At 33.9% G+C, this 461,373-nt stretch carries 409 protein-coding genes, 14 tRNA genes, 3 rRNA genes, 1 other RNA gene, 1 pseudogene and 2 riboswitches (2 of these 430 only partly in view); of the genes and pseudogenes, 237 read left to right on the forward strand and 191 right to left on the reverse strand.

Annotation, left to right across the window (positions count from 1 at the left end):
* Positions 1-64, forward strand: the end of a protein-coding gene (locus tag MYRA21_RS08730; RefSeq protein ID WP_052237534.1) for a DUF3408 domain-containing protein. It extends 371 nt beyond the left edge of the window; only the last 64 of its 435 coding nucleotides appear in the window; the start codon falls outside the window, past its left edge; the stop codon is at positions 62-64.
* Positions 64-363 carry a DUF3408 domain-containing protein gene (locus tag MYRA21_RS08735; protein WP_039328853.1) on the forward strand — a complete coding sequence of 100 codons (300 nt, stop codon included), beginning with the start codon at positions 64-66 and terminating at the stop codon, positions 361-363. Before MYRA21_RS08730 ends, MYRA21_RS08735 begins: the two co-directional genes overlap by 1 nt.
* A gap of 67 nt (positions 364-430) precedes the next feature.
* On the opposite strand, the gene MYRA21_RS08740 is transcribed toward MYRA21_RS08735, so the two are convergent.
* From MYRA21_RS08740 to MYRA21_RS08750, 3 genes are all read right to left on the reverse strand, one after another.
* A complete protein-coding gene (locus tag MYRA21_RS08740; RefSeq protein WP_039328855.1) occupies positions 431-901 on the reverse strand; it encodes a RadC family protein in 471 nt (156 codons plus the stop codon).
* 180 nt (positions 902-1,081) lie between these two features.
* Complete coding sequence (locus MYRA21_RS08745; RefSeq protein WP_039328857.1) at positions 1,082-2,614, reverse strand: hypothetical protein; 1,533 nt, start codon at positions 2,612-2,614, stop codon at positions 1,082-1,084.
* A 22-nt stretch (positions 2,615-2,636) separates the two neighbouring features.
* Positions 2,637-4,271: a hypothetical protein gene (locus MYRA21_RS08750; protein WP_039328859.1), complete on the reverse strand. Its 1,635-nt coding sequence runs from the start codon at positions 4,269-4,271 to the stop codon at positions 2,637-2,639.
* A gap of 226 nt (positions 4,272-4,497) precedes the next feature.
* On the opposite strand from MYRA21_RS08750, the gene MYRA21_RS08755 reads away from it, so the two are divergent.
* Entirely contained in the window at positions 4,498-5,040 is a 543-nt protein-coding gene (locus MYRA21_RS08755; RefSeq protein WP_039328861.1) for a hypothetical protein, read from the forward strand.
* Positions 5,041-5,104: 64 nt separating this feature from the next.
* On the opposite strand, the gene MYRA21_RS08760 is transcribed toward MYRA21_RS08755, so the two are convergent.
* Positions 5,105-5,422 carry a hypothetical protein gene (locus tag MYRA21_RS08760; protein ID WP_039328863.1) on the reverse strand — a complete coding sequence of 106 codons (318 nt, stop codon included), beginning with the start codon at positions 5,420-5,422 and terminating at the stop codon, positions 5,105-5,107.
* Between the two features lie 84 nt (positions 5,423-5,506).
* The gene (locus MYRA21_RS08765) at positions 5,507-5,911 is read right to left on the reverse strand and encodes a helix-turn-helix domain-containing protein (protein WP_039328864.1); all 405 of its coding nucleotides are present in this window, start codon (positions 5,909-5,911) and stop codon (positions 5,507-5,509) included.
* Between the two features lie 206 nt (positions 5,912-6,117).
* On the opposite strand from MYRA21_RS08765, the gene MYRA21_RS19150 reads away from it, so the two are divergent.
* The gene (locus MYRA21_RS19150; protein ID WP_200888302.1) at positions 6,118-6,279 is read left to right on the forward strand and encodes a hypothetical protein; all 162 of its coding nucleotides are present in this window, start codon (positions 6,118-6,120) and stop codon (positions 6,277-6,279) included.
* A gap of 61 nt (positions 6,280-6,340) precedes the next feature.
* Positions 6,341-7,123 (forward strand): annotated as a pseudogene (locus tag MYRA21_RS19310) (recombinase family protein); the annotation flags it as partial.
* A 742-nt stretch (positions 7,124-7,865) separates the two neighbouring features.
* On the opposite strand, the gene MYRA21_RS08770 reads toward MYRA21_RS19310, so the two are convergent.
* Positions 7,866-7,951, reverse strand: a tRNA-Leu gene (locus MYRA21_RS08770).
* A gap of 341 nt (positions 7,952-8,292) precedes the next feature.
* A tRNA-Leu gene (locus tag MYRA21_RS08775) sits at positions 8,293-8,378 on the reverse strand.
* A 381-nt stretch (positions 8,379-8,759) separates the two neighbouring features.
* On the opposite strand from MYRA21_RS08775, the gene MYRA21_RS08780 reads away from it, so the two are divergent.
* The 4 genes from MYRA21_RS08780 to MYRA21_RS08795 are packed head-to-tail and all read left to right on the forward strand — an operon-like array spanning position 8,760 to position 11,459.
* Positions 8,760-9,113 carry a hypothetical protein gene (locus MYRA21_RS08780; protein ID WP_039328386.1) on the forward strand — a complete coding sequence of 118 codons (354 nt, stop codon included), beginning with the start codon at positions 8,760-8,762 and terminating at the stop codon, positions 9,111-9,113.
* A complete protein-coding gene (locus MYRA21_RS08785; protein WP_233446023.1) occupies positions 9,100-10,143 on the forward strand; it encodes a transposase in 1,044 nt (347 codons plus the stop codon). The genes MYRA21_RS08780 and MYRA21_RS08785 overlap by 14 nt, the downstream gene beginning before the upstream one ends.
* The gene (locus tag MYRA21_RS08790; protein WP_006258407.1) at positions 10,133-10,486 is read left to right on the forward strand and encodes a hypothetical protein; all 354 of its coding nucleotides are present in this window, start codon (positions 10,133-10,135) and stop codon (positions 10,484-10,486) included. The genes MYRA21_RS08785 and MYRA21_RS08790 overlap by 11 nt, the downstream gene beginning before the upstream one ends.
* Positions 10,473-11,459, forward strand: coding sequence for a transposase (locus tag MYRA21_RS08795; protein ID WP_039328390.1), 987 nt, complete (start codon positions 10,473-10,475; stop codon positions 11,457-11,459). Before MYRA21_RS08790 ends, MYRA21_RS08795 begins: the two co-directional genes overlap by 14 nt.
* A 125-nt stretch (positions 11,460-11,584) precedes the next feature.
* On the opposite strand, the gene MYRA21_RS08800 is transcribed toward MYRA21_RS08795, so the two are convergent.
* The 6 genes from MYRA21_RS08800 to MYRA21_RS08825 form a co-directional block, all read right to left on the reverse strand.
* Positions 11,585-11,670: transfer RNA gene (locus MYRA21_RS08800), tRNA-Leu, on the reverse strand.
* 147 nt (positions 11,671-11,817) lie between these two features.
* Positions 11,818-12,189 carry a hypothetical protein gene (locus MYRA21_RS08805; protein WP_006257300.1) on the reverse strand — a complete coding sequence of 124 codons (372 nt, stop codon included), beginning with the start codon at positions 12,187-12,189 and terminating at the stop codon, positions 11,818-11,820.
* A gap of 108 nt (positions 12,190-12,297) precedes the next feature.
* Positions 12,298-12,383: transfer RNA gene (locus MYRA21_RS08810), tRNA-Leu, on the reverse strand.
* Positions 12,384-12,392: 9 nt separating this feature from the next.
* Positions 12,393-12,465 (reverse strand) — tRNA-Gly (locus MYRA21_RS08815).
* 201 nt (positions 12,466-12,666) lie between these two features.
* Positions 12,667-15,264 carry a DNA mismatch repair protein MutS gene (mutS, locus tag MYRA21_RS08820; protein WP_006257298.1) on the reverse strand — a complete coding sequence of 866 codons (2,598 nt, stop codon included), beginning with the start codon at positions 15,262-15,264 and terminating at the stop codon, positions 12,667-12,669.
* Positions 15,265-15,335: 71 nt separating this feature from the next.
* On the reverse strand, positions 15,336-15,854 hold the full coding sequence (locus MYRA21_RS08825; RefSeq protein ID WP_006257297.1) for an FUSC family protein: 519 nt from the start codon (positions 15,852-15,854) through the stop codon (positions 15,336-15,338).
* Positions 15,855-16,537: 683 nt separating this feature from the next.
* Here MYRA21_RS08825 and MYRA21_RS08835 point away from each other — a divergent pair.
* The 6 genes from MYRA21_RS08835 (at position 16,538) to MYRA21_RS08860 (ending at position 22,055) form a co-directional block, all read left to right on the forward strand.
* Positions 16,538-17,062: an RNA methyltransferase gene (locus tag MYRA21_RS08835; protein WP_006257295.1), complete on the forward strand. Its 525-nt coding sequence runs from the start codon at positions 16,538-16,540 to the stop codon at positions 17,060-17,062.
* A 459-nt stretch (positions 17,063-17,521) separates the two neighbouring features.
* Positions 17,522-18,400, forward strand: a complete 879-nt coding sequence (locus MYRA21_RS08840; RefSeq protein WP_225582007.1) for a DUF3806 domain-containing protein — start codon at positions 17,522-17,524, stop codon at positions 18,398-18,400.
* 104 nt (positions 18,401-18,504) lie between these two features.
* Complete coding sequence (locus tag MYRA21_RS08845; RefSeq protein ID WP_006257293.1) at positions 18,505-19,557, forward strand: serine hydrolase; 1,053 nt, start codon at positions 18,505-18,507, stop codon at positions 19,555-19,557.
* Between the two features lie 106 nt (positions 19,558-19,663).
* Positions 19,664-20,500, forward strand: a complete 837-nt coding sequence (locus MYRA21_RS08850) for a DUF3806 domain-containing protein (RefSeq protein ID WP_006257292.1) — start codon at positions 19,664-19,666, stop codon at positions 20,498-20,500.
* Positions 20,501-20,630: 130 nt separating this feature from the next.
* Positions 20,631-21,161, forward strand: a complete 531-nt coding sequence (locus tag MYRA21_RS08855) for a YceI family protein (protein ID WP_006257291.1) — start codon at positions 20,631-20,633, stop codon at positions 21,159-21,161.
* 171 nt (positions 21,162-21,332) lie between these two features.
* Complete coding sequence (locus MYRA21_RS08860) at positions 21,333-22,055, forward strand: DUF3667 domain-containing protein (protein ID WP_006257290.1); 723 nt, start codon at positions 21,333-21,335, stop codon at positions 22,053-22,055.
* 45 nt (positions 22,056-22,100) lie between these two features.
* On the opposite strand, the gene MYRA21_RS08865 is transcribed toward MYRA21_RS08860, so the two are convergent.
* On the reverse strand, positions 22,101-22,661 hold the full coding sequence (locus MYRA21_RS08865) for a DUF1543 domain-containing protein (RefSeq protein ID WP_006257289.1): 561 nt from the start codon (positions 22,659-22,661) through the stop codon (positions 22,101-22,103).
* Positions 22,651-23,799: a 2-amino-4-hydroxy-6-hydroxymethyldihydropteridine diphosphokinase gene (folK, locus tag MYRA21_RS08870; RefSeq protein ID WP_006257288.1), complete on the reverse strand. Its 1,149-nt coding sequence runs from the start codon at positions 23,797-23,799 to the stop codon at positions 22,651-22,653. The genes MYRA21_RS08865 and folK overlap by 11 nt, the downstream gene beginning before the upstream one ends.
* Before the next feature lie 126 nt (positions 23,800-23,925).
* Between folK and sppA the strand changes: the two genes are divergently transcribed.
* Complete coding sequence (gene sppA, locus MYRA21_RS08875) at positions 23,926-25,692, forward strand: signal peptide peptidase SppA (RefSeq protein WP_006257287.1); 1,767 nt, start codon at positions 23,926-23,928, stop codon at positions 25,690-25,692.
* Between the two features lie 135 nt (positions 25,693-25,827).
* The gene (locus tag MYRA21_RS08880; RefSeq protein ID WP_006257286.1) at positions 25,828-28,458 is read left to right on the forward strand and encodes an AsmA-like C-terminal region-containing protein; all 2,631 of its coding nucleotides are present in this window, start codon (positions 25,828-25,830) and stop codon (positions 28,456-28,458) included.
* A 52-nt stretch (positions 28,459-28,510) separates the two neighbouring features.
* On the opposite strand, the gene MYRA21_RS08885 is transcribed toward MYRA21_RS08880, so the two are convergent.
* Positions 28,511-29,308, reverse strand: a complete 798-nt coding sequence (locus tag MYRA21_RS08885; RefSeq protein ID WP_006257285.1) for a DUF2797 domain-containing protein — start codon at positions 29,306-29,308, stop codon at positions 28,511-28,513.
* Between the two features lie 111 nt (positions 29,309-29,419).
* On the opposite strand from MYRA21_RS08885, the gene MYRA21_RS08890 reads away from it, so the two are divergent.
* Positions 29,420-30,943 (forward strand): GH3 auxin-responsive promoter family protein, encoded by a 1,524-nt coding sequence (locus tag MYRA21_RS08890; RefSeq protein ID WP_006257284.1) that lies wholly within the window; start codon positions 29,420-29,422, stop codon positions 30,941-30,943.
* A gap of 207 nt (positions 30,944-31,150) precedes the next feature.
* Here MYRA21_RS08890 and MYRA21_RS08895 read toward each other — a convergent pair whose 3' ends face one another.
* The 3 genes from MYRA21_RS08895 to MYRA21_RS08905 all read right to left on the reverse strand — a co-directional run bounded on the left by MYRA21_RS08895 (position 31,151) and on the right by MYRA21_RS08905 (position 35,599).
* A complete protein-coding gene (locus MYRA21_RS08895; RefSeq protein ID WP_006257283.1) occupies positions 31,151-31,381 on the reverse strand; it encodes a hypothetical protein in 231 nt (76 codons plus the stop codon).
* Positions 31,382-31,500: 119 nt separating this feature from the next.
* On the reverse strand, positions 31,501-33,654 hold the full coding sequence (locus MYRA21_RS08900; RefSeq protein WP_039328869.1) for a S46 family peptidase: 2,154 nt from the start codon (positions 33,652-33,654) through the stop codon (positions 31,501-31,503).
* 709 nt (positions 33,655-34,363) lie between these two features.
* Positions 34,364-35,599 carry a 3-deoxy-D-manno-octulosonic acid transferase gene (locus MYRA21_RS08905; RefSeq protein ID WP_006257281.1) on the reverse strand — a complete coding sequence of 412 codons (1,236 nt, stop codon included), beginning with the start codon at positions 35,597-35,599 and terminating at the stop codon, positions 34,364-34,366.
* 170 nt (positions 35,600-35,769) lie between these two features.
* On the opposite strand from MYRA21_RS08905, the gene MYRA21_RS08910 reads away from it, so the two are divergent.
* A complete protein-coding gene (locus tag MYRA21_RS08910; RefSeq protein ID WP_006257280.1) occupies positions 35,770-36,900 on the forward strand; it encodes a DegT/DnrJ/EryC1/StrS aminotransferase family protein in 1,131 nt (376 codons plus the stop codon).
* Between the two features lie 61 nt (positions 36,901-36,961).
* On the opposite strand, the gene MYRA21_RS08915 is transcribed toward MYRA21_RS08910, so the two are convergent.
* The 7 genes from MYRA21_RS08915 to MYRA21_RS08945 all read right to left on the reverse strand — a co-directional run bounded on the left by MYRA21_RS08915 (position 36,962) and on the right by MYRA21_RS08945 (position 44,316).
* On the reverse strand, positions 36,962-38,140 hold the full coding sequence (locus MYRA21_RS08915; protein WP_036471117.1) for a multidrug effflux MFS transporter: 1,179 nt from the start codon (positions 38,138-38,140) through the stop codon (positions 36,962-36,964).
* Between the two features lie 85 nt (positions 38,141-38,225).
* A complete protein-coding gene (fabD, locus tag MYRA21_RS08920) occupies positions 38,226-39,098 on the reverse strand; it encodes an ACP S-malonyltransferase (RefSeq protein ID WP_006257278.1) in 873 nt (290 codons plus the stop codon).
* 114 nt (positions 39,099-39,212) lie between these two features.
* Entirely contained in the window at positions 39,213-41,318 is a 2,106-nt protein-coding gene (locus tag MYRA21_RS08925; RefSeq protein WP_006257277.1) for a peptidylprolyl isomerase, read from the reverse strand.
* Positions 41,319-41,554: 236 nt separating this feature from the next.
* Positions 41,555-41,746, reverse strand: a complete 192-nt coding sequence (locus tag MYRA21_RS08930; protein ID WP_006257276.1) for a hypothetical protein — start codon at positions 41,744-41,746, stop codon at positions 41,555-41,557.
* Position 41,747: 1 nt separating this feature from the next.
* The gene (gene lptC, locus MYRA21_RS08935) at positions 41,748-42,305 is read right to left on the reverse strand and encodes an LPS export ABC transporter periplasmic protein LptC (RefSeq protein ID WP_006257275.1); all 558 of its coding nucleotides are present in this window, start codon (positions 42,303-42,305) and stop codon (positions 41,748-41,750) included.
* Between the two features lie 18 nt (positions 42,306-42,323).
* A complete protein-coding gene (locus MYRA21_RS08940) occupies positions 42,324-43,589 on the reverse strand; it encodes a hypothetical protein (RefSeq protein ID WP_006257274.1) in 1,266 nt (421 codons plus the stop codon).
* On the reverse strand, positions 43,567-44,316 hold the full coding sequence (locus MYRA21_RS08945) for a type III pantothenate kinase (protein WP_006257273.1): 750 nt from the start codon (positions 44,314-44,316) through the stop codon (positions 43,567-43,569). The genes MYRA21_RS08940 and MYRA21_RS08945 overlap by 23 nt, the downstream gene beginning before the upstream one ends.
* Before the next feature lie 128 nt (positions 44,317-44,444).
* Between MYRA21_RS08945 and MYRA21_RS08950 the strand changes: the two genes are divergently transcribed.
* The 3 genes from MYRA21_RS08950 (at position 44,445) to MYRA21_RS08960 (ending at position 44,724) form a co-directional block, all read left to right on the forward strand.
* Positions 44,445-44,517, forward strand: a tRNA-Phe gene (locus MYRA21_RS08950).
* 35 nt (positions 44,518-44,552) lie between these two features.
* Positions 44,553-44,625 (forward strand) — tRNA-Phe (locus MYRA21_RS08955).
* Positions 44,626-44,651: 26 nt separating this feature from the next.
* Positions 44,652-44,724 (forward strand) — tRNA-Phe (locus tag MYRA21_RS08960).
* Positions 44,725-44,824: 100 nt separating this feature from the next.
* Here MYRA21_RS08960 and MYRA21_RS08965 read toward each other — a convergent pair.
* The 9 genes from MYRA21_RS08965 to purH form a co-directional block, all read right to left on the reverse strand.
* Positions 44,825-45,811 (reverse strand): transposase, encoded by a 987-nt coding sequence (locus tag MYRA21_RS08965; RefSeq protein ID WP_039328873.1) that lies wholly within the window; start codon positions 45,809-45,811, stop codon positions 44,825-44,827.
* Positions 45,798-46,151, reverse strand: a complete 354-nt coding sequence (locus MYRA21_RS08970; protein WP_006260368.1) for a hypothetical protein — start codon at positions 46,149-46,151, stop codon at positions 45,798-45,800. The genes MYRA21_RS08965 and MYRA21_RS08970 overlap by 14 nt, the downstream gene beginning before the upstream one ends.
* 304 nt (positions 46,152-46,455) lie before the next feature.
* Complete coding sequence (locus MYRA21_RS08975) at positions 46,456-46,998, reverse strand: hypothetical protein (protein ID WP_230456708.1); 543 nt, start codon at positions 46,996-46,998, stop codon at positions 46,456-46,458.
* Positions 46,999-47,047: 49 nt separating this feature from the next.
* Complete coding sequence (gene rodA, locus MYRA21_RS08980) at positions 47,048-48,301, reverse strand: rod shape-determining protein RodA (RefSeq protein ID WP_006257271.1); 1,254 nt, start codon at positions 48,299-48,301, stop codon at positions 47,048-47,050.
* An 18-nt stretch (positions 48,302-48,319) separates the two neighbouring features.
* Positions 48,320-50,200 carry a penicillin-binding protein 2 gene (gene mrdA / locus MYRA21_RS08985; protein ID WP_006257270.1) on the reverse strand — a complete coding sequence of 627 codons (1,881 nt, stop codon included), beginning with the start codon at positions 50,198-50,200 and terminating at the stop codon, positions 48,320-48,322.
* Positions 50,197-50,721, reverse strand: a complete 525-nt coding sequence (locus MYRA21_RS08990) for a hypothetical protein (RefSeq protein WP_006257269.1) — start codon at positions 50,719-50,721, stop codon at positions 50,197-50,199. The genes mrdA and MYRA21_RS08990 overlap by 4 nt, the downstream gene beginning before the upstream one ends.
* A complete protein-coding gene (gene mreC, locus MYRA21_RS08995; protein ID WP_006257268.1) occupies positions 50,714-51,544 on the reverse strand; it encodes a rod shape-determining protein MreC in 831 nt (276 codons plus the stop codon). The genes MYRA21_RS08990 and mreC overlap by 8 nt, the downstream gene beginning before the upstream one ends.
* Before the next feature lie 9 nt (positions 51,545-51,553).
* A complete protein-coding gene (locus MYRA21_RS09000; RefSeq protein ID WP_006257267.1) occupies positions 51,554-52,582 on the reverse strand; it encodes a rod shape-determining protein in 1,029 nt (342 codons plus the stop codon).
* Between the two features lie 53 nt (positions 52,583-52,635).
* Positions 52,636-54,162, reverse strand: a complete 1,527-nt coding sequence (gene purH, locus MYRA21_RS09005) for a bifunctional phosphoribosylaminoimidazolecarboxamide formyltransferase/IMP cyclohydrolase (RefSeq protein ID WP_006257266.1) — start codon at positions 54,160-54,162, stop codon at positions 52,636-52,638.
* Between the two features lie 192 nt (positions 54,163-54,354).
* On the opposite strand from purH, the gene MYRA21_RS09010 reads away from it, so the two are divergent.
* Entirely contained in the window at positions 54,355-55,602 is a 1,248-nt protein-coding gene (locus MYRA21_RS09010) for an ABC transporter permease (protein ID WP_006257265.1), read from the forward strand.
* 73 nt (positions 55,603-55,675) lie between these two features.
* Here MYRA21_RS09010 and accD read toward each other — a convergent pair whose 3' ends face one another.
* The 3 genes from accD to MYRA21_RS09025 are packed head-to-tail and all read right to left on the reverse strand — an operon-like array spanning position 55,676 to position 60,217.
* Entirely contained in the window at positions 55,676-56,530 is an 855-nt protein-coding gene (gene accD, locus MYRA21_RS09015) for an acetyl-CoA carboxylase, carboxyltransferase subunit beta (protein ID WP_006257264.1), read from the reverse strand.
* A gap of 44 nt (positions 56,531-56,574) precedes the next feature.
* Positions 56,575-57,642 carry a class II fructose-bisphosphate aldolase gene (gene fbaA / locus MYRA21_RS09020; protein ID WP_006257263.1) on the reverse strand — a complete coding sequence of 356 codons (1,068 nt, stop codon included), beginning with the start codon at positions 57,640-57,642 and terminating at the stop codon, positions 56,575-56,577.
* Positions 57,643-57,688: 46 nt separating this feature from the next.
* Positions 57,689-60,217: a BamA/TamA family outer membrane protein gene (locus MYRA21_RS09025; RefSeq protein WP_006257262.1), complete on the reverse strand. Its 2,529-nt coding sequence runs from the start codon at positions 60,215-60,217 to the stop codon at positions 57,689-57,691.
* A gap of 78 nt (positions 60,218-60,295) precedes the next feature.
* On the opposite strand from MYRA21_RS09025, the gene MYRA21_RS09030 reads away from it, so the two are divergent.
* Positions 60,296-61,030 (forward strand): RNA methyltransferase, encoded by a 735-nt coding sequence (locus tag MYRA21_RS09030; protein WP_006257260.1) that lies wholly within the window; start codon positions 60,296-60,298, stop codon positions 61,028-61,030.
* A 50-nt stretch (positions 61,031-61,080) separates the two neighbouring features.
* On the opposite strand, the gene MYRA21_RS09035 is transcribed toward MYRA21_RS09030, so the two are convergent.
* The 4 genes from MYRA21_RS09035 to MYRA21_RS09050 all read right to left on the reverse strand — a co-directional run bounded on the left by MYRA21_RS09035 (position 61,081) and on the right by MYRA21_RS09050 (position 64,862).
* Positions 61,081-61,878, reverse strand: a complete 798-nt coding sequence (locus MYRA21_RS09035; protein ID WP_006257259.1) for a porin family protein — start codon at positions 61,876-61,878, stop codon at positions 61,081-61,083.
* A gap of 1 nt (position 61,879) precedes the next feature.
* On the reverse strand, positions 61,880-62,608 hold the full coding sequence (ubiE, locus tag MYRA21_RS09040) for a bifunctional demethylmenaquinone methyltransferase/2-methoxy-6-polyprenyl-1,4-benzoquinol methylase UbiE (protein ID WP_006257258.1): 729 nt from the start codon (positions 62,606-62,608) through the stop codon (positions 61,880-61,882).
* 189 nt (positions 62,609-62,797) lie between these two features.
* Complete coding sequence (locus tag MYRA21_RS09045) at positions 62,798-63,358, reverse strand: GNAT family N-acetyltransferase (protein WP_006257257.1); 561 nt, start codon at positions 63,356-63,358, stop codon at positions 62,798-62,800.
* Between the two features lie 55 nt (positions 63,359-63,413).
* Positions 63,414-64,862, reverse strand: coding sequence for a sodium:alanine symporter family protein (locus MYRA21_RS09050; RefSeq protein WP_006257256.1), 1,449 nt, complete (start codon positions 64,860-64,862; stop codon positions 63,414-63,416).
* A 288-nt stretch (positions 64,863-65,150) separates the two neighbouring features.
* Here MYRA21_RS09050 and MYRA21_RS09055 point away from each other — a divergent pair, with 288 nt between their 5' ends.
* Entirely contained in the window at positions 65,151-65,642 is a 492-nt protein-coding gene (locus MYRA21_RS09055) for a DinB family protein (protein WP_006257255.1), read from the forward strand.
* Positions 65,643-65,703: 61 nt separating this feature from the next.
* On the opposite strand, the gene MYRA21_RS09060 is transcribed toward MYRA21_RS09055, so the two are convergent.
* The 4 genes from MYRA21_RS09060 to MYRA21_RS09075 form a co-directional block, all read right to left on the reverse strand.
* Entirely contained in the window at positions 65,704-66,231 is a 528-nt protein-coding gene (locus tag MYRA21_RS09060; RefSeq protein WP_006257253.1) for an inorganic diphosphatase, read from the reverse strand.
* An 83-nt stretch (positions 66,232-66,314) separates the two neighbouring features.
* Complete coding sequence (locus MYRA21_RS09065) at positions 66,315-68,804, reverse strand: DUF5686 and carboxypeptidase-like regulatory domain-containing protein (protein ID WP_006257251.1); 2,490 nt, start codon at positions 68,802-68,804, stop codon at positions 66,315-66,317.
* 73 nt (positions 68,805-68,877) lie between these two features.
* A complete protein-coding gene (locus MYRA21_RS09070) occupies positions 68,878-69,855 on the reverse strand; it encodes a pyruvate dehydrogenase complex E1 component subunit beta (RefSeq protein WP_006257250.1) in 978 nt (325 codons plus the stop codon).
* Between the two features lie 306 nt (positions 69,856-70,161).
* Positions 70,162-70,707, reverse strand: a complete 546-nt coding sequence (locus tag MYRA21_RS09075; protein ID WP_006257249.1) for a GNAT family N-acetyltransferase — start codon at positions 70,705-70,707, stop codon at positions 70,162-70,164.
* Between the two features lie 162 nt (positions 70,708-70,869).
* Here MYRA21_RS09075 and MYRA21_RS09080 point away from each other — a divergent pair, with 162 nt between their 5' ends.
* The 9 genes from MYRA21_RS09080 (at position 70,870) to MYRA21_RS09120 (ending at position 78,357) form a co-directional block, all read left to right on the forward strand.
* Positions 70,870-71,706: a helix-turn-helix domain-containing protein gene (locus tag MYRA21_RS09080; RefSeq protein WP_039328879.1), complete on the forward strand. Its 837-nt coding sequence runs from the start codon at positions 70,870-70,872 to the stop codon at positions 71,704-71,706.
* 909 nt (positions 71,707-72,615) lie between these two features.
* Complete coding sequence (locus MYRA21_RS09085; RefSeq protein WP_006257247.1) at positions 72,616-73,362, forward strand: electron transfer flavoprotein subunit beta/FixA family protein; 747 nt, start codon at positions 72,616-72,618, stop codon at positions 73,360-73,362.
* Positions 73,363-73,398: 36 nt separating this feature from the next.
* Positions 73,399-74,367, forward strand: a complete 969-nt coding sequence (locus MYRA21_RS09090; RefSeq protein WP_006257246.1) for an electron transfer flavoprotein subunit alpha/FixB family protein — start codon at positions 73,399-73,401, stop codon at positions 74,365-74,367.
* A gap of 91 nt (positions 74,368-74,458) precedes the next feature.
* Complete coding sequence (locus MYRA21_RS09095; protein WP_006257245.1) at positions 74,459-75,091, forward strand: bifunctional nuclease family protein; 633 nt, start codon at positions 74,459-74,461, stop codon at positions 75,089-75,091.
* A 24-nt stretch (positions 75,092-75,115) separates the two neighbouring features.
* Positions 75,116-75,940: a thymidylate synthase gene (locus MYRA21_RS09100; RefSeq protein ID WP_006257244.1), complete on the forward strand. Its 825-nt coding sequence runs from the start codon at positions 75,116-75,118 to the stop codon at positions 75,938-75,940.
* Between the two features lie 23 nt (positions 75,941-75,963).
* Positions 75,964-76,374 carry a 2TM domain-containing protein gene (locus MYRA21_RS09105; protein ID WP_006257243.1) on the forward strand — a complete coding sequence of 137 codons (411 nt, stop codon included), beginning with the start codon at positions 75,964-75,966 and terminating at the stop codon, positions 76,372-76,374.
* A 4-nt stretch (positions 76,375-76,378) separates the two neighbouring features.
* A complete protein-coding gene (locus tag MYRA21_RS09110; protein WP_006257242.1) occupies positions 76,379-76,864 on the forward strand; it encodes a dihydrofolate reductase in 486 nt (161 codons plus the stop codon).
* 12 nt (positions 76,865-76,876) lie between these two features.
* Positions 76,877-77,743, forward strand: coding sequence for a hypothetical protein (locus MYRA21_RS09115; protein ID WP_006257241.1), 867 nt, complete (start codon positions 76,877-76,879; stop codon positions 77,741-77,743).
* Complete coding sequence (locus tag MYRA21_RS09120) at positions 77,743-78,357, forward strand: deoxynucleoside kinase (RefSeq protein WP_006257240.1); 615 nt, start codon at positions 77,743-77,745, stop codon at positions 78,355-78,357. Before MYRA21_RS09115 ends, MYRA21_RS09120 begins: the two co-directional genes overlap by 1 nt.
* 53 nt (positions 78,358-78,410) lie before the next feature.
* On the opposite strand, the gene MYRA21_RS09125 is transcribed toward MYRA21_RS09120, so the two are convergent.
* Complete coding sequence (locus MYRA21_RS09125) at positions 78,411-78,872, reverse strand: Lrp/AsnC family transcriptional regulator (RefSeq protein WP_006260563.1); 462 nt, start codon at positions 78,870-78,872, stop codon at positions 78,411-78,413.
* A 414-nt stretch (positions 78,873-79,286) separates the two neighbouring features.
* On the opposite strand from MYRA21_RS09125, the gene MYRA21_RS09130 reads away from it, so the two are divergent.
* Positions 79,287-82,403, forward strand: a complete 3,117-nt coding sequence (locus tag MYRA21_RS09130) for a TonB-dependent receptor (protein ID WP_006260564.1) — start codon at positions 79,287-79,289, stop codon at positions 82,401-82,403.
* Positions 82,404-82,415: 12 nt separating this feature from the next.
* Positions 82,416-83,807: a RagB/SusD family nutrient uptake outer membrane protein gene (locus MYRA21_RS09135; RefSeq protein ID WP_006257237.1), complete on the forward strand. Its 1,392-nt coding sequence runs from the start codon at positions 82,416-82,418 to the stop codon at positions 83,805-83,807.
* Between the two features lie 150 nt (positions 83,808-83,957).
* Here MYRA21_RS09135 and gldA read toward each other — a convergent pair whose 3' ends face one another.
* Genes gldA through MYRA21_RS09150 form a run of 3 tightly spaced genes read right to left on the reverse strand, consistent with a single transcriptional unit; the run spans position 83,958 to position 86,127 of the window.
* A complete protein-coding gene (gene gldA, locus MYRA21_RS09140; protein ID WP_006257236.1) occupies positions 83,958-84,854 on the reverse strand; it encodes a gliding motility-associated ABC transporter ATP-binding subunit GldA in 897 nt (298 codons plus the stop codon).
* Between the two features lie 36 nt (positions 84,855-84,890).
* Positions 84,891-85,280: a DUF1634 domain-containing protein gene (locus tag MYRA21_RS09145; protein WP_006257235.1), complete on the reverse strand. Its 390-nt coding sequence runs from the start codon at positions 85,278-85,280 to the stop codon at positions 84,891-84,893.
* 4 nt (positions 85,281-85,284) lie between these two features.
* Positions 85,285-86,127 carry a sulfite exporter TauE/SafE family protein gene (locus MYRA21_RS09150; RefSeq protein WP_006257234.1) on the reverse strand — a complete coding sequence of 281 codons (843 nt, stop codon included), beginning with the start codon at positions 86,125-86,127 and terminating at the stop codon, positions 85,285-85,287.
* Positions 86,128-86,308: 181 nt separating this feature from the next.
* Between MYRA21_RS09150 and MYRA21_RS09155 the strand changes: the two genes are divergently transcribed.
* The 5 genes from MYRA21_RS09155 to MYRA21_RS09175 all read left to right on the forward strand — a co-directional run bounded on the left by MYRA21_RS09155 (position 86,309) and on the right by MYRA21_RS09175 (position 94,586).
* Positions 86,309-87,388 (forward strand): chorismate mutase, encoded by a 1,080-nt coding sequence (locus MYRA21_RS09155; RefSeq protein WP_006257233.1) that lies wholly within the window; start codon positions 86,309-86,311, stop codon positions 87,386-87,388.
* 146 nt (positions 87,389-87,534) lie between these two features.
* Positions 87,535-88,500, forward strand: a complete 966-nt coding sequence (gene rsgA / locus MYRA21_RS09160; protein ID WP_006257232.1) for a ribosome small subunit-dependent GTPase A — start codon at positions 87,535-87,537, stop codon at positions 88,498-88,500.
* Positions 88,501-88,583: 83 nt separating this feature from the next.
* Complete coding sequence (locus MYRA21_RS09165; protein ID WP_006257231.1) at positions 88,584-90,482, forward strand: DUF3857 domain-containing protein; 1,899 nt, start codon at positions 88,584-88,586, stop codon at positions 90,480-90,482.
* Positions 90,483-90,487: 5 nt separating this feature from the next.
* A complete protein-coding gene (locus tag MYRA21_RS09170; protein ID WP_006257230.1) occupies positions 90,488-92,467 on the forward strand; it encodes a DUF3857 domain-containing protein in 1,980 nt (659 codons plus the stop codon).
* Positions 92,468-92,618: 151 nt separating this feature from the next.
* Complete coding sequence (locus MYRA21_RS09175) at positions 92,619-94,586, forward strand: hypothetical protein (RefSeq protein ID WP_006257229.1); 1,968 nt, start codon at positions 92,619-92,621, stop codon at positions 94,584-94,586.
* An 84-nt stretch (positions 94,587-94,670) separates the two neighbouring features.
* Here MYRA21_RS09175 and MYRA21_RS09180 read toward each other — a convergent pair whose 3' ends face one another.
* From MYRA21_RS09180 to MYRA21_RS09195, 4 genes are read right to left on the reverse strand one after another with little or no spacing between them, the layout of a single operon-like run.
* On the reverse strand, positions 94,671-97,481 hold the full coding sequence (locus tag MYRA21_RS09180) for a pitrilysin family protein (RefSeq protein ID WP_006257228.1): 2,811 nt from the start codon (positions 97,479-97,481) through the stop codon (positions 94,671-94,673).
* On the reverse strand, positions 97,481-98,686 hold the full coding sequence (locus tag MYRA21_RS09185) for a DUF4929 family protein (RefSeq protein ID WP_006257227.1): 1,206 nt from the start codon (positions 98,684-98,686) through the stop codon (positions 97,481-97,483). Before MYRA21_RS09185 ends, MYRA21_RS09180 begins: the two co-directional genes overlap by 1 nt.
* Positions 98,687-98,696: 10 nt before the next feature.
* Complete coding sequence (locus MYRA21_RS09190; protein WP_006257226.1) at positions 98,697-100,064, reverse strand: RagB/SusD family nutrient uptake outer membrane protein; 1,368 nt, start codon at positions 100,062-100,064, stop codon at positions 98,697-98,699.
* Positions 100,064-103,084: a SusC/RagA family TonB-linked outer membrane protein gene (locus MYRA21_RS09195; RefSeq protein ID WP_039328884.1), complete on the reverse strand. Its 3,021-nt coding sequence runs from the start codon at positions 103,082-103,084 to the stop codon at positions 100,064-100,066. The genes MYRA21_RS09190 and MYRA21_RS09195 overlap by 1 nt, the downstream gene beginning before the upstream one ends.
* Positions 103,085-103,724: 640 nt before the next feature.
* Between MYRA21_RS09195 and MYRA21_RS09200 the strand changes: the two genes are divergently transcribed.
* A complete protein-coding gene (locus MYRA21_RS09200) occupies positions 103,725-104,078 on the forward strand; it encodes a hypothetical protein (RefSeq protein ID WP_039328886.1) in 354 nt (117 codons plus the stop codon).
* Positions 104,079-104,815: 737 nt separating this feature from the next.
* On the opposite strand, the gene MYRA21_RS09205 is transcribed toward MYRA21_RS09200, so the two are convergent.
* Both MYRA21_RS09205 and MYRA21_RS09210 read right to left on the reverse strand, forming a co-directional pair.
* Complete coding sequence (locus MYRA21_RS09205) at positions 104,816-105,316, reverse strand: hypothetical protein (protein WP_006257223.1); 501 nt, start codon at positions 105,314-105,316, stop codon at positions 104,816-104,818.
* Positions 105,317-105,544: 228 nt separating this feature from the next.
* Positions 105,545-106,876, reverse strand: coding sequence for an amidohydrolase family protein (locus MYRA21_RS09210; protein WP_006266380.1), 1,332 nt, complete (start codon positions 106,874-106,876; stop codon positions 105,545-105,547).
* 198 nt (positions 106,877-107,074) lie between these two features.
* Between MYRA21_RS09210 and dtd the strand changes: the two genes are divergently transcribed.
* The 8 genes from dtd to MYRA21_RS09250 all read left to right on the forward strand — a co-directional run bounded on the left by dtd (position 107,075) and on the right by MYRA21_RS09250 (position 114,767).
* Complete coding sequence (dtd, locus tag MYRA21_RS09215) at positions 107,075-107,527, forward strand: D-aminoacyl-tRNA deacylase (RefSeq protein WP_006257221.1); 453 nt, start codon at positions 107,075-107,077, stop codon at positions 107,525-107,527.
* Positions 107,527-107,730, forward strand: a complete 204-nt coding sequence (locus tag MYRA21_RS09220; RefSeq protein WP_006257220.1) for a hypothetical protein — start codon at positions 107,527-107,529, stop codon at positions 107,728-107,730. Before dtd ends, MYRA21_RS09220 begins: the two co-directional genes overlap by 1 nt.
* 2 nt (positions 107,731-107,732) lie before the next feature.
* Positions 107,733-108,059: a nucleotide pyrophosphohydrolase gene (locus MYRA21_RS09225; protein WP_006257219.1), complete on the forward strand. Its 327-nt coding sequence runs from the start codon at positions 107,733-107,735 to the stop codon at positions 108,057-108,059.
* A 7-nt stretch (positions 108,060-108,066) separates the two neighbouring features.
* Positions 108,067-109,293 (forward strand): 3-phosphoshikimate 1-carboxyvinyltransferase, encoded by a 1,227-nt coding sequence (locus MYRA21_RS09230; RefSeq protein ID WP_006257218.1) that lies wholly within the window; start codon positions 108,067-108,069, stop codon positions 109,291-109,293.
* Between the two features lie 135 nt (positions 109,294-109,428).
* Positions 109,429-110,478 (forward strand): tRNA preQ1(34) S-adenosylmethionine ribosyltransferase-isomerase QueA, encoded by a 1,050-nt coding sequence (gene queA, locus MYRA21_RS09235; RefSeq protein WP_006257217.1) that lies wholly within the window; start codon positions 109,429-109,431, stop codon positions 110,476-110,478.
* Between the two features lie 153 nt (positions 110,479-110,631).
* Positions 110,632-111,909: a kynureninase gene (gene kynU, locus MYRA21_RS09240; RefSeq protein ID WP_006260566.1), complete on the forward strand. Its 1,278-nt coding sequence runs from the start codon at positions 110,632-110,634 to the stop codon at positions 111,907-111,909.
* Between the two features lie 132 nt (positions 111,910-112,041).
* Positions 112,042-113,127: an agmatinase family protein gene (locus tag MYRA21_RS09245; protein ID WP_006257215.1), complete on the forward strand. Its 1,086-nt coding sequence runs from the start codon at positions 112,042-112,044 to the stop codon at positions 113,125-113,127.
* Between the two features lie 305 nt (positions 113,128-113,432).
* Positions 113,433-114,767, forward strand: a complete 1,335-nt coding sequence (locus MYRA21_RS09250; RefSeq protein ID WP_006260568.1) for an NAD(P)/FAD-dependent oxidoreductase — start codon at positions 113,433-113,435, stop codon at positions 114,765-114,767.
* A gap of 44 nt (positions 114,768-114,811) precedes the next feature.
* Here the strand turns inward: MYRA21_RS09250 and MYRA21_RS09255 are convergent, their stop codons facing one another.
* Positions 114,812-116,344: a helicase HerA-like domain-containing protein gene (locus MYRA21_RS09255; RefSeq protein ID WP_006260569.1), complete on the reverse strand. Its 1,533-nt coding sequence runs from the start codon at positions 116,342-116,344 to the stop codon at positions 114,812-114,814.
* A 339-nt stretch (positions 116,345-116,683) separates the two neighbouring features.
* Here MYRA21_RS09255 and MYRA21_RS09260 point away from each other — a divergent pair, with 339 nt between their 5' ends.
* From MYRA21_RS09260 to MYRA21_RS09300, 8 genes are all read left to right on the forward strand, one after another.
* A complete protein-coding gene (locus MYRA21_RS09260) occupies positions 116,684-117,523 on the forward strand; it encodes a MotA/TolQ/ExbB proton channel family protein (RefSeq protein ID WP_006257212.1) in 840 nt (279 codons plus the stop codon).
* Positions 117,524-117,604: 81 nt separating this feature from the next.
* On the forward strand, positions 117,605-118,234 hold the full coding sequence (locus tag MYRA21_RS09265) for a biopolymer transporter ExbD (RefSeq protein WP_006257211.1): 630 nt from the start codon (positions 117,605-117,607) through the stop codon (positions 118,232-118,234).
* A gap of 18 nt (positions 118,235-118,252) precedes the next feature.
* Complete coding sequence (locus MYRA21_RS09270) at positions 118,253-118,792, forward strand: biopolymer transporter ExbD (protein WP_006257210.1); 540 nt, start codon at positions 118,253-118,255, stop codon at positions 118,790-118,792.
* Between the two features lie 23 nt (positions 118,793-118,815).
* Positions 118,816-119,670, forward strand: a complete 855-nt coding sequence (locus tag MYRA21_RS09275) for an energy transducer TonB (protein WP_039328889.1) — start codon at positions 118,816-118,818, stop codon at positions 119,668-119,670.
* A gap of 334 nt (positions 119,671-120,004) precedes the next feature.
* A complete protein-coding gene (locus tag MYRA21_RS09285) occupies positions 120,005-120,961 on the forward strand; it encodes a PstS family phosphate ABC transporter substrate-binding protein (RefSeq protein WP_006260571.1) in 957 nt (318 codons plus the stop codon).
* A 34-nt stretch (positions 120,962-120,995) separates the two neighbouring features.
* The gene (locus MYRA21_RS09290) at positions 120,996-122,651 is read left to right on the forward strand and encodes a tetratricopeptide repeat protein (protein ID WP_006257207.1); all 1,656 of its coding nucleotides are present in this window, start codon (positions 120,996-120,998) and stop codon (positions 122,649-122,651) included.
* 116 nt (positions 122,652-122,767) lie between these two features.
* Complete coding sequence (locus MYRA21_RS09295; RefSeq protein ID WP_006257206.1) at positions 122,768-123,400, forward strand: 7-carboxy-7-deazaguanine synthase QueE; 633 nt, start codon at positions 122,768-122,770, stop codon at positions 123,398-123,400.
* Positions 123,401-123,439: 39 nt separating this feature from the next.
* Positions 123,440-123,844 carry a DUF2059 domain-containing protein gene (locus MYRA21_RS09300; RefSeq protein WP_006257205.1) on the forward strand — a complete coding sequence of 135 codons (405 nt, stop codon included), beginning with the start codon at positions 123,440-123,442 and terminating at the stop codon, positions 123,842-123,844.
* Positions 123,845-123,891: 47 nt separating this feature from the next.
* Here the strand turns inward: MYRA21_RS09300 and MYRA21_RS09305 are convergent, their stop codons facing one another.
* Positions 123,892-124,602, reverse strand: a complete 711-nt coding sequence (locus tag MYRA21_RS09305) for a bifunctional 2-polyprenyl-6-hydroxyphenol methylase/3-demethylubiquinol 3-O-methyltransferase UbiG (RefSeq protein WP_006257204.1) — start codon at positions 124,600-124,602, stop codon at positions 123,892-123,894.
* Between the two features lie 63 nt (positions 124,603-124,665).
* On the opposite strand from MYRA21_RS09305, the gene MYRA21_RS09310 reads away from it, so the two are divergent.
* Entirely contained in the window at positions 124,666-125,163 is a 498-nt protein-coding gene (locus MYRA21_RS09310; protein ID WP_006257203.1) for a YkgJ family cysteine cluster protein, read from the forward strand.
* 3 nt (positions 125,164-125,166) lie between these two features.
* Here MYRA21_RS09310 and MYRA21_RS09315 read toward each other — a convergent pair whose 3' ends face one another.
* The 7 genes from MYRA21_RS09315 to MYRA21_RS09345 form a co-directional block, all read right to left on the reverse strand.
* Positions 125,167-125,373: a hypothetical protein gene (locus MYRA21_RS09315; protein WP_006257202.1), complete on the reverse strand. Its 207-nt coding sequence runs from the start codon at positions 125,371-125,373 to the stop codon at positions 125,167-125,169.
* A gap of 110 nt (positions 125,374-125,483) precedes the next feature.
* Positions 125,484-126,245: a LytTR family DNA-binding domain-containing protein gene (locus MYRA21_RS09320; protein WP_006260572.1), complete on the reverse strand. Its 762-nt coding sequence runs from the start codon at positions 126,243-126,245 to the stop codon at positions 125,484-125,486.
* A gap of 137 nt (positions 126,246-126,382) precedes the next feature.
* Positions 126,383-127,711: a RagB/SusD family nutrient uptake outer membrane protein gene (locus MYRA21_RS09325; RefSeq protein WP_006260573.1), complete on the reverse strand. Its 1,329-nt coding sequence runs from the start codon at positions 127,709-127,711 to the stop codon at positions 126,383-126,385.
* A gap of 13 nt (positions 127,712-127,724) precedes the next feature.
* Entirely contained in the window at positions 127,725-131,084 is a 3,360-nt protein-coding gene (locus tag MYRA21_RS09330) for a SusC/RagA family TonB-linked outer membrane protein (RefSeq protein WP_006260574.1), read from the reverse strand.
* A 33-nt stretch (positions 131,085-131,117) separates the two neighbouring features.
* The gene (locus MYRA21_RS09335; RefSeq protein WP_039328893.1) at positions 131,118-133,709 is read right to left on the reverse strand and encodes a zinc-dependent metalloprotease; all 2,592 of its coding nucleotides are present in this window, start codon (positions 133,707-133,709) and stop codon (positions 131,118-131,120) included.
* Between the two features lie 105 nt (positions 133,710-133,814).
* Positions 133,815-135,326: a histidine kinase gene (locus MYRA21_RS09340; RefSeq protein WP_006260576.1), complete on the reverse strand. Its 1,512-nt coding sequence runs from the start codon at positions 135,324-135,326 to the stop codon at positions 133,815-133,817.
* Between the two features lie 58 nt (positions 135,327-135,384).
* Positions 135,385-136,602 (reverse strand): exo-beta-N-acetylmuramidase NamZ domain-containing protein, encoded by a 1,218-nt coding sequence (locus MYRA21_RS09345; protein WP_006260577.1) that lies wholly within the window; start codon positions 136,600-136,602, stop codon positions 135,385-135,387.
* 7 nt (positions 136,603-136,609) lie between these two features.
* Here MYRA21_RS09345 and MYRA21_RS09350 point away from each other — a divergent pair, with 7 nt between their 5' ends.
* Together MYRA21_RS09350 and MYRA21_RS09355 are read left to right on the forward strand one after the other, a co-directional pair.
* On the forward strand, positions 136,610-137,845 hold the full coding sequence (locus tag MYRA21_RS09350; RefSeq protein ID WP_016650225.1) for an ABC transporter permease: 1,236 nt from the start codon (positions 136,610-136,612) through the stop codon (positions 137,843-137,845).
* A 450-nt stretch (positions 137,846-138,295) separates the two neighbouring features.
* Positions 138,296-138,787, forward strand: a complete 492-nt coding sequence (locus MYRA21_RS09355; protein WP_006260579.1) for a hypothetical protein — start codon at positions 138,296-138,298, stop codon at positions 138,785-138,787.
* Between the two features lie 233 nt (positions 138,788-139,020).
* Here the strand turns inward: MYRA21_RS09355 and MYRA21_RS09360 are convergent, their stop codons facing one another.
* The gene (locus MYRA21_RS09360) at positions 139,021-139,632 is read right to left on the reverse strand and encodes a DJ-1/PfpI family protein (protein WP_039328896.1); all 612 of its coding nucleotides are present in this window, start codon (positions 139,630-139,632) and stop codon (positions 139,021-139,023) included.
* A 102-nt stretch (positions 139,633-139,734) separates the two neighbouring features.
* Positions 139,735-140,739, reverse strand: coding sequence for a GlxA family transcriptional regulator (locus tag MYRA21_RS09365; RefSeq protein WP_036496596.1), 1,005 nt, complete (start codon positions 140,737-140,739; stop codon positions 139,735-139,737).
* A 270-nt stretch (positions 140,740-141,009) separates the two neighbouring features.
* Here MYRA21_RS09365 and MYRA21_RS09370 point away from each other — a divergent pair, with 270 nt between their 5' ends.
* From MYRA21_RS09370 to MYRA21_RS09415, 10 genes are all read left to right on the forward strand, one after another.
* Positions 141,010-143,838 carry a TonB-dependent receptor plug domain-containing protein gene (locus MYRA21_RS09370; RefSeq protein WP_006260582.1) on the forward strand — a complete coding sequence of 943 codons (2,829 nt, stop codon included), beginning with the start codon at positions 141,010-141,012 and terminating at the stop codon, positions 143,836-143,838.
* Positions 143,839-143,850: 12 nt separating this feature from the next.
* Positions 143,851-145,074: a DUF4876 domain-containing protein gene (locus MYRA21_RS09375; RefSeq protein ID WP_006260583.1), complete on the forward strand. Its 1,224-nt coding sequence runs from the start codon at positions 143,851-143,853 to the stop codon at positions 145,072-145,074.
* A 10-nt stretch (positions 145,075-145,084) separates the two neighbouring features.
* Positions 145,085-146,602 carry a DUF6850 family outer membrane beta-barrel protein gene (locus tag MYRA21_RS09380; protein WP_006260584.1) on the forward strand — a complete coding sequence of 506 codons (1,518 nt, stop codon included), beginning with the start codon at positions 145,085-145,087 and terminating at the stop codon, positions 146,600-146,602.
* A gap of 16 nt (positions 146,603-146,618) precedes the next feature.
* The gene (locus MYRA21_RS09385) at positions 146,619-147,749 is read left to right on the forward strand and encodes a cytochrome-c peroxidase (protein WP_006260585.1); all 1,131 of its coding nucleotides are present in this window, start codon (positions 146,619-146,621) and stop codon (positions 147,747-147,749) included.
* Positions 147,750-148,054: 305 nt separating this feature from the next.
* On the forward strand, positions 148,055-150,796 hold the full coding sequence (locus MYRA21_RS09390; RefSeq protein ID WP_006260586.1) for a TonB-dependent receptor plug domain-containing protein: 2,742 nt from the start codon (positions 148,055-148,057) through the stop codon (positions 150,794-150,796).
* A gap of 4 nt (positions 150,797-150,800) precedes the next feature.
* A complete protein-coding gene (locus MYRA21_RS09395) occupies positions 150,801-152,033 on the forward strand; it encodes a DUF4876 domain-containing protein (protein ID WP_006260587.1) in 1,233 nt (410 codons plus the stop codon).
* Between the two features lie 12 nt (positions 152,034-152,045).
* Positions 152,046-153,575, forward strand: coding sequence for a DUF6850 family outer membrane beta-barrel protein (locus tag MYRA21_RS09400; RefSeq protein ID WP_006260588.1), 1,530 nt, complete (start codon positions 152,046-152,048; stop codon positions 153,573-153,575).
* 28 nt (positions 153,576-153,603) lie between these two features.
* Positions 153,604-154,749, forward strand: a complete 1,146-nt coding sequence (locus MYRA21_RS09405) for a cytochrome-c peroxidase (RefSeq protein ID WP_006257183.1) — start codon at positions 153,604-153,606, stop codon at positions 154,747-154,749.
* Positions 154,750-154,992: 243 nt separating this feature from the next.
* Entirely contained in the window at positions 154,993-156,738 is a 1,746-nt protein-coding gene (locus MYRA21_RS09410) for a nuclease-related domain-containing DEAD/DEAH box helicase (protein ID WP_006257182.1), read from the forward strand.
* Between the two features lie 47 nt (positions 156,739-156,785).
* Positions 156,786-157,220, forward strand: a complete 435-nt coding sequence (locus tag MYRA21_RS09415; RefSeq protein ID WP_006262895.1) for an FKBP-type peptidyl-prolyl cis-trans isomerase — start codon at positions 156,786-156,788, stop codon at positions 157,218-157,220.
* Between the two features lie 224 nt (positions 157,221-157,444).
* Here MYRA21_RS09415 and MYRA21_RS09420 read toward each other — a convergent pair whose 3' ends face one another.
* Positions 157,445-158,320 carry an AraC family transcriptional regulator gene (locus MYRA21_RS09420; protein WP_006257180.1) on the reverse strand — a complete coding sequence of 292 codons (876 nt, stop codon included), beginning with the start codon at positions 158,318-158,320 and terminating at the stop codon, positions 157,445-157,447.
* 525 nt (positions 158,321-158,845) lie between these two features.
* On the opposite strand from MYRA21_RS09420, the gene MYRA21_RS09425 reads away from it, so the two are divergent.
* Positions 158,846-159,160: a helix-turn-helix domain-containing protein gene (locus MYRA21_RS09425; RefSeq protein WP_006260590.1), complete on the forward strand. Its 315-nt coding sequence runs from the start codon at positions 158,846-158,848 to the stop codon at positions 159,158-159,160.
* Here MYRA21_RS09425 and MYRA21_RS09430 read toward each other — a convergent pair.
* Entirely contained in the window at positions 159,146-159,673 is a 528-nt protein-coding gene (locus tag MYRA21_RS09430) for a GNAT family N-acetyltransferase (RefSeq protein ID WP_039328900.1), read from the reverse strand. The genes MYRA21_RS09425 and MYRA21_RS09430 overlap by 15 nt on opposite strands.
* Before the next feature lie 264 nt (positions 159,674-159,937).
* Between MYRA21_RS09430 and brnQ the strand changes: the two genes are divergently transcribed.
* The gene (gene brnQ, locus MYRA21_RS09435) at positions 159,938-161,263 is read left to right on the forward strand and encodes a branched-chain amino acid transport system II carrier protein (protein WP_039328902.1); all 1,326 of its coding nucleotides are present in this window, start codon (positions 159,938-159,940) and stop codon (positions 161,261-161,263) included.
* Positions 161,264-161,318: 55 nt separating this feature from the next.
* Here the strand turns inward: brnQ and MYRA21_RS09440 are convergent, their stop codons facing one another.
* Both MYRA21_RS09440 and MYRA21_RS09445 read right to left on the reverse strand, forming a co-directional pair.
* The gene (locus MYRA21_RS09440) at positions 161,319-162,260 is read right to left on the reverse strand and encodes an MBL fold metallo-hydrolase (protein ID WP_039328904.1); all 942 of its coding nucleotides are present in this window, start codon (positions 162,258-162,260) and stop codon (positions 161,319-161,321) included.
* Positions 162,261-162,371: 111 nt separating this feature from the next.
* Positions 162,372-162,713 carry a cupin domain-containing protein gene (locus MYRA21_RS09445; protein WP_006257175.1) on the reverse strand — a complete coding sequence of 114 codons (342 nt, stop codon included), beginning with the start codon at positions 162,711-162,713 and terminating at the stop codon, positions 162,372-162,374.
* A gap of 177 nt (positions 162,714-162,890) precedes the next feature.
* Between MYRA21_RS09445 and MYRA21_RS09450 the strand changes: the two genes are divergently transcribed.
* The 10 genes from MYRA21_RS09450 to MYRA21_RS09495 all read left to right on the forward strand — a co-directional run bounded on the left by MYRA21_RS09450 (position 162,891) and on the right by MYRA21_RS09495 (position 172,801).
* Positions 162,891-163,886, forward strand: coding sequence for an LLM class flavin-dependent oxidoreductase (locus MYRA21_RS09450; RefSeq protein WP_039328906.1), 996 nt, complete (start codon positions 162,891-162,893; stop codon positions 163,884-163,886).
* 49 nt (positions 163,887-163,935) lie between these two features.
* Entirely contained in the window at positions 163,936-164,478 is a 543-nt protein-coding gene (locus MYRA21_RS09455; RefSeq protein ID WP_039328908.1) for a hypothetical protein, read from the forward strand.
* 1,104 nt (positions 164,479-165,582) lie between these two features.
* Positions 165,583-167,100: ribosomal RNA gene (locus MYRA21_RS09460) — 16S ribosomal RNA — on the forward strand.
* Positions 167,101-167,182: 82 nt separating this feature from the next.
* Positions 167,183-167,256: transfer RNA gene (locus MYRA21_RS09465), tRNA-Ile, on the forward strand.
* Positions 167,257-167,347: 91 nt separating this feature from the next.
* Positions 167,348-167,421, forward strand: a tRNA-Ala gene (locus MYRA21_RS09470).
* 151 nt (positions 167,422-167,572) lie between these two features.
* Positions 167,573-170,456, forward strand: a 23S ribosomal RNA gene (locus tag MYRA21_RS09475).
* Between the two features lie 108 nt (positions 170,457-170,564).
* Positions 170,565-170,674 (forward strand): 5S ribosomal RNA (gene rrf, locus MYRA21_RS09480).
* Together the 16S, 23S and 5S rRNA genes with 2 tRNA genes alongside form the textbook arrangement of a ribosomal RNA operon.
* A gap of 156 nt (positions 170,675-170,830) precedes the next feature.
* Positions 170,831-171,688, forward strand: coding sequence for a TraB/GumN family protein (locus MYRA21_RS09485; protein WP_006260597.1), 858 nt, complete (start codon positions 170,831-170,833; stop codon positions 171,686-171,688).
* Positions 171,689-171,768: 80 nt separating this feature from the next.
* Positions 171,769-172,209 (forward strand): RNA polymerase sigma factor, encoded by a 441-nt coding sequence (locus tag MYRA21_RS09490; protein WP_006257170.1) that lies wholly within the window; start codon positions 171,769-171,771, stop codon positions 172,207-172,209.
* The gene (locus MYRA21_RS09495) at positions 172,196-172,801 is read left to right on the forward strand and encodes a hypothetical protein (RefSeq protein WP_006257169.1); all 606 of its coding nucleotides are present in this window, start codon (positions 172,196-172,198) and stop codon (positions 172,799-172,801) included. The genes MYRA21_RS09490 and MYRA21_RS09495 overlap by 14 nt, the downstream gene beginning before the upstream one ends.
* Positions 172,802-172,841: 40 nt before the next feature.
* Here the strand turns inward: MYRA21_RS09495 and MYRA21_RS09500 are convergent, their stop codons facing one another.
* From MYRA21_RS09500 to MYRA21_RS09510, 3 genes are all read right to left on the reverse strand, one after another.
* Complete coding sequence (locus tag MYRA21_RS09500) at positions 172,842-174,794, reverse strand: heavy metal translocating P-type ATPase (protein WP_006260599.1); 1,953 nt, start codon at positions 174,792-174,794, stop codon at positions 172,842-172,844.
* A 95-nt stretch (positions 174,795-174,889) separates the two neighbouring features.
* Positions 174,890-176,212, reverse strand: a complete 1,323-nt coding sequence (locus MYRA21_RS09505; protein WP_006257167.1) for an MATE family efflux transporter — start codon at positions 176,210-176,212, stop codon at positions 174,890-174,892.
* Between the two features lie 112 nt (positions 176,213-176,324).
* A complete protein-coding gene (locus MYRA21_RS09510) occupies positions 176,325-177,035 on the reverse strand; it encodes an OmpW family protein (protein WP_006257166.1) in 711 nt (236 codons plus the stop codon).
* 228 nt (positions 177,036-177,263) lie between these two features.
* On the opposite strand from MYRA21_RS09510, the gene MYRA21_RS09515 reads away from it, so the two are divergent.
* Positions 177,264-177,620, forward strand: coding sequence for a CoA-binding protein (locus MYRA21_RS09515; RefSeq protein WP_006260600.1), 357 nt, complete (start codon positions 177,264-177,266; stop codon positions 177,618-177,620).
* 46 nt (positions 177,621-177,666) lie between these two features.
* Here MYRA21_RS09515 and MYRA21_RS09520 read toward each other — a convergent pair whose 3' ends face one another.
* Positions 177,667-179,169 carry a sodium:solute symporter gene (locus MYRA21_RS09520; RefSeq protein ID WP_006260601.1) on the reverse strand — a complete coding sequence of 501 codons (1,503 nt, stop codon included), beginning with the start codon at positions 179,167-179,169 and terminating at the stop codon, positions 177,667-177,669.
* A 166-nt stretch (positions 179,170-179,335) separates the two neighbouring features.
* On the opposite strand from MYRA21_RS09520, the gene recR reads away from it, so the two are divergent.
* The 9 genes from recR to MYRA21_RS09565 all read left to right on the forward strand — a co-directional run bounded on the left by recR (position 179,336) and on the right by MYRA21_RS09565 (position 188,563).
* Positions 179,336-179,956, forward strand: a complete 621-nt coding sequence (gene recR, locus MYRA21_RS09525; RefSeq protein ID WP_006257163.1) for a recombination mediator RecR — start codon at positions 179,336-179,338, stop codon at positions 179,954-179,956.
* Between the two features lie 601 nt (positions 179,957-180,557).
* On the forward strand, positions 180,558-180,791 hold the full coding sequence (locus MYRA21_RS09530) for a FeoA family protein (RefSeq protein ID WP_006257162.1): 234 nt from the start codon (positions 180,558-180,560) through the stop codon (positions 180,789-180,791).
* Between the two features lie 24 nt (positions 180,792-180,815).
* A complete protein-coding gene (gene feoB, locus MYRA21_RS09535) occupies positions 180,816-182,993 on the forward strand; it encodes a ferrous iron transport protein B (protein WP_006260602.1) in 2,178 nt (725 codons plus the stop codon).
* A gap of 266 nt (positions 182,994-183,259) precedes the next feature.
* Complete coding sequence (locus tag MYRA21_RS09540; protein ID WP_006257160.1) at positions 183,260-183,790, forward strand: hypothetical protein; 531 nt, start codon at positions 183,260-183,262, stop codon at positions 183,788-183,790.
* Positions 183,791-184,217: 427 nt separating this feature from the next.
* Positions 184,218-184,718: a hypothetical protein gene (locus tag MYRA21_RS09545; protein WP_006257159.1), complete on the forward strand. Its 501-nt coding sequence runs from the start codon at positions 184,218-184,220 to the stop codon at positions 184,716-184,718.
* Between the two features lie 45 nt (positions 184,719-184,763).
* A complete protein-coding gene (locus MYRA21_RS09550) occupies positions 184,764-185,270 on the forward strand; it encodes a hypothetical protein (protein WP_006260603.1) in 507 nt (168 codons plus the stop codon).
* Positions 185,260-186,207 carry a DUF6175 family protein gene (locus MYRA21_RS09555; protein WP_006257157.1) on the forward strand — a complete coding sequence of 316 codons (948 nt, stop codon included), beginning with the start codon at positions 185,260-185,262 and terminating at the stop codon, positions 186,205-186,207. Before MYRA21_RS09550 ends, MYRA21_RS09555 begins: the two co-directional genes overlap by 11 nt.
* A 7-nt stretch (positions 186,208-186,214) precedes the next feature.
* On the forward strand, positions 186,215-187,150 hold the full coding sequence (locus tag MYRA21_RS09560; RefSeq protein WP_006257156.1) for a hypothetical protein: 936 nt from the start codon (positions 186,215-186,217) through the stop codon (positions 187,148-187,150).
* A gap of 21 nt (positions 187,151-187,171) precedes the next feature.
* Positions 187,172-188,563 (forward strand): hypothetical protein, encoded by a 1,392-nt coding sequence (locus tag MYRA21_RS09565; protein WP_006257155.1) that lies wholly within the window; start codon positions 187,172-187,174, stop codon positions 188,561-188,563.
* 82 nt (positions 188,564-188,645) lie between these two features.
* Here the strand turns inward: MYRA21_RS09565 and MYRA21_RS09570 are convergent, their stop codons facing one another.
* On the reverse strand, positions 188,646-189,311 hold the full coding sequence (locus MYRA21_RS09570; protein WP_006260604.1) for a vancomycin high temperature exclusion protein: 666 nt from the start codon (positions 189,309-189,311) through the stop codon (positions 188,646-188,648).
* A gap of 52 nt (positions 189,312-189,363) precedes the next feature.
* Positions 189,364-190,611 (reverse strand): DEAD/DEAH box helicase, encoded by a 1,248-nt coding sequence (locus tag MYRA21_RS09575; RefSeq protein WP_006257153.1) that lies wholly within the window; start codon positions 190,609-190,611, stop codon positions 189,364-189,366.
* Positions 190,612-190,813: 202 nt separating this feature from the next.
* Here MYRA21_RS09575 and MYRA21_RS09580 point away from each other — a divergent pair, with 202 nt between their 5' ends.
* On the forward strand, positions 190,814-191,413 hold the full coding sequence (locus tag MYRA21_RS09580) for a hypothetical protein (RefSeq protein ID WP_006260605.1): 600 nt from the start codon (positions 190,814-190,816) through the stop codon (positions 191,411-191,413).
* A gap of 482 nt (positions 191,414-191,895) precedes the next feature.
* Here the strand turns inward: MYRA21_RS09580 and scpA are convergent, their stop codons facing one another.
* From scpA to udk, 4 genes are read right to left on the reverse strand one after another with little or no spacing between them, the layout of a single operon-like run.
* Positions 191,896-194,025 carry a methylmalonyl-CoA mutase gene (scpA, locus tag MYRA21_RS09590; RefSeq protein WP_039328915.1) on the reverse strand — a complete coding sequence of 710 codons (2,130 nt, stop codon included), beginning with the start codon at positions 194,023-194,025 and terminating at the stop codon, positions 191,896-191,898.
* A gap of 3 nt (positions 194,026-194,028) precedes the next feature.
* Positions 194,029-195,399, reverse strand: coding sequence for a methylmalonyl-CoA mutase subunit beta (locus tag MYRA21_RS09595; protein ID WP_006260607.1), 1,371 nt, complete (start codon positions 195,397-195,399; stop codon positions 194,029-194,031).
* A 22-nt stretch (positions 195,400-195,421) separates the two neighbouring features.
* Complete coding sequence (locus MYRA21_RS09600; protein WP_006257148.1) at positions 195,422-195,745, reverse strand: septum formation initiator family protein; 324 nt, start codon at positions 195,743-195,745, stop codon at positions 195,422-195,424.
* 17 nt (positions 195,746-195,762) lie between these two features.
* Positions 195,763-196,371, reverse strand: a complete 609-nt coding sequence (udk, locus tag MYRA21_RS09605; RefSeq protein WP_006257147.1) for a uridine kinase — start codon at positions 196,369-196,371, stop codon at positions 195,763-195,765.
* A gap of 800 nt (positions 196,372-197,171) precedes the next feature.
* On the opposite strand from udk, the gene MYRA21_RS09610 reads away from it, so the two are divergent.
* The 5 genes from MYRA21_RS09610 (at position 197,172) to MYRA21_RS09630 (ending at position 201,805) form a co-directional block, all read left to right on the forward strand.
* The gene (locus MYRA21_RS09610) at positions 197,172-197,999 is read left to right on the forward strand and encodes a siderophore-interacting protein (RefSeq protein ID WP_006260609.1); all 828 of its coding nucleotides are present in this window, start codon (positions 197,172-197,174) and stop codon (positions 197,997-197,999) included.
* Positions 198,000-198,049: 50 nt separating this feature from the next.
* Entirely contained in the window at positions 198,050-198,511 is a 462-nt protein-coding gene (locus MYRA21_RS09615) for a hypothetical protein (protein WP_006260610.1), read from the forward strand.
* Positions 198,512-198,986: 475 nt separating this feature from the next.
* Positions 198,987-200,306, forward strand: a complete 1,320-nt coding sequence (locus MYRA21_RS09620) for an aspartate kinase (RefSeq protein ID WP_039328918.1) — start codon at positions 198,987-198,989, stop codon at positions 200,304-200,306.
* Between the two features lie 12 nt (positions 200,307-200,318).
* Positions 200,319-201,485 (forward strand): diaminopimelate decarboxylase, encoded by a 1,167-nt coding sequence (gene lysA / locus MYRA21_RS09625; RefSeq protein ID WP_006260612.1) that lies wholly within the window; start codon positions 200,319-200,321, stop codon positions 201,483-201,485.
* An 83-nt stretch (positions 201,486-201,568) separates the two neighbouring features.
* Complete coding sequence (locus MYRA21_RS09630; protein ID WP_006257142.1) at positions 201,569-201,805, forward strand: hypothetical protein; 237 nt, start codon at positions 201,569-201,571, stop codon at positions 201,803-201,805.
* A gap of 78 nt (positions 201,806-201,883) precedes the next feature.
* On the opposite strand, the gene MYRA21_RS09635 is transcribed toward MYRA21_RS09630, so the two are convergent.
* Together MYRA21_RS09635 and MYRA21_RS09640 are read right to left on the reverse strand one after the other, a co-directional pair.
* Positions 201,884-202,363: a hypothetical protein gene (locus tag MYRA21_RS09635; RefSeq protein ID WP_006257141.1), complete on the reverse strand. Its 480-nt coding sequence runs from the start codon at positions 202,361-202,363 to the stop codon at positions 201,884-201,886.
* Positions 202,364-202,513: 150 nt separating this feature from the next.
* The gene (locus MYRA21_RS09640; RefSeq protein WP_006260613.1) at positions 202,514-203,749 is read right to left on the reverse strand and encodes a porin; all 1,236 of its coding nucleotides are present in this window, start codon (positions 203,747-203,749) and stop codon (positions 202,514-202,516) included.
* A gap of 121 nt (positions 203,750-203,870) precedes the next feature.
* Between MYRA21_RS09640 and prmA the strand changes: the two genes are divergently transcribed.
* Entirely contained in the window at positions 203,871-204,704 is an 834-nt protein-coding gene (prmA, locus tag MYRA21_RS09645) for a 50S ribosomal protein L11 methyltransferase (RefSeq protein ID WP_006260614.1), read from the forward strand.
* Positions 204,705-204,728: 24 nt separating this feature from the next.
* Positions 204,729-205,004 (forward strand): ATP-dependent Clp protease adaptor ClpS, encoded by a 276-nt coding sequence (locus MYRA21_RS09650; RefSeq protein ID WP_006257138.1) that lies wholly within the window; start codon positions 204,729-204,731, stop codon positions 205,002-205,004.
* Between the two features lie 90 nt (positions 205,005-205,094).
* On the opposite strand, the gene prfH is transcribed toward MYRA21_RS09650, so the two are convergent.
* Positions 205,095-205,715 carry a peptide chain release factor H gene (prfH, locus tag MYRA21_RS09655; RefSeq protein ID WP_006260615.1) on the reverse strand — a complete coding sequence of 207 codons (621 nt, stop codon included), beginning with the start codon at positions 205,713-205,715 and terminating at the stop codon, positions 205,095-205,097.
* A gap of 2 nt (positions 205,716-205,717) precedes the next feature.
* Positions 205,718-207,109, reverse strand: a complete 1,392-nt coding sequence (locus tag MYRA21_RS09660; RefSeq protein ID WP_006260616.1) for an RtcB family protein — start codon at positions 207,107-207,109, stop codon at positions 205,718-205,720.
* Positions 207,110-207,873: 764 nt separating this feature from the next.
* On the opposite strand from MYRA21_RS09660, the gene MYRA21_RS09665 reads away from it, so the two are divergent.
* The gene (locus MYRA21_RS09665) at positions 207,874-208,626 is read left to right on the forward strand and encodes a hypothetical protein (RefSeq protein ID WP_006260617.1); all 753 of its coding nucleotides are present in this window, start codon (positions 207,874-207,876) and stop codon (positions 208,624-208,626) included.
* Positions 208,627-208,702: 76 nt separating this feature from the next.
* On the opposite strand, the gene MYRA21_RS09670 is transcribed toward MYRA21_RS09665, so the two are convergent.
* Together MYRA21_RS09670 and pyrE are read right to left on the reverse strand one after the other, a co-directional pair.
* Positions 208,703-209,095, reverse strand: coding sequence for a hypothetical protein (locus tag MYRA21_RS09670; protein ID WP_006257134.1), 393 nt, complete (start codon positions 209,093-209,095; stop codon positions 208,703-208,705).
* A gap of 23 nt (positions 209,096-209,118) precedes the next feature.
* The gene (pyrE, locus tag MYRA21_RS09675) at positions 209,119-209,760 is read right to left on the reverse strand and encodes an orotate phosphoribosyltransferase (protein WP_006257133.1); all 642 of its coding nucleotides are present in this window, start codon (positions 209,758-209,760) and stop codon (positions 209,119-209,121) included.
* A 7-nt stretch (positions 209,761-209,767) separates the two neighbouring features.
* Here pyrE and MYRA21_RS09680 point away from each other — a divergent pair, with 7 nt between their 5' ends.
* On the forward strand, positions 209,768-210,376 hold the full coding sequence (locus MYRA21_RS09680) for an NUDIX hydrolase (protein WP_006257132.1): 609 nt from the start codon (positions 209,768-209,770) through the stop codon (positions 210,374-210,376).
* 55 nt (positions 210,377-210,431) lie between these two features.
* Here the strand turns inward: MYRA21_RS09680 and coaD are convergent, their stop codons facing one another.
* Positions 210,432-210,884, reverse strand: a complete 453-nt coding sequence (gene coaD / locus MYRA21_RS09685) for a pantetheine-phosphate adenylyltransferase (RefSeq protein WP_006260618.1) — start codon at positions 210,882-210,884, stop codon at positions 210,432-210,434.
* 11 nt (positions 210,885-210,895) lie between these two features.
* A complete protein-coding gene (locus MYRA21_RS09690) occupies positions 210,896-211,876 on the reverse strand; it encodes a D-alanine--D-alanine ligase (protein WP_006260619.1) in 981 nt (326 codons plus the stop codon).
* A 124-nt stretch (positions 211,877-212,000) separates the two neighbouring features.
* On the opposite strand from MYRA21_RS09690, the gene MYRA21_RS09695 reads away from it, so the two are divergent.
* The 6 genes from MYRA21_RS09695 to purB all read left to right on the forward strand — a co-directional run bounded on the left by MYRA21_RS09695 (position 212,001) and on the right by purB (position 220,093).
* Positions 212,001-212,636 (forward strand): PASTA domain-containing protein, encoded by a 636-nt coding sequence (locus MYRA21_RS09695; protein WP_006260620.1) that lies wholly within the window; start codon positions 212,001-212,003, stop codon positions 212,634-212,636.
* Positions 212,637-212,654: 18 nt separating this feature from the next.
* On the forward strand, positions 212,655-213,710 hold the full coding sequence (locus MYRA21_RS09700; RefSeq protein ID WP_006257128.1) for an RluA family pseudouridine synthase: 1,056 nt from the start codon (positions 212,655-212,657) through the stop codon (positions 213,708-213,710).
* 176 nt (positions 213,711-213,886) lie between these two features.
* Positions 213,887-215,206 (forward strand): tRNA lysidine(34) synthetase TilS, encoded by a 1,320-nt coding sequence (gene tilS / locus MYRA21_RS09705; protein WP_006260621.1) that lies wholly within the window; start codon positions 213,887-213,889, stop codon positions 215,204-215,206.
* Positions 215,203-217,188, forward strand: coding sequence for a protein-disulfide reductase DsbD (locus MYRA21_RS09710; RefSeq protein ID WP_006260622.1), 1,986 nt, complete (start codon positions 215,203-215,205; stop codon positions 217,186-217,188). The genes tilS and MYRA21_RS09710 overlap by 4 nt, the downstream gene beginning before the upstream one ends.
* Positions 217,189-217,432: 244 nt before the next feature.
* Positions 217,433-218,278, forward strand: a complete 846-nt coding sequence (locus MYRA21_RS09715) for a DUF2911 domain-containing protein (protein WP_006260623.1) — start codon at positions 217,433-217,435, stop codon at positions 218,276-218,278.
* A 465-nt stretch (positions 218,279-218,743) separates the two neighbouring features.
* Entirely contained in the window at positions 218,744-220,093 is a 1,350-nt protein-coding gene (purB, locus tag MYRA21_RS09720; protein WP_006260624.1) for an adenylosuccinate lyase, read from the forward strand.
* 149 nt (positions 220,094-220,242) lie between these two features.
* Here the strand turns inward: purB and lpdA are convergent, their stop codons facing one another.
* The 3 genes from lpdA to truA form a co-directional block, all read right to left on the reverse strand.
* Positions 220,243-221,634: a dihydrolipoyl dehydrogenase gene (gene lpdA, locus MYRA21_RS09725; RefSeq protein WP_006257123.1), complete on the reverse strand. Its 1,392-nt coding sequence runs from the start codon at positions 221,632-221,634 to the stop codon at positions 220,243-220,245.
* Between the two features lie 341 nt (positions 221,635-221,975).
* On the reverse strand, positions 221,976-223,724 hold the full coding sequence (locus tag MYRA21_RS09730) for an ABC transporter ATP-binding protein (RefSeq protein ID WP_006260627.1): 1,749 nt from the start codon (positions 223,722-223,724) through the stop codon (positions 221,976-221,978).
* The gene (gene truA / locus MYRA21_RS09735; protein WP_006260628.1) at positions 223,721-224,458 is read right to left on the reverse strand and encodes a tRNA pseudouridine(38-40) synthase TruA; all 738 of its coding nucleotides are present in this window, start codon (positions 224,456-224,458) and stop codon (positions 223,721-223,723) included. The genes MYRA21_RS09730 and truA overlap by 4 nt, the downstream gene beginning before the upstream one ends.
* 545 nt (positions 224,459-225,003) lie before the next feature.
* Between truA and MYRA21_RS09740 the strand changes: the two genes are divergently transcribed.
* Together MYRA21_RS09740 and MYRA21_RS09745 are read left to right on the forward strand one after the other, a co-directional pair.
* Positions 225,004-226,272: a M64 family metallopeptidase gene (locus MYRA21_RS09740; protein WP_039328926.1), complete on the forward strand. Its 1,269-nt coding sequence runs from the start codon at positions 225,004-225,006 to the stop codon at positions 226,270-226,272.
* A gap of 52 nt (positions 226,273-226,324) precedes the next feature.
* Positions 226,325-226,837, forward strand: a complete 513-nt coding sequence (locus tag MYRA21_RS09745; protein WP_006260631.1) for a metallophosphoesterase — start codon at positions 226,325-226,327, stop codon at positions 226,835-226,837.
* A gap of 41 nt (positions 226,838-226,878) precedes the next feature.
* On the opposite strand, the gene MYRA21_RS09750 is transcribed toward MYRA21_RS09745, so the two are convergent.
* The gene (locus tag MYRA21_RS09750; RefSeq protein ID WP_006257117.1) at positions 226,879-227,295 is read right to left on the reverse strand and encodes a DUF4293 domain-containing protein; all 417 of its coding nucleotides are present in this window, start codon (positions 227,293-227,295) and stop codon (positions 226,879-226,881) included.
* A gap of 189 nt (positions 227,296-227,484) precedes the next feature.
* Between MYRA21_RS09750 and rho the strand changes: the two genes are divergently transcribed.
* The 9 genes from rho (at position 227,485) to secA (ending at position 236,124) form a co-directional block, all read left to right on the forward strand.
* Positions 227,485-229,395, forward strand: coding sequence for a transcription termination factor Rho (gene rho / locus MYRA21_RS09755; protein WP_006260632.1), 1,911 nt, complete (start codon positions 227,485-227,487; stop codon positions 229,393-229,395).
* Positions 229,396-229,656: 261 nt separating this feature from the next.
* Positions 229,657-229,986, forward strand: coding sequence for a hypothetical protein (locus MYRA21_RS09760; RefSeq protein ID WP_006257115.1), 330 nt, complete (start codon positions 229,657-229,659; stop codon positions 229,984-229,986).
* 286 nt (positions 229,987-230,272) lie between these two features.
* Positions 230,273-230,346, forward strand: a tRNA-Arg gene (locus MYRA21_RS09765).
* Positions 230,347-230,398: 52 nt separating this feature from the next.
* A tRNA-Arg gene (locus tag MYRA21_RS09770) sits at positions 230,399-230,472 on the forward strand.
* Between the two features lie 72 nt (positions 230,473-230,544).
* Entirely contained in the window at positions 230,545-231,033 is a 489-nt protein-coding gene (locus tag MYRA21_RS09775; RefSeq protein WP_006260634.1) for a hypothetical protein, read from the forward strand.
* Between the two features lie 120 nt (positions 231,034-231,153).
* Positions 231,154-231,843 carry an ABC transporter ATP-binding protein gene (locus MYRA21_RS09780; RefSeq protein ID WP_006260635.1) on the forward strand — a complete coding sequence of 230 codons (690 nt, stop codon included), beginning with the start codon at positions 231,154-231,156 and terminating at the stop codon, positions 231,841-231,843.
* 157 nt (positions 231,844-232,000) lie between these two features.
* Positions 232,001-232,576 (forward strand): cob(I)yrinic acid a,c-diamide adenosyltransferase, encoded by a 576-nt coding sequence (locus MYRA21_RS09785; protein WP_006260637.1) that lies wholly within the window; start codon positions 232,001-232,003, stop codon positions 232,574-232,576.
* Positions 232,577-232,710: 134 nt separating this feature from the next.
* Positions 232,711-232,932 (forward strand): DUF2795 domain-containing protein, encoded by a 222-nt coding sequence (locus MYRA21_RS09790; RefSeq protein WP_002986941.1) that lies wholly within the window; start codon positions 232,711-232,713, stop codon positions 232,930-232,932.
* Between the two features lie 90 nt (positions 232,933-233,022).
* Complete coding sequence (gene secA, locus MYRA21_RS09795; protein WP_006260638.1) at positions 233,023-236,124, forward strand: preprotein translocase subunit SecA; 3,102 nt, start codon at positions 233,023-233,025, stop codon at positions 236,122-236,124.
* A 208-nt stretch (positions 236,125-236,332) separates the two neighbouring features.
* Here the strand turns inward: secA and MYRA21_RS09800 are convergent, their stop codons facing one another.
* The 4 genes from MYRA21_RS09800 to MYRA21_RS09815 form a co-directional block, all read right to left on the reverse strand.
* Complete coding sequence (locus MYRA21_RS09800) at positions 236,333-237,412, reverse strand: peptidylprolyl isomerase (protein ID WP_082013831.1); 1,080 nt, start codon at positions 237,410-237,412, stop codon at positions 236,333-236,335.
* A 6-nt stretch (positions 237,413-237,418) separates the two neighbouring features.
* Positions 237,419-237,970, reverse strand: a complete 552-nt coding sequence (gene gldI / locus MYRA21_RS09805) for a gliding motility-associated peptidyl-prolyl isomerase GldI (protein ID WP_006257109.1) — start codon at positions 237,968-237,970, stop codon at positions 237,419-237,421.
* Positions 237,963-238,985 carry a bifunctional oligoribonuclease/PAP phosphatase NrnA gene (locus MYRA21_RS09810; protein ID WP_006260639.1) on the reverse strand — a complete coding sequence of 341 codons (1,023 nt, stop codon included), beginning with the start codon at positions 238,983-238,985 and terminating at the stop codon, positions 237,963-237,965. The genes gldI and MYRA21_RS09810 overlap by 8 nt, the downstream gene beginning before the upstream one ends.
* An 85-nt stretch (positions 238,986-239,070) precedes the next feature.
* Positions 239,071-239,754, reverse strand: coding sequence for a Crp/Fnr family transcriptional regulator (locus MYRA21_RS09815; protein WP_006257106.1), 684 nt, complete (start codon positions 239,752-239,754; stop codon positions 239,071-239,073).
* A 117-nt stretch (positions 239,755-239,871) separates the two neighbouring features.
* Here MYRA21_RS09815 and MYRA21_RS09820 point away from each other — a divergent pair, with 117 nt between their 5' ends.
* The 8 genes from MYRA21_RS09820 to MYRA21_RS09855 all read left to right on the forward strand — a co-directional run bounded on the left by MYRA21_RS09820 (position 239,872) and on the right by MYRA21_RS09855 (position 249,153).
* Complete coding sequence (locus MYRA21_RS09820; protein WP_006260640.1) at positions 239,872-242,262, forward strand: heavy metal translocating P-type ATPase metal-binding domain-containing protein; 2,391 nt, start codon at positions 239,872-239,874, stop codon at positions 242,260-242,262.
* Between the two features lie 76 nt (positions 242,263-242,338).
* Positions 242,339-242,545, forward strand: coding sequence for a cbb3-type cytochrome oxidase assembly protein CcoS (gene ccoS / locus MYRA21_RS09825; protein WP_006257104.1), 207 nt, complete (start codon positions 242,339-242,341; stop codon positions 242,543-242,545).
* A gap of 6 nt (positions 242,546-242,551) precedes the next feature.
* Positions 242,552-244,732 carry a cytochrome-c oxidase, cbb3-type subunit I gene (gene ccoN / locus MYRA21_RS09830; protein WP_006260641.1) on the forward strand — a complete coding sequence of 727 codons (2,181 nt, stop codon included), beginning with the start codon at positions 242,552-242,554 and terminating at the stop codon, positions 244,730-244,732.
* Positions 244,733-244,752: 20 nt separating this feature from the next.
* Complete coding sequence (locus MYRA21_RS09835; RefSeq protein WP_006257102.1) at positions 244,753-244,959, forward strand: CcoQ/FixQ family Cbb3-type cytochrome c oxidase assembly chaperone; 207 nt, start codon at positions 244,753-244,755, stop codon at positions 244,957-244,959.
* Entirely contained in the window at positions 244,956-245,933 is a 978-nt protein-coding gene (locus tag MYRA21_RS09840) for a cbb3-type cytochrome c oxidase N-terminal domain-containing protein (protein ID WP_006260642.1), read from the forward strand. The genes MYRA21_RS09835 and MYRA21_RS09840 overlap by 4 nt, the downstream gene beginning before the upstream one ends.
* 610 nt (positions 245,934-246,543) lie before the next feature.
* Positions 246,544-247,977, forward strand: coding sequence for a cytochrome c oxidase accessory protein CcoG (gene ccoG, locus MYRA21_RS09845; protein ID WP_006260643.1), 1,434 nt, complete (start codon positions 246,544-246,546; stop codon positions 247,975-247,977).
* Positions 247,978-247,995: 18 nt separating this feature from the next.
* On the forward strand, positions 247,996-248,454 hold the full coding sequence (locus MYRA21_RS09850) for a FixH family protein (protein ID WP_006257099.1): 459 nt from the start codon (positions 247,996-247,998) through the stop codon (positions 248,452-248,454).
* Between the two features lie 3 nt (positions 248,455-248,457).
* On the forward strand, positions 248,458-249,153 hold the full coding sequence (locus MYRA21_RS09855; protein ID WP_006260644.1) for a sulfite exporter TauE/SafE family protein: 696 nt from the start codon (positions 248,458-248,460) through the stop codon (positions 249,151-249,153).
* Between the two features lie 224 nt (positions 249,154-249,377).
* Here the strand turns inward: MYRA21_RS09855 and MYRA21_RS09860 are convergent, their stop codons facing one another.
* The 9 genes from MYRA21_RS09860 to MYRA21_RS09900 all read right to left on the reverse strand — a co-directional run bounded on the left by MYRA21_RS09860 (position 249,378) and on the right by MYRA21_RS09900 (position 257,198).
* Positions 249,378-250,001: a WbqC family protein gene (locus tag MYRA21_RS09860; protein ID WP_006257097.1), complete on the reverse strand. Its 624-nt coding sequence runs from the start codon at positions 249,999-250,001 to the stop codon at positions 249,378-249,380.
* Between the two features lie 8 nt (positions 250,002-250,009).
* Positions 250,010-251,602: a signal peptidase I gene (lepB, locus tag MYRA21_RS09865; protein WP_006260645.1), complete on the reverse strand. Its 1,593-nt coding sequence runs from the start codon at positions 251,600-251,602 to the stop codon at positions 250,010-250,012.
* Positions 251,603-251,638: 36 nt separating this feature from the next.
* Complete coding sequence (dapB, locus tag MYRA21_RS09870; RefSeq protein ID WP_006260646.1) at positions 251,639-252,343, reverse strand: 4-hydroxy-tetrahydrodipicolinate reductase; 705 nt, start codon at positions 252,341-252,343, stop codon at positions 251,639-251,641.
* Between the two features lie 12 nt (positions 252,344-252,355).
* The gene (locus MYRA21_RS09875; protein ID WP_006257093.1) at positions 252,356-252,943 is read right to left on the reverse strand and encodes a DUF5683 domain-containing protein; all 588 of its coding nucleotides are present in this window, start codon (positions 252,941-252,943) and stop codon (positions 252,356-252,358) included.
* Positions 252,943-253,848 carry a ParB/RepB/Spo0J family partition protein gene (locus MYRA21_RS09880; protein ID WP_006260647.1) on the reverse strand — a complete coding sequence of 302 codons (906 nt, stop codon included), beginning with the start codon at positions 253,846-253,848 and terminating at the stop codon, positions 252,943-252,945. Before MYRA21_RS09880 ends, MYRA21_RS09875 begins: the two co-directional genes overlap by 1 nt.
* 29 nt (positions 253,849-253,877) lie before the next feature.
* The gene (locus MYRA21_RS09885) at positions 253,878-254,642 is read right to left on the reverse strand and encodes a ParA family protein (RefSeq protein ID WP_006257090.1); all 765 of its coding nucleotides are present in this window, start codon (positions 254,640-254,642) and stop codon (positions 253,878-253,880) included.
* Positions 254,643-254,854: 212 nt separating this feature from the next.
* Positions 254,855-256,444: a bacillithiol biosynthesis cysteine-adding enzyme BshC gene (gene bshC, locus MYRA21_RS09890; protein ID WP_006260648.1), complete on the reverse strand. Its 1,590-nt coding sequence runs from the start codon at positions 256,442-256,444 to the stop codon at positions 254,855-254,857.
* A gap of 154 nt (positions 256,445-256,598) precedes the next feature.
* On the reverse strand, positions 256,599-256,886 hold the full coding sequence (locus tag MYRA21_RS09895; RefSeq protein WP_006257088.1) for a hypothetical protein: 288 nt from the start codon (positions 256,884-256,886) through the stop codon (positions 256,599-256,601).
* 9 nt (positions 256,887-256,895) lie between these two features.
* The gene (locus tag MYRA21_RS09900; protein ID WP_006257087.1) at positions 256,896-257,198 is read right to left on the reverse strand and encodes a hypothetical protein; all 303 of its coding nucleotides are present in this window, start codon (positions 257,196-257,198) and stop codon (positions 256,896-256,898) included.
* Between the two features lie 622 nt (positions 257,199-257,820).
* On the opposite strand from MYRA21_RS09900, the gene MYRA21_RS09905 reads away from it, so the two are divergent.
* Positions 257,821-258,258, forward strand: a complete 438-nt coding sequence (locus tag MYRA21_RS09905; protein WP_006260649.1) for a hypothetical protein — start codon at positions 257,821-257,823, stop codon at positions 258,256-258,258.
* A 210-nt stretch (positions 258,259-258,468) separates the two neighbouring features.
* Here the strand turns inward: MYRA21_RS09905 and MYRA21_RS19155 are convergent, their stop codons facing one another.
* The 4 genes from MYRA21_RS19155 to MYRA21_RS09920 form a co-directional block, all read right to left on the reverse strand.
* Entirely contained in the window at positions 258,469-258,636 is a 168-nt protein-coding gene (locus MYRA21_RS19155; RefSeq protein WP_006257085.1) for a hypothetical protein, read from the reverse strand.
* A 7-nt stretch (positions 258,637-258,643) separates the two neighbouring features.
* A complete protein-coding gene (locus MYRA21_RS09910) occupies positions 258,644-259,981 on the reverse strand; it encodes a c-type cytochrome (protein ID WP_006260650.1) in 1,338 nt (445 codons plus the stop codon).
* On the reverse strand, positions 259,974-261,434 hold the full coding sequence (locus tag MYRA21_RS09915) for a cytochrome c (protein WP_006257083.1): 1,461 nt from the start codon (positions 261,432-261,434) through the stop codon (positions 259,974-259,976). The genes MYRA21_RS09910 and MYRA21_RS09915 overlap by 8 nt, the downstream gene beginning before the upstream one ends.
* A 127-nt stretch (positions 261,435-261,561) precedes the next feature.
* Positions 261,562-262,449 carry a helix-turn-helix domain-containing protein gene (locus tag MYRA21_RS09920; RefSeq protein WP_006257082.1) on the reverse strand — a complete coding sequence of 296 codons (888 nt, stop codon included), beginning with the start codon at positions 262,447-262,449 and terminating at the stop codon, positions 261,562-261,564.
* A gap of 126 nt (positions 262,450-262,575) precedes the next feature.
* Between MYRA21_RS09920 and MYRA21_RS09925 the strand changes: the two genes are divergently transcribed.
* Positions 262,576-262,995: a GNAT family N-acetyltransferase gene (locus tag MYRA21_RS09925; RefSeq protein ID WP_006260651.1), complete on the forward strand. Its 420-nt coding sequence runs from the start codon at positions 262,576-262,578 to the stop codon at positions 262,993-262,995.
* Positions 262,996-262,999: 4 nt separating this feature from the next.
* Here the strand turns inward: MYRA21_RS09925 and MYRA21_RS09930 are convergent, their stop codons facing one another.
* Together MYRA21_RS09930 and MYRA21_RS19160 are read right to left on the reverse strand one after the other, a co-directional pair.
* Positions 263,000-263,551 (reverse strand): GNAT family N-acetyltransferase, encoded by a 552-nt coding sequence (locus MYRA21_RS09930; RefSeq protein ID WP_006260652.1) that lies wholly within the window; start codon positions 263,549-263,551, stop codon positions 263,000-263,002.
* A gap of 3 nt (positions 263,552-263,554) precedes the next feature.
* On the reverse strand, positions 263,555-263,716 hold the full coding sequence (locus tag MYRA21_RS19160; RefSeq protein ID WP_006260653.1) for a hypothetical protein: 162 nt from the start codon (positions 263,714-263,716) through the stop codon (positions 263,555-263,557).
* 164 nt (positions 263,717-263,880) lie between these two features.
* On the opposite strand from MYRA21_RS19160, the gene MYRA21_RS09935 reads away from it, so the two are divergent.
* Positions 263,881-266,079 carry a radical SAM protein gene (locus MYRA21_RS09935; RefSeq protein ID WP_006260654.1) on the forward strand — a complete coding sequence of 733 codons (2,199 nt, stop codon included), beginning with the start codon at positions 263,881-263,883 and terminating at the stop codon, positions 266,077-266,079.
* Positions 266,080-266,115: 36 nt separating this feature from the next.
* Here MYRA21_RS09935 and MYRA21_RS09940 read toward each other — a convergent pair whose 3' ends face one another.
* The 10 genes from MYRA21_RS09940 to MYRA21_RS09985 form a co-directional block, all read right to left on the reverse strand.
* Positions 266,116-266,559, reverse strand: coding sequence for a PEGA domain-containing protein (locus MYRA21_RS09940; RefSeq protein ID WP_006257078.1), 444 nt, complete (start codon positions 266,557-266,559; stop codon positions 266,116-266,118).
* Positions 266,559-266,918 carry a hypothetical protein gene (locus tag MYRA21_RS09945; RefSeq protein ID WP_006260655.1) on the reverse strand — a complete coding sequence of 120 codons (360 nt, stop codon included), beginning with the start codon at positions 266,916-266,918 and terminating at the stop codon, positions 266,559-266,561. Before MYRA21_RS09945 ends, MYRA21_RS09940 begins: the two co-directional genes overlap by 1 nt.
* Positions 266,919-267,093: 175 nt before the next feature.
* Positions 267,094-267,513: a hypothetical protein gene (locus MYRA21_RS09950; RefSeq protein ID WP_006260656.1), complete on the reverse strand. Its 420-nt coding sequence runs from the start codon at positions 267,511-267,513 to the stop codon at positions 267,094-267,096.
* Between the two features lie 39 nt (positions 267,514-267,552).
* Complete coding sequence (locus MYRA21_RS09955) at positions 267,553-268,089, reverse strand: DUF1697 domain-containing protein (RefSeq protein ID WP_006260657.1); 537 nt, start codon at positions 268,087-268,089, stop codon at positions 267,553-267,555.
* A 2-nt stretch (positions 268,090-268,091) separates the two neighbouring features.
* Complete coding sequence (locus MYRA21_RS09960) at positions 268,092-268,415, reverse strand: SdpI family protein (protein ID WP_006260658.1); 324 nt, start codon at positions 268,413-268,415, stop codon at positions 268,092-268,094.
* Positions 268,416-268,422: 7 nt separating this feature from the next.
* Positions 268,423-268,815 (reverse strand): DUF3784 domain-containing protein, encoded by a 393-nt coding sequence (locus tag MYRA21_RS09965; RefSeq protein ID WP_006260659.1) that lies wholly within the window; start codon positions 268,813-268,815, stop codon positions 268,423-268,425.
* A gap of 1 nt (position 268,816) precedes the next feature.
* Positions 268,817-269,728, reverse strand: coding sequence for a carboxylesterase (locus MYRA21_RS09970; protein ID WP_006260660.1), 912 nt, complete (start codon positions 269,726-269,728; stop codon positions 268,817-268,819).
* Between the two features lie 16 nt (positions 269,729-269,744).
* Positions 269,745-270,332, reverse strand: coding sequence for a hypothetical protein (locus MYRA21_RS09975; RefSeq protein WP_006260662.1), 588 nt, complete (start codon positions 270,330-270,332; stop codon positions 269,745-269,747).
* Between the two features lie 22 nt (positions 270,333-270,354).
* A complete protein-coding gene (locus MYRA21_RS09980; protein ID WP_006263001.1) occupies positions 270,355-270,639 on the reverse strand; it encodes a DUF2089 family protein in 285 nt (94 codons plus the stop codon).
* A gap of 159 nt (positions 270,640-270,798) precedes the next feature.
* Positions 270,799-273,546, reverse strand: coding sequence for a toxin-antitoxin system YwqK family antitoxin (locus MYRA21_RS09985; protein ID WP_006260664.1), 2,748 nt, complete (start codon positions 273,544-273,546; stop codon positions 270,799-270,801).
* A 308-nt stretch (positions 273,547-273,854) separates the two neighbouring features.
* Here MYRA21_RS09985 and MYRA21_RS09990 point away from each other — a divergent pair, with 308 nt between their 5' ends.
* Positions 273,855-274,595, forward strand: coding sequence for a YggS family pyridoxal phosphate-dependent enzyme (locus MYRA21_RS09990; RefSeq protein WP_006260665.1), 741 nt, complete (start codon positions 273,855-273,857; stop codon positions 274,593-274,595).
* An 80-nt stretch (positions 274,596-274,675) separates the two neighbouring features.
* Here the strand turns inward: MYRA21_RS09990 and MYRA21_RS09995 are convergent, their stop codons facing one another.
* Together MYRA21_RS09995 and htpG are read right to left on the reverse strand one after the other, a co-directional pair.
* Entirely contained in the window at positions 274,676-275,653 is a 978-nt protein-coding gene (locus tag MYRA21_RS09995) for a DMT family transporter (RefSeq protein WP_006260666.1), read from the reverse strand.
* Between the two features lie 489 nt (positions 275,654-276,142).
* Positions 276,143-277,999 carry a molecular chaperone HtpG gene (gene htpG / locus MYRA21_RS10000; protein ID WP_006257065.1) on the reverse strand — a complete coding sequence of 619 codons (1,857 nt, stop codon included), beginning with the start codon at positions 277,997-277,999 and terminating at the stop codon, positions 276,143-276,145.
* A gap of 87 nt (positions 278,000-278,086) precedes the next feature.
* On the opposite strand from htpG, the gene MYRA21_RS10005 reads away from it, so the two are divergent.
* Both MYRA21_RS10005 and MYRA21_RS10010 read left to right on the forward strand, forming a co-directional pair.
* The gene (locus tag MYRA21_RS10005) at positions 278,087-278,632 is read left to right on the forward strand and encodes a lipocalin family protein (RefSeq protein WP_006257064.1); all 546 of its coding nucleotides are present in this window, start codon (positions 278,087-278,089) and stop codon (positions 278,630-278,632) included.
* Positions 278,633-278,663: 31 nt separating this feature from the next.
* Complete coding sequence (locus tag MYRA21_RS10010) at positions 278,664-279,371, forward strand: OmpA family protein (protein WP_006257063.1); 708 nt, start codon at positions 278,664-278,666, stop codon at positions 279,369-279,371.
* An 80-nt stretch (positions 279,372-279,451) separates the two neighbouring features.
* Here the strand turns inward: MYRA21_RS10010 and MYRA21_RS10015 are convergent, their stop codons facing one another.
* Complete coding sequence (locus MYRA21_RS10015; RefSeq protein WP_006260668.1) at positions 279,452-280,972, reverse strand: PspC domain-containing protein; 1,521 nt, start codon at positions 280,970-280,972, stop codon at positions 279,452-279,454.
* Entirely contained in the window at positions 280,965-281,306 is a 342-nt protein-coding gene (locus MYRA21_RS10020; protein ID WP_006257061.1) for a PadR family transcriptional regulator, read from the reverse strand. The genes MYRA21_RS10015 and MYRA21_RS10020 overlap by 8 nt, the downstream gene beginning before the upstream one ends.
* A 152-nt stretch (positions 281,307-281,458) precedes the next feature.
* On the opposite strand from MYRA21_RS10020, the gene MYRA21_RS10025 reads away from it, so the two are divergent.
* The 8 genes from MYRA21_RS10025 to MYRA21_RS10060 all read left to right on the forward strand — a co-directional run bounded on the left by MYRA21_RS10025 (position 281,459) and on the right by MYRA21_RS10060 (position 289,025).
* The gene (locus MYRA21_RS10025; RefSeq protein ID WP_006260669.1) at positions 281,459-281,920 is read left to right on the forward strand and encodes a DUF4442 domain-containing protein; all 462 of its coding nucleotides are present in this window, start codon (positions 281,459-281,461) and stop codon (positions 281,918-281,920) included.
* Positions 281,920-282,822, forward strand: a complete 903-nt coding sequence (locus tag MYRA21_RS10030) for a TIGR01777 family oxidoreductase (RefSeq protein ID WP_006260670.1) — start codon at positions 281,920-281,922, stop codon at positions 282,820-282,822. Before MYRA21_RS10025 ends, MYRA21_RS10030 begins: the two co-directional genes overlap by 1 nt.
* 177 nt (positions 282,823-282,999) lie before the next feature.
* Complete coding sequence (locus tag MYRA21_RS10035; protein ID WP_036496601.1) at positions 283,000-283,590, forward strand: nucleotide exchange factor GrpE; 591 nt, start codon at positions 283,000-283,002, stop codon at positions 283,588-283,590.
* Between the two features lie 33 nt (positions 283,591-283,623).
* Positions 283,624-284,748 carry a molecular chaperone DnaJ gene (dnaJ, locus tag MYRA21_RS10040; protein WP_006257057.1) on the forward strand — a complete coding sequence of 375 codons (1,125 nt, stop codon included), beginning with the start codon at positions 283,624-283,626 and terminating at the stop codon, positions 284,746-284,748.
* 186 nt (positions 284,749-284,934) lie between these two features.
* A complete protein-coding gene (locus MYRA21_RS10045) occupies positions 284,935-285,855 on the forward strand; it encodes an ABC transporter ATP-binding protein (RefSeq protein ID WP_006257056.1) in 921 nt (306 codons plus the stop codon).
* A 1-nt stretch (position 285,856) separates the two neighbouring features.
* Positions 285,857-287,170, forward strand: coding sequence for an ABC transporter permease (locus MYRA21_RS10050; RefSeq protein WP_006260672.1), 1,314 nt, complete (start codon positions 285,857-285,859; stop codon positions 287,168-287,170).
* A gap of 28 nt (positions 287,171-287,198) precedes the next feature.
* A complete protein-coding gene (locus MYRA21_RS10055; protein ID WP_006260673.1) occupies positions 287,199-288,371 on the forward strand; it encodes a sigma-54 dependent transcriptional regulator in 1,173 nt (390 codons plus the stop codon).
* A gap of 3 nt (positions 288,372-288,374) precedes the next feature.
* Positions 288,375-289,025, forward strand: a complete 651-nt coding sequence (locus tag MYRA21_RS10060; RefSeq protein ID WP_006260674.1) for a DEAD/DEAH box helicase — start codon at positions 288,375-288,377, stop codon at positions 289,023-289,025.
* A 34-nt stretch (positions 289,026-289,059) separates the two neighbouring features.
* Here MYRA21_RS10060 and MYRA21_RS10065 read toward each other — a convergent pair whose 3' ends face one another.
* From MYRA21_RS10065 to MYRA21_RS10085, 5 genes are all read right to left on the reverse strand, one after another.
* Positions 289,060-289,692 carry a hypothetical protein gene (locus MYRA21_RS10065; RefSeq protein ID WP_006260675.1) on the reverse strand — a complete coding sequence of 211 codons (633 nt, stop codon included), beginning with the start codon at positions 289,690-289,692 and terminating at the stop codon, positions 289,060-289,062.
* A gap of 42 nt (positions 289,693-289,734) precedes the next feature.
* Positions 289,735-290,430: a hypothetical protein gene (locus tag MYRA21_RS10070; RefSeq protein WP_006260676.1), complete on the reverse strand. Its 696-nt coding sequence runs from the start codon at positions 290,428-290,430 to the stop codon at positions 289,735-289,737.
* Between the two features lie 114 nt (positions 290,431-290,544).
* A tRNA-Met gene (locus tag MYRA21_RS10075) sits at positions 290,545-290,617 on the reverse strand.
* A 106-nt stretch (positions 290,618-290,723) separates the two neighbouring features.
* Positions 290,724-291,350, reverse strand: a complete 627-nt coding sequence (locus MYRA21_RS10080; protein ID WP_039328943.1) for an NAD(P)H-dependent oxidoreductase — start codon at positions 291,348-291,350, stop codon at positions 290,724-290,726.
* A 150-nt stretch (positions 291,351-291,500) separates the two neighbouring features.
* Positions 291,501-291,574 (reverse strand) — tRNA-Met (locus MYRA21_RS10085).
* A gap of 145 nt (positions 291,575-291,719) precedes the next feature.
* On the opposite strand from MYRA21_RS10085, the gene MYRA21_RS10090 reads away from it, so the two are divergent.
* The gene (locus MYRA21_RS10090) at positions 291,720-292,106 is read left to right on the forward strand and encodes an START-like domain-containing protein (protein WP_006257049.1); all 387 of its coding nucleotides are present in this window, start codon (positions 291,720-291,722) and stop codon (positions 292,104-292,106) included.
* Positions 292,107-292,162: 56 nt separating this feature from the next.
* The gene (locus MYRA21_RS10095) at positions 292,163-293,005 is read left to right on the forward strand and encodes an aminotransferase class IV (protein ID WP_006260702.1); all 843 of its coding nucleotides are present in this window, start codon (positions 292,163-292,165) and stop codon (positions 293,003-293,005) included.
* 22 nt (positions 293,006-293,027) lie between these two features.
* On the opposite strand, the gene MYRA21_RS10100 is transcribed toward MYRA21_RS10095, so the two are convergent.
* The 5 genes from MYRA21_RS10100 to MYRA21_RS10120 all read right to left on the reverse strand — a co-directional run bounded on the left by MYRA21_RS10100 (position 293,028) and on the right by MYRA21_RS10120 (position 297,629).
* The gene (locus MYRA21_RS10100) at positions 293,028-293,594 is read right to left on the reverse strand and encodes a YqgE/AlgH family protein (RefSeq protein WP_006260703.1); all 567 of its coding nucleotides are present in this window, start codon (positions 293,592-293,594) and stop codon (positions 293,028-293,030) included.
* Between the two features lie 106 nt (positions 293,595-293,700).
* Positions 293,701-293,985, reverse strand: coding sequence for an HU family DNA-binding protein (locus MYRA21_RS10105; protein WP_006257046.1), 285 nt, complete (start codon positions 293,983-293,985; stop codon positions 293,701-293,703).
* A 166-nt stretch (positions 293,986-294,151) separates the two neighbouring features.
* Positions 294,152-295,096 carry a methionyl-tRNA formyltransferase gene (gene fmt / locus MYRA21_RS10110; protein WP_006260704.1) on the reverse strand — a complete coding sequence of 315 codons (945 nt, stop codon included), beginning with the start codon at positions 295,094-295,096 and terminating at the stop codon, positions 294,152-294,154.
* A complete protein-coding gene (locus tag MYRA21_RS10115; protein WP_006257044.1) occupies positions 295,093-296,985 on the reverse strand; it encodes an ATP-dependent DNA helicase RecQ in 1,893 nt (630 codons plus the stop codon). The genes fmt and MYRA21_RS10115 overlap by 4 nt, the downstream gene beginning before the upstream one ends.
* 110 nt (positions 296,986-297,095) lie before the next feature.
* Positions 297,096-297,629 carry an AAA family ATPase gene (locus MYRA21_RS10120; RefSeq protein WP_006257043.1) on the reverse strand — a complete coding sequence of 178 codons (534 nt, stop codon included), beginning with the start codon at positions 297,627-297,629 and terminating at the stop codon, positions 297,096-297,098.
* Positions 297,630-297,748: 119 nt separating this feature from the next.
* Here MYRA21_RS10120 and MYRA21_RS10125 point away from each other — a divergent pair, with 119 nt between their 5' ends.
* The 3 genes from MYRA21_RS10125 (at position 297,749) to murA (ending at position 300,149) form a co-directional block, all read left to right on the forward strand.
* Complete coding sequence (locus MYRA21_RS10125; protein ID WP_006260705.1) at positions 297,749-298,033, forward strand: DUF493 family protein; 285 nt, start codon at positions 297,749-297,751, stop codon at positions 298,031-298,033.
* A gap of 95 nt (positions 298,034-298,128) precedes the next feature.
* Positions 298,129-298,836 carry a DUF4290 domain-containing protein gene (locus MYRA21_RS10130; protein ID WP_006257041.1) on the forward strand — a complete coding sequence of 236 codons (708 nt, stop codon included), beginning with the start codon at positions 298,129-298,131 and terminating at the stop codon, positions 298,834-298,836.
* Positions 298,836-300,149 carry a UDP-N-acetylglucosamine 1-carboxyvinyltransferase gene (gene murA, locus MYRA21_RS10135; RefSeq protein WP_006257040.1) on the forward strand — a complete coding sequence of 438 codons (1,314 nt, stop codon included), beginning with the start codon at positions 298,836-298,838 and terminating at the stop codon, positions 300,147-300,149. Before MYRA21_RS10130 ends, murA begins: the two co-directional genes overlap by 1 nt.
* Positions 300,150-300,724: 575 nt before the next feature.
* Here the strand turns inward: murA and MYRA21_RS10140 are convergent.
* Both MYRA21_RS10140 and aroQ read right to left on the reverse strand, forming a co-directional pair.
* A complete protein-coding gene (locus MYRA21_RS10140; RefSeq protein ID WP_006257038.1) occupies positions 300,725-303,217 on the reverse strand; it encodes a DUF5686 family protein in 2,493 nt (830 codons plus the stop codon).
* A complete protein-coding gene (gene aroQ / locus MYRA21_RS10145) occupies positions 303,217-303,633 on the reverse strand; it encodes a type II 3-dehydroquinate dehydratase (protein WP_006257037.1) in 417 nt (138 codons plus the stop codon). Before aroQ ends, MYRA21_RS10140 begins: the two co-directional genes overlap by 1 nt.
* Positions 303,634-304,050: 417 nt before the next feature.
* Between aroQ and MYRA21_RS10150 the strand changes: the two genes are divergently transcribed.
* Both MYRA21_RS10150 and xerD read left to right on the forward strand, forming a co-directional pair.
* Positions 304,051-304,716: an outer membrane beta-barrel protein gene (locus tag MYRA21_RS10150; RefSeq protein WP_006257036.1), complete on the forward strand. Its 666-nt coding sequence runs from the start codon at positions 304,051-304,053 to the stop codon at positions 304,714-304,716.
* 88 nt (positions 304,717-304,804) lie between these two features.
* On the forward strand, positions 304,805-305,719 hold the full coding sequence (gene xerD, locus MYRA21_RS10155; protein ID WP_006260706.1) for a site-specific tyrosine recombinase XerD: 915 nt from the start codon (positions 304,805-304,807) through the stop codon (positions 305,717-305,719).
* Between the two features lie 50 nt (positions 305,720-305,769).
* Here xerD and rny read toward each other — a convergent pair whose 3' ends face one another.
* The 4 genes from rny to MYRA21_RS10170 all read right to left on the reverse strand — a co-directional run bounded on the left by rny (position 305,770) and on the right by MYRA21_RS10170 (position 308,161).
* Positions 305,770-307,335, reverse strand: a complete 1,566-nt coding sequence (rny, locus tag MYRA21_RS10160) for a ribonuclease Y (RefSeq protein WP_006263016.1) — start codon at positions 307,333-307,335, stop codon at positions 305,770-305,772.
* 53 nt (positions 307,336-307,388) lie between these two features.
* Positions 307,389-307,496, reverse strand: a non-coding RNA gene (gene ssrS, locus MYRA21_RS18760) — 6S RNA.
* 58 nt (positions 307,497-307,554) lie between these two features.
* On the reverse strand, positions 307,555-307,863 hold the full coding sequence (locus MYRA21_RS10165; RefSeq protein ID WP_006257033.1) for a cell division protein ZapA: 309 nt from the start codon (positions 307,861-307,863) through the stop codon (positions 307,555-307,557).
* Between the two features lie 7 nt (positions 307,864-307,870).
* Positions 307,871-308,161 carry a hypothetical protein gene (locus tag MYRA21_RS10170; protein WP_006257032.1) on the reverse strand — a complete coding sequence of 97 codons (291 nt, stop codon included), beginning with the start codon at positions 308,159-308,161 and terminating at the stop codon, positions 307,871-307,873.
* 112 nt (positions 308,162-308,273) lie between these two features.
* Here MYRA21_RS10170 and MYRA21_RS10175 point away from each other — a divergent pair, with 112 nt between their 5' ends.
* Both MYRA21_RS10175 and MYRA21_RS10180 read left to right on the forward strand, forming a co-directional pair.
* Positions 308,274-310,040, forward strand: coding sequence for a M23 family metallopeptidase (locus MYRA21_RS10175; protein ID WP_006263017.1), 1,767 nt, complete (start codon positions 308,274-308,276; stop codon positions 310,038-310,040).
* Between the two features lie 104 nt (positions 310,041-310,144).
* Complete coding sequence (locus MYRA21_RS10180; RefSeq protein ID WP_006260710.1) at positions 310,145-310,903, forward strand: hypothetical protein; 759 nt, start codon at positions 310,145-310,147, stop codon at positions 310,901-310,903.
* 33 nt (positions 310,904-310,936) lie between these two features.
* On the opposite strand, the gene MYRA21_RS10185 is transcribed toward MYRA21_RS10180, so the two are convergent.
* The 7 genes from MYRA21_RS10185 to MYRA21_RS10215 form a co-directional block, all read right to left on the reverse strand.
* Positions 310,937-311,353, reverse strand: coding sequence for an SRPBCC domain-containing protein (locus tag MYRA21_RS10185; protein ID WP_006260711.1), 417 nt, complete (start codon positions 311,351-311,353; stop codon positions 310,937-310,939).
* 86 nt (positions 311,354-311,439) lie between these two features.
* Positions 311,440-312,000, reverse strand: coding sequence for a histidine phosphatase family protein (locus MYRA21_RS10190; protein ID WP_006260712.1), 561 nt, complete (start codon positions 311,998-312,000; stop codon positions 311,440-311,442).
* Complete coding sequence (locus tag MYRA21_RS10195) at positions 311,985-312,761, reverse strand: adenosylcobinamide-GDP ribazoletransferase (RefSeq protein ID WP_006260713.1); 777 nt, start codon at positions 312,759-312,761, stop codon at positions 311,985-311,987. Before MYRA21_RS10195 ends, MYRA21_RS10190 begins: the two co-directional genes overlap by 16 nt.
* A complete protein-coding gene (gene cobT / locus MYRA21_RS10200; RefSeq protein WP_006260714.1) occupies positions 312,758-313,762 on the reverse strand; it encodes a nicotinate-nucleotide--dimethylbenzimidazole phosphoribosyltransferase in 1,005 nt (334 codons plus the stop codon). Before cobT ends, MYRA21_RS10195 begins: the two co-directional genes overlap by 4 nt.
* Before the next feature lie 84 nt (positions 313,763-313,846).
* On the reverse strand, positions 313,847-314,419 hold the full coding sequence (locus MYRA21_RS10205) for a Crp/Fnr family transcriptional regulator (protein ID WP_006260715.1): 573 nt from the start codon (positions 314,417-314,419) through the stop codon (positions 313,847-313,849).
* A 44-nt stretch (positions 314,420-314,463) separates the two neighbouring features.
* Positions 314,464-315,225, reverse strand: a complete 762-nt coding sequence (locus MYRA21_RS10210; RefSeq protein ID WP_006260716.1) for a DUF4369 domain-containing protein — start codon at positions 315,223-315,225, stop codon at positions 314,464-314,466.
* Between the two features lie 4 nt (positions 315,226-315,229).
* Complete coding sequence (locus tag MYRA21_RS10215) at positions 315,230-315,553, reverse strand: YbaB/EbfC family nucleoid-associated protein (protein ID WP_006257023.1); 324 nt, start codon at positions 315,551-315,553, stop codon at positions 315,230-315,232.
* Positions 315,554-316,056: 503 nt separating this feature from the next.
* On the opposite strand from MYRA21_RS10215, the gene MYRA21_RS10220 reads away from it, so the two are divergent.
* From MYRA21_RS10220 to MYRA21_RS10260, 9 genes are all read left to right on the forward strand, one after another.
* Positions 316,057-316,374 carry a GNAT family N-acetyltransferase gene (locus tag MYRA21_RS10220; protein WP_006260717.1) on the forward strand — a complete coding sequence of 106 codons (318 nt, stop codon included), beginning with the start codon at positions 316,057-316,059 and terminating at the stop codon, positions 316,372-316,374.
* 13 nt (positions 316,375-316,387) lie between these two features.
* The gene (locus MYRA21_RS10225; protein ID WP_006260718.1) at positions 316,388-316,930 is read left to right on the forward strand and encodes an NADPH-dependent FMN reductase; all 543 of its coding nucleotides are present in this window, start codon (positions 316,388-316,390) and stop codon (positions 316,928-316,930) included.
* A gap of 855 nt (positions 316,931-317,785) precedes the next feature.
* Positions 317,786-318,361, forward strand: coding sequence for a hydrolase (locus tag MYRA21_RS10230; protein ID WP_369813272.1), 576 nt, complete (start codon positions 317,786-317,788; stop codon positions 318,359-318,361).
* Between the two features lie 302 nt (positions 318,362-318,663).
* Positions 318,664-320,364 carry a S41 family peptidase gene (locus tag MYRA21_RS10235; RefSeq protein WP_006257019.1) on the forward strand — a complete coding sequence of 567 codons (1,701 nt, stop codon included), beginning with the start codon at positions 318,664-318,666 and terminating at the stop codon, positions 320,362-320,364.
* 176 nt (positions 320,365-320,540) lie between these two features.
* Positions 320,541-321,932, forward strand: a complete 1,392-nt coding sequence (locus tag MYRA21_RS10240; protein WP_006257018.1) for a S41 family peptidase — start codon at positions 320,541-320,543, stop codon at positions 321,930-321,932.
* A gap of 165 nt (positions 321,933-322,097) precedes the next feature.
* Entirely contained in the window at positions 322,098-324,158 is a 2,061-nt protein-coding gene (locus MYRA21_RS10245) for a S9 family peptidase (protein WP_006257017.1), read from the forward strand.
* An 81-nt stretch (positions 324,159-324,239) separates the two neighbouring features.
* Positions 324,240-325,271 (forward strand): PLP-dependent cysteine synthase family protein, encoded by a 1,032-nt coding sequence (locus MYRA21_RS10250; RefSeq protein WP_006257016.1) that lies wholly within the window; start codon positions 324,240-324,242, stop codon positions 325,269-325,271.
* 146 nt (positions 325,272-325,417) lie between these two features.
* Positions 325,418-325,825 carry a hypothetical protein gene (locus MYRA21_RS10255; protein WP_006257015.1) on the forward strand — a complete coding sequence of 136 codons (408 nt, stop codon included), beginning with the start codon at positions 325,418-325,420 and terminating at the stop codon, positions 325,823-325,825.
* Between the two features lie 65 nt (positions 325,826-325,890).
* Positions 325,891-326,070, forward strand: coding sequence for a type II toxin-antitoxin system Phd/YefM family antitoxin (locus MYRA21_RS10260; protein ID WP_006257014.1), 180 nt, complete (start codon positions 325,891-325,893; stop codon positions 326,068-326,070).
* A gap of 146 nt (positions 326,071-326,216) precedes the next feature.
* Here MYRA21_RS10260 and MYRA21_RS19165 read toward each other — a convergent pair whose 3' ends face one another.
* Both MYRA21_RS19165 and MYRA21_RS10265 read right to left on the reverse strand, forming a co-directional pair.
* Positions 326,217-326,369 (reverse strand): hypothetical protein, encoded by a 153-nt coding sequence (locus MYRA21_RS19165; protein WP_006257013.1) that lies wholly within the window; start codon positions 326,367-326,369, stop codon positions 326,217-326,219.
* Positions 326,370-326,454: 85 nt separating this feature from the next.
* The gene (locus MYRA21_RS10265; protein WP_006257012.1) at positions 326,455-327,960 is read right to left on the reverse strand and encodes a SulP family inorganic anion transporter; all 1,506 of its coding nucleotides are present in this window, start codon (positions 327,958-327,960) and stop codon (positions 326,455-326,457) included.
* Between the two features lie 222 nt (positions 327,961-328,182).
* On the opposite strand from MYRA21_RS10265, the gene MYRA21_RS10270 reads away from it, so the two are divergent.
* Complete coding sequence (locus tag MYRA21_RS10270) at positions 328,183-329,058, forward strand: ABC transporter ATP-binding protein (RefSeq protein ID WP_006257011.1); 876 nt, start codon at positions 328,183-328,185, stop codon at positions 329,056-329,058.
* A 3-nt stretch (positions 329,059-329,061) separates the two neighbouring features.
* Entirely contained in the window at positions 329,062-332,745 is a 3,684-nt protein-coding gene (locus MYRA21_RS10275; protein ID WP_006257010.1) for a M1 family aminopeptidase, read from the forward strand.
* 103 nt (positions 332,746-332,848) lie between these two features.
* Here the strand turns inward: MYRA21_RS10275 and rplS are convergent, their stop codons facing one another.
* Positions 332,849-333,199 carry a 50S ribosomal protein L19 gene (rplS, locus tag MYRA21_RS10280; RefSeq protein ID WP_006257009.1) on the reverse strand — a complete coding sequence of 117 codons (351 nt, stop codon included), beginning with the start codon at positions 333,197-333,199 and terminating at the stop codon, positions 332,849-332,851.
* 154 nt (positions 333,200-333,353) lie between these two features.
* The gene (locus tag MYRA21_RS10285; protein WP_006257008.1) at positions 333,354-334,379 is read right to left on the reverse strand and encodes an AraC family transcriptional regulator; all 1,026 of its coding nucleotides are present in this window, start codon (positions 334,377-334,379) and stop codon (positions 333,354-333,356) included.
* Between the two features lie 192 nt (positions 334,380-334,571).
* Here MYRA21_RS10285 and MYRA21_RS10290 point away from each other — a divergent pair, with 192 nt between their 5' ends.
* Complete coding sequence (locus tag MYRA21_RS10290) at positions 334,572-337,073, forward strand: TonB-dependent receptor plug domain-containing protein (protein WP_006263035.1); 2,502 nt, start codon at positions 334,572-334,574, stop codon at positions 337,071-337,073.
* 31 nt (positions 337,074-337,104) lie between these two features.
* On the opposite strand, the gene MYRA21_RS10295 is transcribed toward MYRA21_RS10290, so the two are convergent.
* Complete coding sequence (locus tag MYRA21_RS10295; protein WP_039328952.1) at positions 337,105-338,538, reverse strand: transposase; 1,434 nt, start codon at positions 338,536-338,538, stop codon at positions 337,105-337,107.
* A gap of 129 nt (positions 338,539-338,667) precedes the next feature.
* Here MYRA21_RS10295 and MYRA21_RS10300 point away from each other — a divergent pair, with 129 nt between their 5' ends.
* Positions 338,668-339,981 carry a DUF4374 domain-containing protein gene (locus MYRA21_RS10300; protein ID WP_006257006.1) on the forward strand — a complete coding sequence of 438 codons (1,314 nt, stop codon included), beginning with the start codon at positions 338,668-338,670 and terminating at the stop codon, positions 339,979-339,981.
* Positions 339,982-340,087: 106 nt separating this feature from the next.
* Here the strand turns inward: MYRA21_RS10300 and trmD are convergent, their stop codons facing one another.
* Positions 340,088-340,771 (reverse strand): tRNA (guanosine(37)-N1)-methyltransferase TrmD, encoded by a 684-nt coding sequence (gene trmD / locus MYRA21_RS10305; protein WP_006257005.1) that lies wholly within the window; start codon positions 340,769-340,771, stop codon positions 340,088-340,090.
* Between the two features lie 58 nt (positions 340,772-340,829).
* Positions 340,830-341,162 carry a multidrug efflux SMR transporter gene (locus tag MYRA21_RS10310; protein ID WP_006260721.1) on the reverse strand — a complete coding sequence of 111 codons (333 nt, stop codon included), beginning with the start codon at positions 341,160-341,162 and terminating at the stop codon, positions 340,830-340,832.
* A gap of 270 nt (positions 341,163-341,432) precedes the next feature.
* Between MYRA21_RS10310 and MYRA21_RS10315 the strand changes: the two genes are divergently transcribed.
* The 3 genes from MYRA21_RS10315 (at position 341,433) to MYRA21_RS10325 (ending at position 344,582) form a co-directional block, all read left to right on the forward strand.
* Positions 341,433-342,590 (forward strand): MFS transporter, encoded by a 1,158-nt coding sequence (locus tag MYRA21_RS10315; RefSeq protein ID WP_006260722.1) that lies wholly within the window; start codon positions 341,433-341,435, stop codon positions 342,588-342,590.
* A 59-nt stretch (positions 342,591-342,649) separates the two neighbouring features.
* Complete coding sequence (locus MYRA21_RS10320; protein WP_006257002.1) at positions 342,650-343,582, forward strand: peptidylprolyl isomerase; 933 nt, start codon at positions 342,650-342,652, stop codon at positions 343,580-343,582.
* A 61-nt stretch (positions 343,583-343,643) separates the two neighbouring features.
* Entirely contained in the window at positions 343,644-344,582 is a 939-nt protein-coding gene (locus MYRA21_RS10325) for a pyridoxal-phosphate dependent enzyme (RefSeq protein ID WP_006257001.1), read from the forward strand.
* Between the two features lie 38 nt (positions 344,583-344,620).
* Here MYRA21_RS10325 and MYRA21_RS10330 read toward each other — a convergent pair whose 3' ends face one another.
* The 5 genes from MYRA21_RS10330 to MYRA21_RS10350 form a co-directional block, all read right to left on the reverse strand.
* Positions 344,621-345,526: a DMT family transporter gene (locus MYRA21_RS10330; protein WP_006257000.1), complete on the reverse strand. Its 906-nt coding sequence runs from the start codon at positions 345,524-345,526 to the stop codon at positions 344,621-344,623.
* A 94-nt stretch (positions 345,527-345,620) separates the two neighbouring features.
* Positions 345,621-347,174, reverse strand: a complete 1,554-nt coding sequence (locus MYRA21_RS10335) for an FMN-binding glutamate synthase family protein (RefSeq protein ID WP_006256999.1) — start codon at positions 347,172-347,174, stop codon at positions 345,621-345,623.
* Positions 347,175-347,467: 293 nt separating this feature from the next.
* Positions 347,468-348,727, reverse strand: coding sequence for a chloride channel protein (locus tag MYRA21_RS10340; RefSeq protein WP_006256998.1), 1,260 nt, complete (start codon positions 348,725-348,727; stop codon positions 347,468-347,470).
* A gap of 31 nt (positions 348,728-348,758) precedes the next feature.
* Positions 348,759-348,826, reverse strand: a riboswitch (Fluoride riboswitch).
* 66 nt (positions 348,827-348,892) lie between these two features.
* Positions 348,893-349,252: a PUR family DNA/RNA-binding protein gene (locus MYRA21_RS10345; RefSeq protein ID WP_006256997.1), complete on the reverse strand. Its 360-nt coding sequence runs from the start codon at positions 349,250-349,252 to the stop codon at positions 348,893-348,895.
* A 76-nt stretch (positions 349,253-349,328) separates the two neighbouring features.
* Entirely contained in the window at positions 349,329-351,080 is a 1,752-nt protein-coding gene (locus tag MYRA21_RS10350) for an ABC transporter ATP-binding protein (RefSeq protein ID WP_006256996.1), read from the reverse strand.
* Between the two features lie 251 nt (positions 351,081-351,331).
* On the opposite strand from MYRA21_RS10350, the gene nusB reads away from it, so the two are divergent.
* From nusB to yajC, 3 genes are read left to right on the forward strand one after another with little or no spacing between them, the layout of a single operon-like run.
* Positions 351,332-352,273, forward strand: coding sequence for a transcription antitermination factor NusB (gene nusB, locus MYRA21_RS10355; RefSeq protein WP_006260725.1), 942 nt, complete (start codon positions 351,332-351,334; stop codon positions 352,271-352,273).
* Between the two features lie 24 nt (positions 352,274-352,297).
* The gene (locus MYRA21_RS10360; RefSeq protein ID WP_006256994.1) at positions 352,298-352,747 is read left to right on the forward strand and encodes a DUF1573 domain-containing protein; all 450 of its coding nucleotides are present in this window, start codon (positions 352,298-352,300) and stop codon (positions 352,745-352,747) included.
* Positions 352,748-352,767: 20 nt separating this feature from the next.
* Positions 352,768-353,043: a preprotein translocase subunit YajC gene (gene yajC / locus MYRA21_RS10365; protein WP_006256993.1), complete on the forward strand. Its 276-nt coding sequence runs from the start codon at positions 352,768-352,770 to the stop codon at positions 353,041-353,043.
* A 74-nt stretch (positions 353,044-353,117) separates the two neighbouring features.
* Here yajC and gap read toward each other — a convergent pair whose 3' ends face one another.
* Positions 353,118-354,125, reverse strand: coding sequence for a type I glyceraldehyde-3-phosphate dehydrogenase (gap, locus tag MYRA21_RS10370; protein WP_006266485.1), 1,008 nt, complete (start codon positions 354,123-354,125; stop codon positions 353,118-353,120).
* A gap of 45 nt (positions 354,126-354,170) precedes the next feature.
* Positions 354,171-355,043 carry a lipoyl synthase gene (gene lipA, locus MYRA21_RS10375; RefSeq protein ID WP_006256991.1) on the reverse strand — a complete coding sequence of 291 codons (873 nt, stop codon included), beginning with the start codon at positions 355,041-355,043 and terminating at the stop codon, positions 354,171-354,173.
* Between the two features lie 821 nt (positions 355,044-355,864).
* On the opposite strand from lipA, the gene nhaA reads away from it, so the two are divergent.
* From nhaA to MYRA21_RS10405, 6 genes are all read left to right on the forward strand, one after another.
* Positions 355,865-357,220: a Na+/H+ antiporter NhaA gene (gene nhaA, locus MYRA21_RS10380; RefSeq protein WP_039328956.1), complete on the forward strand. Its 1,356-nt coding sequence runs from the start codon at positions 355,865-355,867 to the stop codon at positions 357,218-357,220.
* A gap of 133 nt (positions 357,221-357,353) precedes the next feature.
* Entirely contained in the window at positions 357,354-358,985 is a 1,632-nt protein-coding gene (locus MYRA21_RS10385; RefSeq protein WP_006256989.1) for an ABC-F family ATP-binding cassette domain-containing protein, read from the forward strand.
* 380 nt (positions 358,986-359,365) lie between these two features.
* Positions 359,366-360,754: a TolC family protein gene (locus tag MYRA21_RS10390; protein WP_235279891.1), complete on the forward strand. Its 1,389-nt coding sequence runs from the start codon at positions 359,366-359,368 to the stop codon at positions 360,752-360,754.
* Positions 360,755-360,769: 15 nt separating this feature from the next.
* Positions 360,770-361,756, forward strand: coding sequence for an HlyD family secretion protein (locus MYRA21_RS10395; protein WP_006266487.1), 987 nt, complete (start codon positions 360,770-360,772; stop codon positions 361,754-361,756).
* 56 nt (positions 361,757-361,812) lie between these two features.
* Entirely contained in the window at positions 361,813-362,934 is a 1,122-nt protein-coding gene (locus tag MYRA21_RS10400; RefSeq protein WP_232297427.1) for an ABC transporter permease, read from the forward strand.
* Positions 362,927-364,126 carry an ABC transporter permease gene (locus MYRA21_RS10405; protein ID WP_006256985.1) on the forward strand — a complete coding sequence of 400 codons (1,200 nt, stop codon included), beginning with the start codon at positions 362,927-362,929 and terminating at the stop codon, positions 364,124-364,126. The genes MYRA21_RS10400 and MYRA21_RS10405 overlap by 8 nt, the downstream gene beginning before the upstream one ends.
* 73 nt (positions 364,127-364,199) lie before the next feature.
* Here the strand turns inward: MYRA21_RS10405 and MYRA21_RS10410 are convergent, their stop codons facing one another.
* The gene (locus MYRA21_RS10410; RefSeq protein ID WP_006256984.1) at positions 364,200-365,039 is read right to left on the reverse strand and encodes a hypothetical protein; all 840 of its coding nucleotides are present in this window, start codon (positions 365,037-365,039) and stop codon (positions 364,200-364,202) included.
* A gap of 70 nt (positions 365,040-365,109) precedes the next feature.
* Here MYRA21_RS10410 and MYRA21_RS10415 point away from each other — a divergent pair, with 70 nt between their 5' ends.
* Positions 365,110-365,985: a phosphate--nucleotide phosphotransferase gene (locus tag MYRA21_RS10415; RefSeq protein WP_039328961.1), complete on the forward strand. Its 876-nt coding sequence runs from the start codon at positions 365,110-365,112 to the stop codon at positions 365,983-365,985.
* Positions 365,986-366,046: 61 nt separating this feature from the next.
* On the opposite strand, the gene MYRA21_RS10420 is transcribed toward MYRA21_RS10415, so the two are convergent.
* The gene (locus MYRA21_RS10420; protein ID WP_006256982.1) at positions 366,047-366,574 is read right to left on the reverse strand and encodes a hypothetical protein; all 528 of its coding nucleotides are present in this window, start codon (positions 366,572-366,574) and stop codon (positions 366,047-366,049) included.
* Between the two features lie 141 nt (positions 366,575-366,715).
* Here MYRA21_RS10420 and MYRA21_RS10425 point away from each other — a divergent pair, with 141 nt between their 5' ends.
* On the forward strand, positions 366,716-368,089 hold the full coding sequence (locus MYRA21_RS10425) for an MATE family efflux transporter (RefSeq protein ID WP_006266491.1): 1,374 nt from the start codon (positions 366,716-366,718) through the stop codon (positions 368,087-368,089).
* Between the two features lie 7 nt (positions 368,090-368,096).
* A complete protein-coding gene (locus MYRA21_RS10430) occupies positions 368,097-368,348 on the forward strand; it encodes a hypothetical protein (RefSeq protein ID WP_006256980.1) in 252 nt (83 codons plus the stop codon).
* A gap of 26 nt (positions 368,349-368,374) precedes the next feature.
* On the opposite strand, the gene meaB is transcribed toward MYRA21_RS10430, so the two are convergent.
* Complete coding sequence (gene meaB, locus MYRA21_RS10435; RefSeq protein WP_006256979.1) at positions 368,375-369,472, reverse strand: methylmalonyl Co-A mutase-associated GTPase MeaB; 1,098 nt, start codon at positions 369,470-369,472, stop codon at positions 368,375-368,377.
* A 135-nt stretch (positions 369,473-369,607) separates the two neighbouring features.
* Between meaB and MYRA21_RS10440 the strand changes: the two genes are divergently transcribed.
* Positions 369,608-370,852 (forward strand): MFS transporter, encoded by a 1,245-nt coding sequence (locus tag MYRA21_RS10440; RefSeq protein ID WP_006260731.1) that lies wholly within the window; start codon positions 369,608-369,610, stop codon positions 370,850-370,852.
* Between the two features lie 54 nt (positions 370,853-370,906).
* Entirely contained in the window at positions 370,907-371,110 is a 204-nt protein-coding gene (locus MYRA21_RS10445; RefSeq protein ID WP_006256977.1) for a hypothetical protein, read from the forward strand.
* 64 nt (positions 371,111-371,174) lie between these two features.
* Here MYRA21_RS10445 and mgtE read toward each other — a convergent pair whose 3' ends face one another.
* Together mgtE and MYRA21_RS10455 are read right to left on the reverse strand one after the other, a co-directional pair.
* Positions 371,175-372,488, reverse strand: a complete 1,314-nt coding sequence (gene mgtE / locus MYRA21_RS10450) for a magnesium transporter (RefSeq protein WP_006256976.1) — start codon at positions 372,486-372,488, stop codon at positions 371,175-371,177.
* Between the two features lie 135 nt (positions 372,489-372,623).
* Positions 372,624-373,946: a DNA recombination protein RmuC gene (locus MYRA21_RS10455; RefSeq protein WP_006256975.1), complete on the reverse strand. Its 1,323-nt coding sequence runs from the start codon at positions 373,944-373,946 to the stop codon at positions 372,624-372,626.
* Between the two features lie 179 nt (positions 373,947-374,125).
* Between MYRA21_RS10455 and MYRA21_RS10460 the strand changes: the two genes are divergently transcribed.
* The gene (locus MYRA21_RS10460) at positions 374,126-374,551 is read left to right on the forward strand and encodes a hypothetical protein (RefSeq protein ID WP_006256974.1); all 426 of its coding nucleotides are present in this window, start codon (positions 374,126-374,128) and stop codon (positions 374,549-374,551) included.
* A gap of 36 nt (positions 374,552-374,587) precedes the next feature.
* Here MYRA21_RS10460 and carB read toward each other — a convergent pair whose 3' ends face one another.
* The 3 genes from carB to MYRA21_RS10475 all read right to left on the reverse strand — a co-directional run bounded on the left by carB (position 374,588) and on the right by MYRA21_RS10475 (position 378,838).
* The gene (gene carB, locus MYRA21_RS10465) at positions 374,588-377,440 is read right to left on the reverse strand and encodes a carbamoyl-phosphate synthase large subunit (RefSeq protein ID WP_006256973.1); all 2,853 of its coding nucleotides are present in this window, start codon (positions 377,438-377,440) and stop codon (positions 374,588-374,590) included.
* A gap of 147 nt (positions 377,441-377,587) precedes the next feature.
* Positions 377,588-377,749 carry a 50S ribosomal protein L34 gene (gene rpmH / locus MYRA21_RS10470; protein WP_006256972.1) on the reverse strand — a complete coding sequence of 54 codons (162 nt, stop codon included), beginning with the start codon at positions 377,747-377,749 and terminating at the stop codon, positions 377,588-377,590.
* 165 nt (positions 377,750-377,914) lie between these two features.
* Complete coding sequence (locus tag MYRA21_RS10475; RefSeq protein WP_006256971.1) at positions 377,915-378,838, reverse strand: beta-1,6-N-acetylglucosaminyltransferase; 924 nt, start codon at positions 378,836-378,838, stop codon at positions 377,915-377,917.
* 281 nt (positions 378,839-379,119) lie between these two features.
* Here MYRA21_RS10475 and MYRA21_RS10480 point away from each other — a divergent pair, with 281 nt between their 5' ends.
* Positions 379,120-379,344, forward strand: a complete 225-nt coding sequence (locus MYRA21_RS10480) for a hypothetical protein (RefSeq protein ID WP_006256970.1) — start codon at positions 379,120-379,122, stop codon at positions 379,342-379,344.
* 31 nt (positions 379,345-379,375) lie between these two features.
* Here the strand turns inward: MYRA21_RS10480 and leuB are convergent, their stop codons facing one another.
* From leuB to MYRA21_RS10500, 4 genes are read right to left on the reverse strand one after another with little or no spacing between them, the layout of a single operon-like run.
* Positions 379,376-380,494, reverse strand: coding sequence for a 3-isopropylmalate dehydrogenase (gene leuB / locus MYRA21_RS10485; protein WP_006256969.1), 1,119 nt, complete (start codon positions 380,492-380,494; stop codon positions 379,376-379,378).
* Positions 380,495-380,496: 2 nt separating this feature from the next.
* Entirely contained in the window at positions 380,497-381,081 is a 585-nt protein-coding gene (leuD, locus tag MYRA21_RS10490) for a 3-isopropylmalate dehydratase small subunit (RefSeq protein WP_006256968.1), read from the reverse strand.
* Positions 381,065-382,468, reverse strand: coding sequence for a 3-isopropylmalate dehydratase large subunit (gene leuC / locus MYRA21_RS10495; protein ID WP_006256967.1), 1,404 nt, complete (start codon positions 382,466-382,468; stop codon positions 381,065-381,067). Before leuC ends, leuD begins: the two co-directional genes overlap by 17 nt.
* A gap of 13 nt (positions 382,469-382,481) precedes the next feature.
* Positions 382,482-383,657 (reverse strand): 2-isopropylmalate synthase, encoded by a 1,176-nt coding sequence (locus MYRA21_RS10500; protein ID WP_006256966.1) that lies wholly within the window; start codon positions 383,655-383,657, stop codon positions 382,482-382,484.
* A gap of 146 nt (positions 383,658-383,803) precedes the next feature.
* On the opposite strand from MYRA21_RS10500, the gene MYRA21_RS10505 reads away from it, so the two are divergent.
* The 5 genes from MYRA21_RS10505 to MYRA21_RS10525 all read left to right on the forward strand — a co-directional run bounded on the left by MYRA21_RS10505 (position 383,804) and on the right by MYRA21_RS10525 (position 389,887).
* Positions 383,804-385,297 carry a hypothetical protein gene (locus MYRA21_RS10505; protein ID WP_006256965.1) on the forward strand — a complete coding sequence of 498 codons (1,494 nt, stop codon included), beginning with the start codon at positions 383,804-383,806 and terminating at the stop codon, positions 385,295-385,297.
* 133 nt (positions 385,298-385,430) lie between these two features.
* Positions 385,431-385,624, forward strand: a riboswitch (cobalamin riboswitch).
* A gap of 199 nt (positions 385,625-385,823) precedes the next feature.
* Entirely contained in the window at positions 385,824-386,222 is a 399-nt protein-coding gene (locus MYRA21_RS10510; protein WP_006256964.1) for an acyl-CoA thioesterase, read from the forward strand.
* An 812-nt stretch (positions 386,223-387,034) separates the two neighbouring features.
* Positions 387,035-387,853 (forward strand): hypothetical protein, encoded by an 819-nt coding sequence (locus tag MYRA21_RS10515; protein ID WP_006256963.1) that lies wholly within the window; start codon positions 387,035-387,037, stop codon positions 387,851-387,853.
* A 378-nt stretch (positions 387,854-388,231) separates the two neighbouring features.
* Complete coding sequence (locus MYRA21_RS10520; RefSeq protein WP_006256961.1) at positions 388,232-388,486, forward strand: hypothetical protein; 255 nt, start codon at positions 388,232-388,234, stop codon at positions 388,484-388,486.
* A gap of 564 nt (positions 388,487-389,050) precedes the next feature.
* Positions 389,051-389,887 (forward strand): hypothetical protein, encoded by an 837-nt coding sequence (locus MYRA21_RS10525; RefSeq protein ID WP_006256960.1) that lies wholly within the window; start codon positions 389,051-389,053, stop codon positions 389,885-389,887.
* Between the two features lie 554 nt (positions 389,888-390,441).
* Here MYRA21_RS10525 and MYRA21_RS10535 read toward each other — a convergent pair.
* Positions 390,442-390,792: a 4Fe-4S dicluster domain-containing protein gene (locus tag MYRA21_RS10535; protein WP_006256958.1), complete on the reverse strand. Its 351-nt coding sequence runs from the start codon at positions 390,790-390,792 to the stop codon at positions 390,442-390,444.
* A gap of 74 nt (positions 390,793-390,866) precedes the next feature.
* On the opposite strand from MYRA21_RS10535, the gene MYRA21_RS10540 reads away from it, so the two are divergent.
* The 8 genes from MYRA21_RS10540 (at position 390,867) to MYRA21_RS10575 (ending at position 400,259) form a co-directional block, all read left to right on the forward strand.
* Positions 390,867-391,925: an acyl-CoA reductase gene (locus MYRA21_RS10540; RefSeq protein WP_006256957.1), complete on the forward strand. Its 1,059-nt coding sequence runs from the start codon at positions 390,867-390,869 to the stop codon at positions 391,923-391,925.
* Positions 391,926-392,402: 477 nt separating this feature from the next.
* Entirely contained in the window at positions 392,403-393,470 is a 1,068-nt protein-coding gene (gene serC / locus MYRA21_RS10545; RefSeq protein ID WP_006256956.1) for a 3-phosphoserine/phosphohydroxythreonine transaminase, read from the forward strand.
* A gap of 20 nt (positions 393,471-393,490) precedes the next feature.
* The gene (locus MYRA21_RS10550; RefSeq protein WP_006256955.1) at positions 393,491-394,441 is read left to right on the forward strand and encodes an NAD(P)-dependent oxidoreductase; all 951 of its coding nucleotides are present in this window, start codon (positions 393,491-393,493) and stop codon (positions 394,439-394,441) included.
* A gap of 32 nt (positions 394,442-394,473) precedes the next feature.
* Positions 394,474-394,950, forward strand: a complete 477-nt coding sequence (locus MYRA21_RS10555; RefSeq protein WP_006256954.1) for a hypothetical protein — start codon at positions 394,474-394,476, stop codon at positions 394,948-394,950.
* Positions 394,951-395,113: 163 nt separating this feature from the next.
* Positions 395,114-396,361: a DUF4374 domain-containing protein gene (locus MYRA21_RS10560; RefSeq protein ID WP_006256953.1), complete on the forward strand. Its 1,248-nt coding sequence runs from the start codon at positions 395,114-395,116 to the stop codon at positions 396,359-396,361.
* Positions 396,362-396,442: 81 nt separating this feature from the next.
* On the forward strand, positions 396,443-398,821 hold the full coding sequence (locus tag MYRA21_RS10565) for a TonB-dependent receptor (RefSeq protein WP_006256952.1): 2,379 nt from the start codon (positions 396,443-396,445) through the stop codon (positions 398,819-398,821).
* 127 nt (positions 398,822-398,948) lie between these two features.
* On the forward strand, positions 398,949-399,659 hold the full coding sequence (locus MYRA21_RS10570; protein WP_006256951.1) for a CPBP family glutamic-type intramembrane protease: 711 nt from the start codon (positions 398,949-398,951) through the stop codon (positions 399,657-399,659).
* Between the two features lie 132 nt (positions 399,660-399,791).
* Positions 399,792-400,259 carry a GNAT family N-acetyltransferase gene (locus MYRA21_RS10575; protein WP_006256950.1) on the forward strand — a complete coding sequence of 156 codons (468 nt, stop codon included), beginning with the start codon at positions 399,792-399,794 and terminating at the stop codon, positions 400,257-400,259.
* 37 nt (positions 400,260-400,296) lie between these two features.
* On the opposite strand, the gene MYRA21_RS10580 is transcribed toward MYRA21_RS10575, so the two are convergent.
* On the reverse strand, positions 400,297-401,715 hold the full coding sequence (locus tag MYRA21_RS10580; protein WP_006256949.1) for an MATE family efflux transporter: 1,419 nt from the start codon (positions 401,713-401,715) through the stop codon (positions 400,297-400,299).
* A gap of 393 nt (positions 401,716-402,108) precedes the next feature.
* Between MYRA21_RS10580 and MYRA21_RS10585 the strand changes: the two genes are divergently transcribed.
* The 5 genes from MYRA21_RS10585 to MYRA21_RS10605 are packed head-to-tail and all read left to right on the forward strand — an operon-like array spanning position 402,109 to position 408,141.
* A complete protein-coding gene (locus MYRA21_RS10585; RefSeq protein ID WP_006256948.1) occupies positions 402,109-402,957 on the forward strand; it encodes a GLPGLI family protein in 849 nt (282 codons plus the stop codon).
* Between the two features lie 37 nt (positions 402,958-402,994).
* The gene (locus MYRA21_RS10590) at positions 402,995-403,843 is read left to right on the forward strand and encodes a GLPGLI family protein (RefSeq protein ID WP_006260734.1); all 849 of its coding nucleotides are present in this window, start codon (positions 402,995-402,997) and stop codon (positions 403,841-403,843) included.
* Positions 403,844-403,860: 17 nt separating this feature from the next.
* Positions 403,861-404,667 (forward strand): GLPGLI family protein, encoded by an 807-nt coding sequence (locus tag MYRA21_RS10595; RefSeq protein ID WP_006256946.1) that lies wholly within the window; start codon positions 403,861-403,863, stop codon positions 404,665-404,667.
* Positions 404,668-404,671: 4 nt separating this feature from the next.
* Entirely contained in the window at positions 404,672-405,457 is a 786-nt protein-coding gene (locus MYRA21_RS10600; RefSeq protein WP_006256945.1) for a GLPGLI family protein, read from the forward strand.
* Positions 405,458-405,483: 26 nt separating this feature from the next.
* Positions 405,484-408,141, forward strand: a complete 2,658-nt coding sequence (locus MYRA21_RS10605; protein ID WP_006256944.1) for a hypothetical protein — start codon at positions 405,484-405,486, stop codon at positions 408,139-408,141.
* A gap of 77 nt (positions 408,142-408,218) precedes the next feature.
* Here MYRA21_RS10605 and yiaA read toward each other — a convergent pair whose 3' ends face one another.
* Positions 408,219-408,701, reverse strand: coding sequence for an inner membrane protein YiaA (gene yiaA / locus MYRA21_RS10610; RefSeq protein WP_006256943.1), 483 nt, complete (start codon positions 408,699-408,701; stop codon positions 408,219-408,221).
* A 177-nt stretch (positions 408,702-408,878) separates the two neighbouring features.
* Between yiaA and MYRA21_RS10615 the strand changes: the two genes are divergently transcribed.
* The gene (locus tag MYRA21_RS10615) at positions 408,879-409,574 is read left to right on the forward strand and encodes a pseudouridine synthase (RefSeq protein ID WP_006256942.1); all 696 of its coding nucleotides are present in this window, start codon (positions 408,879-408,881) and stop codon (positions 409,572-409,574) included.
* A 514-nt stretch (positions 409,575-410,088) separates the two neighbouring features.
* Here MYRA21_RS10615 and MYRA21_RS10620 read toward each other — a convergent pair.
* Positions 410,089-411,330, reverse strand: coding sequence for an ABC transporter permease (locus MYRA21_RS10620; RefSeq protein WP_006260735.1), 1,242 nt, complete (start codon positions 411,328-411,330; stop codon positions 410,089-410,091).
* 185 nt (positions 411,331-411,515) lie between these two features.
* Here MYRA21_RS10620 and hisS point away from each other — a divergent pair, with 185 nt between their 5' ends.
* The 7 genes from hisS (at position 411,516) to MYRA21_RS10655 (ending at position 418,167) form a co-directional block, all read left to right on the forward strand.
* Entirely contained in the window at positions 411,516-412,886 is a 1,371-nt protein-coding gene (gene hisS, locus MYRA21_RS10625) for a histidine--tRNA ligase (RefSeq protein WP_006256940.1), read from the forward strand.
* A gap of 63 nt (positions 412,887-412,949) precedes the next feature.
* A complete protein-coding gene (locus tag MYRA21_RS10630) occupies positions 412,950-413,345 on the forward strand; it encodes a hypothetical protein (protein WP_230456710.1) in 396 nt (131 codons plus the stop codon).
* A 78-nt stretch (positions 413,346-413,423) separates the two neighbouring features.
* A complete protein-coding gene (locus MYRA21_RS10635) occupies positions 413,424-414,230 on the forward strand; it encodes a DUF4261 domain-containing protein (protein ID WP_006256938.1) in 807 nt (268 codons plus the stop codon).
* Between the two features lie 323 nt (positions 414,231-414,553).
* Positions 414,554-416,077 carry a catalase gene (locus MYRA21_RS10640; RefSeq protein ID WP_006256937.1) on the forward strand — a complete coding sequence of 508 codons (1,524 nt, stop codon included), beginning with the start codon at positions 414,554-414,556 and terminating at the stop codon, positions 416,075-416,077.
* 200 nt (positions 416,078-416,277) lie between these two features.
* Positions 416,278-416,790 (forward strand): ankyrin repeat domain-containing protein, encoded by a 513-nt coding sequence (locus MYRA21_RS10645; protein WP_230456711.1) that lies wholly within the window; start codon positions 416,278-416,280, stop codon positions 416,788-416,790.
* Between the two features lie 121 nt (positions 416,791-416,911).
* Entirely contained in the window at positions 416,912-417,412 is a 501-nt protein-coding gene (locus MYRA21_RS10650) for a hypothetical protein (protein ID WP_006256935.1), read from the forward strand.
* Positions 417,409-418,167, forward strand: coding sequence for a hypothetical protein (locus MYRA21_RS10655; protein WP_006256934.1), 759 nt, complete (start codon positions 417,409-417,411; stop codon positions 418,165-418,167). Before MYRA21_RS10650 ends, MYRA21_RS10655 begins: the two co-directional genes overlap by 4 nt.
* A gap of 301 nt (positions 418,168-418,468) precedes the next feature.
* Here MYRA21_RS10655 and MYRA21_RS10660 read toward each other — a convergent pair whose 3' ends face one another.
* The 3 genes from MYRA21_RS10660 to MYRA21_RS10670 all read right to left on the reverse strand — a co-directional run bounded on the left by MYRA21_RS10660 (position 418,469) and on the right by MYRA21_RS10670 (position 422,615).
* A complete protein-coding gene (locus tag MYRA21_RS10660) occupies positions 418,469-419,701 on the reverse strand; it encodes a DUF445 domain-containing protein (protein ID WP_006256933.1) in 1,233 nt (410 codons plus the stop codon).
* 39 nt (positions 419,702-419,740) lie between these two features.
* Complete coding sequence (locus MYRA21_RS10665; protein ID WP_006256932.1) at positions 419,741-421,432, reverse strand: RluA family pseudouridine synthase; 1,692 nt, start codon at positions 421,430-421,432, stop codon at positions 419,741-419,743.
* A 91-nt stretch (positions 421,433-421,523) separates the two neighbouring features.
* Positions 421,524-422,615 carry a serine hydrolase gene (locus tag MYRA21_RS10670; RefSeq protein WP_006256931.1) on the reverse strand — a complete coding sequence of 364 codons (1,092 nt, stop codon included), beginning with the start codon at positions 422,613-422,615 and terminating at the stop codon, positions 421,524-421,526.
* 214 nt (positions 422,616-422,829) lie between these two features.
* Between MYRA21_RS10670 and ffh the strand changes: the two genes are divergently transcribed.
* The 10 genes from ffh (at position 422,830) to MYRA21_RS10720 (ending at position 431,858) form a co-directional block, all read left to right on the forward strand.
* Positions 422,830-424,170: a signal recognition particle protein gene (gene ffh, locus MYRA21_RS10675; RefSeq protein ID WP_006256930.1), complete on the forward strand. Its 1,341-nt coding sequence runs from the start codon at positions 422,830-422,832 to the stop codon at positions 424,168-424,170.
* A 78-nt stretch (positions 424,171-424,248) separates the two neighbouring features.
* Complete coding sequence (locus MYRA21_RS10680) at positions 424,249-425,136, forward strand: bifunctional 5,10-methylenetetrahydrofolate dehydrogenase/5,10-methenyltetrahydrofolate cyclohydrolase (RefSeq protein WP_006256929.1); 888 nt, start codon at positions 424,249-424,251, stop codon at positions 425,134-425,136.
* A 658-nt stretch (positions 425,137-425,794) separates the two neighbouring features.
* Positions 425,795-427,051 carry an FAD/NAD(P)-binding oxidoreductase gene (locus MYRA21_RS10685; protein ID WP_006256927.1) on the forward strand — a complete coding sequence of 419 codons (1,257 nt, stop codon included), beginning with the start codon at positions 425,795-425,797 and terminating at the stop codon, positions 427,049-427,051.
* Positions 427,052-427,085: 34 nt separating this feature from the next.
* Entirely contained in the window at positions 427,086-427,553 is a 468-nt protein-coding gene (locus MYRA21_RS10690; RefSeq protein WP_006260739.1) for a hypothetical protein, read from the forward strand.
* Between the two features lie 173 nt (positions 427,554-427,726).
* Complete coding sequence (locus tag MYRA21_RS10695) at positions 427,727-428,074, forward strand: type II toxin-antitoxin system RelE/ParE family toxin (protein ID WP_006260740.1); 348 nt, start codon at positions 427,727-427,729, stop codon at positions 428,072-428,074.
* Between the two features lies 1 nt (position 428,075).
* Positions 428,076-428,381 (forward strand): helix-turn-helix domain-containing protein, encoded by a 306-nt coding sequence (locus MYRA21_RS10700; protein WP_006260741.1) that lies wholly within the window; start codon positions 428,076-428,078, stop codon positions 428,379-428,381.
* 84 nt (positions 428,382-428,465) lie between these two features.
* Positions 428,466-428,906, forward strand: a complete 441-nt coding sequence (locus MYRA21_RS10705; protein ID WP_006260742.1) for a VOC family protein — start codon at positions 428,466-428,468, stop codon at positions 428,904-428,906.
* A gap of 59 nt (positions 428,907-428,965) precedes the next feature.
* Complete coding sequence (locus MYRA21_RS10710) at positions 428,966-430,207, forward strand: hypothetical protein (protein WP_006260743.1); 1,242 nt, start codon at positions 428,966-428,968, stop codon at positions 430,205-430,207.
* A gap of 116 nt (positions 430,208-430,323) precedes the next feature.
* Positions 430,324-431,355 carry an alpha/beta fold hydrolase gene (locus MYRA21_RS10715; protein ID WP_006260744.1) on the forward strand — a complete coding sequence of 344 codons (1,032 nt, stop codon included), beginning with the start codon at positions 430,324-430,326 and terminating at the stop codon, positions 431,353-431,355.
* Positions 431,356-431,447: 92 nt separating this feature from the next.
* Positions 431,448-431,858 carry a hypothetical protein gene (locus tag MYRA21_RS10720; protein ID WP_006256919.1) on the forward strand — a complete coding sequence of 137 codons (411 nt, stop codon included), beginning with the start codon at positions 431,448-431,450 and terminating at the stop codon, positions 431,856-431,858.
* A gap of 50 nt (positions 431,859-431,908) precedes the next feature.
* On the opposite strand, the gene MYRA21_RS10725 is transcribed toward MYRA21_RS10720, so the two are convergent.
* Positions 431,909-434,281 carry an erythromycin esterase family protein gene (locus MYRA21_RS10725; protein ID WP_006260745.1) on the reverse strand — a complete coding sequence of 791 codons (2,373 nt, stop codon included), beginning with the start codon at positions 434,279-434,281 and terminating at the stop codon, positions 431,909-431,911.
* Positions 434,282-434,541: 260 nt separating this feature from the next.
* Between MYRA21_RS10725 and MYRA21_RS10730 the strand changes: the two genes are divergently transcribed.
* Positions 434,542-434,850 carry a DUF805 domain-containing protein gene (locus MYRA21_RS10730; protein ID WP_006260746.1) on the forward strand — a complete coding sequence of 103 codons (309 nt, stop codon included), beginning with the start codon at positions 434,542-434,544 and terminating at the stop codon, positions 434,848-434,850.
* Positions 434,851-434,914: 64 nt separating this feature from the next.
* Here MYRA21_RS10730 and MYRA21_RS10735 read toward each other — a convergent pair whose 3' ends face one another.
* Positions 434,915-435,646: a phytanoyl-CoA dioxygenase family protein gene (locus tag MYRA21_RS10735; protein ID WP_039328972.1), complete on the reverse strand. Its 732-nt coding sequence runs from the start codon at positions 435,644-435,646 to the stop codon at positions 434,915-434,917.
* A 205-nt stretch (positions 435,647-435,851) separates the two neighbouring features.
* On the opposite strand from MYRA21_RS10735, the gene MYRA21_RS10740 reads away from it, so the two are divergent.
* Complete coding sequence (locus MYRA21_RS10740; RefSeq protein ID WP_006260748.1) at positions 435,852-437,627, forward strand: DNA mismatch repair protein MutS; 1,776 nt, start codon at positions 435,852-435,854, stop codon at positions 437,625-437,627.
* A gap of 312 nt (positions 437,628-437,939) precedes the next feature.
* On the opposite strand, the gene MYRA21_RS10745 is transcribed toward MYRA21_RS10740, so the two are convergent.
* The gene (locus MYRA21_RS10745; RefSeq protein ID WP_006260749.1) at positions 437,940-438,752 is read right to left on the reverse strand and encodes a purine-nucleoside phosphorylase; all 813 of its coding nucleotides are present in this window, start codon (positions 438,750-438,752) and stop codon (positions 437,940-437,942) included.
* Complete coding sequence (lpxK, locus tag MYRA21_RS10750) at positions 438,724-439,749, reverse strand: tetraacyldisaccharide 4'-kinase (RefSeq protein ID WP_006260750.1); 1,026 nt, start codon at positions 439,747-439,749, stop codon at positions 438,724-438,726. Before lpxK ends, MYRA21_RS10745 begins: the two co-directional genes overlap by 29 nt.
* Before the next feature lie 68 nt (positions 439,750-439,817).
* On the opposite strand from lpxK, the gene MYRA21_RS10755 reads away from it, so the two are divergent.
* The 8 genes from MYRA21_RS10755 to MYRA21_RS10785 all read left to right on the forward strand — a co-directional run bounded on the left by MYRA21_RS10755 (position 439,818) and on the right by MYRA21_RS10785 (position 448,623).
* Positions 439,818-440,912, forward strand: coding sequence for a Nif3-like dinuclear metal center hexameric protein (locus MYRA21_RS10755; RefSeq protein ID WP_006260751.1), 1,095 nt, complete (start codon positions 439,818-439,820; stop codon positions 440,910-440,912).
* Positions 440,913-440,914: 2 nt separating this feature from the next.
* Complete coding sequence (locus tag MYRA21_RS10760; protein WP_006256911.1) at positions 440,915-441,694, forward strand: zinc ribbon domain-containing protein; 780 nt, start codon at positions 440,915-440,917, stop codon at positions 441,692-441,694.
* Between the two features lie 51 nt (positions 441,695-441,745).
* Positions 441,746-442,162 (forward strand): acetylxylan esterase, encoded by a 417-nt coding sequence (locus MYRA21_RS19320; protein ID WP_235279893.1) that lies wholly within the window; start codon positions 441,746-441,748, stop codon positions 442,160-442,162.
* Positions 442,163-442,197: 35 nt separating this feature from the next.
* Positions 442,198-442,575, forward strand: coding sequence for a hypothetical protein (locus tag MYRA21_RS19325; RefSeq protein WP_235279895.1), 378 nt, complete (start codon positions 442,198-442,200; stop codon positions 442,573-442,575).
* A gap of 49 nt (positions 442,576-442,624) precedes the next feature.
* On the forward strand, positions 442,625-443,557 hold the full coding sequence (gene rluF, locus MYRA21_RS10770) for a 23S rRNA pseudouridine(2604) synthase RluF (protein WP_039328975.1): 933 nt from the start codon (positions 442,625-442,627) through the stop codon (positions 443,555-443,557).
* 344 nt (positions 443,558-443,901) lie between these two features.
* Positions 443,902-446,244, forward strand: coding sequence for a TonB-dependent receptor (locus MYRA21_RS10775; RefSeq protein WP_006256908.1), 2,343 nt, complete (start codon positions 443,902-443,904; stop codon positions 446,242-446,244).
* 30 nt (positions 446,245-446,274) lie between these two features.
* Positions 446,275-447,582: a DUF4374 domain-containing protein gene (locus tag MYRA21_RS10780; RefSeq protein WP_006256907.1), complete on the forward strand. Its 1,308-nt coding sequence runs from the start codon at positions 446,275-446,277 to the stop codon at positions 447,580-447,582.
* Between the two features lie 450 nt (positions 447,583-448,032).
* Positions 448,033-448,623, forward strand: a complete 591-nt coding sequence (locus MYRA21_RS10785; protein ID WP_006260753.1) for an AraC family transcriptional regulator — start codon at positions 448,033-448,035, stop codon at positions 448,621-448,623.
* An 8-nt stretch (positions 448,624-448,631) separates the two neighbouring features.
* Here the strand turns inward: MYRA21_RS10785 and MYRA21_RS10790 are convergent, their stop codons facing one another.
* Complete coding sequence (locus tag MYRA21_RS10790; protein WP_006260754.1) at positions 448,632-449,096, reverse strand: SgcJ/EcaC family oxidoreductase; 465 nt, start codon at positions 449,094-449,096, stop codon at positions 448,632-448,634.
* Between the two features lie 735 nt (positions 449,097-449,831).
* On the opposite strand from MYRA21_RS10790, the gene MYRA21_RS10795 reads away from it, so the two are divergent.
* From MYRA21_RS10795 to MYRA21_RS10830, 8 genes are all read left to right on the forward strand, one after another.
* Entirely contained in the window at positions 449,832-450,143 is a 312-nt protein-coding gene (locus tag MYRA21_RS10795) for a hypothetical protein (RefSeq protein ID WP_039328977.1), read from the forward strand.
* A 242-nt stretch (positions 450,144-450,385) separates the two neighbouring features.
* On the forward strand, positions 450,386-451,204 hold the full coding sequence (locus tag MYRA21_RS10800; RefSeq protein ID WP_006266560.1) for an alpha/beta hydrolase: 819 nt from the start codon (positions 450,386-450,388) through the stop codon (positions 451,202-451,204).
* A 32-nt stretch (positions 451,205-451,236) separates the two neighbouring features.
* Positions 451,237-452,043 (forward strand): twin-arginine translocase subunit TatC, encoded by an 807-nt coding sequence (gene tatC, locus MYRA21_RS10805; RefSeq protein ID WP_039328980.1) that lies wholly within the window; start codon positions 451,237-451,239, stop codon positions 452,041-452,043.
* Between the two features lie 90 nt (positions 452,044-452,133).
* The gene (locus tag MYRA21_RS10810; RefSeq protein WP_039328982.1) at positions 452,134-452,463 is read left to right on the forward strand and encodes a helix-turn-helix transcriptional regulator; all 330 of its coding nucleotides are present in this window, start codon (positions 452,134-452,136) and stop codon (positions 452,461-452,463) included.
* 62 nt (positions 452,464-452,525) lie between these two features.
* A complete protein-coding gene (locus MYRA21_RS10815; RefSeq protein ID WP_039328984.1) occupies positions 452,526-452,978 on the forward strand; it encodes a DUF6428 family protein in 453 nt (150 codons plus the stop codon).
* A 17-nt stretch (positions 452,979-452,995) separates the two neighbouring features.
* Positions 452,996-453,610, forward strand: a complete 615-nt coding sequence (locus MYRA21_RS10820) for a low molecular weight phosphatase family protein (RefSeq protein WP_039328986.1) — start codon at positions 452,996-452,998, stop codon at positions 453,608-453,610.
* Positions 453,611-453,613: 3 nt separating this feature from the next.
* Positions 453,614-454,648, forward strand: a complete 1,035-nt coding sequence (arsB, locus tag MYRA21_RS10825) for an ACR3 family arsenite efflux transporter (RefSeq protein ID WP_039328988.1) — start codon at positions 453,614-453,616, stop codon at positions 454,646-454,648.
* 108 nt (positions 454,649-454,756) lie between these two features.
* Positions 454,757-455,323 (forward strand): lipocalin family protein, encoded by a 567-nt coding sequence (locus tag MYRA21_RS10830; protein WP_039328990.1) that lies wholly within the window; start codon positions 454,757-454,759, stop codon positions 455,321-455,323.
* A gap of 19 nt (positions 455,324-455,342) precedes the next feature.
* Here the strand turns inward: MYRA21_RS10830 and chrA are convergent, their stop codons facing one another.
* From chrA to MYRA21_RS10850, 4 genes are all read right to left on the reverse strand, one after another.
* A complete protein-coding gene (gene chrA / locus MYRA21_RS10835) occupies positions 455,343-456,476 on the reverse strand; it encodes a chromate efflux transporter (RefSeq protein ID WP_039328993.1) in 1,134 nt (377 codons plus the stop codon).
* Between the two features lie 78 nt (positions 456,477-456,554).
* Positions 456,555-457,352 carry an AraC family transcriptional regulator gene (locus tag MYRA21_RS10840; RefSeq protein WP_039330418.1) on the reverse strand — a complete coding sequence of 266 codons (798 nt, stop codon included), beginning with the start codon at positions 457,350-457,352 and terminating at the stop codon, positions 456,555-456,557.
* A 740-nt stretch (positions 457,353-458,092) separates the two neighbouring features.
* On the reverse strand, positions 458,093-459,586 hold the full coding sequence (locus MYRA21_RS10845) for an LA2681 family HEPN domain-containing protein (RefSeq protein WP_039328995.1): 1,494 nt from the start codon (positions 459,584-459,586) through the stop codon (positions 458,093-458,095).
* Between the two features lie 222 nt (positions 459,587-459,808).
* On the reverse strand, positions 459,809-461,373 hold the 3' portion of the coding sequence (locus MYRA21_RS10850) for a UvrD-helicase domain-containing protein (RefSeq protein WP_039328997.1). 238 nt of this gene lie beyond the right edge of the window; 1,565 of the gene's 1,803 nt are visible here — the last part of the coding sequence; the start codon falls outside the window, past its right edge; it ends in the stop codon at positions 459,809-459,811.

The following is a 461,373-nucleotide window of genomic DNA, read 5'->3' on the forward strand; positions in this document are numbered from 1 at the left end:
TCTACAGCAGTATAACTCTGAAATTACCCAATATTTTAATGACAAATTCAAACCTATTTTATAATGGAAAAACTTAATCAATTAAGAGAATTAGCTCAAGTACAAACGACTAAGAGTATAGAGAATTATGTAGATACTTTTTTAAAAGAAATATCTACTAAGGCAAAAGATGGTAAAACGGTTTATAGGCAACCAGAGTTCCATAAGAAGTTAACCCGTATAGTTCAAGTAATAGGCGAAAATAAGGTATCTGTCTATACTTATCTAAATAATCTATTAAAGCATCACTTTAACGAATTCGAACAAGAGATAACTACAAGCTTTAATGAAAAGAATAAACCTATTTTTTATGTATTTCAATAAAACAATAAAGAAGTAAAACTGTAAAAGCACCTTTACAGTTTTACTTCTTTAAAAAAACAAAGGCATCTTATAAGATGCCTTCATCTGCAAAAGAGTAGTAACTCTCTGCTGTTATAATTAAATGATCTAAAAGCGTAATATCAAGTATCTTACTTACTTCTTTAATCTTTCTTGTAATTTGTCTATCAGCATCACTTGGAGCTAATTTTCCTGATGGATGATTATGTACAATCAAAAATGCCGTAGCATTCGCTTTTAAAAGAGCGGAGAAGATAATTCTTAAATCTACTATTGTACCTGTTATCCCTCCTGAGGAAACTTCTAATACTCCAAGTACTTTATTGTTGTTTGAAAGCATAAGTACTTTAAACTGTTCTAATAATTCAATCTTATTACTATCCCAAGCTTTTAATGCTATTTGATAGGCACTATAAGAAGATGTAATCTGAGGTCTTTGTGAAGCCTTTACTTTTGATTTGTAAATCAATTCTACTTCTGATGCGATAAGCCATTCTGTGTTTAAAACTGTACTTTCCATAATATTAAATTTTTTAAATTAATTATGCAGCCACAATTGGTAATGGCTTAGCGAGCGCAAGAAGCAACGCAATAAAGCGAAGACTTTAGTCAAGCATTTATGGGGGAATTTCTTGTAAGCGAACCGCAAGGCATTGCCTAACTTTGTGCAGTTATTAATAAAAAATATCCCCCATTTACTTTATGCATCTATAAAATCAAAGAACTGCTTTAATGAATCAATAGTAGAATTATCTAAAATTAAATTATTGTCTTTCTGCTGGATATTCTTCTGCGTATAGGTAAGCAAAAAGGAATTTAGTTGATTAATTAACATATTTAATTTAGGTGCATTATCATTCTCTGCATACAAAGCTAAACTGAGTAAAGTATTTAGATTTGAAGTATGAGGTAAATAAGTTGTATGCACAAGTATATACATCTGTAGTTTTATATATAGACACCTATGTAGCTTATTGGTTGAGATAAAACTTTGCTTTTTAGTGTGAGCAATCTTTTTCTTAATAAATTTATTAATCTTTGAAAGTGGATATTTGAGTCTAAAGATACTCTCTCCATAATCACAATCATAGTTGTCCATCCAATGAATAGAAGGATAATACCCGTTGGAGTAGATTATGTTTTCCTCTTTGACTACATCTTCAAAAAAATGTATGTTTTCAAAACTGTACTCTTGGATAAAGAGTCTTGTGTGTGCAATAATTGTAAATCTAAGATCATCATCTTTACAACTAAAACGATCAATTACCTTCTGTACTTCATTAGCTTCTTCTTTGGTAGTAAGAACTAAAAGGTAGAAATGTTTAATCGTCCTTTCATTTTCAAAGGTTACAGTTTCATGAAATTTATAGATTTCCTCTACTCCATTAGTGTTAGTTAGAGGTAATAACTGGTCTATATATTTAAATCTCTTTTCCTTTTTTCCTTTTATCTTAGGCTTTATTTTATAAGGTCTTGAGTCAAACTCAAACTTATCAAGTAGTTGTATAACCATTATGTGTAACTTCGCTTGAACTTTCTCGAGTGCCAATGCCCAATCATCAAATCGCGCAGATTCGGAATCTCTATCGATTGCTTCTATTATATAGAATAAGTTCTCTTCGTCTTTCACAAATAGCGTCTTTATCTGAGGAAATACTCGTTCGAGTAGTAACAATCTTTCTGTAAGAGTACTCTGTGAATTAATAGTTCCAAAGAGCATTGTTTCAATAACACCTAAATCATGTTCAAAGAATTTTAAATAGAAATAAGTAACACCGAATTCTTCATCTTTATTAAGACCATTACTGTAAGATGATAAAAGATTATAGGTCTCTATGTATTTTTGCTTGAAACTTTCTACATCAGAGGAATAACAATAACTACTTGGCAATTCTGTATTATCATCTTTGTAAAGTAAAAGCGTATCACCTAAACATAATTTGATAAATGCTCTTCCAGCTTTATCTTGTAACTTAAAATCGTTATCGTCTAATAATACAATATGATAATTACTATCTTCTAAGAGTGCTTTAGTATATTCCTTACTAAATACCTTTGTAGCTTCTTCTTTGTTTTTTACGTGAAGCCAGAATACTTCAAGGTCATAGGATGAACTATAGACACCACCATACCAAATAGTAGTAACTTGCTTATCTGTTATACTACTTATTAGCTTTTTCTCAAGGTTCTCAGGGAACTTCTGCTCTTTTAGTAATTGAAATTTAGTTTCCATAATTTTTAATATTTAAGGGTTATTAATTGGTATATATTTCTTTAAGGTGATTGTAGAAGTGATTACAAATGTGTAGTGTGTTTAAATACTGCTCTTGGGAAGGAGTACTAACGGGGGTTGATTGTCTTGGGAAGTAAGGCAGTTTTGTATTTAGAAAATAGAAAAGAGCATCTGACTGTTCTACACTCATTAACTGATTACTATAATCTCTATCAGCCCATTGTACGAGTTTCCATAAGTAACGAGGACTAGCAAAATGAGGGACATAGTTTAGCTTCTTATATAAGAATGAAAGACACAATTGCTTGAAAATACTTCCTAACTGTACAACATGTCCAATTTGATAAGTAGAACAACCAGACAAATCCATCTGTAACCATTGACTTTCTAAGTTATCTTGACATAGTTTCCAAAAGTCCTTTTGCCAATTAGAACTATCAGTATCTTCGGGTAGTTCAAAAACAGGAAGAATAAATTTAGTATGCTTCTTTTTGGTTCTACTGTATACTATATTATCATCTGTAATGTGCTTGTAGATAAAAGGTAAGAACTTTGTGCCATGACGTTCTGTCCAAGTAGTTTTATGTAATAGGCAAGTGATTTCAACTCGTTGATTAAAGTGATTTCTGATTAAGGTTGACATATGCTGTTCCATTTGAATCTTAATATCAGCACCGACTATAAACAAGAGGAATTCTATTGAGTCATTAGAAACTTTACTTTCTATTAAATAGATTAAGTCAATACGATAGCTTTGAAGAAGTCTTTTAATCACGGCATTCAGCATGAACTGTTCATATTCTACTTTAGAGAAAATTTGCTTTCCCTTTAAATCACTAAGTAGATACTCAATTCTTGGTGTAAAAAAGTTATTGACTCCTTTTTCAAATTGTTCGCTTATAACAGTACATATACTCTCAAGCTTAACAAGATCATTATTTTCAATTGTCATCATGCTATTGCAATCAACATTCAATAGATTACACAGATACGCTTTATCAACCTCACTATTGATAAAGATTTGACTTAGTTCTGGGTAATTATTTTCTATTGATTCTAAAAGCTCTACATCTGAATTATAAATGAAGGTATTTTTAGGAAACAGCATGCTTTGAACGCTGTGAAGATAAAGGCGTATGATATGCACATACATAATCAATACAGCTTGAAATTGCTTCTGTTTAACAAGTGAATCAATAAAACGAGTTTTATAATCCTCGTGTTTTTGTTTTATCTCCAATACCCAATTATCAAGTTGTAGGAGTTGTTTTCTAATAGAGAAAGTATAAAAGTTCTGCAATAAGCTTCCCCAACTACTTTCTTTACGAGAATAGATTATAAACTGTGGGTTTAGATAGAGAGATAAATAAGTAAAGTGAAAATCACTTTCAAAAGGGAATACAATGTGTTTACAAAACGTTACAACTACACCGAACTGTTCAAATACTTCTTTAGCCCACGAAGATTCTTGTAGCTCTTGTTTTTTAGCATCTGGTATATCCTTATTTAGAACAACCGTTATTTGCTTGATTGGTGAGAAATGCGGACTTGTTGCAAAGATTAATTCAACATTTCCATTATTGATCTCATAGAGTAGTTTCTCTTGAACAACAAGAGGAATACCTTGTAATTCGTTGATTTCTAATTTAGTTTTCATAAGCTTACAGTGTTTAAGGTTAACAACTGCAAGTTCTTACCTTGATTTACTGTAATCTATTCGTTTATAAGGTATTATATCCGATTGTGTTTTTATTAGGAATCTCAGGATTTATCATTATTCAATTACATTACCTATTTTTTTAAACGGATAATTTACCGATGAATACGAATAGTTTACTGATTTACAGTAAGGTAGTTTTAGGAGAACTTAAAAATCATGAATTATGAAAACGTACGATTTTACTTTAGAATCTCATTTATGGACAAAAGAAGATATAGAGTGTCCTTATGAACTATTAGACTGGTTAAGCGATCTTGCTCATATAGATTATTTTCAAGAGCAGATACGCAATTACTGTTGGTATCTACTTAGTGATAAAATGTATGATAAGGCAAAGGTGTCGGAAGTTATTTTTGATTTAACCGTTTTACAATCCTTGTTTAAAGCAAGCTACCGAATCTTTTTGAACCCTAATGTGTTTATAGAGAAAGAACTTACTGTTTCTACAATAACTGAAGAAGATTTACAAGAAATGAAATATGTAAGTGAACAAGAGTTTAAGGATCCTTACTTAGTCTTTAAAAGTGTTTTTGAGCAGTTCACATTAGATAGCATAACGAACTCTTTTTTCAATTTAGTTTTAGCAACAATGGCTAATAATGCATCTAACAAAGAATATGATAGTGATGTATCAATGCTCGTTTTTCACAGATTATTAGAAGCTTGCTTGTTAATACAAGTACGCGACACTGCCAATTATAGATAAATATCTATCTATAAAAGGAAAAAGGTAGAATACCGTCCATAGTAATTCTACCTTTTTTTATTGTTTATATCCAATGATAAGATTTGTCTTTTCTGTTTTGATAACAAAGTATATCTTCTTTTCGAAGCTCTGGAAAAAATCTAATAGCTCTTTCAATAGCGTAATTAGGTAAGAACTTAATCTCCTTACATATTGTAAGAAGTACCTTATCTCTGCCATACAACCGAACGATTTCATCTATTTCACTTTGATCTCCACGTTCAATTACTCGTGCTATAATTGGAATATATGCTTTCTGATAATCAAGCTTATTAATATCAGTATCCCAAAATAATTGAGTTTTTAAAGATGAAATATCAGTTAGTTTTTGTTCTTTTTTCATACTTTAAATATACTGATTTTAAAGGTAATAAAAGACAAAAAACTAACCATAAGGTTAAACTTTTATAGTGTAATTAAGTTTTATCTACTTACTTTGAATCAACTTTTCTAAACGATTCATCATTTCATCTTTCTCTTTAAGCATACGCTCATACAAGGCAATCTTTTCTTCGTGAAGTTGAACTAACTTATCTATGGGATTGATGTTATTATTAACCACTACACCAACGCAGGCATTATCATTAAATGTACTTGAAATAATATTAATCGCTTGCTGTTCATCAAAATTCTCAATCGCTTCAACAGGTATTTTAAGCACCTTAGAAATCTGCTGTAACAGTGAGTTATCAATTACCTCTTTCTGTTCTAAAACAGATATCTTTTTTTGATTCCAATCTTCTCCTAAGTCAAAAGCAAGAACTTCTTGTTTGATTCCAAGCATTTCTCTAAAACGCTTTACATTTCTTCCTTGATGTATTTTATGTTCCATAATTAATTAGCAGAATTAGGCAGGCTAAAAAGAAAGCCAAAGATTAAAAAAGATTGAAAGGTAAAGTTATAAAATATCCTGTAAGAATAGAAATTTAATTCGCCTTCGTGAAACAAGGGTACATTATAGTACCAAGTACGACCAATGATTGCCAAAAAATCATACTGAGATAATCCACTGGCTATTTTTCAGTAAAAGGCTACATTATGAGAACAAAACTTGAAATTCCAAAAATCCCAATAGAAGAGGGAAGGACTTACTTTAAGAAAGAGGGAATAGATTTAACAGAAGAAGAAACCGCTATTGTATTGGAGTTTATGTACACATTAACACGCTTTGTGTTTAAGGAATACTTTGATATAGAGTAAGTTATTTGTATATTTATACACTTCCAACCAAAACAATTGTGTCAAATTAAATAATTAACCTATGAAAATAGCAGATTTGTATATCCGTGTTTCAACGGATGAGCAAGCTGATAAAGGTTATTCTCAAAGAGATCAAGAAGAGCGACTGCGACGCTTTTGCCAATCAAACGATATTCAAGTAGGCAAGGTTATCTTAGAGGATCATTCAGCTAAAAGTTTTAATCGTCCCTCTTGGATTGCATTAATGAAAGACTTGCGTAAGCGAAGCAATAAAACCAACTTGTTGTTATTTACCAAGTGGGATCGGTTTAGTCGTAACGCTGGTGATGCGTATCAAATGCTTAGTGAACTAACCAAATTAGGCATCGAATTACAAGCTATTGAACAACCCTTAGATTTATCTATTCCCGAAAATAAAATAATGCTCGCGATTTACTTAGCGGCTCCAGAGGTAGAGAATGACCGTAGAGCACTTAATGTCTATCACGGTATGAGAAGAGCTAAGAGGGAAGGAAGATTAATGGGTAAAGCTCCCTTTGGATATATAAACAGGAGTAAAGAAGATGGAACAAAGTATATCGCTGTAAAGGAATTAGAAGCTAAAGCATTAGTTTGGGCTTTTGAAGAAATTGCCAAGGGATTATTAGCAGCTAATCAGATACGTTTAGAGATGAATAAGTTTAGTCCTCGTAGCTTTAGTAAGAGTGCTTTTCACGTAGCGATTCGCAATCCTTTATATTGTGGCAAGATATTTATACCTAAGCACAAAGACGAAGAAGCTCACTTTGTCGATGGACTACATGAAGCATTAATCACAACAGAATTGTTTGATAAAGTTCAAGAGGTGTTAGATGGGAAAGTAAGAAAGGAACTACCAAATACAAAAGTACTATCAGATGAGAATTTACCACTAAGAGGATTTTTAGTTTGTCCTAAGTGTAGTAGAAACTTAACAGGTAGTTTATCAAAGGGTAGAAACAACAGTTATTATTACTATCACTGTATAGGTTCTTGTGGGTTTAGACATAGTGCAAGTAAAGCAAACTTATTATTTGAAGAGGGATTACATCAATTACAATTAAACGAGGCATTTTTAACCCGTTTAAAGAAACATTTGTTAGATACCTATAACAAGATATTAAAGAATCCAATTGATCAAAAGAAAACACTGCTAAATGAGATAGAAAGACTAAACGCTCAACTTAGTATGGCGAGGACAAAATTATTAAGTGGAACACTTGACGATGAGGATTACCTTGAAATCAAAAAATCGAATAAAGCAGAACTTGAAGTGTTAGAAACACAATTAATGAAGGAAAATAGCAAGGTAAAGATTGACATTAATAAAATATTGAACAAAGCAATAGAAGTAATTGCAAACATAGGTACACTCTACGCTCAGGCAGATATATCAATGAAAAGAAGAATAATAGGTTCAATCTTTCCAGAGAAAGTAGTTTTTGATGGGGAAATTTATCGAACCGATAGAATTAATGTTTTAGTAAGGTCTATCCTGTTGATAAATAATGAAATAGCTGAAAATGAAAACGGGAGAAATGAACAAAAAATTCAATTCTCCCGTTTAGTACTCGAGGCGGGACTTGAACCCGCACGGGCATTACTACCCACTGGATTTTAAGTCCAGCGTGTCTACCACTTCCACCACTCGAGCGTCTTCTGTAGACTGCAATACTACTTCTGTATTGCGAGTGCAAATGTAGAATATTATTTTTTACTATACAACTAATAAAAGATGTTTTTATAAATAAAAAAGATTAAAATATTCTTATTTGTTGATTAATAGATGGTTATTAAGTGTTCTTTTTGAAAATAATTTAATAAACAGAAATTGAATTCTAATCATGATTACTGATGTATTGGAATTAGTAAGGCGAAAGAGTGTTCGCTCTATGAAATCAATACTATTGTAGTATTGCGTTTTCTATCGGATGTCGATATTGAGATCAGGGTATATAAAATAAAAAATCCCAAGCGTTAGCTTGGGATTCTCTGTACTCGAGGCGGGACTTGAACCCGCACGGGCATTACTACCCACTGGATTTTAAGTCCAGCGTGTCTACCACTTCCACCACTCGAGCGTCTTCTGTAGACTGCGATACTATTTCTGTATTGCGAGTGCAAAAATAGAGTATTGTTTTTTAGTGTGCAAGAAAAATAGAGTGTTTTTTACTGAAAATTATTCTACTTTGTTTTTCCATTCTTCTAACTCATTTACTGTAAGTTTAATGAGTTTTTAATATATGTATTTTGCTAATGCCTTTTCGCAACTTGAATGACTAGTTTGATTTGAAATGATGTCTACAATTTTTTCTTTTTCATTAAAAATATTACTTGGGCTATATTTCACATAAGCAGAGTAACAACTTTTAGATTGATGCTAGTAGAAGGGAGGTTATAAGATGATCTAGGGATCAACGTTAAAAGTTGGGGAGGAAAGTGTAAAATAATATCTTTGTGCTATGATGGATAGCCAAGAAATACTAAAACTAATCTTACCTACTTACTTAGTAGAACACTTCAATATTACCAAAATAGAAGAATTAGAGACCAAACTACATATCTACTTTGAAGAGAAGAATGATTACGGAAATCAATGTGCTGAAAGACAGCTTATTTCTAAAGGTTTCCATAGTATGATTACTATTGAAGACTTCCCGTTACGAGGTAAATCAGTTAAACTACACGTACAACGTCGTCGTTGGACAGATAAACAAACAGGAGAAATTATATCACGTGATTGGAATATCATCGCAGAAGGAACACGAATGACTACAGAGTTCTCGGAGTTCTTAAAAAAAATTGGCCGATACTAAAGTACTTAGCTGTAAGGCTATTGGTGAATTATTTGGAGTTAAAGGTGAAAAGTTTCAACGCCAATACAAACATAAAACTAGTGGTTTCAAACAATGGGATCAACAAGAACATGCACAAGACTGGCTACTCTACCCAGAAAATATAACTGAACAACTCTCCATAGATGAAGTATGTTTATCTATGGGAGAATTGTACACTATACTGACTTCTAAAGCAGGTAAAGGTCAGAAAAAGACCATTGTAGCGATAGTTAAAGGAACAAAATCAGATACTGTAATAAAGCATCTATCTAAACTACCTAAAAAACTTAGAGATAAAGTTACCGAGATTACTTTAGATATGGCAGGGGCTATGAAACAGATAGCTAAGAAGTGCTTCCCTAAAGCTGTGCAAGTAATTGATCGTTTTCATGTACAAAAGCTTGTAAGTGAAGCTGTACAAGATATTAGAATAAAATATAGATGGGCTGAGCTTGACGCTGAGAACACTGCTGTTTTAAAGGCTAAGGAAGAAGGCATTATATATAATCCTGAAATACTTAGTAATGGAGATACTAAGAAGCAACTTTTAGTTCGCTCACGTTCTCTACTTTATAAAAACCAAATTAATTGGACATCTGACCAACAAGAAAGAGCTAAGATACTATTTGAATTATACCCAGAGATTAAACAAGCCTATCTACTTGCTAATAACCTTAGACAGATATATAATCTACAAATAGATAAAGAAATAGCTATGACTAAGCTAGCTCATTGGTTTAATGATATTGAAAAAGCTTCACTCAAACACTTTAGTACTGTTTTAAAGACGTTTAATGTACACTATAACGAAATCATCAATTACTTTATTAATAGAAGTACAAATGCTTCTGCGGAATCATTTAATGCCAAAATTAAATACTTCCGTATGATGTATAGAGGTGTTAGAGATAAGAAGTTTTTCCTTTTTAGATTAACTAGACTTTTTGGAATCAACGTTAAAAGTTGGGGAGGAAAGTGTAAAATAATATCTTTGTGCTATGATGGATAGCCAAGAAATACTAAAACTAATCTTACCTACTTACTTAGTAGAACACTTCAATATTACCAAAATAGAAGAATTAGAAACGAAACTACATATCTACTTTGAAGAGAAGAATGATTACGCAAATCAATGTACTGAAAGACAGCTTATTTCTAAAGGTTTCCATAGTATGATTACTATTGAAGACTTCCCATTACGAGGTAAATCAGTTAAACTACACGTACAACGTCGTCGTTGGACAGATAAACAAACAGGAGAAATTATATCACGTGATTGGAATATCATCGCAGAAGGAACACGAATGACTACAGAGTTTTCGGAGTTCTTAAAAAAAATTGGCCGATACTAAAGTACTTAGCTGTAAGGCTATTGGTGAATTATTTGGGGTTAAAGGAGAGAAGTTTCAACGCCAATACAAACATAAAACTAGTGGTTTCAAACAATGGGATCAACAAGAACATGCACAAGACTGGCTACTCTACCCAGAAAATATAACTGAACAACTGTCCATAGATGAAGTATGTTTATCTATGGGAGAATTGTACACTATACTGACTTCTAAAGCAGGTAAAGGTCAGAAAAAGACCATTGTAGCGATAGTTAAAGGAACAAAATCAGATACTGTAATAAAGCATCTATCTAAACTACCTAAAAAACTTAGAGATAAAGTTACCGAGATTACTTTAGATATGGCAGGGGCTATGAAACAGATAGCTAAGAAGTGCTTCCCTAAAGCTGTGCAAGTAATTGATCGTTTTCATGTACAAAAGCTTGTAAGTGAAGCTGTACAAGATATTAGAATAAAATATAGATGGGCTGAGCTTGACGCTGAGAACACTGCTGTTTTAAAGGCTAAGGAACAAGGCACTATATATAATCCTGAAATACTTAGTAATGGAGATACTAAGAAGCAACTTTTAGTTCGCTCACGTTCTCTACTTTATAAAAACCAAATTAATTGGACATCTGACCAACAAGAAAGAGCTAAGATACTATTTGAATTATACCCAGAGATTAAACAAGCCTATCTACTTGCTAATAACCTTAGACAGATATATAATCTACAAATAGATAAAGAAATAGCTATGACTAAGCTTGCTCATTGGTTTAATGATATTGAAAAAGCTTCACTCAAACACTTTAGTATTGTTTTAAAGACTTTTAATGTACACTATAACGAAATCATCAATTACTTTATTAATAGAAGTACAAATGCTTCTGCGGAATCATTTAATGCCAAAATTAAATACTTCCGTATGATGTATAGAGGTGTTAGGGATAAGAAGTTTTTTCTTTTTAGATTAACTAGACTTTTTGCCTAGTCCCCAACTTTTGTCACTGATCCACTTTTTGCCTAGTCCCCAACTTTTGTCACTGATCCTGATCTAGTTGATAAATATAACTTTAATAACAAAAAAAATCCCAAGCGTTAACTTGGGATTCTCTGTACTCGAGGCGGGACTTGAACCCGCACGGGCATTACTACCCACTGGATTTTAAGTCCAGCGTGTCTACCACTTCCACCACTCGAGCTCAATTGGCATTGACTGCACACGTTTTTTCGTGATTGCGATGGCAAATATAGAATGTTTTTCCATTAAATAAAAAGACTTTTTTAGTTTTTTTAAAACTATTCTATGGAGTCTTGTAAATCAGTTTTTTATAATAACTAGATTATACTTACTCTGCGTCAAATATATCTTCTGAAGGAAAATTTCCAAAGATATCTAGAGATAAATCTAGTATTTCAGCGTTAGCAAAGTTTGACTTAATCTCCTCCATTGCCTTTTCGAATCTTAGTTCGGTATTAAATCTTCTACTGTTGGCATAGATCTTTTTGTCTATTGCGAGTCTGAAGTAAGACTTACCTGATGGGGTTTTAAACTTAATGAAGTTTAGAGAATCATAGTTGGTTCTAAGGAACGATATAGTAGAATGAATAGCTTCTACACTAGGATACTCTACACTTGTCATTAATGTTTTACCTCTTCTGTGTTCAAAAGTGTACTTATACTTTCCGTTATCTTTTAAACTAATTACGAATGCACTCATATCAATTAAGAAACAAAATTAAAGAAATTTACTTTTTGTAGAAATATCTAAGGGGATGACATTTCTAAAGGGGCAAAAAAAAATCCCAAGCGTTAACTTGGGATTATGTACTCGAGGCGGGACTTGAACCCGCACGGGCATTACTACCCACTGGATTTTAAGTCCAGCGTGTCTACCACTTCCACCACTCGAGCGTGATATAGAGCGAAAAACGGGGTTCGAACCCGCGACCTCAACCTTGGCAAGGTTGCGCTCTACCAACTGAGCTATTTTCGCATAATGTTTTTTAAGAACTTCGCTTTACTTCTGTATTGCGAGTGCAAATATAGAACGTTTTTTTGTTTATCCAAATAAAAAGTAGCTAAAAAACAAAGATATTTTTTAACTCCTTGATTTACAAAGTCTGTGTTCATGCCTTTTTACAAAGGTTTTTACCAAAAAAGAGAAAGGAAGCTCATTCGAGCTTCCTTCTTTATATTATTTTAGTTTTTTCTTTAATTCATTTATCTTCATAATCGCTTCTATTGGCGTGATATTATTGACATCTATAGCAAGGATATCTTCTTTTAATTCTTCTAATAGAGGATCATCTAGATTAAAGAAACTTAGCTGTAGATCATTTTCTACTGCTTTCAGTGGTTGTTGATCTTTAGCATGTCCTTTTTCTAGTTGTTTTAGCATCTTTTCAGCGCGTTTTAGAACTGTAGTAGGCATACCTGCCATCTTCGCCACATGAATACCGAAACTGTGTGCACTACCACCAGGAACTAGTTTTCTCAAAAATAGCACATTGTCTTTAAGTTCTTTGACAGAGACGTTATAGTTCTTTATTCCGTCGAAGTTCTGAGACATATCATTGAGCTCGTGATAGTGAGTAGCGAATAATGTCTTAGGCTTACCTGGATGCTGATGTAGGTACTCTGCGATAGCCCAGGCTATAGAGATACCATCGTAGGTACTCGTACCTCGTCCGATCTCGTCTAATAGGACTAAGCTTCTATCAGAGATATTATTTAAGATAGAGGCTGTCTCGTTCATCTCCACCATGAAAGTTGATTCTCCCATAGAGATGTTATCTGATGCTCCCACACGTGTGAATATCTTATCTACTGGCCCCATACGTACTTCTCTAGCTGGAACGAAACTTCCCATCTGAGCTAACAATACAATAAGTGCTGTCTGTCTAAGAATAGCAGACTTACCAGACATATTAGGTCCAGTGATCATGATGATTTGTTGTTCCTTATTGTTTAGATAGACATCATTCGTGATATAAGGTGTGTCATACGCTAGTTGTTTCTCGATTACAGGGTGACGACCATCTTTTATATCTAGTTCATAAGAGTCATCTATCAGTGGTCTTACATAGTTATTCTCAAGAGCCTGTTGAGCGAAAGAGCTCAGACAGTCTAGCTGTGCGATAAGATTAGCATTTAGCTGTACAGGTTTGATATATTGAGCACACCAAGCTACGAACTGTTCAAACAATTCGTTCTCTAGCTTATAGATTTTCTCTTCTGCACCTAGTATCTTGGTTTCGTATTCTTTTAACTCCTCCGTGATATAACGTTCTGCATTCACTAGCGTCTGCTTTCTAATCCACTCTGCAGGCACTTTGTTTTTATGCGTATTACGAACCTCTATATAGTACCCGAATACGTTGTTAAACGATATTTTAAGCGATGGAATACCTGTCTTCTCACTCTCTCTGATCTCCATAGCCTCTAGCAGTTCTTTACCAGAAGTAGAGATCTTGCGCAGTTCGTCTAACTCTGGGTGTACACCCTCTGCTATTGCATTTCCTTTTGCTATCGCTACAGGAGCATCCTCACTGATGGTACCTCTGATCTTTTCTCTAAGTAGCTCGCATCCATGTAGCTTATTTCCCATTTGTTTTAGAGAATCATTACTACTTTTTTGGGCAGTCTCCTTGATCGGAATAATAGCATCTAGAGAATCGTTCAGATAGATTAGCTCTCTAGGAGATACCTTACCAGTAGCGATCTTAGAGATTAATCGTTCTAAGTCAGATATCTTCTTTATTTGGGTTTGGAAGAGTGTTAGGAGTTCACTGTTCTCTTTTAGTATCTCTACGATATTATGTCTATCCGTAATCTTCTTGGTATCCTTAAGTGGTAACGCTAGCCAACGCTTCAGTAGACGACCTCCCATAGGAGATAAGGTCTTATCTATCACGTCTAATAGCGTTATCGCATTCAGGTTAGCACTGTTGTATAGCTCTAAGTTTCTGATCGTAAAACGATCCATCCACACATACGCATCTTCAGCGATACGCTGTATATTAGAGATATGCTCTAGTCTAGTGTGCTGTGTCTCTGATAGGTAATATAGTATCGCTCCACAGGCTATCGTCCCTTCTACTAAATCTTCTACCCCAAAACCTTTTAGGGAATTAGTTTTAAAATGAGTAGTCAAAGACTCAAATGCAAAGTCAGTCTTGAATACCCAGTCATCTAGTAAGAATAGATTATAAGTAGTCCCGTAGTTCTGTAAGAAGTGTGTCTTATTACTCTTCTGTACTAGAATCTCACTAGGGGCAAAGTTCTGTAGTAGTTTATCTATATAATCTTGATCTCCTTCAGTGGTCAAAAACTCTCCTGTAGAAACATCTAAGAATGATATACCGATTGTCTTTTTAGCAAAGTGTATTGCACATAAGAAGTTGTTAGATTTAGAATGTAACACTTCATCGTTTAAGGCAACACCAGGTGTTACTAACTCAGTAACGCCTCTTTTGACAATAGTTTTAGTTGTTTTAGGGTCTTCTAGCTGGTCACAGATAGCTACTCTTAGTCCAGCTTTGACTAACTTAGGTAGGTAAACATTAATCGAGTGATGAGGAAAACCTGCTAATTCTGTTTCACTAGCTGTACCTGCACTTCGTTTGGTTAATGTAATGCCCAATATTTTAGATGCTCTGACAGCGTCTTCACCGAATGTCTCGTAAAAATCTCCTACGCGAAATAATAGACAAGCATCAGGATACTTGGCTTTTATATCGTTGTATTGTTTCATTAATGGAGTTTCCTTAGGTGCTTTCGCTTTAGCAGTCATAATGTAGTTTTGTGTTTCAAATTACAAATATAACAGATACATTTTACAAACGCTATTTGCTTAATGAACTTCTAAGAGAGTGGTATTCCATAATACCTTTTTAGTCTGCGTATGATCATAGAGGTAAGTACTGTTATCGTCAGACCTATCACACACCCTAAGGTCACTGCTAAGCATCTAAACAGCGGAGTAGCCTCTACTGAGCTAGCAGTATGCGGCTGTACAAGGATAATGATAAGAGCTACTAAGGCTACGCGAGCCATATTTAATATCTTGAATAGATAACAGGTCATGATCGTTAGAAATACACCTAATAAACTAATGTAGAAATCAGGGCTAGGATGAATCTCTAAACAAACTAAACCAACAGCAGACCCCACTAGATTTGACTTAAATCGTTCTACAGATAGCTTTTTAGAATTCTGACCTTCTGGTGAGATAACTAGCATAATCGAGATTAAAGTCCACAGGATTTCATAGTTCGGATATTTTAAGAATAGTAGGTATCCGATGTAAAACCCGATAAAGCATCTGGTTGTATAGATAATGACTGGGGATGTTATAATTCTAGTTATGAGAGTTCTTACCATAGATTTTTTTTGAGTATGCAAAGGTAGGAACTCTCATTTGATATTGCAATAATATCTTATTTCTGTTTTTTATATAGCTAAAAAGAATGAAATAGTGTTAAAAAATAGTAAAAAAACAGGTAAAGAAGACGTATGTCGTTTTAGGTCTATATCAAGCTGAAAATTATGGAATACTAGCAAATGCAAAAAATATAACAGAGATAAAGGATAGAGCAATAGCTAATATTGGGAATTTTTGAACACTGATTTGTTTAGATTCTAATAACGTACAGATAATCGTAGGGAAGATAATGAGTCCTGTTAGACATAGTATCCATGCCAATTCGACCAAATGTATGTATTGAGGGCTCTGAGCAAAGTCAGCAATAAGGGACCCTTGATATATCACCACAAAGACAATATTGTTTAGTATGGTGAGCAGAGCCAGCTGATTGAGTAGTTTTTTAGTCATGGTGGTGTGGCTTTGTTGGTTTATAACAAAGTTAGCTATTGTATAGGAAGAAAGGGAGCACTACTTGGTGCAATCTTTGTTTTAAAAGTGTAATATCGAGTGTGTTATATTTGAATACTATTGCTTTTTTATTGTGTGTAATAATATTGATTAAGGTATAATTAGTTAAAAATAAAACCTAGATGAGAGTAATCCATTTGATAAATAGTATTTTTGCTAAAATTTTTAAGTCATGCGTAAATTAGCCAATAGCGAATTGGATCGTAAAAATGTAGAAGAGTTTAAAGCTTCTGAGAAAACACCTATTATTGTAGTTTTAGATGATGTAAGAAGTTTACATAATATTGGGTCTGTATTCAGAACGTGCGATGCTTTTTTAGTTGAGAAAGTATATCTATGTGGTATCACCGCTACCCCTCCAAATAAAGAAATACACAAAACAGCTCTAGGGGCTACCGAAACTGTAGAGTGGGAATATGCTAAGGATGTAGTAGAAGTAGTGAAGTCATTAAAAGAGAGTGGTGTATCTGTACAGTCTGTAGAGCAAGTAGAGAATAGCGTGATGCTAAATGACTTTAAGGTGACAGAAGGAGCGAAATACGCATTAGTATTCGGTAATGAGGTAAAAGGAGTTAATCAAGAGGTGGTAAACTTAAGTGATGGAGTGATCGAGATTCCACAGCTAGGTACGAAGCATTCTTTAAATATCTCTGTAAGTGCAGGAATCGTAATCTGGGACTTGTTCCAACAGATGTAATATCTTATCAATATTTATATATCAAGGAGCTACTTCTATACGAAGTAGCTTTTTTTATGTCTATGCAATAGAAATTATTGACCTATAATGCCCTCTAGTGGAGATAATGAATGATCATGGAGTTATTGCCCTTGTATGGAGAATATGATTTGTGTTAATTGGTTGATATATAGTTGTTTGTTTTGGTTTTTACTAGAATCGTTCGGGTAGTATTTGGGTAAAGCATTGGTTTTGCTCGGAAAAACACCTTTTTACCGAAGGATAGCAAAACTGTATCCGAATAACATTTGTATAAATATTGAATTTCATTGACTTAAGAATGGTAATAAGCTAGATAAAGCATGGTCATAAGTAACCAAAATAACCAAATGAGGGCAAGGTAATATGTATAATTTAATGATATTATCACGTTATAGTAATGGACTAAATAATATCTTTGAGATAAATAAAAGAGAAATAATGAAGGTATTCGAAATAGGAAGTGGACAGACCATTATAAAAGGGCCGAGTCATTATTATAGTTGTAATGATGGGGATAGTACTGTGATACTATACAGAGGCGAGCATGATGACGAGCCTCTGATTAGATTTAGTGTTATCTCTTTTACGAGAGCTGAGGGAGTGACACAGAAAGCCCTATTACAAGATTTTAAGGATAAAGCTCATCAGAGGAATACAGAGGCAGTGACGTATAAAGGAAAAAGTTATTTCTCTTATGATAATGAAGATCAGGAGGAGCTGTATATGCACATATTCGAGGTGATGTATGGTGATGATATTGTCATAGCATCATTGATTATAAATAAGGAGGATAGAGGGAGTGATGAGGTAGCTGTCTATCTAGAAGAGATAGAGGAGATGATCAGAAGTATAGATAGTCTATCTTCTCTACAGTTTCCATTACTAGAACCTAAGTATGATGACCTAGTACATCTAGAGACAGCGTCGGCTAAAGTATTAGGGATAGCGTCAGAAGACCTTCAGGCTTATCACGAGAGTGGTGACGCTATAACGAAGTTACAGGAGATACTGAATCTAAGAGAGTATGCCGTGAATGATTATGAATATCATCAGGCACTAGGTATCTTGTTCGGAGCTTGTTTTCAGTATCAGTACAGTGATTTTCATTGGATAGTAGTACATGATCAGTATGGTAGAGAGTTGGCGTTACAGTATCAAGACTACGCCTTGCAATGTTTTCCGATTTCGATGATTACTAAGCGAATTGAAGATGAGGTAGAGATCAATGTTATAGCCTTAATGGAGGAAGTGGTACAGCATATAGAGATTGGTATAGAGCGTGATAAAGGGTACACCCGACTAGAGTATAATTATTAATAAGAATAGTCATCAAGAGATTGACTTTCTTTTGACTTATATATAACTGTAACAGTCGTAGTGTGATAGCTACTAATTAATGATAATACATTAAAACGATTAGGATGAACACCAAGATACTATTATTTGTGATGATGTTATCTTCTGTTGTATTTGGACAAGAAATACAAGGATATAAGTTAGATCATTATTTAAACGAATTGTCTAAGAATAATACAGAAGCAGGCAGTCTCTCTATTTTTAAAAAGGGAGTAGAAGTCTATCATAAAAACTTTGGACAAGAGAATTTACCCGATACCTCGTCTGATGAGAATAAGATGTATCAGATAGGATCGGTGACTAAGCTTTATACTGCTGTGATTATATTTAAGTTAATCGAAGAGGGCAAATTAGAGTTGACCACTAAGTTATCTGACTTCTATCCAGATATGCCCAATGCTGATCGTATCACGATTAAGAATCTGCTAGATCACAGTAGTGGACTAGGGAGCTATGTAGTCAAAAAAGGAGAAGTGTGGGTGACAGAGAAAGTGACAGAGCAGGAGATATTAAACTTGATTAAAGAACAAGGAGTGAAGTTTGCTCCTGATACAGATCGAGCATATTCTAATTCGGCTTATTATCTATTGACTAAAATAATAGAAGAGGTGACTGATAAACCTTATCATTTATTAGTCAATCAGTATATCGTGAATCCATTGAGGTTAGAAAGTACATATTCTGCTAAATCGATGCCTATCTATGTACATAAACCATATCAATTCAAACACGGACAATGGGCAGAAATGATAGACATCAACCCGATGAATATTATAGGGGTGGGAGATTTGACCACGACGACTAAAGAGTTGAATATCTTTATTTATAATTTATTTCATGGTAAAGTAATTACATCAGCCTCGTTAGAATCAATGTTGCCCCAAAAGATAGAAGGTAAATTTGGTAGAGGTATAATGCATTTAGTTTATGATAATGTAAGTTTTTACGGGCATGGTGGAGACACACTAGGGACGCATACGATGCTAGTATATAATCCCGATGATGAAGTATCTATCGCTTATAGCAGTAATGCTCAGCAGGTACCTGATCAGGTGTTTAAGGGGATAGTGAATATGCTGTACCCTAACGGCTATAAAATACTGAAAGAAGAAGACTAAAATAGACAAGCTAACGTAATGGTTAGCTTTTTTTATAAGATGATAATATAACTTTTGTGACTACAATAAAAAAGGTATATTTATCTAAGGATAATAAGTAAAGCGTATGCAATATATAGATTTAGGAGTAGAGAAGTTAGTATTGGTAATACCTGATGAGTATGATGTAGAGTTAGCAGATTATGGAGGGTTTATCTTGACTAAAGACGGAGTGAGTTATCTACCTTATATCTCTGTGTATGATATAAGGACAGTAGGAGGAGAGGACTTTGACTTCGAGCAGGTGTTAGAAGACTTTACTACTGAAGCGAGTCATATAGAAGAGGAGGTAAAGGAAGTAGGAGATAAGTTCTATTATATGACAGAGCTAGAGATAGAAGATCTATATATCTATGAGTATTCTGTATTGTATAACAATGTACGCTTTGAGCTACAGTTATTCATCAGTCAGTCAGATGTAAATTCTGAGTTAGCAAGTGGCTATTTAGAAGAGGCTGTACAGATGATAGAATATGTAGGAATAGTCCTCAATGAAGACCATAGTAGTCAAGCCTTGACTCCTGAAGAGCTCGAGTTTATAGAGTCTAGTGTAAGTACGCTCTTAGGAGCCAATCAATATGAGTTAAAATCCGTATTTGATTCTGGTAAGGCGTTGGACATACTTCAGTGGTTATTCGATGAGCAGTGTTTTGATCTAAAGGATAAAGAATATCTTGGTAAGTTAGGATTGTTATTCGGGGCATTACTTCGTTATTATTATATCGATTTTGAATGGGTAGGTGTAGAAGGTGACCTAGGCTATGAGTATGCCTTACAGTATAAGGATACAGAGGTCGTTATTTTTCCGATTAGCTTAGTAGTCTCTCGTCTAGAAGCAGGAGAACATATCCAAATCCCTCGATTATTAGATAAAATATTTCAATCTGTAGAAGATCAGTTCTAGGAAGAATAAATGTAGTTAGATACGTTCTTAATTTAGGTTAAGTGTATGAGGGTGTTAGAGGTTATACATTTGTCTCATACAAAACGCTACTGATAAGACAGTGGTTATAACCTTAAAAAATAGAATTATTATGACAAATACAGTTTGGAATATCGACCCTACACATTCAGAAATAGGATTTAAAGTAAAACACATGATGTTTACGAATGTATCAGGTAAGTTTAATGACTTCACATCGACAATTAAGAATGTAGATGCAGCATTCGAAACTTCAGAAATATCATTTACAGCAAAGGTAGCTTCTATAGATACAAATAATGCGGATAGAGATACTCACCTAAAAAGTGCAGATTTCTTCGAAACAGAGCTTTATCAAGATATCGTGTTTACTTCTACTTCTATTCAGAAGAAAACAGATAACTACTATGTAGTAACTGGTATGCTAACGATAAAAGGAGAGACGAAAGAGGTAGCATTTAATGCAGAATATAGTGGAGTACTAGTAGACCCATGGGGGAATACTAAGATAGGACTGTCTCTAGAGTCTAAGATTAACCGTAAAGAGTTTGGATTGACTTGGAATGCTGGTTTAGAAACTGGTGGAGTGTTAGTAGGTGAGGATATTAAGTTATTCGCTGAAGTACAGTTTGCTAAGGCTTAATGATGTCTTCATAGATGTAAATTTTTTATATACAATTGCGAAAGCCTTCAAAGAGATCTCTTTGAAGGCTTTCGCAATTGTATTTGAGAATTAAGTGATTTTATTATATTTGTTTCCTTAGTCACTATGTAGTGACTATATAAGATAACTGAACTTAATATACAGAAAATCATGAGTTGTAAAACGTCTCATACAGATTTATCAACAGGATATTGTCCTGATTGTGGAGAATCAATTAAGCTAAAGAGAATAGATAGTCACTATGTTTTGCATGAGATAAGCCACGTTTTACACGTTGAGAAGGGTATATTCTATACTATAAAAGAACTATTGCTAAAACCAGGTATTACAGTTCAGATGTATATTACTGAGGATAGAAGTAAATTAGTAAAGCCTATTATATTCATTATTATAGCTTCTCTTATTTATTCCCTTATTGCTCATTATTTTCACATAGAGAGTTTTGTTTCTTACCATCATTCAGGAGGTGGAAGAGTGGCAGATAGTATATTTCTATGGGGAGACACTCATTCAGGGTATATGAATATAATTATAGGAGTGTTTATAGCGGTATGGGCTAAGGTGTTATTTAAAAAACACTCTTTTAATTTATTTGAGATATTAATTTTATTGTGCTTTGTGACAGGAATGTCTATGTTGATATTTTCTGTATTTGCTATAATACAAGGGATAGTAAAGGTTAATTTAATGGCTATTGCAGGAGTGGTAGGAGTGCTCTATTGTACTTGGGGAATAGGTCAGTTCTTTGAAGTGAAACGTATAAAGAGTTATTTGAAAGCTTTCTTTGCTTATGTTCTAGGGATGCTCACATTCTCAGTATTAGTGATTATAATAGGAGAGCTACTTGATTATGTCATACTCCAAAGTAAGTAAATAAAGAACGTCCCATGATATACTATCATGGGACGTTCTTTATAGTTAGAAACTGCTTAGCTTCATATACCCTAGTTCTATGTGATCATCTGTTAGAGGTTCTATAGAAGGAGTTATTTTGATAGCGTATTGCTGTTTTAAATTTTCATTTAAGATTTCGTCCATCTCATAGATATCATCTACATCTAGACCATACTTATTATCTACGTGACTATATCCTCTCGGAGGCAGGTTATACTCTTCATAGAAGGCTGTACTCTTTACATACTGGATAGCTTCTTTCTGACTATTAGCGACTACTAGACACGTCTGGTGAAACTCGTCAAAAATACCTGGTTTATAACCGCCTAGATTGATAAAGAATAACTTTAGATCATTAGGTAGGTATGCTTCTCTAGAGACTACTTCTATGTGATGACCTTGTACAGACGTTACTTCTCTCCATGCATCTACGTGTAGTTTAGGTCCTGCTTCTGGCCAAAAGTCAACTATCTGTGGGATGAGGTCTTTCATCTGTGTGCCTATACCGAAGTAGATATCATGCTGTTCTATATGACGTCCTGGAGGAGTGACTCCTAGCATGGTCATAAATAGTTTATTCGTCATGCTTCACTAGTTTATGTTGAATCTTATCTAAGATGTAGATATAATCTTCTTGATTAGCTACGAAGTCTAAGTCTGATATATCGATGATCAACACTTTGTCTGCAGGCATTGTCTTGATATAGTTAAAATAACCTTGGTTCACTTGATCTAAGTAAGTACCTGGGATTTCACTTTCGTAAGAACGACCACGTTTCTGTATATTCTCTAATAAGCGATCTGTGTTCTGATATAGGTAGACATATAGATCAGGCTTAGGAGTTTCTTTATACATAATCTCAAATATCTGCTGATACAGCTTGAACTCGTCTTCTTCTAAAGTGATTTGAGCAAAGATGATAGACTTGTAGATATAATAATCAGCAATGATAAACTCTTTAAAAAGGTCAAACTGTGCTAAATCATCAGATAACTGTGAGTATCTGTCTGCTAAGAATGACATCTCTAATGGAAATGCGTATCTCGTAGCATCTTTGTAAAACTTAGGCAAGAAAGGGTTGTCCGCAAAACCTTCTAGGATATTCTTTGCATTAAAGTCCTCTGATATACGATTAGTTAAAGTCGTCTTACCAGCACCTATATTACCTTCTATGGCGATAAAGTTTACATGAGTAAAGCCATATTGAAGAATTGGACTTTTTATCTCTCCTACTATCTTAAAAGATGTTTTATCTTTACAGCTATTCAGTAATTCTTTGAAACTTTGCTTTAGTATAGGGTGTGCCCATTCTAAGTTTAGATCTGCGCATGGCTGTAGTACGAACTGTCTGTCTTGCATCAAGGGATGAGGTACAGATAGGTTATCAGTATTATACACTTCTTGGTTAAAAGAGATAATATCGATATCTATCAGTCTAGCACTATACCCCACTGTATGCTGTGGACGTATTCTACCTAGTACTTGTTCTATTTCGAGTACCTTTAGAATAACCGTTTCAGCTTTTAGCGTACTGTGTAATAATACAGCACAATTAAAGAAAGGATCGCTCTCAAAACCCCAAGCAGGAAATTCGTAAATAGGTGATATTTTTATGACTGTACCAATATGCTTGTTAATCAGTTCGATAGATTTCTCTATGTTCGATAATTTATCTCCTTGATTAGAACCTATTGATAATACTATTTGATTTTGCGTAAACATGGGGCAAAGTAAATAAAAGAAAATTGAATAATCGTTACTTTTGTATCAGTTAATAATGCAAATTTACGGGTATAATCTGTAACTTTTTTTATAATTTGAATACTAATAAGATAAATTGTTTTTAATATGAGGTTTTTAAGAAATGTTTTAGCTACGATAGTAGGTCTGTTTATATTCTTCGGAATATTATTTTTTGGACTGATGATCATCGGTGTAGCTATGGGAAGTAGTTCTGATACTGTTACAGTAAAAGATAGTTCAGTTATTAATTTAGATTTATCTAGTGTGAAATATGATTATGCAGGTAAATATAATATGAAGGAATTCGGCTTTAGAGAAGCTGGAAAAGATGGTGTGTCTGACGTACTAGCAGCTATAGAGTATGCGAAGACAGATGATCGTATTAAAGGGATCTCTATTCTGAATAATAACTCTATGCTAGGAGTAGTACAGAAACGCGAGATTAGAAATAAACTAGAAGAGTTTAAAGCAACAGGTAAGTTCGTATTGGCGTATGCTAATGTGTATTCACAAGGAGAATATTATTTAAACTCTATTGCAGATACTATTTATATTAATCCAGTAGGTGGGTTAGACTTTAAGGGATTGTCTACAGAGATTCTTTACTTAAAAGGATTACAAGATAAAACGGGAGTACAAATGGAAGTAATGAGACACGGTAAATATAAAAGTGCTGTAGAACCATTCTTACAAGAAAACATGAGCGAGGCGAATAGAGAGCAGACAACAGTATTCTTAAAGTCTATTTGGGAAACATTAGTTAACGATATCTCTAAGAGTAGAAAGATATCTGTAGATAGCTTAAATGGTATAGCGAATAATCTAGGAGCTAGAACACCTAAATTAGCTTTAAAAACAGGATTAGTGGATAAAGTAGCTTATGAGGATGAGTATCATGCAGCTATCAAACATGAATTAGGAGTAGAAGGAGATAAAGATTATAATAGCGTAGATATCTTAGATTACGTTAAAGATGTGATTGTGAAAAATAGTGCAAAAACAGCTAAAGATCGTATTGCGGTAATCTATGCACAAGGAGAGATAAGAGATGGTGAAGGTAGCGTAAGCTATATTGGTGAAGGATCTATCAATCGTGCTCTAAAAGCAGCAAGAAAAGATGATAAGATAAAAGCTATCGTGCTAAGAGTAAATAGCCCTGGAGGTAGTGCTCTGACTTCTGAGTTAATCTGGAGAGAGATAGAGTTGACTAAAAAAGTGAAACCAATGATTGTTTCTATGGGAGATGTAGCTGCATCTGGGGGGTATTATATCTCTAGTAATGCAGATAGAATCTTTGCAGATCCAGGTACGATTACAGGTTCTATAGGGGTATTCGGTATGGTTCCGAACTTTAAAGCATTAGCGACAAAGTATGGAGTAAATGCTGAGCAAGTGAAGACACATGATAATGCGGCTAATTATAGTCCGTTTAGAGATGTTGATCCAGGCTTTAGAATGATGGTGACAGAAGGCATAGAGGATGTATATACGACATTCGTTCAGAGAGTAGCTGATGGAAGAAAGATGACAGTAGAACAAGTAAACGAATTAGCGCAAGGTAGAGTGTGGACTGGAAAAGATGCACTAGAAAATAAATTAGTAGATGAACTAGGAGGATTAGATACAGCCATCGCTTATGCTGCTAAAAAGGTAGAGATAGACGACTATAAAGTAGTGAACTACCCAGAGTATAAAATGAAGTTCGAAGATATGCTTAGAGGGTATCTAGGTGCTTCTGTATTTAAATCAGAAGAAGAGCTAATCAAAGAAAAGATAGGTGAAGCTAACTATGAAATGATAGAGAGACTTAACTATTTCAACAATATGAGAGGTGTACAAGCAATATTGCCTTTTGAAGTAAAAATAGAGTAGTAATAAGACAATGTTTTAGTCAAATTTATGCTTTCGTTAAAGAAGACATAAATTGATTAATATCGAATAAAGAGTTATCCTTTTAAACTAGGGATAACTCTTTTTTTTTGTTATTTTGTAATAAAATGAAAAGTTATGAATAAAAAGGTTTTAAAATGGACAGGAGGTATAGTGTTGGGATTGTTTATCTTACTAATGCTAACACCTATTTTGTTTAAGGGAAAGATACAGGATTTAGTGCTAAAGACTATCAATGACAACTTAAATGCAAAGGTGACATTTGAAAAAGTAGACTTGAGTTTTATACGTAACTTTCCTAAAGCAACAGTAGTGATTAAGGACTTAGCTGTTGTGAATAAAGAACCATTTGCAGGAGACACCTTAGTCTCTGCAAAAATGATAGGGCTAAAGATGTCTATTATGGAGTTATTCAATGGGGCGGATAAGCCTATGAGTATAGAAGATATCTTAGTAGAAAATGCTAAGGTTAACGTGATAGTGAATGAACAAGGGGTAGCTAACTATGATATAGCATTAAAAAAAGAGGATGAAGAGGAAGAGGACTCTTCGGATAAAGATCCGTTTTCTTTAGCTTTAAATCATTATAAGATAGACAATCTAAACTTGACATATAAAGATTTAGGTAGTAAAATGATGTTTACTATTAACGAGTTTTATCACCAAGGGACAGGTAATCTATCAGATGATATACTGGATTTAGATACAGAATCTAAAGCAAAAGTTTCGTTTGTAATGGAGGATACTAAGTTTCTGAATGAGGTTAACTTATCACTGAAAGCTTTAATTGGAATGGATATGACGAATCAATTGTATTCATTTAAAGAGAATAAAGCATTGATTAATCAGTTGCCTTTAGCATTTGATGGTTCAGTGCAGTTATTAGAAGACGGACAGCAGTTTGATTTGAGTTTTGCTACTCCTGACTCAGACTTTAAAAACTTCTTAGGATTAATACCAGAAGCTTATGCGGGTAATCTAAAAGGGGTGACTACATCAGGTGATTTTAAAGTAGAAGGAAAGGTAAAAGGTAAAATGACAGAAACGACTATTCCTACACTAGCTATTCATATGAATGCAAAGAATGCTTCCTTTAAGTATCCAGATCTTCCTAAAGCAGTTCAGAATATTCTATTAGATATTAATGTGATGAATGAGACGGGGATAATGAAAGATCTATATGTAGATATTAACCAATTGTCATTTAAGATAGATCAAGATATATTCAATGCGAAAGCAAAGATTAAGAACATTAGCGAGAATGCATTAGTAGATGCGAATTTTGATGGAGTTATTAATTTGGCAAATGTATCTAAAGCATATCCTGTGAAACTAGATACACCACTGACAGGGATATTAAAAGCGAAAGTAGCTACTAATTTTGATATGAACTCTGTAGAGAAAGAACAATATCAAAATATAAAAAACAGTGGTAGTGTATCTTTGACAGGCTTTAATTTTAGTACAGATGCGATGGCTAAGCCAATGCAGATACAAGAGGCAGCTCTTACTTTTAATACAAGTAATGTTACGCTAAATAAGCTTGCTATAAAAACGGGTACTTCAGATCTAAATGCAGACGGGAGATTAGATAATCTATATGGGTTCTTATTTAAGAAGCAGACCTTAAAAGGAAACTTTAATTTAAACTCTAATAATTTTGTATTAGCTGATTTATTAAAAGAAGATACTGCGAAAGTAGAAGAGAAGAAAGAGAAATCAACTACAACAAAAGCATCCGATCCATTAAAGATTCCAGGGTTCTTAGATTGTACAATTAATGCAAATGCAAAGACAGTAGTATACGACGACCTAACACTTAAGAATGTAAAAGGTACATTAGTGATTAAAGATGAAGCAGCACGTCTTCAAAATATGTCAACAGATCTTTTTGGTGGGAAAATAGCTTTCGGAGGAAATGTGTCAACAAAAGAAGCTATACCTACATTTGATATGAACTTAGGACTACAAAGTTTAGATATCAAACAGACTTTTACTGATTTAGGGTTTTTAAAAGCTGTAGCACCTATTGCTAATGTGATGTCAGGGAAAGTAAATGCAGCTGTAGTGATGAAAGGAAAGTTAAATGCAGCAGATTTATCACCAGACTTAAATACAATGTCAGGTGATATAAAAGGTGATTTAGCGAATGCTAGTATTACTGCTCAGAATTCTAAACTACTATCTTCATTAGATGGAGCGTTGAACTTCATTGATTTGAAGAATCTAGATTTGAGTAATAAAAAGATGCACATTGTTTTTAATAATGGACGTGTACAGTTCAAGCCTTTTGATATAAAAACAAAAGACTTAGCGGTGACTGTATCAGGTGAGCATGGCTTTGATCAAAGCCTTAATTATGCTTTGGACTTTAAAGTACCAGCTAAATTATTAGGTAATGATGTCGCTAATGCATTGACTGCTTTAGGACCTAAATCTAGTAATAAGTTTGATGCAATACCTGTGAAAGTAGGAGTGACTGGTGACTTTACCAACCCAAAGGTGTCTGCTAATATGGCTGATGTAGTAAAGAATATTACAAATGAAATTTTAGAAGAACAGAAGAATCAATTAGTAGGAAAAGGTAAAGATGCATTGTTAGATATCTTAGGAGGTAAAAAGGAAAACAATACTCCAAATGAGGAGGATGTGACAAAGAAAAATGAAACTGAAGAAACAGTCAACAAAATTAGCGAAGGCTTAAAAGGGCTTTTCGGTAAAAAGAAAAAGACAGAAGAAACAGAATAGTATAAAAAAAACGAGCTCCAATTAAGGGAGCTCGTTTTTTTTATATATGTTATTAGATCACTTCGATATTAACCATATATCCTTCATAAGTACGGATATTAAATACAGTACCATCTTCGAATAGTAGATATTGTCCTTTGACACCTTTTAACTTACCTTCATAAGAAGGAGTCTTATCAAGGTTAAGACTTTTTATCTTTGTTGGGAATTGTATGACAGGGTAATTTAGATTAAAGATAGAAGAGTCAGTTTGGTCAAAGTAAGGTCTTACTTCTTCTGGTAGTTTCTCTTTTAGAGAATTTCTTATTTCTTCTAAGTTTGTTTCTAGTACTTCATTCTGTAGCATCTTTCTCCAATTCGTTTTGTCTGTAAACATATCTTTTAGAGCTACCTCAGTGATTCCTGCTAAGTATCTATTAGGTACTTCTACTATCTCTATTGCTTTAGAAGCCCCCTGATCTATCCATCTGGTAGGTACTTGTGTTTTTCTAGTTACCCCTACTTTTACATCACTAGCTACAGCTAGATATACGATATGAGGCTGTATCTGTACCTTTGTTTCATACTCTAAGTCTCTATCTTCTATCCCTAGGTGCGCTGTACTTAACTCAGGTCTCATGATCCAATCACCTACTTGTGCACTAGAGTAAAAACACTCATAACAAAAGCCTTGTCTAAATATTTTTTTGTGCTGTCCACAGTTTAAACATTCATATCCTGTAAACTCAATCTTTATGTTTCTGTCAAGAATCTGATTTATATTGATGAAGTTGCTTTTAAATACTAAATAGTATTCAATAGGGGTGTTAAATTCCGTCTGCATTTTGTTTAAAACTCCTTCGTATTGCATAGATAAAATTGTTATTTTTGGGTAAGTCGTAAAAGTACGAAAAAACATTTACCACTGTAATTACTAACTTTTCATAATGAAAAGATTAGATACTTGACTAATTAATAAGATATGGCATTCACAATTATTAATTCTATCGCTTCTTGGATATTGAAGAAGAGAATTCACCAGATAGATCTATTTAGAAAATATCCAAATGAAGTACAAAATGACTTGTTTTTGAATTTAATGAAGACAAATGAGAAGACAATCTTAGGAAAGCAGTTTGGCTACGATAGTATAAAGAGCTATGGAGACTTCGCAGAGAGAGTGCCTTTATTTAAATACGAAGAGTTTGAGCCTTATATAGAACGCGCTCGTCAAGGAGAGAATAATATCTTTTGGCCAGAGCCTATTCGTTGGTTTGCTAAGTCAAGTGGAACTACTAATGCAAAAAGTAAGTTTATACCTGTGAGTAATGAAGCATTAGAGAACTGTCATTATAAAGCAGCAAAAGACTTATTGTGTTTATACTTAAATAATAATGAAGATTCCCAGTTATTTACTGGGAAGAGCTTAAGGTTAGGAGGAAGTAAACAACTTTATGAAGACAAGAATACTTTCTTTGGAGATTTATCGGCTATCTTAATTGATAATATGCCTTTTTGGGCAGAGTTAAGCAGTACTCCTAGTAACAAGACATCGCTAATGTCTGAATGGGAAAGCAAGATGAATGCAATTATTAAGGAAGTAAGGAATGAGAATGTAACTAGTTTTGCAGGAGTACCTTCGTGGATGTTGGTGTTATTAAACCGCATTATACAAGAGACAGGTAGAGGAGATTTATTAGAACTATGGCCTAATGCTGAGGTTTATTTCCATGGAGGAGTTAGTTTTGAGCCTTATAAGGATCAGTATAAAAAGCTACTACCTAGTGATCGATTTAGATATTATGAGATCTATAATGCTTCTGAAGGTTTCTTTGCTATCCAAGATCAGAATGACTGTAATGAACTGTTGTTAATGTTAGATTACGGAATATTCTATGAGTTTATTCCTATGGATACTTTCGGAACTTCTAATCAAAAGATAATTCCATTATCAGAAGTAGAGATAGGTAAGAATTATGCACTAGTGATCACTACTAATGCAGGATTAGTAAGATACTTAATCGGAGATACAGTGCGCTTTACTAGTCTATTACCTTATCGTATTAAAATAACAGGACGTACTAAACATTTTATCAATGTATTCGGTGAAGAGTTGATGATAGAGAATACAGACAGAGCATTGGCAAAGACCTGTATTGAATTGAATGCTGAGGTAGCTGAGTACACGGTAGCACCTATATTTATGGAAGGAAAAGAGAAAGGTGCTCACGAATGGGTAGTAGAGTTCAGTAAAGCTCCAGACAATCTACAATTGTTCAGTGAAGTACTAGACAAGAATCTACAAGCTCTCAACTCTGATTATGAGGCGAAGCGTACGAATAATATGACTTTAAATCCATTAGTATTACATAGCGCTCGTAAGAATCTATTCTATGATTGGCTAAAGAATAACAATAAACTTGGAGGACAGCATAAGGTACCACGCTTATCTAATGAGCGTACACTACTAGAAGAACTATTATCAATGCAACGTATATTAGTATAATATTGTGTAGTTATTATAATTCATCAAAGCATTCATTTTAATGGATGCTTTTTTTATATCTAATAGCTAAACTAATGAAGTAAGAAGGATAGTAATTGTAGGTGATACAGTGATGTATGATATATGGGATAGATGGTAACTTAGAAAAGTATAGATATAAAAAAACCCTGCCTAGCAGGGTCTTTTTTATGAACAGTTTTGCTAAAATTATTTAGCAGCTTCTTCTGTAGCTGGAGCTTCCTCAGTAGCTGGAGCTTCTTCAGTAGTAGCCTCTTCTGTAGCTTCTGGAGCAACTTCTTCAGTAGCTGGAGCTTCCTCAGTTACTACTTCTTCAGTTGTTGTTTCTTCTACAGCTGGTTCTTTTGCAGTTTCTTTACAAGAAACGAAAGATACTCCCATCATTGCTACTAAAGCGATGCTTAATGCGATTTTTTTCATCTTACTAAATTATAAAAGTTAATTATTAATTCGTGACAAATATATGAATTTTTTGGTTCGCAAAACTTTTTTTGAATATTTTTTTTTAATCAATAAGTTTCTGTAAACCAATGTCTTAATTACTTTTTTTTCTTAGGTTCTACTAATTTCATCTCCTCAATTAGATGTTTTGCATCTGCAAACTTATCTATAATGAATAAAATGTATCTAGCATCTACCATAATGTTACGACAAATAGATGGATCATAGTATATATCACTCATCGTTCCTTCCCAAACACGGTCAAAGTTTAACCCTATTAGATTACCCTCTGCATCGATAGCTGGACTTCCAGAGTTTCCTCCAGTTGTATGGTTAGTAGCGATGAAGTTCACAGGTAATTTACCATTATCTGCATACTGTCCGTAGTCTTTCTTATTATATAGATCTACTAATTTTGCAGGTACGTCGAATTCATAGTCACCAGGTACATATTTCTCCATAATACCTTCTAAGTGAGTTACAGGTTCGTAGTACGTAGCGTCTTTAGGGAAGTACCCATCTACTTTACCATAAGTAACACGTAGTGTACTATTAGCATCAGGGAATATTCTAGCATCAGGATATAAGTCTAACTGAGCTTTCATAAATGTACGTTGTAAAGCAGCTATTTCTCTTTCTAATTCTTCGTATTTAGGTAATACATTCTGAATATAGTTTTCGATTAGTGCTTTAGCAAAAGCGTATCCTTTATCGTTGTTGATATTTTTCACTACTTGATCAGCATTACCTTTTAATAATTCTTGTAGTCCTGCGTAAGTAGTTAATTTACTATTCGCATAGATATCTTTAGTGATAGCTGAGATGTTAGCTCCGTTTAATTCTTTAGGTAAGAATTGTTTAGGCGCATCTTTTGCATACATTTCTACGATAGCCTCGAATACTTTTTCGTCAACTGCCTTGCTATAGTTTTTGTAGAATTTGTCTTGACCTTTGATTAAGTTCTCACGTCTGCTGTTGAATGCTTGTTCATTAGACGCATAAGTCTCTAAAGCATTTACTCTCCAAGCCGCAGCTAGAAGTTCAGCATTGCGTTGTACTACTTCAGCGAAGTAATCTTTGCTAATAGCATAAGGTTTAATATCTCCATAAAGTTTTTCGAACTTAGCAGGGATATCAGCATAAGCTTTAGTGTTTTTATTTTTCTTAGCTCTTGCGATGAAGTCTTTTTCGAAATCTTGTTTAGCTTGTACAGCGTTCGTCTTTTTTAAACCTTGGCTTTCTCCGATCCATTTTTTCCAATAGTTAGCTGTGCTAGCATATTTAGATGCATATTGGATCTTGATTGCTTGGTCTGCACGCATAAACTCGTCAGTGATCTTAAGTGCTTTATCACGGATACCGATTCTTACAGGGTTTAGATCGTTTACGATTTGTTCTACTGCATAAGATGGTAAGTACTCTTGTGTTCTACCTGGGTAACCAAATACCATAGTGAAGTCACCTTCTTCTACACCACTAAGTGAGATAGGGAAGAAGTGCTTAGGACGGTAAGGTACATTATCTTTTGAGTATGCTGCTGGTTTATTGTCTTTGTCAGCGTATATTCTGAATAGAGAGAAGTCACCTGTGTGACGTGGCCATACCCAGTTATCTGTATCAGAACCAAACTTACCAATAGATGATGGTGGTGCACCTACTAGACGTACATCTTTAAAAGTCTCTGTTACGAATAAGATGTATTGGTTTCCTTCATAAAAAGATTTAATCTTATTGTCTTGCCATTTTTCTTTAGGAAATTTAGCTACAGTTGTAGTAATGTTTTTTTGGATCTTAGCTTGTTTTTCTATTTCAGAATCTTTAGCTACTACACCAGCCATTACTTCTTTAGTCACGTCCTCTATGCGAACGATGAAAGTAACTTCTAAGTTTTCGTTAGGTAGCTCTTCAGCCATAGATTTAGCCCAGAACCCGTTAGCTAAGTAATCATTCTCTACAGAAGAGTGTGCTTGGATCTGTCCATACCCACAGTGGTGATTAGTTAGTAAAAGACCTTGTGAAGAGATAACTTCAGAAGTACACCCACCATTGAAGTGAGGGACAGCATCTTTCATACTAGATTGGTTCACATCGTAGATATCTTCGATAGACATCTTCATTCCAAGGCTTTTCATTTCTGTTTCATTCATTCCCTTTAGCAGAGAAGGAATCCACATCCCACCTTGTTGTGCATAGATAGGTAAAGCTACCAATACTACAAGTGCCTTAAATAGATTTTTAATCTTTTTATTCATAAAAGTGTTAGTTAGAATTGAATTCGCTGGCAAGATACAATATTACATGGGAACGCTAAAATCGAAATATGTTAATACGCGATAGTACTGTTGGAGTATAGTGGTTCGTAATATTAGTATACTAAGAAAGTAATCTGTCTGTATTGACTCCGTTAAAACGGTCAAAAAAACGGACTCACTACGGACTCATAACGGACTCACTACGGACTCATAACGGACTCACTACGGACTCATTTCTATTGAAACTCATTATAAGTACCTATGTGATAGAATGTAAGTAAGGAGTGGAGTTACCTTATCTTATAGATAGAGAGGTGTGTTTAGAGGGAGAAATAAGATAACTATACTACTGTGTATATATAAGGAGTAGAATTTGTAGTGATGTATCTAAGTGTTGCTGGAATTATGTCTATATAGCACCATTTTGGTATGAGACTGTACCCTGTCTTGTGTGAGGTGTTATCTTTTCAAAAAAGTAGTTTCTAATGCGAAAAAAAGGTGTGTGAGAACACAAAAAAGAGAATTAGTGTGTTGAAAAAATCATAATTAGTGATTGTGGTGTTGCAGTAATCAATATTTTGTCTTATATTGGTACATCGGGATTAAAATCCGATCGAGTAGACTTTTAATATAAAAGTTCACGACTAGTATAATTATTAATTCATATAAAAAAGGTAAGTAACCACTTTGATTACTTACCTTTTTACTTTTAGTGTATATGCTTCATTATTTTTTCTGTAGCATTCTTATTTTTAAGGATAAAATGATTGCTTGTTTTACCTAATTCGATTCTTTTAGCGTCATTGTATAATAATTCATCAAAGATTTGGTCTAATTCTGATTGTGAATTTACTACTATACAGCTACCTAATGTTATCAAATCCTTAGCTTCTTGGAACTTTTTATAATTTGGACCAATAATAACAGGCACTCCATAGGTCGCGGCTTCTAGGATATTGTGAATACCTGCTCCAAAACCTCCTCCTATATAGGCAATATCTGCATAACTATAAGCTTTAGTCAATATAGAGTAGGCATCTATTATATAGACAGAGTACTGGCTAAGATCTTTCTCTTGATGTTGGCTATGCAGTACAGTTGGTTTCTTTATGTTTTGAACGAGATTATCTATCTGATCCTTTTTGATATTATGTGGCGCAAAGATAAACTTGATAGAATTATCTTGTGTATTGTTGATATAATTGGCTAGAATCTTTTCATCTTCTGGCCATGAACTACCGATGACGATAGTCTTCGCCATTTTATTTAAGGTAAAGGCTTCTAGAAATGCCAATTCATTGTGCTGTTCTAATATCTGAGATACTCTATCGAATCTCGTATCACCTACTATCTCTACATTGTTATATTGCAATTGATTTAGAAGTATCTTAGATACTTCATTCTGAACAAAGAAGTATGTAAATGCCTTTAATGCTGTTCTGTAGAATCCTCCATACCATTTAAAGAATACTTGATCTGGTCTTAGTATCCCTGATACTAAATAGGTAGGGATATTCTGTTGACGCAATTGATTTAAATAATTAGGCCAATATTCATATTTCACAAAGAATACTTGTTCTGGATGACACAAGGCTAAGAACTTTTTAGCATTCGCTAGTGTGTCCATAGGTAAGTATAATGTGGCATCAGCGATAGTATTGTTTTTCTTCACTTCATATCCAGAAGGAGAGAAGAAGGTAAGCACTATCTTATGCGTAGGGTACTTCTGTTTTAGTTGCTCCATGACAGGAAGCCCCTGTTCATATTCGCCTAACGAAGCTACATGTATCCAGAACACTTTATCAGTAGAAAGTATATTGTCTTTTAAGATTTGAAAAGATTGTTTTCTCCCTGCAACGAATAAGCCTAACTTTTTGTTGAACAGCGCGATAATACGGATGAAGAATATAGAAATATAGGTCAGTATATTATATAGGAAAAACATAGGTAAATCTTTATTGAGCGAAATTACGTTTCTTTTGATAAAGTTTGAGCTTTGGCGCAAAGAATTTATTATTTTTGTAGTGATAACTAATATCGAAATTAAGTGCTATTTATATAGGTAACTTGTTGGTAATTATATGAATAGTTCAAAAGATATAAAAGACAATTAGAATGAAAAAAATTCAAATGGTTGACTTGAAAGGTCAATATGAAGGAATTAAAGAAGAAGTGAATCAATCGATTCAAGAAATATTAGAATCTTCTGCTTTTATCAACGGACCACAAGTACACGCATTTCAGGCAAACTTAGAGCAATATTTAGGAGTTAAACACGTGATACCATGTGCTAATGGAACTGATGCTCTTCAGATCGCTATGATGGGATTAGGTTTAAAACCAGGTGATGAAGTAATCACGGCTGACTTTACTTTTGCAGCTACTGTAGAGGTAATCGCTTTATTACAATTAACTCCTGTATTAGTAGATGTATGTCCTGATACATTCAATATTTCGATAGAAGCAATCGAAAAAGCGATTACTCCTAAAACTAAAGCTATCGTACCAGTACACTTATTCGGACAGTCTGCTGATATGGACGCTATCATGAAGTTAGCTGAGAAACATAACTTATATGTGATCGAAGATAACGCACAAGGTATCGGAGCAGATTATACTTATCCTGATGGAAAAGTGGTAAAAACAGGTGCTATCGGACATGTAGCTGCTACTTCATTCTTCCCATCTAAAAACTTAGGATGTTATGGTGATGGTGGAGCTATCTTCACTAACGATGATGCATTAGCACATACGTTAAGAGGAATAGTGAATCACGGTATGTATGAGCGTTACCACCACGATGTAGTAGGAGTGAACTCTCGTCTAGATAGTATCCAAGCTGCTGTGTTAAATGCTAAGTTACCTAATCTAGATGCTTATAATGTAGCTAGACGTACTGCTGCTCAGATGTATTCTGCTGCTTTAGCTAATCATCCTAATATCGTTACTCCAGTAGTAGTAGGAGATGAGAATAGCCACGTGTTCCACCAGTATACATTGCGTATCGTGAATGCTGATAGAAATGCATTATTAGCACACTTACAAGGTAAAGGTATCCCATGTGCTATCTATTACCCAATACCATTACACAATCAGAAAGCATATTTAGATCCTCGTTATAATGAGGCTGATTTCCCAGTGACTAATCAGTTGGTACAAGAGGTTCTTTCTTTACCTATGCATACTGAGTTAGACGAAGAGCAAATCAAGTTTATCACAGATGAGATTAAGGCATTCTTAGGATAGTCTTATAGTACTATAAAACGAAAGCAGACCCGATAAGGTCTGCTTTTTTTATGTATTGATGTTATTCTTTTGTCGTAGATATTAATGTGAACGAAACGAGTGCACATGCTACTAATGAGAGCGCTACGATGCTCATAGAGCCATTATTCAAACTATTTAATAAGATAGAGGTCATGAAGGTAAAGGCTAGTTGAGAAGCTCCGAAAAGAGCTGACGCTATACCTGACTCTGCTTTATAGGGTGCTAATGCTAAAGTAGTCGTAGTAGGGAATAGTAGTCCTAATGGCATCACAAAGAAGAAAAGAGGTACTAACTGTATATATATGCTCAAATCTAACTGTATGAATAACCATAATAGTGAAGCAGCTATAAACTGTGTACTCGCTCCTAGCTTAATAATATTTTTAGGAGATAGTCTTTTTCTCAAAATAGAAGAGGTTAAGAACGATCCTAACATTAGACCACATGAGTTAGCCATGAATACAAAGCTAAAGTGTGTACTCGATAGTCCTCCTACTTCCATTACTAGAACAGGAGAGTTAGAGATATAGATCATTAGACAGCTATAGGCTATACTTCCGATAATAGTATATCTTATAAACAGTTTGTTCTTAAAGAGCTTAAAATAATTCGTTAGTATACCTCCTACATTTAAAGTTGGTATTCTATTAGTATAGTCTTCTTTTAGACAGAATACTGTCATACCAATACTCAGTGTAGCAAACAAGGCCATCGTAGTAAATACATGAGTCCAATCTAGATACTTTAAGACTATATTACCTAATATAGGAGCGATGATGGGAGCTATTCCTCCGATCACGGCTAGTATACTAAATATCTTAAGTGTCTGATCTTTATCAAACCTTTTATTGACAATGGCTCTTGCGATAACTACTCCACCACTACTACCGAAGGCCTGTAAAAAACGATATAGCCACATGACTTCAATGTTCTTTACAAATACTACAGCTAGAGATGAAAGTATAAAAATAGACAGACACAGTATGATTGGTTTTTTACTACCATACTTATCTGATATAGGTCCCCAAAAGAGTTGCCCGATTGCTAATCCTCCTAAGAATGTAGAAAGTGATATCTGAACTCTATTAATCTCAGTATTTAGATCGTGTGCTATCTTCGGGAATGCAGGAAGGTACATATCTATAGCTAAAGGGCCTAATGCAGTAAGGCTCACTAGAGTGAAGATAAGGATCCATTCTTGTGCTGAAAGTTTATCCACTATATAGGTTTTAAAAAAAAATCCTTGGAAGTGTACAACCAAGGATTTTTGTTATTATATAATTGTTGTATGTTTTACCAATTTGTTATGCAGAGTGAGTTTCTGCTTCTTTATTGATTTTTTTGATTAGTCCAACTAATACTTTACCTGGTCCAACTTCTGTAAATAAAGAAGCTCCATCTGCGATCATTTGTTCTACAGACTGAGTCCATTTTACAGGAGCAGTTAACTGTAGGATAAGGTTCTTCTTAATCTCTTCAGGATTGCTCACTGCACTAGCAGTTACGTTTTGATACACTGGACAGATAGGAGTGTTAAAAGTAGTTGCTTCGATAGCAGCAGCTAGTTCTTCTCTAGCAGGTTCCATCATAGGAGAGTGGAATGCTCCACCTACAGGAAGTAATAAGGCTCTCTTCGCTCCAGCTTCTTTTAGTGCTTCACACGCTTTCTCTACAGCTGTAGTTTCACCAGAGATTACTAATTGTCCAGGGCAGTTATAGTTAGCAGCTACTACTACACCATCTATACCAGCACATACTTGTTCTACGATGCTATCTTCTAAACCTAGTACAGCAGCCATAGTAGAAGGTGTGATTTCACATGCTTTTTGCATAGCCATCGCTCTTTGAGAAACTAGTTTAAGTGCATCTTCAAAAGCTAAAGTACCATTAGCTACTAATGCTGAAAATTCTCCTAGTGAGTGTCCAGCTACCATCTCAGGTGTAAAGTTTTCTAATGTTTTAGCTAATACAACTGAATGTAAGAATACCGCTGGTTGAGTTACTTTAGTTTCTTTTAGTTCTTCAGCAGTACCTTCGAACATGATATCTGTAATTCTAAATCCAAGGATTTCATTTGCTTTCTCGAACATCTCTTTAGCTATAGGTGAGTTTTCGTATAAGTCTTTCCCCATTCCTGTGAATTGAGCTCCTTGACCTGGAAATACGTATGCTTTCATAAGTTTAGTTTTAAATTTTGTAAGGCAAAAATAAGGTATTTTTATTAGTAAACCATATAGACATAAAAAAAGCCATCTGATATACAGATGGCTTCGTTATGATATGTTTTTGTATTATTGGATAACACCTACACGATTATCTTTAATCTTAGCATTGTCTTTTAATACTTTCAGTACTTGCATTTGTGCCATACCTCTAACGCTGTTTTCTACTCTAGCTTTATAACTAGCGTAACCAGCAGTTAATTCAGGTGCTTTAGTTACATTTTTAGTTTGGATCATATACACACCTTGTAAACCGTCGATTAACTTAGAATCTTTGTTTACTGCAGTTGCGAAAGCTGTTCCTACTACTAATGGCTCATTACCAATATTAGTGATCAGTGGAGCTCCTGTAGTTACATCAGTTATAGATGCGATAGAAGCTTTAGAACTGTTAGATACTTCTTGAATAGTATTTCCAGTCATTTTCTTTCTGATTACAACTGCTTTTTTCTCGTTCATTAAGATTGGCTCAACGATTGATTTCACTTCTTCTACTGGTGCAAGACCTGTATCATTTTTAGAAGTTACTTTAACGATGATGTGTCCGTCAGCATTGTCAAATCTCTTAATAGCACTCTCTTTAGTCTCTTTATTGAAAGCCCAAGAGATAATACTTCTTTGGTTACCTACTCCAGGTAAGAACTCTTCGAATGGACGAATAGTTACTTCTTTCTGAGCATTGAAACCTAATCCTTCAGCAGTAGCGATAAAGTCTTTAGCTGTAGGAGCGTCTTGTTCTAATTGAGTAGCTTTAGTGAATAAGTCATCAGCAGTTACGTCTGATACTTCTATTTTACGAGCTACAGTTGCTAATTTAGCACCTTCTTTCTTTTCGTTTACTTGGATAATGTGGTATCCAAAGTCAGTTTCTACTAAACCGATAGTTCCAGCAGCATTGTTAAAGATAAAGTTGTCAAAAGGTTTAACCATTTGTCCTCTTGGGATATCTTCGTATTTACCACCGTTGTTTTTAGAACCTGGGTCTTCTGTTTGCGTCATTGCTTCCATGGCGAATGAAGAAGGATTAGCTTTTACTTTAGCTAAGATTTCTTCTGCTTTTGCTTTTGCTTCTTCCTTGGTTCTTGTTGCTCCAGGAGCTGCAGAACCTGCAAAACCGATTAAGATATGAGAAGCATCAACTCTCTGACCTGCTTTTTTATCAATCATTCTAGAGATACAATAGTAGTCACCCATAATGTATGGACCAAAAGTTTGACCAGGTTGTAAGTTGAATAATTCTTCTTGGTATTCTAAAGGAAGGTCTTTCTTCGCGTAGTATAAACTGTCAAATTTGATATCTGAATTTGTGTTTACAAATGTTTCGATATCTTTTACAGTTTTAAAACCAGGGATAGTATCGTTCTTTTTAGTTGTAGCATTGTATTGTACAGTTGGCTTTAAGTAACCTTCTATAACTTCTTTTACAGCTTCTTTATCAGCAGCAGATGGCTGACTAGGAAGGAAAGCATATTGTAATACACGAGTAGGCTCAGATTTAAATCTGTTAGCATGTTTTTTCATGTAATCTAATATCTCTGTATTAGAAACAGCAGCTTCTTCGTTATTCACAGTAGAATAAGGAACAGTAACATAGTCAAAAGAAACTTTGTCATTCTCATTAGAGTATGCTGCTTTAGCATCAACATTAGTAGTATAAATACCACCTTGAACTAATGAAAAATACATTTGCTCTAAACCAACTTTCTCTAATTCTTTTTCATAAGCTAACCATTGGTTCCATTGCTCTTGACCAGCACCTTTCATCATAGCAACAAATTGGTTGAATTTGTTGATGTCGAATTGCCCAACAGCGTTTTGGAATTCTGGATTGTTAGCGAATGTAGGGTTGTTTTTAACAACGTTTACTAATTGGTCTTTACCAAGTCTTAAACCTAACTTTTCAAATTCGTTAGTAAGTAAAATATTATTTACTTCGCTGTTCCACACCATTACTCCTGCTTGAGTATTGCTCATCTGTCCTTGCTTTTCGGCTTGAGCTACTTTATGTAGGAATTCTTGGGTATTAATTTCTTCACCATCTACACTACCAATGTTTCTTGATAGTCCACCTCCCGTGCTTCTTACTACGTCGCCAATAACGAATGCTAATAATGCAATACCAATTACGGCAATTAACAGAGCGGATTTTTGTCTAATTTTTGATAAAACTGCCATGCTTTTTTATTATGTGTAATTTTTTTCAGTGAGCGAAAATACAATTATCTATTTAATAATAAAAGGGGTAGTGCTATTATTTTAGTGCTTTCGTTAAGTTTTTATTTAGATTTCAGAATAATTAATTTGTTTTTTTATAATTAATGTTGAAATAGAGTAGATAAGAGAGGATTGTTATCGTGGTTTTATTAAAAAAATAAAGGCGAGATATTTAGTATCTCGCCTCTAGTAGTGTATTATTTTTTGTTATACCCGTCCATCTTTTTTAAGAATTTTCTTCGGAAGAAGAACATGAATATCGCTACTGCTGCTATCAAGAAACTCAACCAAGATCCTGTGTCACCAGCTACTATTTTAGATACACCGTCGTATATAAATAGTACTGCGATAAATAAGTAGAAGAAAGGTATTATGCGTAATGCTTTCATTTTATTCGTTGTTTTTTACGCTTTCGGCGTAACTGTTAGTTGCTTTTACCTTGCTCATTTTACTGTCAAAGTCTATTCCTATTCCTCTAGTGAAGTTTTCGCTATCAGTAGAGGCTCTGTATTTGCCTTCTGTAAAGAACCATTCGTTTTTTTGATCATAGTAAAGTTGATCAGAAACAAGCTTCTTACCATCATGTGTTGTTATCACCACATTTCCTTGTAGGTCTATTAGGTCTGTCTTAGTATAGCGAATAGCGTAATCGGCTATTACAGTATTTTTATTTTTATCCTTGTCATATATTGTTAAGTGAATTCCAACTGGAAATTCGGTAAAGGGATATTTGACATTGCTGTAATCTAGCATTTTTGGACTTACTAAAATAGCTTTGACTCTTCCAGAATCTATGTATTGACCACGCATATTTTCTACTTCACTGGCTGGAAAGAAACTTACTTTGTTGAAGTTTTGTATTTCTTTAAAGTTACTTTCACAAGAAAATAAACTTACAGCAATCGTGAAAAAGAATAGTATGCTTAAGAATTTAGAAAGTAATTTCATTTGTTAGCTTACTACAAATTAATCAAAACGACGTTTTTGGAACCAAAGGTCATTTAATGAGAATCCTACATAAACACTGAAATAGTTCTCTTTAACTAATCCGTTGTTTTTAGTTCCTCTGCTACCGTATTCAAAACCAATATTTAGGTTAGTGAATTTACGACGCTCTCCTATAGGTAAACCTACACCAAGATTAACAGCCATATCGTTGATAGCTTTGTCATGTAAGATAAGTCCAGTATTTTCATATCTGAAACCAGCTCTATAGACAACGCGATCTAGATAACTGCTAAATGAGTTGTACTTCGGAATATAGAATCCTCCAAGAGAAAAACGATTAGAGTTTTCAAAGTTAGAAATATTCGTTTTATTCCAAGAGTCAGTTAATTTACTTGTTTGTGTAAATGTATATTGACCACCAATGAACCATTTAAATTCTTTACCAAAGCCTAGCCCCATAGAAAGAGCTTGTGGATTAGTAATTTTTCTAGAATCATCAATCACAGTTTTTTGATCTGCGATTTGATTTCCTTTTAAAACTTGCAGTTTCGTAAGGTTGTCGTTTGTCCATTTTGTTTCAGGACTATAAGTTACATTAGCTTGCCAATCGTACCCTTTAAACTTACCTGTATATTGTGCTGAGAAATTAAAAGAGAATCCTTTGTAGTCTAATCTTCTCAATTCTCTAGTAATATTCTGAAGTGATGTTCCGTCTCCGATATCTGTGATGTTCTCATACAGATCATTGTTGGTATGACCAAAGTGGTATCCAGCATCAACTCCAACAGCAAAGTTTTTGTTGATTTCATATCCAGTACCTAAAAATACTCTGTTCACTCCACCATCACCTTCATATCTAGAGTTTATCTTTTGTCCTTGAGGATTTGTTCTTTCTCCATTGATTTTATAACCAACATTAGAGTAAGGTAACAACCCAAACACAACACCAAACTTCTTTGCAATAGGTAACCCTACAGCAACATAGTCTATCGTTTGTCTATTTGCATTTTCTGAACCAGCATCAGTCTTAAAATTATAAGAAGTACCTGTAGCTCCTAATGAAAAAGTAGTAAGCTTAAGCTTACCAAATGAAGCTGGGTTTTTTAAATTTATATGAATACTATCTGCGTAAACATTTGTTCCCCCCATAGCTTTGTATTCATTCGTACCGTTGTAATTAATATTACCTACGCCATAATAAGAGTAAGGAGACGCATTGCCTTGTTGAGCTAGAGCAGCTGTACCGCATAGTAAACTCAGGCTAAAGAAGATTTTTTTTATCATTTTCAATTGTGTATTGATATAAATTGTTCAGACTCTCTAGTAGAAAGTTTGAATTAGCAAATATGACATTTTTTAATCTTTTGACCAAAAAAAGTGTATCTCCACCAGTCAAAATTATTTTTAAATCAGGATACAAGGATTTGTATTGGTTAATGATGCCATCTATTTCAAGGGTTATTCCATTAATTACGCCAGAGTGAATGGACTGATTTGTTTGATTTCCGATTAAATAATCTATATCAGTTGGTTCTAATAATGGAAGCTTTGCGGTATAATGATTTAAAGCCTTATAGCGCATACTTAAACCTGGAGAAATAGCTCCGCCTAGATATTCATCCTTGTCATTAATAAATTCGTAGGTTATACAAGTACCTGTATCAATAACTAAACGATTAGAATTTGGATATAGTATAGTAGCTCCTGCAGCTAGAACCATTCTATCTATGCCAAGAGTAGCTGGAGTTGCATACTTATTCATAAAAGGGAAAGCACTTTTATGACTAATTTCGATTACTTCTGTGTTTTCTAGTAACCAATTGTAAGTTGTAGATTCTAATTTTCCTACCGAAGAGAGTATAACTTTAGGCTTTACGTCATTTATTTTTAAAATATTTTTAATTTTTTTTTCTAATAAATTTATTTCAAAAAAATGAGTTTCTAAAAGCGTATCTTTTTCAAAGATAGCTAATTTGGTTCTTGTGTTGCCTATATCAATTGCTAGAATCATAGTGTGTTTCTTGTGTTAGGCAAAGGTAGTAAATGATTTTTTTTCTAAAAAGTTTTGGAAGAACGAAAATCTGTTCTATATTTGCAACCGCTTAACAGAACAAGATTGTTCAATACTAAAAGCCAATTGGTGCCTTAGCTCAGTTGGTAGAGCAATGGACTGAAAATCCATGTGTCCCTGGTTCGATTCCTGGAGGCACCACTAATTTAGCTTTTAGTTGTTATAGTTTAAAAAAAGGTGCCTTAGCTCAGTTGGTAGAGCAATGGACTGAAAATCCATGTGTCCCTGGTTCGATTCCTGGAGGCACCACTAATTTAAACTTAAGCGAAACATAAGGTGCCTTAGCTCAGTTGGTAGAGCAATGGACTGAAAATCCATGTGTCCCTGGTTCGATTCCTGGAGGCACCACAAAAAACCACTACTCATCAGTAGTGGTTTTTTTTATTTTGCGCCCTGATGTAAAAGAAATGGATCAGTGACAAAAGGGATCAGTGACAAAAGTTGGGGACTAGGCAAAAAGTCTAGTTAATCTAAAAAGGAAAAACTTCTTATCCCTAACACCTCTATACATCATACGGAAGTATTTAATTTTGGCATTAAATGATTCCGCAGAAGCATTTGTACTTCTATTAATAAAGTAATTGATGATTTCGTTATAGTGTACATTAAAAGTCTTTAAAACAGTACTAAAGTGTTTGAGTGAAGCTTTTTCAATATCATTAAACCAATGAGCTAGCTTAGTCATAGCTATTTCTTTATCTATTTGTAGATTATATATCTGTCTAAGGTTATTAGCAAGTAGATAGGCTTGTTTGATCTCTGGGTATAATTCAAATAGTACCTTAGCTCTTTCTTGTTGGTCAGATGTCCAATTAATTTGGTTTTTATAAAGTAGAGAACGTGAGCGAACTAAAAGTTGCTTCTTAGTATCTCCATTACTAAGTATTTCAGGATTATATATAATGCCTTCTTCCTTAGCCTTTAAAACAGCAGTGTTCTCAGCGTCAAGCTCAGCCCATCTATATTTTATTCTAATATCTTGTACAGCTTCACTTACAAGCTTTTGTACATGAAAACGATCAATTACTTGCACAGCTTTAGGGAAGCACTTCTTAGCTATCTGTTTCATAGCCCCTGCCATATCTAAAGTAATCTCGGTAACTTTATCTCTAAGTTTTTTAGGTAGTTTAGATAGATGCTTTATTACAGTATCTGATTTTGTTCCTTTAACTATCGCTACAATGGTCTTTTTCTGACCTTTACCTGCTTTAGAAGTCAGTATAGTGTACAATTCTCCCATAGATAAACATACTTCATCTATGGAGAGTTGTTCAGTTATATTTTCTGGGTAGAGTAGCCAGTCTTGTGCATGTTCTTGTTGATCCCATTGTTTGAAACCACTAGTTTTATGTTTGTATTGGCGTTGAAACTTTTCACCTTTAACTCCAAATAATTCACCAATAGCCTTACAGCTAAGTACTTTAGTATCGGCCAATTTTTTTTAAGAACTCCGAGAACTCTGTAGTCATTCGTGTTCCTTCTGCGATGATATTCCAATCACGTGATATAATTTCTCCTGTTTGTTTATCTGTCCAACGACGACGTTGTACGTGTAGTTTAACTGATTTACCTCGTAACGGGAAGTCTTCAATAGTAATCATACTATGGAAACCTTTAGAAATAAGCTGTCTTTCAGCACATTGATTTCCGTAATCATTCTTCTCTTCAAAGTAGATATGTAGTTTGGTCTCTAATTCTTCTACTTTAGTAATATTGAAGTGTTCTACTAAGTAAGTAGGTAAGATTAGTTTTAGTATTTCTTGGCTATCCATCATAGCACAAAGATATTATTTTACACTTTCCTCCCCAACTTTTAACGTTGATCCGACAAAAGTTGGGATCAGTGACAAAAGTTGGGGACTAGGCAAAAAGTCTAGTTAATCTAAAAAGTAAAATACATTTGAAAATAATGCTCACTGCTAAAATAAAGAGTTTTAAGAGAAGTATTTAATCATTGATTAATCATGTATAAGTGTATAAAGAACGTTCTTAAGGGGGCTTGTGTGTCTTTGTGTTGGTGATTGAGGAGAGGATAGGAAGAAAATAAAAAGCCCACTTCATAGAAGTGAGCTTTATGTATTATTTGTTGATTGCCTCAAACTCCATTGTTAGTTTTTTTAGTTCTAACTCTTGGGTTTTAATGTTAGTTTGCAAATCAAGTAATTGCTTTTTGAATTTTAAATCTTCTATTGGAGTAAGCCTACCTGAAGCATTTAGTTGAACATATTTGCTATTTCTAGCATTGTATTTATCTTCTGCTTTTTGAAGTTTTAATGTTTGTTTGCTTACTTTTTTCTGACTTTTGATAATACTCTTTTGTCTTTTAAGTTCAGCTTTATGTTCTTTTTCTAATTGCTTTTGGGCTTTTAGTTCTTCTTTTTGTTGTTGTTTAGCTATTTCTTTTTCTTGTTCTAATCTTTTAGTAGCATCCTTTTCATTTTGAAGTTTAATCTCTTCAAGTTTTAAGCTTTCTTCAACTAGTTTCTTTTCATCAATTAATGACTCAAGTGAAGTGTGTTCTGTAGGGATCTCTTTTAGATCAGTAGTTTTAATTTCTTGAGCTTTAACCACAGATGTTGTTGCTACAAATATTGCAGCAGCACATAGCATTTTGTTTTTCATTGTTTTGTTTGTGTGAATTGTATTAAATATTTGTTTCGTGAGTATGTATTTACCATTCATTAATTCTATTAGCATCTAGCTTTAGAAAGATGAAAAGTAATACAGTAAATGCCATTAAACTAGAACCTCCATATGAAAAGAATGGTAGGGGTACACCAATGGTAGGGAATAGTCCAATAAGCATTGTAATATTAAAGGCGAAATGTATAAACAGAAAACAGATAACACAATAACCATAAACACGGTTAAATATTTTTTTCTGTCTTTCTGCTAAGTGTATTAATCTGAAAAATAGGCAGACAAATAGAATGATTACAAAAGAAGCACCAGCAAACCCCCATTCTTCCCCTACTGTAGTGAAGATGTAGTCTGTGTGTTGTTCTGGTACGAATCCTCCCTTTGTTTGAGTTCCTTCTAAGAATCCTGTTCCTGTCCAGCCTCCTGATCCAATGGCTATTTTGGATTGATTAAGGTTGTACCCTTCAGCTTGTAAGTTAACGTCTTCTCCTATTAATACATTAATCCTGTCTTTTTGGTGTGGTTCTAGTACTTCATCATAAACGTAATCTACAGAGAATACGAAGGCTGACATGATTACAACTAGTATAATATATATTAAAGGGTTACGAGTAATCTTTTTGTTTAAATAGAAGTGTAATGCCGCTATTGCAAGTATAGAAGCTATGATGATACCTGGTTTTACTACAAGTGCTGCGACAAATAGAATAATTGTTATAAATCCAGTCCATAAGTACCAACTAGGCAGTCCTTCTCTGTACAAAACAAATACAAGAGAAACGAATAACATAGCACTACCAGTATCGTGCTTTAATATAAATAGGGTAGGTACACCGATGATAACTAAAGCTATAATTTGTTCTTTAAAAGAACTTAGATGGGATTGACTATCTGATAAAAATTTAGCGAGTAGCAGGGCAGTAGTAGTTTTTACAAACTCTGAGGGCTGTATACCGAAACCAGCTATTTGATACCAGTTCGTTTGACCTTTTACTGACTTACCAAATACAAATAAACCAAGTATGGAAAGCAGCCCAATGATATAGAAAACCATAGCATACTTCTCATAGAACTTAGTGTCTATGGATACAATCAATATAATAAGTGGAATACAAAAAATAATAAACATTAGTTGTCTACCATAGATTTGGCTTAAGTCAAAAATAGATGTGGTTTCTGCAGGTAGAGAAGCCGAATAGATATTAATCCACCCAGCTATGACTAAAAGCATATACAGAAGTATTGATATCCAATCTATGTTTTTTTGAACACTAACGTTTTTCATTTTTGATTTAATCTAAAGCTATATATTAATTCTATGTGTTTTTTTAGGTTTATCTGACGTGTCATAAAGATGAAGCACTTTGTCATATTCATTTTTCAAACTTCCTTCTAACATTCGTTTTTCTAAATCAGTTCTTACTATTTCAGGTAGAAGATATTTCTGAACCATTAAGCTAGTAATAGGAGCTGCCCATCTACCTCCCCAATATCCGTTTTCAATAAATACAGCAATTGCTATTTTAGGATCATCTTTAGGAGCGAATGCTACGAATACAGAGTGATCGGTTAATTGGTAACGTTTACCATTGATTCTAGTAAAGTTCTCTACAGTACCTGTTTTACCACACATTTCTAAGCCATCTACTCTCACAGAACGACCAGTACCAATATTAAATACATCATTCATACCTTTTATAATAGGCTCAAAATGGCGTGGATCTATTGATGTGATATTTTTAGTAGTGAACTTTTTATCTATGTCGTGATGTTCTATATTCTTAATGATATGAGGTGTATAGTAATAACCTTTATTAGCTACAGCAGCCATTACATTGGCTAATTGCATTGGAGTCATAATAACTTCTCCTTGACCAATAGAGTTAGAAATAGTAGTCGTACTTTTCCATCCTCCATTTGGATACCATCTGTTGTAATAGTCGGCATCAGGGATATGTCCTTTTCTTCCTTCAGGTAGATCATATCCTAAGAATTGGCCTAATCCAAATGAATGTAAATGTTCACTCCATTTATTGATTCCTTCAGCAGGTGATTTATACTTCTCTATTACTCTTTTATATGTATTAGCGAAGTATGTATTACAAGATTTTGCAATAGCGATGTTTAAATTCCAATGACCAGAATCGTGGCATCCCATCCACGCACCTTTACCATAATAGAAACCTCTATTACAAGCAAAAGTAGTATGTTCATTAATAACACCTTCTTGTAAACCTATTAAACCAGTAAGTATTTTGAATGGGGATCCTGGAGAATATTCTCCTGATAATACACGATTATACAATGGTTTAGCAAGTGAATCATTATATAGTGCAGTATAGTTTTTAGAACGTTCTCTTCCAACGAGTAGAGCAGGATCATAACTAGGAGCATTAATTAAAGCTAGTATTTCTCCCGTTTTAGGTTCGATTGCAACAATACCCCCTCTTTTATTCTGCATTAATAACTCTCCATAAGCCTGTAGTTCACTATCTATTGTAAGAATAATGTCATCTCCTTTTACGGCTAAAGTGTCATATATTCCATTTTTAAAAGAACCTATTTCTCTATTAAAACGGTCTCTTTGAATATATTTTACACCTTTAGTACCTCTTAATGTCTCTTCATATTCTTGTTCGATACCTTGTATACCAATCAAGTCACCTGATTTATAATATGAATTAGACTTTATATTCTGTTCATTTACTTGACGTATGTAACCGAAAAGGTTTGCTCCTGAAGATACTTGATAGTCTCTTAGAGATCTTTTTTGAATATAAAACCCATTGAAGTGTCTTATTTTTTCTTGAAAGGCAGCATATTCAGCTTTACTTAATTGAGGTAAGAAAATAGAAGGTAGTCTAGGACTATATACCTTTGCTTTTTCTAATTTAGAAACAAACTGGTCATAAGTAACATCTAGTAAACTGCATAAAGCTAGAGTATCAATATTCTTAACTTCTCTAGGAACAACCATAATATCATAAGAAGGTTGGTTCGCTATAAGTAATTTATTGTTTCTGTCAAAGACATATCCTCTTTCAGGATATTCGTAAACAATTTTTAAAGCGTTATTCTCTGACTTTTTAATATAAGTATCGTCTATTATCTGTAAAAAAAACAATCTAGCTAGTACTACAATAGTAACTACTATAATAATTAAGGGTAATAAAAGCTTTCTCATTTTTTTGACGGTTTAATCAGAAATAATATCAAAATACACGCTAGTAGTGTAGTTATAGTTGTTAGTACAGTTCTTAAAAGAATCTCCCAGATAAAATTAAATCTAAAGAATTCTAATCCAAAGAGTATAATGTGATGTATAACAACGGATATTGAAATATAACCAAAAACCTCCAGAGATTTAAAAATATCTTTAGTGATTTTTTTGATGATATTTAAATTGTGATATTGATAGCTGATCCCGAAGGAGAACTTTAATATTGATGGTCTAGCAAAGGCTAGAATTAAACTAGCAGCTGCATGCATTCCACCAGAGTTCTCAAACATATCTACAATAAGACCTAAAAAAAAGCTTGTTAAGTAAAAAACAGCTTTATTGTTGTCTGTTGGGTATAAAATGATAAAAAGGATATATGGAAATGGGTTTATAAAACCAAAAAGATCTATATTATTGAAAATAAGAATCTGTGCGATTAGTAACGCAATAAAACGAGCAATATTTGAAAATGCAACACTATTCATCTTTTGTTTCAGCTTCTAGTTGGTTAATTTCTTCAATATCTTTGTTCTTAATTACGTATATATAACCAAGGTTCGTCATGTCATTGAACAAGCGAACAGAAATTGTAAAGTAATTTGAAGTTTCATTAGTATATGCTTTCTCGATTACTCCAATAGGAATATTTTCAGGGAATATCGTAGATATACCTCCTGTAACAATAGTATCTCCTTTGTAAATCTCAGCTAGCCTTGGTATATCAGATAAATTAACATATCCAGTGTTTTTTCCATCCCATTCTAGAGGACCGAAGTGATTCGTACCTTTTATTTTAGCATTGATCTTAGATTTAACGTTCAAGATGCTTTGTACTGTAGAGTAGTTTTTAGATGTTTTTTCTATAACTCCGATCACTCCATTACTATTAATCACCCCCATATCTTTTTCAATACCTTGTTTAGAACCACCTTTTATGGTAAGATAGTTTTCTTTAGTATTAAAAGTATTACGGATTACTTTAGCGACTATAATAGAGTATTCTTGTCTTTCTTCTGGCATTAAGTTTCTAATTTCTATAGAATCTTGTGCAGTAGTATTGTTGAAAGCGATGGCCTTTAGGTGTGCATTTTCTAAAACAAGAGCGTCATTCTCTGTTTTTAAATGCATATACTCCTTAAAGTTGTTTACATTTTCATAGACATAACCAGTCACACCATTCGCTGAGCTAATAAACGAACTTTGATGAAAAGTATGCGTTTGTATTATTAGCCCGAATGATATGACTAAAAGCAGCAAAAACAGTAGCTTAGTACTGTTTTTTATAAAGAAATTGATTATCTGCTGCATAAGTTATTTTTATTTGATCAATACACTTTTGTATTTGTCAATGTTCTTGATTGCTAGGCCAGTACCTCTTACAACTGCTCTTAACGGATCTTCTGCAATGTATACAGGAAGGTCTGTTTTTTGAGAAATACGTTTGTCTAAACCTCTAAGCATAGAACCTCCACCTGCTAAATAAATACCAGTATTATAGATATCAGCAGCTAGTTCTGGTGGAGTTTGAGATAATGTTTCCATTACAGCATCCTCTACACGTTGGATAGATTTGTCTAAAGCTTTAGCGATCTCTCTGTAAGATACAGTTACTTGTTTTGGTTTACCAGTTAATAGGTCACGCCCTTGAACTAGCATATCTTCTGGAGGAGTTTCTAAATCTTCAGTAGCTGCTCCGATTTGAATTTTGATTTTTTCTGCAGTACTTTCTCCAACGAATAAGTTGTGTTGTGTACGCATATAATAGATGATATCGTTAGTGAATACATCACCTGCAATTTTAACAGATTTATCACATACAATACCTCCTAAGGCAATAACAGCAATCTCAGTAGTACCACCTCCGATATCTACAATCATATTACCTTTTGGTTGCATAATATCTACTCCAATACCAATTGCAGCAGACATAGGTTCATGTATAAGGTAAACCTCTTTACCATTCACACGCTCACAAGATTCTTTTACAGCACGCATTTCTACCTCTGTTATTCCAGAAGGAATACATACAATCATACGTAATGCTGGCGTAAACATTTTTTTTCTTAATGCAGGAATGCTCTTGATAAAGAGGCTTATCATTTTTTCTGAAGCATCGAAATCAGCAATAACTCCGTCTTTTAATGGGCGAATTGTTTTGATATTACCATGCGTTTTTCCCTGCATCAAGCTTGCTTCTTTTCCGACAGCAATAATTTTACCCGTGGTCCTATCTCGGGCAACAATAGAAGGGTTGTCTACCACAACTTTTCCTCCATGGATGATTAGGGTATTCGCTGTTCCAAGGTCTATAGCGATATCCTCAGTCATAAAATCAAAAAATCCCATATAATTAAAAGGCTTTTATAGTTAATATTTTAATGCTTTACAAAAGTAGTAAATTAATGTTTAAAATGACGAATTCCTGTACAAACCATAGCGATATTATTTTCGTCACAATAATTGATACTTAAATCGTCTTTTATAGACCCTCCAGGTTGGATTACAGCTGTAATTCCAGCGTTGTGAGCTATTTCTACACAGTCAGGGAAAGGGAAGAATGCATCACTAGCCATAACAGCACCTTTTAGTTCTATATTAAATGAATTAGCTTTTTCGATTGCTTGACGTAAAGCATCTACACGAGAGGTTTGTCCTGTACCAGAAGAGCACAGTTGACCATCTTTTACTAATACAATTGTATTTGACTTGGTGTGTTTACAGATTTTAGAAGCAAATAACAAATCTTCTATTTCCTTGTCTGAAGGAGATAATTTTGTAACGTTTGTTAATAGCTCTTTATTGTCTGTAATATTGTCTTTATCTTGAACTAAAATTCCGTTTAAGCAAGTACGTACTTGTTTCTTAGGAAGTTCAGTTTCTTTTATTACTAAAATAATTCTGTTTTTCTTTTCTTTTAAAATCTCAATAGCAGCTTCGTCGTATGCAGGAGCGATTACAACCTCGCAGAATAATTTGTTGATTTCTTCAGCAGTTGCTACATCAATAGTGTTATTTGCAATTAAAACTCCACCAAATGCAGAAGTAGGATCACCAGCTAGAGCATCTAAGTACGCTGCTTTCATTGTACCTCTTTGTGCTACACCACATGCATTATTGTGTTTTAATATAGCGAATGTAGGAGCTTCACCTTTAAACTCATTCATTAAGTTTACAGCTGCATCTACATCTAGTAGGTTGTTGTAAGATAGTTCTTTTCCATTTAACTTGTCAAAAAGGGCATCAAAGTTTCCGAAGAAGTGACCTTTTTGGTGAGGATTCTCTCCATATCTAAGTTCATTTCCATTCGCTTGGCTAATTTTAAGGACTGTTTCGTCTGTATTGAAATAGTTAAAAATAGCTCCGTCATAATGAGAAGAAACATGGAAAGCTTTTGTAGCTAATAATCTTCTGTTTTCTAAAGTAGTCGCCCCATTATTCTCTTGAATCATCTGTAAGAATAGTTCGTATTCGTTTACAGAAGGTACGATTACTGTATCTTTAAAGTTTTTAGCAGCAGCTCTGATTAAAGAAATACCTCCAATGTCTATTTTTTCAATAATATCAGCTTCAGGTGCTCCAGATGCTACAGTGTTTTCGAATGGATATAAATCCACAATTACTAAATCAATTTGTGGGATTTCATATTCTTTCATTTGAGCAATATCTCCTTCGTGATCTTGTCTATTAAGAATCCCTCCGAAGATCTTAGGATGTAATGTTTTTACTCTTCCTCCTAAGATAGAAGGGTAAGAAGTAACGTCTTCTACAGGTACTACAGGTATGTTTAACTCTTTGATAAATGTTTCTGTACCACCAGTAGAATAGATAGTTACATTGTGCTTGTGTAACTCTTTTACGATTGGCTCTAATCCATTTTTATCAAAAACAGAAATTAGGGCTGATTGAATTTTTTTAGTTGTGCTCATGTTGTGTTTTTTGTCAATGCGCAAAAGTAACTATTGTCTAGGTATTAATAAAGTTTAATGAAGAAGTTTTTTAACTTTCTTTTTATTTTATTTCTAATATTGATTAATTTAGAAAAATATCTCTCTGTTTTTTGTGTTGTTGACAAGATTAAGGGAGTTATGTTATATCTATAAAGAAAAGCGATTAGCCTTATGAGAGTGTATTTAAGACTTTTATCCACGAGTTTTAGTTTTGCAATTAATGCGTTACGTATTAATAAGCTTCGTACTGCACTTTCTTTTCTTGGTGTTACTATTGGGATTTTTTCGATTATAGCTGTTTTAGCAGCAGTAGATTCGATGGATAGGAATATTAAAAGTGAATTGAGTGGTTTTGATCGAAATATGATTTATGTTTTCGATCGTTCTTTTGGGCCAACCGAAGTTCCTAAATGGAAGTATGAGCAGTATCCAAAGATGAAGTATGACGAATACGATTATCTTAAACGAAATCTAGCCAATGTAGAGTATGCATCGTTTAATTATTTTACTAAGTCTGAACAGATGAAGTTTGGTGCGAACTATGCAGAAGTTATTATGAGACCATGTTCTTCTGATATGCAGTTTTTGGATAATGTGAAAGTGGTTAACGGGCGTTTTTTTAATGAATCAGAGGCAACAAATGGTGTTCCTGTGGTAGTGATAGGGCATGAAGTAGCTAATACATTATTTGAGGATTTTGATCCAGTAGGACAGTATGTTCGACTCTATGGTAAGCGTTTTACAGTTATTGGTGTTATTGAAAAGCAAGGATCTATAAGCGTTGGAGGGAGTCAAGATGAGAGTGTTTATATGCCAGTGAATATTATGAGACAAATGTTTGGAGATAATAGTTTAGTTTCTACTACCGTAGTGATTCTTAAACCTAGTAAAGATGTAGATATTAAACAGTTTGAAGATGAAATAGCAGCGAAATTAAGATTGTATAGGGGATTGAAAGAAGGAGAGGATGATAATTTCTTTATCAATGTATTTGGAGGGATGTTAGATATGATTGAGAAAATTATCGGACAGATGAATGTAGTGGGATGGATTATTAGTGGCTTTTCTTTATTGGTAGGAGGTTTCGGTATTGCTAATATTATGTTTGTATCAGTGAAAGAGCGTACTCATCTTATTGGTATTCAAAAAGCGATTGGAGCAAAGAGACATTTTATCTTATTTCAGTTTTTGTTTGAAGCAATTATATTATCACTTATTGGTGGGCTAGTGGGGATCGTTATGGTATGGGGGATAGGTCTACTAGTTACTAGTTTATTAGATTTTACTTTTGTATTGAGTCTTTCTAATATTTTCGTAGGACTGATTTTATCAGGTTTTATAGGAGTGTTGTCTGGGTACTTACCTGCTAGATCAGCTGCAAAGTTAGATCCTGTAGAAGCTATTAGAATGGGAGGATAGAAATAAGTAGAAATAAAAAAGGATACTAATTGCAAAAAATAGTATCCTTTTTTTATGTTCTAACCTTAAGAGATTATCTCATAGGTCTATTTAAGATCAAATCTAAGTATTGATTTACATTCTTTTTCAGGTCTCTTCTGTGTGTAATAAAATCAAGGAATCCGTGTTCTAATAAAAATTCAGAAGTTTGGAAGCCTTCAGGTAAGTCTTTACCTGTTGTATCTTTTACAATACGTGGGCCTGCGAAACCAATTAATGCACCTGGTTCAGCTATATTGATATCACCTAACATAGCGAAAGAAGCTGATATACCACCTGTTGTAGGGTCTGTACATAATGAAATGTATGGAATTTTAGCATCGCTTAGCATTGCTAATTTAGCAGATGTTTTTGCCATTTGCATTAATGAAAAACCTGCTTCCATCATACGAGCTCCTCCTGATTTTGAAATCATTAAGAACGGTATCTTATTTTTTAATGAGTAGTCTATACCACGTGCGATTTTTTCTCCTACTACAGATCCCATAGAACCTCCAATAAAAGCAAAGTCCATTGCAGCAACTACTAATTTTTCTCCTTTTGATTGACCAACAGCGACTTTAACAGCATCTTTTAATTGTGTTTTAGTCATTGCTTCTTTTAAACGATCTACATACTTTTTAGTATCTTCAAATTTCAAAATATCTTTTGAAGAAAGGCTTTTGGCTATTTCTTTGTAGTCGTTGTTGTCAAAAAGAATTTCAAAATATTCTTTACTACCAATACGAACGTGATATCCATCTTCTGGACTCACCCATAAATTTTGTTCTAACTGATCTTGATCAATTATCTTTCCAGTCGGAGATTTATACCATAATCCTTTTGGAATATCTTTTTTGTCTTCTGTTGGCGTCTGAATACCTTTTTCTTTCCTTTTAAACCAAGCCATAAAATGTTTCTTTTGTTTATACTAATTTGAAAGCAAGGGGGGAATTATAACGTATTTACGTTATTTAAATCTTCAAAAGCTTGTTCTAAGCGAGCGATTAAAGTCAATTCTCCTTGTCTAACCCACGCTCTTGGATCATAATATTTCTTGTTTGGAATATCTGAACCGTCAGGGTTACCTATTTGAGTTTTTAAATAGTCTATTTTTGAAGACATATAGTCTCTGATTCCCTCTGTGTAAGCAAATTGTGTATCTGTATCGATATTCATCTTGATTACACCGTAACTAATAGCTTCTCTAATTTCTTCTAAAGAAGAACCTGATCCACCATGGAATACGAAATCAACAGGATTGTGTCCTAAGTTGTGTTTCTTCGCTACGTATTCTTGAGAGTTTTTAAGAATGATAGGAGTCAGTTTTACATTACCTGGCTTGTATACACCGTGTACGTTTCCGAAAGAAGCAGCGATTGTAAATCTAGGGCTTACTTTAGATAATTCTTCATAAGCGTAATCTACTTCATCAGGTTGCGTATATAATCTAGATGAATCTACATCCGTATTATCTACTCCATCTTCTTCTCCTCCTGTGATTCCTAATTCTATTTCTAATGTCATACCTAGTTTGTCCATGCGCTCTAAGTATTGTTTAGAAATCTCAATATTTTCTTTAATAGGCTCCTCTGATAAGTCAATCATGTGTGAACTAAATAGAGGTTTACCATATTGTTTCATATGTTCTTCACCAGCATCTAATAAGCCATCTATCCAAGGTAATAGTTTTTTTGCACAGTGGTCTGTATGTAGAATAACAGCTACTCCATAAGCTTCTGCTAATGCATGTACATGTTTTGCTCCTGCAATAGCTCCTATGATAGCTGATTTTTGATTCTCATTAGACAACCCTTTACCTGCCATAAAAGATGCTCCTCCATTTGAAAACTGAATAATCACTGGAGAATTTAATTTAGCAGCAGTTTCTAATACTGCATTGATAGTACTTGAACTAGTTACATTTACTGCTGGTAGTGCAAAACCTTTTTCTTTTGCATATCTAAAAATCTCTTGAACTTGGTCGCCAAAAGCAACTCCTGGTTTAATATTATGAGCCATAGTTGTGTGTTTAAATTTTGTACAAAAATACTAATTATTATTTGAATTAGAATGGATAATTAATTCCAACGTTTAAGACTGATTCTTTTAAGCTAAACTCCTTGAACCATTTTTGTCCTTTATCTTGTGCAGGATTATATGTTTTGAATCCCATATCTAATCTGAATACAAAGAAACTAAAATCATATCTCAATCCTAATCCCGATGCTACTGCCATATCTTTTAATGAAGAAATGCCGTTAAAGGTATAGGTATTATCTTTAATATCATCAAATACGTTCCAAATATTTGAGGCATCTACGAAAAGTGCTCCATACCATTTCCCTCCTATGTTAAAACGATACTCAGTACTGAAGAACAATTTCATATTCGCTTCGTTAAAGTCATTGATACCTCCACTTTGCCCAGGACCTAATCGGTAAGATTGCCATCCTCTATTGTCATTTGATCCTCCTGAATAATAACTCCTTGTGAATGGAATGGAATTGGAGTTGCCATAAGGTACTGCTAGACCAGCGAAAGCACGCATTGCAACAACACGTTTTTTGCCTAGATCAAAGTATTTAACGAAGTCTACCTCTGTTTTTACATATTGAGAAAACTCTACATCCATTATTGTTTTTTTCCCTGTTGGTCCTATTTTAGAACTTGTATTTTGCATTAATAAGTTCATAAGACCACCTGCAGACTCTACTTTAGCTTTTAGCGTATAGAAGCTGTTATCTAATAGATTAGTTCTAGTCGTATTCGTAAAAGTGATATTACTCGCTATAATTAAGTTGTTTTCAGATAGGCGTATACGTCTTTCTTCTATACTTCTTATCTCTTGATGATCTTGAGCAGAGATACCTAGAGGATTATTTGTATCTAGAGCATCTTTTATAAATAGATTACTTCCTCCTTCAGCTATCGTTAGATTTCCATTCTGATCATAATAGTCTGGATTGATAGTAGTATAGTTTTTAGACAGGTCATTTAATCTAGTATAAGATGATTTATAAACACTGAAGTAATTACTAGGGTTGGTGTTTCTAATGTATTGTATATTAGCTAAATCCACACTAAAGCTATTCCTTCTTGATGGTAGCCACGTATAGTTTATAATAGCTGTTAAACTGTTTTTGTCTAGCCCAATATTTTTCTGTTTAGTATGCCCAAAGCTCATAGAAGTTGTTGGTAACATACTTTTAGGAATTAATCTATCCGTATTTATTGGAAATAATAGTCGTGGAAAAGTTAGTTTAACATCTCCACCATATTCTGTTACATTGAAGAACACATCATTAGGGTTGCTCATTTGGCGAGAAGAACCTAATGATCCTTTTAAGTTGATTTCTAATATCTCAGCTCCTCTAAAAACATTTCTGAACAGTAACCCCATACTACCACCAATACCGAAATCTTGAATATTCGAGTGAGTAACATCAAATGATGGGTTGAAAGTCATCTTTTTACGAGATGTTAGGTAGATATTACTGATTAATGATTGTCCAGTAGTATCTCTTTTATCTTCTACATATTCTATAACAGGATAGTTAAAAGTACGTAAATTACTGATAGAGCGAGAGGTTAATACTCTTCTGAAGTCACTAAAAGTACTTCCTTTTGTTATAAATATAGCATCTGTAAGTGCCTTTGGCTTATACTGAAGTTTTGTAGAACTATAAATATTAAAGTTGTTATAGTGAACACTATCTAAGACGTATTCTTTGTTTTTAGAACTATTATCTGTGAAGATATTTACGTCGCTAATCGTATATATTTTAAACGGAACTTCTTTTAATGAATCCCCTGACTTTACTGTTCTAGGATCAATGATTAATTCTATATTCGCTCTGTTTTTTTTATTGATAATAGTATCTACTTCATAGCGAATATTTAATTCTTGAAAATGATACGCACCATTATCTCTAAAGTCTGTAGCTAATCTTTTTCGTTCTTCTTCGAAGTTTTTAACATCAAATACAGTATTGCTCTTGATTTTTGATTTTGATAGAGACTTAAGGTATAGATCTTCTAAAGCTTTCGTACTGATATTAGCGTTAATACTATCTATTACATACGGTTCTCCTGTAGTAATGCTATATGTATTTTTTACTTTTTTTACTCCAGTGGTATCTAACTGAGTTGTAATTTTTGTATCAAAAAAACCTTTGTTGAAATAGTAGTTTTTTAGACGAATCTTAGATTTGTTTGTTCTCAGGCTATCGTATAAAGCAGGTGCTTCTCCTGTTTTTAATAGGAAGTTATTAATCCCAGATATAATAAAAGACTCTCCTAATCGGTCAACTTGTTTCTTAGAAAGAACACTCTCCATTACCTTTTCTTTACCAGGGTTTTCTTTTAACCATATTTGATATAGTGAATCAGCATTTGGCTTTGCCAGATTGTACAGATATAGTCTTAACCTCATATTAGTCATGGGAAAAGTGCTGTTCGGGTGTTGGTATAGCTGCGCCATAACCTCTTCTTTAGATATTTTTTTACCATTTTCGAGAATGGTATTATCCATTAATAGAGCACGGTCGTTTGGAACCTGCTCCGTGATAGAGCATGCAAAAAAACTTATGCTCATTAATAGAAATAGTAGTATTTTTGGTAAAAATCTGCTCAAAGTAGTATAGTCAATTTTCAGTCAAAAATACAGTTTTTTATGGTTACGAAAAACCAAATCAAATTAATTAAGAGTTTACATCAGAAAAAATATAGAAAAGAACACCAACTTTTTATTGCAGAAGGAGTTAAGGTGGTTGGAGAATTAGTGAAGTCTTCGTTGGTTTTAGAGCACATATATTGTACAGAAGAACTGAAGTTTAATGTTCCTCAGTCGAAGGTTTCTATTGTCAGTAAAGAAGATTTAAAAAAGATGTCTGCGCTGAGTACGACTTCTAATTGTTTGGCTGTATTTCATTGCACGGAACAAGAGTCTGTAGATTATAGTGATCTTATCGTTGCTTTAGATGATATTAGAGATCCAGGTAATCTAGGGACTATTATACGATTATGCGATTGGTTTGGGATCAAGCATATTATTTGTACCAGTGAGACAGTAGATGTCTATAATCCTAAAGTGGTACAGGCTACAATGGGGTCAATTGCTCGTGTTAATCTTGTATATGGAGAGTTACCAGAATTAATTAGAGCAGGAGGGGAGCTTCCTATTTATGGTACTTTTATGGATGGAGATAATATCTATCAGAAAACAGTGGCGAATAAAGGAATTATCATCATGGGAAATGAAGCTAATGGTATTTCGAATGTTATTGAAAATTTAGTAACAGAAAGAGTAGCGATTCCTCGTTATGGAAATTTACAACAGACAGAAAGTTTAAATGTTGCCATGGCAGCCTCTATTGTACTAAGCGAATTTAGAAGACATAATTTTTAAGCATATAAAAAAAGGGAACTTAAGTAAGTTCCCTTTTTTTATATCTGTTTTTAATGAAAGGTAAAGTTGACAAATATCCCTCTAGATTTCATTGATTCTATATTTCCAGTCCATGGACTTTGCGCATTTTTATCTCTGATTAATTCATCATTAATTCCAAATACCCCTCTAATAGAAGGAGAAAATTTAAAATATTCAAAATAAAAGTCGATACCTACCCCTATTTCGTAGTTAGCTGTAAGCTTCTCTACTCGCCAGACTCCCTCATAGTTATCGCTATCTACTTTATTATTACTTCCTAAGTTTAAGTCCAAAGAAAAACCTCCTAAGACATAAGGACGTATATTTCCAGTTCTCAGAGCAGAGAATTTTAATAATAAAGGGAAGTGTAGGTATGTAGCACTAGTTGACTTGACCGAAGAACTGTTTAATTCATATTCAGAAGGTTCTGGATTATTGTGCTGTGTAGCATAATAATCATAGATAAGCGCTCTAGGGAAAGACAGTTCTCTTTTTGCATATGTTAGTCCTGGCTCAAAGCGCAAGTCTAAATGCTCCATGATACGCAAGTTCCCAACAAGTCCTACATTAAATCCCATAGAAGACTTTACTTGTATTTCAGTATAGTCATTTGGGTATTTTTCTTTTAATGCTTGTAGCTTGTGATAATAGTCTGCATTATAATCAAACTTGTAATTGTATGAATTGACTCCTAAGTAATAGCCCCAATGGACACGCTGTTTGTCCCAATCTCTTTTGTTAAGCATCGGGTTTCTACCAAATATCCATTGCCCATAAGACTGTGAGCTAACGAATAGGATTAAAAAAAATACAATTAGTCTTTTCATATTATTTTGAAGATGAATATATCGTAGCAATTCCCATCGTTTGTGGAAGATGCTTTACATCTTTAAACCCAACTTTTCTTAAAATATTGTTTAAAGCTTCTCCAAAAGGGAAGTTTTTTGCAGAGTCAGATAAATATTTATAAGCTTTTTGGTCTTTAGAGAACAATTTACCCATGAACGGCATTACATTCTGCGTATAGAAGAAATATCCTTGTTTAAATGGGAATTTAGTAGGAACAGAAGTTTCTAGAATAACGAATATTCCTCCAGGTTTTAATACGCGAAGTATTTCTGACAATCCTTTTTCTAAGTCTTCGAAGTTTCTAATACCAAAACCTACTGTGATAGCATCAAAAGTATTGTCTGCAAATGGCAAGTTTTCTGAGTCTCCTTGTACCATTTCGATTCTATTATCTAAGTTTAACGCTTTGATTTTTTGTTTACCTACTTCTAGCATTCCAGCGGATAAATCTAGTCCAGTGATTTTAGTAGCTTCTGTTTTAGATAGCAGAATAGCTAAATCACCAGTACCAGTAGCAATGTCTAATATTGTAGTTGGTTTTTGTTCAGATACTAACTTTAATACCTTACGTCTCCATCCTTGATCAGTACCAAGAGAAATCATTCTATTTAAGTTATCATAATTGCCAGAAATAGTATCAAACATTTGTTCGACTTGTTGTTTCTTGCCTAATTCAGATCCTTCGTATGGAGTAATATTTTTTGACATTGTATTTTATTTTTGACAAATATAATTATTAAAAGCCAAATGAGAAGTTTCGTTTTGTGTCAAAATGAAGAATAAATGCTTTTTAAATAAGGAAGTAGATAAAGACAATGATCTATTGTCTAAAACAAAGAATAGGGGATCTGAAAAAAAAGAAAACCTGAACACATGCTCAGGTTTATCTGTATGAGGTTAGATATACATGTGGTAGTATTCACCACCTGCAAACTCTAGTTGATTTCCTTGTTTAAATCCTAGTCGAGAATAAAGCTTCATTGCACTAGGGTTTTCTAAATCTACAATTAGTCCTACTTGTTTATGACCTTGTGACTTAGCATAGTCTACAGCATGTTTCAGTAAGTGGCTACCTACTCCTTTACCTTGTACTTTAGGAGATACAGCTACAGTGTCTAAGTAATATTCTCCACCAGTGGTTTCTGGTTCAGGTATCATGTCATTATTATACTGTTGCTTCATTAGGTCTAGTACAGGCTCTCTTAACGTGATAAAGTCATCTCCGTTATATCCAGTTATAGAACCTACGATATCACCCTCTTCATCTATCGCTACGAAAGTGTTTTCATAACTATATAAGTTCCCCGGTTTACGGAACATAATAGTTAGAAAGTTAATGGCTTCTTCGATGTCTTCTTTTTGGATAAATGTGAAGACAATATCTTCCATTGCTTGTAGCATTAATTCTGGAACTACGTCGTAATCTTCTCTTTTTGCAGGTCTAATTGTATAATGCATTTTTCTTAATTTGAATTAGTACAAAGGTAAGAAAGTTTAAGAGAACTCGTGATTATTACTGATGTGCTCTTCGTTCATTTATTTTATCCCATTCCTCAGAAGCATTCTCTATACCTATTTTACTAGGTTCGAACACAGGATCTTTTCCTTCTTTGCGTTGTGCTACATAATCTTTTAAAGCCTTTAATGCTGGTTTTCTTAGGATAAAGATAGCGATGATATTAATCCATGCCATAGCTCCTACACCGATATCACCGATTCCCCATGCTATACTTGGTTCACTAGTAGAGGCAAAGAATACAATGCTTAATATGATGATACGCATGATCCATCTTAGGATAATGTTTTTCTTTTTACTTAAGTATTCGAAGTTTGATTCAGCGATGAACACATAAGACATAGCTGTAGTGATAGCAAAGAAAGTTAGTGCTATAGCAATGAATTGAGAAGCGAATACAGGAAAGTGTGTTGCCACTGCTTTTACCGTATAAGCAGCTCCAGCTTCTACACCGGGCATATTTTCTACTATATAAGTCCCTGATTCATCTATCACGTTATACGAATTTGTAAATAAGATCATTAAGGCTGTTGCTGTACATACGAATAAGGTATCTACATAAACAGAGAAAGCTTGTACTAATCCTTGTTTTACAGGATGAGATGTCTCAGAGGCAGCTGAAGCGTGTGGTGCTGTACCTTGCCCAGCCTCATTAGAATATATACCTCTTTTTACACCCCATGCGATTGCAGCACCGAAGACTCCACTAAAAGCAGACTCTAAGTTAAAGGCAGATTTAAATATTAAAGCAAAGATGTGTGGTACCTCTTGTATGTTTAACCCTATAATAATGGCAGCCATGATAATATATGCACTAGCCATAAAAGGTACAATGATCTGAGCAATTAATCCCATTTTCTTCGCTCCACCAAATACTGCAAATCCTAAGAATAAACAAATAGCAATACCACTAACCCATGTAGGGATAGAGAAAGCTGAATGCATACTTACGGCGATACTATTACTTTGGATACTCGGTAAGAATAGACCACAACTGATTAAAGTTACGATAGAGAAGAATAGGGCAAATGCTTTACTCTTCATTCCTTTTTCGATGTAGAAGGCTGGACCTCCTACGTATTGACCATTTTTATCTACTTTGTAAATTTGTGCTAATGTAGATTCTATAAAAGCAGATGCACTTCCTAAGAAGGCAATAGCCCACATCCAGAAGATAGCTCCAGGACCTCCGGCAGCGATAGCGGTAGCTACTCCTACGATATTACCTACTCCTACACGTCCAGCGATAGCCATACTAAAGGCTTGAAATGGGCTTACCCCTTTATCGGAAGAACCTTCTGTAAAAAGTAATTTCACCATATGGCGAAAGTATCTGATCTGTATAAATCCTGTTGTAATCGTAAAATAAAGTCCTACTAATAGACAGAGTGCAATAAAAATGTTAGACCAAATTAAGTCATTTAGTAATTTAATAATTTCTTCCATTGTGTTGTTTGTGCTTTTTGTTGTGTGTGTTTGTAGTACATCTCTTTGTTATTAAGTAGAGATATGCTTGTTTTATATTTGTGGAAATTAAGAAAATTTTAAGTATTGAAAGGTGTTAAAATTATCTTTTTTTAAATTTAAAATCATTCTTTCTAAATCTTACTTTATTTATGAAGCTATTTCGGTGAAGTATTGTGTTTTTGTTTGTAAAAAATATCGATAACTAATGAAGACATTTTTTAACTTTGGATAGACAAATAACCAGACTAAACCTTATAAATAAACTCTATGTCACACACAGATTACATTCGACGTTCAGAAGGATTGCCTTTAGAAGAGATATTATTAGCTCGTATCCCTATTGTCTTAGAGGTAATGGATAAAGTAACCTTACAACATAAATGGGATTATGCTTATGCAGAAGGGAAGTGGACGGTAAAGGAACTGATACAGCATCTGATAGACTGTGAACGTATATTTAGTTATCGTGCCTTGCATATCGCACGTCAGGACACAAGTGTCTTAAGTGGATTTGATGAGAATCTGTATGTAGATAATTCAAAAGGGGAATGTAAAGAACCTCAAGATTTAAGAGAAGAATATATCACACTGATGAAGAGTGTGTATTATCAGTTTAAAGGTTTTACAACAGAAGCTTTAGCTTTAAAAAACCAAATGGCTCATTATGTACTCTCTGTAGAAGAGATTGGTAGGCTTAACTATGGTCATACTTTACACCATATAGATATCTTATTAGAAAGATATTTAGATAAAAAATAATTAAGTAGTAGATATAAAAGAAGAGAGCCACTCATTTGAGTGGCTCTCTTACTATATTTTATTAGTAACGGATGCTGAATAAACCTTCAGCTTTGTTTTCTAATTTTTCAAAACGCTCAGTACATTCTTTGATTAGTTGAACAGCAGCTGCTTTATCTCCAAAACCATCAGTTGTAACTGTTTTGTTTTCTAAGTCTTTGTATACTTTGAAGAAGTGTTCTACTTCTTTTTTGAAGTGCTCGTTTACATCTTGAATATCGTTTAGTTTATTCATGATTGGATCAGATACAGGTACACATAAGATTTTTTCATCTTGTCCTTTATCATCAGCCATATAGAAAACACCTACAGGTTTTACCTCTACTACCATTCCTGGAAGAGATGGCTCAGTGAACATTACAAGTACGTCTAGAGGATCTCCATCTAAAGCTAATGTTTCTGGAATGAATCCGTAATCAGCTGGATATCTCATGTTAGAATATAAAAGACGGTCAAAACGCAATCTTTTTAAATCAAAATCATACTCATATTTGTTTCTGCTGCCTGCTGGAATCTCAACAAATGCATCAAAAGTTTCGAATGTATTCATATTTTTTTATTTAAATCTTATTTCTAAAAATCGTGTGCAAAAGTACTCTAATTACTTGTTTATAACAAGTTTTAGATTAATTATTAGAAATAAATTCCGAAAGATCCTCTAATAGCAAACTTTCTAGCGTCAGGCATATCTAGGTAATTTCCTCTCCAACTTAAATCAAGTCTAAAGATTTTAAATATATTACCTACACCTATATAATATTCATAATACACATCACTAGGTGCCTTGTATTGTAGTCCTGATGCATTTAAATCTATGTTCTCTTGTGAAACCTTTCCGTATATTCCTCTAACTCCTACGATCTCACGTAAATTGAAATCTCTTAACCATGGAATACGTGAGAATAAACGACCTCCAAAATTGTGCTCTAAATGCAATGATGCATATTGATCAGTAACAAATTCGTAGTAGTTTAAGTTCGCAAACGTATTTTCGATATTAAACCACGACTGGTTACCAGGTACAACACTTAATAACCCTAGAGGTACTTCTCCGAATGTCTTCCCTGCTTCGAATGTAGGTGTCAATGTACCAAAGCCTCCTAACAATAAAGGTTTTCTAGCATAGAATTGAACTTTTTTATACTCGAAGTCACTATCTATTACACCTTTGAACCCTTGTGTATACTTTAAGAACATACGTAGGTATTTTTTATCTACATCTGTTCTATCTACACCGTATCCTATTGTTTTTCGTTTAGGTGTATATTCGGCAGTTAGGTTAAACTCAGACTGTTTTGTTTCGTTAGCGATGATATTATTCTCTTTATCCTCGTAGTAGTCTAGGTTAAATAAGTCTGATGCCGCTCTTAGTGTTCTATAATTAAACGAAGTACTAAACTTTAAGTTCTTGACAGGTTCTATTTCTAAACCTACTGTAGAAAGATTAATTTTAGTCAATTTCGTATTATCTCCACTCGCAAATAAAGAGTTCGAAGCAAAACTTCTTCCCAATACATCATTTGTCTCTGTAAGACTTACACCTATTTGCTCTATATCTCTACGGTTTCCTCCGAATAAGATTAATCTACTATCGTTGTGCAATAGTACTTTAGCACTTACGCCATATTTAAACTGATTATCTTTAAATCCGTATGCACCATATCCTTCTAATCTCCATCTGTCATTCGGACCAAAGTAAGTTCTTCCACCAGCACGCAAACGCAACCCTTCAATATCGTTATATCCAAAAGTAGAAAAGATAGGTCCGTAGTCAAATTTATACTTATCGATATTGTAGTAGTTACTCGCTATAGTAGATGATAGATCAAATAGGAACTTAAACTTAGGTACTGTTTTTAATGTATCTAGCATTTTATAGATTCCTAGTTCGTCTTTACTTAATGATTCAAAGCGATAACTTTTCCAGAAGTCTTCATCTCTTTTATAGATTCCTTCATCATATACATTCACATTCTTTTGATAGAATTCATCAGGATGCTCTATATCAAATTTGTGATGTTTATAGATAGAAGTACGCTTACCATAGACCCCTTTAGACTTCTCTCTTTTAGAAAGGGCAAAGTCAGACATGAAGTGATCTTTAGTCAATAGGAATACAGAATCATTTAGAACATCGAATTCTTGCTCTATATAAATCTCTTTAACCCAGTTAATATTTGCATCTCTACTCGCTTCCATATTAATTTTCTTGATTGCGAATGTAGAGTCGTTCACCCAGAAGTCTCCTTTGAATGTTAGTTCTCCTTTACGTCTAGGGTAGTATACGATATTAAAACACCATTTATCATCTATATAAGCACTATCTGCTAGTACATAGTTATACACATTAATACCTGTACGAGATAGTGGACTGACGAAGTCTTTATCGAATATCTTGATATAATTGTTGTAGATATTATACTCAGCGTATAGGTCTTTAACGAATTCGATAATATGTTGATTCGTATCAAAACCTGAGTTTTTGTTTCCTAAGGTTTTTTCGATTTTCTTACCGTTTCTATTATCACCATATACCTGACCTATATTTTCATTGATAAAAATAGGTAGGTATGTCTTCCCTGTAATGCGGTTGGTGTCTACTTGTTCGAAGATGAACTCCATACCTCTGAATAGTTTTTTCTTCTGGTATGCGCTATCTATACTGTTTAAGTCAAACTCTACTTTTTCGTATTTATCATACTCGTATTGAGAGAACATATATAAACCATTCTTGCGTTTACGCTCCCATATTTTACGTAGAATATCTAAGGCAGGGTTATTCTTCTTAGAAGTTTTACCAGCATAGATTTTAACTTCATCTAAGGTGTTGTCATCTTGTAGAACGACTTTTAGATCTAGATTTGTTTTTCCCTCTAACGGAATTTCAAGTGTTTTATAACCCACGAAAGATACCACTAGGGTAGTATAGGTCTTGGTAGACTCTAAGTAGAACTTACCAGATTCATTAGCAATTACCCCATCAGTAGAGTTTTTAAAGTAAACGCTAGCAAATGGCACCTCTAAGTTGTTTTCGTCAATTATTTTCCCACTTACTTTGGTTTGTCCCCAACTAAATGCTGAAACGAGTAGAAATAATAATAGAAACTTAACTTTATTTTTCATAGTAAAGTAGTATTCATAAAAAAAGACTCCATCTTAGCATAAGATGGAGTCTATCAAATATACGTTATTTTTTTTACTTGTAAAGTACTTTTTTTACAGCTTTCACTACATCGTTAGCGTTAGGTAGCCACTCTTGTAGTAATACTGGAGAATATGGTGCTGGTGTATCAGCAGTCGTGATTCTTTGGATAGGAGCGTCTAAATGATCGAATGCTTGCTCTTGTACCATATAAGTAATTTCAGAAGAAATACTTCCAAATGGCCAAGCCTCCTCTAGAATTACTAGACGATTTGTTTTCTTTACAGATTTAAGAATAGCCTCTTGATCTAATGGACGTACAGTACGCAAGTCAATAATTTCACAAGAGATACCTTCTTGAGCTAGTTCATCAGCAGCTTTATAAGCTTCTTTGATGATTTTACCAAAAGAAACGATAGTTACATCAGTACCTTCTCTCTTAATATCAGCTACTCCTAATGGGATAGTGTATTCTCCTTCTGGCACTTCACCTTTATCACCATACATTTGCTCAGATTCCATGAAGATAACAGGGTCATTATCACGGATAGCCGCTTTTAATAATCCTTTACAGTCATATACGTTAGATGGTACTACTACTTTTAATCCAGGTACATTAGCATACCAGTTTTCAAAAGCTTGTGAGTGAGTTGCACCTAATTGTCCTGCAGATGCAGTAGGTCCACGGAATACGATAGGAATATTAAATTGACCACCAGACATCTGACGCATCTTAGCAGCATTGTTTATAATTTGGTCGATTCCTACTAAAGAGAAGTTGAAAGTCATAAACTCAACGATAGGACGGTTACCATTCATTGCAGATCCAACTGCAATACCAGCAAATCCTAACTCTGCAATCGGAGCATCGATAACACGTTTTGGACCGAATTCGTCCAACATACCTTTAGAAGCTTTATAAGCACCGTTATATTCAGCTACTTCTTCACCTATTAAATATATTGATTCGTCGCGACGCATTTCTTCGCTCATCGCTTCACACACGGCCTCTCTAAATTGAATCGTTCTCATAATTTTCTATTTTGTGTAATTAATTTACGAAAGCAAAAATAGGAAAAAATATCTTTATCTTGAGTATCTGTTTTATTGTTTTATAGGTTTTAATCTTATGCGTCCTCTTTTATTATATTTTTTATAACCTACTTTATTTCTGATTTACAATTCTTTAATATTATACGCCTTTAGTTGAAGGTGTTGTAGTATTTTAGCTTTTATAGTTTATCGTTGTATCGTTGAGATTTCTTAACTCATGGTGTTACGCCATCTCTATGTGCCCAATCAAAAGAAACCCTCCTATAGAGATAGAAGGGTGAAGTGTTATTGCTGTGATTGTAACCAATCTTCATATTTAAGTCTGGTGATTACTTCGATACGGTCGTCTTTAAAGTATTTGTCGTATCTGTTTTTTGATTTATAAGCGAATGTAAATCCACACTTAGATTGTGCACGTAGTGATTTTGTGTTTTCTTCGTAGAATCCACACCAGAGGTCTACCATCTTAAGGTCTACGAATGCGTGTTTGATTAATCGCTCAAGTGCCTCTGGGATATAGCCTTTGCCCCAGTGTGGTACACCTATCCAGTAGGCTACTTCTGCTTCGTTTTCAGAAATGTCAAAGTTGCTGTTTTTTCCGATTAATAAACCAATACATCCTATCGCTTCATTAGTGTCTTTTAGAGCTACGGCGTATATCTCTGGGTGTGCAAATTCGTTGTTGATTACTGCTTTACTTTCTTCTACACTTTTATGGGCTGGCCAACCTGCTGCTGGACCTACTTGTTCGTCTTTTGCGTATAAGTATAAACTCTCTGCATCTGACTCTTCCCAAGGGCGCAAAATCAATCTTTCTGTTTCTAGTCTCATCTTCTTTTCATTTTTGTACTCTTGTTGAAAGTACTTGTTATTATTCTGATGCAAAAGTAGGGGTGTGCTTAGAATCTGGCTGTATGATTATTTTAGATAAAAATGTAATTTTAGAAATTATTTTTGTTTATTTGTATGGTGATTTGATTTTATTCTGTATTTATGAAAAGTGTTTTGATAGATTTAAAGGAGCGTATCACTCTTAGTTTTGGGGTGGATTATGGCATTTGTACGAAAGAGAATCAGTTTGATTATCCTGTAGCTACCCCTTATTTATCGTTCTTTTTTGTAGAAGCTGGAAGGGCACTCATCAGTGTTGATTTTAAAGAGTATATACTGAGTAAGGGTAACTTTATTATCGTAGGAGAAGATAATATAGTCACCTTCAGAGAGATGTCAGAGGACTATAGGATGCATTGTTTTTTGATTCAGCGCGATTTCGCTAGTGAGATTGCTTATGTATTACCAAACGAATTGTTTAGTTACCTACATTATTTCCCAGTGCAATATTTTAGTGAAGAGAATATTAGGATTTATAATCACTGGCATTCTGTATCTCTTTATATGATAGAGCACACTTCTATACACACTAAGCGAATGCTGTGTAACCAATTTCAGATTTTGTTTTTAAATTTATCAGAACAGGTTAACTATGATGAGTTAATTATAGAGAAGCACTACAGTAGACAAGAGGAGCAATGCTGGAAGTTCTGGGATCTGATCACTCATCATGCTAAGCAGCATAGAGATGTCGCGTTCTATGCAGATACTTTATGTATTACACCTTATTATTTATCACAGATCACTCAGCAGTTCTTGAACTATAGCCCTAAAGAGCTTATTAATCGTCAAGTGGTATTAGAGATTAAAGATTACCTTCGCAATACGGATTTAAACATTAGCCAAATAGCTGAGCAGTTAAACTTTCAAGACCCTTCTTATATGGGGCGTTTCTTTAAGCGCGAGACAGGGGTAAATCCTCTGCAGTTTAGAAGATAGCTTTACTATTTTTTTGTTGGTGAAATATTAGTATCTGTGATTAAATAATCAGTAGCTATCCTAGCTATGTACTATATATAGTTGTTCGAATTTCTCTACACTTTTTTTGTTCTTGTCCTTTTTTGGGACTAATAATGATGCTAGAAGCTGTCTTTTTACATTGTTTTTTAGCCTAAATAGAGCTTTAATCCTTCTTTAAACGTTGTTTTAAGAAAAAAGTAGGTCTGCTTTTTTATTTTTATTTTATGATTTTTAAGGGTTAAGTGGTTGATTTTTAAGGTGCTGTTGTGTGTTGTCCTTTTTTTGTAGTTGGGTATTGAATAGCTTTCAAGCCAGTATATATAAGGCTTTGTGCTATCTTCTTCAACAGTTCGTCAAGACTTCTCCATGATTGCTCTAGTTAAGACGTTGTTTGTTGAAGAAGTCTTGAAGAAGTGTTGTAGCGGTGTTGAAGAAGTAGAGAGAACTAGTAAATTACTTAAAAAGAAAAGAGTTTTGCTTAGATAGCTATTATAAGGAAGGTGATATTAGTACTAAAGACATAGATTAAAATCTGAATTTGTCTGTGACGATAACGTAATTCTGTTCGGGGACTAAGAGTATAAGTGAGAGGATTAAAAGATTATTTAACCAAATTCGTGTTAATTCTTTTATTAAAAAAGTTGTTATTAAAAGAGAAATAATAGGATAAGGACAGGAGTACCCTTACCATAAATAGGAAAGAAAAAGTTTGTATTTCAATATAATTAAGGGGTGTGGAGCATTATAAAAGGGTAGAGGTAAAAGTTTGTTAATTAGAATCTATTTAAATAAGACTGATAATTTTATATGCACGCATAGTAAAATATCAAAAATAAATTCTTATTTTCGTTCGGTAAGTAAATGTGAAACACAAAAAACGATATAAAAATGAAAATATTAGTTTGCATCAGTCATGTGCCTGATACTACTTCAAAAATTAACTTCACGAATGGAGATACAACATTTGATACAAATGGAGTACAGTTTGTAATCAATCCTAATGACGAGTATTCTTTAACTAGAGCTATCTGGTTCAAAGAGAAACAAGGAGCTACAGTTACTGTAGTGAATGTAGGTGGACCTGATACTGAAGCTACGTTGCGTAAAGCATTAGCTATCGGAGCAGATGAGGCTATCCGTGTGAATGCTAATCCTACTGACGGAATGTTCGTAGCAAAACAATTAGCAGAAGTAGTAAAAAATGGAGGTTTTGACTTAGTATTAGCTGGTAAGGAATCTTTAGATTATAATGGTGGAATGGTACCAGGAATGCTAGCTGCATTCTTAGGATACGATTTCGTTAACTCATGTGAGGGGTTAGAAGTAGAAGGTACTTCTGTGAAAGCGATTCGTCAGATAGACGGTGGTAAAGAGACTATCTCTGGAAAATTGCCATTAGTAATCGGAGGACAAAAAGGTATCGTAGATGAAAAAGACTTGCGCATTCCTAATATGCGTGGTATTATGTCAGCTAGAACAAAGGCTTTAGCTGTAGTAGAACCAGTAGGAGCAGAAGAAACTACTAAAGATGTGAAATTCGAAAAACCAGCTCCAAAATCAGCTTGTAAAATGATTTCACCTGATAACTTAGATGAGTTAATCAACTTGTTACACAACGAGGCAAAAGTTATCTAATTTCATTTATTTGTAAACCTTTAAAAAAGAAGAATTATGTCAGTTTTAATATATGCTGAATCAGCAGAAGGAAAATTTAAAAAAGTAGCATTAGAGTTAGCTTCTTATGCTAAAAAAGTAGCAGAGTCATTAGGAACAACTGTGACAGCTGTAACGATCAATGCTTCAGACGTAAGCGAATTAGGAAAATACGGTGTAGATAAAGTATTAAAAGTATCTAACGATAAGTTAGCTAACTTTAATGCTAAAGCTTATGCAGATGTAATCAAACAAGCAGCTGCTAAAGAAGGAGCTAAAGTAGTAGTATTATCTTCTACAACAGACAGTTTATACGCTGCTCCTTATGTAGCAGTAGCTCTAAACGCTGGATATGCTTCTAACGTGGTAGCTTTGCCAGAGAGTACTTCTCCTTTCGTAGTGAAGAGAAACTCTTTCTCTACTAAAGCATTTACACATACAGAATTAACTACAGATGTAAAAGTATTAGCATTAGCTAAGAACTCTTACGGACTAGTAGAGGCTTCTGGAGCTGCTGCAGCTGAGGATTTTGCACCATCGTTAAACGATGCTGACTTCAGCCTAAAAGTAGAAGGAGTAGAAAAAGTATCTGGAAAAGTAACTATCGCTGATGCTGATGTAGTAGTATCAGGAGGACGTGGATTAAAAGGACCAGAGAACTGGAAGATGATCGAAGACTTAGCAGAAGTATTAGGTGGAGCATTAGCTTGTTCTAAGCCTGTATCTGACTTAGGGTGGAGATCGCATGAAGAGCACGTAGGACAAACAGGTAAGCCTGTAGCTGCGAACTTATATATCGCTGTAGGTATCTCTGGAGCTATCCAACATATCGCAGGGGTGAACTCTTCTAAAGTAAAAGTAGCTATTAATACAGATGCGGAAGCACCATTCTTTAAAGTAGCTGACTATGGTATCGTAGGAGATGCATTCCAAGTAGTACCTCAATTAGTAGAGAAATTAAAAGAGTTTAAGGCTAAGAATGCATAAGCATTTTATAAGCTTTTAAATATATAAGGCAACTAAGACGAAGAATATTTATATCTTTGTTTTAGTTGCTTTTTTTGTATAAAAAATAATTATGAGTTTAATAAAATTAACGGTAAGTGGGATCTCTTATAGTCATACACAGAATGGTGCATATGCACTTATACTAGAAGAAGAGGTAGGAAGTAGAAAATTACCTATCGTAATAGGAGCCTTTGAGGCTCAGTCTATTGCGATAGCGATAGAGGATGATATTAAACCACCTAGACCTCTGACTCATGATCTGTTTAAGACCTTAGCAGATCGATACAGTATCATAGTCAAAGAAGTTATTATTAACAGACTATTAGATGGAGTTTTTTATTCTAGCTTAGTTTGTGTAAGAGATGGTATAGAGGAGACGATAGATGCACGTACTTCAGATGCGATAGCATTAGCGATACGCTTTTATGCTCCTATTTATACTTATAAAGATATCTTAGATAGAGCTGGTATTATTCTTAATGCTGAGGAAGAACAAGAAGAAGAGGAGGTAGAAGAACAAAAGGTTCCTTATTCTGGAGAAGATATTGCTTCTCAAGTAGAGCAGTTTTTAGAAGAGGAGGCGAAGGCTAATGATTATTCTAGTTATACTAAATCTGATTTAGAAAAAATGCTAGATGATGCTCTTGTAAATGAAGATTACGAAAGAGCAGCCTTGCTAAGAGATGAATTAAATAAAAGATAATAAACCTATATAGACAACACAACAATGAAACAATACTTAGACTTAGTACAGCAAGTACTAGATAACGGAACACAAAAAGGAGATCGTACAGGGACAGGAACTAAGAGTATATTCGGTCATCAGATGCGATTTGATTTATCAGAAGGATTTCCTTTGGTTACAACTAAGAAAGTACATTTAAAGTCTATCGTATATGAGTTGTTGTGGTTCTTAAACGGAGATACGAATATTAAGTATCTTAGTGAGAATGGAGTGCGTATATGGGATGAGTGGGCTGATGAGAACGGTGATCTAGGACCTGTGTATGGATATCAATGGAGAAACTGGAATGGAGAAGGGATAGACCAGATAAAAGAGGTGATAGATACACTGAAGAACAACCCTAATAGTAGACGTATAATGGTGTCTGCATGGAATCCTAGTGTGATGCCTGATACTTCTGTTTCTTTTGCAGAGAATGTAGCTAATGGTAAGGCGGCATTACCTCCATGTCATTCATTCTTTCAGTTCTATGTAGCAGATGGTAAACTGTCATGTCAGTTATATCAGCGCAGTGCAGATGTATTCTTAGGGGTGCCTTTTAATATTGCTTCTTATGCTTTATTAACGATGATGGTCGCTCAGGTATGTGATCTAGAAGTAGGTGATTTTATCCATACATTCGGAGATGTACATATCTATAATAACCATATCGAACAGGTAACGTTACAGTTAAGTAGAGAACCAAAACCGTTGCCTCGTATGGTGATAAACAAAGAGGTGAAAGATATATTTAGTTTTAAATACGAAGATTTTACACTTGAGGGGTATGATCCTCATCCTGCTATAAAAGGACAGGTGTCTGTATAAACAGAATAATAAAAATATAGCTTATGAAAAGAGATGAATCTTACGAAATGTATGAATATGCACGCAAACGATTAAAACAAAGAAAGATGTTATTCTTTCACTTTGTAGTATTTGTTTTAGGAAGTATTGCCATGTTTTGTTTTAACGGCTTAGTTCAGGATCAGACTACAGTTACGATTTGGTGGCCGTATGCTATCGGGATATGGGCATTGTTAGTATTCTTACACGCTGTGAATGTATTAATCGTAGATCGTTTTATGGGTAAGCGATGGGAGGATAAGCAAGTAAGACGTTTAGTAGAGCTACAAGAACAACGAATCAAAGAATTAAGAGCAAAAGTAGAGAAGGATTTTCCATTAGTAGATACACAGAGAGATTTAGAGCAAATCCAACAACCAACTCCTACTAGCTCACCAGAATTAGATAAAAAATAAATATATGCTGACACTGATCGCTGCAGCTGCAGAGAATAATGCTTTAGGTAAAGACAATGATTTGTTATGGCATTTGCCAGATGACTTTAAACACTTTAAGGACTTAACGTCTCACCATTTTATTATAATGGGAAGAAAGACTTTTGAGTCATTTCCAAAACCTTTGCCTAACCGTACGCATATCATCATTACCCGTCAGGAGGACTATGATGCTCCTGCGGCATGTATCGTAGTGAATAGTTTAGAAAAGGCTTTAGATTTAGTAACAGAGCAAGAAGAAAGTTTTATTATAGGTGGAGGGGAAATCTATAATCTAGCACTTCCTTTTGCAGATAAGATAGAATTAACTCGTGTACATACAGTATTAGAGGCAGATGCTTTCTTTCCTGTTATAGATCCTAAAGAGTGGAAGTTAGTCAGAGAGGAGTTTCATGATAAAGATGCAAGACATCAGTATCCGTTTACCTTTTTGACATATATGAAAAGCTAAAAAAAGTAAGTTATGAAAAAGATATTTTCTTGTTTAATTGTTGCTCTAGTTGGATTTTTGGGATATGCTCAAGAACCTTCTAAAACAATAGATCAAAAAAAAGAAACTGTAGTGAAGGATGAGCCAATCGTCATTAAGGATACCTTACGACTAAAGTTTCAGAATAATGAAAATGTAGGTAAGGATCAGCAGTTCTTAGGTAAAGATATCTATGAAAGTACTTATCTAAAAGAAGGAGATGTTTTTAGAAAAAACACAAAATATAGTGGTACTTCTTATAAGAGTAAGAATTTTGACTCTCTTACCTTAATCGATATTACTAATCCTCTAGAGCTAATGCTTTTCTATAAAGAAAAGAAGGCTTTTGTATTAGTCAATAGAGAGTTAGCAGAACGCAATGTCATCGAACTAGGAGTTAAGTTTCCGACTATGGAGACTAGTTTTGCAGGGGTGAGTACGAAGCGTAATTATTGGTTAGTGAATGAGCGCAACAGATCAGTGAATTTATATAACAGCGTTACTTATGAGCTACACCGTGTATTTACTTTTCCAGAGGGAGTTAAGATTAAACAATATTTGACACTGCCTCATCTGTTCTTTTGGGTAGATGAAGAGAACGTATTACATGGAAATGACCTAGTCGGTAAAGAGATTGTTACGTATAATCTAGAATCGGAATACGATTTAATGCAAATATTAGAGGTAGATAAATTACTTTATTCTTATAAAGATAAATTATACTTTGTTGATTTAAAAGCGAATAAGACTTCTGTTCTAGATACAAAAGAAAAAAGCATTTCAGGCTTCTTTTATGGCAATCAAAAATTGAGTATTTTTGACGGACAGAAATTAAATAATTACTTTATAAAATTACCGTAATGCATATAGCTATTGCTGGAAATATAGGCGCAGGAAAGACTACGCTTACAAATTTATTAGCCAAACACTATGGGTGGGAACCTCATTATGAGGATGTAGTAGATAATCCTTATCTAGATGACTTCTACCACCAGATGGACAGATGGTCTTTTAACTTACAAGTGTATTTTTTAAATAGCCGTTTTCGTCAAGTTTTACAAATTAGACAAAGTGGTAAGACGATTATCCAGGATCGTACAATATATGAAGATGCACATATCTTCGCGCCGAACTTACACGCAATGGGCTTAATGTCTAATCGTGATTTTCAGAACTACTCTTCTTTATTCGAATTGATGCAAGAGTTGGTAGGGGCTCCAGATTTATTAATCTATTTAAGAAGCTCTGTACCTAATCTAGTAGGGCAAATCCAAAAGAGAGGAAGAGATTATGAAAACTCTATTTCTATCGAGTATTTAAACAAATTAAATGAACGATATGAAGAGTGGATTAAAGGGTATGACAAAGGGAAGTTACTAATTATCGATGTAGATAATTTGGATTTCGTAGAAAACCCAGAAGATTTAGGAAACGTAATTAATAAAATAGATGCTGAAATAAACGGTCTATTTTAGAGTTAATATAGAATAAAGGAAAGCCCTGATATCATTTGATTTCAGGGCTTTTTTTATAAAGGTATATTAGAAGTCTTTTTGATCGTCTGAATTACAAAAGAACTTTTGATATTAGATATAATCTCTAGTTTAGAGATTTTGTGTACTACGAATTGTTGATAGGCTTGTACGTCGTCAACTAATAACTTTAAAAAGAAGTCATAGTCCCCTGCTATGTAAGAAGCTTCTAATACTTCGTCTAAGCCCTTTACATATTTCTCAAATTCTTCGAATAGACTTTCTTGATGTCTGATCAGTATGACTTGACAGTATACGATTAGTTTTTTTCCTAATAAATCGGGGTTAAGTTGGGCAGTGTACCCTTGAATAATACCTGTTGCTTCAAGCTTCTTTATTCGTTCGTGTACTGGTGTAAGTGATAAGTTCACTTTCTCTGCTAGTTGTTTTGTCGATTGTTTTCCGTCTAATTGAAGTTCGATAAGTAGTCTTTTATCAATTTCGTCTATGTGTTGCATAGTTAATTTTTCTGTTTAGTGAAGTTTAGGATATGTAAAAGTAATGGTTTTTTCTTTGAAAGATATTGATTATAGATGTTTTTTCCTTAATTATGGTTGTGTTGTAGAAAAAATATTTATGTGTATATCTTTGCACTGTTATATCAGATAAAAAATAAGTAAATGAAGATTATACAAAAAATAGTAAAACCTATTTCGAAATCATGCAGTACACCTGTTCTTGCTAAAAACTTCTCTATGTGTATGGAGAAGATGTGTGTACCCTTATGTGAAGAAAAGCTTTATTGATTTTTTGTTTTAATAACAGAAAAGGAGGCTTTGGTAGAGCCTCCTTTTTTTGTATCGTTTTTTTAAGCAGCAAAAAAACGATAGGTAATGTGTGTGCTGCTAAAAATAATAAAATTTTTAGTATAAATGAAAAGTATTAAACTTCGGCTACTAATAAGTAGCTTGCTACTGCTGTGTAATGTGGCTTTAGCACAACAAGTAACTGTGACAGGTGTGGTAAGTGAACAGGGGGGGTTCTCTCTACCTGGAGTCTCAGTTATCGTAAAGAATTCAACTAAAGGAGTACAAACAGACTTAGATGGTAAGTATGCTATCGATGTAAATGAAGGTGATGTGCTTCAGTTCGAATATGTAGGTTTTAAACCTCAGTCTATCACCGTGACTAAGCAGCGTGTAGTGAATATTAGCTTAGCAGAGGATGTAATAGGCTTAGACGATATCGTAATCGTGGCTTATGGTGCTCAAAAACAAAAAGCTGTAGTAGGTGCGATTAGTCAGATTAAGAGCGATGCTCTAGATAAGCAAGTGTCTACTTCTGTAGTGTCTGCACTACAAGGAACAGTAGCTGGAGTGAATATCATAAACTCTAACTCTCAACCTGGAGAGAGCCCTACAATACGCATTCGTGGTATCGGTTCTATCAATGCATCAGCAGATCCATTAATTATATTAGATGGAGCTCCGTATTCAGGCTATATTAGCTCGATAAGTGCAGATCAGATAGAAAGTATCAACGTGCTGAAAGATGCGTCCTCTACAGCCTTATACGGTTCTCGTGGAGCTAATGGTGTAATCCTGATTAAAACAAAAATGGGTAAGCTAAATAGCCAACCAGACGTGAATATCAAGTTGAGTTCTGGAGTAGCATTCGATGCTGTGAAAACACACAAGGTATTAGATACTCGTGGGTATACACAGTATCTGTGGGAAGCCAGAAAGAATAACTATCAGTATGTGCTAGGCCAAGATGAAGAGACAGCACGTAGAACGGCTTCAGATGGGTTAGTAAGTTATTTTGGTTATAATCCATTTGGAACAGATCAACCTGTGGATTATAATGGTAATTGGACAGTTAAGAATCCGTTGTTATGGGAGACAGACTGGAAAAAAGAATTGCAGAGAAACCAAGCGTTTAGAAATGAATACAATTTTAATGTAGCAGGTGGAGGTGATCGTACGACTTATTTCCTTTCAGGTAACTACTTAAACCAAGATGGAATGATCAAGACTTCTAACTTTGAACGTACGACTGTTCGTCTTAATATAGAAAGTCAAGTGACAGACTGGTTACAATTAGGAGCTAATACTGCGTACTCTGCTTCTAATCAAAACTTCCCTGTACAGAGTGGTACTAACCTTTATAGCCCAATGGGATGGATCTATGCTATGCCTAGTGTATATCCTGTATATAAAAGAGACTTAAATGGACAAGTAGTATATGATGCTCAAGGAAGTCTGATCTATGATTATGGTAATGCTTCTAGTAAAGATATTAATAGTGTTCGCCCTATCATGAGTGGTGAGAATGCAGCAGGGATATTACAAAACAATAGTACTGTAATTAGACGATCTACGACGAGTTGGAATGGTTTTGCTAAGTTAGATTTGGCTGAGGGGTTATATTTCAGAACTAATCTGTCTTATGAAAAGTATGACTATGACAATAAAGAGTACAACAACTCTCAGTATGGTCAGGCATCTAGTGTGAATGGTCGTGTACTTAGATTCAAGGATACGTCAGAGACATTGAACTTTATTAATGCCTTACACTACGATAAGATATTAGGAGAACACCATATCGCAGTAGATGGTATCTACGAGGCTTATAAGTTTAAGAAAGATTTCTTTAATGCTTCTACTACAGGATTCTTACCTGGTAATACAGAGATAGGGAGTGGTACCTCATTAGAGGGTATTAATGGATACGATGTAGAGGATAGATTGACTAGTTATTTAGGTAGGGTAAGTTATGACTATGCAAATAAGTATTTTATAGAAGGATCGTTTAGACGTGATGCAAGTACTCGTTTTGATAAATCTGTTCGAAAAGGAAACTTCTACTCAGTAGGAGGATCTTGGATAGTGTCATCAGAAGATTTCTTAGTAGACAATAATACTATTGACTTATTAAAATTAAGAGTTTCTTATGGTGAGCTAGGAAATAATAATATCACAGGGAAGTATTTTCCTTACTTAAGGTTATTTGATACAGGTTATAATCAGTTAGATAATCCTGGGGTTGTATTAGGTGATTTAGCTGATCCATATTTGACATGGGAGAAAACAGCTTCATTCAATGCTGGTATCGATTTTAGTTTGTTTAACAATAGAATAGAAGGATCGGTTGATTATTATAAAAAGCGTTCTATAGATTTATTATTTGCTATTCCACAAGCTCCTTCTACTGGTAACTTAGAGATATTATCTAATGCTGGAACAATAGAAAACTATGGACTAGAGGTAAGCTTGACTTCTCATAATATACGTTCTGGCGATTGGAAATGGGATACTTCACTTAATTTCTCTATTGATAGAAATAAGATTAAATCACTGACGCAAGACAGTTTTATCAGTGGGTTAAATAGATGGGCAGAAGGTCGCTCTCTTTATGATTTCTATTTAAGAGATTGGGCTGGTGTAGATCCTAATGATGGATATGGAATGTGGTATAAGGATGTAGTAGATACAGATGGTCAAGTGATAGGAAGAGAAACTACAAAGGACTATAACGAGGCAACGCGTTACTATAATAAATCTGCTCTTCCAAAACTAGTAGGAGGATTTAATACGGCTTTATCTTATAAAAACTTTGATTTTAGTGCATTCTTTAATTTTAGTTTAGGTGGTTATATTTATGATAATGATTATTCGGGATTAATGAATGGTATGTCTATAGGATATCAAAGTTCACCTGATATAGTTAATCGTTGGCAAAAGCCGGGTGATATTACGGATATCCCAGTACTTATTAACTCTACAAATAACTTTGCTGCAACATCTACTAGATTCCTGTATAAGAATGATTATTTAAGATTAAAAGCATTAACACTTGGGTATACTTTACCTATCGAAAGTTTAGGTAAGTTTAAATTAAAACAAGCAAGGGTATATGTGCAAGGAGAGAATTTATTGACTTTCCAGTCACATAAAGGTATCGATCCAGAGCAAGCAATTAACGGGGTGACTAACTATCGTGTGCCTCTATCTGCAACCCTATCTGTTGGATTAAATATTAATTTCTAAAAGAGTAAATACGTGATAAAATCAATAATAAAAAGTATCGTAGCTGTATTGTTTATTAGCACAGTTACAGGATGTTCATCAGATTTCTTAGATGATCCAAAACCAAAAGATAGTATATCTCCAGAAGTAGTATTTGGGAGTAAAGAGGGGGCGACCTCATTCTTATCGGGAATTTTGAGATTACAGAGAAGCACTTTGATTAATGATGAAGCGTCTGGATTACATAGTATTTTATTTGCTCGAAGTGTAAAAGGAGCAGATTTGATACAAAAACAGATTTGGTTTGGCTCAGATTATGACTACCAGGTGTATTTAAGTACAGGGACTAGATCTAAGTTCTCATGGCGATTGCCTTATAGAATCATAGATCAAGTAAATAACTTTATTCAAGGAGTAGAAGAGAGTACAAAGATTAGTAAAGAAGATAAAGATGAGTTAATAGGTCAGGCTCTAGCTCTTAGAGGATATTATTACTTTCAATTGGCAATAGAGTTTGGAGATGCTTATTTATCTAATCAAAACGTAACATTTCCGCCGATATATACAGAGCCGACTACTATACCTAATCCATTTTCTACTAAGGAAGAGTTCTTTACTAGAATAGTAACTGACTTAGAAGAAGCTTCGTCTAGACTAGGAGGAGGTAGAATAAATAAATCGTATATCAATAAATCAGTAGCTCAAGCATTTTTAGCTCAAGTATATCAATATATGGGTAAATGGGATCTAGCTAAGAAGAATGCGAATGAAGCTTATGGAGGAAATATACTAAAAGTATTGAATGCAGAAGATTACAACAAAGGCTTTGATACGATGAGTGCGACAGAGTGGTTATGGGCATTGCCTCAGAGTGCTGATCAGTCTGTGTATTATAAATCACATCCACACGCTATGATGGATCATATAGCGGTAGCTTATCACGGTACGTTTATCAATGATGAGTTTGTGAAATATTTTAGCCCAACAGATGTGCGAAACTTGTTTAGTAATTTTTACGAAAAGCCTAAAGGAGATTGGCAAGAGTATGTGACTTCTAAGTTTAAATTCACATTCGAAGCTGATTTACCAGTTATCAGATATCCTGAATTGGTATTAATAGAAGCTGAAGCAGAATATCATTTAGGCAATGAAAGAAAGTCAAAAGAGATATTAGATGCTATTCGTCTAAATAGAGATGCAAAAGCTAAAGCTACAAGTGCTACTGGTACAGCGTTACTAGATGTAATCTTATTAGAGAGAAGAAAAGAATTATATGGAGAATGCGGAGTAGAGTGGTTCGATGCTAAGCGATTATTAAGAGGAATCACTCGTACAGGTAATCACAGAACTGTAGTATCTCTTTCTGCACAGGATAAACGCTTCCAGTTAGTCATTCCTCAAGAAGAGTTAGATGCTCGTAATTAATTGAATATTTATTTTTAAAAAAAGTATCCATTTTAGAATGGTATTTGGTTGTTGTTTTTAGTTAGCGTAAGAGGTTGTCATTCGTGACAACCTCTTTTTTTGTGTGGGTTGAGGTATAAAAAAAACACCTCTACTAAGAGGTGTTTTTGCTTATTGTGTAATCTCTCTAAAGAGACTTTCTAGATTTTTGTTTTTTACTTGCATGGATAGTGTTTTAAGTCCATTCTCTTGAGCGAAGTCATATACAGTAGGTCTATAATCATTATCTATAGGGAACACTAATTCCCACTGTGTGTCATGAATATGATTTGCACGGATAAGGTTAGGGATTCTATCTATAAACTGAACCTCTATTTTAAAGTCAAATTCAACAGCTATTATCTGTTCATTTTGATTCTCTAACATAGATGAAAGCATTTGATCTGCTACTATTTGTCCTTTTTTGATAATAATCACACGGTCACAAATAGCTTCTACTTCTTGCATAATATGTGTAGAGAGAAATACCGTTTTATCCTTACCAATGTTTTTAATTAACTCTCTAATCTCTACTAATTGATTAGGATCTAATCCTGTGGTAGGTTCATCTAAGATAAGTACCTCTGGATCGTGAAGAAGAGCAGTGGCTAATCCTACACGCTGTCTATATCCTTTCGATAATTCACCTATTCGCTTATGCGCTTCAGGACTTAGACCTGTTAGGTTAATTACTTCGTCAATTCTACTTTTAGCTACTTTATAAATATCAGCGTTGAACTGTAAATACTCTCGCACATACATCTCTAAGTACAGCGGATTGTGCTCTGGTAAATAACCTATAGAATGCTGTACATTTCGCTGTTCTGTCTCTACGTTAAAGTCATTGACATAAGCTTGACCTTCATCACTGTGAATGTATGTCGTTAGAATCTTCATTAGTGTAGACTTACCTGCCCCATTAGGGCCTAAAAAGCCAGCTATTTGACCCTTTGGGATAGAGAAACTAATACTGTCTAAGGCTTTCTGTTCGCCATAAAACTTGCTTATATTTTTAACCTGTAGTGACATTATTTTGATTTATATGATAGTAACAAAAGTATATATTTAATGTGAAAATCCGAAAGAAACACTGAATACAATAATACCTATTACAATCAATGTGATAAATACATATAGCCAATCTTTCTCTAAGAAAAACGATAAAAGTGATAGAAATATTCTAAGCACAGGTGTTAAAAATAAAAGTAATATCCCCAAGAAGATAATAGACTCTCCATCTACCTGGGCTACTCCTGAAAAAATATTGTTTATCACGTTGATTATATTATCATCTTTTTCTATAAAATTAGTGAAGTTTACTTGTTCACTTCCTTTATTAGAAAAAAGAATAATGCCTCCTATACCAGCAACAGATAGGGCAGTCCATACTCCATATCGCAGTACATTACCAATTATAGATTGTAAGTCTGTGTCTGAAAATTTAGTTGTTCCCATAATCTTATATATTACCTGTTACTCCGTTATAAATCATATTAATCGCTAAAGCTAAGATTAGAAAAGCAAAGAATACTTTTAGTTTTTTAGGGTTGGCTTTTAGAAGTACTTTGGCTCCTACCATTGCCCCAACTAATACACCTATTATTACAGGCATGCAGATAGAGGGTTCTATATATCCTTTTTGAATATAGATAACAGAGCTAGCAATAGCTGTTACTCCCATCATAAAGTTACTTGTCGTAGTAGATACTTTAAAGGGAATCTTCATAATAGAGTCCATAGCAATTACTTTAAAGGCACCTGAGCCAATTCCTAATAGTCCAGACATCATTCCTGCAATCCCCATCATGCTAAACCCTCCAATAATATTCTTCATACCATATTTTACAGTCGTACCACTAGGGGTAGGGTATGAACTTACTAGTTTTAAGTTATGGGCAAGTTTGCTAGAGTTCTCTGGAGTGACTAAATGGTCTTCTTTTTTTCGAAGAGAATTGATAGAGGAAAAAGTAAGAGTTAATCCAAAAATAACTGCCAGAACAGAAGTATTTGCATTGGTAGAGATGATAGCTCCTATAACTGCACCTGCAGTAGTTGCTATTTCTAGAAACATTCCTAATCTCATATTGGTAATTCCTTCTTTGACATAGGCTGAAGCTGATCCTGAAGAAGTCGCTATTACAGCAACTAAGGCAGTTCCAATAGCATAATGCATATCAACACCTAAGAATACAGATAACAAAGGAATGATTATTATACCGCCTCCTAGTCCTGATAAAGAGCCTATGAAGCCTGCTGCAAATGCTCCTAAGAACATGATCAGCGTGAAAGTTAATAAGGTCATTTTTTATATTATTTTGTTCTTAAGTGGTTAAAAGTAATTATTTATCAAATAAATATCGAATAAAAGGCCAACTTTATAATTTAAAATAATATATTAGAGTCTTTTTTTGACAGTTTTGGTAAGTACAAAACCAAAGTTGTAAAAACGTCATTATATGTAAATACAAATTAATAATTAACCAATGGAAAAACTAAACATTAACAAGGATTGGTTGTCTTTATTCCAAGGACAAAATCCTGCAATAATTGCAGGTCCTTGTAGTGCGGAAACGCCAGAGCAAGTCATGAGAATCGCTAAGTCACTGCCAAAAGAGGTTAAAGTCTATCGCGCTGGGATTTGGAAACCTCGTACTCGTCCAGGTGGATTTGAAGGAGTAGGTGCCATTGGATTGAAATGGTTACAACAAGTTAAAGCTGAGACAGGAATGTTATTAGCTACTGAGGTTGCAACCGCAGAACACGTACAATTGTGCTTAGAGCACGATATTGACATCTTATGGATTGGGGCACGTACTGCCGTAAATCCTTTTGCTGTTCAAGAAATTGCAGATGTACTTAGAGGTACTGACAAAGTTGTTTTGTTAAAGAATCCAGTGAATCCGGACTTATCTTTATGGATGGGTGGAGTAGAGAGACTTGCAGAAGCAGGTATTACTAAATTAGGAGTTATTCACAGAGGGTTTAGTACTTATGAGAAAACGAAGTATCGCAATATCCCTGAGTGGCAAATCCCAATTGATCTAAAATTACATTTACCTAATATTCCTATTTTCTGTGATCCATCACATATTACAGGTAATAGAGATAAAATATTAGGTGTATCTCAGCAAGCATTAGATCTTAACTATGAAGGATTAATGATAGAGACACACTGTGATCCTGATAATGCATGGAGTGATGCTGCTCAACAAGTAACACCTGATCAACTAGGAGATATTATTTCTAAATTACAAGTGAGAAACGTAACGGATGAAACTGAAGAGTTCTTACAACAAATACAAGCTCATCGTATCCAAATCGATGATATGGATAGTAAGTTACTTGATCTATTGAGAAAACGTATGGCTATCTCTGATGCTATCGGAACATTGAAGAAAGAGAAAAACGTAGCTGTATTCCAACAAGATCGTTGGTTGAAAATTCTTGAAAAGATGCAAGAAGAAGGTAAACATATCGGATTTACAGAAGAGTTTATCACTGCTATATATACTGCTATTCACCAAGAGAGTATTCATAGACAAGATAAAATTATCAACAAATAGTAGTTGGTAATGTGAATTATAGAAGGGCTTTTACAGATGTAAAGGCCCTTTCTTTGTTTAAAGTATTGTATAGTAATGAATCAGGTTAACTAAGAATTGTCTTTAATCCTGTTTAAGGAACATATTTTTTGAAGTATATTTGCCATATGAATGGTATAGTTTACAAATCAACAGGCAGTTGGTACTCAGTGAAAGGTGAAGACGGCGTATTTTATGACTGTCGAATTAAAGGTAAGTTTAGGATTAAAGGTATTAAAAGTACTAATCCAATTGCTGTAGGTGACCATGTTCGCTTTGAACTAGAAACTACAAACGATGTTACTACGGGGGTTATTAATGATATAAAACCTCGTAAGAATTATGTCGTTCGTAAGTCTGTAAACTTATCTAAGCAAGTACATATTCTTGCTTCTAACATTGATACTCTATTCTTAATTGTAACCATAAATAATCCTGTTACGACTACAAGTTTTATTGACAGATTCTTGGTGACTGCTGAGGCTTATGGAATTAAGACAGTATTAGTATTTAATAAAATAGATACTTATTCTGAAGATGCTCTAGATGAGCAGTTGTACATGCAGTATATTTATTCTCAGATTGGTTATGAATGTTTAAGAGTATCTGCTGTCACAGGTAAAGGAATAGATGCTATTAAAGAAAGAATGGTAGGTAAGGTATCTACATTTACAGGGCATTCTGGAGTAGGGAAGTCTACTTTAATCAATGCTATAGAACCAGGATTACACTTAAAGACGGCTCAAATCTCAGAACAACATCAACAAGGACAGCATACTACGACATTCGCAGAGATGTTTGACTTATCATTTGATGCTAAGATTATTGATACTCCAGGTGTTAGAGGATTTGGTGTGGTAGATATGGAACCACAAGAAGTAGGTGACTATTTTCCTGAGTTTTTTGCTTTAAAGGATCAGTGTAAGTTTAATAATTGCTTGCATAGAGAGGAGCCATACTGTGCTGTAAAGGACGCATTGGATAGAGATGAATTAGCTTGGTCTAGGTATAAGACTTATATTCAGATTCTAGACGGAGAAGAAGAACATTATCGAACAGATATATATAAAGATGGAAAGAACCAAGACGAATAGTCTTGGTTTTTTGTTTTTATTTTGTATTTTATTAAGTTTTTTTTAACGTATATTGCGTGGTATAATTTAATAACTAAAAGAGAATGAAAACTAAGTATCTATTGCTATTTTTATTCATATACTTTTCTGCTTTATCACAAGATAACTACAATGTATCTAAGATAGAGCAAGATTTTATAGATAATGCATATACAGTCATAAATGAGAATATTGTAGACTTACAAATTTTTTCTATTGATAAATATACAATCAAGACAAGGAAGGTCGTAACTGTTTTCTCTGAGAAAGGTCTTAGTAGCCTTGATTTTAGTGAGATTTATGGAAGAAGTAATAAGATAAAACAGATTCAAGTTACTCAACTAGATGCTCAAGGTAAAATAGTTAAAGTATTCAAACAAAAAGATTTTAAAGACTATTCACTTAGTCAAGGAATGGCTATTACTGATATAAGGGTTCTTACTTTTGAGTTTAGACCAGTTCAGTATCCTGTAATATTTATATATGAGAGTGAAATAGAATCTCGTAACACTGCTTTTTTGCCAAAGTGGCAACCTATACAATATTTTTCTGAGTCGATTTTACTTTCTACTTTTTCTATAGAGAACAGTAGTGGTATTGTCAGTACTCCCTTGCTATACAATCCTGACTTTACGAAGATTACTAAAGTTGATCAAGGAAATAAAGTTACCTATACTCTCAAAGATTTTAAGGCAGTGACAAGTGAGAGTAATATGCCAAGTTCTAATAAGCTTTTGCCAAGTGTAGTTGTTACTTTAGGACAGGTCTCACTAGAGGGAATAAAAGGAGAGTTTACTAATTGGGAACAATTGGGTAATTGGTATTATCACAATTTTATTAAAGGAACAGAAGCTTTAACTCCGGAGACAATTAAGAAGGTAAATGAACTGACAGCAAATTTCACAGATGATATGGCTAAAGCTAAGGTACTTTATGAATATATGCAGAGCCATACACGTTATATCAGTGTACAGTTAGGAGTAGGAGGTTGGAAACCTATGTTAGCTAATGATGTTAAGAGATTAAATTATGGAGACTGTAAAGGGCTTAGTAACTATTATCGTGCCTTATTAAAAGTAGTAGGAATAGAGAGTTATCCAGTGGTGGTCTATGGTTCATCTAGTTCAATAGATATAAGAGAAGAGTCAGTTTGCCTTCAAGGCAATCATATGATTATAGCTATTCCTCTTAAGCAAGGCGGTTATCAATGGGTGGAGTGTACTAATAATCAACTGCCTTTTGGGTATATAGCTGGCTTCACAGATGATCGTCAGGTATTAGTAGTGAAGGAGAACGATAGTGAAATCGTGAAAACTAAGGCGTATACTAGAGACGAAAGCACACAGATCAGTAAAGGAATTTATTCTCTTAAAGTTAATGGAGATATAGAAGTTGCTTTAGATATTACATCTAAAGGAGGGCAGTTTGATAATAGAGTAGAGATGTATTATGCCAATTCCAGAGATAGGGAAAAGTATTATAAGCAAAGATTCTCTTCTTTTAATATTAATGAGTTTAAGGAGATTAATCTAAGTATTGATAATAATACAACATCGTTTGATGAGAAGTTCTCCTTTACAGGTGCTAAGTATGCAACTAAATTAGGAAATAGATTAGTGTTTTCTATTAACGGATGGAATGTAAGTAATAGTAATTTAAGTAATAGTAAGAATAGAAAACAACCATTGTATATCAGTTCTTCTTGGAAGGATGAGGATGTAGTAGAACTAGAGATTCCTGAAGGATATGTAGTGGACAATCTTCCCGAAAATGTCAATCTAAATACTAAGTATGGTGACTATAAAGTGACTTATCAGGTGCGAGACCAGAAGATATATTACACTCGTTTAAGCAGTGCAAATGAAGGATTATTTACTGTAGAAGATTATGATTTATATCGCAAGTATAAAGAAGAGATTCAAAAAAATGACCAAGCAAAAATAGTGTTGAAATTAAACCAATAAGGGTTATGAGAAAAGTATTACAGTTTACCATCAGTTGTTTAATTTGTGTGTGTACATATACTACACAGGCGCAGAACTTTTTAGGAAAAGTCACTGTTGAAGAATTACAAGAGACAGTAGATAAAATTGATCCAGAGGCTGAAGCTGCTGTTCTTAATGAGTATGGACGTGTATATTTTGATTATATTCCTAATGTTGGATTTAAGTTGGTTAGAGAAGTAAGTCGTAAACTTAAGATATATAAGAAAGAAGGACTGTCTTTGGCAGATTTTCAAGTTTCTTATTATATTGGGAATAAAGTGCTTGAGTCTGTGCGTATAAACGATGTATATACTTATAACTTGGTTGATGGAAAAGTACAACGAACTAAGATAAAGTCAAGCGCTATCTTTGACGAAAAACAAGACGAGAATTGGAAAACAAAGAAAGTCGTTGTACCAGACGTACGTGAAGGCTCTATAGTAGAGTATAGTTATACTGTGACTAGTGACTATTTTAGTTACATTCCCTCATGGGATTTTCAGAGAAGTATCCCTATTCATAGTACTGTATATGAGATTAAGATACCTGAATATTTTATTTATACTTCTAGAATAATGGGTGAAGCTAAAATCGATTCAAAGAAAACATCGGAGAAGAAGAGACTTTATCTTTCTAATGATAGAGGACCACAAGCACCATATTTTGAGTATACAGAATCTACAGGTATTTATAGTACAAGCAACGTAAGTTCATTAAAAGAGGAACCTTTTGTATCTAATATAGACAATTATCGATCTAGTCTTAAACACGATTTGTCAATTATTCGTTTTCCTAACGAGAAACCGAAGAATATATCGCTTAATGAAGGTGATTTAGTGAAGTCTATCTATGAGAATTCTTCTTTTTCAGGGCAGTTTAAGATGGATAAACCACTGAGTAAATTAATCAACTTAGAAGAGTATAAGAATCTAGATAATAAAGCGAAAATAGAGAAAGTATTAGCAAAAACTAAAGACATAATCTCATGGAATAAGAAGAATGGTTATTATTCAGAAGATTTAAAGAAAGCTTTAGAACAAAAGACGGGTAACTATGCTGATGTTAACTTTACTCTACTTACGATGTTGCGTTACGTAGGGATAGAAGCATATCCTATCTTAGTTAGTTCTATAGAGAATGGTATTAGTATATCACTACAGAAAACTTCTTATAACAGAGTGATTGTAGGAGCCATGTTAGATGGACAGGTTATTCTATTAGATGCTACAGAGAAGTACGGTAGCTTAAATGTGATTAGAGTAAATAATCTAAATTGGAAGGGACTAATGATACAGGACAAGGATAAATTTAAGGAAATCGATATGATACCTAATTTTTATTCTGTTACTTCGGAGAATTATACATTAAGTATTAATGAAAATGGAGTAACTATAGGAAGAGGAACAGAGCAATATAGAGATTATTCTGCATTATGGCTTCGAAAAGATATGGAAGGTAAAGGTGATGATGCGATAACTAAGATTTTTGAAGAAAGTTTTGACAATGTTGAGGTGGGAAATATAAATGTACAAGAGAAAGAGAATTCATTAATGCCCTTATCTGTAAGATTTGGTATGTCTAAGAAAGATGGATGTACAGTAATAGGAAATGAGCTATATGTCAAGCCGAGCATATTTTATAATTATAGAACGAATCCTTTTACTGCAAAAGAGAGAAAACTTCCTATTAATTTTATTTATCCTTTAATTTATATCTATAAATTCTCAGTAATTATACCACAAGGATATGAGATAGAATATTTACCAGAAGCATTAGATTTAAAAGATGATGAAATAGAGTTGGGGTTAGATTATAAAATACAGAAAGAAAACAATAACGTTACTTTCATTATACAATTTACAAGAGGAAGTTTTATAGAAGCAAAGAACTATTCTAAAGTGCAAACATTCTACACAAAGATGTTTGAAAAGTTAGAAGACCAAATAATATTTAAAAAGAAGTAAATTAAAACCAAGACGAGTAGTCTTGGTTTTTTTTATGTATTTAAAGTAGTAGTCTGATTAATTAAGAATCTTTTTGGTGTAAGTCCTCTTGCTATGTTGTATAATTGTGGTAAATTTTGACTTTATAATTACTACCACAAAAAATAAGATAATGAATAAAATAGCCTGTTTTTTATTTGTATTAATATGTTGTCTACAGACACCTTCTTATGGACAAGATTTCTTAGGAAAAGTAAAGCCAGCTGAATTAGCAGAGCTAAGTAATACCTCTTTCGTTAAGGATAAAGCGGTCATACTACAAGAAGAAGTTAGAGTAGATTTTGAATATTCTGATGAATATGGTTTTAGAGTGAATGAGACTGTATCACGTAAAATCAAATTATATGATGAGGTAGCTAAGGAAAAGTTGAAGTTCGTGGTTCCTTATGCACCTAAAGGATACGCAAGAGAGGATATGACTATTAATGTATCTAATATATATCGATTGGTAGATGGTCAAGTGGTAAAACAGAAATCTCCAAAACAAAATCTAATTGATGAAGATAAAGGTAATTGGAGAGAGAAGGGAGTGAGTTATAATGATGCGAAAGCAGGAGATATTATAGAGTATTCGTATATTAAATCTACAAACTATATAGATGAGTTACCAGAGTGGTATATACAGAGTGATATGCCTAAAGAAAGCGCCAGTTATAAAGTAGTAGTACCAGAGTACTTTTTATATAGCATCATAAAAAAAGGAGATATAAAACTAACAGAACAAGAGTATAATAGAAGAGTCTCTTTTCGTGGGGTGAATGGCTTTATGATTAAGTCTGAAATCAATGCTATAGAAAAAACGTATAAAGCACAATTAGTACCTTCTTTTATTGTAGAGCCTTATCTAGATAATCCTGCGAACTATATTTCAACAGTGCGCTTTGATTTACAACAAGTACAGTTCCCAGGTAATTCTGCGGAAAAAGTAATGCAAACGGAGAAAGAGTTTTATGCTGACTTACTTAAAAATAGAGGGTTTGGTAAAGAATTAAAACAAGATAAGTTTCTTAAAAAAGAAATTAACCTAGAAGAATATAAGGGACTAAGTATAGAAGCTCAGATTTCAAAACTATTAAATGTAGTACAGAGTCGAGTAACATGGAATCAAGAATATGGACTTTTCACACAGAATGGTATCAAAACTACTTTCTATAAAGGGACTGGAAATAGTGCTGATGTGAACTTACTATTGACAGCCATGCTAAGATATGTTGGTATAAAAGCTAATCCAGTATTATTGAGTACTAGAAGTAATGGTGTGAAAACCGCTTGGCAACGCAACTATTATAACCATATTATTACTGCTATAGAAGCTGATAATAGTATTTATTTAGTAGATGCTACGAATAAGTATACGACTCTTAATATCTTATCATTAGATGATTTAAATGGTACAGGTACTATACTATACGACACTGGGGCTATTATTAAAGTGAATCTAATGCCTCAGTTCATTTCTAGTAAAGAAGTGAAGTATCAGATCACTCCTAATTTGAATGGAAGTATTTCAGGTCAGATTATAGAGAACTATAAAAACTATCGTGCTCTAGAGTTTAGAAATATGTATGATGGTAGTGAATGGAGATTTGGGAAGTGGTACGAGAGTCAGTACGTAGGGATGAATGTAAGTAGTACACGTGTGTATAATGGTGATAATAATGAGAAGGATGTAAGAGCAGTATTCTCGTTCAGTAAGCAGAATGGTGTATTGTTTCTTAATGATAAGTATATTATTAATCCATTTCAGTTCTACCCATTGTATTCTAATCCATTTAAAAACGAATATAGAAACAATCCTATTTACATAGGGTATCCAGAGTTAGACAATTATCTAATGGGCATAGTGATTCCAGAAGGGTATAAAGTAAGTACTCTACCTCAAAACTTTACTTTAAAAAGTGAGCAGACAGGTCTAGAAGTACAAACTAAGTTTGAGGTAAAAGACAATCAAGTACTGTGTAGTTTGATTTTTATTAAAGCTAAAGGAGTGATTGATTCAAAAGACTATGACAGCGTGAGAAATGTGTATACTCAATTATTAGAACAGTTAAAAGCACAAGTTACCTTAGAGAAGAAATAAAAATAAGGCTACCTGATTCAGGTAGCCTTATTCAATTATTATTAGTAAAGAGAAAATAAAGTGGAGCAATAACCACTTGTTATTTTACTGAGGAGTGAGTATAAATACTCCGTAAGTAGAGGTGTTAAATATAGATTTTGAAATCTCTTTAATGTCTTCAGGAGTGATGCTATTTAGTATTGCATCATAATTATTAAAGTCTTCAAGAGAACCAAAGTTTAATAGAGTTTCTCTAAGTTTTTCTACCCATTGGAATGTACTCGTATCTGTTAGATGTAAGCGTTTATTATTTAGAATGGTCAATTTCATTTGTTCTAGTTCTGTTTTAGAAATACTTTGTGTTTGAAGTGAATGAATAACTTCTTTAGCTAAGGTCTCTAATTTATCTATATCATCTAAAGAGGTAGAGAAGAATAAACTAACAGAAGTTCTAGGCTCAGGGTAAACTTCTACGTCTAGAGCGGAATAAGGAGAATATACTAATCCTTCTTTTTCTCTCGATAGTGTTAAGAACTGGTTGTTAAACATCTCTCTCACGATATGAGCCATCATGCTCTCTTTTAGAGTAGGTTTAATTGTTCCATTGAATACTATTGTGACATCAGGTCTTTCGATATCACTACTCGTTAGTGTAGCTCGTGTTATTTCTTCTTTTACGAATGCCTTAGATGAATTAGCACCGTTTTTATCTACTTGCTTTGGAGTATTATTTAAAGCACCGAAGTAAGCGATCGCCTTCTTCTTGATATCATCTGTATCAAAATTCCCTGCGATAAGTACATACACTTCTTCTAGATTAGCAAATGATTGATTGTATAAAGTAAAGAAACTATCTAGATTAACTTTCTTCCAGTCTTCTATCGTTGTGAGCTCTTCAGAGAATAAACTACCTTCTTTTTTATATTCTTCTATTTGATGTCCTATTTTGATAGCAGGATTATCTAATAAAGAAGAAGACTTAGTAGTTGTATCTATAGAAGAGACACTTTCCTCTATATATTCTTTAAAATCCTGTTGAGGTGTGATATAGTCATATAACTTTCTATACGTCCATTCAAAAAGGTCTTTGCTATTTCCTTTTCGCGAAGAAGTATTGATAATGCTAGCATCCTTATTTATACTCACGAGTGTAGATATCTCTCTATCAGATCCCGCTTGCATATATCCGTCATTAGTAAAGCCGTGTATCCAAGAAGAGTCTATAAAATATCCAGCATCTTGATAATATTTTTGTTCAGATGTAGGTATTTGATTTAGCCCATTTCTTGTGAACAAAGTCATGATATAATTATCATCTGTTGCCTTTGTTGGTTTAATACCTATGCGTAGCCCATTCGCTAATGTTAGTTCTGTAAGGTTGATATCCGCATATAGCTGTTCTTTTACAGCTATATCAGTTGTTGCTTTTTGTATAGGAGGCATTGTTCTCCAGTGGAAAGAACCACGTGGTCTTTCGTGCGTCTTCTTTTGTTTAGTAGATTTGAATACTAATGTTTTTGTACTTCCTTCATTCCAATACTTGTTTAGTTCATCAGCAGAGTCTATGGAGAACAAACTATCATTATATGTAAGTAGATATAGGTTCTCTTGATCAGTAGACCATGTGTTACTGTGTTTGCTTTCTATATCCTTTGTGGTGATAGTAGGAAGTAATTCAGTTAGTAAAGCATGTCTATCTATCGAAGATAAGTAGTGGCTATTCACTACGACCTGATCAACATAAGCATTGGTGATATAAGCAATGTCTTCGTCTTCAGAAGGAACAGAATGGTTCAGTAGATGTTGCTTATAATGTTCAAGCTCTTTTTTGTGAATACCTTTTACAGACATTGTGTTTACTGTACTAGCTACTAAACTTATGCGGTTCTGTAATTCTTCTACTGTCTTAGCCTGTATTTCTATGGCATTTTCATTTTTATTAGGTAGATACCATAGACTGTGAGCAGTAGCAGTGCTTTTGCTCATAGACAGTTTCTTATTGATCCATTGTTTATAGATTTGTTCTATAAGTTGTTGTCTGTAATCTTCTTTAGAAGCTAAGAAAGGCGCTTCTGTAAAGCGAACTATTTCTAATTTATTAGAATTTATAGTCGCATTGCTCTGCTTTTCTAATAAGTTAGTATAGACAGGGCTAAAAGTGTTTTCGCTTTGTTTTCTATCTAGATTCGACTGCCCTTTAAAAGAACTGAAGTATTTGTTTATTTGCTCTATAGCATCTTTAGTATTCACCTTACCTACGATGATTATAGTAGCTAGAGCAGGATTATACCATCGTTTATAGAATGCTCTAAGCTTTACAGGATCTAGATTTAGAATCTCTTTTTCAGTAGCGATAGGCAATCTATCTAAGTGAGGAGTACCTTCTAGTTTTTTGCGGTTAAATAAAGGCTCTGTACCAAAGTCTTTAATCTCTTGGATAACGATTCTTCGTTCTTTTTCTATTCCCTCATTATGGAGATGTGACTTCCCTAAGAAGTTAGCTAGTATATTTATTGCTAAATCCTGTTGTTTGATATCTAAGAGAGACAGATCATATACGGTGCGCTCATAAGTAGTATAAGCATTGATATCTCTCCCAAACTGATAGCCTAAACGCTGTAATGTATCAATAGCTTGTCTACCTGGGAAGTCATCACTACCATTAAAGATCATGTGTTCTAAGAAATGAGCAAATCCTTTCTCATCATCGCGTTCTTGTAGTGATCCTACATTTAAGACTAGACGATATTCTGTCTTCTGTTGAGGTATAGGATGGATGATATAGTTTAGCCCATTGTCTAATGTTCCATAAATTGCTTTTTCTGCTTTAGGCAATGGAGAAAAAGTACCTTGCCCTACTACAAGCAGAGGGCAAAGTACTAAAGCAAAGAAATATAGTATTTGAGTACGTTTCATTATTTTAATTTGTATTCTGTTTTAACTTGGATATATCCATCAGCATTGTTATGAATGAATATAAACTCAAAAGTAAACTTACTATCTGTCAGTTTAGCTTTTGATTCTTTCCAAGTATAATTGTCATAATCGTCTTCTATTATTTGATCTACATTGATATGATGTGCAGGGTTAATAGAACCTCCCATTTCATAGTTTTCAGTAGCCATTAAATCTCCTGCATCTAGTAGTTTTTTAAACCTATCCCAAGCAGAATATTTAAACTCAAAAGGTACAGCTAGATATTCATCATTATATAAGTTCTTTAGTGTTGATATAAAAGATACTTCTTTAGTATTAATATCTATGGCGATATGGTTAAGTGTCACCTCAAATGACTCTGTAGAAGTACGTGTTAATCCTACAGATTTCATTACTTCTTTGTTTTGTGGAGGAGCATCAGGTCCAGGGTTATTCCAAAACTCTAAATCATCAATAGTTAAGTCTCTAAACATTTTGTAGAAATAAGCCTCCAGTCCCATAGCATTAGAGGTCATTTTAAGAACAGGTTTATCTGTTGTGGCTAATTCGCTTAGTGTTATTATCGTCTTACCTGTTAGAATAGTAGTATAAGGTAGGTTAAATACTTCTTGTACGCCCCCTCCAGGATATTTAACCTCTGTAGTGACATTTATTTCTCCTAGTAGAGGGTATAAATCCAATCCTTTTTCTTTATAACCGTCTAATAAAGCAATCTGTTCTTTCGTTAGCTCATCTATAACACTCAAGGGTAATACTGTAAAAACAAGAGGTTTTTCTAAAGGAATAGTTGTATTGTTTTCTACTAAATTTAGTTTTATTCTTTTTGCTTCAGTGATAGTACGAGCTGTTTTACTTTTAAGTGTAATTACTGCTTTCTTCTCACCTGGAGCAAAGGTGATAGTTTGATTCTTTAATTCTAAAATATCTTTGCCTTGCTCTTGATTATCTTCCAGACCAAAAGTTAAAGTGATGGTCTGATGTGTTTTTTTAACTAGTAATACTTCTATGGAGATCTCATCTTCCCCATTGTTTTTTAGCACCGTGTTTTGGGTAGATAGATGAACTTTATTTTCACCTAAGTATTCTTTAGTAACCCCATCATCTTTACTACAGCTACTTAAAGATAGTGTAGTTAGGAGTAGTATAGTGAATGACTTTACTATATGTTTAAAACTTGTTTTCATCTTACTTTGTTTATTTGAATGAAGGCCAGCCTTTGTTTTGTTGAGCATTGTTATTATATCTCAATTCATTCATGGGTATTGGCCATGTCCAGCGATAGTCATTAGGTTCTATCTTGATAATGATAGTATTGCTATCTTCTTTTTTTCGTTCTATGGGTGTATTCCATCGTTTTAGATCAAAGAAGTTGTTCTTTTCTCCAATGAACTCTTTTTGTTTTTCGAAGTGAAGTTTATGACGTAGTTCTTGTTGACTAGGCGTATCTTCTATGTTAGGCTGATTAATAGCAGATAAGAATGTATTGAGAACTTCTTTTGCTTGTGCTAATTTATTTTGTTCTAAAAGACTCTCTGCTAAGATGAAATATGCCTCTGTACTGCGTATCATCACCACATCTCTAGGGTCTTTATCTAGTTGTGACCTTTTGTATTTACCTAGAAGAGAACGCTCTATTTTGTCCTCAGCAGTCGCTTTCATACTGTGTTTATATTGAGATATGGTATATCTAATATCGTCCAAGTCAAAATTATAATCTTCATTGATGTAAAGTAGATCCCCTTGGTTATCTTCGTAATATAAGTAGTGATTAGGATTATCTAGGTTGTTGTATAACCAGTAGATATTAGTATTATCTGAAGCCCAAATATTGCGATAATCCTCTGTTGAGGTTGGAAGTTTAGCTCCATCATTTACAAGTTTTTGTGCAATAGCTTCTGCTTTTGCATACTCTTTCTCATACATAGCGACCCTTGCCTGTAGTATCCTGATCCCTTTCTCTTTGATAAAGTAGTTTTGATGTTTACCAGATTGCTGTATTAAATCTAGACCTTCAGATAAGTATGTTTTGATTAGTTTAAGAGACTCTTCTTGAGTTAGTCTAGCTTTTTCTTCTACGATTAATTTATCTTTAGCGATAATACCTAAAGCTGTAGGGTTATAACGTTCAGAGAATAGTTGTAATAAATCGAAGTAATTATAAGCTTTTAAGACTAAAGCAGAACCTTTAATGTACTGCCAAACAGGGTCCTGACTATTGAAGTTGTGATCTGATTCTAATAGTACGTTTAGGTGGACGATGGCATCATAGTGATTATTCCATATCGAACTACTATTAATCGATAAGGTTGTTTCATCCCATTTATAAGTGAGGCTACTTCCTTTTAGATAATTAATTAGATAGGATGGCTGTAGATCTTCTGTATATAAAGTATAATCTTTAGGTTGTATAGGTGTAGCTTTATATGCCTGTGATAGTACTCCATAAGCTTTGATAGGTGAATTGATAATATCATTTCCAGAAATTTCGTTCTCAGATTTATTTTCTAGACTGCATCCCCATAGAGAACTAAATACAAATAAGTAGAATATTTTTTTAATCATTAGAAAGTAGCATTAAGAGAGAAAGTTAATATTGGCTGTAATACATCATTTAGAGAACCTCTATCTGTCTGAAAACGGTATGTGTAGATATTATCTGCTTGTACACTTAGCTGTAGGGATTTAAAATACTTATTGATAAAGTTATTATTGCCTAAGTTGTAACTAAGTTGTATGTAATTTAGCTTGATAAAGTCTGTTTTATATATTGTTCTATTATTAGCAAAGCTTTGAGAATAATCTTCTGCATTGCTTGGTAGTTTTTTGATAGGATAAACCTTATCTTCATCTCCTACTTCAAACCAGCTATCTTGTAACTGTCCCTCTATGGCATTTAAATGAGATTTGCTATAGTCTCTCACATAAGACTGATCATACATTTTCTTACCACCGAAATTATAGTTGATATTTATATTTAATGCCCAATTTCTATAAGTGAAGTAGTTGTTGAAAAAGCCGTTATAAGGAGCTATACTGTAGCCAATACGTCTGAAGTGATTTGCATTTTTTGGCTGATTTAGATCTATTACATGACCATCATTATCTATGTATTCTGGTACTCCTGTTAATGGATGTATACCATTAGTTTGCAGCCCATAGATGATACCTAGAGGTTTGCCTACTTCGTATTCTGGTATTACAGATTCTTCTGTTAGATATATTCTATCTGTACCATAAAGTGATTTTACCTTATTGGCGTTATAGGATAAGGAAAGAGAAGTATTCCATCTAAAATCTTTTAGCCTGATAGCATCTCCACTTAACATAAATTCTATCCCTCTATTTTCTAGTTCTCCTATATTTTTAGTAAATGTATTAAACCCATTACTCATGGCTATAGGCATAGATAGTATAGCATCTTTTGTTGTGTTTTGATAGAAGTTAACTAATAGACTTAGTCTTTCAAAGAAGCCGAAATCTACGGAGTAGTTTATAGAGTGAGTTTGTTGAGGTTTTAAATCTTTATTAGGTATTCCTTGTAGCACTAATAATCTATAGTCTCCATAGAATGTATTAGGATTGCTAAAAGTAGACTCTATATCTCTTATTGAGATTCCTGTCATACTTGCTGTATATCCTAATGAGGCTTTAAATTTCAAATCAGTTAGTATATTTTGATTCTTGAAAAAATCATAGTGAATAGGAGACCATCCTATTCCTGTAGACCATGCATCATTCCATCGTTTACTTGAAGGTAAAAGGGAAGAACCATCTCTTTTGAAACTTCCATATACATCATAAGTTCCTTTATAAGTATATCCCAACGCAGTTCCAAAACCAAGTTGTGTATTCTTTATTTTGCTTCCTGAGTTTTTAGGAGCATAATCACCTGTTAAAGAGTTGTTGATACCCGATAGACTACTGATTTCATCATCTATTCCATGACCTTCACCCCCAATAACTTTTGTATTCGTAGTATAGTAATCCATATTTACTCCTAAGAAAATATCATGGTCGCCTAATTGTTTTTGGTAATTAGCACGTAGATTATATGTAAAATCGAAGTTCTTGCTATCAGAGTCAGATATAAAGCCTTTGGCATTGTTAGGCTTTTGCTTTTGACTATAGGCAGTACTAAGGATTCTTTTATAAGTTTCGCTTAATGAATAGTCTGCACCTATTACCCCTGCTATGTTTAATTCGGGCAATATATCCCATTGCATTACCATGGAACTGCTAAATCTTTTACTAGTCTGTTTTTGTTTGTATTGATTGATTAAGTCAGCATAAGAGCGATCTGAATAACTCGTTAGTCTTGTCGAATGCTTTGTTTCATAAGGATTAAGCATAAAGGCTAATGAAGTAGGATCATTATCCATTCCATTTTCAGTATTGGTAGTCGAAAGCCCAAAACTATTGTTAAGAGATAAGGTTAGATTAGGAGCTAATATATAATCTAAATTAGCACGTGCGGTTATTTGATTGATATCATTACCAGGTATACGACCACCTTGTTTACTGTAATTCAGCGAGTAGAAATAAGAGTTTTTTTCGGTACCACCTCTTACACTAAGGTTATGAGATTGGAAATAATTAGGCTTTACTAATTCTTTAAACCAATCTGTATTAATTCTTCTTAAGGAGTCTAATTTGTGTTCTCCTTCTTGTAGTTTCTGACTTAGAAGAGGACTGTTCTGATATGTACTATTGATATATTCTGATGAGTATAGATATCCAGGAGTAGCAGGATTTTGCATTCTGCGTTCGAATGCTAATTTTTCATCAGTCTTCATCATATTAGCTGTTCTTTCCCCTCTCATTGTTACTCCTTGTTTCATAGCATAGCTAATAATCGGTTTACCATCAAATCCCCTTTTAGAGGTTAATTCGATAACTCCATTAGCAGCCTTAATACCATATAGAGCGGTAGCAGGGGCATCTTTTAATACCTTAATAGTGGAGAAGTCATTAGGATTAAGAGTCATAAAAGTCTCTGTCGAAATCACAATTCCGTCCATTATAAACAGTGGTTCATTGGCATTTCCTTGATAGTTAAAAGAAGAATTACCTCGTAATCTTATCTCTGGTTTTTTGCCCAATTCTCCAGAGTAAGTAACAGTAAGACCTGCTACTTGTCCTTCTAATAACTTAGCTATATTCAACTCTGAGCGTTGACTCAGTTGTGTCATGTCTACTGTGATTACAGAACCTGTACTATTACGAATGTCGATATCATTGATATTAGTCGATTTTCGGATGATCAGTTCATCTAATTGTTTTGTAGTGGGTAGTAGATAGATTGTTTGATTTCCCTTTTTTAATTTTATTTCTAGGTTTTCATAGCCTTCATGGCTGATGATAACAGAAGAGTGATAGAGCTCAGGAATTTGGAACTCTCCTTTTTCATTAGTGAAAAAGGTATCTCCTGAGGCTAGTACAGTGATTATAGCTGTATCTAATCCTTTTTTAGTTTCTAGATCTAAAATCTTACCTGTGAATACAGGCTCTTGTGCATAGACTCCAATTGCACAAAATAAACTGATTACGAGAGTAGTAATAGTTCGTAGTGGAGTAAGTAGCATAATGGTGTGTTATAATTAAGACTAATTCTAAATTAAAGTGCAAAAGTAAAGAGTTTTTTTACTTTTCAAAATGAATAATGACTTTATTTAGATTAGTTATGTATTAAAAAGCTACAATAAGCGAGTTTTTTACAAGGTAAGCTTAGTTATACTATAGGTTTTTTGTTTACTTATTTTACTGTTTATTAGGTGTTTGTTTTCTTTTTGAGATTAGGTTTATTGCTTTTTATGTGTTGTTTGTTATTTAGAATTATTTCTTATAATGTAGAAATTCTTAAGGTTAGAATGATGTCTAAATAGGATGTGATTATTTAGAATACAGCTCTTGAGTAGCTCGAAGGTTTGTAGTGGTATGTTAGGTATATGTGAATGATAGAAACTATTTGAGTATATAGTGAGTCCGTTATTTTAGCCCAAAAAACGGACTCACTACGGACTCATAACGGACTCACTACGGACTTAGGTAGAACGAAAGCAACACGAATTCAGTAGAAAGATACATGAGTTTGAATTGTTAATTTCGTAAACAATGTGTTTTTTATTTTGTTAAAATAAAGTTTTATTTGTTTTATTTTTGCTCTTTTTGATTTGAAGCTATCTATTGTGTTTAGGTAGTGTGTTATGTTTAAAATTAGAATATATGGGAATGATTAGTTGCTCTAAACATGGATTAAGTGGTATCCTATCTTGTATGGGGCAAGACTTAGTAGATAAAATACAATTAGGAGAAGAGGTGCTATCTACAAGTCTGTGCAAGATAAAAGTAGTGATGCATATCGATATAGAGGATAAACTAGAATTTAGTTATGTCTTAAATCTAGAGACAAAGGATAGATTAAAATTAGCAGATAGATATGAGATTAGTAAAGACGAAGATTTAACTTCTTTAGATCGTCTTTATAAGTCATTAGGCGTTATCTGTGTAAGGTGCTTTGCAGAGTACCAGTATAAAGACGCTTTTAAAGGTTTTTTAATAGGAGCAGAGGTTTTATAATATCTGAATGCGTTTAAAGTAGAGACACAATATTTTGTGTGTCACCCAAACTATGTTACCCCTATACAGATTATGAACAGTTGAGATAACACAAGTGTAAAGGTTAGAATGTATGATTACAATATCTGAATGCGTTTAAAGTAGAGACACAATATTTTGTGTGTCACCCAAACTATGTTACCCCTATACAGATTATGAACAGTTGAGATAACACAAGTGTAAAGGTTAGAATGTATGATTACAATATCTGAATGCGTTTAAAGTAGAGACACAATATCTTGTGTGTCACCCAAACTATGTCACCCCATACAGATTATGGACAGTGAAGATAATACAAGTATACAGGTTAGAATGTATGATTACAATATCTGAATGCGTTTAAAGTAGAGACACAATATCTTGTGTGTCACCCAAACTATGTCACCCCTATACAGATTATGAACAGTTGAGATAACACAAGTATAAAGGTTAGAATGTATGATTACAATATCTGAATGCGTTTAAAGTAGAGACACAATATCTTGTGTGTCACCCAAACTATGTCACCCCATACAGATTATGGACAGTGGAGATAATACAAGTATAGAGCTTGTTGTATGTGTTTTCATACAGAGGGAAGAGATGTAATACCTTGTGTGTTTCCTCTAATCAATGTCACGGATTACGGCATCCGCGACAACATGAATTGAGGCTGTAGGTGAACTGTACAGATATATTTGTTTGGTTTAGAAAACAGCTTATTTTTTAAGCTTTTTGTATTCTCTAATTAAACCTTTAAGTTCTCGATTAGATGTTACATCAACGTCTTTATCAGATAAGAAATGTCTGAATGTGAAATGGCTTCTATAGTTCTTTGATACTATTTCTTGATCAATAATAAATAAGTCATTTCTCAATTGTTGTTTTTCAGTTTCGATATTTTCTAAGTCAATAAACTTTTCTTTATAATCTCTTCTAAAAGTAGATGTACTAAAAGGAATAGAATTAAGAATCTGCATTTGTTTTTTAGACTTTAAGTCTAAAGTAGAGATAATCTTGATTGCGAGTGCATCTATTTCTATTTTAGTTAAAGAGTCTATTTTCTCAGGCAAGTAAGATTTTGTTTTTTTAATCGGCTTTACTTTGCTTGACTGTTTAGTTACAGTTTTTTTTGAAGTTGATAAAGGAGCATGACCCGTTCCGAAGCATTTATCACAAAAAGGGTCTAAGCCTTCACAAGAGCAAATTTCTGTTCTCATATTTTTGAATTACATTTTAATTTAAGGAGGCTTGATAGTAGCCTTGTTATTTTACAGTACTGATTTATTATAAAGAAGTAAGTCATGTAGGTCGTAAAATAACTGCGCAAAGATAATTGAATTTTTATAGCCTTAGTGAGGTTAAAATTAGAATGGGCAACAATGGGCTATAACTAAAACAAAAAAAGACTGCTTATTAGGCAGTCTTCTTATAGTATAATGATCTTCTTATTTCTTCGTATTGATGGTGTTTTTATAGATTTTACCACCTTTCATGATTAAGATAAAGTTCTTCTCAGGATTAGCTATAAGAGATAAATCTTTTAGAGGATCTCCATCTACAAGTAGTAAGTCTGCATAAGCATTTTCTTCTACTACACCTAATTTGCCAGGGTATGGACTGCGCAATCCTGATAACTGAAGTAACTCTCCGTTATCTTGAGTAACCATTTTTAGGATTTCAGCATTAGTGAACCATTTTTGTAAACGCAGGATATAGTCATTTTGCTCTTTGTTTAATTCTGGTTCGAATAAGAAGTCAGTACCCCAAGCTAGTTTTACTCCTAGTTGTTTGGCTAATGGCCATACTTTGTCTTGTCCTTCTAGTACAGGTTTGCGTTTTTCTTTGCGTTGCGCATCCATATTATCGTTGTTGTCCATTAGGTTCTGTAGACTTAACCAAATGTTCTTCTCAGCCATTATCTTTAGAGTCTCTTCATCTAGCATTTGTCCATGTTCGATAGACTTCACACCAGCTTCTATAGCGCGTTGTACGGCTCTAGGAGTATAAGCGTGTACCATCACATAAGTACCCCAGTCTTCCGCTGCATCTACAGCTGCCTTGATTTCGTCAAAAGTATATTGTGTAACATCGATAGGATCATAAGCAGAAGAGGTTCCTCCACCTGCCATTACTTTGATTTGACTAGCACCGAAGCGTAGGTTCTCTCTAGTAGCAGTAAGTACTTCGTCACGGCCATCTGCTATAAATGTAGCCCCCATTTCTTCTGCACGAGAAGGCTTCCCAAAGAAGCGTCTAGAGCGCTCATTAGGAGTTCTAAAGTCTCCGTGTCCTGCAGTCTGACTAATAGTAGCACCTGAAGGCCAAATACGTGGGCCTGCAGTCTTATCTGCATCAATAGCTGCTTTTAAAGGAAATATAGGGCCACCTGCATCTCTAACGCTAGTGAAACCGCGCATAAGCATGCTGTGCGCTCCTACAGCTACATTTTGCATTAAGCTTTCAGGAGTTGCATTAGGAGACATCATTTGTTCCATAGTCAAAGCTCCGAATACCATGTGTACGTGTACATCGATTAATCCTGGCATAAGTGTTTTTCCATTGCCATTGATTTTAGTTACATCTTTGCCTTTAACAGAAATAGAAGAAGGGCTTATCTTCTCTATTTTTTGATCAGAGACTAAGACATTCATTGGCGCAGTAAGGGCTGCAGTCTTGTGGTCTAGGATTCTTACATTCTCAATAAGGACTTGTTTGGTCTGAGCAAATGTGATAGAAGTACTAACAACAAAAAGTGCTATTATGGATTTTAATTTCATAAAATAAGGAAAATTAGAAGATTGTTCTGTGTACAAATTATATAGCCTCTAAGTTATTATAAAAGTAGCTTTCTGCCTAATAATATTTTATGAAGTAGTTGATTCTACTTTATTGTTAGAAATTAATCTAATGAAATGAAGGTAGAACTTTAGAAAGTTTTTAAGTTTGTAAGTAATAGAATATAAAAGAACAAAGAGATGAAAGTAGTAATCCAGCGTGTGACAAAGGCTTCTGTGACTGTAGAAGGTAGTGTAGTTGGTAATATAGGACAAGGACTTTTAGTTTTAGTAGGGGTAGAGGATATTGATACAAAACTAGATATAGAATGGTTATCAGGTAAGATTGTGAATTTGCGTATTTTCGAAGATGAGAATGGAGTGATGAATAAGTCTGTAAAAGAAGTAGATGGTGAGGTATTATTAGTAAGTCAATTCACTTTACATGCTTCTACGAAAAAAGGAAATAGACCTTCTTATATTAAGGCGTCTAAGCCAGACTTCGCTATACCTATGTATGAGAAGTTTATAGATAAGTTAGAAAATGATTTAGGTAAACGTATACAAACAGGTAAATTCGGAGCGGATATGAAAGTAGAATTGCTAAATGATGGACCTGTAACAATCGTAATAGATAGTCAAAATAAAGAATAATGAATAGTTTAGTAAAGTTTAGTTTATTCACGGTTATCTATGTGATGATGACGTGGTTCTTAACAGATGAGGTCGGTTGTGCTTTTTCAGGTGATGAGCAGTGTTTAATTAGTTTTGTGGTAAAGTATATTATCTTTATCGCACTGATGTTCGTTTATGACAAATGGGTAAAAGGAAGAATTTTTAAAACAAAAAATAAGTAATTATGAATATTCAAGATGCACAGTTAGCAGTTGATAATTGGATTAAGGAACACGGTGTTCGTTATTTTAACGAATTGACGAATATGGCTCAGCTTACAGAAGAAGTAGGAGAGGTAGCTCGTATCATCGCTAGAAGATATGGAGAGCAATCTGAAAAAGAAAGTGATAAGAACAAAGATTTAGGTGAGGAGCTAGCAGATGTAGTATTCGTAGTGATGTGTCTAGCGAATCAGACTGGTGTGAATCTACAAGAGGCATTTGATAAAAAGATGGACTTGAAAACAAAGAGAGATCACGACCGTCACCACAATAATGAAAAATTAAAATAGAGAATACGTGAATATTAAGCTGTTAAAAAGTAAAGTAGAGCATGACAAGACGCTTGTTATCTCTGGTAGTAAATCCGAAAGCAATAGATTATTAATATTGCAAGAGTTGTTTCCATCTTTAACGATAGGGAATGTATCTGATTCTGATGATGTATGTGCCATGCAAGGTGCATTAGCATCTACGGGTGATGTAGTAGATATACATCACGCGGGGACTACTATGCGATTTTTGACAGCTTATTATTCGTTGTGTAGTACTCGTGAGCTTACTCTGACAGGGAGTAGTCGTATGCAAGAAAGACCTATCGGTGTACTAGTGGAAGCACTAAGACAGTTAGGGGCTGATATCACATATAGTAAGAAAGAGGGATATCCTCCACTTCATATAAAAGGCCAAATCGCAATAGGAGGTAAGGTAGAATTACCTGCGGATGTGAGTAGTCAGTATATCACAGCACTATTATTAGTAGGGACTAGGTTAAAGAATGGAATAGAATTACACTTGGTAGGTAATATTACTTCTCGTCCTTATATAGAGATGACTCTACAGCTATTAAGCCAATTAGGAGTGGAGAGCTCTTTTAATGGGAACATCATTAGTGTAAAACCTTTAGTCAAGGCTAGTACAGAACAGTTTACAGTAGAATCAGATTGGTCATCTGCCTCTTACTTCTATTCTTTTGTAGCACTGTCACCTATAGGAACGACTATGCAACTGAAGAGTTATAAAGAGGATAGCTTACAAGGAGATAGTCAAGTAAGTCAACTGTATACTATACTAGGTGTAGAGACTACATACTTAGAAGACTATACCATAAAATTAGAAAAAGTAAGAGAGACAGACTTTGAGTTTAAAGCAGATTTGATAGAGACTCCTGATTTGGCACAGACTATAGCTGTGACTTGTTTTGGTTTAGGCATTCGTTGTGAAATGACTGGGCTACATACTTTAAAAATAAAAGAGACAGATCGCTTAGTGGCTTTACAGAATGAGCTAACTAAATTAGGTGGTGTGGTTGATATCACAGAAGAATCTATTGTTGTTCACCCTTCTAAAGGGATGAGAGAAGGAATAGAGATTGAAACTTATCAAGACCATAGAATGGCTATGGCTTTTGCTCCATTATCTCTGAAAGGAGAGGTTACTATTTTAGAAGCAGAGGTTGTAACTAAGTCATTTATAAATTACTGGGATTGTTTGGCTGAAATCGGTGTAAATATTGTTAAAAAATAGAGCTGTAAAATTAAATATGGCTAAATACTTGACAACCCCTACTCTGAGGTTGTATATTTGTACTCAATTTGGACATCTATACTCTTAGATTTTCCAAATTAGTTTAGTATTATTTTCTAACAAAACACATATTCAATGAAGTTATCAAACTTTAATTTTGATTTGCCTGAAGAATTATTGGCAGAGTTTCCAGCAGAGAACAGAGATGAGGCACGCCTAATGGTAGTAGATCGTAAAACTGGGACGATAGAGCACAAATTATTCAAGGATTTAATTGACTATTTTGACGAGGGAGATGTGATGGTGTTAAATAACACGAAAGTATTTCCTGCACGTTTATACGGTAATAAAGAAAAAACAGGTGCGAGAATTGAAGTATTCTTGTTACGTGAGTTAAATGCTGAACAACGTTTATGGGATGTATTAGTAGACCCAGCTCGTAAAATACGTATCGGTAATAAATTATACTTCGGAGATGATGATTCATTAGTAGCTGAAGTAATTGATAATACAACTTCTAGAGGGAGAACTTTACGTTTCTTATACGATGGTTCTTACGAAGAGTTTAGATTTAAATTACAAGAATTAGGAGAAACTCCGATTCCTAAGTACATTAATCGTGAAGTAGTGCCAGAAGATGCTGAGCGTTACCAAACTATCTATGCTACTGAAGAAGGAGCTGTAGCTGCACCAACAGCAGGATTACACTTCTCTAAACACTTATTAAAACGTTTAGAGATAAAAGGTGTTGAATTTGCTAATGTAACATTACATATCGGTTTAGGTACTTTCAACCCAGTAGAGGTAGAAGATTTATCTAAACACAAGATGGATTCAGAAGAGATGTTTGTGAATCAAGAAGCTTGTGATATTGTAAACGCAGCTAAAGAGAGAAAGAATAGAGTATGTGCTATCGGTACAACAAGTATGCGTGCATTAGAAAGTTCTGTTTCTTCTAGTCAAACGTTAAACCCATTCGTGGGATGGACAAATAAATTTATTTTCCCTCCTTATGATTTCAGTATCGCTGATTGTATGGTGACTAACTTCCACATGCCTAAGTCAACATTATTAATGATGATCTCTGCGTTCTGTGGACATGACTTAATGATGAAAGCTTATAAAGAAGCTGTAGAAGAGAAATATAAATTCTACTCTTACGGAGACGCAATGTTGATTCTGTAATAGATCAATCAGAATAAATTAGAAAGCCTTTGAGATTCTCAAAGGCTTTTTTTATGAATAGCACGAGTGGACTTTTATCTTATGTTTAGGAGCTTATTTGTATAAAAAGAACTAAATTTACAGTTAATACTTAATCAGAAATACTCCTATATAATGAGTTTTGAAAATACACTTGCTTATGCAAAGAGCTTAGATGAAAAAGATCCTTTAGCTAAGTACAGAGATGAGTTTAACTTTCCAGAGGTGAATGGAAAACAGGTTATATATTTTACAGGTAATTCGCTGGGACTACAACCCAAAAGAGCTGTAGAGTATGTCAATGAGGTTATGAATGATTGGGGGGCTTTAGCAGTAGAGGGGCATTTCTACGCAGAGAAACCTTGGTGGGATTACCACGAACGTTTAAGTGAACCATTGAGTAGAATAGTAGGAGCGAAGTCGTCAGAAATTACGGTGATGAATACATTGACTGTTAATCTTCACTTATTGATGACTACTTTTTATCGTCCTACTGCTAGTAAGTATAAGATTATATGTGAGGAAAAAGCATTTCCGAGTGATCAATATCTGATACAGTCTCAGGTAAGATTACATGGGCTAGATCCTAAAGAGGCTATTATAGAGTTAAAGAAAAGACCAGGAGAACATAACTTTAGACTAGAGGATATATTAGAAAAGATAGATGAAGTAGGAGAAGAGGTTGCTTTAGTGTTAATAGGAGGACTTAACTATTATACAGGTCAAGTGTTCGATATTCAAACTATCACAGCCCATGCGCATCAATATGGAGCTAAGGTAGGTTGGGATTTAGCTCATGCTGCTGGTAATATAGAGTTGAAGTTGCACGAGTGGAATGTAGATTTCGCTGCATGGTGTAGTTATAAATATATGAATGCTGGACCAGGTAGTGCATCAGGCTGTTTCATTCATGAACGTTACCATACAGATAAAGATTTAGTAAGATTAGCTGGATGGTGGGGACATAATAAAGAACGTCGTTTCTTAATGGAGAAAAAATTTGATGCAGTAGAGAGTGCACATGGATGGCAAATTAGTAATCCTTCTATTCTTAGCTTAGCTCCCTATTTAGCATCTATAGAGATGTTCGATGAAGTGGGTATGGAGGCTTTGATAACAAAACAAAGAAAGATTACTGCTTATCTTGAATTTGTAATGGAAGATGTAGCTAAAGCTGTTAATGCTAATTATGAGTTAATTACGCCTAAGGAAGAAAGTGAGAGAGGAAGCCAACTTTCTGTATTTCTTCATGGAAAAGGTAAAGATTTGTTTTCGTATTTAATGAATGAAGGAGTAATCGTAGACTGGAGAGAACCTAATGTAGTTAGGTTAGCACCAGTGCCATTTTATACTTCTTATGAAGATATATATCGTTTCGGAGAGATTCTAAAAAAGGCAGATAGTCTTTTTTAGATTATTAGTATGATAGATTACTGTATTCGTGTAGTAGAGAAAAATAAGGAATGAATAGTTATTTAATAGAATTTAATTTGCCTGATTTGTCTATCATTTAAATTAAATTACATTTGCAAAAAATAAAATACGATGTCAACTAAACAAAATAAGATAGATAATTTCGATCCATCTCAGCCAGGATTAGCAGATGCGACGATATATGGATTACCTTTTACAGCTGAGGAGAGTGAGATTATAGTGGTACCAGCACCATGGGAAGTAACAGTAAGTTACGGAGCAGGAGCATCAGAAGGACCAGAAGCTATATTAGAAGCCTCTTATCAAGTAGACTTATTACACCAACAATATCCTGATTTATGGAAGCTAGGTATCTATATAGATGAGGCTCCAGAACATTGGGCTGTAGAAAGTGCAAAATATAAAGAAATGGCTCAGCCAATCATTGAAGCACTTGAGAATGGTGAGAATATTGCAGACTTACCAGAATTACAAAAAGATTTAGATACAATTAATGCAGTATGTGATAAATTTCACAAAGAAGTAGAAGAGAAAGTATCTTACTGGATGGCAAAAGGAAAACGCGTAGTATTATTAGGAGGAGATCACAGTACTCCATTTGGATATTACAATGCTTTAGCAAAACATCACGATGCTTTTGGTATTTTACACTTTGATGCACATATGGATTTAAGAGATGCTTATGAAGGGTTTACTTACTCTCACGCATCTATTATGTTCAATACATTAAAATTACCTCAAGTAAAGACAATTGTGCAAGTAGGTATTCGTGATTTCTGTGAACAAGAAGTTGCAACAGTAGTAGAAGCAGATGGAAGAGTGTTGGTGCATACTGATGCAGATTTGAAGAAAGATGAATTTGAAGGAATGAGTTGGAAAGATAAATGTGATCAAATCATCGCTTCATTACCTGAGAAAGTAGCGATTAGTTTTGATATTGATGCTTTATTAGCTTGGTATTGTCCAAATACAGGAACACCAGTACCAGGAGGATTAACTTATGAGCAAGCAACTTATATGATTACTCGTTTATCAGAATCTAATAAGTTAATTATAGGAATGGATTTAGTAGAGGTAGCGCCAGGAGAAGATGATTGGGATGGAAATGTAGGGGCTAGATTATTGTTCCATATGTGTGGAGCATTTGCAAAATCACAAGGCTTAGCAGTAGGACAAAAAATAGAGTTTAAGAAATAAACAAAAATAAAGAGTCTCACGAGACTCTTTATTTTTTTATAGGTTTGTCACAAAAGAATATATTATACAAAGAAAGTATAGTAGCAGCAAATAGTAATATAGAGACTAAGATATGTTCTATATTAAATACGATGTAAAAGAGATACCACCCTGTTAAAAGAAGTATCACTAGGATCCAAATTAAATCTTTCATAGGGAATCTGTTAGTTGTGTTGTTGCTTAAATGTACAGAGAATATTAGAGTTAAAATATAAGTAATCAAAGGATATGTATTTTAATTTGTTAAAAATAAATTAGTTAGCGTAATGGTAAAAGATATCTCGATAGTTGGTAGTGGATTGGTTGGTGTAGTGTTGGCAATCAGCTTAAAAAAGAAAGGCTATACGGTTACAGTATACGATAAGAGTGAGGATATTCGAAATATAGACTTTAGAGGAAGATCTATTAATCTAGCTTTATCAGATAGAGGATGGAGGATATTAAAAGAATTGGGTATAGAAGATGAAGTAAGAGAACTTGGTATTCCCATGTCCGAAAGAGCAATTCATACAGAAGAGGGGGATATTAAATACCAGCCTTATAGTATAAAAGGAAACTCTATATGGGCAATATCCAGAGGAGGACTAAATAAGGAGTTGATTTCTATTGCAGAGAAAGAAGGTGTATTATTTAAGTTTGATACTCCGATATGGGATGTTAATTTGAAAAAAGGAATTCTATATACAGCAGAAAAAGAAAGTGATCAGTGGAATGAAATTAGAACGGATTTGATCTTTGGTGCTGATGGAGCGTATTCTAGGGTTAGAGCTAAAATGCAAAAACAAAGTAGATTTGAGTACCAACAATCATATCTACATTTAGGATATAAGGAACTTCGTATAGAAGCAATGCCTAATGGAGAACATCAGTTATCTAAGAACGCATTTCATATTTGGCCAAGAAAAGACTTTATGTTTATTGCTTTGGCGAATGTTGATGGTTCTTTTACTTGCACATTATTTATGCCTTATGATGGAGATGTGTCTTTTGAGACAATCAATTCAGATGCTGAAATAAATCAGTTTTTTACTACTTACTTTAAGGATGTAGATGCTTTGATACCAAATTATTTAGAACAATTTAAAGAGAACCCAGTGAATTCATTGGTAACAATGAAGTGTTATCCTTGGGTATCTGAAGATAAGGTCGCTCTTATCGGTGATGCCGCGCATGCAGTAGTGCCTTTTTATGGGCAAGGATTAAATGCTGGATTAGAAGATGTGTATGTTCTTAACCAAATAATAAGCCAAGGAGAAAATGATAGTTGGCTGGGTATCTTGAAAAAATATCAAGAAGAAAGAAAACCTAATGGAGATGCTATAGCAGAACTGTCTTATCGAAATTTTAAGGAGATGAGTGAAGATACAGCAGATGATATGTTCTTGTTACGTAAGAAAATTGAAGGCAAGTTTGCTGAGGTATACCCTGAGTTATGGTTGCCTTTATATGATAGAGTAACTTTTAGTACAGAAAGCTATGTTTCTGCTTTAGCAGAAGGAGATAGGCAAACTCATATAATGGATCAAGTGATGTTGATGGACAATATCGAAGATAAATGGGATAGTGATGAAGTAATGAATAAGATAAAGTCTCTTCTATAATATAAAGAAGAAGGGTATATACAATTGCATATACCCTTTTTTATTTATTTGCGTTTACCCTTAGAGTTTCCTCCAGATAATATTTTATTTAAGATACCAAAAGCGGCTCTTATAAAAGTAGCACTAGTTACAACTTTAATAATTCCTTTTGTAACATCACTATTTCCTTGTTGTGTTTTAGTAGTACTTGTTTTTGTTTCTTTTACTTTTTGCTCTTCTTGTTTTAGAGCCTCTAGTTTAGCAGTTAGTATCTCATAAGCACTTTCTCTATCAAAATACTCATTGTACTTTTTAGCAAGAGAAGATTTGGTTATGAGGTCATTTATTTCTTGATCAGATAAGATATCCATTCTACTCATAGGTGCACGCATAGTACATACTGCAAGTGGGGTGGGGATACCTTTTTCGTTTAGAGCAGTTACTAAAGCTTCTCCTGTTCCCATAGAAGTAATAATCTCATCCGTCTTATAATATTCTGTAGAAGGGAAGTTTTCTGCAGCAGTTTTTATTGCTTTGCGATCTTTTTCTGTGAATGCGCGTAGTGCATGTTGTATTTTTAGACCTAGTTGTGCTAGTACACCATTCGGAATATCAGTAGGATTCTGTGTGATAAAGTAAATTCCTATTCCTTTAGAACGAATTAACTTAACGATGGTTTCAATCTGATTTAATAGTGTTTTACTTGCTTCGTTAAATATTAAGTGCGCTTCATCTATGAAGATTACTAGTTCTGGTTGTCCACTATCCCCTTGTTCTGGCATCTGAGAATAGACTTGCGCCAGTAGGTTTAGCATAAAAGTAGAGAAAAGTTTAGGCTTATCTTGTATGTCTGTTAGACGAAGAATGTTTACATATCCATACCCATTCTCGTCAATACGCATTAAATCCTGTATATCAAAAGAAGGTTCTGCAAAGAATATATCTGCTCCTTGCTGTTCTAATTCTATTATCTTTCGAATAATAGCCCCAGTTGAAGCTGCAGAAATACGACCATATTCTGCTTCTATTTCTTCTTTTCCTTCGTTAGTTAAGTATTGAAGTGTCTTTTTAAAGTCTTTTAAATCAAGTAAAGGAAGTTGTTTGTCATCACAGTATTTAAACACAAGAGAGACGATACCAGACTGAGTTTCATTTAAATCTAGTATTCTACTGAATAAGATTGGACCAAATTCAGTTATGGTAGCTCTAAGTCTTACGCCATTTTGTTGCGAAATTGATAATAGCTCCACAGGGAATCCAGAAGGGGTAAAAGGCAAGTTCATCCTAGAATGTCTGTCTTTTATAAAGTCATTTTCTACACCACTCATCGCTATACCACTAAAGTCACCTTTAATGTCCATCATTAAAACAGGTATACCTTTAGCAGAAAGTTGTTCAGATAATACTTGTATTGTTTTGGTTTTACCAGTACCCGTTGCCCCCGCTATAAGTCCATGTCTATTAATGGTTTTGAGTGGAATATTGATAAAGTGATCGGCTAGAATCTCACCTTCTAATTTTGCTGCACCTATAGTAATATAATCTCCTTTAAAAGAATAGCCTTGTTGGAGATTAGTGCTGAAGTTTTCTTTATTCATAGTTGTCATTTTGTAAAAAACATCTTTAAACTTTAACAAAGATAATGTATTCGCAAAATAAATTATATATAAATTTGAAATGTTAAATTTGAAGGTAATGTAAAAAATGCTTTAGTTTATTTCATTTAGAGTTGTTATCTTTACCTTAGCTTAACATTTCCTTTTAATACGGGGTGTTAAATTTCCTCTGTGTTAAATCAAGAAAGAAAGAGTTGAAAAAAATCATTATAAATTTTTTTATTTGATCTAAAAACATAAATTTGCGACTCTCATTAGTTTTAAAAGAGAAAATAAGTAATAAGTAATAATTGAAAAAAAAAGAATTAAATTTTTAAAAAGATGACAAAAGTATCAAACGAATCAGTTGAGAAAAAAGGATCTAGTTCAGGAGCAAGCAGAGTAATTGCATCACTAGCAGTAGTATTTTGTATTGTATTTGGTTACATTATCTGGAAATTTGTAATGGGTAACCCAGCTAACTTTGAAAACGGTGATCCAGAAAACGGACATCCACTACCAGGAAACTTCATGGGAATGGTTTATAAAGGAGGAATTGTAGTAGCGGCGTTAATTGGATTATTAACAATGACTGTAGTTTTCTCAATAGAGAGATTCTTTGTAATTTCTAAAGCATCAGGAAAAGGTAACGTAGGTAAATTCGTACAAGACTTACAAGGAAACATCAATGCTGGAAGAATCAGCGAGGCTATGGATGCATGTGACGCTCAACAAGGGTCAGTAGCTAACGTAGTAAAGGCTGGATTAATCAAGTATGAAGAAATGAAAAAAGAAGGATTCAATAGCGAAGAAGCTACTGAAGCAATTCAAAAAGAAATCGAAGAGGCTACTACATTAGAGATGCCAATGTTAGAAAGAAACATGATCGTATTAGCTACATTAGTATCTATTGGTACGTTAGTAGGATTATTAGGTACAGTAACAGGGATGATTAAAGCGTTCTCAGCTTTAGCAACTTCTGGTACTCCTGACTCAGCAGCATTAGCAACAGGTATTTCTGAGGCGTTAGTATGTACTGCAACAGGTATTGGTACTTCTACATTAGCTATTGTTATGTATAACTCATTTACAACTAAAATTGATAGATTAACTTATTCAATTGACGAAGCAGGATTTGCTATTACTCAATCTTACAGAAGATTCAAAGGTTTAGTAAAGTAATTAGAATAAGTAAATAATAATAATACTAAGCCTGTGTAGACTTAGAATCAATACAGGTTTAGTTTATAAAAAACACTATCAATGGCAAAAGGTAAAATGAAAAAGAAAAGTATGAGAGTGGATATGACCGCAATGTGTGACGTGTCATTCCTACTTTTGACTTTCTTCGTATTGACTTCTACTGCTAAAATGCCAGAACCATTACCTGTGGATACTCCATCTTCAACAGTACAAACTAAATTACCAGAGGTTAATTTAGCTACAGTTACTATCGGAGGTGAAGAAGGATCAGAAAAGGTTTTCTTTGGGGTTTTAGGTAGAGAGGATCGTATCGCAACTCTTGAAAAAATGGGAGAGCGCTACAATATAGAATTTAATGATGAAGAGAAAAAGACTTTTTCATTCTTAGAAGGTGTTGGTACACCAATGCAAGATTTGAAAAGTTTCTTAAATCTTCCGCCAGATGTTAGAAATAAAGTTACTTCAAACCAACCTGGGATTCCTACAGATTCTGTAAATAACCAATTAAAGGATTGGGTTCAGACAGCTCGTGTTGTAGCTAAAGACTTGAACAATAAAGTTCTTGAAGTAGCGATCAAAGCAGATGCAACTGTAAACTATCCAAAAGTGAAAAGTGTTATGGATGTTATGCAGGAGCAACGTCTAAACAAATTCTACTTGGTGACAGGTCTAAGAAATGAGGATTTTTAATCATTAAACAAACTGTAAATGGCTGAATTAAATACAGGTGGAGGCGACAAGGATAAAAAAGTAAGAAGTAAAAAGCAGAATGCTGGAGTGGATTTAACTGCGATGGTGGATCTTGCTTTCTTATTGATTACTTTCTTTATGTTGACTACATCAATGAATAAACCGCAGTCGATGAACTTAGCTATGCCAGACAAGTCTGAAGAAGCAAAGAAAGAAGATAAAACGAAAGTAGATGAGAATCGTACGATGACTGTCTTAATCGGTGCGGATAATAAAATAAAATGGTATATGGGAATGCCTCATGAACCATTAGTGGGACCTACAGATAGTTCATACGGTCAAAACGGGATAAGAAAAGTAATTATGGAGAATACCAAAAAAGCTTTGGCTTATTCTCAAAATCCTGAAGATGGCTTAATTGTAATTATCAAAGCTAGTGAGAAATCAAATTATCGTAATCTAGTAGATATCTTAGACGAAATGGCAATTACAGGTACTAAAACTTATGCTATCGTTGATATCTCTGATAAGGATTTAGAGTTCTTAGGTGAGAAATAGTTAACGTCTAAATAATAAAAGAAATGTCAAAATTAAATATCTTTAAAAAAGATTGGATTGATATTGTTTTCGAAGGACGTAACAAATCTTACGGAGCTTATCAATTAAGATCAGAAAACCCAAAGGTTACTACAGTAGCTTTCTTTGCTGGTATGGCTCTTTTTGGAATAGCAATAGCTTCTCCAATGTTGATAGACATGGCAAAAGGTACTTTTGGAGTTAAAAATGTGGAGAAATACGATGTGCCTTTAGAAATTAAAGAGATCGATCTTCCACCGCCGGTAGAGGAATTACCTCCACCACCAGAAGATGTTCCACCACCACCTCCACCACCAGTAGAGGAAGTGAAGAACGTGAATGATACTAAAAAATTCGTTGAACCAGAAGTAGCGAAGAAAGAGGAAGTAACAGAAAAGTTAACTACTCAAGAAGATCTTAAGGATGCAGATCCTGGAGTGAAAGATGCTAAAGGGGATAAGGAAAAAGGAGAAATCAAAACGGGAGAAGGTACAGGTGAAGCTGATAAAGATAAAAAGCAAGAAGTATCTGGAGATGGAGACCCTAATAAGGTATTCGTAGCAGTACAAGTTAGAGCAGAATATCCTGGTGGTATGGCAGCTTTCAACAAGCAATTTATCAGTAGATTCAGAACACCAGATATCGACTCAGGAGTGAAGAGAATCCAGGTTATCGTTCAGTTTATTGTTGAGATAGATGGTTCATTAACAGATATTAAAGTTGCTCGTGACCCAGGTTACGGTGCTGGTAAAGAAGCAGTACGTGTACTTAAATCTATGCCAAAATGGAAACCTGCTATTCAAAACAATAGAAGTGTTAGATCACAATTTACATTACCAATTACTATCCAAGTACAATAGGTATGTTTAAAAATAAATTTCAACAGAAATCGCTAGTACAGCGATTTCTGTTTGTTTTCGGACTATGCTTCTTTTTACTTTATTTAGGATTAGGTTGCATGTTTTTGTTTTGGGATAATATGCCTATAGCCCTTGAATACACACATAGAATGCTTTTTGGAGGACTATTAATTGTGTATGGAGTATTTAGATTTATAAGACTTTGGAATCAAGAATGATTCTTAAAATATGAAGCCGCTTTTAGCGGCTTTCTTTTTTGTTCAAATCTTAACAATGGAAGTTATTTGTTTTTTCTATCTTTATGGAATAAGATTTTTTAGATACTACTTATTAAATGATAAAAAGAAGTTTTAGAGTTTTAAGCTATGTTTTGGCTTTTACTGCATTTTCAGTTGTTTTCATACAGTGTAAAAAGAAAGAAGTACAATCTACTCAAAGTAATGTTGAGATAGATTATAAAGCATTAGATGAAACACCAGTTTCTGGTTATACACGTATTCTTGTTGATGAATCAGTTTATCCAATAGCGAATGAAGTGAATGAAATATTTATGTATGAGTATAACAGAGTAAAGGTTGATTTGGTTAGAAAATCAGAAGGTGAAGTATTGAATATGCTAATGAATGATTCTATTCGTGTAGCTGTATTACCTCGTAAACTTACAGATAAAGAAGTTGAACACTTTAAAGGTAGAGTAAAACCTAAGATGACTCATTTTGCAACAGATGCAATAGTTTTTGTAACAAGTAAGGTTTTTAATGACAGTATTATTGATTATGAGCAGGTGTTAAGTAATTTGCAAAAACCTAATTCTGAACAAAGAGGTAATCATATACTTGTATTTGATAATGTTAACTCTAGTATAGTTTCAACTTTCAAAGAAAAGGCTAATGTAAAAGAGTTCGCGAAGGACTATGCATACTTTGGTGGTGATACTGAAAGTGTGATTGATTATGTTAGTAAGAATTCTGATGCGATAGGTGTTATTGGATTGAATTGGCTTACTCAGCCAACTGTAGAATTAGAAGAGAAACTAGCTCAATTAAAAGTACTATCAGTTAAGAATGTTAAGGATGGTAAGTATTATAAGCCATCACAAAATAATATCGCGGAAGGTACCTATCCATTAATTAGGGATCTTTATGTGGTAGATATTCAAGGGAAGTCTGGTTTGGGTGTTGGATATGCTTCTTATATCGCTGGATATAAAGGACAGAGAATTGTTTTAAAATCAAATCTAGTACCATTTAAAGTTCCTCCTAGAGAATTAAACGTGAGAAAGGAAATATAAGAAAAATCGTTAAATCAAATTATATATCTAGATTATGAATAAAAGAAATCTAAAATCATTACTTGCAATAGCTCTAATTAGTGCGACTAGCTTTGCTCAAGACTTAGAAACAGCAAAGAAGGCTATTCAGGATGAACAATATGATAAAGCAAAGGCTATTTTAAAGTCTTTAGTTGAAAGTAAACCTAATGATGGTAAGAACTACTATTATCTAGGGGATGTGTTCTTACTAGAAGATGAAGTAGAATCTGCTCGCTCTTATTTTGAGAAGGGTATAGCAATTAAGAGTAAAGGTTTTCTTAATTACATTGGATTAGGACAGTTAGCCTTGGAAGAAAACAATGTATCCTTAGCGAAGGAGAATTTTGATAAAGCTTTAAGTAGTATTCGAAAAAAGGATTATGATGAAAAGTTATTAGTTGCTTCAGCTTATATTTCTTCAGAGAATAAATTACCAAAAGAAGCGATAGCAATAGCTCAAGATGTTATTAATGCTGATTATACTAATGCAAATGCTTACAATATCTTAGGTAAGGCTTATTTGGCTGAAAATAATTTTAATGAGGCTTTTTCTGCATTTAGAAACGCGATATCTTATGATGAGTCACTGCTAGATGCTAAATTACAATTGGCTATCATCACTAAAAGAGGTCGTGGTTTTGCTGAGGCTATAAAAGCATGTGAAGAGATTTTAGCTGTTAATCCAAAGTATGCTCCTGCATTAAGAGAAATTGCTGATAGTTACTATTTATGGTCTGTTCAGGATAGTTCTAAAAAAGAGGAAAATATGGTTAAAGCTGAAGAGTATTTTCAAAAGTATATCAGTGCATCAGATAACTCTCTTGAGGCAAGAATGAAGTATGCTGATTTTCTTTTGGTAACAGGAGAGTACACAAAATTAGAAAGCTTAGCTAATTCTCTTAAGAATGAAGAAGGAGTGAATAATCGTATTTTTAGATACTTAGGTTATGCTGGATACCATAATGCTAATTATGCTGTAGCTGTAGAAGGTTTAGAAAAGTATATTTCAAAAGCGAAAAAAACTATTGGTAGAGATCATCTATATTTAGGTGTTAGTTACTTGAATATCGCTAAGGAGAACAATGGATATTATGCTAAAGGCATAGAAAGTTTAAAACAAGCTATCAAAGTAGATCCAGAAGTAGCAGAAGAATTCCATGCATTAGGCCTAGAATTATTCAGAAAGAATAACCTAAAAGAAGCTATTGATGTATTTGTGATTTCAGGAGGTATTAAAGGACAAAGTAACTATGTGTACGATAATTATTACGCAGGATATTGTTATTATGTATTAGGAAGAGATGATGAGAGTGGGAATAATGAACAATCTTTGAAAGAAGCTGATAAATATTTTGCAATAGCTATTGAAGGTGATGTAAAGTTAGCTGAAGCTTATTTCTTTAAAGCTAGAACTAACCGTCTTATTAAAGGCGATGAGGCTTATAAAAAAGTATATGAAGCGTATTCTGGCTTTATAAAACAGCTTACAGAAGCAGGTGATTTAGATAAAGCCGATAATAAAGACAGAGTAATAGAAGCATATACTTCATTAGCAACTTATCATGCAAATCAAGAAGAGAATACAGAATCTATTAAGTTCTTTAATAAAGTATTAGAGTTAGATCCTCAAAATGAGTTTGCAAAAAACACTATTAAAGCATTACAATAATTAGAATATTAAATATCAAGAAAACTCAATTGTTATTTTACAGTTGAGTTTTTTTTGTTATTGCTTATTAGAATGTTATTATCGTTTATCTTTGCTGTCTTAATGTAAAAAGTAAAATGACGAAAGATTACGATAAAGAAGCATTAGATGAAGGGAGAATATTACCTCTAATGGAAGAGTTTTATACTATTCAAGGTGAAGGATTTTATTCTGGTCATGCAGCGTATTTTATTAGATTAGGTGGGTGTGATGTTGGATGTCATTGGTGTGATGTAAAAGAGAGTTGGGACGCTGAATTACATCCTTTAACTGATGTTCAACAGATAGTGTCACGTGCTGGTAAAGAAGCTAATTTAGCTGTTATAACAGGAGGAGAGCCTTTGATGTATAACTTAGATGTAATTACAGCCGAATTAAAGAAAGCGGGTCTACAAACGAATATTGAAACGTCTGGTGCTTATGATTTAACAGGTGATTTTGATTGGATATGTTTATCTCCTAAAAAGAATAAATTACCAACTCAAAGTGTGTATGACGCAGCAAATGAATTAAAAGTAGTGATATACAATAAGCATGACTTCATTTTTGCAGAAGAGCAAGCAGCAAGAGTTAATAAAGATGCACTGTTGTTATTACAAGTGGAGTGGAGTAAACGCGCTGAGATGAATCCTCTTATTGTTGATTATGTAAAGAAAAACCCTAAGTGGAAAATTTCTGTTCAAACACATAAATATTTGGATATTCCTTAAATAGCTTTAAATTTACAAGAAGGTTTAAAAATAAAAACTATGAGAAAAATAATACTTGCTTTTGCAATGGTATTAGTAGCTCAGTTTTCTTTTGCACAAGATGCATTTAAAGCTGATACTAAAAAGTATATGGATTTGAGCGGACAATTAAAGACGTTTGAATTGTTAACTAAAGAATTGTCATTAAATGTAGAGGAAACTAAACGTGCAGATTTTGAAAAAGAATTAAAAGCAAGCATGGTTGTTTTAGTAGATAAGATGGCAGAGATGTATATGACAGAATTTAGTCATGAGGATGTTAAGCAACTTATACAGTTTTATGAGTCTCCAGTAGGTAAAAAACTTAGTGATAAGAGTGAAGTGCTTTTTGAAAAAGGTCAAAAAGTTGGTGAGGAGTGGGCAGTAGGACTACAAGGTATTATGATGAAGTATATGCAAGAATAATAAAAAAAGCTCTGTGTGAAAACATAGAGCTTTTTTTATTGTTCGATTTATTGAATACTTAGTCTTGCTAGATAATCATAGTTATCACCTTCTGTAATAAGTTCGCATTCTAGTCCATTGCTATGAGCAGCGTTTTGGAGTGTGTTATAATCAAGATAAAGCCATTCAAGGGGATCATCAATTTCTCCTTTGTATTCAACAGTAAAGGTTAATTCTCCATAATAATCTTTATTTTCCATTGGTATCCATTTACCTCCATCTTCGTCTTCATCAAACATATAGATTAAATCAGAACTATCAATTAGTATTTGCCCACCAGGGTTTAATAAAGATTTTAAATGCTGTAGATACTTAGTTGTATTTATTAATCTTCCGAAGATACCTGTACCGTTCATTAATAGTAGAATGGTATCGAATTTTTCGTTTGTTAAATCTAGTAAATTTTGAACTGATGTATTTTTGATTCCTCTTAGTTTACAAGCTTCTATAGAGTTAGGAGAAATATCTATAGCTTTTACATCAGCTCCTTTTTCTTGTAGATAAAAAGAGTGAGTACCAGCCCCACATCCTACGTCAAGTATTCTTCCTTTAGCTAGGTTAAGAGCCTTCTGTTCGATCTTTGGCATCTCTTTATAACTTCTAAATAGATAAGCAATATCCATTTCTTCTGCTTCAGAGATATCTGTTTCGGTGATTACATTCTGTGGATGATTATTTGTCTGAAAATCTAAAATAGCTTTTCCTAAAAGGTCTTTCATTATTTAATCTTTCTTTTAAAATTAAAGTAGAGTTGTTGTAATTTTGTATCCAAAAGAATACAAATGGATAAAACACTTTCACAACTTCCCAAGTTGGCCAAAGATAAGCATAATGAAAATAAAAAGTATTTTGATAAACTAAAAAAGAAAGCACCTAAAGATTTAGATTATCAAATGCAAGAAATACATGACAATGTGTTTAAGAAAACAGATTGTTTGAGTTGTGCTAATTGTTGTAAAACAACTGGACCTCTTTTTACGAATGCGGATATAGAACGTATCGCTAAGCATTTAAAAATGAAACCTCAGCAATTTATAGATAAATACCTATATATCGATGAGGATCGTGATTATGTCTTACAGAGTCTCCCTTGTACATTTTTAGATAATGAAAATTACTGTATGATATATGAAGTTCGACCTAAAGCATGTCGTGAATATCCTCACACAGATAGAAAGAAGTTTAATCAGATATCTAATCTTACACTTAAAAATGTAGCGATATGTCCTGCTGCTTATGAAGTAGTAGAGGAGATGAAGAGACGAATTATATTAAAATAAGTATTAGATGAAGAAGTGCTCTTCTTCTAATGCTTTCAAGTTTTCTTCTGTGATGTCTTCTACTTGTTCAGTAAAATACTCTAGAAGTTCTAAGATTTTGTTTTTTAGTTTTTCAAAAAAAGCTACAGCATTTTCTAAATAACCTTTTATAGCGTTAAACATATCTAATATCGTATCAACAAAGTTGATTAAGCGCTCACCTAAATCCATATTTTTTTAGTTTATGTTATTGTGTTATCTCAAATATAACAATTATAAGTACTGAGTTATCTTAAAAGTATTAGAAAATTTAGCCTTTATAATAATGAGTGTATGAATAATTAACTCAACCAAGTTTTAAGATCTAGTATTTGGTTTTTACTTACTAAAATAGGAGACTCATCTTCAGGGTTTGGAGTAATCTTAAGTTCTATTTTTTGACTATTATGTTTAATAATATCAGCTACTGATTTTATATTAATGATATACTTTCTATTTATTTTGAAGAAGGTTTTACTATCTAGTTTACTAATAATATCTTTTATTGTATCATCATAGATGTATGAATTGTTATCAAAAGTATACAGGAATAAATGTTTACCAGAAGCAACAAAGTACGCTATTTGATCTTTTTCTATAGACTTTAGTTTATGTCCATTATTTACTAGAAAACGTTCTTTGATTGAAGAATCATTCCCATTTTCTATTTTAGCTAAACTATCTAATGTTGGAGCAATCTCAAATTGTTTACTAATCTCTTTAAACTTAATTAGAGCATCATCTAATTCTTCACTAGTAAATGGTTTCAGTATGTAGTCAATCGTGAACTGCTTAAACACTTGTATAGCATAAGAATCATAAGCAGTAATAAAGATAATAGGTGTTTTTATCTCTATATGTTCGAATATTTCTAAACTCTTTCCATCACCTAAATGGATATCCATGAAAATCAAATCAACTTTATTTGCTAAAAAGAAGGCAGTAGCTTCCTTTACAGATGATAAGATAACTATATCATCTATAGAAAGGTGCTCTTGTTTTAAAAGCAAAGAATGTAAGTAATTTGAAGCTAAGCTTTCGTCTTCTACTATAGCAATTTTCATGTGGTGATAAATTTGTACAAAAGTATAAAATATAATTTATACTTAGCAAGTAGAGCTTTAGGCTATAAGAACGGATGGAGGATATTAAAAAAGCCACTCATATCGAGTGGCTTTTTTGGTTATGAGTCTGGCGAAGACTATAGATTTGGGTTGTTTTCTCTTGCTTCTAATGGGAAAGGCAACGTATATCTCAAATCATTTTCAGTTAAAATAAACGTGTCTTCTCCAAATTTATGAATGATTTGCTTTTGATGTAAACGTCTTAAGTCAAACCATCTGTGACCTTCTAAAGCGAACTCTTTATTTCTTTCTTCAAGTATAAAAGAGATAAAGCCTTTTTGATCTAAACCAGAAAGTTGCTGTATTACCTTTGCAGCAGCTTCTGGCTTATATCTACTAACTATCAATTTCTCAATTGCGCTTTTCGCTTCAGATAATCTATTTAAATGACCTAATGCTTCAGCTTTAATCATATATAATTCAGCAGTACGGAATGAAGCTTTCATTTCAGCTGTCCCCGTTTTTTTGCTAATGTAAGATCCTTTTGCAAGTTCGAAAGAAGCATTAAAGCGAAGATCATTTTCTCTATCAAAAAGATTGTAAAGCTCATCAGAAAGTAATGCTGTAGGCTTTAATTCAGAATCAAGGCCTTCTTCTAAAGCTAATATTGATTCTACTGATTTAAAACTAGCAACAGACGTTTTAGGATCTTTATTTAAGTCCTCTAATGTACTTTTGTATTGTAAAGCTTTATCTACACTTATAAGAGCTGCTTCGTATTCTTTTTGATATAGATTTACTTTTGCTTCTAAAGCGTATATTGCGGCTACTGTGAAACGATAATTTTGCCCTGCTTCATAAATAGTTACTTTTAGATGCTTTTTAGCATTGTCAATATCTGAATGAATCTGAGCATAAACTTCTGCCATAGTCGATTTCTTTTTGCGCTCTTCAATATCATGTTCAAGATATATTACGATTGCCAAATCCGTTGAAGCAGTAGCTTTGTTATATGGTTTTGCATATAAATTTACAAGGTCAAAATATGCTAAAGCTCTTAACCCGTAAGCTTCTCCTAACAACTGTTCTTTTTGATCTCCAGCTTGCATGGTATTTACTCCATTATTAATCAAATCATTTGTATAGAAGATTGATTTATAAAACTGTGAGTAACCAAAGCTCTTAGTTTGTTTATGAGGATTAACATCTTGGAATGAGTAGATGTCTTTTACAGAAATAAAGTTTGTTGATCCCTCATCCATAACTATCCTTACTTCATCAGTACGGAAATTACTAGTTGATTTATGTTTAGGATAGTTGAAGTATGCTGTAGTCATCAGCTTTCTGTAATCCTCAGTTGTCTTAGGTATGATTTTTCCTTCTGGTTCTATATCTAAAAAGCTATCACAACTAACAGTTGTTAACCCAAAGAATAAACTACTAAGTATTAATATTAATTTTTTCATGATTAGTCTGTTTTTAGAAAGTAACGTTTAACCCTAAAGTGAACGACTTTTGAATAGGTTGAGTATAAATATTACCATAAGTCTCTGGATCGAAATAGCCATTGTAATTCGTTCCAAATACAAATAAGTTACGTCCTTCAACTGTAAAACGTACATTGTCTATTCTCATCTTTTTTAATAGATCCTTTGGTAGAGTATATCCTAAACGAATACTACTGATTCGGATATAACTAATTTCTTTAGTCCAAATGTCTAAATGTTTATATGAACTTCCATGATCACCTCCATCAAACCATTTTGCTAACATCCAGTTGTCATTATCTGTGTAGTTCCCATTATAATCATTTCCAATAATTCCAGGTAATGTTGCATTAGGGTTATTAGGGGTCCAGGTATTTAATAGATCAGTAGTATAATTTCTTCCTGGGTCTACTTTAGCCATATTGTATGAAGGTGTTGCTTGCACAGTTTGTTTTAAGTTAAAGGCAGCAGACACTGTTAGATCAAAATTTTTGATTCTTACTGTGTTGATAAGACCTCCAGTAAATTTAGGATCTCTATCACCAGCATAAGTGAATAAGTCTCTATATTCTTCATTTGTTAAACTTGATTGAACCATATAACCTGGCATAAAGTCAGCCATAGGGTCACTTAATTTAAAGAACTCAGTTCCGCTTACTTTAGCACCATCTTTCCAGAATAATAAGTTCCCTTTATCATCAAAACCAGCTGTTTTAATAACGAAAGCAGAGTTAACAGGTAATCCTTCTCTTGATGGTAACGTTTCAGTATCGAATACTTGTATTTTGTCTACTTTACTCTTGTTACGAGCGAAGTTGAATGTAGTTGTCCAAGAGAAGTCTGGTGTAGAGATATTTCTAGTTGTAATAGCAATCTCATATCCTTTATTTGTTACTTGAGCCCAGTTCATATTTGTCCACTCAAATCCAGTCTCTAAAGGAAGTGCTCTTAAACCGATTAAGTCTGTACTTTTTCTGTTATAAGCATCTACAGCTATCGATATTCTATTGTTGAATAACCCTAAATCAAAACCAAAGTTTGTATTCGTTGTTTTCTCCCAACGCAATGTTCCATTTGGAGCTGAACTAATTTGAATTGTGCTTTCTGGATAACCAGGTAAGATAGTAGATGTACTATAGTCTCCAATTAAGAAAGGAGAAGTAGTTCTATCAATATTACCTTGTAGTCCATATGATGCACGTAAGCGAAGATTACTTATAAAATCTAAGTTTTCCATAAACTTCTCTCTAGTTACATCCCAAGATCCAGATACAGCCCATAGTGGAACATATCTATATTTAGGGTCAACACCGAATAAGTTAGATCCATCAGCACGTACACTTCCGAATACTGTATATTTTCTATTGAAGGTATAAGAAGCAGTAGCAAAGAAAGAAGCATATGCATTTTCATTTCTTGTTTTTTTGTACGTTTCATATAACTTTTGTGTAGCATCAACGTTTCCTTCTGGGAAGATAATAGGTTTAGTGGTTAGGGTATGAGCATCATATCCAAATCCTTTAGATCTAATAATTGTATTATCTGTTTTTCTGATTTCCATACCAGCCATTACATCTACTTCATGCATATCGTTGAAGATTGCATTATAAGTAGCCTGTGTTTTCCAGTTGTATTGGAAACTATCATCATTAAAGTTCTCTATAATACCTCCATCAGGTAAGAAGTATTTAAATTCCTTAGCATTACTATCCCAATACCTAGTTCCTTCTCTGAATTTACGCGTAGAGTATGTTTCTTTACCTAAATATTTTTCAGTATCGTTTTTATCTAATTGAAGACCTAATTGAGATGTTAATTTTAAGTCATTTAATATTTGATACTCTAAATCAAATACTGCTTTAAATGATTTATTTATTAATTCATAACTTGTATTTGCTCTTTCTTCTGCAAAGTTAAAAGGTACATATCTATCACTGAACCCACTGATATCTTTATCATACATATAACTTCCATCTTCGTTATATGGAGATAAGTATGGATTAGCATTTCTAGAATAATTTACAGGATTGATACTTGAATCAATATCTGTTACGAAGTTTTTCTTTTTAGATTGTGTACCGAATAAACCAATACCAACTTTAAGTTTATCACTTACTTGGTAATTGTTTTTTAAAGTAATATTATAACGTTCAAAACCAGTACCTATAGTTGTCCCTTCTTCGTTAAAGTATCCAAGAGAAAAGTAATAATCAGACACATCATTACCACCAGATAAGCTTAAACCATACTGTTGGTTGAATGTAGGGCGAAATACTTCTTTTCCCCAGTCTGTGTTAGTTTTTCTAAGATTATTTATAGAAGCTTGAGTAGCTGATGATAATGCATCAAAGCCACCATTTCTATACATATCTAATTCATTGCTTCCATTCAAGATACGCATTACTTCACCTTGATTAGATCGATCGTTATAGATATCAGATCTACCTGCTAACATTAATTCAAAGTCAACTTTTTGATCTGAGTTCATTAAGTTCAATTTCTTGAAATCAGGTCTCTCATTCACAAAGGTATTAGCAGTGAAGTTTACTTTCATCTCACCTTTTTTACCTTTTTTAGTAGTGATTAAGATTACTCCATTAGCAGCTCTAGCACCATAGATAGCAGTAGCAGAAGCATCTTTTAGAATCGTAATGTCTTGTATATCGTCTGGGTTTAATCCTGCAATAGAGAAGTTTTGTAGCTGATCGATATTATCTTTATCATTAAAGTTAGGTACGTCATTACCTTCTAGTGGCATACCATCTAGTACCCATAATGGATCTTGTGGTCCATTTAATGAAGCCGTACCACGTATTCTAATCTTAGCAGGAGCTCCAGGAGACCCTGTTTGATTTACTACTGACATACCAGCTACTTGTCCAGCTAACATCTGATCCACACTAGCTACACCATTTTGGTTGATTTCAGCCATACTCACTTGAGCCACTGATGATGTAAGTTTTCTTTTTTCGATTGTTTGGTATCCTGTGATAACCACTTCGTTTAAAATATCAGGATCAGCACCTAAAGTCACTACATAATGACCTTTAGTATTTAAAGTGATTAATTTAGATTCATATCCGATAAAACTGATACGAATGCTTTTAGTATCCTGTGGTACTTCTAAGGTAAAGTTACCATCAAAATCAGTCATAGTACCAATACTAGTACTTTCTACGATACCTGCTTGTGATGTAGCATTAGACACTGTCTGTGTCTCTACAATTACTGAGGCACCAGGTAATCCTAGCTTGTCCACGCTATCTTGGACAAGACCAGTGATCACTCTTTTCTCTTGCGCGAAGGCAAGAGAAATAGTAAGGAGTGAGAAAAGGAGAAAAAGTTTTTTCATGTTTCCTTTAATAAAATTGGGGTTAGTTTATTTCTATAGATTTAAAGCTTCGTTTATTCTATTGATTAGATCAGCATAGTGTGCACGAGTAGCTTTATCTCCGTTATTTTTCTTTTTATTCAGAATGTTTTTGATGTTCATTAATTCACTTTTCTTGTAAGAAGTAACTTCTGATACTCGCTTCATTACAGTGTAATTAATGTTTCTCAACTTGTTATCCTCTTCTACATGATTACATAGAGTAGGGAACTGAAGAGAGTGCGCAGTTAGTAAACCTTTTTTACTAGTCTTTTCGAATAGCTTGTTTACATCTATGATTAGAGCATCCACATAGTTCTTTTGAGTCATACGCTCTAGGATAGATAAACTCTTTCCTTTTTTTGTGGGTGCAAAAATCTCACTATTAAGCATTGAAAACAAATCATTTATCGTAAAGTTTTTCTCTTTACCTAATTCTACTTGTTGTACTTCATTTTCTAATAGGCGCAATAAACGCTCATCCATTAGGGTGTAGTACAGAGTAGAATATTGTAGTTCTCTAGCTAACGAATATGGTGAGTATTCGAATGGACCTACAGGAGAGTCTTTTAAGCTATATGTGTTTTCTACTACTTCATTAAAGAACAACCATGTTGGAATCTGTAAAGCATTTTTAGCCAAATACTCTACTGCTCTTTTTTGTTTCTCGTAAGGGACAGGCTCGTATGCTTTTTTGTTGTTTCCGTATACTGCATGGTTTAAATAAACCCCTCCGATATTGTTTAACACATGTTGATTATACATTTGCCATTGTCCTATAGCTCCCATGTATAATTTACCAGCTTCATAGTAATCCTCTCCTTCTTCGTATGTCCAAGGAATAATATTATCTACTACTATTTTTAAATTCTTTAATCCGTATTCACTAGCTTTCATAGCATCATCTCCTAGATCTTCTGATTGAGAACGAGGATCTACGATGTTTAGTGAACTTTGTTGCTCTCCATAGAAATACATAGGATCATCCTGATGATCTTCTATCATTTTGCGAAGTGCAGTTTTTTCTTCTTCTTGATTTGGATACCAACGGTAACCCCACTCGATAGCATATTTGTCATATAGACCGATCTGCGGAGTGATAGCAGTTACACCATCCTCTGGTTGTGCTACATAGTTATAACGAGCATAATCCATAATAGATGGAGCAGTACCTCCCATTTTATCAGTGAATTCTTTTGAACGTAGAGAATCCACAGGGAATGCATAAGAAGAACCCATATTGTGTTTTAGACCAAAAGTGTGTCCAACCTCATGAGATGATACGAAGCGTATAGCTTCTCCCATATGTTCATCAGTGAACTTATTTGCTCTAGCCTTAGGATCAATAGGACCTGTCTGTATACGCATCCAGCTATGTACAGAAGTCATTACATTATGCCACCAGATGATATCAGATTCGATAATCTCTCCACTACGAGGATCTATTACAGATGGTCCCATGGCATTAGATTTAGGAGATGCAGCATACGTTATTACAGAATAGCGTACATCATCGATATCAAAATCTTTATCTTCTTCAGTAGGTTCTTTAGCAATAATTGCATTCTTAAAACCAGCTTTTTCGAATGCTACTTGCCAATCGTGTACCCCTGCTATAATTTTAGCTCTCCATTGGGGTGGAGTAGCAGGGTCTATATAGTATACGATTGGTTTTTTAGGCTCTACTAGTTCACCTCTTAAATATTTTTCTACATCTTCTTCTTTTGGTTCCATGCGCCACTTCGTGATGAACTCTTGTTCTTTCATTTTGTGTTGCGCATCACTGAAGAACCAATGTTTCTCTGTGAAGTAACCTACTCTTTTATCAGCTATACGTGGTTGCATCGGTTTCTCTGATAGTAATACGATATTACTCGTTACTCCTAAAGATACAGGTAAGTCTCCAGAACCTTCATTAACACTTGTTGTTAATAGGGATTTAACTACGATATTCTCAGGGAATGTCTTTACTCCCTCTATATAAGATAAGTTTGTTTTAATAGACGTAGGAAGACCTAGTCCATTTAATACATCATTAAAACTTTTTTGATTTCCGTCAAAAACTTTATTTACTTTAATTACAGTAGCTGTAGAGTCTGGACTTTGAGCTTCAATGTCGAATACTTCTAGTACTGATTCTATAAAGTTTGTTTTTACTGATTTAGTAATTGCATCATCAGCTGGAGAAGAAACTCTTGGGGTGATTGTTTTAACCCATACTTTTTTTGCAATGGTATCTTTGTGAAACGTAATCAGTTTATTCTCATAGTTCATACCAGTATTTGCACCAGCATCATTCACTTCTAAAGGAACCTGAGATAATTTATTAACAATTAAAAATTGACGGTTTAGTAAGCTGTCTGGGATTTCAAAATAGATATCAGTTTTTACCTGAATCGTATTAAACATCCCTTTAGTATAGACTCCCTTTTTGATTAGGTCAGCATAGTTATTTTTTTTACTATCTGTTGAGTCTTTTTCTGTGGTTACTGTTTTTTCAGTTTTTGGGGTGTTCTTTTTCTTAGCAGCATAGGCTGGTGGTACCTGTGCCAGGCAGTAAGAAAATATTAAAGCACTGATACTTAGTTTAACCGTGTTTTTATCCATTGTTATGTTAAGTTATTATTAAGTCACTATAAAACTAACTGACTTACCTCTATGCTTAAAATTTTTGGGAGTGAATGGATGGAATAGGGGAGTGAGTGGATAACTTTAACATTTGATCAAAGGCAAAATGCAAATAAATTTACCTTCTTCACATTTTGTCTCGTATCCGATAACGTTATAATAGTTATAGATTGAATCTAAGTATTTTAGACCAAAAAGCTCACTCTCTGAAGTAGTCTTTTTAGGTTGATAATTATTCGTGATAATTACTTCATCATCATGGATTAATATCTCTATAAATAAAGGATGTTCTGTAGTAGCTATATTGTGTTTAAGCGCATTTTCTACACAGATTTGTAATCCTAAAAACGGGATTTTTTGATGTGATTTCTCTGTTCTTTGATCGAGTAAATCAAAGTGTAATTCTTTCGTAAATCTAGTTTTCTGTAGCGTGATATACTTTTCTATAAACTCTACTTCATTCTCTATGTCTACAATGTTTTCTGCAGGAGGTGTTATTAAGTAACGGTAAGTTTTACTTAAATTTAATGTAAACTTCTGTGCTGTTTTAGGCTCTAGCTCTATGAGCATATAGAGAGAGTTCAACGAATTAAATAAGAAATGAGGATTGATCTGATTCTTTAATTGTTGCAATTGAATTAAAGCTTTCTCTTTGCTAATCTTCTCATTTTCTACAGCTAATAACTCTTTCTCTAGATAGGCTTTCTTATTCGCCATACTGAAGATATAAAACAGAGAGAATAGAATAGTTACAGTTGTCAGAAAGATAAGAATCGTATTGCGTCTGATCGGTTTGATATTATCATCTACGTTAAACTTTGGAAAGTTGACTGTAATATAACCAGAGAAGTTTTCGGATTTAAAAGGACTGATAAACCGGAATACTTCTAAGTTTAAGTACTCAGAGTTAACGATAGGAGGATTAGCAGGATCTGTTTTTCGGACGGTATCTTGAGCAGAGAAGTTACTAAGCTCAAATACATTTTTACCCATCAGACTATCTTCTGGATGGTAAATGCATAGCCCGTCTTTAGTGAATATATAAGCGTAGTTCGGTGTCGTCACATCTATATTCGTTAGGTATTTATGGTATAGTGCCATATCTACTACGATACCGTAGATGAGTCGTTCGTTATTGGCGATAGGCGTACTGTGATACATCAGCCAGTATTGGAAACCATTTTGTTCTACAAAAGTGTTTTTATGAGAATGATCAGGGTTCGCTAAGATTATTTTATTGAATATATTATCCTTATCTATCTCTCTATCCCTTCCTATATGAGCCTCTATAATCTCATTGTTCTGATTTACTCTGAAGTACCAGTTTAGAGAGACTACACCATCTAGGTTATACATCTGATTAAGCGTCTCATACTTTAGAGAAAGTTGACCTATCGGAGTGTTTTTAGTGATATAGTCTAGAGAGTTTAGATGACGATCTATTTTATTAAACTCTAGTTCTAACGAACGTAACTTCTGATAAAAGTTTTTAGAAGTGATATACTTATAAGTGTCTTCATTGCTCTGATTAATAGAAGAACTCAACATATATATAGCACCTATCGTAATCATTAGAATAACGATTCCGATTGCCATAAAGGTTTTGCGCGATATAAATATTTTGTTCTTCAATGTTTTTGTTGAAGTTTATAAGTTAGTTGTGATATAGTAAATAAGGCTGACGTGTAATCTTAAATTTATCTAACCCACTTTGCCATGATTGACGAATTTCTTTCTCTGTTTTACCAGCTGTGATTTGCGCTTTTAAGTCAGCAGTACCTGCTAGTTTTATAAAGAAGTTAGTAAAGAATTTATCTTTATTCGTAGAGCTATTGTATGCTTTTAACAACCATTTTAGTTCTATTTTAGACACCTTATGCTCTTTAGACAAATTCTCTCCATAGCACAGCTTACCATTGTTCATAGGGTCTTTAGCACCAGCGTTAGGCTTAGGAGTGAATTGGTAAGGCATTTTCGTTAAGAAAGGCGAACCATATACCTGAAACTGTAAGTCTGTCCCTCTACCAGAGCTAACATTAGTCCCCTCGAAGAAGCATAAACTAGCATATAGATTTATAGCCTGATCATTAGGTAGATTAGGTGAAGGTGCTACGGGTAGTGAGTAGCTCATCTGTCTAGTATAGTTATCTACAGAGATTACAGTCAGGTCACACTGTACTCCATTCGCTAACCATTTCTCTCCATTGATCATTTTAGCATATTCTCCTATTGTCATTCCATGCATCGCAGGAATAGGGTGCATCCCTACGAAGCTTTTATTCTTCATATCTAGTGTAGGACCATCTATAATCGCGATATTAGGATTAGGTCTGTCTAATACGATCACAGGGATGTTCTGTTCTGCACACGCTTCCATTAGATAGTGTAGAGAAGAAATATAAGTATAGAATCTCGCTCCTACATCCTGTAAATCAAATAACATAATATCTATGTTTTTTAATTGATCAGCAGAAGGTTTTTTATTATTCCCATATAGAGAAATGATAGGTAAGCCTGTCTTCATATCCTTGCCATCTTTTACTAGTTCACCAGCATCAGCTGTACCTCTAAAGCCGTGCTCAGGAGCGTAGATTTTCTTTACATTCACTTTGTTTTCTAATAAGAAGTCCACTGTAGAGGTATAAGAACCATCAGCATTCTTAATCACTCCTGTTTGGTTAGTCAGTACTCCTACATTTTTGCCTTTTACTAATTCAAAGTAAGCAGATAATCGTTCGGCTCCTACTGAGATAGTATTGTTATTATCATGTGTATTAGAGGTGTTTTTTGCATAAGTATTAAAATTAACACTTAGTGCTAATAGACAGACTAAGAATAATAATGTATTTTTGAAACTTGAATTCGATATCATATTTATTTTGAAATTAGAATATTTTATAACTAAACGACTTGTCACTACTAAGAACTATAAAAGTAGTGTATCCGCACCAATTATTAAAATTGCAATTACAGCTATTGCATTAGGCATGATCATGATGCTTATCTCTGTTGCAACAGGTTTAGGATTGAAATACAAAATTAGAGATAAAATTTCAGCTTTTAGCGGTCATATCGTAATAACTAATTATGATAGTAATGTTACAGATATTACACTTAAGCCGATAGATGTAAGTGTAGTACAGTCTGATGATATTAAGAATATAGAAGGAGTAAAGAAAATACAGTCTTATGCCTCTAAGGCTGGTATTATAAGAACAGAGGATTCTTTTGAGGGAATTATTTATAAAGGAGTAGACTCTCTTTATGATTTAAACGAGATTAAGGATTACCTAGTAGAAGGGAGATTGCCGAAGTCGGCTGATGGAATGAGTAATGAAGTACTACTGTCTCAATATATAGCAGATAGAATGCACTTTAAAGTAGGGGATAAAATCACGACTTACTTTATGAAAGAATGGGGAAATAAGATTCCAAATGTTCGCCAGTTTGAGATCGTAGGGATATATAATTCGGCATTACAGCAGTTCGATGCAAATATTGTAATAGGTGATATAAAGCATGTACAGCGCCTGAATAGATGGAAGGCAAATGAGGTAGGAGGATTTGAGGTAGTTTTAAATAGCTTTGATCAGATTGAACAAAAAGGGCAAGAGTTCTATGTGAATTTACCTTCTACTGTAGACAGTAAGACTATTGTAGACAAGTATAGCAATGTATTTGGTTGGATAGATATGTTTGACTTTAATATAAAGATTATCATTATTATTATGATTGCGGTAGCGTCTATTAATATGATAGTAGCTTTATTAGTACTAATACTAGAGCGTACACAGATGATCGGAATATTAAAAGCCATGGGTGCTGATAACTGGACGATTAGAAAAGTGTTTTTATACAATGCGACTTACCTAATAGTAAAAGGATTACTTTATGGTAATCTTATAGGATTAGGATTATTGTATATACAACAGTATTTTGGTTTGATTAAGTTAGACTCTACAGCATATTATGTGAGAGAAGCCCCTGTCTTGATTCGATTTAGCGATGTGCTTTTATTAAATTTAGGAGTAGTAGTCATTGCATTTTTAGTATTGCTTATCCCATCGTATATGATTACTAAGATTAGCCCTATAAAAGCGATTCGTTACGATTAATAATAAGGATTTTTAAAATATATACATAGCCTCTAGTACTTCTATTGCAGAAGTATTAGAGGCTATTTTACTTTTGGAGTGAGTGCATTTTGTTTTGGGGTAAGTCCGTAGTGAGTCCGTTATGAGTCCGTAGTGAGTCCGTTTTTTTGACTTAAATAACGGAGATACTATGGATATATATTAGTTGTACTTAGAAGTCATTAAAAAGAAGATAGTAAGGTAGGTAGTGAAAGAGTAATAGTATGTCTATAAAGAGTTTGTGTTAAGAAGGAGAAGTGTTTTATTTTTTTGTTTTCGTTTTTATTTTAGAAAATGATTGTTTTTTTTATTAAAAAATAAGTTTTATGTTGGTGTTTTTAGAGTTCGATAATTCGGTTTGTTACTAGAATTAAGGTTGTTCTATAAGGGATGAACATAAGATAGATATGAATTTAAAAGAAAAGAAAACCTATGAGTGGAATCATGGACATGATTAAAAAGTTTTTTATTGGATCTGAAGAAGATAATAAAGAAACGAAATTAAAGATGAAGTCTTTTTTAAGACAAGCACTTAATCGAGACGATGTAGAAGAGTATACAATAGTGTATGGTAAGACTAGTAAGCATTCTAATTATATAGTAGCGAGTCGTACTACCTATTATAGCTATATGGTCGCTTTTAACAAGGGAACAGGAGAGATTATTATCGTACCTATAGACTCTGAATTAACTACCTATGGAGATCCTATCTTTGTTACGAATATGAATTTAAAGAAAGCTAAATTGATCATGTTAGGTGTTGTGTTCTCTTTTTCTTTTAATGATAAGAGTACTATAGAATTTGAAGTACTAGAGGTTAATACAAAAATAGTGAATTTCACTGGAGGTTATGAATTACCTATTTCTCAAAAAGAAGAAGCGAAGTTGTTTAAACAGTTCTTTAAGAATAAGTTTAATTGTTAGAAAGATTGTAGAAGGGAATCTATTGTTGAGTAGATTATTGATTTACAGAATTATGTCTTAGATGTACAAATCAATACTGCTAAAATTAATGGGTATATTCTAGAAGAAAATTAGAAACTGTAAGGCAGTCATTTTAATTCGACTGTTATCATGATTGTTTTATTGTTCATGACTGGATTCGTTTTTTTGATAAGCTATAAAAGGCGACTTAGTAATTAAGTCGCCTTTTGGTTTTATGATTTGTATTCAAATAATTGGGTGATCGTTTGACCTATTTCTTCACCAAGCTGTTTGCTGACTAAGTATAGAGCACCATCTATACCTGCTGTGATACCTGCAGTAGTCAATACAGTATCTTGATCTACATAGCGCACACCCGTTATTACTTTAGCTTTAGGGGTAGCTTGTTTAAGAGCCTCTAGTGCCATAAAGTGTGTCGTTATCTCTAAGCCATCGAATACATCCGTATTACTCATCAGTAGACTACCTGTACAGACTGTAAATAACATTGCACCTTGCTGATGTTGATTTATGATCCAAGAAGTATAGGTATTCTGAAAATACTCGTCTTGTAGATAGTTCATGACGATGTCAGGGTTAGCTCCTGGTAACACTATGATATCAGGTGTAGGACAATCTTCGAAGCTGTATTGTTGTACTATTTGCGTAGTATTCGCTTCTGTTTTGACCACTTCTTTCGTAGCAGAGACTAAGTAATGATTATAACTGTTGGGTTTAAGTACATTCGCTTTGACGAATACATCTAATGGACCATTTAGATCAAGTACTTCTACTTGATCAAAAATGATAAAGGCTACATTAAGGGGGCGGTTTGTTGTTGTCATATTTTACTGTTGATAAAAGGCAATAGGAGATCTGTCGAAGGTTGGCTTCGATATCGGTATTGTCTTAGGTTATTCGTGATTATTTAGTTGGGTAACTAAATGCTAAAGGTTAATTCTCGTAGATTGGAAAACACTTCTATAATGAGTAGGAGTGACTTTGACTAGTTTGACAAATGCTTTTCTAAATACATGATCAGAAGTATATCCTACTTGAGTAGCTATTTCTACTATAGAGTAAGTTGTAGATTCTAATAAACGCTTAGCATATTCTATTCTCACACAGTCATTAAAAGCACCTGGAGTCATTCCTGTTTCTTTCTTAAATACCCTAGAAAAGTTGCGTTCACTCATATAGACATGATCTGCAAGTTCTGCAATAGTCACTGCTTGCTGAGTTAGATGATCTGTGATATACTGTTTTACTTTTCTAACTAAAGGAGTTAGTTCTATATCAGTGGGTATTAATGTACTATAGAGTTCTTGTGTGTTTGTTCTTTTTAGATTTACTACTAGATATCGTGATACATCAGAGGCTAGGGTATATCCATTGTCCTCTTCTATTAAGGCTAGAGCTAAGTCTATACCAGAAGTAATTCCTCCAGAAGTATAGATATTGTCATCTTTGATATAAAAGTGATCATAGGTCAGTCGAATAGAAGGGTAAGTATCTTGAAGCACTTTAGCATATTGCCAGTGTGTAGTTACTTTTTTATTGGTTAATAATCCTGTTTTGGCTAGTAAAAAAGCTCCTATACAGATAGAACCTATACGCTTTACAGTAGGTTGTATTCCCTTTATCCAATGCAATACAGCAGGATCATAGTCATGCGTTAGGTCTGCCTTAGACCCAGCGATGAGTAACGTATCTAATGGAATATGTTGGTCATAAATGGTATAATCACACTGTACACTAATGCCTGCACTAGTAAGTACACTTTTGTCTACTGTTCCAGAGATTAAGTGGATTTGATATTGAGTAAGTGCGGATGTAGCTGTGCGAACCATGATTTGATTAGCAGTATTGAATACATCACTCGGCCCTGCGAAGTCCAGTAGCTGTACTTGAGGTAATAATAGAAATCCGATATGATGTAGTGGGGTATTCATACTGCTATCATGTTTAATGATAAGACAAAGGTAAGAAGGCTTTATGATGTATAAATGACACATAACGTACTTTTTCTGCCATAATTGAAGATATATTAAGGAATGAGTCATTGTTTTATTTAGATTGATTTGAGTTTAAATGTTAATTTTTGTCAGTTAAAAGCTTGTTTGACTGTATTTTGAGTTTTGTTATTTAAATTACTTCTAAATAATATTGTTTAGAATGATTTTAGATTATACATTTGTCCCATAAAACATAATACAGTCGTGATGCTCAAACACTTTACTATTATCACACGACCAACCCAACTAACTATTATTATCTTATCGTTATTCATTCACTTTCTCAGTTATGGGCAGAATACTCGTTCTCCTATCTCTATCAAAGTGCAGAATGAGTATGGAATGGCTATTCCTACAGCGGTGGTGATGCTAAAAAGTGATAAGGAGTCTGTCTTAGAACTTACCAATGAGGCAGGTGAAGTAACTTTTAAACTAGTACCTGATAACTATCTTTTAGAAGTACAGCACATCAGTTATTCTTTTTACAGTCAAAAGCTAAATACCTTAACGCACAATAACCTTACAGTTGTCTTAAAAGCTGAAACGAATCAATTAGAAGAAGTCGTGATTACAGCTAAGGAAGGAACGGGACTTACGAGTACTTCTGTGATTAATAGAAGAGCTATGCAACATCTACAGCCTTCTAGTTTTACTGACTTAATGGAATTAATACCTGGGGGTAGAGCACAAGATCCGTACCTAGGCGGTGTCAATAAAATACAGCTGAGAGAAGTAGGTAGAGTAAGCTCTAATATAGGGGGTGTTGGAAATAAACAATATGACACTTCTTCTCTTGGGACTTTATTTGTAGTAGATGGAGCCCAACTGAACTCGGGTGCAAACCTTCAGTATACTTATGGCTATATGGATAATGTTTCGTCAGGTGTTAATAAGAATATCAATATTAGCTCAGGTGTTGATATGCGTACAATATCAACAGACCAAATAGAGAAAGTAGAAATCATAAGAGGAATCCCTTCTGTAGAATATGGTAACCTTACTTCTGGTGTAGTAAAGATCACGAAGAAGAGTGGATATTCTAAATGGCAAGCACGTTTTAAAGCAGATGGATATAGTAAACTATTTGCGGTTAATAAAGGTTTTGAATCTAAGGATAGTAGCTTTAAGGTAAATGTAGGGTTAGATTATCTAAATGCTAAACCAGAACCTCGCAATGATTTAGAGAGTTATAAGCGTGTGACAGGTACTGTACGTGTGAGTAAGGATAAGAATTTAAACAATGGAGGATTGTTCTCTTGGGTATCTAACCTAAGTTATACAGGGTCTATAGATGACGCTAAGTCTGATCCAGATATTGACCTGACAGGTGCGAATAAATATAAAGTGGATAATCAGTTCTATAGTCTGAGTAATATAGTGACTTATGAGAGTAGAAATGAATCTTTCTTTAGAAGTATAGAATTACAGACTACGTTTAATCAACGTTTCGATAAGATTAACCAGACAAAGTTTGTACAGCTAGAGGCAGCTACAGCACTACCACTTTCTACTGTGGATGGTGAGTACGATGGTTTTTTTCCTACGGCTAATTATATTGCAGAGAGTGTAGTAGATGGTAAGCCACTAGATATCTTCGCTAAGGTAGTGAGTGCATTTCGTTATAAGATGTCTGCTATTTCTACAGATATACGTGCTGGTATTGATTGGCAGTATAGTAAGAATAACGGTAGAGGTCAGGTCTATGATATCTATAAGCCTTTAGATCCTAAATCTACTTATAGAAATAGAGCATATAAGGATATTCCTGCTTATGTAACGACGGCTTTGTTTGCAGAGCATATTTCTTCTGCGAAATTTGGACAACACGGTCTAACATTAGCATTAGGTGCGAGAGGATCTATTATGCAAAACTTGTCTAATGATTTCACTATGAGTGGAAAGATGTATATCGATCCACGTGTGAATGTACAATGGACATTGCCCTCTTTTGTAGTAGCGAATAAGGAAGCAAAAGTAGACTTAACGTTAGGATGGGGACAGCAGAGATTATTCCCTGACCTAAATCTTCTTTATCCTGAGAAATATTATAGAGACGTTCAGCAGTTAAACTATTTTCACAGTAATCCTGATTATCGTACAGTTAATTATAAAACGAGCGTTTTTGACCCACAGAACAAAGCATTGACTCCTGCCTTAAACAATAAGCTAGAGGCTAGGTTAGATTTGAATTGGGGTTTTCATCAGCTGACTTTTACGGTGTTTAAAGAAAGAATGAGCAACGGGTTTAGAACGATGAACCAGTATGGAATCTTTGATTATAAGAGATATGATACTTCTAGTATAGATCATGATCATATCACAAGTGTACCGAATAAAGAGGATCTTCCTTATGAACAATTTAATGAAAACTTCTTATACAATTTCTCTCGTAATGGTAGTAGAACAGATAAGGAAGGAATAGAGTTTCAGTATAGTTCTAATAGAATTCCTGTTATTAATACTCGTGTTACAATTAATGGGGCATGGTTTAGAACTAAACAGGGCAATAGTTTGCCAACTTATAGACGTGGTAACTCTAATGCAAATGTGAATGGTAAGCCTTATCCGTACCTAGGACTATACGATGAAATGGAACCTAAGAGCAAATACGAACAGCTAAATAGTAATCTATTATTAGATACCTATATCCCTAAACTAGATTTACAATTCTCTACTTCATTTCAGTTTAACTGGTACTACTTAGCAAAGAATGAACCGATGAATGGAATGCCTAGCTACTATGTAGGAGTAGATGGAGAATTACGACCTTATGATGCAGAAGAGGCAAAGGGAACATTATTAGAACAATTAGTAATCCCACAACATAGCAATGCAGATAAATCTAGGAGAACACCTATGCTGATGGATGTGAACTTAAAGCTATCTAAGAGTTTTAGAAACAAGCAGATCACAGTGTCTATGTTCGCTAATAAGTTATTTACCTACTATGCTCCATATTCTGTGAATGGGACTAAGGTAAATAGAAAGGGACTAAGAGACCCTTACTTCGGAATGGAAATAAATTTTAATCTATAAATACTTATAAAAATGATAAAACGACTTTTACAATCATTATGCTTACTACTAGTGGTATTAGGTTTTAATGCTTGTTCTTCTGATGACAATAGCAATATGACAGGGGATGAGCAGACTTTCGTAACATTCTGGATTAATGATCCTCAAGGTGCGAAGATAGAAGAGATAAAACAGATGACTATCAAGTTGACAGAACTAAACTCTAATAAGAAAACAGAGTTAGTATATGAAGGAGATAAGAAAATACAGAAAGCACTTCCTACAGGTACTTATGATATCACAGTAGAAGGTGTAATCACACATAAGGTAAATGGTGTAGTAGAGGAGAGTAAAGTAGGTAACTTTATTAAAGGTGTAGTGATCTCGGGTAGAGAAATGACTAAGGCTATCGATATCGTATTTAAAACAAGTAGTACAGGTTTTGTAATAGAAGAGGTATTTTTCGCAGGGACTAAGACACCACAAGGACTTCAGTATACAGATGACCAATACTTCAAAATAACAAATAACTCTGATGAGGTATTGTATTTAGACGGAATGTTATTTGTACAATCTAAGTTTATGACAAACGATAAGCAAGATTATACACCTAATATTATGAGTGAGGCATTGTCTGCTGGAGCTATTTTACAGTTCCCAGGTAAAGGAAAAGACCACCCAGTAGAGCCAGGCAAATCGGTAATCTTTGCAGAGAATGCTATTAACCATAAAGAATTTAACAGCAACTCAATTGATTTGACTAACGCAGAGTTTCAGAATTTTAGAGATGGAGTACATGATGCAGTAGGGTTAAAAGCTGCTAAAATGATTACGATTCACGATGAATTAGTGATTAATATTCAAGGAAGTTATGCTTATGCTTTAGTAAAAATGCCTGAGGGAATGACAACGGAGAAGTTAGTAGTAGATAATATATATGATTATGAGTACGAAATGATATTCGGAGGAGAAGTATATCCAAGTGTAGATTCTGCTATTAAAATTCCAAACTCATGGATAGTAGATGCTGTAAACTTAGGTATTGCAGATGAGTATATGTGGAATGTAACATCTCCATCAGTAGATATGGGATATACTTATATCACACAGCATGTAGGGGATGAAGGAAGATATGGTAAGGCTGTAAGAAGAAATGTAATAGGTAAAAATGCAGCAGGGAACAATGTTCTAAAAGATACTAATAATTCGACAGTTGACTTTGCACCTGCAGTAAGACCGTCATTATTTAAATATTAATTAGTGTAGTATGAAGCACTTTCATTTTGGGTTATGTTTCTTGTCATTGTTGAGTACTGTATTGGGATATGGTCAGCAGTCAGATTCATTGGCAATAAAAGTAAAGGAGAAGCAAGATGTAATACGTCATTTTGAAGAACCTATTTATGTCAATCCATCTCACTATTTAGACTATAGAAAGTACAGTTTAACTTCTTTCGAAATCGCAAAGCAGAATAGTAAGAATGAAACAACTTTAGCTCAAGAGGGCAAAAACAGAGATGATTTGTCTTTTCAAGCTGAAGCTTACCATAAATTAGATAAGCATAGTGCTGTGTGGGGCAGTGCTACTTATCAACAGGGTAAGCGTAGAGATGTAATGTGGAATGAGAGTGCAGATTACGACTTAATATTTCCGTATGTGGTAGCTGATAGCGTAGGAGGAGATATTAAGTATGAAGATTATCACATCGAAGGTGGTTATGCCCAACGATTAGGAAAGTACAATATCGGTATCTCTGGTTTTTATAAAGCGAAGATGGAATACCGTAATATAGACCCTAGACCTAAGAACCTCTCTGCTCGATTAGGAGGGAATATAGGGGTGAGTAGAGTATTTAAGGAGCTTTTTACTATAGGGGTAAATACCTCAATAGAGAAATATACACAGAAACACAAGATGGACTTTTATAGTCCTACTGGATTTCCTGTGATATATGAGATGAGTGGAATGGGAAACTTCAATAATCTATTGAAAGGAAAAAGAAGAGAGGCTTATTATGATGGTTGGAGGTATGGCACTTCTCTACAAGTATATGATACTTCTCAGAAGAAGTGGTTTGCCACAGTGGGAATGAATATTTTTAGTTTTGAGAAGTTACTACCTGATTTTTATGATCTGCAAGTTTCTAAAATTAAAGAGGTAGAACACTTTTTGTCTATAGGGAAGCTATTTGATGTACAGGCTACTCAGTTAGGTGTTCGCTTAGATGGGAACATGAAGACGAGAAAGGGTACAGAGAATTTGTTTGTCAATGTGAGCGTTACAAACTATTTAAAGATAGGGCAAGAAGAACAATATAAATACGAGAATAAGAGTCTTAGATTAAGTGGAGTATTTAAGTATGAAACTTTAAATAGTGTGTATAGTATCTTACCGTATATAGGAATATCTCAAGAGGTAGAGCGTTATAAAAAGCCTTATACTAAAACAGATATTCAGTATACCTATATAGGAGCAGATTTGCAATGGATGTACACATTTAAAGATAGAAGCCTATTGACAGTAACGTCTAATTGGAAGGTAAGACAAACTGCTAAAGAAAAGGCTGCTTTTAATTATGGAAATAGCAATGCTATAAATCAAATGCTACTTGATAACTATGCTGTTCAGATCGCAGAGTATTGGGAAGGAAGCTTTAAGGTTCGTTATGATTTTGCTTTGCCGAAAGTAATAGATGTATTTGTAGGTGGAGAGTATTATTTCCAAAACTATAAGCAGTTTCAAAACAACAGTAGTGTGATGATGAGTTTAGGAATTACGTTTTAAAAGAGAGAGAAGATAGATGAAAAAAAAGATAGGTGTTATTATTGGGGCGGTTTTACTATTCATAGGATACACTAATTTCGAAGTAAGATCAGTTTCTGAATACACAGAGATTACGGATCAATATAAAAGACCTATAAGCTATTGGCCTAGTCCGATAATAGATAAGAGTGTAGAATGGAAAGAGTTTGGGGCAATAGAGGTAGATACATTATACTATGAGACACAAGATTTGCCAGAAGTGGTATTAGGTAAGGCACTGTTCTTTGACCCTAAGTTATCAAAGTCTAATCAGATATCTTGTAGCTCTTGTCACGATCCTGAAATGGGATGGACAGACCATAGACAGGTATCACTGGGGAATGATCATTTATTAGGAGCTAGGAATACTCCTTCTTTATACAATATTGCTGAGCGTAGTTCTTTCTTTTGGGATGGTAGAGCATTAACGTTAGAAGAGCAAGCGATGGGACCTTTATCTGCTCATCACGAAATGGATATGGATGTCAAATCACTACCTGCGAAGTTAAGCAAGTATAAAGAGTACAAACCCTTGTTTAAAGAAACTTACGGAGATGATAAAGTGACTTATGAAAGAATAGTGGGTGCAATAGCTACTTTTCAAAAGACAATCAAAAGTCAGCCTAGTCGTTTCGATAAGTTTATACAAGGGGAGTATCAGTACCTAACAGAACAAGAGATATATGGAATGCACTTATTTAGAACTAAGGCAGGATGTATGAATTGTCATCATGGGAAATATCTTACTGATGAGTCTTTTCACAATATAGGGTTGACATATTATAAGAGAGAGTACGAAGATTTAGGACTGTACTTACATACCAAAAAAGCAGAAGATGTAGGGAAATTTAAAACTCCTTCTTTAAGAGATCTATTAGTGACTAAGCCATGGATGCATAATGGGTTAATGGATGACTTAGAAGGAATAGTGAATCTGTATAATAGTGGGATGCACATGATAGATCCTACAGAGGAAGAGAAAGCATTAGATCCGCTCTTTCCTCTAACAGATCCACTGATGAAACCATTAAAATTAAATGAGAAAGAAATAAAAGCTATTGTAGCATTTTTAGAATCAATGTCAGGAAGTTACTATAAAATGGAACGTCCTATATTTCCAACGAAGTAACGCTTATTTACTTTAATTAAATGTAAAAGGCTTCTTTAGAGTTAGTTCTAAAGAAGCCTTTTTATATTATTAGTAGTATAAAGTATACTATTTATATCGAAGTAACTTATAATGTGCTGATGAATTGTATGTAATATTATGTTTTATTTGATGATTGTGTTTAATTATTGTATAAAATAAAGATTTAAACTTATTTACATTCATTCTTAAATAGATATATAGAATTAATTTGAATCAAGTCTAAATAACTTGGAAGATATAGGTTTTGTTGACTACTTTTGGCATCCGATTAATTAAGTTATTCAATGACACGCTTATATCAAGTTATTCAAGTTCTACTTGTTACTTTCACAGTCTTGTTCTGTTCTTCTATTTTTGCACAATCTTCTAAGTTGCAATTGAAGATCGTATTGCAAGATGCTCAAAATAAAGATATTAATAATGCTAGTATTCAGGTAACTGGAACAAAAGAGTCACAATTAAAGGTTAGTGATGATCAAGGTATTGCTATTTTTGATTTGAAAGCTGATACTTATACTGTTGAAGTATTTCATATTGGCTATGGAAGTTCTTCTACTGTAGTTAATTTACTTCAAAGTCAGACATTACCTATTACGTTGACAGCATCTTCTAATATATTAGAAGAAATGGTTATTACTGCTACAGAGAGTAAGGGACTTACTTCTACTTCTGTGATTAATCGTCAAGCGATGGAACATTTACAACCATCAAGCTTTGCTGATTTAATGGAATTATTACCAGGAGGGCAAGCAAAGGATCCTAAACTTACGGTAGCGAATGCTGCTTTAATTAGAGAGAATAACCCAGGAGAGAAATATGCAACAGGTGCATTAGGAGTACAGTTTATGGTAGACGATAATATTATCAATACTAATGCGGATATGCAGGTATCTGTAGGAGGAGCTAAGACTTCTCATATAGGAGTGGATATGCGTAGTTTGGCAACTAATGATATCGAAAGTGTTGAGGTTATTCGCGGTATACCTACAGCTGCCTATGGAGATTTGAGTTCAGGTCTGATTAAGATAAATAGAAAGATAGGGTATACACCACTACAAGCTCGTTTTAAAGTAGATGGTTTTAGCAAACTGTATTATGTAGGGAAAGGAATAGATACTAAGACAGGATGGAAACTGAATGCAAGTGTAGATTTCTTGGATGCTAAGAACGATCCTACAGATGTCCTTCAGAACTATAAGAGAGTATCATCATCATTGAGATCAGATAGAACATTTGTAGTAGGAGGATATGATCTGAGTTGGAAAGCAAATTTTGATTATAGTGGTACTGTTGATAACGATAAGTTTGATCCAGATACAGGTTATGATAGAACAGATAGTTATAAGAATAAAAAGCAGTACTTTTCATTAGGTAACAATCTAAAACTTGACTTTGGCAAAGAAGCTTTATTCAAGAATATAACCTTGAATGCTTATGTATCTCAAGGAATAGAAGATATTAAGGAGACTATCTTTATACAGCAGAATGGACGTGTAGCTATTCCTGTTGGAAATGAAACAGGAGAAAATGAAGGTGTATTTTTACCAACATCATACATAGCAACATCTAAGACAGAAGGCCGTCCTTTAAATATCAACACAAAGTTACAGTCAGAATTAGGTTTTTCTACTTTTGGGATTAAACATCATGGAGAAGTAGGGATGGACTTTAGATACTCAAAGAATAATGGTAGAGGAGAGTTATTCGATCCTTTATTACCTCCTTCTGTAGGGACTATGAAACGTCCTCGCCCTTTTAACGAAGTACCAGCTTCTCAGATATTAGCTGCTTATATAGGTGATCGTATGGAATATGACTTAGGTCAACATCACTTACAATTATATGCAGGAGTTAGAATGTCTAAATTATTAGGTGTTGGAAAAGAGTTTAGCATTAGTGATAGGGTATTTGCAGAGCCACGTGTCAACTTCCAATGGGGACTTCCTAAGCTAAAGATGGGACAGGAATATCTAAAGACTGATATTACAGTAGGATATGGAGAACTGTATAAACAACCTACTTTAGCTCTTCTATATCCACAAGATCGTTACTTCGATATGGTGCAAGTAAGTTACCTAGATCCTAAGACAGATAATGCATACGCACAGTTCTATACTTACAGAATGCCTTTGGCTAACCATAGTTTGATAGGCGCGAAGAATACGAAGAAAGAGATTCGTTTAGATTTAGAATATAAAAAACACAAGTTTTATATCACCTACTTCGATGAGAAGATGACAACAGGATTTAGAGATATGACTCAGTTTATGGGGTTTGAATATAAGCGATATGAGTCTAAAGATATAGTGTGGAATGATGAGTTAGGCAAGCCAGATTTAGATCAATCCCCATATTCATACAGACAAGACATGATGCAGTATACACATACTGAAAATGGAAGTTCAACATTAAAAGAAGGAATAGAGTTTGGATATTCTTCACCTCGTTTTGAAGGGATTAATACTCGTATTACTTTAAATGGAGCATGGTTTAAAACGACGTATTCTAATAGTGCTTCTATTCTTTGGAGACCTGGTATCTCTGTAAATGGACAACAGTATTTATACACAGGTATTTATGCAGATGATAATGGGAATAGAAGATCATCTCTAGTGTACAATGTAGTTGTAGACACTTATTTGCCTAGCTTAGATATGAATATATCTGCCTCTTTACAGGGAGATGTGTTTAGAAGAAACCTAAACCTAAATAGAGTTGCTGCTCCTTATGCATATATGGGAATAGATAATGTAGTTCATCCTTATACAGAAGAAAGTGCAAATGATCCATTACTACAACATCTAGTTAGACCTGTTTCTAAGACAGATGGTATGGAGGAGAGAAGACCATTTACATTTAATGCTAATTTTAAAATATCAAAGAGAATATATAAATCAGTAAAGGCATCCATGTTCGTTAATCGATTATTCACACACTATTCTTCATATACATATAATGGAGTGAATGTAAATAGAAAAGATGATAGCGGACCTTACTTTGGAATGGAAATAAACTTCAATATTTAAGACAATGAGATTAAAGCATATATTTTTATACGGATTGATGATGACAATGAGCTTATTAATGAGCTCGTGTTTGACAGATGATAATGCGCTTGGAAGTAATCAGAATTCGACTGTTTCTATGGCATTTAAAGTAGAAGGTATTAAAGAAATAAAAGAATTAGAAGTAGAGTTTGTTGAAGTTAATACAGGTTTACGAATAGTGGAGAAAGCAGTAGGTTCTCCTTATTTCTCTGTCGCTCTACCTGTGGGATCTTATAGAATGTCAGCAGAAGGAATAGGTGTCCTAGAAGATAAAGAAGAAGTAGGATTAGGTAGTAAAAGCGAAATGCTAGACGTGACCGATCAGATAGTAAATATGACAATTAATTTATTTGTCAAACAACTTAACGATGACTTTATCTTTGAAGAAATATTCTTTGCTGGATTACAAACTACAGAATTAAAAACATACCAAACAGGTAAATACTTTAAACTAGTTAACAATACAGATAGAGTGCTTTATGCAGATGGATTATTGATCGCTCAATCGGAGTTTTTGACGACTAGAGATAATAAAGAAACACCAGATGTATTAAACGAAGCTTTTGTTTTACAATCTGTAATGATGTTACCAGGTAACGGTACCCAGTACCCAGTAGAGCCAGGAGATTTTATTGTAATAGCAGATAATGCTCAGAATCATAACTTAGCCAATGTACCAGGGGCTGATTTATCTAATGCTGACTTTGAATTTCCTATTACTGAAAACCCTAAGAATGTACAACCAGATAATCCTAATGTACCTAATGTGATGATGATTTATACGAAGTTAAACTTTAGTATGTTCGCTATGCATGATCGTGGACAGACAGGATATATCGTAGCTCGTTTTCCTAAAGGAGAGAATGTGGATACTTGGCTAGCTAATTATAAGTTTGATTATAGCTATTTGACAGCTGCAGGTAAAGAACAAAAGTTCAGCAGATATAAAATGCCTAATACATGGGTTATTGATGCTGTTAATGGAAGTATTCCTGATAAGTTTGAACGTCTAGTGACTGCTCCTTCTTTAGATAGCGGCTACTCATACTGTGCAACTTCAGAATCTGATAAAGCGCGTTATGGAAAGACTATCAGAAGAAAAGTCTTAGGACCTAATGAGCAAGGTCGCAATGTGTATAAGGATACTAATAATTCTTCAGATGATTTTATTCCTCAGTCAGAGATGTCTCTAAAAGACGGAATACATCATAAATAAAATAGGAGTACATTGAGAAATACATATATAAATATAGTTGGAATAATTAGTGTATTGTTTTGTGCTGAGGTTCAAGCTCAGGATAGAACAGATTCTAATTTATACGAGAGTAGACTAGCTCAACGGGATATGAATATCGTATTCGGACAAGACTTTTTTGCTAATCGTGCTTTCATGACATCGTATAGTCCTTTGTCTTTTTCTGAATTAAGTTTGAATTATCTATCAGATAGTAAGGATGCTTATTTAATCCAGGATGGAGATGGCTTAGATGCCTTTAAGGTAAATACTTCTTCTTATCAACGATTAAAGAATAATACTGTCCTATGGGGAAGCGCTTCTTATAATACTCAGAAGCAAAAGAATATGAAGTGGAATGAGAATCTTGACAGACATATCCTAGGACCTTATGTGTTAGGTGATTCTATAGGAGGTACCATGAAGCAAGAGATTTATCAATTTGCAGGAGGGATGGCTAAACAGTTTGATAAGTGGACAGTAGGAGGAGAAGTTAGTTATATGGCTAAAAGTGGATATAGAGAAGTAGACCCAAGACCTAAGAATACCTCTTCAGATTTAAATTTGCGCATTGGAGTAAACTATAATGTTTATAAGGACTACGAATTAGGAGTGTATGCAAATTGGAATAAATATACTCAGAATAGTACAATTAAGTTTGTCAGTCTATTAGGGAAGCCCATAGCGTATCACCTGACAGGTTTAGGAGCTTATAATTATTACTTTAGTTCTGCTGTAGATATGAAGATGATTTATGAGGGAACAGGATATGAGGTAGGAGGAACTATAGCTAAGAATAAAGGTAAGGACTTTTTGATACAAGGTTCGTTTGGGCAGTTTGATATTGAGAAGAACTTTGGAAGTAGTCCTTCAAAAGAAATGTCTGTACTTAAAACTAAAAAATATACAATAGGAGGAATTAAATATATTGATCTAGATGAACATCGTTTAGGAGCAAAAGTTAATTACTTACTAAGTGAATCAAGAGGAATTGAGTCTTTTTATTCTAAAACAGAAAAGTTAGAGAGAAAGATAGGAGAGCAAGATCTGTATAAGTTTGTAAGAAGTGATGTGTATACGTCTTTATTTTATCAATATAGTACAGATGTTAGTAGATTAGTAGTTTCACCTTCTTTCACAGTAGAACAGACAGAAGAAAAGAGAAGAGATACTCAGGCTAGACAGCGATTCACATATTTACATTATGGATTAGAAGTTGATTATATGCGACAATTGAATCAATCTAATATCATAACAGTAAGCCCTTATTTTAGAGTGCGTAATCTTAAGGAGGATACTGTGAATTTGGTAACATCGTATAAGAGCCCTGCTATGACAGAATGGGTACAACATGATTTAGCGATTCAGACTGCTAATTATCAGACTTATGGTATTACAGCCAGATATGATGTGAAGGTTAGTAATATACCAGCCATGTTTGCTCAGATTCAGTATGAACAGACAAAGTATAATATAAACAAAACAAATAACTATATAGGAATGTCTCTAGGAGTTATTTTCTAAGCAGTTATTAACTAACAACAAATAAACAATGAAAAAGGTAGTTATTTTATTATCTGGATTCTTAGCTTTTGGATTATTTAGTTTTAGTCCAAAGTTTGTAGGATTCTTAGGAAGCGACAACCCTGAGTATCAAAAAATAATAGAAAGCTATAAGCAGCCTATTTCACAATGGCCGGCACCAACTATAGATGAAGGTGTGGAATGGAGTGAGATGGGAAGTATTAAACGTGATAACGACTATTTTACAGAACAAGCGAAACCTGAAGTAATTTTAGGTCGTATGTTATTCTTTGATCCTAAATTGTCAAAGTCTAATCAGATATCGTGTAGTTCATGTCATGATCCTGAATTAGGATGGACAGATAGACGTATGGTGGGACTTGGACATGATCACTTAAAAGGAGCACGTAATACCCCTTCGTTATATAATACTGCAGAGCGTACTTCTTATTTTTGGGACGGTAGAGCTAATAGTTTAGAAGAACAGGCTAATGGACCATTATCTGCTCATAACGAAATGGCAATGGACGTAGTAGATTTACCTGCCAAATTGAGTAAAGTACAAGGGTATAAACCTTATTTTAAAGAAGCTTTCGGTGATGAGAAGATTACCTATGACCGTATTGTAGGAGCAATTGCTACGTTTCAAAAGACAATTAAGAGTCAACCTAGTCGAGTAGATGCTTTTATAGACGGTAAATATAAAGCGCTTAATGACCAAGAAATTTATGGTATGCATTTGTTTAGAACGAAAGGTAGATGTATGAATTGTCATCATGGGCAGTACTTGACAGATGAGTCTTTTCACAATATTGGATTGACTTACTATAAACGCAAGTTTGAAGATCTCGGTAGATATGAAGTAACGAAAGATCCTAATGATGTAGGGAAGTTTAAAACTCCTGGTTTAAGAGATCTTTTAAACACTAGACCTTGGATGCATAATGGATTATTTGACGATCTGGAAGGAATCGTTAATATGTACAACAGTGGTATGCACATGATAGATCCTACTGCTGAACAAAAAGCGAAAGATCCTTTATATCCTGTGACAGATCCTTTAATGAAACCTCTAGAGTTAACGAAAGAAGAAACAAAAGCGATAGTAGCATTCTTAGAGTCTCTATCTGGAAGTAGATTTAAGATGAGAAGACCTGAGTTTCCAACAGAATAATATATTTATAAACGACTATTTATTTCTAAATAGTCGTTTATTTTTTGAATGATATCTTATGACATTCTCTAGGTCTATTTTTGCAATAGAATAATGAAGATGAAGAGGGAGTTTTTCATAATTTAAATGTAAATGTTATAGAAGGATAAGCTATTTTTAGTTTATCCTTTTTTAATTGTAGAATATAGAGTAGAGTTGAGGTAAAAGACGTAATTTAGATGTTCATCAAAAAAATGTAGAGTCATGGCTTTAAAGATTTATCCGGAGTACCCTCTAGATGAGCTCGAGCAACTTTTTATAAATGGGAACAAGGTTCCTTATGGAGAGTTTTTAATATATGGAGATATTGTAGAATCCCTGTCTAAAAGCCCTCATGATTGGTATGTATGGTATAGTATGAAACTTCCTTTTCATGATAACTCTAAGATAAAAAGGGCTAAAGCGGACGCTGAGCTTGACTTTATCATTGTTTCTAAATTTGGAATTATTGTCTTAGAAGTAAAAGGGGGGAATATTTTTGTTGACCAAGGACGTTTCTGTTTTAAGGATGGTAAGCGTAAGAAGTGGCTAAACCAAAACCCTTTTGAACAAGTGAAGGGATATAAATACACTTTGATGAATAAAGTGTTCCCTAGCTTTAAGCATATATTATTCTGTGAAGCAGTGGCCTTTCCAACTACTAAAATTGCTATTGAGAATACTATTTATGATAAGAATCTTATATTTAGTGACTACACTCGACGCAATAGATATAAGAATATAGAAAAATTTCTATTACATATCTATGATTATTCTAAGCAGAAATTAGAGAATACACACCCTATTAGATTTAATAATCTATCGAAAGCAGAATTGGATAATATTGTGAATACATTCAGTCCAATGATTCAGGATACCAATGTCTTCCAATCTAGAAATTCGTTAGAATGGCTAAAAGAACGAAACTTAGAGATACTGTACTCTCTTTCTGAAAACCCGCGTTTAATGATAGAAGGAGCGCCAGGTACAGGTAAGACTACTATGGCGATGGCGTATAGTGAGATGCAGGTGGGAAGACACGGTATTTATTTGTGCTGGAATTCTTTGTTATGTGCTTATAATGCACAGAGGTTTAAGGCGAGTAATGTTCGTATAGACTGCATTACATTCACACAGTTTGTGATGAAGTATTTACCTGGTGTTACTGAGCGTGATCTTTTATATATAGAACCAGAGAAATTTGCAGACTATATTAGAAAGACGATTACTCATTTAGAAGAAATAGATAAGCTTCCTAATTATGATTATATGATTGTAGACGAAGCACAAGATTTGTTTGATCGTAATCTTCACTTAATGATGCATAAGTTATGTGGTAATCACAATGGAATGAAACAAGGGAATATTATGCTTCTTTATGATCTAGACCAAAGCTTCTCTCTTTTTGGACGTGATGTTTCTGATTATGCTTACTTCTTGAAAGAGTATTTTACTCATTTTAAATTACACAAAATACGACGAAGTGCACAGAAGTCACAGATTCGTCAGATTTCAGAACATATTCAAACGCATCCTGATGATTGGGATGAGGTGAGTGTGCATCAGAAAGAGTATGATGAAATTGAATTGCGTTCATTCTATGATCAAGTGACGATTAAAGAAGCAATGGAAGAAGTGATACGCAGTATTAATGACCCTAGTTCTTCATTAAACGCTGAGGATGTAATTGTGTTGGTACAAAGTAAAGTGTGGCAGAGACGTAATAACGTTGCTGATTTAATTCTAGAATTAGGAATGGAGGAGCTTACAGTTGAGAATCTTACATTAAAGCCTAAGAAACTCCAGTATACTACAGCAGTTAAGTTTAAAGGATTAGAACGTAAGAATGTTATTCTTGTAGTGGATAAACCGAATAAACTAACTCCTTATGAATGGTATGTGGGATGTACACGTGCTATGGATAACCTTAGTATTTGGCAATTACATACTTATAAAGAGCATGAAGGATAGAAATTATCTATTATTTTTGCAGGTAAGTTTAAAATAGAGTAATACTTATGAGTGTCGCAGAGTTATTAAAAAAAAGGAAAGAGCAGTTAGAACAGAAGAATAAAGAAGAAGGAGCTAAGTATTTAGAAGAATATGTAAAGAAGGACGGAGTGATCTTATTGCCCTCAGGTGTAGCTTATGAGATTATAGCATTAGGTGAAGGGGACAAAGTAGAACTTTCTGATCGCATAGAATGTCATTATCATGGTACTAATATCAATGGAGAAGTTTTTGATAGTTCTATTGCTAGAGGAAAGACCGCTTCTTTCAACCTGAGCAAATTAATTCTAGCCTATCAACAGGTTGTTCCATTATTGCCAATAGGCACTAAGTTTAGAATGGTCACACCTCCAGAATACGCTTATAGAGAAGAGCATATTAGTAAAGAGATTGGTCCCTATAGCACTCTTGTATTTGAAGTAGAATTAGTAAATAAACTTTAATAGTGACAAAACAAAAAGCCACCTTCTAAAAAGGTGGCTTTTTTAACAATAAAAAAGATTTAGGGCTACTATTCTTCATTTTTTTAGCTTGAAGATAAGCAATGTGTTTTTGCAGTTTTCTGCAATTGTAATTTTTAGTAAAGTTGTTTTCTATGTTCTTCCACAAAGTTAAGTTGAGTTATTCAATTGATTGTAAAACAATTCAAACATCTTTGTATCATTATTTAATTTTTGCGATATTGATTAGGAGTAAGTAAAGTATATTTCTTAAAAAAGCTAGAAAAATACGTTGGGTATTCAAAACCTAAACAATAGCCTATTTCAGCTACACTCCATGGTTTAGACTTTAGTAATTTTTGTGACTCTATTAATAGTCTCTCTTGGATACAGTCACTAGTACATTTTCCTATTGTTTTCTTTAAAGTATGATTGAGATGATTTACGTGTACATTCAGCACTTTTGCAAAATCATTAGGCGTTTTCAATTTGATTACTGTATTTGTTTTTTCAATCGGAAATTGCTTTTCTAATAATTCTAAGAATTTTGAACACAATCTTTGTGGTGCATTTACACTCTGGTCTACAGTATATGTCGCATTGAGCTTATTGCTTTGATGTATTATGATTTCAATATAGTTACGCATTAATTCGTATTTCTGCGCATACTTTTGATTGTTTTCTTCTTCAATTCTCTTAAATACATAAGAAATAAACTCATCTTGTTGTGGCGTTAAAAGGTAAATAGGATTCTCGTGTAAGTGGGCAAGAATGCTTTTTAATAAGTGACTTTTATAGCCTAAGAAGCTGCTGTTAAATAAACAGTAGTATCCTTCCGGTTTTTCTGATACTGGTTCGAATGTATAATGAGATACCGGGTTAGAAAAGAATAATGATGGACCTTCTAACTCAATCACTTTATTTCCATCAAAGAATTTACTCTTTGATTTTAAATAAGAAAGTTTGTAATAACTCCTTTTGTTATATGGAGATATTTTCTTTGTTTCGTCCCCTTGTTGAAAAATGATAAAATCATCTTTAGGTGGATTCTTAAATTCCACTATTTTAGTTGGAATTACGATCTTTGATGCTGTGCTTGTCATGATGTAGGTGATTTTTAATACGCAAACTCGGTTGGGGAGTGTGAGTTTTGTGTATTAGGTTTATACTAAGTCGTGTTTTTTAAATGGCTAATCATATTTAAATTTTATGTTAATAATATGTTGATGTTTTGTTAGTGTAAAATTAATAATATGAAATATATCAATGTTGTGTAAAAAGTGTTTTTTATTGTCTTTTTTACTTAAAATGAATTGATTATTGTATTTATTGTGTTTTAAAATTGTTATTTATTCATTTGATTTGTATATATGAGTATTTTATTTTTACGATTTATTACATATGATTGATTATAATTTAATATTTGGAACATATTATTTTGTAATTTATATGATAAAATAATAAAGCAAAAAATGAGACTTTTTTGACTATTTGCTTAGTCTAAAATGAGAAATTGTTGGAAGTGATGTTATATTTTAATATTCTGTAGTATTAAAAGAATATCAATTACACTAGTTTTTCCATTATAAAGGGAATTGTGTAGCTTTGTAACTAAATAAATATGGATTATGATTAAAAGCGATGAAAAAACTACTAAGTGCCCAGCAGAAGAACTAATAAAGACTCTTGGTGGCAAATGGAAAGTTCATATCATTCATATTACAGAAGAGGAGCCTAGGAGGTTTAGAGATTATATGCGCTTGTTAGAAGGTGCTAATAAGCAATCTGTCTCTGTAGCTTTAAAAGAGTTGGAAGAGGATGGGTTCTTAATTAAGAGTGTAATTAATGAAAAACCTTTACATATAGAGTACTCCCTTACAGAGAGAGCTAGACTAGTGATACCTGTATTTGACAATCTATATAATGAGCTACAAAGTAGATAAGATTTCTTTCTGGTAGATTAACTTGTAGGTGTTATTATCCAGTTCTTGTCTATCTATAAGTGAATAATTCATTTTTTCTAATAGTTTACGAGAGGCTATATTACTCTCGTAGAGTTGTGCGATAAGGATTTTTGAAGGATATATTTGTTGCATGAAGAGTTCTATGCCATGTAGTAATTCTGTACCGTAACCTTTTTGCCAATAATCCTTATGTATAATGTACCCTATTTCTATTTTTTCTTCTTGCTCTCCGTATTTTATGAGTAGTACTTCCCCTATTATATCAGTTTGGGAGTTATTGTTTAGAGAAATTTTATAGATTCCTAACCCTTGAGAGTAGAGGAGATCGTTTTTTGCATATTTATTTCTTAAAGCATCAGAATCCCAGTGATTTGCCCTAGATGGAATCCATTTCATTGTGTCAGGAGAGTTATGAATCTTTAATAGGTCATTTAAGTCTTCTCCTAATTGAATTGTTTCTATTTTTAAGTTATTGGTAGTAAAAAGAATCATTTTTTAGTTTTTTTTGTTTCTAATTCGGTTATTGGTGTTGTTTTTTTTAACATATTCTAGAAGGTGTTAAATTATCACTGAATCTAAATGAATATGGTGTAAAATATTGGTATGTATATATCTAAGCCGATTATTATTTTATATATTGTGCTCCTCTTAAGTAAAACTAAAGATATTGAATGTTATTTTTAAGTACAAATTTTAAGAAATTTTACTGATTTTACTATAGAATAAAACAAATGTTAACTACCTAAAATTTAATGAATGAATAAAAAATCCATCTTTGATGCAGTAACTATTGGTTTTGCATTGTTTGCCATGTTTTTTGGTGCTGGAAATATAATTTTGCCTCCTATTATTGGATTGTTTACAGAAGGTTCTTGGACCTCGGCTGTTACAGGGTTTTCTATCACCGCAATACTAGCACCCTTTTTAGGAATTGTTGCTGTATTGATTTCTGGAGACGAATTTACAGACTTAGGTAAACGGATCAATAGTACATTAGGATGGGTATTAGCTACAGCTATTATTCTTAGTATAGGACCATTGGTTGCTATTCCTCGTACAGCAGCGACTACCTTTGAGATAGGGGTATTATCTGTCTTTCCTGATTTTAGTGCAGTATGGTCTTCTGTTATTTTCTTTGGGATTACGTTGTTACTTTCGATATCTCCGTCTAAGGTAGTTAATATTATAGGTAAGTATTTGACACCTATGTTATTAGTTCTTTTGGTAGCGATGGTAGTGATTGGTATAGTCAATCCTTTAGATACTTCTAAGTTAGTTAATACTTCTTATCCAGATCCATTTAGACTTGGATTTGCTGAGGGATACCAGACTATGGATGTATTAGCATCAGTGATTTATGCTGGTATTATCATCTCTGCAGTGAAGGCTGCTGGCTATGTGAGTTCTAAAGAGAAAACTAAGGTTACTTATATGTCAGGTGTTGTTGCTATCTCATGTTTATTATTCATATATGGTGGATTAGTATACCTAGGAGCAACCTCAGGTTACCCTATTACAGATGATTTAAAGAGAACAGAACTATTGTTGCATATCTCTAATGGAGTATTAGGTAGTCAGGGGACTCTAGCATTATCATTATGTATAGCTTTAGCTTGTTTGACCACTGCGATTGCGTTAGTGTGTGCTACAGGTACATTCTTTAGCCAATTAACGAAAGGAAAACTTAGCTATCAGCTAGTTGTAGTTATTACTTGTGTTTCTTCTGCAATATTAGCAGTGAAAGGGGTAGATAGTATCATTGATTATGCAGCTCCATTTTTAGGAATCATATATCCTATTACATTGACATTGATCATTTATATGGTGGCTTTTGGTAAATCTGTGACTAGAAAAGCTCCTTTCGTTGGAGCAATCTTAACTACTACAGTTGTAGCATTGATTCAGTTTAGCTCTTTTATTGCTTTTAAATATGACTTTATAGAGTATTCTCAGTCATCTGAAGAATTTATTAAGACACTGCCAATGAGTAGTTATGATGTGCCTTGGCTGATTCCATCTTTAGTAGCATTCATTCTTGTGTTTATTGTAGACAAGATGTTCTTTAAACAAAAATCAAATTAATGATAAGGATATAGTATATAACCAAAAAAGCCGTCTACATAGACGGCTTTTTTGGTTATTGTAACTTTATTTTTTGCCCTTGTACAGGGAAGATATAGTTGACTTTAAATTCGTTTTGAGTAGCTAATTCTTCTTTGATAGTACTTATAGCTGTTCCACTAGGTTTTAGATGTGTAATAACTATATTTAAATCTCTTAAGTTTTCCTTACCTACATGATTTGCTAGATTACCTAATTCCTCATTTAACAGTTTGGGTGTTAAGTGTCCGAATAACTTATCCTCTGGCTGACTATTTGGGAAAGATACTTCTAATAATATAGTCTTAAGGTTCTTATTAATGATCAGAGGTGCTATGTACTCCCAGATATAGTTAAGTTTAGTTGTTTTCTCTACTCTATCTGCTCCTGTATCTCCGAAGTAGAGTACATATTCATCATTATTTCTTACTAATATAGCAGAGCTTAACTGTGGATTTACATGACTAAGTTCAAATACTTCAGCAGACAGAGAAGTGTTCTCTATATTGAAGGATTGTGCAGGTTTTACTCTTGTATATTTATATTTACCTAGTATAGGTTTTTCTCCTTCATTACCGAAGTTTGCCCATGAAGCATTAGTGAAATAGTTGTTCTTAAAAATATCAATGACAAATGGTAACGCATATATAGGCTTAGAAGAATCCTCAGGAGAATTTATGATTAGTCCTGATAGATGATCCAGATGACCATGTGATATAAAATACCCTTTGATATAATCGCGTAGTATCGTACCATTATCTGCTGAGAATGTTTTTTCTTCGATTGCTTTATTGATACCACTATGTATAGTACCAGCATCTAGAGCGATATAGCTATTTGTGTTTTCTACTCCGATAAGATAAGACGATAAGTTGCTCTCATCTCCACCACCATAGACCCCTAATGGGATAATTTCTAGATTTTGTGCCAGACAGAATGTACTTGATAGTAACAGTATGCTAGATATTATTTTTTTCATTTTTTTCTGATTTGTGCAAATTTACTGTACTTATAAGGATTCTTTGTTATCTAATAAGCAATATATTTTAGCAGGTATAGGCGTAGTAATACTTGTAGAAGATAACTATACTTAGTCCTTGATGACATTCATCACTCTTGTGACCTGATCAGATTTATGTAAGGTTAGTCGTACTATGCTATCCTCTAGAGCTGTTAGGTCATGTGGGATATTAGGTTCTAGTGCGATTAAGTGTCCCTCTTTTAAGTCATAAGGCTTTCCTTCCACCCCGAATGTTATCGCTCCTTTTACGATTTCCACGACTATAGGGAAGGATGTCTTATGTTCTTTCATCTCTTGTCCTTTTTTGAATACAATTCTGATTTCTTTAGAAAAGTCGTTATCCACTAGTATTTTGATAGCTGGTTTCTTCTCACCATACTCTATCTGCTCTAATAAGTTCTGTATGTGCATCATATTATTTAAGTAATGATTAGTGTTATAAATTTACGATTTTTTATTGGTATAAATTATTGTTTATAAGCTTATTAATAAGTTAATATAACTCATGGTGTTAATTTTTTATAACAGCGAATAGCATTCTGTTTATTAATGTTATCTTGTGTCATATCATTTTAATTGAATTTTTATATGAATCATAATATACCATTCTCATTCTTAGATCTTGCGATTATAGGTGAGGATAAAACAACGACTGAAACTTTACAGAATGTTTTAAAAGTAGCACAACATATTGAAAAAGTTGGCTTTAATAGACTATGGTTGGCAGAACATCATAATATGCCACATATAGCTTCTTCCGCCACATCTGTTTTGATTGGATATTTGGCAGGAGGGACATCTACATTGAGAATAGGTTCAGGAGGGGTGATGTTACCAAACCATCCATCTTTAGTTATTGCTGAACAGTTTGGAACCTTGGAGGCGTTATATCCAGGTAGAATAGATCTTGGATTAGGTAGGGCACCAGGTACCGATCAGGCTACAGCCCTTGCTTTGAGACGTAATGACGTACATGCAGCTAATTTTTTCCCACAACAGATAGAGGAGCTAAAGCGTTTTTTTAAAGTAAATGAAGGAGCTAAGGTAAGAGCATTTCCTGGAGAAGGATGTGATATACCGATGTGGATACTAGGATCTAGTACAGATAGTGCATATTTAGCAGCTGAGTTAGGTTTGCCGTATGCATTTGCAAGTCATTTTGCTCCAGATCATTTATTACAAGCAGCTAATATTTATAGAAAGAATTTTGTACCATCTGCACAATTAGATAAACCCTATTTTATGCCTTGTGTGAATGTAATAGTTGCAGATACGAATGAAAAGGCTGAACAACTAGCTACATCATTTTATAAAATGTTTTTAGGAATTATTAGAAATGATAGAAAACCTCTTCAGAGACCTTGTGAATCTATGGAGGGCAATTGGACAGACTATGAAGAGTTCATTGTAAAGCAAAAAACATTCTTCTCTTTTATAGGAGACAAAGAAAAAGTAAAAAGTGGTTTAACAGATTTCTTTAATACGATTGAGGTTGACGAGATTATGATCACTACTCCAATCTATGGAGTAGAAGAACGTTTAAGAAGTGTTGAATTGTTTTCAGAGATTATGAAAAACAAATAAAAGTTTTGTTCCTTTACAATCCTATAATATTTAAAATAACAGAATAACGATGATAAGAAGTATTGTCATAATGATGAGTTTATTTACTTTCTTTTTGATTTCTTGTAGTGAGTCTACAGTGCCTAAAGAAGTAAATATTGGTGATTTGGGGACGATAGAGGTTCCTAGTGAACTCTCTCTTGCCAAAAACCTGAATAAAGATGCCATCTTTCAAATGGAAAATAAAAAGGATGATTTCTATGTAGTGATAGTGGAAGATAATAAGGTAGAGTTTAAGGAGATTGTTGAAGAGGTTTATGGCAATCCAGTTCCTAACTTTAAAGTATATGCTGAATTAGCAAATTCTTCTATCGCTTCTAGTTTGAATTTAAAACAAGATACAGAACTAGAACAGACTAGTGTGAATGGACTACCTGCTTATTTGACTAGTTATGATGGAGATTTAGATGGGACTCTCGTTCATTATAAACTAGCTTGTATAGAAGGAAAAGATAGATACTATCAAATAGTGAGCTGGACTACTATGGTTAAAAAGAAGAAATATGAGAGCGTGATGACTTCAATGCTTGAATCCTTTAAAGAAAAGAAATAATTATAGAGTAAAGCTCTTGTCAGTAGGTAAGAGCTTTTTTCATTAAAGAATGTATTACCCGCAGCCCTAGATCATATAGTCTAGGGCTTTTTTGTTACTATATTTTAAGCCCCCTCTTCAAGAGTGCGACAAGACCTCTTCAATATTGCTTCAAGAAAGAGGTGCTCAGGTAGAGTAATTTTGGAGAAATGTTGAAGCGGTGTTGAAGAAGTAGGCATAAAGGCTTGCTATTACTGGGATACAGAAGTGTTTTGGCTTTAGAAAGATAATACTGGTAATTTACTTTACTTTTTGATAGACAATTGTTTACGATGATAATTACTCAATGTGAGAATAAAAAAAGTACATCTGTTTTTCTTCGAAACAAGATAATAGCCATATAATAAGGGACTTTTCTTCAAAACACACACACCTATATAAGTAGATCAACTACAAAAAAGTAGATAAAACACCTCTATATAGGATAAAGTAACATCTATAAATAGATAGAAAGGGTATAAGAAGGTATATTCTCAATTATTACATATATATAATAGAGTACAATATTAAGTACTGCTCTTTACGTATATATAGTATAGAGACGCCATAACGTTATAACCTTTAAAAAAAGACAAAAAAACTTTCTCTCGTAAAAGGTGATATAATAGAGAGTTATGAAATAGTTTTCAAAAACCTTTAAAAAAAGGCAAAGATAAGTTTGGAAGTAAGGGAAAAGATACTACTTTTGCATCCGCATTAGAGAAGTGATAACGACTCTAGAGGCAGACGATCATAAACAAAAAGTGAAGCAAGAGCGACTAGAAAATAAGCTTTAAAAAATTTACAAAAATAAATTTGCATAAGTGAAAAATAAGGTAGTATCTTTGCAGTCCGCTTCAGTAAAAACGGGAGTTGAGCGAAAAAATAAAGAAAAATATTTTCTTAAAAAGTTTTGCTAATTCAAAATAAGTTTTTACTTTTGCACTCGCTTTGAAAAACAAGTGAGACTTAGAAATAAGAAGACACGTTCATAAACATATTGGATTGACAGCATACAAATAAGAGAGTAAGGCAAATCGCAAAGATTTGGAATTATACTTTTTTAATTTACGAAATTAAAAATATACGATGAAGAGTTTGATCCTGGCTCAGGATGAACGCTAGCGGCAGGCCTAACACATGCAAGTCGAGGGGTAGAAAGAGCTTGCTTTTTTGAGACCGGCGCACGGGTGAGTAACGCGTATGCAACCTACCTTATACAGGGGAATAGCCCGAAGAAATTCGGATTAATGCTCCATGGTTTATCGATATGGCATCGTATTGATAATAAAGATTTATCGGTATAAGATGGGCATGCGTATCATTAGCTAGTTGGTGTGGTAACGGCATACCAAGGCAACGATGATTAGGGGTCCTGAGAGGGAGATCCCCCACACTGGTACTGAGACACGGACCAGACTCCTACGGGAGGCAGCAGTGAGGAATATTGGTCAATGGAGGCAACTCTGAACCAGCCATGCCGCGTGCAGGATGACGGTCCTATGGATTGTAAACTGCTTTTGTACAGGAAGAAACCTCCCTACGAGTAGGGACTTGACGGTACTGTAAGAATAAGGATCGGCTAACTCCGTGCCAGCAGCCGCGGTAATACGGAGGATCCGAGCGTTATCCGGAATTATTGGGTTTAAAGGGTTCGTAGGCGGCTTTGTAAGTCAGTGGTGAAATTTCCTAGCTTAACTAGGACACTGCCATTGATACTGCAGAGCTTGAATAGTATGGAAGTAACTAGAATATGTAGTGTAGCGGTGAAATGCTTAGATATTACATGGAATACCAATTGCGAAGGCAGGTTACTACGTATTTATTGACGCTGATGAACGAAAGCGTGGGGAGCGAACAGGATTAGATACCCTGGTAGTCCACGCCGTAAACGATGGATACTAGCTGTTCGGTTTTCGGACTGAGTGGCTAAGCGAAAGTGATAAGTATCCCACCTGGGGAGTACGTTCGCAAGAATGAAACTCAAAGGAATTGACGGGGGCCCGCACAAGCGGTGGAGCATGTGGTTTAATTCGATGATACGCGAGGAACCTTACCAGGGCTTAAATGTAGATTGACAGATTTGGAAACAGATTTTTCTTCGGACAATTTACAAGGTGCTGCATGGTTGTCGTCAGCTCGTGCCGTGAGGTGTCAGGTTAAGTCCTATAACGAGCGCAACCCCTATTGTTAGTTACCAGCGCGTTAAGGCGGGGACTCTAGCAAGACTGCCGGTGCAAACCGTGAGGAAGGTGGGGATGACGTCAAATCATCACGGCCCTTACGTCCTGGGCTACACACGTGCTACAATGGCAAGTACAGAAAGCAGCTACCTGGCAACAGGATGCGAATCTCCAAAGCTTGTCTCAGTTCGGATTGGAGTCTGCAACTCGACTCTATGAAGCTGGAATCGCTAGTAATCGGATATCAGCCATGATCCGGTGAATACGTTCCCGGGCCTTGTACACACCGCCCGTCAAGCCATGGAAGCTGGGGGTACCTGAAGTCGGTGACCGCAAGGAGCTGCCTAGGGTAAAACTAGTAACTAGGGCTAAGTCGTAACAAGGTAGCCGTACCGGAAGGTGCGGCTGGAACACCTCCTTTCTAGAGAATAATTATAGAAGTATGATACTTTACTCTCGCTGTTAATACCAAAAAAAAAGAATAAAAGAATTAAGTAATACAGAGTCTCGTAGCTCAGCTGGTTAGAGTACTACACTGATAATGTAGGGGTCGGCAGTTCGAGTCTGCCCGGGACTACTAATTTACTAATTTGAAGGAAATACTAGAGGTTAAACTAACCGCCCAAAAGTTACTGTTAACTGTAAGCTGTTAACCAAACACTAGATACGGGGGATTAGCTCAGCTGGCTAGAGCGCCTGCCTTGCACGCAGGAGGTCATCGGTTCGACTCCGATATTCTCCACTACGGCATAATATCAAAGCTGGTTTAATTATCAGTGGCGATTCGCCACAAGTTCATTGACATATTGATAAAACTTAACTAACAAAACAGTTAGAAAGAATAAAAAAGATATAGAAATATATAGAAAGTACGATTCGAAAGAATTGTAAGCACATAAGCAAAATAAGGGCGTATGGGGAATGCCTAGGCTCTCAGAGGCGAAGAAGGACGTGATAAGCTGCGAAAAGCTACGGGGATTGGCACACACGAATTGATCCGTAGATATCCGAATGGGGCAACCCAGTATGTTGAAGACATACTATCCAATATGGAGGCGAACCCGCTGAACTGAAACATCTAAGTAGGCGGAGGAGAAGAAAACAAAAGTGATTCCGTAAGTAGTGGCGAGCGAACGCGGAATAGCCCAAACCAAAGTTGTTACGGCAATTTTGGGGTTGTAGGACCACGACATTTCTTGCGGATTTAATAAGAATTACCTGGAAAGGTAAACCGAAGAGGGTGATAGTCCCGTATTGGTAAGAGAAGATAAGAATAGTGGTATCCTGAGTAGGTCGGGGCACGTGAAACCTTGATTGAAACTGGCGGGACCATCCGCTAAGGCTAAATACTCCTGAGAGACCGATAGTGAACCAGTACCGTGAGGGAAAGGTGAAAAGAACCGTGAATAACGGAGTGAAATAGATCCTGAAACCATACGCCTACAAGCGGTCGGAGCTTCTACGTGAAGTGACGGCGTGCCTTTTGCATAATGAGCCTACGAGTTACCGTTGCTGGCAAGGATAAGTGATTAAGTCATGGATCCGTAGCGAAAGCGAGTCTTAATAGGGCGCTTAAGTCAGTAGTGGTAGACGCGAAACCGTGTGATCTACCCATGGGCAGGTTGAAGTTTAGGTAACACTAAATGGAGGACCGAACCGTTTAACGCTGAAAAGTTTTCGGATGACCTGTGGGTAGGGGTGAAAGGCCAATCAAACTCGGAAATAGCTCGTACTCCCCGAAATGCATTTAGGTGCAGCGATGATCGATAGTTACTTAGAGGTAGAGCTACTGATTGGATGCGGGGGCTTCACCGCCTACCAATTCCTGACAAACTCCGAATGCTAAGTAATGATAATCATCAGTGAGGGCATGGGTGCTAAGGTCCATGTCCGAGAGGGAAAGAACCCAGACCATCAGCTAAGGTCCCCAAATGTATGCTAAGTTGAAAAAACGCGGTTTGATTGCCCAGACAGCTAGGATGTTGGCTTGGAAGCAGCCATTCATTTAAAGAGTGCGTAACAGCTCACTAGTCGAGCGATCGAGCATGGATAATAATCGGGCATAAGTATACTACCGAAGCTATGGATTTGCGCATTTAGTTGCGTGAGTGGTAGGGGAGCATTCTAACGGCGCAGAAGGTGATTTGTGAGAATTGCTGGAGCTTTTAGAAAAGAAAATGTAGGCATAAGTAACGATAAGGGGTGCGAGAAACACCCCCGCCGTAAGACTAAGGTTTCCTCAGCTATGCTAATCAGCTGAGGGTTAGTCGGGACCTAAGGCACACCCGAAGGGGGACGTCGATGGCCAACGGGTTAATATTCCCGTACTACTGATAATTGTGATGGAGTGACACAGTGATGAAAGCACCGCGAACTGACGGAATAGTTCGTTGAAGCACGTACCTATAGGTTTGATAGTAAAATGCGTCAGACTTGGAGAAATGCGATAGTACTTTGAGTCTTCGGACAACGAGATAGTGTGCCTAAGGGCTGTCAAGAAAAGCTTCTAAACTTAGATTATTAGTACCCGTACCGTAAACCGACACAGGTAGTCGAGGAGAGTATCCTAAGGCGCTCGAGAGATTCATGGCTAAGGAACTAGGCAAAATAGACCTGTAACTTCGGGAGAAAGGTCGCCAGCGCAAGCTGGCCGCAGTGAAAAGGTCCAGGCGACTGTTTATCAAAAACACAGGGCTCTGCAAAATCGTAAGATGACGTATAGGGCCTGACACCTGCCCGGTGCTGGAAGGTTAAGAGGAGATGTTATCTTCGGAGAAGCATTGAATTGAAGCCCCAGTAAACGGCGGCCGTAACTATAACGGTCCTAAGGTAGCGAAATTCCTTGTCGGGTAAGTTCCGACCTGCACGAATGGTGTAACGATCTGGACACTGTCTCAGCCATGAGCTCGGTGAAATTGTAGTATCGGTGAAGATGCCGATTACCCGCAGTGGGACGAAAAGACCCTGTGCACCTTTACTATAGCTTAGTATTGTTCTTGGATAAGTGATGTGTAGGATAGGTGGGAGACTGTGAAATGGCGTCGCTAGGCGTTGTGGAGTCATTGTTGAAATACCACCCTTTGCTTATTTGAGATCTAACTCCCTTATTGGGGAGGACATTGCTTGGTGGGTAGTTTGACTGGGGTGGTCGCCTCCAAAAGAGTAACGGAGGCTTCTAAAGGTTCCCTCAGCACGCTTGGTAACCGTGCGTAGAGTGCAATGGTATAAGGGAGCTTGACTGAAAGACTAACAAGTCGAACAGGTACGAAAGTAGAGCATAGTGATCCGGTGGTTCCGCATGGAAGGGCCATCGCTCAAAGGATAAAAGGTACGCCGGGGATAACAGGCTGATCTCCCCCAAGAGCTCATATCGACGGGGGGGTTTGGCACCTCGATGTCGGCTCGTCACATCCTGGGGCTGGAGAAGGTCCCAAGGGTTGGGCTGTTCGCCCATTAAAGTGGCACGCGAGCTGGGTTCAGAACGTCGTGAGACAGTTCGGTCTCTATCTACTGTGGGCGTTAGAAATTTGAGTGGATCTGATTCTAGTACGAGAGGACCGAATTGGACCAACCTCTAGTGCATCTGTTGTCTCGCCAGGGGCATCGCAGAGTAGCTACGTTGGGAAGGGATAAGCGCTGAAAGCATATAAGTGCGAAACCCACCACAAGATGAGATTTCTTTAAAGGGTCGTTGGAGATTACAACGTTGATAGGCTATAGATGTAAAGACAGTAATGTCAAAGTCGAGTAGTACTAATAACCCGTAAGCTTATGTGAATCTCCCCTTGTTAATACAAGGGGAGGGCAACTTTCTAAGGTATAGTTAAGTTTAAAATATCAATATAGTTAAAAATATTAGTTACGCTAATTGTGTAACAACCGATTTAAGGTGGTTATTGCAGCGGGGCTCACCTCTTCCCATTTCGAACAGAGAAGTTAAGCCCGCTAGCGCAGATGGTACTGCTAACTAGTGGGAGAGTATGTCGCCGCCTTTCTTTATAGAATCCCCAATCTCGTATGAGGTTGGGGATTTTTTTGTTTGTATATTATTCCTTTTAAAAGAACTTATAAAAAAGTAATCTTTTTTTGTAACGTTTCATTCTATTTTATACTTACTATGTATATTATAACCCTATAAATACTACATAATTATGAAGCGTGTATTTTCTTTTATTTTATTATTTGTTTTAGTTAGTTTTCAGTGTATTGCTCAAGATATTAATATATCAGAGAAAAGCTTATTATGGGAAGTTTCTGGAAAGGGCTTGAACAAGCCTTCTTATGTTTTAGGTACATTTCACATTTTGTGTAAGGATGAATTAATTATTAGTGACAAAGTTCAAAAAGCTTTAGATAGCGCAGAGCAATTAGCTTTAGAGGTTAACTTTAGTGATCCTGTTGAATTGGCATATATGCAAAAAATGTTTGTTTCAGAGCAATCTTTATCTTCTCAATTGTCCCAGGAAGAGTTAGCTGAGTTTGGGGCTATTCTGAAGGAAGAATATAATTTAGAACTAGAGCAAGTAAATAACTTTTCAACTATAGCTTTGGTTGGATTAATGATGTCTAAGTTAGTGTCATGTGAAGTTAAAGGATATGATTTAGAACTTTTTGAAAAAGCATTGCAAGCTAATAAATCAATAATTGGTTTAGAACATTTCATTGATCAACAGAAAGTGATGGAAAGTATGTATTCCCCTAAAGAATTGGTTAATCAATTTAAAGAAGTTAATGCTTATAAGAAGAATTATAACGAGATGAAGCAATCTTTCTTAGATGAGGATATTGAAGCATTGTATGAGTTTGGAACAGACCCTAAGTTTGTACCAACTAAGTTTAAGAAAGACTTATTAGATAATAGAAATATTAAATGGGTAGCTAAGATGCCAGAAATAATGAAAGAGAAGTCAACAGTATTTGCTGTAGGAAGCGCACATCTTGGTGGAGAGTATGGAGTTCTGAAGTTATTAGAAAAAGAAGGATATCAAGTAAAAGCTGTTTATAATTAGTTAAGGTGAGCAAGATTTTAGAACGAACCTTTCTAGATCAAATTGAAAAGCATAAAGGTATTTTATATAAAGTATCTAAGATGTATATGGATAACCAAGAGGATCAAAACGATTTGTATCAAGAAATTGTTTTACAATTGTGGAAGTCTTATACTCGTTTTCAAGGGCAGAGTCAATTCTCTACTTGGATGTATAGAGTGGCTTTAAATACAGCTATTACTTATTTTAAGAAAGCTAAGCAAGTAGTTGGACGAAATGAAGCTTTTGATGAGAAAATGAAAAGTATGCAATCAAGTGAAGTTGATATGGATATAGAAAGCCAAGTACACTATTTGTATAAGGCTATCTATTTATTAAATGACGTAGAGAAGGCACTCGTATTTTTGTATTTAGAAGGATTCTCTCATCAAGATATAGGAAGAAATCTTGGTATTTCTGAAGGAAATGCTAGGGTAAAACTCAATAGAACAAAAAGTAAATTACAAGAAATTATTAAAGATCAAGGCTATGAATTTAGATGATTTAAAGAAGTCATGGCAGGAACAGGAACTGCCTAATGATATAGTAGCGTCTGAGAAGCTTAATGAAAAAGTAGGTTGTTTACCATTAGACAAGATAAGAGGGAATGTCAAAAAAGAGATTTGGATACAGGTTTTGAGTATTGTTTTTATAGCTTTTACTCCTCGTTTGTTACGTATAGATGATACTAGAATAGGAGGTTTTTATCTATTCTATGGAATATTTGTACTTATTACAGGATATTATATTTTGAAGATGTATCGCTTTTATAAAACATCTGCTTCTTTGGAATTAAACAGTAGAGACAGTTTATATGATAGCTATTACAATGTTAAGTTGTATATTCAAATGTATGAGAACTTTTGTTATTCTCTTATTCCTTTTGGTATTCTATTGCTTTTAGCTGTATCTCCTTCATCTCAATTAGATCTTATTTTGGGAGGTGATTTACATGCTTTAAAGTATTTAGGAATAGTGTCTATTATTATGGTTGTTCTAATTTATTTTATTGCCAAGTATTGGATTAAAAAACTATATGGACAATACCTGAAACAGATAGAAGATACCTTAAATCAGTTTAAGGAACAAGAATAAAAAAATCCCGATTACTATCGGGATTTTTGTTTGTATTAAGCTATATAAACTTCATCTTTTGAATTCTAACAGCATTAAGGATTGCTAGTAAGGCAACTCCTACATCTGCGAATACAGCTTCCCACATCGTAGCTACTCCACCTGCACCTAGTATAAGTACTATGACTTTAACCACTAAGGCTAGTGTAATATTCTGAATGACTATTTTACGTGTTTCTTTACCTATATGCATTGCAGTAGCAATCTTAGAAGGTTGATCAGTCTGTATCACGACATCAGCTGTTTCTATAGCTGCATCACTTCCTAATCCTCCCATTGCAATACCTACATCACTTAGCGCAAGTACAGGTGCATCATTTATTCCATCTCCTACGAATGCGATAGACATATTAGGATGTTCTTTTTTAAGCTTTTCTACTTGCTCTACCTTACCTTCAGGTAGCAAACCTCCTAATGCTAGATCTATATTGGTTTCTTTGGCTACTTTTTGAGTGATAGTATTTTTATCACCGCTTAGCATTACAGTTTTCTTCACTCCAAGAGATTTCATCAGCTTGATTGCATCCTTAGAGTCAACTTTAATCTGATCAGCAATTGTTATATATCCACTGTATTCTTTATTTATAGCAACGATAACGATACTTTCTACTATATCGTCTATCTCCGTTGGGTAATTAATGTTATAGTGCTTTAAAAGAGCTGTATTACCAACTAGTACTTCTTTGCCATCTACTTTACCCATTAATCCTTTTCCAGATATCTCATGTACCTCTTCTGCAGTTTTGGAAGTAGGATAAGCTTCTACAATTGCCTTCGCAATAGGGTGTGTAGATTGTTTTTCAATAGCAGACACAATACTTACAAATTCAGTTTGTTCAACAGTAGTTTCTACTTTTTGAACTTTGAATACTCCTTCTGTTAGTGTCCCTGTTTTATCCATTACTACGATGTCTAATTTAGCCATTAGTTCTAAGTAATTTGATCCTTTAAACAAGATACCGTTTCTAGAAGCAGCCCCTATTCCTCCAAAGTATCCTAATGGAACGGAGATTACTAAAGCACAAGGACAAGAAATTACTAAGAATACTAGTGCACGCTCTAACCATGTTTTAAACTCATATCCTTCTCCTAATACAAAATAAGGGATAATCGTCAAAGCTACAGCTAGAAAGAATACGATAGGAGTATATACTTTAGCAAATTTTCTAATATAAAGTTCTGTTGTAGCCTTTCGAGCACTTGCTTCCTGTACCATTTGAAGGATTTTAGCAAGAGAACTATCTTGATATAACTTTGTTGTTTTAACCTCGATTACATTCTGTAAGTTAATCATCCCAGTAAGAACAGTTTCTCCTTTCTCGTAAGTACTTGGCTTACTTTCACCTGTTAAGGCAGAAGTATTAAAGCTACCTTTGTCCGTTAATAGCTCTCCATCTAATGGAATCTTTTCACCTACTTTTACTTGGATAATCTCTCCGATACTTACTTGTTCTGGATTGACAACAGTGTATTCATTGTTTCTAAATACTGTTGCTTCATTAGGGCGTATGTCTAGTAGAGCCTTGATATTACCTTTAGCTTTATTTACAGCGCTCTCTTGGAATATTTCACCGATGGTATAGAATATCATTACAGCTACTCCTTCAGGGTATTCACCTATAAAGAAAGCACCTAGCGTAGCTACTCCCATTAATGAGAACTCATTAAAGAAATCTCCTTTGCCTCCTAACTTCACAGCTTCTTTTAGAACAGGGAATGCTACTGGTAGATAAGCGACGATATACCAAGATAACCTCAGTGTATTATTGTTGATAAACCAATCTGCTTTTATAATATTAGCAAGAAAGACTCCTATAAAAAACATAACTAAACTGAAGCCAACAAAGAGCTTCGTGTTTTCTCCTCCGTGGCTGTGGTCATGATCATGGTCGTGTCCATGATTATGATCACTATGGTTATGCGAGTGATTATGATTTGAATGTTCTTGACACATAATTTGATGATTTTTTGTTTTTGTTTAAAGCAAATGTACCACCTTATAATCATTATAAATAATGTCAAGCCATGTTTGCAATGCTGTTGCATTGCTTACTTATCTACGTAATTCTTTTTAAATAAGTACATTAAAGGGAAGCTACGACAGCACATCCACACTCCGAAAGCAATCCACACACTGTATAATTTGAAATCTAAATAATCAAACAGTAATAGAGTAGGGATGAACCCACAGAAGGTAGCAAACAGTAAATTATTGCGAAGTACTTTAGCATCTCCCATTCCCTTAAAGATTCCATCAAAGATATAAGCAAGAGAGTTGATAGGTTGCATAAAGAGAACTAACCAAAACACGCTTATAAATACCTTGATAACTTCAGGATCTTGATTGAAGAGTAAGCCGATTTGTCTATAAAAAATCGCACAGATAGCGATTAAGATCAGTGAAATAATAATAGCGTATTTACTGATACTCTTAGAGAGTGACCACATCGTCTGGTAGTTTTTTTCACCTGCTAGCCTTCCTGACATTGCATTACCAGCACTTGCATAGCCATCTATAAAGAAAGAGAAGAATAACCAGATATTCATCAGTATACTTTGTGCTGCGATGTAACTCTTGCCATAACCTGTGGCATAAGCATTAGCTAAATATATAGCTACATTAAGTGTTGCTGTACGAATAATAAAGTTAAAGCTCATAATGATTAATGGCTTTAGTGAAGGGTTAATCGTTCTTCTTACTTTTAGGTTAAAAGGAGTATGCTTAAAGAAGTAATAGAATGCCATAAGTAACATAATCGTCTGTGCAATCACACTAGCATAAGCTGCCCCTTTGATATGCATAGCGGGCAATATCCCCTCTATACCAAAGACAAAGTAGTACGTTAATACCACATTGATAATAGCTCCAGTTAAGCTACATTTCATTGCCCACATTGTATTCTGTAATCCCCTAAAAACCCCATATAGAGCGAAGGTAATTAGAGTAAGCGGAAATCCCCAAGCACGTATTAAGTAATATTCTTTAGCATAGGTTAGTAATAAGCCTTCTGCATTATAAGCGATAAAGATTTCGTGTACGAAGAAAGTAGTGAATATGAATAGCAGTACACTGAGGCAAAAGTTAAACAGTATAGCCTGTGGTACTAGGGTCTTTACAGCGAATATTCTATTGGCTCCTAGATGTTGAGATACGGTAGCAGATATAGAAGTTTTAGTTTGTGCTACGATCCATATTATCGCAGAAAGAAAAGATCCTACTAAGCCTACAGCACCTAATGCCTCTACACTATTTTCCTTTACATTACCGATGATGGCGATGTCAGTTAGAGAAATTAAGGACTCTGATACCCCTGCAAAAATAGCGGGTATAGCTAGTTTGTTAATTTCTTTAAAACTGATTGTAGTTTGCATATCTTATTGTTTTCAATAAAGTTGCAAAGGTCGGTTAAATAATAGACAATAAAAAACCAGCCTCCTATGCAGTACATAGAAGGCTGGTAAAAAAAAATGTCTCATTAAATAATTAAAAACGCATTCCTACACCAAAACCAATTAACATTGGATCTAATTTTACTTTTGCAGGAATATTTAACTGATCAACACCTGTTACACCTGGAGCCACTAAGTTAGTAGCATCAACAGTAACATCTGTTTTTAAGAATAACTTTTTGAAGTCAACGTTGATAAAGAATTTCTCTGTTAAATCAATATCAAAACCGAATTGGTAACCCCAACCAAATTTGTTGTCATATTTTATATCTTTCGCTACACCAGATTTTTCGTTATAGAAAATAGTATAGTTCACCCCAACCCCAACATAAGGTTTAAATACTTCACCAAATTTGTGGTGGTATTGGAACATTAATGTAGGAGGTAATAAGTATACACTTCCTAAATCTACGTTAGCTGTGCTAGGCCCTTGAGTAATTGGGTTGTCTAAACTTGACCCAATAGTTCCTACAGTATGTCTAGTAGTACCTAAGATTAACTCAGCAGCTAAGTTTTCTGTGAAGAAGTAAGTGAAATCTAATTCTGGGATAAAGTTGTTATTTACATCGATTTGTCCACCGATGATTCCGATATCTGCTCTGTTATGAGGAATAACACCTACTCCACGTAGACGCATTTGCCATTTATAATCTTGTTTCTCAGGTGCACTAGTCGTTTCTTGTGCGAATGTAGAACCGCTTACGAATAATGCAGCTCCTAAAATTGAAAGTAGTAACTTTTTCATAATTGAGATTTTAAATTTCTAGAGTAAAATTACTGTTAAATTTATATCTGAAATATGACTTTTATCATTTATATACTTTTTGTTGTAAAAAAAGTTTAAATATTAGCTAAATTTATAAAATATAATTTATTAAACTAAGTAGATTAGCTTCTAAATATAATATGTTTTGATATATCTATGGTTTAATTTATGTATTTGTGTGATTAATCTGTTAAAAATATAAAAATTATGAAAATATTAGTTGTAGGTGCTTCTTTAAAAGAAGAAAGATATTCTAATAAGGCAATAAAGATGCTTAGAGAATATGGACATGAGGTGATAGCCCATGGACTTAGAGAAGGAATGGTAGAGGATGTCAATATCCATACTAAATGGTATACAGGAGGAGATATCGATACAGTGACCTTGTATCTTAATCCTGCAAGGCAAGTAGAGTATTATGAAGAGATTATAAAACTAAAGCCTAGACGTGTAATCTTTAATCCAGGTACGGAGAATAATGAGTTTGTTCAGAAACTATCTGATGCTGGTATTAAGTCTGAAGAAGCCTGTACATTAGTATTACTACGTACAGAGCAGTTCTAGGGATAAAACAATAAAGGTCTTATGAATGCATAAGACCTTTATTGTTTTAATTTATTTTGTTTAATGCTTTGCTTTGACTAGTGCAGAGTAATAATAGTACTGTGATTAATCCATTGACAAGTATTAGCTCATTGTCAAAAACATATCCACCTAATAAAGTAGCAGAGTTGTTACTCAACCATAACGTCAAAAACGGCGCTAGTATACATATAATAGGTACTAACTTATCTTTGACAGTTCTATTATTAAATAGAATGGCGAAGGCGAATAGGCCTAATAGTGGTCCGTATGTATAAGAGGCTATCTTGAAAATCATACTTACTACAGAGGCATCGTTAATAGCATTGAATAATATAATCACTAAGAACATTAATAAAGAGAACACTAGGTGTACTACTTTTCTCTTCCATACATTAGACGCATCGTCTTTCTTCTTATCCATGTGTAAGAAGTCTATACAGAATGAGGTAGTCAATGCCGTCAGAGCAGAGTCTGTAGTAGCAAATGTAGCCGCTGTCAACCCTAATAAGAATATGATAGCAGGTACTATACTTAGATAGTTAAAAGCAATCTCTGGGAATAGTAAATCTGTTCTAGGCTTACCAGTAGCTAGATCTAGTGGTACTTGGATGCCGTTCTTCTCTGCGTAGATGTATAATAATGCTCCTACACCTAAGAAGAATAGGTTAATCACCACAAAGATGGCTGTGAAAGAATACATATTCTTTTGTGCTTCTTTGATGTTTTTACAGCTTAGATTTTTCTGCATAAGATCTTGATCTAATCCTACCATCGCTAGTGTTACAAATATTCCTCCTATAAACTGCTTTAAGAAATGGTATCTAGAAGAGATGAAATCCTCAAAGAAGAATATCTTAGAATAATTGCTATTTTTTATGGTTTCGAAGGCTTCTACGGCCGAAAGGTCTAGACTGTGACAGATAAAAATGATGGTGAATATAACAGAGGCAACTAAGAAGAAGGTCTGTAACGTATCTGTAACGATAATGGTTTTTAATCCACCTTTATAAGTATAAGCATAGATCAGTAATAGGGCAATCAGTACTGTAGCAAAGAAAGGTACTCCGAAATAATCGAATACATAGCGCTGTAATACGATAACGACTAGGTATAGTCTAAATGCAGAACCAATCGTTCTACTCAACAAAAATATAGAAGCCGCAGACTTATAACTATAATGCCCAAGCTTCTTCTCTATATAGGTATAGATAGAGACTAAGTTATACTTATAATATAAAGGGAGTAGCACAGAGGCAGTTAATAGAAAACCGACAGCATTACCTAAAACAAATTGAAAATACTTAAACTGTTCACCGTTAGGCGAGCCTACTTCTCCTGGCACGGATATAAAGGTTACCCCTGATAAGGCTGTCCCTATCATCCCAAAAGCGACTAAATACCATTTCGCATTTTTATTAGCACTAAAGAATGCGTCATTACTACTATCTTTTTTACTGATATAATGAGATATACCTATCAGTATTCCGAAGTAGATAATAATAATCGTGATAATGGTTATTGGAGTCATAATAAGTCAATTGTTTTATATGCTTAGAATCCAAAAGTAATTCTTTTTTAGAAATATCAACTATTGCTTTTATCGCTATGCATTATAGAATTAAGAGAGTTCTTCAGTGTAGTAGTAGTTTAGAGGAGTAGAGTTATTTATTAGTTTATTTTTTATCTTTGCAGTTATGGAATTCCCGTCAAAATTATTAGAAAAAGCAGTCGAAGAAGTATCACAATTGCCTGGGATAGGTAAGCGTACCGCATTACGACTAATGTTACATATATTAAAACAACCAGAGGAACAAACTCTACACTTAGCAGAAGCCCTATTAAAGCTTAGAAAAGATATTATCTTCTGCAAGAGTTGTTTTAATATATCAGATACAGAGCTATGTGATATCTGTGCTAACGAAGCACGCGATCACCAGACGATATGTGTCGTAGAAGATGTACGCGATGTAATGGCGTTAGAGAATACTCAGATATTTAAAGGAATATACCATGTGCTAGGAGGTAAGATTTCTCCTATAGATGGTATCGGACCTAGCCAATTAAATATCCAATCTCTAGTAGAAAAGGTAAAAGCAGGGGAGGTGAAAGAAATCATCTTTGCGTTGAGTTCTACCATGGAGGGAGATACGACCAACTTTTATATCTATAAACAGATAAAAGATACGGGTGTCATCACCTCTACTATCGCTAGAGGTATAGCAGTAGGGGATGAGTTAGAGTATGCAGATGAAGTGACCTTAGGTAGAAGTTTAGTACACCGTGTACCTTTTGAGAATGCATTTAAGGCTGTATAGTAGTACAATCTTTAAAAGTTAATCATAGAAGAGTAATTAGTAATTCATACCAATTGCTCTTTTTTTATGGATTTAAGTCTAAGATACATGTTATCTCGTTTAGAAATGTTTTTTTAGAGTATAGATACATTGAGGTCAGTAAGTAATAATATACCCTACTCTAACTTTATGTAGACCGTTTTGTAGATCATAAGATTATAAAAACAAGTGTACAGTTAAAAGTAGGATTATAAACAAGATCTGTACAGCTATAGTAGGACGTGACCCTATTTTTCAGGCAGTGGTCGCATAGTGGTCGGCTTGTGGTCGCATAATGGTCGCATAGTTTTGGCTATTTTTAATGCGACCACTATGCGATCATTATCCTATAAGTATGGTATAATATAAAGTAGCTTTGTAATGATGTATATAATGGTAGAGTAACAAATTGTATTATAATAAGATAGTATGAAAGGCTTGTTTATGATAGCTGTATTGGCTTTCTAGCTTATAAATAGACTCATGACCTTAAATTAGAATGTTTTTATATAGAGGTTTTAACACTAAATTAATTGTTAGGCTTGTCTAATTTTGTAATTTTACACATCTAAAGAAAATTGTAATGAATTTATCAGAACTAGCTAAAGGAGAAAAAGCTACTATACAAGGTATAAAGCGAGGATGTCCTGTGGAGGTACATCAGCGTTTCTTAGACTTAGGGTTTGTTCCTGGTGCTGAAATATATATCCATAATATCAGCCCACTAAAGGATCCTGTAGCTTATTCTATCTATAATACTATCATTTCGTTGAGAAAAGAGGATGCAGAGATGGTATTAGTGACTTTAGCTAATTAAATTATAAAAGAAGGGAAAAAAATTATGGCGCAATCAGCCTGTGATATTTGTGATCTTAATGCAACAGCAGAATTAAAAAAACTAGGGGAGTCATCTGGTAAGTTTGATTATACTATCGCTCTAGCAGGAAATCCAAATACAGGTAAGAGTACAATCTTCAATGCTCTTACTGGTCTAAAACAACATACTGGAAACTGGCCAGGAAAAACAGTTACACGTGCAGAAGGAAACTTTCAGTTTAAGGATAGTAAGTATAAGATAATCGACCTTCCGGGTACTTACTCACTGATGTCTACTTCTGAAGATGAAGAAGTGGCACGTGATTTTATTTTATTTGGTCGTCCTGATGTCACTGTAGTAGTAGTAGATGCTGGTCGACTAGAACGTCATCTGAGTTTAGTAGTACAGATACAGGAGATTACGAATAAGGTGGTGGTGTGTCTAAACTTGATGGATGAGGCTCAGCGCCATGGTGTAGAAATAGACGTGAGAGGGTTATCTCGTGATCTAGGAGTACCTGTGATCCCTACTTCTGCGAGAAGAAAAGAAGGTATTACAGACTTATTAGTAGCAATAGATCAAGTAGCTACAGGTAAATATGTGCCTGAGCATAAGACAATATCTGGTATATCTGGAGAATCTAGAGAGGCAGTACAGCAGGTAGCGTCTAAGCTATTAAGTATAGATGCAGATTTGCCTAGTCCGTCATGGCTAGCGATGAGATTAATACAACAAGATGCTACTATTCAGACCGCTTTAGTGAACCAAACGTTATCTACTAAAGTCAATAATGAGAATATAAAAGAGGTGATAACGTTAGCAGCTCATTATCATGAGAAGCTAGGATTAGACTATTCTGATAATGTGGCTGGGGCTATCTTCACTCAAGTATCGAAGACAGTGAAGAGCACTGTAAAATCAGATATGAATCAGCGTGCGTTCAGAGTAGACCGTATGATCGATAATGTAGTGACGAGTAAGCGATTTGGCTTTCCTATTATGTTATTGATGCTCGGAGGTATTCTATGGCTGACTATTATCGGGTCTAACTATCCATCTAGTGCATTATCAACATTGTTATTAGAAGAGTTATACCCTATATTAAAGAGTGGAGCAGAGAGTCTTCATTTTCCATGGTGGTTATCAGGGTTTTTAGTAGATGGAGTATATCTAGCTACAGCTTGGGTTATAGCAGTAATGTTACCACCTATGGCTATATTCTTCCCTCTGTTTACCTTATTAGAAGATTTTGGGTATCTACCAAGAGTAGCATTTAACCTTGATAGACTTTTTAAAGGAGCAGGAGCACATGGTAAGCAAGCTTTGACAATGAGTATGGGCTTTGGGTGTAATGCTGCTGGAGTGGTCTCTACTCGTATTATTAACAGCCCTAGAGAAAAACTAATTGCTATCATTACGAATAACTTTTCGCTGTGTAATGGTCGTTGGCCTACACAGATATTGATGGCAAGTATCTTTATCGGAGCCTTAGTACCATCGTATTTGTCTAATACTATCTCTACGCTTGCAGTAGTGGGAATCGTGGTATTAGGAATAGGATTTACATTCTTTACTTCATGGATGCTGTCTAAGACTATGCTAAAAGGGCAGGCTTCTTTCTTTACCTTAGAATTGCCTCCTTATAGACCGCCGAGAGTATTACAGACGATCTATACATCATTAATTGATAGAACACTTATTGTATTATGGAGAGCTATTGTATTTGCAGCACCTGCAGGAGCAGTTATTTGGTTGATCTGTAATATTGATATAGGAGATAAGAGTATAGCATTATGGACTATACAAGGTTTAGATCCTATCGGTATCTTCTTAGGGTTAAATGGAGTTATTCTATTAGCTTATATCGTAGCTATTCCTGCTAATGAGATTGTTATTCCTACGGTATTAATGTTGACTGCTATGGTATTAGGAGATGCTTCTATAGGTGAAGGCGCTGGTGTGATGTTTGAGGTATCGGATGGAGAGATAGCGACTATCTTACATATGGCAGGGTGGACTACATTGACAGGAGTGAACTTGATGCTGTTTAGTTTACTGCACAATCCATGTAGTACTACGATATATACAATCTATAAAGAAACGAATAGTGTGAAGTGGACTACTGTAGCTTCATTATTACCAGTTCTTTTTGGAGTTATTGTGTGTTTTGTCGTAGCGCAGTTATGGTATTTATTTACCTAATTTATTAAGAGTATAATTATATTTATTATAGTATCCCCTTCTTCATTTGATATGGAGAAGGGGATTTTCTTTATATGATTATAGAATTACTTTATTATTGGGCGAATCACGAGATTATATGATGGATAATATAGGTTCTCTTAGTGTAAGTACATATTTTATGTGAATTAACTCTTTATGTTTGTCACCTTGTATGCGAATTGTTTTATTTGACTAATGATCTTTATAGAGATAGAGGTCATTTTTTAATTTTAAAAAAATGAGCTATGAGACGAGTTTTAGTATTAGGAGCATTGCTAGTCTTTACTAGTATATATGCGCAATCACCTAAGAATAGTAAACAGACAGATTATGAAGTAAGTGCTTCGGAGTTATTAGATAAAGGAGAGTATTACAAACTAACAGAAAGTCAAAGGACTAAGATTATAGAACGAAAACGTACTATCGGCAGAGAGTTTGAAGCGATAGGACGTGACCGTTCATTGTCAGGTAGAGAAAAAGGTTTAAAAAAGAGAGAGTTAGCAAGGAGTTTTAGACAGGATATTTATATTATCCTTAATGACTCTCAGAAGGTGAAGTGGGATAAGGCATCTCATCATAAGTATCAAAATAAAAGCTATAAGAATGATATAGAGCACCAGTTAGATATGTTAGAGATAGAGTATGAAAGAGATATTAAAAATATCGAAATCATCTATAAGGACAATGATTCTAAAAGAAAGATAGCAAAGAATAATAGAAAAGCGGAATATAAACAACAGAAAGCGATACTTAAGAGACAAAAAGATAAGCTATAGCATCGCTTTGTTAAGTGAGTAAGGTATAGGATACCCCCTAATAGACAATATGTTTGTTAGGGGGTATTTGTTTTTAATATATAGCTAAAAAATGTGCATAATGTACATGAATAATGTGCTGATTAGTCTGTATTGAGATTTTTATTATTCATCTGTTTAATTACGTAATGAAGTAAATCAAATATTTAGTAGATATTCTTCTTAGTTGTTTTGTATAATATAGTTGAATAATACAAGGAAAGAGGTGAATAGTTATATGGTTTACTCATAAAAAATATTCTTTCACCCATTTGATTATGGTTTTATTGGCTTTGATACGATTTGTTTGAATAGTATAAGTGTTTTTTGTAATTTATTTATTTATATGGTATAAATTTGTGTTAAAAATGTAAGATAAAGTATTTGTATAATATAAAGTTTTGAAAAAATGAATAGATATCTACTTGTTTTAGTATGTGCAGTATTAACTTTTTCTGCTCATATAAGTTTCGCTTCTAATCCTAAAAAAGAAGCAGCTCAATGGAAATATGATATTGAGTGTGCAGGTACAGGAAGTGAAGGAACATTCTTAGTAAAGATATGGACGTACAGTAATAAGGCTGTAATTCCTAATGAAGAAGCTAAGAAAAATGCTGTACATGGAGTTTTGTTTCGTGGTTTTGCAGCGAATGGAGTAGGGTGTGTTTCTCAACGTCCTCTTATAAAAGATGCTTCAGTTCAACATGAAAAAGCAGATTACTTCAATACTTTCTTTGGTAAAGAAAGTCCTTATTTAAAATATGCTTCTATTTCTTCTTCAGTTCCAGAAGTAATCAAGGTAAGTAAAAAAGAATACAAAGTAGGATATGTGGTATCTGTATCTAAAGATTTATTACGTAAAGACTTAGAAGTAGCAGGTATCGTTAAGAGTTTATCTGCTGGATTCTAATCAACTTATATGTACGCTGGTACTACTAATTAAAAAAATAATAGGATGATCAATAAAGTAATTCGGTTATCCGTACTATCTCTAATACTCTTAGTTCTGTCGTGTAAAAGCAAGCCTACTAATACTATGGCTAGCTTCTATACTGGTAAGACAGTAGAGTGTGTGAGTGCAGATATGTACGGTAATGAAGTAGTACAAGTATATGCTACTGGTAAGAATAGGAGTGCGGTTATCGCTGAAGCTAAAGAGATGGCTATAAAAACAGTAATGTTTCAGGGAATCGTAACGGATAAAAGAGAGTGTTCTGTAAAACCTATCGTAACTGAGCCTAATGCTGAAGAGAAGTATAAAAAGTACTTCGACAAATTCTTTAAAAAAGGAGGTAAGAATAGAAAGTATACCTCTGTAAAGAGAATTGCATTTCAAAGTAATGTAGTTAAACACGGAATCAGTTATGAATCTTATAGTGTAGAGGTAACTGTAGCTCGCAAAGAGATAATTAAAAGACTTGAAAAAGATAAAATTGTAAAAATAAAAAGCTATGAAAAATAAATTTTTGACTATTTGTCTATGCCTTTTGAGTGTAGGAATGTTTGCACAAGCTAAGAAACCATCTTTAATGGTGGTTCCTTCTGACTCATGGTGTACAAAGAATAGAGTAATGGAAGTATATTATAACCAAGGGGTAGAAGAATATATTCCAGATTATAAATTAGCACTTTTACATTCTGATTTGATGAATGTAATTTCTAAGATTAATATTCTAATGGCAGATAGAGGATTCCCTCTTAAAGACTTATCTGCAACGATGAAAGCTATTAATAAAACTAATGCTGAGAATAACTTGATTACAAGTAAAGCTTCTGGTGCAGCATTAGCAGAAAGCCCATTAGATAGAGTAAGACGTACAGCTAAGTCTGATATTATATTAGAAGTAGATTGGACTATCAATGCTACGGGACCTAAGAAGTCTATTACTTATAACTTAAGAGCTTTAGATGCTTATACAAGTAAACAAGTAGCAGGTGCTCAAGGTACTGGAGCACCATCTTTCTCAGCTGATGTAGCTGTGTTATTAGAAGAAGCTGTATTAGTGAATATGGACAGTTTCGTTAATCAGTTACAAGCTCACTTCGATGACTTATTAACAAACGGAAGAGAGGTAACACTAGATATTTTAGTATTTGACAATGGATCAGGTGTTGATTTAGAAACTGAATTTGATGGAACTGAGTTAACAGAGGTTATTGATAACTGGTTAGCAGAGAAAACAGTTAATCACCGTTTTAGTAAAGCAGATGCTACAGAGACAATGACTTTATATGAGAGTGTACGTATTCCTCTTTATAAAGCTAATGGTATGGCTCAGGACACCGATGGTTTTGCTCGTGAGTTAAGAACTTTCTTAAAGAAAGCACCATATAATTTAGATGCTAAATTAATCAACAGAGGATTAGGAAGAGCTGCTTTAGTAATCGGAGAGAAATAAGAGTACTATGAATAGAGTTATAGGAAAAATATCTGTTGCCTTATTGTTATTCGCGAGTTTGTTTACATATGGTCAAACAGATAAATGTGAAATATCATTAATGGCGTCTATACCAGAGCAGACAGATGGTTTATACTCTGGAGCAGAGGGACAATTAAAGACTAAGTTAAAAAGTATAGTTGCAGCTAATGGATTAGGCTCTTCAGATGGTTATGCTCAGTTCGCTATTACACCTGAGTTTAATGTAGTAGAAAAGAATATACTACCTGGCCCACCCAGATCTTTTGTATTAGACTTAGAGATGAATTTATTCATTGGTGATTCTTTTGGGCAAAAGGTATTTGCATCAACTTCAGTAAACTTAAAAGGAGTCGGTGAGAGTGAAACTAAGGCTTATATCAATGCATTTAAAAAGCTAAATGCAAAGAATAAAGATGTAGTTGCTTTTATAGAAGATAGTAAGAAGAAGATTATAGCATACTATGATGGGAATTATACTACTATAATCAAGAAAGCAGAAAGCTTAGCTAACCAAAAAAACTTTGAAGAAGCGATGTTTTTATTAACAGCGATTCCAGAGTGTAGTAAAGGTTATGATGCAGGTATGAAAGCTGCTGAAAAAGTTTATCAGTTGTATGTAGATCATGCTTGTATGGAAAACTTTAATAAGGCTAAGGCTGCATGGAATGCACAGCAAGATGCTTATGGAGCACATGAAGCTGGTCAATACTTAGTAACTATTTTCCCAGAATCTAAGTGTTATTCAGCTGCGATAGCTTTACAACGCGAGATGAAGGCACAGGTAAAAGCTGATCTAGACTTTGAAATTAAAATGTACAATGATGCAGTAAGTTTAGAGCAACAAAGAATCGAGGCATGGAAAGCTGTTGGTACTGCATTTGCTAAAAGAAAAGGAGACACTTATGTTGTCTTAAGAAGATAATACTCAAAAAAAAATACTAATATGAATAAAATAACATTTATGATTACTGCTTCATTAGTAGTATCATCAATTGCAGCTTTTGCTCAAGATAAAAAACAAGTAGCTGATGACTATATGCGTAGTTCATTATATACTATCATCGTGGATGACCACGGTATTAATGGAAATGGAAACTTAAAAGGACAAATCATTAAAGAGACATTCTTTAAAACACCTCTTCCAGAGAAGTTTAATGACCATAACTTAGATAAGTCTTTACGTTCTTTTAAACCTAGTCAATATCCAGTAACAGAAGCAGAGATTGCTGCTGTTGGAGGAAAAGAAGACTCTGGTAAGAAAAAAGGTGGGTTAGGTAAGTCTCTAGGTAAATTCGGTAAGAGTGTAGCTAGTGATAACACTGCAGGTGTGGTAGATACTACTAGTACTGATAAAGTAACAGCTCAATTTATCAAGTTCTTAGCTCAGAATAATGTTGGAGATAAGTTAGTTGCTAAATGGTTTAATGCAGGTAAATATGATGCGTCTACTCAATCTCCTTATAATATGGAGCTGATCAAAGAACGTGGATTATACAATGCTTCTGTATTTGATAAAGATATTGCTGATAAATCAACTAGAGGTAAAGCAATGTTAGAAGATGCAGGAGAGAACTTAATTTCTAATACATTCGTAGTAGGAGTACGTTTTAACTATATTAGTAAAGAAGAAATGGCTAGACAATTGTCAGCTACGACTGCTGCTGTTACTGGATTAATTGGAGGTAAAGCAGCTGCGACTACTAACTCTGCGGTACAATCAGGAGCTTCTGTTGCAGGTAAAGGATATGTGGTAAAAGCGACAGCATTCTTATTCCAATTAGATTGGACTGAGGAAGCCGCAGCTACATTCTATACAAAATACTACAATGCAAACAGCGCTGATCAGTTTATCAAATCTGGATTGTTTAAATTAAAATTAGTAGGAACAGAAACTGCTTGGGCAGATATTCAATCTACTACTTTCTCTAAAGTTTCTGAAAAAGAATTGGTAGAGCGTGCCGCTGTTCGTTCTATTGATAATGTAATTGCTAAATTACAGAAGAAATATGAGCCTTTCCGTACTAAAACTCCTCTTGCTACAACTGAGTCTGAGATTACAGCATTCATTGGTATGAAAGAAGATGTAGAGGCTGGTGATAAATTTGAAGTATTAGAGAAAACTGAAGATCCAGAAACTAAGGTTACAAAATATAAAAGAGTTACAGTTATTAAAGCTGAGAAAAATAAAATATGGGATAACCGATTCGAGGCTGATGTAGAACAAGCTGAGAATGCTGCAAATAATGCAGGTGAAGTACAAAAGATTAAAGCTACTTCATTCTCTGGTAACGCTAAGAACATTTACCCAGGTATGTTAATTAGACAAATTAATTAACATTCGAGTATTTTGTTAATATTTTTTTGCGCACAAAGTCCCTGAAAGATCAGGGACTTTGTTTTATAGAAAGAGCTCAAGGTTATTTATCTTGAGCTCTTTCTTGTATTATACCTTCTCCTATTTGAACAGGAGCTCCTAGGTGTTTAGGCTTTTTGTTGATTAGGTTATCTAATAATACCTTTACTCTAGCGAACTTTTCTCTAAGCATGGTTTTAAAACCAAAGTTACGAGAGACATCTTGTGCGTTATAAGCAACTGTTTTAAGATCAAGATGATTAGCGATGTAGACAGCTCTTTCATTGTGAAAGGGTTGAGAGATAATTGTAAAACTATCTTGTCCAAAGATAGCTTGCATTCGATAGACAGAGTCTAATGTACGTAGTCCTGCATAATCTAGGTATATCTTTTCTTTAGGAACACCCTGTTCTATTAGGGCTTGTTCCATATCTTTAGGTTCGTTATAGTCATTGCGACTGTGGTCTCCACTCACTACGATATAATCTATTTTGCCTGCTTTATAGAGAGCTGCTGTAGCTTCTATTCTATAGGTGAAGTAGTAGTTTACATAGCCTCCTGCAAGTAATTTAGTAGTTCCGAGTACCATACCCACTTTGTTATGAGGTATTTCATTTACAGAGCTGTACAGTTGTTCTTTGGTAGTATTAGTTACTCTATAGTTTGCAAACCATATAAGGAATAAGACGAGTAGTGCTAAGTAGAAAGAGTATTTAAAGATCTTTTTCATAGTTGTATAATAGCAATTGTTAAGATCAAATATAAAGCAAAAAACGTTAGTACTAATACCAACGTTTTTTATTCTTTTTAGAGTTTTCTGATTTACGAGAATTGCTCTGCCCAGGTTTTTTTCTATAATCTTTTTTAGGAGTTTGACCATCTTTAGTAGTAGTCTCTTTCCAAGGGAAAGGATGATCCGTAACAATCTTTGGTTGTAATCTACCGAACTTACAAATAGCCTCCCAATAGGTCTTCTCAGATTTATCACAGAAAGAGATAGCTACTCCATCATTACCAGCTCTACCAGTACGCCCGATACGGTGTACAAAGGTCTCTGGGATATTCGGTAAGTCATAGTTAATTACAACAGGTAGATTATCTATATCGATACCACGAGCAGCTATATCAGTAGCTACTAGTACTTTTGTTTCTTTGTTTTTAAAGCTATCTAAAGCAGCTTGTCTAGCTGTTTGTGACATATCTCCATGGAATGGCTCAGCATTGACACCGTTCTTTTTAAGTGATTCTACTACAGTATCAGCACCAGCCTTTGTACGAGTGAATACAAGTACATCAGATAACTTTTCGTTACGGATGATATGGTATAATAGCTTTTTCTTGTCTCCTTTCTCTACGAAGTACACTTTTTGTTTAACAGATTGTGCAGTTGAAGAAATAGGATCTACTGCTACATATTCTGGTTTTTGTAAGAATTCATGGGCTAACTCTCTAATAGGGAGTGGCATGGTAGCAGAGAATAATAAGGTCTGTCTATTAGAAGGAGTAAGTTGTATTAACTTTTTGACATCATCAATGAATCCCATATCTAACATTAAGTCTGCTTCATCTAATACTAAAAAGTGTAGATGATCTAGATCTAAGTGTTTTTGTTTATATAAGTCCAATAGACGACCAGGAGTACCAATAATCACATCTGCACCTTTGTTTAATTGTTCTATTTGGGGCTTGATAGACATACCTCCATATAGTGTGATATACGTCACATTAGTATACTTAGCGTATTTTTCGAAGTTATCGCCTATCTGAACAGCTAGTTCACGAGTAGGAGTAACGATCAGTACTTTAGCTTTCTTTGCTTTTTTAGTATTTCCAAGTTTGTGTAAATAGTGAATAATAGGCATTGCAAAGGCAGCTGTTTTACCTGTACCAGTCTGTGCACATCCTATCAAATCCTTTTCAGCTAAGATAAAAGGGATTGCTTTTTGTTGAATAGGAGTAGGTTCTTTGTAACCTAGCTCATCTATGGCACGTAATATATTCTTATTTAATTGTAAGTCTTCGAATGTCATATACTTCATCTATTTATGGATACAAAGGTACTTTATTTTATTTTTATTACACGAAGTGCTATTGATAAGCTTTTTTCTTTTTGCATTGTATGTAGAGGAATGCTCTTTATTGTCAGTATGTATAGTAACTAGTCTATTTTCTAAGCATCTATTTTTCGTATTAATAAAAAAATGATTAAATTGTAATGTAAATTACTTTATTATGGTCAGACAACTTGAAAAAATATACTATCCTGCAGCAATTATTATGATTGTCATAGTTATCTATGCTGCTATTCAGGATATGATTTATCTTTTATTATTTATACCTGTATTACTACTTTTAGCAATGATTAAGGTCTACACCACTAATCAACGTTTAAAATATGCAGGGATAACTACAACTGCTAAAATAATACAATATGAATCATACCTAAACTTCGATGAAGACCTAGCTACTAGCCGTAGAGGAGATGTGAAAAAAGAGATTCTTATCGTGGAGTTCACTACTAAGGACAACAAAATAGTGCGTGGTAAACCTATGCAGTATAAATTGAATAAACCAGAACTAGAAGATACTGACTTCGAGTATCCTTATAATGAAAAATACATAGCTCTACGAGACTATAACCCTGTAGGAGAAGAGTTCGATATTACTTACGATAGAGATAGACCTGATACTTTTACAGCAAAACAGTTTGTAATGGAAGATTTAGGATGGATGCTTAAGTTTATCTATATCTTAAGTGTTATCGTAGTGATATGCTTAGTATCTGTATTGATAGAATATAGTGTAGTAGATACTATAAAAGGTCTTTTCTAAAGAAGGTAATCAGGGAGACAATCTATTAGTACTGTAAAGTCTAACTACTAGTATTATAATTTATTTTATGAAAGACTTATTCTACGCTGTAGTTTATGTACTATTATTCTACTTCCTTGTTATCGTTAGTTTTATACTTGGTCTTAGTGTCTTTGTTGAGGCATCAGGTATACTTTTTTGTTTATTGCTTACATTAGTGGTAAGTGTTGTTATTCTAACCCTATATAAACTTAACAAAAAGTACCTCGTTTATAGTCTGGCAAAAGTATCAATGAAAAAAAGATGGTTGTGGATAGCTGTATTATTATCTCCATTTATAGTTGCAATTATTTTGGCTATAATACAGTATAAAATTTTAGTCATACTGATATATACAAGTCCATTGTTTATCACGAATATAGTTTTTATTCGGATGAATTATAAAAAAGTAAAAGCTCTTCAGAATCACTGAAGAGCTTTTACTTTTTATAACCATATGATGATTACATATCATTACCTAATAGTATTTCTAACATTGTAATTGCTGCATCACTGATTTTAGTACCAGGGCCAAATACAGCTACTGCGCCAGCATCGAATAAGAATTGGTAATCTTGAGCAGGAATAACCCCACCTACGATAACCATAATATCATCTCTACCGTATTTCTTTAACTCCTCTATTACTTGAGGAACTAACGTTTTATGACCTGCAGCTAGAGAAGAAACTCCTAATGCGTGTACATCATTTTCTACAGCTTGTTTAGCAGCTTCTGCAGGCGTTTGGAATAACGGACCTATATCCACATCAAATCCAACGTCAGCATAACCAGTAGCAACTACCTTAGCTCCACGGTCATGACCATCTTGCCCCATCTTCGCAATCATAATACGAGGACGACGACCTTCTACTTCAGCGAATTTATCAGCTAGTTCATGAGCTTTCTTAAAGCTCTTATCATCTTTTATTTCTTTGCTATACACACCACTTACAGATTGGATTTGTGCTTTAAATCTTCCGAATACGCTTTCTAACGCGTCACTTATCTCTCCTAATGTAGCTCTATGTGTAGCAGCTTCTACTGCTAGAGCTAGTAGGTTACCTTCTCCAGTCTTAGCTGATTGTGTTAATGCAGCTAGTGCTTCAGCTACTTTAGTATTATCACGAGTAGCTTTAATATGGTTTAGACGATCTATCTGAGCCTTGCGCACAGTCTGATTATCTACTTCCAAGATATGTAATGGATCTTCTTTTTCAAGACGATACTTATTTACTCCTACGATAACATCTTGTCCACTATCAATACGAGCTTGTTTACGAGCAGCTGCTTCTTCTATACGAAGTTTAGGAATACCTGCTTCGATAGCCTTAGTCATCCCACCTAACTCTTCTACTTCTTCTATCAGCGCCCACGCTTTCTCAGCGATCTCTTGTGTAAGACTCTCTACATAATAACTACCTGCCCAAGGATCTACTGTTTTACATATTTTAGTCTCTTCTTGTAAGAATATCTGTGTATTACGAGCAATACGCGCAGAGAAATCTGTTGGTAAGGCGATAGCCTCATCTAGCGCATTCGTGTGTAGAGACTGTGTCCCACCGAACGCAGCCGCAGCAGCTTCTATAGCAGTACGAGCCACATTGTTAAACGGGTCTTGCTCTGTAAGACTCCATCCAGAGGTCTGACAGTGTGTACGCAGAGCTAGTGATTTATCAGATTTAGGTTCGAACTGTTTTAGCAACTTAGCCCATAGCATACGACCTGCACGCATCTTAGCGATTTCCATGAAGTGGTTCATTCCTATCGCCCAGAAGAATGACAGTCGAGGAGCGAAGTCATCTATCTTCATACCAGCATTAAGTCCAGTACGGATATATTCTAGTCCATCTGCCAAGGTATAAGCTAACTCAATATCTGCTGTAGCACCTGCCTCTTGCATATGATATCCAGAGATAGAGATAGAGTTAAACTTCGGCATATGAGTACTCGTGTAGTCAAAGATGTCAGCGATGATCTTCATAGAAGGAGTAGGAGGGTAGATATACGTATTACGCACCATAAACTCTTTTAGAATATCATTCTGTATCGTACCTGACAATAGTCTCTTATCTACTCCTTGTTCCATAGCAGCTACAATGTAGAAAGCCAGAACAGGAAGCACAGCTCCGTTCATCGTCATAGATACAGACATCTCACCTAGAGGTATCTGATCGAATAAGATCTTCATATCCTCTACGCTATCTATCGCTACTCCAGCTTTACCTACATCACCTACTACGCGCTCGTGATCCGAGTCATACCCACGGTGAGTAGCTAAGTCGAAGGCTACAGATAGTCCTTTTTGTCCAGCAGCCAAGTTACGTCTGTAGAATGCATTACTCTCTTCCGCAGTAGAGAATCCCGCATACTGACGTATAGTCCATGGGCGGCGTACGTACATGGTAGCATAAGGACCACGTAAGTTAGGCGCAAACCCTGCTCCGAAGCCTATGTGTTCTACTTTATCTAAGTCAGCTTCACTGTAGACTTTATTTATATCGATACCTTCAGCAGTAGTGAAGTCAGATGCTTCTGACTGTGTTCTAACTGTTGAGGTATTTATAGTCAAATGTTGTAAGTCCTTTCTTTTCATGCCTTATTGTTTAGTTGATTTTTCTTCCTCTAATCTATTTTGTTCATAGCTTTCTGCCAGTCGTTTCTCTATAATCGGAACGATAAGCGTCTTACGAGGATTCTGTTTAACAAAAGGGAATAACTCAAGGTCGTGACTCATCACATCTTGAGGATTAGGATACTTATTAGTACCTAATAGGACTTCTTTACCATTGTTGAAAAGCTCTTGTTCTTTTTGAGCACTTTCATTTATTTTTTTCTGGATTGTCCCTTCGATTAGAGAAGTGATTAATCCATCTGCTTTTTCTATTGATTTAAACAGCTCTAATGCTTTCTCAGCTAGTTGAGCAGTAAGTGATTCGATATAGTATGCCCCTTCAGCAGGATTGTCCACTGCATCGAAATAACTTTCTTTTTTTAAGATTAAGAGTTGGTTACGAGATATACGATCACCGAATTCATTCTCTTTGTGATAGATAGCATCATAAGCTAAGTTACTAACTAAGTCAGCACCTCCTAATACAGCACTCATACACTCCGTAGTAGTACGTAGCATATTCACATTATAGTCATATAATGTTTTGTTTCGTTTAGTAGGGATAGCGATGATGTGTATCTTCGTATCTGTGTTGTATTCTTTAGTTACTAGCTCTGCTAGTAAGCGAAGTGCACGTAGTTTTGCTATTTCGAAGAAATAGTTAGTCCCTACAGCCGTTTCTATATAAATAGGAGTATTCTTTAACTTTATTCTGTTTAGGTACTCATTTAGATGAGCTAGTGCGTATGCTAACTGCTGTGTCATATTAGCACCAGCATTTTGGTACACAGTAGCATCTACATGAATAGCTACATTATTAGCTATACCTACACACTCATTTAGATTACTTAGGTCGCTGTTCAGGTTAGTGTACCAGTTACCATCAGTTGTTAGTTGGTGTATAGGGTCTAATAAGATTGTTATCTTATATCCATTGCTAGTAGCATAGGTAGATAACTTTCTAGTATATGCAGTATCTAGGAAGTTAAATACGAAGAAGTATTGGTGCGTTTTTGGTAGTGCAGTTAATAATTCTGTAGCATCTATAGAAGGATTGTCTATCGTGAAGTAGATCACTTCAGCTCCTCTATTAAGTGTATCAAGCGTCTTTGCTATCGATCTCTCAATATCAAAAACGTATACCCTCTGTACAATGTTAAAATGAGAGGTACTAGTCTGTACAGGAATCGGACGGTGATCAGCATCATTGTGATAGAATGGCTTTACCTTAATTCCCTCTAAACTTTCCCAAACAAGTGTTTCATTGTAGTCAGCGCCTTTTAACTCAAACTGTATTTGGTTTTTCCACGCCTTAGAAGAAACTTTTTCAAATTCTTCGAATAATTGGTTAGTCATAATTTTTGGTTGGTAGTGAAACTTATTGTGCAGACAGTGTGTCAAACTCTATAATAAAGACATCTTCATTCTCCCGCTTCATATAATAATTTTCACGAGCATATTTTTCTGTAGCGTCTCCACTTTTTAGACCTTTGATAGCCTGTCTATCTTTTGCTATTTCGTTTTCGAAGTACTTCTTATTGTCCTCCAGCTTGTTAATCTCTTGATCTATAACCCGCTGTTCTAATAAAGAAGAACTGTCAAAAAATATTATCCAAATTACAAATAAAAGACCTACTAAAAAAAAAGGATTTTTTAGTAGGCTTACATATTTATAATTTTTTAGGGTCTCAACTATTTTCATAGCCTAAAGATAGTAAATTAACCGATTTTTTCATTAATAACTGTACGAACAATATCGATAGCAACAGTATTATAGGTATCATTAGGGATAATGATGTCTGCGAATGCCTTAGAAGGCTCGATAAACTGGTCGTGCATCGGCTTTAAAGTTGTTTGATATCTGTTTACCACTTCCATCATATCTCTACCTCTATCAGCTATATCTCTCTTTAATCTTCTAATCAGACGCTCATCAGAATCTGCGTGAACGAATATCTTAATGTCACACATATCGCGTAGCTCTGGATGACATAGAATAAGAATACCTTCTACGATCATTACTTTACGAGGGTGAGTTAAGATATAATCATCAGTACGATTGTGTTTCACGAACGAGTAAACAGGTTGGTTAATACTGTTTCCTTCTTTTAATTCTTTTAGGTGTTTTACCAATAATTCAAAGTCAATTGAACGAGGGTGGTCAAAGTTAATTAACGTTCTTTCTTCTAACGAAAGATTATCAGTCGCCTTGTAGTATGAATCCTGTGATATAACTCCAACTTCGGTTTCCGGTAGTTCATTTATAATTTGTTGAACTACTGTAGTTTTACCACTTCCAGTACCTCCTGCAATTCCTATAATAAGCATGTTATAATATATTTTTAGCAAAAGTATAAATTAATAATCTTGCATAGAAACATTTTTTATCGATTCACTGTTTTTTGGCTTTTATTATCAAAAGTTTAATAAGCTTCTCTGTGCTGATTCAGACTACTTATATTGATCTGTTTTCTAAAAAAAAGATATTGTTTTTTTATTTTCACCTCCTTTTTTAGCTTTAAAATCTTCTTTTTATAGAATGTATACTCTCTTTTTTTTCTATAAAGTAGTTTTTAGCGGTCAATATGATTGTTTTTCAAAATAAAGGATATACTTTTTTTTAAGTATATTTTTTGTTAATTGATTGATTTGTAGTTGTTTGGTTTGTTTTTGTGTTTTTTTACTGTATTGATTATATGTTGCTTAACCCTTGTAAAATATAGGATTGTATAGAGATTGCTCGACAATACATGGACAATAAGCCGAGTTTAGTGGAGCTGAGGTGTTGTTTGTCGAAGGAGTGATCTTTTAATATCCTAGTATTCTCCTCTAAGGATTATATAAAGGATACGAAATGGAAAATAGAAGTAATTATAAGGTAGTATAGTAATGTCATTAAGGATAGGGATAGAAAAAAAGAAAAATAGATCAGAAGGGGAGTCAGCGTGTATGCTGATGTTAGTAATAATAGGAGGATACTGGTAGTACTTCCATATTAGAATTAATTGGACAATAAGTGGTTAGTATTGGATAAAATACTGATTTAACTAGCTGTTTATATTGAATCTAAATAAAAAAGTTATATTTGTGTGATTTAAAGAAATAGAACCAAAGAATAAAACAACAATATGGCAAAGAAAGGTAACATACAGCGCAAAGTATTTACATTAAAGAATAGAGAGTATATCACGCCACATTATATACGTATTACATTAAGTGGTAATGATGTAGCAGATTTTAAGAATACAACGATAGGGGTAAATAATAAGATATTTATCGCTCCAGAAGGATGTGCTGAGGTACACTTACCAGAGTTTGACTTCGAGAAAGGGGCATGGAAGCCTCAAGAGGAATCAATCAAACCTTATGTACGTACTTATACACATAGAGGGATAGATTTAGAAAAGAATGAGTTATACATTGATTTCGTAGCACATGGTGATGAAGGGCCAGCTTCTAACTGGGCTATTAATGCAGAGATCGGTGATCCGCTAGGTGTAGCTATGGGATGTGATCCTAGTGAGTTATATCCTGAGGCAGCATGGTATATACTAGTAGGAGATGGTACAGCTATACCAGTATTAGGAGCTATATTAGAGTCTCTACCTGTAGATGCTAGAGTGAATGCTGTGATAGAAGTAGAAAGTGCAGAGGATATACAAGAACTACCTACTCATGCAGAGTCTAAAATCGAATGGCTGATCAACCCTACTTCTGGGCAAAATTCTGAACTGGCGAAGAAAGCAAAAGAAATCATAGCAGAGCACAGTGATGAGATGTCTAAGTTCGGATATGTAGCGGCTGAGTTTGATACAGTAAAAGAATTGAGAAACTACCTTCGAAAAGAATTAAACTGGACTAAGGATGAGTTATACGCTTATTCTTATTGGAAGTTTGGTAAGGCAGAGTCTGCTTCTGAAGCGGACCGTAGAGCTGAAAAAGCGAGCTTAGAATAATCAATTTTTGATAGAAATACTTCATCTTTGTTGTCTTAAAAAATAGAATGATGAAAAGAAGTGTTGTGGTAATATTACTTTCTTTATTAGGTGTGTGTTTCTCACAGTGTAAGGATAGTAAAGAAGTAGAGCAGACTATAGAAGTGCCTACTCCATCAGAACAAAGTAGTATAACTCCTACTGAAGAAGGAGTAGAGGAGAAAGAGGTGCTATATGGTACTTATGCAGGAAAGTTTCCTTGGACTGAGGAAGGAGAAGATATGGAGGTACTCCAAGTATCTGCTCAGATCAAAGAAGGTAATAAGTATGTGTATAGAGTCATTAGCTCCACAGGTACACATCATGAAGAGGGAGAGTGGGAGCTAGAGCAAGATAGACTGTACCTGAGAGAAGATGAGTATAGTGCTGCACATGCTTTCTTAGTAAAAGAAGGCAAATTATACTTTCTAGATAGTGAAGGAGATGTGGTGAATGAGCATGAATCTGGAGATTATATATTAGTGAAGAAATAAAATAGTTTTCCATAAATTGAACAAGAAGAGATGATACGATATTATTGTATTGTCTCTTTTTTTTGTTTTAAAGAGGATACTACTTTATTAACTAAGAATAAGGTTATTCTTTTTAGTTATCTCTTATATGAGAATAGAGAAGAGATATTGTGGTAAGATTTTCTAAAACAGAGGTGATTAAGCTTTACAGTTTATTTAAAAAAGTTGTTTTAAAGTGTTGGTTATTAAATAAAGTGTTTATATTTGTCCCAAATCAATGAAGAAAATGTTTATATCAATTATAAAGAAGGGAAAGAAACAGTACTTACGTCCGACGTCGTGAGCAGCTTTCCTATGGATATGAACTAAAGATATACTAAAGGGGCTTGTCATCACGACAAGCCCCTTTTTTTGGTTTATGGTCAGAGGGTATTACAGAATAGTATAGTTTTTGATCTGAGTAAAGAGAATACATTTAATAACAAATTAATTTTATATGAAAGTTTTAAAATTTGGAGGTACTTCAGTAGGAAGCCCAGAAAGGATGCAACAGTTGTTGCCGATTATTCATTCGCAGCAAAGCGATCGTCATTTAGTAGTCTTATCTGCTGTGTCAGGTACTACTAATGCCTTAGTAGGAATAGCAGAAGCGTATACTAATGGCAAAAAGGAGGATGCAAAGAAACAAATCGATAACCTATATGCTACTTATAAAACTTTCATAAAGCAATTATTTAAAACAGAGGAGGGTCTGCGGATGGCGACAGAAGTAATAGATCACCACTTTAATTTGTTAGAGTCTTTTAGCAATGATCTATTTACTGCGATAGAAGAAAGAATAGCATTAGCACAAGGAGAGTTACTATCTACTACGCTATTTCACTTTTACTTAAAAGAGATTGGGGTAAGCTCTGTATTACTTCCAGCACTTGATTTTATGCGTATCGATGAAGAACAAGAACCTAATCTTGACTATATCCGTACTCAAGCAAGTGCTCTATTAGCACAGTATCCTAAAGATACCTTATTTATTACACAAGGGTATATCTGTCGCAATGCTTTTGGTGAAATAGACAACCTTAGAAGAGGTGGGTCTGATTATACAGCTTCTCTAATAGGAGCAGTGTTACAAGCAGAAGAGATACAGATCTGGACAGATATAGACGGATTCCATAATAACGATCCTCGTTATGTATCGAATACCAAGCCTATTGCTAATCTGAGCTTTGATGAGGCAGCAGAGTTGGCTTATTTTGGGGCAAAGATTCTACACCCACAGAGTGTATTCCCTGCGAAGAGATTTAATGTACCTGTACGATTATTAGATACGATGGAGTTAAGTGCACCAGGTACTTTAATCTCAGATAACTGCCAGAATGATGATCAGATCGTGGCGATAGCGGCTAAGGATGGTATTACGGCTATACGTATTCACTCTTCGCGTATGTTATTAGCATACGGTTTTTTAAGACGAGTATTCGAAGTATTCGAACGATATAAAACGCCGATAGATATGATCACTACTTCTGAGGTAGCTGTATCACTAACCATAGATAATACGCAGTATCTAAAAGAGATTATAGAAGAGCTAAACTTCTTCGGTCATGTAGAGGTAGATACAGATCAGGCTATCATCTGTATCGTAGGAGATTTTAGAAATAATAAATTAGGGCATGCTACTATCGTCTCTGAAGCAGTGAAGCACTTGCCTATCCGTATGATATCGTATGGTGGAAGTGAGCATAATATATCTATTTTAGTTCCAGCTAGTCAGAAGTTAGAAGCATTGAGATCATTACACAGTAGATTATTTTAAACAAGGAATAGGATGACAAGAGAGATAATACAAGAATTAGAAGGAGTAGAGACTCCTTTATATTACTACGATTTACCACTTTTAAGAGAAACACTATCTGTCGCTAAGAGTGCAGCAGATCGTTTTGGTTATCATATTCACTATGCTATAAAGGCTAATAATAATCCGCGTATCTTAAGAGAGATTAGTGCTCACGGCTTCGGTGCAGACTGTGTGAGTGGGCTAGAGATAGAGCGCTCTATAGCAGAAGGCTTCTCTCCATCAGATATCGTGTTCGCAGGAGTAGGTAAGACAGATAGAGAGATATTAATCGGGTTAGAGAATCAGATTATGTCGTTTAATATAGAGTCTGTACAAGAGCTACAAGTGATAGGTGATTTGGCTACTAAGCATCAGCTAAAAGGGCGTATCGCCTTGCGTATAAACCCTAATGTTGATGCAAAGACGCATCACTATATCACTACGGGATTAGATGAGAATAAGTTTGGTATCATGATGCATGAGTTAATGAACTGTATCGAGATCATCAATAAGAATGAATATTTAGAATTAATAGGATTGCACTTCCACGTGGGATCGCAGATCACGGACCTGAATGTGTTCAAACGTCTATGTCTAAAAGTAAATGAATGGAATACTTGGTTCTATGAGAGAGGACATGATGTACCTGTGTTAAACTTAGGTGGAGGATTAGGGATTAATTATAGCGAACCTGATGAAGAAGCTATTGTTAACTTTTCTAATTTCTTCTATTTGTTCCACGAGTTTCTAGACGTGAGACCACATCAACAAATTCACTTTGAACTAGGGCGTTCTATCATTGCGAATAGTGGGACTCTGATCAGTAGAGTGTTATATATAAAGGAAGGACTGAAGAAGAACTTTGCTATTCTAGATGCAGGTATGACAGAGTTATTAAGACCTGCCTTATACCAAGCGTATCACAAGGTAGAATTACTATCTGATAAATATGCGGATGAGGTGACTAACGAAACAGAAGTGAAGTATGATGTAGTAGGGCCGATCTGTGAGAGTAGTGACTGTTTTGGCAAAGATGTTTTACTTCCAAAATTAAAAAGAGGAGACCTAATCGCTATTCGTTCTGCAGGAGCTTATGGAGAGGTGATGTCATCGCGTTATAACTTGAGACAAGAGTTAGAATATTTTTTCAAAGAATAACATTAAAATAGTTTCATATTAAGAATAGTTTGTTAAATTTGAGTTCGAACAATAGAAAGTTATAAATTTAAAAAAGAGTAATAATGACATTAGGAGACATTGATGTAGCAGGAGAAATAATTGATTTAAATTTTCAATTATTAAGAACACAGATTTTATTAGAAGAAGTTTTAAAGCACAATGCAGAAACAATGAAATTGCCTTCACCAGAAGCAATGAATGAAATCAATGAGTTCGCTTTGAAATCTATTCAACAAAAATTCCCAAATATGAATATTGGAAGAAAAGAAGATGAGCCTCAAGCAGAGCAAGCTGAATAAGCTAAATAATACAAAAAAAGTCATACTACTAGTATGACTTTTTTATTATAGTTAATTGAGGTAATGTATGTCTATATATTATAAGCAGTAATCAGCTCCCCAGTCTTGGTGACCTCTGTCTTTCCAGCATTGGTAACTTTCTTTAATACCAAGTACTCTAAAAGTGTCTTTTTTCTTCTCCACAGTCATGATTACTTTCAAAGCTTTTAACGAATCATCATTGATCCCATCTTCTAATAAAGAAAGGGTAAATTTATTAGGATCTGTTGTCGTTGCTTTCGTGATGATATAAGTGTAATTGCCTTCTGCAGCCATATCTTCTGGTGCATATTCTTGCATGATCTTTTCGATAGAGTTTAAATTCTGCTCTATAATAGTCTTATTCAGAGTGTTGATTTCACTCTGTTCGATTATTCTAAACTCTCTATCTTCTGCTGTCATAGAAGTCAATAAATTCGGTTGATCTACAGGAGCATTGCCTGCAGTAGCACTATTATTTCCACAACCCATAGAAATGAAAGCAAAAATAAAACCTACTACAACGATAATCTTTTTCATACTTATTTAATTTTAGCTTTGAATTATGTTTCAAAAGTAAACAATAAGAACTTAAAGTTTGGTTATAGTAGGTTTGATAAATTACTAAATAATAGTTAATTATTTAGAGGTTGTATTTTTGATAATAATAAATTATTGACATTTTTTTTATTATATTCCTATTTCGAACTGTAGTCTAAAATACCAATTGTTCTTCGTAGGACCTTGGTAGAACTTCTGTTTATCATACGTTAACTCAGCTTGTAACTTAAAAGTATGTTCCCAAAGGTATTTGTTGGCTCCTAGTGAAAACTGTGTTGTATTTGGTAAATTGAAGTCTGTGTTTTTGTGTAATTGGTCTTTCATAGTTTGAGTAGATACTCGTCCTATGATCTCATAGTTACTAGGGAAGATATAACTTAGCTGGTAGTCCATTCCTTGACCGGCAAAGATGTAGTTATATCCATCTGTAGGATCTTCAAGATTGTTTAATGACAATGCATCGTCTAAGGTTCTGTTCATATAAGATACCATACCAGCCCATCCATTATATTTAACGATACCGTCTAGCATTAATGAGTTGAATGACTTTGCTTCTCCTAGTTTATTCCCTGTTTGTCCTTGTGATTTCATTGCATTATTATTGCGATGGAAGGTACCTGATAACATTAATTTAGGAGTTGCTTCTCTAGCTAAGTCACCTTCAAAGAATGCACCATTCTTAGAGAAACTACCTAAAGGGAATAATTCTACTCTACCTGTTAATGCATAACTATCGCTTTCGCTCCCTGAGAAGTTACGACCTCTACCTGTAGATACGGCAGTCTTAATATTATATCCGAATTCATTCTTCTTCTCACGTAAGTAATAGGCTTGTATACCGAAATCACGATCGATGTTGAACTTAGAGTTGTTAATAGAACGATCTGTTAACTGTAGTGCTCCTGAAGAGTTAATACGCTGTCTGTTACCAGGTAGTTTAGTCTGTCCGAAGATAAAGTTCCAGTTTTCGTTAGGACGATATGTTAAGGCAGCATCACGGATGATATTAATAGGTTCATTCTCTTTGGTTGTCCCTAAATCTTTAGGAGCGAATGAAAGCTGAATTACATATAAGAACTTAGGGCTACCTACGAAACCGTCAAGTCTTAGACGCAATCTCCTGATTTCTCCTTCATAGGTGTTTTTCTCACCATCGTTTTCATTGAAGGTTAATCTGTTCTGCATTCTGAATCGGATATTTAACTGGAAGATACTGTCTGCAGAAGTCATTCCTAGTCCTTTACCATAACTATAGTATGGTAGTTGTTCTAATTTTAATTCATTACTAGTGGTTTCATGCTTAATTTCCTGTGCCATTGTCAGCATTGGACAAAGCAAAAAAAGACATTGTAAAAGCTTTTTCATAGTGTGTTGTATTTATTTGTGCAAAAATAACATTAGTTTTGCAATAGGAATACTTATGTTGTTACTTCAATGTAAAGATAGTGTTACCAAAAGGTTAAGGAAACAGATTTAATAAGAAATTATGGTGTATATAGGTTATCATTTTAATGTAGAACCAAGAGAACTTGGTACAGAAATACTGATTGCGGAGTTAGGAGAAAAGGCATTTGAGAGTTTTGAAGAGACAGCAACAGGTGTTAGTGCTTATGTTCAAAAAGATTTGTGGACAGAGGATATTTTAGAAGATGTTTTTATTTTACAGTCAGAACAGTTTACAATTACTTATAGAAAAGAGGAAATAGCTCAAGTAAACTGGAATGAGGAGTGGGAAAAGAACTTTGACCCAATCGATGTAGATGGTATATGTTATGTAAGAGCTCCATTTCATGAGAAAACAAGTGCTCAGTATGATATCGTTATAGAACCAAAGATGAGCTTCGGTACAGGACATCACGAGACTACCTTTATGATGATTCGCCAGATCTTGAATAACGATATGCAAGATAAGGTAGTGCTAGATATGGGATGTGGTACAGCTATCTTAGCGATATTAGCTGCTATGCGCGGAGCTAAGCACGTAGATGCTATCGATATCGATAACTGGTGTTATCTTAACTCTATAGAGAATGCAGAGAGAAATAACTGTGCTAACGTAGAGGTATTCGAAGGAGATGCTTCTATAATTAGTAAAGAGCCTAAGTACAATGTAATCTTAGCTAATATTAACAGAAACATCCTATTAAATGATATGGATAAGTATATCGCTAGTTTGTATAAAGGAGGTGAGATTTACTTCAGTGGATTTTATACAGAAGATATTACAGCGATTAAAAATTGTGCAGAAAAGATTGGTTTAGTTTTTGAAAGTTCTTTAGAAAAGAATAATTGGGTATCTTTGAAGTTTATAAAAGGATAAAATTTCATTACTATATAATATATTATGAGTACACAAGAGCAAATTCAGGAAAATGTAGATGTATCTGAATTACTGAATGGAAACAGTGAAATTGTTTTGTATAATGACGATGTAAATACTTTTGATCATGTCATCGATACGCTTATTCGCGTGTGTGATCATACATCTGAACAAGCAGAACAATGTGCTGTATTAGTACATTATACAGGTAAATGTACGGTTAAAACTGGGGAGTTTAAGAAACTTAAGTCTCAGTGTTTACAATTATTAGATGCAGGTTTAAGTGCTGAAATTATCTAATAATTATAAGGTATAGAAGTGTAACAGGACTGAGGTACTGTAGAAAATATAAAAAGGCTACTCATATCATATGAGTAGCCTTTTTTGTGATTATTTCTCTCTAAATTTTATGCCAATGAAAGTTCGAGTAGGGTTGCCCCTTTCTACTTTCGTTTGGTTTAGCCACGTATTCTTTTCTTCTAGTTTGACTTCATTTAATGCCATATACTGAAGTTTACCTAGTATTCTTTCGGTGGCTAATTTTTTGTTTTGGTGCTGAGATCTACTATCCATTGCTAGTACAGTAATGCCTGTAGGCAGATGAGTAGCTCTTACAGCCGAGCTAACTTTATTGACATTCTGTCCGCCAGCTCCAGAACTGCGTACAGCTTGGTATTGAATATCACGGTCAAGAATCGCAGGATCACTTGCTTTAGTGCTTTCAAAAATACCGATGTACCAATTCTTCCTTTTGTGTTTAGGTCTAAAGGGACTTTCGCAAATCCACTGTATTGTACCTAACCAAGTTCTCAAAAAAGTATCAACTTCTTTAGACGTTTCGACGATTTGGATAAAGACCGACGCGCCATGTGCGTCGGCTTCATCCTGTATTGGATCAACTTTAATATTGGATTTGACTGCGTCGTCTATAAAAAGTTGTGCGATCTTCTTAACGGCAAAATCACACTCTTGGGGACCTCTACCTGATGTAATCTGAATAACTGTTGCCATAATTACTTATCCATTCTTACAAATTTAGGGGTAAAGCTTCCCAATACTTTTACTAATTCGCTTTGAGCTTGCATCACTGCATTGATGTCTTTATAAGCCATTGGGGCTTCATCTACGCTACCTCCGATAAGTTGAACACCTGTAGAGCTTAGCTCTTTCTTAATCTCACTCTTGGTAAACTTCTGTTTACATGCCGCGCGTGAGTGTAGGCGTCCTGCTCCATGAGAGGCAGAATTTAAGCTCTCTGCATTTCCCAGACCTTCGACTATATAGCCATTAGTAGTCATCGATCCCGGGACTATTCCTAATTGTCCTTCTGCAGCAGGAGTAGCTCCTTTGCGGTGAACAATTAATTCTTTGTTATTAATCACTTCTTTCCAAGCGAAGTTATGATGGTTTTCGATAGTGAAAGCTATCTGCTTACCTAATGCTTTAGCAATGCGACGGTGTATATCATCGTGACATGCCTTTGCGTAATCTCCTGCAAGATTCATGGCTAACCAATACTCTTGCCCATCATGTGTGTTGAGGTCTAACCAAGCTAAATGTTGTGCATTGCTTGGTAGAGGGCATTGTTTAGCTGCTAAATACGTATAGTGCTTAGCGATATTAGCTCCAAGACCTCTCGATCCACTATGTGAAAGAACTGCGATATATTCTCCAGGTTCTAATCTCCACTCAGGTTTAGTCTCCGTTAATCGAACGATACCAAACTCTACGAAGTGGTTACCACTACCTGATGTTCCTAATTGTTTGTATGCTTTATCTAATAAGCCTTTTACAAAAGGAATGTTTTTAAACTCTTCTCTACTGAATACTTCATGATCAGCTTTGACTTTATGTGTGTCATACATACCGAACTTGGTGTGTTCTGATAATATGTTTAACAACATATGGTCTTTTCCTTTTAGGAAGCTGGCAGGTAGATTAAAGACTGACATACTCATACGACATCCTATATCTACACCTACTCCATAAGGAATAACAGCATTGTCAGTAGCTAACACTCCTCCGATAGGTAAACCATATCCGTAATGAGCGTCAGGCATTAATGCCCCCTGTACTGCCACAGGTAATTTTAAAGCAGTGAACAGTTGGTATTTCGTCTGTTCGTCTATAGCGTCTTCTCCATAGATAGAGAATGGTACTCTATTGGTATTCAGTTGATGCTTTTTGACTTCTACTTGTTTTATCATACTCTCTGCTACTTTGCCCCAGATACCGTCTCCTATGTAAGAATCAGGATTCTTTAGTACAAGCTTAGCTTCTTCAAGTATGTTGTTTTTATTCTCTTTTTTCTTATATCTATTTACTTGCCCTAAGGCGATGTTTATTGTATTGTTTTGAGGAAAGCCTATTTTAATAAAGTCTCTCCCAGAAAGTTTCCTTCCCATGATGTAAAATTTAAATTGACTAAATGCTCAATTGTTAGTTCACAATTGATCTGTTTTTTACTGATGATCTTTAGCATCTATCAGTCAATTCGGGTTTTAATGACGTTAAGGGTCCGGAATAAACACAAAAAAGCCCGAATTTAAATCTTCGGGCTTTTCATTTATATATAAAATTAGATATTCTAAATAAAAGTAGCACGAAGATACACCCCAGCAATCCCTGCTGATGCGAATGATGTAGAAGTATAATTTAGTACAAACATTTTCTCTTCGTTTTTAATTGTTAAACTTTATTTTCAGTGCAAAGATTGTATAAAAGATTTGAATTATGCAAGGGAAAAGAGAAAAATATTTTGTAAATAAAATATTTATAAGGTATTTAGATACTAATATCCTAAACTTGGGAGGGAGCAGCTGATACTGTGTTTTTTGTGTAAATGGTTTTAAGATAGGTTGTTAATTTAGTTTATTTTGAAAAGTATCAATCAAGATCAGCAGCGATTACTTTGAATTTTATAAAAGCAGGAGAAGGAATAGATCAGTTCTATCCTCACTTAATAATTAATAGAGGACTTAAGAATACAAAGGATCCTAAGACAGTAAAATAGTCTATTCTATAAGAAATTAAAAAACGCTTAAAATTAATAGTATAGTTTTATTTAAGACAGCAATAAGTCACTATGATTTATTGCTGTTTTTTTATGGTCATATTTTATCAGTGATTTAAAAGTTTACCTTTGTGTATCACAAAAAAAATAAAACAAATGAAAAAGATTTATTTATTCCTTCTAGGATTGAGCTTATCACTTCAGTCATGTGTGACGAAGGAAGAAATGTACGTAAAAGATAACGGGGCGGTAGATTACACCTTTAAGATGGACTTTAAAGAGTTGTTACAAAATGTGCCTGATAAGAATGCTATTTTTAAAGGAGATGCCGAGAAGTTAGAATTGATTAGCGGACAGGAATTAAGCATAGATCAGATACTTGATTTCGCTATGTTAAAAGAAAAGAATGGAGAGCAGAAGAAAGATAGTATTATTAAAGCAAACAAAGAGTTATTTGACAATACTAAGAATGTACGCTTTATGATTAATATGAAAGACTCTTTAGCTGATTTTAATTTAAAAGTAATTGCAAAAGATATGGCAGACTTGAATCAATCACTTATAAATATCAATAAGATAACAGATAAAACAAGTGAGCTAGATAAGAAGCAAAATGGAAAGAAACAACCACCTTTATTAGTTGAGAGTCAATATAGTCTAGACAGCAAACAATTCGAAAGAAAGGTTAGTGTAAAAGATACTGAAGAAGCTAAGAAAGCGAATGAGATGGGAGGAATGGAAGCGATGTTTACTTATGTTCTAAAAACAAGTTTTGACAAGAAAATTAAGTCTGTATCTTATGAAGATGCCGTAATCAGTAAAGATGGTAAATCTTTTGAAAAGAGATTCTCTATGTCTGATATTATAGCTAATCCTAAAGTGTTAGAATATAAAGTGGAGTTCAAATAAGAGCATAAAGATTCTATTTTGAACATCTAAAAATAAAAAGAGGAATTTACACTTAGTAAATTCCTCTTTTTTTGTATTATAATTTATTCATATTTCCAGCTAAAGCTTCAATGAATTTACCGATAGGTCCTTTTACCATCATCGCCATCATTGGGTTAAAGCTACCTTCGAATTGAAGTTGTATCTCAGAGTTATTAGCATCTACTTCAGTAATATTTCCAGTTAATGTAAAAGGAAGTTTATCACTAGCAGCACCTAAAACAACTTTAGAGTGAGGAGTTTGATCTTTTTGTTTTAATTTAATCTCTGGCATTCCTTTTAATGCAAAGATAAAAGAATCATCTCCTGTAACTTCAAACTTAGCAATTGACTCAGGCATTAGTTTTTCAAAGTTCTTAACGTCTGTCAAAGCGTTGAAGATATATTCTGCTGATTTAGCAACAGTTACTTTTTGACTTTCTAAATTCATATATTCTAGTATTTAGGATATTATTATTGATTCCATTCAGCAGGGTTCTTTCTCCACTCTTGTAGTGTGTCTAGATCACTATCTGAAATATATTTTTGGTTTACTGCATTTTCTAATAAAGAAGAGTAGTTACTTAGTGTAGTTAGTTCTATTCCTGCATTTTTGAAGTTGTCTTCAGCTACTTGGAATTCATAAGTAAAGATAGCAGCCATACCTAGGATATTAGCTCCGTTCTCTTTTAGTGCGTCAACGGCTTGTAAGCTACTTTTACCAGTACTGATAAGATCTTCGATAACAATAACTGATTTACCAGCTTCTAATTGTCCTTCGATTTGATTTTGTCTTCCGTGTTTTTTAGGTTCAGGACGTACATATACAAAAGGCAGTTCTAAAGCTTCTGCTACTAGAAGGCCTATACCGATAGCTCCTGTAGCTACTCCTGCGATTACATCTGGTTTGCCATATTTAGCTACGATGTTCTCAGCAAATTCTTTTTGTAAGAACTTTCTAATCTCTGGATAAGACAATGTGATACGGTTATCGCAATAAATAGGTGATTTCCATCCTGAAGCCCAAGTAAAAGGATTTTTAGGATTTAATTTAATTGCGTTAATTTGCAGAAGTGACTCGGCAGTTTTGTGTGCTGTTTCTTTATTAAAAATCATAATACAAATGTATAAAGTTTTTGTAAACGACAAACCATTGTTCTTAACAGATAAAATCGAGAAAGAAACCGATTTTCAACTGTTCTTATTAGATAGTGTCGATATTGACAAAATTATCATTAAATATTTTCAAAATAAAATTGAGAAGGCTTTTTTATATCATCCAGATGAAAAAGAGATCTTAAAGAAGATAAAAGAAAAGATACCAGTACAGAAAGCAGGAGGTGGAGTTGTGTTTAATCCAAAGGGAGAAATTCTTTTTATTCTTAGAGGTGGTAAGTGGGACTTACCTAAAGGAGGAATTGAGAAAGGAGAAGAAATGGAGGAAACAGCTATACGAGAGGTAGAGGAAGAAACAGGTGTGTCTAAACTTAAGATAGTGCGTAAATTGCCTAAAACGTATCATATCTTTAAAAGAAATGGTAAGTATAGATTGAAAATTACTACTTGGTATAAAATGACTTCTACTTTTGACGGACCATTAGTAGGTCAGATAGAAGAAGATATAGAACAAGTAGCATGGTTAAATAAAGAACAAATCCGAGAGGCAATGAATAACTCTTATGAGAATATTAAGTTGCTTATAGATGAACTAGGAATATTAAAAGATGAATAATTTAAAAAGCCTATCTAAATCGATTTAGATAGGCTTTTTTAGATTCTATATTGGATTAGAATTTTACAGTAGGAGGGACTAGTTTAGAATAGTCTCCTTTATTACGGATAACATCTCTCACTATACTAGAGCTAATAAATGAAGTACTCGCTGCTGTTAGTAAAAAGACAGTTTCTATTTTTGTCAAGAAACGGTTTGTATGTGCAATTGCTTTTTCAAACTCGAAGTCAGCTGGGTTTCTTAGTCCTCTAAGAATGAACTGTGCTCCTACTTTAAAACAGAAATCAGTAGTTAATCCTTCGTAAGTAGCTACTTTAATTTTAGGCTCATCTTTAAATGTCTCTTCTATAAAGCGCTTTCTGTCTTCTAGTGAAAACATATATTTTTTATCTGAGTTTACTCCGATAGCAACAATAATCTCATCAAATAGAGGTAATGCTCTTTGGATAATATCGTAATGGCCATTTGTAATAGGGTCAAAAGAACCTGGTAAAACTGCTCTTCTCATGGTATCTAAAATTAATTTGCTTTCTGCAAAGCTAAAACAATTGCATTGTCAAACAAGTCAGCTAGGGCAATATTAGCCGCTTTTGCTTGTTGTGGTAGAATACTTTCGTTCGTTAAACCTGGTACAGTATTCATTTCTAATAAAAATGGAACTCCATCCACTATGATGAATTCACTGCGAGAGAAGCCTTGCATATTTAAAATTGTATAGACTCTACTAGCTATATCTGCTACTTTATCTTTAACTTTATCATCTATTCTAGCAGGAGTTATCTCTTGAGATTTACCTAAGTATTTTGCTTCGTAGTCAAAGAAATCGTTTTCAGAAACTATCTCTGTCATAGGTAGTACTTTTATCTCTCCTTGATAGTCAATAACCCCAACAGATACCTCAGTACCATTTAAAAAACTTTCGATTATAATCTCGTTATCTTCTTTATAAGCTACGTCTATGGCAGTAAGTAATTCCTCTGTTGTTTTTGCTTTAGAGATACCAAAGCTAGAACCAGATCTATTTGGTTTCACAAAACAAGGCAACCCAACACGTTGAATAATTTCTTCAGTATTGATAACATCTCCTTCATTTAGATAATAAGAGATAGCTGTTTTAATACCAAACGGTTTTAATACCGAAAGCATATCTCTTTTATTCATCGTTAAAGCAGCTTGGTAATAGTCACATGAGGTATGAGGCATTCCGATAAGAGAGAAATAAGCTTGCATTAATCCATCTTCTCCAGGAGTACCGTGTATAGCGTTAAATACAACATCAAAAGTGATTTTATTTCCTTTATAGTTTACCGAAAAGTCATTTTTATCAATAGGGAATTCATCATTGTTATCATCTACATATACCCATTTGTTTTCAAATATATGTACTGGGTAAGGAATATACTTAGATCGGTCTAGTGTATCGCATACCACTTTACCACTTGTCAATGAGATTTTGTATTCACTAGAATATCCCCCCATAATTACTGCTACGTGCTTCATATAGAGCTAAATTTTAATACATTAGTATGAATTACTAGTTTGTATTTGTTCAAAACAAATTTATAATAAAACATAGAAACAAAAAATGTTTTCGATTTTATATCTTTGCTCAAAATAAGTAGATATGAAATTAATGGATTTTCTAAAAAGTAGAGCCTTTTTTATTTCCTTAGCGAGTGCAGTCGTAATCGTTATACTAGGTGTGTTCTTAGCGCTTAAGTGGTTGGCACATACGACTAATCATGGAGAAAAGATAGAAGTACCAAGTTTAATTAAGTTAGATACCGACCAGGCATTACAACTGTTAGAGAAAAACGAGTTGAACATGGTCGTATTAGATACACTTGATTATGATAAAGATTTCCCTCCGTTAAGTATTGTAGAGCAGGACCCTGCTCCGAAGACGGGTGTGAAAACGAATAGAAAGATATATGTGAAGATTAATGCATCGGGTTATGGTAATGTAAAATTGCCAAAGCTTGAAGAATTAACTTACCGTCAGGCCTTAGCGACTATTAAGTCATTAGGTTTAAAAGAAGGAACGATTACATACCAGACTTTCATTGGAAAGGATGTTGTGCTTAAAGTTTATCAAAAAGGTAAAGTCTTAAATGAAGGGGACAAAATAGCAAAAGACTCTAGAATTGACTTTGTTTTAGGAGATGGTAGAGCGGGTTACTCAGAAGAAGAGCTTGACGTAGCGCCAGCTATCGAAGATGCGAATGGCAATTCTAGTAATTCTAGTGAATTTGATTTTTAAAAGATTTAAATAAGATTAATGCAAGAAGATAATGTAGAAATGTTCGATGACTTAGAAGGTGAGTTATTTGAGCATTATAGATTTGAAGCAGGGAAAGGACAAGCTCCTTTAAGAGTGGATAAGTTTTTAATGAACTTAGTAGAGAATGCTACACGTAATAAAATACAACAAGCAGCTACTAATGGAAATATATTCGTGAATGATATACCTGTAAAATCAAATCACAAAGTAAAAGCTAATGATGTGGTGCGTGTGTTGATGAAACAACCACCATTCGAAAATATCATTATACCAGAGAATATTCCTCTTGATATAGTATATGAAGATGATTCATTATTAGTAGTGAATAAACCAGCAGGACTAGTAGTACACCCAGGACATGGTAACTATACAGGAACTCTAGTAAATGCTTTAGCATATCACTTTGAGAATTTACCCCTAAATAGTAGTGAAAGACCAGGATTGGTCCACCGTATTGATAAAGATACTAGTGGTCTGTTAGTAGTAGCAAAGACAGAATGGGCAATGACCGAACTGCAAAAGCAATTTGCAGAAAAGACATCTGAGCGTGAGTATGTCGCTATGGTATGGGGGAATGTAGAAGAAGATGAAGGTACGATAGAGAGCTATATCGGCCGTCACGTCAAAGATAGAATGCAGATGGCTGCCTTTGATGATGAGAGTATGGGGAAATGGGCTGTGACGCATTATAAAGTACTTGAGCGCTTAGGATATGTTACTTTAGTATCTTGTCGTCTAGAGACAGGTCGTACGCATCAGATACGTGTTCACATGAAACATATTGGACATACGCTGTTTAACGATGAACGTTATGGAGGTAACTTAATTCTTAAGGGAACGACATTTACCAAATATAAACAGTTCGTAGATAATTGTTTTGCTGTTTTACCTAGACAAGCTCTACATGCTAAAACACTAGGATTTACACATCCTATAACTAAAGAAAGAATGAGGTTTGACTCTGAGATACCTACAGATATGGTAGAATGTATTGAAAAATGGAGAACATACGCACAAGCTTCTAATTTTGGAAATAAAGTAGATGGATTATAGTTAATTTAAGATATCAAAGCCTCATTGTTAGATGAGGCTTTTTTTATTTGCTTTATTTTATTTGCTATAAAATATCATTTAAAAAAGAAGGAAAAAGTCTTAATCTAGGTTAAAAAAACATAAATAAGGAGAAAGTAATTAAATTATTTTAGTTACTTTGTTGACTTTACTAGAAGATGTTTAATCAGTTTAAATTACATATAGAGAATAACTTCAGAGAGTTATTAGAAGAGCCATTATTACTTGCAGTAAGTGGAGGGATAGATAGTATCGTTTTAGTGCATTTATGTCATAAGTTAGGACTAGACATAACGATAGCACATTGTAACTTCCATTTAAGAGGAGAAGATAGTAATGGTGACCAAGAGTTTGTAGAACAATTAGGAGAGGAGTTAAGCATTCCAGTTTTTGTTGCAGAGTTTGATACAGTACAATATGCCACAGAGCACAAGGTGTCTATACAGATTGCAGCTAGAGAATTGCGATATGATTGGTTTAGAGAACTAGCTACACAACAGAAGAAGACCTATCTATTAACCGCTCATCACTTAGATGATTCTATGGAGACTTTCTTGATTAATTTATCTAGAGGTACGGGTATAGAAGGGTTATTAGGAATACCAGCTAGAAATGGCTACATCAGAAGACCAATATTGCCATTTACTAGAGAGGATATCGCTCATTATGCAGAAGAGAATCAGATTACTTGGAGAGAAGATATAACAAATAGTCAGACAAAATATTTGCGTAATAAAATTCGTAGGAATATATTGCCACTTCTAAAAGAGACGAATGAACATTTTTGTCAGTCTTTTTTACAGACAATGGAGTATTTGCAGCAGTCAGTAGATTTGAGTGAAGATGCTAGTAAATATTATTACAGTCAGGTAGTTACAGAACATGACGGTGAGGAGATAAGTATTAACTTAGAGCAGTTAAAAAGTCTTTCTTCACCTAAAGCATATTTGTATAAGTGGTTATCTCCTTTAGGATTTACGGCTTGGTCTGATATCGAAGATTTAATTAATGGAGCATCAGGTAAGATGATTTATTCGCCTACTCATGTACTGTTGAAGAATAGAGGAGAGTTTATAATAAAACCTCTTCCACAAGAAAAAGAGAATAAAGAACAAATATATTTATTAGAGAACAAACAAACATTAACCCAACCACTAACGATTAGTATAACACCTTATGAAGAAAAACAGTTAACAAGTGATGCTTCGACCATTTATGTAGATGGGGATTTATTGACTTTTCCATTGACTATACGTAAATATCGAAGTGGAGATAGATTTATCCCATTTGGGATGAAGGGAACAAAGAAAGTGAGTAAGTTTTTTAAAGACGAGAAGTTTAGTCTATTTGATAAAGAGAATACTTGGCTTTTATGTTCAGAAAATAAGATTGTATGGGTTATCGGTAGTCGAATGGATGAACGATTTAAGATAAAAGATACAACAACAAACATTATTAAAATTCAAATTAATCTATGAGAAAATTAGCTTATTTGCTACTTTTTTTATTGTCATTTATATCAGTGCAGGCTCAGATTACTAATCCTGCTAAATGGCAATCTAAAATTGAGAAAAAGTCTGATACAGAATATACCATTACTTGGGATGCTGTAATAGAAAAGAACTGGCATTTATACTCCCAATATAACCCAGAAGGAGGTTCTTTGCCTTTAGAGTTTATTTATAATAATCAAGAGGGAAATTATACTTTAGAGGGTAAGGCAAAGGAGAGTGAAACAAAGACTTCATTTAATGATGTCTTTGGTGTGGATGAAATCTACTTCGTAGACTCTGCTAAACTAGTTCAAGACATTAAGATAACCAATCCTACTGTGGAAACTATCCAAGTAGAATTAGCTTATCAGGTATGTGATGAAATGTGTATTAGCCAGAGTAACTTATTTGTTTATGATTTAAAGACACTTGAAACCAAGGAAGTAAAGAACTTCGAAGATTTAGCAACTACTGCTGTAGATACTAAAAAGGACAGTGATACAACGGATACAACAGTAGCTACAACAGGAAATACTAAAGAAGAGAAAAAAGGATTGTTTACTATTTTCTTCTTAGCCTTCTTATCAGGGTTTGCAGCATTACTTACACCATGTGTATTCCCAATGATTCCAATGACAGTGAGTTTCTTTACTAAACAGTCTAAGACTAGAGCGAAGGGAATTAAGAATGCAATTATCTATGGATTATCTATCATCCTTATCTATGTAGTATTAGGAACGATAGTGACTGCAATATTTGGAGCAGATTCATTAAACGCACTTTCTACGAATGTGTATTTTAATATTATCTTCTTTTTATTGTTAGTGATATTCGCTACATCGTTCTTAGGAGCGTTCGAGATTATGTTACCTAACTCATGGGCTAATAAAGTAGATTCTCAAGCAGACAGAGGAGGTATCATAGGAATCTTATTTATGGCATTAGCACTTGCTATAGTATCATTCTCATGTACAGGGCCTATCGTAGGAACACTATTAGTAGAAGCAGCATCTAAAGGAGGTATAGCACCTATCGTAGGAATGTTAGGGTTCTCTCTAGCATTAGCATTACCATTTATGTTATTCGCTATGTTCCCAGGATGGTTAAACTCTATGCCACGTTCAGGAGGATGGTTAAATACTGTGAAAGTATCTTTAGGATTCTTAGAGTTAGCTTTAGCATTTAAATTCTTGTCTAATGCAGACCTTGTATTACAAGCGCATTGGTTAGAAAGGGAAGTTTTCTTGGCGATCTGGATTGCTATCTTTGGAGCATGGGCGTTATATTTATTAGGAAAGATTAGGTTACCTCATGATAGTCCTACAGATAGTATATCAGTAGGAAGATTATTTATGGCTTTATTAGTATCTGTATTTACGATTTATATGATACCAGGTCTATGGGGAGCACCACTTAAGATTATCTCAGGTTTCCCTCCACCGATGACGTATTCAGAAAGTCCTTATGGTATTGGCGGAAAAGGTGGTAACGGAGGAGGAGTAGCTACTGCTATTCCAGACGGAGCTAAACTTGGAGCACATGATATTATTGCTTTTACAGATTACGAGAAAGGTATGGCTTATGCTAAATCTGTAAACAAACCAGTCTTACTTGACTTCACAGGTTTTGCATGTGTGAACTGTCGTAAGATGGAAGATTATGTATGGTCAGAAGCAGAAGTATTATCTATCTTAAAAAATGAAGTTGTTTTAATTTCATTATATGTAGATGATAAGAAAGAGTTGCCTGAGAACGAACAATACGTTTCGGAAACTACAGGTAAGAAGATAAAAACAATTGGTAATAAATGGAGTGATTTCCAAATGAAACATTACCAAGCGAATGCACAGCCTTACTATATCGTATTAGATAAAGAAGGTAATCGCTTAAATGAAGCTGTTGGTTATATGCCAGACGCACCAGAGTATAAAGCTTGGTTAGAGAGCGGTATTAATAAAGTAAAATAACGTTACGATTATATTTTAAGAGAAGCCACGTGAGTTCACGTGGCTTTTTTTATGGTAGTGGTATAAAAAAACAAAGGTGTTTTGATTTAATTTTAAGAAGAAAGTTAATACATTTGATAACCTTCTGAAATAAGGAAACAAAACACAATATTTAATTTAAGTACCTTTTGTTAATCACTAATAGAGAATGTATTCTTCAGAATATTAGATGATTAATTAGAGCGTATAAAATAAGCTAAGAAAAATGAAAAGAAGTTTAGTTGCATTATCATTTGCATTGTTTGCACTGTGTACACAAGCACAAGTTCACACTCCACCTACAAGTACAAAAGCAGAATCACATCAAGTAGTAGGGCTTACGGATATCAAGATTGACTACTCAAGACCGAATATGAGAGGGCGTTTAGTATTTGGTGATTTAGTTCCTTATGGAAGAATGTGGAGAACAGGGGCGAATATGAATACGGTAGTTACTTTTGGTAATGATGTAGAGATAGGCGGTAAGAAATTAAAGAAAGGATCGTATGCATTATTTACTATTCCTAAAGTAGAAGAATGGGAAGTAATATTCTATGCAGATACGAATAACTGGGGATTACCAGAGAAATGGGATGAGAGTAAAGTAGCTTTATCGACTAAGGTTAAACCTATTGGTTCTGATCGCAAATTCGAGACATTAACTGTAGCAGTGAATAATGTGAACATAGACTACGCGGACTTAGAGATTATGTGGGAGAAGACAGTTGTGCCTGTTCGTTTTAAAGTACCAACAGATCAACTGGCAATGCAGAGTATTGAGGAGACATTTGATGGACCTACAATCGTTGATTATTACGGAGCAGCAGAATATTATTACCTAACAAACAAAGACCTTGTAAAAGCTCTAGATTGGGTAAATAAGGCTATTGAGAAATCAGGAGACAAAATACCTTATTACTTTGTACGCTTAAAATCACAAATCCAAGCTAAAGGAGGTGATAAAATAGCCGCTGTAGAAACTGCCAAATGGGCATTAGAGTTAGCAGAGAAAGCGAATAACCTTGATTATATCAAGATTAATAAAGACGCTATCAGAGAGTGGAGCAAGTAATTTTAATTAAGAATTAAGAATTAAGAATTAAGAATTAAGAATTAAGAATTAAGAATTAAGATTGTGCTTAAAACACTGATTTCTGAAAGCTTATAGCTCTGAATATATAAAGAAAAAGATAGTTCTAATGAGCTATCTTTTTTTGTTTCTATGAAGTTGTCTTTTTGTGAAGTTGTCTTTTTGTGAAGTTGTGAAATCGTGAAGTTGTGAAATCGTGAAGTTGTGAAATTGTGAAATTGTGAAATCGTGAAGTTGTGAAACCGTGAGCTGTAACCCTTCAACTGTCAATTAATCATATCTCTAATTTCCATTACTCTATGCTGTAAGCAAACTACAGAAAAACACCATCACAAAAAAACACCATCACAAAAAAACAAACCTACTATCAACTATCTTTTTTATTTAAGATACTTTGATTCTGTATCGAATGCTTTATCTTTGTGTCTTAACAACACAATCTAAAATATGCTAACAGAATTAAATGCTATTTCGCCTATCGATGGGCGTTATAGAGGTAAGACCAATGCACTAGCTAATTATTTCTCAGAAGAAGCATTAATCAAGTACAGAGTATTAGTAGAAGTAGAGTACTTTATTTCTCTATGCGAGCACAATGTCCCTCAATTAGCCAATGTCCCAAGTTCTATCTTTCCTGAATTGCGTAAACTGTATCAAGAGTTTACCACAGAAGATGCTTTGTGGATCAAGGAGATGGAGAAAACTACGAATCACGATGTGAAAGCAGTAGAGTACTTTCTGAAAAGCGCATTTGACATTTTAAAGTTAGAAGAGTATAAAGAGTTTATTCACTTTGGACTAACTTCTCAGGATATTAATAACACCTCTATACCTTTATTGACTAAAGAAGCGTATGAGGATGTATATAAACCATCTTTACTAACTGTTATCAATAGATTAAAAGAGCTGAGCATAGAGTGGAAGGATGTACCTATGTTGGCACGTACGCATGGTCAGCCTGCTTCTCCTACACGTCTAGGTAAAGAGATTTACGTATTCGTGGAGCGTTTAGAACAGCAGTTAGCATTATTAGAGCAAGTACCTTTTGCTGCTAAATTTGGTGGTGCTACAGGTAACTTTAATGCACACCATGTAGCTTACCCAAAACAAGATTGGAAACAGTTTGGAACTGACTTCGTAGAATTGACTTTAGGGCTTAAGCATTCTTTCCCGACTACACAGATAGAGCACTATGATCACTTCGCAGCATTCTTCGATGGATTAAAACGTATAAACACGATACTGATAGACTTAGATAGAGATATCTGGACGTATGTATCGATGGATTACTTTAAACAGAAGATTAAGGCAGGAGAGATAGGTTCTTCGGCTATGCCTCATAAAGTGAATCCTATTGACTTCGAAAATTCAGAAGGAAACTTAGGTATTGCTAATGCGATCTTTGAACATTTAGCTGCTAAGTTACCGATATCACGTCTTCAACGTGACTTGACAGACAGTACAGTGTTGCGTAATGTAGGAGTACCTTTTGGACATACGCTTATTGCATTTGAGTCTACATTAAAAGGATTGAATAAGTTATTGCTGAATGCAGATAAGTTTGCTCAAGACTTAGAGAATAACTGGGCTGTAGTAGCAGAAGCTATTCAGACTATTCTAAGAAGAGAAGGATACCCTAATCCGTATGAAGCATTAAAAGATTTGACTAGAACGAATACAGTGATTAATAAAGAATCAATGCATAATTTCATCGAGACATTAAATGTATCTGATGCGATTAAAACTGAACTTAAAGCAATCACACCAGCTAATTATTTAGGAGTAGATATTCTGTAATAAGAATTTATAATAAAATGAATAAGCGAGTCTTTCGAAAGAAGGGCTCGCTTTTTTATTTCATGATTAGAACACTATTTTTAGAATAGATAAATAAAAAACGGGCTACTCTAAGGCAGCCCGTTTCTATATATTGAATAATCTAATTCTTATAAGTGGATTACTTCACCGTAAGCATCAGCTACAGCTTCCATCACAGCCTCACTCATAGTAGGGTGTGGGTGAACAGCTTTAAGGATTTCGTATCCAGTAGTTTCTAATTTACGAGCAACTACAGCCTCAGCGATCATATCTGTAACACCAGCTCCGATCATGTGGCATCCTAACCACTCACCGTATTTAGCATCAAAGATAACTTTAACGAATCCATCAGGAGTACCAGCAGCTTTTGCTTTTCCAGATGCAGAGAATGGGAATTTACCTACTTTAAGTTCATAACCAGCCTCTTTCGCTTTAGCCTCAGTCATACCTACAGAAGCGATCTCTGGAGTAGCATAAGTACATCCTGGGATATTTCCGTAATCTAATGGCTCTACATGGTGTCCAGCGATTTTCTCAACACATAAGATACCTTCAGCAGAAGCCACGTGAGCTAACGCTTGTCCAGGTACTACGTCACCGATAGCATAGTATCCAGGTACGTTAGTTTGGTAGAAGTCGTTTACTAAGATTTTATCTCTATCTGTAGCAATACCTACTTCTTCTAATCCGATGTTCTCGATATTCGTTTTGATACCTACAGCAGATAATAAGATATCAGCTTCTAATACCTCTTCACCTTTAGCTGTTTTTACATATGCTTTTACTCCTTCACCTGTAGTGTCGATACGCTCTACAGAAGAGTTAGTCATAATGTTGATACCGTTTTTCTTTAAAGAACGCTCAAATTGTTTTGAGATATCTTCATCCTCTACAGGAACGATATTTGGCATAAACTCAACAATAGTTACATCAGTACCCATTGATTTATAGAAGTAAGCGAACTCAACTCCAATAGCTCCAGAACCAACAACAATCATTTTCTTTGGTTGTTGAGGTAATGTTAATGCTTGTCTGTATCCGATTACTTTTTTACCATCTTGAGGTAAGTTAGGTAACTCTCTAGAACGAGCACCTGTAGCGATGATAATATGGTCAGCAGATAGTTCAGTTACTTTTCCATCTTTGTCAGTAACGTCTACTTTCTTACCTGGTTTTACTTTTCCGAATCCGTCGATAACTTCGATCTTATTCTTTTTCATTAAGAATTGAACTCCTTTGCTCATTCCTTCAGCTACGTTACGAGAACGTGCGATAACAGCATTGAAATCTTTATCTACATCACCATTGATAGTCAATCCGTAGTCAGAAGCGTGTTTAAGGTATTCAAATACCTGTGCCGATTTAAGAAGAGCTTTCGTTGGGATACATCCCCAGTTTAAGCAGATACCTCCTAAATTTTCTTTTTCAACAACTGCAACTTTAAAACCTAACTGAGAAGCTCTAATCGCAGTAACGTAACCTCCAGGGCCACTTCCTAAAACAATAATATCGAATTTCATATATCTATATATTTCTATATTTTATGCTACGAAAATAATCATTTATTTCTGTTATTGAAACTTTCAATACGAAAAGTTGATAGGCTGTAACTAAGGTAATTGCAAGGAGTGTGGCTTATTTGGCTATTAAGACGTGACAATTATTATCAAAAAGGCAATATTGTTGATAATCTTTTAAAAAACTAGGAGAGAATAGCGTACTAAAAAATATTGAAATTTTAGAACAAAAGTATTTCTACTCTTCGGAAGTTTTCGTCTAATTCATTTTAGGTAGAGAAACCATCTTTATAATGAACAATAAAAAAGCGATAGATATGGATCTATCGCTTCTGTATATTGAGCTATATTTGTTTGTTAAACTGTGACTCGTGTAGGTTTTTATAGTATCCGTTTTGGATTTCTAATAGGTCTTTATGAGTTCCTTTTTCTACTATTTTACCTTTATCCATTACGATAATTTGATCAGCGTTTACTATCGTTGCTAATCGGTGTGCTATAATGATAGACGTTCTATCTTTAGTTAGATAGTCAGTCGCTTTCTGTAGTAATTCTTCTGAATGTGTATCGATAGAAGAGGTAGCTTCATCTAGTATCAGAATACTAGGATTACTAACATACGCACGTAAGAAAGCGATCAACTGACGCTGTCCAGATGATAGCATGACACCGCGTTCCTTCACATTATAATCATATCCACCAGGGAGTTGTAAGATGAAGTCGTGTATCCCTATTTTCTTAGCAGCTTCGATGACAGTCTCTCTTGTGATACTCTCATCATGTAGCGTGATATTATTGTATATTGTGTCACTAAATAAGAATACATCCTGAAGTACCACTGCTACTTGTTTGCGCAGTGTAGCTAGTTTGTATTCATTGATATTGACACCATCGATACAGATCGTACCACTGTCTATATCGTAGAATCTATTTAATAGATTGATGATAGTAGACTTACCTGCACCAGAACTTCCCACGATCGCAATGGTGCTACCAGCAGCTATATCTAGGTTAATCCCTTTTAGTACTTCTGTTCCTTCGATATAACTAAAGCGAACAGCTTTTAGTTCTATTTTACCATTAAACTGTGGGGCAGTGACTGTACCGCTATCGTCTATCTGTTCTTCTGTTTCTAATACTTCGAATACACGCTCTGCTGCGATAATCCCCATTTGCATGACATTGAACTTATCAGCTATCTGTCTCAATGGGTTAAATAGCATGGTGATTAACATCGTATAGGCGAATAAATCTCCGAAAGAAGTAAGGTTGTCTCCTTGTACGATAGACATCCCTCCATACCAAATCACAAAACCAAGTGTAAGAGAAGATACGATATCCGCTATCGGAAAGAAGATAGAGTTATACAGAATATTCTTTAGCCAAGCCACATTGTGTTTATGGTTAATCTCTTTGAATTTTTCGTATTCTATTTCTTCTCTCGTAAAGAGTTGTACGATCTTCATTCCTGTTAATCTCTCTTGTACGAATGTATTTAGATTAGATATCTGTGTACGTACTTCTTGGAACGCAGTTTTCATGTGTCGTTGGAACTCACGAGTAGCATATAATAGAATAGGCATAGCTATCAATACGATACAGCTCAACTTCCAGTTCATATAGAACATAATGCACAGTACCACGAACATCTTTAGTAAGTCACTGACAATCATAAAGAGCCCTTGACTGAAGATACTAGCGATAGATTCTATATCAGATACTGCACGTGTCACTAATTTTCCTACGGGTTCGTTATCGAAATAACGCATTCTGAAGTTGATAATTTTATCAAATAGTTTCTCTCGAATGTCTTTTACGATATCCTGTCCTAACCAGTTCGCCCAATAGGTAAAGAAGAATTGTGAAGATACTTCTAGTACGAGTACTAATCCCATCAGTAGGATGTAGAGTAGTAGCCCAGATTGATCTTGTTTCTGTACGTATTCATCTACAGTTATTTTTAGCATATACGGACGTATGGCAGCGAATATAGAAAGGGAAATCGCAAATACAACTACCCAATTAAATCGTTTTTGATACGGCTTAGTATATTGTAATAATTTCTGTAGAGATAATGATTTTAGTTTTTTCATAAATAAGGGTAACTAACTTGAGTTAAATAAAGACCTTTTCCAGGTACAGAAAAGCCAGCTTTGCCTCTGTCTTTACTTTCTATTATCGTTCTGAAGTCATCTAGTGTTATTTTTTCATGTCCTACATTGACTAAGGTACCCACTATCGCTCTGACCATATTGCGCAGGAAGCGATTAGCAGAGATGGTAAATACTAGTCTGTTATCAGGTAGAATATCCCAATGTGCTTTATAAATAGTACAATTGAAGGTGAATACATCTGTATGTGTCTTAGAGAAACATTCGAAGTCTTCATACTCAAATAAGATTTGAGCAGCTTGATTCATTAATTCTACATTCAGCGGTCTAAAGTGGTAGTAGCTACCCGCGTTACAAAACGCATCTTTATATTGATGAATGTGATACTCGTAGGTACGTGCTGTCGCATCGAAGCGTGCGTGGGCATCATCTGCTACGGTATGTATATTATAAATAACAATGTCTTCAGGTAAAAAAGAATTCATTCGTTGTACTAAAGAATCTTTGTCAAAAGGTAACTCGTGATCAAAGTGTGCATACATCTGTTTAGCATGTACTCCAGCATCTGTCCTACCTGCTCCCACTAGCTCTATAGGGGTGCGTAGTAGAGTAGAGATAGCTTTAGTCAGTACTTCCTGTACTGATATAGCATCAGGTTGTAATTGCCATCCGTGATAATGTGTTCCGTTATATGCGAATTCTAAAAAGTATCTCAATGTAATTCTCTTTGTTTTGTAAAACGCAAATATACTTTAAAATCGGGACTAGGTAGTTGATGTTATTATAAAATTAGGAACTCATTTTTTGAATAGAAGAACAAATAACTAAGAAATGAAAGGGCTAGACGGATTACTATTCGTATTTAGTAAGAAGGCGGATTTTAATTTATTTAGAGCTGTATTGCTAGAATAGTGATCGTGGTTTGATGCCATAGTGGTCGCATAGTTTTAGCCCTTTTTTATGCGACCACTATGCGATCACTATCCGACCACTATGCGACCACCTCAAAAAAAATCCCTTTTTCGATCTGTTATAATTATGTATTTAATATGTATAATTCTAGTGTGAACGGTGGATTAGTGGAAGGGTTCTGATAAGTTTGTGTTGCTCATATTAGAAAAATTAGTTCTAAAGAGAGGTCAATTAAATCGACCTGAAGTAAACAACGTTAAAAGCAAGAGATAGTTTAGAAATATGTTTATTTTTACGACTTGACTTGTTGTGACAAGTAATTAACCCAATTAACCTAACTATATTAATAATGAAAAAACTACTAGTATTACTGAGCTTGTGTATAGGCTCTTATGTACAGGCACAGGATTTTAATCAATATTTTGAAGACAAAACATTGCGTCTAGATTATGTATTCGGAGGAAATAACGAGAGACAATTTATCTTATTAGATGAATTAATTTCTTTGCCTTCATGGGCTGGGCGTACGCATAACTTAGGAGAGAATGCCTTAAAAGGAAATGGACAAGTACGTGTATACGATGAGCAAACAAATACATTAATCTATACCAATAGCTTCAGTACACTATTCCAAGAGTGGTTATCTACAGAGGAAGCGCAGAAGAATACCAAGAGTTTTGAGAATGTATTCTTAGTACCGTTTCCGAAAGATAATGTGCGTATAGAACTAATCCTATTTGATGCTGATGGAAAAGAAAAAGATAAATTAGTACATCATGTAGATCCTAAAGATATATTAATCCATACTAAGGGAACTAAGGATGTGACTAAACATGAATATGTACATAAAGCGAAAGACAATGCTAAGGCTATCAATGTAGTATTCGTTGCAGAAGGATTTAAAGAAGAAGAAATGGGGAAATTTATGGATGCTGTAAAGGTTTCTATAGAACAATTATTAGCGCATAAGCCTTTCGATAAATTTGCTGATAATTTTAATTTTATTGCTGTACAGAGCGCTTCTAAAGACTCAGGGGTAAGTGTCCCAAGACAAGGAGATTGGAAAAAGACAGTTGTAGAGTCTAATTTTGATACTTTTTATTCGGAGCGTTATTTGACTACGAACAGAATTAAGAAGTTACACGATGTACTAGCAGGTATTCCTTATGAACACATTATCATTCTTGCGAATACAGATGTGTATGGAGGAGGAGGAATCTATAATTCTTATACATTGACGACTACAGGACATAAGGACTTTAAGCCTGTGGTAGTACATGAGTTTGGGCATAGTTTTGCAGGATTAGCAGATGAGTATTTTTACCCTAATGATGTGTTGAGTGATTTAATTTCTAATCAGACAGAACCTTGGGAGCAGAATATAACTACATTAGTAGACTTCGATAGCAAGTGGAAAAAAATGCTTAAAAAGGGAACTCCAGTACCTACATTAGAAAAAGACAGTAAGAAATACCCACTAGGAGTATATGAAGGACTAGAAGGACGCAAGGTGTATAAAGGTACGTTAGACTGTAGAATGAAAACGAATCAGTATCCAGAGTTCTGTCCAGTTTGTCAGAATGCAATAGAAGAATTAATTTTGTTTTATACAGAGTAATCATAGTATAGCCTCTCACTAAGAGAGGCTATCTTATTATAAATAGATAGAGGTGAAAAAAATATTATTATTATCAGATACGCACGGCACTATAGATGAGTCTATCCTGAAGTATGTCAGACAGGCAGATGAGGTATGGCATGCAGGAGATATAGGAGACTTAGTAGTGACCGATACCATAAAGGTGCTAAAACCGCTTAGATGCGTATGGGGAAATATAGATGGTAAAGAGGCTCGACTAGAATTTTCTGAAGAGTTATTCTTTGAGTGTGAAGGGATGAAGGTCTATATGATCCATATAGGTGGATATCCAGGGAAATATAGAGCTAATGTAAGAGAGCGAATCAAGCAAGAGAAACCTGCTATCTATATCTGTGGGCACTCACATATACTGAAGGTACAGTATGATCAGATGATGGGGGTACTACATCTAAATCCTGGTGCAGCTGGTATAAGTGGTTTTCATCAGGTGCGTACGATGTTGCGTTTTGCGATAGATAACGGAGCGATAAAGGATATGGAAATTATTGAATGGCCTAAAAACAAAAAAGCCGAACTCATATAGGTTCGGCTTTTTTAACGCACTAATAAACTAAGATGTTAGGTTTATCGTAAACGATCCACAGATTTTACGAGATCTTCATCCTTCTTAATGGCTCTGTTCGCTAAGACAAGGAACAGGATAGAAATAATAGGGAGGAACATCCCAATACCTTTCTCAGAAATAGCTTCCGCAGTTTCTCCAGATACTGTTAGCGCACGATATACAAATAATCCTAATAGTATAAAGTTTGATATTATATTCAATCTATTAATTACAAACTGTCTCTTTCTATTTTTATACCCCATAATAGCTACTACTGTAAGAGCAGTAGATAATCCGAATAGGATAGTAGATGAAGGCATCATCATGAAATAGATAGGTTCATTCGCACCATTTGTCCATAATGGGATGAAAAAAGGTAGTACTCCCATAATGATAAAGACAAGAATCAAATAAACAGTCTGTATTCTCTGTAACATAATTGTAAAAATGTATGAAGTACAAAAATAGTGTTTCTTTTTTATAAAAACCTATTGTTTATAAAATTTTATTCGTAATATTGCATCAGTACTGTCGTAAGTTCTTCATAATACGGCAATTCTATTTTAAATTTCCATTCTTATTTAAAATTACACAACTCAATATTTTTATAATCTATAAACATTTATATGTTTGAAATTTCCGAACTAAAAAAAATGAAGGTCGCAGATCTTCAGGAGATTGCTAAAAAAGCAAAAATTGCTAAGGTGGCTTCTTTGAAAAAAGACGAACTTATAGGGCAGATATTAGAACATCAACAAGCGACAAATGCAGAGGAGAAAAAAGCACCTGTAAAAGCTAAACCTGTGGATAAAGCTCCTTTAGAGGAAAAGAAGGCTCCTGCAGTAGCTAAAAAAGTAGCTGTGGATAAGGCTAACAATGATGTAAAAACAGATAAAACAGTTAAACAAAATACAACTCCTACTACTGAGAAATCAAGAAGACCTAGACTAGGTAAACCTAATGAGGATGAGGGTAAGGTAGAGAGTAAAGTGGAGCAGGCTTCTCGTGTATTAGCAGATAATACACAACGCAAAACAACTCACCAGAGAAATGAAGAAACTCCTGCGAAACAAGAGCAAAAAAAAGAAACCGTAAGTGAATCAACTGCTGAAGAAAAGGTAGGTTCTACAAACGAGAATAGAAGGGATTTCAAAAAGAGACAACCTGATAATAATAGACGTGATGGGCAAAAACGTGATTTCAAATCTCGTCAGCAACAGTCACAACCTAAGAATAATGCTTCTACTGAAGTAACTAATGCCGCAGCAACAGATAGAGAGCCTGTAGCGAAAGAGGAAATATCTACTGTAGATAATACTGCTCCTCAACAGTCTGAAAACGACAATCAAAAAAGAAATAACAATCAACAGAATAGAAATAATAACAACAAAAAGAATAATTTCAGAGAACCTGATTATGAATTTGATGGTATTATAGAGAGTGAAGGGGTATTAGAAATGATGCCTGATGGATATGGATTCTTGCGTTCTGCGGATTACAACTATTTATCTTCTCCAGATGATATTTATTTATCTCAGTCACAGATTAGATTATTCGGTCTTAAGACTGGTGATACTGTAAAAGGAGTGGTGCGCCCTCCGAAAGAAGGGGAGAAGTTCTTCCCATTAGTAAAGGTGTTGAAAATTAATGGTCACGATCCTCAGTCTGTTAGAGATAGAGTGTCTTTTGAGCATTTGACTCCTTTGTTTCCGAATGAGAAGTTTAATCTAGATGCGAAGAGTAGTACTATTTCTACTCGTCTAATGGATATGTTTGCTCCTATCGGTAAAGGACAACGTGGTATGATCGTAGCTCAACCAAAGACAGGTAAGACTGTTCTTTTAAAAGAGGTAGCGAATGCTATTGCAGCTAATCACCCTGAGGCATACTTAATCGTGTTACTTATAGATGAGCGTCCTGAAGAGGTGACAGATATGCAGCGTAGTGTGAATGCTGAGGTAATTGCTTCTACATTCGACGAACCAGCAGAGAGACATGTGAAAGTAGCTAATATCGTATTAGAGAAAGCAAAGAGATTAGTAGAGTGTGGTCATGATGTAGTGATCTTATTAGACTCTATCACGCGTTTAGCAAGAGCATATAATACCGTACAGCCAGCATCTGGAAAGGTGTTAAGTGGAGGGGTAGATGCTAATGCATTACAAAAACCAAAACGATTCTTCGGAGCGGCTCGTAATATAGAAAATGGAGGATCTCTTAGTATCATCGCTACAGCGTTAGTAGATACAGGGTCTAAAATGGATGAGGTGATTTTCGAAGAATTTAAAGGTACTGGTAATATGGAGTTACAGTTAGATCGTAAGTTGGCAAATAAACGTATTTTCCCTGCGATAGACATTACTTCATCTAGTACACGTAGAGATGATTTATTATTAAACGAATGGGAGCTTAAGCGTGCTCTTATGGTTAGAAGATATATAGATGATATGAACTCTGTAGAGGCGATGACATCTATCATTGACAATGTGAAAAATACTACGAATAATGACGAGGTATTAAAAACATTAAGCAAGTAAAAATAACCTGTATGTATATTGAAAAAGAGGACATTTATAATTTATAAATGTTCTCTTTTTTTTATAAATAGTTTCTTAATTGTTATATAAATGCGTAATTTTCAATACTAAATGTTTTGAGAATAAAACAAAAGTTGTTTCTTTGACTCAGTTTTAATGACAGAAGAAATGACGATATAAAGAGAAGATAGTAGTAGAATGCTGTATCGGTTTTTATCTAGTTGTTTTTTGTCAGAGTATAGGGTGTAAAAGAAGAAGATTATGTATGAACTAACAATATTTATAGTAGTAGCTATACTAGCCTATTTTATCGTTAGAAGGTTTTTCTCTATTAAGCGTTTTAATACCAAGGAAGAATATCTTCAGTATAAACGGGAACAAGAGGAATTGTTGAGAGAGGAAGAAGAGGAATGGGACGATGATTTAATCGATAAAAAGAGTTTTGACTTCTTATTTATAGGAGTTGTAGCAACTGTGTTATTTTTGGTCTGTGGTCTTTTTACAGGTAATCCATTCTATTTTGTTTTGATGATTTTCGTTATTACAGCGATATTATTCTTGCACTATTTTCCCTCTAAAGGAGATTTTTAAAGTTTTTGTTGTCACTAATACTGTCTGTGGTATTTGATATAGACTCACTTTTGACGCGTTTTTCTCTTATAGATTCAAATAAATATTACCAGAGAAATGAAAGAAGCTGGGGTTTTAGTAGAAAAGGTCAAATAAAAGAGATGTTAAAATTACTTTTTTTTAGATCATTAAACGATTAGTAGTAAGAAAGTTAAAAAATAGAGGTAAAAATTAATTGATATTTTTTGATTGCTGAGTTTGTATTTACGGAATATCGTCCTATATTTGCACTCGCAATTAAGCAATAGGCCACGTGGCGCAACTGAATAGCGCATCTGATTACGGCTCAGAAGGTTGCAGGTTTGAATCCTGCCGTGGTCACTAAAGTCTTGATTTGAATCAAGACTGTGATAGAAATAAATAAAAGAATAATGGCCGCGTGGCGCAACTGAATAGCGCATCTGATTACGGCTCAGAAGGTTGCAGGTTTGAATCCTGCCGCGGTCACTAAAAGCTTCTCATTTGAGAAGCTTTTTTTATTTATATGTATTTTTGTAGAAGAATCTTTACTATAATGCGATGGCTAAGAAAGAAAACTATTTTAGATATTGGTGGAAGTCAAGTAATGAACATGGGGTGCATTCTCCATTTATATTTAATTTATTGACTAAAGGATTATATCCTAAAGATAGCAGATGGAGAGGAATGGCAAAGAAAGATGCTTTTATACTGCGCATGCTAAATTACTATCAGCCCCAGTCTCTCGCTGTACATGGGACACTCTCTGTGGAGGTGGCTTGTGCTAAATCATTAAAAGAATCTTCTGAAGCAGTAGATATGATCTATATGTCTAATATTAACGATATTGCTATAACTGATGTATGTACTCGTATGCATAATGATAGCGCCCTTGTAATCGATAGAAGAGAGGGACGAGAAGAAATAGAGGTTTTCTGGGAGCAGATTGTGTTAGATGAGCGCTTCAGTGCTACGATCGATTTCTATTATTACGGTGTAGCATTTATTAGATCAGAACAATTAAAACAACATTTTATTCTGCGTATGTAATTTGTTCTGTTAGATAGTTAGTAAGTAGATGTATTATTTCTAGTAATTTATTTATCTTAGAAGAGTCTTTCGGACTATTAGAAAAGATAATGAACTAAAAGCATAACTAAACTATCTATTATGTCTACTCATATTATTCAAGTAAAAGATATTAAACGCGATTTTAAATTGGGATCTGAAACAGTATATGTGCTGAAAGGTGTGAATTTAGAAATAGCAAAAGGAGATTATGTTGCTCTAATGGGGCCTTCTGGAAGTGGTAAGTCTACCTTGATGAATATTTTAGGTTGTCTAGATACGCCTACTTCAGGTAGTTATTATTTAGATGGTAAGGATGTTAGTTCTCTAAAAGATGATCAATTAGCAGAGATTCGAAATAAGCATATTGGTTTTGTATTCCAAACTTTTAATTTATTGCCTAGAACGACTGCGTTAGACAATGTGGCGCTACCTATGGTATATGCTGGTAATTCTAAAGCAGAACGCAATGTGCGTGCAAAAGAAGTACTAGATCAGGTGGGATTAAGTGATCGTATAGATCATCATCCTAATCAACTCTCAGGAGGACAGAGGCAACGTGTAGCTGTAGCTCGTGCTCTAGTGAATAAACCAGCTATTATATTAGCTGATGAGCCAACAGGAAATTTAGATACTAAGACTTCTGTTGAGATTATGAGTCTATTCGATGAGATACATGCGAATGGAAATACGGTTATACTAGTAACACATGAAGAAGATATAGCTGCACATGCACATCGCATCATCAGACTTAGAGATGGAGTGATAGAGAGTGATGAACGTATTAAGTAGATCGTAGTTCTTAGAAAGTTATTTTTATGTGTTATTAAGGTTTATCTTATATCAATAGATCTTTGATTAGAAATAATAGAGATTTCGTTAGAGAATAAGCTTTAGACATTTCTTTTTTTGTTGTACTTTGTGAGTTAATTAAACCAAGGACAATATTATGAAAGTATATACAAAAACTGGAGATAAGGGAACAACAGCATTATTTGGTGGTACACGTGTGCCAAAACATCACATCAGAATAGAAAGTTATGGTACGGTAGATGAATTGAATTCGTATATCGGTTTAATTCGCGATCAAGAGATGAATCCCTTGTATAAAAAAGTATTGATAGAGATTCAGGATAGATTATTCACTGTGGGAGCTATATTAGCAACTGATCCAGAGAAAGCAATTTTAAAAAACGGAAAAGAAAGACTAAATATTCCAAAAATAAGTGTGGCTGATATAGAGCTGTTAGAAAATGAAATTGATCGTATGGAAGATTCATTACCACAGATGACTCATTTCGTTTTGCCGGGCGGACATACTACTGTGTCATATTGTCATATCGCAAGGTGTGTTTGTCGTAGAGCAGAGCGTTTGTCAGTGAGTCTGAATGAGTCAGAGCCTGTAGACGAGTCAGTTTTGAAGTATTTAAACCGACTTTCTGACTATCTTTTTGTGTTGGCACGAAAGTTGACTTTTGATTTACAGGCTGAAGAAGTGAAATGGATTCCAAGAAAAGAAGACTAAAAAAGTGTTATTTTTCTTAAAATCTATAGATTTTAAAAAGCTACGTTCTTGAAAACAGCTGAAATAAATAAAAAAAAGCTTGATAATTTCATAATAAAAATTATTTTTGCATTAAAAATTTAAAACGAATAGAGATGTATTGGACATTAGAATTAGCATCTTACCTAAGTGATGCTCCATGGCCTGCGACGAAAGATGAGCTTATTGATTATGCAATTAGAACAGGTGCTCCTCTAGAGGTAGTAGAAAACCTTCAATCTATAGAAGATGAGGGAGAAATCTATGAATCAATGGAAGAGATATGGCCAGACTATCCGACTGACGAAGATTACCTTTGGAACGAGGATGAGTATTAAGATATAGATAAGAAAAAAGCCTCTAAAAAGGCTTTTTTTTTATTTAATTTTACGATTTGACAGTAATAAAAAAATAAACCACATAAATTTATGAGTATCATAAACAGCATATTAAAGGTGTTTGTTGGAGATAAATCAGAAAGAGATATCAAAGACATCAAGCCTTTAATTGAGAAAATAAAAACGTATGAAGGAGCTTTATCTAGCCTTTCAAACGATGAACTAAGAGCGAAAACAATTTACTTCAAAGAAAAGATACAGCAATCTAGAGCAGATCAAGATGCTAAAATCGCTTCTTATAAAGAAGAAATTGAGAAAACGCAAGATATCGATAAGAGAGAGTCTATCTACGCTAGCATTGATAGCTTAGAAAAAGAGGCTTATAACAACTCTGAGAAATTGCTATTGGATATTCTACCAGAAGCATTCGCTGTAGTAAAAGAAACAGCTCGTCGATTCAAAGAAAATGAAACAGTAATCGTTACTGCAACAGAACAAGATAGAATCTTCGCAGAGACTAAACCTTATGTAACTATCGTAGATGATAAGGCACACTGGGCGAATACATGGTCTGCTGCAGGAAAACAAGTTACTTGGGATATGATCCACTATGATGTACAGTTAATCGGGGGAATCGTATTACACCAAGGTAAAATTGCAGAGATGCATACAGGGGAAGGGAAAACGTTAGTAGCAACTTCACCATTGTACTTAAATGCATTAACAGGAAATGGAGTTCACTTAGTAACAGTGAATGACTACTTAGCAAAACGTGATAGTCAGTGGAAAGCTCCATTGTTTGAGTTTCACGGAATGACTGTTGATTGTATTGATAATCACCAACCAAACTCTCCAGGTAGAAAAGCGGCTTATGCTGCGGATATTACATACGGTACAAATAACGAATTCGGTTTTGACTACCTACGTGATAATATGGCACATACGCCAGAAGAATTAGTACAGAGAAAACACAACTTTGCAATCGTGGATGAGGTGGATTCTGTATTAATTGATGATGCTAGAACGCCATTGATTATTTCTGGACCTGTACCACAAGGAGATCGTCATGAATTTAATGAATTAAAACCAGAAGTAGCTAACTTAGTAGAGATGCAAAGAAAGCTAGCTAATGGATTCTTAGCAGAAGCTAAAAAATTAATTCGTGAAGGAAATACTAAAGAAGGTGGATTCTTATTGTTTAGAGCATATAGAAGTTTACCTAAGAATAAAGCGTTAATTAAGTTCTTAAGTGAAGAAGGAGTAAAACAATTACTTCAAAAAACTGAGAACCACTATATGCAGGACAACAATAGAGAAATGCATAAAGTAGATGAGGCGTTATACTTCGTGATCGAAGAAAAGAATAATCAAGTACAGTTAACTGATTTAGGTATTCAATTCTTATCAAAAGATACAGATCAAAACTTCTTCGTACTTCCAGATATTGGTGTTGAAATCGCTAAGATAGAAGCACAGAATCTATCTAAGGATGAAGAGGCTGAAGCAAAAGAAGTATTGTTCCAAGACTTCGGAGTGAAAAGTGAGCGTATCCACACTTTAAGCCAGTTATTAAAAGCTTATACTCTATTCGAAAAAGATACTGAATATGTAGTAATGGATAACAAAATTATGATCGTAGATGAGCAAACGGGACGTATCATGGATGGTCGTCGTTACTCAGATGGATTACACCAAGCTATCGAGGCTAAAGAGAATGTGAAAATTGAAGCAGCTACTCAAACATTTGCTACAATTACATTACAGAACTACTTCCGTATGTATAACAAACTAGGAGGTATGACTGGTACGGCGATTACAGAAGCAGGTGAGTTCTTACAGATTTATAAATTAGACGTTGTAGAGATTCCTACGAATAGAGGTATCGCTCGTCATGACAAAGAAGATAAGATTTATCGTTCAGTACGTGAGAAATTTAAAGCAGTAATCGAGGATGTGGTAGAGTTATCAAATGCTGGACGTCCAGTATTGATCGGTACAACATCAGTTGAGATTTCTGAGTTATTAAGTAGATCATTGAAAATGCGTGGTATTAGACACAATGTGTTGAATGCTAAATTACATAAACAAGAGGCTCAAATCGTAGAAGAAGCAGGACAATCAGGTATCGTAACTATTGCTACAAACATGGCAGGTCGTGGTACGGATATTAAGCTTTCTCAAGAAGTAAAAGACTTAGGAGGTCTTGCTATCATCGGTACTGAGCGCCATGACTCTCGTCGTGTAGACCGTCAGTTAAGAGGTCGTGCAGGTCGTCAAGGGGATCCAGGTAGTTCACAGTTCTATGTGTCACTAGAGGATAACTTAATGCGTCTATTCGGATCTGATCGTGTAGCTAAATTAATGGACAGAATGGGATTAGAGGATGGAGAAGTAATCCAACACTCTATGATGACAAAGTCTATCGAAAGAGCTCAGAAAAAAGTAGAAGAGAATAACTTCGGTATTCGTAAGCGTTTATTAGAATATGATGACGTGATGAATGCACAACGTGAAGTAATCTATAAACGTAGAAAGCATGCCTTATTCGGAGAGCGTCTTAAAGTGGATATCGCGAATATGATGTATGACCTATGTGAGCGTATTGTAGAGACTAACAAATTAGCTAGTGACTATAAAAATTACGAATTTGATATTATCCGTAATTTCGGTACGAACAATGTGGTTAGTGAAGAAGAGTTTGCAAAAGGTGATGTAGTTGCTATCGCTAATAAGCAATACGATATCGTTTATAATGCTTATGCAGATAAATGTAAACGTAGTGCAGCAGAAGCATTTAAAGTGATCAAAAATGTTTATGAGAACAATGCAGGTCAGTTTGAGCGTATTGTAGTTCCTTTTACAGATGGTATTAAAACGATTAATATCGTAACTAACTTAGAAGAAGCTTATGCAACAGAAGGAATGTCATTAATTAATGATTTTGAGAAAAACATTACTTTGACTATTCTAGATGAGGCATGGAAGAAGCATTTAAGAAAAATGGATGAATTAAAGCAATCTGTACAGTTAGCTGTACATGAGCAAAAAGATCCATTGTTGATCTATAAATTCGAAGCATTTGAGTTATTTAGAAAGACTATTTTCGAGATTGATTCAGAGGTAATGACATTCTTGACTAGAGCAGATTTGCCACAACAAGAACAACCAGCAGAAGAGGTATCTGAAGCTTAAAAATAGATATGTCATAATAAGATGATATATGAAATAAAAAAGACGTGTTTTAACCACGTCTTTTTTTGTTTCTATAGATTTTGTAGTTAGGAATATTAAATGGTTTTATACAGTGCTAAATGAGTAAATAAGGAGTGCTCTGGTATGTGGAAATAAAAAAGGATTGACGTACGTCAATCCTTTTTGTAATTTTAAATATCTCGGAATATTACTTTTCAGTAGTCATTTCTAATTGGAAAACTAAATCAGTGTTAGGAGGGATAGGACCAACTCCACGTTCTCCATAAGCTAAATGAGAAGGGATAAAGATAATCGCTTTGTCTCCTATTTTCATTTGCTCTATTCCTTCAATGAAACCTGGTATTAAACCTGTTTTAGTACCATATTTAAAAGGGATAGGGATGTATTGGTTAGCGTTAGCTCTTCTTTGATCAAAAGTACCGAATAGCTTAGATAATTCTTCATTACTTGAATCAAACATAAGTCCGTTTTCAAAGAATCCTGCGTAGTCAATCATTACATCTTGCCCGATATTAGGTTTTTTACCTTCTCCTTCATTAATGATAACGTAAGATAGACCTGAGTGTGTTTTAGTAGCTTTTGCTTTTAATTCTGCGAATTTAGTAGCGTATTCTTTTTGGGCACCTTCTACTTTGTCTGCTTGATCTTTTTTAGCTTTGTCAGCGTCTTCAAAGTATTTTTTAAACACTTTGACTGCGTTGAATTTTTTAGCTTCTTTTCCTACTCTAATGATTTTTACAGACTCCATTTTGTCTCCTTGAGTGATAGCATTAACTATATCAAGACCTTTTACAGTATATCCAAAAACTGAATGCATTTCATCTAAATGTGGAGTAGCTTTATGTGTAATAAAGAATTGACTTCCGTTTGTAAAAGGACCGCTGTTTGCCATAGATAAAGTACCTGCTTTATCATGTTTTAAACTTGGGTCAAATTCGTCTTTAAATACATATCCTGGTCCACCAGAACCTGTACCTGTAGGGTCTCCACCTTGTATAACAAAATTAGGTTCTACTCTGTGAAAGGCGATACCATCAAAATAAGGTTTGTCTTTATATTGTTTGTCCACAAAAGGGTTATTACCTTCTGCTAATGAAACGAAGTTAGCAACTGTTACTGGTGCTTTCTCATATTCTAGTTCAACAACGATATTACCTTTTGATGTTTTGATATCAGCATATAAACCATCAGGTAAATCTGTCTTAGCTGAAGTACAAGAAGCAGCTAATGCTACAATACTTAGAATTAAACTTGTCATTTTTTTCATATTATTTTAGTTACTTTTTTCTATTGATTTTAAATCTATAGTGAATATTAATGGTTGATTTTTACCTATTTTGTTTCTGTCGCCTAGATAGCTGTATGCTAATATAGAAGGGCTAAGTACTTTGATAGACTCATTTTTCTTCATGAGCTTGATAGAGTGTCTTAATATAGGAAGGATGTCTTCTTTATCAACTATATAAGATAGTACTCCGATGTCATTAGAAGAATATAATAAACTGTCTTGTAAAGTGCTTATTTCATAAGTGTACATGACAGTATTACCTTCTGAAGGTCTGATAGAGTCATGTATTTTTCGTTCTTGATAGCTGTACCAAAAACCGTTTTTAGAATTGATATATGTATTATCTTTATCTGTTTCTATGTATTGGCTTATGAGTTCTTCTTCACTTTTAACCATATCCATATTTTTCAAAGCAGAGCTTTGTATAATGCTTTCTTTTGACTTTGATATCGGTTTTCTTGCTTCTTTATCTTGATTACAACTAGTAGCAAAAACAGCAAATAATGCTATACTTAGAAACTGAATAGATTTATACATAGAATTCTTTTTTATGCTTTTTAATGATGTCTGTAAATCGAGTTATTGTATCTTCTAAAGATAGTGTAGATTTACCACCTGCGGCATTTACATGCCCTCCACCTTCGAAATATTTACGTGCTAGTTGGTTCACGTCCATATTGCCTTGTGATCTTAGTGATATTTTTACAATGCCTTCATCTTTTCTTTCAATAAAGAAAAAGGTTAGGTCAATCCCTTTAATTGATAACCCATAGTTAACAAAACCTTCTGTGTCTCCTTTTTGATGTTGGAACTCGTTAAGTTCTTTATCAGTCAGATATATATATGATGTATTGTATTCTGGCAAGATTACCATGTTTTGGAGTGCTTTACCTAATAATTGTAATCTGTTGTAATTACTGTTGTCAAATAAAGCATTGTGTATAGCAGGGTTGTCTATTCCTTTGTCTATCAATTCTGCTACAACACGGTGAGTGTTGGCATTTGTTTTAGGGAACCTAAAAGAACCTGAGTCAGTTACAATACCTGTGTATATACATGTAGCAGCATCTTTATCAACTAAATGAGTTAGTTTTAATGCTTGTATAATAGTGTATAGAAGTTCGCATGTAGACCCAAACTCTGGATTAGAGAAGGTTAATGTAGCATAGTCACCGGGCATTTGGTGGTGGTCTATCATTACAAATGGAGCAGTCATCTTTTCAAGAACTTTTTCCATTTCCTCCCCTGTTCTTAATAGAATATTAAAGTCTAAAGTGAAGATATAGTCACTAGAAGAAAGAATCTGATTAGCTAATTCTCTTTTTTTATCAAAAATGATAATGTTTTCACTAGCTGGCATCCAGGCAAGGAAGTGTGGAAAATCATTAGGAGATATAATATATGCGTCATGTCCTAATGCTTTTAAAATATGGTACAACCCTAATGTAGAGCCAATGGCGTCACCATCAGGATTTCTATGAGGGATAATACTTATCTTTTTTGGCGAGCTTAAAATAGATTGTAGTTGCTCTATATATTTTTCATTCATCATGTTGCGAAAATACATTATTTTAAGAATATTAAATAATGATATCTAAGTTTAAATGATAAAAAGTTACGTTAAAGAATGAATGATATTATTGAGCTAATGCTTTTAGTTCGTTTTTGTCTTTTAGAATAATCTTTTTACCGGATAATTCTATTATACCGTCCTTTTTAAGCTCTGATAATAAGCGAATACAGCTTTCTGTGGCAGTACCGACCATATTAGCAAGATCTTCTCTTGATAATTGGATATTCAGTGCATTATTTTCTGGATTAATACCACCTACTTCTTCAAGTTTTAGAAGTATAATAGCAAGACGCTCTTTAACTGTCTTGTGAGTGTGATCAGCTAAGCCTTTGTCTGCATCTTTTAAGTGGTTACAGATGTCTCTCGTTACAAGTAAAGAGAATTTATTGTTATCCGTGAAGTATTCCATCATTTCTTTCTTAGGAATAAAACAGATTTGCATATCTTCAATCGCTGTTGCAGTAAGATTAGATGTCTCTTCATTAATGATAGAGCGTTGTCCTAAAAGGTCTCCATTCTTAGCAAGCTTAACAATTGTGTCTTTACCATTAGAGTTGAGTTTTGTTAATTTACAAAAACCGTCCTTGATACAAAATACACCATTAAGGTTATCACCTTCACTGAAGATGGTTTCCCCTTTCTTTACGATAAAGTGAGTTTTAGTTTCAGATATTGTTAAAAGCTCTTCTCTAGTTAATGCTTTTAGAGAACTAAATTCTCTAATAATACACTGTTCACATCTGCCCATGACCAAGTAGTTTTTGTTAAAATAACTCTACAAAGATAGTGATTTTTTATGATAAATGTCATATATTCTCCATTATTAAACGTAGACCTTTGGTATAGGTAAAATGAGCAATAAATTATGGATAAAAATAAGTGTTATCACTGTGGTAATGAGGTGACAACCTTTAACCGCATTGACTTCGATGATAAAGAATTTTGTTGTAATGGATGTAAGACAGTTTATGAGATTTTTAGCGAGAATGATTTAAGCTGTTATTACGATATGGAGGCTACTCCAGGTGCTACTCCAGAAGAAGCTAATGGTAAGTATGATTTTTTAGAGAAAACAGAAATTATTAACAAACTTCTAGAGTTCAATGAAGGGTCAACTAATATAGTGTCTTTATATATTCCACATATTCACTGTAGTTCTTGTATCTGGATATTAGAGAATCTGCACAGACTAAATGACGGTGTGATTCGAGTATTGGTTAATTTCCCTGAAAAGAAAGCAACAATTACATTTAATTCTGAAAAGGTATCTTTAAAAGACTTAGTGTTATTATTAACTAAGATTGGTTACGAACCTTATATAAGTTTAAAAAATTACGAAGATAAACCTCAGGCTATAGATAGAAGCTTAATTTATAAAATAGGGATAGCATTTTTTAGTTTTGGAAATGTTATGATGCTTTCTTTCCCAGAGTATTTTAATATTGATGATATCTGGATGAGAGAATATAAGGATTTTTTTAGATGGCTTATATTACTTATTTCTTTACCCGTATTTTTTTATTCTGCTTCTCCTTACCACTTGGCTGCTTGGAAAGGGATTAAAACAAAAAATTATACCATAGACATTCCTATGTCTTTAGGAATTATAGTGATGTTTATTCGAAGTACGATAGATATTATATTTGATTTAGGCCCAGGTTTTTTTGATAGTATGACTATGTTAGTCTTCTTTATGTTGTTAGGAAAACTGTTTCAGCAACGTACTTATAACTTCCTATCTTTTGAAAGAGATTATAAATCCTATTTTCCTATTGCGATTACTAAGATTGGAGAGGATGGAGTAGAAGAACCTATTCAAGTTTATGAGGTTGTAAAAGGGGATCGTCTTCTGATTCGTAACCAAGAACTAGTACCTGTGGATTCAATATTGATTTCAGAATCAGCTTTTATTGACTATAGTTTTGTAACAGGTGAAGCTGTTCCTGTAGAAAAAAAATCAGGAGATAAAGTTTTCGCAGGAGGAAAACAAGTGGGAGACGTTATTGAGATAGAGGCAGTGAATACTGTTTCTCAAAGTTATCTAACTCAGTTATGGAGTAATGATGTCTTCCAGAAAAAAGTGGATATTAAGTATAAAACTATTACGGATACGATTAGTCATTATTTTACCCCTGTATTATTGCTGATTTCTATATCTGCTTTTATAGGTTGGGCTTTTGTTGATATAAATGCCGCTTTTAATGTGTTTACAGCTATTCTAATCGTTGCTTGTCCTTGTGCCTTAGCGTTGACAGCTCCATTTACTTTAGGTAATGCTATCCGTATTTATGGTAGAAATAAGTTCTATTTAAAAAATGTTACTGTCGTAGAACAAATGGCAAAGGTGAATACTATTGTTTTTGATAAGACAGGTACTATTACTACTAATGCAAGTTCAACTATACAGTATGTCGGAGAGGAGTTATCTAAAGAAGAACAAGGCGATATTAGAAATATTATTAGAGCATCTAATCATCCTTTGAGTAGAAAACTGTATAACTTTTTGTCTACAAAGGTGGTTGTCAAACCTGAGTTATTTGAAGAAATACCAGGAAAAGGACTGTTGGGTACGATAAACAAAAATAGTTATCTAATAGGATCTCCTAGTTTGTTAGGGATTCAAAGTGAACAAGTGTTAAATGAAACATCAGTTCATATCCAAATTAATGGGGAGTATAAAGGGAAGTTTGTATTTGCTAACCACTATAGAGAAGGCGTTACAGAATTGTTTGATAATTTAACAAATATCGGATATAAATTAGCTATTCTTTCAGGAGATAATGATGGTGAGAAAGAAGTGTTAGAAAAGTTGCTTCCTAGTTCTACTTCGTTGGTTTTTAATCAGAAGCCAGAAGAGAAATTAGAATATGTCAAAAGATTGCAAGAAAATGGCGGGAATGTAATGATGGTAGGAGATGGATTAAATGATGCAGGAGCATTAGCTCAAAGTAATGTGGGAGTGTCTGTTTCTGAGAATGTTAATGTTTTTACCCCTGCAAGTGATGCTATCTTAGATGCTAAAATGTTTAAAAGCTTAAAGTCATTCTTAAATTATTCAAAGAAATCTGTTAAAATTATCAAATTAAGTTATATCTTAGCTTTGAGCTATAATGTGATTGGTATAACGGTTTCTATAATGAATAAAATGTCTCCATTAGTAGCGGCTATATTAATGCCCATAAGCACTGTTTCTATAATCAGCTTTGTAACGATCATGAGTAATTACTTTGCAAAGAAGATTATAAAGAAAGATTAAGATAAAAAGCCAAATATGATAGTTATCATGTTTTAAGGCATCAGATAATGTTAATTTTGACAAGTAAATATTAGGTATGAGTGTTATATATTTCTTAATTAGTATCAGTGTAGTAGTAGCTGGTATATTTCTATACTTATTTATACGGTCAGTAAAAAGCGGTCAGTTTGATGACGCGTATACCCCTTCAGTGCGTATGCTTTTTGATGACGAAGTAAAAGTTACTTCAAAAGAGAAGAAAGACAAAAAAACAGATAATAAACAAAAAGAAAATCAAATATAAACAACTATGGAAGTGCAACAATTTTATTATGACAACAAAATTGTAAAGAAATTTCTTTATGCTTCAATATTTTTTGGAGCTGTCGGGATGCTTGTAGGATTAGTTTTAGCAGTGATGTTTATATTTCCTAACTTAACAGATGGAATATCTTGGTTGAGTTTCGGGAGATTGCGTCCATTGCATACTAATGCTGTGATTTTTGCGTTCGTTGGTAACGCAATTTTCGGAGGAATATACTATTCTTTACAAAGGTTATGTAAAGCCAGAATGTACAGTGACTTTTTAAGTAATCTTCACTTTTACGGATGGCAATTAATTTTAATTGGTGCTGTAATTACCTTACCATTAGGATTTACAACATCAAAAGAGTACGCTGAATTAGAATGGCCAATTGATATTGCAATTGCATTGATTTGGGTGACATTCGGTGTTAATATGATTATGACGATTATCAAAAGAAGAGAGCGTCATATTTATGTTGCAATTTGGTTCTACTTAGCGACTTTTGTTACTGTAGCTGTATTACATATCTTTAACTCATTAGAGTTACCTGTAAGTGCATTTAAATCTTACTCTGTTTATGCAGGGGTACAAGATGCATTAGTGCAGTGGTGGTATGGACATAATGCAGTAGCATTCTTCTTAACTACACCTTTCTTAGGTTTAATGTATTATTATTTACCAAAAGCAGCGAATAGACCAGTTTATTCTTATAGACTATCTATTATTCACTTCTGGTCTTTAATTTTCTTATACATCTGGGCAGGTCCTCACCACTTATTGTATTCAGCATTACCAGAATGGGCTCAAAACTTAGGAGTTGTGTTCTCTGTAATGTTAATTGCACCATCTTGGGGAGGTATGATCAACGGTCTTTTAACTCTTCGTGGAGTTTGGGATAAAGTAAGAGTTGATCCAGTATTAAAATTCTTCGTAGTAGGTATTACAGGATATGGTATGGCTACTTTTGAAGGACCAATGTTATCTCTTAAAAACGTAAATGCTATTGCTCACTATACTGACTGGATCGTAGCTCACGTTCACGTTGGAGCATTAGCTTGGAACGGATTCATGACATTTGGTATGGTGTATTGGTTAATTCCTAGAATGGTTAAAACAGAGCTTTATTCTAAAGCAGCTGCTAACTTCCACTTCTGGATTGGTACATTAGGTATTATCTTATATACTATTCCATTATATGTTGCAGGTTTCTCTCAACACTTAATGTGGAAAGACTTTAACCCTGATGGTACTTTAAAATATGGTAACTTCTTAGAAACAGTTACAGCTATTATGCCAATGTATGCAATGCGTGCTATTGGAGGTACATTGTATTTAGCAGGGGTATTAGTATTGATTTACAATATCTATAAAACTGTAAAAGCTGGTCAACCAGTTCAAGATGAATTAGCTGAAGCACCTGCATTACAACGAATTTCTGCTGGTAGATTAAAAGGAGAAGGATGGCATACTCATTTAGAGAGAAGACCTATTCAGTTTACTATCTTAACTACAGTAGCTATTTTAATTGGAGGATTGGTACAGATTGTTCCTACAATATTTGTGAAGTCAAATATTCCTACTATTACAAGTGTTAAACCATATACTCCTTTAGAATTAGAAGGTCGTGACTTATATATTAGAGAAGGTTGTGTGGGATGTCACTCACAAATGATTCGTCCTTTCCGTTCAGAAGTTGAAAGATATGGTGAGTACTCTAAGTCAGGAGAATATGTTTATGATCACCCATTCTTATGGGGTTCTAAGAGAACAGGTCCAGATTTATTTAGAGTAGGAGGTAAATATTCTGATAGCTGGCATTATAACCATATGTATGACCCTCAGTCAACATCTCCTAATTCAATCATGCCTGGATATAAATGGTTATTTGCTAATAAAAATGCAGATTACTCAGATATAGAAACTAAAATGAGTGTAATGAGAACTTTAGGAGTTCCATATACAGATGAGGATATTGCTAACGCGAAGGCTTCTATAAAAGCACAGTCTGAAGAGATTGCTAAGAACTTAGAAGGTGATCCTGATTATGTGAAGTCATATGAGGATAGTAAAAAACGTGCACAAGCAAAAGGTGAAGAGTTTATACCTATGAGTGATCGTGAGATTGTAGCAGTGATTGCTTATCTACAACGTTTAGGTACCGACATTAAAAAGGTAGAAGAATAATATTTTAAAAATGAATCAATATGCTAAAATTCATTAAACATAATATGGAAACAATAGGTGGAGTGGAGATATTCCCTATTATATCACTTATTATTTTCTTTACATTCTTTGTTGGACTTTTCGTGTGGGTTGCTACTTATAAGAAAGACACAATAGAAGAATTGAGCAATATGCCATTCATGGATGATGAAGAGCACAATGTTGATAGTAATTCACGAAAATTATGAAAAAGTTTTTTCCAGTATATGTAAGAGTTCCTCTTCTATTTGCTATTTTCTTTTTAGCGATAGAATGGTTAGTAGGGGGGGATAGTGATAAACCGGCTTTTGTAGAACATCCCGTTGTTCTAATATTATTAGGTTTATTCTTGTTCGCATTGATTGCTGTTGAAATTGTAGCATCTGCAACAAACAAGATTTTGGATCGCTTAATGACTCCTGAAGAGAGAGCTCTAAAACAAAAAGAAGCTAGTCGTCCATTAAGAGATGCCCCTTGGGTAAAACGCTTAATGCAGAAATTGACTAACACTAAAACAATTGAGCAAGAAGGTGATATCATGATGGATCATGATTATGATGGAATTAAAGAGTTAGATAATGATTTACCACCATGGTGGGTTGGACTTTTCTATGTAACTGCAATTTTTGCTGTAATCTATATGTTGAGATATCACGTGTTTGATGCAGATAATCAAGTTGCTGAGTTTGAAAAAGAAATGATTGCTGCTAAAGAACAAGTTGAGGAGTACAAGAAAAATGCTCCTGATATGTTAACAGCTGATCAAGCAGTATTCTCTGATGATCCAACTGTGTTAGCTGCTGGTAAGGCACTTTTTGATACAAATTGTGCTGTATGTCATAAGAATGATGGTGGGGGATCTATCGGACCTAACTTAACTGACGACCACTGGATATTAGGTGGAGGTATGAAAAATGTCTTCAACACAATTTCTGAAGGTGGACGTCCTGGTAAAGGAATGGTGCCTTGGAAGTCAAATTTCAAACCATCCGAAATTGAAAAGTTAGCTTCTTATGTTATTTCTCTTAATGGTACAGTTCCTGCAGAGGCTAAAGCTCCAGAAGGAGATATTGTATGGTCTAAAGCAGAATTGACTGGAGGAGATGCTTCAGAAGAAGGTGCTTCAGAAGAAGTTTCTGAAGAAACTAATGCAGAATCAGAAGCTACAGAAATCAAAGAATAAATAATATAAGTCTATGCTTACTGTATTTTGTAGTATGGACTGATAAAAAGAATAGAGGGCTAAGGTTGACAATTTAGCCCTCTTTTATACCAAATATTTTCTATTGATCAAGAGGTGTTGACTTATTTCGTTTATTGGTGTTAATAAAGACATTATCTATAGTATTATTATCATAAATACAATGCATATTGAGAGCTTTTTTCGTACCTTTCTAGTATAAAAAAAGTTTATGTCTGTCAAGGTTTTATTTAGTTGTTAAACGAGGACTTGGTAGAGTTAAACTGTTTAAAATATAAGGTATTTAGAAGCGATTATACTGTTTTTAGGATTTATATATATAGATGTTAATATAACAGTAGATGAGAAGTAAATCTTATCTTTTTAATAAACGAATATGATTGTTTGTGTTTTTTACTTTGGTTAGGGAAAGCGGAACAGTTAGGTATATTTTAGATTAAGAGAATAAGGAATCTTTTAGGCGACAATAATTAGAAGATTTCTGACAGTTTATCTGTCAAAAACTTGTGCTTAGGCACTATTATAAACTAACATAATAAGAATAGAGTATAAGTAGTTTATTACTTTATTACTCATTGAAAAACATTTTACTATGGCTACAATACATGATGAGAGTTTCCGTGACTCCATAGGTACAATTGACAAAGATGGTAAAAGAGCTTGGATCTATCCTAAAAAACCTTCGGGCCCTTTTTATAATAAACGTAAGATCGTAAGTTACGCTCTTATCTTGTTTCTTTTTGCTGCGCCATTTATTAAGATAAATGGAAACCAGTTTTTATTGTTTAACGTAATAGATAGAAAGTTTAATATTTTTGGTTTTCCTTTCTGGCCACAGGATTTTTATCTTGTAGTAATATCTATGATTATTGGGGTAGTTTTTGTTACCCTATTTACAGTTTCATTTGGTCGTATATTTTGTGGTTGGATTTGCCCTCAAACGATTTTTATGGAAATGGTTTTTAGACGTATTGAATATTGGATTGATGGTGATAGAGGGGCTCAAATGCGTTTAGATAAACAACCTTGGACTTCTGAGAAGATTAGAAAGAGAGTCTTAAAGTGGTTTATATTCTTTGTTATTTCCTTTTTGATTGCTAATGTTTTCTTAGCTTATATTATTGGAAGTGATGTCGTTCTTCAAATGATGAAAGACGGACCAGCAGATCATATGGGACGTTTTATTGGATTAATAATATTTACTGGGGCTTTCTACTTTGTTTTTACATGGTTTAGAGAGCAAGTATGTGTTATTGCTTGTCCTTATGGTAGATTACAAGGAGTTTTATTAGACAATAAATCTATTATTGTAGCTTATGACCACGTGCGTGGTGAAGCGACAAATGGTAGAGCTAAGTTTAAAAAAGGAGTTGATAGAACTGCAGAAGGTATAGGAGATTGTATCGACTGTAAGCAATGTGTAAATGTATGTCCAACGGGTATTGATATACGTAATGGAACTCAGTTAGAGTGTGTGAACTGTACTGCTTGTATTGATGAGTGTGATCATATGATGGAGAGTGTTGGTTTACCTACTGGTTTAATACGTTATGCATCTGAGTCAGAAATATCAGAAGGTACTAAGTTTAAGTTTAGTCTACGTCAGAAAGGTTATGTAGCTGTTCTTTGTATCTTGATGACTATTTTGGTAGGGTTATTGTTCTTAAGAACAGATATTGAAGCTACTGTACTTCGTGTTGCAGGTCAAACTTATACACACGTCACTGTAGATGATAAAGAGAATATTAGAAACGTTTATACCTTTAAGGTAGTTAATAAAACGATGAAGGATTTTGAGAATGTAACCTTTAAGTTATCTTCTCCAGAAACAGGTGCTATTACTTTAGTAGGGAACCCAATTATAAAAGTGGTAAAAGAAGGTTATGCAGAAGGAACTATGTTTATTGATGTTCCACAGTTCTTGTTAGAAAGTCATCGTACAAAAGTTAAAATAGAGGTTTATGAAGGAGATAAGTTGATTCAGACAACATCAACAAACTTCTTAGGCCCTAGAACATTGGATTAATATTAAAATTTGTTAGGTATGAAATTTAATTTTGGAACAGGTATTGTTATTGCTATGGGGATTTTTATGGTCTTTATTTTGCAATATGTTATAAGAGTACAGATTGATAGTAAATATGATAATGAACTAGTTACTGAGAATTATTATCAACAAGAAATAGAAGTAGATGGTAAACACGATAGAGAAGTAGCGGCATTGAAACTTGCTACTCCTGTGTCTATTGAGTCTACTAAAGCTGGAGATATATCTATTGTGTTTCCTTCAGATTTTGACGCAAAAAATATTACAGGAAAAATATTCCTATACAGACCGTCTAACCAGAAATTAGACTTTGATATGCCTATATCATTGTCTTCTTCCAATTTGCTCATACCTAACAATACGCTGGTAGACGGTCGTTGGGATATTGCGGTAGAGTGGTCTTATAACGGATCAGATTACAGAAATAAACAAAGTTTAACTGTAAAAAAGGATTAACTAGTGATTACAGCTCTTATTTTTGGACTGATTAGTAGTCTGCATTGCATTGGTATGTGCGGACCTATAGCTATGATGTTGCCAGTTTCTAAGAGTAATGGTACTAAAAAAGCTATGCAGATATTCACCTATCATTTAGGAAGAATATCTGCATATTCTATTTTAGGACTTGTTTTTGGTATGTTTGGTAAAGGTCTTTACTTAGCTGGACTACAGCAGCAGATGTCTATTGTTGTAGGGATTTTAATGATTGTCTTTATATTAATACCACAAAACAAGCTTGGAAACTTTGGCTTTCTAAAGCCTTTTTACTTTGTAGTGAGTAAGATTAAAACTAAACTAGGAGGTCAGTTTAAAAAACAAAATAAAGGGACATTATACTTTATTGGTTTTTTTAATGGCTTTTTGCCATGCGGTATGGTTTATGTCGCATTGTTTGGTGCATTAGCTACACAGAGCGTATCTATGGGAATGCTTTATATGGCTCTATTTGGAGTAGGAACTATTCCTTTGATGAGTTCTATTATTTATGTAAGAGATATGTTTTCTCCTAAAGTAAGAAACGGTATTATGAAGTATTACCCTTATGTTATCGTAATCTTCGGGATGTTGTTTATTATACGCGGTCTGGGATTAGATATTCCTTTTTTATCTCCAGATAATTTAAATCTTTTTGTAAGGGGAGAGGCTGATTGTTAGTTAAGTACAATTTATTTAAAATAAATTGTATAAAATGATGTGACTTTTTTCAGAATTATTGTCTTAAGTGTATAACGATAAGGTCATCAACGATTTTTAATGCTATGAAAAGGAAAAGATATGTTGATTGTTTGTTACTTATAATTTATCGTTATAGTACTTAAAATAAAAGTATAAAATTGCGCTATGAAAGAAAAAAAGCTGACCAGTGGTCAGCTTTTTTTTTATATGCTTAATGACTGCTTTTTAAGATAATCTATAGCATGTCTTCCTTCATTGAATAATAAGTCTAGAATACTTAGATTGTTTAAGTAGCCATGTTTTTCATCAAAAACTTGGATGTATGGAGTGTAGATATTAGTATCTTTCTTACCATTTATTAAAGTTCTCAAATCAGTAATGTCATTACTTACTTCTTTATGGTAGTCTTTAGTTTGTTCATAAGGGAGGTCTATCCCTAAGCAAGAACATAACACTTCATGTATTTGAAGGTTAAGATCTAACATAAACTCTGGTTTTCCTTCAAAAATAGGACGAATCTCATCTTCAAAGTACTCGAAGTAAGGAGAAGTTCTATAAGCAGCTTCTAGGCTCTTAAAATGCTGTTTTTGCCAGCCAAAAGCATGCTCTATTCTTACATCCTTATATTTTTGTTTAAGTTCTTTTGAGTGTTTGATTGGAATATTAAGCATTTGCTTTCCATTAGCACTATAGATGAACGCTCTATTTCTATTGGTTTGTTTTTGAAAGTTATCTTCCATCTCAAATGTTATTTTGTCTGCTTGTAGCATAGCTACAAAGTGGCTGATAGAAGGGAAGTAACTAGGATGAATAAGTATGTTATTCATGTTTTAATTTAATATTTTGAATTCTTTTTTTCTTTTCTCTTTTTGTAAGTATTATAACCTACTAAACCTATCACGGCTACTAAGAAGTAAGGGAAGTAAGAAGTCTGCTTACCATTACCATTCACTGTAGTAAACATTCTATCCCAACGAATCTTATCTAATGCTTTTGACCATGGAACGTATTGATCTATACTTAACCATACAAAAACAGGTTTTCCTACAATGTGATCTTCAGGTACAAATCCCCAATATCTACTATCTTCAGATCTATTTCTATTGTCTCCCATCATGAAGTAATAATCTTGTTGGAAAGTGTATTTATCTGTAGCTACATCGTTGATATAGATTTTATTGTCTCTAACCTCTAATTTATTGCCCTCATATACCTGAATAACTCTTTGGTACATTGGGAAGTTATCAGCATTTAGCGTAACTGTCTCTCCTTTAGCAGGAATATGTAGAGGACCTAAGTCATCATTTGTCCAAGTTTTAGAGTTATGAGGGAATATTACATTAGCATACGCTGCTTGAATATAGGCTTTAGCTTCTTCTGGATATCCTTTTGTAACACTTACTATTTGAGACATAGACTTTAATACTTCTACATTTTCATCTGTTAAAGCGGCGAAGATTAATGTTTTCGGATCATTGTTAAAGTATTCAATACCTTCTCTTGTATCTAATCGTTTTACTAAAGCATTTAGATCTATTGGTGTACCGTCTGTTTTTACAGTATAAGTGCTCTGTAATCTAGCACGATCATTAAGCTTTAATTTCTCATTATTGATGTAAACATCACCATTAACTAACGAAATGTTTTCTCCTGGTAAACCTACAGCACGTTTAACATAGTTTGTTTTCTTGTCGATTGGTTTATCTACAGCAGGTCTTCTAAGTGGATCGTTGAACTGATAAACAGTATCAGTTGGCCAGTTGAACACGACGATATCGTTGTGTTGTATCTTTTGAAAACCAGGTAATCTAAAGTATGGTAAATGTGGTTTCTTTAAGTAAGAATTTTTCTTTGTAAATGGTAAAGTATCATGTACCATTGGTAACGCTACTGTAGTCATAGGAGTTCTTGCCCCATAGTGGAACTTACTTACGAATAAGAAGTCTCCTACTAGTAAAGTTTTTTCTAATGAAGACGTTGGTATGGTATAAGGTTGAATTACATAAGTGTGAATCACTGTAGCAACAACAACTGCAAATAGAATTGAACTAACAGTCTCTCCTGAACTTGTAGCTGCTTTTGTACTTCTGTTTTCTACATATTTTACATCGACAGCATAGTTGATATAATAGATATAAAGACCTAGTGTTACTACTCCTAGTATAGTGTCTACTGTTTTGTTTTTTCCAAAGCTTCTAAGTGTCTCTACCCAAACTACAGGAAACATGATTAAATTCACAATAGGTACAAACAATAAGATAACCCACCATCTAGGACGGTTTATGATTTGCATTAAGACCACAGCATTATATACAGGCACGATAGCTTGCCAGCTTTTCTTTCCAGCTTTTACGTATAATTTCCAAGTTCCAAGAAAGTGTATAACTTGTACTAAAAGAAAAAACAAAAACCATTGAGACATTGTCATAGTTTAGTATTGTTTAATGATTATTAGTGAAGGTAATTATTTTTTTAGATTCAGAACATCTTTCATAGAGAATATTCCTTTTTTATTTTGTATCCATTCAGCGGCTACTACAGCTCCTAGAGCAAAGCCTTCTCTATTATGAGCTGTGTGCTTGATCTCTATCTGGTCGATAGCAGAGTCATAGAATACACTATGCGTACCAGGTACGCTATCTATGCGTTTTGCATCGATATGTATCTGATTAGTATCTGGTGTGTCTAATGTCCACGCTGTATAATCTGTATTTTCGATAATACCATTAGCCAAAGAAATAGCTGTGCCACTAGGAGCATCTAACTTTTGGGTATGGTGTATTTCTTCCATAGATACTTTATAATCATTAAGATTATTCATCATCTTAGCTAAGTAGCTGTTTAACTCAAAGAATAGGTTTACTCCTAAACTAAAATTAGACCCATATAAAAAAGCACCATTGCTTTTTGTACATAGATCTACCATCTTATCATATTCTTCTAACCAACCTGTGGTACCTGATATAATAGGGATATTTAGTTCAAAACAAGTTGTAATATTCTGTACAGCAGCAGAAGGCACACTGAAGTCTATCGCTACATCTGCCTCTTTTAGTCCTTCATAAGTATCAGAACTTCTTTTGCGAAGTACTATTTCGTGGCCTCTTTCTATGGCAATTCTTTCAATGATTTGACCCATTTTGCCATATCCTAATAAAGCAATTTTCATTGGATAAATATTTTAAAAGCGATATTCTACATTTATCGCATATTGGAACTGATTTTGATTCTGAAGATTCATCCTGTCTATCTCAAAGGCAGGCTTAATAGTCAAGTTCTCATTAACGTTGAACTGCATCAAGTGAGCATCTACGTTAGCGTCGATGATACTTAGAACATAAAAACCAACTGTGATTACGACAGATAAGTCTCTATTACGTCTATAGAACTTTTGAGCTTCTAATATACGATCGTTGTCTAATCCTCCAAAAGTAGGATCGTTAGGATCGTTAACACCTTGTAGACGTTTCTTATATTCGTCTCTATATCTATTATACTGTCTTTGGTTATCCATCCAGAAGTATGTAGGTATTCCTATACCTGCATATACTAATGGTACTTTCCAGTATTTCTTATTATAGATTTGACCTACTCCAGGAATAACAGAGGCATAGAATGCCGCACGAGAAGGAGCTACAGGATCTAATGGTTTATAGTCTGCAGACTCTTTTTTCGTAGTAGGTTCATCTTCTTCACTTACAGACTGTGCATAGGTGGGGTGACAGACTGCTCCTATGAAGAATAATAGGATTAATAACTTGTGTTTCACTAATTTTCTAATAGTTTGATAATACGATTTAAGTCTTCTTCAGAGTGGAAAGGAATAGATATCTTTCCTTTTCCATTATTAGAAACTTTAATATCTACTTTTGTTCCAAAGAATTGTCCGAATGATCTCGAATAACTTTCTGGAATATTAAACTCTGTATTTTTCTTAGGTAGAGCAGGTGATACTATACCTCTTAGTTGTTCTTGATATTTTTTTACGATAGCCTCAGTCTCTCTTACAGATAAGTTTTCTGTAATGATTTTGTGATAGATATCTGTCTGTACATCTAAGTCTTCTATATTAATAATAGCACGACCATGTCCCATAGTGATAAATCCATCTCTTATCCCTGTCTGAATGATTGGGTCTAGACGCAGTAGACGCAAGTAATTAGCGATAGTAGAACGTTTCTTTCCTACGCGATCACTTACTTGTTCTTGTGTCAGATTTATTTCTTCCATTAGACGTTGATACGACAGTGCTATCTCGATAGGGTCTAGATCATGACGTTGGATATTCTCTACTAAAGCCATAGTTAGAGACTCATTGTCATTCGCTATACGGATATAAGCAGGCACAGAGTCTAATCCTACTATTTTAGAAGCTCTTAAACGACGCTCACCAGAGATTAATTGATATTTGTTGAACTCAATTTTTCTAACGGTAATAGGTTGTATTACACCTAATTCTCGAATACTTGTAGCTAACTCTTGTAAAGACTCTTCGTTAAAGTTCGTTCTAGGTTGGAATGGATTTATCTCAATAGAGTCTATGTCTAACTCTATAATATTGCCGATTACTTTATCTGCATTATTATCTTCGATTGATCTAATATCGTTATCTGGATCTTTTAATAGAGCCGATAGTCCTCTTCCTAAAGCTTGTTTCTTAATTGCCTTTGCCATAATATTCTAAATAATAATTCTAGAGAAGTCTAACTATTTTTTCGAATAATTTCTTCTGCTAGATTGATGTAATTCGTAGCCCCCTTACTAGTAGCGTCATAGTTAATGATACTTTCGCCAAAGCTAGGTGCTTCACTTAATTTTACATTTCGCTGGATAATAGTATCGAATACCATATCGTTAAAATGTTTCTGTACTTCCTCTACCACTTGATTAGACAAGCGTAAGCGAGAGTCGTACATCGTTAATAACAATCCTTCTATATCTAAATTAGGATTGTGTATTTTTTGAACACTTTTAATTGTGTTTAATAATTTACCAAGACCTTCTAATGCAAAGTACTCACACTGAATCGGAATAGCTACAGAATCAGCAGCTGTCAACGCATTTAAGGTAAGTAGACCTAAAGAAGGAGCACAGTCGATTATGATATAATCAAACTTATCTTTGACAGATTTAAGTGCTTCTTTAAGCATGTATTCTCGGTTTGGTTTATCCACCAACTCAATTTCAATAGCCACTAAGTCAATGTGGGCGGGGATTAGATATACATTCGGAGCTGTACATTCCACAATCGCTTCTTCTGGCGTATTACTGTGCTCTAATATTTCATAAGTACCGATCTCTACAGAGTCTACATCGATTCCTAATCCAGAGGAAGCATTGGCCTGAGGATCTGCGTCTATGATAAGTACTTTTTTCTCTAGTGCTCCTAATGAAGCAGCAAGATTAACTGATGTTGTAGTTTTTCCTACACCACCTTTTTGATTAGCAATAGCAATGATTTTACCCATTTTACCAAAAGAATGTTTTTATAATTGGTAAAAATACGATTATTTGCGACTCTACGAAATCTTATTTATCAACATTTCCCTAAAAACCTTAAAATTCAATATCTTATAAAAATAAATGCCATCTGTGCTATAAATGGCATTTATTCACTAATATCTTTATTTTAATCTAAATATGTTTATGTAATAGTTAATATACTAGTTTTTGCTTTGTATTAAAGAATGACAATGTCAAATTCTTGATTTAGTGGCTCTAATTGTGCAAATAGTGCCTTGATCAGCTGATTTCCATATTCTTTGTAATACACAGAGAAGTTAACGATACGCTCTTGTAGGCTATTATTAGGGAATAGTTCATTCTGTAATAAGGTAATGCGCTCTAGCTTGTCAGCGTGATTTCTTTTCTCAGCGATACGCAGTCTTTTCTCTAAGTTGTCTAACCCTTTTAGTTGTTTGACTTTCTGTGCATTTACTGCTCCTATAAAAGATTTATCCGTTTGTAAAGCTATTTCTTCTAGTGTTTTGAACTGCTCTTCTAAGAACTGGCGTTGTTGTTCAAAATCAAATTGAATAGAAGAGAACTCTTTCGTTTTCGCATTGATTAAGTGACTTTGTTTCATGAACATATCTTTCCAATAGAGTTCTAGTTTATCCATTTTCTCTACTTGTTTAGAAGTCGCTAATAGCACTGAATTTCTCAGTAATAGCATCGGGAAAGTAATCTTATGCAAATCAAATACTTTCTTCAATTCTAACCAGTATGCCAATTCTCCACCACCTCCAGTATAGCATAGATTAGGCAATATTACTTCTTGATATAACGGTCTCAGTATCACATTAGGACTAAAGCATTCTGGGTGATTCTCTAGTTCTGTTAGTATTGCTTCTTTAGTGAAGGTGATAGACGTATTATTTACCTTATATATATCATCTTCATAGATAATTCTTTCTCTCAGATTATCCTGTATATAGAATAAGTTGATATCACGAGGATTGACCTGTATGAAGTATTCTGATAGTGTATCATAGCTTTTTTCAACTTCTTTGATAGCACTTTGATGAAGTAATTCTTCTTTGATATGAGGAGCAAATAACTTTTTCAGTTCAGCGTCATCACCATCTATGATTACCAGTCCGTACTCTGCGAATAGTTCATTCGCTAAGTAACGTGTAGCATCCGTCAGATTATCGTGTTTTAGATAAGCATTTTCGAATAGCTCCTTGATATAAGTAGCATTACTACCTACCCCGATATGAGATTGGAATACTTCATATACTTTATCCAGACCTTCTGTACTTAATCTTCCTACAGGACCTTTGCTCTCTCTGTTCCAGCAAATCACTTTTTCTTCAAATACGAAGTGATTAATTTCTTCGAAGTCGTGATCTTCTGTTGCCATCCAGTACACTGGGACAAAGTTTTCGTTGGGATACTTAGCTTTCAGTTCTTTGGCTAAGTTGATCACAGAGATGATTTTGTATAAGAAGTATAACGGTCCCGTAAATAAGTTTAACTGATGTCCAGTTGTAACTGTAAATGTATTTTCTTTCGCTAATGCGTTTATATGCTCTAAAGTCTTCTCAGAAGTCTTTGTGTTTTTATATTGACTTAACAACGCCTGACAGAGTACACTTCTATGTTCTATCGGATAGTTAGCACGCTTTTCGTCTAACTGTTGTTTAAAGTTTTCTATAGTAGGAAAGTGATTATATAAGTGTTTTAGATTAGCCTCTTGATTAAGGTAATCTACCATTAGTTTTGAAAAATAGCCCGCGTTCTGAAACGTAATTTTGTCTAAAGGCATAGTGTTTATTTTTTGCTAATTTAAACAATAATCAGTTTTTAAATGAAGGTTTAACGTTGTTTAAAGATTAAAGTTTAATTTAAAAAAGGAAACAGAGTAGAAGGCTATTAAGACTAATCTACCAATAAATGAATTGAGAATAAGGTATAAAACATTATTCTTTCCTTACAAAGAACCATCCTTTATAACAATTAAGTTCTCTAATAGGAGCTGTGTGCTGTACAATCTTTATATGCTGATATAGGAGCTGAGGCAGAGAGGCCAATATCTCTGTGACAGCGATATCTATAGTCTCATAATCCTCTTCTGTAGGGACGGTACTTGTATAAACATATAGAGAGATTGTATCTTCTGTATAGTCATAAGCGATAGCCCTGATATGATGATCTATGACACCTAAGAAAGCAGGTATCATGGCTAATAGTATATCTTGTTGTATCATAGTGTATATTTATAAACAGTGCTGAAGGGCATGGAGCACACACTCTTCTAAAGAGGCAAATGATTTACAGTTCTCTTTATATAAGGGAGCTTCCCAGTCATAATTAGAAATAACTTGTACACAGAAATGCCCATCGACATCAAACTCTGGATACCAACCAATATCAAGTAAGGTATGGTTACCAAACTCTGCTTGAAACAAATCTTCTTTTAACTCATCTATTACCTCAGCAGGAGAGCCATTAAAATTTAAATGAGATAAGGTGTCATACGTGATGATACCTTTATGTTTTTCTATAAGTAACTTTATCATTTAGAAGATGTATTTGTATTTGAGCATATTGCTTGTTATTGAACTCGATTTCGGACAATGTCTATTATAATACTTGATATGGTGTTAGAAAATTCATTTTAGTAATTGAATTACCCTGGTTAAAAGTAGTTTATTTTAAAAGAATTATATCTGTTAAAAAATCAATTCATCTTTTGAAGAATAGAAAGCATAAATAAGTGTACAGCTAAAAGTAGGATTATAAATAATAACTGTACAGCCATAGTAGGACGAAATAGCCTTTTTTGATGTGGTCGCATAGTGGTCGGCTAGTGATTGCATAGTGGTCGCATAATTTTAGCCTATTTTAATGCGACCACTATGGTATCACTATCCCATAATATTACTATCATGCTATGCCTTTTTTAGTACGTGAATAGTTGGAGAGGAAGTTTAAGGAGATGGAGAGGTAGGTTACAAAAGGCTTTGTTAGAGAACTATTACTTATTTGAGTAGAATTATTTAGGGTAGAGTAGGCGTTGTCTTATCCCTGATTATAGCTAATTATGTCCTATATCGTGTAGTATGTTATGGTTTATGATTATAGGATTTGATATATAGGGGTTAAAATCTTTTCTTTGGAACAACTAAACTCTTTAACTAGATGATTGCACAAGAAAAGAGATTGTCCTATCAGTATTCATTAGGACATCTGATACTAAATATATTGTTGACCATTCTGTTTTGTAGCATTGCTACAATCAGTCAGGATGTTGGTGATTATTGGTTTGTGATTATAAAGTATGTAATTACGGTGTTAGTTACATGTATAACAGTGAGTCAGGTTATATATCTCTGTACTGCTTATATAAGAGGAGATAAGCTGATACTCAAAAAGTATTTTAGAAGTGAGAAACAGTATACAGCTAAGCAGTTAGTCAATATAAAAAAGTATAATCTTGGACGTATTCACCTCATCATGGTATCTATGAAGAGTGTAGATGGAAGCATAGAAAGATATATGATTATGAATATCTATGCATGGTATGCACAGTCTGTATATGATGCAGAAGAGGAATTGAGTAATTGGTCTAAGAAGTAAAGAACAGTGTTATAACCTGAAGTAGATAGAATAAAAATATCCCCCATTAGAATAGATAAGGTATTGGGAATGGTGATGTAAGTAATCTATAAAAAAGAGAGTTTTGGGAGCATTCTCTTGATATGACAATAATAGATTACCTTACAGGAAATACAATACTTACCTACTAATGAGGGATACGATGTGCGCAGTGCTGGGGAGAACACTGAGTTAGTAAAGACCTTTTATAAACTGATAGTCTTTTTCTTCTTTAATTTCTTTTTTCCACATCTCTTTATTCTTAGAAGAGTAGAGATAGATTTTAATCACCTTAGAAATGATAACACCTGAGATGATCAGTATGGCTAAGATGAGAAATAGTGATATCGTAATGATCATAATCTTCTTATTTAATTTTTAAGATATATTGAGTCAGATCTTCCATATCCGTATCATTGATCTGAGGGAATGGAGGCATCTGTGGTGCATCAGGACGTTTCTTACCTGGAGACTTAATCCACTTGATTAGATCCGTTTTATTGTCTGCATATATTTCTTGCATTTCTGTCACAGGAGGCCCTACTAGTGGTGTCTTCTCTTTATGGCAGGCAGCACAGTAGCTATTAAAGACTGCTTTACCCTTAGCTGTATTATCACCAGAAGCTTCGGCAGTAGCTATCGCTTGTTTTTCTTCTTCTTGTTGGTTAGCTGCTTGTTCTCTAGCTTCTTTTGATGCTTGTTCAAATTCGGCTGTCTTTTGAGCCATCAGTTCTCGGTGTGGATTGATAGCATTCGCTCTATAGACATGACGTCCACTTCCCATGAATACGACTACAATTCCCATAGAGATCACTATTCTTCTGAAGTATCTGTCTAGTTGGTCATCTGTACCTCTTAGTGTTTTGATCATATAGTACACTGCGTATACTGCCACTGCTACACCTGATAAGATCACTCCCATCATAGCCCAACTAAATCCTTTGGCAGGTAAAGTAGCCATCACGATAGGACCAAATAGGAATTGAGCTACAGATGCTCCTAACGCTAACTGATACCCAAGACGTTTAACCTTCGCTCTAGTGAATACTTTAAAGTATTCTTCAAAAGGATAGTTCTTACGCCCCATATACCAAGTGATAAATAGACCTGTCAAGGCTAGTGATGCACAGATAAAATGGAAGTATCTCGGGAATACATTTGGCAGGGCTAAAGCAGATAAGAATCCTCTTACACTCATCCATTTCTCAGGGAATAGCATCAGATTGATATTCACTAAGAAGATTAGGGGAATGAATAAGAACATAATCACTGCTAGAGCATTGATAGATATGTGTAACAATTTCATATTCGCCATTGCTTCCCAAGTGTACTTGTGTAAGTAGGTCAATAGGAAAACAATCGCTACCATAGGGATAATCAATATCCACATAATCCCTGTCAAGGAGTTAGCTGTGTAAAAATAAATGGTGTACAGTGCATTAATACTCAGTAGGGGAGCTACCCCTAGTACTACAGCTAATGATTTGTTTACTGTTATTGTCGCAGCTATTTCTTGTGCCAGTACATCGTATTCTTTGTTTTTAAGCCCTTTTATTTCTGCCCATAGCGTGGCTATAGAACCTCCTACCATTAAGTTTACAAACACAATATGTGCTAAGAATGAAACTACTAATAGAATAACTAGTAACCACTCTGGTAATGGTAAGTCTAAGGGTATATCTTTAGGTAATGGAGTATTATTCATTTTTGTTATTGTTTAATTTTTGTTCTATAAAATGTTCTACAGAGTGAGTAGGGTTAAGATGTGCTCCAGCACTCTGCGCCCCTTCTAGTGTCGCACCACTCTGTTGTAAATAGAAAATATAATGGGCTAGTGCATCTAGTTCTTCTTCGTTACCTGGATAAGGAGGCATATAGGTTCTACCGTTGTGCATATTAGGTATATACGCTTTCATCGAGTTGATATCTAAAGGCTTTCCTATTCCATACATTTTTTCGAATACATATATGATAGAGTTAATCCCCTGACTGGTATGACATCGAGAACACGCTATCATAAACACATCTTTACCAGCCTCTAGTTTATTCTCTTCTGTAATCTCTGTGATAGAGGTATAAGTAGAGTGCTTCAGTATACCGTCTCGCTGTAGCAGAGGATAGTCTTCTTCTCTGATCAGGTTAGAGTACATATAGTTACCGATGACATAAGGCTTACGGATAAATTCTCGTACACGTTCGAATATTCCTAAGAAACCAAGCGATAGTACAAAAGGAATAATCACAATGATAAGATTGACTTTCTTAGGTTTCCACAGTGTCCAGATTGCTAACAGAGCTAGTGAGCTAGTTGCTATTAGGATAATGTATTTTAATAAATCATAGTATTTAGCAAAGTCCATAGTACCTACCGCTGTACTCATATTCGCTGTCATCGCATCAGGTATCACGTTATAGTAATAAATAGAAGCTAGAATAGATAGTGGTAACCATAGTAATACCCATATAGCTGTAGTCTTAAGAGCCGTAGGTCTGATAGCACTAGACTTCTTAGTGAACAACATAATCAGTAAGAAACCAAAGGCTCCTGCTACAACCATCGCTGTAGGTGTTCTAAATAATAGCTGAGGTAAGTAAATAGGGTTAGTCAATGCACTTACTAAAGATTGTTCTTGTATCCAGTTACCAGGATCCATCATAAATCCTAATATCGCTACGATAATAGCCATAGTCAGCCATGAGAATCCAGAAAGGAACCAACCGAATCGGATATGGCGTTGTTTAGCACGTAGAGATTTATTAGAGTTCTTCCATGTTAAGAAATAGATCATGATAAAAACTACTTCTAATACGAATACAATCCATTCTGTAAACCATCCCCAGTAGAAAACACGGATTAAACTACCAATAGAGTTAGGACTAATTAGTGCTGCTGAGAACCATATACCGACTCCTGTCATCGCTCCCATCGTGGTCGTGATCACAAAGCCGACCATCATCATACGGTGTACCATCTTATCCCAGGCAAGATCAGTGATGTCTTCTGGTCCACTTTTGACTACTCCTTGTTGTTCTAATAATGTAATATAAGGCAAGAACCCAACGGCTAGCCCATGGTTTATAAATACGTGAATAATCGCTATCATCGCAATGAGGAAACGATCGTTCAACCAGTCTAAATGAAATAGAGGGAAATCCATAATGTATTATTTTTCAGCAAAGTTAGAACCCTACCTACTGAAATATATTACACTAAACGTGGTGATATTTACACTAATCAATTTAGAACAGTGTGATAAAAGCGAATTGTATTTAAGTAATCAATTCTTAGTTCTGTTTTCTGAATTCTTCAGGGGATAGCCCTGTATTCTTTTTAAAGAATCTAGAGAAGTAAGCATTGTTCTTAAAGTCGAGTTCATAAGAGATCTCTGTAATCGATAAATCGGCATTGACCAATAATCGTTTACATTCTAAGATCACTCTGTTACGGATAACTTCACCTGCTGTTATTCCTACTACCTTTTTGCATAAAGAGTTGAGGTGATTAGGAGTGATGTGTAACATATCAGCGTATTCTCCAGGTAATCTCTTCTCTATAAAATGGTCTTCTACTAGCTTCTCAAAATTCTTAATGATGAAGTGTGCACCCTTTGTCTCATTTGGTTCTTCTGGCTCGAATACTTTCTTGACTAAGAATAGCTGTGTCTCTAAGAACAGTTCTAGCATTAAGACTTTGATATAGTCTTTCTGTAAAGGTTGGTTTTCTGTATAGGCATAATACATCTTTTCGAACTTCGTGTGTAGTGTCTCATAGCACTTCTCACAAGAGAACTTAGAGTACTGTGCATTACCTCCGAAGAAGGTAAACTCCTTTAGATAGTTCGGATTAACTAAGAATGTACGCAGAAAGTTATCATTGAAATTGATAAGAAACCCTTTGGTACCAGGTTCGAATTCCCATTTGTGTACTTGCGAAGGGTTGAGATAAAATAAGCATTTCTCCTCAATAGAGAATTTCTCAAAGTCAATAGAGTGTATTCCCTTCCCTTCAGCTACGAAGAGGATTTGATAGAATGCATGTCTGTGAGGAGCAGATACCATATTCGGTCTATTAGAAATAAACTCTTCAAGTCGATATACTACACAGTCTTGTGATATATTATTATTGTCGAGTAGGTTACAGATGTTGTAAATTGGAATACTATTGTTCTCCATATTTCTAATATTTTAGGCAAAGATAGGAATATGTTAAATTCTTTAAATGGTGATTGAATAGAAATAAGTTATGGTGTGATTAAGATTTAGTACTTTAGACTAGTATAATCTGAAATACGAGTTAGGATGGAAATAAAGATAACTACAGAGATAGATGATCATAATGCGATGGCGATTAAGGAGATATTATCTTCTTATAATGTAAGTCATACGACACATTTATCAGATTGTATCAATGAATCACTAGAGATTACTTTAGTAGAAGAAGGAGAGGTGATAGGCGGGATATTAGGACGTTCATTATGGGGAACGCTAGAGATACAGAACCTCGCTGTGAAAGAGAGTTATAGAGGACAAGGCCTTGGTAAGAAACTCATGTTAGCAGCAGAGCGGGTAGCTGTAGAACGCAACTGTAAGTATATATCACTGAATACTTTTTCGTTTCAAGCTTCTGACTTTTACCAATCTCTAGGTTATGAGATTTTCGCAGAAGAGAAGGATTATCCGTTAGGGTATTCTAAGATATATCTGCGTAAGGTGTTGTAGGGAATTATATGTATTGAGTGAGGTCAAGGTACATTTGTCTTGTATCTTTATTTTTATCATTATCTGATAAATATTTGAAACCTAATCTTTCGTAAAACAGCAATGATGTTTGATAAGCATCAACTGTTATAAACTTACAAGCTTGATGTTTATTCATTTCAATAGCATTATTGATTATTGTATTAATGATTACTCTGCCTAAACCTAAACCTTTAAATGTTTCGTCAATAGCTAATCTTCCTATTTTAATAGCAGGAAAGGACTTTAGATGTCGTTTAGGATGAGAAAGGAATGTTTTTAAGAATCGATTAATTGCATTTTTACTTGAAAAGGTAGTATCCTCTACACGTAAACAGTCATTAAAAAGAGTGTAATAAGCAATCGTTCGCTCTTGATTTTCTAAAATAAAAGTAGTGGCTAATAATTCTTTTTTATAGTGTAAAGCTTTCTTAAATAAGAAAGAGTTAAGATCTTTATCTCCGCAGTCAAAAGGTTTTAATTCATGACTTTCTAATAGTAGAAGAAAATTTAGTTTAGAAAAGTCAATAATAGGCATATACTAAACTTTCTTAAATAGTGAGTTTAGTATAGAGGCATCTTTGCGAATTTGTTCTAATCTCGCATTGTCTTTAGGGATAGATTTGTTTGCTTCAATTTGTTTTAGAAAACGAGCAGCATCTTTACCTTTTAGAGTGGGTGTTATTTTAATTGGTTTTGCCATTTTATATGTATTTAATGCAAAGATATATAAAAAGTATTTTATAAAGGTTTAATTGATTGATTAAATGTGTGTTAGGTTTGTTTTTTGAAAAGATTAAAAGTGAAGGATATACAGTTTTTTACTCGGTTGAATAGTAGTATCTTTGCACTCCAAAATTAGATACAGTGAATACAACAATAGCATTTATAACTCCTCCGTTTACGCAGTTAAACACACCTTATCCAGCGACAGCATATATTAAGGGGTTTCTGAATACCCTGAATATAGATAGCTACCAAGCAGATTTGGGAATAGAGGTTATATTGAAATTGTTTAGTAAACAAGGTTTGATAGACTTGTTCGACTATGTACATGAACACATAGAAGAGGTCTCTCCTAATATACATCGTATTCTTGCTTTAGAAGAGGATTATATCTCTACTATAGATGCTGTAATAGCTTTCTTACAAGGAAAGAACTCTACATTAGCACATGCTATCGTACAAGAGGATTATCTTCCACGAGCATCTCGCTTTGAACAACTAGAAGAATTAGAGTGGGCATTCGGTACGATGGGAATACAAGATAAGGCGAAGCATTTATCTACACTGTATTTAGAGGACTTGTCTGATCTCATTGTTGAGACAGTAGATACCAATTTTGGGTTTAGTAGATATGCTGAGCGATTAGGTCGTTCTGCTCATACCTTTGATGAGATGTATGATGCATTACACCAACCCTTGACTTATATCGATGAGATTACCCTTGATCTATTGCAACAGCTAATAGATAAGACTAATCCTAAGATAATGGGGTTCTCAGTACCCTTCCCTGGTAATTTATACAGTAGCTTTAGATGTGCTCAGTACATTAAGAAGAATTATCCTCATATCAAAATCACGATGGGAGGAGGGTTTCCTAATACAGAGTTACGCTCATTAAAAGATGTGCGTGTATTTGAGTTCTTTGACTTTATCACCTTAGATGATGGAGAGGCTCCATTAGAGAACTTGATTCTCTATGTAGAAGGAAAGATAGCACAAGAGGAGTTAAAGCGTACGCTTATTGCTAAAGGCAATGAGGTAGTATATATCAATAATCCGCTGAAGCGTGATTATAAACAGGCTGAGGTAGGTACTCCTGATTATTCAGACTTACTATTGACAGAGTATATCTCTGTAATAGAAGTAGTGAATCCAATGCACCGTATGTGGAGTGATGGACGATGGAACAAACTAACGATGGCACATGGATGTTATTGGGGTAAGTGTACCTTCTGTGATATTAGTTTAGACTATATCAAGGTATATGAACCAATAGCGGCAAAGCAGATCGTAGACCGTATGCAGACGTTAATTGAGCAGACGGGAGAGACAGGCTTTCACTTTGTCGATGAAGCGGCACCACCAGCACTAATGCGCGAGGTAGCGTTAGAGATTATCAGACGTAAACTAACGGTATCATGGTGGACGAACATCCGCTTTGAGAAAAGCTTTACGAAAGACTTGTGCTTATTATTAAAAGCCTCTGGATGTGTAGCTGTATCAGGAGGATTAGAGGTAGCCTCAGATAGATTATTAAAATTAATAGATAAGGGAGTTACGGTAGAACAAGTAGCTCGTGTGAATAGAAACTTTACAGAGGCAGGTATCTTAGTACATGCTTATCTAATGTATGGTTTCCCAACACAGACTGCACAGGAGACAATAGACAGTCTAGAGATGGTGCGTCAGTTGTTTGAAGCAGGAGTAATGCAATCGGGCTTTTGGCATCAGTTTGCGATGACTGCTCACTCACCAGTAGGGATGAACCCAGAGGAATACAAGGTAGAGCGTGTAAATGCTGAGATGGGAACATTCGCTAATAACGATGTACCTCACGTAGAGATGAATGGTGCAATACACGATAAGTTCTCCTTTGGACTGAAGAAGTCACTGTTTAACTTTATGCATGGGATGTGCTTTGATATGCCATTACATGAATGGTTTGATTTTAAAGTACCTCGTACGAGTATATCACCTGATTATATATTCAGTTGTTTAAACAACGAACCTTTGACGGTATGTAAACCAAATCAAAAAGTAGTATGGTTAGGGACATTCCCTTATATTGAGTACTTCGAAAAGAAGAAAAAGAATAGAGTGTTTGAAATGGCTCAATTGGTATTCTATACTAAAAAAGAGACGATAGGTGTAGATGTAGATAGAGTGGTAGGGGATTGGTTTGTACATTTTGTCGAGACTTTGAAGGAGAAAGCTTCTCAAACAATGACTTATCAAGAAATGAAAAAGAGCTTTGAAGAGTTTACGAATGAAGACTTTGAGCCATTCTGGTATTCTAAACCAGCACAAGCATTAAAAGATATGGCACTACTAGTGCTTTAGATATAAAAAGCCTCGCATTTACGAGGCTTTGTTTATTTATTGTTGAGGTTTATCTTGTTCTTTTAAACTAATGTTCATAAAGATTGTTCTGTGATTTGCTTTGATAACAGTATCTTTAGCAGGAGTTCTGTTGTATTGTACAGGTTTTAATTTATGAATTGCACCAGTGATAGGGTCAACAATAAGTCCTATAATCCCTCCCAAACCAATATTACCAATGTACCAAGCATTAAAGCTTCTTTCAAAATCAGTTTTATAAGTGTCATATCCTTCACTTGCTATTTTAAGTGTATAAGATTGGTTTTTCTTTAGTTTAGTGTTATATGGTGTCTTACCTACTTCTTTATTGTCTATATAGACTGTAGAGTTCGTAGGAGTAGAGTAGATCTCTATTTTTTGTTTGCTTCCAGATACGATAGTAGCACAACTTGTATTTAATAATAGTAATGCAGAAGAGATTAGTAAGAGTGTTTTTTTCATTAATTGTTATTTTTAAGTGTTTGTGTTTTATAATAATCAACGTTCACTCTATGGCAAGTGCTCCATAGGTTAGGGCGTTTGTGTTTTGTTATTTTAATGACATCTGCTCCAAAGTCTTGAGCAATTTTACGAGCATTATTTAATATATAATTTAGGTTACAGTTGACAGAGAAACCAGAGTCTCCAAATTTGCTACTTCCTACTTTTGTATTTGGTGTAGGAACATCTTCATTCAGTTTAAGTACTATAACTTCTGTATTAAGAGGTGTGTTTACTTTTGCAGTAGTCATAGTAGTACTCATCGAAGAACTGCATGCTCCAAGAGCTATACAAGTGATTAAAAGAAATATTTTTTTCATAATAGGTAAATTTGGGCGTAAATATAGTAGTTAAAAATTATAAAAAAATTAAGAGGATGAAGTATTATAAATATTTATAAGGAGTGATGATTTGTATTTTATATATTCCTTTTAAAAATAGAAAAGCTCCGTTATAAACGAAGCTTTTGGTTTTAATTATAATAATAGCAGTTTTTTATTTCTTGTGCATATTTGCAAAATGCTTAATATCAACTTCTGCATTAGTAAACTCTTTATTACTAGCATTAGTCATAATGTCTCTATCATTGACGAAAGAGTTTATTTTAATAAAAGTCATTAGATTTGGATCATTTAGTTTCTCTACAGTTAAGAAAGCATAAGTTTGATCTGTTGTAATCTTTGGAGAAGTAAATTCTTTGAAGTCTTTTATCTCTAGCTTTTTTAAGATGGTTTTATTCTCTTTACGATCATAAGTACCATAGGTGATGATTACATCTATTGTATGTTCTTGTTCGCTGTATGTTTTAATTGTAAAATGGACATTGTCATCATTAGAAGAAACGTTGTCATCATTAGAACAAGAGAATATCAATAGAAGAAAGAATAGTGAGAATAATTGAGTTAGTCTTTTCATAGTAATTTTTAATTATCAATAAAGATAATGCTTTAAGTGTTATTTAATAGCTAATGCTTTGATTTGTAAACATGTTTTGTAATTACGTGTGGTAGCAGTTACCTTTAGTTTATTCTCTATTAAAGTATTGGTAATCTTCGTTTTTCCATATCCAATATTTGCGACGAGGTATACAGCTGATTCAGTAACTTGAAGTAGTTCTGTGTCAGCTTTTTTGCCTATAAGCATATTTGTACCATCTAGATGTGGTACACTTTCTAAGAAGGTGATATAGAGTCGATTGAGATTTTCTTCTGTTGTAAATGGATTGTCTTTAATAATTCTATCTAGTTGTAATTCCTCGATTGTAATAGTTGGAACATCTAAGTCTAACGTATTAAGTATTGTATTGTGAATATTCTTAGATAAGATAGTACAATCTTGTTCTACTGCTTGATAAACAATATTACCACTCTGAATATAAGTCTGGACATTGTGTAAACCTAAGTCAACACACAATTGTTTTAATACATTCATTTTGATGATGTTCTTGCCACTGACATTTATTCCTCTGAGGAGTGTGATATAAGTTTTCATGATTACTCTTCTAGTTTCTTTAATCCTTGTTCTGTTTTATAAATAATAAATGCTAAACTGAGTATCATCGGTAAGAAGTATATATTGTTTAATAGCTTTGAGTAAGTAGGAAGTAGATAAGAAATACCACTGTATATACCCGTACCTATACCTAAGTATACAAAGTACTTACCACTTAGCTTTTGTGCAAACTCCCAGTTGCGTTGGTTCTTCATTGCACGGTGTGTGCGATACCCTAGTATGCTATTTATTGTTTTAACATGAGGAACTAGTAGTCCTAAGACAATAAATAGACACATAAATATAAGTAGTTCTGTTGCTATCATAGTGTGATTAATTAGTAATGAATAAATAAGTTAACAAAATACTGCCTACGCTTATCCCAATAGGAATTATCCAATCATACCAGCGCATAGGGTCTTTAGAATACCTTAATCTCGCGTAAATACTTGATGCTAATAGAGGGATTATACTGAAAATAAGTATGATAAAATGTATAAACTCTTCTACATGAATAAAATAGAAGACTATTCCCACAAGAGTTAATACTATACCAGTCCAGCGTACTGTTCGGTTAATTATATTAACAGTAGAGGTAATATCATATAGTTTTTTACGTTCATCAGACATCGTGTTGTAGCCTGCTAATAAACCATCAGCATTTTCAGCAGTAAGAAAATAACTTATACCTATGTATATTAAGCCAACAATAATAAAAGCCTCCATATTATTTTTTTATAAAGTTAACAATAGTAGGTACTAGTTCAGTGTGAAGAGGCACATCAGGCTTTGTGTATAGTGCTAAGTTCTCATCCTCTTTTACAACTGTTTTTAGTACGTGATTCATTCCTTTTATTGTCACAAGAGTTGCAGTAGGTACAGCTTGTTTTAAGTTGTCTCCCTGATCTGTTTTGACTTGTAAGTCTTTATCTCCTTGTAAGATTAAAATCGGTTGTTTTACTTTTTTAAGCTCTACAGTAGGATCGTACTTCATCCACGAGATAAGGTAAGGCTGAGCAGAAGTGCGATATAAGCTTTGTAGCATAGGAGGAATGCTATCTACTATTTCGCCTTTTCTAAGTTTAGCGTGAATGTCTTCTATTGATTTTGCAAAGAAAGGCGCTTGTGCCGTTATCTGTTTATACAGTATTTTATCAACTGATTCTCCTGGCCCTTGTAGTGAGATAAGCTTTGATACAGCACTATTGTCTTGGCTAGCCAATGTAGCTACCATGGCTCCTTCACTGTGCCCTATCAAGATAATATTAGGATAGTCCTTTTTGAAATAGTCAATAACTATATTTAAGTCACTCACATTGTCTTCAAACTTAATATCTGCCTCATTAATAGTCTGGTTCTTAATCTGAGCGAACATCCTCTTGTTATACGTGAAGGTGTTGATACCATTCTCTTTTAGCCCTTGGGCAAGGTACTTATACGAGTTCGCATTTACTCCAGCAGGATTGTTTCCATTCTTGTTAGTAGGACCAGAACCCGCTATTATAATAGCGAGTTGTTTACTGTCTTTATTCGCTAAATATAAGTCTCCATCAATTTCACTGTCTACCTGAACAGCTGTTTGTGCAAAGCTAAATGACGTAGCAAAGCATAAGGTAAGTGTAGTTAATAGTTTTTTCATAGTGTTGTTGTGTTGGTTAATATAATGTAGTGATTAGCCTTGTCAGAGTATCTACAAGTAAGATGATTAGTACGAAGACAATAATCATATATTTCTTTTTGAGGTGTGTAGCTAGTTTGAAACCTTGGTAGATATAGTATCCAAAACCAACTAGACAGAGAATACTAGCAAATGACGTAATGATAAAATAAACAAAACCTTGTGGATTACTTTTGAACAATATTTCAGGATTAGCAATATTGTCAATAAGTTGAAGAGAGAAATCACTTAGGTATCCATTGATATCAAATAGTACACTTATATCTAGACATATACGTGCAATCAACACGGTGTTGAGTATATCTATTAGTCGAGTCTTTTTGTTGATGATTTTTCCAAATACAAATAAAGCAAGTGTCATTACTATTGTTGTGATAGCAAAGTCACTCAAGGTTTGGACAAGTGTAGGTGCTGATTTGAGAGTTACTTGTTTTAGAATTGCTATACTACGCATATGAGTTAATAGTTGAAGACAACTAATAACTACTCCAGTTAGTACACCGATTGCTAAGAGCGTTTTATCTTGTATGCTTTCAAATGGTTTAAGAATATAGTTTTTTGTCATAAGGTTGTTGGTTAGTAGTTGATTATTCTTTTTTCTGTAGTTGCTGGATATGTTCTATCATGTCATCTAGTTTGTTTCGAACAGTAGGGTAACTGATATTCATCTGTTGTGCCATTTGCTTTAGACTCCCACTGTTTAGAAAGAAAGCCAGTATAAATTCTTGTTCTTCTCTACCCAACTGTAAGAGGAGTGGGAGAGAGAAGTTACCATTGACAATAGTCTGACAGTGCTCACAAGAAAGCTGGGTGACCTTTAGTTCACTTTCACAACTAGGGCAATGTATAGGTAGTTTGGGCTTAATTGACATAATGTGGATAGTTTGTTTAGTTTTATTGAAGTCTAATTTAATAAAATTAATATTTATATCAAAATAGTTAATTAAAATAAATGAGAATGATACTTCTATAAAACAAAAAAATCCCAAGTATAACACTTGGGATTTAATGGTTCTTATCTAAGAATATTTTTATTCATAATATGCACTAGCAGTAGCTTCTACTGCCGCTGCGTCAGCTGCTACAGCAGTAGCTGCTGCATCTACTGCATAGTCATAAGGACTACTGTAGTATGACATTACATTATACTCATTGTTTGGGTATAAGTTTTCTAGTTTTATTTTTTTACTAGCCAATGGGTTTAAACTATGGTCTCCTTTTTTAACCTTCGCTTCCATTTTAAATACCTCTTTATTATCATCCGTATTTAAAATACTGATCGTATAAGTACCTTTTTTATTACTTAGTACTGTGTACTTAGAAGTATCTTCAGAAGCTTCGTATGAAGAATAATAGTTGTATGGCTCATAATTAAAGTCTACTATACCTACAGAACCATCTACTAATGTTCCGTCCTTAAAAGTAGCTTGATACTTCACCTTACCATTTTCGTAGTATTGGTATGCTCCATCTAGCTCACTATCTGTAAGATTATATTTATACACTATAGCTTCTGTCTCTGCATGATAGATAGTTCTCTCAAATGAAGTACTAGTTCTATAATGCTCTTCCATCAGTAAGTTTGTAGGAGAATAAGCATCGTCTACATTGTAAACTTTTACATAAGTTAACTCTCCATTCTCAAAACCTTTAGTGGTGAAGTTTATATATGACGCCTCAGTTAACACTCCTTCATAAGGAACTCCTTCATGATAAGTCAGCGTAGATAATACTTCTCCTTCACTATCGTAGTAAGTAGACACACCGTGTATCACATTGTCTTTATATTCACTAGATGTTTTCAGAGTACTATTCTCATAAGATTCTATTTTAGTAAGTTCTCCTTTATCATCATAGTAGTTGATATTGATAATCTCATCTCCACTAGAGTACTTAATAGTCTCTTTACCTACTTTATGTCCGTTTTTATAAACAGTTTCTGTTTTGTAATACGAGTCTATGATAGTCACTGTTCCTTCATAAGGCACACCATCTTTATAAGTAGCTGTAGAGATTACCTCTCCTTTTTCATTATAGAATTTACCTTGCTTATTATAGTCGATATCAGCCTGTAAGAAATAAGAGTTACTAGCGTATGAGTTACTACCTGTTTTTAACGCATATCCCTTTTTAGAAAGTAGGTTTCCATCTTGTAGTTTCTCTATAGAAGTTACTTGTTTATCATAAGATAGCTCTATACGAGTTCCTGTCTGAGCGATATAGTCATACGTACCTATTTCTTTCCCTGTTTTGTCGAAATGTGTTTCTTTTACAGGAGTATAAGAGTAGGAGTTAGGTGAGTAAGTAGATACCTTAGCTTTTTTACCATTGTCATGATATTCTACTTCTTTGATTAACGCATTGTTAGAATAGTATGACTCTGTTGACAATACTGCTTTATCAGCATTAGTATCATAATCAGCTTGATATACTAATAATTCTTTTTCATACTTAGCAACAGTAGAAATCAAATCATTAGATAATACATATCTAGTACCAGTGATATAAGACATAGATCCATAGATAGGGTCTAGTTTAAAGTCAATACGACCTATCTCTTTCCCTTTTTGGTCATAGTATACAGAAGTATTGTTTTTTGTAACCTCGAATACTTTACCGTTTTCATACGTTTCTGTTCTTTCTACTAGTTTGCTGTTTTTATAGATAGAGCTTACATTCCCTACTATCATAGTCCCTTCTTTAGGAGTATATCCATCCTCGTTATAAGTGATTTGTCCTTTAGAACTACCATCTTCATTGAAGTATTCTACTTTTTGGATATAACTCTCTTCATTGCTATACGTGATAGATTTCACTGCATTCTTTTTAGGGAATGTATAGTATTCTTTTACCAGTACAGGTACGTTTTGTTTATAAGTATAGATAGAGTAGATCTCATCAGGATGACTATCATACGTATTGAATATGTAGTTCGTTCCTTCCTGATAAGTAGAGTATCCATCGTCTTCTAGTTTACTCGTAAAGGTACCCATTTCTTTACCCGCTTGATCATAGTATACATCTGTTGTTACATTAGCGACAGTTGTAGATTTACTCTTCACTTTTCCTGTTGTATAGTAAGCCACAGTAGAGATCATCGTTCCTTCTCCATATTCGCTGATAGACTGTACTGTGAAGCTGTCATAGTCTAATGCAGTCACGTACCCATCATAAGGTGTCCCACCACTATAAGTAGCTTGTTGCTTTACCTCTCCATTTACATCGAAGTATTTCTCCCCTGTGATATAATTATTCTCATCGAAGAAATAGGCGATATAGTTCTTTTCATTTTTAGGATTGATGATCTCATAGCGAGTATATATACCTCCTTCAGCTTCTACATAGATATATGTTCCTTGCCAGTTATAAATAGCCTGACCATCTTGGATCATATTATCACTATAAGTACATATATATTTATTGCCATTACGAGGATCTATAGTCTCTGCCTTAGCGATCATATTATCCTGATCATATGTATAAGTAGCGTCTATTTTTCCTTCTTTATTATAGTAGTTTACAGCTCCTGTGTATAGAACTTGTCCTCCTTCTTGAAGAGTTCCTTTCCCTTTACTTTCTATCTTCTTAGAAGCTGCATTATATACCTCTATTGATTTTAGTGTCGGTTCGCCTTTGATATCTTTTGCAATTTTAAAAGATTCAGCATTTTTTCTAGCTGTTACATAGTCATAGCTATCTACCCAGATAGTATCTCGTGCTACCTGACTGAACATCGGTGTAGAGAATAAAATGGCTAATGAGAAAATCTTTTTAATCATAGGTTCTTTTTTAAATGGTTTTGTTTGTGTCTTATCGAGGGTAAAAGTAAAGAAGTCTCCCTTATTATTTTCGCATATTAGCAATATTTTATGGTCTGATTCACAAAATCACTATTTTCAGTGAGGCGCTTAGTGCGTATCTGGACTAGCTCATATTATTAAATCTGTGTTATCTATTTGATCAAAAGGAGTATTACATTTGTAGTAACAGTAAAGGATAATAGTCTAAAGTAAAATCTAACTGTTGTTTAGTTCATGATATCCCTTAGTAACAATCTTTGGGATATCCTTTTTTTAAATCGAGAAGTATGAAAACTAGAATAAAGGATAATTTAGCAAGTTTAGAAAAGCGTATTACAGCAGCATGCGCACACAGTGGTCGTTCTAGAGATGAGGTACAACTATTGCTCGCTACTAAGACGGTAGATGCAGATAGAATAAAGATAGCGATAGAGGAGGGATACCCTCTGATAGGAGAGAATAAGGTACAAGAGCTAAGGGATAAGTATGAAGGTATAGGTACAGATAATTGTACTAGACACTTTATCGGACATCTACAGACCAACAAGATCAAAGATATCCTGAAGTATGGAGTAACTTGCATAGAGTCTATAGACCGCATCAGTGTAGTAGAAAAATTACAACAACTCTTAGAACGAGATAACAGAACAATAGATGTATTAATCCAAGTGAATACTTCTGATGAAGATAGCAAGTTCGGGGTAGCACCAGAAGCGGCTGTTGAGTTTATAAAAGAAGTCGCTACGTATGATCGATTACACATCAAGGGACTAATGACAATTGGCTTATTCAGCGCAGAAGAGAAGTTGGTACGCCCTTGTTTTAAAATACTAAAGAAAGTACAACAAGAGGCGATAGCGCTCCAACTGCCTAATGTAGAAATGAAAGAACTCTCTATGGGGATGAGCCATGACCTAGAAATAGCGATTGAAGAAGGGGCTACCATCGTTAGAGTAGGTACTGCCATCTTCGGTGAACGTATCTATCCAGATAGCTACTACTGGAACGAAGAGAAGAATATAAAGTAACTCAATTCAATAAAAAAGCCTTCTTTTGATCAACAAGAGAAGGCTTTTTAAATTTATATATAAAAACTACAATGAGGAAGTTATTCCACTACCTCAATTTTTTTCTTTTTAAATAATAGGTTGCTATTCATCAGTACGATAGCGCCTAGTATCATTAATATTCCCATCCATTGAATGAAGATAACTTCTTCTTTTAGAACAAAGAAAGCTACTGTCACAGAAGCAGGTAGTTCTAATGAAGAGATAATACTTCCTAGGCCAACTCCTGTCAATGGGAATCCCATATTCAAGAATATAGGAGGTAATACAGTACCGAATAAGGCTAATATAAGTCCCCATCCGTAGAAGATACTCCAGTCAAAATCACGGATACCAGAAGTATTGTCAGAGAACATCGTATAGAAGCTCATCATCGCATCAGAGTTATTAGGCCCTATCTGTGTTATGATCACAAAGATAGATACAATAGTCGCTGCACCACATAGCATAAACATACTTCGCTTAGGAGCTGCTAAGTGATTAGCGATACGCCCTGAAGCAAATAACGTAGTAGCAAAAGAGCACGCTGCCATAAAACCAAATATCACTCCTCTAATATCTAACTTGATTTCACTAAACAATACATTAGTCGCTAATAATGTCCCTGATAAGATTAAGATAACAGAGATTATTTTTAAGAGATTAGGAAACGTTTTAGTCGCGATACTGTCTAATACGATACCGATCCATACAGACTGCATTAAGAGAACTACTGCGATAGAAGCATCGATATAACTCACAGCCATATAATATAATACAGAAGTGAATCCCATCGAAGTACCAGCTAAGATTAATTGTCTAATATCTTTAGAAGTCGCCTTTTGTTCATCACTAGACTTCTTGCGTAGCACATTGATTAAGGTCACACAGATTAACCCAATAAGTACTTGAGACAATGTTACTTCTGCAGTCGTATATCCCTGTGCATAAGCCAGTTTTACGAACGAAGCTAACATACCGAAACTAGACGCTCCGATAGCAACTAAGAAAACACCTTTTGCTGTATTTTGTTCTTTCATTTTTATTACTTTTTGCGTGGCAAAGGTAGTCATATTTTTTTCAGCAGTCTAGGACAAATGTCTAGCACTATACTTCGGTTAGGAATTAGAAATTATAAATTAAGAATGTTTGTTTTAATGCTCCTATAAGCCATCTATATCTAGGTTGGCTTGCACTTTCTAGAGGTTTGCTAGGAGTATCCTTGGGGTTTGCTTGCCTAGAAGGCTATTTTGTCGAAGGAATGTGCAAGAATACCCCTAGCAATGTGCTAGTATAGTAAAATGAAATAGAAAGATTAGCTAGTAGAAAGTGTAATGCAGGGATGGTGTAGAGATAAGAAAGGACTTTTAGATAAGTCACTAAAATCAAGTGAAAAACTAAGGAAGTATAGTTGAGATAATAGTATATTGGATAAAAGGAAAGGAATATTACAAAACGAGGGGATCTGTTTGTAAAAAAGAAAAGCCCATAACATCACTGTTATGGGCTTCTCTGGAAGTGCTATAATCTTATTTCAGATTGTTGAAATTTCTTTTTACGAAGGCAGTAAGTTCTTCACCTTTTAATAAACCTTGAGATAGTTTTGCAAGGTCCATTGCTTGTTTGATACTTTCTGTTCTAGTTGCTTCATCAGCATTACCGATGATGTTAGATGCTAGAGGAGAGTTTGTGTTCACCACTAGGTTATACATCTCAGGGAAGTTACCCATACCGAACATACCTCCACCACCTGACTGGCTCATTTCTTTCATACGACGCATAAACTCAGGCTGTGTAATGATGAATGGCTCTGCTGTGCTGTCCATAGCTTCTAGCTTCACAGTATATTTATCTTTAGGTACGATATTCTCTACGATCTCTTGTAATGATTTTTGTTCATCTTCAGATAATCTAGAGATTTCAGAATCCTCTTTCTTAATCAAGTTATTGATATGGTCAGAGTCTACACGTACGAAAGTAGTTTTCTCATTATCGCTTTCTAACTTTTGGATCAAGTGAGATACGATAGGAGAGTCTAATAATAATACTTGGTATCCTTTCTCTTGTGCAGCTGCGATATAGCTGTGTTGAGCATCTTTATTAGAAGCATATAAGATTACTAGATTACCGTCTTTGTCAGTTTGGTTATCTTTAGTAGCTTCTTTTAATTCTTCTAATGTATAGAATTTATTATCTACAGTAGGGTAAAGCATGAATGCTCCTGCTTTTTCGTAGAACTTCTCTTCAGATAACATACCGTATTCTAGTACGATTTTGATATCATTCCATTTGCTTTCGAAGTCTTCTCTATTTTCGTTAAATAACGATTTTAACTTATCAGCTACTTTACGAGTGATATAGTTAGAGATTTTCTTCACATTACCATCAGCCTGAAGGTAAGAACGAGATACGTTCAATGGGATGTCTGGAGAGTCAATAACTCCTTTTAACATTGTCAAAAAGTCAGGAACGATACCTTCTACATTATCCGTTACGAATACTTGGTTTTGGTATAATTGGATTTTGTCTTTTTGCATTTGAAGATCAGCACTTAACTTAGGGAAGTATAAGATACCTGTAAGGTTAAATGGATAATCTACATTTAAGTGGATATTGAATAAAGGATCTTCGAATTGAGTAGGGTATAACTCTTTATAGAAATTCTTATAATCTTCATCACTTAAGTCAGCAGGTTGTTTTGTCCATGCTGGGTTAGGATTATTGATAATAGTATCTACTTCTACTTTATCATCTCCTTCGCCTTCTTCATGCGTACCGAACTTAATAGGCACAGGCATGAATTTATTGTATTTTACTAATAACTCACGGATTTTATAGTCTTCTAAGAAGTCTAGTGAATCCTCCGCAATGTGTAATACAATCTCAGTACCTCTAGTCGTTTTGTCGCATGCTTCTAAAGTGTACTCTGGGCTACCATCACAAGTCCAATGTGCAGCAGGCTCATCTTTAAATGATTTAGTGAAGATTTCTACTTTATCCGCTACCATAAAAGCAGAGTAGAACCCTAGACCAAAGTGTCCGATGATACCTGTGTCTTTAGCCGAATCTTTATATTTCTCTAAGAACTCTTCAGCTCCAGAGAAAGCAACTTGATTAATGTATTTTTCTACTTCTTCTTTAGTCATCCCTAGACCTTGGTCTATGATGTGAAGTTTTTTATTGTCTTTGTCTATTTTAACTTCAATGATAGGGTCTCCATATTCTACATTAGCCTCCCCTATACTCGTTAAATGTTTTAGTTTTAATGTAGCATCAGTAGCATTAGATACTAACTCTCTTAAAAAAATTTCGTGATCACTGTAAAGGAACTTTTTAATAAGTGGGAAGATGTTCTCCACTGTAACGTTAATTTTTCCAGATGTCATAGTTGTATGTTTAATGTTATTTGAATTTTTAATATTTTTACAGTGTTGTAAGGACAAAAAAGATACCAAAGCAAAAAGAGTGTCACTTTGTCAGAAAACTCAAGGTTATCTTATTTCTTCGTAACTTTGAGAAGAGTATCGCGCAAAAGAAAACGTAACAATAATAAAAAATCTATGAAAAAATTAGTATTATTTGGTGCACTGGCTCTTGCAGTAGCATCGTGTAAGCCTACTATGGACACAAAATCTCAGGTAGGGATAAAAGGGAATTGGACTTTAACGGATATCAAGCACATCGGTGGTGAGTTCGTAAAAGTGAGTTCATTTAATATTGCTGATTCACAATGTTTTATTGGGAGCCAATGGAAATTCGTTTCTAACAATAATACAGGTGTAGTAGAATTGACAAAAGGAGGAGACTGTCCTAGTTTTGCAAGTGATTTTAAATGGACTGTTACTCCGAATGGTAACTTCGAATTTAAATTCGTCGATGAGGGTGTCAAAGCTAAAAATGTAACAACAGGGTATTCTCTACGTGTGAAGAATCAAACAGCTAATACATTTGAGTTAGTTGATAAATTCTATGCAGGTGGACAATCGTATGATGTGACATACCGCTTTACTAAGAATTAATTTACCTTTTAAAACAAAACAATAAAACAAGATGAAAAAAACAGCCACATTTATATTAGCAGGAACATTATTAATCTCTTCAGTATCTTTAACAGGATGTGAAGCTGCTAAAAACTCTAATAAGACACAACGTGGTGCTGCTATCGGTGCTGCAGGTGGAGCTATTATCGGAGGGATCTTAGGAAACAATATCGGTAAAGGAGGTAACGGTGCTCTAGGTGCTGTACTAGGAGGTGTAATCGGTGGTGCTGCTGGAGGAGTGATCGGAAACAAGATGGATAAGCAAGCACGTCAGATCGAAAACACGGTACCTGGTGCTCAAGTAGAACGTGTAGGAGAGGGAATCAAGCTAGTGTTAGGAGAGAATTCTGTAAACTTTGATTTAAACTCTTCAACGTTAACACAAAGAGCAAAAGATAATTTAGACAAGTTAACTACAGTATTTAAAGATCCTGAGAATCAAGATACAGATATCGAGATATACGGATATACGGATAATACAGGTAGAGAAGAGTATAACTTAAGCTTATCTAAAAAACGTGCAGCATCTGTAAGACAATATTTAGCGTCTAAAGGTGTAGCTGCTAATCGTATGAAGACAGATGGTTTCGGTGTAGCTGACCCTATCGCTTCTAACGATACGAAAGAAGGACAAGCTAAGAATAGACGTGTAGAGTTTGCGATTAAAGCAAATGATAAAATGATCAGAGATGCTTATAACGAATCTGGTTCTTACTAATCAGATGAATATGATACAAAAAAAGGTTCCTTAAAAAGGAACCTTTTTTATTGGTAATAATTGAAACAAAATTAATATTACTAGCAGTCAGAGCATTTAAGGGTAGAGTCCTCTTGCATCTCGTACCAATGCGCTCCAGCTGTAAGTGTCTCGTTTGATTTTATCAATGCTTTTACTGGTTCACTGATGTATACTTTTTTTCCTTTTGGGATGTAAATAGTGTATACTATTTTTGCATTTTCAGTATCTGCATTTGTTTTGTTTTCTGGAAATAGATTGTTAGAAATGATTAATTGATTCCCTTCTTGATTTAAGTTGGTTAAGTTCAAATCTATCTCTATTATCTTGTTTTTCTTTTTATTGATAGTAAAGTCTTTAACTTCTGAAGTACCGTATATTTCGTTTTGAAATGTTGGTAAAATCTCTATTTCGATAGGCAAAAGAGAGTTGATCTCCTTTACTTCAAACCCTTCTGTTTTTGACTTATCTGATTTGAAATAATCCTCTGTTACTAATGTGATTTTGATTTCATCAGTAGTGTCATCAAAGCTGAATTCTGAGGTAGCCTTAGCAGACTCTGTATATTCAGTTCTATAGACGTGTCGAGATTCATAGTTTTTAGCATTTAAGAATGGTATAGAGAATAAACCTAAAGAAATAAACCACAGTAGTAATAACCCAATTATGATTAGGGCTACATACTTAATGTTAGTATAGATCATGCGTAACCCTATAATTAACAATCCGATGAAAGGAAGGGTAACTAAAGAAGTTAGTAATAAGGTACTCACCCAAAATGGATAAACTCCTGCAGAAAGTAAAGGAAATTCAGAACCTATTTCTTCTAAGATAATTTCTTTATTAATCAAGGCTGCAGAAATACCAATTATGCTTGAAAATATGGACAATACACTGATGACGATAAAGAAGATACCGATGATATTTAGGATTATTTTACCACTGCGTTCACCAGCTCTTTTCGTTTGATTTTTGATATGCTCGTAGTCTACATCATTGATTTTGCTCGTTACATAATTAACATTCTCCATTACCTTTTTCTCAATAGTAGAGATGTTTATAGGCTCTCTTTTCATTTCTAAGATCTGAGAAGTAGTCTTCGCTTCTGGTACGATAATCCATAAGATAAGGTATAATAAAACTCCTGTTCCGTAGAATAATACTAATATCATAAAGATAATTCTCATCCATACCGTGTCTATCTTAAAGTAGTGACCTAGACCAGCTAATACTCCACCTACCATAGCATTCTCACCATCTCGGTATAGTTTTTTGGTGCCTGTGTAGACATATTTAGTCTCTGTTTTTGCAGTTGGCTCTTCATCTATTATATAGTCTTCTGGACTTCCCATAATAGAGATCACTCTGTCTACATCAGCTATTGTGATTACTTGATTAGAGTCTGTAATATTCTCAGAGAATAGTTCTGCTATTCTGATTTCAATATCATGAATGATTTCGTCCTGTTCTTCTTTAGGAAACGAACGTTTGATTGCCTTTAGATATTGATCTAGTTTTAGATAAGCATTTTCATCTATGTGAAAAACTGATCCTGCTATATTGATTGTAAGTGTTTTATTCATCGTTCATTTTTTTAGTAGTTATTTCTTTTACTGCGTTAGCTAACTCATACCATGTTTTAGCTAATTCGTCTAAAAATAATTCTCCTTTTTCGGTTAGCTTGTAGTATTTGCGTGGAGGTCCAGAACTGGACTCTTCCCATCTATAAGCTAGGTAATCATCATTTTTTAATCTAGTTAGTAAAGGATATACTGTACCTTCTACCACTACCAACTTGACGCTTTTTAATTCGTCTAGTATTTCTGAGGTATAACAATCTCTCTCTTTAAGAATAGAAAGAATGCAAAACTCTAAAATACCTTTTCGCATTTGAGCTTTTGTGTTTTCTATATTCATGGTAATAGTGTTTCTTATTTTCTATAGCAAAGATATATCTAAAGGAAGGTACTTTGTATTGCATAGTACTGTTTTTTAACGCAGAATTAACTTTTATTAAAATTATGTTAGGGATAAACATTTTTTGTATATTTAGTAAAAATCTAAGTTTTATGAAGTTTAACGTATCGAGTATTAATAAGTTTTTGTTTTTTAAATTGCCATCTGCTTATTGGACAGGTGTGCGTATGAAAGAAATATCTGATGTAAGGGCAGTTACGACTGTTAAGCATGGTTGGAAAAATCAGAATCCATTTAATTCTATGTACTTTGCTGTACAAGCTATGGCAGCAGAATTATCTACAGGAGCATTAGTTATGCGTAAGATTGCAGAGAGTGGAGAGAAAATATCTATGCTAGTAGCCAATAATAATAGTAGTTTTACCAAGAAGGCAACAGGGCGCATCTTTTTTGAATGTGTAGATGGAGCCTTATTAGATGAAGCAATAAAGAAAACAATAGATACTGGTGAAGGGGTCACTGTATGGATGAAGAGCATTGGAAGAAATGCGGATGGTGATCAGGTGTCTGTTATGAACTTTGAATGGACATTAAAAATAAGAAGTAAAAAATAATGAAGGTACTGATAACAGGTGCTACTGGTTTTATCGGGAGTAGAGTAACTCAATCTCTAATCAATCAAGGTCATGAAGTACATTACCTTACACGCTCTTTAGGGAAGAATGAGGTAAAGGGTGCAAAAGAATTTGTATGGGATCCTTATAAAGGAGAAATCGATATCGCTTGTTTAGAAGGAGTAGAAGCTATTATTCATCTTGCGGGGTCTAGTATAGCCGATTCTTGGTCTAAGGCTGGTAAGAAGTTAATATTAGATAGCCGTATTATACCAACTGCTTTTCTGTATCAAGTGCTGAAAGAAAATATGCACCAGATAAAACATATTATTGGGGCATCTGCTATAGGTATTTACAGTAATATAGCTGAGGTACAAGATGAAGAACATTATCAAAAAGCTACTAACTTTTTAGGAAATGTAGTAGAACAATGGGAAAGAGGTAATTTAGCTTTTAGAGAATTGGGACTTAAGGTGAGCCTTGTGCGTATAGGTTTAGTATTAGATTTGCACGAGTGCGCATTAGCTACGATGATAAAACCTGTTAGACTATGGTTAGGAGCACCTATTGGTACAGGGCAGCAGTATTATTCTTGGATTCATATTGATGATTTAGTAAACTTGTTTGTCTATGTCTTAGAGCGTGGGCTAGAGGGAATTTATAATGGCGTAGCTCCAGAGCCTTTGACGAATAGAGCGTTTACAAATAGTTTAGGTGAAGCAATGGGGAAGCCTATTTGGCTACCTGCTATACCAGAAAGCGTTATTCGAGTAGCTCTAGGAGAAAAAGCAATCTTAGTAACGGAAGGACAAAAAGTAAGTAGTGAAAAGATTATCAGTTCAGGATTTGATTTTAAATTTAAGACGTTAAAAACGGCTTTAAAGGACTTTTTTAAAGGATAAAGAAGAAGTACAGTAGATAACGATAGAAGGAAACTTTAGGAAACTAGAGTTTCCTTTTTTTATGGAGTGTGATATAAATCGCTATTTTGAGTGAATAAGTGAGGTAATTAGCACGAATATAGCTTAATAATGAAAATGTCATAATGACAGATTGACTAAGTTGGCAAAGGATTTGCTATGAAGTTAAGAGTTAATAAGAATAATAAATACACAATCATGAGTACTGAAAATAAAGATATAAATAAAGAACAAGAAGAAATTCAACAAGAAGTAGTACAAGATACTGCTGAAACACAAGAGAACGTAGAGCAAGAAGTGCAGAGTGCAGAAGAATTACTTGCTGAACAATTAGCAAGTGAAAAAGATAAAAATTTACGTTTGTTTGCTGAATTTGAGAACTTTAGAAAGCGTACTGCTAAAGAGCGTTTAGAGCTTTTAAGTACTGCTAGTGAAGGTGTGATGTTATCTTTATTGCCTGTGTTAGATGATTTTAACCGTGCTATTATAGAATTAGAAAAACATGGAGAGAGTGATCATCTTACAGGGATTAAGTTAATCGCTACTAAGTTTACAGATACATTATCTAGCAAAGGGTTAGTAGAGGTAGAGATAAAGGTAGGAGATGACTTTAATGCCGATTTGTCAGAAGCTGTGACACAAATTCCTGCAGGAGATGAGATGAAAGGTAAAGTGGTAGACGTTATAGAAAGAGGATATAAACTAGGAGAGAAGGTTATTCGTTTCCCTAAAGTAGTTATAGGACAGTAATCTTTCTAAAATAGGAAGTAAAAGACAGTAAAGATGAAAAAAGATTATTACGAAATATTAGGTATTGATAAAGGTGCAGATGCTGCAGCTATAAAGAAAGCATACCGTAAGAAAGCAATTGAGTTTCACCCTGATAAGAATCCTGGAGATAAAGAAGCAGAAGAGAAGTTCAAAGAAGCAGCTGAGGCTTATGAAGTATTAAGTGATGCGGATAAGAAAGCGAGATATGACCAATATGGACATGCTGCATTCGAAGGCGGAGGTGGCTTCGGCGGAGGTGGTCACATGAATATGGATGATATTTTCAGTCAGTTTGGAGACATCTTTGGTAGTGCATTCGGAGGCGGAGGCTTTGGTGGCTTCGGCGGAGGTGGCGGCGGTCAGCGCAGAGTGAAAGGAACTAGCTTACGTATAAAAGTGAAGTTGACTTTAGAAGATATCGCTAATGGAGTAGAGAAAAAAATAAAAGTAAAACGCAAAGTTCAAGCAGACGGGGTTACTTATAAAACGTGTCCTACCTGTAATGGTACAGGACAGGTAATGCGAGTAGCTAATACTGTGTTTGGACGTATGCAAACAGCTTCTCCTTGTAATAGCTGTCAAGGAAGTGGTCAAGTAATGGATCACAAACCTGCTGGAGCTGATAATGATGGTATGATCGTAAGTGATGAGACTGTATCAATCAAAATACCTGCAGGTGTAGCAGATGGTATGCAACTGAAGGTATCTGGAAAAGGAAATGAAGCACCAGGAAAGAATAGTATACCAGGAGACTTATTAGTAGTAATAGAAGAATTAGAACACGATACATTACAACGTGAAGGAGATAATCTTCATTATGATTTATACATAAGTTTTGCAGAAGCAGCTCTTGGAGGAAGTAAAGAAATTGATTCGGTAACAGGACGTGTACGTATCAAATTAGAAGAAGGAATTCAGTCTGGTAAGATTTTACGCCTAAAAGGTAAGGGGTTACCAAGCTTAAATAGTTACGGAAATGGTGATTTGTTAGTACATATTAACGTATGGACACCTAAAAAGTTGAACAAAGAGCAAAAAGAATTCTTTGAACAAATGCTTGAGGATCAAAACTTTAAGCCAAGTCCGACTAAAAATGACAAATCTTTTTTTGAAAAAGTGAAAGAAATGTTTTCTTGATTGAAAATAAGTTATACATTTGTAGGACACTTATTAAACAGTGGATTTTCTTTTTCATAGCAATTTTTCCCAACCTTATTTATCCAAATAAGGTTGGGTTTTTTTATGCCCTACCGAAAATAACTGTCCTCATTCTCCCGTTTTCAAATATTTACTTATTTTTACAGAAATTAATTGAATTCACCGATGCAATCTATATTAGAAGTAAAGGATGTGGTAAAGACATATTCTGATAAAACAGCATTAAATAAAGTATCTCTCACTGTACCTAAGGGTACAATCTATGGTCTTTTAGGACCTAATGGTGCAGGTAAAACTTCTTTAATCCGTATAATAAATCAAATCACTTATCCCGACTCAGGACAAATCTTACTAGATGGAGAACCTCTAAGTCCAAGACATATTCAAGATATAGGCTATATGCCTGAAGAAAGAGGTCTGTATAAAACGATGAAAGTAGGAGAGCAGGCTATGTACTTAGCTCAACTAAAAGGATTGTCTAAAGCTGAAGCTAAACGTCAATTAGATTATTGGTTTGATAAACTTGATATCAAGGGATGGTGGAATAAAAAGATTCAAGAGCTGTCAAAAGGGATGGCTCAGAAGATACAATTTGTAGTAACTGTGTTACACGAGCCTAAACTTTTAATTTTAGATGAGCCATTTTCGGGATTTGACCCAGTTAATGCAAATATCATAAAAGATGAAATCCTAGAGTTAAAAGAAAAAGGTACTACTATCATATTCTCTACTCACCGTATGGAAAGTGTGGAAGAGATGTGTGACTATATTGCATTGATTAATAAATCCAATAAACTAATAGAAGGTAAGTTAGTAGATGTGAAAAGAGAACACAGAACTAACTTATATCAAGTAGGGGTATTAAGTGATAATATCGAGCGTTTGTTTTTAGAATTGAGTGATAAGTTTAAGTTTGAGAGTACTCGTTTTAAATCACTGAATAACGAAGTACAGTTAGAAGTGGACTTAGGTACAAAAATGCCTAATGAGTTATTAAATATATTGTCAGTGAATGGACAGGTAACTCACTTCGTAGAAAAATTACCAACTGTAAACGATATTTTTATTCAATCTGTAAGTAAGTAATATGAATATACTACCATTAATAATAAAAAGAGAGTTCATTGCTAAAGTGCGCAATAAGTCCTTTATCGTAATGACTTTCGTAAGTCCTATATTTTTTGTTTTACTAACTGTGTTTATTGCTTATCTGAGCAGTATGAAAGGGGAGGTAAAGAAAATAGCTATTCACGATGAGAGTGGATTATTTGTAACTCAGTTTGAAAGCAATGAAGCTTTTGAATATCAAGATCTATCGGCAGTTGATTTAGATATTCTTAAAGAGGGAGTGAAAGAGGAAAAGTACGAAGGGATAGTGTATGTTCCAAAGTCTGATAATATTGGAGATTATCAAGAGAGTGTAACTTATATTTCTAATGAAAGCCCTAGTCTAAGTTTTGTTAGCAAAGTAGAGTTATTGTTAGGAGATAAGATAACTCATGTCAATTTAGAACAAAGTGGAATCGATATTTCTGTGATAGATAAAGCTAAGGCTGATGTAAACTTAAAGTTAGTGAAAGCAGATGGAGAAGCTACTGTAAAAGGTCTTAATGAAATTAAGATTATTATTGGTGGGTTATTTGGATACTTTATCATGATGTTTATTATTATCTATGGAAATATGGTGATGCGTTCTGTGATAGAAGAAAAGACAAACCGTATTATAGAAATTATCATCTCATCTGTAAAACCTTTTCAGTTGATGATGGGGAAAATAGTAGGAACATCTATGGCTGGGTTGCTACAATTCCTTATCTGGGGAGTAGTAGGAGCCATTTTATTAGGTGTAGCAAGTAGTATATTAGGCATCAATGCTATGCCTGGAGCAGGAAGTGCTGAAGCTATGCAAGCTGCTAATGGGATGATTTCGAATGAAATAATGTTCGATGTACAGAACTATGTGAGTGAGATATTAAGTTTGCCTTTGATTTCTCTGTTTATCTATTTCATCATTTTCTTTATCGGAGGTTATTTTTTATATAGTTCATTATATGCAGCTATAGGAGCTGCTGTAGATAACGAAACAGATACTCAACAGTTTTTATTACCTATTTTATTGCCTTTAATGTTAGGTGTGTATATTGGTTTCTTTACTGTAATGAAGGATCCTCATGGGACAGTAGCTACTGTGTTTTCTATGATTCCATTTACATCTCCGATTGTTATGCTGATGAGAATACCTTTCGGTGTACCTTTATGGGAAGTTATAGTGTCAATTATTATTCTATTTCTTACCTTTATACTAGTAGTATGGATAGCGGCTAAGATATATCGTATTGGAGTGTTAATGTACGGAAAGAGACCTTCATGGAAAGAGCTTTATAAGTGGCTTAAATACTAGTGTTATAAATTGTTTTGAATTATAATATATGGGGAAAACATCTAAAATATTAATAGTAGAAGATGAAGCTGCTATTCGTAGAGTGTTAGTAAAGATTCTAGAAGAAGAGTCTTCTGACTATGTAGTAGACGCTGCTGAGAATGGAGAGGAGGCATTACAAAAGATAACAGGTGAAGATTATGATTTAGTAATCTCGGATATCAAGATGCCTAAAATGGACGGTGAGGAACTGTTAGTGGCAGCTAAAAAGATAAAGCCAGATACAGTATTTGTAATGATATCTGGGCATGGAGATTTAGAGACTGCTGTAAACACAATGCGTCTAGGTGCTTTTGACTATATCTCAAAACCACCTGATCTAAATAGGTTATTAACTACAGTTAGAAATGCTTTAGATACTAGTAAGCTAGTAGTAGAGAATACAATCTTAAAGAAAAAGGTAGGGAAGAAATACGAGATGATAGGAAATAGTGAACCTATCAGTCAGATAAAAGATATTATCGAAAAAGTAGCTCCTACAGAAGCAAGAGTATTGATAACTGGACCTAATGGTACTGGAAAAGAATTAGTGGCTCATCAGATACATTTACAAAGTAATCGTGCTCAAAATATGTTGGTAGAGGTGAATTGTGCAGCTATACCTTCAGAATTGATAGAGAGTGAATTATTCGGTCATGTAAAAGGAGCTTTTACTTCTGCTGTAAAAGATAGACCAGGTAAGTTTGAACAAGCTAATCACGGAACTATATTTCTAGATGAAATAGGGGATATGAGTCTGTCTGCTCAAGCAAAGGTACTTCGAGCATTACAAGAGAATGTGATCACACGTGTGGGAGCTGAAAAAGATTTGAAAGTAGATGTACGTGTTATTGCGGCTACGAATAAAGATCTTAGAAAAGAAATAGCTGAAGGTCGCTTCAGAGAAGACTTATACCATCGCTTAGCAGTTATTTTAATTAAAGTGCCTGCATTAAACGACCGTAGAGATGATATTCCTTTACTGACAGAGCATTTTGTCAATCAAATAGCAAAAGAGCAAGGAACAGCTCCAAAAGCATTTAGTAGTGAAGCTATCGAGTTATTACAACAATATGATTGGACTGGTAATATCCGTGAGTTGAGAAACGTAATAGAAAGATTAATAATATTAGGAGGCAAGGAAGTTTCGAAGCAAGATGTCGAGATGTTTGCAAATAAATAGAATATGAAATTAAAAAAGATAAATAGTACTTTACAAGAGAACTTAAGTAAGAATGGTCTTTTAGAACCAACAACTCTTCAAAAGAAAACTTTTGGAACAATTAAAAGTGGAAGAGATGTAGTTATTTTTGGACCTAAAGAGCAGGGGAAAACAACAGCTATGATCATCGCAGCTCTACAGCGTACTGAAAGACCTGTAGAAGGAGAGATCGCTACAAGAGTATTGATTGTTGTTAAAGATAAGTTTGAGGTAGAGAGATTAATGGAAGTCTTTGAAGAGTATAGTAGATATACAGACCTTAGAATCTATGGAGTACATGATTATACAGATTTAGATGAAGATAAGAATCTACTTTCATTAGGAAATGATATCTTGATAGGTACTGCTAATCGATTGAACGAGATGTTTGCAAGCGCAGGGTTTGACGTAAATCAGTTGAAGATGTATATTATAGATGATATAGATATTCAGCTTAGAAATCGCTTAGAACCGCGTTTACACCGTTTGTCAGAAAGTATCGGGAAAACACAACGCCTTTATTTAGCTACTGAGTTTGTTGAACAATTAGATATGTTCGCTGATAAGTCTCTTAGTGAAGATGCAGAGTGGTTTGACTTTTACGATGATGACGAGGAAGAAGAGGATAATGAATAAAACTATAGGCTGTCTTGATGGACAGCCTTTTCTTTTATAATATGTTTTTGTTTTTGACTTCAGCTAAGATATTTAAAGCTTTTTTCTTTATAGTAGAGGGAAGTTGTTTGAAGTTACTGTCTTCTTCTATCTGATATTTATCTTCTTCTTGATAAGGAATATAAGCTGTAACCTTAGATTTATAAAGTTCATAACTATTCGCTTTAGCAGTGTATACAATTACTTTTAACGGCTTTGCATCTAGACCATCAGAATTCATAAAATAGGTTAGGTAAAATTCTGGTTTACCATCTTTATCTATATCTGTAACAATACAGTAATCACATAAAAATTCTGGCTGTGATAAACCTTCTGCGTAGTCTTTGAATTTAATTTTTTCTAATATTCCTCCATGGTCTTCTATATAGATACCAGACAATATATCTGTAGGCTTATTAGAAAAATAACTTGATTTGATTGCTTTTCGCTCATTGAAGAACCACAAATAACTCCCTGTTTTATCGCCCATATAATTTATAATCATTTTAGGTGTTCCTTCTAGTGGATTACCTAGTTCCTCAATTATATTTTTAAATTTTTGGTCTTTAGGTTTTAATCTTTGGTTTATTTGAGCAATCGAATGTAAGTTAATACAAAGAAATGCCAATATTAATAGAGTTTTGTTCATATTGTAATATGGATTCTGTTGAATTATGGTTAATATACAGTTTTAAGCATTGATTGATAAAAAGACAATAGCTAATATCACTAGAGATATAATAAGTGCGATAATCATTGTTTTTTTGTACCCTTTTTTATCAAATTCAAAGGTGTTAGGATTGATAAAAAAATCATTATATACACTATCAGCTATTTTTAAGTCTGGTCTGTATAATGTAACTCCTTGTAAGAAGTGCTGTCTAAGTTCTCTAGAATTAGTAGAAAGGTATGTGTAAAAAATATCGGTGTTCTGAAAAGATATAGTACGTTCCTGCTGATTGTAAAATACTTTTAACAAAGTTTTACTGCTTATATTGACTCCTGTTGTTTTTGTGAAAATATCTTTAGTATAAAGTTGTTTAGACTTGTTGAGGTCTTTATATGATAAGTGTTCTATTTCTCCATTGAGTTTGTGATATTGTATTCCTAGTTTATTGACTATAATTTTCTGTATGGCGGTAGTATTTTTCTTTTTATACTCTTTAATGAACTTATATATGCCGTAGGTGAATAGTAAAGTATATATGCCTATAAGTATATAAAACTCTGTACTGTCTGTATAGTCGTTTATTAAAGCAAAAGGAAGAAGATATAATAATACTAATAAAAATGTGGTAAAAAGTAGAAATACAATGCGAACCAACAAAGTTAATTTAGGATTCGTAAGAGTAACTAATTCAGGGAAAGTATCTGAAGTATATTTCATCTTTATCTTTTATCAAAGTGTAAAAATATAAAATTATTGAGAAGTTGATTTAGATAAGAGGAAGTAAAAAAATAGGCATAAAAAAAAGGAGACTTATTTAAGTCTCCTTGGTAGTAGCGGGAACAGGACTCGAACCTGTGACCTTCGGGTTATGAGCCCGACGAGCTGCCTACTGCTCTATCCCGCGATATTGTGGTGCAAATATACTACTAAATAGTAACGATGCAAGGGATAGAAGCTTTTATTTTTAAAAATATTTTAGTTTATGGGTTAATGCGTTGTTTTTAAGGTTGTTATTTTGATAAGTTTTTTGTGTGTATATCGACATTATGAGGTTTAGAGTCTATTATTGCGTAGTGTTGGACTTCCTCTAGCCAGTTTTGACGATCTTCTAATGATGAATTATTCATTAACCCGATGAAAGTTGTATCTGTTACTTCCACACCACAGTATTCTAAAATACCTGTTTTGAGTTGAAGTAGACCACTATCATTAAAAACTGTTGTGTAGATTTCTTGACTAAGGTCACCACCTGTTGTTATTATTCTAGCTGTTCTGCCTTTTAAAAGGCCTATTGTTTTTGTAGTAGAGATATGGTTAAACATGATGCCAGGCAAGAAGGCTCTATCAAAAAAGCCTTTCATCAGAGCAGGTAGCCCCACCCACCATAGAGGATGTATCCATACCATATGGTTACTCCATTTAATATCATCTAAGGCTTTTATTAAATCAGGCTCTAGTTCTGTACGTTTTCTATATCCATGTTCAAGATTAGGGTTGAAATCTAATGAATGTAGTGCTAAATATTTTACTTCTGTGTGAGGAGTTTCTTTAAGTGCTTCTATATAAGCTGTAGCAAGTGCTTGATTATAACTTTCTGGATCAGGATGCCCATTGATTACTAATATTTTTTTTGTCATATTGTATTAATGATTTTTTGAGATGACAAACTTAGTTCGTGACTTTCTATAGAAGTAGGTATATTTCTATGATAGTTCGGTAGTATTTATAATACAGGAGAGAATATAAATAAAAAAAGGACATCTTAAATAAGATGTCCTTTTACCTTGTAGCGAAGACGGGAGTTGAACCCGTGACCTCAGGGTTATGAATCCTGCGCTCTAACCGACTGAGCTACCTCGCCATTGTTGGGCTGCGTTACTTCCGTAATGCGGGTGCAAATATAGAACAAAAACTTTATAATGCAAATAGAGAATGAGAAAAAAAATATTTTTTTATTTACAAAATATGATTATATTCGAAAAAATTATAAAATTTGATAAAAGGCTATGAAAGAAAAATACGAACTAGAATTCTCAATTAATTCATCTCCGCAATTATTGTATCAGTATATTTCGGATCCCTCAGGGCTAAGCGAGTGGTTCGCTGATAATGTAAATTCACGTGGAGAGATTTATTCTTTTATTTGGGGAGATTCAGAAGAGAAAGCTCGTGTTGTTACTCGTAAAGCTGATGAGAGAGTTCGATATAGATGGCTAGATGAAAACGATAAAGAAACTGACTATTTCTTTGAGTTAAAAATCAATAAAGATGAATTGACAAAAGATGTAACTATTATCGTTACAGATTTCGCTGAGCCAGATGAAATCAATGAATCAAAACAATTATGGGAAAATCAAATCATGGACTTAAAACAAGTATTAGGTTCTGCATAATTCCATAAAATATAACTTATATTTGCCGTTAATAGTAATCAGAAGAAAAGAAATATATGATTAATGTTAACGGCAAAATTGTTTCTAATAGTGACGTATCTGTAGAGCATAATAGAGGCTTTTTATATGGAGATGCTGTTTTTGAAACAGTTAGAGTTTTAGATAAAAAGGTTTTATTCTTAGAAGACCACTACTTTAGATTAATGTCTTCTATGCGCATTCTGCGTATGGAGATACCTATGGAGTTTACAATGGAGTATTTTCAGGAAGAAATACTTAAAACAATCAATAGTCTTGAATCAGTTGTAAATGCATTTAGAGTGCGTTTTACAGTATATAGAGATGCTGAAGGTAAGTATTTACCAACTAGTCGAAAAATAGGTTATATCGTTTCGGCTGAGGTTTTAAATAATGGAGTTTATAGTTTAAATACTATGAACTACGAGATAGAACTATATAAAGATTTTTATATAACTTCTCATTTGTTGTCAACTTTAAAAACAAATAATAGGTTAATCAATGTAACAGGAAGTATTTTTGCTGAAGAGAATGATTATCAGAACTGTTTATTGTTGAATGATACTAAAAACATTGTAGAGGCTTTAAATGGTAATATTTTTATCGTTAAAGATAATGTGGTAAAAACCCCTCCATTATCTGATGGATGTGTGAAAGGGATTATGCGAAAACAAGTAATCGAGTTACTACAAAAACATCCTGAATATAAATTTGAAGAAGCAGTTGTCTCGCCATTTGAATTACAAAAGGCTGATGAATTATTTATTACGAATGTCATAATAGGAATCCAACCTGTGACTAAGTATCGCAAGAAAGAATATAGCAATAGTTTAGCTGCTGATTTGATAAATAAATTAAATGCTAAAATTAGATTGATGTAAGTATGTTATCTGAACACCCTACCTAATTAAAGTTAGGGTTTTCAGGTGCATTTAACCATAGAGAGTATTTGCTTCCCATTTTAGATAACGAATTTTTCCATAGTTCTGTCGGAGATTGGGAAAAAATATTCTTGGTATCTAATTTATTAGAAGCTATCCAAAAGTTGTCTTGAATCTCATTTTTTAATTGGTCGCAGTCCCAACCTGAATATCCTAGAAAAAAGCGAATATCATTCTTGTTAAGTATTCCTAGGGATAGAATGTTATTCAATTCTTCAAAATCTACTCCCCAATATAAATCATCTACAATATGAATACTATCAGGAATTAACTCTGGTCTAGTATGGATATAGAATATTCTGTTTTTTTGAACAGGACCTCCGTCATAAATAGTAAATGAGGCTTCCGTATTCGGTAAAAGATCTGATAAGGTCAGATCTAATGGTTTATTCAGAATAAAGCCAACAGAGCCATCCTGACTGTGTTCTGTTAATAGAATGACTGATCTTGAGAAAATAAGATCTGCGTTAAGGGCACTAGGCAATGAGATTAACTGATCTCCTCTTTGTATGGAAAGTGAATGAATCATATATATAAACTATCAGATAGATTTCATCTTCTAATATAATAAAAAAACCCCACTAAAATAAGTGAGGCTTTATATTTTCGAAAAAGTGTTAATATTACTATTAATATTATTTTTTCTTCTTGTTTACAGCGTTTTCTAATTCAGAACCAGCTTTAAATTTTACTACATTTTTAGCAGCAATTTTGATTGTTTTCCCAGTTTGAGGGTTTCTTCCTTCTCTAGCAGCTCTTTCAGATACTGACCAAGATCCAAAACCAACTAAAGAAATTTTTCCACCTTTACCTAAAGTAGTTTCAACATTTGATAAGAATGATTCTAATGCTTTTTTAGCAGCCACTTTGCTGATCTCTGCATCTTTAGCAATTGCATCAATTAATTCAGTTTTGTTCATAATAATTTTTTTTAAAGGTTAACTTTATTAACGTCCTTATACAAATTTAGGGTAATTCTGTAATAAAGCAAGTCTTTTGCATAAAAAAAAATAAAAATTTGATAAATCAAAGTGATTTAAAAGCTAAAATAAACTATAAATTCATTAAATGTTGATTTTTAGAGCTTTATAGAGCTATTAAGTCTTCGGTAAAAGTAACTCCATTGAGTAATTCATTGGCTTTCATAGGTTTTTTACCTGGGAATTGAAGTCTTAAAATATTGATAAAACCTTTTTCGACAGCAATTTTAAGCTCTTTTTTGCTAGAAACTACTTTACCAATAGGGTAGTTGTGACTATCTTCCTCATAATTAGCTTCGTATATTTTAACTGTCCATTCATTACTTTTATCTTGAAAGAAACACCATGCTGTAGGGTATGGACTAAGCCCTCTAATAAGATTGTGTATTTGCTGACCTGTTTGTGTGAAGTCAATTTTAGTATTGTCCTTATTTAATTTATAAGCTGTTTTGGTTTCTTCTTTTGGTTGAGTAGTTGTAGTAACATTACTTTCTTTGATCAATTCAAGCGTTTCTAATACAGTAGAAGCTCCTAAGACCATCAGTCTGTCATGTAGTTCACCAGCATTCTCATTAGCTCCAATATTTAATTCCTTTTTAAGAATGATAGCTCCCGTATCTATTTTTTCGTCTATAAAGAATGTAGATACTCCGGTTGTTGTTTCTCCATTGATAATAGCCCAATTGATAGGAGCCGCTCCTCTATAATCTGGTAAAAGGGAAGCATGTAAATTAAAGGTTCCTAGTTCTGGCATTTTCCATACTACTTCAGGAAGCATTCTGAAAGCAACCACTACATTAAGGTTAGCATTATAACTTTTTAATTCTTCTAAGAACTGTTCGTCTTTTAAGTTTGTTGGTTGTAGTATTGGTAAATTTTTTTCTAAAGCATATTCTTTAACAGCTGAGTACTTAATCTTCTGTCCTCTACCAGCTGGTCTGTCAGGAGCAGTAATTACAGCTACTACGTTATAGTTATTTGTATATATAGCATCTAGAATCCCGACAGCAAAGTCTGGAGTTCCCATGAATACGATACGCAAGTCTTTCATATTACTAAATATTGATTTTCTAGGTTTATTTTTATTTTATTTTGTTCTTGTAGTACTTGTAGTGAATATATTATATCCTCTTTATCTATACCATGCTCTACTTCTAATTGTTGAATAGTGCTAGGTGTATGTAATAGAATTTTAAATATATTGTCAATAATAACACTACTAGTTTTATGTTTCTTTTTATTAGATATACATGTAGAACAAGTACCACAATCAGTTGTTTTGTTTTCATCAAAATACTTTAGCAGTATTTTGTTCTTACAAATATCTTCATTTTCAATATAAAATAAGAGAGATTTATATTGATTTATCTTTTGTTCGTTCTGTTGTTTAAGATATGGAAATGTACGGTATAGTACTCTGTCTTCTTCCCAAGCCTCATTGAATATCACTGTAAGATCGTTTTCTTCAGGAATGTAGTTGCATAAGTTTTGGTCATGACAATCCTTTAAACAAGCGATAATGCTCTCTTGACTTTCGCCAGTATGTTGTTCTATTAGGTGTAAATCTAAATCTTGTTCGTACTCGTGTATTCCTGTGTAAGTACGTAGTATGAAGTGAATGATGTTCTCGTAACTTTCATTGTCATACGTTATGTCTAGTATTTCACTACTAGGAGCAGTAAAGAGCAGTTTAGTTTTATTTTTACTGTTTTCTAATAGTCGAATGATACCTTGTCTATCTAAGAATTGTAGTGCGTTATAAGCTCTCCTATGTGGAAAGTTATTATGACTACAGAATTTATTGAAATTTAAACTGTAAGTACAGTTGTATCCCTCTCCATAAGCAATACTTAGAAAGTTATTGAGTTTTCGATAGATGCGTTTAAGAAACTCTTTGTCAAAGAGATTCGTTTCAAACATTTCACTGTTTTGCTTGATTTCTTGTGGAGTGACTAGCATAGTAGCAAATGCTTTATTACCATCTCGTCCTGCTCTTCCGGCTTCTTGGTAATAGTTCTCTATGTTTTCGGGTATCTGTATATGGATTACATTCTTTACATTTTTTTTGTCAATCCCCATTCCGAAAGCATTAGTCGCTACCATAATAGGTGTTTTTTCTTCTATCCAATCTTGCATTCTTTTCTTTTTTTCAATGATAGATAAGCCCCCATGAAAAAAAGTAGCTTTATAATTCATTTGATTTAATTGGTTAGAGAAGAAATAAGCTTCTTTTCTATTGCGAACATAGATGATTGTTGGTGCAGGATTTTTTTGTAATATGCGTAGAACCATGTTTAATTGGTTCTCTACCTTATATACACCGTATATTAGATTCTCTCTCAAAAAGCTTTTTGTGAATAGCTTTGGAGAATTAAGTTTAAGATTTGTGCAGATGTCTTCTATTACTTTTTTATTAGCAGATGCTGTCAGTGCAATAATAGGTACTTCAGGGAAAACATCACGTAATTTTCCTAATTCTAGATAAGCAGGTCTAAAGTCATGTCCCCATTGAGAGATACAATGGGCTTCATCAATGGCTATAATACTGATTTTAAGCTTTTCTATTCGTTCAAGAATCCAAGTCTGTTTTAATCGCTCAGGTGATATATATAGAAATTTATAGTTTCCATATAGGCAATTGTCAAATATGGCATCTATCTCATGCATTGGCGTACCTCCTATAATAGAAGTAGCCTTTATATTAAGTTTGTTAAGATTGTTGACTTGGTCTTCTATTAGAGCGATCAAGGGGGAAACTACTAAACATGTGCCTGGTAATAGAAGTGTAGGAATCTGAAAGCAGATACTTTTTCCTCCACCTGTAGGAAGTAAAGCAAAAGTATCATTCTTTGCTAGGACAGAATCTATAATGTCTTTCTGTGGCTCTCGAAAACTGTCGTAGTTCCAGTACTTTTGAAGAATTTCAATTGGTGTGGTCATGTGCTAACAGAAATATATGAAAATATGATAACGAATTTACAAAATTTGTTGTAAATAAAAGGGTTATAGTTTGAATACTATAACCCTTTTAACTCAAATATGATGATTTCTTAAATTCTGCTTAATATAAAATCAATTCTATTCTCAACTGTGTCTCTTGGAACTTCGATTAGATCGTAACCATAGTTTTTATATGTTGAGATAAGATGTTCGTGTATTTGACTTGCCTGTTCAAAATTCTCATAACGTTGTTCATCACTTTGATAAATTGATTCCCAAGGTGGTAATAAGAATATTTGGTGATAAAGATGTTGTTTACATGCTATATCAAAACTCTCAGGGTATTTGTCTCCTGTGTAATGCATATAAGCTAGTACATCAGGAATTCCTCTATCTATAAAAACAATATTCGCTGATTCTTTAACAGCATCTTTATGTTGCTCGATTCTTCCTTCTAAAAGTAATTGGCTGAATAATAGAGGTTCTGTTAAGAACAATTGATCAATACCTTTTTCTTGGGCTTTTTTCGTTACCGCACGAGATATTTCTGGATAGCAAACATATCCTTTGTTAGTAAGTTCGTTAATCAACGTAGTTTTACCAGAACCGGGTCCTCCTATGATTAAGATTATTTTTGTGTCCATTTTGCTGTAAATATCAAAGGTGCAAAAGTACAATAAAATGTGGTCTGCAAAAGAGTTTTAACTACATCTTTTGAAAATTATAGTGGTTAATTTGATTATATTTGCCTAATAAAAACGATATGGACGATAAGACAATAGAATTTTATAAAAGATTAAAAGAGCAATTAGAAGACGATAAAACGTGGCCAAGACCTTACCTTTATAAATTTATAGTGCCAGGTGAACCTGAGAAAATTGCCAGAGTAGAAGAAGCTTTTGATGGTTGTAATGCAGATATTCAAATTAAGAACTCTAGTACAGGTAAGTTTGCAAGTGTTTCTGTAAAACTTACAGTGAAGAATGCACAAGAAATCATTGATAAATACATTGCAGTTTCAACTATTGAAGGAATAGTTTCTTTATAATCCTTTTTTTACCTATTTTTAAATAAATTACTTGATTAGGAGTTATATATAAATAACTTAATAAGTAATTATTCCAATATAACAGTATAGATAATATGAAATTTGATTCCAAAGAAGCAGTAACTCACTTAGATTATAATTCCTTAAGAAAACCATTGATAATACCAGAATATGGGCGTCATCTACATAGTTTGATAGACCATATTTGTAAAATCGAAGATAGAGAAGAGCGAAATAATGGCGCTAAGTACGCTATTAGTGTGATGGGGAGTATGAATCCGCACTTGCGTGATGTACCTGATTTTCAACATAAGTTATGGGATCAACTATTCATGATGTCTGAGTTTAAATTAGATGTTGATAGCCCATTTCCTATTGCAACACAAGAAACTATCTTTACAAAACCTGGTAAATTAGCCTATCCTCAGAATCACCCTAAATATAGATTTTATGGTAATAATATTACCTATATGATAAATAAGGCTATCGCTTGGGAAGATGGTGAGATGAAGGATGCCTTGATATTAGTGATCGCTAATCATATGAAGAAGAGTTATCTGAGTTGGAATAAAGAAACAGTGAAAGACGAAGTGATCTTTGAGCATCTATGTGAGCTGTCTAATGGAAAGATTAATTTATTTAAAAAAGAAGAAGAATTATCTACTACTGCTAACTTAATGCAGGTAAATAAGAAACAATCTAACAAAACGAATCACTCTAATAATCAGAAGAGTAATTCTAACAACAACAATAACAATAAGAAATATAAAAGTAATAACTATCATTCAAAAGGTAAGAAGTAATGAGTACATTTAAGATTGAAGGAGGTTTTAAACTACAAGGGGAGGTATATGCTCAGGGTGCTAAAAATGAGGCATTGCAGATTTTATGTGCTGTCTTATTAACACCAGAAAAAATTGTACTCTCTAATATACCGGATATCATTGATATAAATAAATTAATAGAGTTATTAGGCAAATTAGGAGTTAAAATTGAAAAGTTAGGTCCTAATAAGATGTCATTTCAAGCGGATGAGTTAGATTTAGATTATCTTATCTCAGATGACTTTAAGACAGATGGTAAAGCCTTAAGAGGATCTATTATGATGGTTGGGCCTTTATTAGCTCGTTTTGGAAAAGGATATATCCCAAAACCAGGAGGAGATAAGATAGGACGTAGAAGATTAGATACGCATTTCGATGGATTTATAAAATTAGGTGCTACATTTAGATATAATAGAGAAGAATATTTCTATGGAGTAGAAGCAGAGAAGTTAGTAGGTGCTGATATGTTGTTAGATGAAGCATCTGTAACAGGAACTGCTAATATACTAATGGCTTCTGTATTAGCAGAAGGAGTTACGACTATCTATAATGCAGCCTGTGAGCCATATATCCAACAACTGTGTAAGATGTTGAACTCTATGGGAGCTAAGATTCAAGGTGTTGGGTCTAACTTACTGACTATAGAAGGAGTGACAGCACTAAAAGGTTGTGAGCATACGATGTTACCAGATATGATAGAGATCGGTTCATGGATTGGGTTAGCAGCGATGACACAGAGTGAAATTACGATTAAGAACGTAGGTTGGGAGCATTTAGGTGTGATACCGAATACTTTTAGAAGACTTGGAATTACATTAGAGAAGCGTGGAGATGATATTTATATTCCAGCTCATACAGATGGATATGAAATCCAAAACTTTATAGATGGTTCTATACTTACTATAGCAGATGCGCCATGGCCAGGACTAACACCTGATTTGTTAAGTGTTATCTTAGTAGTAGCGACACAAGCTAGAGGAGAGGTATTAATCCACCAAAAGATGTTTGAGAGTAGATTATTCTTTGTGGATAAGCTAATTGATATGGGAGCTAAGATTATTTTATGTGATCCGCATAGAGCTGTTATTATAGGACATGACTTTAAGTCTCAGTTAAAGGCTACTAAGATGTCTTCTCCTGATATTCGTGCAGGTATATCTTTATTGATAGCTGCTCTATCAGCTAAGGGAGTAAGCGAGATTCAGAATATAGAGCAAATAGATAGAGGATACGAAGCTATAGATGATAGACTACGTGCTCTAGGAGCTCATATAGAAAGAATAGAAGAATAGTATAAGAATATATTAAAAGGACTAAGTCAAGCTTAGTTCTTTTTTTTGTGCTTTTTTGTAGTATATCTCTCCATAGATAGTTCTTAGTTGTAATCCTAATATTGATTTAAAAGACTTTATAACAGTATCATTTAAAAGTAATACCATTAGGTATGAATACGTTAAAGTGAAAGAGCAATTATTATCTTAAACTAGTATACGAGTTGTGATTTTAGTATTTAGGAATAGATATAAGGCGTAAGGCTTGCACTTTCTAGAGGTTTGCTAGGAGATTTCTAGGGGTTTTCCTGCCTAGAAGGTGTTTTTGTCGAAGAAATGTGCAAGAAACCTGCAAGCAATCTGCTAGTATACCAGAGCAAAATTCATTAACTACTCAATACACACTAAAAAGAATATACTTATATATGAATGTCGTTTTTTGATATTTTAATATTCGGCTTTTTGAAGCTGTGGTTATTCTATCTTTTGTGTAATTGTAGACAACTAAGAATTCACTAAACTAAGCTCGTAAAGTAAGGATCTACATTAATAACGAGAGTCGTTCTTGCTAAATATCAAATACTAATACAGCGTTATTATTTTTGGATTAAGTCAAGTACTTTAATACCGAATACAAAACCAAAATTCTTATAAGGTCCATTCGAAACAGTTTTAAAGAAGTCTATTCTAAAAGGTCTAAACTTTCCAAAACCAAAGTTATTTAAGCCTATACTATATTCTCCATACACATCTTTATCAGGAACATTCAGCATATGGTATCCTACTACGATAGAATATCGGGTCTTATTTAATAAAGGAATTTTATTCATGATATACCCTCTAAAGTCGTGTTCTAGGTGAAACTCAACATAAGATTTATTTGTACTATATTCATAGTAGGGTAGTAAGTTGAATTGTTTGTTATATACAGCGGTAGATCCTATAAAAGTTCTATTTCCATTGAAGTGTTTATAGTCAGTGAAGGCGATATCATTTTGTTCAAGGTATTTTCCTGCAGCTAGCCCTATGTATAAGTTTCCTATTTTACCGATATTATCATTGTACTGTGTTGCAAATGATACAAAAGTATAGTTATAATTACTAGTTGTAGCATTCAATGTCTTATCTAATGTAAGTGATATAATAGGATATTTAGAAGTAGGTAAATATTGTTTGTAATCTGGATAAGTGATTATTTTTTGGTCAAAGATGATGTTTAGCCCTAAGTTAAATTTAAAGATAGAATTATCTTTAAATGGTGCATTATCAAAATCCGTTGGGTCTAATGGGTTATTAGAAGTAAAGTCTTTTTGTGGTGCAAATGGTGGGCTGTTAAGACTATTATTTAATGCTCTTCTATGAGCATACTCTAATAAACCACTAAACTTAAATCTATTAAAAGCATATTGTTCATACTTGATTTGAAGGTAACTTTTCTGAAAATACTTTGCATAGTTTTTACCAAAATAAGCACTTGCAAATGAGTTAATAGGCGTTTTAATAGGATCATCTTGGTTAAACTGTAATATCGTACTACCACCAGATATAGTGATTGTATTATAGTCTATTTGATTAAAGATATGAGATGCATATCCAGATACTCTATATTTATTTTCGGAGATACCATAGTTGACGATTGTACCTAGTTTAGTTTGAGAGTAGTCGTCTTTTACTTTTACATAGTCTAAGCCTGTAGTAACATTGAATCCTTGTACCGCATTAAATGCGAATGTGGATAAAAGTCCACGATAGGTAATAGCCGAGTTTTTATAAGAGTTTAAATGTTGATATCCCTTGACTAACTTAAAAAGAGTGAAGTTATTAGTTCTATTATCTATAGAATCTAATGTTACCCTTGTTGCTTCTTGTATTTTTATTTCTTGTTCATTGAAAGTAGCCATCTCTTTTTTAGATAAAGGATATGGTCTATTCTTTTCCCAGTAACTTTCTGGCTGATGTAAGAAGTTATTAGAATATTGGATTAGTTCATTGCTGAATTGTGATTTATTAATAGAGTTGTCTGTTTGGTAATTTGTATAATGCGCTTTAAATGAACCAACATAGTCAAATACTAAGAATTTCCCTTTCAAATATAGGTTTTGACTTTCTTTAAGATATAGATTTAGTAATGGATTATGCTTATACTGTTGAGTTATTACGACTTGTTTTACATTCTTTAATCCAACATTTTCTCCATTCATAGCTGCATACAGTTCTGTAATTTGCCATTTATCACTAGTGATTTTTATTTTACCTTCCATGATAGGTTCTCTATCCCTTTTTGGGGTAAAACCTATTGTATATATATCATTTCCTAAAGAATCAGTGTCTTTTTTCAGTAATTTAAAATAGTAATATGTCTTAGCATAGGACATCAGAGGAGAGATTACATTAATCTGATTAGAAACGATTTTATCGTATAAATTAATATCACTATCTGTTGCTGTTAAGAAGAAAAGATCTTTTGCCTTTCCTATTTCATTGAAGGCGATAACTTTTTCTTTTCCATAATCTTCATTTAAAACTGTTTGTTGAGAAGATAACTCTCCTAGATAGATAAAGTTATTTACATCTGTTATATCAAGTGAGGGATCTAGGTCTTTTCTTTTTTGCCCTAAGAATGTTTCTCTTCCTGATGCAAGTTGAAGATTACCTTTAGAATAATAGTCAAGAGTATATTTCTCTAAGTTATTCGTTTTTTTATGCGTACTAGCTAGATCCATAATGAAGATGGCATATTCATCTTGTGGATTATCGTAAAAGATGTCTGTTTCTTCTAAAGGAGTAAGGACTAGCTCTAGTTTTTGTGCATTAGTTTTATTTGGAGTGTACTCTATCCTTCTAATTGTAAAATCCTCTTTTTGAGCATAGATATATTGACCTGGAATTATTTCTATCTGAAACTCTCCATTCTGGTTAGTGATAGTCTGTTTATCCGTTTTTTTTACAAATACTGTAGCATTCTCTATAGGATTACCATATAAGTCTATGACTTTACCATTTACAGTGTTGTCTTGTGCATAACTACCGTATATAGATAGTATCACAACGCATATAGAAGTAATATACTTAGAAAAAGAATGTTTCATTATAACTGTAAAGAAGCAATAGCTAAGTCGTAACTTTTTAGACCAAAGCCTAATATTACTCCATGTGATACTGGTGATATATAAGAATGTTTTCTAAAATCTTCTCTCTTATGTGTATTAGAGATATGTACTTCGATGACAGGTGCTGTTATACCTGAGATGGCATCAGCTATAGCGATAGAGGTATGCGTGTACGCTCCTGCATTTAAGATAATAGCATCATAGCTAAAACCTACTTCATGTATTTTATTAATTAGTTCTCCTTCTATATTAGACTGATAGTACTCGAGTTCTACTTCAGGATAATTAGCCTTTAATACTTCAAAGTAATCTTCAAAAGAGGTGTGACCATATACATCAGGTTCTCTTTTTCCTAGAAGATTCAGATTAGGACCATTTATAATTAATATTTTCATGTAGTTTAATTTACTTCTGACAAATATATTATTTAATACTTAATCAGTTGCTTAAAAAAAAAGTTAATGCTTCTTATGTGTGTTATATAGTGTTTTTATAAATAGTATTTCACACTTATAAGAATAGTGTTTAGTGTTGTTTTATGTGGTTTGTGCTGTTTATTATGTTAAAAATGGTTTTATATAGCTGGTGTTTTAGTATAAAATCGAATAATAATTGTTTTGTTATGGTTAAAAACAGTTGTTTTAACTTATATTTATGAATTGTTTTTTATTTTATATTATATTGTTTATTAGTGTTTTAGTGTGATTTTTGTAGATTTTATGTTATCTAATTGTTATTTTATCATTAAAAATTACATCGCTATTGGTGATAGTCGCTACATTTGGATTGTTAATTAAAAATAGCTTAAAAACATGAAAAAACTAGTACTTTCATTAGTTGCAGTTGCAGCTTTCGGGTTCACTGCTAACGCACAAGAAACAGAAAAACCAACTTTCGGATTCCAAGAATCTAATGTATTCGTTGAAGGGGCTTTCCAAATTAATGATGTAACAGTTAAACCTAAGAATGGTGGATCTGATATCAAAACAACAGAATTTAACTTTACTCCAAAAGTAGGATATATGTTATCAGATAAATTCGCTGTTGGTGTTGAATTAGGATTTGGAAAACTTGGTTTAAATAGTTTTGAAGGATTTGATGGAATTGAGGATTTAAAAGGAGACCATGTTAATACAACATATGCAGGAGCATTTGGACGTTACTACTTTTTAGAAGTTGGAAGACGTTTTAAAACTTTTGCTGAAGTAGGTATTGGATATAATGAGGCAAAAATTAGAGGTGGAGTTGCTGATGTAAAAGCAACAGGTATTAAAACTGGAGTTACTGTTGGATTTAATTACTTTGTAACTGAGAAAATTGCTCTTGGATTTAATATGGGAGATATCTTCTTTTACGAGAATTACAATGTTAAGGCAGCTGGAACAAAAGTTGCAACAGTTTCAAATACTAAATCTAACTTAAACATTTTCAATAACTTCTTTGATAATGCTAAGTTTAGTTTAACTTACAAATTCTAATTAGAATAAAAGCTTATTTTGAATATAGAGAGCCTCTTTTTAGAGGCTCTTTTTTTGTTTGTATATTTGGGATATAAAAGAATGTACTATGGCTTCTGGGTATTGGGAAGGATTTATTAAGATGTTTACTACTTATTTAAAGTTAGAGCGGGGACTCTCGCTTAATTCGATAGAAAGTTACGAATTAGATATTCGTAAGTTTATCGGGTATATAGAAGGGTATGATGAGCAAGTCTTATTAGAGGCTATAGATGCAAGTGTGGTACAGGAGTTCTTGTATAGTATTGCTGATATAGTTGCACCTACCACCCAATCGCGTATAATATCAGGATTAAAGAATTTTTTTAATTACTTTATCTTAGAAGGTTATCTAAAGGTTTCCCCAGTAGAGTTGATAGAAACACCTAAGACAGGACGTAAATTACCTGATGTATTAAGTGTAGAAGAAATAGATATACTTATAGAGGCAATTGATCAATCTACTCCAGAAGGCTTTAGAAATAAAGTAATGTTAGAAGTATTGTACAGCTGTGGTTTACGTGTAAGTGAATTAGTAGGACTTAGGTTATCTGATCTCTTTTTTGAAGAAGGTTTTATACGTGTGATAGGTAAGGGGAGTAAGCATCGTTTTGTACCTATTGATCATAATAGTATGGAACTAATCGTATTGTATAATGATTCTATACGTTCTCATCAGGTAGTTAAGAAAGATAGTTCTGATATTTTATTTTTGAATAGAAGAGGAGGGCAATTGACCCGAGCTATGATATTTACTATTATTAAGCGATTAGCTGTAGAAGTAGGTTTAGAGAAGAATATTAGTCCACACACATTTAGACATTCTTTTGCTACGCATTTATTAGAGAATGGAGCTGATATTAGAGCTATTCAATTGATGCTAGGACATGAGTCTATCACTACAACAGAAATATACACACATATTAGTACAGAGCGTTTGAGGTCGGTATTAGAAGAATTTCATCCACGTGCTGGTAAGATATAAAAAAAGAGCTATTCATTTGAATAGCTCTTTTTTGTGACTTGTTGTCTTTATTATTTAGCAATATTTATTGCTCTAGTTTCTCTAATTACAGTAATCTTCACTTGACCTGGATAAGTCATCTCAGTTTGGATTTTTTGAGAGATATCGAAAGAAAGAGTAGCAGCCATTTCATCAGTTACTTTTTCACTTTCTACGATAACACGTAATTCACGTCCTGCTTGAATAGCATAAGCATTTTTAACTCCTCCGAATTCATTAGCTATACTTTCTAGATCTTTAAGACGTTGAATATATGAATCCAATACTTGACGTCTAGCACCAGGTCTAGCACCTGAGATAGCATCACATACTTGGATAATCGGAGCGATTAATGTAGTCATTTCTATCTCATCATGGTGAGCCCCTATTGCATTACATACTTCAGGTTTCTCTCCGTATTTTTCTGCCCACTGCATACCTAGGATAGCGTGTGGTAATTCACTTTCTGTTTCTGGTACTTTACCGATATCGTGAAGTAATCCAGCACGTTTAGCTAACTTAACATTTAAGCCTAACTCTGCAGCCATTAATCCACATAATTTAGCTACTTCACGTGAGTGTTGTAATAAGTTTTGTCCATAAGAAGAACGGTATTTCATTCTACCTACTATTTTGATTAGTTCAGGGTGTAGACCGTGAATACCTAAATCAATAACAGTTCTCTTACCTATTTCGATAATTTCTTCCTCGATTTGTTTAGTCGTCTTAGCTACTACTTCTTCGATACGAGCAGGGTGAATACGACCATCTGTTACTAATCTGTGTAGAGATAGACGAGCAATCTCTCTTCTAACAGGGTCAAAGCAAGATAAGATAATAGCCTCAGGAGTATCATCTACAATAATTTCTACTCCAGTAGCAGCCTCTATAGCTCTAATGTTTCTACCTTCTCTACCGATGATTCTACCTTTTACATCATCAGACTCGATGTTGAATACAGATACACAGTTTTCTACAGCTTCTTCTGTACCGATGCGTTGAATAGTATTGATAATAATCTTTTTAGCCTCTTGTTGAGCTGTAAGTTTCGCTTCTTCGATAGTTTCTTGTATAGAAGCCATAGCATTTGCTTTTGCTTCATTTTTAAGACTCTCTACGATTTGAGCTTTTGCTTCCTCAGCTGTAAGACCAGAGATGATTTCTAATTGTTCTACTTGAGAACGGTGAAGTCTATCTACCTCTTCTTGTTTCTTTTCAATGATTTCAAGTTTATTGTTGTACTCAGCAACTTTTTTCTCACTTTCATCATTTGCTTTCTTTGCTTTAGCTAATTCACTTGAAATTTGAGATTCTTTATCTCTAGTTCTTTTCTCAGCCTCTGCCATCTTCTTATCACGAGCTAAGATTACTTGTTCATGTTCAGATTTTAACTCTATAAACTTTTCTTTAGCTTGTAATATTTTCTCTTTTTTAATTGCCTCTCCATCAGTCTTTGCATCACGCAATATCGTTTTGGCCTCGTTTTGAGCATTAGACAATATTGAGGAAGCATGGTTTTTTTCAAGGTACTTCGCTACCATGAAGCCTACTACAGCGCCTATTATTACTGCTACCCCAATGTACATTAGTATTTCCATAAATGTTTCTATAAATTATATATAAAAAAAGCCCACATTAGTTTGAGTCGCGTAAACTCTCTTATTAACAAGTTTTGAGTTAGCTTGCTTTTCAAGGATCTGCGCAAGGCAGCATGCTTTAGTTGCAAAGATTCACCCATTTTAATTTGTTTGTGTTGAGTTTATCAAACAGTACTAATGTGAGCAGTATTTTTAGTATCTTATGTTAAGAACGAATTGTTATATTTTTTTAGAAAGTACACGATCTAAAGCTTCATCCAGCCTGATTAAACGTTCTACAGCTTTGTTATAACTATCTGTAGTATCAATTGTCTTTTGTTCGTTTTGTGATGCGAACTGTAATGCACACATCGCTAGAACATCTTGCTTATCTCTTACAGCATAGTTTTCCTCAAATTGATGTATCATTAAATCTATCTTCTTCGATGCCGATCGCAGTCCTTCCTCTTGCGAATAAGCTACCGTCAGCGGATATACCCTATCAGCTATAGATAGTTTTATTTTTAACTGTTCATCTTTTTGACTCATATTTCTCCTATTTTGTGAGATGAGCTATACACTGATCTATCTCTTTAATCAATGAATTTATCTTGAGTTTCGTATCTCTTCTATTTTCTTCACTGCCCAATAGTGAATTAGCTAATTGTATTGACTCATATTTTTTATAAATAGAGTCTAATTGCTCCTCATTTTTAAGAATCTCTTTTTGAGCTTGCTCCAAACTAGTTTTTAACTGTTTGTTCTCTGCTTCCAAGACACTTAGCCTTTGCATAAGTTTAGCAAACTTTACCTCTAAAGAATTAATAATATCAGTTAGCTCGCTCATTATACTTGTTATTCACTATCCTTTCAACAAAGTTACAATTAGTATTTAAATTTAAAAAAGTTTTCTGTAAAAAAAAAGGTTATTTATCTTTTTCTTTAAACAGCTTTTAGCTATGTGTTTCATTTTTAGAGATAATACTATTTTTTCTAGGGTTATTATGTATTTTAGCAGAAATGTTTTAAAAATTATGAAAGTAAGAATACTACCTAGTCTTTTTTTAAGTGTATTAGGAACTTTTGCGTATGCACAGAATACCGAAACCTTTGATAGTCCTTTAAATATAAGTATACATGCCTCAGGTAATTTTGGAGAGTTAAGAGGTACTCATTTCCATACAGGTCTTGATATAAAGACACAACAGAGAATTGGTTTACCAGTTTATGCTCCTGCAGACGGATATGTATCTCGTATCAAAGTGTCAACTTGGGGATACGGTAAGGCTCTGTATATTGATCATCCTAATGGACAGACTACTGTTTATGGGCATTTAGACTCTTATGCTGGCGATATTGCTACTCTTGTGTTGAATAGACATTATTCAGAGAAGAACTTTGAGATAGAGATTTTTCCTCGTAAGAATGAAGTATTAGTAAAGAAAGGTCAAATCATTGCATATACCGGGAATACAGGTGGATCTGGTGGACCTCACCTTCACTATGAGATTCGTGACACAAAGACACAGAATATCATTAATCCTTTAAAAGAAGGAATGGATAAATTGTTAACAGATACTCAAGCACCTACCGTTAATGGGCTTTATGTATACCCTGTTGGTGTTGGAGCTATGGCTAATGATAATGAGACTCCGCAGCAGTTATCTTATGTGACACAGTCTGATGGTAGCTTTTTGACCTCTCCTGTCAAGGCAAGAGGAGATATTAGTTTTGGAATAGATATTCATGATACAGCTAATTTTAATGCAAATAAGAATGGGGTGTATATGGTAGAGACTTTTGTGAATGGCAAGGCTTTGTTTTCTTATAAATTTGATACTTTTTCTTTTTCTGAGACAGGTTATGTCAATGCTTTAATTGACTATGAACGCTATGTTTCAACAAAGAAAAAAGTACAAAAACTGTTTTATGAGAAACCTTACAGCTTATCAGTTTTAAAAGTAGATCCTACTAAAGGGATTATCTCTGTAAAGAGTGGACAGAACTATAACTATAGTATTGTGTTGTCAGATTATCATGGAAATAAGAAAACGATTAATATCCCTGTAGAATATACAGATGCTACTGCTAAAGTAAAGAAATCAGAAGCAAAAGGAGAATACAAGATAGTTACGGATAGAGACTATATTTTTGAGAAAAAGAATGTAACAGTGAGTTTTCCTATTAAGACATTCTATAATGACTTCTTGATGGATATGTCTGTAGAAGATGATGTATTAAAGTTGCACAAACCTGTTGTTCCTCTAGCTAAGAATATCCTTGTGTCATTTGATACGTCTTCTATGAATATCTCTAATCGTGATAAAGCATTTATTGCTAGAGTAGATGGAGGTAAAAGAGATTACTTTAAAACGGCTAAGAAAGGTAATCTGTGGTCGATTTATACCAAGAGCTTTGGAGACTATAAAATCTTAGTGGATGAAAAAGAGCCTGTTATAGAGAAACCAAGTTTCACAGAAGGGCAGTGGTTAACTAAAGAATCTCAGATCTCTTTCTTGATTAAAGATGATTTGTCAGGTATTAATACCATTACAGGTTTTATCAATGGCAATTGGATATTATTGGATTATGACTACAAGACACGTAAGATTGTTCACAAGTTTAGTGATGGCAAAGTAGTGACAGGTAGAAATGATGTAGTTATAAAAGTAAAGGACAATGTTGGAAACGAAGGAACCTTTGAATCACACTTCTTTAGAGGATAATGGATTTCGTATTATTGACTATAAAGCTTTGTTGAAAAAATGCCAAAGTAGTGTTGTGTACAGAAACACTAATTATGTATCTTTGAAGTATTAAATTTTCTATTATGAAAGTAAGAATAACCCTGTTTTTAAGCGCATTAGTTTTAGTAACAGCTTGTAAACAAGAAGGCGAAAAACCAAAAGTTATTTATAAAGATGACGGTACCTCTGCTGCTACGACTGAAGTGGTAAAAGAAAGAGACCGTTCAGAAGATATTCGCATTGCTGATCTTCCTATTCTGATGGGCAAATCAGATCACCTGATTCATCCTATAGGAGAGATTAGAGTATATAGCTATTCTTCTAAAAGTGGTATGAGTAAAGTAAACCAAACTTCTTATACCGTATCTAACTATGCGCCTTTTGAACTAACAGGGTATCTAGAGAACCTTATGTTCCAACATAAAGACTCTTTACAGATCAGACCATTAACAGATAAGAAAGTGCAGATACAGAATGTATCTTACCTTAATACAATAGCAGAGAAGACAAAGAAGAATATATTAGTATATAGCTTATTCGATGCAGATACGAATAGAGATGGTAAGGTAGACTCTAATGATATCAAGACCTTGTATATTAGTAGGGGAGATGGTACACACTTTAAAAAGTTAAGTGCTGATCTACATGAACTGTTAGATTGGACAGTTATTGATAGTCAGAATAGATTGTACTTTAGAACAATAGAAGATATCAATAAGAATGGTGCTTTTGACAAAGATGATAATGTAAACTACTACTATATTGACTTGTTGAGTAAAGATTGGGAAGTTATCAGTTATGACCCACTTCATATCAATGCAGAAATAGAAGTAGATAAATAAAAACAAAACTCGTGAATTGCTTCACGAGTTTTTTTATGCCTTCTCAGCTCTGTTCTTTAAAGCGATATTCATAGCTTCAAAGCCTTGTTGAGTTTCAGTTTGTAGTTTCTTTTTGAATAGGGGAACTAATATTCCACTGAAGTCCTCTCTATGTATAAATAAGCAATGTTGCTCATCTAGCTGTTGTATTTCGAATTGATGATATCCATCGAATATCCCTTTTATACCTAATTTTCCCTTCCAACTAAGGAGTTGTTCTTTTTGATTAGTTAGAATTATAGGCTTAAACTTCATCGTAGGCAGGCTAATCTTGATTTGTCTTCCTACTATTGGCTCACCTGTGATGGATAGTATAAAAGGATTCCATTCAGGATATTCAGAGAAGCTCATTAATACTTGCCATATTACTTCCTTCGTAGCTTTAATTGTGATACTCGTTTCTATTGTCATAAGATTGTAAATTAGATAGACAAAGGTTGTATATCTCTATTTATCACCTCTTGACATTTATCAAGAAAAGTAATCAGATAAGGGAGCTAAGCTTTCTGTAGAATAAAGTCATCCTGAGGAGTGGCTCCCAGATTAAAGTGAAAGACTTCATTATAATCTACAGGTACTTTAAAGGTGTTGTTGATTGGAGTTTGTAATAGGTAGTTCCACATACATCTTATCGGTCCTGCATGAGTGACTAGTAATACTTTTTTATACTCTGCTTTGCGCAAATCATCTAAGAAAGAAGCTACTCTATCTTGTACTATAGATAAGCTTTCTCCATAAGGAGGACAAGTTTGTGCGAGGTTGTCCATCCAGTTTTGTAAGTCATCTTTTGGTATTTCGTCCCATTTTTTCATCTCCCATTCTCCGAAGCTCATTTCTAAGAGTCTGTCATCCGTAGAGTACCATTGAGAGAAGTGATCGGCTATAAAAGTACACCTCTTTAGAGGACTAGAGATAACCGTGTCGATGTCATTTGGGATTCTATCTCTGAAGGTAGTTATTTCATCAGGATAGTCATTGAGTAGATTGACATCAGTCTGTCCATAACAGTGGCCAGGGGGAACGTCTACTTTCGTATGACGGATTACAAAAATTTCCATAGTGTTAGTGTTGTTAAGTAAAATAAGACTTCACATACTTGCTGTATCGTGCCAAGACAGTCACCAGTATATCCGCCTATATGTTTTTTAAAGTACATCGTCAGGTACATTTTACCAATGTAGCTAACAAAAAAAGCTATGATAAATAACCAGTTGTCAAATAGGATGTAAGGGATTATCGCTAGAATCAGAGAAAACAGTAAGGATGAATAAGACAGCTTTTGATTAGCCATCGGTTTAGACTTACTGTCATCTGTATCTCTTACATATCGATGAGTATATATAGCTGTAGCAGCGTGAAATCTACTCGTGGTATGCCCATTTAGCATCACTACAAGTAAAAAGGAAGTAGATAACTCGGCAATATTATGCAAGGCAAGAAACTTCAACAGAAGTAATAAAACAATACCGATGACACCATACGCTCCTATACGACTATCTTTCATAATCGTCATAATCTTCTCCTTGCCATATCCACCGCCAAAAGAATCACAGACATCTGTAAATCCATCTTCATGAAATGCCCCAGTCAGTAATACTGTGCTCACCATAGAGAGTACGATAGCTATATCTGCAGAGAATAAATAGGAGGTAGCCCAATAGACGAGTATTGCCATACTACCTACTAGATAACCTATCAGAGGGAAATATTTCTGAGACTTATTCATGATCTCATGGCTATAAGGTACTTTAAAAGGAATAGGTATTCTCGTAAAGAACATGACAGCCGTCAGAAAGTAAGTGAGCTCTTTTCGGATCATTTGTTAGAAACATTTGCAGATTCGAAACTAGCCATTTCGTTTAAGAATGCTACAGCACTCTGTATAAGAGGATATGCTAGAGCACACCCGGTACCTTCTCCTAGGCGTAAGTTCATATCTAGAAGTGCCTGTTCATTAAAAGAGCGAATCAATAGGTAATGACCTATCTCATCAGATTTATGGCAGAAGATTGCATTATCAGTTACCTTTGGCTCTAAGTTAGCCGCACATAAGAATGCACTCGATGCGATAAAGCCATCTACTAATATGATCATATTATGTTTGTAAGCTTCTAGCATAGCAGCACACATCTGAGCGATCTCGTATCCTCCATATTGTTCTAGAGCATCTTTTGCATTCGCAGGTTTGGGATGAGTATTGATAATATTGGTAAGGATATCTTTTTTTCTTTTTAACCCTTCATCATCTAGACCAGTTCCTCTCCCTACACATTTATCTATAGGTAGATCTAATAGAGAACTCATCAGCAGAGAAGCAGAAGAAGTATTCCCTATTCCCATTTCTCCGAATCCTATAATATTAGTTCCTGTAGCAGCGATATCTTTCACTATTTGCTCTCCAGAAGTGAAGCAGAAGGCTAGTTCTTCTTTAGTTATAGCTGGGCCAGAGATCATATTATGTGTACCATGACCTGCTTTAGCTTGGATTAAGTCAGGATGAGTGGCAAAGTCTTTACTCACACCAGCATCTACTACTTTTAGATTGATGTTGTGTTGCTTACAGAATACATTGATTGCAGCACCGTGATTTAGAAAGTTAAGTACCATCTGATAAGTTACTTCAGCAGGATAAGCACTCACACCTTCTTTTGCTAAGCCATGATCAGCTGCGAATACGATGATGGTAGGAGATACTAGACTAGGTGTAAGTGTCTGTTGTACCTTTCCTATTTTATAAGCTATCTTTTCTAATAGTCCTAGTGCTTGTAGAGGTTTTGTCTTTAAGTCTATCTTCGTTTGTAGTTGTTGTTCAAAATTCATTTTTATAGTGTTTTGGTTCACACAAATATAATAGAATTAGTATAGTTCCCACAACGAAGAGAATAGCAAGCTTGACTAACTTGATTATCGAAGTGTTACTGCTTTTTTTCTTATTCTGCTCAGTGTTTCGGGGGTCATATCTAGCATAGATGCGATATATTGATGAGGCACTTCATTAAATAAGAAACCCAGCTGCTCCATGAAGTGAAGGTAGCGCTGCTCTGCTGTTAACGAGATGAATTGAAATATTCTATTTTCCATCTGTATGAAACAATGTCCGATGAAACCTCTCTCTTTTTCTGTCCAATTAGGTATCTGTGTTGCTAATTCTTTATAGTCTGTAGGAGTGATGCATAGCGCTGTGACAGGTGTAAGCGCTTCTATTGTCCACTTAATAGGGGTGTCAAATAACCAATTAGACAGATCAGTCATAAAGTAGCCCGCTCCACTGATCCACTGTGTGACCTCTTTATCATCTACTAGAGCATAGATACGGATATACCCTTCTGTGATATAGTACAGAGGAGCACTCTTCTGAAGAGGAGTAATAATAGTCTCACCTCTATTGAATTGTATAGTATAGAATAGTTCTTCTGCTATAGAAGTTTCTTCTGTAGAGAGCTGTAAGGATTGTTGTAATTGAATAGCTAATGACATGGATAGTAAACATACAAAAAAAACGCCTATAAGGCGTTTTTTGATTATTCTTGAACTTCAGTAGTTGTATTCTGAGTAGTCGTCACTTGTGCTTCTGATTCTTTTCTCTCTTTGATATACTCATTCAGTTGCTTTCCGTATTTACGAGCAGTTACTTCAGGAGATAGAGAGTTATAGATCGTGTCTAATAACTTAGTATGAGCGTTGTACAAATCTGTCAATGCGATATAAGGACTCGCATCAGAGTCTTTATGATTAATAGCAAAGTTTACAGCATTAAGATACTTTCTGATGGTAAGTTTCTTAGATAAGTTATTAAGGCTGTCTTTTTTGGCAGCGTTTTGTTCTTTTTCAGCATTAAAGATGTCTACTAATAGACCATTCTGTTTATCTGTGATTAGCGAACGAGTTTTTAAGTATTCATCATACACCTCTTGAGATTTCGATCCAGTTACCTTAGCATCACTATAGAAATTCTTAAGTGTAGTATTGATTGTCATCTTACCTGGTTCAGCGAAGAACATAATCTGATTATCCTGAGAGTTAGAATGACCGCGGTCTAAGGTTAAATAGAATACTTCAGGAGAGTCAATATTTAAGTCAAACTTAAAGTTAGCATCTCCTTTTACATTTAATGAATCTATTGCTTTAAATATAGTATCTTGAATCTGAAATAGGTATAACTTACCTTGTTTAAATCCATCTACTTTTCCAGTAACAGTAAGGTTCCCCTTAGTTTCTTCTTTATTACAAGACACGAATAACGCTCCAGTAGCAAGTAAAAGAGCACAAACAATTTTTTTCATAATATTATTTAAATAGATCTAGTCCAGGGATATTCGGCATTCCATCTTTAGCTGCCGCAGCTAATTCTGCTTCATTGATAGCAGAAGCTTTTTCGATAGCACGGTTAAGTACCATGACTAAGTAATCTTCTAGTTGTTCTTTGTCCTCCATTAGTTCATCACTGATAGATAAAGAACGAATAGTTCTATTAGCAGTCATCGTCACTTGTAGTAACCCATCATTACTCTGATCATCTACTAATACGGTGTCTAGTCTCTTCTTTGTTTCTTCTATCTTAGCTTGGGTCTCTTGTAGTTTACCCATCATGCCCATTAAGTCTCCAAACATGTTTAATACATTTTAGTTAGTGGCGCAAAAATATTAAAATCTTTTTAAGATAAATGATTTTGTTATAGAATAGTTAATAACAACTGAAGGATATTCTATATTATAACAGTGTATGAGGGAATTTATGGCTATCAAAACGCAGTAGTCAATAGGATATAAAAAAAGTGACCTAGTTATTTGGGGGTAACCAGGTCACTTAAGAAAAAGAAAGTTTTGTTGTTTTTGTTGTGATATGTGTTTTACATATATCGTGCCAAAAAATATAAATACATGAAAATTTATGTTTTTTATTGAGATAAAAAGTTGGTTTTCTTTCTTTGAATAGTTAAAAAGTCTTTTAAACAAAGGGATTTCGACGGTATTAAAATTATATTAGTACGGGATAGATAGGTATGATCTTTGTGTAGAAAAGTACAATAAACTTAATCTAGGTCAAGTCTAGTAGAAGAGAATTAGTTCTAATTTTGTAATAGAGTAGAATTAACCACGTAAACGTATAGGATATGAAAGAAGAATTTGTAAATTTAGAAGTAAATAAAAATGCTGATACTAACCGTTTTGAATTAACAGTAGATGGGCATACTGCATTTATAGATTATGCTGAAGAAGGTAATATTATCAAACTTATTCATACAGAGAGCCCAGAAGAGCTAGCAGGTAGAGGAGTGGCTACTGCTCTGATCGAGAAGAGTCTGATGTATATAGAAGAGCATAATTATGAGTTGTACCCATTATGTCCGTTAGTATATGCTTATATTAAGCGTCATCCAGAATGGAAGAGAATAGTATCTAGAGCGTTTCCTGCATACGATAAACTATAACAATAAATAAGCTATGAGAATATTAGGATTTGCAGCAAGTACATCGAGTACTTCTATTAATAAAAAGTTAGTTGAGTATACCGTGCCTTTGTTCCCAGCAGGAGAAGTGGAAGTGATAGATCTGAATGACTATAAAGTACCTCCATTTTCTGTAGATCAAGAGAAACAAGGTTTTCCAGAAGGAGCGAAGTTATTCTTAGAAAAGATAAAGCAGTCTGATGCTATCATCTGTTCTATGTCAGAACACAATCGCAACTGGACAGCTTGTTTTAAAAACTTGTTTGATTGGTGTTCTAGAATAGAGTTAAAGCTATTCCAAGAGCGACCGATGTTCTTAATGTCTACTTCACCAGGAGGATATGGAGGTCAGAATTCATTAAACCTTGCTAAGACGGTGTTTCCTTCTTTTGGAGGACAAGTAAAGGACAGCTTTGCATTGCCTAAGTATTATGAAAATTTTGATGAGGTGAATGGTATTATAAATGGTGAGCTCGCAGCAGAACTAAAAGAGAAAATCGAAAAGTATAGAAGTGAATTAAATGAAGTAGCTGTATAAAGTAAGGATATATACTTAGTGAATAATATAAAAGGTCAAAGAGATAATCTTTGACCTTTTTTTTGTTTTTTAATTTCTTTTTTGGGCAATTTATATACTTAAAAGTCTTTTTAGAAGATACTTTTTTTTGTTTTTCAGCCTAATTTAATGGGTTTTGAACTATTTAATTGAAAAAAGATATCTGTTTTTTTTAAGCCTATTAACTACTGTTTTTAATTTAACTTATTGATTATTAGTTTGTTGTTTGTTTTGTGTGTGTTGTACCTCATTATGTATTATACCTGCTGACCGTAGTATTTATGGCACTTGGAGCGAATTCCTTCGACAATTCATGGACAATACCTCGAGATTAGTGGAGGGGAGGACTTGTTTGTCGAAGAATGCTTCTTTTGTATATCAACTATTCTCCTAGAATGTGCTGTAAACAAAAGAATAGGATAAGAATAGAATATTAAGTCATATAATAGAGGGCGGTAGAAGAGATAAAGGAGGATTTTAGCAGTGTAAGCATAGTAGTAAAGTTGCTTAAAAATCCTTTGTTAATCTAGGTTAAGTGGTTTTGGGAGAGGATGTGATAATTTTATACTTGTAATCAGAAAGGGAGTTAGACTATCATTTATTGAATTTATAAAAGGCCTTATAAATACAGTCTGTATTCTTTTTTTGTTACAGTGTATAACATTTCATTTTCTTCTAGCGAACACTGTTTTATCTCCAATAAAAGAGAGACTATAAGACAGAGAGACTAGAAGTGAATGCATCATGATTAAATAGTAAAAAAATAAAGTTATGGCAAGTTTACCAATTAGAGACAAAAAATAAGATCACTTATTAACAGGTGAGAACGCAGCATTAATCGTTATTGATTATCAACCAGTACAAGTAAATTCTATCGCTTCTATGGATAGACAGTTACTACTAAACAATATTAGAGGAACTGTAAATGCAGCTAAACTGTATGATATGCCTATTATTCTATCTACAGTGAATGTAAAAACAGGATTAAATAAAGAGACTGTTCCTCAACTAAGAAAACACTTAGAAGGCGTGCCTTCTTATGATAGAACGACGATTAACTCATGGGAAGATAAGGAGTTCGTAGAGGCTGTAAAAGCTACAGGTAGAAAAAAATTAATCATGACAGCACTGTGGACAGAAGCATGTCTTACATTCCCAGTGATGGATGCGTTACAAGAAGGATATGAGGTATATATCGTGGTAGATGCTGTAGGAGGTACATCTAAAGAGGCACATGATGCTGCGATTATGAGAATGGTACAGGCAGGTGCTAAACCAATTAGCGTAGTACAGTTATTCTGTGAATTACAACGTGACTGGAATCGTACAGAAACTGCAGAAGGATTCATGAAGTTATTTACAGAACTAGGAGGTACAGCAGGTATTCAGTTTGGATATGATCTAGCGGAGTAATCATTAGCTGTATATAGAGGTTAGAATACGCGTATTTATTTACTTTTTTATTAGCGTTATAAGTCAATAAAGCACGAGTTCTAATCGCTTTTAAAAAACGAGGTTTATACACACTGTAAGGTGTGAAGTTATTTAGTTATTCAGTTATTTTCGAAAAGGTCAGAGACGTATGTTTCTGACCTTTTCTATTTTATAGGTGGTTGATTGACAGTAAATAGCAAAGTTATTTTAGTGTTAATAGCTTAAAAGCTCTGTGGTGTTATCAATATATTTAGAACATAAAACATCTAATTAACGATATAATGAAGAAAATTTTTGCACTGTTTACACTATTGATTTGTACTGTTTCTTTTGCTCAGCAAAGAGAGTTGAAAGAGGTAAGTTCTGAAAGTCTAATACATGTATGGGGACTAGTCAAGTATAAACACCCTAATGTAAGTAGAGGTGGTTATGATATGGATCAAGAATTCTTAAAGGCATATACTACTCTAGAAACGATAAAGAGCGAAGAGGCTTTAAATACCTTCTTAAAGCAATGGATAAAACAGTTTGACTCTTCTAAACATCCTCTAAAAAAGGATGGTATAAAAGTAGTTGAAGATAAATTATTTACAGTTAATGCTAGATTTGAATGGATAGACAGTGACCTCTATGATAAGGAATTAAAGTCTATTTTGATAGACTTAAAAGACAATACTAATTATGGTAAGTATTATCTAACTAATCGTAAAATATCTTCTATCGTAAAATTTGATCACGAAAAGCCGTTGCCTAATTTTAGCAATGGGAATGAAAGCCACCGTATGTTGTTTTTATCTTCTTTTTGGAATAGTATCCGTTATGGCAACGTGAATATATATCTAGCTGATACGCCATGGGATGAGGTATTGACTGATTTCGTTCCGAGGTTTAAGACGAAAGAAGGAGTAGAATTTGAGTATCTAAAAGATGAGCTTTTCGTAAAGTTGAATGATTCACATAGTGACTATCAAGCAAGTTATTATCTCAATACTAAAGTTAAACGTTTTAGTACCTATGGGACCAAAAATATAAATGACTCCTTAGTGATAACGACTATTTATGACCCTATCGAGGCTAAAGAGAGTAATATAGAGCTAGGAGATGTGATTTTTAGAGTCGAAGGAAAGTCTGTAAAGGACTATAGAGAAAGTACAATAGGAAAATATGTAAGTGTATCTAATCCCAATTATTTAAAAAGATTTGAGAGTTTTTATTTTCCTGCTTTAGGAGATCAAGAATCAATGACAGTAAGTATAAAAAAGAAAAGTGGAGAGATTATAGAAAGAACGGTTCCTCTATTAAAGGGAGAAGAGTTTAAGAATTTTAAAACAATAAAGTCACTTTTTAAAGAACAGAAAGCTCCTGAGTTAGGTGATGATATAGGATATCTTCATCTAGGTAGAGCGACAAAGAAGAGACTGAAGAGTTTCTTTAAGGCTAATAGTAGTAAGCAGAGCATTATCTTAGATCTACGTAATTATCCTGAGAATATAAGCCCAGAGCTTATTACATCTTACCTATTACCTCATAGAACTACTTTTTTTAAAGCATTAGGTTGGTATGGGCCAGCGTTAGGAGAATGGGATAGTAAGGTGGGCATTGCTAAGATTATAGATCCTTTCAAGGTGGGCAATGAGAATAAAGATTATTATAAAGGAACTGTAGTCCTACTTGTGGATCATACTACGCTGAGTGCTGCTGAATATATGGGAATGGGGATTCAGCAGGCACCAAGATGTATTACTATAGGTAAGCAGACAGGAGGAGCTGTGACTAATCGTGTACGGGTACTTTTAAAAGATGATACTACAATAGACTTCTCAGGTTATGGAGCTTTCTACCCAAATGATAAAGAGTATAATGTGCACCGAAATGGTTTAAAGATAGATCATATAGTATCTGAATCAGCAAATGATTATAATGCGTATGGGATGATACAGTACGCAGTGGACTTAATTAATAAAAAGAGTTTAGGTAAGTAAGACAAACTGCTAAAGAGTGTTTTTTTAGATTAATTAAAAATATTCTTTAGATGAGGTTAGTTAAGTTATTATATTTGCTTTTTGATATTTAAATAAATAAAAACATGATAAAACTTCGAGGTATTATAGTAATAATGGTTTTATTTTTACAGGTTTTTGCATTTGGGTAGAAAAAAGTGAAAGACTTTACTAAAGATAATTACTTAGCTGATTTTGATTTTGTAGTTAAGGCAATAAAAGAACAGCATCCTAATCCATTTCGATTTATAACAGAAAAAGAATTTGATAAGAAGGTAAAGGAACTACGTCATACTTTAGAGCAAAAGCCAATTTTAGAGAATTTTGTCTTATGTAACCCTGTTGCATTAATACGTGATGCTCATTCAAGTATTGAGATGGATGATATTATTTATGAGGATTATATTAAGGTCAGTCATTTCTTTCCTATTGCGACTAGTGTATATGACAATAGAGTGTTCGTTAATCAGTACACTCTAGATATCCCGATGGGAGCTGAGATTATCAAAGTAAATAATGTAAGTATTGCTGACTTATTGAATAAAATACCGAATAAGGTAGATGGAGGAGTAGAGGCTAGTTCTAATAAGAATTTCTCTAATTATGCTTCTTTAATATTTCCAGAAGCCAAAGAGTTTATCATTGAGTATAAAGAAACTGTGGAGGCAACCCCTAAGACGATAACGCTGAAAGCAGTGAACTTTAATGACTATGAGTATCATGCTCAGAAGAGTGTTCTACCACTGAGTACTGTTGCCTTCTCTAAAGGGATCTATGGATATCCATTAAATGATGATACTTATATTTTGAAAATAACAACATTTAGTGTATCAGAGACATATGCTTATTATATCTTGAACAACGTATTTCAAGACATCAAAGACAAGAATATTAAAAAGCTAGTGGTTGATATTCGTGATAATGGAGGAGGTCTATTGTCTAATATTCCTTTGTTTTATTCTTTTATTAGTCCAGAGAAGAGTTTTAAAAATATTTATAAATATGCGACTAGAGTTCCTAAAGTGAATATGAAAGAGAATCTATTGGATGGAAATGGTAAGTTGGCAAATACAGCTGATATTATTAGCCAAGACAACTTTATGAGTCAGCGATTTGATTATAATGAAGAAGATCAGTTTTATTATGGAAACAGTCGTCTAGACGATTCTTATGTAGAGAATTACCCACAGGATAAAAATGCGTTTACAGGTAAAGTAGTTTTATTGTCAAATAATAATACTGTATCAGCAGCAGCTTATTTTGCACATTTGTTCCAATTGAATAAGCGTGGTGATATCGTAGGTCAGGAGACTAGAAGTTGTAGTGACTTTACAACGGCAGCCTGGTTTTTAAGTTATAAATTACCGAATACAGAATCTGTATTATCATTGCCTAGAAGTGAGGTATTCTTTAATGCAATAGCAAATAAAGATCGCACTTGTAGAGGAGTATTGCCTAATCATACTATTAAAGCAGATGATTTCCAAAAGGGATTACAGCAAGCACAAGATGCTGAGATGAATTTAGCATTAGAACTCTTGAAGAAATAGAGATTAATACAACGATATAGAAAAGCCAAAGATGGGAGTCTTTGGCTTTTTTGTTTCTACTCAGTTGAGTCAATAAATGGACGAGTAGGTCATTAGTATTCATTTAAACCATGCTAACATTTATTTAAATATTAAAACCTTACTTTTGTGTTTTAACATTTGAAAATGAATAAAGATATACAAGCGCCAATAGCTACAGTGAGACCTCACGAGTTAACAGCACACAATCATACACGTATCGATAACTACTTCTGGTTAAACAATAGAGAAGATCAAGAAGTGATCGATTACCTAAATGCTGAGAATGCATACTATGAAGGACAGACTGCACATACTAAGGCTTTCCAAGCAGACTTGTTTGAAGAGATGAAGAGCAGAATAAAAGAGGACGATAGTTCTGTACCTTATTTCTACAACGGATATTATTATATCACTCGATTTGAGAAAGGAAAAGATTACCCTATATTTTCTCGTAAACAAGGAAGCTTAGAGGCTGATGAAGAGATCATGTTTGACTGTAATGTGATGGCAGAAGGACACTCTTATTTTCATTTAAGAGGGATTAATGTATCAGAAGATAACCAATGGGTTGCTTTTGGGGTAGATACTGTATCTCGTAGAGAATACACACTGCAAGTAAAGAACTTAGTAACAGGTGAGATATCTCCTATCTCGATAGAGAAAACAACAGGTAGTTCTACTTGGGCTGCTGATAATAGGACTTTGTTTTACTCTCGTAAAGATGAGGTAACACTGCGTGCAGATAAAATCTATAAACACAAATTGGGAACTGCTATCACAGAGGATGTGATGGTGTACTTCGAAGAGGATGATACTTTTGATACTCATATCTTTAAAGAGAAATCGCGTAAGTATTTAGTGATAGGAAGTGAGAGTACGCTGACAAGTGAGTACAGAATCTTAGAGTCTCATAATCCTGATGGAGAGTTTAGAATATTCCAAGAGAGAGTGCGCGAGGTAGAGTATAATATCTCACACTATGATGGACATTTCTATATCATGACAAATCTAGATGAGGCAGATAACTTTAAGTTGATGCGTTGTCCTGAGGACAAGACTACTGTGGAGCATTGGGTAGAGCTTATCCCTCACAGAGAAGAGGTACTATTAGAAGGAGTGGACATCTTTAAAGATTATTTAGTGATCTCAGAGCGATCTAACGGATTAGTTCATTTGAAGATTCAACCTTGGGATGATAGCCAAGAGGCATATTATCTACCATTTGACAGTGAAACATATAATGCGTATACAGGTACGAATTTAGACTTTGATACAGAGATACTACGCTATGGATACCAGTCTATGAACACGCCTTCTTCTGTAATCGACTTTAATATGCGTACGCGTGAGAAAGAAGTGAAGAAGGAACAAGAAGTATTGGGGACTTTCGACAAGAATAATTATGTAGAAGAACGCATCTGGGCTACTGCAAAAGACGGAGTGAAAGTTCCGATGTCTATCGTGTATAAAAAGGGAATGAAGAAAGATGGTACTAACCCATTCTTACAATATGCATATGGATCATACGGATATTCGATGGAACCTTATTTCTCTACTACTCGTTTAAGTTTATTAGATAGAGGATTTATCTATGCGATAGCACATATTCGCGGAGGTGAAGATATGGGACGTCAGTGGTATGAAGATGGTAAGCTATTAGAGAAATGGAATACATTTGACGATTTTATCGCTTGTTCAGAGCACGTGATTGCTGAAGGGTATACTTCTCCAAAACATTTATATGCAGAAGGTGGCTCAGCAGGAGGTTTATTAATGGGAGTAGTGGTGAATAAACGCCCTGATTTATACAATGGAGTTATTGCTCAAGTACCTTTCGTAGATGTGATGACGACTATGCTGGATGATACAATACCATTGACAACAGGAGAGTATGACGAGTGGGGAAATCCGAATGAGAAAGAGTATTATGACTATATGCTGTCTTATTCTCCGATAGATAATGTAGTCGCTCAAGATTATCCGAATATGTATGTATCAACAGGGTTACACGATTCTCAAGTGCAATACTGGGAGCCAGCGAAGTGGGTAGCGAAGTTACGTGTGATGAAAACGAATGATAAACAACTGTATTTAGACACAAATATGGAGGCAGGACACGGAGGAGCTTCAGGACGTTTTGAGGCTTTAAAAGAGGTCGCAAAAGAGTTTGCTTTCATGTTCGATTTAGAAGGGATAAAAGAGTAGTCTCTTTGTTTTTTTAGTAAATTTGTTAGATAACAGTGGTAGATGAGATAAAGAACATCTATCCATAGTAAATAAGATATTATGAAAGAAGAAATTCAAGCGTATGATAATGTATTGGCTCTTGTAGGGAAAACGCCAATTGTAAAATTGAGTAAAGCAACAAAAGAGTTAAAAGGGAATTTCTATGGTAAAGTAGAAGCTTTCAGTGCTGGACAATCTGCAAAAGATAGAATAGCAATGCACATTATCGAGGCAGCTGAGAAAAAAGGAATATTAAAGCCAGGTAGTACTATCGTAGAGACTACATCAGGTAATACAGGATTTAGTATTGCGATGGTGAGTGCTATTAAGGGATATAAATGTATCTTATCTGTGAGTGATAAGTCTTCTCCAGATAAGATAGATATGCTACGTGCGATGGGAGCTACGGTATATGTATGTCCTGCTAATGTAGCGGCTGATGATCCTCGTTCATACTATGAGGTAGCGAAGACGGTGCAGAAAGAAACGCCAAACTCTATTTATATCAATCAATATTTTAATGAGCTAAATACAGAAGCACACTATCTATCTACAGGACCTGAGATATGGGAACAAACAGGAGGTAAGATTACACACTTCGTTTGTTGTTCTGGTACGGGAGGTACTATATCTGGTACAGCTCGTTTCTTAAAAGAGATGAATCCAAACATTCAAATCTTAGGTGTGGATGCTTATGGTTCTGTATTAAAGAAATATCACGAGACAGGAGAGCTTGATCCTAATGAGATAGCTCCTTATAAGATAGAAGGATTAGGAAAAAACTTAATCCCAACTGCTACAGACTTCTCTGTTATCGATAAGTTTATGAAGGTAACGGATAAAGATGCTGCACAAACAGCACGTGAGTTGGCACGCACAGAGGGATTATTCTTAGGATATACTTCAGGTGCTGTACTACAAGCTACAAGACAATATGCTGCAGAAGGAGCATTTGACGAGAATAGTGTAGTAGTTATGTTATTCCCAGACCATGGTTCGCGTTATATGAGTAAGATCTATAGTGATGCATGGATGGAGCAACAAGGCTTCTTAGATGGAGAACCTAAAAATGAGATTACTTATATCAAGTAATTCACTCTACTAAAATATAGAAAACACCTCTCTTTAGGATGAGGTGTTTTTTTATTTTTGGTAGCTCTGTAATTGTTTTCACATAGTTCAATGTCTATTTATTTTCTGTATCTTAGAGATGTAAATATTCTTTAAATCAGTTTATTATGAGAAAGTCTGTGTTTTTCGTTTTGTTAATTCTTGTTGGGGTGAGTTGTAAATCTAAGCAAGTATTAGAAAACAAGGTAACTACTGTGAATGAGATAGGAACTTTTGAGTATGGCTACACACCTGAGAATCCTATAAAAGTAGGAGGGGTAAAGACAAATGAAGGGCCTAAAAATCAGAGAGAGTACTTAGATGATCTAACTGATTTAGAAGGAAATAATTTATCTTTCTACAGAGTAGGTAGTTGTTGTCATTTTGACACTCCTAATGGACTGTTTAACGGTAGAGGAGTACTCGATATATATGCAGTTTATATAAAGGGAAAACAAGATACTGTTCGTCTTTATTTAAACCTATATGATGAGGATAAGTTATATGCACCACGAGGATTTAAATTTAAATTGTAATTTTTTTTATGAATGTTAATTTTTTGGTCTAATACTTGTATTAGTATCTTCAAAAGATTAAAAAAATGAATAAAGTAATCAGTTTTAGTGACTTTACAGAGGATGTAACTACTTATGTGGACTATGTAATGGACAGTGGTAATGAGTTAATCGTAAATGAAAACGAACATAATGGAATCGTAATTATTCCTATCGAAGAATATAATTCATTAAAAGGTATTGACTGCGAGTTATCACCAAATTAAAGAGATTAAGTAAACAGCTTGTAATAAGAAACGTTTTACACAAAAAAACACCTCATTAGAGGTGTTTTTTTATAGGTGATAGTATCATATGATACTATCAATGTCTATAATCTAGAATAGAAAAGGACAATAGATGAGGTAGTCCTTTATTTTTTGTCTTTAGGTAGATTAAATATAATAGCAATTATAAAGAATCCTATTCCTGTAATGGTTGGAGGTAACATATCATTGTTTAATCCTAAAAAAATAAGATAACCTCCTAGAATAGCAAGTAATACAGATAGTGATATTTTTAGCATAATAATAGTGTTTTTTAAAATTGTAGTGGTTTAAACTCAAATATAAAGAATTAACTCTGATAATAGGCTACTGGAATATATCAATCTAATTGTTTTCTAATAAGTTACTGTTGAAAAGCTTAGAATTGATTAACAATCTTTTGCTTTCAGCATTGACATTGATAAGTAAGATTTGTTTGTTTTGTTCTTGATATTTATCGATTAGTTTTTTCAAAGCTTCTATAGCAGACATATCTACTATTCTAGATTCTTTAAAATCTAAGTATACCACAGGAGTGTCTGTAAGAGGAGTAAATTTCTCAATAAAAGAAGTAGTACTCCCAAAGAATAATGGGCCATAAATAGCGTAGACTTTATTGCCGTGAGGGTCAAAAGATTTTCTAGCTCGTATACGTATGGCATTGTCCCAGGCAAATACTAAAGCAGAAACGATTACACCGATTAATACAGCTAAGGCTAAGTTATGTGTGATTACAATAATGATAGTAACTAGAAATAAAACAAAGATATCGGCTTTAGGCATTCTGGTCACTAACTGAAAGGATACCCACTTAAATGTAGTAATCGCGACAATCATCATCACTCCTACTAATGCAGCTAGAGGTATCTGTTCAATGATAGGAGCGCCAACTAATATAATGGCTAAGATGGTAAGCGAGCCAATAATAGCAGCTAGTCTACTTCTAGCTCCTGCATCTAAGTTAACTAAAGTCTGTGCTATCATGGCACAACCTCCCATACCTCCAAAGAATCCATTTGTGATATTAGCTATACCTTGGGCTATAGATTCTTTATTACTATTCCCTTTTGTATTGGTGATTTCGTCTACGATACTTAAGGTTAGTAAAGATTCTACTAAACCTACTCCTGCCATAACCAGAGAAAAGGGCAAGATGATCTGTAAAGTCTCTAGTGTAAAAGGGAGTGAAGGAATATGAAAGCTAGGTAAGCTACCACTGATATGAGCGATGTCCATAACTTTTCGAGTGTCTACTTGGAAGAAAAATACAACTGCTGTAGTCACAATTATAGCAACAAGAGTAGCAGGTACTTTCTTAGTGATTTTAGGAAAGATAGTTACAACTAGTATGGTTAATAGTGTTAATCCTATCATTATGTATAGAGCCATTCCGCTAAGCCATGTATTAACTCCCTCTATATCAATTTTGAATTGGGCTATTTGTGCAAAGAATATTACAATAGCTAATCCATTCAAGAACCCATACATGACAGGCTGAGGTATGAATCGTACAAACCTTCCTAACTTAAGCACTCCTACTAATACTTGTATAATACCAGCTAATACTACTGCTGCGAATAAGTACTCTATTCCATACATAGCAATAAGTGATATCATGACAATGATAGTAGCACCAGCTCCTCCTGAGACCATACCTGGTCTTCCTCCAAAAACAGCTGTTATAATCCCCATAAGAAAGGCAGCGTATAATCCTGTTAATGGATGTAAGCCAGCTAGTATGGCAAAAGACAGTGATTCTGGTATCATGGTCATAGCTACGGTTAGACCGGCTAGTATTTCACTTTGAATTCTGATGTTTTGATTTTGTAAACCAAATAAGCGTTGTAACATTTAATAGGTGTTTAGAAGGTGTAAAAGTAAGGTATAAATGATAAAGTTATATTTATTGAAACAATAGAAATTATGATTTAAAGTCAATGGAAGTGTGATATGCTTAGTATAATGTATGATTGTAAATTATGAATAAAAACACACTTGTTAAAAAAAGATTAAAAAATAATGTAACATAATTATACTTTTTGCTACTTATGATATAGAACCAAAAATGTGATTATGAAATTAGTTATTAAAAACTTGAACAAGACCTATAAAAATGGGGTTAAAGCAATAGATAATTTAGACTTAGAGATAGGAGCAGGGATGTTCGGTCTGTTAGGACCTAACGGAGCTGGTAAGTCATCTCTGATGCGTACCATCGCTACTCTTCAAAAACCAGATAGTGGAACAATTCACTTCGGCGATATTAATATATTAGAACAACAAAGTGAGTTCAGAAAACTGTTGGGGTACTTACCACAAGATTTCGGTGTATATCCTAATATGTCAGCAGTAGATCTATTAGATTATTTCGCTCGATTAAAAGGGATATCAAAAGCTGCTGAAAGAAAGGAAATAGTAACGAAAGTATTAGAAGTAACGAATCTTTATGAAGTTCGTCGTAAAAGTGTGAGTGGATATTCAGGAGGTATGAAACAACGCTTTGGGATTGCTCAGTTGTTATTAAATGATCCTAAGTTAATTATAGTAGACGAACCTACAGCTGGACTAGATCCTGCAGAGAGACACCGCTTCTTAAATGTACTTAGAGAGATCGGTAATAATAATACAGTGATATTCTCGACCCATATCGTAGATGATGTAAATGAGCTATGTCATGAGATGGCTATTCTAAATGGAGGAAATCTATTAGAAAGAAGTACACCTAAGCAAGCTGAACAGAAATTGGAAGGTAAGATCTGGACTAGAGAAACTACTCGTGAAGTAGCAGAAGAACTGAATAAGGAGCTTATGATACTGTCTGGAAAATATAATCAAGATAATAAGCTAAACATTAGAGTGTATTCAGAGGATTCGCTTACAGAAGCAGGTTTTGTATCAGTACAGCCAAGTTTAGAAGATGTTTATTTTGTGGCACTTAAAAACGGATAAACGATGTTTGGAACTATTTTTTCATTTGAAATAAAACGCTGGTTAAAGAATTGGGTATTTTATCTATACCTAGTGTTATTCTTTTTGCTAGGTTTTTTAAGTATGGCTAGTGCCGTTGGAGTTTTTGATGTAGTGAAAGTAACGTCTAGTTCTCTAATGAAGTTTAATTCACCTTATGTATTGGCTAATTTTATAGAAGGTTTTAATAATTTACTTTATTTCTTATTTCCTTCTATTATCGGGGCTTCTATTTATAGAGATTTTCGTTATGAAGTACATCATATTCTATTCTCGTATCCTTTTTCTAAAAGAGAATATTTAGCAGGAAAATTCTTAAGTTCATTTTTAGTAACCTTATTCATTAGTTTAACGATAGGTATTGGTATATTTCTTGCGACATTACTACCGTGGGCTAATCCTAATTTATTAGGAGAGAATGTGCTTTGGAGTTATGTACAGGTGTATTTATTGACTATTATTCCTAATATGTTATTCTTTGGTAGTATTGTATTTGTTGTAGTGACAATGTCTAGAAGCGTGTATATCGGTTTTGTCTCTATGGTTATATTATTGATTATACAAGGGGTATTAGGGGGCTTAGGAAAAGATATGGATAATAAAGAGTTAGTCGCTTTATTAGATCCATCAGGAAGTTCGGCTTTAAGATATTATACTGAATACTGGACAGTGGATGAGATAAACAATAATAATCTTCCTATAGAAAAGTGGTATCTATTAAATAGAGGAATTTGGTTAGCGGTATCTTTATTGTTCTTAGGGGGGCTTGCAAAGTTCTTTACGTTTACACAGCAAGCATTTACTTTTAGTAGAAAGTCTAAGAAATCAGAACGCGTGACGAAGAATAATTTCGGAGGAATAGTACGTATTGAATTACCTAAGGTTAGCTATAACTTTTCATTAGGAACACAGTGGAGTAATATATTTAGTTTCGCTAAAGGAGAGATAAAATATTTAGCTAAGAATAAAGTGTTTATGATCCTTGTGGGATTAGGTGTTTTAATGATGTTGTTAGTCTCTTCTTCAGCGACTTCCTTATATGGGACTACAGTATATCCAGTTACTCGCTTGATGTTAGGAATACCAGGATCTACATTTCAGTTGGTCATCATCATTATTACTTTCTTAGGAGCAGGGTTATTAGTACATAGAGGAAAGTTGTCAAGAATGGACTTATTAATAGATGCTACTCCAACTCCTAACTATGTATTCTTCTTTTCTAAGTTTATAAGTTTAATAGTAGTACAGTTATTCTTGTTATTAGTTATTATGATAGGAGGGATTATTGTACAAATACACAATGGTTATTACAACTTTGAGATAGGACTTTATTTTAAAGAGTTAATAGGAATAAGTTGGATATGGTATATGATTTGGGCAGGTTTAGCTATTGCGGTTCAAACTTATTTTAGAAACTATCTAGTAGGATTCTTTGTTTTATTTGTGTTCTTCTTATTTGGAGGACAATTGTCAAAGTTAGGTATTGAGCAACGTATCTTCTTTTTTAATAAACTACCAGGAACACCCTATTCTGATATGAATGGTTTTGGTTCTAACCTAAGTAGATATTATATCTATGCTCTTTATTGGGTAATGTTTATTACTTCATTAAGTGGATTGACATTATTGTTCTGGAGAAGAGGTATAGTGAATAATTTGAAAGAGAGATTATACTTTGCTAGAAAAAGAGCTAACAAAGGTATAGTAAGCGTTATTGTACTTTTTGGTATAGGATTCTTTAGTTTAGGTGGATATCTGTACTATGAAAATACTGTATTAAATAAGTATACTTCAGACAAAGAAAATGAGCTATTAGGGGTAGAGTACGAAAAGATTTATAAGAAATATGAGAATATGACTCTTCCGCGTATTATAGATATAAAAGTAGATTTTGATTTATATCCAGCACAAGGGGACTTTTTAGCAAAAGGACAGTATGTACTAGAGAACAAGAATGAGAAAGCAGTAGATAGCCTTTATGTAAACTATGTTAAAAGATATATTAATGTCATCACTGTTGATGGAGCAAAAGAAGTATTAAATGATACTGTAATTGGTATTAGATTATACAAATTAACTAAGCCTTTAGCTCATGGAGAAAAATTGGTATTTAAGTTTGAAGTAAAGAATAAAGAAAATACCGCTATTCGCAGTAATTCCTCTGTACTAGAGAATGGTACATTCATTAATAATGGTGAGTTGTTTCCTTCTTTTGGGTACATAAGTCGATTTGAGTTATCTGATGATGAGGTGCGTAAAAAGTATGGTCTAAAACCAAAAGAGCGCATGGCTGAGCAAACAGATAAGAAAGCATTACAAAATACATATATAAGTTCTGACTCAGATTGGGTAACATTTGAAACTACTGTAAGTACATCAGCAGATCAAATAGCGATAGCTCCTGGATACCTACAGAAAGAGTGGACAGAAGGGGATAGACGCTATTTCCATTATAAAATGGATCAGAAAATGCTGAATTTCTATGCTTATAATTCTGCTAGATATGAAGTGAAGCGCGATAAATGGAATGATATTAATATAGAGATATATTACCATAAAGGGCATGAATATAATATCGATCGCATGGTAAATGGGGTGAAGAAGTCCCTAGCATATTATGAGAAAGAATTTAGCCCATACCAACATAAACAAGTTCGTATTATTGAATTTCCTAGTTCAATGGGAGCTTTTGGACAGTCATTTGCGAATACAATACCCTTCTCAGAAGCTATTGGATTTATTGCTAAAGTAGATGAAGAAGCCGATAATAAGGTAGATTATCCATTCGCGGTAACTTCACATGAGGTAGCACACCAATGGTGGGGGCATCAAGTGATAGGGGCTAATGTCCAAGGTGCAACGATGTTGTCTGAGAGTTTAGCTGAATATAGTTCTTTAAAAGTATTAGAAGCAGAATATGGAAAAGGACAGATGCGTAAGTTCTTGAAAGAAGCATTAGATAGATACTTAGGAGGACGTAGTGGTGAGAGTAAAAAAGAAAAAGCATTGATGTATAATGAGAATCAACAGTATATCCATTATCAAAAGGGCTCTTTAGTATTCTATACGATGAGTGATTATCTGGGAGATAAGCAGCTTAATGATGTTTTAAAAGGATATATTAAAAAGGTAGCTTTTCAAGATGCTCCTTATACTACTGCATCTGAGTTAGTAGCGGATATTAAAGAGGCAACTCCAGACTCATTGAAGTACCTAGTTAAGGATATGTTTGAGACAATTACTTTATATGACAATTATATAGATAAAGCAGAAGTAAAAAAGTTAGACAATGGTAAGTATGAAGTGAAAATTAAAGCTATCGTAAGTAAATATAGAGCTGATGATAAAGGAGAAAAGAGCTATACGGATGCAACGACTAAAGCTGGTTCTGATCTGAATACACGTGTCTACAAATCGGATAAAGGAGTAGAAATTAAATCACTTCCATTAGCAGATTATATAGAAATAGGGATTTTTGCACAAGAAGATGTGAAAGAAAAGTCTAAAAACAGTAAAGAGAAAGTCTTATATCTGAAAAAAGTAAAAGTATCAGATATTATGAATGATTTTACTATTATAGTAGATGAGAAGCCAACAGAGGTTGGTATCGATCCATATAATAAGTTAATCGATACAAGATCTTATGATAATAGAAAAGGTGTAAATTAATATATAGGGAAGGGATTTAATTATCTCTTCCCTTTTTTTTTGACATAAAAAAAAGAGACTGTACATTGTACAATCTCTTTTTTTATAACTCTTAGAAAGTTGATTATCTTCTTCTTTCTTTGATTTTTGCTTTTTTACCAGTAAGCTCTCTGAAGTAGAAGATACGAGCTCTACGTACTTTACCTCTTTGATTAACTTCGATTTTTTCTAAAGCTGGCATGTTGATTGGGAAGATACGCTCTACACCTACGTTACCTGACATTTTACGGATAGTAAAAGTTTCAGTAGTACCTTGTCCTCTTCTTTGGATAACTACACCTTTAAAGAACTGAGTTCTTTTTTTGTCACCCTCTTTAATTTCGTAGTAAACAGTGATAGTATCTCCTGCGTTGAATTGAGGAAAATCTTTTTTTGCAACTAATTCGTCTTGAACGAATTTCATTAAATCTGCCATTGTAATAATGTATAAAAGTTATTTTTCAGAACAACATACACGGACCTCGCCAGAGGTTGGTCTAAAATCGAGTGCAAATATAAAAAATAAAACAGAATAATAACTAATTATTTTAAGTAAAAGCATAGTTGTTATTCTATTGATTTCTATTTCGTTATAATATAAATGTGCCTAATGTAAGAAGCTCTAGAGCTTCAAGTTTCTCTATAATGAATAAAGGTAATAAGTATATAGTGTGTGTGCTGTTATTATTTATGTTTTTAACTTTTTTTACATCACTAGGAGGATAACCATAAAATTTTTTAAAAACTGTACTAAAATGATTCTGTGATTTATAACCTAGATCTTCTGCTAGCTCCGAAATTGTAATATCTGAATTTTGTAATCGTTCTTTTGCTTTATTCATCTTGTGCTCATTTAGATACCCAAATACTGTTGAGCCAAAGAGTTCTTTAAAATACTTTTTCAATTTAAATTCATTTGTACCTACTTTTTTAGCAAGAGTTGATAGAGTATATGGATGTTTAATATTTTGAGTCAATAGTTTTCTAGCAGAGTGCATTCTTTCAATGTCTATATTGGATATATAAGATTTTGATTGGTCTTGATTGATGTATTCTAATTGTAGAAACAGTAACTCTATTATTTTATTTTCTAAATAAACTTGTTTGAATGAACCATCTCTTTGACAGGAGCATATATCCGTGATTACGGATTTCATTTCTGGAGAGATGATTTTGTTCTTTTTTATTAAATCGTCTAGTTTTAAAGTGCTAGGTAGTTCTTCAGCTTCAAAATCTATTAATAAATCTTGTTTTAGTTTTATTATAATCTCTTTAGGTATTAAAATGGAAATATAGCGAGTTTCTTGTTTTGAGGAATCTATTTTAAGCATATAGTTCTCTTTATTTACTTTTCTTATTAGATGATGAGAAAGTTGTTGTTCACCTTCAAGTAAGAACAGCATTAAAATACCTTTAGAGTTTGGAGATAGAGAAATGGTGATGGGGCTATTCAACATAAACTCATAGTAAGTTATAAAGTAACGCCCTACTTTTTGAGTTTTTTCTAGAAAGTAATCACCATCATTAACTGTGTACTCTATAATTGATTCTCCTTCTGTTTTCTTTGTTGTTTGTTGACCGCTTATTTTGTCTATATAGTTAGTAGTTAGTTGCATATAATAGAATGAAATTAAGATTGTAAATATAGATATTAATTAGATTTAATAAAAATAATCCTTGATGTGTATTTAATTATCCTTTTTTGAAAGATAAAAGGCTTAATGCTTAAAGTAATTTTGCATTACAGAATTAATAAGTGGTATACCTCTTATTAAAAATGGTTTTTATTAAAAAAAATATATTGAAAGGTGTTTAGAATCATTAGTATAAAAAAATATTGGGGTACAAAAAAGAGTGAAAAAGAAGTGCTAGGTAGTTATAGAAATAATACTTGGAGTAAATATGTTATTTATATTTTAATGCTACTTATACCTATGTTCATGGTTGCTCAAAAAGGAGTTTTATCAGGAGTAATAAAACTAAAAGATGGGAGACCTATAGCATATGCCGTTGTTAGCTTAGATAAAGGAAACTTGTATAGTGAGACAAATGATGAAGGAGAGTTCTCTATTCAAAATGTTGATTATGGTCAATATGTATTAGATGTGAAATCTATGGAAATAGTTGATTTTAAAGTAAAAATTGACTTTAAAGATTCTAAAAGTAATTTATTGGTTACAGTAGAAGAATCTAAAGGACACAATCTAGAAGAAATGCTTATTTCAGTCAAAACAGAGAAACGAGATCTTGAAACTAAAGGTTTTGCAGTGAGTGTTATAGAAATGAAAGAAGCATCTCTGATGTCTTTGCAAACGAATGAAATACTTGATAGAACTGCAGGAGTTAAAATAAGACAAGATGGAGGGTTAGGTTCTAGAGTAAATTATAATTTAAATGGTTTGTCTGGAAACGCGGTGAGGGTATTTATAGATGGAGTACCAGCAAGTAATTATGGTAGTTCATTTTCATTGAACAGTATTCCTCCAGCTTTGATAGAGCGTATAGAAGTATATAAGGGTGTAGTGCCTACTTATTTATCACAAGACGCTTTAGGAGGAGCTATCAATGTAGTATTAAAACAGAAAATGACTAATACTTTGAGTGCTAGTGGCTCTTTTGGCTCTTTTAATACACACCAGTATAATGTCAATGGAGGATATCGAAATGATAAAAATGGACTGACTGTTAGAGCTAATGCATTTTATAATTATAGTGATAATGATTATAAAGTCTATGGAGATCATATTAGGTATGTGGATTATCAAGGAAATGTAAGTTATCCAAAGAATGGAGCTAGGCGTTTTCACGATGGTTATAAATCTTATGGAACTAAAGTAGATGTAGGTTTCACAGATGTGAAATGGGCGGATAAATTTTTTATTGGAGGCATTGTTTCTGGAAATAGAAAAGAGATTCAGCATGGTATTACTATGGAGAATGTATACGGGGATAGAAATACTAAGAGAGAATCTTATGTAGCAACACTTAATTACGAAAAAAAGGATTTATTAGTAAAAGGATTAGAGGTAAAGCTAGATTTATCTTATAGTGATTTAACTAGACAAGTTATCGATACAGTTGGTAATATGTACGATTGGAGTGGAAATGTAATAAGAGATCCTTTAGGGAAACCACTGAAATATACAAGTGGTGCAGAAGTAGCGTCTCAAAAAACACTAGAAAAGAACAAAGATGAATCTTGGGTTGTTCGTGCAAATGTAGGGTATGAATTTATAACTAATCATAAGCTGAGTGTTAACTATTTCTATAACAGTTTTGAAAGAGGAATAACTGATGTTTTGCAACCAGTAGCTGTTATGAGATTAGTTAATACAAGAGATTTGACTAAGGATATACTCTCGTTTAGCTATGAGAATAAACTTTTTGACAATAGGCTTCAAACCAATTTATTTTATAAACTATATCATCAGAAGGCAGTCTCTAATGAACCTTATAAAGATACGAATAAGCCATTAGTTGGTGATTTATATAAGACTAAGAAAATAAATAATAGTATTGATCATAATGGAGTGGGGGTAAGTGTGTCTTACAAATTGTTAGAACCATTGTACTTATTAGGTTCTGCAGAAAAGGCAATTCGCTTGCCAGAAGAATCTGAGCTTTTTGGAAGTAATGCAGATAATCTATTGCCTTCATTTAGCCTTGATCCTGAGAAAAGCACAAACTATAATATAGGGTTTATAGCAGGGCCATTTAACTTTAAAGATCATTCAATGAGCTTAAATGCTACTTACTTTTATCGAAATGTAAAAGGAATGATTAGGGAGAGTATTGACTCAAAAGGAATCTTTACTAGGTATGAAAATTTAGATGATGTATTAAGTAGAGGTTTTGATATAGAGTTAAACTATTCTTTTAGACAACGTTTAGCGTTCAATCTAGCACTATCTAAGTTTGATGTATTATTTAATAAGCAATTTGATAAAGATGGCAATCCATATTTATACTACAAAACGCAGATAAGAAATGAGCCTTCATTTAAACTAAATGCTAATCTGAGTTATAAGTTTAATAATGTTTTATCGAAAGGAGATTTCTTTTCTGTGAATTACAATGTTTACTATGTAAAGAAATTTTTGAGGAACTGGTCTAATGTAGGAGGAACTAATTTAGATGAAATACCTTCTCAATATCCTAATGACATTGGAGTGATATATCAGTTCTCTAATAAAAAAGCAACAGTAAGTTTTGATATGAAGAATATTTTTAATCAAAGGATATATGACAATTTTGGTTTGCAGAAACCAGGAAGAGCTTTTTATGGAAAAGTAACTTATTCAATTTTTTAATATATAACTCAAGTTTCGCACCAATTTACTTTCACGTAGTAGCCTGATATTTAAAGTGGTAATTATTGGATAAAAGTCCAAAAGATTCAATATTATCAATTATTTTAGTTGTAATATCATGAATATCAATAGACTCTACCAGTTTTTCCAAAACATCAAGTATTAAGGCTACTACAGCTAATAATCTAACGTTCAATTTGTTTTCAATATAATCTTGCTGGAGGTCTTTAAATAGACCTCCAATAGTTTCATAAGCTTCCATTCTATAACGGATACTTATGAGTAAATACTGTATAAACACAATAGTTGTTTGCGCTATCTGAATATCAAAGTTTGTCGATTGAGCTTTACCAAGTCCAAAGAGCTGTTTAGCTTCTTTGAAGAATACTTCTATCGACCATCGGATACTATATATTTCTATTACTTTGACGAATTTTAATGATGTATCTGTAGTTATTAATGTATGCCATTTGCCATTAATGCCACGTCTTGAAATAAATACTTCAACACCAAGTCCCTCAATATTAGTTACATAAGAGTGATAGTAATAGTTAAATTTACGGCATCTTTTTGGTTTTTTGTCTTGTTTTTTAAGCTGTGAAATCGTTTTAATCCTCGACTGAACTTCAATCTTGCTATTGTATTTATACATACCAATAATATGAGTTTTCCCACAGATACTACGTAGTTTTTTGAGTAGACTTATACTTGTAAACCAAGTGTCTGTCAAAATATAATCCACTGTTATTTTGCGCTTTATCACTCTTGAAAACATTTGTACTAATACATCTGTCTTCTTTTTGTTGAGTTCTAAATATCTTTTTGCAGCAACGGTTTTCGAGCATCGAGGAGTCTTTTTTTGAGCTTGACGTTGTTTTGCAGTTAAACCATATTTCAGTTTTGACTTTTTGCTTTCACGGTGTAAACTAAAATCTACTGGAATAAATACGCTACCATTCCAATATCCTGCTACTAAAATCTTGTATCCCAAGTAGAAACTCTTTGATACATGATTGTATATTTTTGAAACACCTTCAATTGTTTTACCTGTTTTAGCCAGGTCAGAATCATCAAAAATCAAGCATTTTGTAGCATCTTTTTCAGGTGTAAAAAGTTCTTCTTTAAGTAAATATTGCATGACAAACTGAAATAAGAATGATCTCCAGTCAATGTTTTGATTCGACAATAGACGGTAGTAAGAATCTTTACCACAATTATTTATATCAGCGTCTTTATTCTTAGATAAAGAAAACACAGAACTAATACCGATAATGGGAAGTATTAAAAGTATGGAAATTAAGTCCTTAAATGTATAACCCGATTTTTTACACCAATCAAACTGTTTTGTTATCTTATTAAAGCCTAATATGTTTAAATGTGAATTTAAATATTCAGAACTCAACCAAACCTTTTTGAACTTTCCTTTTATTTCTTGAACTTTAGTAATATCTTCGTATTGTAGCATGTTGTGTACTTTGTGTGTAGTAACTTAAAGATACAATAAAACCAAGGGATTACCTTGGTTTACATGCTATTTTTTCACTTCTATAAGCCCCAGTTTTGGGTGCGAAACTTCAGATATATAATAAATACTATGAAACGTAAATTTTTTAAAAGCACATTATTATTTGCAGGGCTAGCATTAATGACAATAGGATGTTCATCTGATGATAATTCTAACCCAGATACAGGAGAGGAATTTAAAGGTAAGCAATTTCAATTAGCTTATGCTAGTGGATCGGGATCACAGTCAGCTACTTATTTACAAGGGGTAGATAAACTAACGGAAGGAGAAATAAGTTTTAGTAAAAAAGGATTCCAAATGCCTTCATCCCGAACTTCTCGAATATATGTATCAAAAGATGGAAAGTATGTATATAATTTAAATTATACTGTGGGAGATTTACGAAAATATGAACATAAAGGTGGACAAAATTACACTCAAGTAGGTCATATTGAATCTGCTCCTGTATTAGGGACAAAAACAGGTAGATTTACTAAAATTAATGAAGATATGGGGTCTGTTCATTATATAACTGCAGCGCCTCAACATGCCGGAGAAAATGGAGAAGGTGCTTATTTAGGGCATAAAATTACTGCAAGTATTGCTCTTATAGATTTAAATAAATGGTCATTTTTGCCAGGAGCACAAAAAGAAATTAATGTTAAACTTAGTGACGAATTTACTAAAAAAGGATATTACATAAGTAGGATTGATTCGCCTGTATTAGTTGATAATAAACTTTATTATGGTGCTGCTGTTAGCCTTTATGATCCAAGTACTGGAAAAAGAAAACCTACAGATAAAACTTTTACTTTAGTTGTTGATAAAAATAATTTGTCTAAAACGGATGTAATCACAACAGAGCATGTTGTAGGAAGTACTAACGGATATCGTACACCAACTTTATATGTAAATAACCAAAAAGAAGTTCTTCAAATGGTAAATGGAACTGATAAGACATATATTGCAAAAATTAAAGATGGTAAATATGATACTACATTTAAATTCGATTTAGGTAGTGCCTTAGGTGGAAAGAAAGTTTCTAGTAATGGATGGTTTTATATAGGAGATGGTATAGGTTATATGCCTTATGAGAAACTTGATGCACCAGAGATCGAAATGGGAGTGGATCCTAATGGTAAACCAACAACTACTCATGCATGGGGATTAGCACGTATAGACTTAAATAATAAAACTGCGGTGGATTTAGAAGTGCCAGCTAACTTATGGTTGACACAATATCAGACATCAGTTGTAAGAGGAGGAAAGTTCTATATTGCTTTAGCACCTGTTTCAGGAAAAGGAAATGTTTACATTTATGATATTAAGTCAACAGCTAAAAAAGGACAATTAGGAGCAACAATAACAACTGGAGTAGATCAGTATTATATAGGTGTATATTAGGATAGAAAAGAATAAAATGTAAATCATTTTATCAATGAAAATAGGGATAATCAGTATGTGATTTATCCCTGTTTTTATTAAGTATTTTAAGAAGTGGAGAGATAATTTAGTCTTCTCTCTCTAATAAATCTGGTCTTCTTGTCTTTGTGTGTTCATAAGCCATATCTTCTCTCCACTTATCTATAGCAGCGAAGTTTCCACTTAGTAACACATCTGGAACTTTCCATCCCTTATATTCAGATGGTCTAGTGTATATAGGAGGGGCTAATAAGTTATCTTGAAAGCTATCAGTCAATGCTGAAGTTTCATTAGAAAGTACTCCTGGGATAAGACGGATAATAGCATCGCATAAAATAGCTGCCCCTAGCTCTCCACCAGATAAGACATAATCTCCTATAGAGATTTCCTTTGTGATGAAATGGTCACGTACACGTTGGTCTACTCCTTTATAGTGTCCACATAGAATGATAATGTTTTTAAGCATAGACATTCCATTGGCCATTTGTTGATTTAAGGTTTCGCCATCAGGAGTCATATAGATTATTTCATCATATTCTCTCTCGGCTTTTAATGCAGTAATACATTTATCTATCGGCTCTACACTCATAACCATTCCTGCTCCACCACCGAATTGGTAGTCATCTACATTCTTATGCTTATTAGTACTATAATCACGTAAGTTGTGAAAATGTACTTCTACTAGTCCCTTCTCTATTGCTCTTTTTAGGATAGAAGCTTGAAAAGGGCTCTCTATTAATTCTGGTAAAACGGAAATAATGTCTATGCGCATAATTACTTTTGATATTTTGGCAAATGTACAATTGTATTCTGTAACCTACAAAATTGTATTAGTGGGCTTGGCTTTTTGAAAAAAGCTGAATGATTAAGACTCCTGTAATTATAAATGCAATTCCTATTAAAGCAGCAGTATCGAGTTTTTGTTTGTATAAAAAGTAAGCCGCTATAGTGACCAACACAATTCCAATCCCTGACCATAAAGCATATGCAATTCCAATAGGTATAGTACGTAAGGTCAAACTCAATAAATAAAAAGCACCTACATAACCAAGTAAAGTTATAGTGGTAGGAACAAGTTTAGTAAATCCTTCACTAGCTTTAAGAGTAGTTGTAGCTATAGTCTCTAAGAGTATAGCAAGAAGTAAGAATAGTATATTCTTCATTTTTTAATGCAAAAGTAGCTTTTTATTAGGTCTATTAAAATTGTGTAAGGCAAAATACTTTATGATATATGATTTGAAAATTACTTTCTTAGAAGTAATGGATATAGATTATTGAAGCTAATAATGAATATTAGAAAAGAAGTTATTTGATAGTTATGAATTTAAATTAAAGAGATAGGCTATTGTAGTACTTCTAATTTTACTGTAATTATTATAATTTCTTATGTTATCTTAAGATTTCTACATCTGAATTAGTTTAAATTTGTATCTATGAGTTTATCAAAATCAAATGTGCTATTTATGGCAGCGATTACAGGTTTAATCGTTGCTAATTTATATTATTGTCAACCATTAATTCCTTTGATATCAGAAGAGTTTGGTGTGTCTGAAGCTTCAGCAGGAACACTTACCTATCTGACTCAGGCAGGGTATGCTGTAGGGATGTTTTTAATGATTCCTTTAGGAGACATGCTCGAAAGGAAAAAACAAATTATTATAACAACAATATTTGCTACTATTGCTTTAGCCCTAACTGCAATTGTACAAAATTTCTTTTTATTACAGATTATTAGCTTTGTCTTAGGAGCGACTTCTATTGTCCCTCAGTTAGTCTTGCCATTAGCTGCTAGTTTATCTTCTGATGAGCAACGCGGAAAAGTAATCGGAACAGTAGTGAGTGGATTACTTATAGGGATATTGTTTTCTAGAACGCTTAGTGGCTTTGTAGGTGTATGGTTAGGATGGCGAGGTATGTTTTGGATAGCTACTATAGTAAGTATTATTATCGTAATCATGATTCAAATTAGACTACCCTATAATAAACCTACCTTTAATGGAAAGGTCAAAGACTTATATAAATCTCTTTTTGTCTTAATAAAAGAACAACCTGTATTAAGGGAATCAACAGGAGTAACAGCTTTAGCTTTTGCTCAGTTTGGAACTTTTTGGACTACGATGGTATTACTTTTACACAATGAACCTTTCGGATATGACTCTGCTGTAATTGGGGCGTTCGGATTGATAGGTGCATGTGGTGCTTTTGCAGCTCCTTTAGTAGGAAAAATAGGGGGAGCAGGAGGAGCTAGAAAGTTGATACTATATGGCATATTCATGACATTCATAAGTTTTGTAATATTTTATTTTTCAAGTGCTTCAGTGATAGGGCTTATTATAGGTATTATTTTGATAGACTTAGGATTACAGACTATACATGTATCTAATCAAACGCGTATTTATTCTCTTTTACCTGAAGCTCGCAATAGATTAAATACTGTCTATATGTCATTTAGTTTCCTTGGAACTGCTTTTGGCTCGGCTTTTGGACTATATTTGTGGAAGTTTTTTGGATGGAGTGGAGTATGTATAGGAGGTATGTGTTTAGCATTATTATCTCTAGTAGTATATCTTGCTGCAAATAAGAAATCATAAAAGAAAGAATTAGTCTTAAGACTAAGTGAAGTAATTCAAAAACGATAAAAATTAGAACAATGGAAAACGGTATTTACGCTAAGTTCAACACATCAAAAGGAGCAATATTAGTAAAGCTTACAGAAGAATTAACACCTGGTACAGTTGGTAACTTCGTAGCTTTAGCAGAAGGTAATTTAGAAAATAGTGCACGTCCACAAGGAAAACCATACTATGACGGTCTTAAGTTTCACAGAGTTATTCCTGACTTTATGATCCAAGGAGGTTGTCCATTAGGTCAAGGTTCTGGAGGTCCAGGTTATAAATTTGATGATGAGTTCCACCCAGCTTTAAGACATGATGGTCCTGGTGTATTATCTATGGCTAATGCAGGTCCAGGTACTAACGGGTCTCAATTCTTTATTACGCATGTTGCTACACCTTGGTTAGATGGTAAACATACTGTTTTTGGTAAAGTTGTTGAAGGACAAGATATTGTAGATGCAGTAGCACAAGGAGATATTTTAGAGTCTGTAGAGATTGTAAGAGTAGGAGAGACTGCTGAGAAATGGAATGCTATTGAAGCTTTCAGAACTTTTGAAGGAGCTAGAGAGAAAAGAGAAGCTGAAGCTAAAAAAGCTGCTTTAGTAGAAGTAGAGAAATTATCTGCTGGTTTTGAAGAAACTCCAAGCGGATTAAGATATCAAATGATTGTTAAAGGTACAGGTAAGAAAGCAGAGAAAGGTAAAACTGTTTCTGTACACTACAAAGGTGCTTTAGCAAATGGACAAGAGTTTGATAGTTCTTATAAAAGAAAAAAACCTATTGAATTCCCATTAGGACAAGGTTATGTAATCGAAGGATGGGACGAAGGAATTGCTTTATTAAACGTTGGTGATAAAGCTAGATTCGTTATCCCTTCTTATTTAGGATATGGAGAAGCTGGTGCAGGTGGGGTTATTCCTCCAAATGCAACTTTAGTATTTGACGTAGAGTTAATGGACGTAAAATAATAAGTTATATAAAAACTCTCAACTTACAGTTGGGAGTTTTTTGTTTAAATGATTACATTTTATGAAAGAGGATTTCTTAGCTTGTTTAGAACGTATTCGACCATATGCACGTTATACTCCAATTATGGAGTCTGGTCAAATAGAAAACTTTTTAGGTAACGATTTGTACTTTAAGTGTGAAAATTTTCAACGTGCAGGTGCATTTAAGATGAGAGGTGCAGCCAATGCTATTCTTCAGTTGACAGAAGATCAGAGAGCAAAGGGAGTGATCACTCACTCTTCTGGTAATTTTGCGCAGGCTTTAGCTCTTGCTGCTAAATATCTTGGAGTGAAATGTTATATCGTAATGCCAAAAGATGCTCCTGATGTTAAGCGTAATGCAGTAATGGCTTATGGAGGAGAGATTATAGACTGCATTGCTACATTAGAGTCTAGAGAACGTATTTGCAATCAAGTGATAGAGGACACAGGAGCAACATTTATACATGCATCTAATAATATAGATGTTATTATGGGGCAAGGTACTGCCGCTATGGAATTGTTAGAAGCGTACCCTGACCTAGATGTTATTATCACTCCAGTAGGTGGAGGAGGCTTAATTGCAGGCACTGCATTAGCAGCAAAAGCTTTTGGTAAGGATACTATTGAAGTAATAGGAGGTGAACCTTTAGAAGCAGATGATGCCTATCGTTCTTTAATGAGTGGGCAGATTGAGTGTAATGAGACTACAGATACTATAGCTGATGGTTTGCGTACCCAATTAGGGGATATTACTTTTCCTATTATCAAAGACCATGTATCTAAAATTATACGTGTACGAGAAAATGAAATTATTAGTTCGATGCGATTGATATGGGAACGTATGAAGATTGTTGTAGAACCAAGTAGTGCTGTTGCTTTAGCAGTATTGATAAAAGAAAGACCTTCTTTTGCAGGAAAGAAAGTAGGGATTATTCTTTCTGGAGGTAATGTTGATTTGAATAATTTACCTTTTGAATAGATTATTACAAAAGGGTGTCAAACTAATGACACCCTTTTTTATATCGGTTTCTTTTTTAGTACAGGCAGTTTTATTTCTTTTCTACCGAAGTAAAGTCCAGCTACGATTAGTATACCTCCTAATATCTGTAAGAACCCTAATACTTCATCATCTAATAATCCCCAACAGAAAGCTACTAAAGGCATTAGTAGAGATACAGACGAGGCAAAACTAGCATTGGTCTCATGGATAAGTTTATAGTAATAGATATTAGCTAATGCACTACCAAATAAAGCCAATAAGAAGACAAAACCAAGTCCTTTCAATGCTTCAGGATGTTCACCGATAGTTTGAAAGAAGCCTGATGATGTTAATACAATTAAGGCAGGTATAAGTAAGACTAGTTCTATAAATGCTGTCCAGACAATAGGAGGAATATTACCCATGTATTTCTGAGTTAATAATCCACTATAAGCATACATTAAGGAAGCGATTACTAATAATAAATGATAGAACCACTCATCCGATACAAGACCTGTAGATTCAGGAGACTGTAATAATAAAATGACTCCAATAAAAGAGAGGATAACTCCTGTGACTTCTCCAAGGTGAGTTTTGTACTTAAAGAATAAAACACCTAATACAATTACGAATATCGACATTAAGGCATTTAATATTCCGGCTATAGAACTATCTAGGTGTACTTCTGCTATTGGGAATAAAAACATAGGAATAAAGCTTCCTACTAGAGCAGTAAGAAATAACCAGTGAAATGTTTTCTTAGGTAACTTTTTAATATGCTTTAGAGAAATAGGCAATAAGAATAAACCTGCAAAAGTAATTCTAAGTGCACCTACTTGTATAGGAGTAAAATATTCTAAACCTCGTTTGATAAGGATGAAAGACGATCCCCATATTAAGGAAAGGATAATGAGTGTTACCCAGTGTTTTGGTTTAAGTTTCAAGGCGTTTATTATTATGTTGTTTTGATAGGGCTAATATAAAAAAAGACCACAATAACTTTGTGGTCTTTTATATAAACGAAGCTTAGTCAGCTTATTATTTTACTTTTCTAGTATCTAAGTTACCGAAGTACATTTCTTGGAAACTTTTAATCACTCCGTGATCGATACGTTTGTAGAATGTTTTAGGATTAACTTCTTGAGTATTCTCATATCCACAAGCACTGATGAACTCTCCTAAAGCTTTCATTGTGTTTTTATGGAAGTTAGCAACACGCATTCTCTTATCTGTTACATCTAATCCTTTGTATAATGTCTCATCTTGAGTTGCAATACCTACTGGACAGTGACCACTATCACATTGTAAAGCTTGGATACATCCTAAAGCGAACATCATACCACGAGCACTATAACAAGCATCTGCACCTAAAGCCATTGTTTTAGCAATGTCAAAAGCAGAAATGATACGTCCTGATGCTAGTATTTTTATTTTATCTCTTAATCCGTTTTCGATTAATGTTTTATTAGCGAATACTAAAGCATCATTTAATGCCATACCCATGTAGTCAATAAACTCTAATGGCGCAGCTCCTGTTCCTCCTTCAGCCCCATCGATAGTGATAAAGTCAGGGTGAATACCAGTTTCTACCATTGCAGCTACGATATCTAAGAACTCATCTTTCTTACCAATACAGATTTTAAAACCAATTGGTTTACCATTTGATAGTTTTCTTAATCTAGCGATGAAGTGAACTAATTCAGTAGGGTTAGAGAAAGCTGTGTGTCCTGATGGAGAGTGTACTGTAGTGTGAGGAGTAATACTACGGATTTTAGAAATCTCTAGTGTATTTTTCTCAGCAGGTAAAAGACCTCCGTGACCAGGTTTAGCTCCTTGAGATAGTTTTAACTCAATCATTTTTACCTCTGGGTAGTTAGAACGCTCTTCGAATAAAGTATCGTCAAAGAAACCTTTTTCATTACGACATCCAAAGTATCCAGTACCGATTTGCCAAATTAAATCTCCTCCAGAACGGTGGTATTGACTAATACCTCCTTCTCCTGTATTGTGTGCAAAACCACCTATCTTAGCTCCTTCATTAAGAGCAGTAATAGCTTTTTTACTTAATGCACCATAACTCATCGCACTAATGTTGTAAACACTTGCACTATAAGGTTGGCTACATAAGTCGCTACCGATAGTAGTTCTAAAGTTTGTATCTGATATATGTTTAGGGTATACTGAGTGAGAAGCCCATTCGTAACCGATACGGTTAGGGTCATCTTGCATACCGAAAGAAACAGTTTGTTTCTCGTTTTTTGCTCTTTGATAAACAATAGAACGCTCACGTCTATTGAATGGTTTACCGTCTAATTCTCCTTCCCAAAAGTACTGACGCATCTCTGGTCTGATTGATTCAAACATATATCTGAATCGTGCAAAAATTGGGTAGTTTTTACGAATTGTATGTTTGTTTTGTATTTTGTCGATTATAGCAAGTGTTGCAAGAAAACCTGAAATAACGATATTTACTATACTAGCAGTTGATTGGTATAATACAAATGAAGTAATTGCGTAAATAAGGTAAAGGAAAACGACAGCCATCGTTAATTGTCCAAATGTAAACCGATTTAAAAATTTTTTGTGAAACATAAAATAGAATTTTAATGCAATCTTTTGTTGTTTAGTTTGTAATAGAATTAGCGTTTATTTTGTTATTCTTTTTCATAAGTTATTTTATGAAGATTGCCCTAATTTCTTAGTCTCAAATCAATCAATACCTTATGAAATTTACGAAGCAAAGGTAGCAAAGATTTTGAATTTACCTCGTTTTTGTAATTATAATTTTGTGAATATAAAGCCTTGAAAATATCATATTGATAATTTAATACTAAATTACTAGTAGTACTTTGAAAATATGCTATTTATCCTTTGATTATATACGCTTATTTCAATTTTAGATCTATTATCTTGTTCTTGTTTTTGAACTGTTCACTATATATACTTTGTTTCCCTGATGTAAAATAGGCTACAAAGCATACTACCGCTAGTAATATAGCATATTCTATGCCAAAAAGTTCTATGCCCATAAATGTACAAGCAAGCGGCGTTTTAGTAGCTCCAGCGAAAACAGCTACAAAACCTAATGCAGCCATTAGGCTTATTGGTAATCCTACATAAAGAGAGAGGTAACTACCTAGTGTCGCCCCTATAAAGAATAGAGGTGTAACTTCACCTCCTTTAAAGCCTGCCCCTAAGATTAATGTGGTGAAGACTATTTTTAGTATAAATACTTCCCAGTTCATTTGTATAGTGAAGGAGTCTACGATAGTTGGAACACCTAGTCCTAAGTAGCTTTCATTACCTATCGTATGGATTAAGAGTATAAAGAGTAGCGCTCCTATAAAAGGTCTTAGGGGAGGGTAGGTGATAGTTGTGGTAAATAGCTTTCCCCATTTTTGTAAAAACAGGATGAATAGATAAGCTGTTAGACCAAATACTACTCCTATTACTCCACATTTCAGTAACGTAGTTATAGTATGTGAGATAGGTATATCTACAGTGTATATGGTATGATGTATTCCCCAAGCGATACAAGTGTAATGACTTATATAAGCTGTCAGAATAACAGGTAATAGACTATTAAGTTTAAAATTTCTTAGGAGCATTAATTCGAATGCAAAGAAAATACCTGCTATTGGAGTTCCAAACACAGAGGCAAATCCAGCACTAACTCCCATCAGAAGAATAGTCTTTCTAGCTTCAGCACCTAGATGTAAGTATTTATTAAGTTGATCTGCTATAGTACCTCCCATTTGTACAGCAGTACCTTCACGACCAGCAGATCCTCCAAATAGATGAGTAACCCAAGTTCCTAATAGAACTAAAGGGAACATTCTAAATGGTATTGTCTTAGAAGGAGTGTGGTATTCTGATATGATTAGGTTATTCCCTTGATTAGCTTCTTTGCCATAGTAGTGATATAATAATCCTATTAAAAAACCACCAAGAGGTAAAACATATAATAAGTAAGTATGAGAGATTCTTAACTCTGTTACTTCTTCTAAGATATAAAGGAATAGGGCAGATATGCTACCTATTATTGTCCCAGAAAGGAGAATAGCAATGAACCATCTTATCAGTAGAGAAAAAGAAATATTTTTTGGATTAAAAGCTTGTTTAAAGCTTGAGAAATTTAAATGCATAGTCTATCATTCAGTTTTACGTTAGTATACTATTATGTTAGACGTCATCAGCATTCTATAGAGAAGCGGTTCGAGGCAGACATCATTGCCTATGATTTATAAGTCAAAGATATAAAAAAAGTCCGAGTTGAATAACTCGGACCTATTTTATTTTGTGTGTTTCTATTAAATATCGTCAAAACTAACATCAGTAAATGAACTTACCTCATTCTCTGACTGATATTCTTTTTTGAAATCTTTTTGATGTCTCTCAGAAATAACTTCTTCTCCCTTGTGATCTACTACGAATTGAGTCATCTCATCTAATATCTCTCTAAAAGCACCGAAATCCTCTTTGTATAAATAGATTTTGTGTTTTTTAAAGTGAAAAGATCCATCTTCTTCCGTGAACTTTTTACTCTCAGTAATTGTTATGTAATAGTCATCTGCCTTTGTAGATCTAACATCAAAGAAATAAGTTCTTCTACCCGCTCTTAGTACTTTTGAAAAAATTTCTTCTTTTTCTAACATTTCGTTATCTCTCATAATTCCTTCTTATCAATTAATTGATTTGTTCATATAGCATTCAAAAGTCTAAAAAAAAACTTAATAAACCAACTATTTATAATAATTCTTTTTCATTTAATTGTTTTTGGTATAACTCTCTATAGTATCCTTCAGTATGAATAAGTTCGTTGTGTGTACCCTGTTCTACGATTTGACCGTGGTCTAGTACGATTATTTGGTCTGCATTCTTAGCAGAAGAAACTCTGTGTGTGACAATTAGTGTCGTGATTTCTTTGCTGTGTTCTTCTAGATTTTGCAATATTTTCTCTTCAGTTTCTGTATCTACAGCAGATAATGCATCGTCTAAAATTAGAATAGGAGCATCCTTTATCAGTGCTCTAGCGATAGAAACACGTTGTTTCTGACCTCCGGATAGCGTAAGCCCTCTTTCTCCTAGCGTAGTGTTATATCCCTCATTGAATTGAGTGATATTATCGTGTACAACAGCCTTTTTAGCTACTTCGATGATTTCTTCTTCAGTAGCATCTTCTTTACCAAATCTAATATTGTTACTGATGGTATCAGAGAATAAGAAAGCATCTTGAGGTACTACAGCGATACTGTTTCTCAGATCCTTTAGATTACAGTCTTTGATAGGTGTGTTATCTATATAGATATTTCCGCTAGTGACATCGTACATTCTACTGATTAGCGTAAGTAGAGTAGACTTACCAGACCCCGTTTTACCTAATATAGCAAGTGTCTTTCCTTTTTCTAAAGTAAAAGAGACGTCTTTTAGAGCCTGTATACCTGTATCTTCATAAGTGTATGACACTTTGTCAAAGGTGATATTCCCTTCTACGTTAGTTGGGTTAGGATTCGTATTGTATATCTCAGGTTGTTCGTTTAAGAATTCATTGATACGCTTCTGAGAAGCTTCTGCTTCTTGGATCATTGAAGATACCCAGCCAATAGAAGCAATAGGCCATGTCAGCATATTAATGTACAGGATAAACTGAGCGATAATACCGATGTCTGGTATACTACCATTGAAGAACATTAAGGCTCCGACAGCGATCACTACTAAGTTACTTAACCCGATTAAGAAGATCATCAGAGGAGCTATTAAAGCACTAGACTTCGCTAAGTTTAAGTACTTGTCTTTACTCTCTTGTGTTAGTGTTCTAAACTCGTCTTGCTTTTCTTGTTCTATAGAATAAGCTTTGATTACTCTTATTCCAGAGAACATCTCTTGTGAGAAAGTAGTTAGTTTAGATAGATTAGCTTGGAAGATAGAACTTCTCTCATTGATCTGTTTACTTAATTTGTAGATAAAATATCCTAGCAATGGAAGTGGTACTAACGAATACAGGGTTAACTGTGGAGAGATTAAGTACATCTGTGTCAGTACTACAGCAAAACGGATTAATGTATTGATAGAGTACATTACAGCAGGTCCCACATACTGCCTTACCTTACCGACATCTTCACTGATGCGGTTCATTAAGTCTCCAGTTCTATTTCTTTTATAGAAACTCTGAGATAGCACCTCATAATGTTTAAAGACATCATTCTTTAAGTCAAACTCGATATGACGTGACATCACGATCAGTGTTTGTCTCATTAAGAAGGTTAGGAATCCTGCTATTAATGTAGTGATTAGTATCCACAGAATATTATTTAGTAGGATAGAGGTCACTTCCTCTTTGTCGAAGACAGTCATCTGTTCTAATGTACGGATAGAGTCCCCGACTAGTTTAGGGGTGTATAATGTAAATATCTGTGCTACTATAGTAATAATAACACCTATTAAGAAACGATATTTATATTTATAGAAATACTTATTTAATTGACTTAATGCGCTCATACTTGGGATAAATGCTATATAGAAGCATTTTTAATAATTGATAAAACTAGGCAAAAAAAGCTTGTCTAGCTTTGCAAAGATAAAGGATTATTAGAGATCCTAAATTTTAGAGTTTTAAATAAATTATTAAAATTCAAGTTAAATTATATAGTTCTATTAAATTTCTGATTTGATTAAAAGTATATTTTTATACCTTTGCCCTCGTTATACAAACAACATATAATTTATTTTTTTTAAAGTTCTTAAGTAGCATGTTAAACAGAAGACACATTCGTATAAAGGTTATGCAAACGCTTTATGCAATGCAACAAAGTAATTCTGAACAAATTCAGTCAGGAGAAAAGTTTCTAATCAATAGTATAGAGAATATACAAGATCTATACTTATTAATGATTACAACCTTAGTAGAGATTAGAAAAAAAGAAGTCGAGTATATCTCCTTAGCACAAAAAAAACATTTAGCTACTGCCGCAGAACGAAACCCAAGCAAGCGTTTTATCGAGAACAGAGTTCTAGACCTATTAGAAAGCTCTACTTCTATATCGAATAAGATAGAGGAGAAGAAGATAACTACATGGCAAGTACACGATAACTATATCCAAATGTTATTGGACGAAGTGAAAGAGAGTACTTTCTTTAAAGCTTATATGGCTAAGAGTGAAGTAACTTTTGAAGACGATCGTCAGTTCGTATGTGACATCTTTACAGAAGTTATCGCTCCTAATGAGAAAATCTATGAGTTCTTAGAAGATAGTAAGTTAACTTGGTTAGACGATATTCCTGTGGTGAATACCATGATCCAAAAACAACTTCGCAAGTTAAAAGAAAGAGATGTACAGTTCATCGTACCTAAGGTTTATAAAGATTCTGAAGACCAAGAGTTTGCTATTAATCTTTATAGAAAGACGATTTTGAACTTTGCAGAGTTAACAAAAGAGTTTGAAGATAAAACACCTAATTGGGACCCTGAGCGTATTGCAGAATTAGACACGATTATCTTGAGAATGGCTATCTGTGAATTCTTAAAATTCAGCTCTATTCCAGTAAAAGTGACAATTAATGAATATTTAGAGATTGCAAAAGAGTATTCTACAGCAAAAAGTAGTATTTTTATCAATGGAGTATTAGATAATATTTCTAAAGTTTATAACGAGGAGAATAGACTTAATAAAATCGGTAAAGGATTGCTATAACCTTTCTAAACTAAGTAAAGAACTATGAGAAAAATTTTATTATTAACATTAGGGTTAGCTTTTACAGTAGTTTCTTGTAAAGAGAACAATGCTGCTTCTAGCTTGATTGACAGAGAGAATGCAGCTAAAGTAGAAGGTACTAGAACTAATGGAGAGTATCCTGAGATTGTTTTTGACAGAACAGTACATGATTTCGGTAATATTGCAAATAATGAATCTGTAACTACTGAGATCGAATTAAAGAATACAGGTAAGGCTGATTTAGTTATTATTAATGCTACAGCATCTTGTGGATGTACAGTTCCAGAATATCAAAAAACACCTATTAAGCCAGGAGAAACTTCAAAATTAACTGTTAAGTTTCAAACAGGGGCAGAAGGACAACAACAAAAAACAGTAACTTTGGTTACGAATACAAAAAAAGGAAATGAGACACTTACGATTAAAGCTAACGTAGGTCTTCGTAGTAATTAATAATCTATAAATAATACCAAATGGAAAATTTACAACAATTTTTACCTATAGTTTTAATGTTTGTGGTAATCTATTTCTTAATGATTCGCCCACAACAAAAGAAAATGAAACAAGAGAAAGCTTATGAAGCTAGTATTAAAGTAGGTGATCGTATTGTTACTAAGTCTGGAATTCACGGTAGAATCAATGAGTTACACGAAACTACAGTAATTATCGAGACGATGGCTGGTAAGCTACAAATGGAGCGCTCTGCGATCTCTATGGAAATGAGTCAAAAATTAAATGAGAAGAAGTAATTCTCATTGCACTATAAAAAAAGCGTTATCAATATATTGATAACGCTTTTTTTATGTCTTTTTTTAGATGAAAATTACTTCTTAATCTTTTCGAAATAAGTAATCAAGTCTATCAACCTAGAAGAATAACCGATTTCGTTGTCATACCATCCTACTACTTTTACCATTTTGTCTAAGACAGAAGTGAGTTGAGAGTCGAATAGACACGAGTTTGTATTCCCTAAGATATCTACAGAGACTATAGGATCTGTAGTATAGGCTAAGATTCCTTTTAACTCTCCTTCTGCTGCTTTTTTGAATGCAGCATTGATTTCCTCTATTTCTACTTTTCTTTTGACGATACAGGTTATGTCTGTCAATGATCCATCCGGTACAGGTACGCGTATACCACCCCCACCAATATTGCCTTCGTATTCAGGAAATATTTTAGTCAGTGCCTTCGCTGCTCCTGTAGTAGTAGGGACTATAGACTGAGCAGCCCCTCTAGCTCTTCTCAGATCTTTATGAGGTTGATCGTGTAGACTCTGGTCAGTAGTATAAGAGTGTACTGTAGTGATATAAGCATGTTCTATACCACATAGTTCTTTAATTACTTTGACCATAGGAGCAGCATTGTTAGTCGTACAGCTCGCATTAGATATGATAAGTTCCTCTCCTGTCAAGATATTGTGATTTACACCGAGTACGATAGTCTTGATAACATTGTCTTCTGGTGGTACAGATAAGATGACACGTTTAGCTCCTTGCTGGATATGTTGCTCTAATAGGGGATAGGTTTTTCTACGTCCAGTAGCTTCTATGACATAGTCTATATCTAACGTTTTCCAGTCTAGACCAGATATCTCACTTTCTCTAAAGAATGCTATTTTCTTACCAGCTACGATGATATGGTCCTTGTCATAACTTACCTCTTTATTCAGTATACCATGTATACTGTCATATTTTAGTAGATGTGACATAGTCTGCGTATCAGCCAGATCATTTATAGCGACTACCTCTATGGTAGGATGATCTAAAAGGAGTTTAAAAAGGTTGCGGCCTATACGACCAAAACCATTTATTGCTATTTTTATTTTACTCATAAGTGTAAAAAGAAGAAGGTCGCGAAGAACGCGACCTTATTTATATTATAAAAGGTGTTTTTGCGCTCGGTAAGATGAGCGAACTAAGGCACCACTTTCTACGTGTCTGAATCCTAATTCTAGCCCTATCTTTTCGTATTTCTCGAATTGCTCAGGAGTGATAAACTCCTTCACAGGTAAGTGCTTTTTACTAGGCTGTAGATACTGTCCGATAGTTAATACGTCAAGGTTAACAGCTCTTAGATCATGCATAGTTTGGATTACTTCTTCTTCCGTTTCTCCTAGTCCTAGCATGATACCAGATTTAGTTCTATTCACTCCTTTTTCTTTTAAGTATCTCAGTACTTCTAGGCTTCGATCATATTTAGCCTGAATACGTACCTCACGAGTCAGTCTTCTAACCGTCTCCATATTGTGAGAGACAATCTCTGGAGCTACTTCTATGATTCTATCTATATTTCTCTCTATTCCTTGGAAGTCTGGTATCAGGGTTTCCATTGTAGTACCAGGGCTGATTCTTCTCACTGCTTGTACAGTTTCTGCCCAGATAATAGATCCTCCATCTTTAATGTCATCTCTATCCACACTAGTGATTACAGCGTGTTTGATAGACATTAATTTGATCGAGCGCGCTACTTTCTCTGGTTCATCCCAGTCCACCGTCTCAGGACGTCCTGTCTTTACACCACAGAATCCACAAGAACGCGTACAGATATTTCCTAATATCATAAATGTAGCAGTTCCTTCTCCCCAGCATTCTCCCATATTAGGACAACTACCTGAAGTACAGATTGTGTTCAGTTTATATTTATCTACTAAACCTCTAAGTTCAGTGTACTTCTTTCCAGTGGGAAGTTTTACACGAAGCCACTTTGGTTTAGCTTTAGGTTCTATATTTGAGTCTAAGATTGTATCCATAGTATGAGTTTATGAAAGTACAAATATACTTAATCTTAAGAGTTATACATTATTAATATATGCTAAAAGTTATCATGTTGTCACTGATTCATAATCTGTGACTTTACACTAGTGTATTTCTGTTCGCTATGTCCTTCTGTGTATGTGAAGAATCCCACCGTACACATTTGTTCTCATTGTCTTTCTCAGCTTTCGAAGAATCCATCCTACACATCCGCTCTTATTGTCCTTCTGAGTCTGCGAAGAACCCCATCCGATACATCTGATCCCGATGTCATTTGGCTTGCACTTTCTAGGGGTTTGCTAGGAGTATCCTTGGGGTTTGCTTGCCTAGAAGGCCATTTTGTCGAAGGAATGTGCAAGAATACCCCTAGCAATGTGCTAGTATAGTAAGACGAAATAGAAAAATTAGCTAGTGAGGGCTATAAGGTGATGATGAGTATTTACTAACGGTAGTTTTATTGGCGAAAATAACAAACTTTAAGACAAAAAAAATAAAAGTAGTGTTTGTATAATTTTGGCTGTTATTCCTTTGAAAAATAACAAGACAGGCTAGAATATGATAGCCGTAGAGTTTCTTTATTTTTTAAACAGTCTACGAAAAGGTTAGGAGATATTTTTTGGATTGATAAAAAAAGTAATGTTTTTTTGTATTAAGAGCAAGGAGTTTAAGGAACAATTCTATTTTATTGTTAAATGTGAATTATTTAAAATAAAAAGTTTATTGCTGATGTAAATTTAGTTATTTTTAAAAAACGCAGTATAAATTTGTGTAAAATGCGGAGAAAATATATATTCGCTATTATTTATTTTACAACATAATGGAAGATCAAATTAGAGAGACACCTGCAGACAAGTGGATTGCAAAACCCATGAGTAGATTCATGAGCAAATCTACATCTGGTGGGGTAGTATTATTTTTAGCTGCTGTATTTGCTATTTTTATGGCAAATTCACAATGGGCAGATGCTTACATGAGTTTTTGGGATGATAACCATATTGGGTTTTCATTAAATGATATGACTTTAAACCACTCTTTAAAACATTGGGTGAATGATGGTCTGATGGCTATTTTCTTCTTTGTGGTTGGTTTAGAATTAAAACGTGAGTTAACTACTGGAGAATTATCATCACCTAAGAAGGCGATGTTACCTATTATCGCTGCTATCGGTGGTATGGCTGTACCAGCTCTAGTATATATTGTGTTTAACGGAGGTACTGATGCAGCACATGGATGGGGAATCCCGATGGCTACAGATATTGCCTTTGCATTAGGAGTATTATATTTATTAGGTGATAAAGTGCCTACTTCGTTAAAAGTGTTTTTGACAGCGTTAGCGATTGCAGATGATTTAGGAGCAGTATTAGTTATCGCAATGTTCTATACAAGTGATTTATCTTTAGCTAATCTAGGTATGGGATTAGGATTCTTCGGATTATTAGTAATCAGTAATCTAGTGGGAATTAGAAACACGATATACTACGCGATCATCGGTATCGGTGGAGTGTGGTTATGCTTCTTATTATCAGGAGTACACGCTACTATCGCAGCAGTATTAGCGGCATTCGCTATACCGAGTACAGCGAGAGTACACGAGTCATACTTCGTAGCAAAATTAAACAAGTTAAGAGACCGTTTCAGTAAAATAGATCCAGACGATAAGATTCCTAATCTTACAGGAGATCAGATGGAATGTGTCCATGATATTAAAGATTTGGCTACAGATGCGTTACCAGCATCTATTCGTTTAGAGCACAGCATGCATAATTTCGTAGCATTCTTTGTGATGCCTGTGTTTGCGTTAGCTAATGCAGCTATTCCGATTAGTATCGGAGATGGTGGATTAAGTGCTGTGACATTAGGAGTAGCATTCGGTTTATTAGTAGGAAAAGTGTTAGGAGTATCAGGACTAACAGCGTTATTAATTAAACTTAAAATAGTAGCAATGCCTAAGGGGATGACGTATCTTAATTTATTAGGATTAGGATTCTTAGCTGCTATTGGGTTCACGATGTCGTTATTCGTTACTGAATTAGCATTTGATATCAATCTGCATCCAGAGTTCCCAGATCAAGCAAAATTAGGTATTCTAATTGCTTCAGGACTTGGTGGTATCATAGGATATGTACTACTATTTATGTGTGGTAAGAAAACGGGAGTTCAAGAAGAAGCCTAGTGATGATACTATAAAGATATATGGCTCTGTAAATTTAGTTTTACAGAGCTTTTTTTATTAATTAAAATGTAGTAGATGGTACTTAACAAATACTATATTTGCAACTTAATTCAAAACAGATATACAGAGTTACATGATTACAGTTAACGATATTTCAGTTCAGTTTGGTGGTACTACTTTATTTAGTGGTGTCAATTTTTCAATCAATGAAAACGACAAGATTGCCTTAATGGGAAAAAATGGGGCAGGAAAATCTACTTTATTAAAGATAGTAGCAGGAGCGAATAAACCTTCTACAGGGAATATCTCAGCACCAAAAGATGCTGTTATTGCTTATCTTCCACAGCATTTATTGACTGAAGATAACTGTACTGTAATGGAAGAAGCGTCTAAGGCGTATGCAAGTATCTTCTCTATGAAGAAAGAGATAGATGATATCAATGAGCAACTGACAGTGCGTACTGACTATGAGAGTGATGCTTATATGAAGCTAATCGAGCGTGTATCTGAGTTAAGTGAGAAGTTCTATTCTATCGAAGAGGTGAACTATGAGGCAGAGGTAGAGAAGATATTAAAAGGATTAGGTTTTACTAGAGAAGACTTTAATAGACCTACATCAGAGTTTAGTGGTGGATGGAGAATGCGTATCGAGTTGGCAAAAATCTTATTACAAAAACCAGATTTGATTTTATTAGATGAGCCTACGAACCATATGGATATCGAAAGTATCGAGTGGTTAGAAGACTTCTTAATCAACCAAGCTAAGGCGGTGATGGTTATCTCTCACGACCGTGCATTCGTAGATAATATTACCAATCGTACGATTGAAGTAACGATGGGTAAAATCTATGATTATAAAGCGAAGTATTCTGATTACTTAGTATTGCGTCAAGATAGACGTGCTCATCAGCTAAAAGCGTATGAGGAGCAACAAAAGATGATCGCAGAGACAACAGAGTTTATTGAACGTTTTAAAGGAACGTATTCTAAGACTTTACAAGTACAGTCTCGTGTAAAGATGCTTGAGAAACTTGAAATCATCGAAGTGGACGAAATTGATAATTCTGCACTTCGTTTGAAGTTTCCACCAGCAGCACGTTCAGGACAGTATCCTGTGGTAGTAAAAGAGATGTCAAAGTCTTATGGAGATCACGTTGTATTTAAAGATGCAAATATTGTAATAGAGAGAGGCCAGAAGGTTTCGTTTGTAGGAAAGAATGGTGAGGGTAAATCTACTATGATTAAAGCGATCATGAAAGAAATAGATTTTCAAGGTGAAGCTGAGATTGGACATAATGTACAGATTGGTTACTTCGCACAGAATCAAGCTTCTTTATTAGATGAAGATTTGACTATTTTCGAAACAGTAGATAGAATAGCAGAAGGAGATATCAGAACACAGATAAAAAATATCTTAGGAGCATTTATGTTCTCTGGTGATGATATTCATAAAAAAGTAAAAGTGTTATCAGGAGGAGAGAAAACTCGTTTAGCGATGGTGAAACTTCTGTTAGAACCTTATAATGTATTGATTCTGGATGAGCCAACGAACCACTTAGATATGAAAACGAAAGATATCATTAAAGAAGCTTTGCGCGACTTCGAAGGAACCGTGATTTTAGTGTCTCACGACCGTGATTTCTTAGATGGTCTTGCAGAGAAGGTATTTGAGTTTGGAAATAAACGAGTGAAAGAACACTTCGAAGATATCAAAGGATTCTTAGCACATAAGAAAATGGAGAACTTAAGAGAAATCGAAAAATAAAATCGTAAAAGAGCAGTCAGTAAGGATTGCTCTTTTTTTTGTACTCTAAAGTTTAGTTTGTGGATATTGATAGAGTGGCATATGTTTTGAGTTTTATTATTTTGATAAAATAGTTGTATTCTACATAGATACATAGTTTTAGATATAAGTAATGGGTTGATTACTACAGTGATGAGGTCAGTATTTTATATACGGTCTCTGATGCAGATGTTTTATTCAATAAATAAGACTGCTATATAGTGTACAGCTTATTGCTAAAAAGAGCGTTTAATCATTTTTAATTGTATTAAAAAAGTTTAAATTTATAGGTAATTTTACGTAAAATATAATATTAGGAGTATAGTCTCTATATTTGCAATATATAAATAGAAAGTATGTTCATGAAGCGATTAGATTTAAGGGATTATTTCTCTGTAGTAGGAGGAGTATTATTCTTTATAGGTATGTCTAGTTCTGTGTATGCACAGGAGAGTCTGTCATTTACAGATGCGTATAATAAGATGTATCAAGATAATAGTCTTATTAAGGCAGTAGAGAAACAGGAAGAAGTACACCATTATAAATGGCAAGCTACTAAGGGGCTACGCTATCCTTCTGTGCGTGCTTTCGGAGGAGGACTATATCTTAGCAAATCGTTAGGAGTAGATCTAAATGGGTTGAAAAATGGAATAGGAGATTTTATTCATTTACCTAATCCAGATGTCTTAGGTAACTGGTCTAAGTCATTTAATAAAAAAGATATGGTTTTCGGTGGTTTTATGGCTACTTGGCCTCTTTATACAGGAGGAAAGATTAACGCAGCTATAAAGGCACATGAGATAGAGAGTAAAATAGGAGAGAAAGATTTAGAAAAAACGAAGAATAAGTTAATCACTGAATTAGCACAACGTTATTATTCAGTGAAGTTAGCTGAAGAAGCTGTGGCTGTAAGAAGAACAGTCTTAGAGGGGATGAATAAACATCTACACGATGCGACTAAGCTAGAGGAACACGGTATGATAGCAGCTGTAGAAAAGATGAGTGCTGATGTGGCGGTATCAGAAGCTAATAGACAGCTAGATGGAGCGCTAAAAGATGCTAAATTAGCAAGGTTAGCCTTAGCAAATACATTAGAAGTAGATGAAGTTACAGCTACGTTAGATAGTGATTTCTTTTCGATACCTCAGTTAGAGAACGTTGACTTCTTTCAAGGTTCTGCTGTAGAAAATTATCCAGAACTACAAAAATTAGTATTGCAAAAAGAGCTAGCTGATCAAGGGGTAAAAGTAAAGCAATCTGCTAATTATCCAACAGTATTTGGATTCGGACAAACAATATTAGCACATAATAACCCTATCTTAATAGGAGAGAAAGATAGTAAGCCGTGGGTAGTAGGGATAGGTGTTAGTTATACGTTATTCGAAGGATTTAAAAACAAGAATGAGATTAAAGCTGCTAAAGCAACTAGAGAAAGCGTAGAATTATTCGAAACAAAAGCGAAGAGTGATGTGAAGATGCTAGTAGCTAAGCTGTATCAAGATATTCAAAAACAAGAAGATCAGATTAAGAATCTTAATGTACAAGAGAAATTAGCAGTGGAGTATCTACGTGTTAGAACTAAAGCATTCTCAGAAGGTTTTGCAACATCAACAGAGGTAGTGGATGCTGAGATGAATTTGTCAGGAGTAAGATTAATGAAACTACAAGCCAATTATAATTATGCTATAGGGGTGGCATCCCTTTTCGAAGTAGCAGGATTAAGTCATAATTTTTTACAATACACAAAATAATATAAGCTTTAAAAGATGAAAAATAAAGTTGTAAGTGCAATGGTTGCTATCGTTATAGTGCTTTTAATTTTAATTATATCACTATGGTATATGAGTGCACCATCAGAATCCTATATTCAAGGACAGGTAGATGCTACACAGATTAATGTGGCTTCTAAGATACCTGGACGTGTAGAAGATATTTTAGTAAAGGAGGGACAACAAGTTAAAGCTGGGGAGTTATTATTAAAAATAAGCACTCCTGAGATAGATGCTAAACTACTACAGGCGGAATCAGCTAAACAGGCTGCACAAGCTATGGATGCTAAAGCTAATAAAGGAGCAAGAGGTGAAGAAGTCTCTGCGACTTATAATATGTGGCAACAAGCAAAAGCAGGAGCAGAATTAGCAGAGAAGACTTATAATCGTGTAGAGAATTTATATAAAGAGAAAGTAGTACCAGCTCAAAAAAGAGATGAGGCATATACACAGTTTAAGGCTTCACAAGAAGTAGAGAAAGCGGCATATGCTAAGTATCAAATGGTACAAAAAGGAGCTCGTGTAGAGGATAAAGCTGCAGCATTAGCTATGGTAGGACAAGCACAAGGTGCTGTAAATGAAGTGTTGTCTCTGAAAGGAGAAGGTGATGTAAAAGCTCCACAACAAGGAGAAGTATTGACTATCATGCCTAATAAAGGGGAAATAGTGAATTCTGGTTATCCTGTGGTCAATCTAGTAGATTTGTCAGATGTATGGGTATATTTCAATATCAAAGAAAATCTAATGCCTAAGTTTAAGATGGCAAGTAAGTTTATGGCTAAGTTTCCTGCTTTAGGGGATGAGATGGTAGAGCTAGAAGTACAGTATATCGCTGCTCAAGGAGACTATGCTACATGGACGGCTACGAAAACAAAAGGTGATTTTGATATGAAGACATTCTTAATTAAAGCTTACCCAACTAAGAAGGTAGAAGGTCTTAGACCAGGTATGAGTGCTTTAGTATTAGAAAGTAGTTTGAAATAAAGGGTGTAATGACTAAAACAGGTTTTTTATCTATATTTATTAGTGAATGTAAAAGGATGTTTACATCACCGCGGTTGCTTGTCTTGATGATAGGTGTGCCTATGATGCTATTCTATTTTTATTCATCACTGCTGAGTCAGGGGATTTCACGAGATCTCCCTGTTACGTTACTAGATTTAGATAAAAGTAAATTGTCTCGTCAGTTAGGACGTATGATTGATGCTACAGCTAGTATGGACATTGCTTATGAAGTAAGTGATGAGCTAGAAGGTCAACAGACAATTAGAAGAGGAGATTCTTTTGCTCTAATTATCATACCAAAGAATTTTCAGAAAAATGCTCAGAAAGGTGTTTATACTAATGTAGTGTGTTACTACAATGGGCAGTATTTATTACCAGCAGGATTAATACAAAGAGATTTCCAGATGGTAGCAGGTAATCTAGCTGCAGGGGCAAAGATCATGAGTTTACAACAGAGTGGACTGATGGCAGAACAGGCTGTGGCTACTGTAGTGCCTACAGGTACTAATAGCCATGTGCTGTATAATCCTTATACAAGTTATGGGTATTATCTGACACTTGCTTTTATGCCAATGTCATTTCAGATTATTATTATGGTCATCTCTATCTATGTTTTTGGATCTGTGTTGAGATATAATAAAGGGAAACAATTATTAGAACAGAGTAATGATAAAGTATTCGTAGCTGTGATAAGTAGAATATTACCTTATACGTTACTGTTCTGTTTAATGGGGTTCATGATGAATAGTTTACTTTATTACCGAATCGGAGTTCCTTTTAAAGGAAATTTCTTCGTTATAAATTTATTCTTTTGTTCTTTCGTAGTGGTATGTCAGAGTATGGCTTTCTTTATGGCTTCTATTATGTCTAGCCTTAGAACAGCACTGACTATAGGAGGGTCTTATGCAGCTCTAGCCTTTTCTTTTGCTGGATATACGTTTCCTCCAGAAGGGATGAGTGCATTCATAAGAGGGTTTAATTATATTTTTCCATTCCACTCTTATATGCGTTTTACAGTTGATTATGCTATTAAAGGATTTCAATATAATAATACACAACAGAATTACATCATAACGCTAGCTATATTTGTATGCGTAGGATTGTTGTGTATTCCGTTGTACTATAAAAAATTGAAGAAAGGAGGATACGATGTTTAAAGGTCTAATAGCTAACTTCGCTTTAATTACAGAAGCGTGTAAACGAGAGTTTAAACTAATCTTTTCGGATTCGGCTGTAGTGATGTCCTATATGCTATCTTTTATGTTAGTAGGATTCTTCTATTCTTATGTCTACTCACATGAGAACTTTGATGACTTACCTGTAGCAATTGTAGATCACGATCAGGCTAAGTTAGGGCAGCAGGTTAGTAGAATGATAGATGCTACACATCAGTTAAAGGTAGTATATCATACAAGTGATTTTGATGCAGCTAAGGAAGTATATGATAAAGGTGAAATTAGAGGTATTATAATGATACCAAAAGATTTTACTCGTGATATGCAAAAGGGAGAAGTCCCTTCTATCTCAGTATATGCAGATGCGTCTTATATGCTCTATTATAAGCAAACTATAGGAGCTGTGATGGTCTCTATGGGAACGTTCAATGCGCAAGTAGAAGTGAACAAGGCAATGGCTAAAAGCACACCAATGGATCAGGCTATTGCTACTAGACGTCCATTTAATGTCACAGCTGTACCTCTTTATAATATTAATGTTGGATATGCTACATTCGTTATCCCAGTAGTGTTTATTATTGCATTACAGACATTACAGTTAACAGGTATGGGGATTATGGGGGGGACACTTCGTCAGAATGGGATGTTTGCTCAGGTCTTTTCTTATGCTGAAAAAAGACGTTTTAGCAATGTCTTTTTAACTTTAGGAAGAGCCTTGACTTATTTGATTATATCAATGATATTACTTTTAGTAGGGGTGCTTATTATCATGCATGTTTATAATTTGCCCCAACGAGGAAATATATTTGAGATTATGATCTTTTTGATTCCTGTTATCTTGTCTATTACCTTTATGGGAATGACTTTAGTAAACTTCTTTAAGAGAAGAGAAGAGGCAATTATGAGTGTTACAGTATTCTCTATTCCAGCTCTAATGCTTAGTGGTACTTCATGGCCTACAATAGCCTTTCCTGCTTGGATAAAAGGTGTTTCTGTATTGGTACCAAGTACGTTAGGAGTAAAAGGATTTATATCTCTTACACAGTTCGGAGCATCACTGACAGAAATTAGCGATGTCTTTATTAAAATGTGGGGTATTTGTATTTTTTATTTTATCTTTGCGGTCTGGACCAACAGAAGGTTAAGACAAACGAAAACAACTAATTCAATATAGCTTTAGAGCTAATAAAATTAAAAAAGCAGAAGTATTTACTTCTGCTTTTTTTGTTCAGATATAAAGGGAAAATTTAATTCTTAATAGATAGTTTGTATATGCCTGATTCATTTTTGTCATTATCAGGATCTTCACATAGTAAGAACTCTAAGTTTTTTCCTTCTTGACTATATAAGGTTAATCCTTCGAATTTATGTGTGTTACTTATGGTTAGTGTCTTTTCTACTTTTAGTTTTTTGGTATCTATACGGCCTAGTATAGTTCCTTTTATTTCTCCATCAGCATAGGTTGATTGACCATCTTCTGCAGCAGCTAAGAAGTATATCTTGTCTTCTACTTTAATAGCGTCTGTAAAGCTAGTCTGTACTTTATTAAGTTTTGGTAATTTCATAGGAGTATAAGTGATTTGAAAATCATTTAGAATGTTGTTACCCTTTACAACGAATACTCCATTAGCACCTTTAGGTCCATTTCCTCGATTAAAAAAATACCATAGATCATTGTCAAAAATTACCCCTTCTATATTAAAGTCAGCATCACTTAGATTAGCAAAACTCTTCATAGAATCATATAGTATGTCTAGTTCGTTTTCTGAAAGGACTTCGTGTGTCAGTCCGTTTACTTCTACTAAGTTTATTCTATTCGGTTTAGAGCCAGAACCAAAAATATAGTAGTTTAACCCATCTGTAGTGATTGCTTCATAATCAGGTTTAATAGCTTTCTCTATATTCTCTTGACTTAGATTGTCACTTGATAAAGACGTTTTATAAAGATGATTATTCTGTAAACTATAGTGATAGAAGTAAGTAGAATTGTCAGAAATGATATGGAGTTGGTTGTCATCATACACTAAGCCAGATGCAGCTCCAATGCCTAATATCTGGAAAAGTAGTTCTAGTGCAATTTGTTTCATAGAATAAATGTTATGTAAAAGCGGAGTAAATTAAAATAAAATAGTAATTTAAGCTTAAAAATTTCTGAGAATGAATATAGAAGAAAAATATAGAATAGACAATAAAGTTGAGCTAGAAAAATTATCAACTGTACCAGATTTAAATCTATCTATGACCAAGGCATTTCGAAAAGTGGAAAAACTGAGTCGTAACTTAGGTAAATTTCAGGATGTGATGTATGCTCATAATCGTTATAGTGTACTTATCTGTATACAAGGAATGGATACAGCTGGGAAGGACAGTTTAATTAGAGAAGTTTTTAAGGCTTTTAACGCTAGAGGGGTAGTGGTGCAAAGTTTTAAGAAACCTACGTCTTATGAACTAGAGCATGATTATATCTGGAGGCATTATGTGACCTTGCCTGAGAGAGGAAAGTTTACTGTGTTTAATCGTAGTCATTATGAGAATGTATTGATTTCTAGAGTTCACCCACAAGTAGTTTTAAATGAAAGAATACCTGGTATTAATAAAGCAGAAGATATAACAGATGAGTTTTGGGACAAACGTTACGAAGAGATTAATAACTTTGAGAAACATATCAGTAATAATGGAGTAATAGTCTTGAAGTTCTTTTTGCACCTAAGTAAGAAGGAGCAGAAGAAAAGAATATTGCGTCGATTAGAAAAAGAGAAACACAATTGGAAGTTTGAACCTAGTGATATTAAAGAAAGAGAGTACTGGGATAACTATCAAAAGTATTATGAAGAGGCTATTAATAGGACTTCTACAGCAGAATGTCCATGGTATGTATTACCTGCTGATGATAAGGCTTATTGTCGTTATGTGTTTGCTAAAATACTAGAAGAAGTATTTAGTAAATATGACGATATCAAATTGCCTAAACTAGACCCTGAGATTCAAAAGGATCTGGATATGTATATTGAGAAATTAAAGAATGAAGAGTAAGATAATGATAAAGCCAATTCAATTATTGAATTGGCTTTATTGTTCAGTTATGTTTCTATTTCTATTTCTTTTTGCTTTTCTTTTTTAAAGAAAATCCGTAGGCTACACGGACAGCAAGTTGATCAGTGTTATAATCATTGTAATTTTCATAACGAAGACTTACATCTACATAGCGATTAGCAAAACCAATAGAGGGTGACCAAATAAAGGTATTTCCCATTCCTGAGTGCGTACCAATACCTACTCCTAATTCTCCCATAGCATAGATGTTTTTGTTTAAAAACTGTTTAAATCCTGCTTTTATTGGAACTAATCCTAAATCTCCTTCATCTCCATTAAATAAATGAGTATAACCTGAAGTTAAAGTAAACGAGGTTTTTTGACTAACGTCATATTGGATTCTTGCATCTACACCAAGTGCGGCATCATATTTAGAATCTAAAGGCATACCTCCGTTTAGACCAAAACCTACTCTAAATCCCTGAGGGTAATAAGGCTTGTCTTTCTTTTGAGCTGCAGCTGGCATTGCAACTAAAATAGCACTTAGTGCTAACACTGTAAGTGAAATTTTTTTAGTGAGTTTAATCATGAGGATTGTGTCTTTATTTTGTTGTTTGAGAAAAATATACTGCAATAAACTTGCCGTTTGAGAATATGTTTTTGTTTATTCGTGTAATTAAGAGAGTGAGTTTCCGTATACAGTAGTTATATTTGCACAAAATTTTTGTCAATGAATTTATCAGTATACTATAAAGAATTTGGGTATAATATACGTTTAGCTTATCCTATTATATTAGCAATGCTTGGTCATACAATTGTGGGGGTGATTGATAATATTATGGTGGGGAAAATCGGAGCTACAGAATTAGCAGCAGCTTCTTTAGCAAATAGTTTTGTTTTTATAGCAGTGGCTTTAGGTGTCGGATTTTCAACAGCTTTGACTCCATTAGTAGCTCATAGTGATGCAGAAAAAGATGTAGAAGGTGGAAGAAGTATTTTTATTAATGGGCTGGCATTATGTACTATTTTAGGAGTAGTGTTATTTAGTATTATCTTTTTTGCAAAGCCTCTATTAATGCACATGGGGCAGCCAGAGGAGGTAACGATCCTTGCTAAACCATTCTTAGATATTGTAGCTTTATCTTTGATTCCATTAGTAATGTATCAATCTTATAAGCAGTTTGCAGATGGTAAATCACAGACAAAAAATTCTATGTATGCAACGATAATTGCAAACTTAACTAATATAGTATTTAACTATTTGTTGATATATGGTGTGTGGATTTTCCCCGAATTGGGTATGCTAGGGGCAGCTTATGGTACACTTATTTCGCGTATTGTGATGATTATTTATATGCATTTCGCTTTGAAGAGACAAGAGATGTTTAAGCCTTTCTTATCACATATTAAGTTTCATGAAATCAAAAAGGAGATGTTACTGAAAATTACAAAAATTGGAGTTCCTTCAGGAATGATGAGTTTCTTTGAAGTAGCACTTTTTGTTGGAGCAGTATGGTTATCTGGAATGATAGGTACAGAGGCACAGGCCGCTAATCAGATCGCATTGAGTATGTCTTCGATGACTTTTATGTTTGCAAGTGGGCTAAGCGTAGCTGCGATGATTAGAGTAGGGAATCAAAGAGGATTAAAGGATTATGTGAAGTTAAGAGTAGTAGCGAGGTCTATTATCTTAATGGCAGTTATTATTTATACAGGCTTTGCAATTCTTTTTGTTTTATTCCATCAGTATATTCCAATGTTGTTTTTAGATAATAATGACATCGAAAATGCGGTAATGAATCAAGAAGTGATTAAATTAGCAGGCACGTTATTACTTGTAGCGGCAGTATTCCAAATATCAGATTGTATACAAGTAGTAACATTAGGAGCACTTAGAGGACTTCAAGATGTAAATATGCCTATGGGAATTACTTTTGTATCTTATTGGATTATTGGTTTTCCTATATCTATTTACCTTGGATTGTATACTAGTGTAGGAGCAGCTGGGATATGGATAGGTTTATTAGCAGGATTAACTACTGCTGCAATATGTCTATACTGGCGTTTTCATAAATTGTCAAACAGATTAATAAATAATAATTAGAATTAATATGGAGTTACCAAAATTCGTACTAGCTGATAATACTGAGTATCCAGAGGATATTTTTATTATACATTTAGAATTCCCTAGATTTATCATCAACTTAAATACTGATGAGGTAGAGTTCTTAGAAACAATAGAAGAGTCTGAAGAAGCTGAGATAGAAGCTGAGATGGAAGGATTGATCGTAAAAGCTGGTGAGTTTTACGAAAGAGAGATGGAGCGTTACGTAGATGACGAGGAACTAGACGAAGAAGATTAATATAGAACAAGCTAAATAGTTCAATACTATTTAGCTTGTGAGTTAAAATATAGATCTAAGATTTTATGAGCAGCTGCGAAAGGTGATAATTCACTGTTTTGCACTGCTTTTTTGTTTTCAGTAAGCATTGCTTTTATTTCTGGGTGATTGTAGAAGTTCATTAATATGTTTTCGTTTATAGTCTCCATCATCCAATATTGGTTTTGTTCTTGACGTCTGTTGTCGAAATAACCATTTTCTTTGGTCAATGTGGTGTATTGAGTGATGATGTCCCAAATTTCTTTTATTCCTGTGTTTTCAATAGCACTACAGGTACTTACTTTTGGTGTCCATCCAGAAGGCTTCTTAGGGAAAAGATGTAAGGCTCTATTGTAATCAAGTTTAGCCATATGAGCTCTTTTTATATTTTCACCATCTGCTTTATTGATAATAACAGCATCCGCCATTTCCATAATCCCTCTTTTGATTCCCTGAAGTTCATCACCAGCACCAGCTAGATTAAGTAATAAGAAGAAGTCTACCATACTCTGTACCGCAGTTTCGCTTTGTCCAACCCCCACTGTCTCTACTAGTATAGTGTCAAAACCGCAAGCTTCGCATAAGATTATACTTTCTCTTGTTTTTCTAGCTACACCACCCAAGCTGTCTCCAGAAGCTGATGGGCGTATAAAAGCATTCTCTTCTCGGACTAGTTCTTCCATACGTGTCTTATCTCCTAAGATACTTCCCTTAGTGATACTGCTACTAGGATCAATAGCTAATACAGCTACTTTTTTACCCATTTTAGTCAGTAAGAGACCGAAGGCTTCTATGAATGTACTTTTCCCAACTCCAGGTACACCTGTTATACCAATGCGGACAGATTTATTAGCATAAGGAAGACATCCTTGTACTATTTCGTCTGCTTGTGCGTGATGCAGTGGATTTAAACTCTCAATAAGTGTGATACCTTGACTTAAGGCTACTTTATCATTGTTAATGATTCTCTGAATAATTTCAACAGTAGATATCTTCTGTCTGCGTCTAGCTTGAAACTTAGCTATAGCATCTTGATCCGTAGTATTAGGTTGTTCAATACCTTCGTTTTCAGTTAACGCTGATTTATTATAATTATGCTGTGACATTTTTAAGAATCTATTGGGTTGGTGTAATGATAAAAGGTAAAAGTACTAAAAATAGGCATATTTCGAAATTTATTTGAACGGTTAGGACAGTATATGTACAACCTATTATATTTGGGCTTAACGAAAAATGACGTAATGAATACTAAACTTTTTGCACCCAAAACATTAGTAAACAAAATCAATGAACAAACAGTAAATCAAAAAACAGTCTTTCCAATTCTATTAGCAATAAGCTTTGGACACTTATGTAATGATTTTCTACAAGCTATAGTACCAGCGGTCTATCCTCTATTAAAGACTAACTATAACTTAACATTTGCACAAATCGGAATGATCACTTTTTGTTATCAAGTTTCTTCCTCTTTACTTCAACCTTTAGTAGGAACTTATACAGACAAACATCCAAAACCTTATTCACAAATGATTGGTATGATTTGTTCTATGCTTGGAGTGATTTTACTTAGTTACGCCCCTTCTTATGCAATGGTACTATGTGCTGTTATATTAATAGGAATAGGATCTTCTATATTCCATCCAGAGTCATCTAGGGTATCTTATGTAGCTTCAGGAGGGAAACGTAGTTTAGCACAATCTATTTTCCAGATTGGAGGTAACACAGGAACAGCTTTAGCACCATTATTAGTAGCTTGGGTTGTATTACCAAAAGGACAACAACATTTACTATGGTTCTTAGTTGTTGGTTTTATTGCTCAATTTGTATATGCTTTTATTGGTGGATGGTATAAAGATGTATTAAAGAGTCAAGTTGGTAAGAAGAAGAAAGTTATTCGTATTCCTGAACTTTCTAAGTTAAGAGTATGGACATCTATTGTAGTTTTATTATTACTTATCTTTTCTAAGTATTTCTATGTAGCTAGTATTTCTAGTTATTTTCAGTTTTATACAATGGATAAGTTTGGTATAAGTGAAGTACAAGCTCAGGTTTATCTTTTTTACTTCTTGTTAGCTGTGGCAGCAGGAACTTTAATAGGCGGTTTCTTTGGAGATAAGGTAGGACGTAAATATATTATTTGGTTCTCAGTATTAGGAGTAGCTCCGTTCACGATGTTACTACCTTATGCTTCTTTAGAGTGGACAGGTATATTAATTGTGATTATCGGTTTAATCCTATCCTCAGCATTCCCATCTATATTAGTGTATGCACAAGAGCTATTACCACGTAAAATAGGGATGGTATCAGGTTTGTTTTATGGCTTTGCTTTTGGTATGGGAGGTTTAGGATCTGCTGTTTTAGGATGGTGGGCTGATCGTACTTCTATTGAGAATATCTATATGATTTGTGCCTATTTACCTTTAATAGGGATTATAGCAGCTTTGTTACCAAATATGAAAAAAGTCAAATTTAGAGAAGAGGAGTAGTATCTATTAATTTAAAGTTTATCTTTAAGAGAATCAACCTTTAAACTAGATAGTATGAGAGTAGCGTATATTACACTATCAATAAGTATATTATTTATTTCTTGTGGAACAAAAGATAAATTGACTTCAGATAAAGACAAGTATAAAAAAGAGTATGAGCAAGCTCTAGTTAGTTATAATAAAAATAATGAGCCTCAGATTTATAATAACTCTAATGCTCCTGTATTAGAAGCTGAAAAACCTCTTACCTTAAAGTAAGGTTATATAAAAAAAGCGAGTAAACACAAATGTTTACTCGCTTTTTTTTAGTTATACTTATTTATTATAATATCTTTCCTGATAAGAACATTGCTGCTATAGAGAAGTAGATTATTAATCCAGAAACGTCTACTAGTGTAGCAACAAACGGAGCTGATGCAGTAGCAGGGTCCATTCCAAACTTTCTTAGTATAAATGGTATTAACGAACCTGATAAGGTACCCCATAACACAATGAATAGTAAAGAGACTGATACACTTAGTCCGATAGCAATCCAATGCTCTCCGTAGTCATAGATACCTGCTTCTTGCCAAATAAAGATTCTCACGAAACCTATAATTCCTAAGATACCTCCTAGCATAACTCCTGAGGCAACCTCTTTTCGCATTACATACCACCAATCACTTAACTTTAGCTCTCCTAATGCCATAGCGCGTATAATAAGAGAAGCTGCTTGTGAACCTGAGTTACCTCCACTAGATATGATTAAAGGAACGAATAGTGCTAATACAACTGCCTTTTCTATCTCATCTTCAAAATGTCCCATGGCTGAAGCAGTTAACATTTCTCCTAAAAATAAGATGATTAACCAACCAGCTCTTTTTCGTACTAATTCAAATAGTGGTGTATGTGTATAAGATAAATCTAACTCTTCCATACCCCCGAACTTTTGGATATCTTCAGTATCTCTATCTTTAATAGCATCTAAGATATCATCGAAGGTTACTATACCCACAAGCACTCCGCTTTCAGTAATAATAGGTAGTGCAGAACGATCATATTTCTCGAATATATCAAAAGCATCTTCTGTTTTTGTAGTACTTGTAATAGAAGCAAATGTATTGTCTATTAAGTCTGCTATTAGTGTATTTTCGTCTGCTAGAACTAATTCACCTAGTTTTAAGTCATCAATTAATCTATTGTGATCATCTACTACATAGATATAGTTTAATGTTTCGGCTTTTTTACCATACACCTTGATATGATCTAAAACTTGTCTAACTGTTTTGTTAGCCTTTGTTTGTATGTATAAAGGAGTCATTAAACGAGCAATACTATCTTCTTTATATCCTATTAAGTTAAGTGCAATTTGCTTTTCTTTATCATTTAATAAGTTGATAGAGTATTTAATTAATTCATCTGGGAAATCTTCTAATAACTCTGTACGGTCATCGGGTTCTAAGTTATTAAGTACATCTGCATAATCTTCTCTAGTCATGCTACGCACTATTTCCTCTTGAATATTAATATCTAAAAAGGAGAATACTTCAACTTTTAAGTCAGGTGAAAGCTTTAGAAACGCAAGGTTTCTATCGGTTCTTTTCATCTCTGTAATTGCTTCAGCAATATCTGCTGGGTGCATGTCTTTAAAAGTCATAGATCGAAGCTTATTAAGTAGTTAGTATAATATATTCTTAAAAACTATGCAAAGGTAATCTATACAAAGTGTACTTTAAAATTTCTAATGATTTTTTAATAAAATAAACTTCTCTTAATATTTTATCTATTTAAATTAAAGGTTATCAATAGCATTGTCTAAAATTTGTGAATCTAAGCTTTTCTTAGCCTTGGCGCCCATGTCTTTTAATTTTTGCACAGAAGTTATTAAGTTTCCTTTTCCTTCGCTTAATTTATTGAAGGCATTGTCATATTCATTTCTTGATTCATCTATCTTCTTTCCTACTTTTTGTAAGTCTGTAACTAGTCCAACAAATTTATCATATAGCAAGCCTGCTTGTCTAGCTATTTCATAAGCGTTTTCTTGTTGCTTGCGCTGGCTCCACATTGTTTCTATTGTGCGTAATGTTGCTAATAGAGTAGAAGGGGTTACTATGACGATGTTTTTTTCAAAAGCTTTAGTGTATAGTGTATTATCTGCGTTAATTGCTATAGAGAAGGCTGTCTCTATAGGGATAAATAGCAATACAAAATCAGGACTTGTACCTCTGTATAGTTCGTGGTAATTCTTTTCAGACAATCCTTCTATATGTCTTTTTAAAGAAATTAAGTGCTCTTGTAGATAGCGTTTTTGTTCTTCGATATCTACAGTATTGATATACTGTTCATAAGCAACTAAGGATACTTTAGAGTCAACTACCATATGTCTATTGTCAGGTAAGTAGATTACAACATCGGGTTGTAGTCTATTACCTTCTTCAGAAGTGTAGCTTTGTTGAGTTTCATATTCTCTACCTTTTTCTAAACCAGATTTTTCAAGTACACTTTCTAGAATCATCTCTCCCCAGTTTCCTTGCATTTTATTATCTCCTTTTAAAGCCTTTGTTAGATTAAGAGTTTCTTGACTCATCTTTTGGTTTAGCTGTTGTAACCCAAATATCTGTTGACGCAATGCAGCATGATGGTCAATGCTTTCTTTATGTGTTTGTTCTACTTTTTGTTCGAAGTGAAGTATTTTCTCCTGTAGAGGTGATAATAGCGTTTCTAAGCTAGCTTTATTCTGTTTAGTGAACTTATCACTTTTCTCTTCTAATATTCGATTAGCGAGGTTCTCAAATTCTTTTGTGAACTTCTCTTGAAGATTAGTAGTCTCTTGTTGTTGTGATTCTAATCGTTCTTGTAAATTAATGTATTCTGTATCGCGAATAGATATACGTGCTATTAGTTCCTGATTATCTAATCGGATAATTTCTAAGTTTTCTTCTATTGTTTTCTTTTCACTTTTGAGCTGATCTATCAGTTTATCTTTAAAGTCGCTGTCTGCTTGTAGTCTAATAAGATCTCCAGATGAGGTAGTTTCTTTTTTACCTGATTTACCAATGAAAAAAGCAACGATAATTAGAATAGCTAATAAGCCAATTAATATTTCTTGTGACATGATTTTTGACAATGAAGTTAGATAGTCAAAAGTAGTAAATAATGTCTGTATAACAGAGTGTAGTATTGCTATGGATTTTAGCAAAACTATATTATGGATATAAATGTTTGTAATTTAGGTTTTTGTATTCTTAAATGTTATATCTTTAATATTAGACTATAATTTTAAAGATATTTATTATGAGAAACTTTTTATGTGTATGGTTATTACTTATGGCCTCAAGTTTATTTGCTAATTCTTTTGTCTCTATTCCTGTTAATGATACACTTATACAGAGTGATATTAAGCAAGAAGCAAAGAATAAAAAGAAAAGAGATTTAAAAGAAAAACTAACTCAGATGGATGGATATATTGCTTGTAATTTTACACAAGTGGATGAAACACAATCTATCGCAGATGGGAATGTTTTTATGAGCCCTGAAGCTATGACAAGCCTTAAGAAGTTTGTGATGAAAGATCGAAATGTATTACTTAGCTCTATTTTTATAATTTCAGCTTATGACTCTATAGAATTTGGAGAGTATGAGGTATGTGCAGGCGGTATTTATTATAAATATTATAATAGTAGAGTAGATAAAAGAGAAGGATACTCTAGAAATAAATAAAAAAAGCCCACTTGATAAAAGTGGGCTTTTTTAGTATTATCTACTTAAGTACATTTTTCTACGAGAATAGATTTCATAGAATTGATCGTCTCTTAAGTTTTCGATAAACAAGATACTTTCTCCTGTAGATTTCATTTCAGGTCCTAATGCTTTATTTACATTTTTGAACTTGTTGAAAGAGAATACTGGAGTTTTGATTGCGTATCCGTTTAATTGTGGATTAAAGTCAAAATCAGTTACCTTGTTGTGTCCTAGCATTACCTTAGTAGCGTAGTTTACATAAGGTTCTCCATACGCTTTAGCGATGAATGGAACTGTTCTAGATGCTCTAGGGTTAGCTTCGATGATATATACAATATCATCTTTGATAGCGAACTGAATGTTGATTAAACCAACTGTTTTTAAAGCTACAGCAATTTTTCTTGTGTGGTCTTTAATTTGGTTTAACACATATTCACCTAAGTTAAATGGAGGTAACATAGCGTGGCTATCACCAGAGTGAACTCCACATGGTTCTATATGCTCCATAATACCGATGATGTGTACATTCTCACCGTCACAGATAGCATCTGCTTCAGCCTCAATAGCTCCTGCTAGATAGTGGTCAAGTAATAATGAGTTACCAGGAATAGAGTTCAGTAATTCGATTACGTGCTCCTCTAATTCTTTTTTGTTGATAACGATCTTCATTCCTTGTCCTCCTAATACATAAGAAGGTCTTACTAATAGAGGGAAGTCTAATTGATCTGCTAATTTATTAGCTTGTTCAGCTGTTTTAGCAACACCGAATTGAGGGAATGGGATGTCTAATTGCTCTAATAATTCAGAAAAACGCCCTCTGTCTTCTGCTAAGTCTAATGCGTCAAAGCTAGTTCCTAAGATCTTAATACCATTCTTCTCTAGTTTTTCAGCTAGTTTCAGCGCTGTTTGACCACCTAACTGTACGATTACTCCTTCTGGTTTTTCGTGTTGGATGATGTCATAAATATGTTCCCAGAATACTGGTTCGAAGTATAATTTGTTCGCTGTATCAAAGTCAGTAGATACTGTCTCTGGATTACAGTTAATCATAATCGTTTCATAACCACACTCTTCAGCAGCTAATACTCCATGTACACAAGAGTAATCGAATTCAATACCTTGACCGATACGGTTAGGTCCTGAACCTAGTACCACTACCTTTTTCTTATCTGTTACGATACTTTCGTTAGAGACATAACGTGTACCGTCAGGTCTTTCGATTTCAGCCTCGAACGTAGAGTAGTAGTAAGGAGTCTTAGCAGGGAATTCTGCAGCACAAGTATCTACTAATTTAAACACACGTTGAATGTTCATTGTATCACGTAAGTCGTGTACTTTACTCTCAAGTGTATTTAGCATATGAGCGATTTGTCTATCGGCAAAACCTTTTTGTTTTGCTTCTAGTAATAAATCTTTAGGTAGAGTTTCAAGTGTATATTTAGAAATCTCTTTTTCTAACATATATAGTTCTTCGTATTGTTTTAAGAACCACATGTCGATTTTAGTGATTTCGTGTATTCTACTTAATGGAATACCGTGTTGGATTGCATCATAGATTACGAAAACTCTATCCCAACTTGCGTGAGTAAGTTTATCGATAATTTGATCATAGTTAGTGTATCCTTTACCGTCAGCTCCTAGACCATTACGTTTAATCTCTAATGATTGAGTTGCTTTGTGTAAAGCTTCTTGGAATGAACGTCCGATACCCATAACCTCACCTACAGATTTCATTTGAAGACCTAATGTTCTATCAGCGCCTTCAAATTTGTCAAAGTTCCAACGAGGTATTTTAACGATTACATAGTCTAAAGTCGGCTCGAATAAAGCAGATGTAGATTTAGTAATTTGGTTTTGTAATTCATCAAGTGTATATCCTAATGCAAGTTTAGTTGCAATCTTAGCGATAGGGTAACCAGTCGCTTTAGAAGCTAATGCAGAAGAACGAGATACACGAGGGTTGATCTCAATAGCTACGATATCTTCTTTTTCGTCTGGTGATACAGCGAACTGTACGTTACATCCTCCAGCGAAGTTACCGATACTACGCATCATCTTGATCGATAGATCACGCATTCTCTGGAATGTTCTATCTGATAATGTCATAGCAGGAGCTACTGTGATACTATCTCCTGTGTGGATACCCATAGGGTCCATATTCTCGATAGTACAGATGATTACTACGTTATCATTTTTGTCGCGTAATAATTCTAATTCGTATTCTTTCCATCCCAATAAAGCTTTGTCAATTAAAACTTCGTGGATAGGAGAAGCTTCTAATCCATAAGTTAATAAATCGTCGAAGTCTTCTTCTTTGTGAACGAAAGCTGCTCCAGTACCTCCTAAGGTAAATGAAGGACGAATAACTAATGGGAAACCAAATTTTTGAGCGATCTCTTTTCCTTCTAAGAATGAGGTAGCTGTACTTGCAGGAGCTGCAGGAACATCTATTTTTTCTAGAAGTTGTTTGAACTGCTCACGATCTTCAGTGATGTTAATAGCGTTGATATCAACACCGATTAGGCGAACTCCGAAGTCTGCCCATATACCTTTCTCATCGCATTCTAAACATAAGTTTAGTGCTGTCTGACCACCCATAGTAGGTAATACAGCATCAATCTCAGGATGAGCTACAAGAATCTCAATAATAGATCTTGCTGTCAGTGGTTTTAAGTAAATATGATCTGCCATAGATGGGTCAGTCATAATTGTCGCAGGATTAGAGTTAATCAAAATAACTTTAATTCCTTCTTCTCTTAAAGATCTTGCTGATTGTGAACCTGAGTAATCGAATTCACAAGCCTGTCCGATAATGATTGGTCCAGAACCAATGATTAATACAGTTTTGATAGAATTGTCTTTGGGCATTTTAATTGTGTTGTTATGTTAAATACTTCGTTGTGAGTGAAGTAAGTTTAGTGTTGTTGTGTGTGATAGATGGTATGTTTTACGACAAAGTATAAAAAAAGGCGTTACGAATAATAGTAACACCTTTATTTATGTTTGAATCAAACATTATTTTTTATGTCTTGTTTCACAAGAAACAGTCAATTTATGTCTTCCTTTAGCTCTTCTAGCAGCTAATACTTTTCTACCGTTAGGAGTAGACATTCTATCCATGAAACCATGTTTGTTTCTTCTTTTTCTATTCGATGGTTGAAACGTTCTTTTGCTCATTGCTTTTATCTTTAAATCTTAATTTTACTAATCTAACTGGTTTATTTGAATTAGCTGTTGCTTAAAAACCGAGTGCAAATATATAAAAGTCTTTTTACTCTTACAAAACGTTTTTGAAAAATATTTTCATTCTTTTCATGATTAGATTTTTTAAGTGATTGTTTTCTACTTTAACAACTTCAAATCTATCCAATCTAATATTTCTTTATCTTTTGTAGTATCGAATTTTCTTGCATAAAGAAAATTGTCTGAAGCTGTTTTTAAAAACTCCTTATCTTCGATTGTAAAAGTAACTGGTAGAGGAACATTCGTTCTATCCCAATCTATATATGTTAGTAAAGATTCGACTTTAATATCGATATCATCTTTCATAACTTGTACTAATAGAGTTTGAAAAAAATATTCATCAGAACAAAACGATACTTTAAAGAAATTATAAAATTCATCATAATTAGAATTGTATAAATCTACTATTTTTTGCAATGTATCATATCTCAATGACCACCATTGAGAGCCTTTGTAAAACGTTATAGATGGATTGAGTTTTTTTTCTGTAAAAAAATACTTTAAGTATTTAAATTTAAAGCACCTTTTAAGTAGTGATTTGTATATACCTGTAAAGTTATGTTTTTTAAAAATTACATAATCACCTCTTTTATCACTTCTGTTAACTTTGTAACCTTTGAAGTTTAAGTAAGGGCGGTAATGTTTTTCTTTAGCTACAAAAAATTCAATGAAATCTTTTGATATATTCTCAGAGTAAAATTTTGTAATCTCTTTTGCGTTTTTTAGGGGGTAATCTTGTCCACTAATTAAGACTATTCTATCTTCTGGTTGTACAGGAAATAGTTTTAAATTTTGTATTAGATTAAGTGTTGCTTGAACTTGTGAAAAATCTCCCCAAATACAGTTAACTCTGTTCTCTATGAAATGTATGTTTTTTTTATAACTAATTTCTTTAAATATATCGATAGAAGTTTTAGAATCAATGTGAATTAGAAAAAAAACTTGATCATCTGTCAATTGACTTATCATACGTTTTAACTGTGATGGATTTGTATGAGCTTGTACTAAATAATATATTTTCATATTGAAACAATAAAAAATTATAACTTCATATTGAAGTAAATGAAATCAATATGAAGCTGTTATTGAAGAGAGTTAACTTATCTTTCGTTTTTGATTAGAAATAATAATGAAGACAAAAGATTTTACTTAATTATACTTTTTTAAACTAAAACAAATATAGTATAGTTTTGAAATAAAATATCTTTTATGATAATATAATAATTATATTTTATCTGATGCGAATTATAAATATACAGGAGATAATCTGTTTTGTAATACTAAGTCTTATAGATTCGGTCTAAATGACTATAGTTATATGGTTGACTCTGTGGGGGATAGTGGCGATTGAGAATGATAAAACATATTATTATACTTGGGTAGGAAGTGATAAGCGAAAGCCGAAAGTACAACCAGAAATGGGAGAACATGGACAGTATATGCTGAATAAGATGAAAGCTTTTACCACTATGCAGACGGTAAAGATATACGAAGATATACAAGCTCATCAAATGAGCAGAACAAAATAATAAAGAGCTCCATTAAGGAGCTCTTTTCTGTTTATATAATCGTTGATTTGTGATACGGGATATTATCTTGATATCGATATCCTGTTCTGTATCGAATATGGTTACAGATATAGTCACCGATATCAGATGTAATAAATTTAGAAGTCTTGTCTAAGTCAGTAGTTAATACTCCTGCATTGATACAGTGTAGTACTGCATCCTCTATAGCTTCAGCAGCTTCGTGTTCGCCTAAATGTTCTAGCATCATAGCTCCACTTAATATGGAAGCAATAGGATTAGCGATTCCTAGTCCTTTTGCCTGTGGATAAGAACCGTGAATAGGCTCGAATAAAGCGCTTTCTTCTCCGATAGATGCAGAAGGCAATAATCCAATAGAGCCACCGATAACACTAGCTTCATCAGAAATAATGTCTCCAAACATATTTTCTGTTAGAATAACGTCAAACTGTTTTGGGTTTAAGATTAATTGCATAGCCGCGTTATCTACAAACATAAAGTCTAGTTCAACTTCTGGGAACTCCATAGCAATAGTCTTCACTACTTTTCTCCACAGCCTAGAAGTTTCTAATACGTTTGCTTTATCTATAAGTGTCACTTTATTATTACGTTGTTTCGCTGTTTTAAAAGCTAGACGAGCGATGCTTTCTATTTCTTCTTGATGATATGAACAGATATCTACTGCTGACTTGCCGTCAGCAGAAGTACTTTTGTCTCCGAAGTAGATACCGCTAATTAATTCTCTATAAATTACCATATCAGTTCCCTGAATGATGCTTTCTTTTAAAGGGCTTTTATTGATCAGCTTATGATACGCTTTTACAGGGCGTACATTAGCATAAAGGCCTAATTCTTTTCTAAGAGCAAGTAACCCTTGCTCAGGGCGTATCTTCGCAGACGGATCATTATCGTATTTAGGATCCCCAATCGCGCCAAAAAGCACAGCATCCGAAGCCTTGCATTTAGCTAATGTTTCCTGTGGCAAAGGATTGTTTGTTTCGTCTATAGCAATAGCTCCGATTAATGCTTCGTGATATTGTAATTGGAACACATAGGTCTGTGCCGCTGCGTTTAATACTTTTATTGTCTCGTGGATTACCTCAGGGCCTATACCGTCTCCCGATAATACCGCTATATTGTATTTGTTCATCATGTCTAGTACGATTTAGTTTGTTCAAAGGATTTTATTGCATCCTTTTTAGCAATTAAGAAGTCTATGTCGTCATATCCATTTAGCAAACAGATCTTTTTATACGGATCTAGTTCATAGTGCTCTTTTTGATTATTGACTGTAATAGACTGTTGTTCCACATCCACATCTATCTCTACATTAGGGTTATTTTGTACTTCATTAAATAAGTAAGAGAGATACTCCTTACTTACCATAATAGGAAGTACACCATTGTTTAAAGCATTCGTTTTAAAGATATCTGCAAAGTAACTACTCACAATCACTTTAAAACCATAATCAGATAAAGCCCATGCTGCGTGTTCTCTACTACTTCCACACCCAAAATTATTACCAGCGATTAATATTTCACCAGCGTATTTAGGGTTGTTTAGAGAGAAGTCTTTTTTCTCACTACCATCATTGTTATATCTCCAGTCTCTAAATAGATTATCACCGAAGCCTTCTCTGTTTATACTTTTTAAGAAACGAGCAGGTATGATCTGATCTGTATCTATATTCTCTATAGCTAATGGAGTAGCGGTAGATGTTATCTTAGTTAAGGCTTGCATATTCATTCATTTTAGAGTAAGTAATCTTTCCTTCTACAGCTACGATAGCTGCTGTTAATGGGCTTGCTAATAAGGTACGAGCTCCTTGTCCTTGTCTTCCTTCGAAGTTTCTATTTGAAGTAGAAACACAGAATTCGCCTGATGGTATCTTGTCTTCATTCATCGCTAGACAAGCAGAACAGCCTGGTTGTCTAATTATAAAACCAGCTTCTTGGAACACTGTGTCTAGTCCTTCCTCTTTTATCTGAGCGACTACTTTTTGTGAACCAGGTACTATTAGAGCATTGATGTCTTTAGAGATTTGCTTTCCTTTAATATAAGAAGCAGCTACCCTAAAGTCTTCTATTCTCGCATTCGTACAACTACCTATAAAAACGTGTTTAATCGGTATCGTATCAATAGCCTGACCAGGTAATAATCCCATATAATTAAGAGCTTTCTCTTCTGATTCATTTTTATTGAATGGAATGAACGTATCTATGTCTATTCCCATACTTGGGTTAGTACCATAAGTAATCATCGGCTTGATATCCTCAGCATTGAAGTGATATTCACAGTCAAATTTCGCATCCTTATCTGTTGGTAACGTTGACCAATACGCTACTTTTTGATTCCACTCTTCTCCTTGAGGAGCAAAGGTTTTATTTTTTACATAGTCAAAAGTAGTTTTGTCAGGAGCTATCATTCCTCCACGAGCTCCCATCTCTATACTCATATTGCAGACCGTCATTCTCCCTTCCATACTCATCTCTTCAAATACGTTACCAGCATATTCACAGAAGTATCCCGTACCCGCATCTGTTCCTACCTGAGAGATGATATATAAGATCACATCTTTTGGTTGTACATGAGCATTAAGCTTACCACTTACAGTGATACGCATAGTCTTTGGTTTATTCATTAAGATACATTGACTAGCGAATACTTGCGCTACTTGGCTCGTCCCGATACCAAATGCTATAGTTCCGAATGCGCCATGAGTAGAAGTATGACTGTCTCCACAGACCATACTCATACCTGGCTGAGTAATACCAAGTTCGGGTGCGATAATATGCACTATTCCTTGGTATGGGTGTCCTAAATCATAGTAAGTAATGTTGTTTTCCTTACAGTTAATTGCTAATTGTTCTACTTGCTGTTTTGATAAAGGATCTTTTATTGGTAATTCTTGATTTAGAGTAGGTACATTGTGATCCACTGTAGCGATGATTTGTTGAGGTCTAAAGACAGGAATCTCTCTCTTCTTTAGTTCATCAAAGGCTTGTGGACTTGTTACCTCATGAATTAGATGTTTGTCAATATATAATATATCCGGACCGTTCTCAATACTTTCTACGACATGGGCATCCCATACCTTGTCAAATAATGTTTTTGGTGTTTTACTCATTTTCTTTGTTTGTTTAGGCGTGTTTAATAATCTGGTTTTGTGTATACATATTCATAATGGCAAATAAGTCTACTTCGGTTACTTCTTTTTTAGTATCTGCTACGCCTAAGAAATATTCGTATAAAGTATCTAGTTCTGTTTTAGTGACATCATATCCGATATTCTTGAAGCGATATGCTAAGGCAGATCTACCACTACGCGCTGTTAGAATGATAGAAGAAGCGTCTACACCTACATCTTTAGGGTCAATAATCTCATAAGTGTCTCTTCGTTTAATCACTCCATCTTGATGAATACCAGAACTATGAGCAAAGGCATTCGCACCTACGATAGCCTTATTCGGTTGTACTACCATTCCCATCGTAGAAGAAGTCAACTGACTTAAGTGGTTTAACATCGTCGTATTAATATCTGTATGAAAGCCTAAATTTTCATGTTGTTTTAAGATCATGACTACTTCTTCTAGAGCAGTATTACCTGCGCGTTCACCTATACCATTGATAGTACACTCGATCTGTCTAGCTCCATTGATTATTCCAGCGATAGAATTAGCAGTAGCCATTCCTAAGTCATTGTGACAATGACATGATAAGATGACGTTTTCTATTCCTTTGACATGATCTCTTAGGTACTTGATTTTGTTTCCATAATCTGTAGGTAGACAGTATCCAGTAGTATCTGGGATATTGATCACTGTCACCCCTGCTTGGATCACTGCTTCACAGACTTTCGCTAGATAAGCATTATCAGTTCTACCAGCGTCTTCTGCATAGAACTCTACGTCGTGTACATACTTCTTAGCATAAGCTACAGCTTCTGCAGCACGATCTATAATGGCCTCTTGTGTTGAGTTAAACTTGTATTTTATATGTGAGTCAGATGTACCGATACCTGTGTGTATTCTTGGTTTTTGTGCAAACTCTAATGCTTTAGCTGCCGAATCTATATCTTTTGTATTCGCACGAGTAAGTGCACATATTTTAGCGTTTTTAACGATTTTACTAATCGCCTGAACAGCTTCAAAGTCACCAGGACTAGAAATAGGAAAACCTGCCTCAATCACATCAACACCTAATTCATCGAGTTGCTGAGCAATAGTTAACTTTTGTTGTTTATCTAGTTTACAACCAGGTACTTGTTCTCCGTCTCTTAATGTGGTGTCAAAAATCTCAATCTTTTCAGTTTTCATATTTTTATGTTTTTAAATAACTTTAGACAAAAGTGTATAAAAGCTTTTTGTTAACTTTATCAAAAAAACAAAAACTACAATGTTAAAAAACCAATTTCAATATCTAAGTTGTTGTTTTTTAGTTTGTTAAAATATTTTTTATTACAATGTCAAATTGGGGGAAAGACTGGTTATTTATATTGATAAAATCTTTGACAAGGTCAGAGAAACGTCAATTTACTTTATATGTGAATAGGTTGCAGAATAATGCTGATGCTAAATTCATCTCACTATTTAATGCGATGGATAAGATGGAGGAGTATGATGAGCAAGTTATTCTCAAACAAAAAATAACGAGTAAACAACAATTATCCAACTTAAAAGCAAATCTGTATAAAGCTATTTTGGCTAGCCTTCGTATGAATCCTAGTAAGAAAAATGTAAGAATACAGATACGTGAACAATTAGATTTTGCAACCATTTTGTATCAAAAAGGATTACATAAACAAGGATTAAAGATATTAGACAAGGCGAAACAAATCGCTTTAGATGTAGAGGAGAAGAGCCTGGCTCTAGAGATTATAGAACTAGAAAAGGTAATCGAATCTCAGTATATCACTCGTAGTATTACGGGGCGTGCAGACGAGCTTATCGCACAGTCTAATGACCTGATTATACAGAACTATTATGCGACTAAGTTATCTAATCTATCACTGAAGTTCTATAACGAGATGCTTACCTCAGGGTATGCTAAGAGCGAGGAAGATAAGCAAGAACTAATTACCCGATTTAGTGATCAGCTCTTAGATATAGATGTGAAGGTGCTTAACTTTAGAGAGAAGTTGTGGTACTTTAAAGCACATGTGTGGTTATGTTTTCTAATCCAAGATTATCACAACGCTTATAAATATGCTAAGCTATGGGTAACGCTATTCTATGAGCATCCTAAGATGATACAGAGTCATCCTATATGGTATTTAAAAGGGAATTCTTATTTATTTAAAATTTTATTGTTGTTTAAATCAGTGGATAAATACATCTATTGGAATTCTAAGTTAGAAGAACAATTGGCTTTAGAGAGTTTCCCTCAGTCTATGAATATAGATTCTCAGCGATTCTTATTACAGTTTAGTAATAAGTTGAATATAGAGTTTATACAGCAGACTTATAATGGCAGTTTACTTTTTGTCAAGCAATTACAGCGTGGTATTAATGAATATCGAAATATGATCGATGAGCATCACTTCCATATTCTATATTTTAAAGTAGCTTCTTTGTATTTCGGATACAAGAAATATGATGATTCTCTTGCCTATACAGAACGGATTCTCAATAAGTCTGATTACTCTGTACAGGAAGATTTACTATTCCATACCCGTATTTTATCTCTAATGGCACAGTATGAGTCTGGGAAAGATCAGCATTATGAAGACTTTATTAAAGCCAATAGAGCCTTGATGAAAAAGATGAAAAATAAAACACAGATACACGATACCTTTATGAGTCTATTCGAAGGACTATTAGGGGCATCGGTTAAAGATCAGAAGCTTGTGTTAGAGCGATTTGTAAAAGAAACTGAAGAGCTCTATACGAATAGATTTTATGTGAGAAGTATTCTCTATATAGATGTCCTAAATTGGGCAAAGAAGAAAATAGCTTAGTGTAAATATATCGACTTATGCAATGATAAAAGCCACATAGACTTCTTAGTTTATGTGGCTTTGTTTGATTAAAATGTGTTGGATGTTTCAAAAGAATTACTATCTTCGCCACAGTATTAGAAAATAATACAGTATTAATTCCATAGAAATAGGTTATACTTAGTTGTATATGAAAAGGGAATCGTGTGAGAATCACGAACTGTCGCGCAACTGTAAGTAACTCATTAATTTTTTATCCAAGTGATCCACTGTTATTACTTAAGTAATGGGAAGGACGATAAAAAATAGTTACAAGTCAGGAGACCTGCCTAATTCTGTTTATAGACTATGCTTTCGCGGTTTAGAGCTTTATGTCAAGTTGGAATGTGTTTATTATTTAATCCATGAGATTATAGTCTATATAATCTAGGATAAGCGCATTATATCTTTTCATTTAATTCCAAATCATTTTCTCGAATAGCAGTTTGATAGATTTCTATCTAGTCTATAGTATTGTCTGAATACTGTAGGATTAACGAATATAACTATGTTAATAGAAGCAGAGATAGAAGAACGCAAATCGAAGGCAATCACAAGTGTCTTTAAGGTAGTATTTCCAGATACTACTAATCATCATAACACGATGTTCGGTGGACGAGTAATCATGATGATGACAGAGACAGCATTTATGACTGCTACGCGTTTTTGTAGAAAGAACTTTGTGATTGTTAGCAGTGATAAGATTGACTTCAGCAAGCCGATACCAGCAGGCTCATTAGTAGAGATGGTAGGCGAGGTAGAGTCTATCGGTAATACGAGTATTCGCATCCGTGTCAATGTGTACAGAGAGAAGATGAGAGAGGATGAACGCATCCAAGTAGTGACAGGAGTATTTACACTCGTAGCATTAGATGATAATTTCAAACCGATATCTATATTAGACTAGGTTTTATACAAGTAAATTTTGTAAGCATCTTACATTTTTTAGTTTTTGGTAGGGGGATAGACAGGTTAGTGTTTATCCCCATTTTTTTTGACTCCTTTTAACCCAGAATCAGTGATAGACAGATAAACGAAAAGTAATTATACAAAATAGCTCTGAATTAGTGATACAAGCATACTATAGTATGGTTTTAGAGCTAATGAAAGAGATATGAAGTAGAATTGCTTTGTAGTATTTGGCTAACGCTTATTCTGGGTTTAATCTAGTCTTTGAGATCTAAACATTGGTTTCATTATAGCTATCTAACTCCATTTATAAACCTTTTATAAGAGGTATAATCTTAAAAATAATAAACTCATTTTTTTACTTTTTGATTCAAAAATTGACCTTTTATAACGAGTTTTTATAGAGTATACTTCCTTTTTTTTGATAATTAGCTCTGTAAAGACCTATAATTAGTTCTTTTTGAAAAAAAAGATGTCATTTTTTTTAGTAACTAATTTTGTTTAATGTGTTGATTAATAGCGGTTTGTTTGTTTTTTGTGTAGAATGAATAGTTTCTTTATATCCCCTTAAAGCCTTATAAACAGTAGTTTGACTGCAATTCCTTCGACAGTTGGTGGACAATAACCCGTATTTAGTGGGTAAAAGAGGTCGTTAGTCGAAGAAGTGTCCTTTTATTGACCATGTATTTTCCTTGGATATAAGGTTAAAATAAATTTGAGAAATAGTGAATCTGTCAGATAATGTCTAGGATTTTGGAAATGGACTTTATAGTTTTGGATTCACTTGTAAAAAACCAATAAACATCACGCATGAAAGGATTGTTAAACATTGTATTAACAGTGGTATTAGCTACTACAACTATGACTGTATATGGTCAAAAAAAGAAAAGAAATGTAAAGCAGTATAATAGTGTTGAGGTATATCGTGCCAATGATGTTATTCAAGATTTATTAAAATCAGGAAGAGATACGGTTTTTACGAGACATTATTTAAGCAGCTTCTTAGTAGACTCTACGCGTTTATGGAAAGAAGAAGTAAAGTATACAGGAGAAAAACTGGACGATAATAAATATAAGCTGTCTGCTCAGAGTAGGCTTAAAGAAAAGAATTCGGATGAGCTAAAGCTAAATACCGAAAGTGAGAAGGTATATCATAAGAATAAATCAGATGCTGTTTATGTATTGAATAAAAGATATCTAGTGGATGGATTAGTAGAAGAGGTAGTTCATCAGAATAAACAATATGTTGTCAAATGTATAGATAAGGAAGGGAACGTGTTGAATGAAACAGGATGCCTTCGCTACTCTCAGACACCTTTCCCAGTTGAAAAAACAGAAAAGTTTCAAAACAATCTACAAAAAACAATAACTAATCTAGTAAGTAAGAGTAAAGGTAGACTACCTCGTTATATCATATTGGCTATTGAAGCAGATTATGAGAGCCAACGTTGGAATCTAGCTTTAGACTTTCCTAAAGAGTATAAGTTAGGCTCTGATATGCACACTAGTTTAGTAGCTGCTATAGCACATGTGTTAAATAATGAGAAACTAGAAGAATATCATTTTGATAAAGATATTAATGGTAATTATTATAATAGAACTATGTTTATCCCATTATCTTTTAGATGATAAGAATAGTTAGAGATTAAAGAACTCTAGAGTATTGAAAATATAATGTTTTGAAGAAGGAATGATCTAAGAGAATAGTAATAGTTATCTAGGTGATAGGTCGTTTAGAACAAGAGTAATCTTAAATAGAAAGTATTTATACAATAAAGTAGGTGAAAAATACTTTTATAGTTATATGTAATTAAATTATAGAATAAAGAAATAGATATGATAATGAGACAAATGCAATTAAATAGAATAACGGCGTTAATACTTTTTTTAATTTCAGTATTAGGATATGGTCAGGGGGGACCAGCTTCTGATGCGCTTATAATTAATAGGTAGCTTTTAAGTGGATATGATATTGTAAAAGAGTTAAATAAGCAAGAGAAAGATACATTGTTTACTAGATACTTTAACAGTATTAATGCTGTTGATTCTGTATCTACGTGGGACAGAGTAGTGAAGTATACAGGGAAAAGCCTAAAGGATAATCAGTATTTACTAATGACTAAGACTTATAAGCTTGATATAGAAACAAGAAAATTAGTTAAAGAGGAAGAAAGCAAAAGAACTTTATTAGATAAGAAAGGAAAGAAACAGGTCTACATAAGAAAGCAATTCTTAAAAGGGGGGGCTAGTAGAAGAGTATAAGAGTGATAAAGGGAAGGAGACCATTAGCTGTTATGATAAAAATGGAGCTAAGTTAAACGATAAGGGATGTCTGCTATATAGTTATTCTAAATTTCCAGGACATAAGTTTGAGGCTTTATCTATAGATGTAAAACAGGGAATACAGAATCTTCTGTATAGTTCTAAAGGAAAAATACCTTCTTACATCTTACTGAATATAGAAGCTGATTATTTAAGTAAGAAATGGTTTGTAACATTTTCTTTTCCTGAAGACTATAAAGTGAGTAATCATTTGTACTCGGGTTTAGTGATTAATATTCTTAATGCCCTAAATAGTTTAAAAATAGAAGAGTATCACTTTAATAAAGATTTATATGGTAATTTCTATAATCGTAACTATACTATTCCTTTGACATTTATAGCTCACCATGGATAGTTATAGTGTGTTAAATGATAGAATGTAAGTTTTGTATGAAATATTAATAATAAGTTAAAGTTTTATCTTTTTTGTCAGATAATGTCTAGGATATACGGAGTGGACTTTCTAGTTTTGATTTTATATGTAAAATATTAAATCAAACCTCAATGAAAGTATTATTTAAATCAACGCTATTATTTGTAGCTATAGTTATATCTTCACTTGGTTATAGTCAGACTACACCAGGCGGAAGTGCCCTTAGACAGAGTCGAATGAAATTTACGGGGAATGATATTATTAAGAGTATTCTAAAAAAGAATGAGAATATAACTTTTACACGCTATTTCAACGGTGGATTTGAGGTTGATTCTACTCGTTCTTGGACAAATAGAGTGGTCTATACAGGTAGTGTATTAGCTGATAATAAGTATGAGTTTAAATCAAAAATATATAAGAGAGATTTAAATACTAAAGAAGAAACTCTTTATATGGATAGGGTTGTAACCTATCTTAATAAAAAAGAAAAGGGTTCTACACTTGTTACTAAGCAATTTTTGTTGGATGGATTGATAGAAGAGATTACAACTGTAAATAAAGAAAAAGTGATTAAATGCTATTCTAAAGATGGAAAAGTTATTAATACTGATGGTTGTTTGTTATATACTAGATTTAAGTTTCCAAAGGATAAAATGATAGATTTATCTGAAAAAGTGAAGGCAAAAATAACTAATACTATTTATACTAAGAATGGTTCTGTGCCTAATTATATATTAGTAAATATTGAATCTGATTATAAAGCTCAAAAGTGGAATCTGGCATTAGATTTTCCTAGAAATTATAGTTCAGATAATGCTATGTATACTGAATTAGTGACAGATATTATGTATGCTTTAAAAAATGAAAAGTTAGAAGATTATCATTTTAATAGAGATATTAATGGAAATTACTATAATAGCAATTTGATTGTTCCAATTACTTTTAATAAAGCAGTGAATAAAAGATAAGATATTAACTTGGTATAATATGATTGGCGATATAAACTAATTGAGTGTAACATTCAATAGGGAAGAGATAGAAATGAATACGCTCTGATGACTAGTCATCAGAGCGTATTTTTTATACTATTTAGAGTTGTTGCTAAAGAAATAATAAATCACATATAACCATCCGAGAAAGAAATGGACAATGGCCCAAAGAATAGATTTATTTCTCGTCCAAGATAGGAATACTGCGATAAGCGAACCTAGTGTAAGTCCACCTCCCCATATCTTGATGGAGGGACTATCTGCAAAGGCTGAGGTCGTGATAAGGATCATGGCCGTGATCCAAAATGCATGAGATTTGTTCATAATGATTTTGTTTTTTGTGTTAATTACCTATAAAGTTAATAAAAAATAATTTTATAACTAATTGTAATTTAGAGTTGTAATGGAAATAAGGATTGTATTACAACGAAAGGTCAAAAACAAAAAGCTCAAGAATCCTTGAGCTAGTAGAGGTTTATGGCTATGGTAATACATGAAAAAAGCTACTCATAGAGAGTAGCTTTATATGTTGCTTAGTGCTTATGCAAGAATGCTTGTCTTTGTAAAAGAGTTTCTTCACTTTCGACATGGTTGTCGTCAGGAATACAACAATCTACTGGACAAACTGCCGCACACTGAGGTTCTTCGTGGAATCCTTTACACTCTGTACACTTAGAAGGTACGATGTAGTAGAACTCATCAGAAACAGGTTCTTGAGCTGCTTCAGCATCAACTTCAGTACCATCAGGTAAAACTACCTTACCTGTTAAGGCTGTACCGTCTTTATATCTCCAGTCATCTGCTCCTTCATATATCGCTGTGTTAGGACATTCAGGTTCGCAAGCTCCACAATTTATGCATTCGTCTGTTATAATGATTGCCATAGCTTATATTTTGTTTTATATGTATTAACTTTGTATGCAAATTTACACCCAAAACAATTCACAAACAAGTCAATATGAATTTAGATGTTAAAAAAAATGCATTTGTTAAGTTAGGTCAATTTTTGAGCCAATTCGCTGCAAATGAATTTGTAAAAAACAATGATGTATGTCATAATGATGAATTTTTTTCAAAGTTTGAAGAGCTGATTCACAGCTCAGTAAACTACAATGGATGGTTCACATTAGAACAAGTAGTGATCTCGATCAACTCTTGGGCAAGTGCGTTGACACAAGATAATTTAGAAAAGTGGACTTCAAAATATGATTTTTCTACTGAGCCTAATAAGCGAGTAGGATTGATTTTAGCAGGTAATATTCCTTTAGTAGGATTTCACGATTTTATCAGTGTATTGATTTCGGGTAATATTGCTAAGGTAAAAATGTCTTCTAATGACCAAAAATTACTTCCTTTTTTAGCGAATTACTTAGTAGCTGTAGAGCCTGGATTTGCTAGTCGTTTTGATTTTATTGAAGGGAAGATGGAAGGATTTGATGCAGTGATAGCTACAGGAAGTAATAATACAGCTCGTTATTTTGATTATTACTTTAATAGTGTTCCTAATATCATTCGCAAGAATAGAAACTCTGTTGCTGTCTTAGATGGTACAGAGAGTCATGAGGATATGGTGGCTTTAGGTAAAGATGTGTTTACATACTACGGCTTAGGATGCCGTAATGTATCTAAGATATTCGTACCAGAAGGTTATGTATTTGATAGTTTTTATCAAGGTATGTTTGAGTACAAAGATGTTATAGAATATGAGAAATATTCTAATAACTATGATTATAATAAAGCTGTATTCTTAATGAGTGAGTTTAAGATTCTAGATAATGGATTCTTAACTGTGAAAGAGGATAAGGGATATGCTTCACCTATATCGTCTGTATTCTATGAATACTATACTGATATTAATGAGGTAAAAGCGAGACTAGCTGAGGATGTGGATAAGATACAATGTATCGTGTCTAATAATCTAGTAGATGGCAGTATTGCTTTTGGACAGACACAAGAACCACAGTTATGGGATTATGCTGATAATGTGGATACTATTGAATTTTTGTTAGGATTGTAATGATTAGAGATGGCACGGATTATAAATCCGCGCCAACTGATATACGGAACAGGTTACAAACCACACCAGCATTAGTAGAGACGCAATATTTTGCGTGTCACAGTTAATGTTTATAGAACATGGCACGGATTATAGATCCGTGCACACTGATATACGGTACAGGTTATAAATCTGTGACAGCAAGTAGAAACGCAATATTTTGCGTGTCACAGTAAGTAAAGGCACGGATTATAAATCCGCGCCAACTGATATACGGCGCGGGTTACAAACCACATCAGCATTAGTAGAGACGCAATATTTTGCGTGTCACAGTTAATGTTTAAAGAACATGGCACGGATTATAAATCCGCGCCAACTGATAGATTAATTTTAGGATTATAGACTGAACAATTTCACGATATCACAAAAAAACGACATTACAAAAAAACGATTTCACAGTTTCACAAATTCACAGTTTCACAGAAAAAACAACAAAACATGATTAAAGTACATAATTTCTGTGCAGGGCCATGTCTATTACCAGATGAGGTATATAAAGGAGCTGCAGATGCTGTATTGGATTTTAATGGAAGTGGATTATCTATACTTTCGATTTCTCATCGCAGTAAGGAGTTTATAGCTGTACTAGAAGAAGCACAGCATTTGGCTCTGTCTCTGTTGGGACTAGATGGGAAGAGGTATTCAGCTCTATTCTTACAAGGAGGAGCAAGTATGGAATTCTTAAGGGTTCCATATAATCTAATGCAGAAACGAGCAGGATATATCGATACAGGTAATTGGTCTTCTAAGGCTATAGCACAGGCAGAAACATTCGGTCAAGTTGAGGTATTAGCTACTTCTAAGGATAGAAAATATGCTTATATCCCAGAAGATATCGTTATTCCTTCGGGGCTAGATTATGTGCATTATACTTCTAATAATACAATATATGGTACGCAGTTTAGCGATGTGCCTAAGGCAGACTGTCCGATAGTCTGTGATATGAGTTCGGATATTTATTCTAGAGTATATGACTGTGATAAAATAGACCTAATCTATGCTGGAGCACAAAAGAATATAGGCCCAGCAGGGTTAAGTGTTGTTTTAGTAAAAGATAGTATTCTTGGTAAGTCAGGTCGCATGATACCTCAAATGATGGATTATGCTGAGCATATCGATAAAGGTAGTTTATATCACACAGCTAATGTGTTTGCTATATACACGAGTTTATTAAACTTGAGATGGTTACAACGTTTAGGAGGTGTAGAGGCTATCGAAAAGATTAATAATCAAAAAGCAGCTACTCTATATCGTGCTATAGATGAGTTAGATTATGTAGTAGGACTAGCTGATGTAGCATATCGATCAAAGATGAATATGACTTTTGATTTTAAAGAAGAGACAATGAGAAGGGTCTTCGATACATTGTGTATGGAGGCGAATATCACCAATATAAAAGGTCATCGAGTAGCTGGAGGATATCGCGCTTCTCTGTATAATGCCTTGAAACAAGAGAGTGTGGATGCTCTAGTAGAAGTGTTACATACGATGAAATCAAAGATTTAATAAAGAACCAAATAACGCAGATGAGAATATTAGCGAATGATGGTATCCCAGAAGAAGTAAAGAACGACTTAGAGGGATTGGGATTTGAAGTAAAAGAGGTTCGTGTAGCTCACGAACAGTTAGTTAATTATACAAGTAAGAATGAGATAGAGATTCTGTTGTTACAACAGGGAACTTTATTGAATAAAAAAATGATAGATGAGATGTCCCATCTAAAAGCTATTGTTTTTGCAGGTACTTCGATAGACTTAGATAGTATAGATTATATCAAAAGTTGTGGTATTAAGGTAATATGGGCAGAAGAAGCATTGTCTAATGCTACTGCAGAGTTAGTATTTGCACATTTGTTTTCGGGATGTCGTTTGTTACAAGAGTCGAACCGCAATATGCCTTTAGAAGGCGATGCTAGCTTTAAATCTCTACAGCAGTCTTATAGCAATGGGATTGAATTAGCAGGTAAGACACTTGGGATTATAGGTTTAAATACAGCAGGAGAGAAGGTGGCTCAAAAAGCGTTGGCTTTAGGAATGAATGTGTTGTATACAGATGCCTCAGTACCTGAGATTAAAGCTGACTTTGTATTGCCAAATGGAATACACTTTAGAGTAGATTTGGCTTCTACAGATATGCATAGATTATTACATGATTCTCATTTTGTCACTATTCATACTAAACATTATCAAAAGTATATCTTAGATAAAGAGGCATTTAGTCATGCTCATAACTTGATAGGAGTGATTAACTGTGCTTATCCAGAAGCGATTAACGAAGTAGATTTAGTGGATGTAGTAAATGCTGAAACGGTATTGTTTGCTGGGATTGATCGATTCGAAGAGGAGCCTCATCCCGCTATTCAAGTATTGATGCAACCTGCCTTTTCTTTATCTCCTAATATTAATGCTTCTACTGATGAAAGTAAAGTGTTAATATGGGATGAAATTTTTGAGAAAATGCAAGTATTGCGAAAATAATAAGTAGTTTTATACATCTAAAAAATAAAACTATGTTAGAGCAAATTACAAAATTAGTAGAACAGATTAGTTCTAGTGAAGTGGCTAAAGGTGGGATCACGTCAGATCTTACAAGTGCAGTTACTAAAGAAACAGGAGACAGTATTATCAATGGATTAAAGGATAGTGTTAGCTCTGGAGATATTAGTGGATTGACTAATTTATTATCAGGTCAAGCTTCTAATATTGCATCTAATCCTATCGTAACAGGTATGATAGGTAACCTTATCAGTGGATTAGTTGGTAAATTAGGTTTATCAGAAGGTGTAGCTGGAAGTTTTGCTAATGGTGTAGTACCGCAAGTGGTATCAGCTATAGTAGCTAAAATACAAGGAGGAGAATCAGGTTTTGATATGTCTACAATCCTAAGTGGACTAGGACAAGGAGGAGCACAAGATATGCTAGGGTCTTTACTAGGAGGAAAAGAAGGATTAGGAGGAGCAATCGATAAATTAAAAGGATTGTTCTAGTCGTTATAACGCATTAATATAGAGGCGATTATTCATACAATGAATAATCGCCTTTTTTTATTATTTAGATTTATTAAAAATAAATACTCGCATAACTTGATTTTATGTTAAGTTTTACTATATATTTGCACTTATATAAAATTAGTCTAAATAAATATAAATTATGAAAAAATATTTACGATCACTTTTAGTGTTAGGTTTAATGGCAAGTATTGCTTCTTGTAGTAGTGATGACAATAGTTCTCCAAATGATGAAACAGAAGAAGGAGGAGGAGAAAATCAGAAAGTAGAAAGATTTGTTATTGCAGCTTCATCAGTAGAGCATACAGATATCGCAGATTATTTACTTACAGTAGAAGATATTGAGAAAGGTTCTGTTAGTTTAATTAATAACGGTATAGAGCAAGATGGGGCTTATCGTTATTATTTAACAGCTAAGAATAAGTTTTACAGTTTACTATATGGTCAAGGTAATCCAGGGGCTGTAACGGCTTATGCTTTAAATAAAAATGGAAAGTTAGAGAAGACTAATAACTTTGTGACTGAGACAGTACAAGTATATGGAGCTATAGATAATGATTTTGTAATGTGGAAAGTTCCGCGTTCAGGAGTAGAAATTGCACCTTGGTATATTGTGAATACAGACTCAGATGTGATAACTAAACAGGGAGTAATTAATACAGTAGAACTTGCAAATAATGGAGAAAGAGCTCACTTCAGTGGATTAACTCAGATAGGGAACAAGTTAGTAGCTCCTTATTTCTCTATGAGAGGTATTACTGGAGATGTTTGGGGAACATCATTTCCTAATACAGCATGGGCTGCAGTATACGAATACCCAAGTATGAAATTAGAAAAAGTAATTAAAAGTGATAAGAGTTCTTACATAGGAGGGTATTTTAAAAATGGATTAATTCAAGACGAAAAAGGAGATGGATATGCATTCTCTAGTGCTAATGTTACAGAGAAAGGAAAATTACTTAGTAAAAACCCATCAGGTATTTTGAAAATAGATGGTAAAACATTAGAGTTTGACAATACTTATTTCTGGGATATAGAAAAATCAACTAATGGGTACTTTGTGAATAATTTTATCTATGCAGGTAAAGGTAATTTCATTGCTAGACTTGAAAATAATAAATTAGAATCAGGAGATGTACGTTACGCAAGTTTAAATGTGTATACAAAAACATTTAAATGGGTAGAGGGATTACCTGAAGGGATTAAAGATCTTGGGTTCTCAGATAAAGGAAATTATGCGGTAATGGATGGTAAAACTGTATATGTAGGAGTTACTACTAAAGAAGGTAGTTTTGTATATAAGATGGACGCAGAGAAAGGTACTGCTACTAAAGGTATAAAGGTAGAAGGTGGAACTATTACTGCTATTACTAAAGTAGCTTCTAAATAATACTATAATTTATAAAACATACTAAAGACAACCATATCAATAGGTTGTCTTTTTCTTACATCAATATTTATAATAATACATATGAGAAGTTTTATAAAGTATTTTATAGTTGTCTTCTTAGGTACGATTCATCTAGGATATGCACAAGAATTAGTTAGTATTCAGGGAGTCGTTAAAGATAATTCTGGAGAAATTGTTATAGGAGCGACTGTAGTAATAAAAGAGAACAATAAGTTCGGGCAGACTGATTCAAATGGGAGGTACATCATTCCTAAATTACAATCAAATAAACAGTATACTGTTGAGGTCAGTTATATTGGTTACACATTTTTCTCACAAAAGGTAACAGTAAATGGTGATAAAGTATTTAGCATTACACTAACGCCTGATAATTATAATCTTTCAGAGATTAATATACAGGGAAAAAGTAAAGTACAATTAGTTAAAGAAAAAGCATATAATGTTGCGGTAGTAGATGCTGTTAAATTACATAATAGAGCGCTTGATATAGGTCAAGCCCTTGATAAAACTAGTGGTGTCCGCGTTAGACAAGATGGTGGAGTAGGTTCGGCAATGAATATTTCTTTAAATGGATATAGTGGTAACCAAATTAAATTTTTTATTGATGGAATACCAATGGATAATTTCGGTTCTGCTTTTCAGATGAATAATATTCCAATAAATTTAGCAAATCGTATAGAGATATATAAAGGAGTTGTTCCTGTTGGATTAGGATCAGATGCATTAGGAGGAGCTGTAAATATCATTACTAACACATATGATAAGACTTCTTTAGATATGTCTTATTCATATGGTTCCTTTAATACACATCGTACAAATGTAAACTTTGTATTTGTAGATAAAAAGTCTGGTTTCTTTACCCAATTAAATGCGTATCAGAATTACTCTGATAATGACTATAAAGTACGTGTAAATGTAAATGATATAACAAGTGGGAAAATAATCGGACAAAATATAAAGGTAAAACGCTTTCATGATAAATACCATAATGAGAACTTTATAGGACAAATAGGTTTTATTAATAAGTCTTTTGCGGATCGAATTGCGTTTGGTATTAATCTTGGACAAAGTTATAAGGAGGTGCAGACAGCTGCAAGGATGGAAGCTGTATTTGGAAACTTACATCAAAGAGGTGATATAGTTATGCCAACTTTTGTTTATAAAAAGAACAATTTATTTACAGAAGGATTAGATGTAAGTGTCAATGCTAATTACAATCTAGGAAGTGATCAAGTGATTGATACAGTCTATAGAAGATACAATTGGCTTGGAGATTACGTGGATTTTGAAGAGATGTATGGAAAAAAAGGAGGTGAAAGGAATCGAACCATGTATAAATATAAAAATAATAATGGGATGGTAAATACTATTGTTAATTATAAACTTGGTGATAAACACAACTTCTCTTTAAGCAATACGATTAATTTCTTTAAACGAAAAGGGAAAGATGAATTATATCCAGACGATGTATTAAAAAATAAACCTTCAGAGACAACTAAGAATATTAGTGGATTGAGTTATCAATATACTCCTTCTACTATATGGGGAGTAACTGTATTTGGAAAATATTATAATCAACATATTAAATATACAGACTCCTATAATCCATCAGGTCAATGGGGAGATTATGCATATCGAAACTATAGTAAAGATACTAATGATTTCGGATATGGGATAACTGGTTCTGTGTTTGTAAGAGAAGATTTACAATTAAAGACTTCCTTTGAGAAAAGTGTAAGACTACCTGCTTCAAGTGAACTTTTTGGAGATAAGGTTAATATTACGGGGAACTTTGGATTAAAACCAGAGATAAGTTATAATTATAATATTGGAGTTACTTATCAACCGGAGATAAGTAAAAACCATTCATTTATTTTAGATATTAACGGTTTTTATAGAGATTCAAAAGATTTTATTTATCAAGAACCTTCAGGAACTAATAAGAATGAAACAAAATTTGGGAATTTAGCAGCAATTAAGAATACTGGAGTAGAAGGAGAGATTAGATATTTCTTTAAGAGAAATTTTAATATTGGAGTTAATGGTACCTATCAAAATTTAATTAATACTAATAAATATGTAGGAGGTGTTGAAAGTATTTTATACAAAGATAGATTGCCTAACATACCTTACCTATATGGAAACATAGATGTTAATTATACTTTTAATAAAGTATTTAAGGATGATAATTTGACATTAGGATATTCGGTGTCTTACATTAAAGAGTTCTATTTGTATTGGCCATCATTAGGAAAGGATAAATTCAATATTCCAGATCAAGTATCTCATGATTTTGTTATCACATATAGTTTTGGAAAAGACACAAAGTATCAGTTCACTTTTGAAGGACGTAATATTTTAGATAAAATGATTTATGATAATTTTAGTTTACAAAAACCTGGGCGAAGCTTTGTAGGTAAGTTTAGGTATTTCTTTTAAATAAATTAGTTAGCGTGTTTTGAATTAGGCAAATTCAGAGTATAATAAGTTGTTGAAGCAGTAATCACGGAAACGTGATTACTGTTTTTTTGTTTATCTTGTATTGTAAAATTATTGACTTAATAAAATGAGTATATCAGTTATCATTAGTGATTTTATCCATTATATACGACAACCTCATACTGAAGTATTAGATATTAGCAAGAAAGAGAAAGTAAGAAGAAGCTTGGTATTAGTTGTTTTTACATTAATAGTGATAACAGTTTATATATTCAGTATTAATAAAATAGTTCCATTACCTAAGACAGCTAGATTACTTGATTTTATAGCTGACAAAGGACTGTTAGTAGCTATGTTGTTTATTGTATTATTAGGACCTTTAGCAGAGGAGGTTGCTTTTAGATTAGCTCTAAGGTTTAAGAGTTGGTATTTGTTGTTAAGTACTCCTCTTACATTAGTATATAGCCTTTGGATCTTGTATAGGTTTAATCTGAGTATAGCCTTCATAGTAGGAGGGGTATTCTACGTGATACTGTGTGCCTATCTTTATCTACATAGAAATAATATAGTGATACTTAAAGAGAGACATGAGAAGTATTTTGGGTATGTGTTTTACAGTTACACATTTTTGTTTATGATTATGCATATTAGTAACTTTTATACGATTAATACTGAAGTACTGGTATATAGCCCTTTGTTGTTTCTTCCTCAGTTCATAGGAGGACTTCTACTCGGATATATACGGATGAGATTTGGTTTTGGTTATAATTGTATGATACATATAATCTATAATACTATTCTTATGTTATTATTGTATGGGACTGGTGTTATTAAATAGATAGGTATTCTTAGAAGGTTACATTAAGTGAAGAGGATTTAACTATAAATGATTAATGTGTTTTAAATAAAAATTACAATATGTTAATTTGTAATAATTATCTTTGAGTAATAGACTTTAAAATATTGAGTTATGAATAGTATCCATTGGCATACCAAAGCTTTCGATGAGTTGACAGTGAGTGAATTATATGATATTATGCGTTTGCGTACAGATGTGTTTGTGGTAGAACAAAACTGTCCCTATCCTGAATTAGATGGTAAGGATAAGAAATGTTTACACATTTATGCAACGAAGTTAGATCAAGTCGTTGCTTGCGCTCGTATTGTCCCTCCTGGGCTTAGTTATCCAGAAATAGCAATAGGAAGAGTAGCTGTCCATGCAGACTATCGCAAGGATGGTTATGGTCGTATCTTAATGCAACATGCTATAGATAAGATAGAAGAGGAGTTTGGAGCTCAAGATATTCAGATTGGAGCTCAGTGTTATTTGAAGAAATTTTATAGTTCATTTGGATTTGTAGCCTCTTCTGAAGAGTATTTAGAAGATGGTATTCCACATGTGGATATGATTAGAAAAGCATCAGAATATACTAAATAGATAAAATGCCTTAATATCATCTGTTAAGGCGTTTTTATTATACTTTTTTCTGTTTCCATTTACCTCGCCTAAATAAAATAAAGGCAAGAATAGCTATTACTAATTCGGCAGAAGGGATAGCGATAAAAGCTCCTGTAGAGCCCAAATTAAAATGATAAGTCATTAAATAAGCAAAAGGTATCTGAAATAACCAGAACCCTACTATGTTTATTATTGTTGGGGTAACAGTATCTCCAGCTCCATTAAAGGCATTCATCAAGGTCATTCCTGCTCCATAAGCTATAAAACCAATAGCTCCTATATACATTGCTTCTTTAGCGACTGTTTTAATAGCTTCATCAGCTGTAAAGAAGGAAGCTAAAATTTCGGCCATACTAAAGAATATAATCGTGACAATAGCCATATAGAAGACATTGTATTTTAAAGTTGCAATCACTGATTTATATGCCCTGTCGGGATTGTTATCTCCTAAGTTTTGACCAACTAAAGTAGAAGCCGCATTGCTCAATCCCCATGCGGGAAGAATAAAAAATACAAGAAGGCGTAAACATGTCAAGAAACCTGACGAGCCTATTTCTCCTCCGCTTTGCGCTACTATGCGTGCAAGAATAACCCAACTACAAGTGGATATCATATACTGTACCATACCTGGTACTGCGATTTTAATGATATTCCAGGTCATATCCCATTGTATTTTGAAGTACTTTAGTTTTAACTGGATAAGTGAATCTTTTTTAGACAGATAATACAACTGATACACTACCCCCATACTACGTCCTATAGCTGTAGAGTAAGCAGCTCCTTCTAATCCCATTTCTGGAAATATCCACCATCCTCTAACCATAATAGGGCATAGGATGATATTGATGATATTACCAAAACCAAGACTTTTCATGGCTATGGCCGCATTACCTGCGCCTCTAAATATTCCATTAATAAGGAATAAGAGCATGATGGATACACAGCTGACTAATAAGATTCTGGTATATCCGTATCCATATTCTGCTGAAGCTTCTGATGCTCCCATCCACAGTAACCAATCTTTTGCATAAATAAAACCAAGTATACTTAATACAATAGTGATTAATATTGAAAGTGTGATGGCTTGTGCTGCATTTTGCGCTGCCTTTTCTTTATCTTTTTCACCTATACGCCTTGCTACGATAGCTGTGGCAGCCATACTAATCCCTATACATATAGCGTAAATAATAGATAGTAGAGACTCTGTTAGCCCGACACTTTGTATAGCGTAGGCACTCTCTTTTAAATGACCAACAAAATATAAGTCAACTAAAGCAAACACTGACTCCATTAGCATCTCAAACATCATAGGAATAGCTAGTAGAAAAACAGCTTTATTAATGGACATATTAGTCAAGTCAAAGTTTTCATTAGAAAAGGATTGCTTGATTAAAGAAAATATATTGTTTTTTGATTTAAATGTTGTTGTTGACATATTTAATGAATTGTCTAAGGGTATTTAAGGGCTCAAAGATAAGTTGATTATGTAATTAAGATATAGGTTAGTACCTTTTTTATTCCAATGGTATTTATAAATAGACTCTGTTATTTATGTTTTTTAAGTAATTGAAAATAAGGGTGTTATTTTGATTTAGATAATTTTTTATATTTAAACTATTTAATTAGTTGTAAAACTAATTAAATAGTTGTTAGTTTGGATAACTATTTATTAGTGATGATAAGTTAGTTTTTGTTGTTAATGATTTGAATATATTTATTAATTTTTAATTATTAGTGTTATATTTATTTAGTATGGCCGTTCTGAAAATAATATAGATGTTAAATAATTTAAATCATAATTAGTATAAACCATAAATAACTATAGTATATGATTAAAAGGATGTATCTAACAGTAGCAGCATTATGTAGTGTGATGTTAGCTAATGCACAGGAGAAAATAGATGTAATGAGGTATGAGTATCAACTAACACTACCAGCAACTACCGCTACTGGAGATGAAGAAGCTCTTCAGAGTAGTACTGAAATTATTTATTTAGATGTTAAGGGAGGTGAGTCTAGATTTGCTAGTGAAGGAAATATTAGAAGAGAAGAGACTTTGATGGAATATTCTACTGGGGCTAAGAAAGATGCAGATTTTGCTGTGCGTATGCAAGCTTTAAGTCAATTTAAGAGTAGAGTAAAATGGGCAGTATATAAAAATGGAGCAGAATTAAACACTTATGCTTCTTCTGGTATAGAATCGTATAATGTTGGAGAAACTAATGATCTAGTGAAATGGAGTATCTCTGGAGATATAGAAGATTACAATGGGATGAAAGTACAGAAAGCAATAGGTGAGTTGAGCGGACGTACTTGGACTGTGTGGTTTACTCAAGATATCCCATTGATAGACGGACCGTATAAGTTTAAGAATCTACCTGGATTTGTAGTCAAAGCAGAGGATAGTACAGGAGACTACAAGTTTGAGTTCTTAAAGAGTGAGAGAGCTACTACTGATTTTTGGTTATCAAATAGACAAGAGAAGGCGATGAAAATAGATAAGAAACAATGGGATAAGATTAGAAATATGAATTCTAATAAAAGTTTCTCTCAGATTATGAACGAAAGAGGAGGTACAGCTACTTTTAAAATGGTAGATGAAAAAGGGAAGGATATAACCGATGAGATGACTAAAAAGAAGATGGGAAAAGAAAGTAAGCCTATAGAGTTCTATTAGTATGTTTACTGTACAAGTGTAATAAAATCAATGGATTATGAAGAAAATGTTAGTGATAAGTATAGTCGCGTTTATAACTAGTATAAGTGGATTAGCTCAAGAGAAAATTGAGGTAATGCGATATGAGTATCAGATGACCATGCCCTTAGCCAAAACGACTGATGATATTAATACTTCTAATAGTGCAACTGAAATAGTATATCTAGATGTGCAGAATAGCGAATCTAGATTTGCTAGTGAAGGAAATATTAAAAGAGAAGAAACACTTATAGAGTACACTACAGGAGCTAAAAAAACAGCAGATCATACAGCGCGTTTCCAAGCTTTAGGTCAATTTAGAAGTAAAGTAAATTGGATTATCTATAAGGATCAAGCAAACTTAAATACTTATGAAAATTCAGGAATAGAAACGTATAATGTAGAAGAACCTAGTAATTTAATTAAGTGGAATATTTCTGGAGATATAGAAGATTACAATGGTATGAAGGTACAGAAAGCGGTAGGAGAGCTGAGTGGACGTACTTGGACAGTATGGTTTACTCAAGATATCCCTTTGATAGATGGACCTTATAAGTTTAAGAATTTACCTGGATTTGTAGTCAAAGCAGAGGATAGTACAGGTGATTATAAGTTTGAGTTCTTAAAGAGTGAAAAAGTCACAGCGGAGTTTTGGCTAATGGATAGACATAAAAATGCCATGAAAGTCAATAAGAAACAATGGGATAAGATTAGGAATGTCAATGCTAATAAAAGTTTCTCTCAAATGATGAGTGAGATAGGAGCAGGTACTATTGTAAAGGTAGTAGATGAAAAGGGGAATGATATAACCAATGATAAACTAAAAAAGAAGACAGGCAAAGAGGCTAAACCTATTGAGTTCTATTAGTATAAAGTGATTAAGTTATGAAGAAGTATTTATTTAGTATTACAGTTACTGTTTTAACTGTTTTAGGAGTAGTAGCTCAGGAGAAAATAGAGGTCATGCGATATGAATATGAGGCAACGTTTAAACCATCTATTAAGTCAGACGAAATGTTTACAGAGTCTGTATTCTTAGATGTATGGGATACTTCTTCTCGTTTTTATTCTAAAGGATATGCTAGCCGTGTAGAACGTTTAGCTAAAAAAGAGAATAGCGGACTAATAGGTAAGTCGTTTAGTATGGCTGGTGAACAGACACGGCTTGAAGCAGTATTAGTAAAGGAAGCTAATAAACTATTTTATGTACAGAATGTGAGTGGTACTATGTTGAAGATAGAAAGTCCAGTTAATCAGGTCAAATGGAATATAGATGATACTGTAGAGGAGTTTGAAGGTATGAAGGTACAGAAAGCTATAGGTGAACTGAATGGGCGTAATTGGACAGTATGGTTTACTTCTGAAATTCCTATCATAGAAGGGCCATATAAGTTTAAGAACTTGCCTGGATTTGTAGTCAAAGCACAGGATGATAAGGAAGATTATGTTTTTGAGTTCAGAAAGAGTGAGAAAGTAGAAATACCAGTAGACTTCAACGAATATAAACAGGCTGGATTGTATAAAACTAGTGAGTTAGTCAAGCTAAGAGAGGTTAAGGCGAATATGACAGTTAAGCAGAATTTAGATAGTCAAGGTATGATTGTTTATTTTGAAGATACTGTTGAGAATCAACAGATGCTAAATAAGAAAGTGGGAAATAGTAGTAATTACCTTGAATGGTTAAAAAAGTAAGGTTATGAAGTATTTAATAGGATGTGTTGTACTATTTTTATTATCTATTCATAGTATGGCTCAAGAGAAAAAAGACTTTATGCGTTATGAGTACTCATTGACTTTTAAGCCTTATGATGTAAAAGTAATGCCTGATAGTCTTCCTATCACAGAGAAGTTCTATCTGGATATAGACGGGAGTAATTCTATGTTCTATGATGAGTTTACTTACCAAGAATTTGTTGCTGAATTAGAAGAGATAGAAATAGATATTCCAAATTCTCAAGTGCCTTGGATGGTTGCTAAAGACTCAGGGAACATTATTCTTTATGAGATGATTAATTCGTTAGAAGCTTATAAAGTAAAACAGCCTCTTAATCTTATTCAATGGACTATCTCAAGTGAGATAGAAGAGTATCATGGTATGAAAGTACAGAAGGCAACTGGAGAACTAAGTGGACGTAATTGGACAGTATGGTTTACTACTGAGATACCTATAATAGAAGGCCCTTATAAGTTTAAGAATCTGCCAGGTTTTGTAGTAAAAGCAGAGGATAAAAATAAAGACTATGTATTTGAGTTTACTGAGAGTATGAGAGTACATAATTACTGGGTTGAATTAAAGGAATTAGATTTTTTCAAGGAAGTAACAGGTAAACAATTAAATCGATTAAAAACATTAAACGCCAATAAAACTTATATGCAACTCATACAAGAAATAGGAGGAAAGTTAATGAATGATGACAAAGAACCTTCTGATTTTATGACTAAGAAATTTGGCAAAGAGCCTAATCCTATAGAGCTTTATTAGTAATTAACCAAACGACCTTATTAACGATGAAATATGTAATATATATACTTTTCTTTATAGTAGCCTTGCCTTTACAGGCACAAGTAGTTCTGAAGGGAAAAGTAAATGGTGAGAATAAACAAGCATTATCTAATGTAATTGTTTCTATACTTAATCCAGAGACTAATGCTGTAATAGCTTATGAGATGACGGATAGCAAAGGGACTTATCAGATACCTATCAAGTCTTCTCTAACAACATTAAAGATCAAGGCATCTATAGTGAACTACAGTGTATTTGAAAAAGTGATTGAGAATAAGTCTCAGGATATTCAAATTCAGTTAGTAGATGAGTTTACACAATTAGAAGAAATATTCGTTAAAGCTTCTCCTATTACTCAACACAATGATACTCTAGTATTTGATCTTAGCAAATTTGCAGGGAAGAATGATAGAGTACTAGAAGATGTGATAAAGAAGATGCCAGGAATGGAGGTGAAGAGTAATGGAGAAATAGAATATCAAGGTAAGCCTCTAAATAAGTTTTATGTAGAAGGGAAAGACTTGATGCAAGGAAGATATGGTGCTATTACTAAAGCCTTGCCTAATCTTCATGTTAGCAAGCTAGAGGTAATAGAAAACCATCAGCCGATTAAGATGCTAGAGGGAAAAGTACCTTCAGAGAGTCCTGCTATTAATATTAGATTAAAGAATAAAATAAGTTTAAGTGGTAGTGCTAAGATAGGAGTAGGTGGTGATCCCTTTTTATGGAATAGTACTATATCTCCGATGTTTTTTAGTAAAGGATTACAGTACTTAGTAAGTTATGATACTAATAATACAGGAGAAGACCTTACTAATAAATTTAGAGCATTTGGCTCTTTTGGTTCTTTTGATGTTTATAATTATACGAAGAGTACAGGCCAGGCGCTGTCTATGAGTACAACGTCTGCTCCTGGTATTGCTAAATCACGTTATTTAGACAATAGATCTCATTATGTTTCTGCTAACTTCTTAGTGAAGTTTACAGATAAGATAGAGATGAATACGAATGCTTTTTATAACAATGATGAGGTTAAGCAATCAGGAGCACAATCTACAGAGATTAGAAACTTAGACGCAAATGGCAATGTCAGTGATGTAATTAGATATAGTAGAAAAGATGAGAACAGATACTTTAAAGAAGCATTTAACTCTAAGTTTACGATTACGAAGAACACAAAAGACAATTACTTAAAAGATTATATAACGATTAATGTAAGTAGAAATAAAGAAAGAGGACTATTATTACAGAATAACGATCCTATTAATCAGAGTGTATTATCTCCTTCTTTTAGCTTACAGAATTCATTGAGTACCCTAGTACCAGTAGGTAGTAATAAGTTTGCTAACTTTAAGTCTATTATTGACTTTACAAGAGATAAACAAGATTATGATGTGGTAGCGAATGGCAATGTGAACTTCCCAGATCAATATTTGAAGAAATACGATTTATTAAATCAGTCATTCTTAGACAATACTTTCTATACACAGAATGCTTTATCACTTTCGTGGAAGTACAGAAAGTGGACTTTTACAGAAGAGTATAGTTTATTGTATGAGAATAAGCGTTTTGAGACAGACTTATACGGATATGATACTCAGTCTGTTTGGCTAGGGGATAATTATCAGAATGATTTGACTTACAATAGATTTGTAAATCGTTTAAACTCTAGTTTTAATTTTAAGGGAGTGTCGTGGGATATGACATTTACTGTGCCTATTATATGGTCATCTATGAAGCTAGATGATAAGTCTATAGATACGAAGACTACAAAGAATGTAGTAGATTTCTCACCATCATTATACCTGTCATATAAGATTAATAATATGTGGACATTAAGAGGAGGAAGTAACTTGAGTACTAGTTATACCCCTCTTGACCAACTGTACAGTCACTATATTTTTAGTGGACTAAACTTTACAGCATATAAGGCGAAGATAGAAGACACACAGAGTATTTTTTCTTGGTTTAGGTTTGAGTTTAAAAATCCTTTTAATGGAATATTCTTTAATGGGTCTTTAAATAATAACTACCAAGAGAGAAAGATTATATTATCACAGACAATTGATGAGAATGGACAGTCTGTTTTAGAAGCTTTAGAGCAAAAGAACATTTCAAATAATCAAAGTGCTAATATTAACCTAGGTAAGTTCTTTAGTGAGTATAGCTCTAATATTAAAGGAAGTTTCTCAGTTAATAAAGGTAAGTCAGAGATATTAGTAAATGAGTATCTAAGAGATGTGAATACCTATAACTATAATTATGGATTACAATTGACGAATAATTATTTTGATTGGTTAAACTTTACTTATGATTTTAATTATATGGAGATAGAGCGAAAGGATATGAAGCAGTCAACACATTCTTATGGCAACTCACATAATCTGCGTATAGACCTTATCCCTTTTAAATCACATAGTTTTATTTGGAAGCTAGATTATAAAGAAAATGTATTTAATAATCAGAAGTTTACTAACCGATTTATGGATGTTATGTATCGCTTTAAGTGGAATAAGAAGAAGATAGACTTTGACTTCGAGTGGAATAATATCCTGAATACAAAAGAATACGAACAAGTAGTAATCAATAGTATACAGACATCAACAACTAACTTTAAACTAAGACCTTCACAATTCTTAGTATCAGTGCGATTTAATTTTTAAATAGAATATAAAAAACCTCCAATCTTTAATAATTAAGATTGGAGGTTTTCTTTTGTGGTAAAGTGATATTATAAAAACTATTTATTGAAATTTTCTAAATCACGTACATTCTTTTGAACACTCACAGCAGCGAAAAGTGATAATAAATAAGAGATAGCATAGAACCCTTTCTCACTTAAAGTCATTTCTGCATTGATTAGCCCAATAGTTAGTAATGTTATACTTGCTAAGGTACCAATCCATCCTAATGTATAGAAAATAGGGGTAACAGGTACACCTTCTATCTTATCTCTTACACTCTTTTGTAAAGCAACTACTGCAAATAACCCAAATAAAATAAGGGTAAAGTAAAAACCTTTCTCACTTAATAAAATCTCTGCATTCCACAGACCTATACAATAACTAGTAATACCAAGTCCTAAAGCTATCCATGCAACTAATGTATATATCGCTGAAGGTTTAAATCTCTCTAGATTAATAGTGTCATTTTGTAAGTGTGCTCTATTAGTAGTACTAGATGACGTTGTATTTCTTGTTTCTGTTTTTTCTTCTTCTATCATATTTTTTGTATTAAAGAAGTAAATATATGTATAAATTTTTATAAAATTTAATATTGTATTTTTATTTTATTATGTATTGTGTTGTTTAATTGTTTGTTGTTTGTGCTTTTTATATGAATACTAATAAGGTTGTGTTGTTTTTAGTGATTGTCTTTATTGCTTTTTTATCTTTGTCAGATGTTAGAAATCCTTTACCAAGACGAGTATATAGTAGCGATTAATAAGCCACGTGATTTATTAGTACACAAATCTTTTATAGCAAGTGATATTCAGGAGTATGCTATTCAGATCTTAAGAGATCAGATAGGGCAGTATGTTTATCCAGTACATCGCTTAGACAGAAAGACATCAGGCGTATTATTGTTTGCTTTGGATAAAGAGATTCTAAAACAGCTTAATGATGACTTTGCTACCCGTAGTGTAGAGAAGAAGTATATCGCTATCGTGAGAGGATATACGATAGATGAAGAGACAATTGATTATGCTTTGACCAATGACAATGGTCAAGTACAAGAAGCAAAAACATATTACAAAACCTTGCAGAGAGTAGAGGTAGAAATGCCATTTGGTAAGCACTTGACTTCTCGTTATTCCTTGGTAGAAGCTTATCCTGAGACAGGAAGACAACACCAATTGCGCAAGCATTTTAAACATATCTTTCACCCTATTCTAGGGAGTCGCCCACATGGCTGTAATAAGCAGAATAAGCTTTGGCTTGACAGACATGGATTAGGAGCGATGTTATTACATGCTTTAGAACTGAAATTTACACACCCTGTTACAAAGGAAGTCATAGAACTTAGAGCAACTATCGATGAGCAGTATCGTAAGTATAACGCTGTACTGGACTTTGACTTAGAACAGTATTATTAGGTTGGCAGTTAACGGTGTATATTACGTCCACTACATAAAGTAAATACGCAATATCTTGCGTGTCACAGTAAATAAGATAATAGTGTTATAAAGACTCAAAGTCAGTAGACTTTGCGTAGCGAGAGTACAAACCATCCCAACATAAAGTAGAGATGCAATATCTTGCGTGTCACAGTAAATAAGATAATAGTGTTATAAAACCTCAAAGTCAGGAGATTTTGCATTGAGAGATTACGTCCACTACATAAAGTAGAGACGCATATCTTGCGTGTCACAGTAAATAAGATAATAGTGTTATAAAGCCTCAAAGTCAGGAGACTTTGCATTGAGAGATTACGTCCCCAACATAAAGTAAATACGCAATATTTTGCGTGTCACAGTAAATAAGATAATAGTGTTATAAAAGCTCAAAGTCAGTAGACTTTACAGCGAGATATGATAGACTAAACAGTATCACAACATCACAACATCACAACATCACAATATCACAAAAAAACGATTTCACAAAAAAACATTACTCATATCTCAGTGCCTCCACAGGATCTAGCTTAGCAGCTTTCATCGCAGGGTATAGCCCTGATATTATCGCAACAACGAAGGTAGTGGTAAAAGCAGCTATGATAGCTGTCCACGGCACTGTAAAACTAAAACTCATAACCTGGGCTAAGGCATAAGCTGTTAGGATACCAAGTAAGGTGCCTAATAGCCCACCTAACTGACCGATGATGATTGTTTCAGTAAAGAACTGTATTGCTATTGTTTTCTTTTTAGCACCTAGAGATTTGCGTACACCTATCTCACGAGTACGTTCAGTGACAGATACGAGCATGATATTCATCAGCGCTATAGACGACCCTAGTATTGTGATTAGACCGATTACCCAGGCTGCTACATTCAGCATATTCACCTGTTTCATCATAGAGCGTATCAAATCATCACTGCGTTCGATACCAAAATTAGATGGTTGAGCAGGAGTTAGTTTTCTGATATTTCTAAAGTCTATAGTAGCCTGATCTATGGCTTGATTAAGTAAGTTATCTTGTAATAAGCCTATCTTGATATCATAGTTACCATGTGCAGTATTAAATATAGAGCGAGCAATCTTTATCGGGATAAAGATTCGTTGGTCTTCATTTTGACCAAAAGTACTTCCTTGCTCTTTCAGCATCCCTATTATTCTAAATTTGTACCCTCGGATAGAGATAACCTGACTTATCGGATTCTGATCTTTAAACATCTTTTTAGAAAAGTCAGAACCGATAACACATACGAAGTGATCATTAGCAATATCAGTATAACTGAAGTTTCTACCCTCCGTGACAGTTAATCCACTATTGGATAAGTAGTTCTCATCACATCCGATAATAGGGATTTCAGGGTCTGTTTTCATGAAGTCATTTTTGACTTCGATATTCGAGGCAGCGTTAAAAGACAGAGACACATTAGCGAAAGGAAACAAAAACTCTCTTTTAAATGCCTGTGCTTCACTATAGGTAATAACAGGATTAACCTTTTGTACAGACTTATTCTTAGCCATTCTGTCTGCGACATCGTATCTCAATATCGTAAATGTATTTGCTCCCATAGAGGCAAAGTCATCTAATATTGTATTGCGAAGAGCAGATACTACAGCTAATATTCCTACTAATGCCCATATACCGATCGCTATGATAAACACAGTGATACAAGTACGGAGTATCTGACTCTTAATACTTGTCAAGGCGATTCTCATGTTTTCGATTCCGATTTTAAACATATAGTAGTAGCAGTAATTAATATAGTTGTTAGAAGTAAAAATACACAAAAAAGTTTAAACCTCACAGTTATCTTCTTTTCTTAAAATAAGTGACAAATACTCATACTTACCCCTCTGATTCAATAGGAGGATTTTAAAAAAAGTAGTAGTTTTGTCTAATAATAATACATAAAAATTAATTAGAGATGGCAAAGAAACCTGGAATTCCAAAAGGTACAAGAGACTTTTCTCCAACAGAAGTAGCAAGAAGACAATACATCATGCAGACTATCCGACATGGATTTGAGAAATTTGGATTCCATCCCATCGAGACTCCTTCTTTCGAAAACCTTGATACACTACTTGGTAAGTATGGTGAAGAGGGTGATCGTTTAATTTTTAAGATTTTAAACTCAGGGGATTACTTAAGTAAAGTAGATGAGACTGTATTAGAGAGCAAGAATAGTTTAAAACTAACGAATCAAATCTCTGAGAAGGCATTGCGTTATGACTTGACTGTGCCTTTTGCTCGTTATGTAGTAATGCACCAGAATGAGTTAGACTTCCCTTTTAAACGTTACCAAATGCAACCTGTATGGCGTGCAGACCGTCCACAGAAAGGTAGATATAGAGAGTTCTATCAGTGTGATGCTGATGTGATCGGATCTAAATCACTGTGGCAAGAGGTAGAGTTCGTTACACTATATGACAGAGTATTCACTGCATTAGGAGTACATGGAGTAACTATAAAACTAAACAATAGAAAGATATTAGCAGGTATTGCTGAGGTGATTGATGCAAGTGATAAGTTAATTGACTTTACTGTAGCTCTTGATAAACTAGATAAGATAGGGGAAGATGGAGTAAAAGCAGAAATGATCGAAAAAGGTATTGCTGCAGAGTCTATTGAAAAAGTAAAAGCATTGTTTAACTTCACAGGTACTTTTGAAGAGAAATTAGCGAAACTACGTGTGATGTTAGCTTCATCAGAAGAAGGATTAAAAGGAGTAGAAGAGTTAGCATTCGTAGGAAGAGAAGTAGCGCTTATCGGGCTACAGACAGCGAAATTAAACTTAGATGTGACTTTAGCTAGAGGACTTAATTACTATACAGGAGCGATCTTTGAGATTGGAGCACCTGAGACAGTACAGCTTGGATCTATAGGTGGAGGTGGTCGTTATGATGACCTTACAGGTATCTTCGGGCTTAAAGATATGAGCGGCGTAGGTATTTCATTCGGTTTAGACCGTATCTATTTAGTGATGGAAGAGTTAAATCTATTCCCAGAGACAGTAAGTGCATCTTCTAAAGCGATGTTCTTAAATATGGGAGAAGAAGAGATGAGCTATGGAGTACAAGCAGTGATGAAGCTAAGAGATGCTGGTATCCGTACAGAAGTTTACCCTGATAAAGCTAAAGTAGGTAAGCAATTCCAGTTCGCAGATAAGAAAGGAATTCCTTATGCAGTGTTAGTAGGATCTCAAGAAATGGCAGATCAGAAATATACACTAAAAGAATTAGCATCAGGTGAGCAGGAGGTATTATCATTAGAAGAGCTGATTGCTAAATTAAAATAACGAATAGTTTATTTTGAAATATAGAAGGTATGTGTTTACTTACACATACCTTTTTTTATGCCAATGAAGAAGAAGCTAAGAACACTAAGAGTAGATAACTCGGAGTACCTATATAGTATAGGAGGTACTTATATCGCTGATACAGAGGAGAGCATTTTCATTATGCGCATCTTTGTAGATAAGTATAGTAAGTATGCTTTATTCGTCCACTTCCGTGTGTTAGATGACTATTATGTAGGTAATCCACTTAATCATGGTGTGCTATTATATAATACAGCGTTAGAAAAAAAAATAGTAGTGAATTTAAATCGACCATTATTTATCCGTTTAGCCTTAGATTATGGATTAGAACAAGGGTGGAGGCCAACGCAAGAAAGACTAGAGTTAGATGGTTTAGATCTATTAGTACAGCATGGTTATCAGATCGATAAGCTATTAAAAAAGACTTATAGCAAATAAGGTGATAATACTCATCTTTTAATTGTTGTAATTCCGTAATTTTAAACTTGCAATACATTAATAATATTTCAATAAGATATGGGAAGTAAAAAACTAGGTAATAACCCGAAGATGATGATGTTTAGATTGTTATTTGAACAGAAGCCATCTATAGACCTACAAGCAGTATTAGAAGAATTAAAACAAGTGTTTCCTAATGTAACCTTTGCAAAAGAGGCTAATGTGTTTACTTTCCCTGATTGTGAAGTAGAGTTCGAAGAGGGTATTGTGCCTGCGCAGTGTGTCGTGATGCATGCAGAGGATGACAGTGTTAAGAAGATTGACCAGAAATATACAGAACAGAATTGGCATTGGGAAGAGGGAGCAGAGGTATTGAAGAATTGTCAATATGAAGTGTTAGTGACTGATTTTTTGAGTAGAAGTTTAGAGCCTCGCATACGTATTGTATTAATGCAGCAGATGCTTTTTGCGATGGCTAAAGTAGCTCAGCCTACTATCATTGTTTCTGAGCACGGTGAGAAGTTGATTGATCCAGAAGTATTTATGAGAGACTGTCTAGATCCTAACTACGTTGCATTAGACTTAATGATCAATGTTCGTTTATATAATGTGAATCAGCCAGAGTATGGAAGTTTGTTAATGGATACAGTAGGGTTACATGCGTTAGGTATTTCTGATTTTCAGTTTTTCTTTGATGATGATACGATAGTGAATGAGGTAGCAGGTCGTCTATGGGACTATGCTTATTATTTAATGGAAGCAGGGGATGTCATAGAAGATGGAAATACAATAGAAGGATTTGAGCCAGGAAGCAAATGGACTTGTCATAAGGAGTTCTCTTCATCTCAACCTAGAAGAACAGTGATCAATGTAGTCATGAGTTAGTCAAAAAAGTAGACACTTACAATTGAATATATATAATTGAACCCTGAGGAGTAATAGTTTTTAAAAGATTATTGCTCCTTTTTTGTTTATACAGAGAAGCAGTATGATAGAGAGATTGCAGGTATTATAGTACATTGAGGACTAAACTTGTTTTTTTATGAATAAATAGTAGGTGATATAGAGGAATCTATAATAGATAGTATTTATGATAAATAGTACCTATGATAGAATAAAATCTATCGTTCGTAAAGACTGACGTACCGTTGAGGGGCATAATATATTTGTGATGTAAAGAAAAAATCTAAACAACAAATATTAATTTTATGCTTAAACGTAGTTTTTTGATATCTGCATTAGTAGTATCATCATTTATTCAAGCTCAAGTTTTGACTACGAATACAGGTAGCCCTGTAGGAAGTAATCAACATTCTAAAACCATTGGTAATAATGGACAAGTATTATTAGAAGACATCCATTTAATAGAGAAGTTAGCTGCTTTTGACAGAGAGCGTATTCCTGAGAGAGTAGTACACGCTCGTGGAGCTGGAGCATTCGGAGAGTTTGTAGCGAGTGCTGATTTTTCGGATGTGACGATGGCAGACTTTTTATCACAAGCAGGTAAGACAACGCCTGTGATGGTAAGATTCTCTACTGTGACACATCAGCAAGGGTCACCAGAGACGTATAGAGACCCACGTGGTTTTGCGGTAAAGTTCTATACAGAGCAGGGTAACTATGACTTAGTAGGAAATAACCTTCCGGTATTCTTTATTAGAGATGCGATTAAGTTCCCTGATATGGTACACGCTTTTAAACCGTCTCCTTTGACTAATGGGGCATCAGATCCGAATAGGGTATTTGACTTCTTTTCTAATTTGCCAGAATCTACTCATATGTTTACTTGGCTGTTCTCTGATTACGGTATACCAGCTAACTTTAGACAGATGGAAGGGAATGGAGTACACGCATATAAATGGGTGAATGATAAAGGAGAAGTAACGTATGTAAAATATAAATGGGTACCTCGTCAGGAGATTAAAAACCTGACACAAGAAGAGGCTAACGCTATCCAAGCAACTTCAGTAGAGCATGCGACTTTAGACTTATATCACGCAATAGATAGAGGTGATTATCCTATCTGGGACTTATATGTACAGATGTTAAAGAGAGAAGACTTTGATGCCTTAGACTTTAATCCTGTAGATGTAACGAAGATTTGGCCAGCTGAGATCGCGAAGTCTGTAAAAGTAGGTACAATGACATTAAAGGCTAATCCTACGAACTACTTCCAACAGGTAGAACAAGCTGCCTTTGCACCTAGTACATTAGTGCCTGGTATAGAGCCTTCTGAGGATAAACTGTTACAAGGAAGATTGTTCTCTTATGCAGATACACAACGTCACCGTTTAACAGGGAATTTCCAACAAATACCTGTTAATGCACCTAAGAATACAGCGACTACTTATAACCAGAATGGGTATATGTCTACACGTGTACAGTCTGGTGATGTGAACTATCAGCCATCGACTAATAAACCTGAGGTAGTAGATAATGCTAAGTTTATGTACTCTAAGTCTGAGTTCTTTAAACCTGTTAGTACTACACAGCATGTGATAGATAAGGAGAATAACTTTAAACAAGCTGGTGATCTATATCGCTCGTTCTCTAAAAAGGACCAAGATAATTTAATCAAGAATTTGAGTGGAGCATTTAAGACGATTAAGAATAAGGTGATTGTACATAAGATGATTGCTTATTTTTATCAAGCTGATAAAGAATATGGTACACGTCTATTAAAAGCAGTAGATGTGAAGCTAGATGAGATAAAACCTTATTTAGCTCAATAATAGATATAGTATAAACAAGGATTCAGCATAGATACATTATCTACTCTATATGGCCCCACATCATATTTTATCAAGAGTATAGAAGAACAGATTTAGGTACAAGCTTATATTTTTATATTATTTACTTTCTACCATTGTTCTGTACCTAGATTTGCTTCTATGGATATGTATTTGTGTTGAATCTATTTTTAGTGTTAGTGATGAAACAATGGATGATATTAGGACTGTTGTTATGTAGTGTTCAGATTAGTTTTGGACAAGATATATTTACAGCCGCAAGAGAGAATAATACAGAGGAGGTAAAGCAGTTGATCAGTCAAAAGATAGATTTAAATCAAGTCAATGATCGTTCTTTTACTCCCTTAACGATAGCAGTGTATAACGATAGTAAGGAGGTAGTGAAGGTATTACTAGAAGCAGGAGTAGACCTAGAGAAACAAGATACTATGGGCAATACAGCCTTGATAGGAGCTGTGTTTAAAAAGAATTTGACTTTGGTTAATTGGTTATTAGAGTCAGGTGCAGATGTCAATAGAAGGAATAGTAATGATGCTAGTCCTCTTATTTTTGCAGTAACTTTTGGGACTACTGATATTGTAGGTGCTTTACTAAAGGCAGGTGCAGATAAGACAGTAAAAGATAATAGAGGAAAGACAGCATTAGACCATGCCGTATTACAAGATAATAAAGAGATGATCTCACTCTTACAGTAAAGAATAAGGATCTAAATATAAGCGAACAATTACTTTTTAAATAGTAGAAAAGTAATTGTTCGCTTTTTTATTTTTAGTTGTATTTTTATCATTCGTATTAGAATAAAAAAAGTAAGGAGATATGGAAGTGAGTAGTGTTGATTTTCAAAGTTTTATAGATAATTATTCTTCGTCTGATAGTGAGTGGTTAGCCCTAGATTGGAACGGAAAGTATGGAGCTAAGTTTAAAGATGATAATTACCTTTTTAGAATTCAGATAGCAGAGTTAGTTTGTCAGCAATTAGATACTGTAGATTTGCCTCTATTAAGAGAGTTATTTATCCATATTGGGACAGTGTCTAAACTTAATTTTTCAGTGTATAATAAGTTTCATTTATTAGCACAGACTTTATTAGAAAGAGGAGGGAAAGAGTATTTATTTGATTATCTATGTGCAGCTCATATTTCTTTTGATACTTTTTTGAGTACAGCTAATATAGAATTGAGTCAAGAGAGAATAGAAGAATTATTAGTGCACTTCGATTATTTAAAAGAAACGGAGTCAGATCTAGAAGTACAGAAACTACTGTCGGAGCACATGCGCGATAGATTAGAAAGATTAAAAAAGAAAATAAAAATATGAAAAGAATATTAGCAGTTTTATTCCTAGTGATGGGATTAAGTGGGTATAGTCAGGAGAGTAATCTGTCTGATGCTTCGGTAGAACGAATAAAATCCTTAATCACTTTGTTTGAGAATGAAGATAGAGAAGGTATTGCCAAGAGAATAGTTTATCCTCTGAAGCGAGAATACCCTTTGCCACCAGTGACTTCCGAGTTCGAATTTGTGAGTCGTTTTGAAGAGTTTTTTGTACCCGAGTTTTCAGCTAAGATAGCGAACTCTGTAATAGAAGAATACAGTCATATGGGATGGCGCGGTATTATGTTTGACTTGGGGAGAATGTGGTTGACAGAGAGCGGGGATATTTATCGCATTATCGATCAGACTGAACTAGAGAAGAAGATAAGAGAAGAAATGATTCAGGCAGATAAGAAGAGATTGCACAGAAGTGTGAATAAGTTCTTAGAACCATATGCTATTATTAAAACGGGACAGGATATCTGGCGTATAGATAGAAAAGATGAGAAAGTAATGCGCTTAACAATATGGAACGACGGTAAGCTAGTATCTGATGTCCCTGACCTGATTCTAGAAGGAACTGAAGATATACAAGGAACGATGGGCAATAGAGTACTGTATTTTAAAGATAAAAAAGCGAATGACATGATCACGATCTTAATGGATAATCCTGAGTCAGAAGTAGCACATGAAGTAACTATCATTACAATAGATAGTGAAGGAAATGAAGTAAGCCTAAAAGGACAATCTGATAATTAGATCCTAAACCATCTAATATAATGAAGCTGTAACAGAGATGTTACAGCTTTTTTTGTTCTGTAGTATTAGCTTTATAGTAAACTAAGTTTAGTCTAATAGCAGATATTTCGATATTGTTTATGGTTTAAGTAAGTATTGCCTCCGTTTTTTTATTTGATTTAACGGACACACTACGGACTCATAACGGACTCACTACGGACTCACCTCAACTCATTTTAAGAGGAGATAGGAAGCAGAGTAGTGTAAAATAGGTATATAGATTACAATAAATTAGCCTAGTTATATTACAAGTGTAATATAACTATAACAAGGAAGTAATAATATAAATAAGTAACCCTACTAGTCCTCCCACTAGAGTACCGTTGATGCGGATATACTGTAAGTCTTTACCTACTTCTAGTTCTAGTTTATCACTCAGTTCGCGACCATCCCAGCTATCTACAGTATTTCTGATTAGTTGCCCTACTTCTTTTGTGTTTTTAAGAGCTACTTTATAGATGGTGTGTTGTATCCACTTATTGATCTTTATTTTATTCTCCTCGTTATTCTCTAAGTCTAGTGCTATTTTAGACAGGCTATTAGAGATATACTTGCGCAGTACTGAGTTATTGTCCTCTAGTTGTACGAGTAGATTTTCCTTCGTAGAGCGCCATAGGTCTTGCATATACGTATGAATAGTATCATCAGTAATGAATTGACCTATGATTTCATCGAACTTAGCTTTCCACATAGGAGAAGCTTCTATATCTACAGCGAGCATTTCTAACCTTAGGGTAATCTCTTTTCTTATTTTGTGATGAGGGTCTTTTTCTATATCACTTAAGAAGGTATTGATACCACTGATAAGTTGATTCGTCACCGCTTTACCTCCGATAAGCCCTAAGATAGGTTTTTTCTCTACGACATTGTCATATATTTCTTGGCGGTGTTCTTCTACATAGAGTTGTGCCTTAGGCAAGATAATGTCTAATAATCTGTTGTGTTCATTCTTTTCGATAGCATAGGTGACTCCTTGTGATACAAAGCTTTGGATATTAATAGCCGCAATACCTTCTTTCGCTTTTGAAGTCATCAGTGCAATGATTGTTTCGTCCTCTAGTTCAGCGAGTATTCGTTTGGCAAGTGAAGTAATCTCATGCTCTAAAATGATTTGATTATTAGGCTTGTTTAGCCAAGTAGAAATCATATTCGCTAAATCAACTTTCTCCACATAAGGTCTGATATTCTCTGACGTCAAGAAGTTATCTGTGACAAAGTCTCCTAGGTTATCTCCAATCTTGTTTTTGCTATTGACAATAAGATTAGTATGCGGAATGGGCATGCCCATCGGATGTCTAAAAAGAGCTGTCACTGCAAACCAGTCTGCTAGTGCCCCGACCATCGCAGCTTCTGAGAATGCCTTGACATATCCCATCCACGAAGCAGGTGAATGTCTGATGGCATATACCATAGAGATATAGAGGATAGCCATAAGTATAAATAGACCAGTAGCTATGCGTTTATGCTTTTGTAACTGTTTTTTCTTTTCATTCATAGTGCTGTATTTATAGCTAATGTAATGAAAAAAGAGAGCTTAGAAGCTCTCTTTTATGGTAAATGTCATTAATTCGTATGTCTTTGGATGTCTAAAAGTGATACGCTCTGCATGTAGATATAGTCTGTCTGCTTTGGTACCATATAGGTCATCACCTACTATAGGTGTGTTTAGTCCTTTTGGGTGTGAGGCATGCATACGCAGCTGATGAGTACGCCCTGTGATAGGATAGAAGTACACTTTCGTCTTACCATCTTTTCGTTCTATCACTTCGTATCTAGTCTTGGCATACTTGCCATATTCATAGCATACCATCTGTCTAGGTCTATCGTCAAAGTCTATTCTCAACGGTAGTTCTATAATCCCTTCGTCTTCTGCTATGATACCATCTAGTATAGCGACATATCTCTTCTCTAAGCTCTTCTTTATAAACTGGCTCTGTAGTGCTTTATGCGAGTCTTTATCCTTAGCAATGATTAAGATACCTGATGTAGGCATGTCTAATCGGTGTACGATAAGAGGCCCTGTAGCATTAGGGTAGCGAAGTTTCATACGTTCATATACAGAGTCTAGTATATAAATACCAGGTACAGATAAGAAGTCTTCAGGCTTATTTACAATAGCAAAGTACTCATCCTCATAGACTACCTCAATAGGTCTGTTAAGAGCAGGGTTGATCAATAGTGGATTATCATCTACTTCTAAGCCTTCTAGCATATGTCCTAAAATAGGCTCACACTTACTGCGACAAGAAGGGTAGAAGTGCTGATGCTTGCGAATCTCTGACTTCGGAGACTCTCCCCACCAGAATTCTCCTAAAGCAATAGGCGTATAATTATGCTCATAGGCGTATTGCATCAGTTTAGGAGCCGCACAGTCTCCAGCAGCAGCAGGTGGCTGTTGTAATACTGTCTTCTCGAAGATCTCTAATAAGCTTTGTTCTTCTCCTTTATAATTTAAGAATTTGTAAGAAGCGAATAGTTTTTGCTGTAGTCCATTAGACTTTTGTTTGCGTTCTTCTTTTAGGTTATTTAGCTCCTCTTCTATACTTGTCGTGATATCTCTAGTTGTCGTGATTTGCTCTTGCCAATATTCTGTCAGTACGCGCAACTCATATTTATCTCTTAAACTCTGTTTGACTAGGTCATCATTTAAAAGCTGAAATTCTTCAGGAGAAAGTATGACTTCTTGTTCTTTTCGGATGGCTTTTCGCTCGTTTTTTTGTTTTTTATGCTGTACTTTCTTTTCTTCGATGGCTGTTTTTTCTTCAGCTATCTGTTGTTTCAATAAAGCTTTGGCATTGCTATATACAGTATCTGCTTCTAGTTTTTCTATTTTGGCATTGATAGCATTAATTGCTTTTACCTCTACATCTTCTCTTGCAAAAAAGCCGTTCTCATTCCATAGGTCAAAGATTAGTGGTACGTATCCCTCTAGGTCTGTATGACTGCCTAGCTTACCAGAGAAGCCTGCTAAGTAGCCTAGTTCTCCTTTTTCATTTTTTACTACTAGTACACCAAACATCTTACCTGTAGGTAGACAGTTCTCATCCTCTGTGTCAAATAGCGGTGCTATAAGCGGATGTGTGCTTAGTTCACGTTGTAACTCTTCTGCTGCTAGTATGGTTAGGGGATGAGGTTCGTAATAAAAAGGGAAAGTAAACTTAGTCGGCAGTGCTATAGACTGCACATCACTGGTAAACTTTCTGAAGATAGCTTTAGGCTGAGACATGTAATTCTAATTTTTAGACTGCAAAATTAAGGATAAAAGGGAGATGGGAAAGAGCATTGTTTTAAAATTAAACGCTATTGTTTTATTATACTTACTTATCAGCCTCTTTCATCACTTGTACTATTTTCATTACAGCTTGTTGTGCATTGGCAGTACCACTGTTTGCCATGATGATATAGGCGGTATTCGTGATTCCGTCTATCTGTGTATAGGTAAAGAATGTACCATCAGAACCGGCGTGGTCATATAGCTTAGTAGTTTCATTGATAAGATTCCCCCAGCCTATAGCATATTTGCTTTGACTATTAAATAAGAAGTCATAAGTACTTGCTTTAAGGGCGTTGTTTTGACCTGCAAGACCTTGTAGATTGAGTTGGATGTATTTGATATAATTCTCTATATTCATACTTAAGTCACCAGCAGGCTCTATAAGGGTTAATGCATAGTTATAAGTAGGAGGTACAGATTCTAGTACATCATACTGTAGGGCATGTCCCCAAGGTTGGTTTTCTAGATTGCGATTTGGCCAGCCGATGACGAAGTCTATATCTAGTTCATTGGTTAGAATTTCTTTTGCTAGTTCTTCCCAAGATTTGTTAGTTACTTTCTCTAACATAGAAGCTGCTATACTATACCCTGCATTAGAATAGGTATATCCATCTGGAGTTTCTAGTGGAGCCATCGTTAATACATGTTGAGCGAAAGCTTGTCTCTGTTGTTGTTTTGTCCCTTCGAGCTTTGGAAGACCAATGCGTTCCGTACCACTAGTGAAGGCATGTACTTTAGCTCTGTGAGAGAAGAAGTCCTTCAGTGTAGCAGTGTAGTATGCAGAATTAGCAGATTCTTTTGCTTCAGGGAATAGATCAAAATAGGTAGTATTCCACTTGATTTTGCCTTGTTCTACTAGTTTGGCTGCTATAAACCCTGTAATGGCTTTAGAGTTAGAACCTAAGTGAAAGTAGTTTTTTAGATCAGCATTAGAAGGTGTGTTCTTTTCGCCGAATTTGTGATGTCCTGAGATTCCTTTTTGAATAGTTTGATCTTTTGTTACAATGGCATAGGCGACTTCAGGAACGTTGTATAGGTTGCGTATACTATCTATTTTAACGTGTAAGTCTTGACTGTATATTGTTTGACTACATGATAATATGAAGGCTGAGGTTAGTATAAGTAGTTTTTTCATGTTTTGGATTTATTATAAAAACTAAGGTAATGATATTCGGTTTATAAATAAGTTTTTCTCCTTTGAAAAGGTTCGGTAGAGGGAAGGTAATTGGTGATAAATAACCGAAATAACAAATAATTTTTAAAAAAGTATGTTTTGTTGCTTTTGCTTTTTGTGACTTAACGAGTTAAATAGTATCTTTGGCGACTCAAAGTATTAAAATAATACCGATATGTTTGATAATTTAAGTGATAAATTAGATAAAGCCTTTCATATCCTTAAGGGACACGGCAAGATTACAGAAGTCAATGTAGCAGACACTCTAAAAGAGGTTCGTAGAGCTCTATTAGATGCCGACGTTAACTTTAAGATTGCTAAAGATTTTACTAATATAGTAAAAGAAAAAGCCTTAGGACAAGAGGTACTTACAACTTTACAACCAGGACAATTGATGATCAAAATCGTTAAGGACGAGTTGACTCAATTAATGGGAGGTGAGGCTGCAGGTATTAACTTATCTGGTAATCCTTCAGTTATTTTAATGTCAGGTTTGCAAGGGTCAGGGAAAACAACATTCTCTGGTAAACTAGCAAACTTCTTAAAGACAAAGAAAAATAAGAAACCTTTATTGGTAGCGTGTGACGTATATCGTCCTGCAGCTATTAATCAGTTACACGTAGTAGGTGATCAATTAGGTATAGAAGTATATTCAGAAGAAGGAAATAACAATCCTGTACTAATTGCAGAGAATGCTATTAAGCATGCGAAAGCAAATGGATTCAATGTAGTGATTGTCGATACAGCTGGTCGTCTAGCAGTAGACGAGGAGATGATGACGGAGATCGCTAATATTCACAAAGCAATTACACCACATGAGACGCTATTCGTAGTGGACTCTATGACAGGACAAGATGCCGTAAATACAGCGAAAGCTTTTAACGATAGATTAAACTTCGACGGAGTTATCCTTACTAAGTTAGATGGGGATACACGTGGAGGGGCTGCAATCTCAATTAAATCAGTAGTAAATAAACCGATTAAGTTTATCGGTACTGGTGAGAAGATGGAAGCGATAGATGTGTTCTATCCAGATCGTATGGCAGACCGTATCTTAGGGATGGGAGACGTTATCTCGTTAGTAGAGCGTGCACAGGCTCAATACGACGAAGAAGAGGCTCGTAAAATCCAGAAGAAAATCGCGAAGAATGAGTTCGGTTTTGATGATTTCTTAAATCAGATTCAGCAAGTGAAGAAGATGGGGAATATGAAAGACTTGATGGGGATGATACCTGGAGTTGGAAAAGCAATGAAAGATGTAGAGATAGAAGATGATGCGTTTAAACATATCGAGGCTATTATCTACTCAATGACACCTGCAGAACGTTCTAAACCATCCATTATAGATGTAAAACGTAAGAACCGTATCGCTAAAGGATCGGGTACAGATATACAACAAGTGAATCAATTGCTTAAGCAGTTCGATCAAATGAGCAAAATGATGAAGATGATGCAAGGGGCAAAAGGAAAGAATTTGATGAGAATGATGGGGCAAATGAAAGGCATGCAAAGATAATTAAAGAAGAAGGTTTAAGGTTCATTATGAGGTTTAAACCTTCTTTATTTACATACACACAACACACATTTTATTTTAATGCAACTACTAGACGGAAAAAAGGTATCGGAAGATATCAAGAATGAGATCGCTGTTGAGGTTCAACAGATGAAAGCTCGTGGAGAAAAAGTACCTCATTTAGCAGCAGTTATTGTTGGTACTAATGGAGCAAGTTTAACTTACGTAGGAAGTAAGGTTAAGTCTTGTGAGAAAGTAGGTTTTGAATCTACACTAGTTTCTTTGCCAGAAGAAACTACAGAAGAAGAGCTTTTAGCTAAAGTAAAAGAATTGAATGCTGATCCTGCTATAGATGGATATATCGTTCAATTACCTCTTCCAAAACACATTGATGAGCAAAAGATCTTATTAGCTATCGATGCGGATAAAGACGTAGATGGGTTCCACCCAACGAACTTCGGTCGTATGGCTTTAGAGATGGAGACATTCTTACCAGCTACTCCTTATGGAATCATGGAATTATTAGAGCGTTATAAAGTAGAGACAGCAGGTAAAAACGTAGTAGTTATCGGTCGTTCTCACATTGTAGGTCGTCCTATGAGTATTTTGTTAAGCCGTAAAGGTTACCCTGGAGATGCTACTGTGACATTAACGCATAGTCGCACTAAGAATATTGCTGAGATTACTAGAGAAGCAGATATTATCATTTCAGCATTAGGAGTACCTTACTTCTTAAAAGGAGATATGGTGAAGGATGGAGTAACTGTAGTAGATGTAGGTATCACTCGTGTACCAGATGAGACTAATCCTAGAGGATACGTTATCGCAGGAGATGTAGACTTCGATGAGGTTAGTAAGAAAGCTGCTTTTATCACTCCTGTACCTGGTGGTGTAGGACCAATGACAATAGCGATGTTATTAAAGAATACTTTATTAGCTAGATCAAGAAGAGCTAAAAAAGGGGAATAAGAATTAGACTATTCTATTTATATATGAAGAGAGATGAGAGATCATCTCTCTTTTTTTGTTTTATATTAATTGTCTTTACTGATGTGTTATATTGGAGATGTATTGTGTGACATGCAAAATATTGCATCTCTACTGATATGTTATATTGGAGATGTATTGTGTGACACGTAAGGTGTTGTGTCTCTATCGATGTGTTGTCTTGGATATGTATTGTGTGACATGCAAAATATTGCATCTCTACTGATGTGTTGTATTGGATATGCATTGTGTGACACGTAAGGTGTTGTGTCTCTACTGATGTGTTGTCTTGGATATGTATTGTGTGACACGTAAGGTGTTGTGTCTCTACTGATGTGTTGTCTTGGATATGTATTGTGTGACATGCAAAATATTGCATCTCTACTGATGTGTTATATTGGAGATGTATTTTTTGAAACACAAAATATTGTGTCTCTACTGATGTGTTGTATAGGATCTGTATTGTGTGATACGTAAGGTGCTATGTCGCTACTGATGTGTTGTATTGGGTATGTATTGTGCGACACGTAATGTAATGTGTTTCTATTAATAAATTATAAACAGTATTGTAACATTTGTTACAACACATACGGTAGATGGTTAATATTTTAGTATATTAACTGAAACAATATTGTAAAAAATGAAAACTCACTATCAAATCCTTATTATAGGAGCAGGAACTGCTGGTATAATGACAGCAGCTCAATTAAAGAAACGTAATCTCAATATAGATATTGGGATTATAGATGCATCAGAATTACATTACTATCAACCTGCATTTACACTAGTAGGGGCGGGAGCTTATGATAAGAAGAAAACTATAAAACCTACAAAGGATCTTATACCTAGTGGTGTAGATTGGATTCAAGATATGGTTATTTCTATGGATGTTGATAATAATCGCCTAAGTACTAAAGAAGGAATAACCTATACGTATGATTATTTAGTAGTCTGTCCTGGATTAGTGAATGACTTATCCTTGATAGAAGGACTAGCTGATGCTGTAGAGAAAGGTGTGGTGTGTAGTAATTATATAGACCCAGAATATACTTGGAAGCTATTACAAGAATTTAAAGGAGGAACTGCTATTTTTACTCAACCGAATACACCTATTAAATGTGGTGGAGCCCCTCAGAAGATCATGTATTTGGCATGTGATTATTTTCGCAAGAAAGGAATAGATAAGAATACTAAAATTCATTTCCCGATGCCTGGGAGTGTTATTTTTGGAGTTAAACCTATTGCAGAAACTTTAATGAAAGTAGTTGATAGATATGGTATCGACTTTAGACCTTTCCACAATCCGATTAAAATAGATGCTGATCATAAAAAGGTTTATTTTAAACGCACGAATATGCCTGATAATAAATGTGTGGTAATCTCTGACGGCAGTACTACTGTAGCTGATGGCAGTGTAGTAGAGATGTCTTTTGACTTCTTACATTTAGCACCGCCTCAAGTGGCACCACAGTTTGTAAGAGAATCTAATTTAGTAAATACTGCTGGTTGGTTAGATGTTGATTTAAACAGCTTACAACACAATAAGTATACTAATGTATTTGGACTCGGAGATGTGGCGGGTTTACCAACTGCTAAGACAGGTGCTGCAATACGTAAACAAGTTCCAGTAGTAGTAGATAATTTGTGTAAGTTATTAGATAATAAAGAAGTATCTAATAAAGAATATAAAGGTTATTCTTCTTGTCCATTAGTAACTGGGTATGGTAAGATGGTTTTAGCAGAGTTTAATTATAAGAATGAGTTTACACCTGATCCTAAGTTAAAACAGTTGTTGATTAATACAAGTGATCAGGAGCATTGGCGTTTATGGATGTTGAAGAAATATATGTTGCCCTATTTATATTGGAATAAAATGATGAAGGGGAAGCAAGTGTAGAATGGTTTATCTTTATCCTCTTAAAAAGAAGAATATGAAATTTCCAAAAGCAATAACAGATTTTATAGCAAAAGAGATAGAATGTACTCATTATTTTATGCCTCAGTTTTATCCTCAACAGGGCGATATTGAAGGTTTTCAAGATGGGTATAAGTATAATAGAGTTGAAGGAAAGGATATCACAGGAACTAAGGAAGGTGATTTTCATCCTAATTGGTATGTAATATGTGGAGGTTATGCACAAGATCCATATTGGATAGATATCACAGAAGAGGAGAAAGGCTTTCCTGTTTATTTTGCAGAGCATGGAGCAGGTAAATGGGAACCATTATTAGTAGCAGATTCTTTAGGTGAGTTTGAAGAGTGTGTGAAATATATGATTTATTTGACAGAATCTGAATTGTCTAAAGAAGAAATAGAGAGATTGTATAATGAGCGTTTTGATTTAGATAGTCCTTTTTGGGAATTGGTGTGGAGTGAGTTTTCTTTTGACGAAGAATAGTGAAGTTGGTTAACTATGATGTAATGAGTTATTGCCTTTTAAGTGTATTATTTTAGTATTGTTAAGAAGGTGTTTGATATGTTTAATTTTATGTTCTTAAATCATTTTATCTTTAATATATAATAATGGTTGTTTCTTTATTAGGAAACATTTAATTTTGTAATGTATTGATAATGAAAGATGGTTTAAAGTTTAATGTCATTTTTTTAGAAGAAGCTAAAGAGTTTTTAGACCATTTAGATTCTAAAGCTAGAGCAAAGATTATTTATAATATAAATAAAGCAAGCATCACTTCAGATATTGAATTATTTAAGAAGTTACAAGGTGATATTTGGGAGTTTAGAACAATGTATAGCTCTTTTTATTATAGGCTATTTGCCTTTTGGGATAAGTCAGATAATAAAAATACAATGGTGATTTCAACACATGGTATTATAAAAAAAGAGGATAAAATTTCTAAAAAAAAAATAGAAAGAGCTGAACGATTGAGAGATGTCTATTTTAATAGTAAAGAGAAGTAAAATGAAAACATATAGCTTAGAAGAAATTACTGATTTATATATTGGTGAGAGAGGAACAGAGAGTAGAGAAGAGTTTGAGAATGAATTAAGGCTTGACTTGTTAGGACAACAAATAAAACAAGCAAGACAAAAGCGTAATTTAACACAAGAGGAATTAGGTCTCTTAGTAGGAGTAAAAAAAGCTCAGATCTCAAAGATAGAGAATAGCACTACAGATGCTCGTCTGACTACTTTATTAAAAGTATTTAAGGCGTTGGGATTAAAGGTGAGTTTTAATGTTGAGTTAGATAGTCAAGCAACTATTTAAGAATTGGATAAGGTATATCGTAGGCTATCTTTTAGATAGCCTTTTTTGTATCTAATAAATAGTATTTTTACTTAAAAGAACATCATGAGAAGTGATAATATAAAGTGGGCAGCTTTAGTACCAGAGTTTGTAGTATCTGACTTAGCTATTAGTTTACAGTTTTGGTGTGATTATATAGGGTTTGAAGTAATGTATGATCGAAAGGAAGAGTACTTTGCCTATTTAGGTATGGGAGATGCACAAGTAATGCTAGAACAATATAATCCTGCTGATAGAGAATGGGAGACAGGGATATTAGAAAAGCCGTATGGTAGAGGAATAAACTTTCAGATAGAAGTAAATGCCATAATACCTATTCTAAAACGACTTCAAGAGGCTAATTATAATGTGTTTATTGATGCAGAAGAGCGTTGGTATAGAGCAGACGATGTAGAGTTCGGTCAGAAACAGTTCTTAGTACAAGATCCTGATGGGTATTTATTGAGATTAATAGAGAACTTAGGAGAGCGAAAATTAGCTGAATAAAGTGATTGCATTAGAAGACATAAGTCAATACTTTAGTGCTGTGATAAAACATAGAAGAGATGAAAACAAGAGAAGAGCTACAGGGTAAGTGGTATAAGAAAGGCGAGAAGTATGCTAAGGAGATTAATGAGATGGTCGCTTTCGGTACAGAACACGGCTGGGATAAATGGGATGGTGAAGAAGCAGAGGACACAAGAGGTAAACTTGCAGAAGCAGTTATTGAGTTATTAAGAGAAGCTAATGTTAATGGTGCAGTAGATACTTTTAGACAAGAGTTTCCTCCTGCACATGCCCCTATTATACCAATGTTAGATGACAAAGGGAGTTATATAGGAGATATTTGTTATATAGCAGAAGATAGTGTCGCTTTTATGCAAGGGACTTCTTATGAAGAGCGACAAGCATATATAGCGAAAGGAACAGAAGTAGTTGCATTAGACAAAGAGATTAAAAGCATTGGACAGTCTATGCGCAACCTTGTTTATGCGATAGCGTATGCAGATAAGATAGTGACTCGTCAAGGATGGGAAGGAGAAATTATAACAGAGTTTACATTAGATACTTTAGCGAATATAGGAATTACAAGACTTATTCCTTTTAGTGATGGGCTGAAAGTATTGTTCATCTCTTCAGAGGGAATTTATTTATTAAATACTAAAGAAGAGAAACTGTTGTTTCCAATACTAGAAGAAGGGGAAGAAAACAATGGATTATCTATGGATCATGCTACTTTATCTCACGACAATAAGTATATTGTAGTAGGAGAGCAGTGTAGCGATCACATCGTTTTGGACAGTGAAGGGAATAAAGTAGGATCAGTAGGTCCACAATCTGAGTATCCTCATTATTGTTTGTTTACTAAAGATGATAAACAACTATTGACTAACTCTTGCCATTTTTACAATGGGATATCGATAGGGGTAGATGGAGATAAGTTAGATGGAATGGATATACCAGGATGGGATGATCATGAGGATATTACGATATTAGATGAAGGAATGCGTGTGTATGCTGGTGTAGCTTTTAATGACTACTATATCTTAGGAGATGCTTATGGATATATCAGAGCAATACATAAAGACGGAAGAGAGCTGTGGCAACATTTCTTAGGTTCTACCATAAGTGGAATGGTATTATCAGAAGATGAGAAGACATTATATGTAGGTACATATGCAGGTATATTACACAAGCTGACTTTGAATAAGCCTGTAAGAGATACACATACTATTGGTACTGCTGATATTTATGAAGACTTCCGTTTGTTACTTTGGAAGAATGAGAATAACGTATTGGTTTGGTAATCAATTGATATAAGAATGAATAAAGCTACTTTACGATATGTTAAAGTAGCTTTTTTTTATACTAAAGGTTTTAGTTAAGTAGTTATCTATAGAACACTTAACTAAAACTTATAATTATGAAACACTTAATTTTATACAGCTTTCTACTGATTACTTCTATGTGTATAGGACAGAATGCTAAGACTGATTTAGAAACCTATGTTCCTAAAAAAGACAATTACTCTTTTACTACGATTAAATTTAATGTACCTGCCTTTCATTGGAAAGAAAAGATAGATAGTGTTTCTTTTGAAGGAAGTTTGATCATACCTAAGACAGGCTTCGATAAAGTAGTGATTATTAAACCAGGTACAGGATATAATACACGTAATACACATAGCTATTTAGCAGAAGCCTTATTAGGTCACAATGTAGCTGTATTTAGATATGATGAAAGAGAGATGGGAAATTCAGGAGGAACAGGAGGTGGAAATATGTCATATAGCCCTTCTATGATGGGTGCAGAATTAGCTTCGGCCTTTCAGATGTTAAAGAAGAGAGAAGAGTTAAAGGATAAAAAGATCGGTGTAATAGGACATAGCATGGGAGGGATTGCTATTATGGATGCTTATGCTCATTCTTTTGATCCTGATTTTTTAGTGATGTTATCATCACCTGTTGTGTCTGGTAAAGAGATGTTTTTATACCAACTAAAACAAGAGGAGAATGGTTTTCAAGATTATTTTGCCTATGATACTCAAGAAGAAAAAGAAAAGGTGTATAATGAACTAGCTGATTATTATATTTCAATTAAGGATGATAAGAACTATTGGAAGATGTATAAGAAAAAGATGAAGGAGATAGGATATACAGATAAGAAAACTAAAACGAGGTTTCGATTTCTAATAGGACATGCAGAAAGAGATATAGTGGCAAAAGACAATCAGGATAAGTATAGAGCGATAGCTATACCGATGTTTTATATGATAGGAGATCAAGATGTATTAGTAGATCCTATTAGCAATGTTGAATTGCTTCAGAGTTTTCATAATAAGAATATAGCAATAGAAGTATTAGAAGGGGAGAATCATTTCTTTGCTGATGGAGAAAGTTATGAAATCCATCAAGTACCTAAACAAAAAATAGTGGACTGGGTGTTAAAGCAATAGTTGAGTTAATTAGCATTTCAATACCTTATCTTTATCATTATATTAAGAATTGATAGAGTAAATTAGAGCTTTATAATTTCACTCTATACCTCATGCGACATTTAAGATATATAGTAGTGGCACTATGTGTTACTACATTCTGTATTGGACAAAATCCACAAGACAAAAACACAAGTATAAATGACAGTTTAGCTTCTTTATATCAATCTAAAGAAGAAGTAAACCCAGGTAATAAACTTACTCTACAGCAGTATGTAGAAGATCTTTATATTAATACCTGTAAGTTGTATCACAAGGGAGCTATTCCTACTATAGAACCTGGGAACTTTAGTGTGATGGTAATAGATAAAAAAGGAGATGGAAATACGATGATGAAGTCAAAAGACTTAGCCTTGTTAAAAGTAGAAGATGTAAAAGAAATACGCTTCGAAAAGTCAAAACAGACAGATGTCATGTATGGCTATAAAAAAGGTGATTTTGGGATGATTGTCATTACGAAATAGATATAAAAAGAGGCTGTAATCCCATTACAGCCTCTTTTTGATTAACTTAATTATGGTTTATACTGAGGGTTTTCTTTGTAGAAGTTGTTCCAAAAGCCATCATTGTAAGATACCCTATCTAGTAAAGTTTTGCTTTTGTTTTTAAATTCATACTCTATGAATTCGACGTCATTTGTTTTTAAATCAAATAAATGTGAGTCAGTAGAGTTGGTGAAATTATGTTTTTCTCCATTATGATAAGTTTCATCACTAAAGGATCTATAGAAGAAGTTAGTAGCATAGTATTTACCATTATTGAGGAGATCTTTGAATACGCTGATATTTTCTTCCTTAGCAGTCCTTAATGCAATACGCTCTATATTAGAATTGTGTTTATACTTACTTTTTAAATAGTCAGCATCTAATGATGATTCCCATGTTTCAACCACTTTTACTATGGCATAGTTATCTTGATTAATATAAATTCTACCTGAGTATTTAGAGGGATCAGCTTTATTAGTGTAATTCCAACCCTCTCTCTCTGTTTCGAATGCGATAACATATAAGTTACTATCATTAGGATCTTTTGATTCTATAAACGAGAGTTTAAACTTCTTGTATTTTCTTTTGTGTAATATATTAGAGTATTGAATTGGATTCTCTCTGCCTCTAAAAATATGGTCTGTATTTTTTATGTTCTTAATACCTCTATTGTTCCATTTTACTTGTTGTACCTCAAAAGTTGTTCTGTTCAAGCCTAAATAGGTTTCCTGGTAATCTTTAGTTATTATTTCAAGGTCAAATATTTTAGTATCGTTCTTATAGATTAATTCATGACTAAATCTAGTGAAGTTAAATGGTTCAGTAGGGTGGTTCTCAGCTTTCTTTTTGATAGCAAGGCGGAGTACTTCTTTTGGAGTAAGTTGTTTGGTGATAACTAATTCATCTAGTAAGTCAAAGTTGGCTTCTAATGAGATAACAGAAGCTAATTCATTTAAGGATACAGTATAGTTATCATATCCTAGAGCTTGTATCTCTAGTGTAGAGTTACCTTTTGTCTTAGGGTCAAAAGGAAGTTCATAATACCCATTGTCATCCGTTACTCTATAGATATCTTGTTCTACTAAGATAATAGTTGCAAAGGCGATAGGCTGTTGAGTATCTTTATCTAATAGTTGCCCTTTAAAAGAACCTTGTTCTTGTTTGATTTCTTTAGAAGGTACAGTTACCTTGTTTTGGGTATCTTGTTTCTTTATCTTTTTTCGTTCTGCTTGTGAAGCAGTATTTAGAAATATATAACCATCGTGAAATAAGTCTAATCTCTCCTTAGTATACTCTACGAAGTGAAGTAGCCTTGTATCCATAGGTAGATGCATTGCTTCCTGATTAGAAGAAATATACAGATAAGGAGTGTTTAACTTTTGTAACTGATCTTCAAAAGAACCTTCTTGAATAGGAGTAGCATGTAAGGTACGTGTCCCTGTATCGAACAGGGAATCATTGGCATGTAATGTACCTAGACTAAATACTTTCTCTTTATAATAATCTTTTATTTGTCGTCCCATAGAGATGAAGGCTCTTGCCTGTACATTTCCACTATTCGGGTTGCTGTACATAACATGGATATTATCAGCCCATACCATGATTTTTTCTTGAGGATGCCTTTTAATATACTGTATTAAGTTATCCGCCATCTGTTTATCGCGATAGTTGTCATCTTTAGAGGCAAGGTCACTTGTCATAATTGGTTCTTTCGTATCATTGACTGATTGTGCAGTGCTTAGAAGACCTTTAGTGATTTGTACCCAAGTAAGATTAGTGTCTGTTTGAGGTAACTTCTCTATAGCAGTAATTATTCTTTTAAGCTCTTTTTCAAAAGCAGTAAACTTGATATCTTGATTATCGTATTTATAAGTAACTAGCAATGCCTCTAATGCGATACCGAAGTCATCCGAGTCAAGCTTTAAACTTATTTTTTGTTGCTCTAGGTAAGTAAAGAAGTCTTCTATGAAGATATCCTCATTTAGGATTTGCGAGTCATATCCTATCACTTTAAGGTTGTTATCTTCTATATACTTAACTAATCTTTGAAACTCTTGACTATTACTCCATGTACTAAAAATAGCTTGATTAAACGCATCAGGATTAAACCCCTGTTGATTCATCTTCCATATATCATATACAGGAGACTCCATAGCGAAAGTAGTAAAGCCCATTTCTTGGTGTAGGTATTCAACTACTCTTGCCTTCATCTCAAAGATATTATCATACATATGTGTTTGTTCTCCTAACATGACGATTTGCTTGTCTTTGAGCTCTTCTTTAAGGAAAGACAGGTCTGTTAGTTCCTTAGTGTCTGGTGGAAGTAGTGGCTGTATTATTAACTCTTGTGCTTTAGTCATGGTGATTACTAAAGCCATTAGTAAGGTGAATAAAAATCTCATATTATAGTGATTATTTCTAGTTGGTTATAGATATAACCTTAAATATAAGGTTCATATTGTTTAATCAGAAGGTGTTATTTGATTGTTTAACATATTTGTCATAAGGTGTCATGTATTTTGAAATTAAAATAACTACAGTTAGTATATCTAAATAAAACTTTATTTTATCACCAATAAGTCTACCTATTACTTATATAATCAGAGTAATTTTTTTACTAGTTTTTGTTTAAATTTGACGCTTCAAGATAAATTGAATAATTGTGATAAAAGAGGCATTTTCTTATAAAGGGACTATCAACAGAAAGGCATATATCGTAAGTCTAGTAACTTACTTTGTGTTGTTGTTTTTAAGCTTCTCAGTATTTGCGAGATTAAGTGGCGCTTTTTTCGGAATACTATTTCTAATAGTCTTTATAGGGTTACATATCTATCTTTTTGGTAAAGGGACTAGACGCTGTCACGATTTAGGTAAGAAAGGGTGGGAACAGTTTAGTTTCAGAACTTGGTTAGGTATGTTATCTAGAGAGATAAAAGTGAGTAAACCTGTATCAGAGTCAATAGAAGGTTAAAAAGGATGTAGTGGGTATTATACCATTACATCCTTTTTAGTTCCTTCGTATAAAGGGTATACTCTTAGAACACACTGTTGTTTAGAAGAGCTAACTCTTCTTCTGTAGGTTGATTTTTAGGATCTATAAATGCATTAAAAGCAGGTGTGTCATCACAGTAGATAATGTCAAAAGAGAATCTCTCATCACCATACAGCCCTCTGTGTATACTATTCGCAGAGAAGATAAATAGATCACCTCTATTTAGATTAAACACTTGCCCTCGTTCCAGAGCATCACTTGGATGACGACCATGCTGAGATAGTCGAGTGTCTTCTTCTATAGGCATATCCCATAACCGATGAGTAGCAGGGATGATTTCTATTCCATTTTCTTTCTTCAGTGGGATTCTAAAGTGAACTACATTTTCTGTCTTAATCTTTTCTTGTTGTTCTTCTATCGAAAGCCCTGTATACTGAATATCCCTATGCCAATAGTTCTTTTGTTCCTTGTGATAAGGATCAAAGAATAATTGAGTATTTAAGAATTTAGCTTTATCAGGAAAGATAGATTCGACAATATCTATAAGTTTAGCCTGAGCAATGAATTGGAATAATGCTAGCCTTTCTTGTTTAGTAATAAAAGGACTACTCGTAAGGCTATGACTGTTGATTAAGCCGTTCTTATACTCTTGTTCATTTTCTATTAACCATTGCTTGTGAAAGTTGTTAAGTATCAATTCTATAGATGTTAATTCTTCTTCCATAAAGAAACTAGGTAGGTATAGATAACTATTTTGTTCAAAGTCTAGAGGCATAACACAGCTATTAGAGATTTTATAATACGAAGATAAACTACTGAAGTGAAATAGTGTAATGCTAATTTAAATTGTCCTATTTATTCCCCTATTTTCACAATAGATTCTCAATATTATAACTAGAATTAATGAACAAGATATTTTTATTGGTGTATATTTGTTGATGTCTCATTAGAGGCGGTATGGCAAAAAAAATAAATTATCAATGGAAATTTATAACAAAAGACAGTTATTATTTAATACTAAATACAATGCTATAAGAAGTAAATATAAAATAGTAGGAGCAATACGCTTGATCGTATTCTTCGCTATTATTTATTTCTTCTATCTAGCTTTGGCTAACGCGGATACCTTTTACTTATATTTTACAGGAGGGCTTATTGTTGCTTTCTTAGTATTGCTGCGTGTACACGTAGAGTACTCTTGGAAAATGCGCTATGTACAGGCTCTTAAAGAGATTAATACAGATGAGCTTGCCTTCTTAGAAGAGGATAAAAGACCTTTTGATGCAGGAGAAGAGTTTAAGACTACAGAACACCCTTATGCTTTTGACTTAGATATTTTTGGGCATAAATCTTTGTATCAATACCTAAATAGGACAGCAACGTTTATAGGAAAACAAAAGCTTGCAGATTTATTAAAAGGCAAATTGACATCAGAAGCTATTTTAGATAATCAAGAAGCGATTAAAGAACTTTCTCAGAAGGTAGAATGGAGACATGAGATTAATGCTTATAGCAAGCTGTCTAATCTAGATGAGAAAGCGTATACAAGATTAAAGAAATGGAGTGACACAGCCGTAGTACCTATTAGTAAACTAGGCCGTGCATTAAGTTATGTGTTACCTGTGTTATTAGGGATTTCGATTGTTTTATACTTTCTGTTAGACCTTGATTTTATGGGATATGTGATCTCTACCTTATTCTCCTTTAACTTAATACTGACTTTATCACAGATAAAGAATATTCAGGCAGAACTAGGAGGAGCAGATAAGGTACATGAGACTATAGAGAGCTGTAGTTCTATCATTAAGCGTATAGAAAGAGAGACTTTCACTACAGATAAAATGAAATCCTATATCAGTGAATTAAATAAAGATTCTTTTCAAGCGAGTAAAGAGTTAAAAGAACTATCAAAATTATTCGAACAGTTAGAGACTGTGGCTAATATCTTTGTGATGGTTGTGTTTAACGGTTTTGTGCAGTATCATGTACACGTATTACACCGCTTTTTAGATTGGAAAAAGAGTAAAGGACATCTTGTGCCTAAAGCAATAGAGATTATAGGAGAGGTAGAAGCGCTTAATTCGCTAGCGAACTTCTCTTATAACAATAGACATTATACCTTCCCTATTATCAGTGAAGAGGGAGAGATGAAGTTTAAAGATCTAGGGCATCCACTGCTAAATGAGAAGAAGAGAGTCTGTAATGATATCAACTTTAGCAACCAACGCTTTGTGATTCTGACAGGATCTAATATGTCTGGTAAGAGTACTTTCTTGCGTACCATAGGGGTTAATCTTGTACTAGCTAGTGTAGGAGCGCCTATCTGTGCTACGAAAGCTACTTTCTTCCCACTGCCGTTATTTGTATCGATGAGACTGACAGATTCATTAGAAGATAGTGAGTCTTACTTCTATGCAGAGGTGAAAAGGCTAAAGATGATTATCGAACAGGTGAGAGAAGAACCATGCTTCGTACTACTAGATGAGATACTTAGAGGAACGAACTCTGATGATAAGCAGAGCGGGACGATAGGAGTGATCCATAAGTTGATTAGGGAGAAGACCTATGGTGTGATCGCTACTCATGATTTAGAGGTATGTGAGACAACGAATAAATTCCCTGATATTCTAATCAATAAATGTTTTGAGGTGGAGATAAAAGAAGATGATTTACACTTTGACTACAAGATAAGAGATGGTGTATGTCAGAATAAGAATGCGACATTCATTATGAAAAAAATGGAAATTATAGATTAATTTATAGCAATAGAGAATTCAAAAAAGTCACTTCGGTGGCTTTTTTTTGTGCCATTTATTGGAGTGGTCGCATAGTTATCGCATAGTGGTGGCATACTGCTCGCATAGTTTTGGCTGTTTTTAATGCGATCACTATGCGATAAAACTGCCATTATGATACTAGCAGAAGACAGAAGGTGAAAAAAAGAACCTGTTTAGGTTCTCTGTAGTATTCTTAAAGAAAACCACGAAGAGAATCTAAACAGGTCTCAAAAAAAAGAGATACTTCTGCAGAAGAAGTATCTCTAAAAATTACATTATAAGAAAAACTAATTACATAGTCTTAATTAACTCATTAATAAGCTCACGAGCGATAGGCTCAGCAGCTTCTACAGCTCTAAGTACATCTTCGTGATGTGCTTCTACGATACCTTCTTCATTCCCCATATCTGAGATAACAGAGATACCGAATACTTTCATATCCATGTGACGAGCTACGATTACTTCTGGTACTGTAGACATACCTACACAGTCTGCTCCTACAACGCGTACCATTTTATACTCCGCTAATGTTTCAAAAGTTGGTCCTTGTAATCCGTAGTATACTCCTTGTTTAATATCGAAGTTTTTCGCTTTAGCTATTTCTTGTGCTTTCTTAACTAAAGTTCCTGTATACGCATCATTCATGTTTACGAAACGAGGTCCGAAGCGCTCATCATTATGTCCTCTTAGAGGATGATCAGGGAATGCATTGATATGATCTGTGATGATCATAATATCTCCTACTTTAAATGTAGGGTTAACACCTCCTGAAGCATTAGATACGATCAATGTTTCTACTCCCATATACTTCATTACTCTGATAGGGAATACTGTTTTTACCATTTCGTATCCTTCGTAGTAATGGAAACGACCTTGCATAGCCATTACTTTTTTATTACCAATCGTACCAAAGATTAAAGCACCTTTGTGTCCTTGTACAGTAGATACTGGAAAATTAGGAATTTCTGAGTAAGGAATTTCATGCTCTATTTTAATATCAGCAGTAAGGTTTCCTAATCCTGACCCCAATACAATACCTATCTCAGGTTTGAATTGTGTCTTTTCAATTAAATACTTAACCGTTTCTTGTACTTGCTCCCACATAGTTTAAAATTGTTTTATCAAACTCCTCTTGATTGTTTAAAAAGGAAGTCTGAATTGGTAAATAATATAATTTATTCGAGGGGATTAGTCCATTTAAGCGGACATAATCTTTCTCTGTTGTAATAATCTTACTCTCTTTTGCTTTGTTCAAAATTAACTCAATGTCAGTAGATGAAAAATGATGATGGTCAGGAAATGTTAAACAAATTGTTTTATCGCCCTTTAGATGGTCAAAAAAACTTTGTGGTTTAGCAATACCAGCTACCATTAAAAACTCTTCTTTTTTTAAGTCTTCTACTGAGATAGAATCAGCCTTTGAATATGCAAGTTTACTGAATTCAATATACGTAAAAAAAGACAATTGTCCCAGTTTGAGATTTAATTTTTTAACAATCGAGTTTTGTTCTGTTGAGGATAACGTAGGAGGGCATTTGGTGACGATGATGATATCTGCTCGTTTCGCTCCTCTACGACTTTCTCTAAGGTTACCTGTCGGCAACATATAATCGCTATAGTACGGTTCATCATAAGTAGTCAGTAGAATATTAAAACCACCTTTTACAGCTAGGTGCTGAAAAGCATCATCTAGAACGATGGCTTGAGTATCTGTTCTTCGTTTTAGGATATTCTCTATTCCGTTTACTCTTTTTGCATCTACTGCTACAGCGATATTGTCAAACTTGTGATGATATTGGAAAGGTTCATCACCGATTTGCTCCATAGTCGTATGTTCATCTGCGAGGAAGAAGCCCTCACTTTTGCGTTTATACCCTCTACTAAGAGTCGCTATTTTGTATTTGTCTTTTAAAAGTCGTATTATGTATTCCACCATAGGCGTTTTACCAGTACCACCTACACTTAAGTTACCTACTACTATAGTAGGTGTACTAAAAGAGGTTCTCTTCAATATATTTATTGAATAAAGGTAATTGCGCAGGGAAGTGATCCCGCCATATAAGATGGCAAAAGGGAAGAGTAATTTTCGCAGTAATTCCATAATACGAAATTACCAATTTTTTTATCTTTGAGAAAATATATAAATTACAGTTCAAAATTATTTGAGAAATGAAGTTAAGAGAAGTAATCACTGTGTTAGAAGAGATGACACCGTTATCGTATGCAGAGGGATTTGATAATGTCGGGTTATTAGTAGGGGACTATAACTTAGAAGTAAGTGGGATCCTAGTCTGTCATGACGCTTTAGAGACCGTGATAGACGAGGCGATAGAGAAGAAGTGTAATATGGTAGTATGCTTTCACCCAATCTTGTTTTCTGGATTAAAGAAGATAACAGGAAAGAGCTATGTAGAGAGAGCTGTAATTAAAGCGATCAAACACGATATCGCTATCTATGCTATACATACTGCACTAGACAATCATCAAGAAGGGGTGAATAAGATCTTCTGTGATACGCTAGGATTAAAAAACACAAGTATATTAATACCGAAAGAGAACTATATTCAAAAACTAGTGACTTATGCTCCTCGAGTGAATGCAGATGAAGTGAGACAGGCTCTGTTTAATGCAGGAGCTGGTGCTATAGGTAATTATGATTTGTGCAGTTTTACGACGGAGGGCAAGGGAAGTTTTAGAGGTAATGAGAAGAGTAGTCCTGCTATAGGAGAACCACTAAAATATGAAGAAGTAGAGGAAGTCAAAGTAGAAGTAATATTTGAAAAGCATTTACAAGGGAAGGTATTAAAAGCCTTGTTTGATTTAGACTTCTATGAGGAGAAAGCTTATGAAATATATACTCTAGAGAATAAACTACAAAATGTAGGAATGGGGATGATAGGTGAACTAGAGGAAGAGATGGACGAGGTAGCATTCTTACAGATGGTCAAAGCAAAAACAGGAACTGGAGGTATTAGACATAGTGCGCTATTAGGGAAGCCGATAAAGAGAGTAGCTGTGTTAGGAGGCTCTGGAAGTTTTGCGATAGGGGCTGCATTATCACAGAAAGTAGATGCTTATATCACCTCAGATTTGAAATATCACGATTATTACCAAGCTGAAAGTCAGTTGGTTTTAGCCGATATAGGGCATTTTGAAAGTGAAAGGTATACAAAAAATTATATAACTGACTTTCTTTCAAAAAAAATAACTACTTTTGCAGTTATTTTATCAACAGTAAATACGAATCCAGTTAACTACTTATAATGATGACAAAGAAAAAAGAATTAACCGTTGAAGAGAAGTTAAGAGCACTTTATGACTTGCAATTGATTGACTCAAGAATTGACGAAATCAGAAATATGAGAGGAGAATTGCCTCTTGAAGTTGAAGATCTACAAGATGAGGTTGCTGGACTGAACAAACGCTTAGAGAAATCAAATATAGACTTAAGTAATATCGAAGCGAGTATTAAGGATAAAAAAGCTGCTATTGAGGAATTCAAAGCTGCTATCGTAAGATATACTGAGCAACAAAATGAGGTTAAAAACAATAGAGAGTTTAACTCATTAGAAAAAGAGATTGAGTTCCAGAAGTTAGAGATTGAGCTTGCTGAAAAACACATCAAAGAGATGAAAGTTAGCATCGAGCACAAGAAAAACACAATTGCAGAGACAGAAACTAAGTTAGCTGCTAGAAAAGAGCACTTAGGACATAAAGAAGCTGAATTAAACAGCATTATGTCTGAGACTGAGCGTGAAGAGAAAATCTTATTAGAGAAATCAGAAGAGTTCAAACAAGATATCGAAGAACGTTTATTAGTAGCTTATAACAGAATCAGAAATGGTGTTCGTAACGGTTTAGCTGTTGTATCTATCGAGCGTGGTGCATCAGGAGGATCTTACTTTACTATTCCACCACAAACTCAAGTAGAGATTGCGGCACGTAAGAAGATTATTACAGATGAGCACAGTGGACGTATTTTAGTTGATAGTGCTTTAGCTGAAGAAGAAAGAGAAAAAATTGAAGCTATTATAGCTAAATTATAATATCAGAAAGCCTCTTGTGAAAGAGGCTTTTTTTATTTTCAGAAGTTATATATGGTTAAGTGTCTAGGTTTATTGATTAATTTATTGTCGTTATTTGCTCCTAAGAGAGCATGTGCTATTGCTTATAAGTTATTCTCTACACCTCGTAAAGGGCAACTTAAGCGAAGAGATATTCCAAACTTTTTAGCTCAAGCTCATCAAGATAGATTTGTCTACGATGGACTGAGTATTCAATGCTATCGCTGGAATCAAGAGCGATCAGAGTTGCCATTAGTTATGCTGTTTCACGGCTGGGAGAGTAATGCTGGTCGTTGGGAGGAACTAGTGACTTATTTAGATGATCAGTACCAGTATGTCAGTATAGATGCGATGGGACTAGGTCTTAGTGATGGAAGTAATCTGAGTGTTATCGATTATTCTCACTTGATGGATCATTGTTTACGAGGTTTAGACCACAGTATGTTGTAGCCCATTCACTAGGAGCGTTTGCTCTATTACACCAGATGAGTGTAGTGAAATATGACTTTGTAGAGAAGGTTGTTTTAATGGCTTGTCTAGATCGTTTTCAGCATGTAATTGATAATTATATTGGCATGTTAGGATACTGGAAGAAAGTATCTAGCGATTTGTTACGATTCTTAGAAGGGTTAATCGATATGGATATGGGAGAGTATGCTAGTCGTAACTTTATAAAATCACTGTCTAATCAGACATTGATTATTCACGATAAAGAGGATGTAGTAGTAGAATTGGCTGAGTGTACAGTTTTTCATGATTTCGCCAACCAAAAGGGAATAGAGGTTTATTATACAGAAGGATTAGGACATTCTGTTCAAGATAGAATTGTCTTCGAAAAAATTAAGAATTATTTTATGAATTAGCTTCGCTATAGCATTGTTTAATAGCAAATAAAATAGCTAATTTTGTGATATGGAAAAAATGCAAACACGTTTAAATAAATATTTGTCTGAAGTAGGTTTTTGTTCTAGAAGAGAAGCAGATAGACTTATAGATGAGGGGAGAATCACTGTCAATGGTGTAGTGCCAGAGATGGGGACAAAAGTGTCTGAAGATGATGAGATACGCGTAAATGGACAATTAATCGTTAATAAAAATGAAGAGAATGTTTATTTAGCTTTTTATAAACCTATCGGTATTGAGTGTACTACTAATACGAGTGTACGCGATAATATCGTGGATTATATTAATTATCCAAAACGCATCTTTCCAGTAGGACGATTAGATAAGGACAGTGAAGGGCTTATTCTGATGACGAATGATGGAGATATCGTGAATAAGATATTGCGTCAAAAGAACGATCATGAGAAAGAGTATATTGTTACTGTAAACAAGCCTATTACAGATCGTTTTATTCAACGTATGGGAGCTGGAGTACCTATATTAGACACAGTGACTAAGAAGTGTAGAGTAGAACAGATCAGCAAGACTGTGTTTAGAATATTCCTTACTCAAGGTTTAAACAGACAGATTAGACGTATGTGTGAGTATTTTGACTATGATGTAGTAGCATTAAAAAGGATACGTATTATCAATATTTCTCTAGATGTACCTGTGGGAACTTATAGAGACTTGACAAAAGCAGAATTAGATGAGCTTAACCGCTTAATAGAGCCTTCTGTAATGACAGAGGAAGCTAGTCTAAATAAAAATCAAGAGAGTCAACAGAGTGTTCGTCGTAGAATGACTACAGGAAGAGATTCTGGAAGAGAGGGAAGAAGAGGAGACGGAAATCGTGAGGATAGAAGACCGAGAAGAAACTTCGATAGAGAACGCAATAATAGCGTGAACAAACCAAAAGTGGTGAAGAACGAAAGATTAAGAAATAGAAGAAGAGAGAACTAGTTTAGTTCTCTTTTTTTGTTTGTACTAATCTCTAAAGCTCTTTTATTTAGAATTAATAAGATTAAATAGTGCATTTTGTGCATAAAGTCAGAATTATGGGTAATTCTGACTTTTTTTATTTATAAAAGTTATTAGTTAATAATATGTAAATTTTAGTAAAATATTAAAGGTTATTATGTTTTGTTTTTAGAATATTACGATGACGATTATTGTCTCTTTTGTGTATCTATTTATATTTAGTCTAAGTTATTATGGTTGTTTAGTTATAAGTAAATATATTTGTCTTCAATTTATAATTAATCTAAATAATATAATTACTAACACAACATTAAGTTCTTAGAACAATGAAACACTATCTATTATTAATTTTTGCAATTTTTAATATAGGTCAGTTTACTTCTTTTGCACAAGAAAAGCCAGTTGTTATTTCTGGAGTTGTACAAGATGCGAATGGCGAACCTATTGATTATGCTACAGTCAGCTTATTAGATACTCATCATAGTGAGTTAACTGATAATAAAGGACGATATACTATTAAAACAAAAAGACCTGGTAAGTACAAATTAGTTGTACAACACGTCAGTTATGAGTCTAAAGAGTACTCATTTGAGGTGAAAGCAGGAGAGAGTATAACACATAACTTCAAACTTGATACGAATAACTCTTTCTTAGACAATGTAGTACTACAAGTAAAACAGCCTATCGAGAAAGTTAGAGAATCTGCTTATAACGTAGTTGCTATAGATGCAAAGCCACTTTACAATACGTCATTAGATGTAGCTGGAGCACTTGATAGAGTATCTGGTGTGAAAGTGCGTAAAGATGGTGGGGAGGGATCTGACTATAATTTCTCAATGAATGGATTTAGTGGTAAACACATTCGATTCTTTATAGATGGTGTACCTATGGAAGGATTTGGTAGTGAGTTTAAAATAAACAACTTACCGATCACAATGGTTGACAGAATCGAAGTTTATAAAGGTGTAGTGCCTGTGGAGTTCGGATCTGATGCCTTAGGAGGAGTAGTGAATATTATCACAAACAAATCTAAAGAGACTAAAATAGATGCTTCATTTACTACTGGTTCATTCCATACATACAAGAGTCATCTGAATGTGAGTAAAGCCTTTAATAATGGTATAGTAGCTCAGTTAAATGCTTTTCAGAACTACTCAGATAATGATTATAAAGTATTAGTCCCTGTGGTAGATCTACAATCTGGGGTTTATTCTAAAGAGAAACAATGGGTAAGACGCTTTAATGATCGATTCCAAACTGCTACTGTAGTAGCTAAAGTAGGGGTGGTAGATAAGTCTTATGCTGACCGACTTATGCTTGGATTTACTTATGGAGAAGGAAAACGCGGTGTGCAGACAGGTACTATTATGGAGAAAGTATTCGGAGATAAGAAACGTCGTTCTGTAACAATTATGCCTTCATTAGAATATAGCAAGAAGAACCTATTTATAGATGGATTAGATGTAAGTATTACATCTAATTATAATGGAGGGTATAATCAAAATATAGATACCTCTTCTTATAAATATAACTGGGCAGGTGAGCGTATCAAAACCTTAAAACAAGGTGAGTCTGGTGGAGGTCCTTCTATGACTAAGTTCTATGATCATAATGGTTCAACTACTTTTAATGTAAATTATAAATTAAATGACAAGCACTCATTTAGTTTTAATGATGTAATGTACTACTTCAACAGAAAGACAAAAGATCCATTAGCTGTAAAAGAAACTCAATCAGAAAAGAACAGTGAGATAAAAAGAAGTAGTTTTAAAAATATTATGGCACTGTCTTATCGCTATAATATTCTAGATAATCTGAATGTGTCTCTATTCGGTAAACACTACAGTATCAAACATACTTATCAAAGTGAAAGCACTAAAGTAGATAAAACAGGATACGGTATCGCTGCTACATACTTGTGGAAAGATCTACAGTTCAAAGCTTCTTATGAAAATACATTTAGACTACCTACTGATAGCGAGTTGTTTGGAGATGGAGACTTAGTATGGGGAAATACAGGTCTAAAACCAGAGCAAGGTAAAAACTATAACCTGAATATCAGTTACTCAGGTGTGATTAATAAAATACATGCTGTATTCGTAGATGCAGGTTTTGTATACAGAGATACTAAAGATTATATCCGCAGTAATCCTTATGGTTCAGGATCTCGTGCAACTAGTGTGAATATCGGAGGAGTAGAGAGCTATGGTATCAATGTGGAAGCTCGTTATACGTACAATGATTTTATATATGCAGGAGGTAGTTTAACTTCTCAAAATATCAGAAGTAAACAAAAATATACTATTGGAGATTATGGAGTAGAGAACCCATACTACAATGAGAGAATTCCTAATGAGCCTTATTTCTTCGGATCAGCAGATGTGGGGATTATTATTAAAGATTTAGGAAAGAAAAACAACAATTTAAATATAGGGTATAACCTTCGCTATATAGATCATTATAGCTACGATTTTAAAGGAATCGGTGAAGATCCTATATGGATTCCGTCTCAAGCTGTGCACGATCTAAGTGCTTCATACAGTTTATTTAATAATAAAATACACTTAACCGTAGAGGCTAATAACCTATTCGATAAACTAGCTTATGATAACTATAGTTTCCAAAAACCAGGAAGAAACTTCATGTTTAAAATACGCTATACATACTAAAATTACTAATCTATAATAAATACAATTAAAATGAAAAAAAGAGTTTTTTCGACATTTGCTTTTGCTATGATATTTGGGGCATTGTCGGTGACTAGTTGTTCTTCTGATGATAATAGTACTCCTACACCTGAAGAAGGTGGAACTGATGGAGGAAATAAAGTAGAGTGGAAGTACGTAATCGGGGCAAGTGCTTCTAAAACGAACTTATTACTGACTACCAATGACCTTAAATCTGGAGAAATATCTGCTAAGGGAAATGGATTAACGGCATTAGGAACTACAGTTTATACTTATGGAGGAAATAGAGCTTATGTTTTTGAATATAGAAAAGGAGATCCTTCTGGAATGCAGAGCTGGTTATTAACACCTAATGGAAAATTGAGTAAACATACTACAGTTGACCTACCTACTCGTGAGGAGTTTATTACGAATTTCGGTAAATATATGATCGCTACAACTGGTGGTTTGAAATTAACTACAGGAGAAAAGGCTCAGGCTTTTAACTTCATAGATGGTAACAGTGGAGGAATTAAGTATACATCTTATGTAAATGTAGAAAACATTGCAGAAAAAGGAGAGTATGCTAACTTCGCAGGTCTTGAGACGATTGGTAATGATCGTTTTGTTATGGCTATCGAACCATTTAAAATCACTAAAGATGATAAAGAAGATAATACTTCTGCTTATAGAGATAGAGCATGGTTAGCTGTTTTTAAATTTGATGAAAGTGCTACGGATGTTAATAAAAAAGTAGTATTAGAAAAAGTAGTGAAGAGTGATAAGATGAGTTTTGCTGTAGCGCGTTACCGTTCTAGCCGTGTATCTACTATCGGAAAAGCGGGTGATGGAAACGTTTACTTATTCTCTCCTAATGCTACTAATGGTGATGGAGTATCATTCTCAAGTAAGCCAAGTGCTGTTATTAAATTTGACTCTAAAAAAGGAGACTTCGATAATAACTATTACTTTAACTTAGAACAGATCTCAGGAACAAAAGTATATAAAGCATTCGCTATCGGTGGGGATTATTTCTTACTTAATATGTTCGTAAGTCCTAGTAAAGCAAGTAATATGGCTGCTGCTAATAAGTTGGCTGTATTTAATGTTGTGACAGGAGACTTTAAATGGATTGAAGGGTTGCCTGCTGCTAATGATATTGCTGCTGCTGGAGCACCATTCGTGGATGGGAAAGAAGTATTTTTACCAATCACTGCAGAGTCAAAATCATTTGTTTATTCTTTAGATGCTACAGCTGCTAAGGCTACTAAAGGTCTTGAAATTAAAGATCTAGCTGATGGAAGTATTGGTACAATTGGTAAAATTAATGTAGAAAAATAATAATTTAATTATATAAAGTATTCGAAATAAATTAGGGTTGTTTATTATAAGAGGTTATACAGTTTGTATAGCCTCTTTTTTTGTTGAAAAGGATAAGGATGTAGAATTAAAAAATATGCAGCTAACTATAAATAGGCATTAGAGATATAAAAAACTTTGATACTATATCTTTAAATAAGTATATGTTTATCTGAAAGTGAGTGTACTATTAATGAGATGTATTGCTTTTTAAAACACTTACATCATGTGAATTGTGTTAAGTCCACCCCTTTGTCCACCCCCTTAAAGGTGACATTCTGTTATAGAGATTATACTTTTATCAAATAAACCTAAAGTTATAGTCTGCTTCATTATAGCATGACTATAAAATACACCACCACATATTATTTGACTTGGAAGTTACTATTGTATAGGTATAGATAATAGTTGAATAATGATAAAAGTATAAATATGAAGACCTTATTATTTTTAAGTATTATCATCAATAGAACAATGGAGTATGTCTCTCTATTAAAGAAAAGTATGATATGGAGTATAAATGAGAAACTATCTAGTAGTTCAATAAAATCGAAAAGATTGCTAAGAAGAGTTAGAGGTTCTTCTTTAAAGGAAGAGGTGCTACAAATAAGTGATGATTCTAATAAACAAACTAATTATATGTCTATAGGCATGGAGTGTTATCTGTGTCAAAAAATAAAAGAGTTTGAGAAACAAAGAAAATACTTGGATAAATCAATATCACTAAGTAATCTTTCTGCAAGCTTAGGAGTTAATCATCGCTATGTGTCTTACTACATTAATATGTATAAAGAAAAAGACTTCGCTACGTATATTAATGAATTGAGGATTTCTTATATGGTAGATACTTTAATAAGTAAACCACATTATCTGACATATAAGATAAGTTATTTAGCAGATAAGAGCGGTTTTGCTTCTCATAGTCGTTTTACGATTAATTTTAAAAAATATACAGGTGTATTGCCTTCAGAGTATATTAGTGAGTTGAAACAGAAAAAGACCATGGAAGGATGTAATATCTAAAATCGTCTTTACTTTTTAAATTGATTGTAATTCACTGCTTCAAAAGAACCATCTTCCTTTTTAATAAAAGTCTCTTTACCATTCTGTACTTCGGCATTCTGAGCTGCTATACAGTACCAATTTTTTTCTATTTTCTGAGTTACGAAAATGAATAAGTTGTTTCTAAGTTGAGGAGTTTCATTTTCTTTTAATGCTGATTGATTACTTAATTGTAGTCTTGCATGTACGATAGCTATAGTGTCTGTTAAGTATCTGATCTTAGTTCTTTTGATTATTAGTTGAGATTCTTTGAAAATTACTCTTAACCCATAATCATGAGCTTTAAAAATGTCTTCTTTTTTATGCCACCATAACCCTGTGACATTGACAAAGTCTGCATCATCTACAAAAATATCAGCAAGTAAGTCAGCATCGTATTTATTCCAAGCAGTTACAAATTGTTGAACTATTTCTTCTGGATTTTGTCTAGTCATTATCATTGTTTATTATAATTACGAAGATACTCAATGATTCATGAAGAGGTGTTAATGTAGGATAAAAAAGTGAGTGTAAATAAAAAAGGAACCACTATAAAGTGATTCCTTTTTGTCGGGGTGGCAGGATTCGAACCACTTCTTGTAAGTATCTTTAAATCAATCAATTGTCTTGTTTGTTTGAAACCAACTCACCTAATAGTTCACCTTAGTAAATTAGGTTAAAATCAAATATAATACTTTTAAATGTTTTAAAAAAGTACTAAAAAGTTAAATAATTACCTGTTTTTCTAAATGATGTAAGTAAATATTTTAATCAACATCTATGTTTTTACTTTGATTTATTTTTATCTTGTTTTTTAGTATTTTGTTATGTTTGTTTCATATTACCTGTTAATTAATTTAGTTTGATGTATTTTGTTATGGAATACTAAACTTGTTAAGGTGTTTTTTGGTTGTCGGGGTGTCTATTTGGCTTTAGTTAACTATTTTTATGGAGTAATAGTATAAATCAGTTAATGGTAAAAAATATTTATGGATCAAAGTAAATATTTTGTTTAGACATATTATTCACTGAATTAGGTGATATTAATACAGGAGTTAGAAAGAAGTAGGTCGATCTTTTTGAGTTTTTATTTAAACTATATTATTGATATATAATATATTATTTAGGGTGTGATTTTTAAATAGTGGTACATCTAGTATGGTGTATAAACAAAGAAAAATTTAATAAAAATGGGGAGTTTATTTAGAAATGTGGGTTATGTTATAGCTATTGTTTTAACAGTGCTTTGTGTCTTGGGAATGCTACTTAGTTTCTTGGACTTTAGTAGAACAAATGAACGGGCTGCAGCCAATATAATATCTTATATTGCAGCTCCTATGTTATTTTTGATAATAGTAATTATTACTTGTACTATTCTAATGATTGTTAATCTTATTGACGGACAAACTTTATTTTATGATTTTAATCGTTTTGTCAAGTTTTTTAGGTATTCAGGTTTAATCGTAGCAGTTTTATTTTTATTAAGTTTATTTAAGCTATAGTAGTAAAAAAGAGAAAGCCCAAAAGACTTTCTCCTTTTAAAGACAACTAGTAAATAAGGAGAACTAGTTTAGTGCTGTAAATCTCTAATATTGAATAAAATTATTTTTATCTAATTTAGAATTACAGTAGTAAAAATAAAGAATGAGATTTCTCACATTCAAAAATAGTAAAATTAATAGGTTAATGGTATTAATTACTGTTTTTTATTGAAATAATTTTGTGAATCAAAAAATACGCTAAAATGAAATTTAAAATTATGTTTTTGTTAAGTTTATGCTATACCATTTTATTAGCAAGTTGTGGTTATAAGAGTACAATTCAGGATGTAGTGCCTAAACATGATACTTTTAAACTAGAATCAAATCAATTAAAAGAAGAAAGAACTATTAATGTATGGACACCAAAAAATTATGAGAGTACTCAGGATTCTTTGCCCGTAATCTATATGGCTGATGGAGGAATAGGAGAGGATTTTCCTCATATCGCATCTACCATAGAAGAGCTTATAAATGAGCAAAAAATTCCTGCTGTAATCTTAGTTGGAATTGAAAATACACAAAGAAGAAGAGATTTGACAGGATTTACAACTGTTGCAAAAGATAAAGAAATTGCACCCGAGGTAGGAGGTTCTAATCAGTTTAGAGCCTTTATTAAAGAAGAGTTATTTAAGGAAATCGATAAAAGATATAGAACCAAAGAAGAAAAAACGATATTAGGAGAATCTGCTTCAGGTTTGTTTGTGATGGAAACCTTTTTTGTTGAACCCGCCATGTTTGCAAACTATATCGCCTTTGACCCTTCATTATGGTGGAATAATCATTATTTAGTTAGAACCGCAAAAGCTAGTTTAGATCAAAATAGTGCGGTAAAAAGAAAGCTTTGGTTTGCAGGATCGAATGCTGCTGATATTTCTCCCTATACAAATAAGTTAGCTACTATTTTAGCAGAAAATGAAAATAAAAATTTAGTGTGGCACTATGTAGATGAGCCAAATGAAGGACATACAACTATATTTAGAGCAACTAAAAAACAAGCCCTAATTTGGATATTAAATAATTAAAATAGCAGTAGTTTAGCATCTTATAATAAGATATGGATATAGATATTAAGAAAAAGACATTTTTAAATTTTGTTGGACTTTTAAGAAGTTTTTTAATCAAGTGTTTTATTGGGATTGTTTTATGTAGTAGCATAGCGTTTTTATATACTAATTTTATTTTTGAGCAAATATTATTTGCTCCTAAGAACCCTAATTTTCCTATTTATATTTGGCATCGTTCTTTGATAGATTTTTTTAATTTGAGTTCATCATTGTATATGGAAGGGATTGATTTTGATATTCAAAATCGAAAAATGGATGGTCAGTTAATGATTATGATTTGGACTAGTTTTACCTTTGGACTAATAGCTTCATTTCCTTGGATTTTGTATCAAATTTGGAAACTTGTACAACCTAAATTATATAATAGTAAGACAAGATACAGTATTGTATTTGTAACAATCACAAGTCTTTTATTTTTTATAGGTGTCTTGTTTGGATATTTTATTATAGTTCCTTTATCTATTCATTTTTTTATGAATATAGAGATTAGTAGTATTGTTGCCAATCAAATCGATCTTACCTCATATATTTCTCTTGTTAGAACCACCATACTAGCATCAGGTATTGTGTTTGTTTTGCCAGTTGTCATTCTAGTATTATACAAGATGGGAATTTTATCAACAGATACACTCAAAGGTTATCGCAGATATGCTTATGTTTTGATTTTAGTAGCATCAGCAATTATTACACCTCCAGATGTATTGAGTCAAGTTATTTTGGTTATACCATTAGTTTTATTGTATGAAGTGAGTATTTTCTTTTCAAGGTTTATGAAGTCTAATCACATTACAGAATAATTTATTATCGTATTTGCTATCAATATTAATTAAACTTGCATAGTTTAAATATACATCGTAATATTGCGATGTATATTTAAGTATAAAACAATGGGAGTAACAAAATCAGAATTATTTAGTGATAAAAAGAATAGATTATCGCTTATGTTTAAGGTTTTAGGGCATCCAGCAAGACTTGCCATTCTTCAGTATATTATCAATCAAGATGCTTGTATTTGCAATGATTTGGTAGAAGAACTTGGATTGGCTCAAGCGACTATTTCACAGCACTTAAAAGAGCTTAAGAATAGTGGACTTATCAAAGGAACAATTGAGGGTAAATCAGTTTGTTATTGTATTGACGATGCAGTTTGGAATGAATTTTTCAAGGAGTTTGAATTGTTCTTCGCTCAAAAAATAGCATCAAACGATTGCTGTTAATATTTTTTAATTATTATCATCGTAATATTGCGATTATGAAATAAATTTAAAACAAATAAAATATGAAATTATCAGAAGTAAAAGCCGTTTTAGAAAAATTAGATCGAGTAGATTTTCAATTTGAAGATGGAACGTTTGTAGCCGAACACTTCCATGTAACGGAAGTAGGTCAAGTAACAAAAAAGTTTATTGATTGTGGGGGAACAATGAGAGAAGAGGTAAAGGTAAGCTTTCAATTGTGGAATGCAGATGATTATCAGCACCGTTTAAAAGCGGGTAAACTGCTTCATATTATTCGATTGTCAGAAACAAAATTAGGTATTGTTGATGCCGAGATCGAAGTAGAAGTTCAAGGTAAAGAAACGATTGGGAAGTATTTCTTAGCATTTAATGGAACTCACTTTTTATTAAAAAACACATTGACTGCTTGTTTAGCTGAAGATGCTTGTGGAATTATCCCAAGTAATCAAGAAGCTCAAACTAGTTGTTGCGATCCTAATTCTGGATGTTGTTAATCGTAAAAAAGTAAAAGATGTATAAAACAGTATCAACTACAATTAGCGCTATGCTTGAATCACAAGAGATAAGCGCTACTAGAAAAGAAGTTTTAGCTCCTTTAGTGGCTTATATTCAAGCGAAGGTTGATTCAAAATCTCCAATTCGAATCAATTTTATCTGTACACATAATTCAAGAAGAAGTCATTTGGCTCAGATTTGGATGCAAGTAGCAGCAACTTACTATGGTATTCCAGAAGTTATTTGTTATTCAGGAGGGACTGAACAAACAACGATGTATCCCCTAGTTGCTACAGTTTTAAAAGAACAGGGATTTAACGTATTTAAAATTTCGGAAGGAGAGAATCCTATATATGCGATAAAGTATGGCGATAATGAAGTTCCTATTATTGGTTTTTCTAAGAAGTACGATGCTGCTTTTAATCCAAGTGATGATTTTGCAGCTGTAATGACTTGTTCACAGGCTGATGGAGGTTGTCCTTTTATAGCAGGTGCTGAGCGAAGAATCCCTATTACATTCGAGGATCCTAAGGCATTTGATGGAACAGCAAACCAACAAACAGGATATTTTAATCGAAGCCTTGAAATTGCAAGTGAAATGTTTTACATCGTGTCACAAATTAAAAAATAAGTCATGCAAGTTAGAATGAAATTTTTAGATCGATACTTAACCCTTTGGATTTTCTTGGCTATGGGGATTGGTGTTCTCTTAGGAAATGTATTTCCAAGTGTTTCTAATGTGATGGATAAACTATCTATTGGAACGACCAATATTCCGTTGGCTATAGGACTAATCATCATGATGTATCCTCCACTGGCTAAGGTTGATTATAATCTATTACCATTGGCTTTTCGGGATAAAAAAGTCTTAGGCTTATCTCTTTTCTTAAACTGGATTGTAGGACCTGTTTTAATGTTTGTTCTGGCTATTATTTTCATGCGTGATGAACCTGATTATATGGTAGGGTTGATCCTTATTGGTTTAGCCAGATGTATTGCAATGGTGATTGTATGGAATGATTTAGCAAAAGGTAATCGAGAATATGCAGCCTTACTGATTGCATTAAATAGTGTTTTCCAAGTGCTGTTTTATAGCTTCTTTGTTTGGCTTTTTATCAACGTATTACCTTCTTATTTTGGATTTGCTGATTATGCTATTTCAATTAAGATGAGCGATGTTATACAAAGTGTGCTTATTTATTTAGGAATTCCATTTTTAGCAGGTTTTTTAAGTCATAAGTATCTCATTAGAATAAAAGGAGAAGCTTGGTTTACCCGCAAGTTTATCCCTTTTATTTCACCTTTTACTTTATATGCTTTACTGTTTACCATTGTGCTTATGTTTAGCTTAAAAGGAGAGCAGATTGTACAATTGCCAATGCAAGTTATCAAAGTTGCTATTCCACTTGTTATCTATTTTGTTTTGATGTTCTTTGTTAGCTTCTTTTTAAATAAATTCATGCAGGTAGATTATGATAAAAATGCGGCTATTTCTTTTACTGCAGCAGGTAATAATTTTGAACTAGCTATCGCTGTTGCTATTGCCGTATTTGGAATTCACTCGCCCCAAGCTTTTGTAGGAGTTATTGGACCTTTAGTTGAAGTTCCTGTACTGATTTTACTTGTACGAGTGAGTTTATGGATGAAAAAGAAATATTATACAAAGTGATAAAATATAGTTGTTTTTAAATGGTGTAAAGTCGTTTCTATTAAATTAATCACTAGAATAAATCAATTCATTATTTATTTTTTTATTTTTGAGATAAACTAATATTTTATGAATTTACAAGTGTTTTATCGAATAAGTTTTTTTACTATTTTATCTTTTTTGTTTGTGTCATGTAATGCAAGTACAATACCAGAAAAAGCTAAACCCGTTGAAAATTTTGATGTAAATCGTTATTTGGGAATTTGGTATGAAATTGCTCGATTTGATTTTTATTTTGAAAAAGACTTAACTAATACCACAGCTTACTATAGCTTGGACGAGAACGGAAATGTCAAGGTTTTAAATCGAGGTTTTAATGTTAAAACCAAAGAATGGAAACAAGCAGAAGGAATAGCTAAATTTAGAGCAGAGCAAAATGTAGGGGCACTTAAGGTTAGCTTTTTCGGGCCTTTTTATTCGGGTTATAATGTCATTGCATTAGATTCAGATTATAGGTATGCTCTAATAGCAGGAAAAGATCTTGATTATTTATGGATTTTATCTCGAGAAAAAAGTATCCCCGAAGCTATTAAAGAACAATACTTGACACTAGCTAATGAAATTGGTTATGATGTATCTCGTTTGATTTGGGTTGAACATGACAAGGAAGATATGTCGGTAATAAAGTCTAAATAAATACAAGAAAAGCGAACAATTAAAAGAGAAGATACCCCAACAAAGCTCCTACTAAAACAATAAAAGCACTATTTACTTTTTTAAATTTAAAAACGAGTATGCCACTAAGTAGTGTAATAACAAGGGTTTGCCAGTTCAGCAATACATCTCGTGTCATCGTTATACAAACAGCGACAATCAAGGCAACAGAAGCAACATTCACCGCATCTAAAAAGACAGATAATCCTTTTGAGCTGCGAAGTTTTTTCATCAATGGGTTTAGTAAGGCTACTAGAATAAAGGATGGTAAAAAAATTGCAACAGTTGAAAGAATTGCTCCAGATAAACCATTAATTTGAAAACCAATAAAAGTAACGGAAGAGAAAACAGGTCCTGGTGTGAATTGTCCTACAGCAATAGAATCTATAAGTTGTTCTTTGGTGAGTAAACCTGTTTGCACGAGTTCTGTATCTAAAAAGACAAATAGAACATAGCCACTACCGTACAGTATAGCCCCTATTTTAAGAAAAATCCAAAATAGCTGCATATTGGTATTGGTGAAAAGAGTATTTTGTATACTAAGTAAGAAGGGTAATGGAAGAAAACTTTGTAAGGTACTTCGCTTTGTAGTATTAATATAAAAAACTACATAAGCTAAAAATCCAGCTCCAAACATTAAAATGATCTCATTAGTCCCAAATAAAGAAGCTACTAAGACAATAAGTCCTATAAAGGCTAAGAATAAGGATTTAATGGATTTTTTGGCTAGTGGAAATACAGCTCCAAGGATAATAGCAATAATGGCAGGTTTAATTCCATAGATAAATGGTTGAACTTGTGGTAATTCTCCATAATTTTTATAAAAATAAGCCAATACACCCGTTAGAAAAACAGCGGGAAGAATAAAACATAGCCCTGCAATTATAAGACCTTTCCAACCTGCTTTGTCATAGCCAATATGAATGGCCATTTCTGTACTGTTAGGACCAGGAATTAAATTAGTAGCACCAAGCAGATCTAAAAAGTGTTGTTCATCCATCCATTTTCTTTTTACAACTACTTCTTCTCTCATCATTGCAATATGAGCCGCAGGGCCTCCAAAACCAATAATCCCTAGCTTGATAAAAACTTGAATTATTTCTTTGAGACCTACTTCACCTTGTTTGATATTCATATCTTTAGACTTTTTAATTATACAAATGTGATATAATTAAAATCTAAAATAGGGTGAATTTGAAAAAAGAGTGGCACTTTAAAGCTCTCGAAATACTTTAGGAGTGGTGCCTACATAGCGCTTGAAGTATTTTGTAAAGTAAGAAGAATCACTAAAGTTTAGGTTGTAAGCAATTTCACTAATACTATTTTCAGAGTATAGAAGTTGCCTTTTAGCTTCATCAATAATATGTTCTGCTAATATTTCAGATGCTGGTTGTTTGAATGTTTTACGACAGATAGCATTTAGATTTTGTGGCGAAATTCCAATTTTTTTAGCATAATAGGCTACACTATTGTGTAAGTTATCTGTTTGCTTTAAAAAATCTTGAAACAAGCTGGCTGTATCATTTTTATTTACAGAGCTAGAAAAAGGAATAGACGTTGCTATTATCTTAGCTAACAATGCCTTTAAAACACCTTCTTTTACTGTGAAATCCTTTTCTGATACAAGTAGTTGAAATAATGTATTTATACCTTGGGTTTCATTTATTTTTAAACAAGTAAAATGACTTAATTGAGATAAAAGATCTCTTAACTTATAATCTAATGAAGTTTGTAAGAATTCTTTTTTTAATAGAAGTACAAAGCCTTTAGGTTTACTTGTAATATCCCAAAAGTGCACTTGTTCTTTTCGTATAAAAAAAATTGTAGGAGTAGTTATTGAAAATACATTCTGGTCAATCGTATGAGAGCCTGTTCCTTCACTTAGATAAATAATTTCGAAGTAATTATTGTGTTTATGTGGATTTGTTTTGCGAATTTCTTGCTTAAAAGGAGAAACTTTCATCAGAGTTCTTGTCTCAATTTTATTTTTTATTGCTATAGGTTTATTCAAGATAGTTTGGTTAAAAATATACAAGAGTAAAACTAACTATATTTTTGTTACTTACGTAAATATATAATTTGTTGCGATAAGTTTCTAAGAGGTAGGAAAACGTTTTTTTCTTCCATCATATTTGCCTTAGTTCTCGATACAATAATTTACATCCTAGCATTCATAAGGGTTCATGCCTATTTGTGTATTGTTTGTACAACACTTTTTTTCAAAATAATCGGTACTAAAATCAACTCAATTTTTTTAACAGATTAAAGAGAAAGTATTGCTGTTTTGGTTGAATAATTCTCAATAAAAAGTGAAGTGGTTTTTACAACATATTATACATTGTTAATCTCATTATTGTAGGAAATTATATGCAAAGATAAATCAGGATCAATATATGATAGGAGTAAAAAGAAGATGGTTTTGAATAGTCTCCAGATTACTTTGTAAAAAATGATTTTTCATTTTAGCTATTTTTCAAGATATTACAAAAAAAGCAAGAACTAATGTTCTTGCTTACTCCCATAACCTATATTGTATGCTATTAGGCAATGAACGACAATGTTGGGTAACATTCTCAATTTTTCCGTTACGGGTTCTTTTGTAATCTCTTACAAATACAGATTTGATTCCTGTACATTTTATACATTTCTTCATGATAAATTAATAATAATTAAACGCTATTAATTAATCACCGAAATATCTTTTCAGAAATGCAACGCTAAGATAGTGAATTATTATGTAATCATGTACTATTAGTCATTCCTCAGAGTTTCTATAATTTCACTATGTGCAAGAAAAGAAAATGTAATTATTGCAGCTCGGGTGATTTGTAATAAATGAATAGTTTTTTGTTGAAATTCATTTATGTCAACTGTAACAAGAAAATCTTCTTCTTCCATTATGTTGTTTTTAGACTTTTCATTAACTAATATTAGTAAGTTATGTTCTAATTTATTTCTCCAATTTTTAAAATGCTTAAGCTCTCCTGTTTTTGTATTAAGATCACAAGCAATGCTATAAAGTGCATTAAGATGGATATTTTTCTTTGATGCTAATGTTTGTTTTTTATCCTTGTCATTCCAAAAACGTTCAAAGTATATTACACCATTATTAATGTCATATAGTTTGCAAATACCTAATGCTATTTTATCTAATATGCCATAACATGTTCGGAAACTTGAACGAATAAGTTCAGAGCTAAAGTCAGTCACTTCATTCTTATTTTGTTTATAAAAAATAATATCATCATTAAAAACTTCCTCAATGTCACTTTGGGACTTGTAATAATTGTATCTAGCAAGACCAAATTCAGATTTAATTCGGTTAAGTAATAATTCTAACTTAGGTATAATATCATCTTTTATTATTATACCATTAAATCCTATATTTAAATTATCTAATGATGATTCAATACAATTACAAAAAATACTATGTTCATTAAGGGTTAAATAATTATTTAATGAAAACCTTCTATAATGGGTATGTGATTTAAATTCTAACTTTGAAATTTCAATTTCTTTTATTGTTCTTTCTATACTAAAATTAGCATTATCAAGTAATCCTATAATATTTTGGACCTTTTCTTTACAAGCTGTTTCTATATGTAAAGGTAGTGTGTTAGTTTTTAGAGCTTTTTCATATAATACGTATATTTCAGCTAATAGAGAAGCAGTTAGTTGACAAGATTTTAGTATAACACCATACATGAATAAATGATCTGCTTTTGAAACTAACGCTTCAGGAAAATTAGGCTCTATTTTTAAAACACCATCTAAAATCTGTATAGCTTCAATGTATCTAAAATTATATGTAAGAGAATTAGCTAGGTTTATTGATATTTTTAATTTTAATAGATCTGTATTTTTTGTAGTGTTGTAGGCAGACCAATAAAGGTCAATTGGTTTTTGGAAATTGCTACCACAGATTTCCAAAGAATGTATTCCTGGGTTATTTTTCCAAAAATCATAATTGCAGTAACCCATAGCGTTTGCTAAATTATAGCAATAGCTTGAATAGGTCATATGTTTTTTTAATTCAGTTTCATTTTCTTCAAGAAAACCGATTCCTTGTTTTACATCATCTAATGATTTAGACTCTCGACCTAAATCGATTAAAAAGCCATATAATTTAGATTGAATAAATATGTTGTTATTGTTGTTATTTAACTCAAAATAAATTAGTTCTCTTGCTAAACTAAATGAACCTGAATCTAAGTATTCTGTAATTAATTTAAACTTTCTTTCCATTAGTTATGTTGTTTCAGTCTATCCATTGTCTTTACAAAATTGTTAGACCTAATTATTTTCTATGTACTTGATTGAACTTATGCTCTTTATAATGTATAAATAATTTTTCAAAATTGATTAATAACTAAGTAAAGCCATATATAACTGATACTTAGCTTAAAGATTTCGACTATACTATTTTGATTAGATAATTTTAGTAATAATTCTTGTTAAACAATGGCATTAATTTATTGTTGAATAATGATATTTATAACTTAATAAATGCGTGGTGGGAGATTTTCCATTAGGCTTATAAAAATTTACCCCTCGTTTATTTTCTGAAATAATATGTAAATTTTTTCTAGCTCTTGATGCTAAAACATATAAAATTTTTTTTGAGTTCTCTTCACCATTTGGATCACTAAAATGAGGAACATAATCATGCAATAAACCAAAACCAATTACTGTGTCATATTCTTCTCCTTTAGTACCATGTATAGTGGATACTGTAATTCCATCTCTTTGCCTAAACACTTTTTTAAAACTTTCGATACTATCTATAGAAGGATTCCCTTCTGCTATTAGTTTATGAATTCTTTTTTCAGAGCTTTTAAAAAATGAATTGAAATGTTCATTTAATTGAGGAAAGCTTTGTAAGGATATGTTTAATTTTTCGCAGATTAGATTAAAAATTTTTTTCAAGTATTCTAATCCATTGTTTTCTGTAATTTTAAACGAGTTACATATTCTTAAAAAATCTTTACTATTTGTATTTGTGATATTTACTCCTACTGTATCAAGTTCATTTAATACTTCAGTACTCCATCTTAACCTCTTAATATACATATAAGGTGAAGGGTCAGTTAAAGCTATTCTTGATACTTTAAACCAAAAATTGTCAATATCTCGAGAAAACGGAGCCATTCCAGGTCCATCAAAATTAAAATCAGGAAGCTTAATTATAAGTTTTCTTGTTATACTTGCTATGTGCACCCATTGTGGAGCAGCAATACATATCTCATTAGGACTTATTCCTTTTTCATTTACATTATATAAGATAAGTTTGGTTATTTCATCAATTAGATCATCTACTGAGATAGATGAGTTGTAAGTTATTATACTTGGATAATCTTTTTCACTTCCATAAGGTATAATCTTAGTATTAAATGTTTTGTAGTGATTAAAATAATCAATAATAGCGGAAGATGATCTATAATTCTTATCAAGACTTAGTGATTTTAGATTAAAACCTAGTAATTTTTCTAAATCTTGCTTCGGCATTGGATATCCTCCTAAGGATTCATAAATAGATTGATTAGGATCACCTACAATTAATGTTTTCGATTTTCCATTGTTTTTACTTAATATTTCAGATATAATATGATATTGTATTTCTTTGGTATCTTGGTATTCATCAATTAAAATAAATGGAAAAAGGTTGGATAAAATCTTGGCTACAATAGGTTTTGAAATTAATATTTCATAAGCATAAAACAGTATTTGCTCAAAATCAATTTGGTTATTTTCTTCAAGTATAGTGTGATATTTTTTAATTATTCTATTTAATGAATCATGTTTTACTTTATTTAAACAAGTTAAATGGAAACCATTTGTTTTAGCAAGTATACCACAATCAAAATAGGTTATTTTTTCTTCTTTATAAGGTATACATAGTTCAGATAAAATATCTTCAGAATCATCAGAATTGATAATTTTAAAACCGTTTTTTAGTTTTTCATGGTATAAATGATATGGTTTTAAAATCCATTCTAAACAAAATGAATGAATAGTACCTATCCATAATTGCG

The sequence above is a fragment of the Myroides sp. A21 genome (assembly GCF_000807225.1).
Classification (GTDB): domain Bacteria; phylum Bacteroidota; class Bacteroidia; order Flavobacteriales; family Flavobacteriaceae; genus Flavobacterium; species Flavobacterium odoratimimum.

Excerpts from the sequence above, each read along its gene's own strand:
- MYRA21_RS08735 (WP_039328853.1), top strand. The coding sequence starts at position 64 with ATGGAAAAACTTAATCAATTAAGAGAATTAGCTCAAGTACAAACGACT.
- MYRA21_RS08740 (WP_039328855.1), bottom strand. The coding sequence starts at position 901 with ATGGAAAGTACAGTTTTAAACACAGAATGGCTTATCGCATCAGAAGTA.
- MYRA21_RS08745 (WP_039328857.1), bottom strand. The coding sequence starts at position 2,614 with ATGGAAACTAAATTTCAATTACTAAAAGAGCAGAAGTTCCCTGAGAAC.
- MYRA21_RS08750 (WP_039328859.1), bottom strand. The coding sequence starts at position 4,271 with ATGAAAACTAAATTAGAAATCAACGAATTACAAGGTATTCCTCTTGTT.
- MYRA21_RS08755 (WP_039328861.1), top strand. The coding sequence starts at position 4,498 with ATGAAAACGTACGATTTTACTTTAGAATCTCATTTATGGACAAAAGAA.
- MYRA21_RS08760 (WP_039328863.1), bottom strand. The coding sequence starts at position 5,422 with ATGAAAAAAGAACAAAAACTAACTGATATTTCATCTTTAAAAACTCAA.
- MYRA21_RS08765 (WP_039328864.1), bottom strand. The coding sequence starts at position 5,911 with ATGGAACATAAAATACATCAAGGAAGAAATGTAAAGCGTTTTAGAGAA.
- MYRA21_RS19150 (WP_200888302.1), top strand. The coding sequence starts at position 6,118 with ATGAGAACAAAACTTGAAATTCCAAAAATCCCAATAGAAGAGGGAAGG.
- MYRA21_RS08780 (WP_039328386.1), top strand. The coding sequence starts at position 8,760 with ATGATGGATAGCCAAGAAATACTAAAACTAATCTTACCTACTTACTTA.
- MYRA21_RS08790 (WP_006258407.1), top strand. The coding sequence starts at position 10,133 with ATGATGGATAGCCAAGAAATACTAAAACTAATCTTACCTACTTACTTA.
- MYRA21_RS08805 (WP_006257300.1), bottom strand. The coding sequence starts at position 12,189 with ATGAGTGCATTCGTAATTAGTTTAAAAGATAACGGAAAGTATAAGTAC.
- mutS (WP_006257298.1), bottom strand. The coding sequence starts at position 15,264 with ATGACTGCTAAAGCGAAAGCACCTAAGGAAACTCCATTAATGAAACAA.
- MYRA21_RS08825 (WP_006257297.1), bottom strand. The coding sequence starts at position 15,854 with ATGGTAAGAACTCTCATAACTAGAATTATAACATCCCCAGTCATTATC.
- MYRA21_RS08835 (WP_006257295.1), top strand. The coding sequence starts at position 16,538 with ATGCGTAAATTAGCCAATAGCGAATTGGATCGTAAAAATGTAGAAGAG.
- MYRA21_RS08840 (WP_225582007.1), top strand. The coding sequence starts at position 17,522 with ATGAAGGTATTCGAAATAGGAAGTGGACAGACCATTATAAAAGGGCCG.
- MYRA21_RS08845 (WP_006257293.1), top strand. The coding sequence starts at position 18,505 with ATGAACACCAAGATACTATTATTTGTGATGATGTTATCTTCTGTTGTA.
- MYRA21_RS08850 (WP_006257292.1), top strand. The coding sequence starts at position 19,664 with ATGCAATATATAGATTTAGGAGTAGAGAAGTTAGTATTGGTAATACCT.
- MYRA21_RS08855 (WP_006257291.1), top strand. The coding sequence starts at position 20,631 with ATGACAAATACAGTTTGGAATATCGACCCTACACATTCAGAAATAGGA.
- MYRA21_RS08860 (WP_006257290.1), top strand. The coding sequence starts at position 21,333 with ATGAGTTGTAAAACGTCTCATACAGATTTATCAACAGGATATTGTCCT.
- MYRA21_RS08865 (WP_006257289.1), bottom strand. The coding sequence starts at position 22,661 with ATGACGAATAAACTATTTATGACCATGCTAGGAGTCACTCCTCCAGGA.
- folK (WP_006257288.1), bottom strand. The coding sequence starts at position 23,799 with ATGTTTACGCAAAATCAAATAGTATTATCAATAGGTTCTAATCAAGGA.
- sppA (WP_006257287.1), top strand. The coding sequence starts at position 23,926 with ATGAGGTTTTTAAGAAATGTTTTAGCTACGATAGTAGGTCTGTTTATA.
- MYRA21_RS08880 (WP_006257286.1), top strand. The coding sequence starts at position 25,828 with ATGAATAAAAAGGTTTTAAAATGGACAGGAGGTATAGTGTTGGGATTG.
- MYRA21_RS08885 (WP_006257285.1), bottom strand. The coding sequence starts at position 29,308 with ATGCAATACGAAGGAGTTTTAAACAAAATGCAGACGGAATTTAACACC.
- MYRA21_RS08890 (WP_006257284.1), top strand. The coding sequence starts at position 29,420 with ATGGCATTCACAATTATTAATTCTATCGCTTCTTGGATATTGAAGAAG.
- MYRA21_RS08895 (WP_006257283.1), bottom strand. The coding sequence starts at position 31,381 with ATGAAAAAAATCGCATTAAGCATCGCTTTAGTAGCAATGATGGGAGTA.
- MYRA21_RS08900 (WP_039328869.1), bottom strand. The coding sequence starts at position 33,654 with ATGAATAAAAAGATTAAAAATCTATTTAAGGCACTTGTAGTATTGGTA.
- MYRA21_RS08905 (WP_006257281.1), bottom strand. The coding sequence starts at position 35,599 with ATGTTTTTCCTATATAATATACTGACCTATATTTCTATATTCTTCATC.
- MYRA21_RS08910 (WP_006257280.1), top strand. The coding sequence starts at position 35,770 with ATGAAAAAAATTCAAATGGTTGACTTGAAAGGTCAATATGAAGGAATT.
- fabD (WP_006257278.1), bottom strand. The coding sequence starts at position 39,098 with ATGAAAGCATACGTATTTCCAGGTCAAGGAGCTCAATTCACAGGAATG.
- MYRA21_RS08925 (WP_006257277.1), bottom strand. The coding sequence starts at position 41,318 with ATGGCAGTTTTATCAAAAATTAGACAAAAATCCGCTCTGTTAATTGCC.
- MYRA21_RS08930 (WP_006257276.1), bottom strand. The coding sequence starts at position 41,746 with ATGAAAGCATTACGCATAATACCTTTCTTCTACTTATTTATCGCAGTA.
- lptC (WP_006257275.1), bottom strand. The coding sequence starts at position 42,305 with ATGAAATTACTTTCTAAATTCTTAAGCATACTATTCTTTTTCACGATT.
- MYRA21_RS08940 (WP_006257274.1), bottom strand. The coding sequence starts at position 43,589 with ATGATAAAAAAAATCTTCTTTAGCCTGAGTTTACTATGCGGTACAGCT.
- MYRA21_RS08945 (WP_006257273.1), bottom strand. The coding sequence starts at position 44,316 with ATGATTCTAGCAATTGATATAGGCAACACAAGAACCAAATTAGCTATC.
- MYRA21_RS08970 (WP_006260368.1), bottom strand. The coding sequence starts at position 46,151 with ATGATGGATAGCCAAGAAATACTAAAACTAATCTTACCTACTTACTTA.
- MYRA21_RS08975 (WP_230456708.1), bottom strand. The coding sequence starts at position 46,998 with ATGAAAAACAAAATGCTATGTGCTGCTGCAATATTTGTAGCAACAACA.
- rodA (WP_006257271.1), bottom strand. The coding sequence starts at position 48,301 with ATGAAAAACGTTAGTGTTCAAAAAAACATAGATTGGATATCAATACTT.
- mrdA (WP_006257270.1), bottom strand. The coding sequence starts at position 50,200 with ATGAGAAAGCTTTTATTACCCTTAATTATTATAGTAGTTACTATTGTA.
- MYRA21_RS08990 (WP_006257269.1), bottom strand. The coding sequence starts at position 50,721 with ATGAATAGTGTTGCATTTTCAAATATTGCTCGTTTTATTGCGTTACTA.
- mreC (WP_006257268.1), bottom strand. The coding sequence starts at position 51,544 with ATGCAGCAGATAATCAATTTCTTTATAAAAAACAGTACTAAGCTACTG.
- MYRA21_RS09000 (WP_006257267.1), bottom strand. The coding sequence starts at position 52,582 with ATGGGATTTTTTGATTTTATGACTGAGGATATCGCTATAGACCTTGGA.
- purH (WP_006257266.1), bottom strand. The coding sequence starts at position 54,162 with ATGAGCACAACTAAAAAAATTCAATCAGCCCTAATTTCTGTTTTTGAT.
- MYRA21_RS09010 (WP_006257265.1), top strand. The coding sequence starts at position 54,355 with ATGAGAGTGTATTTAAGACTTTTATCCACGAGTTTTAGTTTTGCAATT.
- accD (WP_006257264.1), bottom strand. The coding sequence starts at position 56,530 with ATGGCTTGGTTTAAAAGGAAAGAAAAAGGTATTCAGACGCCAACAGAA.
- fbaA (WP_006257263.1), bottom strand. The coding sequence starts at position 57,642 with ATGGCTCATAATATTAAACCAGGAGTTGCTTTTGGCGACCAAGTTCAA.
- MYRA21_RS09025 (WP_006257262.1), bottom strand. The coding sequence starts at position 60,217 with ATGAGCATAAGTTTTTTTGCATGCTCTATCACGGAGCAGGTTCCAAAC.
- MYRA21_RS09030 (WP_006257260.1), top strand. The coding sequence starts at position 60,296 with ATGGTTACGAAAAACCAAATCAAATTAATTAAGAGTTTACATCAGAAA.
- MYRA21_RS09035 (WP_006257259.1), bottom strand. The coding sequence starts at position 61,878 with ATGAAAAGACTAATTGTATTTTTTTTAATCCTATTCGTTAGCTCACAG.
- ubiE (WP_006257258.1), bottom strand. The coding sequence starts at position 62,608 with ATGTCAAAAAATATTACTCCATACGAAGGATCTGAATTAGGCAAGAAA.
- MYRA21_RS09045 (WP_006257257.1), bottom strand. The coding sequence starts at position 63,358 with ATGCATTATACAATTAGACCTGCAAAAAGAGAAGATTACGACGTAGTT.
- MYRA21_RS09050 (WP_006257256.1), bottom strand. The coding sequence starts at position 64,862 with ATGGAAGAAATTATTAAATTACTAAATGACTTAATTTGGTCTAACATT.
- MYRA21_RS09055 (WP_006257255.1), top strand. The coding sequence starts at position 65,151 with ATGTCACACACAGATTACATTCGACGTTCAGAAGGATTGCCTTTAGAA.
- MYRA21_RS09060 (WP_006257253.1), bottom strand. The coding sequence starts at position 66,231 with ATGAATACATTCGAAACTTTTGATGCATTTGTTGAGATTCCAGCAGGC.
- MYRA21_RS09065 (WP_006257251.1), bottom strand. The coding sequence starts at position 68,804 with ATGAAAAATAAAGTTAAGTTTCTATTATTATTTCTACTCGTTTCAGCA.
- MYRA21_RS09070 (WP_006257250.1), bottom strand. The coding sequence starts at position 69,855 with ATGAGAACGATTCAATTTAGAGAGGCCGTGTGTGAAGCGATGAGCGAA.
- MYRA21_RS09075 (WP_006257249.1), bottom strand. The coding sequence starts at position 70,707 with ATGAGACTAGAAACAGAAAGATTGATTTTGCGCCCTTGGGAAGAGTCA.
- MYRA21_RS09080 (WP_039328879.1), top strand. The coding sequence starts at position 70,870 with ATGAAAAGTGTTTTGATAGATTTAAAGGAGCGTATCACTCTTAGTTTT.
- MYRA21_RS09085 (WP_006257247.1), top strand. The coding sequence starts at position 72,616 with ATGAAAATATTAGTTTGCATCAGTCATGTGCCTGATACTACTTCAAAA.
- MYRA21_RS09090 (WP_006257246.1), top strand. The coding sequence starts at position 73,399 with ATGTCAGTTTTAATATATGCTGAATCAGCAGAAGGAAAATTTAAAAAA.
- MYRA21_RS09095 (WP_006257245.1), top strand. The coding sequence starts at position 74,459 with ATGAGTTTAATAAAATTAACGGTAAGTGGGATCTCTTATAGTCATACA.
- MYRA21_RS09100 (WP_006257244.1), top strand. The coding sequence starts at position 75,116 with ATGAAACAATACTTAGACTTAGTACAGCAAGTACTAGATAACGGAACA.
- MYRA21_RS09105 (WP_006257243.1), top strand. The coding sequence starts at position 75,964 with ATGAAAAGAGATGAATCTTACGAAATGTATGAATATGCACGCAAACGA.
- MYRA21_RS09110 (WP_006257242.1), top strand. The coding sequence starts at position 76,379 with ATGCTGACACTGATCGCTGCAGCTGCAGAGAATAATGCTTTAGGTAAA.
- MYRA21_RS09115 (WP_006257241.1), top strand. The coding sequence starts at position 76,877 with ATGAAAAAGATATTTTCTTGTTTAATTGTTGCTCTAGTTGGATTTTTG.
- MYRA21_RS09120 (WP_006257240.1), top strand. The coding sequence starts at position 77,743 with ATGCATATAGCTATTGCTGGAAATATAGGCGCAGGAAAGACTACGCTT.
- MYRA21_RS09125 (WP_006260563.1), bottom strand. The coding sequence starts at position 78,872 with ATGCAACACATAGACGAAATTGATAAAAGACTACTTATCGAACTTCAA.
- MYRA21_RS09130 (WP_006260564.1), top strand. The coding sequence starts at position 79,287 with ATGAAAAGTATTAAACTTCGGCTACTAATAAGTAGCTTGCTACTGCTG.
- gldA (WP_006257236.1), bottom strand. The coding sequence starts at position 84,854 with ATGTCACTACAGGTTAAAAATATAAGCAAGTTTTATGGCGAACAGAAA.
- MYRA21_RS09145 (WP_006257235.1), bottom strand. The coding sequence starts at position 85,280 with ATGGGAACAACTAAATTTTCAGACACAGACTTACAATCTATAATTGGT.
- MYRA21_RS09150 (WP_006257234.1), bottom strand. The coding sequence starts at position 86,127 with ATGACCTTATTAACTTTCACGCTGATCATGTTCTTAGGAGCATTTGCA.
- MYRA21_RS09155 (WP_006257233.1), top strand. The coding sequence starts at position 86,309 with ATGGAAAAACTAAACATTAACAAGGATTGGTTGTCTTTATTCCAAGGA.
- rsgA (WP_006257232.1), top strand. The coding sequence starts at position 87,535 with ATGAATGGTATAGTTTACAAATCAACAGGCAGTTGGTACTCAGTGAAA.
- MYRA21_RS09165 (WP_006257231.1), top strand. The coding sequence starts at position 88,584 with ATGAAAACTAAGTATCTATTGCTATTTTTATTCATATACTTTTCTGCT.
- MYRA21_RS09170 (WP_006257230.1), top strand. The coding sequence starts at position 90,488 with ATGAGAAAAGTATTACAGTTTACCATCAGTTGTTTAATTTGTGTGTGT.
- MYRA21_RS09175 (WP_006257229.1), top strand. The coding sequence starts at position 92,619 with ATGAATAAAATAGCCTGTTTTTTATTTGTATTAATATGTTGTCTACAG.
- MYRA21_RS09180 (WP_006257228.1), bottom strand. The coding sequence starts at position 97,481 with ATGAAACGTACTCAAATACTATATTTCTTTGCTTTAGTACTTTGCCCT.
- MYRA21_RS09185 (WP_006257227.1), bottom strand. The coding sequence starts at position 98,686 with ATGAAAACAAGTTTTAAACATATAGTAAAGTCATTCACTATACTACTC.
- MYRA21_RS09190 (WP_006257226.1), bottom strand. The coding sequence starts at position 100,064 with ATGATTAAAAAAATATTCTACTTATTTGTATTTAGTTCTCTATGGGGA.
- MYRA21_RS09195 (WP_039328884.1), bottom strand. The coding sequence starts at position 103,084 with ATGCTACTTACTCCACTACGAACTATTACTACTCTCGTAATCAGTTTA.
- MYRA21_RS09200 (WP_039328886.1), top strand. The coding sequence starts at position 103,725 with ATGGGAATGATTAGTTGCTCTAAACATGGATTAAGTGGTATCCTATCT.
- MYRA21_RS09205 (WP_006257223.1), bottom strand. The coding sequence starts at position 105,316 with ATGAGAACAGAAATTTGCTCTTGTGAAGGCTTAGACCCTTTTTGTGAT.
- MYRA21_RS09210 (WP_006266380.1), bottom strand. The coding sequence starts at position 106,876 with ATGAAATTAAAATCCATAATAGCACTTTTTGTTGTTAGTACTTCTATC.
- dtd (WP_006257221.1), top strand. The coding sequence starts at position 107,075 with ATGAAAGTAGTAATCCAGCGTGTGACAAAGGCTTCTGTGACTGTAGAA.
- MYRA21_RS09220 (WP_006257220.1), top strand. The coding sequence starts at position 107,527 with ATGAATAGTTTAGTAAAGTTTAGTTTATTCACGGTTATCTATGTGATG.
- MYRA21_RS09225 (WP_006257219.1), top strand. The coding sequence starts at position 107,733 with ATGAATATTCAAGATGCACAGTTAGCAGTTGATAATTGGATTAAGGAA.
- queA (WP_006257217.1), top strand. The coding sequence starts at position 109,429 with ATGAAGTTATCAAACTTTAATTTTGATTTGCCTGAAGAATTATTGGCA.
- kynU (WP_006260566.1), top strand. The coding sequence starts at position 110,632 with ATGAGTTTTGAAAATACACTTGCTTATGCAAAGAGCTTAGATGAAAAA.
- MYRA21_RS09245 (WP_006257215.1), top strand. The coding sequence starts at position 112,042 with ATGTCAACTAAACAAAATAAGATAGATAATTTCGATCCATCTCAGCCA.
- MYRA21_RS09250 (WP_006260568.1), top strand. The coding sequence starts at position 113,433 with ATGGTAAAAGATATCTCGATAGTTGGTAGTGGATTGGTTGGTGTAGTG.
- MYRA21_RS09255 (WP_006260569.1), bottom strand. The coding sequence starts at position 116,344 with ATGAATAAAGAAAACTTCAGCACTAATCTCCAACAAGGCTATTCTTTT.
- MYRA21_RS09260 (WP_006257212.1), top strand. The coding sequence starts at position 116,684 with ATGACAAAAGTATCAAACGAATCAGTTGAGAAAAAAGGATCTAGTTCA.
- MYRA21_RS09265 (WP_006257211.1), top strand. The coding sequence starts at position 117,605 with ATGGCAAAAGGTAAAATGAAAAAGAAAAGTATGAGAGTGGATATGACC.
- MYRA21_RS09270 (WP_006257210.1), top strand. The coding sequence starts at position 118,253 with ATGGCTGAATTAAATACAGGTGGAGGCGACAAGGATAAAAAAGTAAGA.
- MYRA21_RS09275 (WP_039328889.1), top strand. The coding sequence starts at position 118,816 with ATGTCAAAATTAAATATCTTTAAAAAAGATTGGATTGATATTGTTTTC.
- MYRA21_RS09285 (WP_006260571.1), top strand. The coding sequence starts at position 120,005 with ATGATAAAAAGAAGTTTTAGAGTTTTAAGCTATGTTTTGGCTTTTACT.
- MYRA21_RS09290 (WP_006257207.1), top strand. The coding sequence starts at position 120,996 with ATGAATAAAAGAAATCTAAAATCATTACTTGCAATAGCTCTAATTAGT.
- MYRA21_RS09295 (WP_006257206.1), top strand. The coding sequence starts at position 122,768 with ATGACGAAAGATTACGATAAAGAAGCATTAGATGAAGGGAGAATATTA.
- MYRA21_RS09300 (WP_006257205.1), top strand. The coding sequence starts at position 123,440 with ATGAGAAAAATAATACTTGCTTTTGCAATGGTATTAGTAGCTCAGTTT.
- MYRA21_RS09305 (WP_006257204.1), bottom strand. The coding sequence starts at position 124,602 with ATGAAAGACCTTTTAGGAAAAGCTATTTTAGATTTTCAGACAAATAAT.
- MYRA21_RS09310 (WP_006257203.1), top strand. The coding sequence starts at position 124,666 with ATGGATAAAACACTTTCACAACTTCCCAAGTTGGCCAAAGATAAGCAT.
- MYRA21_RS09315 (WP_006257202.1), bottom strand. The coding sequence starts at position 125,373 with ATGGATTTAGGTGAGCGCTTAATCAACTTTGTTGATACGATATTAGAT.
- MYRA21_RS09320 (WP_006260572.1), bottom strand. The coding sequence starts at position 126,245 with ATGAAAATTGCTATAGTAGAAGACGAAAGCTTAGCTTCAAATTACTTA.
- MYRA21_RS09325 (WP_006260573.1), bottom strand. The coding sequence starts at position 127,711 with ATGAAAAAATTAATATTAATACTTAGTAGTTTATTCTTTGGGTTAACA.
- MYRA21_RS09330 (WP_006260574.1), bottom strand. The coding sequence starts at position 131,084 with ATGAAAAAACTTTTTCTCCTTTTCTCACTCCTTACTATTTCTCTTGCC.
- MYRA21_RS09335 (WP_039328893.1), bottom strand. The coding sequence starts at position 133,709 with ATGGATAAAAACACGGTTAAACTAAGTATCAGTGCTTTAATATTTTCT.
- MYRA21_RS09340 (WP_006260576.1), bottom strand. The coding sequence starts at position 135,326 with ATGGCAATCGGAATCGTTATTCTAATGATTACGATAGGTGCTATATAT.
- MYRA21_RS09345 (WP_006260577.1), bottom strand. The coding sequence starts at position 136,602 with ATGATATCGAATTCAAGTTTCAAAAATACATTATTATTCTTAGTCTGT.
- MYRA21_RS09355 (WP_006260579.1), top strand. The coding sequence starts at position 138,296 with ATGAGTGGAATCATGGACATGATTAAAAAGTTTTTTATTGGATCTGAA.
- MYRA21_RS09360 (WP_039328896.1), bottom strand. The coding sequence starts at position 139,632 with ATGACAACAACAAACCGCCCCCTTAATGTAGCCTTTATCATTTTTGAT.
- MYRA21_RS09365 (WP_036496596.1), bottom strand. The coding sequence starts at position 140,739 with ATGAATACCCCACTACATCATATCGGATTTCTATTATTACCTCAAGTA.
- MYRA21_RS09370 (WP_006260582.1), top strand. The coding sequence starts at position 141,010 with ATGCTCAAACACTTTACTATTATCACACGACCAACCCAACTAACTATT.
- MYRA21_RS09375 (WP_006260583.1), top strand. The coding sequence starts at position 143,851 with ATGATAAAACGACTTTTACAATCATTATGCTTACTACTAGTGGTATTA.
- MYRA21_RS09380 (WP_006260584.1), top strand. The coding sequence starts at position 145,085 with ATGAAGCACTTTCATTTTGGGTTATGTTTCTTGTCATTGTTGAGTACT.
- MYRA21_RS09385 (WP_006260585.1), top strand. The coding sequence starts at position 146,619 with ATGAAAAAAAAGATAGGTGTTATTATTGGGGCGGTTTTACTATTCATA.
- MYRA21_RS09390 (WP_006260586.1), top strand. The coding sequence starts at position 148,055 with ATGACACGCTTATATCAAGTTATTCAAGTTCTACTTGTTACTTTCACA.
- MYRA21_RS09395 (WP_006260587.1), top strand. The coding sequence starts at position 150,801 with ATGAGATTAAAGCATATATTTTTATACGGATTGATGATGACAATGAGC.
- MYRA21_RS09405 (WP_006257183.1), top strand. The coding sequence starts at position 153,604 with ATGAAAAAGGTAGTTATTTTATTATCTGGATTCTTAGCTTTTGGATTA.
- MYRA21_RS09410 (WP_006257182.1), top strand. The coding sequence starts at position 154,993 with ATGGCTTTAAAGATTTATCCGGAGTACCCTCTAGATGAGCTCGAGCAA.
- MYRA21_RS09415 (WP_006262895.1), top strand. The coding sequence starts at position 156,786 with ATGAGTGTCGCAGAGTTATTAAAAAAAAGGAAAGAGCAGTTAGAACAG.
- MYRA21_RS09420 (WP_006257180.1), bottom strand. The coding sequence starts at position 158,320 with ATGACAAGCACAGCATCAAAGATCGTAATTCCAACTAAAATAGTGGAA.
- MYRA21_RS09425 (WP_006260590.1), top strand. The coding sequence starts at position 158,846 with ATGATTAAAAGCGATGAAAAAACTACTAAGTGCCCAGCAGAAGAACTA.
- MYRA21_RS09430 (WP_039328900.1), bottom strand. The coding sequence starts at position 159,673 with ATGATTCTTTTTACTACCAATAACTTAAAAATAGAAACAATTCAATTA.
- brnQ (WP_039328902.1), top strand. The coding sequence starts at position 159,938 with ATGAATAAAAAATCCATCTTTGATGCAGTAACTATTGGTTTTGCATTG.
- MYRA21_RS09440 (WP_039328904.1), bottom strand. The coding sequence starts at position 162,260 with ATGAAAAAAATAATATCTAGCATACTGTTACTATCAAGTACATTCTGT.
- MYRA21_RS09445 (WP_006257175.1), bottom strand. The coding sequence starts at position 162,713 with ATGCACATACAGAACTTATTAGAGCAGATAGAGTATGGTGAGAAGAAA.
- MYRA21_RS09450 (WP_039328906.1), top strand. The coding sequence starts at position 162,891 with ATGAATCATAATATACCATTCTCATTCTTAGATCTTGCGATTATAGGT.
- MYRA21_RS09455 (WP_039328908.1), top strand. The coding sequence starts at position 163,936 with ATGATAAGAAGTATTGTCATAATGATGAGTTTATTTACTTTCTTTTTG.
- MYRA21_RS09485 (WP_006260597.1), top strand. The coding sequence starts at position 170,831 with ATGAAGCGTGTATTTTCTTTTATTTTATTATTTGTTTTAGTTAGTTTT.
- MYRA21_RS09490 (WP_006257170.1), top strand. The coding sequence starts at position 171,769 with ATGTATATGGATAACCAAGAGGATCAAAACGATTTGTATCAAGAAATT.
- MYRA21_RS09495 (WP_006257169.1), top strand. The coding sequence starts at position 172,196 with ATGAATTTAGATGATTTAAAGAAGTCATGGCAGGAACAGGAACTGCCT.
- MYRA21_RS09500 (WP_006260599.1), bottom strand. The coding sequence starts at position 174,794 with ATGTGTCAAGAACATTCAAATCATAATCACTCGCATAACCATAGTGAT.
- MYRA21_RS09505 (WP_006257167.1), bottom strand. The coding sequence starts at position 176,212 with ATGCAAACTACAATCAGTTTTAAAGAAATTAACAAACTAGCTATACCC.
- MYRA21_RS09510 (WP_006257166.1), bottom strand. The coding sequence starts at position 177,035 with ATGAAAAAGTTACTACTTTCAATTTTAGGAGCTGCATTATTCGTAAGC.
- MYRA21_RS09515 (WP_006260600.1), top strand. The coding sequence starts at position 177,264 with ATGAAAATATTAGTTGTAGGTGCTTCTTTAAAAGAAGAAAGATATTCT.
- MYRA21_RS09520 (WP_006260601.1), bottom strand. The coding sequence starts at position 179,169 with ATGACTCCAATAACCATTATCACGATTATTATTATCTACTTCGGAATA.
- recR (WP_006257163.1), top strand. The coding sequence starts at position 179,336 with ATGGAATTCCCGTCAAAATTATTAGAAAAAGCAGTCGAAGAAGTATCA.
- MYRA21_RS09530 (WP_006257162.1), top strand. The coding sequence starts at position 180,558 with ATGAATTTATCAGAACTAGCTAAAGGAGAAAAAGCTACTATACAAGGT.
- feoB (WP_006260602.1), top strand. The coding sequence starts at position 180,816 with ATGGCGCAATCAGCCTGTGATATTTGTGATCTTAATGCAACAGCAGAA.
- MYRA21_RS09540 (WP_006257160.1), top strand. The coding sequence starts at position 183,260 with ATGAGACGAGTTTTAGTATTAGGAGCATTGCTAGTCTTTACTAGTATA.
- MYRA21_RS09545 (WP_006257159.1), top strand. The coding sequence starts at position 184,218 with ATGAATAGATATCTACTTGTTTTAGTATGTGCAGTATTAACTTTTTCT.
- MYRA21_RS09550 (WP_006260603.1), top strand. The coding sequence starts at position 184,764 with ATGATCAATAAAGTAATTCGGTTATCCGTACTATCTCTAATACTCTTA.
- MYRA21_RS09555 (WP_006257157.1), top strand. The coding sequence starts at position 185,260 with ATGAAAAATAAATTTTTGACTATTTGTCTATGCCTTTTGAGTGTAGGA.
- MYRA21_RS09560 (WP_006257156.1), top strand. The coding sequence starts at position 186,215 with ATGAATAGAGTTATAGGAAAAATATCTGTTGCCTTATTGTTATTCGCG.
- MYRA21_RS09565 (WP_006257155.1), top strand. The coding sequence starts at position 187,172 with ATGAATAAAATAACATTTATGATTACTGCTTCATTAGTAGTATCATCA.
- MYRA21_RS09570 (WP_006260604.1), bottom strand. The coding sequence starts at position 189,311 with ATGAAAAAGATCTTTAAATACTCTTTCTACTTAGCACTACTCGTCTTA.
- MYRA21_RS09575 (WP_006257153.1), bottom strand. The coding sequence starts at position 190,611 with ATGACATTCGAAGACTTACAATTAAATAAGAATATATTACGTGCCATA.
- MYRA21_RS09580 (WP_006260605.1), top strand. The coding sequence starts at position 190,814 with ATGGTCAGACAACTTGAAAAAATATACTATCCTGCAGCAATTATTATG.
- scpA (WP_039328915.1), bottom strand. The coding sequence starts at position 194,025 with ATGAAAAGAAAGGACTTACAACATTTGACTATAAATACCTCAACAGTT.
- MYRA21_RS09595 (WP_006260607.1), bottom strand. The coding sequence starts at position 195,399 with ATGACTAACCAATTATTCGAAGAATTTGAAAAAGTTTCTTCTAAGGCG.
- MYRA21_RS09600 (WP_006257148.1), bottom strand. The coding sequence starts at position 195,745 with ATGAAAATAGTTGAGACCCTAAAAAATTATAAATATGTAAGCCTACTA.
- udk (WP_006257147.1), bottom strand. The coding sequence starts at position 196,371 with ATGCTTATTATAGGAATTGCAGGAGGTACTGGAAGTGGTAAAACTACA.
- MYRA21_RS09610 (WP_006260609.1), top strand. The coding sequence starts at position 197,172 with ATGGCAAAGAAAGGTAACATACAGCGCAAAGTATTTACATTAAAGAAT.
- MYRA21_RS09615 (WP_006260610.1), top strand. The coding sequence starts at position 198,050 with ATGAAAAGAAGTGTTGTGGTAATATTACTTTCTTTATTAGGTGTGTGT.
- MYRA21_RS09620 (WP_039328918.1), top strand. The coding sequence starts at position 198,987 with ATGAAAGTTTTAAAATTTGGAGGTACTTCAGTAGGAAGCCCAGAAAGG.
- lysA (WP_006260612.1), top strand. The coding sequence starts at position 200,319 with ATGACAAGAGAGATAATACAAGAATTAGAAGGAGTAGAGACTCCTTTA.
- MYRA21_RS09630 (WP_006257142.1), top strand. The coding sequence starts at position 201,569 with ATGACATTAGGAGACATTGATGTAGCAGGAGAAATAATTGATTTAAAT.
- MYRA21_RS09635 (WP_006257141.1), bottom strand. The coding sequence starts at position 202,363 with ATGAAAAAGATTATCGTTGTAGTAGGTTTTATTTTTGCTTTCATTTCT.
- MYRA21_RS09640 (WP_006260613.1), bottom strand. The coding sequence starts at position 203,749 with ATGAAAAAGCTTTTACAATGTCTTTTTTTGCTTTGTCCAATGCTGACA.
- prmA (WP_006260614.1), top strand. The coding sequence starts at position 203,871 with ATGGTGTATATAGGTTATCATTTTAATGTAGAACCAAGAGAACTTGGT.
- MYRA21_RS09650 (WP_006257138.1), top strand. The coding sequence starts at position 204,729 with ATGAGTACACAAGAGCAAATTCAGGAAAATGTAGATGTATCTGAATTA.
- prfH (WP_006260615.1), bottom strand. The coding sequence starts at position 205,715 with ATGGCAACAGTTATTCAGATTACATCAGGTAGAGGTCCCCAAGAGTGT.
- MYRA21_RS09660 (WP_006260616.1), bottom strand. The coding sequence starts at position 207,109 with ATGGGAAGGAAACTTTCTGGGAGAGACTTTATTAAAATAGGCTTTCCT.
- MYRA21_RS09665 (WP_006260617.1), top strand. The coding sequence starts at position 207,874 with ATGAAAAAGATTTATTTATTCCTTCTAGGATTGAGCTTATCACTTCAG.
- MYRA21_RS09670 (WP_006257134.1), bottom strand. The coding sequence starts at position 209,095 with ATGAATTTAGAAAGTCAAAAAGTAACTGTTGCTAAATCAGCAGAATAT.
- pyrE (WP_006257133.1), bottom strand. The coding sequence starts at position 209,760 with ATGATTTTTAATAAAGAAACAGCACACAAAACTGCCGAGTCACTTCTG.
- MYRA21_RS09680 (WP_006257132.1), top strand. The coding sequence starts at position 209,768 with ATGTATAAAGTTTTTGTAAACGACAAACCATTGTTCTTAACAGATAAA.
- coaD (WP_006260618.1), bottom strand. The coding sequence starts at position 210,884 with ATGAGAAGAGCAGTTTTACCAGGTTCTTTTGACCCTATTACAAATGGC.
- MYRA21_RS09690 (WP_006260619.1), bottom strand. The coding sequence starts at position 211,876 with ATGAAGCACGTAGCAGTAATTATGGGGGGATATTCTAGTGAATACAAA.
- MYRA21_RS09695 (WP_006260620.1), top strand. The coding sequence starts at position 212,001 with ATGAAATTAATGGATTTTCTAAAAAGTAGAGCCTTTTTTATTTCCTTA.
- MYRA21_RS09700 (WP_006257128.1), top strand. The coding sequence starts at position 212,655 with ATGCAAGAAGATAATGTAGAAATGTTCGATGACTTAGAAGGTGAGTTA.
- tilS (WP_006260621.1), top strand. The coding sequence starts at position 213,887 with ATGTTTAATCAGTTTAAATTACATATAGAGAATAACTTCAGAGAGTTA.
- MYRA21_RS09710 (WP_006260622.1), top strand. The coding sequence starts at position 215,203 with ATGAGAAAATTAGCTTATTTGCTACTTTTTTTATTGTCATTTATATCA.
- MYRA21_RS09715 (WP_006260623.1), top strand. The coding sequence starts at position 217,433 with ATGAAAAGAAGTTTAGTTGCATTATCATTTGCATTGTTTGCACTGTGT.
- purB (WP_006260624.1), top strand. The coding sequence starts at position 218,744 with ATGCTAACAGAATTAAATGCTATTTCGCCTATCGATGGGCGTTATAGA.
- lpdA (WP_006257123.1), bottom strand. The coding sequence starts at position 221,634 with ATGAAATTCGATATTATTGTTTTAGGAAGTGGCCCTGGAGGTTACGTT.
- MYRA21_RS09730 (WP_006260627.1), bottom strand. The coding sequence starts at position 223,724 with ATGAAAAAACTAAAATCATTATCTCTACAGAAATTATTACAATATACT.
- MYRA21_RS09740 (WP_039328926.1), top strand. The coding sequence starts at position 225,004 with ATGAAAAAACTACTAGTATTACTGAGCTTGTGTATAGGCTCTTATGTA.
- MYRA21_RS09750 (WP_006257117.1), bottom strand. The coding sequence starts at position 227,295 with ATGTTACAGAGAATACAGACTGTTTATTTGATTCTTGTCTTTATCATT.
- rho (WP_006260632.1), top strand. The coding sequence starts at position 227,485 with ATGTTTGAAATTTCCGAACTAAAAAAAATGAAGGTCGCAGATCTTCAG.
- MYRA21_RS09760 (WP_006257115.1), top strand. The coding sequence starts at position 229,657 with ATGTATGAACTAACAATATTTATAGTAGTAGCTATACTAGCCTATTTT.
- MYRA21_RS09775 (WP_006260634.1), top strand. The coding sequence starts at position 230,545 with ATGGCTAAGAAAGAAAACTATTTTAGATATTGGTGGAAGTCAAGTAAT.
- MYRA21_RS09780 (WP_006260635.1), top strand. The coding sequence starts at position 231,154 with ATGTCTACTCATATTATTCAAGTAAAAGATATTAAACGCGATTTTAAA.
- MYRA21_RS09785 (WP_006260637.1), top strand. The coding sequence starts at position 232,001 with ATGAAAGTATATACAAAAACTGGAGATAAGGGAACAACAGCATTATTT.
- MYRA21_RS09790 (WP_002986941.1), top strand. The coding sequence starts at position 232,711 with ATGTATTGGACATTAGAATTAGCATCTTACCTAAGTGATGCTCCATGG.
- secA (WP_006260638.1), top strand. The coding sequence starts at position 233,023 with ATGAGTATCATAAACAGCATATTAAAGGTGTTTGTTGGAGATAAATCA.
- MYRA21_RS09800 (WP_082013831.1), bottom strand. The coding sequence starts at position 237,412 with ATGAAAAAAATGACAAGTTTAATTCTAAGTATTGTAGCATTAGCTGCT.
- gldI (WP_006257109.1), bottom strand. The coding sequence starts at position 237,970 with ATGTATAAATCTATTCAGTTTCTAAGTATAGCATTATTTGCTGTTTTT.
- MYRA21_RS09810 (WP_006260639.1), bottom strand. The coding sequence starts at position 238,985 with ATGATGAATGAAAAATATATAGAGCAACTACAATCTATTTTAAGCTCG.
- MYRA21_RS09815 (WP_006257106.1), bottom strand. The coding sequence starts at position 239,754 with ATGGGCAGATGTGAACAGTGTATTATTAGAGAATTTAGTTCTCTAAAA.
- MYRA21_RS09820 (WP_006260640.1), top strand. The coding sequence starts at position 239,872 with ATGGATAAAAATAAGTGTTATCACTGTGGTAATGAGGTGACAACCTTT.
- ccoS (WP_006257104.1), top strand. The coding sequence starts at position 242,339 with ATGAGTGTTATATATTTCTTAATTAGTATCAGTGTAGTAGTAGCTGGT.
- ccoN (WP_006260641.1), top strand. The coding sequence starts at position 242,552 with ATGGAAGTGCAACAATTTTATTATGACAACAAAATTGTAAAGAAATTT.
- MYRA21_RS09835 (WP_006257102.1), top strand. The coding sequence starts at position 244,753 with ATGCTAAAATTCATTAAACATAATATGGAAACAATAGGTGGAGTGGAG.
- MYRA21_RS09840 (WP_006260642.1), top strand. The coding sequence starts at position 244,956 with ATGAAAAAGTTTTTTCCAGTATATGTAAGAGTTCCTCTTCTATTTGCT.
- ccoG (WP_006260643.1), top strand. The coding sequence starts at position 246,544 with ATGGCTACAATACATGATGAGAGTTTCCGTGACTCCATAGGTACAATT.
- MYRA21_RS09850 (WP_006257099.1), top strand. The coding sequence starts at position 247,996 with ATGAAATTTAATTTTGGAACAGGTATTGTTATTGCTATGGGGATTTTT.
- MYRA21_RS09860 (WP_006257097.1), bottom strand. The coding sequence starts at position 250,001 with ATGAATAACATACTTATTCATCCTAGTTACTTCCCTTCTATCAGCCAC.
- lepB (WP_006260645.1), bottom strand. The coding sequence starts at position 251,602 with ATGACAATGTCTCAATGGTTTTTGTTTTTTCTTTTAGTACAAGTTATA.
- dapB (WP_006260646.1), bottom strand. The coding sequence starts at position 252,343 with ATGAAAATTGCTTTATTAGGATATGGCAAAATGGGTCAAATCATTGAA.
- MYRA21_RS09880 (WP_006260647.1), bottom strand. The coding sequence starts at position 253,848 with ATGGCAAAGGCAATTAAGAAACAAGCTTTAGGAAGAGGACTATCGGCT.
- MYRA21_RS09885 (WP_006257090.1), bottom strand. The coding sequence starts at position 254,642 with ATGGGTAAAATCATTGCTATTGCTAATCAAAAAGGTGGTGTAGGAAAA.
- bshC (WP_006260648.1), bottom strand. The coding sequence starts at position 256,444 with ATGCCTTTAGACAAAATTACGTTTCAGAACGCGGGCTATTTTTCAAAA.
- MYRA21_RS09895 (WP_006257088.1), bottom strand. The coding sequence starts at position 256,886 with ATGATACAACAAGATATACTATTAGCCATGATACCTGCTTTCTTAGGT.
- MYRA21_RS09900 (WP_006257087.1), bottom strand. The coding sequence starts at position 257,198 with ATGATAAAGTTACTTATAGAAAAACATAAAGGTATCATCACGTATGAC.
- MYRA21_RS09905 (WP_006260649.1), top strand. The coding sequence starts at position 257,821 with ATGATTGCACAAGAAAAGAGATTGTCCTATCAGTATTCATTAGGACAT.
- MYRA21_RS19155 (WP_006257085.1), bottom strand. The coding sequence starts at position 258,636 with ATGATCATTACGATATCACTATTTCTCATCTTAGCCATACTGATCATC.
- MYRA21_RS09910 (WP_006260650.1), bottom strand. The coding sequence starts at position 259,981 with ATGAATAATACTCCATTACCTAAAGATATACCCTTAGACTTACCATTA.
- MYRA21_RS09915 (WP_006257083.1), bottom strand. The coding sequence starts at position 261,434 with ATGGATTTCCCTCTATTTCATTTAGACTGGTTGAACGATCGTTTCCTC.
- MYRA21_RS09920 (WP_006257082.1), bottom strand. The coding sequence starts at position 262,449 with ATGGAGAACAATAGTATTCCAATTTACAACATCTGTAACCTACTCGAC.
- MYRA21_RS09925 (WP_006260651.1), top strand. The coding sequence starts at position 262,576 with ATGGAAATAAAGATAACTACAGAGATAGATGATCATAATGCGATGGCG.
- MYRA21_RS09930 (WP_006260652.1), bottom strand. The coding sequence starts at position 263,551 with ATGCCTATTATTGACTTTTCTAAACTAAATTTTCTTCTACTATTAGAA.
- MYRA21_RS19160 (WP_006260653.1), bottom strand. The coding sequence starts at position 263,716 with ATGGCAAAACCAATTAAAATAACACCCACTCTAAAAGGTAAAGATGCT.
- MYRA21_RS09940 (WP_006257078.1), bottom strand. The coding sequence starts at position 266,559 with ATGAAAAAAACACTCTTACTAATCTCTTCTGCATTACTATTATTAAAT.
- MYRA21_RS09945 (WP_006260655.1), bottom strand. The coding sequence starts at position 266,918 with ATGAAAAAAATATTTCTTTTAATCACTTGTATAGCTCTTGGAGCATGC.
- MYRA21_RS09950 (WP_006260656.1), bottom strand. The coding sequence starts at position 267,513 with ATGAAAAGACTAACTCAATTATTCTCACTATTCTTTCTTCTATTGATA.
- MYRA21_RS09955 (WP_006260657.1), bottom strand. The coding sequence starts at position 268,089 with ATGAAAACTTATATCACACTCCTCAGAGGAATAAATGTCAGTGGCAAG.
- MYRA21_RS09960 (WP_006260658.1), bottom strand. The coding sequence starts at position 268,415 with ATGATAGCAACAGAACTACTTATATTTATGTGTCTATTTATTGTCTTA.
- MYRA21_RS09965 (WP_006260659.1), bottom strand. The coding sequence starts at position 268,815 with ATGGAGGCTTTTATTATTGTTGGCTTAATATACATAGGTATAAGTTAT.
- MYRA21_RS09970 (WP_006260660.1), bottom strand. The coding sequence starts at position 269,728 with ATGAAAAAACTATTAACTACACTTACCTTATGCTTTGCTACGTCATTT.
- MYRA21_RS09975 (WP_006260662.1), bottom strand. The coding sequence starts at position 270,332 with ATGACAAAAAACTATATTCTTAAACCATTTGAAAGCATACAAGATAAA.
- MYRA21_RS09980 (WP_006263001.1), bottom strand. The coding sequence starts at position 270,639 with ATGTCAATTAAGCCCAAACTACCTATACATTGCCCTAGTTGTGAAAGT.
- MYRA21_RS09985 (WP_006260664.1), bottom strand. The coding sequence starts at position 273,546 with ATGATTAAAAAGATTTTCTCATTAGCCATTTTATTCTCTACACCGATG.
- MYRA21_RS09990 (WP_006260665.1), top strand. The coding sequence starts at position 273,855 with ATGAAAACTAGAATAAAGGATAATTTAGCAAGTTTAGAAAAGCGTATT.
- MYRA21_RS09995 (WP_006260666.1), bottom strand. The coding sequence starts at position 275,653 with ATGAAAGAACAAAATACAGCAAAAGGTGTTTTCTTAGTTGCTATCGGA.
- htpG (WP_006257065.1), bottom strand. The coding sequence starts at position 277,999 with ATGACATCTGGAAAAATTAACGTTACAGTGGAGAACATCTTCCCACTT.
- MYRA21_RS10010 (WP_006257063.1), top strand. The coding sequence starts at position 278,664 with ATGAAAAAAACAGCCACATTTATATTAGCAGGAACATTATTAATCTCT.
- MYRA21_RS10015 (WP_006260668.1), bottom strand. The coding sequence starts at position 280,972 with ATGAATAAAACACTTACAATCAATATAGCAGGATCAGTTTTTCACATA.
- MYRA21_RS10020 (WP_006257061.1), bottom strand. The coding sequence starts at position 281,306 with ATGAATATAGAAAACACAAAAGCTCAAATGCGAAAAGGTATTTTAGAG.
- MYRA21_RS10025 (WP_006260669.1), top strand. The coding sequence starts at position 281,459 with ATGAAGTTTAACGTATCGAGTATTAATAAGTTTTTGTTTTTTAAATTG.
- MYRA21_RS10030 (WP_006260670.1), top strand. The coding sequence starts at position 281,920 with ATGAAGGTACTGATAACAGGTGCTACTGGTTTTATCGGGAGTAGAGTA.
- MYRA21_RS10035 (WP_036496601.1), top strand. The coding sequence starts at position 283,000 with ATGAAGTTAAGAGTTAATAAGAATAATAAATACACAATCATGAGTACT.
- dnaJ (WP_006257057.1), top strand. The coding sequence starts at position 283,624 with ATGAAAAAAGATTATTACGAAATATTAGGTATTGATAAAGGTGCAGAT.
- MYRA21_RS10045 (WP_006257056.1), top strand. The coding sequence starts at position 284,935 with ATGCAATCTATATTAGAAGTAAAGGATGTGGTAAAGACATATTCTGAT.
- MYRA21_RS10050 (WP_006260672.1), top strand. The coding sequence starts at position 285,857 with ATGAATATACTACCATTAATAATAAAAAGAGAGTTCATTGCTAAAGTG.
- MYRA21_RS10055 (WP_006260673.1), top strand. The coding sequence starts at position 287,199 with ATGGGGAAAACATCTAAAATATTAATAGTAGAAGATGAAGCTGCTATT.
- MYRA21_RS10060 (WP_006260674.1), top strand. The coding sequence starts at position 288,375 with ATGAAATTAAAAAAGATAAATAGTACTTTACAAGAGAACTTAAGTAAG.
- MYRA21_RS10065 (WP_006260675.1), bottom strand. The coding sequence starts at position 289,692 with ATGAACAAAACTCTATTAATATTGGCATTTCTTTGTATTAACTTACAT.
- MYRA21_RS10070 (WP_006260676.1), bottom strand. The coding sequence starts at position 290,430 with ATGAAATATACTTCAGATACTTTCCCTGAATTAGTTACTCTTACGAAT.
- MYRA21_RS10080 (WP_039328943.1), bottom strand. The coding sequence starts at position 291,350 with ATGACAAAAAAAATATTAGTAATCAATGGGCATCCTGATCCAGAAAGT.
- MYRA21_RS10090 (WP_006257049.1), top strand. The coding sequence starts at position 291,720 with ATGAAAGAAAAATACGAACTAGAATTCTCAATTAATTCATCTCCGCAA.
- MYRA21_RS10095 (WP_006260702.1), top strand. The coding sequence starts at position 292,163 with ATGATTAATGTTAACGGCAAAATTGTTTCTAATAGTGACGTATCTGTA.
- MYRA21_RS10100 (WP_006260703.1), bottom strand. The coding sequence starts at position 293,594 with ATGATTCATTCACTTTCCATACAAAGAGGAGATCAGTTAATCTCATTG.
- MYRA21_RS10105 (WP_006257046.1), bottom strand. The coding sequence starts at position 293,985 with ATGAACAAAACTGAATTAATTGATGCAATTGCTAAAGATGCAGAGATC.
- fmt (WP_006260704.1), bottom strand. The coding sequence starts at position 295,096 with ATGAAAGACTTGCGTATCGTATTCATGGGAACTCCAGACTTTGCTGTC.
- MYRA21_RS10115 (WP_006257044.1), bottom strand. The coding sequence starts at position 296,985 with ATGACCACACCAATTGAAATTCTTCAAAAGTACTGGAACTACGACAGT.
- MYRA21_RS10120 (WP_006257043.1), bottom strand. The coding sequence starts at position 297,629 with ATGGACACAAAAATAATCTTAATCATAGGAGGACCCGGTTCTGGTAAA.
- MYRA21_RS10125 (WP_006260705.1), top strand. The coding sequence starts at position 297,749 with ATGGACGATAAGACAATAGAATTTTATAAAAGATTAAAAGAGCAATTA.
- MYRA21_RS10130 (WP_006257041.1), top strand. The coding sequence starts at position 298,129 with ATGAAATTTGATTCCAAAGAAGCAGTAACTCACTTAGATTATAATTCC.
- murA (WP_006257040.1), top strand. The coding sequence starts at position 298,836 with ATGAGTACATTTAAGATTGAAGGAGGTTTTAAACTACAAGGGGAGGTA.
- MYRA21_RS10140 (WP_006257038.1), bottom strand. The coding sequence starts at position 303,217 with ATGAAACATTCTTTTTCTAAGTATATTACTTCTATATGCGTTGTGATA.
- aroQ (WP_006257037.1), bottom strand. The coding sequence starts at position 303,633 with ATGAAAATATTAATTATAAATGGTCCTAATCTGAATCTTCTAGGAAAA.
- MYRA21_RS10150 (WP_006257036.1), top strand. The coding sequence starts at position 304,051 with ATGAAAAAACTAGTACTTTCATTAGTTGCAGTTGCAGCTTTCGGGTTC.
- xerD (WP_006260706.1), top strand. The coding sequence starts at position 304,805 with ATGGCTTCTGGGTATTGGGAAGGATTTATTAAGATGTTTACTACTTAT.
- rny (WP_006263016.1), bottom strand. The coding sequence starts at position 307,335 with ATGGAAATACTAATGTACATTGGGGTAGCAGTAATAATAGGCGCTGTA.
- MYRA21_RS10165 (WP_006257033.1), bottom strand. The coding sequence starts at position 307,863 with ATGAGTCAAAAAGATGAACAGTTAAAAATAAAACTATCTATAGCTGAT.
- MYRA21_RS10170 (WP_006257032.1), bottom strand. The coding sequence starts at position 308,161 with ATGAGCGAGCTAACTGATATTATTAATTCTTTAGAGGTAAAGTTTGCT.
- MYRA21_RS10175 (WP_006263017.1), top strand. The coding sequence starts at position 308,274 with ATGTGTTTCATTTTTAGAGATAATACTATTTTTTCTAGGGTTATTATG.
- MYRA21_RS10180 (WP_006260710.1), top strand. The coding sequence starts at position 310,145 with ATGAAAGTAAGAATAACCCTGTTTTTAAGCGCATTAGTTTTAGTAACA.
- MYRA21_RS10185 (WP_006260711.1), bottom strand. The coding sequence starts at position 311,353 with ATGACAATAGAAACGAGTATCACAATTAAAGCTACGAAGGAAGTAATA.
- MYRA21_RS10190 (WP_006260712.1), bottom strand. The coding sequence starts at position 312,000 with ATGGAAATTTTTGTAATCCGTCATACGAAAGTAGACGTTCCCCCTGGC.
- MYRA21_RS10195 (WP_006260713.1), bottom strand. The coding sequence starts at position 312,761 with ATGATCCGAAAAGAGCTCACTTACTTTCTGACGGCTGTCATGTTCTTT.
- cobT (WP_006260714.1), bottom strand. The coding sequence starts at position 313,762 with ATGAATTTTGAACAACAACTACAAACGAAGATAGACTTAAAGACAAAA.
- MYRA21_RS10205 (WP_006260715.1), bottom strand. The coding sequence starts at position 314,419 with ATGTCATTAGCTATTCAATTACAACAATCCTTACAGCTCTCTACAGAA.
- MYRA21_RS10210 (WP_006260716.1), bottom strand. The coding sequence starts at position 315,225 with ATGAAAAAAATTGTTTGTGCTCTTTTACTTGCTACTGGAGCGTTATTC.
- MYRA21_RS10215 (WP_006257023.1), bottom strand. The coding sequence starts at position 315,553 with ATGTTTGGAGACTTAATGGGCATGATGGGTAAACTACAAGAGACCCAA.
- MYRA21_RS10220 (WP_006260717.1), top strand. The coding sequence starts at position 316,057 with ATGAAAGAAGAATTTGTAAATTTAGAAGTAAATAAAAATGCTGATACT.
- MYRA21_RS10225 (WP_006260718.1), top strand. The coding sequence starts at position 316,388 with ATGAGAATATTAGGATTTGCAGCAAGTACATCGAGTACTTCTATTAAT.
- MYRA21_RS10235 (WP_006257019.1), top strand. The coding sequence starts at position 318,664 with ATGAAGAAAATTTTTGCACTGTTTACACTATTGATTTGTACTGTTTCT.
- MYRA21_RS10245 (WP_006257017.1), top strand. The coding sequence starts at position 322,098 with ATGAATAAAGATATACAAGCGCCAATAGCTACAGTGAGACCTCACGAG.
- MYRA21_RS10250 (WP_006257016.1), top strand. The coding sequence starts at position 324,240 with ATGAAAGAAGAAATTCAAGCGTATGATAATGTATTGGCTCTTGTAGGG.
- MYRA21_RS10255 (WP_006257015.1), top strand. The coding sequence starts at position 325,418 with ATGAGAAAGTCTGTGTTTTTCGTTTTGTTAATTCTTGTTGGGGTGAGT.
- MYRA21_RS10260 (WP_006257014.1), top strand. The coding sequence starts at position 325,891 with ATGAATAAAGTAATCAGTTTTAGTGACTTTACAGAGGATGTAACTACT.
- MYRA21_RS19165 (WP_006257013.1), bottom strand. The coding sequence starts at position 326,369 with ATGCTAAAAATATCACTATCTGTATTACTTGCTATTCTAGGAGGTTAT.
- MYRA21_RS10265 (WP_006257012.1), bottom strand. The coding sequence starts at position 327,960 with ATGTTACAACGCTTATTTGGTTTACAAAATCAAAACATCAGAATTCAA.
- MYRA21_RS10270 (WP_006257011.1), top strand. The coding sequence starts at position 328,183 with ATGAAATTAGTTATTAAAAACTTGAACAAGACCTATAAAAATGGGGTT.
- MYRA21_RS10275 (WP_006257010.1), top strand. The coding sequence starts at position 329,062 with ATGTTTGGAACTATTTTTTCATTTGAAATAAAACGCTGGTTAAAGAAT.
- rplS (WP_006257009.1), bottom strand. The coding sequence starts at position 333,199 with ATGGCAGATTTAATGAAATTCGTTCAAGACGAATTAGTTGCAAAAAAA.
- MYRA21_RS10285 (WP_006257008.1), bottom strand. The coding sequence starts at position 334,379 with ATGCAACTAACTACTAACTATATAGACAAAATAAGCGGTCAACAAACA.
- MYRA21_RS10295 (WP_039328952.1), bottom strand. The coding sequence starts at position 338,538 with ATGCTACAATACGAAGATATTACTAAAGTTCAAGAAATAAAAGGAAAG.
- MYRA21_RS10300 (WP_006257006.1), top strand. The coding sequence starts at position 338,668 with ATGAAACGTAAATTTTTTAAAAGCACATTATTATTTGCAGGGCTAGCA.
- trmD (WP_006257005.1), bottom strand. The coding sequence starts at position 340,771 with ATGCGCATAGACATTATTTCCGTTTTACCAGAATTAATAGAGAGCCCT.
- MYRA21_RS10310 (WP_006260721.1), bottom strand. The coding sequence starts at position 341,162 with ATGAAGAATATACTATTCTTACTTCTTGCTATACTCTTAGAGACTATA.
- MYRA21_RS10315 (WP_006260722.1), top strand. The coding sequence starts at position 341,433 with ATGAGTTTATCAAAATCAAATGTGCTATTTATGGCAGCGATTACAGGT.
- MYRA21_RS10320 (WP_006257002.1), top strand. The coding sequence starts at position 342,650 with ATGGAAAACGGTATTTACGCTAAGTTCAACACATCAAAAGGAGCAATA.
- MYRA21_RS10325 (WP_006257001.1), top strand. The coding sequence starts at position 343,644 with ATGAAAGAGGATTTCTTAGCTTGTTTAGAACGTATTCGACCATATGCA.
- MYRA21_RS10335 (WP_006256999.1), bottom strand. The coding sequence starts at position 347,174 with ATGTTTCACAAAAAATTTTTAAATCGGTTTACATTTGGACAATTAACG.
- MYRA21_RS10340 (WP_006256998.1), bottom strand. The coding sequence starts at position 348,727 with ATGCATTTAAATTTCTCAAGCTTTAAACAAGCTTTTAATCCAAAAAAT.
- MYRA21_RS10345 (WP_006256997.1), bottom strand. The coding sequence starts at position 349,252 with ATGAGAGATAACGAAATGTTAGAAAAAGAAGAAATTTTTTCAAAAGTA.
- MYRA21_RS10350 (WP_006256996.1), bottom strand. The coding sequence starts at position 351,080 with ATGAGCGCATTAAGTCAATTAAATAAGTATTTCTATAAATATAAATAT.
- nusB (WP_006260725.1), top strand. The coding sequence starts at position 351,332 with ATGTTAAACAGAAGACACATTCGTATAAAGGTTATGCAAACGCTTTAT.
- MYRA21_RS10360 (WP_006256994.1), top strand. The coding sequence starts at position 352,298 with ATGAGAAAAATTTTATTATTAACATTAGGGTTAGCTTTTACAGTAGTT.
- yajC (WP_006256993.1), top strand. The coding sequence starts at position 352,768 with ATGGAAAATTTACAACAATTTTTACCTATAGTTTTAATGTTTGTGGTA.
- gap (WP_006266485.1), bottom strand. The coding sequence starts at position 354,125 with ATGAGTAAAATAAAAATAGCAATAAATGGTTTTGGTCGTATAGGCCGC.
- lipA (WP_006256991.1), bottom strand. The coding sequence starts at position 355,043 with ATGGATACAATCTTAGACTCAAATATAGAACCTAAAGCTAAACCAAAG.
- nhaA (WP_039328956.1), top strand. The coding sequence starts at position 355,865 with ATGGAAGATCAAATTAGAGAGACACCTGCAGACAAGTGGATTGCAAAA.
- MYRA21_RS10385 (WP_006256989.1), top strand. The coding sequence starts at position 357,354 with ATGATTACAGTTAACGATATTTCAGTTCAGTTTGGTGGTACTACTTTA.
- MYRA21_RS10390 (WP_235279891.1), top strand. The coding sequence starts at position 359,366 with ATGAAGCGATTAGATTTAAGGGATTATTTCTCTGTAGTAGGAGGAGTA.
- MYRA21_RS10395 (WP_006266487.1), top strand. The coding sequence starts at position 360,770 with ATGAAAAATAAAGTTGTAAGTGCAATGGTTGCTATCGTTATAGTGCTT.
- MYRA21_RS10400 (WP_232297427.1), top strand. The coding sequence starts at position 361,813 with ATGTTTACATCACCGCGGTTGCTTGTCTTGATGATAGGTGTGCCTATG.
- MYRA21_RS10405 (WP_006256985.1), top strand. The coding sequence starts at position 362,927 with ATGTTTAAAGGTCTAATAGCTAACTTCGCTTTAATTACAGAAGCGTGT.
- MYRA21_RS10410 (WP_006256984.1), bottom strand. The coding sequence starts at position 365,039 with ATGAAACAAATTGCACTAGAACTACTTTTCCAGATATTAGGCATTGGA.
- MYRA21_RS10415 (WP_039328961.1), top strand. The coding sequence starts at position 365,110 with ATGAATATAGAAGAAAAATATAGAATAGACAATAAAGTTGAGCTAGAA.
- MYRA21_RS10420 (WP_006256982.1), bottom strand. The coding sequence starts at position 366,574 with ATGATTAAACTCACTAAAAAAATTTCACTTACAGTGTTAGCACTAAGT.
- MYRA21_RS10425 (WP_006266491.1), top strand. The coding sequence starts at position 366,716 with ATGAATTTATCAGTATACTATAAAGAATTTGGGTATAATATACGTTTA.
- MYRA21_RS10430 (WP_006256980.1), top strand. The coding sequence starts at position 368,097 with ATGGAGTTACCAAAATTCGTACTAGCTGATAATACTGAGTATCCAGAG.
- meaB (WP_006256979.1), bottom strand. The coding sequence starts at position 369,472 with ATGTCACAGCATAATTATAATAAATCAGCGTTAACTGAAAACGAAGGT.
- MYRA21_RS10440 (WP_006260731.1), top strand. The coding sequence starts at position 369,608 with ATGAATACTAAACTTTTTGCACCCAAAACATTAGTAAACAAAATCAAT.
- MYRA21_RS10445 (WP_006256977.1), top strand. The coding sequence starts at position 370,907 with ATGAGAGTAGCGTATATTACACTATCAATAAGTATATTATTTATTTCT.
- mgtE (WP_006256976.1), bottom strand. The coding sequence starts at position 372,488 with ATGACTTTTAAAGACATGCACCCAGCAGATATTGCTGAAGCAATTACA.
- MYRA21_RS10455 (WP_006256975.1), bottom strand. The coding sequence starts at position 373,946 with ATGTCACAAGAAATATTAATTGGCTTATTAGCTATTCTAATTATCGTT.
- MYRA21_RS10460 (WP_006256974.1), top strand. The coding sequence starts at position 374,126 with ATGAGAAACTTTTTATGTGTATGGTTATTACTTATGGCCTCAAGTTTA.
- carB (WP_006256973.1), bottom strand. The coding sequence starts at position 377,440 with ATGCCCAAAGACAATTCTATCAAAACTGTATTAATCATTGGTTCTGGA.
- rpmH (WP_006256972.1), bottom strand. The coding sequence starts at position 377,749 with ATGAGCAAAAGAACGTTTCAACCATCGAATAGAAAAAGAAGAAACAAA.
- MYRA21_RS10475 (WP_006256971.1), bottom strand. The coding sequence starts at position 378,838 with ATGAAAATATATTATTTAGTACAAGCTCATACAAATCCATCACAGTTA.
- MYRA21_RS10480 (WP_006256970.1), top strand. The coding sequence starts at position 379,120 with ATGACTATAGTTATATGGTTGACTCTGTGGGGGATAGTGGCGATTGAG.
- leuB (WP_006256969.1), bottom strand. The coding sequence starts at position 380,494 with ATGATGAACAAATACAATATAGCGGTATTATCGGGAGACGGTATAGGC.
- leuD (WP_006256968.1), bottom strand. The coding sequence starts at position 381,081 with ATGCAAGCCTTAACTAAGATAACATCTACCGCTACTCCATTAGCTATA.
- leuC (WP_006256967.1), bottom strand. The coding sequence starts at position 382,468 with ATGAGTAAAACACCAAAAACATTATTTGACAAGGTATGGGATGCCCAT.
- MYRA21_RS10500 (WP_006256966.1), bottom strand. The coding sequence starts at position 383,657 with ATGAAAACTGAAAAGATTGAGATTTTTGACACCACATTAAGAGACGGA.
- MYRA21_RS10505 (WP_006256965.1), top strand. The coding sequence starts at position 383,804 with ATGTCAAATTGGGGGAAAGACTGGTTATTTATATTGATAAAATCTTTG.
- MYRA21_RS10510 (WP_006256964.1), top strand. The coding sequence starts at position 385,824 with ATGTTAATAGAAGCAGAGATAGAAGAACGCAAATCGAAGGCAATCACA.
- MYRA21_RS10515 (WP_006256963.1), top strand. The coding sequence starts at position 387,035 with ATGAAAGGATTGTTAAACATTGTATTAACAGTGGTATTAGCTACTACA.
- MYRA21_RS10525 (WP_006256960.1), top strand. The coding sequence starts at position 389,051 with ATGAAAGTATTATTTAAATCAACGCTATTATTTGTAGCTATAGTTATA.
- MYRA21_RS10535 (WP_006256958.1), bottom strand. The coding sequence starts at position 390,792 with ATGGCAATCATTATAACAGACGAATGCATAAATTGTGGAGCTTGCGAA.
- MYRA21_RS10540 (WP_006256957.1), top strand. The coding sequence starts at position 390,867 with ATGAATTTAGATGTTAAAAAAAATGCATTTGTTAAGTTAGGTCAATTT.
- serC (WP_006256956.1), top strand. The coding sequence starts at position 392,403 with ATGATTAAAGTACATAATTTCTGTGCAGGGCCATGTCTATTACCAGAT.
- MYRA21_RS10550 (WP_006256955.1), top strand. The coding sequence starts at position 393,491 with ATGAGAATATTAGCGAATGATGGTATCCCAGAAGAAGTAAAGAACGAC.
- MYRA21_RS10555 (WP_006256954.1), top strand. The coding sequence starts at position 394,474 with ATGTTAGAGCAAATTACAAAATTAGTAGAACAGATTAGTTCTAGTGAA.
- MYRA21_RS10560 (WP_006256953.1), top strand. The coding sequence starts at position 395,114 with ATGAAAAAATATTTACGATCACTTTTAGTGTTAGGTTTAATGGCAAGT.
- MYRA21_RS10565 (WP_006256952.1), top strand. The coding sequence starts at position 396,443 with ATGAGAAGTTTTATAAAGTATTTTATAGTTGTCTTCTTAGGTACGATT.
- MYRA21_RS10570 (WP_006256951.1), top strand. The coding sequence starts at position 398,949 with ATGAGTATATCAGTTATCATTAGTGATTTTATCCATTATATACGACAA.
- MYRA21_RS10575 (WP_006256950.1), top strand. The coding sequence starts at position 399,792 with ATGAATAGTATCCATTGGCATACCAAAGCTTTCGATGAGTTGACAGTG.
- MYRA21_RS10580 (WP_006256949.1), bottom strand. The coding sequence starts at position 401,715 with ATGTCAACAACAACATTTAAATCAAAAAACAATATATTTTCTTTAATC.
- MYRA21_RS10585 (WP_006256948.1), top strand. The coding sequence starts at position 402,109 with ATGATTAAAAGGATGTATCTAACAGTAGCAGCATTATGTAGTGTGATG.
- MYRA21_RS10590 (WP_006260734.1), top strand. The coding sequence starts at position 402,995 with ATGAAGAAAATGTTAGTGATAAGTATAGTCGCGTTTATAACTAGTATA.
- MYRA21_RS10595 (WP_006256946.1), top strand. The coding sequence starts at position 403,861 with ATGAAGAAGTATTTATTTAGTATTACAGTTACTGTTTTAACTGTTTTA.
- MYRA21_RS10600 (WP_006256945.1), top strand. The coding sequence starts at position 404,672 with ATGAAGTATTTAATAGGATGTGTTGTACTATTTTTATTATCTATTCAT.
- MYRA21_RS10605 (WP_006256944.1), top strand. The coding sequence starts at position 405,484 with ATGAAATATGTAATATATATACTTTTCTTTATAGTAGCCTTGCCTTTA.
- yiaA (WP_006256943.1), bottom strand. The coding sequence starts at position 408,701 with ATGATAGAAGAAGAAAAAACAGAAACAAGAAATACAACGTCATCTAGT.
- MYRA21_RS10615 (WP_006256942.1), top strand. The coding sequence starts at position 408,879 with ATGTTAGAAATCCTTTACCAAGACGAGTATATAGTAGCGATTAATAAG.
- MYRA21_RS10620 (WP_006260735.1), bottom strand. The coding sequence starts at position 411,330 with ATGTTTAAAATCGGAATCGAAAACATGAGAATCGCCTTGACAAGTATT.
- hisS (WP_006256940.1), top strand. The coding sequence starts at position 411,516 with ATGGCAAAGAAACCTGGAATTCCAAAAGGTACAAGAGACTTTTCTCCA.
- MYRA21_RS10630 (WP_230456710.1), top strand. The coding sequence starts at position 412,950 with ATGAAGAAGAAGCTAAGAACACTAAGAGTAGATAACTCGGAGTACCTA.
- MYRA21_RS10635 (WP_006256938.1), top strand. The coding sequence starts at position 413,424 with ATGGGAAGTAAAAAACTAGGTAATAACCCGAAGATGATGATGTTTAGA.
- MYRA21_RS10640 (WP_006256937.1), top strand. The coding sequence starts at position 414,554 with ATGCTTAAACGTAGTTTTTTGATATCTGCATTAGTAGTATCATCATTT.
- MYRA21_RS10645 (WP_230456711.1), top strand. The coding sequence starts at position 416,278 with ATGAAACAATGGATGATATTAGGACTGTTGTTATGTAGTGTTCAGATT.
- MYRA21_RS10650 (WP_006256935.1), top strand. The coding sequence starts at position 416,912 with ATGGAAGTGAGTAGTGTTGATTTTCAAAGTTTTATAGATAATTATTCT.
- MYRA21_RS10655 (WP_006256934.1), top strand. The coding sequence starts at position 417,409 with ATGAAAAGAATATTAGCAGTTTTATTCCTAGTGATGGGATTAAGTGGG.
- MYRA21_RS10660 (WP_006256933.1), bottom strand. The coding sequence starts at position 419,701 with ATGAATGAAAAGAAAAAACAGTTACAAAAGCATAAACGCATAGCTACT.
- MYRA21_RS10665 (WP_006256932.1), bottom strand. The coding sequence starts at position 421,432 with ATGTCTCAGCCTAAAGCTATCTTCAGAAAGTTTACCAGTGATGTGCAG.
- MYRA21_RS10670 (WP_006256931.1), bottom strand. The coding sequence starts at position 422,615 with ATGAAAAAACTACTTATACTAACCTCAGCCTTCATATTATCATGTAGT.
- ffh (WP_006256930.1), top strand. The coding sequence starts at position 422,830 with ATGTTTGATAATTTAAGTGATAAATTAGATAAAGCCTTTCATATCCTT.
- MYRA21_RS10680 (WP_006256929.1), top strand. The coding sequence starts at position 424,249 with ATGCAACTACTAGACGGAAAAAAGGTATCGGAAGATATCAAGAATGAG.
- MYRA21_RS10685 (WP_006256927.1), top strand. The coding sequence starts at position 425,795 with ATGAAAACTCACTATCAAATCCTTATTATAGGAGCAGGAACTGCTGGT.
- MYRA21_RS10690 (WP_006260739.1), top strand. The coding sequence starts at position 427,086 with ATGAAATTTCCAAAAGCAATAACAGATTTTATAGCAAAAGAGATAGAA.
- MYRA21_RS10695 (WP_006260740.1), top strand. The coding sequence starts at position 427,727 with ATGAAAGATGGTTTAAAGTTTAATGTCATTTTTTTAGAAGAAGCTAAA.
- MYRA21_RS10700 (WP_006260741.1), top strand. The coding sequence starts at position 428,076 with ATGAAAACATATAGCTTAGAAGAAATTACTGATTTATATATTGGTGAG.
- MYRA21_RS10705 (WP_006260742.1), top strand. The coding sequence starts at position 428,466 with ATGAGAAGTGATAATATAAAGTGGGCAGCTTTAGTACCAGAGTTTGTA.
- MYRA21_RS10710 (WP_006260743.1), top strand. The coding sequence starts at position 428,966 with ATGAAAACAAGAGAAGAGCTACAGGGTAAGTGGTATAAGAAAGGCGAG.
- MYRA21_RS10715 (WP_006260744.1), top strand. The coding sequence starts at position 430,324 with ATGAAACACTTAATTTTATACAGCTTTCTACTGATTACTTCTATGTGT.
- MYRA21_RS10720 (WP_006256919.1), top strand. The coding sequence starts at position 431,448 with ATGCGACATTTAAGATATATAGTAGTGGCACTATGTGTTACTACATTC.
- MYRA21_RS10725 (WP_006260745.1), bottom strand. The coding sequence starts at position 434,281 with ATGAGATTTTTATTCACCTTACTAATGGCTTTAGTAATCACCATGACT.
- MYRA21_RS10735 (WP_039328972.1), bottom strand. The coding sequence starts at position 435,646 with ATGCCTCTAGACTTTGAACAAAATAGTTATCTATACCTACCTAGTTTC.
- MYRA21_RS10740 (WP_006260748.1), top strand. The coding sequence starts at position 435,852 with ATGGAAATTTATAACAAAAGACAGTTATTATTTAATACTAAATACAAT.
- MYRA21_RS10745 (WP_006260749.1), bottom strand. The coding sequence starts at position 438,752 with ATGTGGGAGCAAGTACAAGAAACGGTTAAGTATTTAATTGAAAAGACA.
- lpxK (WP_006260750.1), bottom strand. The coding sequence starts at position 439,749 with ATGGAATTACTGCGAAAATTACTCTTCCCTTTTGCCATCTTATATGGC.
- MYRA21_RS10755 (WP_006260751.1), top strand. The coding sequence starts at position 439,818 with ATGAAGTTAAGAGAAGTAATCACTGTGTTAGAAGAGATGACACCGTTA.
- MYRA21_RS10760 (WP_006256911.1), top strand. The coding sequence starts at position 440,915 with ATGACAAAGAAAAAAGAATTAACCGTTGAAGAGAAGTTAAGAGCACTT.
- MYRA21_RS19320 (WP_235279893.1), top strand. The coding sequence starts at position 441,746 with ATGGTTAAGTGTCTAGGTTTATTGATTAATTTATTGTCGTTATTTGCT.
- MYRA21_RS19325 (WP_235279895.1), top strand. The coding sequence starts at position 442,198 with ATGAGTGTAGTGAAATATGACTTTGTAGAGAAGGTTGTTTTAATGGCT.
- rluF (WP_039328975.1), top strand. The coding sequence starts at position 442,625 with ATGGAAAAAATGCAAACACGTTTAAATAAATATTTGTCTGAAGTAGGT.
- MYRA21_RS10775 (WP_006256908.1), top strand. The coding sequence starts at position 443,902 with ATGAAACACTATCTATTATTAATTTTTGCAATTTTTAATATAGGTCAG.
- MYRA21_RS10780 (WP_006256907.1), top strand. The coding sequence starts at position 446,275 with ATGAAAAAAAGAGTTTTTTCGACATTTGCTTTTGCTATGATATTTGGG.
- MYRA21_RS10785 (WP_006260753.1), top strand. The coding sequence starts at position 448,033 with ATGAAGACCTTATTATTTTTAAGTATTATCATCAATAGAACAATGGAG.
- MYRA21_RS10790 (WP_006260754.1), bottom strand. The coding sequence starts at position 449,096 with ATGACTAGACAAAATCCAGAAGAAATAGTTCAACAATTTGTAACTGCT.
- MYRA21_RS10795 (WP_039328977.1), top strand. The coding sequence starts at position 449,832 with ATGGGGAGTTTATTTAGAAATGTGGGTTATGTTATAGCTATTGTTTTA.
- MYRA21_RS10800 (WP_006266560.1), top strand. The coding sequence starts at position 450,386 with ATGAAATTTAAAATTATGTTTTTGTTAAGTTTATGCTATACCATTTTA.
- tatC (WP_039328980.1), top strand. The coding sequence starts at position 451,237 with ATGGATATAGATATTAAGAAAAAGACATTTTTAAATTTTGTTGGACTT.
- MYRA21_RS10810 (WP_039328982.1), top strand. The coding sequence starts at position 452,134 with ATGGGAGTAACAAAATCAGAATTATTTAGTGATAAAAAGAATAGATTA.
- MYRA21_RS10815 (WP_039328984.1), top strand. The coding sequence starts at position 452,526 with ATGAAATTATCAGAAGTAAAAGCCGTTTTAGAAAAATTAGATCGAGTA.
- MYRA21_RS10820 (WP_039328986.1), top strand. The coding sequence starts at position 452,996 with ATGTATAAAACAGTATCAACTACAATTAGCGCTATGCTTGAATCACAA.
- arsB (WP_039328988.1), top strand. The coding sequence starts at position 453,614 with ATGCAAGTTAGAATGAAATTTTTAGATCGATACTTAACCCTTTGGATT.
- MYRA21_RS10830 (WP_039328990.1), top strand. The coding sequence starts at position 454,757 with ATGAATTTACAAGTGTTTTATCGAATAAGTTTTTTTACTATTTTATCT.
- chrA (WP_039328993.1), bottom strand. The coding sequence starts at position 456,476 with ATGAATATCAAACAAGGTGAAGTAGGTCTCAAAGAAATAATTCAAGTT.
- MYRA21_RS10845 (WP_039328995.1), bottom strand. The coding sequence starts at position 459,586 with ATGGAAAGAAAGTTTAAATTAATTACAGAATACTTAGATTCAGGTTCA.